Consider the following 461,373-nt stretch of genomic DNA (forward strand, 5'->3'; position numbering starts at 1 on the left):
TACACCTGGACCGCGAGCAGCTACCTCCTCCTCGCCGAAGCCCACGAACTCCGGCGCGCGGACACCAGAACCAACACCACCGTCGCCTGATTCGCGAGCGACCACTCACCCATACGTCCGGCACGGGGGCCGGCGCAGCAACAACCAGCCGTACCCCTGAAGGGACGTAAGCACATGACAGGAATCGGGCAAAGACGCTCGACCACGAGACGCCTTCTCCACGGCATCACCAAGTCGCTGCTCTCGCTGACCGTCATAGCAGGCGCCACCACCGTGATGGTGACGCCTGCCTCCGCCGCCACCCCCACCCTCACCGTCGACCTGGGCACCACCACCGGAGCCTTCCACGGCGGTGCCTCCGGGGTGCTGTACGGCCTGTACGGGCCGGACGTGCCGACCGACAACCTCATCGAGGGGATGGGCCTGCAGACCATCAACACGAAGGCCCAGGACGGACAGCAGCACCCGGGCTCGGACGTACTGGAGGTCGCCAAGCCGTTCGTGGACACCGGCGGCAAAGACATCATGATCTACATGACGGACGTGTACCGCACGTTCAGTTACGAACGCGCCAGCTACGCCGCCTACCAGTCGGCCATGAGGACCCAGATCGAGCAGGTGCTGGCCAGCCCCTACAAGGACCGTGTCGTCCTCGTCCCTTACAACGAGCCCGACGGCATGTGGTTCCAGGGCATGCGCACCCAGGCAGGGCCGCTGGCCTCCTTCAACGCCGAGTGGCTCCAGACGTACAACTTCATCAAGGGCCTGTGGCCCGCGGCGCGGATAGCCGGACCCAACCTTTCCAGCTACACCGAGTTCGCCTACAAGGGCTTCCTCACCTACTGCAAGGCCAACAACTGCCTGCCGGACGTCACGACCTGGCACACCCTGGGCAGCCCCGCGGACGTGCGCAGCACCACCGACAACTACCGCGCGGCCGAGACCGCGGTGGGGACCGGCTCGCACCTGCCGATCAACCTCAACGAGTACGCCTTCCGCTACCACCTGACCGACCCCGGCCAGATGGTGCAGTGGATCGCGGCCATGGAGGACGAGAAGATCGACGGAAACCTGCCCTACTGGAACATCAACGGCAACCTCGGCGACTCCGCCGCGGCCCAGAACACCCCCAACGCCCAGTGGTGGCTCTACAACTGGTACAGCTCCATGACCGGCAACACGGTCAAGGTCACCGGCGCCGCCAACAACGCCGCGTACACCCTCCAGGGCCTGGCGAGCCTGGACACGGCCAAGAAGCAGGCCCGCGTCATCCTCGCCGGGGGCGGCACGAGCGGCGACTCCAACACGGTCATCAAGAACATCGACCCCGCCGTCTTCGGCAGCACCGTGCACGTCAGCGTCTTCCAGGACCGCTACAGCGGCTACATCGGCGCGGCGGCCACCCCGACGCGGCTCTCCGACGCCGACGTCGCCGTGGGCTCCGACGGCTCGATCACCCTGCCCATCACCCTCGACGCGATGTCCGCGTACGAGGTGGTCGTCTCCCCTGGCGGCACCGGTAGCGCCACCGCCTCCGACAGCACCTGGTCGGCCAGCTACGAGGCCGAGAGCGCCACGCTCAGCGGCAGCGGCTACAACATCAACACCGAGGGCACCACCAGCAGACTCGACAAGTTCGCCACCTCGGGTACGAAGGATGTCGGCGGCCTGCGCACCGGCTCGACCACGGTGATCTCCTTCCCTGTCTCCGTCCCCACCACCGGCGACTACGACCTGTCGGTGTTCGGCAGCAGCTACGCCAAGGACGCCGACGTCAAGGGCCCGACGAACGTGTACGCGCGGGTCGACGGCGGCGCCTCGACCAGGGTCGACATACCGGTGGGCTTCCAGTGGGTGGTGTGGGGGCACAGCGACACCACGGTGCACCTCACCGCGGGCAGCCACACCATCACCCTGGCCACCACCGGGGACAACGGCGCGGCGACCGTCGGCGACGCCATCATCGACAAGATCGACCTCCGGTACAAGGACGCCGCGGTCCAGGGCACCACGCTCTACGAGGCCGAGCAGGCCAACCTCTCCGACAACGGCACCGCTTCCTACACCTCCCAGGGTCAGTCCGGCGCCGGCGCGGTGAACCTCACCTCCGGCAAGTCCGCCACGTTCTGGGTCTACTCCGCCCGTGACGGCTACGCGGACCTGACGGCCCGCTTCCGCAACACCGGCCAGGCCGGCCTCACCGTCAACGGCAAGGCAGCCGACGACCAGACCCTCTCCGGCGCGACGACCGGCGCCTGGTCCACCTCCGCCAACCGGGTCTACCTCAACAGCGGCATCAACAAGGTCAAGGTGACCGGCACCAGCGGCACCCTCGCCCTGGACGACCTGGCCGTCACCCCGTTCAGCGCCACCGACGCCGTCACCACCGGAAACGTCGTCACCTACCAGGCCGAGAACGGCACCCTCACCGGCACCGCGGCCACCGACACCACCTACAGCCAGGCCAACGGCGGCGTCGTCACCGGCATCGGCAACGGAACCGCCAACTCCCTCACCCTCAACGTCAACGCGCCCGAGGCCGGCACGTACGCCATGACCATGCGCTACGCCAACAACGAGGAACTGCCCTCCAACCACTACAACCCCGACCTGTACGCCGAGCACGCCGACGTCAGTGTCAACGGCGGCACCGCCACCCGCGTCAACTTCGCCAGCACCCTGCACTGGAACCAGTTCAACAACTACACGGTTCCCGTCACCCTCGCCGCGGGCGCGAACACGGTGAAGTTCACCGCCTCGCAGCTCTACAACTACGACGGCACCACCATCGGCGTGGTCTACTCCGGCGGCGGCAGCGACATCGGCCAGCCCATGCGCTCCAGCTCCGCGCCCCACCTCGACCAGGTCTCCTTCGCACCCGCGAGCCTGCACATCGGCGCCTCGACCGGCTTCTCCTCCACGGCCGTCGCCCAGCACAGCGGGCTCTGCCTCGAAGACCCCGCCCAGTCCACCGCCGACGGCACCCAGTACCAGCAGAACACTTGCGGAAGCGGCGAGGCACAGCGCTTCGACTTCCACCCCGTCACCGGCGCCACCGACACCTACACCGTCGTCAACCACTCCAGCGGCAAGTGCCTCGACATCTCCGCCCTCTCCACGGCCAACGGCGCCGCCGTCCAGCAGTGGACCTGCCTCGGCGCCGCCAACCAACGGTTCACCCTCAGGCCCGTCACCGCACTCGGCAACAGCCACGACTACCAACTAGTCGCCGCACACAGCGGCAAGTGCGTCGACGTCAGCACCATCTCCACCGCACCCGGCGCCCTCGTCCACCAATGGACCTGTGACACGGGAAGCACGCTGACCACCAAGAAGAACCAGATCTGGCGGCTCTCCGGCAAGGACTGACCAGCAGCGGATCCCGCTGAGTCTCCCGGTCGCACCGGCAGAAACAGGCCCTGACTTCTCTGCGGGATCACGTGAGAGGGGCCACGACACTCGGTCGTGGCCCCTCTTCTCGTACATTCCGGAGTCCCCAGCCCTGCCGACTACCGTGGCGGGGCTGGGGACTCTCGAATACACGGCGAACGGCGGCCTCCTCCTGTGGGCGTTCCCCGTACGCAGGGCGGGAGTGGACGCTCGCGCTGCGTACGCGACCTCAAGGGGCAGACACCTCGCCCACGCTCATGTTCTCCGGTCCTCCAAGTGCGCCGCACGCATCGTCTGGGGCGCCTTTGCGGTCTGGTCGGTTCAGCGGCGGCCGAACGAGTTGAGCCCGATGCCCTCTGGGGCGTGGCCATGCTGTGCTGGAGGCGGGAAGGCAAGGTCAGCGTTCCAGGAGCCGCTTGCCTGCCTCGTTGTGGCTGTCGCCGGCTGCCGGGGTGAGGTTGTCGAGCTTGGCGAGCTGGGCGGTGCTCAGTTCGATGGCGTCGGCGGCGGTGTTCTCCTCGACGCGCTCGACACGCTTGGTGCCGGGGATGGGGGCGATGTCGTCGCCCTGGGCCAGCAGCCAGGCCAGGGCCACCTGCGCCGGGGTGGCGCCGGCCTCGTCGGCGACGGCCTTGACCTCGTCGGCGACGCGGAGGTTGCGCTGGAAGTTCTCGCCCATGAAACGCGGGTTGGTCTTGCGCCAGTCGTCGTCGGCGAAGTCGTCCGTCGAGCGGATCTGGCCGGTGAGGAAGCCGTGGCCGAGCGGCGAGTACGGCACGAGGCCGATGCCCAGCTCGCGCAGCACCGGCAGTACCTCCGCCTCCGGGTCACGGGTCCACAGTGAGTACTCCGACTGCAGGGCGGTGACCGGATGGACGGCGTGGGCGCGGCGGATTGTCTGCGCGCCGGCCTCGGACAGGCCGATGTGGCGGATCTTGCCCTCGGCGACCAGCTCCGCCAGCACGCCGACGGTGTCCTCGATGGGCGTGTCCGGGTCGACACGGTGCTGGTAGTACAGGTCGATGTAGTCGGTGTCGAGCCGCCTCAGGGAGCCCTCGACCGCGGTGCGGATGCTCGCGGGGCTGCTGTCCAGGGAGCCGGCGGGGCGGCCCGTGTGGGAGAGGAAGCCGAACTTCGTCGCCACGACGACCTCGTCACGACGGCCCTTGACGGCCCGGCCGACGAGTTCCTCGTTGGTGAACGGCCCGTAGACCTCGGCGGTGTCGATGAGGGTGACGCCCAGGTCGAGAGCGCGGTGGATGGTACGGATCGACTCGGCGTCGTCCGCGCTGTGCCCGGTGTAGAAGGCGCTCATGCCCATCGTGCCCAGGCCGATGCGGGAAACGTTCAGGTCCCCCAGTTTGATGTGCTTCATTGCTGCTGCTCCGTGGGTCTCTTGTTTGCCTGCGGACACCGCACCAATCGACTCGGCGGCGCCCACACTGTGCCCGGTGTAGAAGGCGCTCATGCCCGTGCCCAGGTTCATGCGGAAAGGGTTCAGGCCCCCCACATCGATGTGCTTCATCGCTGCTCCTCCGTGGGTCTCTTGATTGCCTGCGGACGTATCCGCACCACCTGCTGGACGCTGCTCGCTCGGGGATGAACCTGCGATCGTATTGCTCCCGAGTCGCTGCAGGCTGGGCTCCGGTCCTCTGTGGCGGCGTTGCCGTCTTGGCGCGTTTCGTTCCTGTCTCTGAACAACATCGACTCTGCCCGCATCTGCCGCCATGTGGGAGACCCTGTTGAGCCAGGGAGCGCTGTACGGGGGTGTGGCAGGACCCCCCTTGCGACTACCGCGCAGGTCACAGCGCTGCGACACTGAGGTCATGACGAGTGAGCAGCCGCACGGCACCGAGCTGGGGCGTTTCCTGCGCGCCCGCAGGGCCCAGGTGACCCCCGCCGAGGCCGGCCTGACCGCCGGCACGGGCCGGCGCCGCACGCCCGGGCTGCGCCGTGAGGAACTGGCCACCCTGGCCGGGATCAGCGTCGACTACTACGTCCGCCTGGAACGCGGCAAGGAGAACCGTCCCAGCCCCTCGGTGATCGACGCCCTGGCCCGTGCCCTCCTGCTGGAGGACGACGAGCACGAGCACCTGCGCAGCCTGGCCGCCCTCGCAGCACGCACCGCATCGGAGCCGCCGCCGGCGCCCAGCCGCACTGTACGTCCCGGCGTGAAACTGCTGCTGGAGAGTCTGCGGCCCAACCCCGCCCACGTGGTCAGCCGCACTTTCGACCTGCTCGCCCACAACCCGGCCGGGCTGCGGCTCCTCCCCGGCATCGAGGACTGGCCGGCCAATCGGCGCAACACCGCACGCTACTCATTCCTCCACCCCGCGGCCCGCGAGGTGTTCGACGACTGGGAGAACTCACTGCGCGGCTGCGTGGCCCGCCTGCGCGCCGTGGCCGGCACCGACCCCGATGCCCCCGACCTCGCCCAGCTCGTCGGCGAACTCCTCCTCAAGAGCCCGGAGTTCGCCCGCCTCTGGGAGCGCTACGACGTCCGAGGACGCGCTTACGGCCACAAGACCTACCACCACCCGGAGGTCGGCACCCTCACCCTGGGCTACCAGTCCATGCAACTGGAGGGCACCCCCGGTCAGCGCCTGGTCACGTACTACGCCGAACCCGGCACTCCCGAGCACGACGCGATCGTCCTCCTCGACATGACCGCGCACGAATACCCCTCCGGCAGGACAGGGCGAGGGAGTACTCCGTCGGTACCCGGCCCGGACGTAAGGCCGAACGGGTCCTCGTCCTCCACTTCCTGACGCCGTCCACCAGGATTGATCGAGGCGGTCAGGTCTCGGGCCTCTTACCGGCGGCTTGGCGTAGTTGCCGAAGGCCTCCTGCTCGACGCTGGGTCACGCCAATCACCCCGCCGGTACTTGTTGTCCGCCTCGCTCGCTGAGCTCTGCCACACTCCCGCCCGACGAGTTGCTCCAGCTGCCGTTCACCGGCTCAGAAGCCGTCGACATGGGTAGCCACGGCCTCGCCAAGCGCGCCATCCATCTCCGCGTCCGCTGCTTTCCTGCTCGGCTCTACCGCTACCTTTCATCACTGGAAGTCCAACTGAGCTGACCTCGGGTGTGGCACCGGCGTCCGGGGCCGGCGCGGTCAGGCGCCGGCAAGCTCTCTCGTCCGTTCACGGTGCGCTGTACCGCGTGTTTCCTCATTCCCCGAGCAGCCGGCCCAGCCATCGCAGTCGTGCCGCCTGGGTCGCCCGGGACACCTCGGCCTGTGGTGCCATCAGGTCGTAGCCGTGGAAACCGCCGGGCCACACGTGGAGTTCGGCGACCCCACCCGCCTGCCAGATCCGCGAGGCGTACGCAACGGTCTCATCCCGGAAGGTCTCCGCGGAGCCGACGTCCAGGAAGGCCGCCGGCAGCCCGGACAGGTCCTCGGCCCTGGCCGGCGCGGCGTAGACGGGCACGTTGCATGCTCTTCGGACGGGAAGTCAGGTCGGGCATGCCTGTGATCTCGGTGCCCCGGGCCGCGAGGTGCCATTGGCGCCGTAGGCCGGTGTCCACGCCTTCTGCGGCCGGAGGGCCGACGGGTACGTGTTGCAGCGCCGTCGGGCGGGCGATTCTTGTCCGCCCGCCCGACGGCCGAGTAGGCCAGGTAGCCCGCGTCGCCGCCCTGGTAGTACGTGGCGGTCGCGGCGGAGTTCCGTCGGGAGTCGGTTACTGCGTGAAGGTCAGGGCCGTGCGGCCCACGGTGCTGGAGCCGTCGCCGTACTCGACGACCCCGAGGTCGCGCTCACCCGGTACGGCCCCGGGCCAGGTGACCGTCAGATCGCGCAGGTCACCGGCAACGACCTGCTGGTTGGCGGGGGTGACCACGGCGTGGGCGGCCGGGGTGTTCTGGCCGACCTTCCAGGTCCAGAGGGTGAACTGCTGGCTCGTCGAGCCTTCCGGGAGTTCGGACTGGACGATGTACACCTCGTAGTCGCCGGGCGGCAGGTCGGCGTGTTCGTCCGAGCCGGCGTTCGGTGAGGGACTGACAAGTGTGCCGTCGGCGTCGAACGCGTACAGGTCGAGGTTGCTGCCGGGCAGGTGATCGGCCCCCGTGGTCGCCACCCGGGTGAACGGGGCGTCCTGCGGGACGTGGACCTGTGTCTTCGCCACCGCGTCCGACGTGTGCGGATCGGCCGCGAAGTCCGTGGTGTCGGTGCCGATGAGGGTTCCGGTGGTTTTCTCCGGGCTGTAGAGATCCGCCTTCGCGGTCAGTTCGCCGGTCCAGCCCACCCGGGTGGTGAGCGCGGTGGGGTTCCGGCCGTCGACGGAGACCTCGTGCGGCGCGGCGAGTAGGGTGGCGCGCAGGACGATCGGGCTGGTGACCCTGTGGTGGCTGTGGGTGTCGCTCCAGGTGAGTGAGCCGTACGACCAGTCGCCGTAGGCGGCGTCGGTGCGGGTGAGCTGCACCTTGTAGGTTGCCGACTCGCCCGGGCTCAGGGTCAGTCGCTTCGGGGTGAGTTGCGCCTTGTAGCCGGGTGGGGTCTGGAGGGTCGCCTGGTAGGTGGCGGTCTCCGTGGCCACGTTGGTGACGGTACGGGTGAGTGTCTGGCGGCCGGCCAGGTCGCCGACCGCGATCGACGCGTAGTTCAGGTCGCTCGGGTCGGTCTTCGGAGCGGTGGCGCAGGCGTCGGTGGCGTCCTCCGCCGTCGGCTCCTGGCCGATGGAGCACAGGTACGACGTCCAGTCGGCCGAAGTGGAGTCGTACACCAGGCCGGGGTCGGCGGCGAGGGCCGGCCGGACCTGGCCGGCGCCGTAGTCGAGCGGGGTCGCCGAGTCCGCGCCCTGCTGGCCTGTGGGACGCTGCCGGCCTATGGGCTTGCCCTCGTTGTCGGTTGCCGAGGCCGTCGTCATCAAGGCCGACTTGACCTCCATCGGCGACCAATCGGGGTGCAGGGACTTCAGCAGCGTCGCGAGGCCCGAGATGTGCGGGGCAGCCATCGACGTACCGTCCATGAAGCCGAAGTGGCCCGCGTATCCGCCGGCGCCTCCCGGAACGGTGCCCGCTGCGATCATGCTGCCCGGTGCGGAGAGGTCGGGCTTGAGCAGGTCGCCGTTGCTGAAGGGGTCGGGGCCGCCGGAGGAGAAGTCGGAGACGGCGGGAGCCTGTGTGCGGACGCTCCGCGAGGGGGTGAGTTCGGCGGAGGCACCCTCCGTCGCGGCGTAGGCCCTGACCTTCGCACCGTCCTCCTGGCCCAGCGGGAACATGGGGACGGAGAAGTCGCCCCAGAGGTAGCTCTGGGAGCTGGAGGGCGTGTTGGAGACGATGACTGCCACGCCTCCGGCGTCCCGTACTTCGTTGGCCTTGTCGACGATCAGGTTGACACCGCGGTCGCAGGCGACGATCTTCCCCTTCACCTTGGCCGCGTCCAGGGTGCCCGTGAAGCACATCGCTGCCTCGGCGGGGTCCGCCGACTCCTTGCGAGCGTCGACGGCGTTGATCAGCGGGGCGGTGGGGATTCCCGTACTGAAGCCGCTGTTGGTGAACCGGCTTCCGTCGCCCAGGGCCAGCGCGTAGTCGTATTTCGTGTCATGGGTGGTTGCCGCCACCGTCGTGACCCAGGGGGCGGTGTTCTCCACCGTGTTCGGGCCCAGGTTGCTGGCTGCCGCGGAGACGAAGACTCCTGCCTTGGCCGCGTTGAACATGGCCATGGAGGTGGGGTCGCTCAGCGTGTTGCCGATGGAGAAGCTGATGACGTCGACGCCGTCCGCCACCGCTCGGTCGATCGCGGCCACGGTGTCCACATCCTGGCAGTACCTGTCCCAGCATGCCTTGTAGACGGCGAGCCGGGCCGCCGGTGCGACGCCGCTGAGCGTGCCGCTGACGTTGGTGCCGGGGATCGACGCGGGGGTGCCGTAGTTTCCGGCGGCGGTGGTGGCGGTGTGGGTGCCGTGGCTGTCCGTGTCCAGGGGCGAGGGGACCTCGGTGCCGCTGGGTGCGGGCGTGCCCGCGTGGAACCAGTCGGCGCCGATCACCTTGTTGTTGCAGGTGATCTTGGCCTTGGGGGCGCTGTCGTCGCCCGCGACGCAGCGGCCGTGCCACTTCTTGGCGATGACCTCGGCGTCCGGGCGCGGTTCCGGAAGCGGGGCGAGCATCGGGTTGCCGGGGTCGAATCCGGTGTCGACCATCCCGATGATCATGCCTTCACCGGCGTGCTCCGGGCCGCCGGCCTTGGACCACAGGCCCTTCTTCCCGGACAGGCCGAGGAAGCGGGGTATGTCGGGTGGCGGTGCCGTGACGGATCCTTCGGCGGCGGTCGACAGCGTGATCGACTTCGTGGCCGTGGCCGTGGCCGTGGGCGCGGAGTCGGCCGGGGCCATGCGGTCGTCCGGGGGCGTGATTCGGTGGCCCTTGCTGGGGATCACCGACACCACGCCGGGAGTGTTGGCCAGCCTCGTGGCCTGCCTGCCGGTGAGGCGGGCGGCAAACCCGTTGAGCGCGTAGTCGTAGTCGTACAGCTTCTTGACGCCTGGGACAGCGTCCAGCACGTCGTCACGGCGGGTGTCCAGGTGTCGCAGGTAATTCTTGACGGCGCCGGAGTCGGCATCGAACCGCTTCCCCGGTTCGGGAGCGGTCTGCTTCAGGCGGGCCAGTCCGCCCTCGTACGTGGCGACCGGGTCGTCGGAGAGTCGCACGACGTAGGTGCCCGCGCTGTAACTGCGGTTCTTCTGGCCGGAGTCGGGCGCGTCGGCAATGGCGGCGTGTGCGGGCACCGTGCCGGTCAGTGCCAGGGATCCTGCGAGGAGGAGTGGGGCCAAGAATATGGCGACGCCCCTCGGATGTATTTGACGGTGCATCAGTTAGGTTCCAAATTGGTCGACTTGGAGTGACGTAATCCCCGAATTCCGACTGTCGCAGAAGTAGGCGCTGAAATAGATCGTGGAATTTGAAAGTTCACCCACATTCACAGCAGTTGCACAGAGAAACGCTGTAGGGCTCGGCCGCGGAGTGACTGGCAGAACCCGTGTCGTCATCACCGGAAACGCCTACGGTCAATGGGTGGGAAGCCCCTGCAGAGGGCTTCCCACCCATTGCTGACTGCGGACACTCGCGGTGTTTCTCAGGTGGCTGCCGCAGGCGGGAACTCGAGGACGAGTCGCCCCCGCAGGCCGCCCTTCTCGAGCCGCCGATGGGCCTCGGCGGCCTGGTCCGCCGGCAGGGTCGCCGCGACTCGAAGGGTGAGGTCACCTGATTCGACCTGTTCGCGCAGCCGGGTGATGGCCGCGGTGTCGGTGACACGTGAGCGGACGTTCATCGGATAGACGACGATGCCGCGGCCGGGATCACCGTCCCAGAAGCGGACGACCGCGATCTGTCCTCTGCCGCGGATCGCCGGTGCGATCCGCTCGTGCAGCATGGCGCAGTCCGCGACGGCGTCCACTCCACCGGGCACGACGTCCAGCACGCGCTGTGCGACGTCGTCGCCACGAGCGACGAACGCTTCGGCGCCGCGGGAGCGCAGCCACTCCTCGTCCTGCTCCGACGCGACCGCGACGACGCGCAGGCCCTCCGCGGCGGCGAGTTCGACGACATAGCCGCCGACGGCGCCACCGGCTCCCGTGACAGCCAGCGTCGCGCCGGGTACGAGTGCGACGCAGTCCAGGATGGAGCGGGCGGTCAGCGCGTTCATGAGGAACGAGGCTGCCTCCGCGGACGTCGTGCCGACAGGCTGAAGCGTGACCGACGCGGCGGGCAGAACGACGTACTCGCTGTAGGCGCCGTAGCGGCCGTGGTTGTCGACGATGCCGATCACCGGCTCGCCCTCGGACAGCCCGTACGCGTCCTTGACGTCGTCCGGGACCTCGTCGAGCGTCCCCGCCACGTCCATGCCGGGAACGAAGGGCGGTATGAGATCGCGGTACCACTCGGCGAGGGAGCCGTCTCGGACCATGATGTCGACCGGGTTCACCCCGGCGGCACGCACCCGCATCCGCACCTCGCCGGGACCGGCGTGCGGCTCCGGGAGCTCGACGGTGCCCAGCATCTCCGGGCCGCCGTAGGTATGGACGCCTATCGCCTGCATGGTTGAGGGCTGCTGCGTGTGCATGAACGGGGTGGTCCTTCCGTGGGTGCCGGCGGCCGGCTCGGGCCCGCCCGCAGAGGGCAGGGAACGTGAGGACCGCCTTGAGGTGTCGATGGAGAAGCGCTGGCCGGTGTGACGCGTGCGATGAGCTGGTGCGGCGGGTGCCGTTCGCTCAGCGCTTGCTGCTGCGTCGTACGGCGTAGCCGTACTGTTCGGGCCAGCGGGGTTCGGCGCCGAGTTCGAGGGCGGCGTGCTGGGGCCAGTAGGGGTTGCGCAGCAGTTCGCGACCGAGGAGGACGGCGTCGGCCTGTCCGGTGGCGACGATGTCCTCGGCCTGCGCGGGGTCCAGGATCAGGCCGACGGCGCCGGTGGGGATGCCGGTCGCCGCACGGGCTTGGGCGGCGAAGGGGACCTGGTAGCCGGGTGCGACAGGGATGGTGGCGTCGGCGACCATGCCGCCGCTGGACACGTCCAGCAGGTCGACGCCGTGCGTGCGCAGTTCCTTGGCGAGGCGGACGGTGTCGTCGCCGGTCCAGCCTTCGCGGTCGTCCTCGGGGTTCTCGGTCAGCCAGTCGGTGGCCGAGGCGCGGAAGAAGACCGGCAGGTTCTCGGGCCACACCATGCGTACGGCGTTGACGACCTCCAGCGCGAAACGCAGTCGGTTCTCGAAGCTGCCGCCGTAGGTGTCGGTGCGGTGGTTGGAGGCTGGGGAGAGGAAGGAGTGGATCAGGAAGCCGTGGGCGCCGTGCAGTTCGACCACCTGGAAGCCGGCGGCCAGGGCGCGCTTCGCGGACTCGGCGAAGTCGCGTACGAGTTGCTGGATCTCGTCCAGGGTGAGCTCGTGGGGAGCGGGCCGTCCGGTGAACGGCTCCGGGCTGGGGGCGACCGGCTGCCAGCCGCCCTCCGGTTGGGGGATGTACTCGCCGGTGAGCCAGGGCTTGTCGACGGACGCCTTGCGGCCGGCGTGCGTGAGCTGGATCGCCGGGACCGAGCCGTGGGACCGGATGGCCGCGGTGATGCGGGCGAACGCCTGCTGCTGGCGGTCGTTCCACAGGCCCAGGTCCCAGGGGGTGATGCGCCCGTCGGGCCGTACGGCGGTGGCCTCGGCCATCACCAGCCCGGCGCCGCCGGCTGCCCGGCTTGCCAGGTGGGTGAGGTGGAAGTCGGTCGGCATCCCGGTCTCGGGGCCGTCGGAGGCGGCGGAGTACATGCACATCGGGGATGTCCAGACGCGGTTGGGGATCTGGAGGGACCGCAGCGTCAAGGGGGTGAACAGGGCACTCACGGGTGGTTCCTCATCGGTTGGGTCATGTCGGCCTCGGGCGGCCGATGACTGGGCAGTTGGGAGTGCCGCATCTCATCCGGATCCGGGCTGTCGGGTGCGGGCGAGCGATCCAGTGCGGTGCGCGGCCGGAGAACCACTTCTGGCCTCCGCTCATTTGCAGCCGGGAGGCACCTGTGTCCCGGTGAGATCCTGCTGCCGGGGTCGCCACACAGGGGAGCGGCCGCTGTTGAATGGAGTGCCTCTTCTTTGCGTTACGACGGTCGGGTCTTCACGCGGCTGTGCTCGCGGCTGGTGAAAGGCTGCCTGGGGCGGGTTGGTGGTGGATGGGGCCGGTGCTGTGGGAGAGGGGCCGGCCGGTGCGGTCGTTGGCGTGGGCGATGATCTCGGCGGTGATGGAGATGGCCGTTTCTTCCGGTGTGTGGGAGCCGAGGTCCAGGCCGATGGGAGATCGCAGGCGGGCGAGTCGGTCGTCGGTTACGCCGATTTCGCGCAGGGCGTCGAGGCGGTGGGCGTGGGTGCGCCGGGAGCCCATGGCGCCGACGTACGCGACCGGAAGGCCGAGGGCGAGGTGGAGCAGGGGGATGTCGAACTTGGCGTCGTGGGTGAGCACGCAGATCGCGGTGCGTGCGTCGACCTCGGTGGCTGCAAGGTAGCGGTGCGGCCAGTCGACGACGACCTCGTCGGCGTACGGGAATCGGGTGGGGGTGGCGAAGACGGGGCGGGCGTCGCAGACGGTGACCCGGTAGCCGAGGAAGTGGCCGGCCTGACTGAGCGCGGCGGCGAAGTCGACGGCGCCGAAGACCAGCATGCGGGGGCGGGACGCGTGGGTGTGGACGAGAACGGACAGTCTTTCGGGGCAGGTGTCGGCGTCCCCGCCGACCTCGATCCGGGCGGTGCGTCCGGCCCGCAGCGTCGCGCGGGCCTGGGCTGCCACAGTCCTGTTCTCGTCCTCGCCGTCCAGGGTTCCGCCGCACACGCTGCCGTCGCCCAGCAGCGAAAGGGTCCGGCCGAGGAGGCGCTCGGGGCCGTCCACGATCTGGGCCACGGCGGCGGGCCGGCCCTGCCTGACCGCATCCAGTGCTGCCGTGAGGTGGGACTGAGCGGCGGGGTCCACGCGTTGCACGAGGACCTCGATCTCGCCTCCGCAGGTCAGGCCGACGGCGAAGGCGTCGTCGTCGGAGTAGCCGAAGCGGGCTCGTGCGGGTGTGCCGCCGTCCGCCAGGACCTGTTGGCACAGTTCGTAGACGGCTCCTTCCACGCAGCCGCCCGAGACGCTGCCGACCGCCGTGCCGTCGGCATCGACGGCGAGTGCGGTGCCGGGCGGCAGGGGTGCGCTGCCGCTGACCTGGATGACCGTGGCGAGGGCGAAGGGGCGGGCGGCGCGGCACCAGTCGTAGAGCGTGTCCGCGATGTTCAGCATGGGCGGGTCTCCGGGTGGGACGACGTGGGGGGATGGTTGGGGGCGGGCCGCCGCCGTGTCGTCCGGGGGAGACGTGGCACGGCGGCGGCCCTGAGTGTCCGGCGGCGGGGTCAGGTTGGCCGCCGGACGGTCGGGCGAGCACTCAGGTGCTCAGAGCAGGGCTTCGGCGGTGATGGGCAGTTCGCGCACGCGGCGGCCGGTGGCGTTGAAGACCGCGTTGGCGATGGCGGGTGCCACGCCGATGTAGACGACCTCGCCGAGTCCCTTCACGCCGATGGGGTCGGCATGGAGGTCCTCACCGCCGTCGAGGAAAATTCCCCGGAGGTCGGGGATGTCGGCGTTGACCGGGACCATGTAGTTGGCGAGGTCGGCGTTGACGATGCGGCCGTCGCGGTGGTCGGTGACGGTGTGTTCGAGGAGTGCCTGGCCGATGCCGCCGACCATGCCGCCGAGGGCCTGGCTGTCGGCGAGCTTGGGGCTGATGATGCGGCCCGCGTCGAAGACGCCGAGCATCCGCCGCACCCGTATCAGTCCGAGTCGGGCGTCGACAGCGACCTCGGCGAAGATCGCGCCGTAGGTGTACATGGAGTGGCGGGCCTCGCCGGGGGTCCAGGTGCCGAGGACCTCGAGGTGGGTGCGGTTGTTGCGGGCCAGGAGCTGCCGGTAGGTCTCCCCGCGTGCCGGGTCGCGCTGGATGTGCAGGCGTCCGGCGCGGACCACGATGTCGGCGGGGTCGGCGCCGTACAGCGGTGAGCGCCGGTCCTCGACGGCGAGCTTGATCGCCTGTCGGCGGACCTTGTCGCAGCCATCCTGGACGGCGGAGCCGACGTTGGTCATGGTCTGTGAGCCGCCGTGGGGCGGGGTCGGCGGCATGGTGGAGTCGCCGAGCCGGAAGGTCACGTTGCGCATGGTCAGGCCGAGCGCGTCCGCGGCGACCTGGGTGTGGGAGGTGTAGGTGCCTGGTCCCATGTCGCTGGTCGCGGCCTCGACCAGGGCGGTGCCGTCGGCGTCCAGTCTGACGCGGGCCTGGGCCGCGTTGCGCAGGACGTCGTAGGTGCCGGCGGCCATGCCGGTGCCGATCAGCCAGTCGCCGTCGCGGGTGGAGCGTGGTTTCGGGTTGCGACGGTGCCAGCCGAACTCGCGGGCGCCGACGGTGTAGCACTCGCGCAGTCTCCGGGTGGAGAACGGGAGCTGGTCGGCCGGGTCCTCTTCGGGTTCGTTGCGCCGGCGCAGTTCGATGGGGTCGATGCCCAGTTCGTGGGCGAGTTCGTCCATCGCGGACTCGATGGCGAAGCCGGCGGTGGCGAAGCCGGGGCCGCGCATCCAGATGGGCGTGTTCACGTCCAGCGCCACCGTGCGGTAGTCCTGGCGGACGTGGGGCGCGTTGTAGAGCATCTGCCCGGTGTGCAGGACCCTTTCGGTGAAGTTCTCGTACGTCGAGGTCTCGGCCTTCAGGTGCTGGACCATGGCGCTCACCCGGCCGCGCCGGTCGCTGCCGAGGCGCACCCGGTACTCGTACGAGGGCCGGTAGCCCACCCCGAAGTAGAGCTGCCTGCGGGTCAGCATGAGCTTGACCGGACGGCCAGTCTCGCGGGCGGCGAGGGCCGAGATGGCGATGTGCGGCCAGGCGCGTATCGCGTTGCCGAACGCGCCGCCGACGAACGGGGAGATGACATGTACCGAGTCGTTCGGGATGCCGAAGACGGCGGCGATGTCCTTCTGCGTGCCCTTGGGCCACTGGGTCTTGTCCCACAGGGTGAGCTTGTCGCCCTCCCAGCGGGCGATGGTGGCGTGCAGTTCCATCGCGTTGTGATGGGCGCGGGCCTGCTCGTAGGTCGCGTCCACCTGTACGGGGGCCGCTGCGAACGCTCTGTCCGCGTCGCCCCGCGCATAGGTCACGGGCTCGCCGGCCGGCGCGGACGCCATATCAGTCGACGTCTTCTCGGCGTCGTAGCGGATGTTCACCAGCTCGGCCGCGTGCTGGGCGGCCTCCAGGGTGGAGGCGACCACGACGGCGACCGGCTGACCGCGGAAGAGGACCTGGTCGTCCTGGAAGACCCGCAGCTGTTTGCCCGGAGGATCGAACGACTCCGGGTTGCCCCGGTAGGGCAGCACGGGTGCGTTGAGGTGGCTGATCACCTTCAGCACGCCGGGCTGGGCGAGGGCAGCGCGGGTGTCGATACCGGTGATACGGCCCCGGCCGATGCTGCTGTCGACGACGACGGCGTGGACGACGCCTTCGATGTCGTGCTCGGCGGCGTACGTCGCCTTCCCGGTGACTTTCAGCCGGCCATCCACGCGGGACAACGGTGCTCCGACGGCTGCCTGCGGCTGCGGACTCACTTAGTGCCTCCTACGATGCGCAACTGACGCTCAACGGTGCGCTTGAGCAACTCGACCTTGAAGCGGTTGTGCTCCAGCGGGCGGGCCCCCTCGGCCGCCTGCTTCGCGGCCTCGGCCCACAGGGACTGCGAGGGCCGCTCGCCGAGGAGGTGCTTCTCGACGGCGGGGAGCTTCCAGGGCACGGTGCCGACGCCGCCGGCGGCGACCTTCGCCTCCCGTATCACCCCGCCCCGGATGTGCAGGGCCACGGCCGCCGAGGTCAGCGCGAACTCGTAGGACTGCCGGTCGCGGACCTTCAGGTAGCCGGACTTGAGCGGGCGCGGGAGGGCGGGGATCTCCACTGCGGTGATCAACTCGCCTTTGCGGAGAGCCTGTTCGCGGTTGGGTGTGCTGCCCGGCCGTAGCAGGAAGTCGGCGAAGGGGATGCTGCGTGTGCCGTCCGGGCCGAGGAGGTGGACGGTCGCCTCCAGGGCGGCGAAGGCCACGGCCACGTCGGAGGGGTGGGTGGCCACGCAGTCGGTCGAGGTGCCCAGGATGGCGTGGGTGCGGTTGTAGCCTTCGAGCGCCGCGCAGCCCGAGCCGGGCTCGCGCTTGTTGCAGGCGGCGGTCACGTCGCGGAAGTACGTACAGCGGGTGCGCTGCATGATGTTGCCGCCGATGGTGGCCATGTTGCGCAACTGGGCCGACGCGCTCAGCTCCAGCGCCTGCGAGATCACGGGGTAGGTCGCGCGGACCTTGGGGTGGGCGGCGGCCTCCGCCATCCGTACCAGGGCGCCGATGCGCAGGCCCCCGCGGCCCGTGACGGATATCCCGCGCAACGGCAGGTCACTGATGTCGACCAGTGCGCCGGGGCGCTCGACGGTCTCACGCATCAGGTCGACCAGAGTGGTGCCGCCGGCGATGTAACGCCCGCCGCTGCGGCCTGCGTTCACGGCCTCGCGGGTGTCCGAGACCTTCGTGAAGGAGAAGGGATACATGGTTGTCAGGCCTCATTTCCCTTGGGCGGTCTGCTCGACCGCGCGCACGATCTTCACGTAGCAGCCGCAGCGGCAGATGTTGCCGCTCATCCACTCGCGGATCTCGTCCTTGGAGCCGGTGTGGCCCTCCTGGATGCAGCCGACGCCGGACATGATCTGTCCGGGCGTGCAGTAGCCGCACTGGAACGCGTCCTCGTCGATGAACGCTTGCTGCAGCGGGTGAAGTCGGTCACCGTCGGCGAGGCCCTCGATCGTTGTGACCTCGGAGCCTTCCAGCCGTACCGCCAGCGTCAGGCATGAGTTGACCCGGCGTCCGTCGACCAGGACTGTGCAGGCTCCGCACGCCCCGGCGTTGCAGCCCTTCTTCGAGCCGGGCAGGTCCAGGTGTTCGCGCAGCAGGTCGAGGAGCGAGGTCCGGTTGTCGACCGTGACGGTGTGCCGCTTGCCGTTGACGGTCAGCGAGACGCGACTGCTCGGTGGTGCCTCGGCGGCCACCGCTTCCCCGGCGCCCAGCAGGGGTGACCCGGCGACCAGGCCGCCTGCGACGACGGCACCGCCGACCGCGGTGGTCGTCGCGATGAACGTGCGCCGGGACGGTGCCGAATGAGCCTCGGCAGAGGGATCGGTGGGGGGAGGAACGGCTGACTCGGTGAGTTCAGTGGACATCTCTACGCTTTCGGATCGGCGGAAGGTCGAGGGCCTGGGGCGCCGGTGTGCCCGGAGGCGGAACCGGTTCGCCACAGCCCGTCCCGCTGGTCACCACCGGGGTGGACAGCGGTCCCGTACTGGTCAGTTGCGATGAAAGATGTGGCGGCAGGACATGAGGAGTCCCGCCGACCTGCCGAGATGCGCGGTGCCGGTCGTGCGTGGGGGTCCGGCGCCGTTCGTCAGCGTGTGGGAGGGCGTTAGGCCAGTGAGCGGTGAAGCCGCCACCGACAGGGGAGCGACACCGACCATGAGGCCGGCCTCCGGACCGCACAGCCGGAGAACGGCTGCGGCGACCTCGTCCGTGTGCCCCAGCCTTCCGATCGACCGCTCTGTCATGATCTTCGCCATGGCGCCGGCCCGGCTCTCCCGCGCGGTTCAGGCGTTGTCGTCGTAGCCCAGGTCTCCGCCCAGTTCGCGGGATGCTTCGGCCTGGGCGAGGAGTTCCTGGGCCTTGGCCGTGACGCCTTGGATGGCGTCGGCGCCGGCGACGAAGCGCTGCAGAGGCTTGTCCTGCTCGGCGATGGTCAGCAGGGCGCGGGCGAGCTTGGCGGGGTCGCCGCTCTGCTGTCCGTTCATGCTCTTCCAGGCGGCGATGGTGGCCGTGGTGCGCTCGGCGTAGTCGTCGATGGTCGGCTCGGGCCAGGTGGTGGAGGCGTCCACGAGCAGCTCGGTGCGGAAGAAGCCGGGCTCCACGACCGTGGTGTGGATGCCGTACGGCGCGACGTCGTAGCGCAGCGACTCCATCCAGCCCTCGACGCCGAACTTGGAGGCGGCGTACGCGACGCAGAACTCCTGGCCGATGATGCCGGCGGAGGAGGAGAGGGTGATGACATGTCCCGCGCGCTGCTTGCGCAGGACGGGCAGGATCGCACGGGTGACATTCATGGGGCCGAAGAGGTTGGTCTCGAACTGCTGACGCATCTGCGCGGGCGAGATCTCCTCGAAGTAGCCGGCGAAGAAGTTTCCGGCGTTGTTGATCAGGACGTCGATGCGGCCGAAGCGGTCGACGGCGGCCTGCGCGGCGGCCTCGGCGTCCTGCGGGCTGGTGACGTCCAGCTTGGTGACCAGCAGGTTGTCCTGCGATCCGCCCAGGGTCTTCTCGACCTCCTCGGGGCGGCGGCCGGTGGCGACGACCTGGTGGCCGGCGGCGAGTGCCTCACGGACGATGTCCGTGCCCAGACCGCGTCCGGCACCGGTGACGAGAATGACCTTGCTCATGAGGATTTTCCTTCTTGCGGGCGCCGTAGTCCGGCGCTCGGTGGGGTGTGGTGGTGAGGCGTGCGTGTGTGCCTGTGGCGTCGCCGAAGGTCCGGACGGACGGACGGACGGCGGATGCCGGGGTCAGGCCTGGTCGGTGGGCATGATCCACAGTTCGCCGACGGAGGCGTGGCGGGGGCGGGTGACCATGTAGGCGACGCCGTCCGCGATGTCGTCGGGGGCGAGGACCTCGGTCTGCTCGTAGAAGGTGCCGATAGCTTCGCGGACCTCGGGCTTGTGGTCGTTGTGCGAGCCGAGCTCGGTGTCCACGCCGCCGGGTTCGAGGACACCGACGCGGACGTGCCGCTGGGTGACCTCCTGGCGCAGGGACTCGGTGAAGCCGTTCACGCCGAACTTGGTGAGGTTGTAGACGCCGTAGCCGTTCCAGGCGACGCGGCCCGCGATGGAGCTGATGTTGACGATGTCGGCGACCCGGCGCGGCCCGTCCTCGGCGGCCTTGAGCAGGTGCGGGAGGGCGGCGCGGGTGGTGTAGAGCAGGCCTTGGACGTTGACGGCGATCATGCGCTCCCACTCGTCGGCGTCCGCGCCGACGACGGGGCCCAGGAGCATCAGGCCGGCGTTGTTGACCAGGGTGTCGAGGCGTCCGAAGTGCCCGACGGCCCGCTGCACGGCGGCCTCGGCCTGGGCGCGGTCGGTGATGTCCGCTTCCACTACCAGGGCGGTGCCGCCGGCCTTCTCGATCTCGGCGGCCAGGTCGGTCAGGCGGTCCTTGCGGCGGGCCACGAGGGCGACGGAAGCGCCGTCCTCGGCGAGCCGGCGGGCTGTGGCGGCGCCGATACCGCTGCTCGCGCCGGTGACGAGAGCGACGGTGCCGGTCAGTTTCGGTGCCATGCGAGAGGAGTCCTGTTCCTTGGTTTCTTAGGTTCTCTGGAATGCGCCGCTGTACGGGCGACGGGGGCCCGCCCGCGCTGCGCCGAGTGCTGGGCATGGCGGTGGCGTAGGGGTGGGTACGGTGGAGTCGGGTGAAGTACACAACTCCGCTCCGCTGTTACGCGGCGGGGATGGCGCCCATCTGCGTGAGGATGCCGAGCATGTCGAGCTGGGCGCGCTCCTCGACGATCTTGCCGTGGGACAGGCGGTAGAACGCGAAGCTCTCCGCGTGGATCTTCTTGCCCGTGGCCTCGACTCCGGCGAAGGGCCCTTCGTGGGTGCCGGTCATGGTGTAACGGATGGCCACGGTGTCGCCCTCGGCCCGCATGTCCTCCACCGTCCACTTGAGGTCGGGGAAGGCCCTCATGTTGGCGGCGACGATGCCGAGGTAGGTGTCGCGTCCCTGCTGCGTCGTTCCGCCGAAGTGCATGACGATGTTCGGGCTGATGAACTTCCTGGCCAGCGCGGGATCGCCGGTGGGCAGGAACTCACTGGTGAAGCGCTGCATGACGCGCTTGTTCACCTGCGCGGTCCCGTGGTTCCACGAGGCGGACTCCGCCGTGATGCGGGGCGACGAGCCGGAGCCGGCGTGGCCGCCGACCGTGCCGGCCGCGTCTGCGGCACCCGTTCCGAAGGCCGCGAGGCCGAGCGCTCCCAGCGCCGTGACGACGACGGCCGGCTTGGTGTATCGACGCATGATTCATCCTTCTGATTTCGGGGGATCGCAGCGCCGACGGCGCCGCGGAAGGGCTGGTTACGGCTGCGGAAGCGCTGCCGCAGCCGGGCCGTTCACACCACCGTGGGCGGTGCACAACCAACAGAACCGTCTGTCGCAGGAGTGTGGGAGTCCCTGATGAGGGGGTCACTGACAGGGACCCCCAACCTGGCGGATGCGCTCGTAGAGTGGAACGCATGACAGGCAGAAACGACCCCTATGACACCAATCGCGATATGCGTGATGATTTCCGCGCGGAGATCCGGGAATTTCTGGGGACACGACGGGCCAGGGTCACCCCGGAGCAGGCCGGACTGCCCTCGTACGGGGGCGACCGCCGGCGGGTCAACGGGCTGCGCCGGGAGGAGGTGGCTCTGCTCGCGGGCATCTCCAGCGAGTACTACACCCGGCTCGAGCGCGGCAACGCCACCGGCGTCTCCGAGAGCGTCATCGACGGCATCGCACAGGCACTGCGACTCGACGAGGCCGAACGCATCCACCTGCTCGACCTCCTGCGCGGCGCCGGCACGACCCGTCCCCCGCGCCGCAAGCCCGCCCAGCAGCGCGTACGGCCCGCAGTGCAGCGCGTCCTCGACTCAATGACCGGAACACCCGCGTTCGTCCTCAGCGGGCGCCTGGACATCCTGGCCGCCAACCCCCTCGGACGCGCGCTGTTCTCCCCGGTCTACGCCGACCCGGCGCGGCCACCGAACAACGCACGGTTCGTCTTCCTCGACCCGCACGCACCCGAGTTCTTCCGCGACTGGGACCAGGTCGCCAACGACATCGTCGCCATGCTGCGCGCCGAGGCCGGCCGCGACGCCTACGACCGGCGGCTGACGGACCTGATCGGGGAACTGTCCACCCGCAGCGAGGACTTCCGTCGCCGCTGGGCCGCCCACAACGTCCGCATCCACACCACAGGCCTGAAACGCCTCCACCATCCGGTCGTCGGCGACCTCGACCTGCCCTTCGAGACCTTCCCTCTGGGAGGCGACGCCAGCCAGAGCCTGCTCACCTACACCGCCGAACCCGCCTCACCCACCCAGGACGCCCTGAATCTGCTGGCCAGTTGGGCCGCGACCAACGACGCTGACGCGTCCGAATCGGTCGGCGACTCCGAGCCGGCCGGGTCGGCCGAGACAGTCGACTGATCAACGATTCACGCGCGTCGATCCGCGGGAGTCGCCAACATCTGCGGCTCAGCGACATGATCCGCCACCGAAGCATCGGCTGCTGTGTGTGCCCTGACCCACGGCTGCGCCACGGCCTTGACTGAACAGGCCTCATGTTCCTGGCCGCACTGGTCGATGTCGCGGCGTCAAGTCAGCCCCCGTTCGACCTGAGAAGCCAACTCACTGCCAGGGGTCAGCGTCACCGTCGAGTCCGCGGCGCAGACCATGTGGGATTCCTCCATGTGGGATTCCCGACCCACGCTTCGCAGCGTGCGACTGCCTCGCTCACTCCTTCCCGTCCCGAAAAAGCGTCGAGGCCCGGATTTCGCGAGGCCGTGCAGAACGATGCCTCCGCCGCAAGTATAACCGCCACGAATTTTTCGGTGTGGTGTGAGCAGACAACACCACGCTCCACAGGAGAACGGTCATCGATATCACGACGGCGCACAGGGAAGAAATTCGCGCAATAAAAAACGAAGGGCGCTCGATGAGTAAGATCTCGAATTCATCCGGTGAAAGAAAAAATCATTGGCCGGGTGGTAGACCTCCGCGAGCCCTCACCGAGGAGAGCTCACGCAGGTTTCGTAAATGCAAAGTCATCGTCCTGATCGCCGTTGTTGCCGCGACGGTGGCAGTACTCTTTTATGTCAACCTGCAAAATGTGCGAGACACGGGCAGGCGAGTAGGTTCCCTCGTGAGCGATGCCGGAAAAGCTGAGTCCGGACAACGGCCGAACGAGCTGGACCGGATAAACCGGGTGGAGCCCTAACGATGCTACGTAAACTGCTGTTCTGGAGCTTCGCGGTGTTTTTTCCGCTCCCGCTGGTGCTCACCTACGATCTCGTGGCCGATGAACCCGAACGCCTGAAGTTCTATATCTTCCTAGGCTTGATTGCCTATACCTGGTGGCTGTTGTCCATCGTGCTCAGTGTGAGACCGCCCTGGCTGCACCGTTTCGTGGGACTTCCGTCCATTTACGGCTTGCATGGAGCGCTCGGCGTAGTGGCAATTTTCGCGGCTTATATACACCGTGACAACTCCTACTCGCCGGACCGGCTGGCTCGAATTCTGGGGGACTGGGGGTTCTACGGGGCGCTCGCACTGCTCTGCTACTCGATTTTCTTCATGAGCGGGTGGTTCGTCGACAGGTCGCGACTGCTGCTGGCGGTCAAGAGAATTCTGGAGACTGTCTTCCGTCGCCAGCTCTCTCTGTGGATTCATCGACTCAACCTGGTGATCGTGGCGATGATCTGGCTGCACGCCCACCTACTCGTGAGAGTGAACCAGTACTTTGCATTCATGGTGCTTTTTGATCTGTACACAGTGATGGCACTCGGGATCTACGTCTGGAAAAAATGGATCGCGCCCGACACGTATCTGATGGGGACCGTCACAAGCAACGACACGCGCGGCGGGGCGACCCGCAGAGTGGCGGTGGGCCTCGACAGTAAAGCGGCGTCCATGCAGCCAGGTGACTTTTTCTTCCTCAGCTTCGAGGGATCTTCTTCTGTGAGTAGAGAATGGCATCCCTTCTCAGTCACCGACGACAACCGCAAGGTACTGAGCTTCACGATTCGGCAGCACGGAGACTTCACTCGCCGTCTCGACAATGTCGAAGTGGGAACTCGCGTCCGTCTGGAGGGGCCATTCGGCCGCTTCGAATCGATTATCCAAGGCCGGGACCGTGAAGCCCCGCTCGTCTTCCTCGGGATGGGCGCGGGCGTGGCGCCCCTCCTCAGTCTGGCAGCAGCTCACCACGCCACGCGAAAGATTCATCTGCTGTGGGCTGTGCGTAACCCAGAAGACGCCTATTACCGTGACGTGCTAGAGGAGTACCAGGCGGCGTCTGGTGGCCGGATGCAGGTCACCATCAATGTTGGCCGGTTCCGCCGCGAAGACCTTGCCGGCACCCTGTCTGCGGAGGCAGTCGCAAAGGGCGCGTTCTTCATCGTGGGGCCGAACCCCGCCGTGTTGGCAAACCAGCGCCTGCTACGGCGCATCGGAGTCTCTGCACGGCGAATACACCAAGAACGCCTCACCATGTAGCCGGTGTGATCACCGTGCCACGCCGCCCCCCAAAAAACGATATCGCTGACGAAAAGGAGTTCACTGAAATGACAAACACTACGCGCCGGAAATTTCTTTCACTGGTCACCGTCGCATTGGCAGGAGGAAGTATCGCAGGCTGCTCAATAGTAGGAGGGGCCGGCGAGGCACTCAGCGATTCCGAATCCTCCGAGACCGTCCCTCCGCTGGACAAGGCACGTACTTTGGTCGCCTATTTTTCGGTGCCGGAAACAGATGATCCGAACAACATGACCGACGATGAGGAGAGCAGCACTCACGTCGTTGACGGAAAGGTTCTCGGAAACACCCAGCACGTCGCTCAAATCATTGGGGGGAGCACGGGCGCCCAAGTGTTCCGCATCGAGACAGCAGAGGAGTTGCCCCTTGACCACAAAACGCTGTCAGATCTCGCACTCAAACAGCAGGAAGAAAACGCAAGGCCGAAACTCAAATCCCTGATCCCGAACCTCGAAGAATATGACACCGTATTCATCGGCTATCCGATCTGGTGGTACGGCCTGCCGATGCCGGTGTACACATTCCTTGAGCAGCACGATTTCAGCAAGAAAAACATCATCCTCTTCACCACCCATGGCGGAAGCCGCCTGTCGGGAACTGTGGAAATCGTCACCGAAAAGCTTGCTGATTCAACCGTGATCAGTAATGCGTTCACGATCTCGCGAGACGATATGGACAGTGCAGAGGCAGAGGTGGGTGACTGGCTCGACAGCCTCGGGGTTTCATGACGCTCGCCGGTTCGCCCGTGGACCGCTTCTGCCTGCGCTTCGGCTCTCGCGCATGACAGGCCCGTCCGTCGCCTCGGGGATGGCGCCGAGACTTTCGGTGCAGCCCCACGGTGCGCGGTATATGCCGTTCTGTCGGCATCGGCAGAGTGGCGTAACCGTCGGGCGGGAGGGCCTCCGAGTCGCGTCGAGGATGGCCTCGTCCCTGGCCCCGGCCTGGGGCGGCTCGGGTCGTCGCACCTCATCCTGTGATAGGTGTACTCCAATTATGAAACGTACCGTAACGTTATTGGAGGGGTGTCCGTGGGTGCAAGCGAGGTCGTCGTCATCGGCGTGGGCGGAATAGGGCAGGCCATCGCCCGGCGGCAGGGTGCGGGCAGCAAACTGCTGCTCGCCGGCTTCGATGGCGAGCCCCTCGCCCCCGCCGGGGATCTCCTATGTGGGCAAGGGGCTTTGGTGGTCTGATTCGCCCCCGTTCTTCACGGCCGCCCGTCCCCGCAGCCTCGCTCCCGGCGCCCGACCTGCGGCATCGGGGGCACACGCCCCCCGATCCCTGTCGCCCGGCACGGCGACCAAACGGTCGGTCCTCGCGGCGCCACGCTTCCAGGGCAGGCAAGGGTTCTTCCCGCCTTGCCGCCTTTGGGCATTCTTTTCGCGCCACCGGCGTGACGTATCGCTGGTTTGCAACGAATGGGTGATGTGTTAAAACTTTCAACTTCATCGGAGTAGGTAACCGTAAGGGCTCCGATATACTCCTCCCCCCCCACATGGAGTCGTAGTGATTCACCACTTCGCTTTCCGACTGGACCCCCCTTATCCAACATCGTTGTCCGTCGCTTTCGTGAGCTGTCACGACATCAGGCTGACATCTCTCGCCGGGGTTAGCGCCCGACGGGTTCGGGAATCGCACGAGCTTCGCACGAGTGATGACGTCATGCTGTTTTATGGATCCGGCATGGCACAGCGGCTGAGGCGTTTCTCGGACAAGGCGGAGAGACTCCTGTTGCCTGCCGTGGTTCTGGCCCACGAGCTCGACTGGGATGACGTGCACTTGGCGTTGGAAAGTGGAGCCACTGGCTATCTCCTGGAGAACCGGTACGCGTACCTGCTCGCCGAGGCGCTGTGGTGCGCCGCCCGAGGTACCAGCATCCTGGACCCGGAGATCGCCGCCGAACAGGTCCGGGTCGCAGTCCGGGCCAGGACAGACGAGGAGGAACGCCTCAGGACGGCGGAGAGGACGAAGCCGGCGAGGGCCACCGGCCGACTACGGCAACTGTCCCGGCGGGAGCGGCAGGTCATGGAGCTGCTCGTCTCCGGGCGGGGCGTCAGCGACGTCGCCCGGGAAATGTTCCTGACCGACAAGACGGTGCGGAACTATCTGAGCCGCATCTACGTGAAGCTGAACGTGCGTTGCTTGTCGGAGGCGATCCTGTACTGGCTCGGGCACCTGGACGCCCCAGCCGCGACCGATACCTCGGGAAATCACCCATGAGACAGATCGTCGGCCTGCCGGGGCGCCGCCTTCTGATTCGGTGCCTTACGCCTGCGTCGGCCTGGTGCGGCCTGTCATTTCGGTCGCGGGCCTACGGGCACGTCCATGCCGGTATCGGCCGAAGGTCGCATCTCTGGTCTCCTCTCTTCCACCGGTGGTGCTAACGCCTCGATTCAGGGCGCGCGACGGAGGTCGGGATCCGGGATCCTGACGGCTCGGAGACCGGAGAACCTGTCTGTGGGCGGCGAGCTTACTTCCGGCTCAGGCAGTAGGGCCTGAGCAGCGGGGAGACATGCCGATCGTAGGCACAACGAGCAGACTTGGCAGCGTGGCGAAACGGCCGCGGCACCGATCGCAAACAGAGTGCGGCACCACCGGTGAAGATGGTGCCGCACTCTGTTCTGTCTGTCGGCGACGGGTGAATTAAAATTCGGCCGTCGGCGACGCCGCCTGGTCTCTGCGCGAGGACGTCTGATCAAAGCGACCGGGCGTAGTGACTGCCCTTCGACAGCTCTTCCTCAGGCTTCGGCCTTCGGCTGATGCGGCACAGCGGCTGCGGTGCGCGCCAGTTGATGTTCCAGACTGTCGGGAGAGTGCTCGGGGTCTTGTGTGAGTCCGTCAGGATGAGGGTGCCGCAGCCGTTGCCGGGCTTGTGCCATTCGAAGTGCACGGTGTCCAGTGCCTCCACGTTGATGTTCCTGAACGTGGTGGTGCCGCCGACCGTGAAATGCACGGGCCTACCGTGCTGCCGGTGCTGGTGTCCTCCGCGTGCGCGCAACCCGCGCCCGCAGGGACGGCCTGGCTTGCGACGTTGATGGTGATCGAGGGGGCCGACGCCGGATACAGGGTCTGTCAAAACGTCTTGCAGTCCCATGCCGTTGAGAGTTGAGGGCGGCAGCGGATCGCTTCGCCGGGGTGGCACCGACCCGGGTGGACCAGTGGCCTTCCCGTTTCGGGGGGTAGCCCGTGATGCCGGCGCACAGCAGCGGAGCGTCGGCGGCCGGGTCGAGGGTCTCGGGAACGCGGACGACGAAGTCCTCCGGGGCGACGATGGCCTCGGAGTAGCCGCCCTGGGTGTGGGCGCCGGGCTCGGCGGGGGCGGGAGCTCCGAAGACGAGAGTGTTTCCCTTGAGGGAGTACTGCTCCTGGTCTGCCTGGCAGTTCTCACACGTGAGGCAGGAGTTGACCATGCAACCGATGCCGACCAGGTCGCCGACCTGGTGGCGGGAGACAGCGGGGCCGATCTCGGTGACCCGGCCGACGATTTCGTGGCCGGGGACGAGCGGGCTGACCGGCAGCGGGCCGAACGTGCCGTCGACGTGGTTCATGTCGGAGTGTCAGATCCTGCAGTACAGGATGTCGAGCTTGACGTCGTGTGGGCCGACGTCGCGGCGCTCGACGGTAAGGGGAACGAGTGGCTTTCCGGCTTCGTGGGCGCCGAACGCGTTGACGGTGGTGGGCATGGTGATTCCTTGGCGCAGGTACGGGGTGATGTCAGGCTTCGGGGATGGCGCGGCCGTAGGCCGCGAGGGTGATGTTCGTGGGCTCGGGGCCGCCGCGTCGGCCGGTCTCCAGGGCGTCGAGGGTCTTCAACTCGTCTGCGGTGAGGGCGAAGTCGAAGACGTCGATGTTCTCCGCGATGCGGCGGCGCCTGGTCGACTTGGGGATCACCGAGCGGCCCTGCTGGAGTCCCCAGCGCAGCAGCACCTGGGCCGGGCTCTTGCCGTGTACCTCGGCGATCGCGGTGACGGCCGGGTTATCCAGGACGCTCCTGCGGTCCTCGCCGTATCCGGGGTAGAAGGTGATGCCGCCGATGGGAGACCACGCCTGGCTGAGGATGCCGTGCTCGTCGTCGAAGTCGAGGACCGCGCGCTGCTGGAAGTACGGGTGGATCTCCAGCTGGTTGACGGCGGGTACGACCGTGGCGGTGTCGAGCAGTGCGGTCAGGTGGTCGACCATGAAGTTGCTGACGCCGATCGCCCGGACCTTGCCGTCCGCCAGGAGCCGCTCCAGGGCGCGGTAGGCGGCGAGGGTCCTGTCGAAGTCCGACGGCAGCGCCTGGTGCAGGATCAGCAGGTCGATCCGGTCCACGCCGAGCTTGGCGGCGCTTTTGTCGAAGCCGTGCAGGGTCTCGTCGTAGCCGTAGTCGCTGATCCAGATCTTCGTCTCGACGAAGATGTCGTCGCGGGGCACGGCGGCGGCGCGGACGGCTTGGCCGACCTCGCGTTCGTTGCCGTACGCGGCGGCCGTGTCGATGTGGCGGTAGCCGAGTTCGAGCGCGGCCGTAACGGCGGCCCGGGTCTCGTCCGGCGGGGTCTGGAAGACACCGAGTCCGAGGGCGGGCATCTCGACGCCGTTGTTGAGGGTGAGGGTCTGCATCACAGGGACCTTTCGTGCGGGCGGGTTTTTGTGGGGACGATGAGGGTGATGGTGGCCGCGAGGGCCAGGGCGAGCAGGACGGCGGACCCGGTCAGCGCGGCACCCGAGCGGGCTGCGATGTCGGCGGCCCCGTGGCCGGTGGAGACCGAGGCGGCTACAGCGGTCAGGATGCTCAGGCTCAGCGCGCTGCCGATCTGGTGCACGGTGTTGACCAGACCCGAGGCGGCTCCCGCGTCCGCAGGGGCGACGCCGTCGACGCCACTGGAGGTAAGCGGGGCCAGCGCCAGGCCCTGGCCGGCGCCGATGAGGACCATCGGCAACGCCACGCCCGTCAGGTAGGGCGTGTGCAGATCGAGGCGGCTGAGCCACCCCATGCCCACCGTAGTCAGAGCGAGCCCGGTGGTGAGCGCCTGCGGCCTCCCCGTTCGCTCCAGCAGTCGCGGCATCTGGACGGCGAAGACGAAGTTGACCAGCGTCATCGGCAGGAAGGCGAGACCGGCCTGCAGCGGCGTCCAGTGGTAGACGCTCTGTACGAACTGCGCCGTGAAGAAGAAGAACCCGATCATCGCGCCTATGTAGAGCATTCGGGTGACGTAGGCGCCGCTGCGCTCCCGGCTGGCGAACAGCCGCAGCGGCACGATCGGCTGCGCGGCCCGTCGCTCCACCAGGACGAACAGGGCGAGCAGCATCAGTCCCGCCACCAGCGGAATCAGGGTGGCCGGAGCGGTCCAGCCGGTGTCGGTGGCGTCCACGATGCCGAAGACCAGAGCGGTGGACCCCACAGTTGCCAGGAGCGCCCCGGCGACGTCGAAGCGGCCGCCCTGGCGCTCGGTCTCGGGCAGGTACCGCACGGCCAGCGCCATCATCGCGATGCCGACCGGGACGTTGAGGAAGAACCCGGCCCGCCACGAGATCAGGTCGGCGACCAGGCCGCCCACCACCAGCCCGAGAGCCGCGCCGAGCCCGGCCACCGCGCTGTAAACGGCGATCGCCCGGTTACGGGCCCGGCCCTCGGCGAAGCTGCGGGTGAGCAGGGACAGGGCGGTGGGGGCCAGGATCGCCGCCCCGACGCCCTGCAGCGCCCGTGCGCCGATCAGCCACCACTGGGTCTGTGCGGCGCCGACAAGAAGTGAGGTCAGCGCGAAGACGACCAGGGAGAACAGGAACACCCTGCGGTGTCCGAACAGGTCACCGGCCCGGGCCCCCAGAAGCAGCAGGCCGCCGAAGACAAGGACGTAGGCGTTGGTGATCCAGGACAGGCCGGTCTCGGAGAACCCCATGTCGGAGCGGATCTGCGGCAGCCCGGTGAAGACGATCGAGTTGTCGAGGATGACCATGAAGTAGCTGATACAGATGATCGTGAGGATCAGCGTCGCCCGGGCCGGGGCGGCAGGGGCCGGCGCACGCACCGTTGTGGCCGGCGTGGAATCCGGTGTGGCGACGTCGCCGGTCCCGTCGTACTTGGGTGCTGCGCGCACGGTGTGTCCTTCGCTTCAGGGTGAGGGTCCGGCGCCGGACTCCCGGCCTTCGGTTCTCTCCCAGAGAACCTCGCGCGGGCCCAGGGGTGGGAGTCACTGCTCTTCCAGGTATTGGCAGTACCTCGCAGGTCCTCGCGGACGGACCTACGGTGAAGGGCAGAGCACGACTGTCATAGGTCGGGGCCGGACCGTCCCGCCGGGATGTGATCACCGACGGCTGAGCGATTTCAGGGAACTGGACGATGGCAGACAGAGACAAGATGAGAGTGGCCGCCGAGGTCAGCGAGTTCCTGAGCACCCGGCGCGCTCGGATCACGCCAGAACAGGCCGGACTGCCGGTCTACGGCGGCAACCGGCGTGTCGCGGGCCTGCGCCGGGAGGAGGTCGCGCTGCTCGCGGGAATGAGCGTGGACTACTACGTCCGCCTGGAGCGCGGGAACCTCGCGGGTGCCTCGGACTCGGTACTGGAATCCCTCGCGCGCGCACTGCAGTTGGACGAGGCCGAGCGCACCCACCTGTACGACCTGGCCCGCGCGGCGACACCGTCGGGTCGGCGCCCTACGGTGACGGCGTCCCGGGTCCGGCCCACGATCTTGCGCCTGCTCGACTCGATGGCCGATGTACCGGCGTACGTGCGCAACGCGCGCTTCGACATCCTGGCCGCGAACACTCTTGGGCGAGCGCTGTACGCACCTCTCTTCGAGTCCCCGCTGTTCGCCCAGCGCGGCCCGGTCAACAGCGCCCGCTTCATGTTCCTGGACCCCGCGAGCAAGGACTTCTGGGTCGACTGGGACAACGGCGCTGACGACGCGGTCGCCTTCCTGCGCAACGAGACGGGCCACGCATCCCACGACAAGGCGCTGACCGACCTGATCGGGGAGCTGACGACCAGGAGCGACGGTTTCGCCCGACGGTGGGCCCGCCACGACGTGAAGTTCCACCGCTCCGGGGTGAAGAACTTGCACCACCCGCTGGTCGGCGATCTCGCCCTGCCCTACGAGGCGATGGAGTTGTCGGCCGATCCCGGACTTCGCCTCAACTTCTACACTCCCGAACCGGACTCCCCGGCAAAGGAGGCCCTGGGTCTCCTCGCCAGCTGGGCAAGTACCGGGACCATCGTCCCGACCGCGAACGACTGACCACCGAGCACACCCGAGGAGAATCCCTTCATGCAGTACCGACCGCTCGGCCGTACCGGCGTCCAGCTCAGCCCGCTCTGCCTGGGCTCGATGATGTTCGGCCCTTGGGGCAACGAGGACGAGGCCGACTCGATCCGCATCATCCACCACGCCCTGGACGCGGGCATCAACTTCGTCGACACCGCCGACGTGTACTCCGCCGGAGTCTCGGAGGAGATCGTCGGCAAAGCCCTGAAAGGCCGCCGCGAGGAGGTGTTCCTGGCGACAAAGTTCTTCATGCCGATGGACCAGAACGACCCCAACCAGCGAGGCGGTTCACGGCGCTGGATCATCCGCGAGGTCGAGAACTCCCTGCGCCGGCTCGACACCGACCACATCGACCTCTACCAGGTCCACCGCCCCAGCCCCGACACGGACGTCGCCGAGACCCTCGGCGCCCTCTCCGACCTTGTGCACCAGGGCAAGATCCGCTACATCGGCTCATCCTCCTACGCCGGCTCCCAGATCGTCGAGGCCCAGTGGACCTCGCGGGAACGCCACCTGGAGCGGTTCGTGACCGAGCAGCCGCCGTACTCGATCCTGGTCCGTGGCATCGAGGAGGACATCCTGCCCACCGTGCGCCGCCACGGCATGGGCACCCTCACCTACAGCCCGCTCGCCGGCGGCTGGCTGTCCGGCCGCTACCGCAAGGACTCCGCCGAGGGGCCCGCCTCCGCGGCCCGCCCCCAGGCCCGCTTCGACATGAACGCCCCGGCCAACCTGCGCAAGCTCGACGCCGTCGAACAGCTCTCGCTCCTGGCGGAGAAAGCGGGTCTCACCCTGATCGAGCTGGCCGTCGCCTTCGTCATCAACCACCCCGGTGTCACCTCGGCGATCATCGGACCGCGCACCATGGACCAGCTGGAGGCGTTTCTGCCAGCCGCCGATGTCACGCTGTCGTCCGACGTACTCGACTCCATCGACGAGATCGTCGCGCCCGGCGTCACCGTCAACCCGGTCGACAACAGCTACGGCGACTTCGAACTGCTTGCTGACCAGCGACGCCGCTGACAGGTCCCGGGCCAGCCGGTCACGCCGGCCAGCCGCACCGACTTCACGCGAACACGGGAGCCCGTTCTGGCGTCCTGACGCACCCCCCCGGCGCGGCTGCACGGACATGGGGTGCCGCGTCCGTCGCAGATCAGGTGGTGTTTGCTGCCCGTTTTCCGCCGGTCGACCGGCGACGGCCCGGTGTCGGGCCCACTTTTTTCGCGCGGATGTAGGAGCCGTCCACGCACGCTCTCGACCAGTCGAGCTCGCCGACGGCGTTCAGTTCGGCGAGCAGGATGCGGTGCAACTGGTCGAAGACACCGGCCTGCTGCCACCGCTCCAGCCTGCGCCAGCAGGTCCGCCCGGAGCCGAACCCCAGCTCCAGGGGCAGGAGTTGCCAGGCTACGTCGTTGTAGAGGACGTACAACGTCCCTCGGCAACGTCGACGATCCGGCCTGCCCTGGCCCGCCGCCTGGACGGCGCAGCCGTCCGGGGCGGAACGGCGTTTCCCAGAGGGCTCGCGAAACAGCGGCACCCGGTGACGCCGAAGCATCGGCGGTATCCACACATGAGCCCCGGAACCGCTGCGGCGCAGTCGTCTTGCGATGGTCAGTTGGCTGGTTTGTGTGCCTGTTCGGGGGTGAGAGGCGTGGCGGTGGGGGTGTCGGTCCAGCTGGCGAGGATGCCGATGGCTTCGGCAGAGGGAGAGGCGGGTTCGGGGGTGTAGATGATGAGGGTCTGGTCTGCGTCGCCTTCCACGGCGAGGACGACGTAGTCAAGGGTGAGGTCGCCGACGAGGGGGTGGTGGAGGCGTTTGCTGCCGGTGGTGTGGGCGAGGACGTCGTGGTCGGCCCACAGACGGCGGAAGGTGTCGCTGTGCAGGGACAGCTCGCCGATCAACTCGGTGAGCTGCGGGTCGTCGGGATGGCGTCCGGCGTACAGGCGCAGCGTGGCCACACAGTCCCCGGCGACGCGTTCCCAGTCGGTGTACAGCGCGGGGGCCGCCTCGTCGAGGAAGACGAAGCGTGCGGCGTTGCGCTCGCGGTGGGGACGGGCCTGGAAATCCGCGATAAGAGCGTAACCGAGTCGGTTCGCCGCCAGGATGTCCATGCGCCGCCCCTGCACCATGGCGGGGACGGCGAGCGCGTCCAGCGCCCGGTACACGGCCGGGCACACGCGCTGCGGCGCCAGTGGCCGCCGGCTCCGTGCGCGGGCCGCGGTGGGGTGGGCGAGATCGAAGAGGTGGGCGCGTTCGGTGTCATCCAGCTGCAGGGCTCGGGCCACGGCATCCAGGACGGTCTGGGAGACGCCCTGGGTGCGGCCCCGCTCCAGACGGACGTAGTAGTCGACGCTCACCCCGGCAAGCTGGGCGACCTCCTCGCGCCGTAGCCCCGGCACCCGGCGGACGCCCGGATGCGGGGCGAGACCGGCCTGCTCAGGGGTGACCCGGGCCCGGCGGGTACGCAGGAACTCACGGATCTCGGTGCTGCGGTCCATGCGTCCACCGTACGGCGGACGTCTGCCCCTCTCACTGCTCAAAGGGGGTACTGCCAGACCCCCGGAAGCGCAGGCCCCTATGCGGGCGCCCGTGCGAGGTCTGTGGGTGGTTCTCTGGATGGCGAACCCACTGCATCGCACTGTCCCGCCCCGGGCAGGGCGTTCGCCGGGCCCGAGGTCCACAGGGTGTCCTGGCTCCTGGTGGCCCGGCATGCGTACGCGTTACCGCTCCCGGCCGGTACCGCGCGGCCCGGAGCGGCGGGACGGGTTCGCCGACGGACGTACCGCTCCCGCGCCGGCGATCACGACAAGGGCGACGGCCACCACTTCCGCGATCCCCAGATTCTGGCCCAGGACCAGGTACCCGGCGAGGGCGGCGACTGCTGGCGCCAGGCTCATCAGCACCGCGAACGCTGTCGGCGGAAGTCGGCGCAGGGACAGCAGCTCCAGGCTGTAGGGCAGCACGGAGGACAGCAGGGCGACCGTCGCCCCCAACGCCAGCGTCACCGGTTGCAGCAGGGCACCGCCCGTCTCCGCGACGCCCAGAGGCAGGATGAGCAGGGCGCCCACCGTCATGGCCAAGGCCAGTCCGTCGACCCGGGGGAACAGGCTGCCCGCGCGGGCGGACAGCAGGATGTACGCCGCCCACGACGCAGCCGCGCCCAGAGCGAACGCGACACCCGCGGGGTTCAGGTCGTCGAGTCCGCCCCGGCCCAGCAGCGCCACACCCGCCAGCGCCAGTCCGGCCCACAGCCACCTGCTCGCCCGGCGGCCGGCGACCACCGACAGGACCAGGGGGCCCAGCACCTCCAGGGTGACCGCGGTTCCCAGCGGGATCCGTGCGATCGCCTGGTAGATCAGGACGTTCATGCCGGCCAGCGCCGCCCCGAAGCCGACGATGACCGCCCAGCCCTCGCGCCCGTGACCGTGCACGGCCGGCCGGCACACGGCCAGCAGAACCAGGGCCGAGATGCCCAGCCGCAGCGACACTACGCCCAGGACGCCTGCCCGCGGAAAGAGCAGTGCCGCCACGGCCGCCCCGAACTGCAGGGAGAACATGCCACAGACGACGAGGCCGACCCCGGTCAGCCGATCCCTCGCCTGCCCCCCAAGGGGCCCGGCGGCCGCGGAGGCGACGGGCGGCGGCGCTGAGCGTGCGGGGGTGTCGGCCATGACATTCGATCCGTTCAGTGGTGGGTGGCAGGGGCCGTGAGCAAAACCTGCGGATCGAGATCGAGGGCGTGCTTGCTCTCCACAGGCGTGATGGACCGCATCTGCTGAACGTGCTCGTCGAGGAAACCGGCGACCTCTGAGCCGGGCAGGCCGCCCACCATGGTCTTCACTTGCTCGCCCTTCTTCGGGACTCCCGGTGCCACGGGTGCTGTGCCACGACGTCCTCAGGCTGCTTGAGGGTGGGGCTGCTCCGCGGGGCGTTCGACGGGGTCCTGAAGCAGCTCGCGCAGTCGGCCCCCGGTCGAACGCGGCCTCGTCTCGGCCGAGTCGATCCCAAGCCTGACTGCGACCGCGCTTATCGCGGCGCCCTCCGTCGGGTGGTTCGGGCGGATCTCCTCGGCCACGCGCACCACGACTGTGCGAGCCGGCCGCGACGGCCAAGCCAGGCAATGCTTTCTGGGGAGAGCGGAGGTGAGCCGGCGGGTCCGACGATCTCGACCGCTGCAGTCCGGGATCCGTGGCAACCCGCAGCCAGTGGGCCTCCCTGTGGCACCTGCCTCCTATTGGTTGCTGAAGGCGGTGTCGAAGGACGCCGTGGGGAGCTTCCACAGCAAGGAGCGGATGTAGCGCACGGCCTCGGCCGCGCCGTGCAGGCGGTCCATGCCGGCGTCTTCCCACTCGATGGAGATGGGGCCGGCGTAGCCGATCGACGCGAGCGCCCGGAAGGCGTCCTCCCAGGGGATGTCGCCGTGTCCGGTCGAGACGAAGTCCCAGCCGCGGCGCGGGTCGCCCCAGGGTAGATGGGAGCCGAGGACGCCCTGGCGGCCGCTGGCTTTGCGGATGCGGGTGTCTTTGCAGTCCACGTGGTAGATGCGGTCGGAGAAGTCGGTGATGAACGACACCACGTCGATGCCCTGCCAGGCCATGTGCGAGGGGTCCCAGTTGAACCCGAAGGCCGCGCGGCGGTCGATGGCTTCGAGGGTGCGCACGCTGGTCCAGTAGTCGTAAGCGATCTCGCTGGGGTGCACCTCGTGGGCGAAGCGCACGCCCTCGGCGTCGAAGACGTCGAGGATGGGGTTCCACCGGTTCGCGAAGTCCTCGTAACCGCGGTCGATGACCTCGCCGGGCACGGGCGGGAACATGGCGACGTACGGCCAGATCGACGATCCGGTGAAGCCGACGACGACATCGACGCCGAGCTTGCGGGCCACGCGGGCGGCCCGCTTCATGTCCTCGGCGGCGCGCTGCCGTACACCCTCGGCGTCGCCGTCGCCCCATACGCGGTCGCGCAGGATCGCCTGGTGGCGGAAGTCGATGGGGTCGTCGCACACGGCCTGGCCGGTCAGGTGGTTGGAGATGGCCCACACCTTGAGCCCGTGGCGATCGAGGATGTCGAGCCGGGAGCGCACGTACGCGTCGTCCTCGTCGGCGCGGGCGAGATCCAGGTGGTCACCGCTGGCAGCGATCTCCAGGCCGTCGTAGCCCCAGTCGGCGGCGCGGCGCGCCAGTTCCTCGAAGGGCATGTCGGCCCACTGGCCGGTGAAGAGGGTGACCGGGTGACGGGACTGTTCTGTCACGACTTCTCCGTTTCGGCGGTGAGCGCTGCGTCAGCGGCACCGATCTCGGTCCAGTCGCCGCTGGCGGCGCTGTGCAAAAGTGCGTCGATGATCTCAAGGGATCGCAGACCGTCGTCGACCGTGGGAAGTCCGGTGCGCTGTTCGCCCTTGACGGCGGCGTAGGTGTCGGCGCAGAACGCCGCGAACGCGTCGGGCCAGCCCTGCGGGTGGCCGGGTGGCACGCGGTTGAGTCGTCTCTGGTCTGCTGCGACCTCACCTTCGCCACGACGGACGACCGTCGCACCACGCTCGGTTCCGAACCAGACGGACTCGGGCTGCTCCTGGTCGAACACGGCCGATCCGAGCGAACCGTCGAGCTCCAGCCACAGCCGGTTCTTGCGGCCTGCGGAGACCTGCGAGATCACGGAGTTCGCGAACACTCCCCGTTCGGTGCGGAACGTCGCGACCGCGATGTCCTCGGTCTCGACGGGCACGCGCTCGCCATGTGCGCCGCCTCCGAAAGAAGGGCCCGAGGCGATGGGTCGCGTGGGATAGGCGATGGAGGTACTGGCGGTGACGGCGGTGAACAGCTCACCTGAGACGAACTCGGCCAGATCCGCCCAGTGCGATCCGATGTCCGCGAAGGCGCGCGATGCGCCGCCGGTTCGGGGGTCGACCCGCCAGGTCGACGCGTCGGGGGACACCAGCCAGTCCTGAAGGTAGGAACCGTGCACGAGCAGCAGGTCGCCCAGGTCGCCCGCCTCTCGGCGGCTGCGGATCTCCCGCACCAGGGGGTGATAGCGGTACACATACGGCACCGTCGCGACCGTTCCGGCGGCATGGACGGCTGCCGCCAGCTCGCGCGCTTCGGTCAGGCTGGTGGCGATCGGCTTCTCGACAACCATGTGGAGACCGGCCTCGACGACGGCATGCGCGTAGGCGATGTGGGTGTTGTTGGGCGTGCAGATGTGCACGACGTCCGGCCGTGCCTCCAGCAGCTCGGGCAAACTCAGGTAACCGGTCGAGACACCCCACTGCTCAGCGGCTTCCAGGGACCGCTCAGGAAGGGAGCCCAGCACGCCGATGACCGTGGCGCCTGCGTCTCGGGCCGCGCGTACATGCGCCGCCGCGATCATGCCGGTCCCGATGATTGCCACTCGGAGCGACCCGGGCCGCGCGCTCACCTGGTGCCTCCTGCCGTGGCCGTGAAGTAGGGGTGCTGCCGCAGGAATTCCAGGGACGCGGCGCTGCTCTCCGCGGGGGTGCCGATGTTCGGCACATCCACCTCGATGACGAACCAGCCGTCGAAGCCATCCGGGAGCGCGGCGAGGACGGCGTCGAAGTCGATCACGCCGCGTCCGGGCTCGGTCCACACCTTCGAGTGGCCGGTCGCCTTCATGTAGTCCTCGCGGCGCTGCTGTGCGACGTTCGCCGCCTCGGCATCGACGTCCTTCAGATGGACGTTCAGCACCCGGTCCGTGTAGTCCGCGACGAGCTTCTCGGGTACGGCGCCCGCCCATCGCAGGTGGCCGGTGTCCGGGCCGAACCACAGCGCGCTGCCGGCGGTGGAATCCAGCACCGTACGCACCTCCTGTTCAATTTCGACGGCCGAGCCGACATGGGGGTGCAGCCCGTATCGCACCCCCTCTGCGGCAGCCGCTTCGGCCGCGGCGGCGAGTCCTTCGGCCACCACCAGCGTCCGGTCCGCGTCGTGTCCCGTACCGACGGCGGGTCGTGCCATGCGCTCGGGCAGCAGGTCGGCGGCGATGAACGCGCTGTCGACGCCGAGCGCGAGCTGCGCCTGTGCGTGACGCTTGATCGCTTCGACGGCCTCGTGGTGACGCTCGCGTTCGTGGAAAGGGGCGCAGAAGTACCCGGGCGCAGCCGCGAGCGAGTGGTCGGCCAGAAGCGTGCCGTACTCGGCGGGGTTCATCTCCGGCGGCAGCTCAATGGTGAAATGCGTGAAGCCGATACCAGACAGCGCGGCCATGGCTTCGTTGAGGACAGCGCGGTCGAGCCGATATCCGCCGTCGCTCAGGATCCAGGGCAGCGGATTGATCGCCGTACGGCGCGTGAGGGGCGGGGAGGTCATGGGGTCAGGGTCCCTTTCTTGATCACTGGCCGCCGGGGGTGTTCTGCTGGTCGAAGGGGTAGTCGACGAACGCGAACGCTGACGCGTCCGGGGCCCAGCTGGGTACGTTGATCGTGCCCTGGCCGCCGTCGAGGGCGACGAGCGTGGTGGGTTTCTGCCAGGCGTCGACCGGCACGAGCCGCAGCTCGACGGGCAGGTCGGCAGGGTGGCCGGTGGTGCCGGGCGGGTAGCTGAGGTAGACGGCGACGTCGCCGGACGGGGCGATGTGCGGGAACCAGTTCACGCGCTCGTCGAAGGTGAGCTGCTCCAACTCGCTCCCGTCGGGCCTGACGCGGGCGAGCTGGGCGTGGCCCGGAAGCTGGGAGAACTGCTCGGTGTTGAAGTAGATCCAGGCTCCGTCGGGCGTCCACTCACAGCCGTCCGCCGGTCCGGGATCGGTCGTGACGGCGACATCGTCGCGTCCGTCGACGCCGATGGTGTGGATGGTGGCCGACGCCCACCAGTTGTCGCCCTCGGGTTCCAGACGTACGTATCCGAGGCGGCGTCCGTCGGGGCTGACGCCGTGCAGGAAGTGCAGCGCGCCGTCGTCGGAGGTGACCCTGCGGGCGACGCCGCCGGCGAGACGAACCTCCCAGATGTGCCAGTCGTTCGTCGAGGCGAACACCGTATCTCCGTCGGGAGACAGGACGTGGTCGTTGTTGACGTCGGGCAGCCCCTGGGCCGGCACCGCCCGGGGCGCTGCCGAACCGTCGACGGGGAGGGTCCACAGAAGTCCGTCGCCGTTGACGAGCAGGCGCCCGTCAGGTGTCCAGTTGGGTGCCTCGTACAGGCGGTCGCGCGACTCGTACACGGTGCGGACGGTCCCCGTCGTGCGGTCCCAGACACGGACGCGCGCCCGCTGACTGCTCCGCAGCCGTCGTGGGGGAATCTGCTCGCTCATACGCTGCCTCCGTGGGCCAGGTGGGCGCGGATGCCTTCGACGATGAGGTCGTGATCCTCCTGCGAGGACAGACCGGATGCGGTGACGGCCGCGACGACACCGACATCCCGGACCCGGATGGGGAACGAGCCTCCCGTTACCGCGTACTCCGCACCCAGCCATCCGATCGCGGCGGGGTCGATCCCCGCCGCGGACAGCCGGGCGTCCACCAGCGCGCTGCTGGCCTCCATGCGCAGCACGACCGCAGCTTTACGGGCGATCCACGTGTCCTGATCGGGCGTGATGCCCGGAAGGGCCGCGCGGAACAGGATCAGGCCGGGCCGCCGGATGTCGATGCCGACCGCATGGCCGGCCTTTTTCGCGGTCGCGGTGATGCGCGAACCCAGTCGCCAGGCATCAGCATGGTCGAACGACTCGAAGACCAGCTCCTTCTCCTGGCCTTCCAGCGTGGTGATGAGATCCGTCATGGAGTCCCTCCTCTGGTTGCGCAGGTCAGGACGCGGTGACCTGGGCTCGTGCCTCGTCGATGCTGGCGAGGATCGAGATGGTCTCGTCGAGTGTGTGCACGGGTGACTCGGTGCGGCCCTCGCCGACGAAGCGCGCCAGCGCCGTGACTTCCCACGAGAGCCCGTCGAACAGCTTGAGGCCCGTGGGATCGCTCCAAGTGAGTTCCGGGCCGAAGGGGTCACCTGCAGAGGAGAGAGCGAAGGAGGTCGGCGCGTAGAAAATGCTGTCGATGCTGAGCGTCGCCTCGCTGCCGGCGATCACGGCGGTCATCGGGGTGCGGGCCTGGATCGAGGTGTGGAGCGTCGACTGCGCGTTCTGTTCGTGGGTGAGTACCAGGGTCGAGTAGGCATCCACGCCCGTCTTGGTCATACCCCCGACGGCGGTCACCCGGGTAGGGGCCCCGAGCACCATCGAGGCGAACTGCACCGGGTAGATGCCCAGATCCAGCAGTGCTCCGCCACCGAGTTCGGGTCGGTACAGACGGTGCTGCGGATCCGCCGTGATCGCCTGGCCGTGATCGGCGAGAACGGTACGGACCTCCCCGAGCACGCCGTCGGCGAGGAGCTGGCGGATGACCGATGTCTGCGGCAGGTAGCGGCTCCACATCGCCTCCATCACCAGCACCCCGGCGGCGCGCGCCGCATCGGCGAGGGTCTTCGCCGCGGCGGCGCTTACGGTGAAAGGCTTCTCGATCAGCACATGCTTGCCTGCCGCGATCGCCGCCAGGCCGACCGCGAGGTGCTCGCTCTGCGGGGTCGCGACGTAGACCACGTCGACATCGGGACGGGTCACGAGCTGTTCCGTGGATCCCAGGGCGAGGCCGATGCCGTGGGTGGCGGCGAACGCCGACGCGCGGTCGGGGGAGCGGGAGGCGACCGCCACGATCTGTTGAGCGGTGTGGGCGCGCACGGCCTTCGCGAACTCTCCGGCGATCCAGCCGGGGCCGACGATGCCCCAGCGAAGCGAAGGCTCTCCTGTACCAGGCAGATAGAGGTGGGGCTCCGGCAGACAGGACGGCAGCATGTCACGCTCCTCGACGTCGCTATAGGCAAACCATTTAGCACGAGCTAAAGTCGGCCGAGCGCCAGGTTAGCACGAGCTAAATCGCCATCATCGGCGAGCGCTCCGCCGGGCGTTCGACATACGACTCAAGGAGGCGTCGATGGCGACGAGAACTCCCCCACCCCCCGTCACCAGCCCGGTCCCCGCCCGATCCGTCAGCAACTGGTACATCGCCGCGATCGGAATCGCCCAGTTCGGGATCTTCATAGCGATCCTCGCGCCCGTCATCGTGAGCATGCAGTTGAAGGCCAAGGAGCTGAATCCCGGCGATCCGGCATCCGTCGTGGCGGTGGCGCTGTCGATCGGCTCGATCGGCGCGATCGTCGGCAACCCCCTGTTCGGGGCACTCAGCGACCGGACCCGGACGCGATGGGGGCGACGACGGCCGTGGTTGCTGGGTGGCACCATGTTCCTGCTCGTCGGCCTCGCTGCGGTGGCCCTCTCGACGAACGTGCTGACGCTGACGCTGTCGTGGCTGCTGTGCCAGCTCGCGTCCAACGCGGCGTTCGCCGCGCTCATGGCCAGCTTCGCCGACAACGTGCCCGAGTCACAGCGCGGACGGGCCTCCAGTGTCCTCGGCCTCGCGCAGAACGTCGCGGTCCTGGCCGGCATCTATGCGGCCACGCTCCTCGTCGCGAACCTGCCACTGTTGTTCATCGTGCCTGGTGTGGCCGGTGTCGCCTGCGTGGTCGTCTATGTGCTGGTCACCCCCGACCGCACCCCGGAGACCCCCGTGGAGTCCTTCTCCCTGATGGCCGTCATCCGAGCGTTCTGGACCAATCCCGTGAAACACCCGGACTTCGGTCTGGCGTGGGCGTCGCGATTCATGATCGTCCTCGCGATGTTCCTGTTCACGACCTTCCGGCTCTTCTACATGCAGGACCACCTCGGGCTCGCCGAGGGTCGAGCTGTCTCAGCCGTCGCTACCGGCGTGCTCCTCTACACCATCGCCCTGATGGCGAGCGCCGCCCTGTCCGGCTGGCTGTCCGACAGACTCGCCCGCCGCAAGGTCTTCGTCGCCGGTTCGACGCTGCTCTTCGGCATCGGGCTCGTCGTGCTGGTCTACGCCGACACCGTGGCCCACTTCTACATTGCCGAGATCATCATGGGCTTGGCCTACGGCGTGTACACCGCGGTCGACAACGCACTCGTGATCGATGTGCTGCCCGATCCGGAGAAGCCGGGCAAGGACCTCGGCGTCCTGAACATCGCCAACTCGCTGCCTCAGTCCTTCGCGCCCGCGCTCGGCGCTCTCCTCCTCGGGCTGGGCGGCGGAGACAACTACCCGGCACTGCTCTGGTGCGCGGGCATCGTCGCCCTGATCGGCGCCGCCGTCATCATCCCCATCCGCGGAGTGCGCTGAGCCCTCGCGCCTACGGAACCGGGGTGGGACAGCAGGAACCCGTCACGCCCCGGTCCGCGCCGGCCCCGTCGACTCGCGCACCACGAGTGTCGTCGCCGTGGCGACGACACGTCGCGGGCTGTCGTCTCCGTCAAGCCGCTCGAGTACCGATCCCAACGTCGCCTCGACCGTGGCCTCGACGTCCTGCCGCACCGACGTCAACCGGTGATACGACAACGACGAGAGGTAGCTGTCGTCGAATCCGACGACGGAGACGTCCTCAGGAACCCGGATCCCCGACCGCGCGAACACCGCCATCACGCCCGCCGCGCACTGATCCCCGCAGCACACGACGGCCGTCGGACGCCGAGCGCGCGCGACGATCTCCCTCGCGGCCGCGGCGCCGCCCTCCTCCCAGAAGTCGCTGGACAGCACCTCGGCCTGATCGGACAACCCGAACGTGGTCATCGCGGCGCGATACGCGTCGGCACGGTCCCGCCCCACACGTCCGCCGAGCCCGCCGACGTAGACGATGTCACGGTGCCCCAGCCCGACCAGGTGCTCGATCGCGAGACCAAGCCCTTCGACCTCGTCGACGTGTACGTTGTCGACCTCCGGCGTCTGCGCCCAGTCACCCAACCAGACGACAGGAACGAGATCGCACGCCTCGGCGAGCGCGACCGATCCTGGGTCGGGGTTGAACGCGACCAGTGCTTCGACGCGCTCCTCCATCAGCTCGGCGACGACGACATCCGTAGACCTCTCGACCGTCAAGGGGCCGAGCACCAACCCGAATCCCTTCTCCGCCGCCCGAACGAAGAGTCTCTCCACGAAGCGCACCTGGAAAGGGTTACGCATCTCGAACATCATCCCGATCAAACGGGTGCGATTCTGTCGCAGCAGGCGCGCGGACGCGTTCGGCCGGTACCCGAGCTCGCCCGCGGCGGCGAGGATCCGCTCCCTCGACTCCGCGCTCGGCCCCGGCACACCTCTCATCACCAGCGAGACAAGCTGACGAGAAACACCGAGATGGTCAGCGATGTCCTGCATCGTCGGCAGCCGACCGGAGCCCTTCCCCTTCCTGGGGATCCGCGATCCCTCCACGCCGGTCGTCATGCGTGACAGTCTCGCATGTGGGGGGCGGCAGCCGCGGAGGGCAGACGGTCCTGATCCACCCGCTGAACCGCTACGAACTCACCAGCGCCGTCGGCCGGCACGGTCATGGGTGAACTCCGTGACCGGGTGGCCAAAGGTGATCGTGCGCACCGGCTGTCAGCTCTGGCCGTGGACCGGCTCGTGGGACCTGCCCAGAGGCACGAGCGGCACTCGGTCGTGGGCGCTCACCGGTCCTGGTGGCCGGAAGGCTGACCGGTTGCTTGGCTTCTTCGGTAGCGGCGCAGGCCGTGAGGATGTCCCGACGACCGTTGCGAATGAGAGCCAGGAGCCGGTCCTGGAGCGCAGGACGCGCAGGACGTTGTCAGGCAATCGGCACGCTTGCGGCAGGTCGAGTGTTTGGCGGCAGCTCGGGTCAGGTCGCAGAGGTGGGCGCATTCGGCGCCGTCGAAATGGAGCGCATGCGCGACAGCGTCGGGTTCCATGGATCTCCCGGGCAGCGAAAGCGGTTATAGCCAGCCCCCTGGACGGACGCGCCCCCTACGGGCGTCTACAGCTGGCTGGTGGGCGCCCGCTTCTGACCTACGATCTCCTTCCCTCATCGGTTCCCCGGCTGGTCAGGGGCACGTTCGCGGAGGTCTTCACGCTCTGGGCATTGATCGCGGACGCCGCAGGTTCGGGCTTGCGTCCCTCCTTCACACGGACCAGGCCGGCCAGGCCGTGGGTGAGCCAGCGATATTCCCTTGTCGCGCCAGGCCGCAGAGTAGGCGTACACGGTGCCATGACTGGGGAAGTCGTGCGGGAGGCCGGCCTTCACCGAGTGAAGGCCCGTGAACCAGAAGGCATCAGCGGAGGATTCCGTCTACCTCCTTTTCGGCCGGCGACTACCCAAGATCACTATCGTGAGTTCTCGTAGACGTGTGGCTTCTCGGCGGAGCCCGTCAGCGCGCCGCAACGGAGTTGCTGCGTTCGCCACGGGCTCCGTCACGCCCCCTTGGTCGGCATAGGGGCCGCAGCAAGGGGCAAAGCTAGTCGCTCGCCGCACCCACCTGACCGCACAAGCGGGATAATAGCGACATATGCCGCGCCCATCCGGAGTGATGCGGCGGAAGGCGGCGATGATCTCCGCGAGAGCGCACTGAGCAGCGAGGAGGGCCGCATGGCCACCGACGAAGCGCCGGAGGCGTCCGCCTACGGCGTCGACGAGGCGCTCAGTGCAAACGTCACCATCGACGGACACGGCGTCGTGACCCGGTGGAATGCGGGGGCCGAGGAATTGCTGGGGTATTCGCCCGCCCGGATCGTGGGACAACCCGCAGCTGATCTGCTGGCCGAGGAGATCGACGAACAGGAGTTGCGCTCTTTCACCCTGATGCCCAGATGGAACGGGCTGATCGCCCTCCGGCACCGCGACGGCCACCGCCTGGAGATCAAAGTCCTGGCGCACAAAAGAGCGCTGGCCGACGGGCGGCGCGAGTGGTTCCTGGTCTCCGCGCTGCCGGGGCTGCGGCCCCAGCCCGACGACAACACGCTCATGAGCTGGGACCATGAGCAGGTCGCGGGCTGCCACATGGCGGTGTACGACACCGGGCTGCGCATGCGCCTGGCCAACGAGGCCACCCACCGTGCCGTGGCCCTCACCGATGACGACGTGCGCGGGCTGCGGGCTTCGGAGATCGTGGACCATCCGTCGATGGAGACGATGGAGCGGTCCATGCTGCGGGCACTGCAGACGGGTGAGCCGCAGACCCTGGAGATCTACGGGGGTACGCCCAGCGAGGGCCGCGAGCACGCATGGTCCCTTGTCCTCACCCCGCTCAAGGACGAAGGCAGTCGTGTCCAGGGTGTAGGCGTGGCCATGCATGACATGACCGAGCAGTACTGGGCCCGTAAGCGGCTCATGCTCCTCGCGGAGGCCAGTAGGTGTATCGGCAGCACCCTGGACGTGACGCGGACGGCTCAGGAACTGGCGGATGTAGCCGTCCCAGAGTTCGCCGACTTCGCCAGCGTCGACCTGCTCCCCTCCCTCGACGTAAACGAGTCGGCCCCGGGATCGGTCGCCCCGTACGGCCCCGTCCCACTGCGACGCGTCGCCCACCAGTCAGTGAATCCGGGAATCCCCGAGGCAGTCGTCGCTCCAGGCCAGGTCAGCAACTACCCGGAGAGCTCCCCGCCGGTCGAGAGCCTCAGGTCGGGACATACCCTCCTGTACCACGCAACCGACTCGGCGATCGCCGAATGGATGGCTGTGGATCAGTCCAGGGCCGCCCGGATCCGCGACTTCGGCATCCACTCGGCGATTACCGTACCCCTGACCGCCCGCGGCACCACTCTGGGCGTCGTCGTCTTCGTCCGCCATCAGCATCCCGAGGTGTTCCACGAGGACGACCTGCTGCTGGCCGAGGAACTGGCCGCCAGAGCGGCCGTCTGCATCGACAACGCCCGGCGCTACACCCGTCAACGCGCCACAGCGGTCACCCTGCAGCGCAGCCTGCTGCCGCAGGCACTGCCGACACAGGCAGCCGTCGAGGTCGCCTCCCGCTATCTGCCGGCCGGCGCCCGGGCGGGCGTGGGCGGAGACTGGTTCGACATCATCCCGCTGTCCGGCGCCCGTGTCGCACTGGTCGTTGGCGATGTCGTCGGCCACGGCATCCACGCCTCCGCCACCATGGGGCGGCTGCGCACCGCCGTGCTCACCCTCGCCGACATCGACCTTCCCCCCGACGAACTACTCACCCACCTCGACGACGTCGTCGCCCGCCTGTCCACCGAGGAGAAAGGCGCCCCACAGCCGGACCCAGGGGCGGAGACCACCGGGGATGTCGGCGCGACCTGCCTGTACGCGGTATACGACCCGGTGTCCCGCCACTGCACGATCGCCCTGGCCGGACACCCGGCACCCGCCCTCGTCACCCCCGACGGCACCGCGAAACTGCTCGACCTCCCCGTCGGCCCCCCACTCGGACTCGGCGGACTCCCTTTCGAAGCGACCGATATCGAACTACCAGAAGGCAGCCTCCTCGCCCTTTACACCGACGGGCTGATCGAAGCCCGCGAGCGGGACATCGACGTCAGCCAGTCCCTGCTCTGCCAATCACTCGCCCAACCGTCCACTTCCCTGGACAACCTGTGTGACGCCGTCCTGGCCGCCCTCCTCTCAGGCCGCCCCTCCGACGACATCGCCCTGCTCATCGCCCGCACCAAAGCACTGGACAGCGACTGGGTGGCAACCTGGGAAATACCTGCGGACCCGGCCGCCGTCGCCCAGGCCCGCAAGAAGGCCATCGCCCAACTGGAGGCCTGGGGACTGGATGACGCCTGCTTCGTCACCGAACTGGTCGTCAGCGAACTCGTCACCAATGCCATCCGATACGGACAGCCACCCATTCATCTGCGTCTGATCCGCGACCGGAACCTCATCTGCGAGGTCTCCGACTCCAGCGGCACCGCCCCGCACCTGCGCCGCGCCCGCACCTTCGACGAAGGCGGCCGCGGCCTCCTCCTGGTCGCCCAGCTCACAGCCACCTGGGGCACCCGCCAAACCCCCCAGGGAAAAACCATCTGGTCGGAGCAGACCCTCCCCGTGAGCCCGTAGAGGCACGCACTGACAATGAGGACCCGCCATCCTGATTTCTGCTGGTCGGCGGGGCTGGTGTGCCGTCTCGGTGGGGTACTCGTGCTGGGCAGGGTAGAGATCGGTAGCACGTGATCGTCCGTCAGGGGCGTCTTCTGGGCTTCCCGGGTGCGGGCCTCGGCTTGCTGCGTAGCTTCGGCCGTGGGAGGGATCTTCATCGTGGACGTGCTGACGTGGACGGGGGTCATCGCCTACGGCAGCGTCACCGACTGATGAACACCCGGCCGCTGTCCACGCCCGCCACGGGCGGCCCGGAGCCAAGGACCCGCCCATGAAGCACGAAGCACAAGCGCTGCCCCTGTTCGACGAGGACAGGCAGCGCCCGCTGGCCGACCGACTGCGGCCGCGCTGGCGCGTGTTCCGTGCTCGAGTTCGTGAGCTGCAAAACTCGCGGATTTCTTTGCGCGGAACGCTGGGTCAGGTCGGAGCAGCTTAGGCCCGTCAGTTTTCGGGACTGCGCTGCACCGCCCCGAGCATCCGGATGTGGCGCCACACGGTCGCGTAGCTGCGCTGAGCCTCGCGTATCCAGGAAGGAATAGAGCGCCAGTCGACGGTCACTTCGCGTTCGCCCCAGGCCGCCTGCATTATCCGTTGATCGCCGGCGAAGTCCTCGACGAGATCGCGACGCAGGAAGAGCAGGTGGCCGCGCCAGGGCTCATCCACGCGGAAAGCCGCGGAGGCGCGCCGGCCGTCTAGGCCTACGAGGTCCAAGGTGCCAGGCAGTTGGCGCAGGCCGAACCGGGCGGCGAACTCGTACGACGGCACGTCATAGGCCCCGCCGAGCCCGGTCTCCGAAGTGTTTTCGGAGGCGAAATCTACAGCGACCTGGTGGAGTTTGATGCCGTTGTCCTGCCAGTGGCGGCGCAGCGCCGGGGGCGGGACGGCGTCTGGCACGCCGAAGGGCAGCTTGAACCTGGGGATCCACGGCATCTCGGCGGCCAGCACGTCACGGACCGACGGGAGCGCGGGGAAGAAGTCGTTACCCAGGTAGGGGCGCTCGCTGGCGAGTTGGTGTGCGGATTCCGCGTCCTTCGGGTCCAGGAGGAGGGTGCGGAAGAACCCGAACACCGTTCGGCCCTCGCGGCGGTGACTCAGATACCCCTCGACCAGAAGCCAGCCGCCGTCGACTCCGTAAATTTCCTCGGGTGACCACAGTCGGTCCGGGATGGTAACTGTCCCGGACGTGACCCAAGTCCGATCGTCCGTGGCCTCCGCGGGCGCCCACGGCGGAAGGGGCACGGGCACCACCGGGGGCGTGTCGGGGAAGGTCGGGTCGATGTCGGGCATCAAACGTTCCGCGGTCCCGAACCGAGCTGGTGCGCGGCCGGCGTCCACGAGGCGGCCGACCATTTCGTGATACCCGATCCAGCCGTACTTCTTCCCGTAGCGCTCCACGTTCTCGTGGGTGCTGGCAGGCCGGTCGGTACTCGTTGCGATGGCCTGGTCGACACTGCTGAACTCTGCCTCACGCCAGCCTAGTTCCCAGACGCGTGCCATGACCTCGGCGCGGGCCCTGCGGTAGCCGGGATGATCGAAATCGTAGTTGTCCCGGCCGTTGATCGCAGTTCCGATGACGTAATTCTCGAAGTCCATGCCGAAGGTGCGGTCGCACTCCTCGGCGTTGGGGTCGTCGTCCTCCATCACCTCGGCGGGCGTCACGGCGGCGAACCTCGGTGCAAAGGCGTCGACACCGTCGGGGACCGCAGCGGGGTGGAGAGTGCCGGCGAACTCGTAGACGGCCCGTACGTAGCCGCGCAGCTGCTCGTGGGAGGTGGGTGTGGTCCCACCGTCAAGGAAGCTGTCACGCAGTCGCACCAGCCAGTCCCGCAGCGCTTTCTCCAGCGGTCCGCCGGGATCGGGCAACTGGTGGGTGCTGACGGCGCCGAACGCGGCGGCGACGAGCCGTTCGACGACGTAGGGGTCGTCGACATCGAGCATCCGGGCAGCGAGGTCGAACAGTCGTTTGGGCTCCGGCCGGCCGTAACGCTGGAGGGCTTTCGTCGCCAGGTCCCGCATGCCCGTGTTCGTGGAGGCCAGCAGCCAGGCGGTGGCCAGGGCGTCCAGGTCGTCGCTCTCGGCGCGACTGTTGCTCTCGGTCCACCTGTCGATCGCTCGGTTCAGGTCTGCGGTGAGCCGGCGAGTCCGGCCTCGAGCCCATTCGGTCCAGCGCAGGTCGCGTTGGGAAAGGGGCAGTTGGCGCAGGACCTGGTCGAGGAAGGTGGCGTTCAGGCGGTGCGAGGCGGACCTGCGGATCTCCCACAGACGGTCGAATGCGGGCCGGCCCTTCCTGTTGTTTGGGCGTGCGGTGACAAGCGCGGTTGCGAGAGCTTCGACAGTCTCGTCGTCGAGAAATCCCGACTCGGTGGTGAGTTCCTGGGCGAGCGCGGTCGAACGGTGCTCATCTGGGGCGACGCGCCACAGGTGGTGCCCGGTGAAGCGGCGCGGCAATAGTGAGATGAGAGCGATGAGGGTGTCCTCGCCGAGGGGGTGCGCCTCGTTCCCCACGAGGGATTGCCAGAGAGTCGTCTCCGCGAGCTGCTCGTTGACGTCCGCGTAAGGCATGCGCACCAGGATCGCGTCGGCGATCAGGTATCCGGCGAGGCGGTCAAAGACGAAGCCGCACTCGGTGTCGTCGGAACCCCTGATCTCCTCGCGGAAGATCACTCCTTCCTCTACGAGGCGCCGGAGCAGGCTTTCGTCCCAGTTCGGCTGGTCGGCGTCGAGGATTCTTCGCGCTTCGTCGAACGGGAGCCGGCGGACGTTGTGCGTCCACAGGTGTCTCGCCATAGTGGCGAGGCGGCGCTTGATCTGGTCGGCTGGCACCGAAATGCGGGCCGGGTCCAGGGCCAGCCTCTCGGTCACACCATCGCGGTACAGCTCGAAGACGCCGATGAGGGACTGCGGCAGCGCCTCCGCGCCCACCGGCACCAGGCGGTCGTGGTTCGCGGCCTCGCAGTACATGCGGACGAACAGCGGGTTGTGGAAAGTGTCGACCGGAAGCCAGGTGTCGGCCGGGTTGATGAGGTAGTGGTCGAAGTAGACGCGCAGGATGTCGTCGACTTCCGCGTGCTGCCACTCCAGTTCCAGGGTCACGGTGTGCTGCGGGAGGGTCTGGTCGGCGAGCACCTCGCGGAGAGTGACGATCACCGCGACGTGGGGATAGCTGCCCAGGGCCGGTACCAGCCCGGCGAGCAGGGTCCGCCACTTCAGAGGCCGCTCGGCCTCGTTCAGACCGTCGATGATGAGCGGTATCCGGCAGCCGGCACGAGCTCCGGCCGAGTTGAGCGCTTCCAGGAGATCCTCGAAGCGGTCGACCCTGAGTCCGGGTATCCGTCGCGCGAGGTCGTCGAGAGTGTCGCCGGTGTGCAGGCTTGCCCCCTGGATGAACACCCCGGCTGTCGGCCGGTCCTTCGGCGAGGTCATCTGCGCGGCGAGGTGGGTCTTGCCTTGCCCGGCAGCGGCGACCACAGCGAGCAGCGGGGCTTCGGCGTCCGCTCGTGTCTCGGTCAGCCAGTGAACGATGTCGCGGATCTCGGCTCCGAGACCGGTGACGAGCGGCGCCTCGGGAAGGCGACGCTGCCTGAGCTTCAGCACCAGGCGTCGCAGCGTTCGCGGAGAGGTTCCCGGAGGCTGATGGTCGGCGAGGCGCTCGCGCACTTCCCAGGGCCGAAGGTCCCTCCCGGCGTCAATGACGGCGCGCAGACCGTCGACGAACCCCTCCAGATCGTCGACTATCTCCTCGGCACCGGCACCGGCACCGGCACCGGCACCGGCACCGGCACCGGCACCGGCACGGGTATCGGTGTCGAGGCGGTCCAGGGCTGCGCGCAGTGCCTGGAGCCGTGCTGTGACGTCGTCGGTGCGCTGCTGCAGCCACTCGAACGACGCCGGACGCAACAAGGCCCGGTCGATGCGGTGCTCCACGTGGTGAGCGGTGTGCAGCTGCGGGGCCCACCGGGCCGTAACCGGTGCCACAGATTGCTCGTGGGTTCGCGCCAGCTTCTCCGGGGTGAGGGCGAGTTCGCCGAAGAAGGTGGAGCGGAGTTCGTCGTGTCCGGCCAGTTCGGCGTCGTAATTCTCGGCGGACCACAGTTTGACGCGGACATCTCGCCGACTGAGTCCGTTGATCCACTCCTCGTCACCCTTGGCGGGCCTCTGTGGCAGGCAGAGCACGAAGTCGGTCAGTCCTACGACGTGTTTGATCGCCTTGGTGAGGGAGTCCTCGATCTGCGTGCGCTGGCCTGCGCTGAGCTCGTTCTTGCTGTTGAGGATGAACCATTTGCACGACCACCCCCAGATCCGGTTGGGATCGCCCAGGTCGCCGGCGTGGTCGACGTGCATGTAGAACTCGACGCCGGGTTGGTTGCGGCGCTCTCGCATAGTGCCCAGCGCGCCGTAGCGGCGGGAGACTACGGCCCGCGTGAGCGCTTCGAAGTTCTGGTCGGCCGCGCCGGGTAGGCGTGCCAGCTCAGTCAGATCCACCGTCGCTCCGGCTGTTGCTCGCGTCCGTGGCATCGGATCGGGTGACAGCGTCCTCGTCCCACGTGTGGCGCGAGAAGACCTCGACTTTCGCACCGTGGTGGAGGAGCACCTTCAGGAATCCCTGGACGTCGGACTCGTCGGTCCAGATCCGGACCGTCTGCGCCTCACGGGTGACATTGTGATCGAGAGCGAAAGCATCGACGTCGGACCGCCCCATGTCATAGAGCTTCATCTGGCTCAGTGCTTCGCCGAGTTCGCGAGGCATGCGTTCCTCGGGACTCCGCCAGTCGTCGTCGGACCACGCAGCCTCGGCGAGGGCCTGCAGTGCCTCCATCCGCTCCTCCGCTGCTTGCGCACCGGTGACCGTCTCGAATCGGCCGATCAGAACGAGGTTCATCGAGTGCTCCGAGCCGTAGCCGTTCCAGATCCTCATCCCGTCTCCTTCAGCGTCTGTACGACGTCCATGATGGAGCCCACGACTGGCAGTCCCGTGCTTGCGTAGGCGTGGGAGCGCAGGACGCCGGTCGCGTCGAGATGCATGTGCGCGTCGAGGGGGAGTTCGCCGGGGATGGCCTCTGCGGTGGGCAGTGCTGCTTCGAGGCCGGTACGGGAGATCGCGAGTCGGACCTCGGTTCCTGCGGTTGCGGCCCATTCGACGAGGCGCTGTGCGTCGGCGTCGCTGATGCCAGGGGTAGCCGCGGTGGGCTGCTCCGGCAGGAGCAGCAGTTCGGACGCGCCGACCTCGTCAGCGAACGCGGCGAGGTCGTCAAGTTCGCCGATGGTGTCGGCGTTGATGACCGCGTTGATGCCGAACGGAGCGAGCGAGCTGAGCAATCCGGCCGCCTGGACTACGGCTGCGAACGGCCGGCCGCGGAGCCGCTCGTAGGTGGTGCCGACCCCGTCGACTGACAGACGCACGAAGTGCACGGCCCCGCGCAGGGAACTGACGAGTTCGGGTGTGAGCCGGTGCCCGTGCGTTGTGAAAGTCACCGCCATGGACGTGGACTGGGCGATCTCCGAACAGAGCTGGGCGAAGCGTCGGTACGCGGTTGGCTCCCCGCCTCCGAAACCAACACCGAGGCATCCGGCGGCGTCGAGTTCCACCGCCCAGGCCAGCACACGGTCTCTGTCGAGCGCAGCGGCATGCTTGGGCGCGTAGCAGTAGAAGCAGCGGAGCTCGCACGCGTTCGTCAGCGCTATGGACAGGTACCGCGGAGCACGGGAGAACAGCCCAGCGGGAACACGCACCTCGTCGAGCAGCACATTCACCCCGGAGACGCGGTCGAACAGGTGAACCCCAGATGCGGACATGCGGATCTTGCACCTCATCGACAGCATGATGCCACTGCTGTCTGCGATACCGAGGTGCGACTGGGAAATGTTCCGCGAACGGAATGCCTATCCACGAGGTCTCGTCGACAGTTCTCGGGACGGACTTGGCTCCGGCCGCTGCCTGTCAGTCGTGTTCGCTCCGTCTAGAGGCTAGGTTGATCACTCCCATTCTGTGCTCCAACCTTGATTCCAACTCTGCGTGATCGAGAGTGAGTTGCCGGAGAGCTTCTGCGTACACCTTCACGGTGGCTCGAAGATTCCTGTTCTCCCGGCGGAGGTCCGCGATCTTATCTGTTGCGGGTCTGCTGTTAGGGACGGCTGGTTCTTCTGGGGTTTGTTGGCTGGCGGCCTGTTGTTGCTTGAACCAGGTGATCAGGTGCGGGAAGTTGCGGTAAAAGGTCGGGTGGGCGATGCCCAGGCGTCGTTCGACGGCGGTGATGGTCGCATGCCGGCCGGCGTCGGCAGCCTCGCGCAGGACGATGTGCATAGCCGTACGGACTTCGTCATCCGTGATCGTTGGCCGTGCCACCGTTGGCCCCCTTGGGGATGTCGTTGTCAGCGAGGAACTGTGCGACCTCGTCCCGTCGTTGTGCGAGACGGCCTCGGAGGTACGGGGCCATCGTGGGGTCGCCTAGGCGCTCTTCCATTTGGAGCAGCCAGCGACGCAAGGCGTCGATGTTGCCGGTGGTGAGGGCGACGTTTCGGCATGCGAGGGGTTGACAGTGCTGGAGCGACGGGCCGTCGGTTTCGGACCGGCGGCACAGCGCCCGGTCGGGGTTGTAGACGCAGGTCACGAATTCTCCGGGGTAGACATGTGGGTCGTGCCGTGTGATGTGGCGCTGGAGGCGCCTGCGGTCCGCGATCACCTTTCCGGGAAACTGCACATCCCCCGCGATGGCCTTCAACCGTGCTTCGGCTTCCTCGCCTGCGGGTCCGGTAAGCCGCCCGGGGGCGGCATCGAGGACGAGATCGCAGAGCTGTTCGCCACGGGTGAATGCCTGTTCGGCTTCCACTTCTTGGCGGAATCCGGAGGATGATGTGCCGGCGTAGCCCTCGAACATCTGGATGCTGTGGTGGCGGTACTGAATGGCGCCTGCGATCGACCCGCCTGGCTGTCGGGCGATGGACCAGGCCAGTGTCCGCCTGAACTGACGAGTGGTGAACCTCCATGGGCGCCCGTCAACTGTGGGAATTCCATCGCTTCGCCGACGCTCGGAGCAGTAGTCATTGACCCAGGCAGAGAATGCGTTGATGTCGTTGACCGTGGTGTGTGATTGCTTGGGGTGGGGTGTCGAGTCCTGGTCCACTTCCTTGCCCCTGGTGCGCTTCGGTACGGGAGGCGACGCGAAGAGAAGGCGCTGGGGCACGGGCACCAGCCGCTCCAGTACGTCGACGGCTCGGGCCACCGTCGCGTTGACGACCCAAGTGGCCTGGATCCCGAGAGGGGTGTTCTCTCCCTTGAAAGCCTGGCTGGTCAGTTTGTACCTGATGGGTTCGCCATCCTCGTCGCACCACCGTTGCAGGCAACCCCGTTCCAAGTGCTTGATCTCGGCGTCGCGCATTCCGGACAGGTAGGCAATGACGATGTAGCAGGCAGACTGCAGCCGTCGTAGCATCGTCCCGATCTCGTCGGTGGCGACGGCCCGTAGCCATGGTTCGCTGTCCAGGGAGGCATGGACAGGCGTGCGAAGGTAAGTGGCGTCGTCCAGTCCTACCTCGTCCAGGGCTTCCTGGATGAGGTGCCAGTACATGTGCTGTTGGCTGATGGTTACCTGGTGCACGCCCGCTTCGCGGGCCAGATGGTTGAGGTTGACCGGGGCGCGGCCCTGGATCGGTTTCGGCGTCCTGCCGACACGGGGAAGAGGACGTCTGTCCGCGCGGTACTCGGACAGAAGGGCGGTCAGCCGTCGCGTCGTGACGCCGCGAGTTCGATCGACATCAGGCACGGTGGCCTGCAGATCGGCCCAATCGCTCCGGGCCCGCAGAACGTCGTCGGCGAAGTCCTCCACCCAGCGCAGCGCCCACGTCATCAGCGGCGCCAGGACCTGCTCGGGGATCCTCGGTGTCCGATTCTCGCGGGCCTGTGACCTCTGGCGGCGGCCGTGGACGGTGGCGTCGAACCAAAGAGGATGTGGGTCGAGCGGCAGAGTGTCGGACGTGAGTTTGCTGCGGAACTGCCACAAGAGCCGTACCGAGGCAAGTTTGACCAGATCGTTGCCGCGGGAATTGCGCTCGCCCTTGATATGCGCCTGGAAGTCCAAGAGGTCCTGTGATGTCAGAGCATTCAGCTTCGTCCCCCCTCTCTGGTCGACCCACACCAGGAACTGGTTGATCTGGAGGAACCGGGCATAGATAGTGATGACTCGGATTTCCTTGTGCCCTGGGGGAAGATCGATGACCAGCAGGGCGAAGATCAGTTCCTTGACCGTCTGCCGGAACTGTATGGGAACGTCGAGGAAATGCAGGGATATTTGGCGCTTGTGGACCTGGTGTACAGCTGGCGTAAGTACCCAGATGTTGTCGCCGAAGCGTGAGGTTGTCACCAGTTCAATGTGCTCACGCAGAGGGCGGGAGCGCAGGACGAACGCTGTCGGAGGAATGGACGCGAAGTCGGAATTGGGTAGGGCGAGAGAGGTCATCGAGGTTCCTGGGGGCCGCTGAGGAAGTCGAGATGAAGGGAGACAGGTTTCTTTGTAGCGGCCTTGGACTGCTGTGCTTCGCTGAATTTGGGCAGAATCAACCGGGTGAGCGCGAGCCAGGTCCGTCCATGTTCCTCGACCCAATCGTCTAGTGGCAGCGTGTCTCGGGCCGTCTGCAAGAGATCGCGGACGGAAAGCAAGGCTGGCAGGTGGTGTTCGGCGATCAGTGCGTTCGGACAGCGCAGGCAGGTCAGGAAGGAAACGTTGCAGACGTCCGCGTCGGTGAATGGGCTGCGATGGATGGCCAGGCAAGCACTCGCCAGGGTGTCGAGTTCGCCACGGATCACACGACTGAGAATTTCCGGGCTGATGCCGAGATCGTCCGCCATGGTTTCGGGGCTACGTTTCGGGGTGGCCTCGCCGTCGGCCACCAGGATGCGTGGGCGAAATGCCCGAGCGTTGGCCTCCGCTTCGTTGATGGCTGTGGTCAGTACCTGGTCGGCCCAATCACGGATCCGGGGGTCGCCTTGGAGATAGTGGACAAAAGAGACGTCCATGGTGTTGGTGCGTGAGGCGGAGGGCAGGTGGCCGCCCACTGCCCGCGTCCGTCGTACTTCGACGGTTGTTTTGAGGCGATTAAGGTTGATCTCCAACGGATTTCCGTCGTCGTCGGTCAGCCCATGTGCTGCTCCCCATCTGCCCAGTTTCAAGTCGCGTGTCAAAGTGAGGGCATACGGGTCGATGTGGCCGAGCGAGGAGTGCTTGCTTTGCCCGGCGGGGTCATCGGCCGGCCGCCCGGCGATGCCGGCCCAGATACTCCACACCCGCGTGTCGCCTGTGAGACGGCGGCCGCGGCGCATCAGATCGTGCAGCAGCAGGTAGAAGCCGCCGGGGGTGTGTAACTGGCGACTCTCGCTGGTGCCGATCTCCCAATGCACGCTCTCGCGACTCTGTGATTTGCCTCGTCGACGCTTGGTGAGGGCGACGGCAACCGCGCGTCCTTCAAGGACCCGGTGCTGCGCCGGGAGCTCCTTGATCGTTTCGCTGTTGCGGCCAGTCAACGCGACTCCCAGCAGCAGTAGGGGCGCTAGGTCGTCCTGGGTGAGGTAGAGATGCCGCGCGAGGGCGACGCGCGCGAAGCGGTGCTGTACTCGCTGTGTGAGGCGGGTGGTCCAGGTGACGTCGGGGATGTGGCCGGTTTGGTCCATCTCGTCGAGATGGGCAGCCAAGGTGCGGTCCTCGGGGCCGAGGTCGTCAGGGGCATTCCGGAAGGTCTGCAAGAGGTTTTCGCCGACCCGAATTCGTTCCCGGATGCCCACCACGTCGCTGCGAGCGGCTGTGACCAGTGCTCGGAACTCTCGGTCCGAGTAGCCGGGCCTGCCGACGGCTTTGGCACCGTTGCGATGGTGACCGGGTTGCTGCAGGAACTCGCGGAGTTGAGGCGACAACTCTGTGTCAGGGGTGACTGAGGCGAGCACCATGCGCAGGAGGGCCAACTCGGTGGCCACGGGGCCGACCTTCACGGTCTTCAAGCGCTCAAGGCGAAAGCGCTCCAGGTGTCGGGGCGTGAGTTCCCCGAGGGTAGTGGGCCGTGTGTGGAGGGACTCGAGGAAGGCGAGCAGTCGGCGGATTCCCAGATAGGCGCTGTTGGCGCTGGACTTGGTCCGAAGAGTGCCAGTCGGTCCGGTCCGGGCCGCGAACGCGATCGCGAGGTCCCTGTGCATACGCGGCAATGGCAGCCGAGTGAAGTCGTACTCCTTTGTGCGACCGTCCTCGCCGGTGAACCGCACCGTCAGCGCACCCTGCTCGCTGTGCTTGACGGATATGGAGTCGTACGGTCCCGAGGGCATCGCGGAGCTACGGCCAGGACCAGTGGGTGCGAGGCGGGACTGGTGCAAGATCTGCTCGCTCATGCCGCGCCCTCGGAATCTGCCGTGATCTCGGAGGCAGGCTGGGCAGCCGCAGCGGCGACGGGTTCCCACGTGTCCGGGACCAGGGCCATGCGGGTTTGCATCTCCAGTTCCTGGAGGGTGTGCAGATATTTCAAGGTCGTGGTGATCGACTGGTGGCCGAGTCTGATGCGAACCCAGTTCAAGGGGTCACCGAAGACCATCTGGTAGGTCTGGCGGTGCCCGGGGTTGGACTCGGCGAGGTCATGCAGATGTCCTCGCCAGAGCTGTTCAAGGGTGATGACGGCGAAGGAATGCCTCAGCTTGTGAGGGTGTGAGGACAGGTCCACCCCCGCCCGGCGGCAGCGTCGGTTGCCCGCTCTGAATACCTCCTGCCAGCAGGAAGTTCCACTGGGCAGGCCCGATTCATTGAGCCACAGCGCGGCTGGCTCCAAGCCGTCGGGAGTGACGATGAACAACCGCTGCCGCTCATGGCTGTCGAGCTTGTCCACTGTGATCCGATTCCCGCCGACGAAGACGGCGGGGTCACGCCGGTCGGTGACGATCAACGGATCGCGGACCTGCTCGTACAACCCCTTGTCGCGGGCGTAGTCGATGGCGTCCAGCCGTTCCATCTCGGCGTAGTCCCACAGCGCCTGAAGGGCCGAGGCAGGGTAGTAGACCCAGCGGGCCGAGCCGCCCTTCGCGATCGCCTCAGGCAGCCATGCGCGGGCGTTGTCAGCTCCGGGCAGCAGCGTGGGGATATCGAACAGCGAGAGTGCGGTCTGCTCGCACAGCCTCAGTCCGGTGCGGATCATGAGGTCGCTGTAGGTGGCGTTGCGGGAGGCGAATCTGCCCCGGAAGGACGGGTTGGGCAGCCCGGATGCGGTAAGACCGCGCAGGCCTATGTCCCGCCACAACCGGTACATGGCCGCGGTCATCCACTCGACATCGTTGAGAGAGCCTTGTCGGGATGCCTCGGCGGGAGTGGTGGTGCCGGCACCGCGGCGGTGAGGATCGCGGATGCGGCTCTCGCGCTGGACGATCGGGTTCGCGCGCGTATAGCCGTGATAGACCGCCCAGTTGTAGAAGGTGTTGATGTCGGCGACTTCCCGGTCCCACGTCGTCAAGGCGACATGCGGTCCGCGGGGGTCTGCCGTCCTCCACTGTTTGTAGGCGGCGCGATCCCCCGAGGTGGCCTCGCGCCAGTCGCGACGGCCCCGGCTGACCCACAAGAACGTGAGCCATAGCACCAGGTCGTAGGCCATGGCCTGGCTTGTGTTGACTGGCGCGGCCTTGAGCATGCTGTCGAAAATGTGGTTGAGCTGGATGTCGTACCGGCCCTTGGGGCTGATCAAGTACGGTTGCCGGTCCAGAATGTCGTGGTCGTCAAGCCACTCGTCCAGGTCCCACAGCGTGTCGAGGAGCAGGTCCCCGCTCTGGGGGCGGGGCAGGCCGCGGCGGGTGTGAAAGACCCGCCATCGTGTGTCACTCATGATGCCTGTCGCAGCGGTTGGGGAAGGATCGGTGGATCGGGCTGCTGCTGAAACCGGGGATCAGCCGCCGCTGGCCAGCAGTGAAGCGTACGCGCGCCGCACCTGGAGCAGGGTCGGCTCCAGCGGCAGACCGGCGTCGTCGGACAGGCGGTGGCGGTGGGCCCACTCCTTCAACAGCGGGGCTGCCGAACGCGGTGGCAGGGTGCCGGGACCCGTGAGGGACCACAGGCACCACAGCCGGTCAGAGTCCGACGCCCGGCGTGCGCGTTCGGTGAGCCGGTGCACCATTAGGTAGAGGTCCCCCGGGCCCAAGGGCTGATCGTCGGAAGCCCGAAGCTCCCATCGAAGGTGGGCGTGGCCTCCGTGTCGGTGGTCCGGAACTCTGATGGTTACGGTGCCCCGTACGGTGTCATGCTGGTGTGAGGCGGGAAGATTCAGGAGCTCGGAGGGGCGGAGCCCGGAGAGCCCGGTTCCCAGTACAAGCAGTGGTGCTAAGTCCTCCCTGGTCAGGAACAGGCCACGGGCGACGTCGGCTCTCCTGGCCGGGCTGTTGGTCCGGTCGAAGAGATCGAGGACGTGGAGGTCGAGGCTTTCGATCTCCACGTCGGTGACGGCCGAACTGGGCGGGTCGGCCCGGTACGCCGCCAGCAGGCTGTCGCCCCGGTCAATTCGGTCGCGGACGGCGACAGCGTCACCCACGGCCGCGCGCATGAGTTGCTCGAACTCGCGGCGAGTGAGGCAAGAAACGGGTTGTTCCCGGGTTGGCCGCAAGAGGTTCCTAGCCAGTCTTGAGCCCGGTCGGGTGAAGGGAGGGCGACCCCCGGTAGCAACTAGAGTTCCGACCTCCGGAGACAGGCTGCCGTATGGTGCATTCCGCAGGAGCCTGCATAGCGAAGCAATGTCTTGGTAGCAGGCGCCCGCGGAAGCCATGGTCCTCCGGATGGTTACGTATTGCCCAAGGTGCCGTTCGCGCAGGGACGACAGGGAATCCAATGGTTCGCCCAATGAGTCCAGGAAAGCCAGGAAGCGCCGTACGGTGGAGAAGCACGCCTGAGCCGTGGGCAGCGTGCCTACCGACTTCAGTGCCTCGGTCAGGCACTTAGCCATCTCCAAGTGCAGGGCGGGGCATGGTAGTTCAGCCAGCCTGAAGGTGTGCGTGCGGCCGTCAGTGGCCCGGAAGACAACCGCCGTCGGAGACAAGCTGGGAGGCGGGGGTGGTTCGCTGCCGTCAGAGGAGAGCGCAGGCATGGGCAACACCTTTCGTGCGGCAATTACGCACAGAGGAGCCCCCGCCGTAAACCAGGGGGCCGGGCAAGGACCGGATCCGATTTAAGGATCATCCGAAGGCCTGCTCCGTTGTCCCGGGAATCCCCATATGGGTGATCACTTGACGCCGTGTTCGAAAATGACTTCGAACAACGGGTTGCCGCGCTCGTGTGCAGTTGGCGGTGAGGCAATGCACCAAGCGTCGATCATCAGCCATCGAAGGGCAGGATCGCGCCGGTCGATGTGACCGTTGAAGTCGGGGTCGAGCGCGCGCGTTGCTTTCCAGCCGTCGCTGCTCCGCTGTCCCGTCAGCAGAGCAGCGATCTGGACTCATCGAGGATCGTGCACCAGCTTGTTCAGCGAGCAGTGGCGAGAATGAGTGCAAAGCCGGCGTTGGTGTCTGCCCAAAGCTGATTCGTACGGAGACCCGCTTCAGTCATTTCTTCCTGAAGTCCGTCTTGGGTGAATTTCGCGCTCCGCTCAGTGATCCATTCTTCTCCGCGAGTGAAATTCACTGCCAGGTCAAGGTCCCGGATTTTGACGAGCTGCTCGACTCGGCTGCGCAGCCGCATTTCGATGTGGCTTTCCGTGCCGTTCCACACCGATACGTGGTCGAAGGCATCCGGGTCGAAGTCGGCGTTCAGCTCACGGTTCAATACGTGCAACAGATGCTTGTCGAACTCAGCCGTGACGCCTTGAGCGTCATCGTAGGCGGCAGTCATTTCCTGCTCGGTCTTGACCAGGTCGGCGCCGATGAGAAGGAAGTCCTCGGGACGCATGATGTCTCGGAGCCCGCGGAGGAACGGGCCACGGGCGGGTCGCCGGAAATTCCCCAGCGTGCTGCCAAGGAAGGCGATGAGGCGTGGGCCGTCCTCGGGCAGCGTCGGTAGGACGAGGGAAGTCGTGAAGTCGGCGCGGAGGGCGTGCAGACGGATCCCCGGGTAGTCCCGGACGAGTTGGGCGCTGGCCTGATGGAGCGCGTCTGCACTGACGTCGACAGGGACGTAGTGCAATCCGCTCGGCCCCAGTGCCTCGATGATCAGCTTGGACTTCGTTGAGCTCCCGGACCCGAGCTCGACCAGGCTGCGGGCTCCGGTCCGCACGGCGATGTCCTGGGCATGGAGTTGGAGCAGTCCCAGTTCCGCTCGCCACAGGGGGTATTCCGGGAGCTGGGTGATCTCCTCGAAGAGTTCGCTGCCCCGGGCGTCGTAGAACCACGTGGGCGCAGTGGACTTCGGGGTGCGGGCCAGTCCGTCGCTGATGTCAGCGCGCAGTGCCTTGGCGTAGTGCTCGGCCTCGAGAGTGTCGGTGTAGCCATAGGCCCGGTTGTCGTTCATGCGTGCCTCTCTTCGGTCGACGCCACATCGGCGGAGTGCCGGGATCGCAGTTTCCTTGTCGAGCGCGCAACGCCGGCAGCAGCGGGCACCCTCCCCATCACCGGGCCGCTGGGCGCACGGGATGACCGACGGGACCGGGGCGCAGGCCGAGTCCTTCCGTTACCGATCCGGCTTCTCTGCCTGGGCTTGGGCACACAGGTGGGCCTTGGAGTGCGGACAACGGACAGGATGAACGACCCACATAGCTCGGCCGTCACCCCCGCCGCGTCGTCGTACGCGGCGACCAGCACCCCCGCGTCCTTGACCAGGTCCGTGCCCAGCAGCAGCGCGTCCCCGGGGGCCAGCAGCGCCCGGACGGCGGTCAGGAACGCCGCCCGCTCCGCCGGCACCAGATTGCCGATCGTGCCGCCGAGGAACGCCACCAGCCGCGGCCCCGGCGTCTCGGGCAGCACGAGCCCCGCGGTGAAGTCGGCGATCAGGGCGTGCACGTTCAGCCCCGGCCGCTCGGCGACCAGCGCCTCGCCCGCCAGCCGCAGCGCGCTCTCGCTGACGTCGACCGGTACGTACGTGTGCAGGCCGGGCATCGCGTCCAGCAGGTGCCGGGTCTTGTCGGAGGAGCCGGACCCCAGCTCGACCAGGGTCCGCGCCCCGCTCGCCGCGGTGATCTCACCGGCCCGGCCGACGAGGATCTCCCGCTCGGCACGGGTCGGGTAGTACTCGGGCAACTCCGTGATCCGCTCGAAGAGTTCACTGCCGCGCGCGTCGTAGAACCACTTCGGCGGCAGCGTCTTCGGCGTGCGGGTCAGACCGTCCAGGACATCGGCCCGCAGGGCGGCGTCGGTGGCGTCCTCGGGCAGGGTGCGGGTGACACGGAACGGGCTCACGCGGAAGGCTCCCTCGGTGGTTCGGAGGCTGTCTCGTCGTCGTGGTCGGGTCGGGGGGATCCCTCCAGTTCCTTGAGCGGGGTGAGCAGCACGTCCGTACGGCTCGCCGCGAGCAGCGTGCGGTCCGGGACCTCCACCCAGTGCGGATCGTCGTCGTACGGCTCGGACGCCACGACCGTGCTGCGGCCGGGCTCGGCGCGGTACCAGAGCGTGTCGCCCCAGGCCGTCGCCGCGATGGTCTCGCCGTTGGTGAGCAGCAGGTTGAGCCGTGAGCCGGGGGCCGCGCGGGCGACCTCCAGGACCGTGTCGGCCAGTGCCTGGCCCTCCTCGTCACCGGCCCGCAGCCGGTTCAGGACCAGCGCCCACACGAGCGCCGAGTCGTTGCGGGCCTCCATCGACAGCAGCTCCACGGCGGGCAGCCCGTCGGCGAGACGGGCGAGCGACCGGGGCCACCCGGCGACCGCCCCGTTGTGGCTGAACAGCCACGCCCCGGCGGCGAACGGCGCCGCCGCGGCCTCGTCGTCGGCGCCCGCCACCGTCGCGTCCCGTACGGCGGCCAGCAGCGCCCCGGTGCGGACCACCCGGGCGAGGTCGGCGAAGGACTGGTCGCCCCAGATCGGCCCGGCCCGCCGGTAACGGCCCGGCACCGGGTCGCCCTCGGCGTACCAACCGACCCCGAAACCATCGGCGTTGACCGTCCCGTACCGCTGCCGCCGGGGCGCCCACGACTGCCGGAACAGGGCGTGCGGCGGATCCACCAGCACCCTGCCCAGTGCGGACTCCGGTCCGAGATAAGCGATATGACGGCACATCAGACGACCTCCGGGGAGGCGTCGCGGGCCGTGCGGAACCCGCTGAAGATCTGCCGCCGGATCGGATAGTCCCAGTTGCGGAACGTCCCCCGGCACGCCACCTGGTCCACGGCGAACGAACCACCGCGCAGCACCTTGTGCTCGGGGCCGAAGAACACCTCCGAGTACTCCTTGTACGGGAACGCCGTGAACCCCGGGTAGGGCAGGAAGTCACTGGACGTCCACTCCCACACATCACCGATCAACTGCCGTACGCCCAGCGGAGATTCGCCCGCCGAGTAGCTGCCGGCCGGGGCCGGGCGCAGATGCCGCTGGCCGAGGTTGGCGTGCTCGGGCGTCGGGTCGGCGTCGCCCCACGGGTAGCGGGTGGAGCGGCCGGAGACCGGGTCGTGGCGGGCGGCCTTCTCCCACTCGGCCTCGGTCGGCAGCCGGCGCCCCGCCCAGCGGGCGTACGCGTCGGCCTCGTACCAGCACACGTGCAGCACGGGCTCGTCGGCCGGTACGACCTCGGTGACACCGAAGCGCCGCCGCAGCCACTGCCTGCCGTCGCGCCGCCAGAACAGCGGCGCGGTGATGCCGTGCGCGCGGATGTGGTCCCAGCCCTCGGCCGTCCACCAGCGGTCGTCGTCGTACCCGCCGTCGGCGATGAACGCCTGGTACGCGCCGTTCGTCACCGGGGTGGTGTCGATGTGGAACGCCGGGACGGTCCGCCGGTGCGCGGGCCGCTCGTTGTCCAGCGCCCATGGCTCGTCCGAGGTCCCCATCGTGAACTCACCGCCGGGGACCAGTACTTCGGCCGGTCCGGTGAACAGCGGGACGGGCTCCGGGTCCGGCGCCGACAGCACAGCCGGTCCCTTGCGGAGCTGATGGGTGATCAGCATCGTCTCGTCGTGCTGCTGTTCGTGCTGGGCGATCATGCCGAAGGCGAAGCCCGCGTCGGTGAGCCGGGTGCCGTGGAAGTCGGCGCTCTCCAGCACGTCCAGCGCCCGCCCGCGCACCTCGCGCAGATACCGCCGGGCCTCCTCGGGCGCCAGCAGCGGCAGCGAGGTCCGCGCGGCACGCGGGTGCTCGAAGGCGTCGTACAGCCCGTCGATCTCGGGCCGCATCGCCTCCCGCCCGGCGACGTTGCGCAGCAGCCACAGCTCCTCCTGGTTGCCGATGTGGGCGAGGTCCCACACCAGCGGCGACATCAGCGGCGAGTGCTGCGCGGTGAGGTCGGGTTCGTCGACTGCGGTGGTCAGGAGCGCGGTGCGGGCCCGGGCCGTGGTCAGCGCAGCCAGCGCGCGCTCCCGGAGTATGCCGGGGTCGGCGCCGGCCGTCGGGACCGGCGTCTCGGGTGCGGTCATGCGGGGATGTCCTTCCCATGGAACACGTCGAGCAGATCGTCGGCCGGGCAACGGCCCCGGGCCACATGGCGGTCGGTGTACGCCACGACCGCGTCCACCACCTCGGTGCTCGCGCCGAGCCGGGGCAGCGCCTCGGCCGCCGCCGCGAAGCAGACGGCCGCCGCCTCCCGCAGTTCGGGATCGGCGAGCCCGTCACGGGTGGCCGCCTCCCACAGCGGATTGCGCGGCGCGGGCCGTGAACCCGCCCGCTCGGCCAGTGGCTTCACCGTCCGGTAGGCCGTCTCAGCGGCCTCCGGGTCCTCGAACAGCGCCGCCGTCACGGCGAGCGGCACGATCCACCCGTCCTCGCCGGGCTGCGCGTCGATCATGCGCAGCTCCATGTGGCCGCGCGGGCGGACCGGCGGGAACAGCGTCGTCAGGTGGTAGTCGAGGTCGGCGCGGGTCGGCGGGGTGTCGGATCTCGTCCACTCCCGGAACGTCATCGCCCCGGGCACACCCCAGGGGCCCTCGTCGGCCCGGACGCACATCACGGGCGCGTCCAGCACGAGCCGGGCCCAGGCCCCGCGCGGATCGCCGTCCAGCACCGGGGCGTCGGTCCGGGCCGGGTCCATGGCCGCCCACAGGGCCTGCCGGGTCGAACGCCAGCCGGTGACCCGGCCGTGCGCCAGCGGGGAGTGCGCGAACGACGCCACCAGCACCGCGCCGAGCTGGTGCGCCAGCCACCAGCGCCGCCGGTGACCGAGGGGGCCCGGTTCCTCGTACCCGGCGTCGAGGCACACCTGCACCGAGGCGGAGGAGCACATCATGGACCGCCCCTCGGGTCCGAAGCGGTCGAGATAGATCTCCATCGCGTCGTACCGGGGCTCATGGAGGTAGCGGGTCGGGGGGTTCCAGGGTTCGTGGCCGAAGCCGCTGATGCCGAGCCCCGCCTCGCGCAGTGTGGCGCGTACGGCGGTCAGGTCGGCGGAGACGGACCCGACGCACTCCATCAGGGAGGCGGCCGGTGCCGAGCTGAGCTCCAACTGCCCGCCGGGTTCGACGGTCAGCGGGGAGTTCAGGGTCAGGGTCCGCAGTGCGGCGTACGCCGCTTCGAGTCGTGCGGGTGTTGCCGGGAGCCGCGGGTCACGCAGCTCGTGGACGTGCCATTCCAGTTCGACACCGAGGGTGCGGGGTGGACCGGTCTTGAAGCAGATGCCCCGTACCAGGGCCTCCACCTCTGCCTCGGTGACCGCGGAGCGTCGCTCCGTACAGTCACTCAGCGCATCTGACATGTCGGGATCCTCCTGAGATGCCGATCTCGTCGCCAAGCCGCAGACCCGTTCCCGATGGGGGGCGGACCGGTGGCACTCGTCCCACCCAAAACCCTTGCGCCGCTTTCGCACAAGGGGCCATATCGTGGCAATGCGGACCGGATGCGGTTCGACGATCTCTGTTTCCAGGGACTTCAGGCACCTCTTCCCGTACCCGTACCGGGCCATTCACACGGGAAACTCCGTTGCGGACACTCACCAGCATCACCCAGGATGCGGCCATGAGCACGACGGGGGAGATCGCGCGGGAACCGCGCGCGACGGACACGGGGGCGACGGACCCAGGCGCGACGGACACGGGGGCGCCGCGATGAGCGCACGCCTGCGGGGAATCGCCCGCGAGACCGAGGCCATCGTCGCGGCCGGGCGCTATCGCGCCCCCGCCGGCCACGAGGTGTCCCTCGCCGCCGAGGTGGCCGCCGCACGGGCCGGCACCCGCCTCCACGGCCCGGACCCGGTGCCGATCCCCCGGATCAGCCCCGTCCGCGCGGCCGTCGAGGTCACCGGCGAGAGCAGTCTGGAGGCCGCCGGCCGGCTGACGGCCGCCGACCCCACCGCCGTGGCCGTCCTGAGCTTCTCCTCCGCCCGCAACCCCGGCGGCGGCTATCTGAACGGCGCCCAGGCCCAGGAGGAGGCCCTCTGCCGTGCCTCCGCGCTCTACACCTGCGTCCGCGAGGCCCCCGCCTTCTACGCACACCACCGCACCCACCGCGACCCGTTCTACACGGACCGTGTCATCCACTCGCCCGCCGTCCCCGTCTTCCGGGACGACCGCGGCACCCTCCTCGACACCCCGTACGCGGTCGGTTTCCTGACCTCACCGGCCCCGAACGCCTCGGTCGTCCGCCGTACGACACCGGAGCGCGTCCCGCACCTCCCGCAGGCGCTCGCCACCCGCGCCGAACGCGTCCTGGAGACGGCCGTGGCGCACGGCTACCGCCGCCTGGTCCTGGGCGCCTGGGGATGCGGCGTCTTCGGCAACGACCCGGCGCAGGTGGCGTCGGCCTTCCGCGCGCTGCTCACGGACGGCGGCCGCTTCGAGGGCGCGTTCGCGTACGTGGTGTTCGGCATCCTGGACCGCACCAAGGACCAGGCGGTCCGCAGTGCCTTCGAACGAGAGTTCACGGCAGTCGCGCCCCTCTAGGGGCGCGGGGAACTGCGCGACCAGCCCCTACCGACCCGCGGTCGGCGCACGGCGCTATCGCCACCCGTACCGCTCCCGCAACCGCCGCACCACGGAGTTGAACCGCATCCGGTCGAGCGCGCACGCCTCCCGCCGCATCCCCGCCTCGTGCAGCCGCAGCACCCGGTCCACGTCCACCCAGGAATCCCGCCCCGACCGATCCCACGGCCCACTCCCGATCGGCACCCACTCCCGGTCCCCGTCGTGCCGCTTGCTGGACAACTGCACGGCCAGCAGCGTCCCCCGATCCTCCCGGGCCACGACGAGCACGGGCCGGTCCTTCCCCCGCCCGTCGTTCTCCTCGAAGGGCACCCAGGTCCACACGATCTCCCCGGGATCGGGGTCCCCGTCGTGCGCGGGCGAGTACTCGGTCCGCACCCGCCCGACATCACGAGGCTCGGCCTCGGTGGTCGCGGTGGGCCCGTAGCGCCCCGGCACATCCTGCTCGGCAAAGGAAGTCACGGGCTCACGCTAGCCGTTGCCGAGACCCGCGCCCCGTCAGGGGCGCGGGTCCATGTCGATCAGTGGAGGCTACGGCGCTCCTACTCCTTGTCGACCTGCACCTTCTCCACGGCGGCCTTCTCCACAGGCACCCCGTTGACCCCCGCCGGGCCGCCGGCAGGCCCCCCGTTCTGGTTCATCGACGACAGCAACTGCCGGGCCAGCCCCAACCCGGTCCCACCCATCGTGAGCGCCTTGGCGAACATGTCCGCCATTCCGTCCGCCCCGTTGAGCAGCACCATGTTGTCGACGTTCCCGAACGCGGACGCGCCGGCCTGCACGATCTCCGGCCACCTCTCGGCCAACTGCTGCGCGATCACCGCCTCCTGGTTCTCCGCCAGCGCGGCGCTCCGTGCCTTGATGCCCTCGGCCTCGGCGAGCCCCTTCGCCCGCGTGGCCTCGGCGGCGGCGAGCCCCTTGGCCTGCCGGGCGGCGGCCTCGGCCTCACCGGTCACCTGCGTCGCGGTCGCCTCGGCCGCGGCCGCCAGTTCGGTCTCCTTGGCCTTGGCCTGCGCGGCGGAGATACGGGCGTCGCGTTCCGCCTCGGCGAGCGTCCGTTTCTCGTAGGCCTTGGCGTCGGCGGGCTTGCGGACGTCCGCCTGCAGCTGCTGCTCACGCCGGGCCGCCGCCAGCTCCGCGACCCGGGTCTCCTGGACGACGACCTCCTGCAGGGCGGCGGCCTCGGCGAGCGGACCGGCCTGCTTGGCCTTCGCCGAGGCGTTGTCCCGCTCGGCCTGGTAGCCGGCCTGGAGGATCTCGCTGTCCCGGGTGGCCTCCGCCATGCGCGCCGCGGCCTGCTGCTCGGCCTCGGTGGCGAGCCGGTTGGCCTCGGCCTGCGCGATCCGGGCGTCCCGCTGGACGGCCGCCGCGTGCGGCATGGCCATGTTCTTGATGTAACCGGTCGGGTCCTCGATCTCGTGGATCTGCAGCGAGTCCACGATCAGACCCAGCTTCTCCATCTCCGTACCGCACGCCGCCCGGGTCTGGCCGGTCAGCTTCTCGCGGTCCCGGATCATGTCCTCGACCGTCAACCCGCCCACGATGGACCGGAGATGACCGGCGAACACGTTGTGCACCCGCTCCGAGACCCGCTTCTGCTGGCCGAGGAAACGGCGGGCCGCGTTCGCGATGGAGACGAAGTCGTCGCCCACCTTGAAGATGACCACGCCCCGGATCTTCAGCGGGATGCCCTGGAAGGTCACGCACTCCACGGCCAGTTCGGTCTGGTTCAGATCGAGCGACAGCTTGCGCACCGCCTGCATACCGGGCAGCACGAGAGTGCCGCGCCCGGTGACGATACGGAAGTTCATGCCCTCCGTCAGGCCCTCCATCTTGTGCTTGGAGCCGGAGATGATCAGAGCCTCGTTCGGCTCGGCGACCCGCCACATGAGCTTGAACAGCGCGATCAGTACCAGGGCGACCGCTGCGGTCGCCCCCGCGATGATGCCGATGAACATCGGCACACCCCCCTTGACCTGGTGCCCTTTCGGCACCGAACGTCCGGAGTGTCCCGCGTGGACCGGCGGCGGTACAGGTACCGGGGGATCGTTGTTGCAGTCCTGATGCCAACCGGTGGCGGAAGACCGACACACGGCGATCGACGGACCCGACGGACCGTCAACTGTCGTACGCCGCCGACACATAGACCGTGCGCGGCGGCAGATACTCGATCACCATCACGAGGGTTCCCGGTTCGATCCGGTCCTTCGCGGAGGCGGGGTACGCGAGAAAGTGCTCGGCGCCGCCCCGCACCCGGACGATCACCTCGCCGACGAGCCCGGGACCGACCGCACCGGTCACCCGTCCCATCAGCCCGACCATCGACGCTTCGTCCATGGTCACAGCCTACGGGGCACGGCGCGGGCATCGAACCCGCTCACACCGCGGGCGAATCCGCCGTCGCGCGCTCCGGCGGCCACAGCTCGTGCCAGCGCTGGTCCGCCTCCAACTGCGCGGCCAGCGACAGCAGAAGCGGCTCGCTGTTCGCCGGGCCGAGCAACTGCGCGCCCACCGGCAGCCCGTCGTCCACGAACCCGGCGGGGACGTTCACCCCGGGCCAGCCCAGCACGTTCCACGGCCAGGCGTACGGGCAGGCCGCGATCATCGCGCGGTCGGTGCCGAGCCCGCCGAGGTTCAGCATGGAGCCGACACGCGGCGGGGGAGCGGCGGTCGTCGGCGCGAGCAGCACGTCGTACCCCTCGAAGAGCGCGCCGATGCGCCGGTGCAGGGTGACCTCCGCGCGGCGGGCCATCCGCAGGGGCGCCCCGCCGAGCAGCCGGCCGAGGCGGGCGGCGTCGAGGGTGCGGCGGTCGAGGAGGCTCTGCTCGGTGATGGCGCCGACCCGTTCGGCGATACCGGCGGTGGCGCGCGGGATGAAGGTCAGCCCGATCCGCCCGTATCTGGGCTCCGCCTCCTCCACGGCGTGCCCGAGCCCGGCGAGCCGCTCCGCCACGGCCCGCACCCGCTCCTCCACGCGGGGGTCGAGCCGGGCGGGCAGCGCGGTGAACGGCGGCTTCAGCGACAGCGCGATCCTGAGCCGCCCCGGGTCCCTGCCGACCGCCTCGGAGGCCTTGACGGCGAGCGGCCGGTGCAGATCGCCCTCATGGTTGCCGCTGGCCGCGTCCAGCAGCAGGGCGGCGTCGGCGACCGTGCGGGCGAGGGTGCCGTTGACGGTGATGCCCTGGAAGGACTCCGCGTGCGGCCAGGTCGAGATCCGGCCGCGCTGGGGCTTGATGCCGATGAGATGTGTCCAGGAGGCCGGGATACGGACCGACCCGGCGCCGTCCGAGCCGAGCGCGGCCGGGACCAGGCCCGCGGCGACGGCCGCCGCCGATCCGCCGGAGGAACCGCCGGGGGTGTGGTCCGGGTGCCAGGGATTCCGGGTGGCGCCGAAGGCCGGCCCCTCCGTGAACGGCCACTGCCCCAGCTCGCAGGTGTTGGTCTTGCCGACCACGATCGCCCCGGCCGCCCGCAGCCGCCGTACGGCCTCGCCGTCCTCCGGCAGCGAGGGGAACTCCCCCTGGCAGCCGAACGCGGTCGGTTCGCCCGCCACGTCCATGTCGTCCTTCACGGCCACCGGCACACCGAGCAGGGGCCGCCGCCCGCCCTCCGCCAGTTCCTTGTCCGCCGCGTCCGCCTCCACGAGCGCCGCCTCGGCCCGGACCAGCCGGAACGCGTTCACCGTGCCCTGGCTCGCGTCGATCCGGGCGAGCGTCGCCTCCACGAGCGCCCGCGACGTCACCTCCCCCGCGGCCAGCGCGCGAGCGCACTCCACGAGACCCGGCGCACGGTCGACACCCATTCGGAACACCTCCGGAAGCAGGATTTCTACCGAACGGTAACGTCCGTGCGGGCGCGACGGTACAGCGCGGACAACGTGCCTGACGGGCGCGGCGATTCGTGGTGGCGGCAGGGTGAGTGACGCGCTCGCTCAGCCGCGGGCCAAGTGCCGCATGGTGAGGGCCAGATGGAGGCGCAGCCGGCCCCGGGGGGTGCGGACCGGCCAGCCGAGGAGGGCCTCCGCGTGGGTCAGACGGTCCTGGAGGGTGGAGTGGTGGACGTTGACGTCGCCGGCCGCCGCCCGCAGGCTGGCCGTCGAGGCGACCGCGTGGAGCGTGGCGAGCATCCACGGGGAGTCGGCCGCCGCCCGCTCCAAGTCCCGTACGTCCGGCGGTGGTTCGGCCCCCGGGGCGATCAGCTCGGCGAGCAGGGCCAGCCCGCCGAGGTCGTCGGCGTACACCACCCGCTCACCGGGATCCCGTGCGCCGCCCTCGGCGGTGAACCGCAACGCGACCCGCGCGTCGTGCCAGGACTCGGGCAGCCGGCGCACGGGCACCGCGGGCCCGACCCCGACCCGCCCACCGGAGAACCCGCCCGCACCACCGGGCCGACCCTCGGGCCCACCCTCGCCTCGCCCGGCTGCCGGTCCCTGCTCCCCGCGTACGCGCAGCACGCGGGGTCTGCCGCCCAGCGGGGCGGCGGCGCGGACCAGGATCGCGGGGTCGTCGAGGCCGAGGCGCCGGGCGGCGTGCAGCCGGGCCCGCTCGGAGGCGGTGGCGTCGAGGACGGTCTCCACGAGCGCCGGGTCGTCGCCGGGGGAGACGGGCGCCCGGCCCCGGGTCCGGTCCAGCACCAGCCGGAGGGCACCGGCGGCCCGCTCCAGGATGACCGCGTCCACCACGCTCGGCCCGGCACCGGCGGGCCGCTCCAGCCACAGCGCGGGCACGCCGTCCGGGACGAGCGCGGCGGAGGGCCACGCCGGGTCCGGCGGGAGCTCGCTGTCCCGGCGCATCCCGTCGGGCTCCACCCGTACGTGGACGCGCCGCTCGGTGTCGACGAGCCGTGCGGGGCATCCGGCCAGGACCGCCGCGCCCCGCACCAGCGCCTCCAGACCGACCCGGGCCTCGGCCAGCGTGTCGAAGTACGCGATGACCCGTACGGCCGCGCCGGCGTCCGGGTCCACGGCGGTCAGGCGCCCCGCGAGCTCTTTCATACACTCCATCTTGCGTCATGGCTCCGCCGGTGGAGCAGGTGTTCGCCCGCGGGCCCGGTGGGGGCCGGCCGCGCGGTTCCCCGCGCCCCTGAAAGTGGCCTGCGGCCCTTCGGGGGCGAAAAGCACGGGGCGCAGCCCCTGCTGTTCAGAGGCGCGGGGAACCGCGCGAGAACCCCCACCGGCCCCGCGGACGACTACGGCGCCCCCGGCGGGGCTACTCGCCGATCAACCGCCGCATCCACCGCAGATGCGCCTCCCGGCACTCCCGGGACACCACCGCCTGCGGCGCCAGTCCGTCGAAGCCATGGAACCCACCGGGCCACACATGCAGCTCGGCCACCCCACCCGCCTGCCACAACCGCGACGCGTACGCCACGACCTCGTCCCGGAACGTCTCCGCCGACCCCACGTCGAGAAACGCCGGAGGCAGCCCCGTCAGATCGGCCGCCCGCGCCGCCGCCGCGTACTCGGACACCTCGTCCCCGCCCCGCCGCGCCCCCAACAGCGCCGTCCAGCCGGTCTCGTTGGCCGTCCGGTCCCACACTCCCCGGCCCGCCATCTGATGCGAGGAGGGCGTGTCGTTGCGGTCGTCCAGCATCGGGCAGAGCAGCATCTGCCCGATCGGCCGCGGCCCCTTCCGGTCGCGGGTGAGCAGCGCCAACGCCGCGGCGAGGCCCCCACCCGCGCTGGCGCCCGCGATCACGATCCGCTCGGGGTCACCGCCGATCTCGTCCGCGTGCTCCGCCGTCCACACCAGCCCGGCGTACACGTCCTCGACGGGCGCCGGATGCGGATGCTCGGGAGCGAGCCGGTACTCCACGGACACCACGACCGCGCCCAGTTCCTTCGCCCAGGCCAGCGGCGCGTCCACGCCCACCCGGTTGTTGCCGACGATCATGCCGCCGCCGTGGATGTGGTAGATCACCGGCAGCGGCGCCGGCGTCGCGGGGGCGGCCGGGCGGCAGACGAGCAGCGAGACCTCCGGCTCGCCCTCGGGCCCCGGCACCAGCCGGTCCTCGACCTCGAAGAACCCGTCCACGGTCAGGTCCAGCTGGGCCAGCAGCGAGATGCCCGGCCCCTGGCGCATCGCCGGGATGTCGTCCAGGGTCAGCGAGCGCGGAACCATGTCCTTGAGCGCCTCCAGAGCGGCCGCGAGCTCCGGATCGAAGGGGGGCGGGGTCATGGTCATGGGTTCTCCTCGTGCGGTACCGCGGCCACGGTTCTGTGCGCACCGCGCCGCGTGCCAACGTCTCGTACCGCGATGATGAACGCGTCGGCACGGTGAGCGGACACCGTCGTACGGCGGTGGATGCCCGCCATCCGGCGGGTGGTCCACACCCACATCGAACACACAGTTCACGCCATAGCTTCCGGGCCTCATCGTCCCCGGAACGGGGCACACGTCCTCGCCCGGCCGCGTGGCCGTGTGCGGACAGCCGTTTCCGACCAGCGGATCCGCGCCGTACACAGCCGGAACGCCCCGGAGCGGGAGGGCAAAGGCACACCTTGGTGGAGATGGCGCGAAAAAGCCGCCGGGTTGAACAGATTTCGAACACATTCGCCAAACTGCCCAGCCACAAAGATCGGTGACCCGAACCCCGAGTCACCGTAAGGCCGGTAGTCCCCCGGCCGGAACGACCTTCACCGCTTCTGCAAGGATGCCGTCCTCATGGTGCAGATACCGAAAGAGCCCGCCCCGCCCTCGCCCCTGCAGCGATCCGTGCCCACGAGCGCCGATGTGGCACGACTCGCGGGTGTCTCACGCGCGACGGTCAGCTACGTCCTCAACAACACCAGCGCGGTCCGGATCAGCGAGCCCACCCGCCGCCGGGTCCACGAGGCCGCCAAGGAACTCGGCTACGTGCCCCACGCGGCGGCCCGCAGCCTGCGCGCCGGTCACAGCCGCCTGGTCCTGATGCCCACCCCGAACGTGCCCATCGGCCCGCTCTACAGCCAGTTCATCAACGAGATCCAATGGGCCCTCAGCCGCCTCGACTACACGGTCGTGCAGCACGGCGGCATCGGTCTGCGCGGCGACGACGCCGCCCGCGCCTGGGCCGAACTGCGCCCGGTCGCGGTGATCATGCCCGGGGTCGGACTCGGCCCGCAGGGCGTCGCCGTCCTCAAGCGCTCCGGCGCCAAGGCCGTCGTCACCCTCACCCCCGAACCCGTCGAGGGCGCCCACGCGCTGATCCTGGACCACGCGGGCGTCGGCCACAGCGCCGGCCGGCACCTCGTCGAGCGCGGCCGGCGCCGCATCGGTGTCGTCGTGCCCGAGGAACCCGGCTTCGGGGTGTTCTCCCAGCCCCGGCTGGCCGGCGTCCGGCGCGCGGTGCAGGGCACGGACGCCACGGTCAGGGAGCTCCCGCTCGCCTACGACGAGGCCGCTGCCGCCCGGCTCGCCCGCGACTGGCGCTCCCTCGGCCTGGACGCGGTGTTCGCGTACAACGACGAGTACGCGATGCTCGTGATGCGGGCCCTGCAGGACGAGGGCATCGGCGTCCCCGACGAGACGGCCGTGGTCGGCGCCGACGACCTGATGCTCGGCCGGCTGCTGCGGCCCCGGCTCAGCACCGTCCACCTGGAACTGCCGTCCGGCCGGCACCTCGCGGAACTGGTCGACCGTGTGGTGCGCGACCCCGCGTCGGTCCCCATGACCCACGATGTGCTGGGCGCGACGATCGTCCACCGCGAGTCGAGCTGAACGGCGCCGCGCCCGGTGAGCCGCCGCCGACATTCCGACGTCCACGACGGCCACCGACCGCCGGCGTCGTCCCGCGCGCGGTCGGCCCGCACGCGGGACGGACCCGGCGGCGTCGGCTCACCGGCCGTTCTGCTCGACCTGCGCCTGCTGCTCGGCGACGGCCTTGCGGACCTCGTCCATGTCCAGCTTGCGGGCCTGTCCGATGACATCGGTCAGCGCGGCCTCGGGCAGCGCGCCCGGCTGCGCGAACACGGCGACCTGGTCACGGACGATCATCAGCGTCGGGATCGACTGGATACCGAACGCCTGCGCAAGCTCCGGCTGGGCCTCGGTGTCCACCTTGCCGAACACCAGGTCCGGGTTGTCCTCGGCGGCCTTCTCGTAGACCGGGGCGAACTGCCGGCACGGCCCGCACCACGACGCCCAGAAGTCGATGAGAACGAACTCGTTCTCGGTGACCGTCCGGTCGAAGTTCTCCTTGGTGAGCTCCACGGTGCTGCTCATGGCCTGCATCCCTCTTCCTGGTATCGGTGCTCGGGCGAGCCGCTTTCCACAACGCCGGCCGGCGGTGGCCTATTCCGCGCGCGTACCCGTGTGGCCACGGCGCACACCACCAACCAGACTGGCCCCATGACGGATACGGAACACACCGAAGACACGGCGCAGGCCACAACGACCGAGTACGACGTGGTGGTGCTCGGTGCCGGACCCGTGGGGGAGAACGTCGCCGACCGCACCCGCGCGGCCGGACTGTCCACCGCGATCGTGGAGAGCGAGCTGGTCGGCGGCGAGTGCTCGTACTGGGCGTGCATGCCCAGCAAGGCCCTGCTGCGCCCCGCGATCGCCCGCGCCGACGCCCGGCGCGTGCCCGGCCTGCGCCACCTCGTCGAGGGCCCGCTCGACGCCGCCGCGGTCCTCGCGCACCGCGACTACGAGACCGGCCACTGGAAGGACGACGGTCAGATCGGCTGGCTGGACAGCATCGGGGCGGACCTGTACCGCGGCCACGGCCGCCTCGCCGGGGCGCGCCGGGTGGTCGTGGACGCCCCCGACGGCGGACGCCGCACCCTCACCGCCCGGCACGCGGTGGTGGTCTCCACCGGCAGCCGCGCCCTCCTGCCCGACCTGCCGGGGCTCGACCGGGTCGAGCCGTGGACCAGCCGCGAGGCCACCAGCGCCCAGGCCGTCCCCGGCCGGCTGCTCGTCGTCGGCGGCGGTGTCGTCGCCGTCGAGATGGCCACCGCCTGGCGGTCCCTCGGCTCCGAGGTCACCCTCCTCGTCCGCGGCAAGGGCCTGCTGCCCCGCATGGAGCCCTTCGCGGGCGAACTGGTCGCCGAGGCGCTCGTCGAGGCGGGCGTGGACGTCCGCACCGGTACGTCCGTGACGGCCGTCTCCCGGGAGAACGGGACCGTGGTGGCCCTCACCGACACCGGCGACCGGCTGGAGGCCGACGAGATCCTCTTCGCCACCGGCCGCGCCCCGCGCACCGACGACATCGGCCTCGACACCGTGGGCCTGGAATCAGGGTCCTGGCTGTCCGTGGACGACAGCCTCCGGGTGACCGGGAGCGATTGGCTGTACGGGGTCGGGGACGTCAACCACCGGGCGCTCCTCACCCACCAGGGCAAGTACCAGGCCCGGATCGCCGGGGCCGCCATCGCCGCCCGCGCGGCCGGTGTCCCGATCCTGGAGAGCGACCCCTGGGGCACGCACGCGGCCACCGCCGACCACGCCGCCGTCCCCCAGGTCGTCTTCACCGACCCCGAGGCCGCCGCCGTCGGCCTCTCCCTCGCCGAGGCCGAACAGGCAGGTCACCGCGTCCGCGCGGTCGACGTGGAGTTCTCCTCCGTGGCCGGCGCGGGCCTGTACGCCGACGGCTACCGGGGCCGCGCCCGCATGATCGTCGACCTGGACCGCGAGATCCTCCTCGGCGTCACCTTCGTCGGCCCCGCCGTCGGCGAGCTGATCCACTCCGCCACCGTCGCCGTCGCCGGAGAGGTCCCGATCGGCCGCCTCTGGCACGCTGTGCCCTCCTACCCGACGATCAGCGAGATCTGGCTGCGGCTGCTGGAGGCGTACCGGGGCTGAACCGGGTCGCCGCCCGCACCGGCCGGGGTGCCGGTCGGGGCCCTAGTCGGGCAGCAGGAAGCCCAGCTCCCGTGCGGCCCTGGCCGGGGTCGGGTCGTTCCAGCGGTCGGCCATCGCCTGGTTCGAGGAGAGCGAGCGCAGCTCGGCGTGGTCGAGGTAGAGCGTCCCGTTCAGGTGGTCCGTCTCGTGCTGGACGATCCGGGCGGGCCACCCCGAGAACTCCTCGTCCACCGCCCGCCCGTGCTCGTCGAGCGCCCGCAGCCGCACCTTGGCGTACCGGGACACCACGGCCTGCCAGCCGGGCACGCTCAGACAGCCCTCGTAGAACGGGTCGCGGAAGGTCCCGACGGCCTCGTACGCCGGATTGACCAGGACCCGGAACGGCTGCGGCACCCGGCCCCGGGCGAGCCGGATCTCCTCCGGCACCGGCGCGGGATCCTCGATCACCGCGATCCGCAGGGACACCCCGACCTGGGGCGCGGCCAGGCCCACGCCGGGTGCCGCGTGCATGGTGGCGCGCAGGGCGGCGACGAAGCGGGCCAGCAGCCCCGGGTCCAGCTGGCCGTCGAAGGGCTCGGCGGTACGGCGCAGCACCGGGTCGCCGGCGGCGACGATCGGCAGCGGCCCCTCGTGCGCGAGGAGTTCCTCCACCCGGTCGCTCAGGGGGCGGGACTCGGCACGCTCACGTGCGGAAGCGGCGGAGGAAGAAGCCGTCGGGTGTTCGGAAGCCATCGGGCCAGGATGCCAACCGTGCCCCCGCGACGCGAGGCGGCTCTCGTGCGGCCTGTCGCCACCCATTCCGCCGTGTGACCCAGTTCACACAAACTGCCGGGAACTCGACGCGCGCCCGCTCCGACTACTGAACCGCCACGACGTCCCCGCATCCCTCCCGGAGCATCCGCCGATGACCATCGCCCCCTCGACCGAGACGGACGAGCCCCAGAAACCCGTCGCCAAGCCCGACGGCGCCCCGAAGGGCTGGGCCTCCCTGCGGCCCCTCGTCCTGCGGCTGCACTTCTACGCGGGTGTCCTCGTCGCCCCGTTCCTGCTGGTCGCCGCCCTGACCGGCGGGCTGTACGCGGCCTCCTTCTCGATCGAGAAGATCGTCTACGCGGACCGGACGACCGTCGCCGAGGTCGGCGACAAGAAGGTGCCGATCTCCGAGCAGGTCGCCGCCGCCCGCCTGGACTACCCCGAGGGCACCATCGCCGCCGTCCGCCCCTCGCCGGAGGACGACGCCACGACCCGGGTGATGCTGACGGGCGTCGAGGGCATCGACGAGGGCAACACGCTCGCCGTGTTCGTCGACCCGTACACCGGGGAGGTGCGCGGCGCGCTGGAGCAGTACGGCTCCACCGGCGCGCTGCCGGTGCGGACCTGGATCGACAAGTTCCACGCCAACCTCCACCTCGGCGAGACCGGCCGTCTCTACAGCGAACTCGCCGCCAGCTGGCTGTGGGTCATCTCGGCCGGCGGTCTCGTGCTCTGGTTCGCCCGCCGCCGTACCCAGCGCAAGGTGCGGGGCACCACCGGCCGCCGCCGCACCCTCGGTCTGCACGGCACGGTCGGCGTCTGGGCCGCCGCCGGGTTCTTCTTCCTCTCGGCGACGGGCCTGACCTGGTCGACGTACGCGGGCGCCAACATTGAGGTCCTGCGCACCGAACTGCACCAGGCCACCCCGGCCATCTCGGCCGCCGCGGGCGACCACGGCGGACACGACGGCGGTACGGCGGAGGAGGGGGCCGCACCGGCGGAGGGCGACCTCGACAAGATCCTCGCCGCCGCGCGCGCCGAGGGCCTCGGCGACCCGGTGGAGATCGTGCCGCCCGCCGACGCGGCCTCCACGTACGTCGTACGGCAGGTCCAGCGCAGCTGGCCCACCAAGCAGGACGCGGTCGCCGTGGACCCGGCGAGCGCCGAGGTCACCGACACCCTCCGGTTCGCCGACTACCCGGTCCTCGCCAAGCTGTCCCGCTGGGGCATCGACGGCCACACCGGTGTCCTGTTCGGCCTGGCCAACCAGCTTCTGCTGATGGCCCTCGCGGGCTCCCTGGTCGTACTGATCCTCTGGGGCTACCGCATGTGGTGGCAGCGCGGCCGGGCCTCGTCCTTCGGCCGCCCGATCCCGCGCGGCGCCTGGCAGCACGTACCGCCCCAGATCCTGGTCCCCGCCCTCGCGGTCATCGCCGTCCTCGGCTACTTCGTCCCGCTCCTCGGCATCCCGCTCGCGGTGTTCATCGCGGTGGACGTCGTCCTGGGCGAGATCGCGCACCGGCGTGGGAAGAGGTCGTACGGCGGCCGGGCGGAGGCGAAGTGACGTAGGGCGCCGCCGACATGGGGCGGCGGTGACGCGGGCCTCCGCAGGAGGCGCGACGGCGACGAGGGGGCGCGCCCGACAAGGGCGCGCCCCCTCTTTCCGTCCTTCGTGGTCGCCCCGCGGCGCCTACGGCCGCTCCTCGAAGTCGCCCGCGAGCGCCGAGGCGATCCGCAGATGCGACTCCGCCTCGTCGTGCCGGGCCTGCCGCTCCAGCGTCCGCCCCAGCATCAGCCGCGCGTAGTGCTCCACCGGATCCCGCTCGACGAGGACCCGCAACTCGGCCTCGGCGCGCCGCAGTTGGGCCGAGTGGTAGTAGGCGCGGGCCAGCAGCAGCCGGGGTCCGGTCTGCTCCGGGACCTCCTCGACCAGCGGGCCGAGGACGCGTGCGGCGGCGGCGTAGTCCTTGGCGTCGAAGAACATCCGGGCACGCTCCCAGCGCTCGGCGGCTGTTCCGTGGTCGTAGTACGTGATGTCCACCGGTGACCTCCTTCGACGGCCCACAACCCCCACCGGCCGTTGAATATTCCACTACTTCATGGTGGCCGACTCCGGGTGGGCCCGCTCGGTGACGGGGGCGGGACGGTGAGGGGATGGCTGACGGCGGGAGCCGGACGGGGCTAGGTTGTGGGGCATGAGCAATCTTGATCGCGAGGCGGTGCCCGCGGTGTGCGGCGGCCGGGGCTTCGTGGTGGCCGAGCCGGTTCGTGAACTTCTCAGCCCTCGCCGGGTCCAGCTCGGCGCGTCCACCGAGGTACGGCGCCTGCTGCCCAACCTGGGCCGCCGGATGGTCGGCGCCTGGGCCTTCGTCGATCACTACGGTCCCGACGACATCGCCGACGAGCCCGGTATGCAGGTGCCGCCGCACCCGCACATGGGCCTGCAGACGGTCAGCTGGCTGCACCAGGGCGAGGTGCTGCACCGCGACTCCACCGGCAGCCTGCAGACGATCCGCCCGCGCGAACTGGGCCTGATGACCTCCGGACGGGCCATCAGCCACTCGGAGGAGAGCCCCCGGTCCCACGCCCGCTTCCTGCACGGCGCCCAGCTCTGGGTCGCGCTGCCGGACAGCCACCGGCACACCGACCCGCGCTTCGAGCACCACGCGGAACTGCCCGTCGTCACGGCCGCCGGCCTGAGCGCCACCCTCATCCTCGGCTCCCTGGACGGCGCGACCTCGCCCGGGACGACCTTCACCCCGATCGTCGGCGCCGACCTGACGCTGTCCGCCGGCGCCGACCTGCGACTGCCGCTCGAACCCGACTTCGAGTACGCCGTCCTCGCGATGTCCGGCGAGGCCCACGTCGACGGCGTCCCCGTCCTCCCCGGCTCCATGCTCTACCTCGGCTGCGGCCGCACGGACCTCCCCCTGCGCACCGACGCCCCCGCCTCCCTCATGCTCCTCGGCGGAGAGCCGTTCGAGGAGGAGTTGATCATGTTCTGGAACTGGATCGGGCGGTCCCAGGACGAGATCGAACAGGCCCGTCGGGACTGGATGGAAGGGACAAGATTTGGCGAGGTGAAGGGGTACAGCGGGGATCCACTGCCAGCCCCCGAGCTGCCGCCGACGCCTCTGAAGCCACGAGGAAGGGCCCGTTGAACTGCGGAAATGGCTGCCTCGTTGATCCTGTGCGGGCGACGTGTTTCAGGGCGTCGCCTCTCGTGCCTTGATCGTTCTGTCCAGCGCACGCTGCGACTCGGTTTGCGGGGGTGCGCAGTGCGAACATGGTCAGCTCCGAGAGGAGCTGATGGCTGGCGGGCTGCTCATGCACCGTTCGCCACAGAGCGGCGGCCAACGCGCTGGCCGTCTCCTCGAATCAGGCATCGGCCGGAGCGGCCGCCTCGACCTGGGCGATCAGATCCTGCGTGAGCTGCTCCATGATCAGCGGCGATGGCACGAGTGCTGCCGGCCGCGCCCCCTTCCCTCGTCATGAAAGTGATCGCCGCTTTGATCAGCTGAGGACGGCGCTCGGCCGCGGGAACGTGAGCCAAGTTCGCATCATAGAGACCAAGTCCTGTGAACAAGTCGATCGAACAAGTCAGGCGCCGTGCTGCCTCACGACGCCGCCAGTGCACGGCCGCTGAGGTCCGGTCTGTGGCCGCGTGGGTCAGTTCGCGCTGAACAGTGGGTGAATACGTTGCCTCCAACACCCGCTCCTGGAAGCGGGAGGAACGAGGAGGCAGGCTCGTGAAGGAAAACCAGTTTGATACGTGTGTGATCGGGGCGGGACCCGCCGGACTGGCGGTCGCGCGGGCTCTGGCGGAGCGGAATCTGCCGTACACACATCTTGAGCGGCACACCGGGCCCGGCGGTATCTGGGACATCGACAATCCCGGCAGCCCGATGTACGAGTCGGCCCATTTCATCTCCAGCAGGACCCTGTCGGGGTTCGGCGGATTCCCGATGCCCGAGGACTTCGCGGACTATCCGCCGCACCGGCAGATCCTGTCGTACCTGCGGTCCTTCGCCGATGCCTACGGCCTGACGGACCGGATCGAGTTCGGAGTCGAGGTCGCCGACGTCGAGAAGAACGTGGACGGCACCTGGACGGTCACCCGGGCCGACGGGCGGGCAAGCGTGCACGGACAGATCGTCGTGTGCACGGGCTCGCAGTGGCACCCCAACATCCCCGAACTTCCGGGGGAGTTCAGCGGGGAGGTCCGGCACACCGTCGGCTATCGCAGCGCGGAGGAGCTGCGGGGCAAGCGGGTTCTGGTCGTGGGGGCGGGGAACTCCGGGTGCGACATCGCGTGCGACGCTGCCCGGACGGCGGACCACGCGGTGATCAGCATGCGGCGCGGGTACTGGTTCATCCCCAAGCACCTGTTCGGCCGACCGGTGGACACCATCGCCAGCAGCGGGCCGCATCTGCCGATGTGGCTGGCGCAGCGCGTCTTCGGTGCCGTACTGCGGATCATCAACGGCGATCCGACGCGGCTGGGGCTGCCGAAGCCGGACCACAAGCTGTTCGAGACCCACCCGGCCATCAACTCGATGCTGATCCACCACCTCCAGCACGGCGACATCACCGCCAGGCCCGGGATCGCCCGCGCCGAGGGCAGGACCGTGCATTTCACCGACGGCACGAGCGACGACTTCGATCTCATCCTGCTGGCCACGGGCTACGTCCACAAAGTGCCGATAGCGCAGCAGTACTTCGGCGACGAGCAGCATCCCGACCTCTACCTGTCGTCGTTCTCACGCGAGCACCAGGGCCTGTTCGGCATCGGCTTCATCGAGACCAACTCCGGCGCGTACCAGCTCTTCGACACCCAGGCGCAGTTGATCGCCGGCTACCTCCACGATGCGCGGCACCGGCAGCCGAACGCCGAGCGGTTCACCCAGAGGATCCGTGCCGACCGACCGGACCTGACCGGCGGGCTGAAGTTCGTCGAGTCGCCCCGCCACACCGGTTACGTCGACAGCGGGGCCTTCGTGAAGTACCTGGGCAAGGTCGCTCGCGAGATGGGCTGGCGGACCGAGGGCCGGCCGCCGCAGGTACGGTCCCCGCGACGCGCGGAGGCCACGGTATGAGCAGGTTCGACTTCACCGACAAGGTCATGCTGGTGACCGGCGGCGCGGGCGGTATCGGCAGTTCGCTGTGCCACCGCTTCGCCTCCGGCGGCGCCCGCTGCGTCGTCGTCGACATCGACCAGGCCCGGGCCGAGAAGGTCGCCGCCGACCTGCCCGGTGCCGGGCACACGGGCATCGGCTGCGATCTGATGGACCGCGCCCAGATGGAGCGCCTCTTCGACCTGGTCGCCGATACTTACGGCCGTCTCGACGTGCTCGTCAACAACGTCGGCATGACCAGCGCGGAACGCTTCGACGTGCGGAGCGTCGAGAGCATCGAACGGGAGATCACTCTCAACCTGACGTCCCCGCTGATTGCCACCAGGATCGCCATTCCGCTTCTCATGGCTTCCCGGGACGCCCGAGTGGTCACCACCGTCTCCCTCGGCGGGATCTTCCCCCTGGGCGAGACCCCGATCTACACGGCTTCCAAGTTCGGGCTGCGCGGCGCGATGCTCGCAATCGGCCTCGACCTGCGGAGCAAGGGAATCCTGGCCGGCTCGGTGCTGCCGTCGGCGACCGACACCCGGATGCTGCGTCAGGAGGCCGTGGACGGCGGCAACTCCATGCAGTTCCAGGACCGGCCCCAGCGGCCCGCCGACGTCGTCGCGGCCGTGGTGAGCCTGCTGGACAAGCCCCGCCTGGAGGCCTACCCCCGGACCGGTGAGTCCCGTCTGGTGCGGTTCGCGATGCTCGCACCGAACCTGCTGCCCAGGATCTTCCCGCTGTTCCGCAAGCGCGGTGATCGCGGCATGGCCAGCTATCTGGAAGAACTACGCCGCCGTGGACTGGCCCGCCAGACCGACGGCCGCTGGGAGCTGGTGGAGGAAGCATGAGCACGCACCGGACGCTGCGTGTCGTCAACCCCGCCACCGGGGAGCCGATCAGCACCCTGCCCGCCGCGAGTGCCGACGACATCGCCAAGGCCGCCGAGCGGGCCCGGCAGGTCTTCACCGCCGGAGTATGGTCGCGGCTGTCGGTCCGGGAGCGCGCCGCGGTGCTGCTGCGGCTGGCCGACCTGATGGAACGCGACGCCGAGATCTTCGCCCGGCTGGACAGCGAGGACGCGGGCAAGCCGATCACGGAGTGCCGTACGGGCGACGTGCCGGGCGCGATCGAGTCGATCCGCTGGTTCGCCGAGGCGGCCGACAAGGTCTTCGGCCGGATCGCGCCGAGCGGGCCCCGCGGGCTGGGCCTCATGAGCCGCGAGCCGGTCGGCGTGGTCGCGGCGATCCTGCCGTGGAACTACCCGCTGGCCATGACCGCGTGGAAGGTCGGACCCGCCCTGGCCGCGGGCAACTGTCTGCTGATCAAGCCGGCCGAGGCAACCCCGCGTTCGGCCCTGCGCCTGGCCACGCTCGCCGCCGAGGCCGGCCTGCCCGACGGGGTGCTCACCGTCCTGCCCGGGTACGGTTCCGAAGCCGGGGCGGCCCTCGCCCTTGACCCCCTCGTGGGGGCGCTCTCCTTCACCGGGTCCACGGCGACCGGCCGCCGCATCCTCACGGCAGCCGCAGAGAGCAACTTCAAGCGCGTCTCACTGGAGATGGGCGGCAAAAGCCCTCAGGTGCTGATGGCCGACGCGCTCGCCTACGGGGACGAGCTGATCGACAACATGATCGAGGCCGCGTTCCTGACGACGGGGCAGAACTGCACGGCCGGCTCCCGCGTCCTGGTCCACCGCAGTATCGCCGAGGAGGTCCTGGAGCGGTTCACGGCCGCGGCCAGGGAACTCGTCATCGGTGACCCGTCCGACTCGCGCACGCAGGTGGGGCCGCTCATCGACCGTGCCGCCTTCGACCGGGTCGCGGGAGCCGTGGAGGCCGCCCGGGCCGGCGGGGCCAAGGTCCACACCGGGGGACTGCCCCACGGTCTGCCTCCGCAGGGCGCCTACTACCCGCCCACCGTGATCAGCCGCGCCCCCGACGGCAGCGACGTTCTCACCAAGGAGTTGTTCGGGCCCGTCGTCACCGTCCAGACCTTCACCACAGAAGACGAGGCGGTGCGGATGGCCAACACCACCGAGTACGGGCTCGCCGCCTCGGTCTGGACCCGCGACCTCGACACCGCGCTGCGGCTTGCACGCGGCATCGAGGCCGGAGTGATCTCCGTGAACGCCTACAGCGAGGGCGACATCACCACGCCCTTCGGCGGCTGGAAGCAGTCCGGATTCGGCGGCGTGGAGAAGTCCACCAACGCCTTCGACCAGTGGACCCGGGAGAAGACGGTCTGGATCCGCACACACTGACCTCGGACCCGGTCCCTGTCCTAGGAGCGATCCCTACGCATCTGCTCCCGCAGGTGGACCGGAGAGGTACCGTGCCAGCGGCGTACCGCGCGGCGCAGCGCGCGCTCGTCGGAGAATCCCGCCCGCCGGGCGATGTCACGCAGGGTCAGTTCCGGCCGGAGCAAAAGCTGTTCGACGCGTTCCCGGCGTACTCCCTCGACGAGAGCCTCGTACGTCGTGCCGCAGTCGGCCAGTCGGCGGCGCAGCGTCCGTTCGCTCGTCGAGTGCCGCCGTGCCTGTTCAGCGAAGGAGGGGATCACCGGCAGGTTCTGCGCGACGGAGATCTCCATCACCTCCAGCAGATCCTGCTGGTCGCGGCGGGAAGCCATCTGCGCGTCGAGCATCTCCAGTGTCGACGCGTATGCCACCGGATCCCGGCCGGGCATCAGGGTGCAGGCCCACGTGGCGTCGATGAGCATCCGGTTCGTGGGGGCGCCGAATCGGACCGGACAGCGGAACAGGGCTTCGTACAAGTCGAGTTGGCGAGGTGGCGGAAAGGAGAACTCCAGTGCCCGTGGCGCGAATGCCGGGTCGACGGCCAGCCGCGACAGGGTGACCACGGAGGCGAACGCCTCCTCGCCCAGGAAGGACGCCACGGCCGGGTCCATGGCCGGATCGGGGAGGTCGGCACGCAGCACGAAGGCCTTGTCCTCCTCCTCGCTCGTAGCAGCCGACCACACGACCATCGCCCCGGACAGGTTCTGGTACTTCACTCCCGTCTCGATGGCGTGTCGCAGCGTGTCATCGGCCATCAGGGCGAAGCCGAGCAGCCCCCACGCGGTCAGGTGCTGTGCCGCTCCGACCCTCAGCCCCAGGCGCTCATCCCGGGTGAGCTCGAGAGCACGCCGGATCACCGCGCTGCCTTGCCGGTACGACACCCTCAGCGCGGCGGAACGCATGACCGTCTCGTCCAGCCCGACCTGTTCCAGCAGGGGCCGCAGATCGATGCCGCGCTCGTCGGCGACCGTGACGAGACAGCGCAGGATGTTCGGCTGGATCGTCGCCGATGTGCTGCGGCTGGTCCCCGGGGGGTTCGTCGGGTCGGGGGCAAGGGACATCGCACTCACCTTCTCCTCGACCACCACTGTAGGCAGTCGGGCACCACCGGTCGCGGGCCTGGCCTCCCAAGTCCCCTGTACGGCCCCTGGCGTCCGTGCGCCCGCCTTCCACGCCTGACTACGGTTCATCACCAGCGGCGGGCACACCCACACCGCCGCCGTCACTGTCGAGGTGTGGGACGGGCCTGCTCCGCAGGAGGATCCGGCCGGCTGGGACGAACAGGCGGAAGACGGCTTCGAATCCACCAGCGGCGAGGTCGCCGTGTGGTCCATGCACACCGGCCGCAGTGACGACGTCGTGGTCCTGGCCGGTGGGGGTGGCCCGTGGCGGGTGCGGGTCAGCTGCGCGGGCCGGGCTGCGGCCGCGGCTCTGTCCGAGGGCGAGGGCACCGGGCACGGTGTCGAGTGCTATCTCGTGCAGTTCTGGCCCGCGCCGTCCTGAACAGCCGGTAGCGGCGGGCCGGTGTCCGGCCCGCCGCTACGCCTGCGTCCGGTTCAGCCGGTGATCTTCACGATGAAGGCGTCGTCCAGTCCGTCGATGATGCGGTTCTTGGCGTAGAAGCTCTTCAGGATGCTGCCGCCCGCCTGGTTGTCGTCCTTCGCGATCGGCTTCGCGGAGAATTTGAGCTTCGTCACCTCGGGGGCGTAGTAGTTCTCCGCGGCCCGCTCGTAGGTGCTCGCGAAGGGGTACTCGTCGCACTCCTTCTTCCCGCCGTCGGTGTAGTTGGCGCCCCGGTACCGCTTGCACTGCTTGACCGCCGCCGCCCGGTTCTTGTCGATGCGTGCGGCGCTCACCGTCCGGTGCAGCGGATCCTTGGCCGTCTGTCCGGGCACGTTCTTCGCCGACATGTACGGCTTGGTGTCCCCGGGAACGAGGAACGCCTGCCGGATGTGCTGGGCCTCGGTGCGTTCATCGGCTCCTGCCTTGGCGCTCAGGGTGAGGGTGGGTTACGTAGCTGAACGTGGCGGCGCCCTTCCTGGCCGGGTTGCTGCCGCCGGTGGAGTTGGCCAGGCACGAGGCGCTCTCCCAGCGCGGCGCGAGCATGAACAGCTGCCGCCCATCGCCCCGCTCAGCGTCCACCCCGCCGGCGGGGTGTAGCTGACGGCCGGCTCGTAGACGGCGAAGAGCAGGTCGGTGGGGGGTTTCTTGCCCTGCCCCGGTTGGGCGTTCACCGTCTCCTTGAACGTCCGCAGTGCCTTCAGCTCCGCGAACGTCTTCGTGGTCGGCTTGTCGCCGCCCCGGGTGTGGCGTACTCCGGCCGGCCAGCTCTGCGGGATGTTGCCCTTCGTCGTGATCGGCATCGTGGCTGCGCCGGTCGTGACGAACTCGGTGAAGTAGTACTGGAACTGGATCGGGCGGTCCCAGGCCGAGATCGAACAGGCCCGTCAGGACTGGATGGAAGGAACCCGCTTCGGAGAGGTGAAGGGGTACGACGGCGCTCCGCTGCCCGCTCCCGAGCCACCGCCGGTGCCATTGAAGCCGCGCGGGCGCGCCCGCTGAACTGCAACAATGCCGGCAGTGCCCTTGGTGCACGGCCACCGAGTTCGCACGGTTCAGGCCCTTCTCGACCAGCCGGTCCGGACGGGAAGGCCGCCGCTCCTCGCCGCGCCGACGTTCCGCGACCCGCTGATCTCGACCGTTCGCCATCGGGCTTCGGCGGACGCGAGTTTGCGCCATCGGAGTTTGACCACCGCTGGTCAGCGACTCAGGGCGCCTTCGGTGCACTGAGTCGCTGACCATCACTTCTGCGCAGTCCCTCGTCAACGTTCAGGTCAGAGCCTTGCGATGGTCATGCAGGCTGCGCAATGTGTGGGGACGGGGGGTCAGGAAGGCTTGACCGCCGAGACCGGGGTGGCGGTCACCTTGTTGTCGCACTCGGCCCAGATGCCCTCGTTCAGGGCGACCTGGTGCTTCCCGGAGCGCGGCAGCCCGATGACCATCGTCGGAAACGCCGACGGCTTCTTGCCCGACACGCAGTAGCCGTCGCCCTCCCCCTGGACCTGAACGAACGTCAGCTTCACCCACGCCTTGCCGCGCGGCCGGACCGTCACGGTGGCCGCCTTGCCGGTGGGGGTGACCTTGAGCGGGGTGCTGCGGGAGGGGGAGCCGTTGCCGGCGCCCGCGACCGTCGGATGGCCCTTCAGGACGCACGTCTTCTTGGAGACGTTGGTGAACTGCACGACCGCCGCCCCGGTCCCGGTCCCGACGGGCGGGTGGGCGGCCTGCCGGGCGCTGACCTGGAGGGCGGAGGCCGCGCAGGCGGGCGGCGGGGTGGAGGCGGTGCTCGCCGCCATGGCGGTGCCGGGCAGGACGCCGGTCACCGCCGCCGCGACGGCCGTGGCCGCCGTCGTCGCCAGAGCCGCCCTGCGAATGCCGTTGCTGTGTCGCATGCTGTCGTCCCCCTGAGTCGTCTCGTCCGCGGGTTTCGGTCGTCGGTTGTCGCCCCGCGGTACGTGTGTTCTTGGTACGTGAGTGCAGATAGGGCGGGAGAGCGGCTGGGTTCCGTGGGGCGATGGCTGTGACGGAACGGTGACGACAGGCCGCACCCGTGCAAATCCTGACTGAGCCAGTCGATGACGCCGCCGCGTGCCGGGACCTGGGGGCGAGTCGGTCATACGCCCGTGGTCCGGGTTCGCGGACGGGGCTCCGGACGGGCGTCTATGGCGGGCATGGCCTGCTACAGACCCGGCGAGCACTCCCCACCGATCTACCGGATCCGTGAGTACCGGGGCCGCAAGGATGAACCGAAGGGCTTCGGCTGGCGGGACTTCCGTGACGGATCGTCCGTGCCCGCATCCAGCTCGGCGGTCCGATTGTGCTGGTCTGGGGCAACGTTCGTCTTCACCTCACGGTGCCCTTGCGGGAGTTCATCGAGGCGAACACCGGCTGGCTCACCGTGTTCCAGCTGCCTACATACGCTCCGGATCTGAACCCGGGGGAGGGCATCTGGTCGCCGGTCAAGCGCTCAGCGGCCGGCTTCCTGAGGATGCGACCGGGACGTCGAGGCCCCTCTGCCTATCGGTGGGGGCGTTCAGCGTGGTCCGAAAATCCCTTGCTCCCTGGTCCGCCCGCTTGGTGGGATGCAGGGGCTTCGACGGTGGGAGGGGACACCTTGGCGGTGTTCGGGTGCGCGGGCTGCGGTGAGGTCCTGACGGCGGCGGTGTCGCAGGTGGCGTTGCCGATTCACCTGGCCGACACCCACTGGGAGACGCTGCACCCGCCGCTGCTGGAGGCCGGGTCCTACGCCGTCGACCTCGCGCCGTACGGGCCGCCGTGGCAGCAGTGGGACGAGGTCGGGACACGCGAGGCGGCGGAGCGGGGGCGCTTCGCGCCGTTCGGCGCGCTGTCCAACGGACCGTCGGACACCGTCCTGCTCGCGCCCGGCGATATTCGCGGCACACGTCTGATCCCTGAGCGGGCCGGGGGCTACTGCATGGGGATCGACGGGAGGGACGGGCCGAACCTCGCCTGCCTGGGCTGCGATCTGCCGGTCGGAACGAGGATGGACGACTGCGGGTGCTGGCAGGTCGTCCGGCTCGTCCCGCAGTCAGCAGTGCGATTGCCCGGACCGCCGGAGCGCCCAGTGATGGACTGGGCGGAGCTGCTGGCCACCGGCGCGCTGTGGCACCGGCTGAGCGAGTACCGGGACATCCCGGCGGGCGTGGCTCTCGCCCAGGTGGTGGTGGCCGCAGGGGGCGCCCCGGTCGAGGTGGCGCCGGGGCCGGTCGCTGAGCTCCTCGGCCGGGCACTCGGCACGCTGCTGCCCGCCGGCGAAGGTGCGAAGCGGCTGGACCTGGCGGGACCGGGGTTCGGCGAACCGACCGCTGACCTGGTGCTGGTGCCGGTCCATCCGCAGACCGGAGCCATGTGGCAGCCGCGCGCCGGGGCGGTGCCGGTACCGATGGATGCCGCGCTCTGGGCCGAGCTGGCCTTCCCACCGCACCGGACCCGGCTGCCAGTGGTCGGCGGGCTGCCCGCAGGCGTGGAGCGGGACGACCCGCTGCCGCCGCACGCGTGGTACCCGTTCCAGCCGTCCGGGAAGGCGTTCCGGTACACGCTCGCGCGGATGCCCGCCGTCAGGGAACCGTGGCTGCGGGCGATCTACGAGCGAGGATGCTGACCCGTCAGAGGCGTCGGGTTCGACGTAGACGGCGTAGCCATGGACCGAGTCGCAGCGGGACCAGGACGGGCCGCATATGACTGACCGACATCACACATTCAACGTCAGTACTAGCGACGCGCCGATCTCCACCGGGGCCTGCTCGAGCCGGTCTGCAGCCTCATATGTCCTTGCCGCCTGCGGAGCTCTGGCTCTGCACACGAGTAGGTGAGGTGCTGGAAATCCTGGCGAGATTGATCTTGGTGGGAACGACTGGCCGAGGAAGACGGGGTCGGGCGTTCCGGACGAACGGCTACAGCTGCGCGGTCAGAGCTCGCCGCGGCGTGCGAGCTGCTTCACCGCGTTCTCACGGATGATCTCGTTCTCGTCGTCGCGCAACCCCTCAAGGGCTTCCCGGGCCTCCGGGCCGGGAATGCCGCCGAGCGCCCAGATCGCCTTCACCGCGAGCGCCCGGCAGTCGTCGAAGTCCAGGCGCTCGGGAACCCAGCGAGTCGCCAGGACCAGCGTCGGCACCGTCCTGGGCGCGCGGAGCCTGCCCAGCATGGACACGATGTCCTCGTGCTCCCTGTGCCATTCGGCAGGGAACATCTCGATCAACGGTTCCATGAACTCCCCGACCGGGGCGTCGGCGGCGGCATGGAGGAGCAGCGCCATCTCGACGTCGTCGGCGTCCCGGCGCTCCATGGCGTCCCGGAGCAGCCTCAGCGCCAGGGCCCCACCGTCGGACTCGCCGAAGTGGGCGAGCACCTCGTCGAGCGTGCGCGTCCGACCCACACCTGGCACGAACGCCAGGCCCATGATCAGATCCTGCTCCTCAGGGGTCATCGCCTGACCACCTCTCATGTGTTGAACGCCCCAGGTCTTGGGCGGACCCTAGCAAGATCATTCTCGGCGGGTGCCTCCCGAACGTGAACATCGGCCCGGCCGCCGACAGGGCGCCTTCTGAGCTCATCGACAGAACGACTTCCGTTCTCGCGATCGAATCCATGGCTGAGGGGCGGCAGGTCGCCGTCGCCGTCGTGTCGCTACCGGCTTCGGTCTGAGTGAGCCATGCCTGAAAGACGTGGTGTGCCCGGCTGCAGGCAGTTTTCGGGAGGACTGTCGGTCCCTTGCGGCTAACTATTGGGTAGCGCTAACCTCAGGTTAGCCAGGCTTGAAGTTTCAAGTAAGTCCTGTGTGCTTGTTTCTGTGACCTGGCATCCCCCACAAGATTCGGAGAACAGAGCACCGTGACCACCACTGTTCCTCTACGCGGGACCCTGGTCGCCGCATGTGCGGCCGTGGCTCTCGTCGTCACCGCTGCGCCCGCTGTTTCAGCGGCCCCTTCCGTCGCCGTCGGCCGGACCGGCGCCGTCGGCCATGGCGACAGCTCTCACCTGGGCTATCAGAAGTCCGTCGTCGCACGGGTCCTCAAGGGGGTGTTCGAGGAAGGTGACGCGGAGGTCGTCGACCGTTACGTCCGCCAGGACTACATCCAGCACAACCCCCTCGCACCGGACGGTACCGAAGCGCTGAAGAACCTCGGTACGGCCATAAGCCAGCAGTTCCCCGACGCCGAGTACGACATCAAGCGCATCATCTCCGAGGGCAACCTTGTAGTGGCGCACTCCAACGTGATCCTGACGCCGGGCACGCGAGGCACGGCGGTCGTGGACATCTTCCGTTTCCAGGGCAAGAGGATCGCCGAGCACTGGGACGTCGGGCAGGAGGTCCCGGAGACCTCGGTCAACGGCAACGACATGTTCTCGACCGAGAGCCGGCCGCAGACCGGGAATCCGGGTCCGCGCCGGCGTACCGCCGCCAACAAGGCGTTGGTCACCAAGGCCTTCGACCGACTGCTGGTCAACAAGGACCTTTCCGCGCTCGACCGGTACTTCGGTCCCGAGTACCACCAGCACAACCCGAACGTCCCCAATGGTGTGCGGGGTGCCAAGGAGGGGCTCGGCGGGTACTTCGGCGCTTTCCCGCAACTGACGGTCTCCCCGAAGCGCGTCATCGCCGAAGGCGATCTGGTGGCCGTGCACAGCCACTACGTCAACGTGCCCGGTGACCGTGGTCAGGCGATCGTCGACCTCTTCCGCGTCCGGAACGGGAAGATCGTCGAGCACTGGGACGTGTCCCAGAACGTGCCGGAGACATCGGCGAACGACAACACCATGTTCTGACCGGCCGCGGTCCCGTGGACCGCTGCTGTGCCGCTGCCCACGGCATGGTCCCGGCGCCCCCTGCGAGAGCGGGGTGTCGGGACCTTTGTCGTCGCCGGGCGGTGGGCGCGGTCAGCCGGCATGGCGCGGTCCACGTCGCATTCAGCCCTGCCTGGCGCGGTACCTCCACCGGATCGGGTCGGTGAACGCGCACTGCGAGGCGGACGCGGTGACCACCGTGAGGGGCACGCGGGCGAGATTCGGCAGCCTCCGTGCCGGCTCGGTCTGGACGATTCGGACCGGCGCGCCGTCCGCGGCAGGCTCATCCCTGGAGAGGGACAGTTCCTCGGGAGAGGCTGCAGGCGGACTGTACGGCGGCGGAGCCGACCAAGGTCCGGCACAAGGTCCGGTCGAAGCTCGGCTGCGACCCGGCCGGCGGGCCCACCCGCGGAGTGCGTGGTCGGATCGCCGGTCCGATCCTGTCGAGCGGCTGCGCCGGACGCTCCCCGTCCAGTGCCTGCGCGCGGCGGCAGTGTCGGCCGCCATCGGACCACTGCGCCGTCGCGCGGGCCGACGATCACGATGTTGTCAGTCGCCGCTGAGAGAGATTGCGACGTGCCCGCCGGGATCGCTGGTCCTGCGGGCCGGGCCGCATACCTGGGCATGCGGCCCGGGGAGAGTTGGCCGGGGCCCGTGGACGCGCGGGCGCCGAGAGTTGCTCGGGGCGGATGGTGAAGTCGCTCAGCGGTAGGTGTTGTTCGTGGTGTGCTCGCCGGCGAGCCAGGAGGCGAGGTCGGCGTGGGCGGTACGGCGTCGTTCGGCGTCGCTCGCCTCGATACCGGGCGCGTCCAGGGTGAACTCCAGGAGCAGCCCGTTGGGGTCGCTGGTGTAGAGGGAGCGGCAGTATCCGTGCTCCAGGACGTAGGTCTCGTCGGGCCGCCAGCCGGCCTTCTCCAGGCGTTCGGCGATCGTGTCCTGCACCGCCTCGGTGACCTTGAGCGCGATGTGCTGGAACGGCGAGTGCGGCATCTGCGGACCGAACTGCTTCTGGTCCTCGGGGTCGGCGAACTGGAAGAAGGCGAGGGCGCTGCCGTCGCCGAGACCGTAGAAGGTGTGGCAGTAGGTGCGTATCGCCCCGAAGAGTTCGTCGGACTCCTTCCAGGTGGCGACGAGGGGGAGGCCGATGAGGTCCTCGTAGAAGGCTCGGGTCGCCTCCTGATCGCGGGTGACATAGGCGTTGTGGTGCAGGCGTGACGGCAGGGCCGCGGTGTCGGAAGCGACTGAGGGTGCGGGGGAAGCCTGGGTCATCGTCGACTCTCCTTTTGAGTTCTTGACCCGCCCCGGCGGGTCTTCGTCGGACATGTGTCCGCCAGGCGGGCGCTGTTCGCTACCTTCATGCGGTCCGCCCCTGGCGTCAAGAGTGCTGAGGGGTTGATTTGCCGGATGTGGCATTGCCTGCGGGCACTGGTCGGCATACGGACAGACGGCAGTAGCCTGGTACGCCAAGTCGAGCGACATGTGAGGGGCTGAATATGCCGCGTACCGGTACCGGGCCGGACTTCATCGAGGCGTTGGCCCGGGGGCTCGACGTGATCGCCGCCTTCGCGCCGCAGCGGCCGGTGATGTCGCTGGCGGAGATGGCGGCGGCGACCGGTCTGGCCCGGCCGACGGTGAGGCGGATTCTGCTGACCCTCGAAGAGCTCGGGTATGTGCGCGTCTCGGACAAGGGCTTCACGCTCACGCCGAGGGTGCTCGATCTGGGCGTGGCCTGTGTCGGTTCGCTGGGGCTGTGGGACGTGGCCCGTCCGCACATGGAGCGGCTGGTGGAGCGGACGCGTGAGTCCTGCTCGATCGCACAGCTCGACGGCAGTGACATCGTGTACGTCGCACGCGTCGCTGTTCCGAAGATCGTGACGCTCTCGGTGCAGATCGGCACCCGTTTCCCGGCGCTCCAGACCTCCTTGGGCAAGGTGCTGCTGGCGGCCTTGGAGCCGGAGGAGTTGGAGAAGGTGCTGAGGGAACCGACCCGGTCCGGGCTCACTCCGCTGTGGCGGCCCGGCCCGGAGGAGCGCGATGAGGTCTTGCGCGAGGTTCGGGCCCGCGGCTGGGCGCTGGCCGACGAGGACCTGGCGCTGGGCATTCGCTCGGTCGCGGTCCCTCTGCGCGACGGGGCGGGGCGGGTGATCGCGGCCATCAACGTCAACGCCCACGCCGCCGAGACCTCGGTGAGCAAGCTGCGCGAGGAGCACCTGCCCCTTGTGCTGCAGGCGGCGGGCGACATCAGCTGTGACTTCGCCAAACTCGCGGCTCTCCCGCAGTCGGTAGCCGGCTCCCGGCCCTGACGCACTCCGCGCAGCGGCCTGCCGGGCGCGGTCCGGTGTTCTCGGGCGGCCGTGTCGGTGCGCCGCCCGTTCCGTGTGGGGCCCGTTCCGTGCGGCGTCGTGGGTGTTCCCCCCGTGATGGCGCGACTCGTATAACTGGCCGGCGTCGCTCATCTCCCCTCGGGGATCGCGTCGACCGTCGTGGCCTTGGCCTTTCCGGCGGCGTCTCGGGCGTCTCGGGCGTCGCGGGCGTCTGATCCCGCGCCCCGGACGGGTTGCTTTCGACCATCGAATTACCCCTGGACCCTCGCGGCTCCAGGCTTCGGCATGCCACAATCCGAACTGGCGGACATTCGTCCGCTGTGCGGTCGGAGGGATGCTTCATGGAAATGCCCACAGAGGTGGCAGCACCGAGCCGGGGCGTCGGACCGCTGTCCGGGCTGGTGGTCGCCGACTTCTCCCGGGTGCTGGCGGGCCCGTACGCGACGATGCTGCTGGCGGACCTCGGGGCCCAGGTGGTCAAGGTCGAGTCTCCCGCCGGTGACGAGACCCGGACGTGGATGCCGCCGACCCGCGGTGAGACGTCCACCTACTACCTGGGGGTCAACCGCAACAAGCGCTCCATCGCCCTGGACCTGCGGGCGGAGGAGGATGCCGCGGCGGCGCGCGAGCTGGCGCACCGGGCGGATGTCGTGATCGAGAACTTCAAGCCGGGCGCGCTCGCCAAGTACGGGCTGGACTACTTCAGCGTCGTGGCCGACAACCCCGGGGTGATCTACGCCTCGATCAGCGGATTCGGGCCCGGAGCGGGCCGTCGGGTACCCGGCTACGACCTGATGGTGCAGGCGATCTCCGGACTGATGAGCCTCACCGGCGACCCGGAGGGCGAGCCCTTCCGGGCCGGCATCTCGGTCTTCGACGTGATGGCCGGCAACCACGCGGCCATCGGCATCCTCGCCGCGCTGCGACACCGTGACGCGACCGGCGAGGGCCAGCACGTCGAGGTCAACCTGCTGTCCTCCGCGCTCTCCGGCCTGGTCAATCACAGCTCCGCCTATGTGGCAGGCGGCACCGTCCCCTACCGGATGGGCAACGCCCATCCGAGCGTCTTCCCCTACGAGCCGTTCCCCACCGCCGACCGTGACCTGATCGTCGCCGCCGCCAACGACGGCCAGTTCCGACGTTTGTGCGAGGTCCTCGGCATACCCGGCACGGCCGACGACCCGCGGTTCGCGCACAACAAGGACCGCACCGCCCGCCGCGCGGAACTGCGACCGCTGCTGGTGGAGCGGCTGGCCACCCGGGGCGCGACCGATTGGTTCGACGCCCTGGTCGCCGCAGGGGTCCCGGCCGCCCCCATCAACACCATCGACGGAGGCTTCGCCATGGCCGAGCGTTTCGGGCTCGACCCGGTCGTCGAGGTCGGCGAGGGCGACCGGGCCGTCCCCATGACCCGTCACCCGATCACGTTCTCCGGGACACCGGCCCGCTACGAGCTGCCTCCCCCGGAACTGGACGAGCACGGGCCCGAAATCCGGAAGTGGCTGGAGATGCCGCGAACCACGCGTCCGGCCGAGGAGAGCACCCGTGTCTGACCGGCCTGCGCGGTACCCGACGGCCCTGGGAGCCTCCAGCCCCACCACGATCACCCTGCTCGGCACGGACCTCGCCCGCGATGTGATGGGTGAGGTGGGGTTCGGCGAGTTGGCCTACTGGCTCGCCACTCAGCGCCGCCCCACCCCCGGCCAGGTGCGGGTCTTCGAAGCCGTCCTCGCCGCGCTGGCCGACCACGGGTTCACCCCGACCGCGATCGTCACCCGGCTCACCTACCTGTCGGCGCCCGACTCGGTGCAGGGTGCGCTCGCGGCAGGGCTGTTGGGCGGAGGCTCTCGTTTTCTCGGGGTCACCGAGGACACCGGGACGTTTCTGCACGAGGTCGTCGAGCACCATCGAGGCCGACTTCCAAAGGACGAGGCGGGCTGGGACGTCCTCGCCCTGGAGACCGTACGCGCGCGGCGGGCGGCCGGGCTGTTCGTGCCCGGCCTCGGTCATCACGTCCACAAAAAGGGCGATCCGCGTACTCCCCGGCTGATGGAGATCGCTGCCGAGGAGAAGCAGTTCGGACCCCACCTGTCGCTGTTCGCCGCGATCGGCCGGACCCACGCTCAACTTCTCGGCAAGACCCTTCCGCTGAACGGCGCCGGTGTGTGCGGAGCCGCCCTGGCCGACCTCGACCTGCCCGTCCCGCTGCTGCGTGGCTTCGCACTCCTGGCCCGTACCGCTGGATTGATCGGCCAACTCGCCGAAGAGATGAGGCATCCGGTCGCCAACGACATCTTCCTCTCCGTCGACCTCGACCACCGGTCCGTAGACCCTGACCCGCACCCGGGGAATCTGCCGTGAGCCGGTCGCCGACGACCGGGCCCGTCGTCCTGCTCGTCCACGGTGCCCACCACGGCGCCTGGTGCTGGGAGGAGGTGACGGCTCGGCTGGGCGCGGCCGGGGTACGCAGTCATGCCATCGACCTCCCGTTCACCTCCTTCTCCGACGACACCGAGGCGGTCCGAGCCGCTGTGCGCGAGGCGACCGCGCACGGTCCCGTGATGGTGGTCGCGCACAGCTATGGTGGCCTGCCGGTCTCGGCCGGCGGACATCTGGCGGCCCGCCTGGTCTACGTTGCCGCGCGGATGCCGCTGTCGGGGGAGTCCCCGGCACAATTGACGCCCGCCTGGAACGACCCGGCCTTCCACCGCTCGGTGCGGATGGCTCCCGACGGAACGGTCACGCTCCTGCCGTCCGCCCGCGAGGCGCTCTACTCCGCCACGCCTTCCCGGCACGCCGAGCACGCTGCCACCCTCTGGCGGCCGATGCGCAGTCGGGTGCCGGACCTGGCTCTGGACGACCCGGCCTGGCTGACCGTCCCCAGCGCCTATGTCGTCTGTGCCGCGGACAGGACGGTACGACCTCAAGCACAGCGGGCCTGCGCCGCACGCGCCGCCACCCGGACGGAACTCGACTGCGATCACTCGCCGTTCTACTCCGCCCCCGGGCAACTGGCCCAGTTCCTGGGCGCTCAGGCCGGCCTCGTCGTACACGACGGCGAGATGCACGGCACCGTGTGAAGGACCCCACGACTGCGAGCGGTGAAAGGGCAGCGACGCCCACGGCAGGCCCGCACGGCAGCCCTGTCGCCGGGCGACGGCCGGGATCGCGCCCGGTTCGCTCGCAGGGTGCCTCGGGTCGGCCCGGTCCGTTCGGCACGTGCGGCGATGGTGGCGGCTTCGTACCCGACCTCGATGAACGGGCGCGCCATGGCTTCCGGGACGGCCTCACGCGTACGGATCGCACGCCCCTGACGCGCCTCGGCCGCCCCCCGGTCGCCGAGGGCTGTGCTGTGGGACGCGGGGCCGGGTACGGGGGACGATCCCGGCTCCGCGTCCCGGGCGGCACGTCAGTGGTTGACGTGGCCGCCGTTCATGGGGCGCCCGCTGTCATCAGGTTCTTCAGGTCCCGGGCGTACTTGGCTTACTTGGCGACGAGGTCGCGCGTGAGGCTCGGGATGTCCCCGTGCCCGGCGAACGCGCCCGCCCCGACGGCGGCGCGGAACCGGTCGGAGGGGATGACGGATCCGGTGACCGGGTCCTCGGGATCCTGGAAGCCGTGCCGGACGGGCAGCGCCGTGTACTGCTGCTGTGCCTCGGGCAGGGCGCGCATCGCCGCCTCCAACCGCAGGTCGGTGTAGTCGGCCGCCCGGAGTTGGGGACCGATCATCCGGCTGGAGAAGTCGTCGGCCGTGACCGGCGCGGCTCCGAGGGGGCCGGTCACGTGGGTCGATCGGTTCGATGCCGACGCCGATCACGCCAGGATGTGGTTGACGGAGCCACGGGCGCTGCCCTGAACCCCCCGTACCGAAAAGGGCCTCTGCACCGCCGTGTGGGTAACGCAGGGCGCCTTCGGTCCTCGACGGTCAGGCCGACTCGTGCGCTGCCTCGTCCGGGGACGGCCAGGGCTGGGGCGGCCGTGGAGGTTTCGTCGATGGCGTCCTGGCGTGCGTCTCAGCCTTCCACGCCCGCGAGGACTGCAGTCGCGGCCTTCTGATAGTCGCTCTCACTGAGGCTGTCGCACTCGGCGGGCATCATGTCCTCGGAGTCCGCGTCGAGTGCGACCTCAAGGGCCTTGGTGCAGGCCTTCAGGTCGTCGGCGTCGGCGGCTGCCTGTGTGGCGGCGGCGGGGGTCGAGGTGCTGCTGGGCTTGTTCGGTTTGCTGGTGCTCTCGGAGCTTCCGCAACCGGTGGTGAAGGCGGCGAGGGCGAGCAGTACGGTGCAGGCGGTTGTTCGAGTGCGCACGGTGCCTCCAAGAACGTTGTGTGGTTGAGGGAATCGTGCACGGCCCGCACGCCCCGACGCGTCTGCCGAGCTTCCGGACCGCCCCCGCCGAACGGCAGAGGACGTCGAGCCGATCGGCCATCACCGCCGGCCTTCACCGATCCCCGCCTCTGCGCGGCGAACGTCGACCGCCTCGCCTTCAACGGCACCGTCATCGAACCGGCACCTTTGCTGACTTTGCAGGACTCAAATAGCTCTGACCTGCGGAAACCCCACATGGGGTAGACGTTGAGGGCGGAGTGGAGGATGTCGTCCTTCACTCCATCGGCTGCTCGCCGGGATGCGGAGGAACGGGATGCGGACGAGCGAGACGTGGAGGCGCGGTCTCGGCCCGCTGGTCAATCCGATCCAGGCCGGTTCGGCGTCGGCAGCAGGGTGAACTATGGGGGCGCGCAAGGTCCGGAGCAGGAACCCGGCACGGGTTTCCGATCTGCTGGTGGTGCTGGCCTGCCGCGATGTAGCTGCGAACCTTTCTGGCCTGGGCCGATCCGGGAAGAGCCGAGTCATCGGCGACGGCGGTACCGCGTTCAGGCATCGACATCTGGGTGCACCCCACCCACCAGGGCCGCGCGCACCGGGGAGCTGGAACGCCGGGTGCTCGCCGTGGTCTTTGCCTCCCCGATCGCCGACACCGTCACCCACAACTCGTTCGACATGCACCTCGTGGCGAAGGAGCGTTCGGGGTTGAGGGGGACACAGGGCGGGCACGGTCACATGTCGTTGTCCGGGGGGACCGGGCCCGACTCCGGTCCGGACAACTGCGGCATCGGCCCGCTGGGCGCTGCCGCGGCGGTTGACGAGTACCGGAAATACTGCCGGGTGGCCTGGGCCACAACCACCGGGAGGATCTCGGTGAATGCCTTCAGAGTGGGTACGCCGTTGATCGCGCCCCAGATCTTGGCACGGCGTCCCTGCTCCAGGAGCAGCGGCAGGGTGTCCTCCAACCCCTCCCGCAGCCGCTCGCCCTGTTCGCCGCGGCACTGGAGGTCGAAGCGGCTCCAGGGAACGATGGCACAGACCCAGGGTTGCGCGGCCGAGTCGAACGCCTTGAGTCGACGTCGCCGCTCCCGGTCGAGCAGGGACCACCGGTCAACCAAGAGGATCGTGGGCTGACTGGTTCGGGTCGCGTCACCCGCCGATCGCGTGTCGCGCTCGCTGCTCGTCGGGATGCCTGGAGCCAGATCCAGGTCGTCGAAGTCCGCCACGGTGACGCGGTGGTCGAGCGAGCGGATCAACTCCTCGGCCAGTTCGGCGAGCGGGCGCCTCGACTCGCTGTGGTACGGATTCCAACCCGTGGCGTCCTCCCTGTAGGGAGCGGCGTCCCGGCCCTCGGGCAAGGCGTGACGAGTGGGCGCCGCCACGATCAGCTGAACGTTGCGAGGGCTGTCGCCGTGCGGGCGGAACGCGCTGTGCGTGGACTCGTACGGCCGGGGCCTGCTCGACGGCAGCGGCGTGTTCTCGGCGACGTGCACGATCCGCTGGGCGAGCTGAAGCACGACCTCCTCGTACTCGTCGCGCAGCCGCTTGAGTTTGATCAACCCGTAGATCCCGTACGACGCGTAGCGTTCCCCGAAGCCGGAGTGCGCCAACTGGATCTGCCGCACGGACTCGGGGAGTCCTTCGAGGTCCATGCCGGTCCACAGCACCGGGACGATGGCCGGGATGTCGCCGAGGCCGGCGTTGCGTGCCTCGCGGATGCGTTCGTCGAAGGCGAACCACTCGCGTCCGCAGTGGTCGCTGGAGAAATAGCGGGGCGAGTACAGCGGGACGAACACCCGGCAGTGCGCGAGGTTCTCGCTGAGCCGGTCCGGCCAGCCCTCCCCGGACCGCACCTCCCGGTCCAGGAACCCCGCGGGCGTCCCCCGCGGATGAGCGGTGAGGGCCAGGACGTCCGTGCACAGATCCTTGTACAGCGTGTGCACCCAGTGGTCGGGATCGTCGCCGCCCAGGCTCGGGGAGGGTGTGTGGGCGTAACTGAGAAAGAAGTACGGCCGGTTGTCCACCGCATCGGTTGTCGACCTCAGCAAGGGCTGCCGGGGAATGGGTCGTTCCCTCTCCTTCGGCTCCGCGGTGGCGCCGGGTACGGTTGGATCGCTTGTCGGCAGGCCCAGCAACTCCAGCGTGTGGATCGACAGTTGTCCGAAGGACTGGGCGGCTGCCAGAAGTTCCGATCCGCTCCCATGGTTCGGCACCACCGCCACTAGCCGTCCGCCCCAGCTGTCCTGGGATGCCACATGACGGCTCAACGCCCTGTTGATGCGCCACACCTCGTGCTCGGCGAGTTCACTCTGCAGCCGCCGCTGCACGGGTTCCGACGGACTCATCTCCACGACGCCGTCGTCGCCCGGGCTGAGGGTGAAGAGCCCGCTGGTGAGCAATTCGGCGATGTCGGAGATCGTGGCTTCGGGGACCAGTTCCTGACGGAGGAGATGGAGCATGCGGGTGCTCAGCCGATCGAACGTGGAGCACAGCACGGCCAGACGAGCGGCCGGCGGCGAGGCCGTGTGCAGAAATCCCTCTGTGGCGACGACTCCCGGCCGCCGCCGTGGCCGTCGTTCCGTCCGCCCCCCACGCGGTACGAGTACCGCGGGGTTTCCTTCGGGAGCCGTACGCATCAAGGCGCACGACCAGCGGCTCAAGGAGTGCGGGGACAGGGAGAAGACAGGGATGGGCAGCCAGTGCCCCTCATGCCCTTCCCCCTCGTCGTCCGTGTCCCTCTCGTCTGTGAGCGCCGGCGGTTGGAAGAGCAGCCGGGCGTTGGGCGGTCCCGGGGCTGCGGCGGTGACGCGGGTGGAGGGCAGGTCGAGGCCTGTTCTGCGCCAGAGTTTTGTGGGCAGAGGGTTGAGCAGCGCCACCGGGGCGATCTGGGCCCAGTCGCGGAGCTGACGCCACACCGCCGTGCTTCGCCATCCCGGTGCCGCGCAGTCGGACACGACCACGATCAGTCGGCGCCCGTCCGGAGAACGCAGCTGACGAGGGGACGTCAACCTGTCCTGCTTGTCGCGCAGTTCGAATCCGCCTTCCCGGAAGCGGAGTTCGCGTAGTTGGAGGGTCCGGAAGGCGCCGAGCCGGTCCAGGACAGCGGTGAAGTCCATGACGGTTTCCCGCCACACTCCCATCGCGGGAGAGCGGTCCAGCACCAGGACGAGATCGAACCATCTTTCGGGTGCGGGCGTGAGTACCGGAAGTAGTTCGCCGCTGGAGGCGTAGCTGTCCACGGTGGCTTCGACGTTCAGGGTTGATCGGCGTCCATTCGGCCATCGCCGTTTCCAGGGGCGCAGAGCGCGGGTCACTTCGAGTGTCCTTGGCAGGCCGGAGGCATGGCCCGGTGCCACCGCGTCGCCCCGGATGGCCGTCGCCGCTCCGGCGAGGCGTTCATGCAGGTCGTTCGCGGCTTCGTCGGAGTCTGGTCCGGGTTCGTCGGTGGCCTGTCCGTCGACGGGCGCCGCCGCGTGGGGACGGTCCCGCATCCGCCCGCCGACGTCTTCGGCACGCATGTCCATCAGTGATGCCAGCCAGAGGCACTCGGCGATGGCTGTGCCGTCGAGCCCCGGTGCGGCGGCACTCAGCGCCGTCACCACCCGGGCGAGCGGGTCCTCTGCCGAAGGGTTGCCCTGGTCAGGCACGGGACAGCTCGCGCAGCACGAGGGCCATGACTTCCTGGTCGTCTTCTCCCGTTGCGAGGGTGCCGACGGTCAGCAGATGCACGGCGTTCAGAAGCTGATCGATCGCGAGGCTCTCGCCCGCCGCGACCCGGTCGACGAACGTCTGGATGACGGTGTCGACGGCCTGTGTCCCGTCGGCGTCCGGTCCGATTCGCAGATGAGCGTCTACGATCCTGCGCAGCGCGTCCACGGTCGGCTTCGGCATGGTGAACCTGATGCAGCGGCGGAGAAAGGCCTGTGGGAAGTCGCGCTCGCCGTTGCTCGTCATGACGATGAAGGGGAACCGGTCACATTGCACCCGACCCCGCGTCACCGGGCTACGGACGTCACTGCCCCATTCCCGGACGTCGACGAGATCGCTCGCGTAGCGTGCGAGTTCGGTGATCTCGAACTCGCCGCGTTCCAGGACATCGAGCAGATCGCTCGGCAGGTCCAGGTCGCTCTTGTCGATCTCGTCGATCAGCAGGGCGCGCGGGTGTTCGGCGGGAAGCAACGCCGTTCCCAAGGGGCCCAGTTGAAGGAAGGGTGCGATGTCGTCGTCGCTGTCGCGCCCGGCGAGCCGCTGTGCGTGGATGCGGCCGAGGGCGTCGTAACGGTAGAGCGCCTCCGCCAGTGTGCTGCGTGACGTGATGTGCCAACGCAGCACGTCACCGAGTTTGAGCTCTGCCGCGACCTGCTCGATCACCGTGGACTTTCCCGAACCCGCGGCGCCGGTCACCAGCAGCGGCCGGCGCAGCATCAGCGCGGCGTTGACGGCCCGGACGAGTCCGGGGGGCGGTTGGAACTGCTTGTGCAGGGCCTGCCGGGGAAAGCTCCGCCACGGTGGAGGTTCGCCGAGATCGACGTCGCGTGGCGTGCCGTCACCGACGTAGAAGGGCTGCCAGGTCATGCGGAGTTCTCCTCCTCCGTAGTGAACTGCTCGAACTGGTCACAGAAGTCGAGCCACTCGATGTCGTGCCATACGGTGCGCCATCGGGCCAACTGCTCCCGGCCATCGGGTTTCCCCGGTACTCGTTCTCCCCAGCTGTGCCGGTACGCCTCACAGAACTCCGCGGGCAGCAGATGCCAGTAGCGGTCCAACGTGTCCCGGAAACGCTCGGGTGCGCAGTCGTCGGCACAGGGCCACAACACGATCGGGGCGTATGCCAGCAGTACCTCCATCACCTGCTCGAAGCGGGGCGGCCTGTGTTCGAGGGCGACGGCACGGCGATAGGTGTCGTTGCGGAGGCGTTTCCTGAGTTCGTGCGCTTCTCCGGTGTCGGGCTCGCCGAGCCAGTCGACCGGCGCGGTTCCGGTCGAGTACGTCCTCATCGCCGCCAGTTTCGTTCTGGCCCGCTCGTTGATCCACCAGAGGTGGTCGGGTGGGCACAGCCTCTCGCTCCAACGCAGTACGACGTCGTACGCGACGCCCATCAGTTCCCCGAAGTCGGTCTCCTCCGGGCGCCAGCGCAGGAGGAGCGCGGCGGAGGCGGCGATCTCCACACGCTGCAGCCGTGCTCCGATGCTTCGCGCCCGCGCCGAGGCCCATCTCAGTACGGTGGCGAGCCGCTGCTCGACACCGACCTGGTCGGACGCGCAGGTGAACTCGCGGTGCGCATGGATCTCTCCACCGTCGAGCAGCCACGCGTCCAGGGTCTCGGGCCATTCACCGGCGACGGCGGCGTGCAAACTGACGACCAGACGCAACCTGGTCCTGCTGCCACGCTCGCGCAGCGACTCGAACGCGTCGCTCAGTTCGACCTCGCATCCCACCGCGTGCGCCCAGGAGGCGAGTTCTCCGTGGTCCTCGGGCAGGGCGTCGTCGACGGCCAGCGCGGCGACGAAGGTGGCCAGAGCGGCTGTGCGCGCCTCGTGGAGACGTGGTGCCCGCAGGCGCAGAAACTCCACGGCGTCCCGCAGCAGCTCACGTCCCGACGTCTCCGGTGGACGAGCGGCGGCTCGCCCTGCCGCCGACGACAGTGCGCGGCGCAGCCGCTGCGAGGTCGGTCGGCGGCCGGGCCAGGACGTGGTGAGCAGTCCGACCGTCCGCAGCCCGTCGAGTATGCCGCCGACGACGCGCAGCGCCCACGTCAGTTCGGCGGCACTGCCCGAGCAGTGCTCCGGCAGCGCGTGGCGCAGCCGCTCCAGGGCCTGGGCATCGGCCAAGGGCGCCGTGAGCAGTGCGGAGCATCCCAACGGTGCGAGCGCCAGCTCCAGTTCCTCCGAGGCGATGGGCCCGAGCAGCGGAGCGGTGTGCACGGGGTGGCGGCCGTTGCGCGCCAGCCAGGGCGGGTCACCGAACTGTGCCCCGTCGTACTCGACCAGCCGCGCGTCCTGCCCCGGCACCGTCGCACGCACGGCACCGAGTACGGCGGCGGGGTACAGATACTCACCACCCCCGCGGATGCCCCGTCGCAGTACTTCCGTGACACCGCGGGAGAAGGAGAGACGGTGGGCGGTCTGCGCGGCGCCGACTGCCATCAGCAGCGAGAGCCGGGTCGCACCTTGCCGGACTCCGGCGTCCAGGGCCTGCAGGTCGGGGGTGGCACCACCCGCGTGGCATGTGTCGACGAGAGCGATCACCCCGGGCAGTCCAGGCGTCTCCAGCGCCTGCGTCAGTAGCGCACCGACGTTCACCGCCGTGGCGATCTCGTCGGGCTGTGAGTCGCCCGCCATGAGGTAGAGCGTGGGGTTCTGCCCGGGGGTGATGCCGTGGCCGAGGAACGCGACGACCAATACGGCCTGCTCCCGGGCCGCGTGCTTCGCCGCGGTCCGGACGGCCGCCTCAATATGGGCCTGGTTGACGGACATGCCGTAGAGCAGCGATGTCTCAGCGGCGGGGCTCTGTGAGCATGCTCCCCTCCAGTGGTCGGTGAACAGATCGCGCAGCGACAGGGCCACGCCTTCCAGGTTGTCCAGCAGCCCCAGTTTCGGACACTGCGGGGCGACGACGAGGGCGTGCCGCAGGGGAGTAGGAGCGGTCATGTGCGAGTGGCCGTCTCGATGGCCTCGACGATACGGCCGGCCACGGCGGACTGGGCGAGGTACTTGACGGCCGGGTGCACCGACAATCCGTCCGAGTCCACACGTCCGCTGCACGGTTTCACAGCACGGTCGTTGGGTCGTACGACCTTCTCCAGCGGCGGGCCCGCCGTGACGAGATCGTCCCGGTCCCAGTGGTCCAGCCATCTCTCGACGCAGTGGGGGGTCTGCAGGGGCTGCGGTCGCATTCGGCCACCCACCGCCGAACGGAGTCCCATCGGAGAGCCGAGCGTGACGAAAAGCGCGACGGGCCCCCTGTGGGCATGCAGCGTCTCCATGGCCACGACTGTGCCCAGTGAGTGGGCCACGACGACCGTGGGGCCGGTGGGGTCCAGGGTCTGCTCGACACGATGCCGTATGCGGGCGTCGAGCGTCAGCCCTTCCCTGTCGGCCTCCGCCCGGCGCAGATAGCGGGTCACCTGACGAAGGTGGCCGACCATGAGCCCGGCGCTCGCCCAGCCGCCGACGGTTCGCATCCCTGGCAGGTTCAGCAGTGTGTTGGCGGCGCTCAGTACCTGACGAGCCGCTGCTCCCGGCCCCTGCGCCCCGCCCTCCTGCGCGAGTTGGGCTCGGGCGTGGCGCAGGACACGCTCCTCTTCCACGCTGACGGGCCCGGCGAGCCGCTTATCCAGGGCTTCGCGCAGCAGGATCCCCACGAGGACGGTTGCCTCGTCGTCTCCGTCGAGTGCCGCCCCCTGCGTCTGCGGCACTCCGAACAGGTCGCCGTAGTAGGCGAATCGCGCGTCTGCCGCCCAGCCCTGCAGCAGATCCAGAACGCGATGCGAGTGACCGGCCGTACGAGCCCCTTGAGCCAAGGCCCGCAGCCAGACGTCAAGTTCGGCGACGGGATCCCGCGGTCCCCCGATGCCATGCACGAACACCAGACGCGGCCTCATACGCACCCCCGCGAACCACCGCCCAGGCGATAACTGACAAACCATCCTACGCGCAACTTGCCCAGAGATCACAGCACTTGTGCAGGGAAGGCGAAGGGGTGCGACGGTGCTCCGCTGCCGGCTCCGGAGCTGCCGCCGGTGCCGTTGAAGCCGCGCGGCAGGATGCGCCGACCCGTTGTGCCGAGGCCCGGGTCAGGGGTGTGCGGCGGCCCCCGCGGCCTTCCGTATGCCCGTGGTGGATCGGCGTACGACCAGTTCCGGCTTCAGGACCACGTGCCGGTGCTTCGGGGAGGTGTTCTCCGTCGTGTCCGCGATGAGCAGGTGTCCGGCCCGGTGGCCCATCAGGGTGGCGGGGCGTCTGACGGTGGTGAGGGGGACGGTGGCGGATGCCGCGAACTCGATGTCGTCGTAGCCGATCAGCGCGATGTCGTCGGGTACGCGCAGTCCCGCCTCGTGCAGTGTGCGCAGGACTCCGAGGGCGAGCAGGTCGTTGGCGCAGAAGACGGCCGTGGGGCGGGGACGAAGGCCGAGGACGCGGTGGCCGGCGTCCTCGCCCGCGGGGATCGTCAGGTCGTAGCAGGGCAGTTCGCGCAGTGCCGTCGGCGGGAGACCGGTCGTGGTGACGGCTTCGCGCGCACCCGTGAGCCGGTCCCGGGTCTGCTGGAGGCGGGCCGGTCCGCTGACGTGGACGATCGAGCGGTGGCCCAGTTCGAGGAGGTGGCGTACGGCCGAGTGGCCGTTGGCGACGTCGTCGACCCCGACGGAGGAGGCGGCGGGCTGCGGCGCGTTCTGGTCGGCCATGACGAACGGGACGGCGCCGCGACGGAACGCGGCCACGGTCCTGCCGATGTCCTCACCGGAGGTCAGCACGGCGCCGCGGATCTGGTGCGACGACATCAGCGCCATGTGCCGTGAGAGGTCCGCCGGATCACGTGGGCCGGTGCAGACTGTGACGCTGAGGCCGGTCTCGCGAGCGGCCTGCTCCACCCCGCTGACCAGTGCAGTGTAGAAGGGGTTGGCCAGGTCGGCGACCATGACGGCCAGCACACGGGCGGACCCGGCGCGCGGATTCGCTCCCCCGGCACGCACGTATCCCAGGGAGTCGATCACCGACAGGACCCGTGTGCGGGTGGTGTCGGCCACGATCTCCGGACGGTTGAGCACGTTGGAGACCGTGCCGAGGGCCCGTTAACCGAACTAACTCGTGAGTTCTTGCAGGTCAGATGGCTTCTCCGCTAGCTTCTCGGGATACTTCAAGGCGATGTCCCCGAGCGGGACTTGGCAGCATTCGTCCTGCCCGAGTTAGGCAGACTGCAGGAGACCGGTGATCAGTGGGCGCCGTACCAGTTGCTCGACCAGGATGGCGTTGTTGTCGACCCCGTCCGGGTCTTCTTCGCCGAGCTGCAGGCAGAGGAGAAACCTGCCTCCACGGTCCGCTCATACGGCATGGACCTGCTGCGCTGGTGGCGGTTTCTGTGGGCTTTCAACATCGAGTGGAACCGGGCAACGCGTACTGATGCACGGGACTTCATCCGGTGGATGCAGATCGCGAACAAGCCCCAGCGCCTGCACTGGCGACACCGGAAGGCAGGCCACTCCGAGGAGACGGTGCCGAAGCCGCGGACGACGCGCAAGAAGATCCCCGGTACGCCGAACGCCATCACGGGCAAGGTCTCACCCGGCCCGCAGTACGCCGCGAGGACGCGCGCGCACTGCGAAACCGTGCTCCGCACGTTCTACGACTTCCACCAGGACGAGGGCACCGGGCCAATCATCAACCCGTTTCCGCCCGACCGCTCGCGTCGCAGCAGCCGCGCGAACGCCCCCCACACGCCTGACCGGCCCTTTGCCCAAGAGCGGACAGGCCGCTACCGGCCAACCATCCCGAAACGTGCGCCCCGGCGTATTCCGGACGAGATGTTCAACGCGCTGTTCGCCGCCCTCCGGCACAATCGAGATCGCGCTCTACTGGCTTTCTGGGCTTCCAACGGGGCCCGCGCAGAAGAACTGCTCACCAGCCGGCAGCGCGATGCGCTACCCGGTCAGCAGTTGGTCGGCGTGATCCGAAAGGGAACCCGCGCCTACCAGCAGCTTCCTTGCTCAACCGACGCCTTCGTCTGAGGAATACCGGACCCCGACGAACGAGGAGTGGGACGCCTTCCTCGCCCACTTCGAGAAACGGAAGGTGTCCATCGGTACCTGCGCACGCGCCTTCGGGACCCCATGCATTCATGAACACGCTTGTGTCAGATGCTCACTCCTCCGACCTGACCCGGCCCAACGGGCACGGCTTGCCGAGATCCGCGACAACTTGATCGCCCGAGTCACCGAAGCCGAGACGGAAGGCTGGCTCGGCGAGGTCGAAGGTCTCCAGATCAGCCTGGCTGGCGCCGAGGAGAAACTCAGCCAGCTCGACGTACAGATCTCCCGGCAGCAGGAGTCCGTTGACCTGGGAATTCCCACCTTCGGATCGTTGCTCACACCACTACCGTGGCCACACCGCCGGAGCCTTCGTGACCTGGACGGTCGTCACCTCCGGCGATGCTCAGTGGACGTCGGCACAGAACGCGGCGGCGCGGACGATCTTCATCCACGCGGATGATCTACACCACCCCGACCCAGGCCACGGGCACGCTCTACAGGCGGCGGGCCAGAAAGTGGGTGTCGAGGAAGCCACGCTCGGACGCTGGGTCGTGGAGCAACCGAGCCACCGTGACAAGGCCGGCACCGGCCAGCAACTCGGCAAACTGCTCCGCCGGCCAGCTGTAGGCAGGCGCCACCTTGTGGTCGAAGCGGACCGCCTCCGGTCCCTCGGTCCCGAAGAAGGACACCAGGAGCAGACCCCCTGGTGCCAGGACACGCACCTGCTCAGCGAGCAGTGCGGGCAATTCTCCAGGTGGGGTATGGATCGTCGAGTAGTGGGCCAGCACCCCGCCGAGCGCGCCGTCCTCGACCGGCAGGGACTCCATTCGCGCTTCGTCGAACCGCAGCGACGGCTGGGCCCGCCGAGCGTGGTCGACCATGGCCGGGGAGAGGTCAAGCCCGAAGGCGTCCAGCCCCAAGTCGTGCAGCATGGCTGTCAGATGACCGGGTCCGCACCCGACGTCGGCTACCCGCAGGTTCCCCGTGCCACGCACGAGCTCGGCGAAGGTGCCGATCATGTTCCGCGCGAACGGCAGCGTCTCCAACCGACTAGTGAACATCGACGCATAGAGCTCGACGACCCCGTCGTAGGCCGCCCTGGTCTCATCCTGGTGTTTTAACACGAGCAGGAAACTAACACCCGCGCCGTTCGCAGCCGTTCGCAGCCGTTCGCAGCCGTTCTCCGGCCCTTCCTCTCGGGACTGATCGTCCCGTCACCGGATCACGGGACGCCTCGGTAGTTCGGAGAAGGACACGCCGGCCTCCCGTGCCACGTCTTTGACGCCGACTCGGTGGCGTGACTGTCGGCTCATGTCTGTGGCTCTGGCGGATGGGTTCTAGCGGACGGACTTGATACGGGTGGCGATGACCAGGCCACCGAGGAAGGTGAGGGCGGCGGCCATGAAGTACAGGAGGGTGTAGTTCTTGTCGCCTCCGCCCGTGCCTCCGCCCCCGCCCGCGCCTCCGCCTGCCTCGCCGCCGATCAGGAGCACCAGCGGGGCCGCCAGCGGGGCGACTCCCTGGGCGAGCGTGGTGGAGAAGCCGTAGATGCCCGCGTAGCGGCCGGCGCTGGTCTCCCGCTCGGGGAGGACGTCGAGCATGACGGCCTGGTCGACGGTGGCGAACAGGCCCAGCCCCAGGTTGCCGAGGACCGCTCCGGCGATGATCACGGGCACGGTGGGGGCCAGGGCCATGGTGATCGCGCCGGTGGCGAACACACAGGCGCCGATCAGGACGAAGACACGGCGACGGCGCAGCCTGTCCGACAGGAAGCCGCCGCCGATCGCGCCGAGCATGGTGGCGCCGATCCCGGCCCCGCCCAGGACGGCGACGGTGCCCGAGACCTCTTTGACGCTGACGCCCGTCCGGGCGGCCAGGAAGAACGCGGTGAACGTCGAGGTCAGGGTGAGCCCGAACATGAACAGGAACTTTCCGAGACAGTTCCAGGCGAAGTCGGGGCTTCGGCGCGGGTCGAACACATAGGAGGCGGTCAGGGTGCGGAGGGTGAGCCGCCCCTCCGGCAGCGGCAGGTCGCGGCTGTCCGGCTCGTGCACGAAGCGCACGAAGAAGAACATGGACACGGCACCCACCGCCCCGGGCACCAGGAACATCAGCAGGCTGCTGCCCGACAGCGCGCCGGCGAGGAGGGCACCGCTGACCGGGGCGAGCTGCTGGACCACCCCGGTGAGCGCGGCGACCTTTCCGCGCTGGGCCTCGGGCAGCCGGTCGGCCTGGGACGCCGTCAGCAGCGCGAGAACGGTGCCCCAGCCGACCTGCGCCAGCATCCAGCCGAGCGCGAGCACGAGGACGCCGTCGGCGAGGGCCATCACCAGCAGTGCGACGAGCCCGACGACCGTCCCGGCGATCAGCAGCGGGCGACGGCGGCCGAGCCGGCTGCGGGTGCGGTCGCTGACCATGCCGAACACCGGGGCCGTCAGAATGGCGGTGATCCCGCCCGCGCCCGTGATGTAGCCGAGGTACTCCTCGTGGCCGGGGGCGAGTTGATCGACCCGGATCGCCAGGGAGATCGCCATCGGGGTGACGACGGCCATGAACACACCGAAGACGGCGAGCACCATCAGCCAGACGTAGGAGTTCTCCACCGCCTTCGAGTCCTCCACCGCCTTCCGCGCGTCGCCGGAACACGTGGTCGTGGTGTCGGAGGGGTCGACGGAGCCCGTGAGGAGCGGTTCGCCGTTCGGCGGTTGCGGGGGAGTGGACAGTGCCATGGAGACCTCGTGTTCGGGGGTCCGCACGCGGGCGCGCGAACGGAAGGGGAGGAGGGGAGGGAAGGAGGGGGAGGCCGAGCGGAGGGTGGGGGCGGGGAGATCACCGGGATGTGGGGACGTCCTCGATCGTGATCGTGGTGTCGTGCTCCACGAGGCGTCGTACGACGGCGCGCTCGTCGGGGGTGTTGTTGGGCTGGTGCAGGGTGAGCGCCAGGTGTCCGTCGGCGAGCCGGAAGATCATTCCGTGGCCGCCGTCCGCCGGCCACAGGGCGTGCTCCTCCTGTGTCCACGGGCCGGTGATCAGCCCGGAGACGGAGTGGGCGACGCCCATCGCGTAGCCCTGCTCGCCGTGGCTGGACCAGAGCATGAGCAGGTGGCCGCTGCGGAGACGGAACGGGAAGGGGCCGTCCGTGACGTACGCGGGGAACTTCACGGACACCCCGGGCAGCGGCTTGGACCAGGGGGCGTCCGAGGCGTTGAAGAGGAGGACGGGCGTCCCGGTGGCGCACCGGAGGTCCTCGCCGAGGCGCTGCGCGAAGATGGCCCCGTCGTGGATCTGGGTCCACTCGTGGCAGTACACGATCCAGGGCGCGCCCGACCCGTCGAGGTGCAGGGTGCCGTCGAGGCACTGCCACTTGCGCGGGGTGACCGCTCCCTCGCTCCACGGGGCGAACGGGCCCTGCGGTGTGTCCCCCACGAGGATCTGGGTGCCGCGATAGCCGTCCGGGGCGGTGAAGGTGGCGAACATGTACCACCGGCCGCGGTACTCATGGACCTCGGGAGCCCAGAAGGAACCCTCGCTCCAGAACCCGGCGGGCGGCCGGAAGGCGGCGAACGGGCCTTCCCAGTGCAGGAGATCGGTGCTGCGGTAGGTGTCGAACCCGATGCCCGGACCGTCCCAGATGTTGGGGTCGGTGCTGCCGTAGAGGTGGTAGGCGGCGGGGGAGGCGGAGGTGCGGCCGTCGTACAGGACGAACGGGTCGCGGATCTGGATCCGGTCCAGTGTCAGGCCCTGCCGCACGGGCCCTTCCGGGGCCCCGGCCCCGGCCCTCGTACCAGCCCCGGCCCTCGTACCAGTCCCCGCACCGGCTCCGGTCCCAACCCCGGTCCCGGATTCGGTCCCGTCGGCCGTCGTCCGCTCGTCCCCGGTGACGAGCCGCCGCCCGCCGTGCACCGCGCGGACCAGGTCGTCCACCATCGGCTGGGAGATCTTGCCCTCGCTGAGTTCGACGAGCCGGTCCAGGGAGAACACCCGGGCCGGTCCGAGCCGGGAGACGTCCTGGCCCAGCCGGGTGAGGAGTTCCCGGACCAGGGGGCCGCCGGCGGGGTCCTCCAGCCAGTCGCCCAGGGTGCTCCGGCCGGTCAGTGCTGTGCTCACGTGTGCTTCCTTCTCCATGGGGTGCGGGTACGGCCGGGTCACGGCCACGGGGTGAAGCCCTCGTGCCGTACCGTCCAGCCCTCCGCGGGGAAGCCGGGACAGTCGCGGTCCGCCCCGTCCCAGCCGCCGGCCATGAGGGAGACGGCCGCGAGGAGGGCGCCGTTGGAGGGGAGGTAGATCGGCAGGAAGCTGCCGATCTGGGGGGCGTGGCCGGTCGGCAGGTAGTGGTTCTTGGGGGTCCGCATGAGCAGGGCGTCCACCGCGAGGTCGGGTCGGCCGACGCGGGTCGCGGTCATCGCCATGACGGGGAAGTCCCAGCCCCACGCGCTGTTCCACTCCCAGTCGGCCCGGACGTCCTGGAGCGTGGCCGCCATGACGTCCGGGTCGACGAGCGGGGTGTCGGGGACGACGCCGAGCGCGCACAGCAGCGAGGGGTGGTCGTCGCGCTTCAGATACGGCTCGGTGGCGACGGCGGTGTAACGGCCGTCGCGCCGATGGGGGAGGGCCAGCCCGTCCTGGACACGCTGCCACCGCTTGTCCCGCTCGCGGCCGGTGCGCTCGCGCCAGCGCTGGGCGATCTCCAACCCCCACCACCAGTAGGCGAGTTCGAAGGTCGGGTCCTCGGTGGTCGTCGCGTCGTAGAACTCCTGGGCGGGGAGCAGCGGGGCGGGCAGGTGGTACGCGCCGTCGCGCTCCTCGGCGAAGGAGGCCATGAACGCGGCGGTGTCCTCGACGAGTTCGGCGAAACGCGTCACCACGTCGCTCTCGGGGCGGGCGCGGTGGAGCAGTTCGAGGAGGTAGAGAGGGTGCGGCTGCTGCCAGATCAGGAACACCCCGATGTCGGAGGGGCTTTCGCGCCCGTCGGGGCCGGTCTGCTTGGGCCAGCGCGCCCCGTCGTAGCGCTGTCGGCGGGCGGTGGCGCGGGCCTCGGGGAGGATGGAGAGGTACCAGTCCAGGCTGCGTTCCAGGAGTTCGGGGCGCCCCCACGTGGCGAAGTGCGCCGCGTGCCACCAGTGCATCTCCACGTGGTGCTTGCCGTGCCAGGAGTTGGTGATCAGACCGGTCTCCTGCGGCGGCAGGGTGCCGGAGCAGTTGACCGCCGTGAGGTACTGCGAGAGGACCACCCGGCGCTCCAGCTCGGCGGCCCGTGGATCGGTGCTGCCGGTGAGGTCGAGTGCGGCGCCGGAGGTCCAGAAGTCCTCCCACCACGTGGCCGAGGCCGCCGCGAGGCAGGCGAAGTCGGCCTCGACAGAGGGCACTTCGCCGTCATCGGGGGAGAAGGCCGCGACGAGTTCCAGCGTGTCCGAGTCCGTGGTCAGCAGGTATTCGTGCGGATTCCCCGTCGGTCGTACGACACCTGCCGACCAGGTCAGCCGCACGGCGTACGTGGTGTCGTCGAGGGTCCGGCGGAACACGCACCCGGTGTCGGTGACTTGGGCGAGGTCGGTGCGGTGGCGCTCCGGTGACGTCCAGTCGCAGGTCTGGAAGAAGCCGTCGCTCGCGTAGGGGAAGCGGACGACCACGCCGGCCAGTCCGTCGGCGAGCAGCTCGGACTCGATCCGGAAGGCGACGCGGCTCCCGTGCGGGTCGGCGACGGTGGTGACGGCCACCTCCTGATCGGCGTAGCGGAAGCGGCCGCTGATGGTGCCGGTCCACAGGTCCAGACACTGCTCGGTGTCCCGCAGGGCCCCGGGGCCGGTCTCGGGCTCGGCGTCGGGAGCGGGGCGCAGCAGCAGGCCGATGCGGCCGAGGTCGAGGCGTTGCGGGTTGGCGCTGAGCCAGGCTCCGGGGCGCATCTCCTCGGGCAGGTCGCCGCTCATCATGGCGGCGATCCCGAACCTGTCGGGGTAACTCACCTTCCCCCGGGCCGTGTTGTGCTCGGACATGGCGTCCGGGAGCGTGTACCCCTCGGGGTTGGGCATGGCGTGCCAGCCCCAGGTGCTCATGGTCGCGGTGTTCACGGCGAGCCGGCGTTCCGCGGCGGCGGCGGCCTGGTCGTGGTACGCCGGGAACGACTGCATGCCGGTGATGTCGCACGAGTAGGCGAAGTCACCGTTCCCGACGGTGAGAACGTGGGCGGGGTCCGGCTCGGTCAGGCGGACGGTGTGCCGGCGGACCAGCGATTTCCTGTCGATCAACGGATGTTCCTCAATCGGGGATGATGACGGCTTGCCATGACGCCGGTGACGGGCGCTCACTCGACGGTGATGACGGTGTCGACCGGCTCGCAGTCCGGCGCGGTCGCCAGGACGCGGATCTTCCCGGCTCCGGTGGGCCGTACGACGGCAAGGGCACGGCCTTCGTGGGTGCGCCGCTCGGTCGCGTCGAAGCGTTCCTCCGAGGCGGGGGCGGCGCTGCCGAAGCCGATCAGCTCACCGGCGCCGGAGACCTCGACGGAGACCGGGCGGTCGGCGGCGGTGTGCAGGACGCCTTCGGAGTCCGTGAGAGCGAGGGTGACGTAGGCGAGGTCGCCGCCGGTGGCCCCGACGACCGGGCGGTCGGGCTCGGCGGTCAGCCGCACGGGTCCGTTGGCCCACCGGAGACCGGTGCGGCCGGTCTCGACGCCGTCCCGGTAGGCGACGGCGACCAGCTCCCCCGGGATGTACACCACGTCGAACTCGGTGCGGAAGCGGTGCTCCGCGCCCACCGGCCGCCGCCCGAACGAGTTGCCGTTGCCGATCAGTTCGACCTCGTCGGCGTCGGAGTACACCTCGACGGTGATCGGCTTGCCCTCGTGGCCCGGCCAGGTCCAGCTCGCGAGGGAGTCGCTCCAGGCCCAGGGGCCCCCGATGGGGGTCAGACCGTGGTGCTCGGGGCGCCGGACCGCGATGTAGGGCTCGGTGCGCAGGCCGAAGACGATCTCGCGGTAGTAGGAGGCGGGGCGCCGGTGACCGGTGATGTCGATGTCGCCGCAGCCCGCGAGGAGATGGGGGAAGGGAGCGGTGTGTTCGGGGCGGGGGCTCTCCGGTGTCGCGAACTGGGGGCGGCCGATGCCGACCTCGCCGAGGTAGTCCCAGCCGGTCCAGGTGAAGTCGCCGATGACGTGCCCGTGTTCGCGCACCAGCTTCCAGTTGCCGTCGATACGGGTCGGGAAGGTCTCGGTGCCCAGGATGATCCGGTTCGGGAACAGCTCCCGGTCGCGGGCGTAGCGGGCCTCGGCGTAGTTCATGCCGGCCACGTCCAGGACGGCGAAGGACTCGGCGGTGCGCTCGGTGACCAGGTCGGAGGCGCTGACGTAGTTGATCATGTCGCCGGCGTCGGTCATCCGGGAGTTGACGCCTCCGGCCTCCTCGGCCGCCTCCGTACGCTGCCCCCGCAGGGCGGCCAGCTCGGACATCACGGCGAGGAAGCCGTTGACGGCGTTGGTGACATAGCGGGTGGAGTCGAGGGAGCGGACCTTCTCGGCGAGCTTGCGCCCCCACGCGGCGCCGGACGGCGAACCGACCTCCGGGATCTCGTTGCCGATCGAGTACATGATGACGCTGGGGTGGTTGTAGTCCTTGGCGACCATCGCCTCGACGTCCCGCTCCCACCACTCGGGGAAGTGCAGGCTGTAGTCGAAGCCGTTCTTCGCGGACGTCCACACGTCGAAGGTCTCGTCGACGACGAGCATGCCGAGGCGGTCGCAGGCGTCGAGCATCGCCCGGCTCATGGGGTGGTGGGACATACGGATCGCGTTGAACCCGGCGTCCTTGAGCAGCTCCACCCGCCGCTCCTCCGCACGGGCGTAGGTGGCCGCGCCGAGCGGGCCGTTGTCGTGGTGGACGCACGCGCCGCGCAGCTTCACCGTACGGCCGTTGAGCCGCAGCCCCTGCTCGGGGTCGAGCCGGAGCGAGCGGATGCCGAACTCCACGCCGTCGCCGTCCACCGGGTCGCCCTCGGCGCTCAACGCGACCTGACAGCCGTACAGATGGGGATGGTCGACGTCCCACAGGCTCGGCTCGCGCACATACAGGCGGGAGCGGACGAGGGCGTCCTCGCCGGGCAGCACGGTGACCTTGGCGGTGTCGCCCGTCACCGCGGCACCCGAGGCGTTGCGCAGGGTCACCGCGAGGTCGAGGGTGCGGATCGCGACCGAGTCGTTGCGCACCCGGGTGGCGACCTCGACCACGGCCCGCTCGCCGTCGACGTCGAGGGTGGTGACGCGGATGCCGTCCGGGACGATACGCACCAGCTCGCCGGTGAGCATCCACACGGGGCGGTAGACGCCGGCCCCTGTGTACCAGCGGGAGTCCTGGTGGGCGCGGGCCTCGACGCGGATCTCGTTGTCCTCGCCGTGGCGCAGGTACGGGTCGGCGTCGACGGTGAACTGGGAGTAGCCGTAGGGGCGTTGGCCGACGTAGGCGCCGTTGATATGGACGGTGGCGTCGCGGTGGACGCCCTCGAACTCGAACTGGACGCGCTTGCCGCGCAGTTCGTCCGGGACGGTGAACGTCCTGCGGTACTCGAAGACGCCGCCGGGGAAGTAGGCGCCCGCACCTCCCTCCATGGTCACCTCGCCGTCCGGCGCGACGCGGTCCTGGCCGATCATCGCGTCGTGGGGGAGGGTGACGGGGTGGAACGGGGCGACGGGGCCGGACAGTTCGGCGAAGGGGTTCACCTTCCGCCGGGTCTGCCAGTCGTCGTTGAAGGAGGTGCGGATCATTGCCTGCCTTGTCTGTTGGGAAGGAGCCGGAGGGGGGTGGTTCAGGCCGCCTGGCCCGCCTCGACGGTGTCGGTGCGGCGCGCCTTGGGGATGAGCGCCACCAGCACGGTGCCGAGGGCGCAGAATCCGGCGACGAGCAGGAAGCCGTTCGCGTACCCGCCGTCGAGGTAGAACTGCGTGCCCTTCAGGACCACGCCGTCCTGGGCCATGACCGTGAACGCCAGCTGGCTGACGAGCACCTGGATCACGCTCTGGATCAGCAGCTGGGAGCCGTTGGCGAGAGCCTGCTCCTCAGGGGCCACCGACTGGATGATCATGATCGGCAGCACGGAGACGAGGAGGCCCATACCCGGCCCGGCGATCAGGCCGAGCAGGACGAAGTGCCATATCTCGGTGTGGAGTTGGGAGGCGACGGCATAGCCGGCGGTGGTCAGGGCGCCGCCGACGGCGAGCAGGACCCGGGTGTCGACGCGACGGGCGAGCCATCCGGCGGCGACCGCCGTCGTGATCACCAGGACACTGATCGGTGACTGGACCGCCGCGCTCTTGGTGGCGGACCAGCCGAGTCCGTCGGACACGGTCGGGATGTGCGGCATGAGGGTGAGGATCATGGTGACGGTGCCCACGGCGAAGGTGGCGCCGGCGCCGACCGAGCCGGCCAGGAAGAGGGTCCAGACCTGGCGCCTCTTGATCAGCGACAGGGGGAGCAGGGGGTTGGCGACGCGGGACTCGTAGGGGAGGAACAGCAGTGCCGCGAGGGCGCCGAGACCGATCCAGGTCAGCGTCTTTCCGCTGGTCCAGCCCCAGGCGGAGCCTTCGCCGATGCCGTGGACGACGGCGCTGAGGCCGCCGCCGAGCAGGAGGCCGCCGATCCAGTCCATCCGTCGTGCGGTCTCGCGGACCGGGCTCTCGGGTACGCACAGCAGCTGGAGCAGCAGGCACAGGGCGGTGGAGACGACGATGAACCACAGGGCACCGCGGAAGCCGTGGTGGTCGATCAGCCAGGCCGACAGGAACGGCCCGCCGAGGCCCACCAGGCCGATGCTGGTCGCCAGGACGCCGCTCGCCGTGCCGGCCAGGTGCCGCGGGAAGATGTCGCGGGCCAGGGCGTAGGCGATGAACGCCGTGGCCCCGTAGGCGCCGCCTAGGACGCGGCCGGCGATCAGTGTCGAGTAGTCGGTGGCGAGGGCGGCGATCACGTCGCCGAGCAGGCCGGCGACGGTGGCGACGACCATCACGCGCTTCTTGCCGTACATCGTGGCGGCCTTCATGGCGAAGGGCGTCAGGAACGTGCCGAGCAGTGCGCCGCCGAGGGTGAACCACGCGATCTGTGTGGTCCGGAAGTGGACGGCCACCTCGGCTTGCGAGTTCCCGGCGACCAGGCCCGTGACGGGAGTCAGGGCCACGGTCCAGAGCAGGGCGGCCAGCGCGAGGAGATGGCGGGAGGAGAAGCCCGCCTTGTCCGCCTGCGCGGCGTCGGGGGCGGTCTCGGTCGAGGACATGGGACACCTTTCACAGCTCTGTGAAACGTTTCAATTCTCAGCATTAGTGATGCGCGTCAGTGACGCGCGTAAGTAGAAAACATCAAGCCACTCCGGAGAAACAAGACACCGGAAGGTAACGAGCTGATAACGCGATACTTCAGGGGTTCGGGCGCGGAGGGCCCGGCGTCAGGAGGAGCGCCGCTGGACCAGCCGCAGACTGGCCCCCGGCCCGCCCAGGACCATGCGACGGCCCGTCAGGCCGGCGACCACGGCCTCCGCGCGGTGCCTGCCCGCCTCCTGGAGGTCGAAGTAGACCGTGGAGAGCGGGGGCGCCGCGAAGCGGGCCATGGGGATGTCGTCGGCCCCGACCACCGCGAGGTCGTCCGGGGCGGTCAGTCCCGTCTCCCGCATGGCGGCGAGCAGGGCGATGGCGTGCTCGTCGTTGAAGGCGCACACACCGGTGACCTCCTCGTCCTGCCACCGTCGCACCAGGCGGGCCAGCGGGGCGATCTCCAGGTCGGCCGCGCCGAGCGCCAGCGGAGGCGCGAGGCCCGCGTCCGCGCACGCCTCGGCGACTCCCTGGAGCCGTTCCGCGCCCATGCGCCGGAACCGTTCGGGCGCGGGCAGCAGATAGCCGATCCGCCGGTGGCCGCGGCCGATCAGATGCTCGGTCTGCATCCGTCCCAGCGGAGGCATCGCGGACAGCTGGGCGTCGGCAGGCGGCAGCACGACCCGCACCCCCAGCCCGTGCAGCGCCTGGACGGTCGCCTCGTCGAAGCCCTCGAAACCGAGCACCGCCGAGGCGCCCACGGTGGCGCAGACGTCCGGCAGCGGCCTGCCGCGCTCGGCCATCAGATGGGTCACCAGGGTGAGACCGTGCTCGGCGAGGGCGACGGTCAGCTCCTCGACGAAGCGGCTGATGCTCGGGCCGATGGGCAGGTCGGGGATGGACAGCAGCACGATGTCGCTGCGGCCGGCGGCCAGGGCGCGCGCGGAGGCGTGCGGCCGGTACTGGAGACGTTCGGCGGCGGCCAGGACCCGTTTCCTGGTCTCCTCCGGGATCGTCTGTCCCGGACGGTTGTTGAGTACATAGCTGACGGTGGTGCGCGAGACGCCGGCCGCCTCGGCGACATCGGCGCTGGTGATCCGTTTCGCGGGGCGCGTCATGACCCTCTGATCCGTCCGAACCGTCGGCACGGCGGCACGCGTGTCCCGACCGTCGCGCACCGCCCGCCACCTGCCGAGGTGTCGGCAGGCACCCCGATGATACGCGGTGCGTGACGCGGTCACTGACGCGCATCAGTCCAGGCGTCCCGGGGGCGCCCGGCTCAGGGGCGGCCGACGGCACGGGTGCGTTCCATCAGACGCTCCAGCGTCGCGTCCAGGGCGTCGCCCGCCAGGCCCGTCACCCGCTTCATCGGCACGTCCCGCACCGCCTGGAGCAGTTCCGGCCGGTCGCCCATCCGTGAGCCCTGGTCGTCGGGGAGGGCGGCGGTCAGTTCCTGGAGGAGGGTGGCGCCGACGACCGGGTGGGCGATCCACTCGCCGAGGGTGGACTCCAGCGTCAGCTCCTGGCCGACGGCGTCCCCGGCCAGGGAGACGGACGTCTCGGCGATCACCTGCTCGGCGTTCTCGCCGATCTGGACGAGGTAGTCGCCGGGCGCGACCGTCCAGCCGGCGCCCTGGACGTCGTAGTACGCGAAGGCGCGGCGGCCCAGGTCGAAGGCGACCGTGCGGGACTCGCCGGGCTCCAGACGGACCTTGGTGAACGCGCGCAGCTCGCGCGCCGGCCGCCTGACCGGTCCGGCCTGTGTGGCGACGTAGACCTGGACGACGTACTTGCCCGCGCGGGCCCCGGTGTTGGTGACGGTGACCGCGGCGCGGACCGAGTCGTCGCCGGTGGTCTCCACGCTCAGGCCGCCGACCTCGAAGGTGGTGTAGGACAGGCCGTGCCCGAACGGATGGCGCACGGGCGCGCCGGTCGTCGTGTACCAGCGGTAGCCCACCATGACGCCCTCGCCGTGACGGACGTGCCCCTGCTCGCCGGGGAAGTTCACGAAGCTCGGGTTGTCCTCCAGGCGCAGCGGGATCGTCTCCGCGAGGCGGCCCGACGGGTCGGCGGCGCCGAACAGCAGGTCGGCGACGGCGCCCCCGCCGCCCTGACCCAGCAGGAACCCTTCCAGGATCGCGTCGGCCTCGTCGTGCCAGCCCTCCAGCGAGACGATCCCGCCGTTGGACAGCACCACGACCGTACGGGCCGCCGCCGCGGCGACGGCACGGATCAGTTCGATCTGCGCGGCCGGGAGGCGCAGGTGCTCCCGGTCGAACCCCTCGGACTCCTCGCTCTCCGCGAGCCCGGCGAAGACGACGGCCACGTCCGAGGCGCGGGCGACGGCCACCGCGGCCTCCCGCAGCGCCACGGCGTCCCCGGAGCCGTCCAGGGTGAAGCCGGGCGCGAACTCCACCGAGCCGCCCCGCCCGGCGGCCGACTCCCGGATCGCGTCCAGGGCGTTGTCGAGCCGGGTCGGGTCGAGGTGCGAGCTGCCGCCCGCCTGGTAGCGGGGGGTGGCGGCGAACTCCCCGATGACGGCGATCCGTTGAGCCGGTGCCAGGGGGAGGACGGCGTCGTCGTTCTTCAGCAGGACGGCGCACTCGGCCGCCAGCTCGCGGGCCAGCCGGTGGTGGGCGTCCACGTCGAACCCGTCCGCTGCGTCGCCCCCTTCCCCTCCGTCGGCCCCTTGCGCCGCGTCGCCCTCGTCGGACCGCCCGGCCACGAGACCCGTCAGGGCCAGCAGCCGTCGTACGGCGGTGTCGACCACGGACTCGTCCAGCTCGCCGGCGCGTACGGCGTCCACGATGCGCCGGGTGTTGTCGGGGGAGGGACCGGGCATCTCCAGGTCCAGCCCCGCGAGCAGGGACGCCACCGGGTCGTGGACCGCGCCCCAGTCGGAGACCACCGCTCCGGTGAACCCCCACTCCTCGCGCAGCACTTCGGTCAGCAGCCATCGGTTCTGCGCGGCGTGCACACCGTTGACCTTGTTGTACGCGGCCATCACCGTGGCGGGGCCGGCCTCGGTGACGATGTGCTCGAACGCCGGGAGGTAGATCTCGCGCAGGGTGCGCTCGTCGACGTCGGCGCTGACCCGCATCCGGTCGGTCTCCTGGTTGTTGACCGCGAAGTGCTTCAGCGAGGCGCCCACGCCCTGCTCCTGCTGGCCCCGCACATGCGCCGCGCCGAGGTGTCCGGACAGCAGCGGATCCTCGGAGTAGTACTCGAAGTTGCGGCCGCACAGCGGGGAGCGCTTGATGTTGACGCCGGGGCCGAGGGCGACCTGGACGCCGAGCGCGCGGGCCTCGCGTCCGACGGCGGCGCCGACGCGGCGGGCGACCTCGGGGTCCCAGCTGCTGCCGACGGCGACCGCGGGCGGGAAACAGGTGGAGGGCAGGCTCTCGTAGATGCCCATGTGGTCGAACTCGCCGACCTGGCGGCGGACCCCGTGCGGTCCGTCGGTCAGGACGACCGAGGGGAGACCGGCGTCCGCCACGGAGCGGGTGGACCAGAAGTCCTGTCCCGACAGCAGCGCGGCTTTCTGCTCCAGGGACAGTCGGGACAGGTCGATGTCGGGCATGCGGGTGTCCTTCGAGGTCGTGACAGTGGCGGGCAGTATCTACTGACGCGCGTCAGTGGCGCGCGTCCGTGGACCTTAACCGGGCAACTGCCGACGAACAAGAGCGAACGGCGTCACGGGCACGGATTCATCCCGGGGCCGTAGCCACCGCTCCTCCCGGAGGAGGACGGCGGCGCCCCGGCTCATGCAGCGGCACCAAGCCGGATTGCGAGCACCCGCACGATGCCCCGGCGGACCCGCTCCCGACAGGCTGGCCCTCCACCCGAAACCTGACCTGGAGACCCGTTTCCCGTGGCTACCTTGCTCTACCGGCTGGGCCGGACCGCCTTCCGCCGACGCTGGCTCGTCGTGCTGCTGTGGGCGGTGATCCTCGGCGGTGCCGGGGCCGGCGCCGCCGCGGCCCCGGCCGCGTCCGACGACGGCACCTCGTTCATGCCCGGCATCGAGGCGCAGAAGGCGTTCGACCTGATCGGGGAACGCTTCCCCGGCTCGGACGCCAACGGCGCCACCGCGCGCATCGTGTTCGTGGCACCGGACGGCGAGAAGGTGACCGCCGCCGGCAACCGGGCCGCCGTCGACACGCTCGTGACCCGGGCGGCGGACGAGCCGAAGGTCCTGAACGCCGTGAGCCCGTTCACGGCGGGCGCGGTGAGCGAGGACGGCTCCACCGCCTACGCCACCGTGAACTACAAGGTGAAGGCCGACGCCCTCACCGACGCCGACAAGGCCGCCCTGGAGAAGGCCGTCGACGAGGCGCGCAGGGCGGGCCTCACGGTCGAGGTCGGCGGCACCGCCCTCGCCGAGCAGCCCGCCGCGGGCGGCAGTGCCGAGGCCATCGGCATCGGTCTCGCCGCGGTGATCCTGCTGATCACCTTCGGCTCCCTCGCCGCCGCCGGGCTGCCCCTGCTCACCGCCGTGATCGGCGTCGGCACCAGCATGGCCGCGATCATGGCCCTGGGCAGTGTCTTCGGACTCTCCCTCACCACCGGCACGCTCGCCTCGATGCTGGGACTCGCGGTCGGTATCGACTACGCCCTCTTCGTGGTCTCCCGCTACCGGGAGGAGCGCGCCAACGGACACGCTCCGCAGGAGGCCGCCGGACTCGCCGCCGGCACCGCCGGTTCCGCCGTGGTCTTCGCCGGCCTCACGGTCGTCATCGCGCTGGCCGGTCTGACCGTGGTCGGCGTGCCGATGCTGACCAAGATGGGCCTGTGCGCGGCGGGTGCCGTGGTCGTCGCCGTGCTGGTCGCCCTCACCCTCGTCCCGGCGCTGCTGGGCATGTGGCCGAACGCGGTCCTGTCCCGCCGTACGCGCGACAACCGGCCGGCCGGCCCTACGACCGCCAACGGCGGAACCCGGTGGGCGCGCTTCGTCCTGCGCCGCCCGGTGGCGGTACTGCTGGCGTGCGTCGCGGGCCTGGGTGTGCTGGCGCTGCCCGCCGCGAGCCTGGAGATGGGCATGCCGGGTGCCGAGTCCAAGCCGGTCTCGTCGACGGAACGGCGTGCCTACGACGCGCTCGCGGACGGCTTCGGCGCCGGCTTCAACGGACCCCTGACCATCGTCGTGGACGCCGCCGACGCGGCCGACGCCCAGACGGCCGTGAAGGACATCGCCCGGGAGATCGGCACCACCGACGGGGTCGTGTCCGTCTCGCCGGCGCGGTTCAACCCGGCCGGGGACACCGCGCTGTTCTCGGCGGTCCCCTCCACCGGTCCCAACGACGAGCACACCAAGGACCTCGTCCGCGCCATCCGCTCGGAACGCTCCGCCCTGGAGCGCACGACCGGGGCGACCTTCGAGGTCACCGGCAGCACCGCGATGAACATCGACATCGCCGAGGCACTCCAGGCCGCGCTCGTGCCCTACCTGGCCGTCATCGTCGTCCTCGCCCTCCTGCTGCTGCTGGTCGTCTTCCGGTCGGTGCTCGTCCCGGTCAAGGCCGCCTTCGGGTTCCTGCTGTCGGTGCTGGCCGCCCTCGGCTCGGTCGTCGCGGTCTTCCAGTGGGGCTGGGGCGCGGAACTGCTGGGCGTGGAGCAGGCCGGACCGATCATGAGCCTGATGCCGATCTTCCTGGTGGGCATCGTCTTCGGGCTCGCGATGGACTACGAGGTGTTCCTCGTCGCCCGGATGCGGGAGGCGTACGTCCACGGTGACCGGGCCCCCGACGCGGTCGTCTCCGGCTTCCGGCACAGCGCCCGGGTGGTCGTCGCCGCGGCGGTGATCATGATCGCGGTGTTCTCCGGGTTCATCGGCTCCGGCGAGTCGATGGTCAAGACGATCGGGTTCGGTCTCGCCGTGGCGGTGCTGTTCGACGCCTTCGTCGTACGGATGGCGCTCGTGCCCGCCGTCCTGGCCCTGCTCGGTGACCGGGCGTGGTGGCTGCCGGGGTGGCTGGACCGGCTGCTGCCCCGGGTCGACGTGGAGGGCGCCGGGCTGACGACAGCGCCGCCGACGGCGGGCGGCGAGGCCGTGCCGCGGCAGCCGGCGCGGGTCTGACGGCCCACGGTCGCGGCGCCGGGCACCTCGGCGCCGCGCCCCATGGTGTGTGAGCATGGCTTTTCACTTGAGCTGCGGAGTGTGATGAGTACCAGCTGGCGGCACCGGGCGGTGACCCGGCCGAGAGCCGTGGATCTGTCGGTTCTGGTCCTGGTGTTCGCCGTCACCGTCACCGGCGTCCTGGTCACGCGTGCCGTGGCCTCGGGGCCGCTGGCGATGTGGCCGGGCATCGCGCTGTCCGCGCTCTCCTGCGCCGCGCTGCACCGGCGGCGGAGCCACCCCCTGACCGTCCTCGCCGTCACCACACTGTGCACGATGGCCGTGGGCGCGCTGGGCTACCTCCTGACCCCCCTGCTGATGGGGCCCCTGCTGGTCGCGCAGTACGAGACCAGCCTGCGCACGACCCGGCGCACCGGATGGAACAGCGCCCTCGTCGCCACCGGCTGCGTGGTGTTCAGCGGCCTGGTCTTCCCCTCCTTCCTGGACTCCCTGCTCTTCGCCGTCGTCAACCCGGCGGCGTGGATCCTGCTCGGCGCGGCGCTGGGCGGCTACCGGCGCGTCCGCCGGGAGTACGCCGTGGCCCGCGCCGAGCACGCCGACCGGCAGCGTGAGGAGGAGGCCCGTCACCGGGTCGTCCAGGAGCGGATGCGCATCGCGCGCGAACTGCACGACGTGGTCGCCCACCATCTGACCCTGGCCGACGCCCAGGCCGGAGCGGTGAAGCACCTCCTGCGGACCCGCCCCGACCAGGCCCGGGAGATCATCGACAGGCTCCCGGAGACGACGGCCGCCGCCCTGCGCGAACTCAAGGCCACGGTGGGGCTGTTGCGGCAGGACACCGACCCCGACGACGACCTGGCCCCCGCCCCGGGACTGGCACGGCTGCCCGACCTGGTCGACTCCTGCGCGGCGGCCGGCCTCCAGGTCACCGTCACCGTCGAGGGAGAGCGACGCCCCCTGAGCCCCGTACTCGACCTGACGGCCTACCGGATCCTCCAGGAAGCACTCACCAACGTCACCAAGCACGGGGCGGGCCGCGCCGCCGACGTGCGGCTGCGCTACGAGCCCCGGCGGCTGACCCTGACCGTCACCAACGACACCGCCCCCGGCCGCGCCTCCACGGCACCCGGCCCGGGCAGCGGGTTCGGTCTGATCAGCATGCGGGAGCGCGCCGGCTCGGCGGGCGGCACCTTCCACGCGGGCCACCGCACCCATGGCGGCTTCCAGGTCGTCTGCGCCCTGCCGCTCACCCCGCCCCCCGACCGCGCCGACGAAAGCACCGCCCCATGACCATCCGTGTTCTGCTCGCCGACGACCAGGCTCTGCTGCGGGCCACCTTCCGCATCCTCATCGACTCGGACGACGACCTGACCGTGATCGCGGAGGCCGCCGACGGGCGGGAGGCCGTCGAACTGACCGAGGCGCACCGGCCCGACGTGGTCGTCATGGACATCCGGATGCCGAACCTCGACGGCGTGGCGGCCACCGCCGCGATCTGCTCCCGGCCCGAACTGACGGACACCCACATCCTCGTCCTCACCACCTTCGAGAACGACGAGAACGTCGCCAGGGCCCTGCGCGCCGGAGCGAGCGGCTTCCTCGGCAAGGGAGTCAGCCCCGACGTCCTGCTGTCGGGCATCCGCACCGTCGCGGCCGGCGAGGCCCTCCTCTCGCCCACCGCCACCCAGGCCCTGATCACCCGCTTCCTGGCCACCCCGGACACCGACGACCCGCTCACCCTCCCCGACGCCGTCCGGACCCTGACGGACCGCGAACGCGAGGTCGTGACCCTGGCCGCGCACGGCAGATCCAACGCGCAGATCGCCGAGCTGCTGGTCCTGAGCCCGCTCACCGTGCGCAGCCACATCCAGCGGGCCATGACCAAGCTGGACGTCCGCGACCGGGCCCAGCTCGTGGTGGTCGCCTACCAGAGCGGACTGGTCACCCCGCGGCCGCCCGCGCCGGGTCCGGCGGACACCGCCCCCTGACCCGGCCCGGGGAGGAGGGCGGCCCGTACCCGCGGCGCACGCTCAGGGCGAGGAAACCCTCAGGCCGCGGAGCCGTCCGGTGTTGTCGAACGACCCGAAGCCCACCCTGCCGGAGGCGAGGGTGGTGTCCACGGCCGTCATCAGCGGCCGTTTCGAACCGTCGACGTAGACCGCGATCTCGCCCGTGGTCGCACAGCGCACCACCCGCACCTTGTGCCAGGCCGTGTCGGTGACGGCCGGTGGGGCGCCCGTCGTGCCGTTCCACTGGTCGTCGACGCGCAGACGGTCGGCGTCGTCGACGACGAAGACGCCGTTGTGCGGGTAGATGGTGTTGTCCTGGGACAGGTGGACGTAGGAGAACCTCGTGTCGGACCGGTGGTCGAAGACGATGATCACGTCCCGGTTGGGTGTATCCACGGGGGTGTCGATGCGGACCTCCGCGTCGATCCGTACGTCGCCGTACGCCGCCGGGCCCGCCGTCAGCACCGCGTACTCGAAGGGGCGGCGCGGGCCGGGCCGCTGGACGCCGGCCTCCGCGAGGACGGCCTCGCGGCCGGGGAAGCGCCACTTGGACGGGGTGACGGGCGCCCAGTTCCGGCCGTCCATGACATGGGTGAGGCGGGAGCCGGAGGTGTCGCAGGAGGCGAACTCGCGGGTGCCGGTGATCTTCCAGATCCTGCCGTTGGCCTTGGAGAGCAGATACAGCTCACAGGCGGCGTCCCGGCCGAAGTGCAGATCCACCCGGTTGCTCCCGGCCAGGTCCCGCATGGTGACGCGCGTGCCGCTCGCGTCGTACAGCATCAGGTCGTACAGCTGCGCCAGGCGCCCGCTGCCGCGCCGCATGTCCTTGGTGTCGGCGAAGAGCAGACGTCCGTCGACGATGTCTCCGAAGACGTACTTGCCGCGCAGGGCGGGGAGGTCCCTGCCCCGGTAGACGAAGCCGCCCACCACGGCCCGGCCGACGTCCGAGGTGCAGTTCCAGTCGGCGGGCGGGTCGTGGTCGTAGGCGGCGACGGGGTAGGTGTAGCCGTACTTCTCGTCGTCGGCGGGGAGCGGGAGGATCTGGTCGCAGGGGTCGGCGGCCGTTCTGTCGAAGACGAACGGGCCTTCGCGTTCGCTCCAGCCGAAGTTGTCGCCCGCGCGCACCTCGTAGACCGACTCGACGGCGTGCTGGCCGATGTTGGCGACGTACATACGGTGGGCGCCCGCCGGGTCCCAGCTGAAGCGGTGCGGGTCGCGCAGGCCGTACGCGTAGATCTCGCCGAGCGCGCCCGGGGTGGCGGTGAACGGGTTGTCCGCCGGGATGCCGTACCTGCCGTTGGCGCTGTTCGTGCCGCGCGGGTCGATGCGCAGGATCTTGCCGTGCGGGAGGGAGAGGCTCTGCGGCTCGGTGTTCCTGGCGCCCTGGCCGCCCTCGCCCACCGCGAGGTAGAGCAGTCCGCGGTCGCGGTCGTGGGGGCCCGCCGTCGGGTTGAAGTCGATCTGCTGGATGCCGTGGACCGGGCCCGCGAAGCCGATGCGCAGGACCTCCCGGCGGGTGCCGGTGAAGGTGTCGGCCGAGGGGTCGGCGGCGGTCCACTCGGTGACCACGCCGTGGTAGACCGTGGCTGCCTGCTGGCGGTGGTCGGGCACGGCGGTGGTGGCGGAGGCCAGTTCGGTGTGCACGGTGTAGAAGCGGCCGTTGTGCCGGAAGCCGGGGTCGAAGGTGACGAACCCGAAGCCCTGGCCGAGGCCCCGGCTGGCGAAGAACGCGGGGGCGAAGGCGGCGGCGACGTCCAGATAGACGCCGGGCGTGCCGCCGTCCCGGACGAGGTAGAGCTTGCCGTTGAGATCCGGTACGGCCTTTCGGCCCGAGCGGTCGGGGAGCTCGCTGAGGTGGTTGATCCGGGCCTGCCGCATCAGCCGGGGATCGGTGACCGGGCCGGGCGGCGGCTCGGTCTTCGGGAAGGAGGCGTACTCCTCGACGGTCAGCCCGATGCCGGAGGCCGCGGGACGCTCGGGGAAGGGGTCGGTGACGGGGTCGCCGGCCGCCGCCAGCGCCGTGCCGGGGAGGGCGACGAGGGCGGACAGCAACAGCGCGAGGACGACCAAGGGGATCAGGGGGATCAGGAGGATCGGGGGGATCGGGGGGATCAGGAGGCGGGCCTGGTGTCCGGGGCCCGGAGATGCGGCCATACGAAGGTCACTCCTTTGTGAACGTACGTCGTCAGTGGGCGGCCGACCATCGGTACTGGGCCCGGATCCGGTCGTGGCCCACCGCGCTGTCCAGGAACATCAGACTGTCCATGCGGCAGTCGCAGGGATTGCGTTCGGCGGTGTTCTGCGGGAAGCTGCCGCCGATCTTGATGCCCCGGGGATCGGTGGGCGAGGCGCGGTGCGGGCCCGGCCCCGAGAGGTCCCAGGGGTCGCCGGGGACGGTGCGGAAGCCGTCCAGCCGGCGGCCGTCGCGGTACAGCGCCATCGCTCCGGTGCCGAAGTCGAAGGTGGCGGCCAGGAAGACCCACTCGCCGACGGGCAGCAGGGTGCGCCAGTCCTCGGTGGCGGCGAAGGTCTGCGAGGCCCCCGCGTCGACGCGCCGGCCGAGGGCCACGAGCCGCAGGACGCCGTTCACCTCGATGATCTCCAGCAGGCCCCGCACCGCGTGGCCGTCGGAGTCGCCCGACAGCACACCGGCCAGACCCACCGCGCCGTAACGGTCGTCCGGGGCGGCCGTGTTGCTGTTGAGGGCCGGGTTCGGACCGGTCATCTTGAACCAGCCCATCACGGTCATCCCCTCGACCGCGTTGAACGCCCGGAGCGTCGGCACACCCGACGGCCCGTACACGCCCGCCTTCCAGTCGTCGGTGCCCTTCACGTCCGGGCCGACCTGCCGCACCTGGAGCGAGGCCCGGCTGCCCCGGTGCGCTCCGTCGCCCGTGCGCATCCGTGCCCCGCCGCCGACCAGCTCGATGTCGGTGCCGGAGAAGCCCAGGTCACGTTCGCGCGCCGGGTCGCCGCGGACCGGGTGCTCGAAGTCGTAGTACGCCGCCAGGTGGGGGCGCAGGGAGGGGAGTACGGGGCCCGTCCCGGCCCCCGCCCCGGAGGGCGTCGCCGCTGTCGTGGTGAGGGCGGTCAGGAGTACGGCGACCGCCGCGAGCCTGGTCCGTCGTCTCCGTCTGCCGTGCATGAGGGTCCTTCCTGGACTCGACGGGGTCATCGGCGTGCGGGCCGTCCTCCCAGATACAGCTCGCCGAGCTGTGGGTCGGCCAGCAACTCCCGTGCGGGGCCCGCGATATGGACCCGGCCGAGATCGAGGACGCAGCCGGTGTCGGCGGCCTCCAGGGCGCGCCGCGCGTTCTGTTCGACGAGCAGGACGGCGGTTCCCGCGTCCCGCATCCGGACGATCTGTTCGAAGACCACCCCGGTCGCCTTCGGATCGAGCCCCATCGACGGTTCGTCCAGGAGCACGACCCGGGGGCCGACCATCAGCGAGCGCGCGAACTCCACCTGCTTCTGCTGCCCGCCGGAGAGCAGCCCGGCCAGGCTCGTCCACCGCTCGGCCACCACCGGGAACAACGTCCGTACGAAGTCGGCCCGTTCGGCGACCAGGGCCTTGTCGCGCAGGGTGTAGCCGCCGAGCAGGACGTTCTCGGCGACCGTCATCTCCCGGAACACGCTGTGCCCTTGGAGGACATGGGCCACTCCGGCGGCGAGCAGCCGCTGGGGTCCCTGGCCGGTGACGTCCTCGCCGCCGACGAGGATCCGGCCCGAGCGCGGGGCGAGGAGACCGCTGGCCACCTTCAGGACGGTCGACTTGCCCGCGCCGTTGGGGCCGACCAGACAGACGATCGCCCCGGCCGGCACGCGGACCGTCAGCCCGCGCAGGACCGGCGCCGACCGGCCGTACCCGGCGCGGATGTCGTCGAGTTCGAGGAGGAGGGGGGAGCCGGTGGTGGGAGAGCCGGTGGTGGGAGAGTCAGACGCCAAGGTATGCCCCGAGGACTCGTTCGTCGGACTGGATCAGCGAGGGCGGGCCCTGGGCGATCGGCCGGCCGCGGTCGAACACGACGATGTGGTCGCTGAGGCTCATGACCATCTCCATGTTGTGCTCGACGATCAGGAACGTCCGTCCCTCGGCGTTGAGTTCGCGCACCAGGTCGCCGATGCGGTCGATCAGCGCGGGGTTGACCCCGCCCGCGGGCTCGTCCAGCAGGATCAGCTCCGGCTCGCTCGTCAGCACGCCCGCCAGCTCCAGCAGCTTCTGCTGCCCCCAGGAGAGGTGGCGGGCCTCGGCCCGCTCCAGGTGTTCGATGCCCATCCGGGTCAGCCAGTAGCGGGCCCGCTCGGTCTCCGCGCGGGTGCCCGAACGCCCGAGCTGTCCGGCGAGGCCGCGCGGCCGGATCGCGGCCAGGAGGTTGTCCAGCACGGTCATCCGGGGGAAGACCCGGCAGAGCTGGAAGGAGCGCCCGATCCCGGCGCGGGCGATCCGGTGCGGGGGCCGGCCCGTGAGGTCGTACCCGCGGTACACGACGCTCCCGGAGTCCGGGCGGATCATCCCGGTGACACAGTTGAAGAAGGTCGTCTTCCCCGAACCGTTGGGCCCGATCAGGGCGTTGACCTTGCCGTGGTGGAAGGTCACGGTGGCCGCGTCGAGCGCGGTGACCCCGCCGAAGGTCTTGGTGAGGCCGGTGGCCGCGAGGCTCGCCTCGGGCTCCGCCCCGGGTGCCGTCCCGGACACCGCTTCAGCTGCCGGTTCGCTCATCGCTCCTCGCCTCCGTCCGGTCGCGTCCCTCGAACTCCCCGTCCCGCTCCCGCAGTTCGGCCGCGGTCACCTCCCGGATGGAGGTGTCGCCGGTGCGGCGGAACCGGCGGAGCAGGGCTCCGGCTGCCGGGATGACACCGTCGGGCATGAGCGTCACCACGACGCCGAGCAGCAGCCCCGCCACGACCAGATGCAGCGGTGTGTCCCCGTACTCGACCTTGGAGTACTCCAGGGCGTACCCGACGATCAGCGCTCCGAGCAGCGGCCCGTACAACTGGCGTACGCCACCGAGCAGTGCCATCAGCACCATGTACGAGCCACCGAGGACGGAGAACTGGAAGACCGGGTCGAGGTCGCCGAACCACAGGGCGTACAACCCGCCCGCCAGCGCGGTGAAGGCGGCGGAGACGACGAAGACCACCAGCTTGTAGGTGAAGGTGGGGATGCCGAGCGACTGGGCCTTGTCCTCGTCCTCGCGGATCGCCTTGAGGCCCATGCCGAACCGGGACCGGTCGATGGCCCACCAGACCAGCAGGGCCAGCGCGAGCAGTGCCAGGAAGAGGAAGTAGAAGGTCCGGTGGTGCTCGGCGCGCAGCATGCCGGGGAAGGGCCGGGGTACGACCAGACCCCGGGAACCGCCGGTGAGCGACGCCCAGCTCTGGAAGACCAGCAGGGTGATGAGGACGAGGGCGATGGAGACGATCACGAAGGAGGCGCCGCGTACCCGCAGGGCGGCCCAGCCGACCGGGACGGCGAGTGCCGCCACCACCGCCGCGGCGGCGAACAGCGCGGCGAAGGGCGGGAGTTCGGCCCTGGCGACCAGCAGGCCGGTCGCGTAGGCGCCGAGCCCGGCGAACGCCCCGTGGCCGAGGGAGACATAGCCCGTGAAGCCGCCGACGAAGTTCCAGGAGGTGGAGAGGACCGCGTAGTTGAGGATGGCGATGCCGACGGTGATCTCGTAGGGGCTCGGGGCCGCCGACGGGAAACTGAGAGCGACGGCCGCCGCCACCAGGAGGGCACCGACATGTACGGGTCGGAGGTCAGAACCTCTGCGCAAGCCGCCCCCCGAAGAATCCCTGCGGCCTGACGGCCAGCGTGGCGAAGAGCGCGACGTAGAAGACGGTCTGCGCCCAGGTGGTGGACAGTTCGAGTTGCAGCAGGCTCTGCAGGATGCCCAGCGTCATGGCGGCGATGGCGGCGCCCGGCACGCTGCCCAGGCCGCCGACGACGATGATGGCCATCAGCGGGCCGATCCAGTGCCAGTGCAGCGAGGGGTAGATGGTGGTGTCGAGGGCGAGTGCCGTGCCGCCGACGGCCGCTGTGGCGAGGCCGAGGCCGAAGCCGTAGCCGGCGATCCGGTCGGTGTCGATGCCGAGCAGCCGGGCGGCGTCCCGGTGCTGGATGGTGGCGCGCAGGGCCTGGCCGAACCGGCTGTGCTTCATGAGCAGGTAGAGGCCGAGCAGGGCGAGCGCGGCCAGGCCGAAGGCGATCAGCTTCACCACCGCCACCCGCGCCCCGAGGAACTCCACACTCGTTGCGCTGTAGCCGAGCCGGATGCGGCGCTGGGTGCCGCTGAACACGTATCCGAGCAGCCCCTCGACGACCAGCGCCACCGAGAAGGTCAGCAGGACGGACATCATGGTGAGCGTCGCCGGGCGCAGCCGGGTCAGGAGCAGGCGTTGCAGGGCGACCCCGGCGGCGAAGAACAGCGGCACGGTGACGATCAGGGTGAGGAGCGGGTCGACGCCGGTCTCCCGGTGCGCGAACCAGGCCAGGTAGGCGGCGAGGATCAGGAAGGCGGAGTGGGCGATCATCACGACGCGCATCACACCGAAGTAGAGGGTGAGGCCCGCCGCCAGGAGGGCGTACAGCCCGCCCAGCAGCACACCGAGGACCAGGCTCTGGAAGACGAGACTCGCGGAGGGCACGCCCGCCTCACCACTTCGGCTTCGGATAGATCAGATCGGCTTCCTTCTGCGCCCCGGGGAGCACGATCTGGATCTCGCCGCCGACCCACTGCTGGATCATGTGAGCGCTCTTCGGCCGTCCCTTGTCGTCCCACTTCAGCGGCCCCACGACGGTGTCCACCTGGTTGCCGTGGAGCCACTCCACCAGCTTGCCCTGGCAGTCCGGGTCCGGGGAGGCGCACCGTGCGGCCTCGACGGCGGCGGCCACCACCTGACCGGTCGTGTACGCGTTGGCCTGGTCCTCCTCGGGCGCCTTGCCGAACTGCTCGGTGTACTTCTCGACGAACTCCTTGTTGGACGGATAGTCGGCCTTCTGGGTGTAGCCGGTGGGCGCGAGGACGCCCTCGGTCCTGTTGCCGATGGCCTTCGCGAACTCCGGCTCGGTCGGCGCGGTGGAGAACGCGGCCAGCTTCGGCTGGTAGTCCAGCTGCTGCAGGGCGACGATCAGGTTGACGCCGTCCTGGTACTGGGTGCCGCCCACCACGATGTCGGCCCCGGAGTCGGCGATCCGGGCGGCGATGCCGCCGAAGTCGGTGGTGTTGGGCGGATAGACCTCGTCGACGACCGTCCGCACGCCGCCCTTCTCCAGCCTCTCCTTCAGCCCGTACGCGGTTCCCTGCGCGAAGGGGTCGTCCATGGCGGCGTACGCGGCCGTCTTCGGACGCTCGCTCGCCGGCATGGCCAGGATGTGGTCGGCCAGGAGGTTGTAGTGGTCGTCGGCGACGGCCGGAGCGGCGTAGAAGAGGTTCCCGAAGCCCTGCTCGAAGACCTCCGGGGCCGCGCCCGCCGGTTCCACGAAGAGCATTCCGTACTCCTCGGCCACCCGTGCGGACGGGACGACGAGCCGGGTGGAGAACGGCCCGAAGAGCAGGTCGACCTCGTCCCTGCCGATCAGCTGCTCGTAGTCGGAGACGACCCGGTCGGCGTTGGACTGGTCGTCGAGGATCTTCAACTCGACCTTGCGGCCCAGCAGTCCGCCCTTGTCGTTGACGATCTTCGCCCAGGCCCGGTAGCCCCGTTCGACGCCCTTGCCGGGTTCGGAGAAGTCCCCGGTGAGGGGGAGGGAGACGCCGATGACGATGGGGTCGTCGGCGGAGTCCTGGGCACCGGCGCCGGAGCCGCAGGCGCCGGCGGTGAGCATCAGGGCGAGGGCGCCGACGGTGATCCCTCCTGGTCCGCGGTGCGTTCTGGTCATCGCTTGGCACCCCTCGTGACGTCCGTTCGGTGGCTGTCGGGCCCGCGGTACACGTACTGCGAGGCATCGGCGCGCGGCGTCCGTGACAGAGCGCGTACGACTGCGTGGTCGGGCGAGAGCGCGCAGGCGGGGTCGGTGCGGGCGGCGTCCCCGGTGAGCGCGTGGGCCTGACAACGGCAGCCGCCGAAGTCGATCTCGCGGCGGGGACACTCACCGCAGGGCCCGGTCATCCACTCAGTGCCCCGATAGCGGTCGAAGGCCGGCGAGCTGTTCCAGATCCACTCCAGGGACCTCTCGCGTACGTTCGGTACGTCCGGGCCCAGCATGTCCCGGGACGCGGGGCACGGCAGGACGGCGCCGTCCGGGGCGACCGTCAGTGACACCGCGCCCCAGCCGCCCATGCACGGCTTCGGCACCCCGTCGAAGTAGTCCGGCACGACCCACACCAGCTCGATCGTGCCCGCCAGCCGCTCCCGTCGGCGCTCGACCGTCTCCCGGGCGCGGGACACCTGGTCGCGGGTCGGCAGCAGCGCGGCGCGGTTGCGCAGGGCCCATCCGTGGAACTGCACGTTGGCCAGCTCGATCCGCTCCGCGCCCCAGGCCACGCCCAGGTCCACGATGTCGTCGACCGCATCCAGGTTGTCGTGGTGCAGGACGACGTTGAGGCCCAGCGGCAGGCCCGCGTCCCGGACGACAGCGGCGGCCCGTTCCTTCGCCGCGAACGACCGGCGACCGCCGATCCGGTCGGAGGCCACGGGATCGGCGTGCTGCACGGACAGCTGGACGCTGCGCAGTCCGGCGGAGACGAGCGCGGACATCCTCGGCGCGCTCAACCCGACGCCGCTGGTGACCAGTTGGGTGTAGATCCCGGCCGACTCGGCGGCGGCGACCACGGCGGTGAGGTCGCGGCGCAGCCGAGGCTCGCCACCGGAGAGGTGTGTGTGGACGACGCCGAGGTCCGCCGCCTGCTGGAACACGTCGGTCCATTCCTCGGTGGAGAGTTCGAGTGAACGGCGGGTGAGTTCGAGGGGGTTGGAGCAGTAGGGGCAGTGCAGCGGGCAGGCGTGGGTGAGTTCGGCCAGCAGGGCCCAGGGCGGCGGGGGGCTCGTCATCGCAGCCAGCCCTCCTCGCGTACCCGGTCGAGGAACCGGGGCACCTCCCGCGCCACGGGGGCGTCCGGGAAGCGGGCCGCCAGCACGGCCACGATCTCGGCGACCCGCCGCCGCCCGTCGCACAGGCGCAGGACGTCCGCCGCCCGGCCGTTGAGGACCACCACCCGTTCCGGCAGGACCAGCAGGTCCGCGCGGCGCACGCGGTCGTGGCGGAGCAGGACGGAGCGTGCCAGCGCCGGCCGCCATCCGGTCGCGGTCCCGGTCGTGGTCACCGGCGCTCCTTCCGGTCGCCGTGGTCGACTGCGTCGAGCAGCGACCACAGCACGTCGCACTTGAAGGCGAGGGCCGCCACGGCACGCTCCTGATCGGCCCCGGTGCGGGCCCAGTCCAGGACCAGACCCAGTGCCTCACCGCTGTCCTGCCGCCCCTGGGTCTCGCGGGACCGGAAGTAGGCGAGGCCGTCGGCGTCGATCCACCGGTAGTGACGCTCGAACGCGGCGATGCGCGTGCGCATGATGTCCGGCGCCGACAGTTCGGTGAGGGACGCCGCGACGGCTTCCAGCGGGGAGCGGAGCCGGCAGAAGTTGACGTATCCGTCCACCGCCAGCCGCACCCCGGGCAGCACGTCCGCACCGGACAGCAGCTCGGACCGGTCGAGCCCCGCGGCCTCACCCAGCCTCAGCCACCGCTCGATGGCGCCCTCGCCCTCGGCCCGGCCGTCGTGCTCCTCGATCCGCCGCAGCCACATACGGCGCAGCCGGGAGGTGTCCAGCTTGGCCAGGACCAGGGCGTCCTTGACGGGGATGTGCCGCTGGTAGTGGAAGCGGTTGAGGATCCACCGGCGCAGCTCGTCCGGGGTCAACTCCCCTTGGTGCATGCGGATGTTGAAGGGATGGGTGTCGTGATAGCGGTCCCGGGCCACGGCCCGCAGCCGTTCCTCGAAGCTCACAGGTGGATCACCATTCCGTCTCCGGCCACCTCGATGCCCCGGTCGGCCAGCCGCTTGTGCTGCGGTGCGCTCGGATCGACGAGGGGGTTGGTGTTGTTCAGATGGGTGTAGAGACAGCGGGCGCGCAGCGGCGCCAGGAGCTCGGCGGTGCCGCCCGGCCCGTCGATCGGGAGGTGTCCCATACCGGTCGCGGTGCGGGTGGAGACGCCGGTGCGCCGGGGTTCCTCGTCGTCCCAGAACGTGCCGTCGACGATCACGCAGTCGGCGTCGGTGACAGCGGCCTGCAGGGTGTCCGGCCAGGCGGCGAGGGCAGGGGCGTAGATGACCGTCGCCCCGGTGGCGCGGTCGGTGAGCAACAGGGCCACGACCCAGGAGTCCCCGTCGGGCACGGGTAACTCGGCCGCGTAGCGCGGGCGTTTGGCGGAGACGGGGATCGCGCTGATCGTGAGGGCCGAGTCCGCGGAGAGCGGTACGGGCCGCCGCGGGGGCAGTCGGCGCCAGGTGAGAGGGGTGTAGGGGCCGAGGACAGCGTCCAGGCGCAGCCCGGTGAGCAGTGCCTCGCGTACGGGGGCGGTGGCGAGCAACTCCAGTCCGCCGGGGCCGGCTTCGCGCAGCCGGGCGATGCCGAGCGTGTGGTCGAGTTCGGCGTCGGTCAGGATCAGCCCGGCGATCGGCGTCCGCCGCGAACCGGGAGGAGGCCGCAGGGGTGGGCAGTCCTCGATCTGGTCGCCGATGTCGGGGGTGGCGTTGATGACGTACCAGCGGTCGTCGGAGGCCTGTACGGCGAGAGAGGCGTGGCGGCGGCGCCAGTGCGGGTGTGTGCGTGCCCCGGAGCAGCCGGGACACGCACAGTTCCACTGGGGTACGCCACCGCCCGCCGCGCTGCCGAGCACGCGCAGCAGCACGGCGGCGGGCTAACGGTCGCTCAGGAAATAGGCGGTGACCTCCAGCGCGGTCTCGACGACCACGTAGTCGGGGGTCTGCCAGCTGGTCGCCTCTTCGTCTACCCGCTGTACGGATTCGGTCATGTGCCGTACCTGCCTTCCAAGGGGGGAACCTGTGGTGCGGCTGTGGTGCAGCATCACCAGCATCTGCCAGCCGGGTCAATGGGTCGGCGGCAAAGTGATCCGATCTCTGGGTGGCTGAAAACGAGAACATCAAGGTCGGTCCCTGTCGGCCCAGTTGGCAAAACCCCTGTTGAGATGGACATGGCCAAGTGATCCTTCGGGTGAAGGTATGAACCTTTGGCTTTAACGGCACTTGACCCTCGAATACATACCTCCTACCTTCCAGGCACCCCCACTGCGAGGAGTTCGCCCATGCGCGCATTCCGAACCATCGCGACGGCCGCTGCCGTGGCCACGCTCACCACCGGTCTGCTCGGCGCGTCGCCGGGTGCCGACAGCGGTATCACCTCGGTCCCCTCGGACATCCGGACCGTCTCGTCCGGCTGGACCGTCCCCTGGGGCCTGAGCTGGCTGCCCGACGGGTCGGCGCTCATCACCGAGCGGGACTCCTTCAAGCTGTTCAAGCTCACCCGGGCCGGCACCCGGACCGAGATCGGCAGGGTCCCCAACGTCGTGACCACCGGCGGAGAGGGCGGCCTCCTCGGCGTCGCGGTCTCACCGACCTGGAACAGCGACCACCACGTCTATCTGATGCACTCGGCGGCCTCCGACAACCGCATCGTCCGGATGACGTACGACGGCTCCTCGCTCAGCGGCTACACGGTCCTCGTCACCGGCATCGCCAAGAACAGGTACCACAACGGCGGGCGCATCAAGTTCGGCCCGGACGGCCACCTCTACGCCACCACGGGCGACGCGCAGAACACCGCCCTAGCCCAGGACAGGAACTCCCTCAACGGGAAGATCCTGCGGATGACGAAGGACGGCAGGCCCGCCCCCGGCAACCCGTTCGGCACCCTCGTCTACTCCCTCGGCCACCGCAACCCCCAGGGCATCACCTGGGACGACCAGGGAAGGCTCTGGGAAGCCGAGTTCGGCAACAGCAGGTTCGACGAACTCAATCTGATCGAGCCCGGCAAGAACTACGGCTGGCCCACCTGCGAGGGCAGCTGTTCCACGTCCGGCATGACGAGCCCCAAGCGCCAGTGGACCGTCAGCGAGGCATCCCCGAGCGCGGTCGTGTACGCCGACGGAGCCCTCTACCTGGCGGCCCTGCGCGGCGAGCGCCTGTGGCGTGTCCCGGTCAGCGGCACGAGCGCCGGCACCCCCACCGCCTACTACACCACCCAGTACGGCCGGCTGCGCACGGTGGAGAAGGTCCCCGGCGGGAACTCCCTGTGGCTGTCCACCACCAACGCCGACAACAACGGGGGCGAGCCGGACGGCGCGGACAGGGTGTTCCAGGTCGATCTGCGGTAGGACGCCGTGGCCGACCGCCGTGACGGGCTCCCGCCGTGACGGGCGGCTCGGGGCGGTCAGGTGCGCAGGGACTCCTGGAGCGCCGCGTCGGCGGCCTTGAGGACTTCGGCGGCCACGGCGACGCCCTCGACGGGGCCGAGTTCGGTGTCCTCGTGCTCGATGTTGACCAGCATGTCCGGGTCGACCTCGTGGAGGGCGCGCAGGAACTCGGTCCAGTAGGCGACGTCGTGGCCCTTGCCGAGGGCGACGAAGTCCCAGGCGGAGGCCTTGGGCCACTCATTGGCCCATTCGTCGCCGCCGAGGTTGGTGCGCGGCTCCTCGGGCGACAGACGGCGGAAGCTGTTGTCGAGCACACCGTTGAGGGCGGCGTGTCCGGGATTGATCCGGACGTCCTTGGCGGCGGCGTGGAAGACGAGTTCGCCGAGGTGGCGGACGACGGCGACGGGGTCCATCTGCTGCCAGAACAGATGGGAGGCGTCCAGTTCGACGCCGACGTGGGTCGCCCCGGTGAGGTCGATGAGCCGGTGGACGTCGGCGGAGTTGAACACGACGTTCTGCGGGTGGAGTTCGAGGGCGATCCTGACGTCGTGGTCGCGGGCGAGCCGGTCGGTCTCGCGCCAGAAGTCCGCGGCGATCCTCCACTGGTGGTCCAGGACGTCCAGGGCCCCGGAGTTCCAGGCGTTGACGATCCAGTTCGGGCGGGTCGCGCCCGGTTCACCGCCGGGCAGGCCCGACATGGTCACGAGGCGGTGCTGTCCGAGCCGCTCGGCCAGACGGACGGAGCGGCGGACGTCCTCGGCGTGCTTCTCGCCGATGACGGGGTTGGGGTGCAGCGGGTTTCCGTTGGCGTTGAGGCCGGCGACGGAGACGCCGGTGCCCTCGAAGAGGCCGAGGAAGTCGTCCCGGGCGGTGTCGCTGACGAGGATGTCGTCGAACGTCGGTACGTGCACGGCGGGTAGGAAGCCACCGGTGTTGATCTCTATGCCGGTCAGGCCCAGGCCGGCGACGACCTTGATCGCCTCCGGCAGCGGCCGGTCGTGCAGGATCGCGTTGTACAGTCCCAGCTTCATGTCGTGATGCCTCGGTCCTTCTCGAAGATGACGCCCGATGACGGCGGCGGGGCCGTCCGCTGCCGGCGAACCGGCGGGAACAGGGGAGTGCCCGGCCGGCTCACCGGACCGCGACGGCCTTGCCGTCGGCCTCGGAGGACTCGACGACGGCCTTGATGATCTCCATCGTGCGCAGCGCGTCGGCGAACGTGGCGCAGGCCGGCAGCGGCTCGGTGACACCGGCGACCTGGTCGAGGAAGGCGCGGGCCTGGTAGGTGAAGTTGTCGGCGTTGCTGGCGCCCACACCCGGTGCCTCCATCGGGACACCGCCCGCGAAGTACGGCAGGTTCGGGCCGGCGATGATCTGCCGGGCGCCGCGGGTACGGGCGTCGGGCTGGGCGTCGTCGAAGAGGTACTCGGCGGGCCGGTGCTGGTCGAACGCGGCCCGGCCGCCGAGCCCCAGGATGTCGAAGGACAGCCCGTTGGGCAGACCGAAGCCGGTGCGGGTCACGGAGAAGGTGCCGACGAGTCCCGACTCGAAGCGGGCGGTGAACGACGCGGTGTCCTCGTTCTCGACCTCGCCGAACTCGTCGGAGACGGGCGCCGCGTTGTGTCCGACGACCGCGCCCAGCGGCAGCGGACGCTTGCGGATCTGCGTCGATAGCGACGCGCCGGAGACCGAGGCGATGGGCCCGGCGACGTACTCGGCGGCGTCGATGATGTGCGAGCCGATGTCACCCAGCGCGCCGGAACCGGGGCCGCCCTTGAAACGCCAGCTCAGCGGGCCGTTCGGGTCGGTGGCGTAGTCGCACCAGTACCGGCCGCCGAACAGGGTGAGGTCGCCCAGCTCGCCGCGCCGCACATGGCCGCGGATGGCGGCGATGCCGGGGGAGCGGCGGAACGTGTAGCCGACGGACGTCACGACCTCGGCCGTGCGCTCCAACTCGGCCATGGCACGGGCGTCTTCGAGCGACCCGGCGAGCGGCTTCTCGCACAGCACATGCTTGCCCGCCGCGACCAGCGCCTCCGCGATCGGCCGGTGCAGGGCGTTGCCGACGACGATGCTCACCGCGTCGATCGTCGGGTCCTCGACCACGGCCTCCCAGCCGGGCAGCGCCTTCTCGAACCCGTAGCGCCGCGCCGCGTCCGCACCGAGCGCGGTGTTGGCGTCGGCGATCGCGGCCAGCCGCACCGGCGGCAGACCGGCACCGAAGACGGTGTTGACGTTGCGGTAACCGGCGGCGTGGCTGCGGCCGGCCATACCGGCACCGATCACGGCGACGGACAGCGGCTTGGCGGAGGTGGTCATGAGGGTGCCCTTCGAAGAGATCGAGGAATGTCGAGGTGTGTGATGTCAGCGGGTCGCCGGGCCTCATGGCCCCACGGCCTCATGGACCCAGGGCGCCATGACCAGGTGGCCTCAAGACCAGCTGGCCAGATACTCGTCGATCTTCTTCCGCATGAAGACGGACGACTCCTTCGCGCGGTCCTCCCAGGCGAAGACGCAGGAGGTGAGGGTGCCGTCGAAGCCGTTGGCGCGCAGCGCGCGGAAGAGTTCGTCGAAGTCGACCTCGCCCTGTCCGATGTCGAGGTGCTGGTGGACCCGGGCCGCCGAGCCCGGCGGATTGACGATGTAGCGATTGCCCGAGGAGGCCGTGTGGTTCAGCACGTCGGCCAGATGGACGTGGGTGAGCAGGTCGCCCGCGTGCTCGATGATGCCGGGGGCGTCGTCGCCGATGTGGAAGGTGTGCGGGGCGCAGTAGAGGAAGCCGACGTGGGGGTGGTTGATCCCGCGGATCAGGTTCACCGCGTCGTGGCCGTCCTCGATGAAGTCGTCCGGGTGCGGCTCCAGGGCCAGTTTGACGCCCTCCCGCTCGAAGACCGGGAGGAGTTCGTCCAGCGACTTCCAGAACTGGGCCTCGCTGCGGTCCGGGTCCTCGGGGCGCCCGTTGAACTCGGAGATCATGCTGTCCACGCCCAGGTCCGCGCAGATCTGGATGGACCGCTTCCAGTAGCGGACGGCGGCCTGCCGGGCGTCCTCGTCCGGACCGGACCAGCGGAAGAGCGGCAGGAGGGAGGAGATCCCGACGCCCGCGGAGTCCAGGGCCTTGCGGAACCTCCGTACGGTGGCGTCGTCCACACGCGGGTGACGGAAGAAGGGGATGAAGTCCTCGCGGGGGGACAGCTCGATCCACTCATAGCCCAACTCGGCGACCACGGCGGGCAGTTCGAGGAGCGGTATATGGCGGATCATGTACGGGTCGAGGGCGATCTTCACGACGGGGTGCCTTCCGGGGGGTCGGTCAGGGGGGGGGCGGTCAGGAGACCGTCAGGGGCGTGACGGTCAGGCGTCGAGGACGCCGGTCCACACGTTCACCGTCAGCGCCATGACGGGAACGCTGCGCGGTCCGGCGACGAGGAGGACCCCGCCGCCGGTGCCGTTGCACGGGTCATGTGCGGATCACCGGGTGCCCTTCGCGGCGAACTTGGCGATCTGGTCCACGTTGTCCTTGTCCACGAACGCCGGACCCGTCAGAACCGGAGCCTCGCCGCCACCGCTGTAGTTGCCGTTGTTCTTGTAGAGCCACAGCGAGTCCACCGCCAGGTAACCCTGCAGGTAGGGCTGCTGGTCCACCGCGAACTCGATGTCACCGGCCTTGATCGCGTCCGTCAGCTCCTTGTTCAGGTCGAACGTCGCCACCTTCGCCTCGCTGTCCGACTCCGACACCGACTCCGTGGCCGTGAGCGCGAACGGGGCGCCGAGGGTGACGACCTGGTCGATGGAGGAGTCCTGCTTGAGCTTGGCGGAGATGGTCGACTTGGTCGCGGGCATGTCGTTGCCGTTGACGTAGAGGTTCTCGGTCTCGCCCTTGAAGGTCTTCTTCACCCCGGCGCAGCGCGCCTCCAGACCCACGTGGCCCTGGACCTGGACGACACAGAGCGCGTGCTTCGCGCCGGTCGCGTTCAGCTTCTCGCCGAAGGCCTGGCCGGAGACCGACTCGTCCTGGCCGAAGAAGGAGAGCAGGCCCTGTTCCTTCCACACGTCCATGCCGGAGTTGAATCCGACGACGGGGATGCCGGCCTTCTCCGCCTTGGCGATGGCGTCCTTGAGGGCGTCCGGCTTGGCGAGGGTGACGGCGATGCCGTCGACCTTCTGGTCGATCGCGTTCTGGATCAGGGTCGCCTGGCCACTGGCGCTCTCGTCGTTGGCGTAGACCAGCTCGACGTTGTCCTTCGCGGCGGCGGCCTCGGCGCCCTTGCGGATGATGTCCCAGAAGGTGTCGCCGGAGGGCGCGTGGGTGACCAGCGCGATCTTCATTCGGGGCGTGTCGGCCTTGCCGGCCGCGGCGTCCGCCCCGCCTTCCTCGGCCTCCTTGCCGCCGGAGCCGCTGGAACAGCCCGCCAGGACCAGGGTGACCGCGCCGGCCACGGCCATGACGGAGACGGTTCTGCGGGAGCGGGCGATCGATGTGCGGTTCATGATGCGTGCACCTCACTGTGCAACTGGGAGGGTGGGCGGAACGGCGGCCGTGGGGGATACCGCGGAGCGACGAGGTGACTTCGTCGGAACATCAGCACAATTTAAAGCGCTTTAAGTTCTGGTACTATCGACGCGTTCCGTGGGCGTGTCAAGGGTGTCGCGCCGATGGACTTCCGCAGGGGAGGCGCAGGTGGGCGACGGGGATTCCGCACTCCATCGGAACGGCGCGGCCAGGCGCCCCCGGCTGGAGGACGTGGCCGCGCGCGTGGGCCTGTCCACCGCCTCGGTGTCCCTGGTGCTGCGCGGAGTGGCCGGCCCGAGCGAGCGGACGCGGCAGCGGGTGCTCAAGGCCGCCGCCGACCTCGGCTATCGGGTGGACCGTACGGCCAGCGTGCTCGCGAGCCGGCGCAGCCGCCTGCTGGGCGTCATGATCGACATCTACAGCCCCTTCCACGCCGAGCTGGTCGAGCATCTCCACATGGCGGCCGAGGAGGTCGGCTACGACCTCGTGCTCAGCACCCAGACGCGTACCCGCGACGAGCACACGGCCGTGGAGACACTGCTCGCCTACCGCAGCGAGGCCCTGATCCTGCTCGGCCCGACGGCCCCCACCGCGACCCTCGCCGCCCTGGACCGCAAGGCGCCGGTCATCGCGGTGGGACGCCGGATCGCCGACGCGGCCCTGGACGTGGTCCGTACGGCCGACGACGACGGCGTCGGTCAGATCGTCGACCACCTCGCCGAGCTGGGCCACCGCGCGATCACCTATGTCGACGGCGGCAAGGGCGTGATCGCCACCGACCGGCGGCGCGGCTACCGCGGCGCCATGCGCCGGCACGGCCTGGGCGAGTACGTCCGTGTGCTGCGCGGCGACCACACCGAGGCGGCGGGGGAGCGGGCCGCACGGCAGATGCTCGACGACGGCGAACCGCCCACGGCCGTCGTGGCCTTCAACGACCAGTGCGCCATCGGTGTCCTGGCCGCCCTGGCCCGCGCCGGGGTCGACGTCCCCGGCCGGGTCTCCGTGGCCGGCTACGACGACGACCCCCACTCCCGGCTGAGCTGCTTCAACCTGACCACCGTCAGCCAGAGAGCCGAGGAACAGGCCCGGCACGCGGTCACCGCCGCCGTGGAACGCCTCGACCAGAACCGCACGGAATCCCGCGAGGTCGTCCTCACTCCGCGTCTCGTCCTGCGGGGGACCACGGGGCGGCCCGCCTGACACGCCGCAGGCGCGGCCCGTGCGGACTCCGCACGGGCCGCGCCCGGTTTCGGTTTCGGTCTCGACACCGGTCAGGAGACACGGGCGTCGCGGACCCACCCGTGGCGAGGAGACGCAGTCGGCCGACCCAGCGGCCGGGCAGAGGGGGGGCGAGCCGTCGATATCACTGGCAGGTACGGGAGTTGTAGCGCATGGGATAGATCGATCCGTTGTCGTTCCGCAGGCTGACGAAGGACCAGCGGCCGTCGTCCCCGGCGCGGTACATCGCGAAGCTCTTGAGCTTGCCGTGGTACCTGGCGGTGATCTGGCCCTCGGAACTGGTGCCGATGTACTGCAGTTTGCCGCTGTACACGCCGCCGTCGACGTCCGGGAGATGGACCCGCTTCTCGTCCAGCTCGCCGAAGGTCTTCTCGCCGACCAGGCCGTCGTCGGCCAGGCCCCACCGCTTCTGCAGGGACTTCGTCGCGGCCTTGGAGTTGGCGCCGAAGACGCCGTCGATGTCGGAGCGGTCGACGACGGTGCCGTTGGACTCGATGGCGCCCTCGGCGTAGAGGACGTTCTGCCAGAAGCAGGCCAGGTTGGACGTCGCGTACGAGGACGTCGACAGGGTGCCTTCGTCACCGAAGTCGTCGTAGATGGAACCGGCGCCGCGGACGTAGCCGTCCGAGGCGGCCGCCGAGGCCGGCGTCGCGCTGATCGCCAGGGTGGTGGCGGCCAGGGCGCCGAGCGCGGCGGTGGCCAGACGGCCATGGGCGGTACGGATGGTCATGGGTTTCTCCCCGTGGAGACGCGGTGTGCGGGTGTGCGGGTGTGCCGTAAGAACGGAACGGAACGGAGCGGAGCGGAGCGGTGCGATGCGATGCGATCCGTGACGCGGAGGTGCCGTCGGCCCGTCGTCGACGAGATCAACTGTGCTGTTCCGTACGGGCCGAGGGCCAGTGATCTCGCGTTCCACGTCGCCGTGGGACGCGCCTCGATCCGCTGACCTGGTGCGTCGCAGACGGAATGGGACGCGCATGGAATGCTGGGAGCGGAGTCGCGGGCCGAGGTCACGGGGGTGAAGGGCTTGGACGGGCCAGAGGGTGCCCAGGAGTTGGCCCGCGTCCTGGCGGGGCTGAAGCGGCGCAGTGGCCTCAGCTATCAGCAGCTGGGGCGGCGGGTCTTCACGAGCAGCTCCACCCTTCACCGGTACTGCAACGGGAAGGGGACACCGGCGGACTACGACGTCGTCATCCGTATCGCCAAGGAGTGCGGAGCAGACGCGGACGAACTCAATGTGCTCCTGCGAAGTTGGAGGGCCGCGACGGGCAACGGCCAGGCGGAGGGCCCGGGGAGCGCGGAGGGGCAGGCGTCCGGTTCGATGTCCGAGGAGGTCGGGGACGTCGGCCCGTCTTCCCTCACCGGTCGGGTGGCGGCGCGGCGCCCCCGGAGCGTACGGCTCGTCCTCGCCGTCGTCACGGCGTTCGTCGTGCTCTGCACCGCCGTCGCCAGCGCCCCGCACGAGGCGCGGACGGCGGCGGCCGTGCGTGTCCCGGCCGGGGCGACGAGCTGGGCGCAGCGACCGAAGCCCGTCGATCCGGAGCTGTTCGGTGTGACGATGAACAGCTCCAGCGGGGCCATGCCCACCTTCCGGACCGGCGCGCTCAGACTGTGGGACAGCGAGACCCGCTGGGCCCAGCTGGAGCCCGCGCGCGGGACGTACGACTGGTCCACGCTCGACCGGCTTCTCGACGGCGCCGCACGGGAAGGCCTGCCCACGCTGTTCGTGTTCGGCGGTACGCCCGCCTGGGCCGCCCCGGAGGCACGGAAGGCCGCGTACCCCGACGGCTCCCGCGCCGCGCCGCCGGACGACCTCGACGACTGGGACGCCTTCGTACGGGCTCTCGTACGGCACGCGGGTGCCCGGATCGACGCGTACGAACTGTGGGTCATGGCCAACCACGACCACCACTACAACGGCGGTGTCGGCACGCTCGTCGAGATGACCCGGCGGGCGAGCCGCATCATCCGGGAGGGCGACGGGGACGCGACCGTGGTGTGTCCCTCGATCACCGAGCTGTGGACGCCCGAGGCACACGAGTACCTGCTGCGGTTCGCCGAGGCGGGCGGCTACCAGTACTGCGACGTGGCCGGGATCAAGCTGTACCAGCGGCGGATCACCGACCCGCCGGAGACGATGCTCGAAGCGGTGCGCGACGTCGACCGGACGTTCCACCGCGCCGGGTACCACCTGCCGCTGTGGAGCACCGGCACCGTGCAGACCGTGACGCTCAACGATCCGCTGGAGGCGGAGACCGCGGCCGACCACGCGGTGCGCTTCTATCTGACCGGCCTGTACGCCCGCCCCCGGAACCTGGAGCGCATGTACTTCTACGCCTGGGGTAACGGCGGACTGCCCCTCGTGCTCCAGGCCGAGGGCCAACCACCCACCGAGGCCGCCCTGTTCGTCGCCCGGCTGCAACGGTGGCTGGCCGGCGCGGAACTCCGCTCCTGCGGCCGCGGCCCCCAGATCGGCCTGCCCGAGAACGTCTGGCAGTGCGCGTTCCTCGCCCCCGACGCACGAGGCACCCTCCGCCCGGCCCGCATCCGCTGGACCCACACGGGCACCGCCGACACCCGCGCCGGCACCGGCGCCCGCGCCGTCGAGCACCTGGACGGCACCACGCGCGAGGTCGACGGCCGGGACACCGTACGCGTCACGGAACGACCGGTACTGATCCGCTCCTGATCCGCTCCTGACCTTTGAGGGCGTCCCACTGCTTGTCCTTGCCCTTCTGGTACGGCGCGAGCAGCCGGTCCAGCCCGCCGTCGTACTCCGAGGAGAGACGGGCCGCCCCGGCCATCGGCACGTTCCAGGTGCCGGTGGGGGCGGGGGTGGTGTACAGCTCGTACGAACTCAACGGAGCGGTCCTCCTTGGGGTCCTCGGCGATCGGCTGCGTGCGGCTACCTGTCGCTCTCGGTCAGCCGCGCCGCGAGGGCACGGATGATCTCGGTGCCGAGGACGGCCTGGCCACGGGCGTTGAGGTGGATGCCGTCGGAGCTCCACACCGATTCCTCGCGTCCTGTCGGATGGGTCTGCATGTCGACGTAGACCGCGTCCAGGCGCTCCGCCACGGACCGGGTGATCCGCGACAGGGCGGCGAGACGCTCACGGGCCAGGTCCCGGTACCGGGCGTCGAAGTGCGGGTTGCCGGTGATGTCGAAGAAGCCGGAGGTGACCAGCGTGCCGCCGGTCTCGCGCAACGGGGCGAACAGCGCTTCGAGTTCACGCTCGGCGGCCGCCGGGTCGAAGACCTTGCGCAGGCCGTCGTTGCCTCCGCACAGCGCGATCACCAGGTCCGGCTTGAAGTCCAGCGCGGGCCGCAGCTGGCTCTCCCGCACCTGTGCGGTCAGCAGATCGCGCTGCCCCAGGCCGAGGTGGACCAGCTCCGGCCGCACCTCGCGGAGCGCCTCGACCACCAGCGTCGACCAGGGCTCCGAGCGGTAGCCGGGGCGCGGCTCGCTGATGCCCTGGGCGACACTGTCGCCGACGATCACCAGCCGCGACCAGGGAGCGCCCCGCAGTAATTCCGCTCCCTCCGCCGACGAGAGCACATGGGGGTCGTTGCCCTCGGTCAGCTCGACCGCCGCCGCGTCCGCCACCACGCCCGCGGCGACGTCCGCCGGTACGCCCGCTTCCGTGTCTGTTCCCATGCCCGAGTCCTTCCGTACGCCCTGTGTCCCGTCGATCAACGGTGGCACCGGGCCCGCGCGCGGCGCTGGCGGGAAAGCGACAACACCGCGTGTGCGGTTCCCGGGGGTCCGCGCTGATCCACGCCGGTCAGCCGTTCCCGGAACCGGCCGGGGTCCAGGACGTTCATGGCGTCGCCGAGGTGCAGCAGCCGGAACGGCAGCGTCGGCCGACTGTCGCTGCCGACGAAGACCCCTCCCGGCCGCAGCACCCGGAACGCCTCGGCGAGCAGGCGGTTCTGAAGCGTGGCGGTCGGCACAACATGGAGCATCGTGAAGCACACCACGGCGGAGAGCGCTGAGGATCCGCTGGGAGTACTTCCCCCGCACGGTGACCTGGAAGGTACGCCACGTACTGCTGCGCGAGCTACTGATCGCGGGCACCCTGCCGGCCTTTCGAGGCCGACACCAGGACAGTGCCGGTGATGATCACGGCGTTCGGGGCGGCTCCCACACGACCGTCAACTCGTTGCGCCGGCCGAAGCGTTCGAGGTGGCCGCCCACCACGTCCCGGATGGTGGTGAGCGTGGCCGCGTCGGGGGCCGTCACCCGGATCAGGAGGTGGTCCTCGGCGGGCTGGAGCAGGACGTCGGTCTGCTGGAAGGTGAGGCGGTGGCCGCCGTCGGGGGTCTCCTCGGTGGGGATCTTCCGGCCGAAGTGCGAGGAGAGCTGCTTGGCGTAGCGCGGGGCGGCGTCGGTGGCGACGCGGCCGAGGGAGGTGGGCATGGGGTACTCCGGGGTGCGAGCGAACGGCAGGGGCGGTGCTTCACATTTGAAGCAGATCATCCGTGTCGATGATAGCCCTTATTGCTTCAAGTTTGAATCAAGAGTGCCGTCGCACCCCGCCCCACGCGGCAGCTGCGGCGGAGGCAGACTGTCCGCATGACCCTCCACTGCGCTGTGCTGGACGACTATCAGGGCGCCGCCCTGACCATGGCCGACTGGAGCCCCCTCGCGGGCCAGGTCGAGGTGCGCACCCTGCGCGAGAACATCACCGACCGGGACCGGCTCGTGGCCGAGCTGGCGGACTGCGAGATCGTCGTCGTCATGCGGGAGCGCACCCCCTTCGACGCCGAACTCCTGCGTCGGCTGCCCGCGCTGCGCCTGCTGGTGACCACCGGTATGCGCAACGCCTCGATCGACCTCGCCGCGGCGCGGGCCCAGGGGGTGACGGTGTGCGGTACGGCGAGCAGCCCCACCCCGCCCGTCGAGCTGACCTGGGCGCTGCTGCTCGGCCTCGCCCGGCACCTCACGGCCGAGAACCGGGGGCTGCGCGAGGGCGGGCCCTGGCAGTCCACCGTCGGCCAGGACCTCCACGGCCGCACCCTGGGCCTGCTCGGCCTCGGCAGGATCGGCACCCGGGTGGCCCGGGTCGCCGGTGCCTTCGGCATGGAGGTCCTCGCCTGGAGCGAGAACCTGACCGCCGACCGGGCGGCCGAGTCGGGCGCCCGACTGGCCGACAGCAAGGAGGAGTTGCTCCGCCTCAGCGACTTCGTCTCCGTCCACCTCGTACTGTCCGACCGCACCCGGGGCCTGCTCGACGAGCCGGAACTGCGCGCCATGCGCCCGCACGCCTACCTCGTCAACACCTCCCGCGCCGCCATCGTCGACCGCAGGGCACTCGTACGCGCCCTGCGGGAGGGCTGGATCGCCGGCGCCGGACTCGACGTCTTCGAGACCGAACCTCTCCCGGCCGACGACCCCCTGCGCACCCTGCCGAACGTCCTCGCCACCCCCCACCTCGGCTACGTGACCGAGCGGAACTACCGCACCTTCTACTCGGAGGCCGTGGAGGACATCACGGCATTCCTGGCCGGCGCCCCCGTCCGAACCCTGACGAACGGCTGACCTCCGCACCGCTCCTCCGCCCCACCCCCTGTGACGCGTGCCACACGCGTGCTCCGGAACTCCGTTCGCGGCCGTCCCGACTACTGCTTCGGTACGGCGCGATCCGAGTGACGCCGTACGACGTGACCTGGAGACGCGGTTGATGGACGAGTCCCGGCAATCCCCCTTACCCGGCGCGGGAGCGCCCCGGCGGTGGGCGGTTCCCCCGCCCGCGCTCTGCGGCTTCCTCCTGCTGCTGGCGCTGATCTTCACGGTGTCCTACGCCGTGGGCGCCGCCGCCGGCCCCGTGGCACCCGGGATGCGTGGAACCGGCACCGGCGGCGACAGCGGGGGAGCGGAGAACACGGGGGACTCCGGCGGCATGGGTGACATGGGTGCGACCGGCGGCATGCGGGACATGGGCGGCATGGACGAGGGAGGCCGCTGATGGGCGCGGAGCCCGTGACCGCCCTGGTGACCACCGATCTGACCGTCGGCGGCATGACGTGCGCGGCCTGTGTGAACCGGGTCGAGAAGAAGCTCGCCAGGCTGGAGGGCGTCACGGCGACCGTCAACCTGGCCACGGGGACGGCACGTGTGAGCCACCCGGCGGACATCCGACCGGACGAACTCGTCGCGACCGTGGAGAAGGCCGGCTACACGGCCACCGTGCCCGAGCCGCCCCGGCGTACGGAGGCCGCGGACACCGAAGCCGCCGACGAGGCCGACGACCTGCGGCCCGAGCGGGACCGGCTGATCGTCACCGCCCTCCTCGCGGTGCCCGTGCTCGTGCTGTCGATGGTGCCCGACCTGCAGTTCCGCAACTGGCAGTGGCTGTGCTTCACCCTCACCGCGCCCGTCGCCGTCTGGGGCTCCCGGCCCTTCCACGTCCGGGCCGTACGGGGACTGCGGCACTCCGCGGCGACCATGGACACCCTCGTCTCGCTGGGCGTGGCGGCCTCCTTCTGCTGGTCGGCGTACGCCCTCTTCCTCGGCGGAGCGGGCGACCCCGGGATGCGGATGCCGTTCTCGCTCCTGCCCACCGCCCCGGACGGCACGGCGCACATCTATCTCGAAGCGGCCGTCGGCGTACCGCTGTTCGTCCTGGCGGGCCGATACCTGGAGGCGCGGGCCCGCCGGGGGACCGGTGCGGCCCTGCGGTCGCTGGCCCGGCTCGCCGCGAAGGAGGTGTCGGTCCGCGCCGAGGACGGCACCGAACGCCTGCTCCCCATCGAGGAGTTGAGGTCCGGACAGGTCTTCGTCGTACGGCCGGGGGAGCGGGTCGCCACCGACGGTGAGGTGACGGAGGGCAGTTCCGCCGTCGATCTGTCCCTGGTGACCGGGGAGAGCGAACCGGTCGAGGTCGGGCCCGGCTCGGCCGTGGTCGGCGGGGCCGTCAACGCCGGGGGGCTGCTGCTCGTCCGGGCCACCGCCGTGGGCGCGGACACTCAACTGGCGCGCATCACCCGGCTGGTGACGGACGCCCAGGCCGGGAAGGCGCGCGCCCAGCGGCTGGCCGACACCGTGGCCGGGGTCTTCGTCCCGGTCGTGCTGGCGCTGGCCGCCACCACGCTCGGGTTCTGGCTGGGCGCCGGCGCCGACCCGCAGGCGGCGATCACCGCGGGGGTGGCCGTCCTGGTGGTGGCCTGCCCCTGCGCGCTGGGCCTCGCCACCCCCACCGCGCTGATGGCGGCGACCGGACGCGGTGCCCAGCTGGGCGTCCTCGTCACCGGACCGCAGGCCCTGGAGGGGCTGCGGCACGTCGACGCCGTCGTCCTGGACAAGACCGGCACCCTCACCACCGGGCACATGAGCGTCGCGAGGGTCACCGTCGTACCGGACGGCCTCGGCCGCGACACCGTCCTGCGGCTGGCCGCGGCCGTGGAACAGGGCTCGGAGCATCCGCTCGGCCGCGCCGTCGTCACCTACGCCCGACGGGAGCCGGACGCGCGGCGGGAGGCCGACGCGGGACGCCGGTCGGGCGGGCGGCGGCTGCCGGAGGTCAGCGGGTTCGCCGCGCTGCCGGGACGCGGGGTGAGGGGCCGGGTCGAGGGGCGGCTCGTCGAAGTGCTCGCCCCGGGCGACGAACTGCCCGCCGTCCTCGCCGACGCGCTGGCGGCGGCCGAAGCCGCCGCCCGCACCCCCGTGGTGGTGCGCGTGGACGGCACCCTCGAGGCGCTGATCGAGATAGGCGACGTCGTCCGCCCCGGCAGCTACCGGGCCGTGGAGCGGCTGCGCGGGCTCGGCGTACGGCCGGTGCTCGCCACCGGTGACCGCGAGGCACCCGCCCGGGCCGTCGCGTCCACGCTGGGCATCGAGGAGGTGCACGCCCGCCGCACCCCCGAGGACAAGGCCGAACTCGTCCTGGAACTGCAGGAACAGGGATACCGGGTCGCGGTCGTCGGCGACGGCGTCAACGACGCCGCCGCGCTGGCCGGCGCCGACCTCGGGATCGCGATGGGCACGGGGACGGACGTGGCCATCGGCGCCGCCGACGTCACGCTCGTCCGCGGTGACATCGAGGCCCTCGCGGACGCGGTCCTGCTGGCCCGGCGCACGCTGGGCACGATCCGCGTCAACCTCGTCTGGGCGTTCGGCTACAACGCCGTCACCGTGCCGCTCGCCATGGCCGGCCTCCTCAACCCGATGCTCGCCGCGGCGGCCATGTCGGCCAGCTCGGTGCTGGTCGTCGCCAACAGCCTCCGGCTGCGCGCCTGGCAGCCCAGCCCCACGACCCGGAGCCGTACCCGATGACCGGCGGACCCCCGGCGGCCCCCGTCCGCCCGACGGAGCCCCGGCCGGCCGCCCGCGCCGCCGACCCGTGGCGGCCCACGCGCCGCCGTCTCACCGACACCCTGCTCGCCGCCGTCGCGCCCGTCGTCGTCTGCGCCCTAGCCCTCAGCGGTCTGACCCTGTGGACCGTGTACGGCAACGCGGGCACTCCGCCGCGCATCGCCGTGACCGAGGGCCGGGTGTTCCTGCCGACCGGTGACACCCCGCAGACGGCGGCGTTCTTCCGGGTCACCAACAGCGGTGGCTCGGCCGACCGGCTGGTGAAGGTGACCTCCGCCGACGTCGACGGCCCCGGCAGCCTCAGCCGGCACCGTATGACCGGTACCGCCTCCGCCGTCGCCGAGACGGTGGCCTCGGTCGCCGTACCGGCGGGCGGCACCCTCGCCATGACCCCGACCGGCCTCGACGTGATCGTGCCGGTGAACACGGACTGGCGGTTCGGCGACCTCGTCGACTTCACCCTGCACTTCGAACACAGCGGAGCCGTACGGGCCCTCGCGGTGGTGGACCGGCCCGGCGGGGAGGCCGAGTGAACCCGCGAGCGCCCCGGACCGGGCGTGGCCGCCGGGCCCGGGCATGGGGATGAGGCCGTCATGACCGCCGGGCGGGGTGTGCGCACGCTCAGGGCGGTGGTGTTCGCGGCCGTCTGCGTGCTGCTCGCCGCCCTCGGCCATCTCCTGATGTCGGGCTTCCCTGTGCCCTGGTGGACGACGGCCGCCGGGTTCGCCGCCACGGCCGGCGCCGGCTGGTGTCTGGCGGGCCGCGAACGCGGGCTCCCCCTCGTCCTGTCCGTCGCCGTCCTGGCGCAGGGCGCGCTCCACCGTGCCTTCGCCCTGACCGGCGGAGGGTCTGCCGACCCGTCGGCCGGCATGAGCGGCGCAGGGGGAGCGGGCACGGGCGGCGGGGGCGCTGCGGGTCTCATGGGCGGTGTGGGCCACGCGGCGCACATGGGCCACGCCGCGCATCCGGGGCCCGCCGCGCATCTGGGGCTCTCGGCCCACCCGGGGCACGGCACGGACGGCGGTTCGTCGTCGCTCGGGATGCTCGCCGCCCACACCCTGGCCGCGCTGTTGAGCGGGCTGTGGCTGGGCCACGGGGAACGGGCGGCGTTCCGGGTGCTGCGGGCGGTCGCCGGGTGGCTGGCCGCGCCGTTGCGGCGGCCGGCCTCCGCAACGGCCGTGCCGGCGCCCCGGCCGGGTCCGGGACCTTCGCGTGAACGCACGGTACGGGTGCCGCGGCCGGCGCTCGCCCACACGATCGTGTCCCGTGGCCCCCCGGCCGGGACCGCTGTCGTCCGAGACAGCCGGTGTCCCGAGCCCGTCCGCCTCTTCCCCGGACACCGCACAGCCGGTGCCCGGGCCGGGGGCAGACCCTCGGGCCGGAGTCGTGCGCGTCGCCACGTGTACGGCCTCTCCCCTCTCCCTCCCGTTCCGGGACGTCTCCGCGGCGCCCACCGTGCCGCCCCGTGTGTTCGGCATGCCGGGGCGCGACCGGGGCCGCCGCCGCGCCTCCGCGCGCCGCCGCACCTTCCGTCGGGCCCGTCCGTGTCCTCGGCCGGGCGCCGGGTGCCGCCGCGCCGGATCCCGGACCTTCCGACAGGACATCCAGGTGATCACTTCTGTTCAGCCCGTCCCGCACACGACGCGCGACGAGGCGCACCGGTCGAGCCGTGACGAGTCGGCCACCGCCTGGGCGCTGGCCGCCCGTGGCGGCGACCCGGCCGCTCTCGACCGGTTCGTGCGGGCCCTGCACCCCGATGTCGTCCGCTACATCACCCATCTCTCCTCCGACCGTCAGCTCGCCGACGACCTCGCGCAGGACACGTTCCTGAGGGCGCTCGGCAGTCTGCACCGGTTCGAGGGCCGCTCCTCGGCGCGCACCTGGCTGCTGTCCATCGCGCGCCGCACGGTCGTCGACAGCCTGCGCCATGCCGCCGCCCGGCCCCGGTCGGCCGACGCGGACGACTGGACGACGTGCGCCGAACGGGCCCGGCCGGCCGGACTGCCCGGGTTCGAGGACGGCGTGGCCCTGCTCGACCTGCTGGACGCGCTCCCCGCCGAGCGCCGCCAGGCCTTCGTCCTCACCCAACTGGCGGGGCTGCCCTACGAGGAGGCCGCCGAGGTCAGCGGCTGCCCCGTGGGGACCATCCGCTCCCGGGTGGCACGCGCGCGGGCGACCCTCGTGCGGCTGCTGATCGAGGCGGAGTCCGAGCCCGCGAGCGGCGCCTCGGCCGAGAGACGGCACCTGCCGTCCCCGGCAGCCGCGTAGGGGACACAGCGGCCGGCGCCCGCGCCGCCCCACCGGTGCTCAGCGCCATCCGCGGCCACCGTGGCAACGGCCCGTCGTCGCCTCCGACGCCCCCGGCCCTCATGGCTGCCGTACGGCGTCGGTCACCGTCGCCCGCACCACCACCCGGCCGCTCCGGCGGAACCACAGGGTGTACGGCACGGTCTGTCCGGACGTCAGCACCGGCGGGTCCAGGATCACGACCCCGAGCCCGCCCGGCGCCATACGGACCGTGCCGCCGGGCGGGACGTCGACGGCCCAGGCCGGTTCCGTGCGGCCCGTCCCGGTCCGGCGGACGGTGCGGCGCAGGACGCTGACGCCGAGTTCCGTCGAGTCGGCGTACAGCAGGGTGTCCCGCGACGCCCCGGTGTTGCGGATCTCGAAGTACGCGGCGGTCGAGTCGGCGCCCTCGGGCGCCGGGACGATACGCGCGTACCCGACCGTGATCCGGGGCGGCGCGTCACCGGCCGCGCCGGTCGCCGTGTACGCCACCAGCAGGGCCAGCGCGCAGAGGGAGGCCGCCGAGGGCGCCGCGGCGGCCCGCAGGACGTGTCTCAGGGTTTCGTGCTCCATGGCCCATTGGTCGGCGGGCGCTCCCGCCGGGTTCCCCGCCGGTGCCGGGCCGACCGGTTCCGGAGGGTGGTGGCGGGAATCAACTCGCCCTGAAGAAAAGGGAATTGGCGCGAACTCACGGGAACTCACCCGCACTCCGGTCCGACTACTAGTCCGACAGCACACCCCACGACCACCCGCACGGAGACCGCTATGACGCCGGAGATCGAGGACGCCTTCGCCGCCGTCCGGGCCGAGTACGGCGCCGCGTCGATCACCCGTGTCGAACGGATGCTGCAGCCGGGCGCGGACACCCGGCATCCGCTGCAGCGGGCGGCCAAGTGGATCATGCCGGGTCTCTCCCCGACCCCTTGGCACGACCCCTGTGCCCACGCCGAGCTGGTGCCCGTCGTCCGCGCGCTGGAGGAAGGCCACGAGGCGATCAAGAAGGAGCTGACGGTCGCCTGGGCGTCCCACCGGGACGCGTTCTCGGACTACGAGCACTATCTGACCCGCCAGGAGAACTGGCAGGCCCTCCACCTCTTCCGCGACGGGCACCTCGTCGCGGAGTCGGCCGCCACGGCACCCACCGCGCACCGGATCCTGAAGGAGACGGCCGTCGACACGGAGAAGATCTGCCCTCTCCTCGAAAGCCACTTCTCCACCCTGCTGCCGGGCGCGGTCGTCGAACCCCACTGCGATCTCTGGAACTTCAGCATCAACCTGCATCTCGCCGTGGACATCCCCGACGGGTGCTCGCTCACGGTCGCCGGGGAGACCCGCGCCTGGGAGGAGGGGCGCTGTCTGCTCTTCGACTACTCCTTCGAGCACGAGGCCCGCAACGAGGGCACCCGCCCCCGGACCTGTCTGCTCGTCGACCTCTGGCACCCGGAGACCACCGTCCCCGAACGCCGGGCGCTGGTGGCCCTGTTCACGGAGATCCGCCGGCTCATGGGGGTGGACTGAGCGACGATGCCCCTGCTGATCCTGGCGCTCGGCCAGCTCGTCATCTCCCTCGACCACAGCATCGTGTACGTCGCCCTGCCCGACATCGGCGGCGGGCTCGGCTTCTCCGACCACGACCTCCAGTGGGTGGTGAGCGCCTACGTCGTGGCCACCGGCGGCTTCCTGCTGCTCGGCGGCCGGGCCGCCGACCTGCTGGGCCGACGGCGGATGTTCGTCCTGGCCGCACTGCTGTACGCCGGCTCGTCCCTCGTCGGCGGCTTCGCCGGCTCACCCGGCGTCCTGGTCGCCGTCCGGGCGGTCCAGGGCATCGGCGGCGCGCTGCTGTTCCCGGCGACGCTGTCCCTGATCACCACCCTGTACGACGAGGGGCCGGCCCGGAACCGTGCCCTCGCGGTGTGGGGGGCCGCCGGGGCCGGCGGGCTCTGCTTCGGGTCGCTGCTCGGCGGGGTCCTGGTGGAGGCGTTCGGCTGGCCCTCGGTGTTCTTCGTCAACGTGCCCGTCGCCGGCGCCCTCGCGGTGGCCGGACGGCTGCTGTTCCCGGCGGACGGGCCCCGGGACCGCTCGCGCCGATTCGACGTGGCGGGCGCGCTGACGGCGACGGGCGGGACGACGCTTCTGGTGTTCCTGCTGGTCCAGGCCCCGGCGGAGGGGTGGACCACCCCGACGGCCCTGGTCGGCGCGGTGGCGGCCGTCGGACTGCTGGCGCTGTTCGCCGTGGTCGAGCGCCGGGCACGTGAACCGCTGGTACCGGCAAGGCTGTTCGCCCACCGGGGCCTGCTGGTGACGATGGTGGTGACCGCGCTGTTCAGTGCCACGTTCAGTTCGGTGCCGTACTTCCTCACCCTGTACTTCCGGTCGGTGCACGGCTACAGCGCGGTCGCGACCGGCCTCGCGTTCCTCGTGCCCGCCGTGGTCGTCGCCCTGGGCACGCGGGTGGGCGAACGGGCCGTGGCCGCCTTCGGGGTGCGCCGCACGCTGGTGGGCGGCATGGCGCTGGGCGCCGCCGGAGCCGGGGCGCTCGGCCCGGCCCTCACCTCGGACGGCCCGTACGCCGCGCTGCTGCCGGGGATCGTGCTGCTGGGCCTCGGCCAGGGCGCCGCGTGGACCGGGATGTGGATCGCCGCGTCTGCCGGGGTCGCCCCGGGCGACCAGGGCATCGCCTCCGGAACGGCGTCGACGACACTCCAGGTGGGCGGCGCGGTGGGCCTCGCCCTGCTCGTCGCGGTCGCCGGGGGCGTGGGCCAGAACGCGTCCGGACCCGGGCTCCTCGACGGCATCCGCACCGCCGTCCTGACGATCGCGGCCGGTATCGGGTGCGGGGCGCTGGCGCTGGCTGCGGGGTGGAGGGCGAGCGGTGGAGCCGGCCTCACCGGGGCCGGGGCCACCGCCGTGACCGAGGCCGAGGGGGCGGGCGGTCCCTAGGCCCCGCTCCGGTGCCGGGCGTCCCTCCCTGACCGGCCTTCCGTCCGTACGGCTTCCCTCCCCTTCCCTCTCTCCCTCGCCCCTTCCCTCACGTGTCCGGGCCGTCCGCCCGTCCTCCGCCATGTCTGGAGAACCTCATGTCCCCTGTCGGCGCCGGTGTTTCCGCCCCTCCCGCGGCCGTCCTGTGCGGGCTGGCCGGATGGGTGCCGTCCCGTACGGTGACCAACGAGCAGCTCGCGGGACGGCTCGGCACGGACGACGCCTGGATCCGTGCCCGGACCGGAATCCGCACCCGCCACGCCGTCGAGCCCGGACAGGCGACCTCCGATCTGGCCGTCGAGGCGGGCCGCCGGGCACTGGCCTCGGCGGGGCCGGGCGGGGCCGACGCCGTCCTCCTCGCCACGACCACCCCGGACCACCCGTGCCCGGCCACCGCGCCCGCGGTCGCCGCCCGGCTGGGGCTGACGGGAGCGGCCGCCTTCGACATCGGCGCGGTCTGCGCCGGCTTCGTCCACGGGCTGGCCTCGGCCGCCGGGCTGATCGCGGCCGGGATCGCGCGACGGGTCCTGCTCATCGGGGCGGACACGTACTCCACGATCGTGGACCCCCTGGACCGGGGCAACGCGATCCTCTTCGGCGACGGCGCCGGAGCCGTCGTCCTGCGCGCCGGACACCCCGACGAGCCCGGCGCCGTCGGCCACTTCGACCTCGGCAGCGACGGCACGCACGAGGACCTGATCACGGTCGCGGCCGGCGGTTCCCGAGGGCGGTCCCGGCCCGGTGAACCGAGCCGCGAGGAACGGCACTTCGCGATGCGGGGGCGGGAGGTCTACCGCCACGCCGTGACGCGGATGGCCGAGTCGGCGCGCACCACCCTGACCCGGGCCGGCCGGAAGACCGACGACGTCGACCACTTCGTACCCCACCAGGCCAACCTGCGGATCCTGTACGCGGTGGCCGACGACCTCGGCCTCCCCCGGGAGCGCTGTGCGACGCATGTCGAGTCCGTCGGCAACACGGGCGCCGCCTCCATCCCGCTCGCCCTCGCCGACGCCGCCTCCCGCGGGGTGCTCCGGCCCGGCGACCGGCTGCTCCTCACCGCCTTCGGCGGCGGCCTCACCTGGGGCTCCTGCCTGCTGACCTGGCCCGCACCCCCGCAACCGCCACAAGAACGGACGACGTCATGAGCACCACCTACGAGCAGCTCGTCGAGATCCTCACCCGGCTGCACGACACCCCGGCGGACCGGATCCGTCCCGAGGCGACCCTCGGCGCACTGGACGTCGACTCGCTGACGACGGTCGAGATCAGCATCCGTATCGAGCGCGACCTCGGCGCGGCCGTCGGCGACGACGAACTCGAACCCGACCTCACGCTCGGCGACGTGGCCCGGCTCATCGACGCCCGCCGCACCACCGTCTGAACCCGCGGAAGGACACACCGACATGAAGATCGAGGAACAGCCCGGCGGCACGATGGGCGCCGTCGTGGAGGGCTTCGACCACACCACCGCACCGGACACGGACATCGCGGCCCTCAAGCACACCGTCTACACGAAGAAGATCGCCGTACTGAAGGGCCAGGACCTCTCCCCGGAGGAATTCCTCGCGCTGGGCCAGCGGTTGGGCCGCCCGGAGACGTACTACGAGCCGATGTACCAGCACCCGGAAGTCCCGGAGATATTCGTCTCCTCCAACGTCCCGAAGGACGGCAGGCAGATCGGTGTACCGAAGACGGGGAAGTTCTGGCACGCCGACTACCAATTCATGCCCGACCCCTTCGGAATCACCCTGATCCACCCCCGGGTCGTCCCGGAGAGGAACCGGGGAACCTATTTCATCGACATGGGCCGGGCCTACGGGAAACTGCCCGAGGACCTGAAGAAGGACATCGCGGGAACGTACTGCAGACACTCGGTGCGCAAGTACTTCAAAATACGGCCCGACGACGTCTACCGCCCCCTGAGCGAGATCATCGACGAGGTCGAGCGGAAGACCCCGGCGGTCCGGCAGCCGACCACGATCACCCACCCCATGACCGGCGAGACGATCCTCTACATCAGCGAGGGCTTCACCGTCGGCATCGAGGACGCGGACGGTGCGCCGCTCGACGAGGAACTGCTCAAGCGGCTGTTCGACGCCACCGGCCAGCTCGACGAGACCTTCGCGCACGAGGGCGTCCACCTGCAGGGCTTCGAACCCGGCGATCTGCTGATCTGGGACAACCGCAGCCTGGTCCACCGCGCCCGGCACACCACCACACCCGAGCCGACCGTCTCCCATCGCGTCACCGTCCACGACGAGCGGAGGCTGCACGACGGGATCGCGGCGACATGACGGACGAGGCACTGCTGGCGCGCGTGCTGAGACCGTACAAGGAGCACTGCAGATATCTGCGTTCGGCCGTCGTCACCGAGAACGCGGACGGCAACGCCGTCGCCCACGGCGAGTTCGAGATCCCCGAGTCGTGCTACATCGACGACACCGGCCATCTGAATTCCGTCGAGGCGAACATCTGCTACAACCAGCTGATGTACTGCCTCGTCGCCAGGTCCGTACGGGACGGGCTGGGGACGGCATTCGCCGACTGGACGCTGGACGAATTCTTCGAGCGCCAGCTCCCGGACATTCTCATCGCCCGGTTCTCCACGCGGTTCCGGCGCCCGGTCGATCCCCGCTCCTTCTCGGGCGAGCTGGAGTTCCGCTCCGTCACCCGGCGCACCCCGGCCGGCGGCACTCCTTTCCTGTACGCCGAGACCGCCTTCCGCTACCGCGACGCCGCGTCCGGCCGCTGCGACGGCGAGGCGACCCTCGCGTTCGTCGACCTCCCCGGAGCCACGTCCCCCGAGCCACGTCCCGAGCCACGTCCCCCGACCACCGAGACGACCCGAAGGCGCCGCCCATGAGGACACTCGCCCGGACCACCCGTCAGCACGCCGAGCGGCGCCCCGACCTCCCGGCCGTGCTCTGCGAAGGCCGCACCCTGACGTACGGGCAACTGCACCGCGAGAGCAACCGGATCGCCCACGCCCTGCGGGAGGCGGGGCTCGTCCCGGGGGACCGGGTCGCCTACCTCGGCAAGGAGTCCGAGCACTACTACGAGATCCTCTTCGGCTGTGCGAAGAGCGGCACCGTCCTCGTCCCCGTCAACTGGCGGCTCGCCGCACCCGAGGTCGGCCACATCCTCCGGGACTCCGGGACCCGACTGCTGTTCCTGGAGGACGAGTTCGCGCCGATCGTGAGGCGGATGCCGACCGCCCCGCCCGAGACGACGGTGGCGCTCGGAGCGGACTTCGCCACCTGGAAGGCGGCCCGCCCCGACACCGACCCGCCGGACACCGCCACCCCGGACACCCCGGTCGCGCAGCTGTACACCAGCGGAACCACCGGACTGCCCAAGGGCGTCGTCCTCGCCCACCGCAGTTTCTTCGCGATCCGTGACGCCCTGGCGAGCGAGGGACTGGACTGGATCGACTGGCGGCCCGGCGACATCGCGCTGATCGGCATCCCCGGCTTCCACATCGGCGGCCTGTGGTGGGCGACGCAGAATCTCGACGCCGGCACCACGGTGGTCGCCCTGCGCGCCTTCGACGCCCGTACGGCCGTGAACCTCATCCGGGACCTCCGCGTCACCACCGCCTGTGTCGTCCCGGCCATGCTCCGCATGATGCTCACCGAACCCGGCGTCGGCCCCGAGGACTTCACCACCCTGCGCAAGACCGTCTACGGCGGCTCCCCGATCTCCGAGGCGCTGCTGGAGGAGAGCCTCGCCGTCCTGGACTGCGAGTTCGCCCAGATCTACGGCCTCACCGAGACCGGCAACACCGCCGTGTGCCTGCCACCCGCCGCCCATGTCCCCGGCGGCCCCCTCATGCAGGCGGCCGGACGCCCGTACCCCGGGGTACGGGCCAAGGTGATCGACGGCGAGGGGCGCGAACTGCCGCCCGGCGAGGTCGGGGAGGTCTGCCTCGCCACCCCCGCGCGCATGGTCGAGTACTGGAGGCTGCCCGACCGGACCGCCGAGACCCTCGTCGACGGCTGGATCCACACCGGGGACGCCGGACACCTCGACGAGGACGGCCATGTCTTCATCCGCGACCGGATCAAGGACGCCGTCCTCGTGGCCGGGGAGAACGTCTACCCGGCCGAGATCGAGAACGTACTCGAAGCACATCCCGGCGTCGCCGAGGCCGTCGTCGTCGGCGCCCCCGACGAACGCTGGGGCGAGTACGTGCACGCCTTCGTCGTCCCCGTGCCCGGCGCCCGGCCACGCCCCCGTGATCTGCACAGCTTCCTCGTCCCACGGCTCGCGGCCTTCAAGCTGCCCGCCCGCTACGAGTTCATCGACGCCGTACCCCGCAACCCCAGCGGCAAGATCCTCCGCCGCGAACTGCGCGACCGCTTCTGGGGCGACCGCGCGCGCGGGGTCAACTGACCGGGCCCTGCCACCGGGTCCACTGGAGAGAGAACACCATGCCTGCTCCCCTCACACCGGAGGCCTTCCGCGCGGACCTCGCGGAGTTCCTGTTCCTGCGGCCCGACGAGGTCGACCTCGAAGACCACCCCGTGTACGCGGGCCTCGACTCCCTGCGCATCGTCACCCTCGTCGAACGCTGGCGGGACAGCGGCGCGGACGTGACCTTCGTCGACCTCGCCGAGTGCACCTCGTTCGCCCAGTGGTGGCGACTGCTCTCCCCCTCGGGCGAGGAGGGAGCCGCGTGACCGCCTCCCACGCCCTGCTGGCCGCGCAGGAAGGCATCTGGACCGGCCAGCAGCTCGACACGGCCAGCCCCGCCTACAACACGGCCGAGTACGTGCACATCCACGGGCCGGTGGACACCTCCCTCTTCGAGGCGGCGCTGCGCCGGGTGGTCGGGGAGACCGAGGCGCTGCACGTCTCCTACGCCGTCGACGGCCGGGGGCGGCCCCGGGAGACGGTCACCCCGGCCGGCGGCCGGCGGCCCCACACGGCCGACCTCACCACCCGCCCCGATCCGCACGCGGCGGCGCTGGCCTGGATGGACCGGGACATGGCCCGCCCCGTCGACCTCACCGAGGGCCCCGTCTTCGGCCACGCCCTGCTGCGGATCGCCCCGGAGGAGTACCTCTGGTACCACCGGGTGCACCACATCGCCCTCGACGGGTTCGGCCTCGCCCTGGTCGCGCGCCGGGTCGCCGACGTCTACACGGCCCTCGTGGCGGGGCGACCACCGGGGGACAGCGGCTTCGGCACCCTGGCCTCGGTACGCGAGGAGGAGCGCGCCTACCGGGAGTCGCCACGCCACGCCGAGGACGGCGCGTACTGGGCCGCCCGGTACGCGGACCGGCCGCCCGTGCCCACGCCCGCCGGCCGCACGGCCCTGCCCGCCCGCACCTTCCGCCGACGGGTGGCCGACCTCGACGCCGGACGGACGGAGGCCCTGCGCACGGTCGCCCGCGACATCGGGGTGACCTGGTCCGAGATCCTGCTCGCCGTGGCCGCGGCCCGGCTGCACCGGCTGACGGGCGCCCCCGAGATCGTCCTCAGCCTGCCGGCGATGGGACGCCTCGGCTCCGTCGCGCTGCGCGTCCCCTGCACGGTCCGCAACATCCTGCCCCTGCGCGTCCCGGTCACCGCCTCGGACACCCCGCGCGACCTGGCCGTCCGTGTCTCCCGGGAACTCCGCGCCGGACTGCCGCACCAGCGCTACCGCTACGAACGGCTGCGGCGCGACCTCGGCCTGGTCGGCGGCCGGCGCCGGTTGTCCGGGCCGGGCGTCAACATCATGCCCTTCGCCTACGACCTCCGCTTCGCCGGACACCGCAGCACCGTCCACAACGTCTCCGCCGGCCCGGTCGACGACCTGTCCGTCAACGTCTACGACCGCTCCGAGGGCACGGGACTCCGTATCGCCGTGGACGCCCACCCCGAGCTGTACGCCGAGCGGGAAGTCGCCGCGTTCCAGGAGGGGTTGCTCGCCCTGCTGGAGGAGGCCGCGGCCCACCCCGACCGGCCGCTCGGCGCCGCACCGCGCCCGGTGCCACCGCGTGCGGGGCCGGTGACCGCCACCCCCGCCCCCGACGTCGCTCCCGCCTCCCTCGCCGTCCTCGACGGCGGCCCCCTGCCGGGCACCGCGCGTCCCGTGCTCGACCTCATCGCCGCGCACGCCGCCCGGCACGGCGGTTCCGTAGCCGTGGAACACCAGGGGCGTACGGTCACCTACGCCCAACTCCTCGCCTCAGCACAGGAGGTGGCACATCGGCTGACCGCCCGCCAGGTCGGCCCGGGCGACCTGGTGACCGTCGCCCTGCCGCGCGGCGTCGACGCCGTCACCGCCGTCCTGGGCGTCCTGTCCGCCGGCGCCGCCTACAGCCCACTGGACCCGGCGGCCCCTCCGGCGCGCAGGAGGGCACTGCTGGCCGACACCCGTCCCGCGCTCGTCCTGACCACCCGGGCCCACGCCACCGGCTTCCCCGGCCACCCCGTCCTCCCGCTGGACGAGCCGCACCCCCGGCCCGGTCCGGCGGCCCGCCCGCAGGCGCCCGCACCGGACGGCCTCGCCTACGTCATGCACACCTCGGGTTCCACCGGCCGCCCCAAGGGCGTCGAGATCGGCCACCGCGCCCTCGCGCACTTCGTCGCCGGCGCCCTGCCCCGGTACGGCATCCGGCGCGGCGACCGCGTCCTGCAGTTCGCGCCGCTCACCTTCGACACATGCGTCGAGGAGGTCTTCCTCACCCTGTGCGCGGGCGCCACCCTCGTCGTACGGACCGACGACATGACCGAGTCGGTGCCCGGCTTCCTGGACGCCTGCGCCCGGCTGCGGATCAGCGTCCTGGACCTGCCCACCGCCTACTGGCACGAACTCGCCCACACCGTCTCGACCGGCACCGCCGCACTTCCGCCCGGGGTGCGCACGGTCGTCATCGGCGGCGAGACGGCCCTGCCCGAACGGGTCGACCGCTGGCGCGCGGCGGTGGGCCCCTCGGTGCGGCTGCTCAACACCTACGGGCCGACCGAGGCCACCGTGGTCGCCACCGTCGCCGACCTGCACGATCCGGCCCTCGCCCCCGGGGACGTGCCCATCGGACGGCCGCTCCCGGGCACCCGGGCCGCCGTCGTCGACGGTGAACTGCACCTCCTGGGCCCCCACCTGGCAGACGGCTACCGGGGAGACCCGGGGCCGGACGCCGCCCGCTTCGCCCCGCTCGACCGGCTTCCCGGAGCGCCGCGCGCCTACCGCACCGGCGACCTGGCACGGATCGGTGCGGACGGACAGCTGCGCCATCTGGGCCGCTCCGACGCCGAGTTCAAGATCAGTGGGCATCGGGTGCACCCCGCCGAGGTCGAGAGCGTGCTGCTGGCCCATCCCGGGGTCCGTGACACCGCCGTCGTGGGACAGGTGGCGGCGGACGGGACGCGACGGCTGGTCGCCTACGTGGTCCCGGACGGGCCCGCCCCGGCCGTCTCCCACCTCAGGGAGCGGCTGCGGGCCGCCCTGCCCGCCGCGATGGTCCCCTCGGCCGTCGAGTTCCTGGACCGCCTGCCCCGCACCGCTTCGGGGAAGACGGACAGGAACGCGCTGGCCGTGCCCCGGGAGCGACCGGACCGGGAGACCGCCGCGCACGGCTCGCCGGAGGCCACCATCGCCGCCGTGTGGCGGGACGTGCTCGGCGTGGCGGCCGTGTCCGCCGAGGACGACGTCTTCGACCTCGGCGCCCACTCCCTCCAGGCCATCCAGGTCACCAACCGACTGAGCGCCGAACTCGGCCGTGATCTGAAGGTCGCCTGGCTGTTCCAGCATCCGACGCCCGCCGAACTGGCCCGGTTCCTGGACCGGGCGCCCCGGGAGGGCGACGACCCGGCGAAACCCCCGCCGGCCGGCCCCGCCCTCCCGGACACCCTGCTCGCGGACGCCGTCCTGGACCCCGCCGTCCGTATCGCCGCCCGCCCCCGCGCCACCACCGGCCCACCCGACCGGATCCTGCTCACCGGGGCCACCGGTTTCGTCGGCGCGCATCTGCTCGCGGAGCTGCTGAAGGCCACCGGTGCCGAGATCGTCTGCCCCGTCCGCGCCCCGGGCCCCGCCGAGGCCGCCGCCCGGGTCCGACAGGCCCTGCGCACACACGGGTTGAGCCCGGCGGCCGGGGCGGGCGCACGCGTCACGGCGATCCCCGCCGACCTCGCCCGCCCCCATCTGGGCCTGGACGAGGAGACGTTCGCCGAACTGGCCCGCACCTGCGGGGCGATCGTCCACAACGCGGCCACCGTCAGCATCCTGCGCGAGTACGCCACCCTCCGCGCCGCCAACACCGAGTCCACGAGACACCTGGTGCGCATGGCCGCCGTACGGGCGACGCCCCTGCATCTCGTCTCGACGCTCTCCGTCGCCCCGCCCCTCGCCCTGAGCCCCGAAGTGCCGGAGGCGTTCCTCCCGCCGCACCCCGGACTGCGGTACGGCTACCAGCGGTCGAAGTGGGCGGCCGAGCGACTGGTGGAGCAGGCCGCCGAGCGGGGGCTGCCGGTCACCGTGCACCGGCTCGGCCGGGTGGTCGGCCCGGCCTCGACCGGTTACGTCGACCAGCGGGACTTCCTGTGGAGCGTGCTGCGGGCGGGAGTGCCCGCGGGAGTCGTCCCCGACCTGTTCGAGGAGGAGATCTGGACGCCGGTCGACCAGGTGGCCCGCACGCTCGTCCATCTCTGCCTCGGCCGCCACCCCGCCGGCGCGACCGTCTTCAACCACGCGGCCGGCGCCCCGGTGCGACTGGCGGACCTCTACGACTGGCTGGAGGAGTACGGCTACCCGCTGCGCCGCGTCCCGGCGCACCGATGGCGGGCGGAGCTGCCGGTCTCCTCCGACGCGGCGGCGACCACACTGGCCTTCCTCGACTCCTGGGGAGCGGACGCCGGCGAGACCGGGGGCGCGGACCTGCGTCTCGGCCGGGTCCGCGCCGACAACGTCGTGAACGGCCTCCGCGGCAGCGGCATCACCTGCCCGCCCGTCGACCGGGACCTCGTCCTGCGCTACCTCGACCACTGCGTCACCACCGGCGCACTGCCCGCCCCCGCGGACCGCCGGAGCCGGGCCCATCTCCCCCTCCCCGCCGAGTAGTCGAGGCCCGGCGGGAACTCCCGCGGCCCACCGTCCGACTACTGCAACGGAACCCACCGCACGACCCCGCACCCCGCACCCCGCACCAAGGAGCCCCGAATGCCGAAGAAACGGCCGGTCGCCGTCGCCCTGGCCGGCGCCCTCTGTCTGGTCACCACGGCCTGCGCCGACGCGACCGGGACAGCGGGCGCGGACGACGGCGACGCCTCCGCGGCCGCCGCGGGGTCCGGATATCCGGTGACCCTCGACAACTGCGGGGTCTCCGAGAAGTTCACCGAGGCACCCGGCCGGGTCGTCGTGATGAACGGTGCCTCGGTCGCCGAGGTCTCCACCCTGCTCGCCCTCGGCCTGGGCGACCGGATCGTCGCCAACCAGCAGAGCTACGGCATGTCCGAGACCGAGGGCCGGGCGGAGGCCATCAAGAGGCTCCCCACCGGTGGCGTCGAACTCAACGACGCCTACGACATCCCGCGCGAGGCGATGATCGGGCTCCGCCCCGACCTGGTGCTCTCCACCACCTCGTACGGCTTCGACGAGAAGAACGGCTTCGCCACCCGCGAGCAGCTGGGGGACGTCGGCGCCCACTCCTATGTCTCCCCGCAGGGCTGCGACCAGGACACCTCGAAGATGACCGTCGAGGACAGCTACACACTGCTGCGGGACATGGGGAAGATCTTCGACAGGGGTGACGAGGCCGAGAAGCTGATCGCCGCCTCGGAGAAGCGGATCGCCGACGTCACCGCGAAGGTGAAGGGCGAGAAGCGGCCCGAGGTCATGGTCCTGTTCTCCCACATGACCATGGGCGGCAACGACTTCAGCTCGGTCGTCGCCAAGGGCATCTACAACGACATCCTCGCCAGGGCCGGCGGCTCCAACGCCTTCGAGAACGCCTCGACGACGTCCTTCGCCGACCTGAGCAAGGAGAAGGTGGCCGCCACCGACGTCGACGCCCTCGTCGTCATCGGCTACAACGACCCCGACCCGGCGGCCTACGCCGAGAAACTGCTGAAGGAGTTCCCCCAGTGGCCGGCGGCGAAGAACAAGACGTACGTGGCGCTGTCGGACTCGATGTACCTCGGCCCCAGCAACGACCTGGCCGTGGCGAAGATCGCCGGGATGCTGCACCCCGACAAGGTCTGAACGGCCTGCGGCTGTCCCTCGCTGTCGGTGTCCTGTCCGTCGTGCTCGTCGCCGTGATGGTGATGGCGGTGAGCATCGGCGCGGTGAACATCCCGGTCGGCGACGTATGGCGGGTCCTGCTGCACCACATCACCGGACGGGGCGCCCCCGGCGACCCCGCGCTGGACCAGATCGTGTGGACGTTCCGGGCACCCCGGGTCGCGCTCGCCGCCCTGGTCGGCGCGGGCCTCGCGGTCACCGGAGCGGTGCTCCAGACACTGGTCGCCAACCCGCTTGCCGACCCCGTCGTGCTGGGCTTCTCCTACGGCGCCTCCCTGGGCGCCGTCCTGGTCATCACCCTCGGCGGGGCCACCCTCGCGGGCTTCGGCGGCCTCGGGGTGTCGGGCGCGGCCTTCGTCGGCGCGCTCACGGCCGGTGCCCTCGCCTTCGCCCTGGGCCGGCGCGGCGGCAGGCTGGCCCCGACCCGGCTGGTCCTGGCCGGGGTCGTCGTCGGCTCCGTCTTCCTCTCCCTCACCAGCTTCGTCCAGCTGATGGCGACACCCACCGAGCTGCGGACCGTGATGTTCTGGATGCTCGGCAGCGTCGCCGGCGCCCAGTGGGACCAACTCCCCGTCGTCACCGTGGTGGTGGTGACCGGCACGGTCGTGCTGACCCTGTTCGGACGGCGGCTCGACGCCCTGCTCGCCGGGGACGAGTCGGCCACCGCGCTCGGCGTGGACGTCAGCCGGCTGCGGGCGGTCCTGCTGATCCTCAGCGCGCTGCTCACCGGCACCGTCATCGCCGTCGCGGGCGGCATCGGCTTCGTCGGCCTGATGATCCCCCATCTGGTCCGCCTCACCGCGGGCGCCGGCCACCGCAGGCTGCTGCCCCTGACCGCGCTGCTGGGCGCCGTCTACCTGGTCGCCGTGGACCTGCTCTCCCGCACCCTCAACCGCCCCAACGAACTCCCGCTGGGCATCCTCACCGTCCTGCTCGGCGCCCCCTTCTTCCTGTGGCTGCTGCGCCGCGACAAGGGCCTGGACACCGCATGAACAACCGTATGAACAACAGCCCGGACACCGTATGAAACTGACCGTGGACCAGCTCCACATCACCCTGGACCGCACCCCGATCCTCCGGGCGGTGAACCTGGCGGCGGGCAAGGGCGACGTCGTCGGGCTCGTCGGCCCCAACGGCAGCGGCAAGTCCACCCTCCTGCGCGCCGTCTACCGCTCGCTGCGCCCCGCCGGGGGAGTGGTCAGGGTGGGCGGAGACGACGTGTGGGAGCTGCCCGCGCGGACGGCGGCCCGCCGCACGGCGGCCGTGCTCCAGGACTCCGGCACCACCACCGGGCTGAGTGTGCGGGAGATCGTGGCCCTCGGGCGTACGCCCCACCACGGGCTGCTCGGGCGGGACGGTGCCGAGGACCGGGAGGCCGTCGCCGACGCGATCGCCCGCTGCGGTGTCGAACCCTTCGCGGACCGCGACCACGCCACCCTCTCCGGCGGCGAACGCCAACGCGTGCTGCTGGCCCGCGCCCTCGCCCAGCGACCCCGGCTGCTGGTCCTGGACGAACTCACCAACCACCTCGACATCCGCGCCCGGTTCGAACTCCTGGACCTGATCCGCTCCACCGGCATCACCACCCTGGCCGTCCTGCACGACCTGGACCTCGCCGCCCGCCTCTGCGACCACCTCGCCGTCCTCGACGGCGGCGAGGTGGTCGCGGCGGGCCCGGTCCTGGAGGTCCTGACGCCGGACCTCCTCAGGGACGTGTTCGGCGTGCTCGGCCACACGGAACGGCACGCCGACGGGGTCGTCCGCATCACCTACGCGGCCCGGCCGCTGGCCGGCGACCGGGCCGGGGAGGCTCAGCGGTAGCAGGTGGTGACCCCCGGGCGCCAGGGGCAGGCGAGGCCGGCGAAGCCGCCGTTCGTGGTCACGTCGACGGTGAACGCGTCGCCGCCGCGCAGCACCCGCCGGTCCTGGACGAGGCCGTCGGCGCCGTCCCGGATCGTCTCGACGAGCCACTTGCCCGTTCCGAGGGTCAGCGGGACCTCGGCGGTGCGGGCCGCTCCCGCGTACACCCCGCCCAGGAACCAGCGGTCACCGCTGCGGCGCGCGAGCACCGCCTCCTGTCCGGGCTCCCCGGCGAGCAGCCGGGTGTCGTCCCAGGCGGCGGGGACCTGGTCGAAGTAGGCACGGGCGAGCGGCCGGGCGTCGTACGACTCGGGGGTGCCCGCGAACATCTGCAGGCCCGACTCGTAGGCGACGGCGAGCCCGACCTCGGCCGCGTCGGAGTTGGGGCGCAGCCCCACGCGGTGGAAGGCGCCGGGGGTGAAGTCCATGGAGCCGATGACGTTGCGGGTGAACGGCAGCGTGGTGAGGTGGGCGGCGGTGTTGGTGCGCTTCTCCTCGCCCGCGACGCCCTCCAGGGTCATCACATGCGGCCAGGTGCGCTGGATGCCCTTGGGGATCGTGGAGCCGTGGAAGTTGACCAGGAGGTGGTGGGCGGCGGTCTCCGGGAGGATCGCGTCGTACCACTTGAGCGTGGCCTGCGCCTCCGAGTCCATGAAGTCGATCTTGACGCCCTTGACGCCCCAGCGTTCCAGGGTGGGCAGCCACCGCGCACGCTCCTCGGCGGTGTCGAGGTCGCGCTGATGGATCCAGACGATGATGCCGACGCCCTTGGCCCGCGCGTACTCCACGAGTTCGGGCATCCAGCTGGTGGTCTGCCAGTCGGGGTCGGTGGTGTCCCAGGCGTCGGACCGGAAGTACCAGCCCGCGTCGACCGCCTCGTACGGCCAGCCGCGCTCGGCGGCGTAGTCGACGTACGCCTTCTGCGCGGTGAGACTCTGGCCCGCCGGCCGGCCACCGGCCAGCCAGGTCCACAGGGCGGTGCCGGGGCGGATCCAGGAGCGGTCGCGGACCTGGGAGGCGGGCGCGAGGTCGTCGGTGAAGGTGGAGCGGGTGACGGTCGCGAGATCGCCGGTGACCATGGCCCGCCAGGGCGTGGCCAGCGGGCCCCCGCCGGTCGTCACCCGGTCGTCGGCGAGCTTGATCCGGTAGGTGCCGGTGCCCTGTTCATGGGTGAGCCGGGCACCGGAGTAGGCGCCGGTGAGGTCGGACTCGGCGAGCAGCGTGTAGCCGCCGTCGGTGCGGAACAGCGCCTGGTCCGAGTACGCGCCGGTCGGGGCGCCCGCGGCCGTGTACCGGACGAACTGCCCCTCGTTGTCGGCCCGGTAGGCGCCGAGCCAGGCGCTCGCGTCCGCCGGGAGGTTGAACGCGGAGGTCTCGCCGAGCACATCGCCGTGGCCGGCGGGCAGGACGTACCGGTAGGCGACCCCGTCGGCGGAGGCGCGGACGACGAGGTCGAGCCGGGCACCGGCGGCGGTCGTGAACGACAGCCGGCTCTCGTTCATCCGCACCCGGCGTTCCAGCCGCTTGCCGGCCCGGGTCCGGTACCGCTCGTCGATCGTCCGGTCCCTGCGGTGCAGGAAACGCAACCCCTGGGACAGGTCGGCCTGTTCGGTGACGAGGCCGACGGGTGAGGGTTCGACGACCGTCCGGCCGCCGCGGGACACCGCCAGACGCAGAGCGCCGGTGCCGGAGTCCAGGGACACCCGTGCGCGGGGCACGTGCGCGGACGCCGAGGCGGACACCGACCAGGCGCGGTCGTGCGGCTCGGCCCGCGCGGGCACGGTCGTGAGAAGGGTGGCCACCAGCCCGGCGCAGAGCCCGGCGACCGTGGTCCTGATCGGAACAGCCATGGGAACCTTCCTGTGGTGCGGGTGGGTGAGCGTGGTTACGGCAGTCCCCAGGCCGCGCCCGGTTCGCTGATGCCGACCGGCGCGATGACGAGGTCGGGCCGGGCACCGGAGTGGACCAGCACCTCGCGGCCCTCGGGCAGATCGATGGAGAGGGTGCCGTCGCCCGGGTCGTGGGTGCGGGCCGGGGTGCCGTCGTCGAGGAGCACGGTGAGCCGGCCGGTGAGTCCGTGCCGGAGCTTCAGCGGCTCGCCCGCCAGGCTCCTGATCCGGATGAACCGGGTGGTCCCGCCCTCACGGACGGCGCTCACCAGGAAGGCGCCCTGGGTACGGAAGTCGTGCAGGGTGACGTCGGCCCAGGCGGACGGGACGGCCGGGAAGACCCGGATCACCCCGCCCCAGCTCTGGCAGAACATGTCGTGCAGCGACTGCGAGGCGGACAGCGGAGTCTCGATGACCGGACCGGCCTCGGTGTAGTGGGTGTTGGCCTGGCAGGGGTAGCGGGTGCTCGGGTCGAAGAACTTCCGCAGATAGCCGATCGCGGTGTCGCCGTCGCCGGTCATCGCGTACATCGACGCGGCCCCGGTGTAGCTGTACCCCCGGTGCGCGCTCGGCAGTGCGTGCCAGCGGACCACCGACCTGGTGATCAGCTCGCGGTTCTCCGGCTGCTCCCAGTTGACGAGGCACAGCGGATAGATCATCAGCAGATGCGAGTAGTGCCGGTGGGACTGCGCGTACGGGGTGTCGGCGCCGATCATGTAGCCGTTGTCGTCGACCGGGTACGGGGTGAGTCTGGCCAGCACCTCCTGCCAGCGCGGGGTCAACTCGTCGTCGACACCGAGGAGTTCGGCGGAGTCGATGAGTGTCCGGCAGCCCCAGCGGATCAGCGCCAGGTCGTAGGTGGTGTCCTGCGGCGGTACGACCGGGTACTCGGGGGAGAGCGTGCTCGGCAGATGCAGTCTGCCGTCGCTGCCGGGGGTGAGGAAGTGCAGGTAGTAGTTGATCGCCCGGCGCAGTACGGGGAAGACCGTGTCCCGCAGCAGGGACTCGTCCATGGAGTGCCGGTAGGTCAGCCAGACGTTGTGCAGCGCCCAGGTGAGGTCGCCCACCTCGGCGCCGGTGCCGGGTCTGCCCACGTTCCGGTTGGCGAACATGTCGGAGCTGCGGCCGACGCCGGAGCTGTCCGCGCGGTAGGCGGCGGGCACGTTGGCGATCAGCTGTTCCTGGTTCTGCCGCACGGTGGTGGCGAGCGAGTCGAGCTCCAGGTGGTTGGAGCCGTGGACGAGCCAGTACTCCAGCTGGATGTTGAGGTTCCACCAGACCGCGGGCCAGGGGGTCGGCTCCAGCCAGGGCCCGCAGGTGGCCATGACGGGGCCGCCCGCGCGGCTGGCGGAGGCGACCTTGTAGAGCTGGATCCAGTGGAAGCTCTGCAGCCGCTCGTCGGGGAACGACACGAAGCTCTTCGGGTAGAAGGCGTGCCACCAGCGGCGGTGCCGCCGCCGGAGCGCGTCGTACGACCGGGCGCGCCGCAGGCGCCGTAACGAGTCGGCCTCGGCGGCGGTGGTCGAGGGCGCGCTGTGGCCCACGGCGAGCAGCAGTTCGGCGCCGTCGCGGCGGTAGGCGGTGGCGGTCTGGCCGGTGAGCAGGGGCTGGAGCACCTGTTCGGTGCCGTCGTCGGCGGTGCGGGTGGTCCAGGGCGGGTTGGGGGTGTAGCCGGCGGGCGGTGCCTCGCTGATCTTCCGGGGGCTGACGGCCTCCTCGGGGTGGAAGGTCCAGACGACGCGTTCGCCGCCCCGGGCCGTCACTCTGGTGGCCAGCACCTCGTCGTGGATCAGGGCGGCGAGGGTGAGGGTGCCGGCGGTGGTGGTGACGGTGCCGGTCAGTTCGGCGTTCCACAGGCTCAGCCGCCAGTCGACGGCGGTGATCGTGCCGACCGGGTCGAGCGTGAGGTGCCCGACCGGCAGCCGGCAGGTGCCCCAGCCGCTGCCGAACTCGGGCCGGTGGTCCTGGACCTCGCCGTGCTGCACGGTGAACCGGATCCGGTTGGCGCCCGGCTCCTGGTAGACCATGCTGCCGAGCAGCCCGTCACCGAGGAACGGGCCCTCGTACCAGCGGGTGGGCAGTCTGCTCCAGCGCAGGTCCTGGCCGCGCAGGAACCGCTCCCAGGAGCGGTCGGTGGTCATGGTGTCGCGGAGCTTCCAGGGGCGTCTGTCCCCGGAGACCGCCGCTTCGGTCCCGGTGGACGCCGTCGGGAGGGACGGTCCCGCGTGGGCCGTCCCGGGCAGGGCCGCCACCGCCGCACCGCCCAGCGCGGTACCGAGCACGGAACGGCGGGGCAGGGGTAAGTGCCTCCCCGAATGAGAGGTCATCATCGTCCTCCAGGCCTGAGAGCGATACATCGGGTGTATCGGCGAACCTAGCAGGGCTCGTGTACCTGTCAATGGTGACGACGGTGGCGAGTTTCCATGCAAGGCAGGCTGAAAATAGGCTGTTTGCGGGGTGGATTGGCCTCCATGCTCGCTCTGGCAACATGGTCCAGACGTTTTCACCCATCCGATGTTTCCTGTACGGGAGGACATTCCGATGAAGAGACGCACGGTCCTGCAGGCCGGAGCGGGCCTACTGGCCGGCAGCACCGTCGCCGCCGCCCCGGCCGCCGATCCGACCGACGGCTGGACACGCACCTCGTTCACCCACAGCTGGCAGAAGCCCTGGAACCTCGACCTGAGCGACCGCCACAGCTCCACCGGAGGCGTCCACCGCATGTGGGTGTACGCCACCGACGAGCCGTTCGAGGAGGGCAGCTCCACCGACCCCCGCACCGAGATGCGCTGGAAGAACGACTACAGCACCGGCGGCCACATGTGGGACGCCGATGTCTACCTCCCGGCCGGCACCGACGGCGCGTCCTTCGTCCAGACCCTGCGCACCCGGCGCCCCTCCGGCACCCCGGCCACCGACATCATGCTCAACGTGTACGACACCGGCGGCGGGACCGTGCGCCGCTACGACGGCACGGTCCTCAGAACCGGCGCCTATGACACCTGGTTCAACGTGAAGATCGCCCACCAGGCGAGCAGCGGGACCGGCACGATCAAGGTCTACCTCGACGACTCCCTCGTCCTCACCGTCGCCGACCGGGGCCCCGCCACCCGCTACTTCAAGAACGGCGTCTACCACCACGGCTCCGGCCGCGCCGAGGCCCGCTTCCGCGACATCACCTACTGGAGGCGCTGACCGCGGCCCACCGCCGGACCGTATCGGGCGGCGGACGCGCACCCGGGCACGACCACGCAGGTCACCGCCCAGTAGAGTGCGCGTCTGTCGCCTCCGGGAGCCGCCCCGCGGGAGCGGCGCCCGAGCACCGCCCCCGAACCACCGAGGTACCGCGCAGTGACCCCCGCACCCCCCGGACCGCCGCACGCCGTCACCGTCACCGTCGTCGGGCTCGGCGCCGACGGCTGGCGAGGCGTCCCCGACACCTCCCGGGCGGCCCTGCGCGACGCCGAGGTCCTGATCGGCGGCCCCCGCCAGCTCGACCTGCTGCCCCCGGAGTGCACGGGCGAACGCGTCGCCTGGCCCTCGCCCCTGCGCCCCGCCGTCCCCGCCCTGCTCGCCGCGCACACCGGCCGCCGCATCGCCGTCCTGGCCAGCGGCGACCCCATGTTCTACGGCATCGGCCGCGCCCTCGCCGAGGAGGCCGGCGACCGGCTGCGCGTCCTGCCGCACCCCTCCTCCGTCTCCTACGCCGCCGCCCGCCTCGGCTGGCCGCTGGAGGACACCGAGGTCGTCACCCTCGTCGGCAGGCCCGCCGCCCGTCTCGCCGCCGCCCTGCACGACGGCCGCCGGCTCCTCGTGCTCAGCGCGGACGCCGGCACACCCGCCGAGGTCGCCGCCCTGCTCCGGGACCGCGGCTTCGGGCCGAGCCGGCTGCGCGTCCTGGAACAGCTCGGCGGCGAGAAGGAACGGACGGGCGTAGAGACCACCGCCGACGACTGGGAACCCGCGCACCCGCCCGGCGACCCCCTCAACATCGTCGCCGTCGAGTGCCGGCGGGCCCCGGACGCCCTCCGCCTCGGCGCCGTCCCCGGCCTCCCCGACGAGGCGTACGAGCACGACGGACAGCTCACCAAGCGGTATGTGCGCGCCGCCACGCTGGCCGCGCTGGCCCCGGCACCCGGCGAACTCCTCTGGGACATCGGCGGCGGATCGGGCTCGATCGCGATCGAGTGGATGCGTACCCACCCCTCCTGCCGGGCGCTCACCGTCGAACGCGACCCGGTGCGCGCCGCACGCATCACCCGCAACGCCGAACGGCTCGGCGTGCCCGGACTACGGGTCGTCACCGGGGCCGCGCCCGCCGCGCTGGCCGAACTGCCGCCGCCGGACGCCGTGTTCATCGGCGGCGGGCTCACCGCGCCCGGTCTCCTCGACGCCTGCCGACAGGCCCTTCCGGTGGGCGGACGGCTCGTCGCCAACACCGTGACGCTGGAGTCCGAGGCCGTCCTCGCCGCCGCCCACCGCCGCCACGGCGGGGAGCTGGTGCGGCTCGCGGTGGCGCACGCCGTGCCCGTGGGCGGCTTCACCGGGTGGCGGCAGGCGATGCCGGTGACCCAGTGGGCCGTACGCACGACCCCCCTCGACACCGCCGACCACGCTTCGGGAGCAGACAGATGACCGTGTACTTCATCGGCGCCGGCCCCGGTGCCGCCGACCTGATCACGGTCCGCGGCGCCCGCACCCTCGCCGCCTGTCAGGTCTGCCTGTACGCCGGCAGCCTCGTCCCCCGCGAACTGCTCGCCGAATGCCCGCCGGACGCGCGGCTCGTGGACACCGCGCAGCTCGATCTCGACCGGATCACCGCCGAGTTGGTCCGCGCGCACGAGGAGGGCCACGACGTCGCCCGGCTGCACTCCGGCGACCCCTCCGTGTTCAGCGCGGTCGCCGAGCAGATGCGACGGCTGGACGCGGCCGGGGTGCCGTACGAGGTGGTGCCGGGCGTACCGGCCTTCGCGGCGGCTGCCGCCGCGCTGAAGCGGGAGCTGACCGTGCCGACGGTCGGCCAGACCGTCATCCTCACGCGGATCGCCCAGCAGGCCACCGCCATGCCGGACGGCGAGGACCTCGCCACGCTCGGCCGCAGCGGGGCGCTGATCGTGCTCCACCTCGCCGCGCGGTACGTCGACCGCGTCGTCGAGGAACTCCTTCCGCACTACGGCGCCGACTGCCCGGCCGCGGTCGTGGCGTATGCCTCGCGGCCCGAGGAACTGATCATCCGGGGGTCCCTGGACGAAATCGCCGACCAGGTGAAGGCGGCGGGTGTGCTGCGCACGGCCGTCATCATGGTCGGCCGCACGTTGGGTGCGCGGCAGTTCCGGGACAGCCACCTGTACTCGCCCGAGCGGGATCGTCACGGGTGTTGAGGGCCGGGTGGGGTGCGTGGTCGGGTGCGGGTGCGTGGGGCTTCTCGAAGGCACGGGGCGCAGCCCCGGCTTTAGGGGCGCGGGGAACTGCGCGACCAGCCCCCACCGGACCCGCACCCGACCACGCACCCCCCGTTTGTTAGGCTCCCCTCGCCTCCCGCGGGGGAAGTCCGGTGAGAACCCGGCGCTGACCCGCAACGGTGTGCACGACGGCCGAGCCGGACCCGTCGTGCGAGCCCGATCGCCCGTGGGTGGTGCGACCCGTTGAACGCTCGCCGTGGACTGCGAGAGGGGGACCGCACGGCAGGCGTGCCGTACGGGCCGCTTCCGACCGAGGTCCGACCAGGCGGCCCCAGGTGAAGGACCGCCCCGACCGTGCGCCGCACCCCCAGCCGAATACCCCTGCCCCCGCTCGTCACCGGCCTCGCGCTGCTCCTCCTGCTGTCGCTGATCGGCGGCACGGGCCTCGGCGCCGCCGGCATCGGCTGGCCGGACGTCCTGCGCTTCCTGTGGGCCGGCCTCACCGGCGGCACCGTGCATGCCGCCGACGCCGCCCCGTACACGATCGTCTGGGAGATCCGCCTGCCCCGGGTCGTGCTGGGCGCCGTCGTCGGCGCCGGACTCGCGGCCGTCGGCGTGGCCGTCCAGGCGATCGTGCGCAACGCGCTCGGCGACCCCTTCGTCCTCGGCATCTCCTCGGGCGCGGCGGTCGGCGCCAACGCCGTGATCCTGCTCGGCGCCTTCGCCGGTCTCGGCGTCTGGGCGCTGTCCGCGTCGGCGTTCCTGTCGGCCCTCGGAGCCATGGCCCTGGTGTACGCGGTGGCCCGCTCCCCGCACGGCCTGACCCCGCTGCGGCTGGTCCTCACCGGCACGGCACTGGCGTACGGCTTCGAGGCGGTCACCACGGTCATGGTGTTCGGCGCCGCCCGGGGCGAGGCGGCCCGGTCGGCGCTGATGTGGCTGCTGGGCAGTCTCGGCGGGGCGACCTGGGCGCAGGTGCCGCTCGTCGCCGTGACCGTGACGGCGGGCTGGGCGTGGCTGCGGCGGCGGGCCGAGTCGCTGAACGCCCTCGCCATGGGCGACGAGACCTCGGCCGCGCTCGGCGTCCGGCCCGAGCGGCTGCGCCGGGAGCTGTTCCTCGTCACCGCCGCCGTGACCGGGACCGTCGTCGCGGTCAGCGGGGCCATCGGGTTCGTCGGGCTGATGGTGCCGCACGTCGTACGGATGCTGGTCGGCGCCGACCACCGCCGGGTGCTGGCCGTGGCCCCGCTGGTCGGCGCCGTGCTGCTGGTGTGGGCGGACGTGCTGTCCCGGCTGCTGCTCGCCCCCGCCGAACTGCCCGTCGGAGTCATCACCGCCGTGGTGGGCGTGCCCGCCTTCCTGCTGCTGATGCGGCGCGGCGGCTACGCGTTCGGAGGCCGCTGACCATGCGACTGGACATCGACGGGGTGACGGTCGAGGTGGCCGGCGCACGGCTGGTCGACGACATCCGCCTCACCGCGGACAGCGGGGCGTTCGTCGGGCTCGTCGGCCCCAACGGCAGCGGCAAATCGACCCTGCTGCGCTGTGTGTACCGGGCGCTGCGCCCGGCCGCCGGCACGGTACGGCTGGACGGCGACGACGCGCACGCCATGGACTCCCGGGCCGCCGCCCGGCTGCTGGCCGCACTGCCGCAGGAGTCGTCCGCGGAGTTCGACTTCACGGTCGCCGAGGTCGTCGCCATGGGACGGCTGCCGCACCGGGAGCGCACGGCCGCCTCCGACACGGAGATCTGCGCGCGGGCCATGAGCCGGACGGGGGTGGACCATCTCGCCGACCGGGGGTTCCTGGCCCTGTCCGGCGGTGAGAAACAGCGCGTCCTGCTGGCCCGCGCCCTCGCCCAGCAGCCCCGGGTGCTCGTCCTCGACGAACCCACCAACCACCTCGACATCGCCCACCAGCTGGATGTGCTGTCCCTGGTCCGCGACAGCGGCGTCACCGTGCTCGCCGCCCTGCACGACCTCAACCTCGCCGCCGCGCACTGCGATGTGCTGTATGTGGTCGCGGGCGGCCGGATCGTCGCCTCGGGCCCGCCCCACGACGTCCTCCACCCCGACCTGCTGGCCGAGGTGTTCGGGGTCCGCGCCCATCCCGTACGGCACCCGGAGACCGGCGCCGTCCAACTCCTGTTCGACCTGCTCCCGCCCACCACCTGAGGACACCCGTCCGCCACCCCCTTGAGGAACCCACGCCCATGCGCAAGCTGCTCGCCGCCGCCCTCTGCCTCGCCGCGACCGTCACCGCCACCGGCTGCGGCGCGACCGTCGAACCGGCCGAGGACGGCACGTCCCCGTCCACCTCCGCCGCGAAGCCGATCACCCTCACCAACTGCGGACAGAAGATCACCTTCGACAAGGCCCCCGAACGCGTCGTCACCAACGACGTGGGGATCACCGAGCTGATGTTCGCCCTCGGCCTGGAGGACCGGATGGCCGGGTTCGCCATGCCCGACGACAAGGGCGATCTCAGCGGCGTGCCGTGGAAGGACGGCTACGACAAGGTCAAGTGGCTGTCGAAGGACCAGCTCACCAAGGAGAACGTCCTCGACGCCAAGGCCGACCTCGTCTTCGCCGGCTGGAACTACGGGTTCCGCGAGGACGCCGGGTTCACCCCCGACGCCCTGAAGAAGCTCGGCGTCCCCTCGTACATCCTCACCGAGTCCTGCCGCAACGGCCGTACCGAGACCTCGCGCGGCATCATGCCGCCCCTCGACGCCCTCTACACCGACCTCACCAACCTCGGAAAGCTGTTCGGCGTCGAGAAGCGGGCCGCGACCCTCGTCGCCGACTTCAAGAAGCAGATCGCCGACGTCAGGAGCAAGGCACCCGCGAAGAGCCCCAAGGTCTTCCTCTACGACAGCGGCCAGGACCAGCCCTTCACCTCCGGCCGCTTCGCCGCCCCCGAGCAGATCATCACCGAGGCCGGCGGGGTCAACGTCATGCACGACGTCGAGGACTCCTGGACCACCGTCGGCTGGGAGAGCGTCGTCCAGCGCGACCCCGACGTCATCGTGATCTGCGACTACGGGGACGTCAGCGCCGAGCAGAAGAAGAAGTTCCTGCTCTCCTACGCCCCGCTGCGCGGCGTCTCCGCGATCAAGCACAAGCGGATCTTCGTCCTCGACTACGTCGACCTGGTCGAGAGCCCCCGCAACCCGTCGGCCATCGCCCGCCTCGCCGCCTACCTGCGGACGGCCTCCAAGAGCTAACGGACCGTACTGCGCCCCACAACCGTGCCCGCGCGGTCGATGCAGATGACGTCGACCGCGACGGGCGCGCCCCGCAGCACGGCCAGGGCCTCGTCACGGGCCGTCTCCGCCACCAGGTCACCGAGCGGCACCCCGGCCGCCGCGCACAGCTGGAGCGCGGCGAGCCCGGTGTTGGCGCCCGCGACCTCGGCGGCCAGTGCCTCGTCGGCGCCGCCGCGCCGGGCCAGTTCGGCGAGGAAGCCCTTGTCGACCTGGGAGCGGGCGGAGTGCAGATCGAGATGGCCGGCGGCGAGCTTGGAGAGCTTGGCGAAGCCGCCGCAGATCGTCAGGCGGCCGACGGGATGCCGGCGTACGTACTTGAGGACCGCGCCCGCGAAGTCGCCCATGTCGAGCAGCGCGTCCTCGGGCAGGTCGTACTCGGCGACGACCGTCTTCTCCGACGTCGACCCCGTGCACCCGGCGACATGCGTGCGCCCGGCCGCCCGCGCCACGTCCACGCCCCGCCGGATGGAGTCGATCCACGCCGAGCAGGAGTACGGGACGACGATCCCGGTGGTGCCGAGGATCGACAGACCGCCGAGGATGCCCAGGCGGGGATTCCAGGTGGAGCGGGCGATCTCCTCGCCGTGGTCGACGGAGACGGTGATCTCGACGTCCCCGGTGCCGCCGTGGCGGGCGGCGACCTCGGCGACGTGGTCCCGCATCATCTGCCGGGGGACCGGGTTCACCGCCGGCTCGCCGACCGGGAGGGGCAGCCCGGGGCGGGTGACCGTCCCGACGCCGGGCCCGGCCCGGAACACCACGCCCGCCCCGGCGGGCAGCCGCCGCACCGTGGCCCGGACCAGCGCGCCGTGCGTGACGTCCGGATCGTCGCCCGCGTCCTTCACGATCCCCGCCATCGCGCTGCCGTCGGTCAGCTCCTCGGCCGCCAGCGCGAACGCCGGGGTCTGCCCCTTCGGCAGGGTGATGGTCACCGGGTCCGGGAACTCGCCGGTCAGCAGCGCGGTGTACGCGGCCGTCGTCGCCGCCGTCGCACAGGCACCGGTGGTCCAGCCGTGCCGCAGACCGGTGTGCTTCAGTTGGGCGGCACGACCACCCTTGGCCGCGCCGGCCCCCTGCGCCGTGTTGTCGCTGTCGCTGCTGTCGCTGCTCATGAACGGACCCGGATTTCCATGCACGTACTGATCCTCGGCGGAACCACGGAGGCCCGCCGCCTGGCCGAGCTGCTGCACGCCACCCCCGGCCTGCGGCTGACCAGCTCACTGGCCGGCCGGGTCGCCAGCCCCCGGCTGCCCCCGGGCGAGGTCCGCGTCGGCGGCTTCGGCGGGGCCGAGGGGCTGGCCGCCTGGCTGCGCGAGCACGGGGTGGACGCGCTCATCGACGCCACGCATCCTTTCGCCGGGACCATGAGTTTCCACGCGGCACGGGCTGCCGCCACCTCCCATGTTCCCCTGCTCGCGCTGCGCCGCCCCGGCTGGGCCCCGGCCCCGGACGACGACTGGCACGACGCCGGCTCGCTGGACGAGGCCGCCCGGCTGCTGCCCACGCTCGGCCGGCGGGTGTTCCTGACCACCGGGCGGATGGGCCTGGCCGCCTTCGCCGCCCTGGACGACCTGTGGTTCCTCGTCCGGTCCGTCGACCCGCCCGAGGCCCCGTACCCGGCCCGGCTGGAGGTGCTGCTCGACCGGGGCCCCTTCACCCTCGACGGTGAACGGGAACTGCTCCGCCGCCACCGCGTCGACGTCGTCGTGACCAAGGACAGCGGCGGAGCGGCCACCGCGCCGAAGCTCACCGCCGCCCGGGAGGCGGGGCTGCCGGTGGTCGTGGTGCGCCGCCCGCCCGTGCCCGAGGACGTCCCCGTGGTGCCGGACCCCGAGGCGGCCGCCCGGTGGGTACGGGAGCGCTCGCGCACCCCGCACTGAGCCTCCGGCCCGGCCGCGCCGCGGACGGCACGGCGCGCCCGCGACGGTCGGCCCTCCTGGACGGGGCGTGGCGCCCGCCCGGAGGCCCGGCGCCCGCCTGCTGATCCTCGCCGGACGGAGTCCGCGCACGTCGGAGCGGTCCGCTCCGGGCCGTCCGGCCCTCGTCGGCGCGGCACGGAGCGCGTCCGTCGAGCCGGCCCCGCCCCGCTCACCCCTCCGGATACCGGCGCGGTGTCCAGACGATCTCCTCGCCGTCCCCACGCCGTACGACCCGGGTCTGCGAGGAGCCGATCAGCAGGATCGTGCGCATGTCGACCTCGGACGGGTCCAGGTCGGCCAGCCGTACGATCCGTACGCGCTCGCCGGCACCGCCCACGTCCCGCGCGACGACGACCGGGGTGTCCGGAGCCCGGTGCTCCAGCAGCAGTTCACGCGCCTTGCCCACCTGCCAGGTACGGCTGTGCGAACCGGGGTTGTAGAGCGCCAGCACCAGATCAGCCGAGGCCGCCGCGCGAAGCCGTTCGGCGATGACCTCCCAGGGCTTGAGCCGGTCGGAGAGGGAGATCGTGGCGTAGTCGTGGCCGAGCGGGGCGCCCGCGCGGGCGGCGGCGGCGTTCGCCGCGGTCACCCCCGGCAGCACCCGCACCGGGACGTCCGCGTACTCCTCCTGCGCGGCGACCTCCAGCACGGCCGTCGCCATGGCGAAGACCCCCGGGTCACCGCCGGAGACCACCGCGACCCGCCGCCCGCGCCGGGCCAGATCGAGGGCGAACTCGGCGCGCTCCGACTCGACCCGGTTGTCCGAGCCGTGCCGCACCTGCCCGGCACGCTTCGGCACCCGGTCCAGATAGGTGGTGTAGCCGACCAGGTCGTCGGCGGCGGCCAGCGCGCCCCGCGTCTCGGGCGTCAGCCACAGCGGACCGGCGGGCCCGGTCCCGACCACCACGACCTCGCCCCGCTCCCGCGCCTCGGGCCGCTCGGCGTCGACCTGGCTGGGCAGCACCGCCACCGCGAAGTACGGCACCGACTCCGGGTCCACGTCCGCCAGTTCGCCGACCCGCTCCCCGGCCATGGTGGCCCGCTCGACATACCGGGCCTCGTCCAGCCGGCCCGAACGCTCCAGCGCGCTCCGCACCTTGGTGAACGTCCGCCCCAGCTTCATCACCACGGCCACGTCCGTCGCGGCGAGCCGTGCCGTCAGCTCCTCCTCGGGCAGGGTGCCCGGCAGGATCGTCAGCACCTCCTCGCCCTCCACCAGCGGGGTGCCGAGCCGCGCGGCGGCGGCGGACACGGACGTCACACCGGGGACGACCTCGGTGTCGTAACGGTCCACGAGCCGCTTGTGCATGTGCATGTAGGAGCCGTAGAAGAGCGGATCGCCCTCCGCGAGGACCGCGACCGTGCGCCCCGCGTCGAGATGCGCCGCCAGCCGCGCCGACGCCTCCGCGTAGAACTCCTCCATCGCGCCCTTGTAGCCGCCGGGATGGTCGGTGGTCTCCGTCGTCAGCGGATACATCAGCCGTTCCTCGATCTGGTCGGCGCGCAGATGCCGCGCCGCGATCGAGCGGGCGATGGAACGCCCGTGCCGGGCGCAGTGATACGCGATCACGTCCGCCCCGGAGATGACCTCGACGGCCCGCACCGTCATCAGGGACGGGTCACCGGGGCCGAGCCCCACCCCGTACAGCTTGCCGCGCACCGTCTCGTCGCGCACTGCCTCGCCGCTCACTCTTCCTCGCTCGCGATCGCGTTGAGCGCGGCGGCGGCGATGGCGCTCCCGCCGCGACGGCCGCGTACGACGATGTGGTCCAGGCCCGACGGATGCGCGGCCAGCGCGTCCTTGGACTCGGCGGCGCCCACGAACCCGACCGGCACCCCGATGACGGCGGCGGGCCGGGGCGCGCCCTCGTCGATCATCTCCAGCAGCCGGAACAGCGCGGTGGGCGCGTTGCCGACGGCCACCACCGAGCCCTCCAGCCGGTCCCGCCACAGCTCCAGGGCGGCGGCGCTGCGGGTGGTGCCCAGCTTCGCCGCAAGCTCGGGGACGGCCGGGTCGGAGAGCGTGCACAGCACGTCGTTGCCGGCGGGCAGCCGCTTGCGGGTCACCCCGCTGGCGACCATCCGGACGTCCGTGAAGATGGGCGCCCCGGCGCGCAGGGCCGCACGGGCACGGGCCACCGCGTCCGGTGTGTACACCAGGTCCCGTACCAGGTCGACCATTCCGCAGGCGTGGATCATCCGGACCGCGACCTGGCTGACGTCGGCGGGCAGGGCCGCGAGGTCCGCCTCCGCGCGGATGGTGGCGAAGGACTGCCGGTAGATCGCCGGGCCGTCCTTCTCGTAGTCGTAGGTGGTCACGGTGGTCTTCTCGCTGCTCTCGGTCGTCGTACGGGTGTCGTTGGCGCGGGTGTCGTTCGTCGTGCGGATGCCGTGCGTGCCGCTCATGAGGTGATCGCCGCCAGGGCGGTGGCGAGGCGGCCCGGGTCGGTCATGTGGGTGGTGCGGGGCTCGGGTCCGGTGGTGGTGCGGGTCAGTTCGTAGCCGCCGCCCTCCACCGCCACCACGTCGACCCGGTCACCCGGGGGCCGGCCGCAGCGGCGCTCGCAGCCGGACCAGTACAGGGGGAGTCCCGCGCGCCCGGCCGCCTCCAGGCTTCCGGTCGCGTCCGCCCGTACGTCCGCCAGGGACTTGGCGCAGCCGGGCCGCCCGATACAGGCGCCGACCCGCCGCCAGGGCGAGGCGGGGTCGGTGACGAGGCCGGTCACGGAGAGCCGGGCCAGCGCCTCGCCCGTCCGCTCCTCGCCCAGGCCGGGCGCCGGGACGACGACTCCCCGCCAGGGGGTCAGGCGCAGTTCCCGGTACGGGGTCGTGGCCGCGAGTGCGGTCAACTCCCGCCACTGGAGGCCGGTGAGGCGCCCGAGGGGGACATGGACGGAGAGGGCGTCGCCGACGGCTCCGGGCGGCGGCCCCTCGGCTCCGGCCGGGGGTGTCTTCGCAGGGGTCCGGGACTCGGCGGCGATCCCGTCGGCGGCCAGCCGGTCACGGACCGGGCCGGACAAGGCCTCCCGCTGCGGGAGTTCGGTCACCCGCCAGACCCGGGCCCCGCTCTCCCGCGCCGCCGACAGGAAGGTCTCGGCGGCGGCCAGAGCCGCGTGAGCGGCGTCCGCGCCCGGCACCCACAGGACCTCGTCGGCCGCTCCGAGACTCAGCAGCGCACCGCCGTCCCCGGCGGCCCGTACGGTCACATCGGCGTCGAGCCCGGCCACATCGCCCCGCCCGTCGTCGAGCGCGAACAGGAACCGGCCCGACAACTCCCGTGCCGCCGTGCTCGCGCACAGCTCCGCGTCGAGCGCCGACAGCCAGGGCCGTACGTCGTACAGACCCCGCCCGTCGAGGCCGGACAGCGGCGAGGCCACGATGTTGCGCACCCGCTCGTGCCCGGCGGACGGCAGCAGCCCGGCCGCCGCCAGCGACCCGGCCAGCTCGCCCCCGCAGCCCCCGGCCAGCCCCCGCAGCTGCACATTGCCGCGCGAGGTGAGGTGAAGATCACCGTCACCGAACCGCCGGGCGGCCTCCGCGAGCGCCTCGGCCTGGCGGACGGTCAGCACACCACCGGGGACCCGGACCCGGGCGAGCGCCCCGTCGTCCGCCGTGTGCAGCCTGAGCGTCCCCGGGCAGGCGTCGCCCCGGTCCCGTGGTGCCACTGTGGCCTGGGACGATGACGGAAGGGGAGACGCGGAGGACATGGCCGCGAGCATACCTATCGGTACTCCGGGCGTACCCCCCACCCTTTTGAGGGGACCCTTACTATGCTGCTTGGCGGATCATCCGGTCCGCCGACGCCACAAGGCAACGCCACCAGGCGACAGGGGAGGAAGCCGGTGTGAGTCCGGCGCGGTCCCGCCACTGTGAGCCCGCCCCCGGAAGGGCGGGCGAGTCAGGAACTCCCTTCCCCGTACCCCTCGGTCCCGACCGAGCAGGGGAGCCCGAAGATCCGACACCGCCCGGGGCGCGGACCCCGAGGAAGGCCAGCAGCCGCATGCAGCCATCGTCCGGGGAGCGCTCCGCGCAGCCCCACATCCTGCTCCTGTCGACGTCCGACACCGACCTGCTCAGCGCCCGCGCGGCCGGCGGCCCGGTCCCGTACCGCTTCGCCAACCCCTCCCGTCTCCCGCTGGAGGACCTCCCGGCCCTCCTCGACGGCGCCGGCCTGGTCGTCGTCCGCCTCCTCGGCGGCATCCGCGCCTGGCAGGAAGGTCTCGATCTGCTGCTCGCCGACGGCCGCCCGGTCGTCGTCCTCACCGGTGAACAGGCGCCCGATGCCCAGCTGATGGCCGCCTCCACGGTCCCCGTCGGCATCGCCGCCGAGGCACACGCCTATCTCGCCCACGGCGGCCCCGCCAACCTGGAGCAGCTGGCCCGCTTCCTCTCCGACACGGTCCTGCTCACCGGCCACGGCTTCGACGCCCCCGCGCCCGCCCCGTCCTGGGGCCCGCTGCCCCGGGAGGCGAGGGAGACCGACGGCCCGACCGTCGCCGTGCTCTACTACCGGGCCCACCACATGAGCGGCAACACCGCCTTCGTGGGCGCCCTGTGCGAGGCGATCGAGGACACCGGCGCCCGCGCGCTCCCCCTGTACGTGGCCTCCCTGCGCGCCCCCGAGCCCGAGCTGATCGAGGAACTGCGCGCCGCCGACGCCATCGTGACCACCGTCCTCGCCGCGGGCGGCACCAAGCCCGCCGAGGCCTCGGCCGGCGGCGACGACGAGTCCTGGGACGCGGGCGCCCTCACCGGCCTGGACGTGCCGATCCTCCAGGCCCTGTGCCTGACCGGTTCGCGTTCCGCCTGGGAGGAGAGCGACGAGGGTGTCTCCCCGCTCGACGCGGCCAGCCAGATCGCGGTCCCCGAGTTCGACGGCCGCCTGATCACCGTCCCGTTCTCCTTCAAGGAGATCGACGAGGACGGCCTCCCCGCCTACGTCGCCGACCCCGAGCGCGCCGCCCGGGTCGCCGGGATCGCCGTACGCCACGCACGTCTGCGCCACATCGCAGGCGCCGACAAGCGCCTCGCGCTCGTCCTGTCCGCCTACCCGACCAAGCACTCCCGCATCGGCAACGCGGTCGGCCTGGACACCCCGGCCAGCGCGGTCGCCCTGCTGCGCCGACTGCTCGACGAGGGCTACGACTTCGGGGGCGCCGACGTCCCCGGTCTCGCCTCCGGCGACGGCGACGAACTGATCCGCGCCCTCATCGAGGCCGGCGGCCACGACCAGGACTGGCTGACCGAGGAGCAGCTGGCCCGCAACCCGGTCCGTATCCCGGCGGCCGACTACCGCCGCTGGTACGCCGGACTCCCCGAGGAGCTGCGCACCTCCGTCGAGGAGCACTGGGGCCCGCCGCCCGGCGAGATGTTCGTCGACCGCAGCGCCAACCCGGAGGGCGACATCGTCCTCGCGGCCCTGCGCTTCGGCAATCTGCTGATCCTCATCCAGCCGCCGCGCGGCTTCGGCGAGAACCCGATCGCGATCTACCACGACCCCGATCTCCCGCCCTCCCACCACTACCTGGCCGCCTACCGCTGGATCGCGGCCCGCGCCGACGACGGCGGCTTCGGCGCCGACGCGATGATCCACCTCGGCAAGCACGGCAACCTGGAGTGGCTGCCCGGCAAGAACGCGGGCCTGTCCGCCGCCTGCGGCCCCGACGCCGCCCTCGGCGACCTGCCGCTGATCTACCCCTTCCTGGTCAACGACCCGGGCGAGGGCACCCAGGCCAAGCGCCGCGTCCACGCCACCCTCGTCGACCACCTCGTGCCCCCGATGGCCCGCGCGGACTCCTACGGCGACATCGCGCGCCTGGAGCAACTCCTCGACGAGTACGCCCAGATCTCCTCCATGGACCCGGCCAAGCTCCCGGCGATCCGCGCCCAGATCTGGACCCTCATCCAGGCCGCCAAGCTCGATCACGACCTCGGTCTGAACGACCGCCCCGAGGACGACGGCTTCGACGACTTCCTGCTCCACGTCGACGGCTGGCTCTGCGAGGTCAAGGACGCCCAGATCCGCGACGGTCTGCACGTCCTCGGCAACCCGCCGGCCGACGCCGACCGCGTCAACCTGGTCCTCGCCATCCTGCGGGCCCGGCAGATCTGGGGCGGCACCACCGCCCTGCCCGGTCTGCGCGAGGCCCTCGGCCTCGACGAGTCCGCCGCCACCCGTACGACCGCCGACGAGGCGGAGGCCAAGGCCCGCGCCCTGGTCGAACGTATGGAGGAGCTGGGCTGGGACCCGGACTCCGTGCCCGACGAGCACGGCGAACAGGTCACCGCCATCCTGGAGTTCGCCGCCCGCGAGGTCGTCCCGCGCCTGAAGGCCACCACCGCCGAACTCCACCACGTCGTCCACGCCCTGAACGGCGGCTTCGTCCCCGCCGGCCCCTCCGGCTCCCCGCTCCGGGGCCTGGTGAACGTCCTGCCGACCGGCCGGAACTTCTACTCCGTCGACCCCAAGGCCGTCCCCTCCCGCCTCGCGTGGGAGACCGGGCAGGCCCTCGCGGACTCCCTGCTGGAGCGCTACCGCGCCGACAACGGCGAATGGCCCACCTCCGTGGGCCTCTCCCTGTGGGGCACCAGCGCCATGCGCACGTCCGGCGACGACGTGGCCGAGGCCCTGGCCCTGCTCGGCGTCCGCCCGGTCTGGGACGACGCCTCCCGCCGTGTCACCGGCCTGGAGGCCGTTCCCGCCGAGGAACTGGGCCGCCCCCGCGTCGATGTCACCCTGCGCATCTCGGGCTTCTTCCGCGACGCGTTCCCGCACACCATCGGGCTGCTCGACGACGCCGTACGGCTGGCCGCGTCGCTCGACGAGCCCGCCGAGGTCAACCACGTACGGGCCCACGTCCAGGCGGACCTGGCCTCCCACGGCGACGAACGCCGGGCCACCACCCGGATCTTCGGCTCCCGGCCCGGCACGTACGGCGCGGGCCTGCTCCAGCTCATCGACTCCCGCGACTGGCGCACCGACGCCGACCTCGCCGAGGTCTACACGGTGTGGGGCGGTTACGCCTACGGCCGGGAACTGGACGGCCGCCCGGCCCGCGAGGAGATGGAGACCGCGTACAAGCGGATCGAGGTGGCAGCGAAGAACACCGACACCCGTGAGCACGACATCGCCGACTCCGACGACTACTTCCAGTACCACGGCGGCATGGTGGCCACCGTCCGCGCCCTGCGCGGCACGGCTCCCGAGGCGTACATCGGCGACTCCACCCGCCCGGAGACGGTCCGCACCCGCACCCTCGTCGAGGAGACGTCGAGGGTCTTCCGGGCCCGTGTGGTCAACCCCAAGTGGATCGAGGCGATGCGCCGCCACGGCTACAAGGGCGCCTTCGAACTCGCCGCCACCGTCGACTACCTGTTCGGCTACGACGCCACCACGGGCGTGATCGCCGACTGGATGTACGACAAGCTCACCGAGACCTACGTCCTCGACGAGACCAACCGCGAGTTCCTCCAGCAGGCCAACCCCTGGGCCCTGCACGGCATCGCCGAGCGGCTGCTGGAGGCGGAGTCGCGCGGTATGTGGGAGAAGCCGGACCCGGCGGTGCTGGAGGGGCTGCGTCAGGTCTACCTGGAGGCCGAGGGGGACCTGGAGGGCGGCGAGGACTGACGGCGGGCCCCGGCCGCCGCCACGAGCGCCCCGAAGAGGGCCTGTTGTACCGGGTCCTCTTCGGCGGTGTCCTCCGGATGCCACTGGACGGCGGTGAACCAGCCGGGCGCGCCCGGGAGTTCGAGCCCTTCGACGGTGCCGTCGGCGGCGCGGGCGGTGACCTGAAGCCCCTCGCCCGGCCGGTCCACGCGCTGGTGGTGGTAGCAGGAGGCCTCCACCTTCTGCGCCCCGGTGGCGCGCTCCACCAGGGTCTCGCGCCGGAGCGCCACCGGGTGCACGAGGTGGCGGTGCTCCCGGTCCGGGCCGCCCATGTCCTGTTCCAGGGTGCCGCCGAGGGCGACGTTGACGACCTGGAGGCCCCGGCAGACCGCGAGCAGCGGGATGCCCGACTCCAGGGCGGTGCGGGCGACGTCGAGATCGAAGGCGTCCTGTGTCTCGTCCACGTCGTAGACGCTGGAGTGGGTGTCGGTGGCGCCGTACCGGTGCGGGGCGAGGTCGCCGCCGCCGGGGAGCAGGACCCCGTCGAAGCGGGCGAGGCGCGCGGCCACGTCCTCGGGGGCCGGATGGATGGAGGCGGGCTCGCCGCCCGCCCGCCAGACGGCCTCGATCAGCGCGCGGGCGTTGACCTCGGCGGCGTACCGCAGCGCGGAGGTCGTGGCGGCGAAGCGGGCGGGGACGGCGATCAGCGGTCGTACGGGCGTGGTCACAGCTGGATCCAGGTCGTCTTCAGTTCGGTGTACTTCTCGATGGCGTGGGCGGACTTGTCCCGGCCGTTGCCCGACTGCTTCATGCCGCCGAAGGGGACGGTCAGGTCGCCCTCCTCGTAGCAGTTCACCCAGACCGTCCCGGCCTTCAGCGCGCGCGAGACCTTGTGGGCGGTGGCCAGGTCGGAGGTCCACAGGCCGGCGGCGAGGCCGTACTCGGTGGCGTTGGCGAGCGTCACGGCCTCGTCGAGGTCGTCGAAGGCGAGGACCGACAGGACGGGGCCGAAGATCTCCTCGCGGGCCAGCCGCATACCGGGGTCCACCCGGTCGAAGACGGTGGGCTCCAGATAGCTGCCGCCGGTCTCGGCGCGGGTCCGGGAGCCGCCCGCGCGCAGGCGGGCCCCCTCGCTCAGACCGGTGGCGACATGGTCCCGCACCCGCTCCAGGTGGCTCTCGCCGACCAGGGCGCCCATCTCGGTGGCCGGGTCGAGCGGATCGCCGACGCGCAGCTCCCGGGCGCGGGCCACGATCGCCTCGGTGACGCGTTCGGCGACGGAGGAGTGCACCAGGAGCCGGGAGGGGGCGGTGCACATCTCGCCCTGGTTGAAGAAGATGCCCCAGGCGGCGGTGGCGGCGGCCTTCTCCAGGTCGGGGGCGTCGGGGAGGATGATGTTCGGTGACTTGCCGCCCAGTTCGAGCCAGACGCGCTTGAGGTTGGAGTCGGCGGAGTAGCGCAGGAAGTGCCGGCCGACGGCCGTGGAGCCGGTGAAGGCGAGCACGTCCACGTCGGGGTGGAGGCCGAGGGCCCGCCCGGCGGTCGGTCCGTCACCGGTGACGACGTTGAGGACACCGGGCGGCAGTCCGGCCTCGGTGCCGATCCGGCCGAGGAGCAGTGCGGAGAGCGGTGAGTTCTCGGACGGCTTCAGGACGACCGTGCAGCCGGCCGCGAGCGCCGGGGCGACCTTCCAACTCGCCAGTGTCAGCGGGAAGTTCCATGGTACGACCGCGCCCACCACCCCGGCGGGCTCCCGGGTGACGAGGGCCAGGGAGTCGGGGGCGGTGTGCGGCGACTCGTCGGTGAGCTTGTCGGCCAGCTGCCCGTACCAGCGGAACGTGGTGATCGCGGCGCGCAGTTCGATGTCGTGCGCCTCCGTGTACGGCTTGCCCATCTCCAGAGTGATGGTCAGGGCGAGCCTCTCCCGCTGCTCTTCGAGGAGTTCGGCGACCCGGAGCAGGACGCGGCCCCGGTCGGCGGGGGCCAGACGCGGCCAGGGGCCGGAGTCGAAGGCGCGGCGGGCGGCGGCCACGGCGAGGCCGACCTCGGCGTCGCCGGCGTCGGCGACCTCGACGAGGACCTGCCCGTCGCGGGGGGACACGACGGCGAAGGAGGCGCCCCCGCCCGCTTCGTCCACCCCGTCGATGTGGTGCCTGCCGGGCAGGTCCAGCTCCTTGGCGCGACGGAGCAGTACGTCGTGTGCGGGGGCGGGGGCGGGCATGGGCGCTCCTCTTCTTGTCGTTTCTCGGTGGTTCCTGGACCGGGGTCAGTCCGTGGCCGGCCGGCCGCCCCGGGTCACCCGTGCCGCGACGAGACCCAGGACCAGCACCACCGGCACGGTCAGCTGCAGCCACATCGCGGTGGTGCTGTCGCCGCCGATGAGGGTGGTGAAGTTCACGATGATCAGCCAGATCGCCCCGGCGATGCCGAGCGCGCCGAGCACCGGTGCGATCAGTGTGTTCCAGGGCCGGGTGTCGGCGCGGGTGCGGCGGAAGAAGACGACCACGGAGACGGAGGTCAGGAAGTACAGCAGCATCATCGCGAGGACGGCCACACCGCTGAACCAGGAGAACAGCGTCAGCACGGGATCCTTGCCCAGCACGGCGAACGGGACGATCAGGGCCGCCGCGATCACGGTCTGGACGACACCGGCCGCCCAGGGGGAGTGGCGGCTGTTGAGCGTGGTCAGCCCGCGCGGCAGCAGACCCTCGCGGCCCAGGGAGAACAGATAGCGGTTGGCGGAGTTGTGGAACGCCAGGATGCCGGCGAACAGGGAGGTGGCCAGCAGCACGGGCAGGACGTCGCCGGTCCAGGCGCCGAACTCCGCCGCGATGGGGGCGAAGACCCAGCCCGCCGCGTCGCCGCCCTCCAGCGCCTTGCCCGCCTCCGCCGTGGCCTGGGACGCGCCGTGCGCGGAGACCAGCATCCAGGAGGTGAAGGCGAAGAAGCCGGTGACCACCGCGACCGACAGATAGGTGGCGCGCGGCACCGTCTTCCTGGGCTCCCGGGCCTCCTCGCCGTAGATGGCGGTCGCCTCGAAGCCGAACATCGACGCCACGGCGAACATCAGCGCCACCCCGGGGGCGCCCTGGAGCGCCGCGTCGGGCGAGAAGCTGTCGGCGAGGCCGAGCCCCTCGGGGCCGCCGCCCTTGACGAAGGTCACCACGGCGAAGGCGATCAGGATGCTGAACTCCGCCAGCACGAACACGGCCAGCACCTTGGCGCCCATCTCGATCCCGGCGGCGCCGAGGACCTGGACGACCACCATCGTCACCAGCGCCCACACCCACCAGGCGATGCTGACATCGGCGTAGTGCTCGACGAGACCGCTCACCGTGGCGCCGTAGAGCCCGTACATCGCGGCCTGGATGGCGCAGTACGCGAAGAGCGCGACACCGGCGCTGCCGGAGCCGGCCGACCGGCCGAGTCCCTTGCCGATGTAGGTGTAGAAGGCGCCGGCGTCGACGACATGGCGGCCCATGGTGACGAAGCCGATGGAGAAGAGCAGGATCACGACGCCGGCCGCGATGTACGCGGCGGGGACCCCGGCGCCGTTGCCGATGACGACGGCGATGGGGACGGCGCCGGCGATGCCCGTCAGCGGGGCCTGGGCGGAAAGGACGAAGAAGAGGATGCCCAGGACACCGAGCGAATCGGGCTTGAGCCTGCCTGCCGTGGAGGGGTCTGGTGCGTGGTGCGGGGCGACCGCCGTCTGACTGTCCACTCGGATCACCTGTCGGGGACGGGGAGGGATGGGTTTCGTTTAGGCCCAAACGAGTTGCCTCATCGTGGGCCCGAACTATCCGTTTGGCAAGGGGGCTCGTGAAGATTTTCAGGAGGTGTGGCCGACGGGTGCGACAGGAGCGCGCGGGCACACCGAGAAGCCCCGGACGACGGACGCCCGGGGCCGTGACCACTGAGGTCAGAGGCTATGCGAGGGCGTCGCCCACCACGTCGGCGTCGCTCACCGCGTCGGCGTCGCCCACCGCGTCGGCCTCGTCGTCCCGGCGGGCGTCGCCGTTCGCGTGCAGCAGCCGCAGCAGGGTGCGCAGCTCCTCCACGGCCCGGTCCGTGACCTCCGGCTCGTCGAAGACCAGCTGGTGCAGCACCAGCCCGTCCAGCGCGGCGAAGACCAGCCGGGTCAGCGCCTGGTCCGCGCCGGCCGGGAGCATCCGGCCCAGCTCGCGCCGGGCGGCGTCGAAGTACTCGTCGTACAGCTCACGGATCTGCGGCAGCAGCTCCGGCCGGCGGCGGGACTCCAGCAGCAGCTCGTACTGGAACGCCTGGGTGTCCGGATCGGCCGTGACCATCTCGGACAGCCCGACGGAGAAGTCCGCGACCCTGCCGGTGCCCGGTTCCAGGGAGCTGGTGTCGAGCGAGGTGCGGATGGTGTGGGCGAGGGCCTCCTCGATCAGCGCGTCCCGCGACCCGAAGTGGTGCACGACGAGACCATGGGTGACCCCCGCCTGCTCCGCGACCGCCCGGTAGGTGAGCTTGCGCAGCCCGCCCCGCGCCACCACGTGCACGGCGGCGTTCAGCAGGGCCTCGCGGCCCGCGCCGTAGTGGAGGCGCTTGCGTGGCCGTCGGCTCTTCGGGACGTCGGCGGAGTCGGTCATGCGCGTGACCCTACCCGCCTTCCTCCCGCCCGCCACGGGCCCGTCTCCACCCCGGGAGGTCACCGCCGGGGCGGGCGGACGCCACGGAACTCCCAGTCGCCGCCGAGCGCGGTGGACAGCACCTCCTCGGACTCGGTGGGCTGCGCGCCCACGTCGCTCCGTACGGCGGTGGGGCCGGTCACGATGTGGTTGGTGAGCCGGCCGAGGCCCTCCACCTCCACCTCGACGACATCGCCGGGCTGGACCGGCCGGGAGTTGGCCGGGGTGCCGGAGAGCAGGACGTCGCCCGGGTACAGCGTGATGGTGCGGGCGATGTCGGCGACGAGGTAGTGCATGTCCCACTTCATCTCGTCCGTCGAACCGTCCTGGACGACCTCGCCGTTGACGTACGTCCGCAGCCGCTTGCCGTGGAAGTCCCAGTCGGTGACGAGCCCCGGCCCGAGCGGGCAGAGGGTGTCGGAGCCCTTCACCCGCAGCATCGAACCGGCGTCGGTGTCACGGAAGTCGTGCAGACCGTAGTCGTTGGCGACCGTGTAGCCGGCGATGTACTCGCCCGCCTCGGCGGGGGAGATGTTCCGCGCGGTCTTCCCGATGACGATGGCGACCTCGCCCTCGTAGTTGAGCCACTTGCAGCCGTCGGGCCGGACGATCGCGCCCTGGTGGGAGTTGAGGGAGGAGGTCGGCTTGTGGAAGTAGGTGGGTGTCTGAGGAAGATCGATCTGGAACTCGTCGACGCGGCTGCGGTGGTTGAGGTGGACGGCGATCACCTTGGACGGCACGACCGGCGGGAGGTGCCGGGCCTCCTCGGTCTTGACGCGGCGGCCGTCACCGGCGACCAGTTCGTCGCCGTCGACGGTGACGTCGACGGTGGCTCCGTCGAGAAGGATGCGGCGGTACTCAGGCATGGGTGGGCTCCGTGGTGGTGGTCGTAGGGGTGCTGCCGGTCCAGCCGTCGGCGGGGCGGTCGAACCAGAGGTGGACCTGTCCGGTGCCGATGGAGTTCTCGTACGCGCCGTACTGGCGGGCCCTGGCGGTGCAGGCCCGCTCGCCGAGCGCGCCGGCCATCATCAGGTAGTGGAAGAACTTCGCCTCGGGCTTGTACTTCCAGAACGCGTCCATGGTGTCGAGGACCCTGTCGTGGCGGCCCTCCTTGAACCAGGCGATGCGCTCGTGGTCCGCCTCGCGCGCCTCGGGCGTGAAGATGTGGACCGGGTCGCTGGACTCGTGGTCGCGCAGCTCGCGCAACGGCCAGAAGGTGTGCGACAGCGCTCCGGAGGCGATCACCAGCACACGCCGCCCCTCGGTCGCGGCGATCCCGTCGGCGAGCGCCCGCCCCAGCCGCAGATGGTCCTCCATGTCCCCGGTCTGGCAGACCCCGATGGTCACCCACCGCTTGTCCGGCAGGCCCTCGCCGAGGAACTTCCAGAGGTTGATCGTGGCGTAGTAGATCGGCAGGTACTCGTCCTCGATCGCGGTGATCCAGGTGCCGTGCTTGTCGGCGAACTTCTCGATGTTGTGGGCGAGTTCGGGGTCACCGGGGAAGTCGTACGGCATCCGGCACATCCCGCGCGGCAGCTCCTCGGAGGTGAAGAGCCCGGCCCTGCGCTGCTGGGCGGTGACCACGAACTCGACCGTGGTGGCCCAGTGGGAGTCGAGGACGACGACGGTGTCGTAGTCGTCGCGCTCGAAGACGTCCTTGCGCAACTGCCGGAGCCCGGTGACGAGGGTGATCTCCCTGCCCTCGTTCAGCTCCAGCCGGTCGGCCTCCGGCAGCACGATGGTGGGGACGTGGGCGAGCAGCCCGGCCCCGACGATCTCACCCATGGTCCTGGTTCCCTCCGTTCGGCGCGGTCACGGTGTTCTTCAGGTCGCAGTAGAAGTCGAAGCTCCAGGTGCCGCCCTCCCGGCCGACCCCGGAGTGCCGGGAGCCGCCGAAGGGCGCCCGCAGGTCGCGGACGAAGAAGCAGTTCACCCAGACCGTGCCCGCGACCAGCCGCTCGGTCACCCGCGCGGCGCGCTCGGTGTCACCGGTGGCGACGGTGGCCGCCAGTCCGAACCGGGTGTCGTTGGCGAGCCGGACCGCCTCGTCCTCGTCGGTGAAGGTCTGCAGGGTCAGGACCGGCCCGAAGACCTCCTCCTGCACGATCTCCGAGTCCTGGGCGACATCGGTGAGCAGCGTGGGCGCGTAGTACTGCCCGTCCTTCGGGTGCCCGCCGACGACCACCCGGGCCCCGTCCGCGACCGCCCGCCGCACGAACCCGTCGATCTTCTCCAGCTGCAGGGGATGGATGTTGGGCCCGATGTCGGTGGTCTCGTCCCGGGGGTCCCCCTGTACGAGGGCTCCGGCCTTCTCGACGAACCTCCGGGTGAACTCCTCGGCGACCGATTCCTCCACCAGGAACCGGGTGGCCGCGAGACAGACCTGCCCGGCGTTGTCGTACTGCTCCACCGCGAGGTCGACGGCCAGCTCCAGATCGGCGTCCGCGAACACCAGCAGCGGTGACTTGCCGCCCAGTTCGAGGCTGAGCGGAGTGAGGTTCGGCGCCGCCGACGCGGCGATCCGCTTGGCCGTCGGCACCGACCCGGTGAAGCTGATCCGCCGTACGTCCGGATGCGAGGTGAGCGCGTCACCGATCTCCGACCCGTACCCCTGTACGACATTGAGCACCCCGGCGGGCAGCCCCGCCTCGGCGGCGATGTCCGCCAGCAGCGACGCGGTCAGCGGTGTCCACTCGGCGGGCTTCAGAATCACCGTGTTGCCGGCCGCCAGCGCCGGCGCGACCTTCCAGGTGGCCAGCATCAGCGGCGCGTTCCACGGAGTGATCAGCACGGACGGCCCCGCCGGGTCCCAGCTCACGTGGTTGGCGTGCCCGCGTGTCTCGAACTCCTCGTGCTCCAGCGTCAGCAGCCGGTCCGCGAAGAACCGGAAGTTGTGCGCCACCCGGGGCATGACGCCTCGGCGGTGGGAGCGCAGCAGGGCCCCGTTGTCGTTCGTCTCGACGATCGCCAGCTCTTCGAGCCGCTTCTCGACCCCGTCGGCGACGGCGTGCAGCAGACGGGCGCGCTCGGCGCGAGGGGTGGCGGCCCAGGCGGGGAACGCCTCCCGGGCGGCGGCGACGGCGGCCTCGACCTCGGCCGCACCGCCACGGGCGATCTCACCGAGAACGCGCCCGTCGATGGGGGAGACATCGGTGAAGGTCCCGGCGGAGGCGACCCGCCGCCCACCGATCCAGTGTCGGGTGTCGACGGAGACCCCGGCGACGATGATCTTGTCAGACATGAAGATGGCTCCAGATGTACGAAGAGGGGAACGGCCGCGCCCCTTCAGGGGCGCGGGGAACTGCGCGACCAGCCACAACGAACCCGCAGTCGCCCACGAACCTCACTCGGCAACCGCTTCGGACGTCCCGGACTCCAACAACCGTCCGCCGTCCCAGACAACGCCCACCTGCCGGTAGTACGCGGCGATCGGCTCACGAACCTCCAGCCGAGCCAACTCCTCCGTAGGCGCCTCGAACAACTCCAGCTCGGCCTCACCCATCCACGCCTGACCCGCCTCGAAGGACGCCGCCCCGGTCTCGATCAGCTCGTCGAGCGCCAGCCCCTTGCCGTTCTCGATGGACGGCAGCCACCGGTGGTGCGCCATGGGGTGCGCGTTCACGAACCCGTTGGTCTCCGCGGGCTCCCGCAGCGTGACCACGGTCTGGGCGAGGCGCCGGTCGGCGGCGGCCAGCGTCGCCCCGAACCGCGCCCCGGCGGCGATCCGCGGAGCGGGCCCGTACGGATGGGGCCGCGTCTGGTGGATGGACCCGAGCTTCTTCGGATACCCCTGGTGCAGCCCACGGGCGATCGCGAAGTCCTTGTCGACCCAGATGTAGACGCACCGCGAGTACGTCCGCCCCTTGTACCCGCAGCGGACGACCGCGAAGGCCTCCTTGTACTGCGAGAGCACCGGATCGAGCAGCTCGGCCCCCGACGCGGAGCAGGACTGCCAGTCGGCCCAGATCAGCGCGACCGCGCCCGGGTCCTCGTCGGCCAGTTCCAGCGGCTCGGGCAGCAGCTCACGTACCCGCGCCGGGTCCGTGCGGTACTCGACGGTGAGCAGGTCGCCCGAGTAGCGCCACGGCGGGGCGGGGATCAGCGACGAGGCACCGCTCGCCGTCTTGGGGTGGAAGTAGCCACGGACAGCAGACATGAGAGGGGATCCTTACGCGGTGAGGGCGGGCTGCTTCAGCAGTTCGGCGCGGTAGCGGGCGGCGGCGGACACGGCCCGGGGGCCGCCGAGCGCGACGACGCCGACCAGCCGGCCGCCGTGGTGGTAACCGACCAGGACATCGGCGGCGGGGTCGCCGTCCAGGACCCGTACGTCGTCCCGGCCGAGCACGGGTGCGCCGAAGGACTGGAGCCGGAAGTCGTGCTGGTCGCTCCAGAACGTGGGAAGCGGCGCGAAGGGCGGCAGCTCGGCGCCGGTGAGGACCTTCGCCGCGTGCTTGGCGGTGTCGGTGGGGATGGACCAGTGCTCGACCCGGCGGGGCACGCCGTCGTAGCGGGCGTTGGGGAACCGGGCGACATCACCGACGGCGACCACCTCGGGTCGGCCGCCGACCCGCAGCTGGGCGCAGGTGAGCACGCCGTCGGAGAGGTCGAGGCCGTTGCCCTCCAGCCACTCCACGTTGGCGACCGAGCCCACCGACTCCACGACCACGTCGGCGGGCAGGACGGTCCCGTCGTCCAGCACGACGCCGGTGACCCGGTCCTCGCCCTCGAACCCGGCGACGCCCCTGCCGAGCGCGAACCGCACCCCGCGCTCCTCGTGCCGCCGCAGCAGCGCGCGCCCGAGGAGTTCGCCGAGCGGCCCGACCATGGGCAGCTCCAGCGGATCGACGACGGTGACCTCGGCGACGCCGAGTCCCACGGCGGTGGCGGCGACCTCGCAGCCGATGAAACCGGCACCGACCACGACCACCCGGACCCCGGGCCGGGTCAGCTCGTCCCGCAGGCCCTGCGCGTCGGCGAGGGTGCGGACCGTGTGCCGGCCGGTCAGGGGGCCGGGGCAGCGCAGCCGCCGGGGCCGCATCCCGGTGGCGACGACCAGGGCGTCGTAGGCGAGCACCGAGCCGTCGTCCAGTGCGACGGTCCGGTCGGCCAGGCGGGAGGCGACGACCTTCGTACCGAGGCGCCACTCCACGTCGGCCACGCTCGCCCGGGGGCGGAAGGCCAGCGACTCGAAGGGCGCCTTTCCGGCCAGCACCTCCTTGGAGAGCGGGGGCCGGTTGTACGGCATGTGGGGCTCGTCGCCGACGACGGTGACCGCCCCGGTCCAGCCGGCCGCGCGCAGCTGCTCGGCGGCGCGCAGCCCGGCCATGGAGGCGCCGGCCACGACAACGCGTGTGCTCATGGCGGTCAGGCCTCGATCCGGATGGCCTGCAGCGGACAGACGTCGGCGGCTTCCTCGACCTCGTCGAGCAGCGCGTCGTCGGGGTCGCTGACATAGGCCAGGCGCCCGTTCCCGTCGAGCTGGAAGACGTCGGGGGCGGCGAAGACACACTGCCCGTGGTCCTGGCACTTGTTCATGTCGACGACGACCTTCATGGTGACCTCCAACTCGTTTGGCTTCAAACAACATAGGAAGTCGCCCACCCCTGGTCAATACCTGTCCAGGTGGATAATTTTTCTGTCCGACCCCCTTGCGGGCCGCTGTGGTCGTTCTTATCGTTTGGCACCAAACAACTGGTCCGAGCCGCCGAGGAGACAACGGTGAGCGCATCCGAAACACCGGCCGTCAGGCACCAAGCCGTCGCGCACCACCAGGAGCGGCTGGCCGCCGAGGGCATCGACGTGGTCCGGGTGACCTATCCGGACCTGATCGGCACCGACCGGGCCCGTGACGTGCTGCTGGAGCAGCTGCCGACGGCGTGCGAACACGGCCTCGCCTTCTGCAAGGCCGTCTACCACACCTCGCCGCAGGGCGATGTCGTCCCCGTCGCGGGCGGTCTGGACGCCGGACTGCCGGACATCCACGTCCGCCCGGACCTCGACACCCTGGTCGCCCTGCCCTGGGAGCCCGGCGTCGCCACCTGTCTCGGCGAGACCATCGACCCGGCCACCGGGGCACCCGCCCCCGAGTCCCCCCGGGACCTGCTGCGCTCGGTGCTCGCCCGCTGCGCCGAACAGGGCCTGCGCCCGGTGGTCGGCCCCGAGCTCGAATACTTCCTCTGCGACGAGGACCCCGGCTCCCCGAGCGGCTGGAAGCGCTACTCCGGCGCCGCCGGCGTCGTCTACACCGCCGGTCTGCGCGCCGACCCCGACAACCACCTCCTGCGCACCCTGCGCCAGCTCCGCGATCTGCGCATCGGGGTCACCAACGGCAACCACGAGTTCGACGGCGGCCAGTTCGAGATCAACCTCACCCACTCCGAGGCCCTCAGCGCCGCCGACCGCTCCTTCCGCTTCAAGGCCGCCGTCAAGGAACTTGCGCGCAAGGAGGGCCGCCTCGCCACCTTCATGGCCCGGCCCTTCAACGACGCGGGCGGCTCCGGCTTCCACCTCCACCTCTCCTGCGACGACGAGCAGGGGAACAACGCCTTCGACGACCCCGAGGGCCGGTACGGGCTGTCCACGACCGCCCGGCACGCCATCGCCGGTGTCCTCGCCCACGCCCCGGCCCTCGCCGCCCTCGCCAACCCCACCGTCAACTCCTACAAGCGCTTCGGCCCGGACACCCTCGCCCCCTGGCTGATCGACTGGGGCCTGGACAACCGCAGCGCCATGGTCCGCATCCCGCCCGAGCGCGGCTTGGGCGCCCGCCTCGAACTGCGCCTCGGCGACGCCGGCGCCAACCCGTATCTGCTGATCGCCGGCACCATCGCCGCCGCGCTGCTCGGGGTGCTGGCGGGCGAGGAACCCGCCGCCCCCCTGGAGGGCTACGGCTACGACACCGCCCGCGCGGCCGTCCTGCCGATGAGCCTGCCCGCCGCTCTCGACGCGCTGGAGGCGGACACCGCACTCACCGAGATCCTCGGCAAGGACTTCACCACCTCGTACCTCACCTACAAGCGCGACGAGGTCGCACGCTTCCAACGGCACGTCACCGACTGGGAGTTCACCGAGTACGCCTACCACCTGTGACGCCCGGGAGAACCACCACCATGACCACTTCCGCCCACCTTCCCACCGCCTTCGCCCGCGAGGCCGTGGAAGAGCCCATGCCGCTGGACGACGTAAACCTCGCCGACCTCGACAACTTCACCGACGGCATCACACCGTGGCGCATGTTCCACACCCTGCGCCACCACGACCCCGTGCACTGGCAGCCCGAGGAGGCCCCCAACTCCGGCTTCTGGTCGGTCACCCGGCACGCCGACATCGCCACCGTCGACCGCGACGCCGAGACCTTCACCTCCACGAAGTTCGTCAACCTCGAAGAGGTCGACGACGACCAGATCAGGACCCGCGCCTCCATCCTCGAACTGGACGGCGTCCGCCACCGCGCCCTGCGCAGCCTGCTCCAGCGCCAGTTCGGCGCCAACGTCATCAACAGCTACGCCGACTTCCTGCGCGGCCTCACCGCCACCACCCTCGACACCGCCCTCGCCAAGGGCACCTTCGACTTCGTCGCCGACGTCTCCGCGGACTTCCCCATCAACGTCCTCGCCCGACTCCTCGACGTCCCCCCGGAGGACAACCAGAAGCTCATCGACTGGGGCAACCGCATCATCGGCAACACCGACCCCGACTACGCCGACGTCCTGCTCGGCAGCGCGGAGAGCGAGCAGTACAAGCATCTGCCCTTCCGCTCGCCCGCCTCCCTCGAAGTCTTCGAGTACGGCCGTGAACTGGCCCGGCAGCGCCGCGGCGGCGACGGCACCGACCTGGTCTCCCGGCTCGTCAACACCACCCCGCGCGACGGGGTCCCGCTCTCCGCGCAGGACTTCGACAACTACTTCCTGCTGCTCGTCGTCGCCGGCAACGAGACCACCCGCCACACCATCACCCACTCCATGCTGGCCCTGCTCCAGCACCCCGAGCAGCTCGCCCGCCTCCAGGAGGACCCCTCCCTGATCCCGCTGGCGACCGAGGAGTTCCTGCGCTGGGCGTCCCCCGTCTACCACTTCCGCCGCACCGCGACCCGTGACGTCGACCTCGGCGGCAAGCGGATCAAGGAGGGCGACAAGGTCGTCATGTGGTACGCCTCCGGCAACCGCGACGAGGCGGTCTTCGGCGACCCCTACGACTTCGACGTGGCCCGCGCCGACAACGACCATGTCACCTTCGGCAAGGGCAGCCCGCACCTGTGCCTGGGCAATCTGCTGGCCCGCACCGAGATCCGCATCATGTTCGAGGAGCTGATCCCGCGCCTCGCCGACATCCGCCTCGCCGGCGAGGTGCCCCGCGTCCGCTCCAACTTCGTCAACGGCATCAAGAAACTGCCGGTCGAGGTCACCCTCGCCTGAGCGTCGGCCGCCCTCCCCCGGTGCGCCCGCGCGCGGCGACTTCACGTCGTCGCACGCCTGCCTCCGCTCCTCCTCCGCCGGTAGCGTGGGACGACGTCGACCTGAGGTGGGGCCATGCGGGCGATCGTCGTGGGGGCGGGCATCGGCGGACTGGCCGCGACCCTGAGTCTGCGGCACGCCGGGTGCGAGGTGACCCTGGTCGAGCAGGCGCCGCGCTTCACCGAGATCGGCGCCGGTATCCAGCTGGCGCCGAACGCCACCCGCGTCCTGCGCCGGCTCGGCGTCCTCGACGCGGTCGACGCCCGGTCCTCCCGGCCGTCCCGGCTGAGCTTTCGCACCTGGTCCGACGGCGGCGAGATCTGCCACTACGCGCTGGGCCGCGCGGCCGAGGACGCGTTCGGGGCGCCGTATCTCCAGGTCCACCGGGCCGATCTGCACCAGGCCCTCGCCGCCGCGGTGCCGCCCGCCGCGGTGCGGCTGGACACCGTCGCCGTGGGCATCGACCAGGACGACACCTCCGCGCGGGTGACGACGGCCGACGGCGACCGGCTGACGGCGGACCTGGTCGTCGCCGCGGACGGTATACGATCCGCCGCCCGCCGATGGCTCTTCGGCGCCGACGAGGCGCTGTTCTCGGGGACCGCCGCCTACCGCTCGCTGGTGCCGGCCGAGCGGGTGGCCGACCTCGACCTCCCGGAGTACGCCCTCTGGCTCGGACCCGGACGGCACGTCGTGCACTACTGGGTACGGGGCGGCGAACTGCTCAACGTCGTGGGCGTCGTCGGCACCGACGCGGCCCGCGAGTCATGGACCGCCCGCGCCGAGCCGGAGGAGCAACTGCGCGCGTTCGAGGGGTGGGACCCCCGGGTGCGCGACGTCCTCGGCCGCACCGGCACGGTGCTCCGCCAGGGCATCCACACCCGCGCCCCGCTCGCCCGCTGGAACGTCGGCCGGGTCACGCTGCTCGGCGACAGCGCCCACGCCATGGTGCCCTTCCAGGCCCAGGGTGCCGCCCAGGCCCTCGTCGACGCGGCCGTCCTCGGTGACTGCCTCACGGGCGCGGCACCGGCCGACGTGCCCGACGCGCTCGACCGGTACGTGCGCCGACGGCTGGCCACCGCCACACGGGTGCAGGCCGGGTCGGCGCGGGCCGGTGAGGACTACCACCTCCCGGACGGGCCGGAGGCGCTCGCCCGCGACGCCCGGCTGGCCGCGCGGGCGGCGGAGAACGAGTTCGGCCCGCACGCGGGCGCGTGGGGGATCGACGAGGCGTAGGCGAGCGCGCAGGCGGAGACGGCTGTCGGTGGCACGGGGTGTCCTTTTCGGACGAACATCCAATATTTCAGCGAGGAGACTCCACGGGGTTCTGTGGAGTCTCCTGTTGATCCATAGTTACGGGCGTGTTTCGGAAGTCTCCTTCCGAATAGCGGAAGAAAGCTCGGAGGAAGCCCGTGTCGCTGTCCGTCCCGTCATCGTCACCGTCCCTGCCACGCCGCGCCGCCCGTCTGCTGCGCACCTCACTGTTCCTTCAGGTCGGCCTCGCCCTGGCGCTCGGGCTTCTCGTGGGACGGCTCTGGCCCGATGTGGGCACGGCCGTCCAACCGCTGGGCGACGGCTTCGTGAGGCTCATCAAGGCGGTGATCGCGCCGCTGGTGTTCTGTGTCGTCGTCACCGGCATCGCCAAGGCCGGGAATCTGCGGGCGTTCGGGCGGATCGGCCTCAAGGCCCTGATCTGGTTCGAGGTGGCGACCACGTTCGCCCTGCTCATCGGCCTGGTCGCGGGCAACCTCTTCGCCCCGGGCGCCGGGATGAACGTCGACCCGGCCAAGCTCGACGCCGGAGCGGTCGACGACCGGACGGGCGGCGGTTCGCTGCCGTCGACCAGTGAGTTCCTGCTGCACGCGCTGCCCGAGAGCGCGGTGGGCGCCTTCGCCGAGAACTCGCTGCTCCAGGTCCTGGTCCTGGCCTGTCTGGTGGGCGCCGCGCTGCTGCATCTCGGCCACACCAAGGTGCCCAAGATCCTGCCCGCCGTCGAGCAGGCGCAGGAGGTCGTCTTCGCGATCGTCGGCTTCATCATGAAGCTCGCCCCGCTCGCCGTCTTCGGGGCCACCGCCCACCTCGTCGGGCAGTACGGGCTGGGCGTGATGTCGACGTACGGCAAGCTCATCGCCGTCTGCTACGGCGTGGCCGCGCTGTTCCTGCTGCTGCTCGCGGTCGTGCTCAAGGCGGTCACCGGGCTGAGCCTGTGGCAGTTCGTCCGCTACACCCGTGAGGAGATGCTGCTCGCGCTGGGCACCGCCTCCAGCGAGACCGTCATGCCCCGCATGATGCAGAAGCTGCGCCACGCCGGGTGCCGGGACGACGCCGTGGGGCTCGTGGTGCCCACGGGGTACTCCTTCAACCTCGACGGCGCGTCCATCTACCTCTCCATCGCCACGCTCTTCATCGCCCAGGCCGTCGGCGTCGACCTCACGCTCGGCCAGCAGGTCACCGTCGTCCTGATGCTGATGCTCACCAGCAAGGGCATGGCGGGCGTCCCCGGTTCGGCCTTCCTCGCCCTCTCCGCGACCGCCTCCGCGCTCGGGGTCATCCCCGCCGGCGCGGTCGCCCTCCTCCTCGGCGTCGACCGCATCATGGACTCCATGCGCGTCGCCACCAACCTCCTCGGCAACTGCGTCGCCGCCTTCGGCGTCTCCCGCTGGGAGGGCGCCCTCGACACGGCCCGCGCGAAGAAGGTACTGGGCGGAGAGATGCCCTTCGTGGAGGAGTCGGACGACGAGCCCCACGGCGAACCGAGCGGCACCGCGGCCGCACCTGAGCCCCTGCCCGCCGCCGGACCGGAGGCCCCGCTCAAGTCCGGCCTCGCGGCCCCGCGCGAGGCCCTCGTCGGCCCCCGCGAACCCGCCGAGGCCCAGGCCGAGCCGAGCAAGAACCGCCCGCTGGAGACACCTTGAGCGGGAGTTCGCCCGGACCTGGCGAAGTCGTGGGGTCGTGGTCCGCCCGGCGCGGGCGACTTGAGCCACGATTCCCTTCAGGCGTGGCCTCCCCACCGCCCCCGTCCCCAGTCGGCCTCGCCCCCGGCCGGCCTCACCCAACCCCGCCCTCACCCCCGTCCGCCCCGCCCCCTCGGGCGAGTGGCCCCAGGAAGCGGATGTGCGGCCGGTCGGTGGGGCCGGGGCGGGTGATCGTGGCCCGTACGCCGTAGACGTCGGCGATCAGGGACTCGGTGAGGATGTCGTGGGGGGCGCCGACGGCCACGACGCGGCCCTGTTTCAGGATCACCAGCCGGTCGCAGTACATCGCGGCGAGGTTCAGATCGTGCAGGGCGACGACGCTGGTGAGGCGGAGGTCGCCGACCAGGGTCAGCAGGGCCAGCTGGTGCTGGATGTCGAGGTGGTTGGTGGGCTCGTCCAGGAGCAGCTCGTGCGGCTCCTGGGCCAGGGCGCGGGCGATCTGGACCCGCTGGCGCTCCCCGCCGGACAGGGTGTGCCAGGACCGGTGGGCCTTGTCGGTCAGACCGGTGCGGGCCAGCGCCGTACGGACGGCCTCCTCGTCGTCGGCGGCGACGGGCGCCCAGGCCCGGCGATGCGGGACACGGCCCAGCCGTACGACGTCCAGGACGGTCAACTCGACCTGGGTGTCGGACTGTTGGGCCACCACGGCGATCCGCCGGGCGACCGCGCGGCGGCCCACCCGGTCGAGCGGCTCGCCGTCGAGGGTGACGACGCCCGAGGCCGGCGCGATGACCCCGGCGAGCAGACGCAGCAGCGTGGACTTGCCCGAGCCGTTGGGGCCGAGCAGTCCGGTGACGGTCCCGGGACGCGGCGCCAGGCTGACCCCGTCCAGGATCAACGTGCCGTCGGCGCTGCGGGAGACCCGCTCGGCGCGCAGCCCGGCCGTCCCTGTCGCATCCATCGCATGCATCGCATCCATCGAGTCCGTGGCTTCCACGGCGTCCGTGGTGGCGGCCCGGTCGTTCATCGGCTGCTCCTGGTCCGGTACATGATGGCGACGAAGGCGGGGACGCCGATGAGGGACGTCACCACACCCACCGGGACCTCCTGCGGATCAAGGACGGTACGGGCGAGGGTGTCGACCCACACCAGGAACACCGCCCCGGCCAGGGCGGTGGCCGGCAGCAGCCGTCCGTGCCCGGACCCGGTGAGCGCGCGGGCGGCGTGCGGCAGGACCAGCCCGACGAAGCCGATCGCCCCGGCCGAGGCGACCAGGGCCGCCGTCAGCAGCGCGGTGACGCACAGCAGGACCAGCCGGGTGCGGGCCACGGAGACACCGAGCGAGGCCGCCGCGTCCTGCCCGAACGCGAACGCGTCCAGCGCGTGGCTGTGCCCCAGACAGACCAGCAGCACCACGACCAGCACGGCCAGACACACCGTCACATCCGTCCAGTCCGCCCCGCTGAGCGAGCCGAGCAGCCAGAACAGCACCGCGCGGGTCGTCTCGGCGTCGGCGGCGGTCATCACCATGAAGGAGGTGAGCGCGGAGAACAGCTGCATGGCCGCGACACCGACGAGCACCACGCGGTCCGTGCTGCCGCCCAGCGTCTGGCTGAGCAGCAGCACCAGCCCGAAGGAGACCACCGCGCCCAGGAACGCGCCCCCGGACACCGACAGCGCACCGCCGCCCACGCCGAGCACCACGACCACGACGGCGCCGGTCGACGCCCCGGAGGAGACGCCCAGCACGAAGGGATCGGCCAGCGGATTGCGCAGCAGGGACTGCATGACCGCGCCGCACACCGCCAGTCCGGCCCCGCACACGGCGGCCAGCAGCGTGCGCGGCAGCCGCAGATTCCACACGATGCCGTCCCGGATGGGCGTCAACTCCGTGTGCCCCCAGCCGAGATGGGCGACCACCGTGGACCAGACGTCGACCACGCCGATGTCCGCGGGCCCGATGGTGATCGCCACGGCCACGGAGACCGCGAGCGCCACGAGCCCGGCCGTCCACGCCACCGACCGCCGCAGCACCCGTACGACGAGCGGCGCCGGACCGGCGGTTCCCCCCTTCCCCGCCGTCCCCTTCCCCGCCGTCCCCGTCCGTACGTGGGCCTTTGCACCGGTCATCCCGCGAGGCCGAACTCGCGGAGCGCCGCCGCCACCTTCTCCACGCCCTCGACGGTCCGCACGGTCGGGTTCATCGCCTGCCCGGACAGCAGCACGTACCGCTTCTTCTTCACCGCCGTCATGTTCCTGGTGACGGGATCGGACTCCAGGAACTCGATCTTCTTCGCTGCCGTCTCCGCCGTCTGCTCCTCGCGGACCAGGTCGCCGATGACGAGGACGTCGGGGTCGCGGTCGGCGACGGCCTCCCAGTTGACCTGGGGCCACTCCTCCTCGGTGTCGTCGAAGACGTTCTTCGCGCCCAGTTCGCGGGTGATGACCCCGGGGGCCCCGCAGCAGCCCGCGAGGTACGGGGACTGGGCGTTGGCGAACCAGTACAGGACGGTGACGCCCTCGGCGTCGAGGCCCGCGGTCGCCTTCTCCACCCGGGACTTCAGCTCCGCCACCAGCTTCTCGCCGCGCTTCTCGACCCCGAAGATCCGCGCCAGATCGCGCACTTCGCCGTAGACCGCGTCCATGGTCAGCGGCTCGGTGCGGACGCCGTCGCCGTCACCGCTGTTGTCCTTGCCGACGCAGTCGGAGGGGGAGAGATAGGTGGGGACGCCGAGCTTCTCGAACTCCGCGCGGGTCGCCACCCCGCCCTTGCCGAGGGTGGACGCGAACGAGGAGACGACGAGGTCGGGTTCGGCGTCCAGGACCTTCTCGAACGAGGGCGCGTTGTCGGCGAGCCGCGGCACCTTCGCGTTCGCCTTCTCCAGGGCCTTCGGCAGCGGGTCGGTCCAGGTGGCGGTGCCCGCCATGCGGTCGGCGAGGCCGAGGGAGAGCAGGATCTCGGTGGTGCCCTGGTTGAGGGAGACGGCACGCTCGGGCGGGCTGTCCACCCGCACCCGCTCACCGCAGTTGTCGAGGGTGACCGGATGACCGGTGGACTCGCCCGGGGCCGCTCCCTCGGCGGCGGACGTGCCGGACCCGGCGGACCCGGAGCCCCCGCAGCCGGTCAGCAGCAGCGAACCGGCGGCCAGGAGGAGGACGGCATGACGGACAGGACGTGCGATCGGCACGGGACTTCCTTCGGCGTCGAGGGCTCATGCGCGAAGCCCGGTCGTACGGAGCTGTCCCGGGCACCCCTCGGCGCCGGGGACCGCCAGCAGGTCTTCGGACTCGGGTTCACCCGGACGAGACGCCTTCCCGGACCGCGATCGTGACCGCCGTCCAGTGGCCGTTGCCCCGCCCGTCACCCTCACCGCTGCGCGTCAGCTCCGGATTCACACCGGATTCCCTGACCCGTACGCGTCGATGCGCGCACATGGGTTCGACTGGCGTCGGCAAGCTATCACAGGCCCCCGGCCCACCCGTTGACCTGCCCGCCTGCCCGCCTGCCCGCCTGCCCGCCTGCCCGCCCCTCCGCCCTCGCCGTGCCGTGCCGTGCCGTGTTCAGTCGACGACCGCGGTGGCCTCGATCTCGACCAGATGCTCGGGGATGTCCAGCGCCGCGACGCCGAGGAGGGTGGCGGGCGGGGTGGCGGTGACCCCGAGCTTCCCGGCCGCCCGGGAGATGCCCTCCATGAGGGCGGGCATCTTGTCGGGCGTCCAGTCGACGACATGGATGTTGATCTTCGCCACGTCGTCGAAGGAGGCCCCGGCTCCGGCCAGCGCGGTGCCGACGTTCAGATAGCACCGCTCGACCTGGGCGGCCAGGTCGCCGACGCCGACGGTGACCTGGTCGGCGTCCCAGGAGACCTGTCCCGCGACGAACACCAGCTTCGTGCCCGTCGCGACGGACACCTGCCGGTACGCGTCGATCTTCGGCAGTCCGTCGGGGTTCACCAGGGTGATGGCCATGTCGTACGTCTCCTCGTCATGAGCGCCCGAAGGGCAACACGTGGGGTTCACGTGCTCTCTCGTGGTTACCGGGTAACCGTAGGAGAGTGGCCGCTGACGTGGAAGAACGCACTTTTCGGTGCCTGGGTTACCTCGTGGTGACCCTGCAGTTCAGGCGGTCGTGCGGTCGTGCGGTCGTGCGGTCGTGCGGTCGTGCGGTCGGGCGAGTCAGGCGGCGGGTTTCCACCCGGGGATCGTCGGCAGGACCTTCTCGGCGACGCGGAACAGGGCCTCGTCGTCGGGTGTCATGGAGTCCTGGCGGTAGATGACGAGTTCGAAGGTGCTGCCACTGTCCTTCGGGTCCGTCGCGACCAGCAGCCGACGGGCGACACCACCGGGGCCGGACGCGGCGTCGGCGCCGTCGAACCCGAAGGAGATGGCGATGGTCTGGCCCGAGTACAGGGCCGCCGTGTGCCCGAGCACCTTCCTGGTCTCGGCGCCGGAGCCCAGATAGCCGACCGACTCGGCGACCGGGAGGTCGTCGTACGACGCCGAGAGCTCGACGGTGTACGTGTCCAGCCTGACGGTCGCTTCGGGGGTGACGGTCTTCGTGCCGTCGGCCCAGGTGGACTCGTTGTCACTGCCCGAGGCGGTGACCGCCTTCTCGGTCGGGGTGCCGAGGAGCCCCGGCAGGTCGGAACGGTTCAGCGCGGTGCACAACCGGGCACCGGAGACCTCGCCCCGCGGCGCCGGCGAGGCGTCGTCCGAGGCCGAGCAGGTCGCCGGTCCCGAGGACTCCTGCGTCCCACCGAGCAGGTCCCCCAGCAGCCACATGCCCCCCAGGATCACCCCGACGGTCGCCACCGCCGAGAACACCTGGGCCCCGGTGCTCATCTCCTTCCCGGACCTGGGCACGGGCCCGGACGCGGGCGCCCCGCCGACGACCGCTCCCGACCCTGCCCCCGCCTCCGGTTCCGCCGTCGAACCCGTTCCGGAACCGCTGAAGTCGTCGACCATGCCCCCGTGCCCCCACGTTGATGTGCACACGCCCCCCGTGCGCCGGGGGAGCCTAGCCGGTGATCGTCGCGAGGCGAAACGGAATTCCGGCCGCCGCGAGCCCGGCACGGGAGAGGTCGACTATCCTGCCGTGGCCCGCGCGAAAGGACGGAACGCCATGACCGAGCACGGCTCTCTGGGCGTCGCCGTCGTCGGCACCGGCCGGATGGGCGCCGACCACGCCCGCCGGATCGCGCGGGTGATCAGCGGTGCCCATGTGGCAGCCGTCGTCGACCCGGACACCGACCGGGCCGGTACCGTCGCCGCCGGCATCGGGGGCTGCGCGGCCTACGGCGACCTCGCCGAGGCGCTGGCCGCCCCCGGCGTCGACGCCGTCCTCGTCGCCTCCCCGGGCCCCGCCCACGAGGCCGCCCTGCTCACCGCCTTCGCCCACGACCTGCCCGTCCTGTGCGAGAAGCCCCTCACCCCGGACACGGCTTCCGCGCTGCGGCTGCTGGAGGCGGAGCAGCGCCTCGGCCACCGCCGGGTCCAGGTGGGTTTCATGCGCCGCTACGACCGCGAGTACGTCAAGCTCAAGTCCCTGCTGGACAGCGGCGAGCTGGGCCGGCCGCTGCTGCTGCACCACCGGCACCGCAATGCCGGGGCCCCGCCCGGCTTCACCGACGCGATGGCGCTCAACGACTCCGTCGCGCACGAGATGGACGTCACCCGCTGGCTGCTCGGCCAGGAGATCACCGCCGTCACCGTGCTGCGGCCCCGGCCGAGCGCGTACGCCCCCGAGGGCCTGAGCGACCCCCAGTTCGTGGTGTTCGAGACCGACGGCGGAGCCGTCGTCGACGTCGAGATCTTCCTCAGCGCCCGCTACGGCTACCAGGTGCAGGCCGAGGCCGTCTGCGAGAACGGCACGGCCCGCGTCGGCGACGGGCACGACATGCTCGTCACCACGGCGGGCCGCTGGGGCGGCACGGTCACCCCGGGCTACCTCGAACGCTTCGAGGACGCCTACGACCGTCAGGTGCAGGCCTGGGTCGACGCCACCCGGCGCGGCGAGGTCACCGGACCCGGCACCTGGGACGGGTACGCCGTCGCCGCGATCTCCGAGGCGGGTGTCCGCGCCCAGACCGAGGGCGTCCGTGTCGAGGTGGAACTCGTCGAACGCCCGGCTCTCCACCGCTGACATCCCTCGCCCCGAGACATGTGATGTTTCATCTCGGGCGGACTGCTCGATTACCCGTCAAAACGGTCAACTATCCAGCATCACCAGGCACATTCATCCCTGCGCAACCGTTGACAGTGGTGGGCCGCATGCCTGACGTTCGTGCGTATGTCGCAACCGATCAGCAGGCGCACGTTACTGGCCGGCGCCACGGCCGTCGCGGCGGCCACCCACGCCACCCATGCCACCCACGCGTTCGCGGCCGGGCGCGCCCCGGTCGCAGCGCGGGCCTACACACCCACCTGGGACTCCGTGAACCGACACCCCGCCGCTCCCGAGTGGTTCAGGGACGCCAAGTTCGGCGTCTACTTCCACTGGGGCGTCTTCAGCGTCCCCGCGTACGACAGCGAGTGGTACCCGCGGAACATGTACGCGCCGGGCCACAAGGCGAACAGACACCACATCGCCACGTACGGCGATCCGGCGACCGAGTGGCCGTATCACCGCTTCATCGACGGCGCCGAGGATCTCGCGGGCGACCACGTGGAGTTCGCGCCGAGACTCAAGTCGGCGGGCGGGAACTTCGACCCCGAGGAATGGGCCCAGCTGTTCGTCGACGCGGGCGCCCGGTTCGCCGGGCCGGTCGCCGAGCACCACGACGGCTACTCGATGTGGGACAGCCGGGTCAACGAGTGGAACTCCGTGGCCAAGGGGCCGCACCTGGACCTGCTGAAGCTCTTCACCGACGCCATCCGCGCCCGGAAGCTGAAGCTCCTGGTCGCCATGCACCACGCGTACAACTACACGGGCTACTTCGAGCACGCGCCCGCCCAGTCCGACCCGAGCCTGAAGAAGCTGTACGGGCAGTTGACGCCGGAGGCGGAGAACCAGCTCTGGTACGACAAGCTCAAGGAGGTCGTCGACCGGTCCCGGCCCGACATCCTCTGGCAGGACTGGCGGCTCGACCACGTCGACGAGGCCCAGCGGCTGAACTTCCTGTCGTACTACTTCAACCAGGCCGAGAAGTGGGGCAAGGAGGTCGTCGCCACCTACAAGGACGGCCTCAACAGCCATGGCGCCGTCTTCGACTACGAGCGCGGCGGCCCCGCCGACCTCACCGCGCCCTACTGGCTGACCGACGACAGCATCTCCGACTCCAGCTGGTGCTACACCGAGGGCATCGGCTACTACTCGCTCGCGCAGATGCTGCACTCGTTCGTCGACCGCGTCAGCAAGAACGGCACCGTGCTCCTCAACATCGCGCCCACCGCCGACGGGACGATCCCGCAGGGGCAGCGCGCGATCCTGCTCGGCATCGGCGACTATCTGAAGCGCTTCGGCGAGTCGGTCTACGGCACCCGCGCCTGGACCGCGTACGGCGAGGGCCCCACGAAGATGGGCGGCGGCTCCTTCACCCGCCCCACCGCGGGCACCCCGCAGGACATCCGCTTCACCCGGAACAAGGCGGGCACCGTCCTGTACGCGACCGTCCTCGGCTGGCCCGGCGGTTCGCTGACGGTCAGGACGCTCGGCTCGGACCGGATCGACCTGGACTCCCTGTCCTCGGTGCGGCTCCTCGACGCCACCGCCGGTACGTACATCGACCTCGACGATCCGGTCCAGGACGCGACGGGCCTGAAGGTGACCCTTCCGCCGACGGCCCCGTTCGAGGCCCCCGCGTACGTCCTCAAGTTCCGTTTCTCCGGCCGGATCCCCGTCCTGCGCCCCCTCACGGGCGCCTTGGTCTTCGAGGACGCCCGCTACACCGGCGACAGCGCCGTACTCGCCCTCGGCGACTACCCGGCGGAACGGCTGACGCTCTCCGGCATGCAGCCGCGCACCCTCTCGTCCCTGAGACTCGCCCCGGGATACGAACTGGTCGGACACTCCGGCGACGACCTCACCGGCACGGCGTGGACGTTCACCGCGGACACCGCCCGGGTCCGGCACCGGATCGCCTCGCTGCGGGTCGGGTTCGACCCCGCCGCGTCCTTCCGGATCACCAATGTCACCAACGGGCTCGCCCTGGCCGGCGGGGGAGACGCCCCCTCCGGCGCCGACCTCGCGCAGCGGACCTGGGACGGCTCCGCCGGCCAACAGTGGCACGCCGTGCACATCGGCGACGGCCACTACCGGCTGGAGAACCGGGCGGGCGGTCTGGTCGCCGACGGCCGGGGCGCCACCGGCGACGGCGCCACCGTCCGGCAGGCGGTGTGGAACGGCGGGACGAACCAGCAGTGGCTGATCACCCACCGGGGCGACGGCCGCTACTCCCTCGCCAACCGCACCACGGGCCTCGTCCTCGACGGCGGCGGCAACGTCTCCTCCGGTTCCGCCGCCAAGCAGTGGACCTGGGGCACCAGCACCAACCTGCTGTGGACCTTCACCGAGGTCTGAGCCCCGGCGCCCGCCGCCCGCTCACGCCTCCCCGGTCAGATCCAGCAGCACCTTGGAGGCGACCGTCCGGTCCTGAGCGGTGTCGAACGCGGCGACGGACCGCTCCAGCGGGAAGGTGTGCGTGACCACCGGGTCGACCGGGAGGCCCTGGGCCAGCAGGGACAGGGCCTCGTCGAACTCGGCGTCGAAGCGGAAGGAGCCCCGCAGCTCCAGCTCACGGGTGACCGCCACATTGCCGAGCAGCCCGATCTCCCCGGGCGGCAGCAGCCCGAGCATCACGACGATCCCGCCCCGCCGGGCCCGTTCCACACAGCTGCGCAGCCCGGCGGGCGCCCCGGACGCCTCCACGGCGATGTCGAAGACCCCGGCCCAGTTCGGGTCGTCGGGCCGGTCCGCCCGCGCCACGGCGGTGGCGCCCACCTCGGCCGCGATCCGCAGCGGCTCCTCGTGCAGATCGCTGACGACGACCTCGGCGGCGCCCGCGTGCCGCAGCGCGGCCACGACCAGACAACCGATGGGGCCGGCCCCGGTGACCAGGACCCGCTTGCCGCGCACCTCGCCCGCCCGGCGTACGGCGTGCAGGGCCACCGACAGCGGCTCGGCGAGCACGGCCCGGCGCAGGTCCAGCCCGGGCGGCAGCGCCCGGACCTGGCCGGCGGGCACGGTGATGTGCTGCGCGAACCCGCCCTGCACATGCGGGGTGTGGGCCGCGCTGCCCAGATAGCGGGTGTGCGCGCAGACGTTGCGGACACCGCGTACGCACTCGGGGCAGACCCCGCAGGGCGTGGCGGGATGGATCGCGACCGGCGCGCCCACCGCCGGGGTGTCCGGCCCCTCGACCCCGTCCCCGAGGGCGGCGACATGGCCGACCACCTCGTGGCCGAGCACCATGGGCTCGCTCACCGCGAAGTCGCCCACCCGGCCCCGGTGGTAGTAGTGCAGATCGCTGCCGCAGATCCCGCCGAGGGCGACGGCGACCGCGATCTCACCGGGCGCGGGACCGGCGTACGGCCGCTCCTCGACCCGGAGGTCACCGGCTCCGTGGACAACACAGGCGTGCATGGGGGCTCCTTGAGAGGTCGGCCGGGACCGGCCGGGGGGCTGCCGGGTCACAGGACAGACAGCATGCCGCCGTCGACGTACAGCAGCTGGCCGTTGACGAAGTCCGAGGCGGGGGAGGAGAGGAAGAGCAGGGCGCCGACGAGGTCCCGGACGTCGCCCCAGCGGCCGGCCGGGGTCCGCCCCCGCACCCAGGCGCTGAACTCCTCGTCCGCGACCAGCGCGGAGGTCAGCTCGGTGTCGAAGTAGCCGGGGCCGATGCCGTTGACCTGGATGCCGTGCGGCCCGAGGTCGGCGCACATGCCCTTGGTGAGCATCTTCAGGCCGCCCTTGGTCGCCGAGTAGGGCGCGATACCGGGGCGGACCGCCTCGCTCTGCAGCGAACAGATGTTGACGATCTTGCCCTGGCCCCGGGGGACCATCCGGCGGGCGACCTCGCGGCCCACGAGGAAGGCGCTGGTGAGGTTGGTGTCGAGCAGGCCGTACCAGTCCTCGTCGGTGAAGTCCAGGAACGGGGCCCGGCGTTGGGCACCGGTGTTGTTGACGAGGATGTCGATCGGTCCGGCCCGGTCCTCGATCCGGGCGACGGCGGCGGCCACGGCGGCGGAGTCGGTGACGTCGAAGGCCTCCGCGAGGACCGCCTCGCCGAAGGTCTCGGCCAGTTCCTCGCGGGTGGTCTCCAGGACGGCGGTGTCCCGGCCGTTGAGGACGACCGTGCAGCCGGCCTCCAGCAGCCCGGCGGCCAGGGCCCGGCCGATGCCGCGGCTCGAACCGGTGACCAGGGCGACCTTGCCGGTGACGTCGAAGAGGGGGTGGCTCATACGGGCCTCTCAGGGGTGGTTCGGGGTGGAGGGGGAGGCGGCGCCGCCCGGCAGCGGGGTCCGCGCGGGGCCGCCCGCGAGGACGTCGAGGATGTTGTCGACCGCGAGGTCCACCATGGCGGCCCGGGTGGCCACGGTGGCCGAGCCGACATGGGGGAGGGCCACTACATTGGGCTCGCCGACCAGGGGCGACAACTCGGTGCCCATCGGCTCGCGTGCGAAGACGTCCAGGCCGGCGGAGTGGATGGTGCCGTTCCGCAGCGCCTTCAGCAGGGCGTCCTCGTCCACGACACCGCCGCGCGCGGTGTTGACCAGGGTGGCGGTCGGCTTCATGGCCGCCAGCTCGGCCGCGCCGATGAGGTGACGGGTCGCCGGGGTCAGCGGGACGTTGAGCGAGACCACGTCGGACTCGGCGAGCAGGGTGGGCAGGTCCACCGGCGTGGAGAGCGCGTCCTCGCGCGCGGACCGGCTGTGGTGCAGCACCCGCATGCCGAAGCCGTGGGCCCGGCGGGCCACCGCCCGCCCGATCTGGCCGTAGCCGACGACGCCGAGCGTGGCGCCGTACACGTCCAGGCCCAGATGGTCGCCCATGCGGGGCACGTCCCACTGCCCCGCGGTGAGCGAGTCGCCGGCGGCGCCCAGCAGCCGGCGGGCCATCAGGATCAGGGCGAACGTCAGATCGGCGGTGGTCTCGGCGAGGACGCCGGGGGTGTGGGTGACCACGACACCCCGCTCGGCGGCGGCCTCCCGGTCCACGGCGTCGAAGCCCATGCTGGCCAGCGCGACGACCTTCAGCGAGGGTCCGGCGGCGTCCAGCAGCGCGGCGTCCACCCGGTCGTTGCCCAGACAGAGGATGCCGCTCGCCCCGGGGGCGAGGGCGCGCAGCTCGGCCGGTTCGGGTTTCCCGGTGCCGTCCCAGCGCACCGCCTCCACCCGGCCGGTCAGCCGGTCCAGGCCGCCGCCGGGGAGGGCGGGCCGGGTGATGAGCACTCGCTGCGCCATACACGCTCCCTAATTTTCCCATTGAATGGAAAGATTGTCTGCTCAATGGAAAACATCGTCGGCGTGCCGGGCCTCCGCTGTCAACCACCGGGAGACGTGCCGCGCGCGCCGCCGACCGGCACCGCTGAGTGGGAGGCCTTTCCGGCCAGTGGTAATTCCAGTGGTAACTTGCCGCTGTGACTGGGAGCGAAGTACCGGCGGACGTGGTCGGACGGGCGATCCGGCTGCTCGTTCTGGTGGGCGAGCGCCCGCTCGGCATCACCCTGTCCGAACTGGCCCGCGCCAGCGGTGTGCCCGTCAGCACGGCCCACCGGCTGGTCAACTCCCTGTGCCGCGAGGGCCTGGTGGAGTTCGAGTCCGACGGCAAGCGCTACAAACCGGGCCTCAGGCTCTTCCAGCTCGGCCAGCAGGCGGGCCAGGTGTACGGATTCGCCGGCACCGCCCTGCCCGTGATGCAGCGCGTCACCCGGCAGACCGAGGAAGCCACCCTGATGTCCGTCCTCGACGGCACCCGGCATCTGTATGTGCACTACGTGGACGGTCCGCTCCCGGTCGGCGTCCGCAGCGACCCCGGACGGCACGGCCCGCTGCACTGCACCTCGATGGGCAAGGTCCTGATGGCCTTCGCCCCCGACGACGTACGCGCCGACCTCCTGGACCGCGTCGAGCTGACCCCGCACGGCCCCAACAGCGTCACCGACCGCGACATCCTGCGCGCCCAGGTCGCCCGCGCCGCCGAACTGGGGTACGCCACCGCCGACGAGGAGCACCACGCCGGGCTGCGCGCCGTCGCCGTCCCGATCCTGCGGCCCGACGGCACCGTCTTCGCCGCCCTGTCCACCGCCGCGCCCGCCTTCCGCCGCAGCCTGGACGACCTCGTCGCCATGGTCCCGCTGCTGCGGTCGGCGGCCGACGAACTGGGCGTGAGGCTCCCGGCCCGTTGACCCCGATGCCCTCCTGCGGTGAACTGCCCCGCGACGGCGGCGACTTCACGGCTGGGAGGGCTCGGCGGACATGGAAAACCCGGACGGCAGGCACAACGGCAGGCACAACGGAAGGCCCACAGGACAGCTCGACGGGAAGACCGCGCTGGTCACCGGGGCAGGTACCGGCATCGGCCGGGAGACGGCGCTGATGCTCGCCGAGGCGGGCGCGACCGTGGTCCTCGTGGGACGCCGGCGGCATGTCCTCGACGAGGTCGCCGCCGTCGTCGAGGGCGCCGGGGGCACGGCGCTCACCCACCCCGCCCATGTCGAGAACGCCGACGACGTACGGGAGTTGGTCGACCGGACCCGGGAGACCGCCGGGCCCGTCGACATCCTGGTCAACAACGCGGGCGGCGCGAGCAAGGCCGTCGACGTCCGCTGGACCGGCGAGGAGGAGTGGAACGCCGTCCTGGGCGTCAACCTCACCGCCGTCTATCTGCTCACCCGGGCCGTCCTCCCGGACATGCTGGCGCGCGGCGGCGGCTCGATCGTCACGATCTCCTCACTGGCCGCGTTACGGCCCACCCTCCTCGGCGGCGCGCCCTACGGCGCGGCCAAGGCGGGCGTACGGAACTTCATGACCTATCTGCACAACACCTTCCGCAACGACCTGATCCGCGCCACCTGCATCCTCCCCGGCGAGGTCAACACCCCGGTCCTGGACGGCCGCGCCGTCCCGCCGGGCGAGGAGCAGCGGGCGGCCATGGTGCAGCCGCAGGACGTGGCACGGGCCGTACTGCTGTGCGCCACGCTGCCGCCGCGCACGGTCGTCGAGGAGCTGGTCATCGCCCCCACCCGGCTGCGGGACACCTCCGCCGACGTCGAGGCGAGCCGCTGGATCGGCGCCCCGGAGGAGGTCCGCCCGGCGGGCTGAGCGGCCGGGCACACGGAAACGTCCGGGCACACGGAAAACGTCCGGGCCGGCCCACGAAGGGCCGACCCGGACGCTCTGTGCGGGTGGTGCGGATCAGACCAGGTCGAACCGGTCCAGGTCGGAGACCTTGGCCCAGGCCGCGACGAAGTCCTTCACGAACTTCTCCTTGGCGTCGTCGCTCGCGTAGACCTCGGCGAGGGCGCGCAGCTCGGAGTTGGAGCCGAAGACCAGGTCGGCACGGGTGCCGGTCCACTTCAGCTCGCCCGTGGCGGCGTCACGGCCCTCGAACGTGGTCTGGTCCGAGGAGGTCGACTTCCACTCCGTGCCCAGGTCGAGCAGGTTGACGAAGAAGTCGTTGGTGAGCTTGCCCGGGGTGTCGGTGAAGACGCCGTGCGCCGAGCCGCCCTGGTTGGCGCCGAGGACGCGCAGACCGCCGACGAGGACGGTCAGCTCGGGGGCGCTCAGGGTGAGCAGGTTGGCGCGGTCGAGCAGCAGGTACTCGGCGGGGAGGCGGTTGCCCTTGCCGAGGTAGTTGCGGAAGCCGTCCGAGGTCGGCTCCAGCGCGGCGAAGGACTCCGGGTCGGTGTGCTCCTCGGTCGCGTCGACACGGCCCGCGGTGAAGGGGACCTCCACGGCGAAGCCGGCGTCCTTGGCGGCCTTCTCCACCGCGGCGGCACCGCCGAGGACGATCAGGTCGGCCAGCGAGACCTGCTTGGCACCGGAGTTGAACTCCGACCGCACGCCCTCCAGGACCCGCAGGACCTGGGCGAGGTCGTCGGGGTTGTTGACCTCCCAGCCGCGCTGCGGCTCCAGGCGGATACGGGCGCCGTTGGCACCGCCGCGCTTGTCGCTGCCGCGGAAGGTGGACGCCGAGGCCCACGCGGTGGAGACGAGCTGCGAGACCGTGAGGCCCGAGTCGAGGAGCTTGGCCTTCAGGGCCGCCACGTCGGCGGCGTCGATGGTCTCGCCCTCGGCCTGCGGCAGCGGGTCCTGCCACAGCAGCGTCTCCGCCGGTACCTCGGCGCCGAGGTACAGGGACTTCGGGCCCAGGTCACGGTGGGTCAGCTTGTACCAGGCGCGGGCGAAGGCGTCCGCGAACTCGGCCGGGTTCTCGTGGAAGCGCTTCGAGATCGGACCGTAGATCGGGTCGAAGCGCAGCGAGAGGTCGGTGGTGAGCATGGTGGGGAGCTTCTTGGAGTCGCTGTGGGCGTCGGGGATGATCGCCGTCGCGTCCTTGGCCACCCACTGGTTGGCGCCGGCGGGGCTCTGGGTGAGCTCCCACTCGTAGCCGAAGAGGATGTCGAAGAAGTCGTTGCTCCACTGGGTGGGCTTGGTGGTCCAGGTGACCTCCAGGCCGGAGGTGATGGCGTCGCCGGCCTTGCCGGAGCCGTAGGTGGACTTCCAGCCCAGGCCCTGCTGCTCGATCGAGGCGGCCTCGGGGTCGTCACCGACCGACTCGGCCGGGCCCGCGCCGTGGGTCTTGCCGAAGGTGTGGCCACCGGCGATGAGGGCGACGGTCTCCTCGTCGTTCATCGCCATACGGCGGAACGTCTCACGGATGTCGCGGGCCGCGGCCAGCGGGTCCGGGTTGCCGTTGGGGCCCTCGGGGTTGACGTAGATGAGGCCCATCTGGACGGCGCCGAGCGGGTTCTCCAGCTCGCGGTCGCCGGTGTAGCGCTGGTCGTCGAGCCAGGTGGTCTCGGGGCCCCAGTAGACGTCCTCGTCGGCCTCCCAGACGTCGGCACGGCCGCCGCCGAAGCCGAAGGTCTCGAAGCCCATGGTCTCCAGCGCGACGTTGCCGGTGAGGATCATGAGGTCGGCCCAGGAGATGGACTGGCCGTACTTCTTCTTCACGGGCCACAGCAGACGGCGGGCCTTGTCCAGGTTGCCGTTGTCCGGCCAGCTGTTCAGCGGCGCGAAGCGCTGCTGACCACGGCCGCCACCACCGCGGCCGTCGCTGATGCGGTACGTACCGGCGCTGTGCCAGGCCATACGGACCATCAGCGGGCCGTAGTTGCCGAAGTCGGCCGGCCACCATTCCTGCGAGTTGGTCAGTACCTCGGCGATGTCCTGTTTGACGGCCGCGAGGTCGAGGTTGCCGAACGCCTCGGCGTAGTCGAACTCCGCACCCAGGGGGTTCGCCACGGCGGGGTCCTTGGCGAGGATCTTCAGGTTGAGCCGCTCCGGCCACCACTGGCGGTTACCGCCGCCCTGGGTCGGGTGCGCGGCGCGCTCGTGAGCGACCGGGCAGCCTCCCGTCCCCTCGGGCTTCGCGTCGGTGACGATCGCGTCGTGGTTCTCGGTCATCGGGGGAGTCCTTCCGAAAAACGGGGGTGGATCACGGTGCTGAACTGCTGGCTACGGTGCTGGACTGCTGGCTGTGGAACATGCGGGGCACAGGCCCCAGTAGATGACCTCGGCCTCGTCGATCGCGAAGCCGCGGTCGTCGGAGGCGGTCAGACACGGGGCGTGCCCGACCGCGCAGTCGACGTCGACCACGACACCGCACGAGCGGCACACGAGGTGGTGGTGGTTGTCCCCGACACGGCCCTCGTACAGGGCGGGGCTGCCGGGTGGTTCGAGGCGGCGCACGAGCCCCGCGCCGGTGAGCGCGTTGAGTGCTTCGTACACGGCCTGGAGCGATATGTGGCCCACACGGTCGCGGACCCCGGTGGCGATCGCCTCGACGCCGAGATGGTCGCCGTCCCGGACGGTCTCCAGCAGCGCCACGCGCGCGGCCGTCACCCGCAGGCCGGCACCGCGCAGCTCCTCGGCGGTGTTCGGAGGCTGGGATGCGGTCATGGCGACCAACCTACCCCCCTAAACACGAATAGTTCAAGAAAGCGAGCGATCCAAGTTTGCGGTGGGCCGCCCAGGGCGATCAGATCAGCCCAAGGTGAGCAGCAGGATCGCGATCATGGCGCCTACCAGCCCGGTTGTCCGCCGGAAGTTCACCCGTTCGTGAACCTGTCCGCGGTGCTACGGCTTGCGCGCCACCCCGCCGAAGCAGTCCACCTCTCCCGGTTCGCCGGCGGCGTCGCCCCGCTCGGGCCGCCATCGGGTCACCGGGACGAGGCCCGGCGCGATGAACTCCCACCCGTCGAAGAACCGGGTGAGCTGCTCGGGCGAGCGGTTGACACGCGGGTTGTCGCTCGCCGCGTTCCATCGCTCGGCCGTCGCCCGCATCTCCTCCGGCCGGTACACCTCCGTGCTGTCGGCGAGCACGAGACGGCTGCCGGAGGACAGGGCGTCGAGCAGCCGGGTGACGGCGGTGTACGCGCTCTCGCCGGGCAGATGGGCGGTGACGCCGAGCAGCAGCAGGGCGACCGGACGGCCGAGGTCCAGGGTCTCGGCGGCACGGGCGAGGACGGTGTCCGGGTCGCGCAGATCGGCGGCGACGAAGGCGGTGGCCCCCTCGGGGGTGCTGGTGAGCAGGGCACTGGCGTGGGCGAGGACGGTCGGGTCGTGGTCGACGTAGACGACGCGCGCCTCCCGGGCCGAGCGCTGCGCGACCTCGTGGGTGTGGTCCGCGGTGGGCAGCCCGGGTCCGATGTCGAGGAACTGGCGCAAGCCGGCCTCCTCGGTGAGATGGACGACCGCGCGGCGCAGGAACCGCCGCTGGGCGCGGGCGATGCCGACGATCCGGGGGTTCACGGCACGGATCTCGTCACCGACCCGCCGGTCGGTCTCGTAGCAGTCCTTGCCGCCCAGCCAGTAGTTCCAGATCCGGGCCGAGTGCGGCACATCGCTGCCGATGACCGGACGGTCAAGTGGCATACCCGCTCCCCGTGTCGACTGCCGCCGCCCCCGGCCCGCCGGCTCCCGCTGTCCCGTGCCCGCCGGCTTCCGGAGCGGCCGTCCAACCTAGCGGGATCTCCCCGTGCGCGACCGGCGATCGGCCGTCGCCACGACGGCCCACCGTCGAGTTCCGGCCGACCGAACGGCGCCCGGCCCGCGGTGGGCCCGGCGGCCATGATCCGGGGCCCGCGTAACCTCTCCCTGTGCCCGCCTCCCCCCTGCATCGCGTCGCCGTCCTCGTGCTCGACGGGGCGAAGCCGCTCGACGTCGGGATTCCCGCGCAGGTGTTCACGACCCGCGCGAGCATGCCGTACGAGGTGCGGGTCTGCGGGGCGGCGCCCGGCCTCGTGACCGGCGGCGACGGTCTCGCGTACAACGTCGCCCACGGCCTGGACGCGCTCGCCTGGGCCGACATCGTCTTCGTCCCCGGCTACCGGTTCCCGGACCGCGACGACCCGCCGCCGGCCGTCGTCGAGGCGCTGGTCGCCGCCCACGACCGGGGCGCACGGCTCGCGGCCATCTCGACGGGCGCCTTCGCGCTCGCCGCCACCGGCCTGCTCGACGGCAGGCGCGCCACGACGCACTGGCACTACGCGCGGGCACTCGCCGCGAAGCACCCGCTCGTCCGGGTCGACGAGAACGTGCTCTTCGTCGACGAGGGCAGCGTGCTCACCTCGGCCGGCGCCGCCTCCGGCCTCGACCTGTGCCTGCACATCCTGCGCGGCGACCTCGGGGTGGCCGCCTCCAACCACGCCGCCCGGCGGCTGGTCGCCGCCCCCTACCGCAGCGGCGGCCAGGCCCAGTACGTGCCGCGCAGCGTCCCCGAGCCGCTCGGCGAGCGCTTCGCCGACACCCGGGAGTGGGCGCTGCACCGGCTCGGCGAGCCCCTCACCCTCGATCTGCTGGCGCGGCAGGCGGGCGTCTCGCCGCGCACCTTCTCCCGGCGCTTCGTCGAGGAGACGGGCTACACCCCGATGCAGTGGGTGATGCGCGCCCGCATCGACCTGGCCCGCGAGCTGCTCGAACGCTCCGAGCGCGGCGTCGAGCAGATCGCCGCCGACGTCGGCCTCGGCACGGGCGCCAATCTGCGCCTGCACTTCCAGCACATCCTCGGCACCACCCCGAGCGAGTACCGGCGCACCTTCACCAAGGGCGAGTGACCCACCTCGCACCGCTTGGCGGGATCCTTTTGAACCATGGCGATCCCGCCACTGTCGGCGGCTCCGGGCGCGGGCGAGCCTGGTGGGGAGAAGGGAAGGGACCTCACTCATGACTCGCATCGCCATCAACGGATTCGGCCGCATCGGACGCAATGTGCTCCGCGCCCTGCTGGAGCGCGACAGCGCCCTGGAGGTCGTCGCCGTCAACGACCTCACCGAGCCCGCCACGCTCGCCCGGCTGCTGGCCTACGACAGCACGGCCGGCCGGCTCGGACGCCCGGTGACCGTCGACGGGGACACCCTCGTCGTCGACGGCCGCCGGATCAGGGTGACGGCCGAGCGCGAACCGGCGAACCTGCCGTGGGCCGAACTCGGCGTCGACATCGTCCTGGAGGCCACCGGCCGCTTCACCTCGGCGAAGGCCGCCCGCGCCCACCTCGACGCGGGCGCCAAGAAGGTGCTCGTGAGCGCCCCCTCGGACGGCGCGGACGTCACGCTCGCGTTCGGTGTCAACTCCGACACCTACGACCCGGACGTGCACACGATCGTCTCGAACGCCTCCTGCACCACCAACGCGCTCGCGCCCCTGGCCAAGGTCCTCGACGACCTCGCCGGTATCGAGCACGGCTTCATGACGACGGTGCACGCCTACACCCAGGAGCAGAACCTCCAGGACGGCCCGCACCGCGACCCCCGGCGCGCCCGCGCCGCCGGCGTCAACATCGTGCCGACCACGACCGGCGCCGCCAAGGCGATCGGCCTGGTCCTGCCGAACCTCGACGGCAAGCTGTCGGGCGACTCGATCCGCGTCCCCGTGCCGGTCGGCTCGATCGTGGAGCTGAACACGACCGTCGCCCGCGACGTCACCCTTGACGACGTGCTGGCGGCGTACCGCACCGCGGCCGAGGGTCCGCTCGCCGGTGTCCTGGAGTACTCGGACGACCCGCTGGTGTCGGCCGACATCGTCGGCAACCCCGCCTCGTCGATCTTCGACTCCGCCCTCACCCGCGTCGACGGCCGCCACGTCAAGGTCGTCGCCTGGTACGACAACGAGTGGGGCTTCTCGAACCGCGTGATCGACACGCTGCAGCTGCTCGCCGGCTGACAGCGGACACGATCTAGGGGGTACCGGTCACCAGCACCACTTCCAGGGTGCGCGGGCCGTGTACCCCCTCCACCCGGTCCAGTTCGATGTCACTGGTGGCGGACGGGCCGGAGATCCACGTCAACGGGCGTGTCGGGTCGAGGAGTTCGAGGGCCTGGGGGACCGACGACACGACCTGGTCGGGGACGCGTACGACACAGATGTGATGGTCCGGCACGAGGGTGATCCGGCGGCGCCCCTGGTCGGGGGAGCCGTCGAGGACGAGGGTGCCGGTCTCGGCGATCGCGACGGCGCAGCCGGTGACCACGCTGTCCACCGCGTCCAGTTCGTGCGCGGTGCTCTCCGGGCGGTCCGCCACCCGCGTCACGTCCGTCGCCGCCAGCCACGCCTCGGGCAGCCCCGGCGGCACCAGTACCGTCTTCGAGCCGTGCTCGCCGAGCAGCCCGGCGACGACCCCGGCGAGTCCGTCCGCGTCCGTGCGGTGCACGAGCGCCCGGTAGTCCGCCAGGTTCTCCGCCAGCAGCTCCACCGTCTTGGCGACGCTCCGCCCGCCGTGCTCACGGAGATACCCCCGGGCAACGGCCTGCTCGTACGGTGTGTCGTCCCGTCGTACGTCGGCGAGGGCGCGCCGCACCCGGCCCAGGATCAGATCCCTGCTGCTCACTTCACGTCCTCCTTGCCGCCGTCGGTCCGCTGCCACCAGTCCCGGAACGGCTCGGCGGGCAGTGCGGGGATGTCCCGGCTGGCACTCCACGCCCTGCCGGGGCCCGGCAGCGTACGGGGGTGGAAGCGGCGGGTGCGGGACGCCAGCCGCTGCCCGGTGCGCAGCGCCCCGGGGTGGCTGAACGCCCAGCGCGCCGCCCGCATCGCCGCCCGCTCGGCGGCGTGTCCCTTCGCGGGCTTGAGGACGACCTTGTTGCCGTTCTCCGTCACCGGCCCGCCCTGCGCGATCCGCTCCCGCAGATGCACCAGCACCTCGGGGATGTCGATGGCGACCGGGCACACCTCGTAGCAGGCGCCGCACAGCGAGGAGGCGTACGGCAGGGAGGCGTCGATCTCGCTTGCTGTGCCCCGGAGTTGGGGGCTGAGGATCGCGCCGATCGGGCCCGGGTACACCGAGCCGTACGCGTGACCGCCCGCCCGCTCGTACACCGGGCAGACATTGAGACACGCCGAGCAGCGGATGCAGCGCAGGGCCTGCCGGCCGACCTCGTCGGCGAGGGTGTCGGTGCGGCCGTTGTCGATGAGGACCAGATGGAAGGTCCCCGGCCCGTCCTCGTCGGTCGTGCCGGTCCAGGTGGAGGTGTAGGGGTTCATCCGCTCGGCGGTGGAGGAGCGGGGGAGGGTCTGCAGGAACACCTCCAGGTCCTGCCAGGTCGGCACGATCTTCTCGATGCCGACCACCGAGATCAGGGTCTCGGGGAGGGTGAGGCACATCCGGCCGTTGCCCTCGGACTCCACGACCACCAGTGTGCCGGTCTCCGCGACCATGAAGTTGGCGCCGGAGACGCCCACCTTGGCCCGCAGGAACTTCTCCCGCAGATGCAGCCGCGCCGCCTCCGCCAGCTCGGCGGGCGTGTCGGTCAGGCCCTCGGGGGCCGGGCGGCCCCACTCGCTCATCTCCCGGGCGAAGATGTCCCGGATCTCGCCCCGGTTGCGGTGGATCGCCGGGACCAGGATGTGCGAGGGCCGGTCCTTGCCCAACTGCACGATGAGTTCGGCGAGATCGGTCTCGTAGGCGTGGATGCCCTCGGCCTCCAGCGCCTCGTTCAGCCCGATCTCCTGCGTGGCCATCGACTTGACCTTGACGACCTCGCTCTCCCCGGTCGCCTTGACGAGATAGGTGACGATCCGGTTGGCCTCGTCCGCGTCGGCGGCCCAGTGGACTGTGCCGCCCGCCGCCGTGACCGACTCCTCCAACTGCACGAGATAGCGGTCGAGATGACGGAGCGTATGGTCCTTGATCTGCTTCCCCGCCTCGCGCAGCGCGGCCCAGTCGGACACCTCCGCGACCGCGGTCGCGCGTTTGGCGCGGATGGTGTGGGTGGCGTGCCGCAGATTCCCGCGCAGGGTCGTGTTGTGCACGGCCTCGTGCGCGGCCTTCGGGAAGGCCGGCATGCCGACGAATGTCCCGCTCATACCAGCGGCTCCTCTTCCGTGCTCGCCAGGATCTCCGCGATGTGCACCGGCCGCAGGGCCGTCCGCAGCCGGGTCATCGTGCCCCCGAGGTGCATCAGACACGAGTTGTCGGCCGCGCACAGCACCTCGGCGCCCGTCGACTCGGCGTTGCGCACCTTGTCCGCGCCCATGGCCGCCGAGACATCGGAGTTCTTCACGGCGAACGTACCGCCGAAGCCGCAGCACTCGTCGGCCCCCGGCAGCTCCACCAACTCCAGCCCCTTCACGGCCTGCAGCAGCCTGCGGGGCCGTTCCCCGAGCCCCAGGCTCCGCAGCCCGTGGCAGGTCGGGTGATAGGTCACCTTGTGCGGGTAGTGGGCGCCGACATCCGTCACGCCCAGCACGTCCACCAGGAACTCGGTCAGCTCGTACGTCTTGGGCACGACCGGCGCCAGCGTCCGCGCCAGGGTGTCCCCGCGCCCCTCCGCCCGCGCCCGCTCGCCCATCCGCGGATACAGCTCCCGCACCATCGCCCCGCAGGAGCCGGACGGCGTCACGATCGCCTCGTACTCCCGGAATACATCGGAGAACTTCCGGGCCAGCGGCTCGGCCTCCCGTCGGTACCCGGTGTTGTAGTGCGCCTGCCCGCAGCAGGTCTGACCCATCGGGAAGTCGACCTCGACGCCCAGCCTGGTCAGCAGTTTCACCACGGCTCGGCCGGTGTCCGGATAGAGCGTGTCGTTGACACAGGTCAGGAACAGGGCGACACGCATCGCGGCTCCTTGTGGGTCGGTCATCGGATGAGTGCAGGGTACGACGCGAGTACGCGGAGGGCGAGAGGCCCGGCGCCCCACTTGTGGACGCGGGGCACGCGAAGGGCCTCCCGGGACATGGCCCCGCTCACCGCGCGGTGAGCCGGGCCTCCGCCGCGCGCCAGGCCGCCGGGTCGCCCTGCGGCTCGTACCGCACCAGCGGCTGGGTACGGGCGAGGAGGCGCCGCATGGCGGCCCGGTCGCCCACCAGACCGTCGGCGCGGGCCTGGACGAGGACATTGCCCAGGGCCGCCGCCTCCGCCGGACCCGCCACCACCGGCAGCCCGCAGGCGTCGGCGGTGAGCCGGCAGAGCAGCGCGTTACGGGTGCCGCCGCCCACGATGTGGACCACGTCCACGGGGTGGTCGGCCAGCGCCTGGGCCTCGGCCACGGCCTTGCGATGGGCGAGGGCGAGGGAGTCGAGGATGCAGCGGGTGATCTCGGCGGGCGTCCCCGGAACCGGTTGCCCCGACTCCCGGCACGCCTCGGCGATCCGCTCGGGCATCCGGCCGGGCGCGAGGAACGCCGAGTCCCCGGCGTCCACCACCGACCGCAGCGCGGGCACCCCCGCCGCGGCGCGCAGCAGCTCACCGAGATCCGGGTCCCCCCACTCCCGTACGCACTCCTGCAGCAGCCACAGCCCCATGATGTTCCGGAGATAGCGGACCGTGCCGTCGAGCCCCAGCTCATTGGTGAAGTTGGCGGCCCGGCTCGCCTCGGTCAGCACCGGGGCGTCCAGCTCCAGGCCGGCCAGCGACCAGGTGCCGGTGCAGATGTACGCGAACCGCTCGCCGGTCGCCGGGACGGCGGCCACCGCCGAGGCGGTGTCGTGCGAGCCGACCGTGGTCACCGGCACGGGACCGCCGAGCCCCGTGGCCTCCAGCACCTCGGGGCGCAGCAGCCCCGCCGGGTCGCCGGGCCGCCGCAGCGGCGCGAACAGCCCCAGATCGACCCCGAGCCGCTCGGCCACGTCGTACGACCAGTCGCCGGTCCGGGGATCGATCAGCTGCGTCGTCGAGGCGTTGGTCAGCTCGGTGCCCTGCTCCCCGGTCAGCCAGTACGCCAGCAGATCGGGGATGAGCAACAGCCGCTTGGCGTAAGACAGTTGAGCGGAGGAGCGGGCCGCCGCCAGCTGGTAGAGCGTGTTGAAGGGCGCGTACTGCAACCCGGTCGCCGCGTACAGCTCGGCGGCGGGCACGGTGGCCCACACCTTCTCCGCGACACCCTCGGTCCGGGCGTCCCGGTAGTGCACCGGATTGCCCAGCAGGGCCCCGTCCGCGTCCAGCAGCCCGTAGTCGACGGCCCAGCTGTCGATCCCGACGGAGTCGACCCGCCCGTCGCCGAGGGCACCGGCCGCCCTCAGCCCGTCGAGGACCCCCGCGTACAGCGACAGCACGTCCCAGCGCAGCCCCTCGGGGGTGCGCACCGGCCGGTTCGGGAACCGGTGGGCCTCCACCAGCTCCAGCGAGTCCCGCGCCGCGCGGCCGACCATGACCCGCCCACTGGACGCGCCGAGGTCGACCGCCGCGTACGACGCCACGGACGTGCTCATCGGAGGAAGGCGGCGGCCACGCCGGCGTCGACCGGGACGTGCAGACCGGTGGTGTGGGTCAGCTCCCCGCCGGTCAGCGCGAACACCGCGTTGGCCACGTGCTCGGGGAGCACCTCGCGCTTGAGGATGGTCCGCTGGGCGTAGAACTCGCCGAGCTTCTCCTCCTCGATCCCGTAGGTCGCCGCGCGCTGGGCACCCCAGCCGGCCGCGAAGATCCCCGAACCGCGCACCACACCGTCCGGGTTGACGCCGTTGACGCGGATGCCGTGCTCACCCAGCTCGGCGGCGAGCAGCCGCACCTGGTGCGCCTGGTCGGCCTTGGTGGCGGAGTAGGCGATGTTGTTGGGCCCGGCGAAGACCGCGTTCTTCGAGGCGATGTAGACGATGTCACCACCCAGCCCCTGCGCGATCATCACACGGGCGGCCTCACGCGACACCAGGAACGACCCGCGGGCCATGATGTCGTGCTGCAGGTCCCAGTCCTTCGCGGAGGTCTCCAGCAGCGGCTTGGAGATGGAGATCCCCGCGTTGTTGACGACGAGATCGACGCCGCCGAAGGCCAGCGCGGCGGCCTTGAACGCCTCGGCGATCTGCCCCTCGTCGGTCACGTCGACGGTCACGGCGACGGCCTTGTCCGCCCCGCCCAGCTCCTCGGCGACGGCGGCGGCGTTCTCGGCGTCGAGGTCGGCGACGACCACACACGCCCCCTCGGCCACCAGCCGGTGCGCGATGGCCTTCCCGATCCCGCTGCCCGCACCGGTCACCAGCGCGACCCGGGTCGCCAGCGGCTTCGGCTTCGGCATCCGCTGGAGCTTGGCCTCCTCCAGCGCCCAGTACTCGATCCGGAACTTCTCCGACTCCTCGATCGGCGCGTACGTCGACACCGCCTCGGCGCCCCGCATCACGTTGATCGCGTTGACGTAGAACTCGCCGGCGACCCGCGCGGTCTGCTTGTCCTTGCCGAAGCTGAACATGCCCACGCCCGGGACCAGCACGATCGCCGGGTCGGCGCCGCGCATCGCGGGGGAGTCGGGCAGCGCGTTCCGCTCGTAGTAGGCGGCGTACTCCTCGCGGTACTCGGCGTGCAGCTCCTTGAGCCGGGCGATCGCGGAGTCCAGGTCGGCGGTCGGCGGCAGGTCGAGGACCAGCGGCCGGACCTTCGTCCGCAGGAAGTGGTCGGGGCAGGAGGTGCCCAGCGCGGCGAGCCGGGGGTGCTCGGCGGCGGCCAGGAAGTCGAGGACCACGTCGGAGTCGGTGAAGTGCCCGACCTGGGCCCTGTCCCGCGAGGCGATCGCCCTCACGTGCGGGGCGAGAGCGGCGGCCCGCTCGCGACGCGCGGCGGCTTCGAGGGCCTGGTACCCCTCGACGACGGGCCCGAAGGGCTCCGCCTTCCCCTTCTCCTGAAGGAACCGCTCGGCGGTCCGGATGATGTGCAGCGAGTTCTTCTCGCACTCCTCGGCGGTGTCACCCCAGGCGGTGATGCCGTGGCCGCCGAGGACGCACCCGACGGCCTGCGGGTTGGCCTCCTTGATGGCCGCGATGTCCAGCCCCAGCTGGAACCCGGGCCGCCGCCACGGCACCCACACCACGCTGTCCCCGAAACACTCGGCGGTCAGCTTCTCCCCGTCCACCGCACAGGCGAGCGCGATCCCGGAGTCCGGGTGCAGATGATCGACATGGGCGGCGTCCACGAGCCCGTGCATCGCCGTGTCGATCGACGGCGCCGCGCCGCCCTTGCCGTGCAGGCAGTAGTCGAACGCGGCGACCATCTCGTCCTCGCGCTCCACCCCCGGATACACCTCGACCAGCGCCCGCATCCGGTCCAGCCGCAGCACGGCGAGCCCCGCCTCGGTCAGGGTCCCCAGGTCACCGCCGGACCCCTTCACCCACATCAGCTCCACATCACCCCCGGTGACGGGATCGGTGTCGGTCCCCTTCGCGGACGCGTTGCCACCGGCGTAGTTGGTGTTCCGGGCATCGGCACCGAGCCGACGCGACCGGGCGAGCAGGGCTGCGGCTTCGGGATGGGTTGCCATGTGCGATCAATCCTTACGGTGAGATGGGTACGGGGTTCAGCTCGGGGGTCGGGGTGCGTCGCCGGGTGCGGGTCCGTGGGGCTTCTCGCGCAGTTCCCCGCGCCCCTGAAAAGCAGGGGCTGCGCCCCGTGCTTTTCGTCCCGAAAGGGCCGCAGGCCGCTTTCAGGGGCGCGGGGAACTGCGCGACCGGCCACGAACCGGCCCGCAGCCCGCGACGAACAAGAACAGGCAGACGGAACCCGGAGATCAGGCCCCCCACCCCGCCTGTTCCCCACCCACCCGCTCCTCGACGATCTTCGCCGCCCACCCGGACGCGCGGTAGGCCTTCAACGGCTCGGGGTCCAACCCCATCTCCTCCCGCACCTCCCGCAGCAACGGCCGCACATCCGTGTTGTACGCGTCCATCACGACCGCGTTCGCCTCCAGCACATCCCCGTCCCGCTGAGCAACAGCAAGGGCCTCCCGGTCAACGAGCAGCGCCTTCGCCGTCGCCTCCTGCACATTCATCACCGACCGGATGATCGCCGGGATCTTCGCCTCGATGTTGTGGCACTGGTCGAGCATGAACGCGACCTCGGGAGTGAACCCACCCCCACGCACCACCTCGTACATGATCCGGAACAGCTGGAAGGGATCGGCCGCCCCGACCATCAGGTCGTCGTCCGCGTAGAAGCGCGAGTTGAAGTCGAACGCCCCGAGCTTCCCCTCCCGCAGCAGCGTCGCCACGATGAACTCGATGTTGGTGCCCGGCGCGTGGTGCCCGGTGTCGACCACGACCTGCGCCTTCGGCCCGAGCTTCAGGCAGTGCGCGTAGGCGGTGCCCCAGTCCGGGACATCGGTCGAGTAGAACGCCGGCTCGAAGAACTTGTACTCCAGCAGCATCCGCTGGTCGTCCCCGAGCCGCGCGTACACCTCGGCGAGGCCCTCGGCCAGCCGGTCCTGCCGCTCACGGATGTCGTCCTGGCCGGGATAGTTCGTACCGTCCGCGAACCACAGCTTGAGATCGCGCGACCCGGTCGCGTCCATGATGTCGACGCACTCCAGGAGATGATCGACGGCCTTGCGCCGGATCGCCGCGTCCGGGTGGCAGACGCTGCCGAGCTTGTAGTCGTCGTCCTGGAACGTGTTGGAGTTGATGGCGCCCAGCTTCACACCACGCTCCCGCGCGTGCTTCGACAGCTCTGCGTACCCGTCGGAGCCCTCCACCTTGTCCCACGGGATGTGCAGCGCCACGGTCGGGGCCACGCCGGTGAACTCGTGGACCTTCCCGGCGTCGTCCAGCTTCTCCCAGGGATCACGCGGGACACCCTGTTGGGCGAACACCTTGAAGCGGGTTCCGGAGTTCCCGTACGCCCACGACGGCGTCTCGACGGCCTGGGTCTTGAGGGCGGCCTTCACCGCGGCGAGCTCGGTCACGTCAGGGCTCCTACCGGCTTCGATGTCTGAAACGATTCAGCACCGGAAACTATGAGTGCCTCGCCGGACTGTCAAGCCCTGTGCTCAATACCGTTCTCCGTGACCCTGTTGTGACCACTTCTATCGAAAGAATTTCGACCGGAACCCATTGACGTGACATGCGACTGATGCCTAACGTCCCGGCAACCTAGTTGAAACCTTTCACGACGGAGTGAGGCAGCTTCTCCGCTAGCCACCGGCCGTCGTCGAGGAGCCTCCATGACCCACCGGTCCGACACGGGTCCGGCCCCCGTTCTCGCGCTGAAGGGCGTCTCCAAGTCCTTCGGCGCCGTACGCGCCCTGCGGGACGTGTCCCTCGAACTGTTCCCGGGCGAGGTGCACGCACTCGCCGGGGAGAACGGCGCGGGCAAGTCGACCCTGATCAAGAGCCTCGCCGGGGTGCACCGACCGGACTCCGGTCAGGTGCTCCTCGACGGCGAGCCCACGGTCTTCCACGGCCCGGCCGACGCCCGGGACGCGGGTATCGCCGTGATCTACCAGGAGCCCACGCTCTTCCCCGACCTTTCGATCGCCGAGAACATCTTCATGGGCCGCCAGCCACGGCGCGCCCTCGGCCGCATCGATCACAAGGCCACCCACGCGGCGACCCTCGCCCTGATGCAGCGGCTCGGTGTCGAACTCGACCCCGACCGCCCGGCGCGCGGACTGTCCATCGCCGACCAGCAGATCGTCGAGATCGCCAAGGCGCTCTCCTTCGACGCCCGCGTCCTGATCATGGACGAGCCCACGGCGGCCCTCACCGGCAGCGAGGTGGCCCGGCTCTTCGGCGTCGTCCGCACCCTGCGCGAGCAGGGCTCCGCCGTCCTGTTCATCTCCCACCGGCTGGAGGAGATCTTCCAGATCTGCCAGCGGGTCACCACCCTGCGCGACGGCGCCTGGATCTCCAGCGAACCGATCGACGGCATGACCGAGGACGACCTGGTCCGCCGCATGGTCGGCCGCGACCTGGAGGAGCTGTACCCGAAGCAGGACGTCGAGGCGGGTGAAGTCGCGCTGAGCGTGCGGCGGTTGACCCGCGAGGGCGTCTTCACCGATGTCTCCTTCGACGTCCGCCGCGGCGAGATCGTGGGCCTTGCCGGTCTCGTCGGCGCCGGCCGCACCGAGGTCGCGCGGGCCGTCTTCGGCATCGACCGCTGGGACGCGGGCGAGGTCGACCTCGACGGCCGCGCGCTCACCAACGGCGCCCCGTCCGTCGCGATGGCCGCCGGGCTCGCCCTGGTCCCCGAGGACCGCCGCGCCCAGGGCCTGGTGATGGACATGTCCATCGAGCGGAACATCGGCCTCACCGGGCTCCGTACGAGCGTCAGGGCCGGCCTCGTCGACCGCGGCGCCGAACGCGACCGCTCCCTCGACTGGGCGGTCAAGCTCCAGGTCAAGTACGCCCGGATCGCCGACACCGTCAACACCCTGTCCGGCGGCAACCAGCAGAAGGTCGTCCTCGCCAAGTGGCTCGCCACCGGCCCCAAGGTGCTGATCGTCGACGAGCCCACCCGGGGCATCGACGTCGGCACCAAGGCCGAGGTGCACCGCCTCCTCAGTCAGCTCGCCGCCGACGGGGTCGCCGTGCTGATGATCTCCTCCGACCTGCCCGAGATCCTCGGTATGGCCGACCGCGTGCTCGTGATGCACGAGGGCCGGCTCACCGCCGAGATCCCTCGCTCCGAAGCCACCGAGGAATCCGTGATGGCCGCAGCCACCGGGAGGGCCGCCGCATGACGGTGACCACCCCTCAGAACAGCCCCGTCACCGAGGTGCCCAAGTCCAGCGGCACCCGGCTCGTGGACCGCGTCTTCAAGATGCGCGAACTCGCCATCCTGGTCGTCTTCCTGGTGATGATCGTCGTCACCCAGCTCGGCAACAGCGAGTTCCTCACCGAACAGGGCATCAAGGACCTGCTGCTCAACGCGACCATCCTGGTGCTGGTCGCCGTCGGCCAGTCCCTGGTCGTCATCACCCGCAACGTCGACCTGTCGGTCGGCTCCACCCTCGGCATCAGCGCCTTCGCCGCCGGTACCTATCTCCAGGGCGGCGGCAACGCGGTCGTGGCCGTGGCTCTCGCGGTCCTGATGGGCATCGGCTTCGGTCTGCTGAACGGACTGCTCGTCAGCCTCGGTCAGGTCCCCGCCCTCGTCGTCACCCTCGGCACGCTGTACATCATCCGGGGCATCGACTCGATCTGGGTCGGCTCCCGCCAGATCACCGCGTCCGCCCTCCCCGACGGCTTCGTCGACTTCGGCTCCGGCGGCATCTCCGCGGTGCCCTACCTGGCGCTGATCGCGGTGGCGGTGCTGGTGGCGACGGCGTACTACATGAAGCACTTCGGCAGCGGACGCGAGCTGTACGCCCTCGGCTCCAACCCGGAGGCCGCCCGGCTCGCCGGTATCCCGGTCCGCAAGCGCATCCTGGTCGCCTACACGTTCTGCGGCGCCCTCGCCGGCCTCGCCGGAGCGCTGTACCTGGCCCGCTTCGGCAACGTCGACTCCAGCACCGGCAACGGCTACGAACTCACCGTCGTCAGCGCGGTCGTCGTCGGCGGTGTCGTCTTCACCGGCGGCTCCGGCAGCGTCTACGGCGCGGCGCTCGGCGCCCTGCTGCTGACCTCCATCAACAGCGTGCTGCCCGCCCTCGGCGTCAGCTCGGTGTGGGTGCTGGCCATCAACGGCATCCTGCTCATCCTCGCCATCGCCGTGGACCGCGTCGTCGCGCTGCGGGTGGCGGCAGCCCTGAAGAAGAGGAACGCCCGCCATGGCTGACTCCACCCTGTCGCGCGCGATCCGCTGGGACACCGTGGTCGGCGCCACCCTGATCGTCGTCCTCCTGCTCTCCTTCACCACCGTCGACGGGTTCGGCAACGCCCTCAACCTGTCGTTCCTCATCGGCAACACCCTGCCGATCGCGCTGGTCGCCCTCCCGATGACCCTCCTCGTGGTCTCCGGCGAGATCGACCTGTCCGTCGCCTCCACCGCCGGACTCTCCGGCGCGGTGATGGGCGCCCTGTGGAACCAGGGCATGACCATCGAGACGATCATCCCGATCTGTCTGGCCCTCGGCGTGGTCTGCGGACTGATCAACGGTCTGCTGGTCACCAAGCTCGGTCTGTCCTCCCTCGCCGTCACCATCGGTACGCTCGCCGCCTACCGGGGCATCGCGCAGATCGTGCTCGGCTCCGACGCCGTGACCGACTTCCCCACCCAGTACCTGGACTTCGCGGCCGGCCGGATCGGCGACAGCTTCGTCCCGCAGGCCTTCATCCCCTTCCTGGTGCTGCTCGTCATCGCCGTGATCGCCCTGCACGCCACCCCGTTCGGGCGCTCCCTGTTCGCGATCGGCGCCAGCGAGGAGGCCGCGCGCTTCACCGGTATCCGCGTCAAGCGCCAGAAGCTGATCCTCTTCACCGTGACGGGCCTCATGGCCTCCCTCACCGGTATCTTCTGGGCGCTGCACTACGCCAGCGCCCGCTACGACAACGCGACCGGCCTCGAACTCTCCGTCATCGCCGCCGTGTTGCTCGGCGGCATCGACTTCGACGGCGGCAAGGGGACGCTCGGCGGCGCGATCGCCGGTGTGTTCCTGCTCGGCACCCTGCAGAACGTCATGAGCCTCCAGGACGTCTCCGCCCAGTCGCAGATCGTCGTCACCGGTGTCCTGCTCGTCCTCTCCGTGCTCGGCCCCCGGGTCGCACGCCAGATCTCCGTCGCCAGAGCCGGCCGCAGAGCGGCCTCGGCGCCGGTTGCCAAGGCGCCCACACCAGCCCCCTGAACGGCTGGCCCCCCACCGCCGATCCAGTACAGCCCACCGTTCCGTCCCTCCGTATCAAAGGACCCCTCATGCGCAAGGCAACCCTCCGTCGCTCCTGTGCGGCCCTCGCCGCGGCCACCTCCCTCGCACTCGCCCTGACCGCCTGTGGCGGCACCACCAAGAGCGACGTCAAGGACGACTCCGCCTCCGCCGCGGCGACCGGCAAGGCCGACCCGAACGCCGAGCTGAAGAAGGGCCTGACCGTCGGCTTCCTGCCGAAGCAGGTCAACAACCCGTACTTCACCTCCGCCGACAAGGGCGGCGAGGCGGCCCTGAAGGAGCTGGGCTCCAGCTACAAGGAGGTCGGCCCGTCCAGCGCCACGGACACCTCCGGCCAGGTCAACTACGTCAACACGCTCACCCAGCAGCAGGTCGACGCGATCGCCGTCTCCGCGCAGGACCCGGGCGCCCTGTGCACCGCGCTCAAGCAGGCCATGAGCAACGACATCAAGGTCGTCACCTACGACTCCGACACCAAGCCGGAGTGCCGCAACGCCTTCGTCTCGCAGGCCAGCGCCGAGGACCTCGGCCGCACCGAGGTCCAGCTGCTCGCCGAGCAGATCGGCTACAAGGGCGAGATCGCCGTTCTGTCGGCCGCGCAGACCGCGACCAACCAGAACACCTGGATCGACTTCATGAAGGACGAGCTGAAGGACCCCAAGTACAAGGACATCAAGCTCGTCAAGGTCGCCTACGGTGACGACGACGCCCAGAAGTCGTTCCAGCAGACACAGGGCCTGCTGCAGGAGTACCCGAACCTGAAGGGGATCATCTCCCCGACCACGGTCGGCATCAAGGCCGCCGCCCAGTACCTGTCGGGCTCCAAGTACAAGGGCAAGGTCAAGCTGACCGGCCTCGGCACCCCCAACGACATGCGCAAGTACGTCAAGGACGGCACCGTCGAGGGCTTCGAGCTGTGGGACCCGGCGAAGCTCGGCGAGCTGGCCGCCCGTACCTCCGTGGCGCTGGTCTCCGGTCAGATCACCGGCAAGGAGGGCGAGACCTTCACCGCCGGCGACATGGGTGAGTACACCATCGGCAAGGACGGTGTGATCAGCCTCGGCAAGCCGACCGTGTTCACCAAGGACAACATCGACCAGTTCAACTTCTGAGCGACTTAGGGGTGTTGATGAAGCGCGTGTGCTTTCTGCTGAAGGTCAGGGCGGACCGCCTCGACGAGTACCGCGAGCGGCACGCCGCCGTGTGGCCCGAGATGCTTCAGGCGCTCTCGGCCACCGGCTGGCACAACTACTCGCTCTTCCTGCGCGAGGACGGCCTCCTGGTCGGCTACGTGGAGACCGAGGACTTCGAAGCCGCCCTGGCCGGTATGGAGGCCACCGACGTCAACGCCCGCTGGCAGACGGAGATGGCGCCGTTCTTCGAATCGCTGGACGGCGCCCGCCCCGACGAGGCCATGAAACCCCTCACCGAGGTCTTCCACCTGGCCTGACCCGTAGCTCCGCCCGACCCCCCACGTCGCAGCACCCTCCCCTCCCCCTCCCCACCTCGCTCGACAACGGAGTCCCGAGATGAAGAGACGTACGCTGCTCGGCGCCGCACTCGCCGGTGCCGTGGCGACCCCCGCCCTCGGCGCCACGGCCGCCCGCGCCGCCGACCCCGGCCCGTCCGTCACCCAGACCGGCAACACCCTGCTGGACAGCCAGGCCATCTTCTTCGTGTCCTACGACGGCCTGGTCAACAACAACGCGTTCCAGAAGAACGCCCTGCTGACCTACAAGGGCTACCAGTACGCCGTCTGGTACACCGCCGACCGCAACGCCGTCGTCGGCCGCCGGGTCCTCGGCTCCGGCACCTGGTCCACCGTCAAGGTCGGCCACACCCTGCGCTACAACGACTCCCACAACGTCATCTCCATGGGCGTCTCCAGGACCGACGGCCGCCTCCACCTCAACATGGACTCGCACAGCGACGGCTTCACCTATGTCAAGTCGGTCGCCGGGCTCATGGACAACCCGGGCGGGCTCAGCTGGGTCGCGAGCCGTTTCGGTGCCCCGCAGTCCACCCTCGACGGACTCGCCCTCACCTCGCAGTTCACCTACCCGCAGTTCGTCTCGACGCCCGACGGCAAGCTCCAGTTGAGCTACCGCGCCGGTATCTCCGGCAACGGCCGCAACGCCCTCGCCGAGTACGACGGCACCTCCTGGACCAACCTCGGCGAGTGGACGTCCTCCACCGGCACGTACACCAGCGAGCACGGCTCCTCGACGGCCCGCAACATGTACCTGCACGGCATCGACTACGACCGCAACGGCCGCCTGCACGCCCTGTTCACCTGGCGCGAGCAGAACGGCGCCGTGATGTGCAACGGCGGCGGCATCACCAACCACGACACCGGCTACGTCTACTCCGACGACCGGGGCCGTACCTGGCGCAACAACGCGGGCACCGTCGTCGGCACCACCGGCGGTTCCGACAAGGTCTCCGTCACCGACGCGGGCCTGGTGGTGGACGCGCTCAACCCGGACCACTCCCTGATGAACCAGGAGAGCCAGTGGACCGACTCCGCCGGCCGGCCGCACGCCATCATCAGCTACGTCCCCGGCCGCTTCGGCCAGTGCACCACCAACTACGTCGCCAACCGCACGGCCAACGGCCGCGCCTTCCTCGTCCGCAAGAGCGCCTCCGGCCCCTGGACGAAGACCGAGATACCGGTGCCGCTCAACTCCAGCCAGCGCACCAAACTGGTCATGGACAAGTACAACAACGCCTACGCGATCTTCCCGTTCGGCCGGATCGCCGGCGCCTCGGCGGCCTCCGGGCACACCGACTGGACGATCCTGTTCGACGGCTCCGGGCTCAACGCCTTCGGCGAGGTCGTCTTCGACGAGAGCCGTATCGCCCAGGACAATGTGCTGTCCGTGATGTACCAGGTGAAGTCCAGCGGTACGACCCCCTCGGCGCTCCGCGTCATCGACTTCGCCCTGCCCGCCTGACTACCGTACGGGCGGCGTGTCCGCGCACCTGACCGGGCCGTTCCCGTGACGGTCCCGAAGGTAATGTGACCGTAGGCCCGCCGCTCCCGTACCTTCCTGGAGGTCCCTGTCCGATGTCGCAGCCGGTGGGTATCAAGGACGTCGCCGCAGCCGCCGGAGTCTCCGTCGGCACGGTCTCCAACGTCATCAACCGGCCCGACTCGGTGGCGTCCGGCACCCGCGCCCGGGTGCTGGCCGCCATCGACCGCCTCGGCTACGTCCGCAGCGAGTCGGCACGCCAGCTGCGGGCCGGGCGGAGCCGCATCATGGGGCTGCTCGTGCTCGACATGGGCAACCCCTTCTTCGTCGACGTCGCGCGCGGAGCCGAGCGGGCCGCGCGCGACGCCGGACTCGGCGTGATGGTCTGCAACAGCGCGCAGAGCGCGGGCGAGGAGGCCGAGTACCTGTCGCTCTTCGCCGAACAGCGGGTGCGCGGTGTCCTGCTCACCCCGGCCGACGCCACCGGCCGCAACATCAAGGCGTTCCGCCGCCACGGCATCCCCTTCGTCCTCGTCGACCGGGTCGCCGAGGGCACCACCGAGTGCTCGGTCTCCGTGGACGACGTCGCCGGCGGCGCGCTCGCCGTACGGCATCTGGTGGACGCGGGCCACCGCTCCATCGCGTACGTCAGCGGACCGGCGGGGCTCAACCAGGTCCGCGACCGCCGTACGGGCGCCCTCAACGCCCTGCGGGAGGCCGGGCTCGGCCCCGAGGCCCTGCGCGAGCTGCCCACCGAACGCCTCGACGTGGCCGCCGGCCGGGACGCGGGCGCCCGCCTCCTCGGCCTCGCCGACCGCCCCACCGCCGTCTTCTGCGCCAACGACCTGCTCGCCCTCGGCGTGCTCCAGGCCATGTACGCGGCCGGGGTGAGCGTCCCCGACGACCTCGCCATCGTCGGTTACGACGACATCGAGTTCGCCGCCGCCGCGGCCGTCCCCCTCACCTCCGTACGGCAGCCCGCCGTCACCATGGGCGCCCTGGCCGCCGAACTCCTCCTGGAGGAGACCGAGGCCGAGACCGCACCCACGCGGCACGAACACCGCCGCGTGGTCCTCCAGCCCGAGCTGGTGGTGCGCCGCTCCAGCCTCTCGGCGCGCTGACCGGCTGTTCAGTGGCCGCGGGGCGCCCGCGGCCGGCGTACTGATCCCCGGTTCAGCGAGAATTTCTTGATCCACGGGGTCGGCCGGGCGGAAAATGTGTGCTGGACTGGACCACGGCCTGGAATCCGTCCGCCCAAGGAGCCCTGTTGTCCGTCAGCTACCGGCAGCCCGGTGTCGTCCTCACCGACCGTCGTTTCGCCGTCCCCCTCGACCACGACGACCCGGCGGGGGAGCGGATCGAGCTGTACGCGCGCGAGGTCGTCGCGAGCGACAAGGCGGACGCCGAACTGCCCTGGCTGGTCTATCTGCAGGGCGGCCCCGGCTTCGGGGCGAACCGTTTCGTCGGCCGTGAGGCCTGGCTGGAGCGGGCCCTCGCGGAGTACCGCGTCCTGCTCCTGGACCAGCGCGGCACCGGCGCCTCCACCCCCGCCAACCGCCAGACCCTCCCGCTGCGCGGCGGCCCCGCCGAACAGGCCGACTACCTCGCCCACTTCCGCGCCGACTCCATCGTCCGCGACTGCGAGGCCATCCGCCCCGGGATCACCGGCGGCGCCCCCTGGGCCGTCCTCGGCCAGAGCTTCGGCGGCTTCTGCGCGGTCGGCTATCTCTCCGAGGCGCCCGAGGGCCTGAGCCGGGTCGTCATCACCGGCGGACTGCCCTCCCTCGACGCAGGCGCCGACGAGGTCTACCAGGCCGCCTTCCCGCGCATCGAACGCAAGGTCGCCGCGCACTACGCCCGCTACCCGCAGGACGTCGAGCGGGCCCGGCACATCGCCGAGCACCTGCTCCAGCACGACGTCGTCCTCCCGGGCGGCTACCGCCTCACCGTCGAGGCGTTCCAGTCCCTCGGCATCCTGCTCGGCCGCGGCGACGGCAGCCACCGGCTGCACTTCCTGCTGGAGGACGCCTTCGTCCGCACCCCCGGCGGTCCCGCCCTGGCCGACTCCTTCCAGGAGGAGGTCCAGGGCCTGCTGTCGTACGCGGGCCACCCCCTGTACGCGCTCCTGCACGAGGCCATCTACGGCCAGGACGCGGGCCCCACCGACTGGGCGGCGGAGCGGGTGCGCGGCCGGTTCCCGCAGTTCGACGCCGCCAAGGCACTCACCGGCGACGGCCCGGTGCTCTTCACGGGGGAGTCCGTGCACCCCTGGATGTTCGACAGCGACCCCGCCCTGCGCCCGCTCCGCGAGACCGCCGAGGAACTGGCCGGGCGGCGGGGCTGGACCCCCCTGTACGACCCGGACCGGCTCGCCGCCAACGAGGTGCCGGTCGCCGCCGCGATCTACCACGACGACATGTACGTCGACACGGCCCACTCCCTGCGCACCGCCCGCGCGATCCGGGGCCTGCGCACCTGGGTCACGGACGAGTTCGAGCACGACGGCGTCCGGGCCGGGGGACCGCGGGTCCTGGACCGGCTGCTGGCACTGACGCGCGACGACGCGTAACGCCGACCGGTTGTCAGTGCCCGGGGCTACTGTGCCGATATGACCGACCCGCAGCAGGACCAGCCGGACCAGCTCGAACCCCTGCCCGACGACTGGACGCGCGCCCTCGCCGTCGTGGCCCACCCGGACGACCTCGAATACGGCTGCTCGGCGGCGATCGCCGCCTGGACCGACGCCGGCCGCGAGGTCGCCTATGTCCTGGCCACCCGGGGTGAGGCCGGCATCGACACCCTGGAGCCCGCGCGCTGCGGCCCGCTGCGCGAGCGGGAGCAGCGGGCGAGCGCGGCCGTGGTGGGGGTGTCGGTGGTCGAGTTCCTCGACCACCGGGACGGCGTCGTCGAGTACGGGCCCGCCCTGCGCCGGGACATCGCCGCCGCCGTCCGCCGGCACCGCCCCGAGCTGATCGTCACCCTCAACCACCGCGACACCTGGGGCGGGGTCGCCTGGAACACCCCCGACCATGTGGCGGTGGGCCGCGCCACCCTGGACGCCGCCGGGGACGCGGGGAACCGCTGGATCTTCCCCGAACTCGTCGAACAGGGCCTGGAGCCCTGGGACGGCGTCCGCTGGGTCGCCGTCGCCGGTTCCTCCAGCCCCACCCACGCCGTCGACGCCACGGCGGGCCTGGACCGCGCGGTCGCCTCCCTCCTGGAACACCGCACCTACCTGGAGGTCCTGACCAAGGAGGACCCGGAGACATACGCCCGCGACTTCCTCACCGGCTTCGCCCGGAGCACGGGGGAGCGGTTCGGCGGCAGACCGGCCGTGGCCTTCGAGGTGTTCCCCCGGTGACGGGCGACGGGAGCGCCGGGCCCGGGGTGCGGCTGGAGCCCTGGTCCGAGGACGACCTCGGGCTCCTGCGGCGCGGCAACAGCCCCCGGATGACCGAGCACCTGGGCGGCCCGGAGACCGAGGAGGAACTGCTCGCCCGGCACCGCCGCTATCTCGCCGTGGCGCCCGGGCGGATGTACCGGGTCGTGCTGGCCGGCTCCGGTGAGGCGGTCGGCTCGATCGGCTACTGGGAGCACGAGTGGCGGGGCGAGACCGTCTGGGAGACCGGATGGGGGATCCTGCCCGAGTTCCAGGGCCGGGGCCTCGCCGTACGGGCCGCCCGGGCGGTCGTCGAGGCGGCGCGGCAGGCACGGACGCACCGCTCTGTGCACGCGCTGCCGCGGGTGGCGAACACCGCGTCGAACGCGGTGTGCCGCGGGGCCGGGTTCACCCTGTTCGGCGAGGTCTCCGTGGAGTACCCGAAGGGGCACTGGAACATGTCGAACGACTGGCGGCTGGAGCTGGAGCTGGAGCCGGGGCGGGACTGAGCGCCGGGGCGAGGGGGCCTCGTTAGGGTGGACCATGTGGAACAGACTTCCGAAGATCCCCTCGCCCTGCGTGACCTGCGTGCCGACTGCGGCGACTGCTTCGGTCTGTGCTGTGTCGCCCTGCCCTTCGCCCGCTCGGCGGACTTCGCCGTGGACAAGCCGGCGGGCAAGGCGTGCGGCAACCTCGGGGACGGCTTCCGGTGCGGCATCCACACCCGGCTGAAGGACGAGGGCTTCAACGGCTGCACGGTCTACGACTGCTTCGGCGCCGGGCAGAAGGTCTCCCAGGTCACCTTCGGGGGCGAGAGCTGGCGGACGGGCGGCCCCGAGCACGCCCGGCGGATGTTCGACGTGTTCCCGGTGGTCCGCCAACTCCACGAACTGCTCTGGTACTTGACGGAGTCGCTGACCCTCCCCGTCGCCGGCCCGCTGCGTGGAGACCTCCGCCGCCTGCGGGACGAGACCGTGGCGCTGACCACGAAGTCCCCCGAGGAACTGCGGGAGCTGGACGTCGCCGCGCACCGGGGCCGCGTCAACGAGCTGCTGCTGAAGGTGAGCGCGCTGATGCGGGCGGGCGCCGGGCGCAAGCGGAACCGGCGGGGCGCCGACCTCATGGGCGCCCGTCTCAAGGGCGCCGACCTGCGCGCGGCCGACCTGCGCGGCGCCTACCTCATCGCCGCCGACCTGACCGGCGCCGATCTGCGCGGGGCGGACCTGATAGGCGCCGACCTCCGCGACACCGACCTCACCGACGCGGACCTGACCGGCGCCTTCTTCCTGACCCAGCCCCAGATCGACGCCGCACGCGGCAGCGCCGGCACCCGGTTGCCGGACTCAGTCACCCGCCCCGGCCACTGGACGGGGTGAGGCCCCCTCGGGGCCGTCCGTGCCTTCGCCTGCCCGCCGCCGCACGGTCAGCCGCAGCCCGTCCGGCATCAGGGTCAGCCGTTCCGCGACCCGCAGCCGGTACGCCGGATCCGGCCGCAGCTCGTAGCGGCGCAGCAGCAGCCCCAGCACCAACGTGGCCTCGTGCAGCGCGAACTGACGGCCGATACAGGCCCGCGCCCCCGTCCCGAACGGCTTGAACGTGTGCGGGGCCCGCGCGCGGACGGCCGCCGCGTCGAAGCGGTCCGGGTCGAACCGCTCGGCGTCCGCGCCCCACACCTCCGGGTCCCGGTGCAGCATCGCCGTCAGCACCAGCGCCCAGGCACCCCGCCGCATCGGATGGACCCCGCCCAGCACGGTGTCCTCCCGGGCCTCCCGGGAGAAGGCCGGCGCCGTCGGCCACAGCCGCAGCGCCTCGTCCAGCACCCGGCGCAGATACCGCAGCCTCGCCACCTGCTCGTAGCCGGGCCGTGCGGCGCCGCCCCACACCTGGTCCACCTCGGCGCGGGCGCGGGCCGCCAGGCCGGGATGGAGGGCGAGGTAGTGCAGGGCGAAGGAGAGGGCGCCCGAGGTGGTCTCGTGCCCGGCGACCAGGAAGGTGATGACCTGGCGCCGTACGTTCTCGGCGGAGAGCCGCTCCCCGGTCTCCGGGTGCGCGGTCTCCAGCATGCGGTCGAGCAGATCGCCGTCACCGCCCCCGCCGCCCTTGCCGGCCCGGCCGCCGGACGCCTGCCGGGCCCGCACCACCGCGTCGACCGTCTCGTTCAGGAAGGCCATGTCCGCCTGGTTGCGCCGGGCGGCGCCGCGCAGCAGCGGCAGCAGCGGGTCGGGGAGGATGTTGCGGCGCTGCGCGTAGGTCAGGGTGCCGACCATCGCGGCGACGAAGGGGTGCGGCCGGTCGCGCTCGAAGGAGCCGAAGTCATGGCCGAAGCCGGTGCGGGCGATCGTCTCCAGTGTCAGCTTGGTCATGTCGCCGGGCACGTCCACGGTCTCGCCCGCCGCCCCCGCCCGGTCCCAGTGCTCCGTCAGCCGCTCGGCGACGTCGAGCATCATCGGGTGGTAGCCGGCCATGGCGTCCCGGCTGAAGCCGGGGGCGAGGACGTCGTGCGCCAGCTGCCAGTTGGGCTCGTGGTTGTACGCCGTGAAGAGTCCGTCCCCGGCCACCGGGCGCAGATTGGCGACACCGACGCCGACATGCTTGGCGAACCGCGACTCGTCCGCCATCTCGGCCGCCAGCGCGGCGCCCCCGACGAAGACGACCTCCTTGCCGAACGCCTTCCGCCGGAAGATCGGCCCGAGCCGGCGCCCGAGGCGCACGGACTCCTGGACCGGCGTCCGCACATTCGTGCCCAGCGCGTCGCCGACGACGGGTATCCGGTACGGCGGGTGCGGGATGCGGTGCAGCTCGGGCCAGCCCAGTTCGGCGCTGCGGAATCCCCTGACAGCCGTCGCCCCTGTCGTCGCCGTCATGACCACATCTCCCTCACGCGCACGCCGTGGCGCGGCCGTCACGGCTGTTGTACTCGGGTTCAATAGCGGTTTCAGTCTCGTCCCGTTGTTGAACCCACGTCAAGTAAGGTGCCGGTATGGCAGCCAGGCAGGGAGAGCGCCCGCGGCGCCGGCTCAGCACCGAGGAGCGGCGCGAGCAGCTCCTCGCGGTGGGGGCCCGGCTCTTCTCGGAGAGCGCGTACGACGACGTGTGGATCGAGCAGGTGGCCGAGATCGCCGGCGTCTCCCGGGGGCTGCTCTACCACTACTTCCCGAACAAGCGGGTCTTCTTCGCGGCCGTGGTGGAGCGCGAGAGCGAGCGGATGCTGCGGATCATGCACCCGGCACCGGGCCGGTCGGCGCGCGAGCGGCTCGGGAACGGCCTGGACGCGTTTCTGCTCCATGTCGAGGAACACGCCCACGGCTTCCGGGCCTTCCACCGCGCGGACGCCACCGGCGACCAGGCCGTGCGCAGGGTCTACCAGCGCGCGCTGGCCGCGCAGGAGGCGCAAATCCTGGCGGCGCTCGCCTCGGACGCCGAGTTCGCGGCGGCGCTCGACGCGCGGCCGGAGACCCGTCTCGCGGTGCGTGGCTGGCTGTCGTTCACCACGGCCGTCTGTCTGGAGTGGCTGAGGGGCGCGGAGTTCTCCCGCGAGCAGGTGCGGGACCTCTGCGCGCGGGCGCTGTTCGGGGTGCTCACCCCCTGAGCCGGTGCCCCGGTCGGTTCGCCGCGGGGAACGAGAAGTCCACGGACTGGACGCCGGTGGTTGGCGTACGCCCCGATCTTCGATAGGTTAGGCAAGGCTTACCTAAGGGAGGTTTGGGATGGGTGACCGTCACACCTGGACGGCCGCGCCCGCCGCGGCGGAGCGTGCCCGCTCGGTGCTCGCGGCGGCATGGTCCTGCGCGGTGACCGCCGAGGGCGGCCGCGAGGAGTTCGTCGGCGCGCACAGCGTCACCGAGGACGGCCGGGTGATCCTGTGCGTCCCCGAGGACAGTACGCTCGTCGCCGCCGCGATCTGCGCGCCGCGCGGCGAGCCGTCCGCCGTGCTGGAGTTCGCCGACGTGGCGCCCGTCCCCGTGCGCAACCGCATCCGGGCCCGGCTGTGGATCGCCGGCTGGTTCGCGCCGAAGGACGGCGACCTGGAGTTCAAAGCCACCCGGATCGTGCTGCGCGAGCCGTCCGGCGCGGTCGTCGTCGACCTCGACGAGTTCGCCGCCGCCGCACCGGACCCGCTGGCCACGGCCGAGTCCCGGCTGCTGACCCATCTCGCCGACGCTCACCCCGACGCCGTCGAACGCCTCACCCGGCTCGTCCCGCACGACAGCCTGCACGGCGCCGTTCGCGTCCAGCCGCTCGCCGTCGACCGGCACGGACTGACCCTGCGCATCGAGCGGGCCCGCGGCAACGGCGACGTACGGCTGACGTTCCACAAGCCCGCGAACGACATGGCGCAGCTCACCGAGCGGATGCACGTCCTGCTCTCCCAGGCGAGCGCCGCGTCCTGCCCGCGCGCCCTACAGCGGCAGCGCACAGACGGCGACGGGTGAGGTGAACGGCGCGCCCGCGCGCCGCAGTTCACCGCTGCCGGGGTCGACCCGGAAGACACTCACCGCGCTCGACCGCTGCAACGCGGCGAACAGCAGCCCCCCGTCCGGCGACAGCGCGATCTGCCGCGGGAAGTCCCCGCCGGCCGGCACTGTGTCGAGCAGCCGCAGCCGGGCGCCGTCCGCCTCCACCGCGTACCGCGTCAGACTGTCGTGCCCCCGGTTGGCGAGATACGCATGCGAGCCGTCCGGCGTCACGACCAGCTGCGCCGGGTAGTTCGTGCCCGCACCCGTGCCCGTGGACTGCGGGGCGCCCGGGGTGAGCCGCCCGCTGCCCGGATCGTAGGCGCAGACCACCACCGTGTCGTCCAGCTCGTTGGCCAGATAGGCGTACCGGCCGCCCGGATGGAAGGTGAGGTGCCGCGGTCCCGCGCCGGACCGGGTGCGCGCCCGGGAGACCTCGGTGAGCGTGCCCTCGGACTCGTTCAGACGGTAGGTGTAGACCGTGTCGGTGCCCAGGTCGACGGCGAGGACATGACCGCCGTCGGGGCTGGTGACGACCTGGTGCGCGTGCGGCCCGTCCTGACCGGGGCCCGGCGCCGGACTGCTGTGCACCACCAGATCCGTGCGCTCGCCCAGCGCCCCCGACTCCTCGACCGGGTGCACGGCGACACTGCCGGTGCCGTAGTTCGCGCTCAGCAGCCACCGGCCGCTCGGATGCACCGACAGCTGACACGGCGCCTCGCCGCCGCTGCTGCGGGTGCCGAGCACCTTCCGGTCGGACAGCCGCACGGCGGTCACCCCGCCGTCGGTGCGCTCGTTCACCGCGTACAGCGTCCGCCCGTCCGGGTGCACGGCGAGATACGACGGGTCGGGGACCCCGGTGATCGTCCCCTTGCCCACGACACGGCCGCCGCGCGCGTCGTACGTGGCCACGCCGATCCCGGTGCCGCCGCCCTCGGCCGAGGTGTACGTGCCGATGTAGAGCGGCCGGGGGCCCGAGCGGGCGGCGGAGGGGGAGGTGGACGCGGACCCGGTGCCGGTCTCCGTAGCCGGTGAGGGGGCTGTCGGGGCGTTCACCGCGGGGGAGGACGCGGCGGGGCCGGCCGCCTCGTCGGAGCCTCCGCAGCCGGCCGCGCCGACCGGTACGGCCGCCCCCGCCAGCAGGCCCAGGACACGGCGCCTGCTCCAGCCGCCTCGGTCCGCCGCCTCACTCGTCATTCGTGCACCTCGGGTGTCGCTCGTCGCTGCCGTCACCACCTTGACGGGTACGAGCACCTGAGCGCAAAGGCGGGGCAAAGACGACGGCGGGCGTCGCGTGCCGTGCGACGCCCGCCGTCACCCCGGCGGGGGTGGCCGGGGCCGCTACCAGTCACCGTCCTGGACCGGCTTGCCCGGCGCGTCCCCGAGCGGCTTCACCTGGCCGGGAGCGGGCGCCTGCCACGGGTCGAGGTCGTCGCCGAGCCAGTCACCGACCGGCTTCACCGTGCCGAGGGCGTCGGCCGGGTCGAGGTCGTGGCCGTCCTCGTCGTAGTACGCGAACCAGGGCAGCCCCGCCCGGGTGTACGCCGCGCGGTCCACCGGGGACGGCGGCGGTGCCTCACCGGTGATCCGGCGCCACTCGGGAGGCGTCACCAGATGCACGAAGACCCGCCCGGCGGGCTGCTCGGTCCAGCTGCCGCGCGGCCAGGTGTCCCGGTAGACCTCCTGACGCATCGAACCCCCGACACCGAGACCCATCGCGGCGGGCGCCCGGCGCGGGGCGGCGGGAGCGCTGCGCGCACGGGCCGCCCCGGGAGCCGCCATCGGCGCGGCCGTGGGCGCCGCCGTCGGGCCGCCGGTCGACGGGGGCGGCATCGGCGCGGCGCCCGGCGGCATCGGTACCGGACCCGTGCCGGCGAAGAGGGTGGTGGTGCTCAACTCGCCGAGCGACCGCTCCCGTTCGGCCCGCAGCCGCTCCTCCTCCCGCCACCGTGCGAGCCGCTCGTCGCCGAGCGGGAACGACTGCAACTGGACCCCGCCGAACACCTCCTCGCCGGTGACCTGGCCCTCGACCGTCGCGCCGAGCCCGAGGGGGACGGCCACGAACTGCCGGACCGTGCCCTTGCCGGAGTTGATGCCGTCCAGCCACGGCTGACGCGGCAGCACCACATAGTTCTGCGGATCACGGACGAGCGAGCCGCTCCACGGCCTGCCCGACACCGCGCACACCTTGCCGACGCCGACCTGCAGCGCGGACGGTTCCGTGGAACCGCCGAAGTGCAGCCACATCGCCTCCCGCAGATACACGGGGAGCATCACCCCGCCGCGCGCCCGCATCTCCTCGGGAGCGGTGTCCGGAAAGTCCTCGACCCGGCGGATCGGGAAGTCGCCCAGTCCGGGCGGGAGTTGGTGTGTCCCCGTCTCCGGCAGGCGCAGGGTGCGGATGAAGCGCACCCGTACCCCGCCCGGCAGTCGCAGCGTGGTCCCGTCGATCCGTACGGCGCCTTCGGTCATTCCGTACGCTCCCCTCGATGGCGTAGGACGTCAGGTGGACGTCACCTAGTACGTCCGGCGAGGCCGGAGCGGTTCCGGCCGCGGGGGCGCGCGACGCGCACGCGGTCGCGCAGGCGCGTGAGCCGGGGGGAGCGCTCGCGCTGTTCCCGGGTGCAGCGGTCGAGCTCCTCCAGCAGCCGCTGCGAGCGGTGCTCGGTGTCCAGTTCGTCGAGCATGCGGTTGACCTCGGTCAGCACGGCGCCGTGCAGCTGCCACTGGCGGGCGTCGCGCCGGACGTCCTCCAGCAGCAGCCGGGCCAGCTTGTCCCGGGTCGCGACGGCAGTCGACAGCTCGGCGGTGAGCCGGGCCTCCGCGGACTCGGCGCTCCGGCTGACATCGGTGGTGACCAGCACGGCGAAGCTGACCACCGCGTCACCGATCTCGGCGAGCAACTGCTCGACGGCGGCCCCCACCCGCGGCGAGAACAGCGGGCTCGGCTCCCGCTCCTTGGCGAGGTCGGTCAGGGTCCGGGCCAGCACCCGCAGGACCACCGTGCAGATCTCCAGCGTGTCCAGCCCGGTGCGCAGCACGACCCGGTGCAGCAGCCCCTCCCGTACCCGCGGATTGAGCTTCAGACTGTCCTCCGCCTGCTGGAGGGCGGCGTCCACCTCGACGATGTCGAAGTCGAGCTTGCGGGCCTCGTGGAGCCGCGCCGCCGCGGCCTGAGCCGGGGTGCGGCCCGCGGCCTCCTCGCCGACCCGGATCATCAGCCGCCGCATCCGCCGCGCCAGGTCCTCGATGGACTCACCGGCCGCCTCCACCCACACCGGGGGAGCGAGCAGCAGATTGAAGGCGAGCCCGACGACCGCGCCGATCAGCGTCTCCAGGACCCGGTCCCAGGCCGTGTCGCCGACCCTGGTCACCCCGAGCACCAGCATCGCGCTGATCGCCACCTCGGGCACGAACTCGCTCACCCGCACCAGATGCCCCACCGCGAGCGAGGACAGGATGATCATCGCGAGGCTCCACCAGGTGAGGCCCACCAGGGCGCTGAAGCCGATGGCGATGACGACGCCGGCGACCACCGCGTTCACCCGGCGGATGCCCGTGGTGATCGTGGAGTAGAGGGTCACCTGGACGACGAGGAGCGCGGTCAGCGGTGCCGTGAGAGGTGCGGCCTCCGCACTGAGCTGCAACGCCACCACATAGGCCACGGTGGCCGCTGCCGCCGACCGTACCGCCTGCACGATCACCGGATCCTGCCGCCACTTCCGGACCCGTGCGTCGATCAGGGCTCCCACGTCACTTACGTCTCGCATCCTTGCGCTGTTCCCGTTCCACCTCCTGGTCGAACTCACGGGCGGGACGCTCAGTCGTACAGCCGGTCCAGGAATCCGGACAGATGGGACACCGTGCGGGCGATCTGCTCGTCCAGGGTGAGGCTCTCCTCGAACCGGCTCCCCGTGTCGAGCGGCTTCCTCCCGCGTACGTACAGCGAACACGCCAGGTCGGCGCACATGTACACACCGACCGAGTTCCCCTCGCGTCCGGCGGCGCCCGCCTTGCGTGCCGTCATCAGCGAGACCCCGCTGCCCCGGTGGGTCGTCAGGCACAGCGAGCACATGCTCCGGTGCAGCAGGCCGCGCTGCGCCGAGGGGAACCGCAGGGTGACGCCGACGGGCCGGCCGGCGCGCTCGGTGACCAGATAGCTCCGGTCGGGCGCCCCCGGGTCCCGCCAGCCGAGGAAGTCCAGGTGCTCCCAGGGCCGTCGCTCCAGATCGCGGGGGAGGGCGATCCGCTTCGCCTCGCCCTTGGAGCAGTTGACGAACGAGCCGCGGATGTCCTGCTCGGTGAGCGGCTTCATGGTGGTTCCTCCCGGGAGGGTCGACTATCGGATACAGCCTAGGGTCACTAGGTTTTCTCCTAAGTTAGTCTCCTGCCCGGCGGGGGGCCAATGGATTTCAGAGCAGGGGTCGAGGCGGCCACACGCCGGGGTCCAGCACCCCCGACGCATAGGCGCGGGCCACCAGTTCGGTGCGGCCGGTGGCGGACCAGCGGGCGGAGAGACGGCGCAGGTGGTAGTTGACGCCGTCGACGGTGAGACCGGTGTCACGGGCGGCACGGGCGGTCGTGGCGCCGCCCGCGAGGAGGGCCAGGATGCGGGCCTCGGTGGGGCTCGCCGGGGGAGCGGGCGTCGGGTCGGCCGGCGCCGGGAGGTCGCCGAGGACACGGACCAGGACCAGGAGCGACGGGGTGACGTCGGGGCCGTCGCTGATCGGGTCGGCGGTCAGTTCGCCGTGCCGGCGCCCCCCGTCGGAGGTGTCCCAGCGCACCGACACCGGGTAGCGCGAACGGTGCCGGAGCCGCAGCGCGTGCGCGATCCGCTCGACCTGCGTCGCCTCCTGCGGACGGAACAGCTCCAGCACCTCACGCCCGCGCAGGCTCCCCGGAGTCGTGCCCCACTCGGTCGCCATCGCGGGGTTCGCCAGCACCACGGAGCCGTACACGTCGCAGACGGCCACCGGCATCGGGATGCGGTCGAAGAGGGCCATCGCCCGATTCCTCCACAGGACGGCGTCTCCCTGCCGCAGCTCCACCCCGGTCCCCGCCCCTCGCTCGCCGCCGCGCAACCCCGTAACGTGGTCCGCTCCTACACAATCATGTAGTGCGATGGCACGAGTCAGCGGCCCTCGGCGGCAACCCTGGAACGCGGTACCCCGTACTTCCGCACCGTGAAAGGCAGTTGTCGCGCCATGCCCCCCACCGCGCCGCACTCGAAGCCCGCCGAGTCCACCACGGCCGACCGGAACCCCGACGCCCCCCACGGCGTCCCCGTCGTCGACATCTCCGCCACGGGACCCGGAAGCACCCCCGTCCAGCAGGTCATGGGCCTGATGCGGGACCACGGGCCCGTGCTCGTACGGCGGCTGCACGGGCGGGACACCCTGTTCGTCGCGGATCTCGACCTGGTCGCCGACCTGTCCGACGAGACCCGGTTCGCCAAGGCCGTCGGTCCCGCGCTGGAGAACGTCCGGGAGTTCGCCGCCGACGGACTGTTCACCGCGTACGGCGACGAGCCGAACTGGGCGAAGGCGCACGACATCCTGATGCCGGCGTTCGCGCTGGGCTCGATGCGGACGTACCACCCGGTGATGCTGCGGGTGGCCCGCAGGCTGATCGACTCCTGGGACCGGGCGAGCGCCACCGGGCAGGCCGTGAACGTGGCGGACGACATGACCCGGATGACCCTCGACACGATCGGACTCGCCGGCTTCGGCTACGACTTCGGCTCCTTCGAGCGCGACGAACCCCACCCCTTCGTCGAGGCCATGGTCCGCTGTCTGGAGTGGAGCATGAACCGGCTGAGCCGGCTTCCCGGCGACGACCACACAGCCGCGGACGCCGCCTTCCGGGCGGACGCCGAGTACCTCGCCGGGGTCGTCGACGACGTCATCGCCGCCCGCCTGCGGTCGGGGGAGACGGGCACCGACGACCTGCTCGGGCTCATGCTCACCGCCGAGCACCCGGCCGACGGCACCACCCTGGACACCGCCAACATCCGCAACCAGGTCATCACCTTCCTCATCGCCGGCCATGAGACGACCTCCGGCGCGATGTCCTTCGCGCTGTACCACCTGGCCAAGCAGCCGGCCGTCCTCCAGCTCGTGCGGCGCGAGGTCGACGCCCTGTGGGGCGACGAGGCCGACCCCGAGCCGACGTTCGACGAGGTCGGACGGCTGACGTACACCCGGCAGGTGCTGAACGAGGCGCTGCGGCTGTGGCCGACGGCCGCCGCGTTCACCCGGTACGCCCGCGAGGACACCCTGCTCGGCGGCCGGATCCCCCTGCGCGCCGGACAGACGGTGACCGTGCTCGGCCCGACGCTGCACCGGCAGCCCGTCTGGGGCGACAACCCCGAGCTCTTCGACCCCTCCCGGTTCACCGCCGAGGCGGAGGAGGCCCGCTCCCCGCACGCCTTCAAGCCCTTCGGCACCGGCGAACGCGCCTGCATCGGACGGCAGTTCGCCCTTCACGAGGCGACGATGCTGCTCGCCGTGCTCGTCCACCGCTACCGGCCGCACGACCACACCGACTACGCCCTCACGGTCAAGGAGACCCTCACCCTGAAGCCCGAGGGCTTCACCCTGACCCTGTCCCCGCGCACCCCCGCCGACCGTACGCACGCCCCGCTGCCCGGCGCCCGGTACGCCGACACCGCCCCGCGGTCCGACGAGACCACCTCTCTTTCCACCCGCGTACGCCCCGGCACCCGCGCCCTCTTCCTGCACGGCAGCAACTACGGCACCTGCCGCGAGATCGCCGCTCAACTGGCGGAAGAGGCGGCGGAGTTGGGGGCGGAGACGGAGGTCGCGTCCCTCGACACGTACGCCGGCGGGCTGCCCGCCGACCGCCCGGTCGTCGTCACCGCCGCCTCCTACAACGGCCGCCCCACCGACGACGCCACCGCCTTCGCCGCCCAGCTCGACACCGACGAGGCCGCCTTCACCGGCAGTTACGCCGTCCTCGGCGTCGGCGACCGCAACTGGGCCGCCACCTACCAGCACGTCCCGGCCCGCATCGACGAACGCCTCGCCGCACTCGGCGGCACCCGTCTGCTGGACCGCGCCGCCGCCGACGCCTCCGGCGACCTCACCGGCGCCGTCCGCGCCTTCACGGCCGGCCTGCGCACCGCGCTGCTGAAGGAGTACGGCGACCCGGACGCCACCACCGGCGCCGACGAGCCGCCCGCCTCCGACCACCGGGCGCCCGCCTCCGCCCACGAGGTCCGCACCCTCACCGGCGGCCCGCTGCACGCCGTCGCCGAGCGCCACGGACTGACCCCGATGACCGTCACCGAGGCGTACGACCTCACCGCCCCCGGCCACCCGCGCGCCAAGCGCTTCGTCCGGCTCGCCCTGCCCGAGGGCGCCGCCTACCGCACCGGCGACCATCTGACCGTGCTGCCCGTCAACGACCCGGCGCTCGTCCGGCGGGCCGTCACCGCGCTGGGGCTCGACCCGGACGACGTCCTCGACATCCGTTCCCGGCGCCGCGACGGCATCGCCGTCGACCGACCGGTGACGGCGCACCAACTTCTGTCCCACCACGTGGAGTTGCAGACCCGGCCGACGCCCGACCAGCTCTCCGCACTGGCCGCCGCCGACCCCTGCCCGCCGGAGCGCGCCGCCCTCGCCGCGAGCGCGGCCGACGGAACCGAGCACGGCACCCTGGTCGAGGTGATCGAGGCCAACCCGGCCCTGCGCGGTGCCCTGACCTGGCCGGCCCTCCTCGACCTGCTCACCCCGCTGCGTCCCCGCCACTACTCGATCTCGTCCTCACCGGCCACCGACCCGGCCCACGCCGACCTGATGGTCTCCCTGCTCCGGACCCCGGCCCGCTCCGGCGACGGCCTCTACACCGGTGTCGGCTCGGGCTACCTGAACACGGTCAAGCCCGGCGACACCCTCCTCGCCCGGATCCAGCCGTGCCGCGAGGCCTTCCGGATCGGGCACGACGACCCGGCACCGGTCATCATGGTCTCCGCCGGCACCGGCCTCGCTCCCTTCCGCGGCGCCGTCGCCGACCGGGTCGCACGGGCCGCCTCGGGCAGTGAACTCGCCCCCGCCCTCTGCTACTTCGGCTGCGACGCCCCGGACGCGGACTTCCTGCACGCCGACGAGCTCCGCGCCGCCGAGACCGCCGGAGCCGTCTCGCTCCGCCCCGCCTTCAGCGCCGCCCCGGTCGACGGCGCCGCCTTCGTCCAGCACCGGATCACCGCCGAGGCCGACGAGGTGGGTGCCCTGCTGGACGCCGGCGCCCGTGTGTACGTCTGCGGCGACGGCTCCCGCATGGCACCCGGCGTCCGCGAGGCGTTCCGTACGGTCCACGCCGCGCGGAACCCCGGCGCCGACTCCGGGCGGTGGCTGGACGACCTGATCGCCTCGGGCCGCTATGTGGAGGACGTCTACACGGCGGGCTGAGCGCCATGGCCTGATCCTCCCGTCGCGGGCGGATCAGGCCTGCGACCGTGCGGGCCCACCTGGCAGAGTGGGCCCGCACGGCCGTGATCGGCGCGACAGGGGCGAGACGGGGGACCGGAGTGGACGACGAGGAGCGGGCGCGGCTCGTCCTGGCGGCGGCGGGTCTGCCGCCCGAAAGCCTCGCCGAGCGGCTGCCGCTCGACGGCGGCACGTACAACACCGTCGAGGAACTGCGCCTCACCGACGGCACCCGGCTGATCCTCAAGATCCCCCCGCCGCCCACCGCGCCGGGCCTGACCCATGAGCGCGAACTCCTCGGCGGCGAGGCCGAGTTCTGCCGGGGCGCCGGGACCGTCGGCGTTCCCGCGCCACGGGTGGCCGGAGTCGCCCTCGACGAGAGCGCACCCGCCGGCCGGCACATCCTGCTCACCCACTGCCCGGGTGGGGGTTGGGAGGGGCTGGAGCCCGGCCAGGAGGCGCGGCTGCGCAGGGAGTTGGGCGGTCTGGTGGCCCGGCTCCACCGGGTGACCGGCCCCGGCTTCGGTTATCCGTCGGGTGTGTTCGGTCCGCTCACCGCCGACTGGCGTACGGCCTTCGCCGCCCTCTACGACGGCGTCCTCGACGACGCCCGCCGCTTCCGGGCCTGGCTGCCCCTCCCCGTGGACGAGGTGGCCCGCACCGCCCGGCTCGCGTACGACGCCCTCGACGAGGTGACCGTGCCGAAGCTGGTCCACTTCGACCTGTGGCAGGGCAACATCCTCGTCGAGCGCGGGGAGTCGCCGCGTGTCGGGGGTCTGATCGACGGCGAGCGCATGTTCTGGGGCGACCCGGTCGCCGACTTCGTCTCCCTGGCGCTGCTCGGCGACATCGGACAGGACGCCGATTTCCTGACGGGCTATCAAGAGGCGGGCGGGGAGATCGGGTTCACGCCCTCGGTCCGCCGTCGCTACGCCCTCTACCGCAGCTACCTCTACCTGATCATGCTGATCGAGGTGGTGCCCCGGGCGATGGACGACGGGCACGTCGGGTGGCGGCGGGAGGAGGTCGCACCGCGGCTGACGGCGGCCCTGGAGGAGCTGCGGGACCTCTCCTGACGGGCGGGACACGGCGGTCCACGGTGGTTCACGGCGGTTCACGGCGGTCCATGGATCACCTGGTTTGGGCCGCCCGGACCGAGGTACCCGCGCCCGGTGCACGACAGGAAGGAGCACGCCGTGACCGATCACCGGCTGGAGGGTCCCGGCGAGCACGCGGACCCGGTACCGAGGGACCTGCCCGACCAGCAGGCCCACGAGGGCGAGGACCCGTGGGAGGTGGCGCCGAGCAGTGCCACCGGCGACGACCGGGACGACGAGACGGCCGACAAGGCCACCGACGTGCCCGACACGGACGAGGCGGGTACCGGCAGGCAGGGCGCACCGCGGTCGGGTGCCGTCAACCCCGAGCAGCCCGTCCCCGACGAGCCCTCCGGATGACGTACCGACAGTGACGCAACGACAGTGACGCGCCAGGACTCGGCGCCTCCCCGGTGGGACCCGGGGAGGCGCCGTCATGGCGTCCGCGATGCGCGGGGCGCCCTCAGCCGGCCTTCCGCCCCCGCAGCGGTTCCGTCTCCGCCCCGGCTCCCTGACGCAGCCCCTCCAGGAACTCCTCCAGCACCTCCACGGCCGTCCGCTCGGGCCGCCAGCGCAGTTCGTCGCGGGCCCTGGAGGAGTCCATCAGCGGCAGCCGCAGTACGGCGTCGAAGAGGTGCGGCGAGGCGGGCAGCAGCCGCAGGTTCCAGGCGGCGGCGACCGCCGAGCGGGCCGCGGCCCGGGGCAGCCGCACCGGACGGGACCCCAGCACCTCGCCGAGCAGCTCGGCGTCCACGGGGGACTCGGCCGCGAGGTTGAAGGCGCCGCGGACCTCGGAGCGCAGCGCCAGCCGGTACGCCCGGGCGGCGTCGTCGGTGTGCAGGGTCTGCACCTTGAGGCCGGGGATGTCGGGCAGGAACGGCAGCAGCTCGGGCCGGGCCAGCTGCCCCGGCAGGAAACGCCCGCCGAAGATCCGGCGCTGCTCGCTCGCCGACTCCCGCTTGAACAGGAACGCGGGCCGCATCCGCACCACCCGCACCCCGGGATGCGTGTGCTCGAAGGAGTCCAGGGCGCGTTCCAGATAGGCCTTCTCCCGGCAGTACGCGGCGTCCGGCCAGCCGTGCGTGGGCCACGACTCGTCGACCGCGCGGCCCTTGGGGCCCGGCGAGTAGGCGCCGACCGACGAGGCGTGCACCAGGGTCGGGACCTTGGCCGCCGCCACCGCCTCGAAGACCCGGATGCTGCCCAGCACATTGGTCCGCCAGGTCGTGGCCGGATCGTGCGTCGGCTGGAACGCCCACGCGAGATGGACGACCGCGTCCGCGCCCTCGAACACCTCCGCCAGATCGGTCTTCTCGGACCCCACGTCCATGGCCGACCAGTCCGTCTTCGCGGGTGCCCACGACGGGACGCGACGGGCCAGCCCCCGGATCCGGCCCACGTCCGCGTCCTCGGCGAGCAGCCGTACGAGGCTGGTCCCCACATTGCCGGTGGCGCCGGTGACCACGATCTCCGTGCCGGATTCTCCGTTCACCGCTGACCCCTCTCGCGCTTCGAGTCGTCCAGGGCTGCCCACGCCCCGCGCGGGCGGCGCACGGGTACCCGGCCCCCGGCGATGCACGCGGCCACCACCGGACCCGCCCCCGCGAAGCCCCCGGCCTGGCCGATTCCCGAGGGGGCGGGGCACCCCCGGGGGATGATCGGTCCATGACCGAGATCATCCTGATGTCCGACCCGAAGGTGGCGGCGGTACCCGTCCACGACCGCGACGAGCCGCTCGTCGACGTACGCCGGTCAGGCTCCCTGCTGGTCGACGAGCGCAAGGCCGACGCCACGGGCGCCTACGCCCATCTGCGCGCGGGCGTGCTGGACCGGCTGGCCGAGGCCCAGTCGCTGCTGCCGGACGGGCTGCGGCTGCTGTTCGTCGAGGGCTACCGCCCACCGTCGCTGCAGCGCCGGTACTTCGAGCGGTACGCGCAGGAGCAGCGCGCCCTGCACCCCGACTGGTCCGCCGACCGTATCCGGACAGCGGCCAGCCGCTATGTCTCCCCGCCCGAGATAGCCCCGCACTCCGCGGGCGCCGCCGTGGACCTGACCCTGGTGGACGCCGAGGGCCGCGAACTCGACTTCGGCACGCGGGTCAACGCCAGCCCCGAGGAGAGCGACGGCGCCTGCTACACGGGGGCGGACGGCATCTCCGCCGGGGCCCGCGCCCACCGGGAGACGCTCGGCGCCGCCCTCACCGCGGCCGGCCTGGTCAACTACCCCACCGAGTGGTGGCACTGGTCGTACGGCGACCGCTACTGGGCCCTGGCGACGGGCGCGCCGGCGGCGCTGTACGGTCCGCGCGAACTCGGCGCCTGACCGCGCGGGACAAGGAGAAGCCCCGACCGGGACGGGGGAATCACGGTCGGGGCGGTCTGTGTGTGGGTGCGGATGGCGGTCGCCTCTCGGCGAAAGGCTCCACAGGGCTTCAGCCGAACGATCGTCCCTGTGGGCAAAAGGTGAGGCCCGGGGACACTGTCCCATCCACACCCACGGCTGGTTCAACGGGAAAGTACCAGGGTGTGTTCCTTCCGTATCCGGACATTGCAGGTGATCTGCGTCACGACGCCCGCTCCGGGATCTCCCGGTCACGCGCCCACCCCAGCACCTCCTCCACCTCCCATGTCGTCACCACCCGCTCCGCCGGCACCCCGCACTCCTCGGCCCGGGCACACCCATGCGCCTGCCATGTCAGCTGCCCCGGGGCATGGGCGTCCGTGTCGACCGAGAACAGCACCCCCGCCTCCACCGCGTCCCGCAGCAGCCGCCGGGGCGGATCCAGCCGCTCCGGCCGGGAGTTGATCTCCACGGCCGTGCCCGTCTCCGCACAGGCCGAGAACACCGCCTCCGCGTCGAACTCCGACTCCGGCCGCCCCCGCCCGGTCACCAGCCGCCCCGTGCAGTGCCCCAGCACATCGGAGTGCGGGTCGCGCACCGCGGCGACCATCCGCCGGGTCATCGCGCGCGCGTCCATCCGCAGCTTGGAGTGCACGGACACCACCACGACGTCCAGCCGGTCCAGCAGCTCCGGCTCCTGGTCCAGCGAACCGTCGTCGAGGATGTCGCACTCGATGCCGGTGAGCAGCCGGAACGGCGCCCATGTCTCGTTGAGCGCGGCCACCACGTCGAGCTGCTCCCGCAGCCGCTCGGGGGACAGGCCCCGGGCGACGGTCAGCCGGGGCGAGTGGTCGGTGAGCACCGTCCACTCGTGGCCGAGGCGTGCGGCGGTCCGGCCCATCTCCTCGATCGGGCTGCCGCCGTCCGACCAGTCCGAGTGCACATGGCAGTCGCCCCGGATCAGCTCCCTCAGCGCCGCGCCCGCGTCCCCGTCCGTCAGCGGGGCGGCCTCGGCGGTCTGCTCCAGCTTCCGCAGATAGCCGGGCACCTCCCCGGCCAGTGCCTCCCGCGCCACCTGCGCGGTCTTCGGCCCGACGCCCTTCAGGGACTCCAGGGAGCCCGCCGCCGCCCGCTCGGCCACCTCGTCCGCCGGTAGCGCCCCGAGTACGGCCGAGGCCGTACGGAAGGCCCGTACGCGATAGGTGGGGGCCCCGTCCCGCTCCAGCAGGAACGCGATCCGGTCCAGGGCCTCCACGGGATCCATGACACCTCCGGGCTCCGGTCCACGGCTTCCGGTCCACGGTTTCCAGCGTCGCCCAGCCCCCGGGCGCCCGCACGGCGGCCGGGCGATCGCGGGGGTGCGGTCCCGTCCGCCCGGCCCGCCCGATCCCACCTGCCCGGACGCACCCGGCCGTGCCCCGGCCGGTCACGGACGCCGGAACCGCTCTACGCTCTAGACATGACCGAAAGCGCGAGCCCCTACATTTCCCACCCCCGGGTCCTGGTGCTCGGTGTGCAGCCCGGTACACCGCCGTTCCGGATCGTGGAGATCGACGGCCAGGTGGTCGGTGAGGCGAAGTCGTTGACGGATGTGCTGCGGGCCGCGGCGGCGTACGGGGTCGTCGTCCACGACCTCGACGACCCCGACCAGGTCCGCTGGGTGGGCGGCGACAAATTCACTTGGATGCCGCGCTAGCTCCCTTGCGGCGGCCCACACGCAGGCGCTGGATCCAGGCGCCGCGCGGCGCTTTCGGCTTGGCCGGTGCCTTCGGCCGGGCGGGCGCCTTGCGCTGGGCGGGTGCCTTGCGGCCGGATGCCCTGCGGCCGGCCGGTGCCGCCTTCGGCTCGCGCGGGGGCCGTGCGTGGACCGCCCGGCCGAGGCGCCGGCCCAGCAGCAGATAGCCGAGCAGCGCACCCGTCGTGTTGAGGATGACGTCGTCGATGTCGAAGGCGCGTCCGGTGACGAGTGCGCCCTGCACCAGCTCCACCAGCAGCATCATCAGCGCGGTCAGCGCGGGCACCCGCAGCAGACCGCGGGCGCCGGGAGCCAGTACCGGGAGCAGCAGGCCGAACGGCACCCCCAGCAGGATGTTCCCGCCGACCTGCTTGAGCGCGTCGCGCGGGTCGGGGTGGTGCCAGTACAGCTCCAGGGAACTGCCGGGCTGCAGATTGCTGTGGGTGAGCGCCTCCGAGGCCGGGGACGGCTGGAGGGTGAGCCCGGCCAGGACGACGCCGAACGCCACCATGGCCAGGAAGGCCAGGGCCATCGCCAGCAGCCGCACGGGCAGCGGGAGTGGCCGTCGATCGCCCGGGGCCGCCGGGGGGCGGCGGCCGGAGGCGGTGGTACGGGAACGTGACGTGGTGCCGGCCATGCGACCCTCCCGAATTCAACTTCCGTCTGTCTCAAGCCTGTTACCCCCGAAGCGGCCCTCGATTCCCGGCGGGGTGGGAAGTGGTGGGCCGGGCGCCGCAAGGTTTCGACCCGTCCCCGTGGGGCACTCCGGGTGGGGAGTGACAGGGACCCGCTCCCGTTCGAGGGGTGGCCGGTACGGCACCCGGGAGCGGCGGGGCGTGGGAGAGCGCGCACGGCGCGCTCTCCCCGAACCCGGGGGCCGGGGAGAGCGCCGAAGCCCGGTCGGGCCCGTACGTCGCCTCAGGACCCGTACGTCACCTTCACCTCCTCGAAGCCGAGGGACTTCAGGAGTCCTTCGAGCATGTCGGTGGTGTTGGCCTCGGCACGGTCGGTGAGCTTGCTGTCCTTCGCGGCGTCGCCGATGTGCTTGACGGCGAGACGCTGCACGGCCTGCTCGCCGTTCGGGTTGTCGGAGAAGAGATCGCCGAGCCGGTCGAGCAGCCCGCGCTGCTTGGAGACGGCGTAGGAGTGCTCGGTGTCCAGGGCGGGCTTGCCGAGCTGGGCGCGTGGGAGGTTGATGGTGGCCGAGGTGCGGTCCTCGTCGACCTTCACGTCGTTCTCGCCGACCTTGCCCAGGTCGACATAGGCGTCGACGGTGCCCGCGCCCACGTACAGGGTGCGGGTGCCGCGGAGCGCGTCCGGCAGGTACTTGGCGTCCTTCTCCAGGTCGACGACCACCTGGAAGTTGCCCGAGGCGGCGTCGTAACGGCTCATGTCCTGGATGGACTTCAGCAGCGTCGGCCCCGAGCGGTCGTGCTCCTCGGTGCCGAACACGTCGTCCAGCCCTCCGAAGACCAGCATCCGCAGTGCGGCCAGCAGCACCACGATGAGGATGACCACGGCGGCGAGCAGCTTGGCCCAGCCGGGCACCCGCGTGTGCTTGATGGACGTCGTCATGTCGACGGCCCTCCTTCCTCCTTCAACGAATGCCCTCAAAGGCCCTGGAGGAACGCCGAGTTGGTGATTGCTCGCATAGCATGAGCCGCGCAACCCGTAATGATCATGTTCATACGAGGAGCCGACCGTGCGTGACATCGCCGTTTTCACCGGCAGCGCCCACCCCGAACTGGCGGAGGAGGTCTGTGCTCATCTCGGGGTGCCGCTGAGCCCGTCCCGGGTGAGCCGCTTCGCCAACGACTGTCTGGAGGTGCAGCTCCAGGCCAACTGCCGGGAGAAGGACGTGTTCCTGGTCCAGCCGCTGGTCGCGCCGGTGCAGGAGCACCTCGTCGAGCTGCTGCTGATGTGCGACGCGGCGCGCGGCGCCTCGGCGGGCCGGACCACGGTGGTCATGCCGCACTACTCGTACGCCCGCTCCGACAAGAAGGACGCGCCGCGCATCTCCATCGGCGGCCGGCTCGTCGCCGATCTGATGGTGGCGGCGGGCGCCGGCCGGGTGCTCGCGATGACCCTGCACTCGCCGCAGGTGCACGGCTTCTTCTCGGTGCCGGTCGACCATCTGCACGCGCTGCGCGAGCTGGCCGCGCACTTCCGGCGCCACGACCTCTCCCGCACGACGGTGGTCTCACCGGACCTGGGCAACGCCAAGGAGGCGGCGGCGTTCGCGCGGATGATCGGGGCGCAGGTCGCGGCGGGTGCCAAGCAGCGGTTCGCGGACGACCGGGTGAGCATCAACTCGGTGATCGGCGAGGTCGCCGGGCGGGATGTGATCGTCCTCGACGACGAGATCGCCAAGGGCAGCACGGTGCTGGAACTGCTGGAGCGGCTGCGGGAGCTGGGGCCGCGTTCCATCCGGGTGGCGTGCACTCACGGGTTGTTCGCGGCGGGGGCCCTGAAGCGGCTGAGCGCGCAGCCCGACGTCCTGGAGATCGTCTGTACCAACACGGTGCCCGTCCCCGTGGAGGAACGGACGGAGAAGCTGAGGATCCTCTCCATCGCCCCCGCGCTCGCGGAGGCCGTACGCCGCATTCACAACGGCGAGTCCGTCAGCGCCCTGTTCGACGCGCCGGCCCGCGAGTAGGACGGGCTACCGCGAGGGGCTGGAGGAGGGCGAGGGGCGGGGTCATAACGTGCCGGACGCGGCCTCGGGCCGTTCCAGCGCCGTGTCCGGCTGTTCCAGGGCCGCGTCCAGGGACGGGGCGGGCGGCAGCAGCCGGGCCAGGCCGGTGACCTTGAGGACGCGCAGGGAGAGCGGATGGGTGCAGACCAGCCGCAGGTCGCCGTCGCGGTCGAGCACCCGCTGCCGGGCCCGGTAGAGCAGCCTGAGGCCCGAGCAGTCGAAGAACTCGACCTGCCGCAGGTCGATCACGATCCGGGCACCGGGACGGCCGGTCTCCGCGTCGAGGTGCGGAATGATCTCCACGGCCGCCGCGATGTCGATCTCGCCGTGCAGTTCGAGCACGGTGCGGCCGCGGTCCGTGCGGACGCGCAGGTACTCGGTCGCGGGCGGAGTGGGGTCGCTCGACACGACGGCATCGCCTCCAACCGGACTCTGTGAGGGCAAGGCGCCGGACAAAACCCTTCCCCGCCCTGCAAGTTACCCTCGTCAGAGTGAATTTCAGCATGTTCGATTGACATATGTCTTCGATTTCTCCGCCAATCCGTGCGGAGTTTTGCGCGGCGCCCCCTACGACAGCGCGTGCCACGCCTTCGACAGCGCCTGCCGGAACTGGTCGGCCTGATGTGCGGTGAGATCGCTGATCATGCGTTCCTCCAGGTCACGCATGGGTTCCGCGTAGCGGGCGAGCAGCTCGCGCCCCTCGTCGGTCAGCAGGATCAGCAGCTCGCGCCGGTTGCGCGGGTTGCGCTCCCGGCGTACGAGTCCTCGGTTCTCCAGGCTGCGTACGAGATCCGCGACGGACTGGGCCGTGACGAACGAGTCGCGGGCGAGCTGGGCGGCCGAGAGTCCGTCGTGCCGCTCCAGCACCGTGAGGGAGGTGTACTGCAGGGCGGTGATTCCGGCCGGTTTCACCAGCTCGTCCAGGCGTGAGCGGACAACCAGCTCGACCTGCTTGACCATGTAGAGAAGGGAGGGGGGTGCCTTGGTGCCGACCATGGGGTCAGCGTAAGGCATTGACAGGAAACCTGTGTGTAATGAAACTGCGAACCAACAGGATTCCTGTTGGTTGAAGACTTGGTGATCAAGGCATGATCACAGCTGGAACAAGGCTGAGGAGTGGGCAATGACGACCACCTTCGAGAGCGGGCCCGGGCGGCTGTTCATCGGTGGACAGTGGGTCGAGGCGGCCGACGGGGCACGTACCGACGTGATCGACCCCTCCACGGGACAGGTGGTCACGACGGTCGCGGAAGCGGGCGCCGCCGATGTCGACGCCGCCGTGCGCGCCGCGCGCGAGACGTTCGACAGCGGTACGTGGTCCGGGCTGAGCGGCCGGGAGCGCGGCCGGATCCTGAACCGCGTCGCCCAGCTCATCAGGGAGAACGCGGATGAGATCGCGGCGATCGAGAGCCGTGACGTGGGCAAGCCCATCACGCTCGCGCACGCCGTCGACGTGACGAACGCGGCCAACGACTACGAGTACTACGCCTCCCTCGCCTGGACGCTGGACGGCTCCGCCCGCGACGTCCCGGACAACCGGCTCGCGTACACCAGGCGTGGCCCGATCGGTGTGGTCGGCGCGATCACCCCGTTCAACTTCCCGCTGATCCTGGCCGGTTCCAAGATCGCCCCCGCGCTCGCGGCCGGCAACACGGTCGTCCACAAGCCGGCCGAGGAGACCCCGCTCAGCGCCCTCTACATGGCGGGCCTGCTCAAGGAGGCCGGGGTTCCGGACGGCGTCTACAACGTGGTCACCGGCACGGGCCCGGTCGCGGGCGAGGCGCTGCTGCGCAACCCCGGCGTCGACAAGATCGCCTTCACCGGCTCCACGGCCACCGGCCGGCACGCGGCGAGCGTCGCCGGCGAGGGCCTGAAGCAGGTCACCATGGAGCTGGGCGGCAACGCGGCGCACGTCGTCTTCGAGGACGCCGACATCGAGAAGGCCATCGGCGCCATCATCAAGGGCTTCGTCTTCAACACCGGCCAGTTCTGCATGGGCGGCCCCCGGCTGCTGGTCGCCCGCCCGGTCTACGAGACCGTCCTCGGCATCCTCGCCGAGGCCGTGCCCGGCGTCCCCCTCGGCGACCCCCGGCAGCCGGAGACCGTCATCGGCCCGATGGCCGGCGAGCGGCACCTGAAGAAGGTCGAGGAGTACGTCGAGCTGGCCCGCAAGGAGGGCGGCCGGATCGTCTGCGGCGGCGAGCGCCTGGACCTGGACGGCGGCTACTACTACAAGGCCACCGTCATCGCCGACCTCACCAACGACTCCCGTGTCGTCCAGGAGGAGGTCTTCGGGCCGGTGCTCACCGTGCAGCCCTTCGACTCCGAGGACGAGGCCGTCGAACTGGCCAACTCCACGCCGTACGGCCTGGCCTCCGGCATCCAGACCACCAACCTCACCCGCGCCCACCGCGTCGCCGACCGCCTCCAGGCGGGCATCGTCTGGGTCAACGACTGGCCGATGCTCGACCCCGCCGTGCCCTTCGGCGGTGTGAAGGCCTCCGGCTTCGGCCGCGAGTACGGGCCCGAGGCCCTGGAGTCCTACACCAAGGTCAAGTCCGTCGTCGTCTCGCTCGACTGAGCGCACCCCCGGGAACAAGGAGTTCATGAGCATGTCCACCACCACACGTGCCGCAGTGGTCGAGTCCGGGGGCGCGCCCTTCACCCTCTCCGAGGTCGTCCTCGACCAGCCGGGGCAGGGCGAGGTCCTGGTCCGGATGGTCGCCGCCGGGCTGTGCCACACCGACCTCGGGGTCGCGAGCGGCGGGCTGCCCTTCCCGCTGCCCGGCGTCCTGGGCCACGAGGGCGCCGGAGTCGTCGAGGCCGTCGGCCCGGGGGTCGCCTCGGTCGCGCCGGGCGACCACGTCGTCCTGTCCTTCACCTCCTGCGGCGCCTGCCCCAACTGCCGCGACGGGCACCCGGCGTACTGCGCCACCTGGCTGCCGCTGAACCTGCTCGGCGGCCGGCGTGCCGACGGCACCAGCACCATCAGCCGGGACGGCCAGGACCTCGGCGGCCACTTCTTCGGCCAGTCCTCCTTCGCCGAGCGCGCCCTCGTCGACGAGCGCGGCCTCGTCAAGGTCGACCCGGACGTGCCGCTCGACTCCATCGCCCCGCTCGGCTGCGGCGTGCAGACCGGTGTCGGCGCCGTGTGGAACGTGCTGGAGCCCCGTGCGGGCAGCACGGTCGTCGTCCTCGGCGCCGGAGCCGTCGGCCTCTCCGCGGTGATGGCGGCGGCCCTCACCCCCGCGACCACGGTCATCGCCGTCGACAAGGTCGCCGAGCGCCTGGAGCTGGCCAGGGAACTGGGCGCCACGCACACGGTGAACGGCGGCGAGGTCGCCGACCTCACCGAGGCGATCATGGAGATCACCGGCGGCCGGGGCGCCGACGGGATCGTGGAGACCACCGGCAGCGTCTTCGTGCTCCGCAAGGGCGTCGACGCGCTCGCCGCGCGCGGCACCCTCGTCATCGTGGGCGCCCCGCCGTTCGGCACCGAGGTCTCCCTCGACGTCAACGGCATGCTCGGCGGCAAGCGGGTCGTCGGCCTCACCCTCGGCGACAACGAGATCCAGACCGCCATCCCGGTCCTCGTCCAGCTCGTCAAGGAGGGCAAGCTGCCGCTCGACCGGCTGATCAGCCGCTACGCGTTCGAGGACATCGGCCAGGCGGTCGCCGACATGAGCGGCGGCAAGGCCATCAAGCCCGTCCTGACCTTCTGAGCCGTCGGACCATCGGACCTTCGGACCTTCCGACCGGCACCGGCACGGGGACTCGACAAGCCATCTCCCGCCGGGGCACGTCCTCCCCGCGTGACCCCGGCCCTGTGGGTGACCTGGACCACCAGGTCACCCACAGGGCTGTCGAACGTCCCGGGCCCCTCCGGCGTCGTAGGAGGCAGACGGAGCAGGTGGAACGAACACGGGGGTGCGGATGCGCAGGGGACTCATGGCGACGGCGGTCCTGACGGCCGTCGCGGCGGTGGGCTGCGGGACCGGGAGCGGGGAGGGCCTCGTGGTGCCCGGGACGGCACCGGCAACGCCGTACGACGGACCGCTGTACGTGCCGCACCGGGAGGTCGACGAGGACGGCGTCGAGGCGATCAGGACCGAGTCGGGCGCGGCCGGCCGGGCGCTGGAGTGCGACGGCGAGATCTACGAGGGTGGCGGGGGACCGGGAGCCTGGGGCGAGAACGACGGCGGCGACACACCCGAGGAGGGCCTCGCGGCGTACTTCGACATCGAGGTGCCCGACGTCCCGAGGGACGGCTACCGCCTGGAGCGCGAGGAGAAGGACCGGGCCCTCTTCTCGTACGACGTCGACGGCCGGACCAAGGTCGCCGTGATCGTGGCCAAGGACCGGCGGAACAGCCCCGGCTGGGGGCCGGAGACCAGCGCCTCCTGCGACCCGGCCGAACTGCCGGCGAGCTTCACGGACGGCCGGTGGTACGAGGTCTGGACCGACCGGAACGGCGAGCGGGTACCGATCACGAAGGTGCACACGTCCGAGGGCGCGGAGCACTGCGACTGGCAGAAGGCCCATTTCCTGTCGACGGGCGACGACGCGGACGGCAGGGGCCGGCTCTACGGCCGCGACCCCGACGGCGTCCTGCCGGACGGGATGCTGACCTCCGCCTACGACGGCGACGTCCCCATGCCCGTGCACGCGCGCGACACCGGATACCGGCACGGGGACCGGGCGCTGTGGCTGATCGACGGCGACCCGTCGAAGGCCTACGTCCGGACCCCCGACGGGGTCGAGGTCTGGCCCGAGGTGGCGAAGGGCATGGGCTGCGCCTGACCCGTGGGAGGACGGGCTCAGCGGCTGCGGTGCAGCGCCACCAGCAGCTGCCACGCCTGGTCGGCGATCTCCCGCGGGGTGCCGTCGAGGAGGCCGTGCAGCCAGTCGGCGAGGACCCCCGCGAAGGTGGCCGCCACGGCGGAGGCCACCAGCGGGGCGTCCGCGGCCCCCGCCAGCTCGCGTTCGCGGAGGCTGTAGGCGCGCAGGTCCCGGTGCAGGACCCGGCCGAGCGGTCCGCCGCCGCCGGGCGCCAGCAGCGCGCGGTACAGGGCCGTGTGCGGCGCGAGCCCGGCGAAGAACTCCGGCAGCGCCGCCGGCGCCCGCACCGGATCGGGGCGCCCGCGCCAGGCGTGCAGCGCCTCCACGGCCTCCCGTACGACATCGGCGCAGGCGTCGACGGCCAGCGCCTCCAGGTCCGGGTAGTGCACATAGAACGTGGCCCGGCCGACGCCCGCCCGGCGGACCAGCGCGGCCACGCTGACCTCGTGCAGCGGATGCCGGGCGCACTCCTCCAGGAGGGCCTCGCGCAGCCGGGCCCGGGTGCGGGCCGCCCGGGGGTCCTCGGCGGCCCGGTGCTCCTCCGGGGTCATCCGGCGACGAGCACGGCGGCCAGGGCGAGCGCGCCGGGCAGCGCCTGGGCGACCAGGATGCGGCGGTTGGCGGTGGCGGCCCCGTAGACGCCCGCGACGATCACACAGGCCAGGAAGAAGATCTGGACCCGGTAGCCGGTCGGGTCGCCCGCGATCAGGCCCCACACCAGACCGGCGGCGAGGAAGCCGTTGTAGAGCCCCTGGTTGGCGGCCAGGGAGGCCGTCCGCTTCGCCATCTCCGCGTCCAGCCCGTGGAAGGACATCCCCGGCTTCTTCTGCCACAGGAACATCTCCATCACCAGGATGTACGCGTGCAGCAGGGCCACCAGCGCGACCAGCACGTTCGCCAGGATCTCCATGGTCAATAGTCTCCGTCGTTCACTCGGTCCACCGATGTCCCGTCCATTTCTTGGACAGATGTCCACTATAGCTGGACGGCTGTCCAGGAAGTCCAGCCGACCGGTCGGGGTGCTCCGTGGACCGTCGCCGACGGGTTGTCGGACCCTGCCGCTAGGTTCCGGTGCATGAGTCAGCAAGGCATGCGTGAGCAAGAGGTGACCGTGCGGCGTGCCCGGGCCGAGGATGTGCCGGGGATCGTCGTCTCCAGCTCCCTGCTCTTCGCCGAGGACGGCGGGGAGCGGGATCCGAGCCTGGACGTGGACTGGCCGCGCCTGCACGGCGCCGAGGTCTTCACGGCCGCCCTCCAGAACCCCGGCAGACTGCTGCTCGCCGCGCTGCACGGCGGCGAGGTGGTGGGCCATCTGTCGGGCTCGCTGTCCGGCCCCTCCGCGATGCGGCCCGTCGGATCGGCCACCCTGATGGCGCTCTACGTCCGGCCCGAGCACCGGCGCGCCCGCCTCGGCGCCCGGCTGGTCGACACCTTCCTGGAGTGGGCGCGCGAGCACGGCGCGGCGCACGCCGAGGTGACCGCCTCGGCGGCCAACGCGGACGGCATCCGGTTCTACGAGCGGGAGGCGTTCCGCCCTCAGGCGCTCACACTGCGGCTGAACCTGTGACCGGCGGGTACCCGGGGACCGTATGGGCGGCGGCGGAACCGTCCCCCGCGCCCGGGATCCCGTACGGAGGAGACATGGCACTGGTACAGGCGGGCCTCGTGGTGCTGGACTGCGCCGAGCCGGAGAAACTCGCGGTGTTCTACAAGGAGTTGCTCGACGCGCGGGAGACGGACGCCTCCGCCAACCGCGTCGAGATCGAGGGCGCCTGCGGTGCCCGGATGGCGTTCCGCCGGGACGTCAACGCCACCCCGCCCAGCTGGCCCCGCCCCGAGAACTCCCTCCAGGCACACCTGGACTTCTACGTGGAGGACCTGGACGAGGCCGAGCGGCGCATCGTCTCCCTCGGCGGGCGCCCGGTGGACACCAAGGAGCCGAGCGGCCCCTTCGAGGAGCGCGGCTACTCCGACCCGGCCGGCCACTCCTTCACCCTGCGCCGCGAACACCCGACGGCTCCCAAGCAGGGCTAGGGCTACTTCCCAGAGGTCGTCGGGGGCAGACCGGTTCCGGTCGGTCTGCCCCCGCTCCTCAGTCCCGGCCGCCCTTCTCGGCGGCCGGCCAGGTTCCGGTGGACCGCTCGATCGCCTTGGCGCCCGTGCGGTCCACCGCGCTGCGCACGACCGCGAAGATCGCGCCCTGGACGGCCGCCGCGAGCAGCACCTCGCCCCAGCCGCGGTCCCGGTCCAGCGCGTCGGGCGCGTCGTCCTCGTCGCGGATCAGCTTCCAGGTCTTGCGGAACGCGGCCGTCGCCACCGCGCCGCTGACCCAGCCGAGGGCGAAGCCGAGGGGCTGGTAGGCGAGCGGGAGCTTCATCTTCTTCTTCTTCTTGGACATGGGGTCCTCCTCCTTCAGGTCGCCACGGCCTCGGCGGCGGGCACCGGACCGGGCGGTGTTCCGTCGCCGAACGGGCTGCCGCCCAGGTCCTCCCGGCCGTGGGGGACGCGCCAGCCCGCCAGATCGGGCCCGAGCGGCACGATCGCGGTCGGGTTGATGCCGGTGTGCACCTGGTAGTAGTGGCGTTTGATGTGGTCGAAGTCGACGGTGTCGCCGAATCCGGGGGTCTGGAACAGATCACGGGCGTACGCCCACAGCACCGGGTCCTCGGCCAGCTTCCAGCGGTTGCACTTGAAGTGGCCGTGGTAGACGGGGTCGAAACGCACGAGCGTGGTGAAGAGCCGGATGTCGGCCTCCGTCACGGTCTCCCCGACGAGATAGCGCTGCCGCGCCAGCCGCTCCGACAGCGCCTCCAGCCGCCGGAACACCCCGGCGCAGGCCTCCTCGTACTCCTCCTGCCCGGTGGCGAAGCCCGCCCGGTACACGCCGTTGTTGACGTCCTCGTAGACCTCGGCCATCACGGCGTCGATCTCGTCGCGCAGCGCCTCGGGGTAGAGGTCGGGCGCGCCCGAGCGGTGCAGATCCGTCCACTCCGTGGCCAGGTCGAGGGTGAGCCGCTGGTAGTCGTTGGTGACCAGCTCGCCGCTCGGTACGTCCACCACCGCCGGGACGCTGACCCCGCCGGGGTAGCCGCTCTCGCGGGCGTCGTACGCCTCCTTCAGGAAGCGGATGCCGAGCACCGGGTCGCGGCCGTCCGGGTCCAGGGTGAACCGCCAGCTGCGGTCGTCCTGGATCGGGTCGGCGACGGCCATCGACAGGGCGTCCTCCAGGCCCAGCAGCCGCCGCGAGATCACCGCCCGGCTCGCCCAGGGGCAGGCCCGGCTGACCACCAGCCGGTAGCGGCCCGGCTCCACCGGCCAGCCGTCGCGGCCGTCGGCGGTGATCCGGTCCGCGAAGTGGCTCCTGGACCGCTTGAACGCCTTCCGCCCGTACGCCTCGTTGCCCTCGCCGACACTCATCGTGGCCGCCCTCCCGGTCCGTCCGGATACGTCTGCCCTGAGGAGAGTTCCCCGATTTCCGCGATGCCCACGGTGTGAGCGCGACGGGTCGGGGCAGTCGGCGAACGTGACGAGGGCACCAGCGGACACGGGGACGGACACCGAGACGGGCACGGACACGGAGACGGCGGAGGACCGGGGCGGCGAGGTGCCGCAGGAGCCGGGAATCCGGGAGATCCAGGAGGTCCAGGAGAAGGAAAGGGCACGGGAGGACCGCAGGACACGCGTCACCGTCCTCGTCGCCCTCGGCGCCAACCTCGTGATCGCCGCCGCCAAGACCGTCGGCGGACTCCTCGCCGGATCGCCCGCACTCCTCTCGGAGGCAGCCCACTCGGTCGCCGACAGCGTGAACGAGGTCTTCCTCCTCGCCGCGCTGCGCCGCAGCCGCCGCCCCGCCGACGCCCGGCACCCCTTCGGCTACGGCAAGGAACGCTTCTTCTGGGCCCTGCTGGCCGCCGTCGGCATCTTCGTGATGGGCGGCTGTTTCTCCTTCTACCAGGCGATCCACGCCCTGACGAGCGGCGCGCAGGAGTCCTACGACGGCTATCTCGCCGGAATCGCCGTCCTCGGCGTCGCCCTGCTCTCCGAGGGCGCCTCGCTGCTGCGCGCCCTGCACCAGGTGCGGACGCAGGGCGGTGGCGCCGACGGACTGAAGGACCCGGCGCTGCGCACGGTCGTCGCCGAGGACGGCACGGCGGTGCTCGGGGTCTCCCTCGCGATCGCCGGCATGGCCCTGCACATGGCCACCGGCCGGGTCGTCTGGGAGGCGTCCGCCTCCTTCGCGATCGGGGCGCTGCTCGTCTACGTCGCCTACCGGCTGGGCCGCGACGCCCGCGAACAGCTCATCGGCGTCGCCGCCGACCCCGAGGCCGGCCTGCGGATCCGTTCACTGCTGGAGGCGCAGCCCGAGATCGACACCGTCGAGGCCCTGCTGACCATGCAACTGGGCCTGGACTCCCTCCTCGTGGCCGCCCGTGTCGACCTCGTCCCCGGCCTGGACAGCGAGGAGGTCGAACTGGTCGCCGTCCGTATCAAGCGCTCCATCGCCCGGGTCGTCCCCGAGGCCGAACAGATCTTCCTCGACGTGACGGAGAAGACCGTGACGGAGAAGACGGGGCCGGGGGAGCGGGCCGGGCAGCGGACAGGGGAAAGCCCCGCCGCGACGGGGGAACGCGGCGGGGCCTGAGGCTCGGGTGCCCGGTGCGCGAGGATTCATGCGCGACGCGTCGAAGATTCTTCTCCGGCCCTCACCACGCCCGTGACCCGCGCCGCCTCGGCCGGGCCGTCACCCCTCGGCCGACTCCAGCACGAAGACGGGAATCTCCCGGTCGGTCTTCTTCTGGTAGTCCGCGTACGGCGGATACGCGGCCACCGCACGCTCCCACCACGCGGCCTTCTCGTCGCCGGTGACCTCACGCGCGGTCAGGTCCTGCCGGGTGGGTCCGTCCTGCAGCTCCACCTGCGGGTCGGACGTGATGTTGTGGTACCAGACCGGGTGCTTGGGCGCGCCGCCCTGCGAGGCCACGACCGCGTACCGTCCGTCGTGCTCCACCCGCATCAGCGGGGTCTTGCGGATCTTCCCGCTCTTCGCGCCGCGTGTGGTGAGCACGATGACCGGCAGACCGGTGTCCAGCAGTGTCGTCCCCTGCGTGCCGCCCGAGCTCTCGTACAGCTCGACCTGCTCGCGCACCCACTGCGTCGGGCTGGGCACGTATTCGCCCTCAAGTGGCATGGCAACCGTCCCTTGCTGTCGTGTTGCGTCCGTCTCTCGCATTCAACACCGGCCCCTTCCGGAATCATCCTCATCGCGCCACACCCGCGCGGGACTTGACGCACGGGCCCGGCCCGGCGCGGCCGGGGCCCCGCCGGCTACAGCATCAGCACCGCCAGCACCGCGATCACGGCACTCGACGCGAGTCCCGTGACCAGCCGTCCCCGGTGGCCGGTCAGCGCCCGGCCGAGGAGGGCGCCGCCGGTCGCGAGGAGCAGTTGCCAGCTGGCGGAGGCGAGGAACGCGGCCAGGACGAACACGGCCTGTTCCAGGGGGCTCACGGCCTCGGTGGCACGGCTGCCGAGCACGAGCGCGGCGAAGTACACGACCGTGGTGGGGTTGAGCAGGGTGATCCCCAGCAGCGCGGCATAGGCGCGGGCCGGGCTCACCGGGTCGCGCTCCGTGCGGCTGGTGAGGCGCCGGGCGCGGTACTGGCGCAGGGCCGTGACCGCGCCGCGCGCCGCGAGGACGAGGAGCACCAGGGCGGAGGCCCAGCGCAGGGGCGTCAGCACCGGTTGCAGCGCGGCGGCCAGGGCCGTACCGCCGAGGGCGGCGAGCAGTGCGTAGAGTCCGTCGGCCGTGGCGACGCCGAGCGCGGCGCAGGCTCCGGTCCGCAGGGACGTACGGGCGGTGAGGGAGACGAGGTAGGTCGCGACCGCTCCGACGGGGATGGCGATGCCATAGCCGGCGAGGAGCCCCGCGACGAGCGCGGCCGTCATGACCGGGGCGGTGTCGGTCCCCACGGTCGGCCGGACCGCTGCTGCCCCCGCACCGGCGAGGCGGTGGCGAGGGTCGGCGGCAGGAAGGCGTGGTCGATGAACATGGGCAGATCCTGCGGCCGGACGCCCGGCCCCCGCAATCGAATTACCGGCGGCTCTTGACCGTGGTTTCCGCACGGGCCTATTTTGTTTGAATCCAAACGATATGAAAGGCCGCGAGGTGGGCGGACAGGTGCGCCGGGGCCGGGACCGGGGCCGTCAGGCCTTCGGGCGTCGGCCGCTGCGACGGGGCGCGGGCTCGGCGCCGTTCAACAGGGTGCGGCGGCGTTCCTCGCCGTGCTCCTCGACCTGGAGCACGACACTCCGCAGCCCCTCCGCGAGGCTCCGGCACTCCGCGTCGCTGAGCTGCCCGGTGACGAAGGCCTCCTCCTCGTTGAAGGCGGGGAACACCCGCCGCATCAGCTCCTCGCCCTGGTCGGTGAGAGCCAGCAGCACCAGCCGCCCGTCCGTCGGGTGGTCCGCCCGCCGGACCAGCCCGCGCGACTCCAGCGTCCGGGCCACACCCGTGAGCGTGCCCTTGGAGATACCCGCCTCCTCGGCCACGTGCCGGGTCTCGGACTCGCCCCACACCCACACCACCCACAGCACCACGAAGGCGGTCCAGGTCAGGTCGGAGCCGCGCAGCACGGAGTTCTCCAGATGCTGCCGCACCGCCGACGCGGCCCGGTAGATGTTCGCCACCGCCGCCATCTGGTCCCGGCGGATCGGGAAGTCCCCCAGTCTCGCCGCGGCGAGCTTCTCGGCTTCGGTGATGGATCGCTGGCCGGGCAAGGGAGCTCCTCGGATCGATGGTGCGGTCATTCGGGATCAAATTGTACGGAGGAGAGGGAATCCACCATGAACACCACCCCCCGCATGCTGCTGGTCCTCAGCGAGAACTGGACTCTCACCGGCGGCCGGGCCGACCTGCCCACCGCCGTACGGTGGGCACGCGAGGCCGAGGACGCCGGGTTCGACTCCGTCATGGTCAGCGAACACATCGTGCTCGGCCCCGACGCCGCCGCCGACGGCATCATGGGCAACCCCCGCGACTACGCCCTCCCCGGCAATCAGGACCCGTACACCCCCTGGCCCAACTCCCTGCTCCTGCTCGCCTCCATCGCCTCCGTCACCGAGCGGCTGCGCCTGGCCGCCGCGGCGGTCCTCGCCCCGCTGCGCCACCCCCTGCTGATGGCCCGCGAGCTGGGCACCCTCGATCTGCTCAGCGAGGGACGGCTGCTGGTGCAGCCCACGGTCAGCTGGAGCAAGGACGAGTACGACGCGCTGGGCGTGCCCTTCGGCAGGCGGGGCCGGCTCCTCGACGAGCACCTGGAGGTCTGGGCGAAGGCCTGGGGTCCGTCCCCGATCTCCCACGACAGCGAGCACTACCCCTTCCGGGACGTCTACTTCGAGCCCAAGGCGTACCGCCCCGAGGGGCCGAGGCTGTGGTTCGGCGGACAGCGTCTGCACGGCCCCGTACTGCGCCGGCTCGTCCGGTACGGCCACGGCTTCCACCCCCTCGGGCGGCCCACCCCGGACGACCTGACGGCGCTCCACGAGGCGATGGCCGCCGCCGGACGGGACGCCGCCGAGCTGGAGATGATCGGCGGCACCCAGGCGGTCTTCCCCGACGACCGCTCCCCGGCGGACCTCGGCGCCGCCCTCGCCTCCATCCCCGAACAGCTGGAGCTCGGCTTCACCACCTTCTGTGTGAAACCGAACCAGTTCATCGACGACGCGGACGGCGTGGGCGCCTTCTGCAAGGAGGTCATGCGGCGGGTGGAGGCGCTGACGGGCTGAGGACGTGAGGAGGCCGACACCGCAACCCGCGGCGTCGGCCTCCTCACCCGTGTCCCGCTCAGCGCTCGAAGACGATCCCGCCGTCGAACACGGTCATGTCCACCCGGACCCCGGTGATCTCGTGCGGGTCGAGGTCCAGCAGCGGCCGGTCCAGGACACACAGGTCGGCCACCTTGCCCACCTCCACGGACCCCTTCCACTCCTCGGCGAAGTCCTGCCGCGCCGGGTTGATCGTGTACGCCCGCAGCGCCTCGGCGAGCTCCACGCGCTGTTCGGGGCCGCTGACCCGGCCGCTGGCCTTCGACTCGCGCAGCAGCATCCCGGCGACGCCCTGCCGCCAGTCGGGCTCGGTGATCGGCGCGTCGGAGCTGGCGCACACCGCGACCCCCGCGTCGAAGGCCGAGCGCGCGGGCCACTGGTACGCCGACCGCTCCGCGCCCACGACCTCCGCCATCAGGTCGGAGATCGTCCACTTGATGGCGGGGTTCATGTTCACGCCGTAGCCGTGCGCGGCCAGCCGGGCGAGGCTGCCGGCGCCGATGAAGTCGCCGTGGATGACGTAGTGCCGGGCGTCGGCGCGCGGCACGGCCCGCTGCGCCGCCAGGAACGCGTCCACCACCAGGTCGATCGCCCGGTCGCCGGTGACATGGACGCCCAGCTGGTAGCCGGCCTCGTGCGCGACCCGGATCATGTCGAACAGCTCGTCGACCTGGAGCTCGGGCGTCCGTCCGTGCACACAGAGGGAGCCGTGGCCGCCGTCCGCGTAGGGCTCGTTCATCCACGCCGTACGGTTCGGGGGCACCCCGTCGGCGAAGATCTTCACACCGATGGCGTTGAGCAGCCGGGGGTCGGCGGACTCGGGGCGGTGGAGTTCGGCGAGGCCCTTGCGGACGTCGTCGGCGGAGCCGCCGATGGGCGCGGGCAGGAGCAGCACACTGACCCGGGCGTGCAGCGCGCCGTTCTCGGCCAGCTCGGCGTACGCGGTCCAGTTGTCGGTGCTCAGCCCGCCGAACAGGGTCTCGGAACCGCCGGGGCCGAGGCCCGGCTCGGTGTAGCTGGTGATGCCGCGCGAGTGGAGTTCGGCGACGACCGCGCCGATGGCCCGGCGGCGCTGGGCGACCGTGGGGGAGGGCAGGGCGGCCTGGAGCAGGACACCGGCGGCCTCGCGGAGGATGCCGGTGGGCCGGCCGTCGGCGTCCCGGTCGACGACCCCGCCGTCCGGCGCCTTCGTGCCGGCGTCGATCCCACAGCGGCGCAGCGCCTCGCTGTTGGCCCACACCATGTGCTGGGAGAAGTCGGTGAGACAGACCGGGTGGTCCGGCGCCACGGCGTCCAGGTCCGCCCGGTGCGGGAGCCGGCCGGGCTCGGCCAGGCACTCGGCGAGATAGCCGGGGTCCCAGCCCAGACCGACGATCCACTCGCCGGGACCGGCGGCCCGCGCCGCCGCGCCCACGACCTCGGCGATGCCGGCGATCGACCCGACCGCCGGGTGACCGACGTCGAGGGCGAACGGCGGCTTGGACAGCCCGTACGCGGCGCCGTGCAGATGGGAGTCGTTGATGCCGGGCAGCACGGTCCGCCCGGCCAGCTCGACGATCCTCGTCGTCGGCCCGGCCAGGGCGCGCATCTCGGCGTCCGTGCCCACCGCGACGATCTCCCGTCCGCGTACGGCCACGCCCTCGGCGACCGAGAAACCGGCGTCGACGGTGATGACCTGACCGCCGGTCAGGACCAGGGTGGGGGAAGTGTCGCTCACGAGGACCTCTCTGGGGTGTCTGAGTGCGGGGGAGGAGGGGCGGGAGGGCGTGGGCCGCCGGTCAACGGGTCGTGCGGGGGCCGAAGTACGCGAGCGCGGCGCCCGCCACCAGGGCCACGCCCTGGGCCATCTGCTGCCAGAAGGTCGGCACGCTCAGCAGTGTCAGCCCGTTCTGCAGACATCCCAGGAACAGCACGCCGAGCAGCACCCCGAGAACCGAACCGGAGCCGCCGCTCAGCGCGACCCCGCCCAGCAGCACCGCCGTGAGCACGGTCAGCTCGAAGCCCGTGCCCGAGGTGCCCGCGACCACGCTGTCCAGCACGGACGCCTTGATCGCCCCGGCCAGCGCGGCGGCCGTACCCGTGACCACGAACAGCGCGAACGGCGTACGGCGCACGTCGATGCCGGAGAGATGGGCGGCCTCCCGGTTGACGCCGATCGCGAAGACATGGCGTCCGGTGGGGGTGTACGCGAGGAACAGCGCCCCGGCGACGAGGACGACGGCGGCGATGACCACGGGCGCCGCGATCCCGGCGATCCGGGCCCCGCCGAGCCAGGCGAAGCCGTCGCCGAAGCCGCTCAGCGGCAGCGGGAAGAGCTGCTGCGCCAGCCCGCGCACGGCCGCCAGCATGCCCAGCGTCACGATGAACGGGGACAGCCCCAGGTAGCAGCACAGCACCCCGTTCACGGCGCCGACCGCCGCGCCGACGGCCAGCGCGCCGAGGACGGCGACCACGGGGGACTGGGCCTGCTCACCCGCGAGCCAGCCCGCCGTCAGGGCGCCCAGCGCCAGCGTCGAGCCCACGGACAGGTCCAGATAGCCGCTGATGACCAGCAGCGCCAGCGGGACGGCGACGATCGCGAGGGCGGCGGCGTCGGTGGCGATGCCGCGCAGATTGCCGGGGTCGAGGAAGCTGCCGGTGGACAGCTGGAACACCAGCACCAGCAGGGTGAGGACGACGAGCAGGGGATTGCGCCGCACCGTCGCCAGGCCGTGCGCGGCCAGGGCGCGCGGGCCGGGGACGACGCGCTCGGCGGCGGTCACGGTGGTCATGCTGCTCCTTCGGGGGAGTGGGCGGACGGGGTGGAGTGGGCGCCGTCCGGGGTGGGTCGTGGGGGGCGCGCCGCCGGTTCCGCGTCGTGGACGGCGGCCAGCAGGGCCTCCTCGGTGAGGTCGGCGCCGGAGAGTTCGGCGATGATCCGGCCCCGGTCGACGACCAGACAGCGGTGGGCGAGGCCGGCCGCCTCCTCCGGGTCGCTGGAGGCGAACAGCACGGCCGTGCCGCGCTGTTCGGCGAGCGTGGACACCACGTCGTAGATCTCCTGGCGGGCGCCGACGTCGACGCCCTGGGTCGGCTCGTCCAGGAGCAGGAGGTCCACGGTCCTGGCCTCGTTGATCCAGCGGCCGAGCAGCAGCTTCTGCTGGTTGCCGCCGGAGAAGGCGGCGGCGGGCAGCCGCGGGCGCGCGGGCCGCAGCCCGACCGCCTCGGCGAGCGAGCCGAACACCCGCCGCTCCGCCCCGAGGGCCCGCACCCCGCGCCGGGCCAGTGTCCGCACACTCGGCAACAGCACGTTGTCCTGCGCGCTCAGGCCCGCGAACAGCCCCTGCGTGCGCCGGTCGGCCGGTACCAGCGCGATCCCGGCGGCGAGGGCGTCGGCGGGGCGGGCCGGTGAGACGGCCCGCTCCCCGACCCGGACGGTCCCCCCGACGGCACGCCGTCTGCCGAACAGCGTCTCCAGCACCCGCGTCCGCCCGGACCCGATGAGCCCGTACAGCCCCACGATCTCGCCCTCGGCGACGGTGAGATCGACGGGACCGAAGCCGGGACCGCGCAGCGCGCGCACGGTGAGGCGGGCGGGGCGGGGACGGGCGGAGGAGCGCGGAGCCGGACCGGCCGAGGCAGGCCGGAGCGCCGCCGGTACGGGGCGGGCCCCAGAGTTCCCGGGGCCGCCGGCCGCCTGGGGATCCGGTCGGCCGCCGCACGCGTCGCTGTGCGTGGCGGGGCGGAGGGCATCGTCGCGCGGGCCGCTCGGAGCGCCGGTTGCCGGGGCGGGCGTCCCGGAGGAGCCCCCCGCCGCCGTGCGGTCCGCGATCGGGCCCGCGTCGGTGGCGCGGGTGGTGGCGTCCGGGCCGGTCGCCACGCCGCCTGCCGGGTCCGCGGTCGGGGGGCTACCGGGGAGGGGCGCCGGACCGGCCTTCCGGCCGCCCGTGATCGCCTCCACCAGGTCCCGGCGGTGGTGGCCGCCCGCCGTCGAGTGGGCGGTGTGGTGGGTGACTCGGCCGTCACGCAGGACGGTCACCGCGTCCGCGAGGCGTTCGACCTCGGCGAGGAGATGGGTGACGTAGACGATGGCGAGGCCCTGCGTGCGGAGGTCCTCCACACGGGTGGCCAGGGCGTCGCTCTCGGTGCCGGAGAGGGCGGCCGTGGGCTCGTCGAGGACCAGGACCGAGGCGCTGCGGCTCAGGGCCTTGGCGATCTCGACCAACTGCTTCTGACCCATGGGCAGTTCACCCACCCGGTCGCGGGGCGAGCAGCTCGCGGCGACCCGGTCGAGGAGTTCGGCGGAGACCCTCTCCTGCGCCCGCCGGTCGATCCGGCCGTGGCGGGTCCACTCCTGGCCGAGGAAGATGTTCTCGGCCACGGTGAGGGAGTCCACGACGCTCAGCGTCTGGAAGATGATCGCCACCCCGGCCGCGATCGACGCGCGCGGGCTGAGCCGGGTGTACGGCACCCCGCCCACCTCGATCGTCCCCGCGTCCGGCGGGAACGCGCCCCCGAGGCACTTGATCAGCGTGGACTTCCCGGCGCCGTTGTGCCCGAGCAGGGCGTGGACCTGCCCGGCGGGCACCGTGAGGTCCACCCCGTCCAGGGCCCGCACACCCCCGAAGGACTTGCTGAGGGAGGTGATCCGCAGATTCGGCGGAGTCACCGCCCCGGTGTCGTTCATGTCGGCCATCGCGTCGCGCCCTACCCGTTCTGGGCGAGCAGCGCGTCGATCTCCGCCGTGTCACCGCGCTGGACCAGCTTGACCGGTACCTGGACGCTCGCGTCGGCCTTCCCGGCGGCGACCGCGAGGGGCACGTCGACGATGGCGTCGGAGATGTCCTTCGGGGCGAGGGCGGAGGAGGCGCGGTAGAACGTGCCCTGCTTGATGGCGAGCAGGGAGGGGGCCGAGCCGTCCTGGCCGCCGACGAAGGTCTTCTTGTCGCCGTTCTTCCGCCCGGCCTGCTGCAGGGCCTTGAAACCGCCGTACGCCGCCGCGTCCGTGATGCCGAGGATGATGTTCAGGTCGGGGTGCTTGGCGAGCAGGGCGTTGGACTTCGACAGGCCCGTGTCGGGGTCGATGGCCTGCTCCTGCGCCACCACGTCGACACCGGGCGCGAGCTTGGTGAACGCGTCGATCATGCCCTTGGTGCGCTCCCGGCCCAGCTCGATCGTGTTGTCGACCAGGAACGCGATCTTCCCCTTGCCGTTCAGCTCCTCCTCGGCCCACTTCGCGGCCGCCTCGCCGAGCAGCGTGCCGCTCTCGCGGAAGCTGAACTGGATGTCGGCGCTCTGGTTCTCCAGCGTCCCGCCGTACGTCACCCAGATCAGGCCCGCGTCCAGCGCCTTCTTGGCGATCGCCTCGGTGGCCTCGAAGACCATCGGGAACGACACGATCGCCGGCATCTTCTGCGTGATCCACGTGTTGAGGTTGCTGGCCTGGGTGTCGGGGTTGCTCGCGTCGTTCGTCGTCAGCAGCTTGACGTCGTGCTTCTTCGCGGCGGCCGTCGAGAGCTTCACCAGCGTGCTGTAGAGCGGGATCTGGGTGAAGGGGTAGTCGAGGCCGATCTGGGTCAGCTTCCGCGCCGACGGGGACGCGTCCGCCGCCTTCGCCGCACCGGAGCCGCTGTCCGGGGCGCTGCAGCCCGTGGCGGCCAGCCCGGTCGCGGTGAGCGCCCCGGCGGACCAGGTGAGGAACTGCCTGCGCGAGGCCGGGGTGACGGAAAGGGGGCGTCTGGTCATGGCGGGGTTCTCCAAGGGGACGGGGCCCGTCGGTGGCGGGCGTCCTGCTGTGCCGAACAGAAAAGACCCCGGCGCCCCGCCCCACCATCCGTACAAATACCGAGTGGGTACGACGGCGTGGCACAGCGGCACACGTCCGGCCGGCCGACAGCGGTGGGCGCCCACGTCACGGATCGGTGAACGCCTTGTCCCCCGCACCCCGCCGCCCTATCGTTAGGGTCCAAATGACCTGTCCGGTCTCGGGGCCGCCCCGGGAGGCTCACATGCTCACCCACCACCAGATGGCCGCCGCCGCCCGCATCGGCATGCTCACCCGGGAACGCGACACCGTCTCCGCCTGCGCCGAGGCCCTCCACGAACTCGGCCGCGCCCTGCCCCTGGACGCCGCCACCCTCCTGGAGATCGACCCCATCACCGGCACCTACGTCCAGGTCGCGGGCGTCGGCTACGACGCCGACGTCTCCGCCGCGCTGGCCGCCGAGTTCGTCTCCACCCCCTGGTACGCCAACGTCCTGCGCAGCGAGATCCCGCCCTCCATCTGCGAGGACGTCGAGGACCCCGGCGAGCGCTACCGGGACGGCTGGTTCTACGCCGAGCGCATGCGCCCGGCCGGCGTCCGGGACGCGGTCACGGGCGCCCTGCGCCACCACGGCCGCCTCGTCGGCCTGATCACCCTGTCCACGGCGACCCCCGACGCCTACGACACCGACACCCGCCGGCTGCTGGCCTCCCTCCTGCCCGCCCTGGGCGTCCTCGCCGACCCCACCGCCCACGCGGGCGCCCTCCCCGACCTGCCGGCGGAGGGCGGGGCGAGCCTGGTCGTCGCCGACGACACCCTCGAACTGCCCGGCCGCGCCCCGGCGGCCGTCCTGCGGGACCCCGAGTTCCGCTGCCTCCTGCACGCCTTCGCCGACTCGCACGGCACCCGGCTGCGCCTGCTCTGGCCCGTCGGCCCCGACTGGTACCGGGTCACCGTCCGCCGCCACACCCTCGGCACGGCCGTCGTACGCCGGGCGGTCCTCGTGCACGAGACGCCCGCGCCGCTGCCGTACGGGCTCAGCCCGCGCGAGCTGGAGGTGCTCACACGGGCGGCCACCGGCCAGACCAACCAGGCCATCGCCCAGGCGCTGTTCCTGTCCCCGCGCACCGTGCACACCCATGTCGAGCATCTGCTGCGCAAGACCGGCGCCGCCTCCCGCGCCGAGGCCACGGCCCTCGCCGTACGGGACGGACTGCTGCGGCCGACCGCCGCGGACGTCGAACGCTTCGTCGAGAGGGCGCCCGGGGACTGACCCGGCTTGAGTAGGGTCGACGGATGACCGCGACCGAGAACACGGCCGAAGGCCCGTCCGCCCCGGACGGCAGACCCTTCCTCTACGTCGTCGTCTGCGCGGCCGGGATCGCCGTCGACGTCAGCAAGCTGATCACCGCCGCGCAGGAGCGGGACTGGGAGGTCGGCGTCTTCGCGACCCCCGTCGCCATGGGCGGCTTCTTCGACACGGCGGCGGTCGAGGCACAGACCGGCCGGCCCATCCGTTCCGCCTGGCGGCGGCCGGGCGACCCCCGCCCCTTCCCGCCGCCGGACGCCGTCGTGGTCGCGCCCGCCACCTTCAACACCGTCAACAAGTGGGCCGCCGGACTGGCCGACACCCTCGTGGTCGGCACCCTGTGCGAGGCGAACGGCCTGGGGGTCCCCATCGCCGTCCTGCCCTGTGTCGCCGACGCCCTCGCCGCCCACCCGGCGTACCGCGCGAGCCTGGAGCGGCTGCGCGGCATGGGCGTGCGGTTCGGTGACCCGTACGCCGGGGAGGGCGAGGAGGGCGGCGGGCGCGCGGAGTTCCGGTGGGAACGGGCACTGGATCTGCTGGACGCGGACGGCGCGGCGGGGGCCGCCGTCACACGCTGAGTTCCGTGGCCGTCCCCCTCGGCAGCCAGCGGAACACGTCCCGTATCCCGGCCGGGGCTCCGGCCAGGGTCCGCTCGGCCGCCGTCCGCCCCTCGCGGAAGTGGCTCCACCCCTCGTAGTGGACCGGCACGACGGTACGGGGCCGCAGCAGCCGGCAGACCTCCACGGCCCCGGCGGCGGTCATCGTGTAGCGGAGCGGGCCGGTGACCGGGAAGCGGACACCGCCGAGGTGCAGCAGGGCGGTGCCCACGGTCAGGCGGCGGCCCACCTCCCGCACACCGTCGAAGACGACCGTGTCGCCGGAGATCCACAGCACTCCGTGCAGCTGACCCGGCCAGGAGAGGGCGAAGCCCGTTACCTCGCCGACGACCGGGCGGGACAGCGGCGGACCGTGCCGGGCGGGCGTGGCGGTCACCTCCACGGTGGTGCCGCCGGGCTCGGCCGAGGTCAGCTTCCAGGTGTCCCAGGGGCCCAACCCTCGCGCGTTGCCGCCGAGCCGCCGGGCCCCGGCCGGGGTGGTGAGCACGGTCCCCGCACCGGGCAGCAGGGCGCGCCCGGCGTCGTCGAGGTTGTCGCCGTGGTGGTCGTGGGTGAGCAGCACCGCGTCCACCGGGGGCAGTTCGGCCGCCGGGAACGCGGGCCCGGCGGTCTTGCGGGACGACGTGCCCCAGCCGAAGGCGTAGCGGCGGCCCGGCGGGTCGAACGTCGGATCGGTCAGCAGCCGCAGACCGCCGATCTCGATCAGGGTGGTCGGGCCGCCGATGTGCGTGACGCGGACGCCGGTCATACGGGATCCCCTCCGGAAAAGGGCCCGGGGCGGCCGTGATCAACGGCCGCCCCGGGCACGGGAGTTCAGCGCGCGTGCGCGACCGCCCAGTCCAGGGCCTCGTCCGCGACCGCCTCCCAGCCGGGGGCGGCGGGTAGCAGATGCGGCATACCGGGGTACTCCTTGACCTCGGTGACCGTGTGCGCCTTGTAGTGCTTGGCGTTGGACTGCTGCACCTTGGGCGGCATCAGATGGTCCTTCTCGCCCGAGACGAACAGCAGCGGCGGCCGGTCCTCGTTGTGGTAGTTCACATAGGTGCTCTGATGGCCGGGGCGCAGGGTGGCCAGGGCGCTGTCCCAGAAGATGCTGCCGGACGCCGGGATCGCGTACCGCTCGTACAGCGCCCTCGACTCCTCCTCCGGGAAGGTGTTGGTGAAGGCGTAGTGCCACTGCTCGAAGGTCAGACCGACCGCGCGATGCCGGTTGGCCGGGTTCTTCAGCACCGGGAACGCCGACTTGATCTGCGTCAGCGGGAGCACGGCGACACCCTCGGTGGGCGCCGAGTTGATCGCCACGCCCGCCGCGCCGAGGGCCCGGTCCAGGAGGAGCTGGACGAAGACACCGCCCGCGGAGTGCCCGATGAGGACCGGCGGCCTGTCGAGGCCCTGGACGAGGGCCACCAGGCTGTCGACGATCTGCGGGACCGTCACCTTCTCGATCGGCGTGGTGTCGGCGTTCAGCGACTCGACCTCCACCTCGAAGCCCGGGTAGGCCGGCGCGAGGACCCGGTAACCGCGCTTCTCGTAGTGGGCGATCCAGTGCTCCCAGCTCCGGGGAGTCACCCAGAATCCGTGGATCAGGACGATCGTGTCGGGACTGCTCATCGTTTTCCTTCCAGGAACCGCGGGCGAGGTGACAGGGTGCCGGGGCGTGCGGGGCCTCGGGGTGAACAGGCCGTGCGGGCTCAGGAGTTGAGGAACTCCAGCAGATCCGCGCCGAGTTGCTCCTTGTGCGTGTCCGTGATGCCGTGCGGGGCACCCGGATAGACCTTCAGCGTCGCGTTCTTGATGCGGGCCGCCGAGGCCTTGCCGCCCACCTCGAACGGCACCACCTGGTCGTCGTCGCCGTGGATCACCAGCGCGGGCACGTCGACGGCGTCGAGATCGGCGCGGAAGTCCGTCGCGGAGAACGCCGCGACGCATTCGTAGGCGTTCCGGTGCCCGGACTGCAGGCTCTGCAGCCAGAACGAGTCCCGTACGCCCTGCGACACATCGGCGCCGGGCCGGTTGTTCCCGAAGAACGGGCCGTCGGCGAGGTCCCGGTACAGCTGCGACCGGTCGGCCAGCGACCCGGCGCGGATCGAGTCGAACACCTCGACGGGTACTCCGCCGGGGTTGTCGTCGGTCCTCAGCATGAACGGCGGTACGGCGGAGACCAGCACCAGCTGCGCCACGCGCCCGGTGCCGTGCCTGCCGATGTAGCGGGCCACCTCGCCGCCGCCCATGGAGAACCCGACGAGCGTGACGTCCCTGAGGTCGAGGGTGTCGATCAGGGTGGCCAGGTCGTCGGCGTAGGTGTTCATCTCGTTGCCGTGCCAGGTCTGGGTGGAACGGCCGTGGCCGCGCCGGTCGTGCGCGACGACCCGGAACCCGTGCGTGGCCAGGAACAGCTGCTGGGCCTCCCAGCTGTCGGAGTTCAGGGGCCAGCCGTGGCTCAGCACGACCGGGCGGCCCTGACCCCAGTCCTTGTAGAAGATCTGAGCCCCGTCGGCTGCGGTGACGTACGGCATGGGGTGCTCTCCCGTCTGCGGGCGTGTCCGACCTGTGCATTCTCCGGCGGCCCGGACCGGCCCCGCATCCTGTGGAACGCGTAGTCGTGACCGGGCGGGTCACAGTTCCGGGACCCGCGACAGCTGTCGGCGCGAGGTGACGTCGAGCTTCCGGAAGACCTTCCGCAGGTGGTAGTCGACCGTGCTGGCGCTGATGAACAGCCGGGCCGCGATCTCGGCGTTGGTCGCGCCCTCCCTGGCGAGCCGGGCGATCGTCAGCTCCTGCGGGGTGAGCGCGGCGCCCGTCCCCGCAGGACCCCGCCGCGGATGCTCACCGGTCGCCGCCAGCTCCTGCGCGGCGCGGGTCGCGTACCCCCTGGCCCGCATGGTGTCGAACATCGCCAGCGCCGTCCGCAGCTGCTCCCGGGCGTCCCTGCGGCGCTTGCGGCGGCGCAGCCACTCGCCGTACAGCAGATGGGCCACGGCCAGGTCGGCGCGGGCGCCGCTGCCCGACAGCAGCGCGATCGCCTCGCGGTACAGCGGGTCGGCGTCGCCCGTGGGCGCGAGCAGGGCCCGGCAGCGCGCCAGCAGCCCGAGCGCCCACGCGGTGCCGGTCGCCGTCGCCCGGGACTCCAGGGTCCGCAGGGCCGTCGTGGCGAGCACCCGGTCGCCGCAGCGGACGGCGGCCTCGACCAGGTGGGGCAGGATCCGCGAGTGGTAGGCGAACACGTCGTGGCCGGTCAGCTCCTGGGTGATCGTGCGGGCCCGCGCGTAGTCGCCGGCGCCGAGCGCGAGGACGGCCGTGCCGATGCGGGCGATGGACTCCACCACGCCGCTGCCCAGCCACGTGCCGGCCTCCATCGAGCCGCGCAGGACCGTCTCCAGATCGTCGGTGTCCGCGTGCCAGGCGAGCAGTTCGGGGTGCCGGTAGAGGGCCCAGGTGTCGTCGGTGGCGCCGATCGCGGCCCGTATCTGGTTGCCCTGGGCGTGCAGTTCGTCCGCGCGGGCCAGTTCGCCGAGGTTGGTCTCGTGCATCACCGAGCAGTAGAGGGCGGTGTCCAGCTGCGGCAGGGCACCGGTGTCACGGGCGATGTCGGCGGCCCGGCGCGTGACCGCGCGCTGTGTCTCCTCGTCCCACAGCATCATCGTGAGCGTGACGGTGGGCACAAGGGCACGGAGCACGTCCTCGTCCGGCGTCCGGGGATCCAGCAGCATCGCGTGGGCCCGCCGCATATGGGGCACGCCCTGCTCGTAGCCGTCGGTGACGAGGACGGCGAAGGCGCGCAGCACCAGGTCGACACCGGTCGCGGGCGCCGAGCGGGGCAACAGGTCGTCCACGGCACGCGCGATGTCGGCGACGGTCGCGTCCCGCATCAGATGCTCGGCGGTGATCGCGCCCTGGATCGCCCGCAGCAACGCCTCCCGGGCCAGATCCGGAGCGCCTTCGGCCAATGCCCGGGCGGCGCGCAGACACAGCGCGGGCGCCATCGCGAACGCGCCCGCGTCACCGAGCAGCGCCACCGCGTAGGAACGCACCAGCAGGGTCCGGCCCCGGCCGACGTCACCCAGGAGTGCGACATCGACGGTGTCCAGCAGCGACTCCGCCTGGAGCGGCGCCCCCGCCGACAGCGCGGCTTCCGCCGCGGCCAGCAGCCGCTCCGCCCGCGCCGCACCGCCGGGGGTCAGCTCGGCGGCCCGGCCCAGGAAGGTGGCGCGGGCCGCGTAGCCGCCGCGGGCGCCCGCCCGGTCGGCCGACCGCTCCACCTCGGCGGCCACCTCCTCGTCCGGGCCGAGGGCCGCCGCCGCGAGATGCCAGGCCCTGCGGTCGGAGTCGGCGGGCCGGTCCGTCGCCTCGGCCAGCGCCCGGTGGGCCCGGCGCCGCTCCACGCTGGTGGCACCGCCGTACACCGCCGACCGCACCAGCGGATGCCGGAACCCGACGGCCGTACGCAGCACCACCAGGCCCGCCGCCTCGGCCGGACCCGAGTCCTCGGGGCCGATCCCGAGCAGCCGGGCCGCGCTGGTGACGTACCCGAGGTCGCCGCCGGGCGCGGCCGCCGCCAGCAGCAGCCAGGTCTGCGCCGCCCCCGGCAGCTCGCGCACCCGCCGCACATAGTGCGCCTCCAGCCGGCTCCCCACGGGCAGGGGCTCGGGCAGGGCGAGCGAGCCGGAGAGCTGGTCGGCGGTCAGCTCCTGGCCCAGATCGGCCAGGGCGAGGGGGTTCCCGGCGGTCGCGGCCACGATCCGCGCGCCCACCCGGGCGTCCAGCGGCCCGGTGACGGCCTCCCGCAGCAGTTCCAGGGCGAACGGCTCCTCGAGACCGCCGACCTCGGTGACCGGCAGCCCCGCGGGCGCCTCGAACCCGGTCCGGGCCGCGAACAGCAGCCCGACGCCCTCGGCGTGCACCCGCCGCCCCACGAAGGCGAGAACGCCCAGCGACTCCTCGTCCAGCCACTGCGCGTCGTCGACACAGGCCAGCACCGGCCGTCGTTTCGCGGCCTCCGCGAGCAGCGTCAGGGTCGCGAGCCCCACCAGGAACCGGTCGGCGGGCGGCCCGTCGGCCAGCCCGCACGCCACCCGGAGCGCCTCGTGCTGCGACGCCGGCAGCGCACCGGGTTCCTTCAGCCCGTCCAAAAACGGTACGAGCAGCCGCTGCAGCGCGGCGAACGGGAACCCCGACTCCGACTCCACGCCCGCCACCCGTAACACCCGCAGATCGGCGGCCTCCCGGCCCGCGTGCTCCAGCAGCACGGTCTTGCCGATGCCGGCGTCGCCGCGCAGCAGCACGACCCCGCTCAGGCCCTGCCGCACCTCCGCCACCAGCCGTTCGAGCCGTTCCCGTTCCCCGACCCGCCCCTTGAGAACCACGACGACGCCCTTCGACCGGGGCCTGCTGTGGAGGCCGTATGCGGTTTTGGTGAAGCTCCCTCATTCAATCAGCGCGCGGCCCGCCGTACCCGGGCATCGGGCGAGCACGGGACGCGGTGATCCGGCCGTGACGGACGAGGCGCCGTTCAACCGAACGGTTGAACGGATCGGCGGCCTTCGAGCGACGCGCGGCGGGCCCCGCCGATCACAGACTTACCGTGCCGCCGCAGCGGCACCGCCCGACGAGTCAGCCCCGAAAGGACCTTCCCCCACATGGCCAGCAGCTTCAGCAGGCGACGCATCCTCACCACCGGGGCGGGCGCCGCGCTCGGCGGCCTCGCCGCGACCGGCGCCGCGCAGGCCGCCACGGCCCGGACCGCCACCGCGTCGGCGTCGAACTCCCGTACCGCGACAGGTGGTTCGGAGGAGACCCGCTCCCTCGACGAGCTGTACCGCGACGCGGTCGCCGAGGGCGGCAGGCTCGTCATCTACGCGGGCGGCGACACCGCCACCCAGCAGGACTTCACGGCCCAGGCGTTCCGCACGCGCTTCCCGGACATCGACCTGACGATGGTCGTGGACTACAGCAAGTACCACGACGTCCGCGTCGACAACCAGCTCGCGACCGGCACCCTCGTCCCGGACGTCGTCCAGCTCCAGACGCTCCAGGACTTCACCCGCTGGAAGAGTCAGGGCAGGCTGCTGCCCTACAAGCCCGCCGGCTTCTCCAAGCTGTACAAGGACTTCCGCGACCCGCAGGGCGCCTGGACGGCCGTCCAGGTCATCGCCTTCAGCTACATGTACGGCGTCGACGCCGTCGCCGGGAACGCGCCGAAGTCGCCGAGGGAGCTGACCGACCCGCGCTGGAAGGGCGCCATCGCCTCGTCCTACCCGCACGACGACGACGCGGTGCTCTACCTGTACTCCCTCTACCAGGAGGCCTACGGCTGGGACTGGATCGCCGAGTTCGCCGCCCAGCAGCCGCAGTTCAACCGCGGTTCGCACACCCCGGGCGTCGCGGTCAACGGCAGGCAGAAGGCCATCGGTGTCGGCGGCTCCGGCTCGCTCACCGCCCCCGCCACCGCCGCGACCCGCTTCGCCGTGGCCGACGGCCACCCGTTCATGGCCTGGGGCCAGCGCGCCGCGATCCTCAAGAAGGCCGCGAACCCCACAGCGGGCAAGCTGTACCTCAACTGGGCGCTGTCCACCGAACGCCAGCAGGGCTCCTTCAACGGCTGGTCCGTCCGCACGGACGTCACCCCCGCCGGCGGCCTGAAGCCCGTCTGGACCTACCGCAACGCCCACCTCGACGGCTTCCCCCGCTTCATGGAGGACCGCGCCCAGGTCGAGCGGTGGAAGCAGACCTTCGCCCTCTACTTCGGCGAGGTCAAGGGCGACCCGACGCCGGGCGTCCTGGGCCTGCACCCCGGGCGGTGACACCCCGCCGGGCGTGACACCCCGCCGGCGTGACGCTCCACCGGCGGGCACGGCGCACAAGGCGGACGCGGGCGCGACGGGCGGGCACGGCTGGGCACTTGGCAGGTGCGGCGCGCTCCTTTACCTCGATCAGACGTGTCCCTGTCTACACTCGGCTGGCCCCGCCAGCCCCGTGCCCGTCCGGACCGTCGCAGAGGGAATCGCCGCCGTGCCCGCCATCGCCGCCCCCGCCTTCGTACGCCGAGGTTCGCTGCCGCTCCGGCACCTGCCCGACCTGGTGTTCCTGACCGTGGCCGTCGGCGGGGTGCTCCGCCTCGTCGACGTCAACTCCACGCTGTGCTGGGAACTGGTCCCCCTCATCACCCTGCTGTCGGGCGGATACGTCGCCGGACTCGCCCTCTGGGACCGGCTCGGGAGCCGGGGCAGGCCCCTGTGGCTCGGCTCCCTGCTGACCCTGTGGTGCTGGATCTCCTGGGGGATGCCCGCCCCCGTCGCCACCGCCTACACCTGGCTGGCCCTCCCGCTGGCCATCCTCGCCCTGCGCATGTTCACCGCCCGTACGGCGGTCGCCGCCGTCGGCGTGATCACCGTGCTCCTCGTCGTGGTGATCGCCCGGACCGCCGCGCCCCTCCATCCCGAACTGGTCGTCCCGCCCGCCGCCGCGCTCTGGGCCACCGTCGCCCTCTACCGCGCCCAGCAGCGAATCCTCGGCGAACTCCGCCGCACCCGGGCCGAGTTGGCGCGCGGCCAGCGCGAGGCCGGCCGGCTCGCCGAGCGCGCCCGGATCGCCCGCGACCTGCACGACACGCTCGCCCAGGAACTCGCCGGCAGCCGGATGCTCCTCCAGGCCGCCGACCGCGACTGGGACCGCCGCCCCGACCTCGCCAGGACCCAGGTCCGCACGGTCGTGGACGCGCTCGGCGCCAACCTCGCCGAGACCCGCACCATCATCGGCGACCTCACCCCGCCCGCCCTGGAGCACGACGACCTCACCACCGCGCTCCGCACCCTCTGCGCCCGCGACACGGCCGCGTCCTCGCGGGTGCTGTTCCGCGCCGAGGGCGAGCCGGGCGACCTGCCCCGCGACCGGGCCGCCGCCCTGCTCCGCGTCGCCCAGGGCCTGCTGGCCAACGCCCGCGAGCACGGCCGCGCCCGGCACGTCTGGGTCACCCTCGACCACCACGACGGCACGACCGTCTCCGTCGAGGTACGGGACGACGGCGTGGGCTTCGACGCGGCCCGGGCCGCCGCCCGGCGGGGCGACCGCGGCCTCGGCCTGAGCGCCGGCCGGGAGCGCCTGGACGCCCTCGGCGGCTCGCTCACCGTCCGCAGCACACCCGGCCGGGGCACCCTGGCCCGCGCGACTCTCCCCGTGGACACCCTCGCCCTGGCCGGTCCGGCGGCCGGCCGGTGAACGACCCGCACACCCGCCCGCTGCGCGTCCTGGTCGTGGACGACCACATGGTCGTACGCGCCGGACTGCGCGCCCTGCTCACCGGCGAACCCGGCTTCGACGTCGTCGGCGAGACCGGCGACGGCGAGGAGGCCGTCCGCCTCGCCGCGCGGCTGCGCCCGGACGTCGTGCTGATGGACCTCCGGCTGACCGACGACACCGCGCCCGGCACCCGGGTGGGCGGCCTCGAAGCGACCCGGCGGATCACCGCCGAGGCCCCGGGCAGCCGGGTCGTCGTCCTCACCGGCTCCGGCACCCAGGGCGATGTCGTACGGGCGATGGAGGCGGGCGCCCGCGGCTACGTCCTCAAGGCGGGACCGCCCGAGGAACTGTTCCGCGCGGTGCGTGCCGCGGCGGCCGGCGGCATGGGGCTCGCCCCCGAGGCCGCCGGACACCTCGCCGGTCATCTGGCCGATCCGGGCAACGCCCTGACCGGCCGCGAGATCGAGGTCGTACGGCTGGTGGCGCTCGGCCACAGCAACCGGTCCATCGCCGCCGCCCTCTTCCTCACCGAGGCCACGATCAAGACCCACCTGGTCCGCGTCTACCGCAAGCTCGGCACCGAGAACCGGGCGGCCACGGTGTCCGAGGCGCTGCGGCGGGGGCTGCTCGAACTGAGCTGAGCCGAGCGGACGGCGGGCCGGGGCCGGACAGGGCTCAGTGGGCTCCCGTCGGCTCGAACTCGGTGCCGCAGGGGCCCGCCCCCTCGCTCTCCGCCAGGGCCACCGGGGCGCCGCTCATCGTCAGCGTCTCGTAGTAGCGGCCGATGCGTTCCGTGGAGCGGCCCACATAGTGGCCGATGAAGGAGCGGCGGAACCGGTCGGCGGTGCGGTTGGGCTGGGAGCCGTGCACCAGGCTGCCGTTGAAGAACAGGACGTCGCCCGGCTCCATGTCGACGGGTACGGCGGTCAGTCCGGGCGGCGGCGGGACGTACTCACGGACGAACGACACCTCCTCGTCCGCCTCCTCCGGGCAGAACAGATCCATGCGGTGCGTCCCCGGCACGACCTCCAGGCCGCCGTTGTCCCGGTCGATCACATCGCAGGCGATCCACGCCGCCACGCACGTCCCCGGCTCGACCCGCAGATAGAAGTTGTCCTGGTGCAGCGCCTGCCCCCGGGCGCCCGGCGGCTTGAAGTAGAACATGCTCTGCGCGGCCAGCACCTCCTCCCCGAGCAGCCCTTCGAGGACCTCCCGCAGCCGGGCGTCGAGGAGCACCCGCAGCGAGAGCCCGTCGATACGGTGCGGGTGCATCACCCGGGGGAAGACATGCAGCGGGTCGGCCGGTTCGCCCGCCGCCGCGGGCCGGGGCTGGAAGTGCCCCGGGACGGGCCCGCCCGCCTGAAGGGCCGCGAACCGGCCGCACAGCTCCTCGATCTCGGCGGGCGGGAACAACCCCCGCACCACCAGGAACCCGTTCTCCTCGAACGTCTCCCGGAACTCGGCCCTGGCCGACACCCGCTCCTCCGCCTTGCCCGTGACTGCCATCCGCGCGTCCCTTCTCACCGTGGTCCGATGTACTCCACGCTAGGTGCGAGCGCCCTTGGGGAGGATGCCTGTGCATGCTGACGACCTGCCTGTGACTGCTGACCCCGAGGACCCTTCGCCACCGCCCGGCCAGGTGATCGTGGGCCGCTTCGACCAGCGCCCGCCGTACGCCGTGCACCGGCCGCGCGGCGCGGACAGCTGGCTGTTCACCTGGACCACGGGCGGCGGGGGACTGCTGCGGCAGGGCGCCGCGCGGGCGACGGCCGGCCCCGGCGAACTGGTGGTCCTCGGCCCGGGGGTGCCGCAGCACTACACGGTCGGGCCCGGCGCCGGGCACTGGGCGTTCTGGTGGGCGCACTGCCAGACCCGGCCCTCCTGGACGTCCTGGCTGCGCCCGTACGACACCGGTGACGGTCTGTACGCCGTGCCGCCGGCCCCCGACGGCATCCGCGTACGCGTGGCCGCGGCCTTCCACCGGATGCTCGCCGACGCCCGCTGGACCGGCGAGGGCACCCCGCCGGCACCCGGTGCGACCGTCTCGGGCGACGAGGTCGCCGTGGCCCACGGCACGGCCGCCCGTGAACTCGCGCTCTGCTCCCTGGAGGAGGTCGTGCTGCTCACCGCCGCCCGCTCCGAGCCGCGCCGCTCGGGGGTGGACCCGAGGATCCGCCGGGCCGGGGACCTCGTCGCCGCCGACCCCGGCGCCCCGCACACCGTCCGCTCCCTCGCCGAGCACGTGGCCCTCTCCCCGTCCCGCTTCGCGCACCTCTTCACCGAGCAGCTCGGCCACTCCCCGATGCGCGCCCTCCACCAGGCCCGTCTCCACCACGCCGCCCGCCTCCTGGAGGCCACCGACCTGCCCGTGGAACGCGTGGCCGCCGCCTCCGGCTTCACCAGCCCGTTCCACTTCAGCCGGGTGTTCCGGCAGCGGTACGGGGTGCCGCCGGGGGAGTACCGCAGGGGGCTGCGGGACGACGGCTGACCGGTCACCGCCCGGCCGGCGGCCCGCTCAGCCCCCGAGGACGAGCAGCGACAGCCACAGCGCCACCACCGACGACACCAGCGCCGCCGGCACGGTCAGGAGGCCGAGGCGGGTGAACTCGCCGAGGTCGACGTCGTGTTCGTGGTGGTGGACGATGCGGCGCCACAGGAGGGTGGCCAGGGAGCCGGCGTAGGTGAGGTTCGGGCCGATGTTGACGCCGAGGAGGACGGCGAGGACGGCGCCGGTGCCGAGCGGGGCGGCCAGCGGGACGAGGACGAGGACCGCGGGCAGGTTGTTGATGATGTTGGACAGGAGCGCGGCGAGGGCGGCGACGGCGAGGAGGGCGAGCAGGCCGGTGCCGGAGGGCATCACCCGGCCGAGCGCGTCGGCGAGGCCGTTGTCGACCACCGCGCGCACCACGACGCCCAGCGCCAGCACGAACGCGAGGAAGGGCAGCGAGACGGAGTGGAACAGGGCGACCGGGCTCGTGGTGCGGCGGACGAGGGCCCGGACCGCGAGGACCAGGGCCCCGGCCAGCGCCGCCCAGACGGGCTCGATCCCGAGCGCGGACGTCAGCACGAACCCGGCGAGCGTGCACACGACCGTGACCAGCGCGAACATCGGCAGCTCGGGGGTCTCGGCCGCCTCCTTCGGCGCGGGTGCCCCGGCGGCCAGATCGGCCGCGAAGAACCGGCGGAACACCAGGTACTCGGCGGCCACGGCCACCGCCCACGGCGCCGCCATCAGCAGCGCGAACCGGGTGAAGGTCAGCCCGCTCGCGGTGAACGCCAGCAGGTTGGTGAGGTTGGAGACGGGCAGCAGCAGCGAGGCCGTGTTCGACAGATGCGCGGTGGCGTACAGATGCGGCTTGGGGCGGGCGCCCAGCCGGGCCACCGTCGCGAACACCACCGGGGTGAGCAGCACCACCGTCGCGTCCAGGCTGAGGACCGCCGTGATGCCGGAGGCCAGCGCGAACGTCGAGCCCAGCAGCCGCCGCGGGCTGCCCGCCGAGGCCCGCGCCATCCACGCCCCGCACGCCTGGAAGAGCCCCTCGTCGTCGCAGAGCTTGGCCAGCACCAGCACGGCGGCGAGGAACCCGAGCACCGGGCCCAGCAGCTCGGCCTCGGCACGGGCGTGCTCCCAGGAGACGGCACCGGCGGCGACGGCGATACCGGCCGCGGGTACGGCGACCACCGCCTCCGGCAGCCCGAACGGGCGGACGACCGCGCAGCCGAGGACGACGATGAGCAGGACGACGGAGAGGAGCTCGGCGAGGGCGGTGTTCACGGCAGGGCTTTCGGGGCGTTCGCAGGGATGTTCGCGGGGCGCGCTCGGCGGCGCGCGGAGACGTGGAGCACCCTATAGTCGCCCACCGACGCACGACGAACGCGTGTACGGCCCTAGGGTGAGGCCCTTCTCACGTCCCTCTTACTCCCGCTCGCCGCGCCCCTCCTCGCCTCTCCTCACTCCTCGGAGAGAGTCAGCTCCGCCCAGATCGTCTTGCCGTCCTCGGTGTGCCGGCTGCCCCACCGCTGGGTCAGCTGGGCCACCAGCAGCAGTCCGCGACCGCCCTCGTCGAAGGTCTTGGCGCGGCGCAGATGCGGGGCGGTGCCGCTGCCGTCGGACACTTCGCAGATCAGGGTGGTGTCGTCGTGGATCAGCCGCAGCTGGATCGGCGGGACGCCGTGCCGGATCGAGTTGGTGACCAGCTCGCTCACCACCAGCTCCGCCGTGAACGCCGACTCGCTGATGCCCCAGAGCGCCATCTGCGTCAGCACGTACTGCCGGGTCCGGGCCACGAACGCCGGGTCGGCGGGGATCGACCAGGTCGCGACCCGCTCCGCCCTGAGACCCCGGGTGCGGGCCAGCAGCAGCGCCACGTCGTCGGGGGCGCCGTTCGCCGGCAGCAGGGACTGGACGACGTCCTCGCAGATGTCGTCCAGTGAGCCCTTGCGGCCGGACAGCGCCTCGGCCAGCAGTTCCTGACCGGCGTCGATGTCACGGTCCCGGGTCTCGATCAGCCCGTCGGTGTAGAGGGCGATCACCGTGCCCTCGGGCAGTTCGAGTTCGGCGGACTCGAAGGGCAGTCCGCCGAGGCCCAGGGGCTGTCCCGACGGGACTTCGACCTCCATGGGCCGTCCGTCCGGGTCCAGCACCACCGGCGGCGGATGCCCGGCCCGGGCGAAGGTGCAGCGGCGGGTCACCGGGTCGTAGACGGCGTACAGACAGGTGGCGCCCACCTCGCCGGTCACGCCCTCGCTGCCGGCCTCCGCCGACAGCCGTACGACGAGGTCGTCGAGGTGGGTGAGCAGTTCGTCGGGGGCGAGATCCACGTCGGCGAGGGTACGGACGGCGGTCCGCAGCCGGCCCATGGTGGCGGAGGCCTGGACACCGTGCCCGACGACGTCGCCGACGACCATGGCGACCCGCATCCCGGAGAGCGGGATCACGTCGAACCAGTCGCCGCCGACCCCGGCCTGTGCCGCCGGGAGATAGCGGGAGGCCGCCTCCAGGGCGGGCATCCGGGGGAGGGTCTGCGGGAGGAGGCTGCGCTGCAGGGCGAGGGCGGTCTCGCGTTCGCGGGAGTAGCGGCGGGCGTTGTCGATACAGACGGCGGCGCGGGCCGTCACCTCCTCCGCGAGCAGCTCGTCGTCGGCGGTGTACGGGTCGGTGCGCTTGAAACGGGTCAGGACGGCCACCCCGAGCGTGGTGCCGCGCGCCCGGATCGGCACCGACATCGTGGTGTGGATGCCCAGCTCCTTCACCCGACGGCTGCGTATCGGGTCCCAGGCGAGCCAGTCCACCAGGGTGTTGGCCGGGTCCGTGGCCACGATGGTGTGCCCGACCGTCAGCGACGCCGCCTGCGGGGAGGTGGCCGGGTAGACGTCGGTGCGGCCCACCTCGACGACCGCCTCGGGGCAGCCGGGGGTGACCGACTGGTGGGCGGCGCGGCGCAGCGTGAAGGGCGGGGAGAGCGGGCCCTCGTGCGGTTCGTCGCCGTGGTCGAGGGACTGCATGAGGTCGACGCTGACGAAGTCGGCGAGGACCGGGACGCACACATCGGCCAGCTCCTGGGCGGTGCGCCGGACGTCGAGGGTGGTGCCGATGCGGATGCTCGCCTCGTTCACCAGCTGCAGCCGCTGCCGCGCGAGGTACTGCTCGGTGATGTCGTGCCCGGTGACACAGACCCCGATCGGCACCCCCGAGTCGTCCAGGACCGGGGCGATCGCGGCCGACCAGGCGTGCGCCCGGTCCTCGTCGGCGGCCCGCAGGAAGGTCTGGACGTCCCTGCGCCGGCCCAGGGCGAGCACCTCGCGCAGATGCTGCTCCAGCTTCTCGCCCTGACGGCCGCCCAGGATCTCGGACATGTGCAGGCCCCGGAGGTTGTCCTCGGGCATGCCCACGGCGTCCGCCATCACGTCGTTGATGCCGCGCAGCCGCAGCCGGTCGTCGAAGACGGCCATCGCGCACGGCGACTGGACCATGACGGCCGCCGCGAGCGGGTCGTCCCGCACCAGCGGGCCGGGATCGTCCAGCGGACACAGAACCAGCCAGCTGCCGCCGCCGTCGTTGTCCTTCATCCCGCGGTGGTGGGCGAGCAGCCACGCCGTCACCGTACGACCGTCGCGGTGACGCAGCGCGAGCGTGCCGCTCCAGCTGCGGCTGCCCGGCGGGGGCGGCACGAAGACGCCCCCCGGGGCCAGCAGCCCCTCGGCGGGGCGACCCACGACCTCCGCGGCGGGCCAGCCCAGCAGCCGGCTCGCGCCCTCGTTCCACTCGACGATCGTGCCGTCGCCGTCCATGGCCGCCCGCGCCGTGGCGGCACCGTCCAGGGCATACGCAGGGGCATCACCGTGCGTTACCTTGCGGCTCCTCATCGTCGCGAGTTCCATTCCGCCGGACCGAACGGGCTTACGGGTGAATTCCAGCCTATGCGCTCCGCCGGTAAAGCGGACGGGAAACCGTATGCCTGCGTGATTTACCGCACCCGTGTTCGCCGAGCGGCGGGAGGGGCTCTTGACGCCCCTGGGGAGGATCGTCAGATTCTGTTTGGTCACGATCACTTGTGATGGCTTGTGGGGCCCAGGGTCGTGACAGGCCCGACGGCTCCTCGGCTCCCGGAACGTCCCCCCGCACGTTCGACGAAGGGAACACCATGACCGTCACCCGCAGATCCTTACTCGTCGCGGGCACCTCCGCCCCGCTGGTGGGAGCGCTGGCGGGCACCGCGGCCGGCGCGCCCCGGGCCCACGCCTCGTCCACCGGCCGGACCCTCCCCCTCCGGGACGGCTGGCGCTTCGCCCTCGTCGACCCGGGCGGCATCACCGACCCGACCGGCGAGTACGCCGGCGCCGCCGACCCCGGATACGACGACTCCGCCTGGCGGCGGGTCGCCGTCCCCCACGACTGGTCCATCGAACTGGCGCCCACCACCCAGCACGGCACCACCAGCGGCACCGGCTTCTTCCCCGGCGGCCTCGGCTGGTACCGCACCACCTTCACCCTGCCGCCCGCCCTCGCCGGCAAGCGGATCTCCGTCGAGTTCGACGGCGTCTACATGGACTCCCACGTCCACTGCAACGGCACCGAGGTCGGCCGCCACCCCTACGGCTACACCGGCTTCGCCTTCGACCTCACCGATCTGCTGCACACCGACGGCACCACCGCGAACGTCATCGCCGTCAAGGTCCAGAACCGCCTGCCCAGCAGCCGCTGGTACTCCGGCAGCGGCATCTACCGCGAGGCCCGCCTCGTCGTCACCGACCCGGTGCACGTGGCCCGCTGGGGCACCCGGGTCACCACGCCCGACATCACCGAGGAGCGGGCCCTGGTCCGTGTGGAGACCTCCGTCGTGAACGCCTCCGGGACCGGGGCGGACGTCGAGATCGTCTCGCGGATCACCGACGCCCGGGGCCGCACGGTCGCCCGTACGTCCGCCACGGTCGCCGTCGCCGACACGGCCACCGGGACCCAGGAACTGACCGTCCGCGAACCGAGGCTGTGGGACTTCGCGGACCCGCACCGCTACACCCTCACCACCGAACTGCGCGTCGGCGGCAGAACCACCGACACCCACCGCACCCCCTTCGGCATCCGCACCTTCCGCTTCGACCCCGACGAGGGCTTCCACCTCAACGGCACCTATCACAAGATCAAGGGCGTCGACCTCCACCACGACCTGGGCGCGCTCGGCGCCGCCGTCAGCGCCGACGCGATCCGCCGGCAGATGACGATCATGAAGTCGATGGGCGTCAACGCCTTCCGCACCTCCCACAACCCGCCCTCCCCGGAGATGATCGAGGTCTGCGAGGACCTGGGCATCGTGATGACGGTCGAGGCCTTCGACTGCTGGAAGAGCCCCAAGACCCGCTACGACTACGGCCGTTTCTTCGACGAGTGGGCCGACCGCGACGTCACCGAGATGGTGCTCGCCGCCCGCAACTCGCCCGCTGTCCTCATGTGGTCGATCGGCAACGAGGTCTCGGAGTTCACCTCCACCGCCGGCCTCGCCATGGCGGACCGTCTGATCGCCGCCGTGAAGGCCTCCGACGACACCCGCCCCGTCGTCATCGGCTCCCACCGCCACCGCAGCGTCCCCGCCCCCGGCACCCCCGGCGACCTGATCCTCGCCAAACTCGACGGCCTCGGCCTCAACTACAACACCGCCAAGTCGGTGGACGCCCTGCACGCCCGCTACCCGCACCTGTTCCTCTTCGAGTCCGAGTCGTCCTCGGAGACCTCCACCCGAGGCGTCTACCAGGAGCCCGAGCGCCTCAACACCGGCGAGAACCACACCCCCGGGAAACGAGGCGTCTCCTCCTACGACAACAACCTCGCCTCCTGGACCATGAGCGGCGAGTACGGCCACAAGAAGGACCGCGACCGGAAGTGGTTCGCCGGGCAGTTCCTGTGGTCCGGCATCGACTACATCGGCGAGCCCACGCCGTACGACGTCTTCCCGGTGAAGGCGTCCTTCTTCGGCGCGGTCGACACGGCGGGCTTCCCGAAGGACATGTACCACCTCTTCCGGAGCCAGTGGACCGACCGGCCCATGGTCCATCTGCTGCCGATGACCTGGAACCACACCGAGGGCGACACGGTCGAGGTGTGGGCGTACTCCAATGTCGACACCGTGGAGCTGTTCCTCGACGGAAGGTCCCTCGGGACACGGCGGTTCGACGAGAAGAAGACCGTCGACGGACGCCCCTACCTGGAGACCACCGAGGCCACCGGCGACGACAAGACCTTCACCGACGGCCCGTACCCCGGCAGCTACACCAGCCCCGACGGAAGCGCGGGCAAGCTCCACCTCACCTGGAAAGTGCCCTACGCGCCCGGCGAGTTGAAGGCGGTGGCACGGCGGAACGGCAAGGCCGTCGCCACCGACGTCCTGCGCACCGCGGGCAGGCCGCACGCCGTGCGTCTGACCGCCGACCGCGGGTCCGTGGCCGCGGACGGGCGGTCGCTCGCCTTCGTCACCGCCGAGATCGTCGACGCCCGGGGCGTGGTGGTGCCCGACGCCGAGCATCTGATCACCTTCGACGTACGGGGCGGCTCCCTCGCCGGGCTCGACAACGGCCGGGAGGAGAGCGCCGAGCGCTACCAGGCCAGCACCCGCACCGCCTTCGGCGGCAGGGCGCTCGCGATCGTCCGGGCCGGGACCGAGCCCGGGTCGGTGAAGGTGACGGCGCGGGTGGAGGGTCTGCGGGCCGGGAAGGCGAGGGTCCGGGCCACATGGGCGCGCGACAGGTCGTCCGTACCCGCCGCCGAGTTCGCGCCCGAGCACCCGGCCGCCGTCGCCCTCCCGCACGCCGACGCCGGTTACTCCGGCCGCCCCGACACCCTCCCCGCCGCCATGCTGGACGGCGATCCCGCCACCGGCTGGTCCAACGCCTTCCTCAAGGCGGCCACCGCCCTGCTGCCGGCGTTCGGCGGGGCCCGGGCCGAGGACTGGGTGTCGGTCGACTGGGGGAGGCCCGGGACGGTCGACCGGGTCGAGGTCTCCTTCACCGTCGACGCCGGGCACACCCTGCCCGCGGCGGTCGCGGTCGAGGTGTGGGACGGCAGACGGTACGTCCCGGTCGTGGGGGCGAAGACCGACTGGGCCACCGCCTCGGACGCCCCGACGGCGATCACCTTCGCCCCGGTGCGCGGCAGCCGGGTCCGGCTCACCCTGACCAGCCGCCATCCGGGCGAGGCGCGCGGCGCGGTGCGGATCAGCAGGCTGGACGTGCTCGCGGTCTGAGCCGCCCGGCACACGCGGGAAGGCGTCCCTGCGGTGCGCCACTTCGGTCCGGACGGGACGGCGGCGGGCCGCCGGACAGGACGGCGGACGGGAAACCAGTCCTGTCCGGACCGTTGACGATCTGTCATGTCTCTAACAGCATGGCCCGCAGCCCTGCCTGGGAGCGCTCCCACGTCATTTCGACCCCCACCTCCCCCGAGGAGCCCCGACGTGAAACGACGCAGAACCACCCTGCTCGCCCTGACGGCCCTCCTCGCGGCGGCGCTCACCGCGCTGCCCACCGGACCGGCCCAGGCCGAGGAGGTCGAACAGGTCAGGAACGGCACCTTCGACACCACCACCGCCCCCTGGTGGACGACCGGCAACGTCACCGCCGGCCTCACCGACGACCGCCTCTGCGCCGAGATCCCCGGCGGCACCGCCAACCGCTGGGACGCCGCCGTCGGCCAGAACGACATCACCCTCGTCAAGGGCGAGTCGTACCGGTTCAAGTTCTCCGCCTCCGGCACGCCCCAGGGCAACGTCCTGCGCGCGATCGTCGGCCTGTCGGTGGCCCCGTACGACACCTACTTCGAGGTGAGCCCGCAGCTGAACGTCTCGGGCGACTCGTACTCCTACACCTTCACCTCGCCCGTCGACACCGCGCAGGGCCAGGTCGGCTTCCAGGTGGGCGGCAACGCGAACCCGTTCACCTTCTGCATGGACGACATCTCGCTGCTCGGCGGGGTGCCGCCGGAGGTGTACGAACCCGACACCGGGCCCCGGGTACGGGTCAACCAGGTCGCTTATCTGCCCGCCGGACCGAAGAACGCCACCCTGGTCACCGACGCCACGGCGAAACTGCCCTGGCAGCTGAAGAACGCGACGGGCGCCGTGGTCGCCCACGGACGGTCCACCCCGCACGGGCTGGACGCCTCCTCCGGACAGAACGTCCACTCCATCGACTTCGGCGCCTACCGCAAACGCGGCACCGGCTTCACCCTGGTCGCCGACGGCGAGACCAGCCGCCCCTTCGACATCGACGCCGGTGCCTACGAACGCCTGCGCCTCGACTCGCTGAAGTACTACTACACCCAGCGCAGCGGCACCCCGATCAGCGACGACCTGCGCCCCGGTTACGGCCGCGCCGCCGGCCATGTCGACGTGGCGCCCAACCAGGGCGACGGGAACGTGCCCTGCCAGCCCGGTGTCTGCGACTACCGCCTCGACGTCACCGGCGGCTGGTACGACGCCGGCGACCACGGCAAGTACGTCGTCAACGGCGGGATCTCCACCTGGGAGGTGCTGAGCACCTACGAACGCGCCCGGTACGCCCGCACCGGGAAGTCCGGGAAGCTCGGCGACGGCTCGCTGGACATCCCGGAGAGCGGCAACAGGATCCCCGACCTGCTGGACGAGGTCCGCTGGGAGCTGGACTTCCTGCTGAAGATGCAGGTGCCGCAGGGCAGGCCCCTCGCGGGCATGGCCCACCACAAGATCCACGACGAGCAGTGGACGGGCCTGCCCCTGATGCCCGCCGCCGACCCGCAGAAGCGCGAACTCCACCCGCCGAGCACCGCCGCCACGCTGAACCTGGCGGCCACCGCCGCCCAGGCGGCCCGCCTCTACCGCCCCTACGACCGGGCGTTCGCCGCGAAGGCCCTCACCGCGGCCCGCACGGCGTGGAAGGCGGCCCTGGACCACCCCGCGATGTACGCCTCCGAGAGCGACGGCATCGGCGGTGGCACCTACGCCGACAACAACGTCACCGACGAGTTCTACTGGGCTGCGGCGCAGCTGTACCTCACCACCGGTGAGAAGGCGTTCCAGGACCACATCCTCGCCTCGCCCGTGCACACCGCCGACATCTTCGGCCCCGTCGGCTTCGACTGGGCCCGCACGGCCGCCGCGGGCCGCCTCGACCTCGCGACCGTCCCCAGCAAGCTGCCCGGCCGTGACAAGGTCCGCAAGTCCGTGATCAAGGGCGCCGACCGCTATCTCGCCACCCTGAAGGCCCACCCGTACGGCATGCCGTACGCCCCCGACAACAACCTCTACGACTGGGGCTCCAACCACCAGATCCTCAACAACGCGGTCGTCATCGCCACCGCGTACGACATCGGCGGGGCGAGCAAGTACCGCGAGGGCGCGCTGCAGAGCATGGACTACCTCTTCGGCCGCAACGCCCTCAACATCTCCTACGTCACCGGATACGGCGAGGTCGACGCCCGCAACCAGCACAGCCGCTGGTACGCCCACCAGCTCGACCCGTCCCAGCCCAACCCGCCCACCGGCACCCTCGCGGGCGGCCCCAACTCCTCCATCCAGGACCCCTACGCCCAGAGCAAACTCCAGGGTTGCGTCGGTCAGTTCTGCTACATCGACGACATCCAGTCCTGGTCGACCAACGAACACACGATCAACTGGAACGCGGCGCTGGTGCGTATGGCGTCGTTCGTGGCCGACCAGAGCTAGCTTCCGTCTCGCTTCGGTACCGCGTGGGACAGCCCGTGACCTGGGACTATTTACGGGTAAGTACCCGCGCGGTACCGTTGGAGCATGCCAGCTCTGAATGTGGAGTTCAGCGACCGCGAGCTAGAGGATCTGCGGCAGATCGCCAAGGAGCGCGGTACGTCGATGAAGGCGCTCGTACGGGAGGCCGCCGCGGCCGACATAGTGCGACACCGGGCGCTGAAGGAGGGCGCGGAGGCCTTCCGCCGGTTCTTCACCGCACACGCCGACGAATTCGCCGCCGCCTTCCCGGACGACGAACCCGCCGCCCCGGCGAAAGGGCGGGCCGGCTGACCGATGGCATCCGTCATCCACATCGACGTGCCCTGGCTGCTCCAGCGGCATGAAGAGGTCATGCCCGAGCAGCCCACCATCAACGACTTCTCCGCGCTCGTGGCGGCCGTGGCCCGGCATCGCGTCGACCCGCCGCGCCTGGGCGTCGACTCCGACCCGGCCTGGCGGGCCGCCGCGCTGCTGCACACCCTCGCCGTGCTGAAACCGCTGCCGGCCGCCAACGCCCGTTTCGCCTGCGCGACGGCCGTGGCGTACATGTTCGTCAGCGGTGTCGGCATCGACCCGCCCTACGGGGCCCTCGTGGATCTCGCGCGCGACCTGCTCTCCGGGGCGACGGACGTCTACGGGGCGGCGGACCGGCTGCGCTCCTGGCAGATCTGAGCCGCCCGGAATCGCGAGGTCCCGCCCCGGGGCCGCCGACCGAGGGCGGGAGGATCAAGGTCGGCGGCCGTTTCGCGCGGGAGAGCCGCCGTTCCGCGCGGGGCCTTCCGAGGTGGCCGAGTTCAGTGAACAACCAACCGTCGGGGCGCCGGGAGCGTGCGCGGGACACCGGTTTGTGCGCACGGTTCACACGGGGTGCTTGAAGCCTTGAGCATTCCGGAACCGGAAGGCTTCGTTCTGCGAAGCGGAAGCAGTGATACCGGTCATCTGACCTGCTTTTAGTGATGTGGATGTTGCACAAGTGCCTTGTTAGCCATGAGTAACTTGTGCAAGGGTGAACTTCCTGCGCATGGGCAATGGCCCGGCCGGAAAGGCCATTTGACCTTCCCGGTCACCGAAGGGCCCAAAAGGCTCAAGGGAGACGGCCATCGTGCGGTTCGGCCCCCGACCGCTTTCCCGGCGCCCGCCAAAAAGGTACGCACCAATCCAGGGCCCTTTTCGGCGGCCACAACTCCGTGTGCCATCTTGTGCCTTGGAAGGAACCCGCTCTGTGCACACCCCCCACCCTCCTCGTCCCACATATCCGCCCGCTCCCGGCCCGGTGCCCGGAGAGTCCGACGAGACTCTCGCCGCCCGGCTGAGGGGCTGGCCGGAAGGCGGCACCGGCGACCCGGTCGCCCTGCTGATGGCACGCCACTGGCAGCCCGCGTACGACTACGCGGTCATCTGTCTCGCCACCCAGTCCCAGGTGGCCTCGATGGTGACCGCGACCGCCTTCCACCGGGTGCTCGACGGGCTGATGCGGGGCGAGTCGGGCGTCGCCCTGCGGCCCCGGCTGCTGGTGGCCGCGCGCGACACCGTCAAGGAGTGGTCCGCGGAAGGCGGCGTCTCCGGTGTGCTGCCCGACCTGAGGAAGCCCGCCGGCGGTCGCGGTATGCGGGCGGCGAAGTCCATGACGCCCGAAAACCGCAAGCTCGTCGAGCGCTCTTTCCAGGCCCTCCCGGCGGTCGCCCAGTGCCTGCTGTGGCACACCGAAGTAGAAGCCGAAACGATAACCATACCCACCGGTCTGCTGGGCCTGGACGCCGACAGCGCGACGGCCATCCTGGAGCAGGCACGCGACAAATTCCGTGAGGGCTGCGTCCGCGCCCATCGGGAACTCGCGCCGTCCAAGGATTGCCGCTTCTACAACCGCCTGCTGGACGTACCGATTCGTCGCGGCGGCGCCCTGCTGCCCGATGTCCAGCAGCATCTGCTGGAGTGCCGCTACTGCCGTTACGCCGCCGAGCAACTCAGCCATTTCGAGGGCGGACTGGGCGGAGTCATCGCCGAGGCGGTACTCGGCTGGGGCGCCCGGCGCTATCTCGACTCCCGGCCCGGCCGGATGCCGCAGAAGGGGAGTTCGAGACGCCCGGGGAGCGGCGGCCGGCACCGTGTGCTCTCCCAGATCCCCGCACAGCGCCGCCGGATCATCTCCGGAGTGCGCAACCCCCGCGCCCTGATCACCGTCGGCGTCTCCTCGGGAGCCCTGCTCGCGGCCGTCCTCGGCGCCGCGTTCCTCTCCGACGACGGCACCGGCGCCGACCCCACGGCCTCCACCAACGCCCCCGGGGGCGTCGCCACAGCGCCGGACACCGGCAACAACACCACCACCGACACCGCTTCGCCGACCCCGCCCGCCTCGGCCGACCGGCCCACGGCACCCCAGCGGACCCGGCTGCGCAACCAGGCCGCCGACCTGTGCGTCGACATCCAGGGCGGCAAGGCCGTCAAGGGCGCCTCGACCGAACTCGCGGTGTGCGACTCCGGCTGGACCCAGAAGTGGTCCTACGAGGAGGACGGCCTGCTCCGCAGTGTCGCCAACCCCGAACTGTGCCTGGACTCCCAGGTCGACGCCGGAGTCGTCGTCCTCGGCACGTGCGCCGACGAGGACTCCAAGCGCGGTGACGACGTGCGCTACGACTTCACCGTGCAGGGCGAGTTGCTGCCCCGGTGGGGCGAGGGGCTCGCCATGGCCCCCGTCGCCCGGGAGCCCGACGCGGACATCGTCGTCAAGGTCCGGGACAACTCCACCACCCAGCGCTGGCTCACCGACGGCGTGACCGCCAGTCCCGAGTCGCTCTCCGTCTCCGGCTCCGAGGCGCCGACGCCGGAGACCGAGCGGGTGTCCCGGAAGCCGGAGCCGGAGGCCGACGGTGCCTCTCCGGCCCCCGGTCCGGAGAAGTCCCGGTCCCCGCAGCCGGGCGCGTCTCCCGAGGCGGAGGCCGAGCAGGGGGGTTCGATCCTGTCCGTGGGCGACGAGAAGGAGGATGCGCCCGCCTCCGCCGAGCAGCCGGTGCTGCCGCTGACGTCCCTCGACGTTCCGGGTCTGCTGACGGGGCTGGGCCTGTAGGGGTTCGTTGTCGGGTGCGGGTGGGTGGGGGCTTCTCGCGCAGTTCCCCGCGCCCCTGAAAAGCAGGGGCTGCGCCCCTTGCTTTTCCCCCGGCCCACCCGCCACCTTCCAGGGGCGCGGGGAACTGCGCGAGAAGCCCCCACCGGACCCGCGCGGAGCGCGACATGGCGGGGGCGAGAGCCCCGGTCAGGCGTCGCCGAAGAGACTGTCGGGCCCGACCGACGCCGGCGTCCGGTGCCCCGACAGCGCGAGCGTCAGGTCGAGTTCGGCGAGCAGACAGCGGATCACATGCTCCACCCCCGCCTGCCCGTCGAGGGCGAGACCGTACACATACGGCCGCCCCACCAGCACGGCCCGCGCCCCGAGCGCCAGCGCCTTGAAGACATCGTCCCCACTGCGCACCCCACTGTCGAACAGCACCTCCATCCGCTCACCCACCGCCCGCACCACCCCCGGCAGCGCGTCGAGGGCCCCCACACCCCCGGCCACCTGCCGGCCCCCGTGGTTGGACACGACCACCCCGTCCATCCCCGCGTCCGCCGCGAGCCGCGCGTCGTCCGGATGCAGGACCCCCTTCAACACGATCGGCCCGTCCCAGTGTTCGCGCAGGAACGCCAGGTCCGGCCAGGTCTTCCCCGGGTCCCCGAACATGCCCGCGAAGTGCAGCACGGCCGCGTTCGGATCCTCGTGCACGGGCTTGGCCAGCCCCGCCCGGAACGCCGGGTCGGAGAAGTAGTTGGCGGTACCGACACCGTGCAGGAACGGCAGATACGCCCGCTCCAGATCGCGGGGCCGCCAGCCGAGCAGGGGCGTGTCGAGGGTGACGACGAGCACCGAGTACCCGGAGGCCTTCGCCCGCTCCAGGAAGCTGCGGGTGACCTCGCGGTCCTTCGCCCAGTACAGCTGGAACCAGCGCTCCGCGTCGCCCAGCACCTCCGCGACCTGCTCCATGGGCGTGCTGGACGCCGAGGACAGGATGTACGGCACGCCCTGCGCGGCGGCGGCCCGGGCCGCCGCCGACTCGGCCTCCGGGTGCACGATCGAGAGCACGCCCACCGGGGCGAGCGCCACCGGCGCCGGCAGCGTACGGCCCAGCACCTCGACGGACAGGTCGCGTTCGCCGACGTCCCGCAGCAGCCGGGGCACGATGCGGTGCCGTTCCAGCGCCGACCGGTTGGCGCGGGCCGTGCTGCCGTCCCCGGCGCTGCCCGCCACATAGCCGACCGGCCCCGCGCCGAGCCGGTGCTCGGCCAGCTCCTCCAGCCGGGTCAGATCGGCGGGCAGCCGTGGCACGGCCCCGCCCATCCCGCCCAGGTAGATCTCGTACTGGAAGTCCGCCCAGTGCTTCGCCATCCGTCCGTCCTGCCCCTCGCCGTCGGGAACGCGCCGTCGGGAACGCGCGTGTCGCCGACGATCCTGGCGAGCCGGGCGGCCACCGTCCACCGCCCCGCACCTCCCGTGCTCAGCCGGCCTTCGCCGCCGGGGCAGGCGTCGGCGTGTCGGTGATCGCCCCCGGACCCGTGATCGGCGGGACCGGCACATCGGTCGTACGGGCCAGACGGGCGCCCTCGGGGCCGTACACCGCGCGGGGTTCGGGGAACAGGCGGAGCAGGGTGAGGAAGAGGACCGCCGACACGGCGAGCGAGAGCGGGAGGCTGATGTCGACGCCGCCCGCGAGGTCGCCGAGCGGGCCCACGAACTGGCCCGGGATGTTGGTGAAGAGCACACCGAGCAGGGCCGAGACCCACCACGCGGTCGTCCCGCGCCAGTTCCAGCCGTGCGTGAACCAGTAACGGCCGCCGCGCTGGCGGCGGTTGAAGACCTGGAGGGCCTCGGGGTCGTACCAGCCGCGGCGGGTCCAGAAGCCCAGGATCATCACGACCATCCACGGTGTGGTGCAGGTGATGATCATCGTGGCGAAGGTGGAGATGGACTGGACGAGGTCGAGGGCGAAACGGCCGACGAAGATGAACACGATCGACAGCACGCCCACGAACAGGGTCGCCTGCACCCGGCTGAGGCGCGGGAACACCGAGGAGAAGTCCAGCCCCGTCCCGTACAGCGCCGTCGTGCCCGTCGACATACCGCCGATCAGCGCGATCAGACACACCGGCAGGAAGAACCAGCCCGGGGAGATCGCGAGCAGTCCGCCCACGAAGTCGGGGGCGGCCGGGTCGACGTACTGCGGCGCCTTCGCCGCGATGATGGAGGCGGTGGTCAGACCGAACAGGAACGGCAGCAGCGTCGCGATCTGCGACAGGAACGCGGCACCGATCACCCGGCGGCGCGGGGTGCTCGCCGGGATGTAGCGCGACCAGTCGCCGAGGAACGCGCCGAACGACACCGGGTTCGACAGCACGATCAGCGCCGCGCCGATGAAGGACGGCCAGAACAGCGACCGGGTGGCCGCGTCCGCCGACTCCGTGAAGACACCGGCGTAGGAGGGATCGAAGTCGCCGGCGAAGGCGATCGCGCCGAGCAGGAACAGCAGACTCGCCGCGGCGACCGCGACCTTGTTGACGAACAGCATGAAGCGGAAGCCGTAGACGCACACCGCGAGGACCAGGCCGGCGAACAGCGCGTACGCGACGACGTACGACAGGTCCGTGCGGGGCAGTCCGAACAGCCGGTGCGCGCCGCCGACCAGGGCGTCCCCGGAGCTCCAGACGGAGATGGAGAAGAACGCGACAGCCGTCAGGAGGGAGAGGAAGGAGCCGACCACGCGGCCGTGCACACCCAGATGGGCCGACGAGGAGACGGCGTTGTTGGTGCCGTTGACCGGGCCGAACACCGCCATCGGGCAGAGGATCAGCGCGCCGGCGACGACGCCGAGGAGGGTGGCGGCCAGGCCCTGCCAGAAGGAGAGGCCGAACAGGATCGGGAAGGCGCCCAGCACACAGGTGGAGAAGGTGTTGGCGCCGCCGAACGCGAGCCGGAACAGGTCGAGCGGTTTCGCGGTGCGGTCCGCGTCGGGGATGCGCTCGACGCCGTGCGACTCGACCTCGGTGAGCGGCGGGGGCGGGGCGGCGGCAAAGTGCGCGGTGGTCGGGGACGTCTCGGGCATGAAGGCTCCAGCGGGGGACCGGCGGTGACGCGTCTGGTGGCGCTGGGTCGTGTCCGTAGAGTCCCGTCGTCCGCCCAGAGGGCAGGCGGGACTTTACGGACACGACCTAGGGGCGGAGGGGGCCGGTGTGCCGCCGGGTGGGCGACAGGAGCGGAAGCCGTCCTCAGGGGGTGAGGTGACGGTACGGGCGCCCGTCGAGTCGACACCAGGGGGCGCTTCGTCCATTTTCTGAGGGTGGAGTGGATGAATCGTCCACCATCGTGAGGGGGTGGGGGAGGGAGTGTGAAGGGGGAAGCGGAATGTTTCAGGCCGATTGCCCAGCCATGGAGATCCGGCCATTTGTGATCATGGGTCGATCGAGAACCGCTCAGAATCGGGGTCGGCGTGTTCGGACTCCGTGACTTCACGCCACTGCTTGAATACTCAAAGTTACCGAAACCTGTGGGGTCGATGTGTGTTCCCGCCCCGGACCCGGCAGACTCGCGCTCGCCGATCCGGCACCGACCGGGCCGGCCTCGTCCACGCAACCGATGTGGCGGGGCCGTCCGGGCACTCCTGCAGAGCGGAAGGATGCACACCATGCCGAAGACCGCGCGCCTGGCAGCGACTCTCACCCTGGCGGCCACCGCCGTCTGCGGTCCCCTCACGGGCTCCGCGCTCGCCGCCCCCGAGCCCGCCGTGTCCGGGCTCTACGCCCCCTCGGCCCTGGTCCTGACCACGGGTCACGGCGAGACCGCCGCCACCGTCACCCCCGAGCGGGCGGTCACGCTCACCTGTGCGCCCAAGGCCTCCGGCACGCACCCCGCGCCCGTCGACGCCTGTGCCGAACTGCGCGACAGCGGCGGCGACCTCGACGCTCTGAGCCGCGGCGCCGGGGCGAAGTGCACCAAGCAGTACGACCCGGTGATCGTCACCGTCCACGGTGTCTGGCAGGGCAAGCGCGTCGCGTACGAACGCGTCTTCGCCAACGAGTGCCTCAAGAACTCGGGCGCGAGCGTCCTGTACGCCTTCTGATCAACTCCTGTGACAAGGCCGTCCTGTGGCGGCCGACAGACCGGGGTCGCGTGGACCCGTGAGTGATGAGCGAGGGCCCGTGGCTGGGGAGCGCGAGCCCTGTCGCGGTGTGCCACGTGATCCCCGTCCGGGGGCCGGCCGAGCGGAGTGGGGCCGAGGGCCGGCCCCCGGCATCAACTGCCGGGGGCCTTTCGATCGTTCACCCGTCGGTGACGGTCCAGCGGCCGACCTCCTGATGGCCGGAGTCGTACAGGGGCTGGCCGTCCCCGGGGGAGATCTCGCAGTGCCGGAGGTTGCCGCCCCAGTAGCGCAGGATGCGTTCCAGCTCCTGGACGGTGGTGCCCTCGTCCCAGTCCGTGCTGTCCAGGTCGACTTCGAGAAGGAACTTCACTTCGCGCGTCTCCACTTCTGTCTCGCTCGGATTCCGTCCCGGTGTCCGCCGGAACGGATGTGCGCCTGCCGCAGGTCCTTCAATCGTTTCATTGAACTGCTACTTGAGACTTGGCCCTTGCGGAGGCGGGGACGGGGGCGGTGGCGAGGGCTGCGGTGCAGGCGAGGGCGGCGGTGGAGCGGCCGGAAGGTCCGGGAGCGGCGGGAAGCGGCCCAGCAGTCGCGCGGCGCGCAGCAGGCGCAGCATCCGGGGCTGGTCGCAGACCAGGCGGAGCCGGCCGCCGCGCGCCCTGGCCGTGGCCTCCGCGCGGCACAGTACGCGCAGCCCCGAGCAGTCGAAGAAGGAGACGTCCCGCAGGTCGACGAGCACGTCCGGCGCGCCGGGCCCGGTGACGGCGGCGGTCAGATGCTCGGCCACGAGGCCCGCCGACGATATGTCGATCTCGCCCGAGACCTCGATCACGGTGAACGGGCCGGTCCGGCGGGTGCGGGCGCAGGGGTTCGGCGCCACCGGTCCGGACCCGGGGCCGGGCCCAGGTGTGGCCCCGGGCCCGGCCCCGGCGGCCGTGTCCTCGGGCCGGGGAACGGCACGGTCATGGGCATCCGGAGTCATGGCGGCTCCACCTTGTCAGGGGTAGGGCGCATTCGGTCCCGTTAGCTACCCCGGCGCGGAGCCGGCCATCCCTTTCACGCCCGGCGCAAGATCTACAACACTCGAAAAGGTGAACTTCCGCGCTGATTATTGACATTGAGGTGGATCGCTGGTGCGAAGTGCTCGGTTCAGGGGGCCGGCACGGCGATGCGCAGGGGCACGGAGCCCGGCACGCTCGAACCGCCCGGCCCGGTCTCCCCGGCGTCCAGCACGGTCCGCGTCACCTCCGACCACCACGCCGGGCCGTCCTCGATGTGCCGCAGCAGAATGCCTTCGCGGATCGCCCAGGGGCAGATCGTCACGGACTTCAGACCGGTGAGCTTCATCGCGGTGTGCCCGACCAGCGCCCCGGCGAGGCTCTGTGTCGCCCGGGGCGCGGAGATACCGGGCAGGGCGGCCCGCTCGGCGGCGGGGAGGGAGGCGAGCCGGGTGATGGCCAGGCCCAGGTCGGCGCACCGCAACTCCCGCTCCACGAACGGCCCCTGACGGCCCGGCGCCGAGCCGCACAGCCGGGAGAGCTGCTGGAAGGTGCGCGAGGTGGCCACGGCGGTGCGCGGCCCCTCCCAGCGGATGCGCGCGGAGACGTCCCGGAGCTGGTGGCGGACCTTGCGCCGCAGCGCCTTGACGCTGTCCGGGGACGGCGGGTCCTGCTCCAGGAAGAACTCATGGGTCAGCCGGTTGGCACCCAGCGGCAGCGAGGCCACGAAGTCCGGCAGCCGGCCCCGGCCGAAGGCCACCTCCAGCGAGCCTCCGCCGATGTCCAGCAGCGCGAGCGGTCCCGACCGCCAGCCCATCCACCGCCGTGCGCCGAGGAAGGTCAGTTCGGCCTCCACCTCGCCGGGCAGGGTGCAGATCGGTATCCCGGTCTCCGCGCGCACGGTGCGCAGCACCTCCCGGCAGTTCGGCGCGGAGCGCACCACCGCGGTCGCGAACGCCAGCGGTGTGGACGCCCCCCATCTCTCCGCCGTGCGCGCCGCCGCCGCGACCGCGTCGCACAACTGCCGTACGGACTCCTCCGGCACCTCGCCCCCGGGGGTCACCTGCTCGGACAGCCGCAGGCGCCACTTGGCGGTGTGCACCGGCAGCGGGATACCCCCCTCGGCGTCCGCCACCACGAGCCGTACCGTGTTCGATCCCACATCCACCACGCTCATCCGCATGACCGACGAAGTACCCGGTGAGCGCCTCAACACGCGTGGTCCGCACGGCGGTCGGTGGCGCACGGTCGTATACCGGCCGGGCGGGCGCCGCGGTTCACCACCTTGCGGACCCTCCGGCGAGCGGGGCCGCGCGCACCCCGATCGGAATGATCAGACTAATTGCATATGATGTGCAGGTGCAGCACTACGACATCAGGGTGGCAGGGCCCGACGACCTCGACAGCGCCCGTACGGTGATGCTCGACACCGTCTACCGCGACTTCGGCACGGGCTATGTGCCGCGTTGGCACGGGGACATCATCGATCTGGAGGGCGCCTACGTCGCTCCCGGCCGGCATGTGCTCCTGGTGGCGGTCGACGGGCGGGACGGCACCGTGGTCGCCACCGGTGCCCTGGACTCCCGGGGGCCCGCCCATCCGCCCAACCCCCGCTGGCTGGCCGAGCGTTACCCCTCCGGTGAGACCGCCCAGCTGCGCCGGGTGTACGTGCGCGCCGAGCACCGGCGGCGCGGGCTGGCCCGGCGGCTGGTCGCGGCGCTGCTGGACTTCGCGGCGGCGGACGGCGGTTACCGCTCCGTCTATCTGCACACCGACCCCGGGGTGCCCGGCGCCGAGGACTTCTGGCGCTCGCAGGGCAGCGCCGTGTGCGACGAGCGTGAGACGACCGGGGAGCGGGTCGTCCACTTCGAGGTGCCGCTGCCGGTGCCGGTACAGCTGCCGGTTTCGGTGTCGACGCCGGTGTCGCGGGCCGGCCGCCCCTCGTAGGTTAGATGATAATCATTCTCATGTAGGGTGTGTCGCGCGCCACCACCCCCCTGTTCCCCACAGAGAACCAAGGTCCATGCGCTCTCCCCGTCGCCGTCGCGTTGTCGCCGGCCTGCTCCTCACCCCTGTGCTGACCGGCTGCTTCGCCTCCAACGGCGAGACCTCCGACGACAAGTCGGCCGACGGCTCCCGGCTGCGTGTGGCCCTTGCCTTCCCGCCCGCCGAGAACTTCTCCCCGTACGGTGCCGACGCCACCCTCCTGAGCCGCCTCGGCGTCACCGAGGGCCTCACCAAGCTGGACGCCAACGGCTCCGCGGCCCCCGCGCTCGCCGAGTCCTGGACCCGCGAGAACGACCGGAACTGGCTTTTCACCTTGCGTGAGGCCACCTTCCAGGACGGCACCGACGTCACCCCGGCCACGGTCGCGGCCGCCCTCACCCGCGCCACCGAGGCCGAACCGGTCACCGCCGCGCTCTCCGGCGTCGAGCTCACCGCGAAGGCGGACGGCGACCGGCAGGTCCGCGTCACCACCGAGGACCCCGACCCCGCCCTGCCGCTGCGGCTCACCAGCCCCGGCCTCGCGATCCTGTCCGCCAAGGCCTACGGCGGCAAGCGCGTGAACCCGGTCGGCACGGCCACCGGCCCGTTCGAGGTCACCAAGGTCACCGGCACCACCGCCGCCACCCTGGACCGCTTCGACGCCTACTGGGGCGGCCGCGCCCAGGCGAGCGGCATCGACGCCCGGTTCATCGCCGACGGCTCCGCCCGCACCAACGCCCTGCGCACCGAGCAGGTCGACATCGCCGAGGCCGTCCCCGTGGCACAGGCGTCCACCCTCGACAAGGACACCCGCCGCGAGACGGCCACCACCCGCACCACCAGCCTTCTGCTCAACACCGAGTCGGGCGCCTTCAAGGACCCGAAGCTCCGGGCCGCCGCCCGCGAGGCCGTCGACGGCTCCGTCCTCGCCAAGGACGTCTACGAGGGCCATGCCGACGCCGGAGTCGGCATCTTCGGGCCCGCCGTCACCTGGGCCGCCGGCAAGCGCGTCGAGCCCGCCGGCCGCGCGAAGGCCGCCGACGCCGACGGCACCGCGATCACCATCGCCACCTACGACAACCGGCCCGAACTGCCCGAGGTCGCCCAGGTGCTGCAACAGCAGCTCCAGAAGGCCGGGTTCAAGGTGAAGCTGGAGGTCCGCGAGTACTCACGGCTGGAGAGCGACGCCCTGGCGGGCAAGTTCGACGCCTTCGTCGGCGCCCGCAACTCCCTGCTCGACACCGGCGACCCGGTCTCCATCATGGCCAGCGACTTCACCTGCGACGGCAGTTACAACCTCGCCCTGCTCTGCGACAAGAAGGTCGACCGGGCCGTGGCCGCCGCCGCGAAGGAGGCCGACACCGACAAGCGGCGGCAGGCCGCCATGACCGCCGAGGCGGCGATCCTCGCCACCGACGCCACCGTCCCGCTCGTCCACCAGCGGATCATCACCGGCGTCGGCGACTCCGTCCAGGGCGTCGTCCTCGACCCCTACGAGCGCACGCTGGTCGGAACGGGGACCCGGCGCTGATACGGGCACTCTGGCGAACCCTGCTCGCCGCCACGCTGCTGTGCGCCATCGGCCTGCTGCCCTGGCTGTCGCGCACCGACCCGGCGCTGACCGTCCTCAAGGCGCGCTCCGCCGAACGTGATCCCACCCCCGAGGTCCTGGCCGCCGTACGCGACGAACTCGGCCTCGACGCCGGCCCGCTGAAGCTCCTCGGGGAGTGGTTCGGCGGGCTGGCGCGCGGGGACGCGGGCCGGTCCTGGATCTCCGGCGCCGAGGTCACCCCGTCCGTCGTGCACGCCCTCGGCGTCTCCGTGCTGCTGATGGCCGCCGCGCTCGTCGTCGCGGCGGTCACGGCCGCGGCGGTCTGCGCCCGCACCCTGTGGCTCGGCGCGCGCCGCCGCCTCGACGACCGCAGCGGCGGCGGCAGCCTCGCCGCGATGCTCGCCGCGCTGCCCGAGTTCCTCACCGCCTCCGTGCTCGCCGTCGTCGTCGGTGTGCACCTCGGCTGGCTGCCCGCGCTCGGCTGGTACGGGCCCCCGTGGATGGTGCTGCCCGCGCTCGCCCTCGGCCTGCCCGCGGGCGCGCTGCTCGGCCGGATGCTCGACGACCTGCTGCCCGGCGCCTTCGCCGAACCCTGGGCGCTGGCCGCCGCCGCCCGCGGCATACCCGGGCGGGCCACCGCCCGCCAGGCCGTACGCCGTTGCCTACCCGGACTGCTGCCCAACCTCGGCCTGTTCGTGGTCGGCCTCACCGGCGGCGCCGTCACCGTCGAGCAGATCTTCGACATACCCGGCCTCGGCCGCACCACCCTCCAGGCCGCCATCGCCCAGGACCTCCCCGTCCTCCAGGCCGGCACCCTCGCCCTGGTCCTGCTGGCCGCCGTCGCCGGAGCCCTCGCCCGGCTCGCCGCCCGCCTGCTGATCGGCCCGGCCCTGCGCGACGGAGCGCTCCAGTCCCTGCACCGCCCGAAGCCGCCCGCGCCCCGCCGCATCCCCCTCCTCTACGGCACGCTGCTCCTCGCGGTCGTCGTGCTCGGCCTGACCCGGGACCCGCTCACCCTGGACACCGGATCGCGGCTCCGACCACCCTCCTGGGCACATCCGTTGGGCACCGACGCGCTCGGCCGCGACCTCCTCGCCCGGATCGGCCACGGGGCGTTCACCACCCTCTCCCTCGCCGTCACCATCAGCGCCGCGGCACTTCTGGCGGGGCTTCTGCTCGGTCTGCTGCCCCGCTTCTCCGGGCCCCTCGTCGACACCGTCAACGCCGTCCCCCCGGTCCTCGCGGGCCTGCTCGTCGCCGGAGTCGCCGGCAGCGGCGCCGCGACCCCCGCGCTGGCCGTGGCCGCCGTCGCCTGGGTGCCGCTCGCCGCGCACACCACGGCCCTGCTCGAACAGGAACGGGCCACCACCCACATCACGGCCACGAGGGGACTGGGCGCGGACGACGCCTATGTGCTCCGCCGCGAGCTGCTCCCCGCCGTCCTGCCCCCCGTCGCCCGCCACGCCCTCCTCCGGCTGCCCGGTGTGGCCCTCGCCCTCACCGCCCTCGGCTTCCTCGGGCTCGGCGCGCAGCCACCGGACCCGGAATGGGGCCTCCTCCTCGCCGAGAACCAGCCCTACGCCGAACGCGCCCCCTGGGCCGTCGCCGCCCCCGCCGTCGCCCTCGCCCTGCTGGGCGCCCTCGCGGTCACGGCGGCGGGCGGAGTGCGCCGGCCGCGCCTGCCCTTCGCCGGGGCAGCGCGACAGCCGAAGCCGGCCGTCGCCGCGACCGTCGGAGAGACCGTATGACCGAGCCCCGGGAGAACCAGTCCGTGAGTGACGAGCCGGAACGGCGGGCGACGGACCAGGTGCCCGGCACGACCACGGCCAAGCCCTCCCGGCAGGGCACCTGGGCGCAGCTCAACCCCCTGCTGCGGCTGCTGATCCTCACCCAGCTCGCCTTCAACATCGGCTTCTTCGCCGTGCTGCCGTTCCTCGCCGAGCATCTCGGCACGGCGATCGGCATGGCCGGCTGGATGGTCGGCTTCGTCCTCGGGCTGCGGACCTTCAGCCAGCAGGGGCTGTTCGTGGTGGGCGGCGCGCTGGCCGACCGCTACGGCGTACGGCCGGTGGTGCTGGCCGGATGCGTGCTGCGGATCGCCGGGTTCGCCTGGCTCGGCTATGCCGACGCGGACTGGTCGGTCATCGGATCGGTCCTGCTGATCGGGTTCGCGGCGGCCCTGTTCTCGCCCGCCGTCGAGTCCGAGGTCGCCCGTCAGGCCGTGGTCTGGGAGGAGACGGGCGGCGGTCCCCGTACCAGCGTCCTCGCGCTGTTCACGGTGGCGGGGCAGGCCGGGGCGTTCGTCGGGCCGCTGCTCGGCGCGCTGCTGCTGGCCGTGGACTTCCGGGTGGTGTGTCTCGCGGGCGCCGGGGTGTTCGTGCTCGTCCTCGCCGGACACGCGTGGCTGCTGCCGCAGCACATACCGGGGCGGGAGCGGGTCGCGGTGAAGGGCGGCCTCGGCGGGCTGCTGCGCAACCGCCGGTTCCTGGCGCTGTGCTGCGCGTACGGGGCGTATCTGCTGGCGTACAACCAGCTGTACCTGCTCCTCCCCGACGAGGTGGCGCGGGCCACGGGGTCGCAGTCCGCGCTGGCCTGGCTGTTCGGGCTGTCCTCGCTGCTGGTGGTGACCGCGCAGCTGCCGGTCACGCGGTGGGTGGCGGAGCGGCTGGATCTTCGTCGGTCCATGGTGGTGGGGCTGCTGTTGATCTCGGGTGGGTTCCTGGTGGTGGCGCTGGCGCTGCCCGCCGGGTGGACCGGGAACGCGGGGCTGTTGCCCGCGGCCGGGTTCGTGGTGTTGCTGACGGTGGGGCAGATGCTGGTGGCGCCTGCGGCGCGGGCGTGGGTGCCGGATCTCGCGGTGGCGGGGCGGCTGGGGCTCTACACCGGGGCGATGTCGTCGGTGTCGGGGTTGATCGTGCTCGGGGGGAGTGCGGGGGCCGGGGCGTTGATGGACGCGGGGGTGTCTCGGGTGGTGCCGTGGGTGGTGCTCGCTGTGATCCCGGTGGCGGCGATCGCGCTCCTGCCGCGCCGGTCGTAATCGCCCCCGCCGCCCCTACCCGTCCCATCCCCAGGGGCTGCGCCCCTTCGACCCCCAGGCGTCCGTCCGGTGGGGCTTCTCGCGCAGTTCCCCGCGCCCCTGAAAAGCAGGGGCTGCGCCCCGTGCTTTTCAGCCCCGCCCGCCGGTCACCTTCAGCCCCGCCCGCCGGTCACCTTCAGCCCCGCCCGCCGGTCACCTTCAGCCCCGCCCGCCGGTCGCCCTTCAGGCCGCGGAGGGCTGGTCTTTCAGGCCCGCAGGGGCCTGGGCTTTCAGGGGCGCGGGGAACTGCGCGAGAAGCTCCACCGGAGCCGCACCCGACAACGCACCCCCATCAGGCCATCTGACGCCGGACCAGTTCGTGCAAACGGCCCGCGGGGTTCGCCAGCAGCTGGGCCGGAGGGCCGACCTCCGCGACCTTGCCGTCCTCCATGACGATCACCCGGTCCGCGTCCATGACCGTGGACAACCGGTGGGCGATCACCACACGCGTCGCGTTCAGCGCGCGCGTGCTCTCGATCACCGTGCGCTGTGTCTCGTTGTCCAGCGCACTGGTCGCCTCGTCGAAGAAGAGGAGGCGCGGACGGCGGATCAACGCCTGCGCGATCATGAGGCGTTGACGCTGCCCCCCGGAGATCGCGCCGTTGCCCTGGACGATGGTGTGCAGCCCCATCGGCATGCGCTGGATGTCCTCGGCGAGGCCCGCCATCGCCGCCGCGGCCATCGCCTCCTCGGGAGTGAACGGCTCCGTCCCGCAGATGACGTCCAGGATCGAGCCGGTGAACGGCTGCGCGTGCTGGAGGACGACACCGCACTGCCGGCGCACGGCGGACTGGTCGAGGGCGCCGAGGTCCTGACCGTCGTAGAGCACGCTGCCGGAGACCGGCTTGTCGAAGCCGATCAGCAGGCGCAGCAGCGTCGACTTGCCGCAGCCGCTCGGGCCGACGATCGCCACGAACTCGCCCGGCCGGATCGCGAAGGACACGTCGTCCAGCACCAGCGGGCCGTCGTCGGCGTAACGGAAGGAGAGGCGGCGGGCCTCCAGCGCGCCGGAGAGGACACCCGGGCGGGTGCTCGCCGTACGCACCTCGGGCGTGGCCTCCAGCACCGGCTTGATCTCCTCGAACAGGGGGAGGACGGCCACCGCCGACACGAACGCGCCCGTCAGTTGCGTCACCGACGTCAGCAGCATCGTCACCGAGGTGTTGAAGGTGAGGAACTCCGCCGCCGACATCGACCCCCGCGCCGGGCCCGCCAGCAGCATGAACATCAGCAGGGTGCAGAGGGGCAGATACACCGCGCCCAGCACCGTGTTGAGGTTCTTGATCCCGCCGACCTTCTGCTGTAGCTCCCGGCTGCGCGCGAACTCGCCCGCCCAGGCGGCGTACGCGTAGTTCTCGGCGGCGGCCACCCGTAGCTTCGGCAGGCCCCGGAGGGTCTGGAACGCCTGGTTGTTGAGCTTGTTGCTCAGCACCACCAGGCGGCGCTGCCAGCGGACCTGCCACAGCCCGAGGCCGAGGAAGACGGAGGCCACGATCACCAGCATCCCGATCGCCGCCAGGGCCATGGGCACGCTGAACCAGAGGAGAAGAGCGAGGTTCACGGCGCCGATGGTCACCGACTGGGCGACCACCGGGCCGACGCCTGCCAGGGTGCGACGGATCGCGCTGATGCCCATGGCCGCGCTGGCCAGTTCGCCCGTGGAACGGGACGCGAAGAACGCGGTGGGCAGCCGCAGCAGACGGTCCCAGACCGCCGGTTGCAGGGTCGCCTCGATCCGGCCCTCCAACCGGAGGATCGTCATGTTCTGCAGGAGCAGGAACGCCGCCGACACCACGCTCGCCAGCATGATCGCCAGGCAGACCTGGACGATCAGCTCCTCCTGGGCCTTCGGCACGTACTCGCCGAGGATCCTGCCCGTCGCGATGGGCACGAGCGAGCCGAGCAGGACCGTCACCAGGCCGCTGAGCAGCAGTCCCGTCATGTCACCGCGCGTGCCGTGCAGGCTGAACCGCATCAGCCGCAGCGGGCTCAGCACCCGTTCGGGCAGCGGCCGGTAGAACATCACCGCCCGCGGCTCGAACTCCGCCGCGTTCGCCTTCTCGATCGGTGTCTCCCGGCCGGACGACGGCTGTACGGCCACATAGCCGCCGCGCCGCCACAGCAGCGCCACCGGCGCCCCGGACAGGGCCCGGTGCCCGACCAGCGGGCCCACGTTCTCCCGCCACCAGGTGCCGGCGAGGCGTACGGCGCGCACCCGGACCCGGGAGGCGAGCGCGATGCGCTCCACCGGGTCGAGGCGGTCGCTCTCGGTGCCGCTCTGCGCGGGCTCGGAGAGGCTGATCCCCGCCGCCCGGGCGACGAGTCCGCAGGCCGCGTACGTGGCGTCCGCGTCGGCGGCCGTCGTCCGCCGGTTCGCGGAGGACTTGCCGATGGACGCGAGCAGGGTGCGGTCGGCCTGGGCGCGTACCGCCTCACCGGCCTTGATCCCGGCGGCCGTCCGGTCCTCGTGGGTGCGTTCCAGCTGCTCGATCCACCGGTCCAGCGTGGCCAGCAGCCGGTACTGCTGGTCGACCATGCTCTGCCAGACCCCGGGGTCCATCAGCAGGTCGCCCGCCGCCTCCGCGCCGTACAGCGAGCCGTACTGGACGCTGCCGGGCGGCACCCGCATCCAGAACACGTCGTCGTCGGTGGGCGCGGCGGCCCGCTCGGTGGCCATCGGTGCCTGGAAGAGGATGGACAGACTGCGGCCGACGCCCAGGGCGAGGGCGTATTCGAGGGGGCTGGTCTGCGGCGGGACGAGCTGGGCGTTGCCCCATTCGTCGTACGACCAGGTCTCGGTCCCCGCCTGCTGGTACAGCTCACGCAGTCCGATGCGCCGGACCACGCAGTCGCGCAGCGGGCGGGCGACCAGGGTGTGCTGGGGCCCGGGGACCGGGCCGAGCAGCAGCGCGCCCGCCTCCAGGCGGCCCAGATGGTGCCAGTGGCCCTGCTCGGCGGCGTCGACCGCGAACAGGTCCAGGGCGCCGGAGGCCACCAGCCACAGCGTCTGCGGGCCTTCGAGGTCGAGACGGGTGTGGCCGGCGCGGTCGAGGGGCGTGCCCATGGTGCCGAGCGCGCCGAGGACGAGGTCGCCCTCGCCGGACGGGGACGTCATCTCATCGCTCCCTGACCAGCTGGGCGTACGCGCCGCCGCGTCCCACCAGCTCCTCGTGCCGTCCGCGTTCCACGATCGTGCCGTGCTGCAGGACGACGATCTCGTCGCTGTCGCGGACCGTGGAGAGCCGGTGGGCGATCACCACACAGGCACAGCCGCGCTTGCGCAGGTTGTCCATCACGGTCAGCTCGGTCTCCGCGTCCAGCGCGCTGGTGACCTCGTCGAGGACCAGGATGCTGGGCCTGCGGACCAGCGCCCGCGCGATCTCCAGGCGTTGCCGCTGACCGCCGGAGAAGTTCCGGCCGTCCTGCTCGACCCGGCTGTTGATGCCGCCGGGCCTGCGGACCACCACGTCGTACAGGGCCGCGTCGCGCAGCGCCTCCACCACGGCCTCGTCCGGGATCGACGGGTCCCACAGGGCCACGTTGTCGCGGACCGTGCCCTCGAAGAGGAACACCTCCTGGTCGACGAAGGAGACCGAGGCGGCCAGCGCCCCGCGCGGGATGTCCTCCAGCCGGCGCCCGTCGATACGGATCACACCCTCCCAGGGCGAGTACAGGCCCGAGATCAGCCGCGACACCGTCGACTTGCCGCTGCCCGAACCGCCGACCAGCGCCACCTGCTGCCCCGGGCCCACGGTCAGGTCGAAGCCGGTGAGCAGGGGCTTGTCGAGAGGGCTGTAGCCGAAGGTGATGTTCTCCAGCTCCACATGGCCCTGGAGACGGCGCGTGGACTCGCCGGCGTCGGGGCGGGCGTACAGCGGGTCCGCCTGGAAGTTCTCCACGTCCTTGAGCCGGGCGACGTCGGCCGCGAAGTCCTGGATGCGGCCCGCGACGCCGTTGAGCCGGGTGATCGGGGCGGTGAACCGGGTGACCAGCGCCTGGAAGGCGACCAGCAGACCCACGGAGATATGGCCCTCGACCGCGCGCATCCCGCCGATCCAGAGGATGAGCGCGCTGTTGAGCGTGGCGAGCGTCGGGGCGACCACCCCGAGCCAGGCGCTCGGCACACCGAGCCGCTGCTGCTCCTCCAGCGTGGTCGCGTGCTGCCCGGCCCACTTGCGGAAGTAGCCCTCCTCGCCGCCGGTCGCCTTCATCGTCTCGATCAGCTGGAGTCCGGTGTACGCCGTGTTGGTGAGCCGGGCGTTGTCGGCGCGCAGCTTCGCCGTCCGGGTCGCCCGCAGCCGGATCACCACCCGCATCGCCACCACGTTCAGCAGTGCCACCCCGATGCCGACGAAGGTCAGCTGCGGGTCGTACGTATAGAGGAGGACGGCGTACAGGACGACCACGACCGCGTCCACCCCGGCCGCCGCGAGATCGCGGGCCAGGGTCTCGGCGACCGCGTCGTTGGACTGGAGCCGCTGGACGAGGTCGGCGGGGCTGCGCTGGGAGAAGAAGGTGACGGGCAGCCGGAGGAGGTGGCGCAGGAAGCGGGCGCTGGACAGGGTGGAGGAGATCAGGCGTCCGCGTAGGAGATTCGCCTGCTGCAGCCAGGTCAGCAGGACCGTCAGCAGCACACAGGCGCCCATCGACGTGAACAGCACGCCCAGCAGGGAGGTCTGCCCGCCGATCAGGAACATGTCGATATAGGTGCGGCTCAGCGCGGGCACCGCCGCGCCGACCGCCACCAGCAGCAGACTGGCGAGGACGGCGGCGGGCAGCGTGCCGGCGGTGCCGCGCATCCGGGCGGGCATGGCGCCGAGGACGCCGGGCCTGCGCCCGCCCTTCTCGAAGCCGTCGCTGGGCTCCATGACGAGGACGACCCCGGTGAAGCTCGCGTCGAAGTCCTCCATCGGCACGAACCGGCGGCCCTTGCCGGGGTCGTTGATGTGGACGCCGCGCCGGCCGAAGCGGCGGCCCATGCCGTCGTAGACGACGTAGTGGTTGAACTCCCAGAACAGGACGGCCGGTGCCGTCACCTCGGCGAGGGCGGCCACGTCCATCTGCATGCCCTTGGCGGTCAGGCCGTAACTGCGGGCGGCCTTCAGCAGATTGCTGGCGCGCGAGCCGTCGCGGGAGACACCGCAGGCGATCCGCAGCTCCTCCAGCGGGATGTGCCGTCCGTAGTGGCCGAGGACCATGGCGAGGGAGGCGGCGCCGCACTCCACGGCCTCCATCTGCAGGACGGTGGGTGTGCGGACGGTCTTCCCCCGTCCCTTGGGGACCGGGCGCCTGGGCGGGGCCGCCTTGCGTCTGCCGCGTACGGGTGGCGGGGCGGTGTCCTGGGACGCGGTCACGGGCGCGGCCCGTCGGCGGAGGGGATCACGGCAGCAGCCAATCGATCGGACGCTCGTCGGCCAGCCGGATCGAGCCCGTGGCCATGGTCATGGAGGTCAGCCCGAAAGGCGGCCCGTCCTGCGAGGACCACCGGTAGCCCGACTCGGTCGACGCCTTGCGGTCCAGCCGTACGGTGACGGCGACCGGGCGGCCCTTCCTGGTGAACTGCTCACCGAGCTGGCTGTCGCCGAGGAACGCGCCGATCGACTGCGGGGTCTGCGCGGTGCGGTCGACCTTCTGCACATGGCCGCGCAGTACGCCGTACCGCTGGGTGGGCGCCGACTGCACGGTGAGGTCCACGGCGGCGTCCTCGGGGATGGAGGCGGCGTTCTCGGCGGGGACGTACACCGTGGCGTAGAGCGGGTCGTCGGCGTCGGCGACCTTCTCGACGGCCGCGACGTTCGCGCCGGTCTGGATGATCTGGCCGATGGTGGCCGCGAGCGCGGAGACCCGGCCGGCCGCGACGGACCGTACGACCTTCTCGCCGTCGGCGGTGGCGACCTTCAGGACGGGGGCGCCGGCGGGCAGCCGCTCGCCCTGTTTCGCGAGCACGGCGGTGACCTGGCCGGCCACCGGGCTCTGCAGGATGTAACTGCCCTGGCCGTGGGTGAGGACGGCGGGGGCGCTGACCGTCGACGCGACGGAACCCGTGACGGCCCACACGGAAGCGGCGGCCATGGCGACCACCGTCACGGACAGCACCAGCCAGCCCTGCGGACGGGCGAAGCGCACCGGGAGATCGAGCTCCTCCGGTGACTGGAGCTTGGCGAGGGCCTGTTGGCGGAACTGCACGGGACTTCCCTTGTCGGGCTTCAGGGCACCCCGAGAGTCCCGGAACCTGTCAGGTGGTTCCGGGACTCAGCGGCACTGGGGGTCGATCAGAGACCGGCGACCAGGCTGGTGACCGGGGCGGTGTTCAGACCGGTGACACCCTCGACCGTGCCGACGGCCGTGTTGACCAGGCCGGAGACCGGGGCGATGCCGTCCACCAGGCCGGTGACGGTGCCGACGGCGTTGACCGAGAGGCCACCGGAGACGGCGTCGAGGGCGGCGTCCGAGATCTCGGCGGTCTCAACCTGGGGGGTGGAGTTCATGATGGAACTTCCCTTCGTATAGCTATTCATAAGGGGGGAGCGGCCCCCTTCTGGGGACAGAACGACGGCCGCGCACGTGGGTGCCCGCTCTCGGTCCGGAGAGCCGGCTGCTCCCCGATCCGAGGGCTCGGCGGCCCCCGCGGTGCGATGGATATAAGCAGATCGCCGCCGCGCACATCCAATCAACATGGCCTCCCACCAGCGCACTTGGTGACCATGACGGTTCATTGGTGCAGGAGTGGGCACGGCATGGGGGCAGCTTCTTCACACGGATCGCGGCATGGTCATAAGGCCTTCATTGCCAGTCGGAAAACGAATGGGACAGTCCCGCCTCAAAGGCACGGAGCACGCGACACGCCTGTGCAGAACTCCCGCCGACCGTGACTCCGCTGAGCATTCGGTGTGGAGATTCCCCGAAGCCGGTTTCCCGGCCGCCGGAGTGAACGGACCGCTGTCGCGTGGTCGCCGAGTGTCGTCGGACGGGATGCGGACCGACGGCGTCACAGGTGTCCCACGGCGAGGCGGGGCGGGAAGTCGTGAAATGGCAGACCAACGACGGGCGTAGCGCGCTTTGCGAAATGGAAGATTGGAATCTTTTTGCGGAGCGTTGAACACCCCATCGGAACCATCCGTACCAACTGGCAACCAGGCGCCCCGAGTTCACCCGCCGGACGGCGGTACGGACCCCGTCCCCAGGAGGTCAAGAGTTGAGTCACAAACGAGCCACCAAGCGCAAGGCGTTCATAGCCGCAGGCGGCGTGGCGGCGATCGGTGCGGCGGCCCTCATTCTGCCGAACGCGATGGCGTCGCAGACGGAGTCCAAGGACGCGGCCCCGAAGACCCTCGCGGCGAGTGACGCCTCCGACCTCGCCTCCCAGCTCCAGGAGTTGCTCGGTGACGCGTTCGCAGGCGCGTACTACGACTCGGGCGAGAAGCAGCTCATCATCAACGTCATCGACGGTCTTCAGATCGACGGCGACGACAACAACGTGATCATCCAGGCGCAGTCCGCCGGCGCGGAGGTCCGTGAGGTCGACAACAGCTGGTCCGAGCTGCAGAAGGGCGCGGCCACGCTGAAGGAGCAGGCCAGCGTCCCGGGTACGGCCTGGGCGATCGACCCCCGCACCAACAAGCTCCAGGTCACCGCCGACTCCACGGTCACGGGCGAGAACTGGGACACCATCGAGACGGCCGTGAAGTCGCTCGGCTCGGGCATGGCGACCATCAAGAAGTCCGCCGGCACGTTCAAGACGTTCCTGGAGGGCGGCGACGCCATCTTCGGCGGCGGCGCGCGCTGTTCGGCCGGCTTCAACGTCGTCAACGCCGAGGGTGCCCCGGCCTTCCTGACCGCCGGTCACTGCGGTGTCGCCGAGGCCGAGTGGTCCGAGGAGGAGGGCGGCGCGCCGATCGCCACCGTGGACGCGGCGACCGCCACGTTCCCGGGCGCCGGTGACTTCGCCCTGGTCAACTACAACGACCCGGCGACCCAGGCGGCCAGCACGGTCGACCTCGGCAACGGCCAGACGGTCGACATCAACGCGGTGGGCGAGGCCGCGGTCGGTCTCCAGGTCTTCCGCATGGGCAGCACCACCGGTCTCGCCGACGGTCAGGTCACCGGTCTCGAAGCCACGGTGAACTACCCCGAGGGCACGGTCACCGGCCTCATCCAGACCAACGTCTGCGCCGAGCCCGGCGACAGCGGCGGCTCGCTGTTCACCGAGGACGGCCAGGCCATCGGTCTGACCTCCGGCGGCAGCGGTGACTGCACCGTCGGCGGCGAGACCTTCTTCCAGCCGGTCACCACCGCCCTCGCGGCCACCGGCGCCACCCTCGGCGACGCCGGCGCGGGCGCCGGTGAGGAGGCCGGCGGCGCCGGCGCGGCCGGTGCGGGCGAAGAGGCCGACGGCGGCGCGGTCGCCGGAGCCGGCGAGGAGGCCGACGGCGGTGCCGTGGCCGGTGCCGGTGAGGAAGAGGGCGCCGCCGCGGCGGGCGCGGGCCAGGAGGAGGGCGCCGCTGCCGCCGGAGCCGGCGAGGAGGGCGACGCGGGTGCGGTCGCCGGTGCCGGTGACGCGGCCGGCGCGGGCCAGGAGCAGGAGCAGGGCATCGGCGACCAGGGTGTCGACGAGCAGGGCGTCCAGCAGTAGGCGAACGCCACCGAGAACGTGGACGACGGCCCAGGGATCAGCGGCCACTGACCCCCGGCCGTCGCCTCACGGCCCACGTGCCGGCCACACCACAGCGGTTCCGGTCGGCAGGTGGCACGGTCCGGCCCTCCGGCGGGAGGGCCGGACCGCTTCGCGTCCGGTGGCGCGGCCGATACCCGCGCATCCGACGAACGACCCGGCAGGACCCGCGGCGTCACCCGGCGGAGCCGGTGGCCCGCAGCAGCAGCAACGCCACATCGTCGGCCCGCTCCTCCGCCGCTCCGATCTCCCGCACGAGACTGTCGGCCAGCGCGTCCAACGGCCTCTCCCCGGCTCTCGACAGCCGCTCCCCGAGATCCGCCAGCGCCTCCTCGATGTCGACCCCCGGCGACTCGATCAGCCCGTCCGTGTACAGCGCCAGCACCGCCCCCTCCGCCAGCGCCACCTCGGTCGTCGGATACGACGCCTCCGCGTCGATCCCGAGCAGCGGCCCGCCCGCGAGGTCGAGCACCCGCACCTTCCCGTCCGGCCGGCGAAGCAACGGCGGCGGATGCCCCGCACGCGCCATCACGGCCGTCCCGTGCTCGGGGTCGAGCCGCAGATACAGACAGCTGGCGAACAGCTCCGAACCCAGGTCGATCAGCAGCCGGTTGGTGCTGCTCATCACCTCCTGGGGCGCCTGCCCGACGGTCGTGTACGCGCGGACCGCCGTACGGATCTGCCCCATCAGCCCCGCCGCCGTCACGTTGTGCCCCTGGACATCACCGATCACGGCGGAGGCCCGCCCGTGCGAGAGGACCAGGTCGAAGAAGTCGCCGCCGATGTCCATGCCCCGGGTGGCGGGCAGATAGCGGGAGGCCGCCTGGATCCCGGGGATCGACGGCAGCGAGTGCGGCAGCAGCGCCTGTTGCAGCCCGTGCGCGAGCTGGTGCTTGGCGTCGTACAGCAGCGCCCGCTCCAGCGCCTGGGCGATCAGACCGCTGAGGCTGGTCAGCACCGCCCGCTCGTCCGCGGGGAACGGATGCGGGTCGGCGTACCCGAGCACCCAGGTGCCCACCGGCCGCCCCGACGCGATCAGCGGGAGATACGCCCAGGCGCCCAGTCCGTCGGGGGTGTCCTGCCGCATCGGATAGAGATGCTCCAGCTGCTGCCGGGACTCGAAGAAGGCCGGCACACCGGTGGTCAGGGCGTGCGCCCCGGGCATCGGCGCGGACAGCGGCATCCCGTCGAAGCGTTCCACGAGATGCGGGTCGGTGTAGCCGCGGTGCCCGAGCACATGCAGCCGCCCGGCGCGCGAGCCGAACATCACGAGGGCCTGGCTGCCGATGGCCGGGGCGATCTCGTCGGCGACCAGTTCCACCACGTCCTGCACGCCCACCGCCTCGGTGAGCGCGCTCGCCAGCGCCAGCACATGGTTGATCGTCACCAGTCGGCCCGGCCCCCCGCCCTCCAGCCGCGCCGCGTGCTCGGCCTCGGCGACCGCGCGGGCCCGGGAGATCCGTACGCTCAGCCCGTTCGTCCCCGGGTACAGCCGGAACGACAGCCAGTCGCTCGGCGGTCGCAGCGCCACGAACGACGTCACGTGCTGGCTCATCAGGGCCGCCCGGTACCGGTCCTCATACGAGGGATCGTTGAGCCACGGCACCGACGCCCACAGCTGGGTGCCCAGCAGGGCGCTCACCGGGATGCCGAGCAGTTCGGCCGTGGCCGCGTTGGCGAAGGTGATCCGTCCGTGCAGATCGAGCGCGCACATCCCGTACGGCAGCCGCGCCACCATCCGCGCCGCCTCCACCGTGCCGAGCGTCCCGGCGACCGTGGTCGCGGACGGCGCCGACAGGTCCGGCTCCGGCAGCACCGGCCGGCCCTCCTCCTCCGCGCGCCGCAGCCGCTTCGCGAGCCGGTCGCAGGCGGAGGTCAGCTGGTCCCGCTCGCGCTCGCTCAGCTCCGGCGGGTGGGAGCCGGGCCAGGTCAGGAAGACGGCGCCGTACGTGGTGTCGCGGGTCGCCACCGGCAGCGCGGCCAGGGCGAACGGATAGGGCAGCACCATCGCGATCCGGGGATAGCGGCGGGCCATCTGCTCCTCGCCGCTGACCCACACCAGCCGCCGCCCGCGCACGGCCTCCGAGACCGGGACCGGCGCGCTCAGGCCCACCCGCTCCCAGGGCGCGGCGAACGACCTGGGCAGTCCCGCCATGACGGCCATCTCCAGGACCGGTTCGTCCGGCGTCAGCAGGTACACCGCGCCGGAGTGGGCCTCGACGTCGTCCATCATCGCGGCCAGCGCCAGGGACAGCAGCGGATGGCCGACCCGGGCCGTCTCGACGGTCGTCCGCCCTCCGGACGCGTGGACGCCGGCCATACCGACCACCTCCTCGCACCTCGTACGACCGCGCGTCGCGCCCCAGGGTCAAGGCTCCTCCCTGGGCGCCGCCCGCGCACGGCGAGCGCCGTGCCGTGGACGAACCGCTGTACCCCCTCCCGCCCGGGCCATGCCCCCTCGGTGATGCGCGGCATCGCGCGCGGGCGCCGCGAGTGCGCCCCCACGCACCCCGATGGCTGGTTCTTCGCGCCCGGGCGTGGTCGGGGGCGCCAACAATGGGCACGCGCTGAGGCGGAGGACATCGGTGTCCGGGAGGCGGAGGGCGAACGTGATCGGGGTATTGCTCGTGCACGACGAGTGTCTGGTCAGGTCGGTGCTGGCGGAGTGGCTCCGCGGGGAACCCGGCCTGACGGTGTACGACGCGTCCTGGCGCGCGGCGCCGGGGCGCGTACGGTCCCTGCGGCCGGACGTCTGCGCGGCGGACCTGGACTGCGCGGACGCGATCGGCATCCCGCCCCTCGCCGACCTGCGCGGTACGGGAGGCCCGGCCCCCGGGCTCCTGGTCCTCGCCCACGCGGGCAGACCCGGGCTCCTCAAGCGCGCGGCGGAGGCCGGGGCCCTCGGGTACGTCGACAAGGAGGGCTCGCCGCAGCGGCTGGTGTCCGCGATCCGCGAGGTCGCCCGAGGGAAACGTTTCGTCGATGACTCCCTCGGCTTCGGCTTCCTCAAGGCCGCCGAGATGCCCCTGACCCGCCGTGAGCTGAGCGTGCTGTCCCTGGCCGCCGAGGGCGCCTCCGTCGCCGAGATCGCCGGCAGCCTGCACCTTTCGCACGGCACCGTGCGCAACTACATGGCCGCCATCACCCGCAAGACGGGGGCGCGCAACCGGATCGACGCGATCCGGATCTCGCAGGGGGAGGGCTGGCTCTGAGGGACTCCGGAGGGCCCGGGGACGGCGTGCCCGCCCCGGGCGCCCAGGCGCCCACCAGGTCCCGGTAGAGCGGCGAGCGGGCCAGCAGCTCCTCGTGCTCCCCGTACGCCGTGGACCGCCCGTCCATGACCAGCACCCGGTCCGCGCGCCGGGCCGAGCCGAGCCGATGGGCGACCACCACGAGGGTCGTGTCCGGCCGCCGCGCGAAGGCCCGCTCCGCGCGCTCCTCCGCCGCCGCGTCCAGGTGACAGGTCGCCTCGTCGAGGATCACCACCGACGCGTACGACAGGTACGCCCGGCCCAGCGCGACGAGCTGGCGCTCCCCGGCGGACAGCGCGCCGGGGTCGACCTCGGCCCCCGGACCGCCCAGCCGTGCCATCACCCCGGCGAGCCCCACGGCCTCCGCGGCGGCCCACAGCTCCTCCTCGGGCACGGGTTTCGGCCGCAGCTCGCCGAGGTTTTCCGCGAGGGATCCCCCGAACACGTACGCCTCCTGCGGAATGAGCACCCGGTGTGCGCGGGATGTGGCGCCCGGTACCGGCCGCCCGCACAAGTGGACGGTGCCCTGCCGGGGGCGCAGCAGACCGGCGACGAGCCCGGTGAGGGTGGACTTCCCGATGCCGCTGGGACCCACGACGGCGAGGTGCGTGCCGTGCGGGACACGGAGGTCGAGGGCGTCGAGGACGGGGGTGCCGGAGGCGCCGTAGGCGAAGGTGACGGAGGAGAGGGCGAGGGCGTCCCCGGCGGCGGCGCCCGGCGGGGTACCGGGGCCGGGCGGGGGCTCGGTGTCGGGCGGCGGCTCGGGCCGGGGGGTGTGCGTCGTGGTGTCCGGCGGGGGCAGCAGCCTGCGCAGCACCACCGCGAGCCGGGAGCCGCTGGTGCCCAGGCCGTGGACCAGGTTCTGCAGGGCGGGGAGGAGGGACTGTGTGACGTAGGCGAGGGCGCCGATCAGGGCGCCCGCGGTCACCCCCCGGTCCAGCAGCCAGGGGGCCGTGGCCAGGAGGAGCACGACGGGGAGCTGGCCGCCGATCGCCAGGGCGGCGACCCGGACGACGCCCCAGCGGGCCAGCGAGCGGGCCGCCCGGTGCTCGGCCTCGACGCACCGGCCGGTGTCGGCGGCGACCGGCTCCTCCGCCCCGGCCGCCGTGATGTCCCGCAGCCCCGGGCAGACGGCGCCGAGCCGGCCGGCGAGGGCCTCGTCGGCGACGAGGAAGGTCTCCTGCCGGCGCGCCAGCGGGCGGAGCGTCACCAGGAACAGCCCCACACCGACGACCAGCGGGGGGCCTACCACCAGCAGCAGGGGCGGGGCCAGCGAGAAGAGCCCGACGAGCGCCCCGGCGGCGGTGAACACGAACGAGCGGGAGACCATCACCAGTCCGGCGAAGGTGTCCCGGGCGATCTCCACCTGCTGGGTCAGCCCGGACAGGGCCCCGCCGTCCGCCTCCCGGACCCCCCGTTCCACCACCCCGCGCACCAGCCGGTCCCGCAACGGCTCCACCAGCCCCGCCACGGCCCCGTACACCCGCCCGGTCCCGAACGCCCCCACGGCCACGGCCGCCGCCGCCACCCCGAGCCACCCCAGCCCGACGCCCGCCCGTCCGGCCAGGAACCCGTCGTCGAGGGCCCGCGCGAGGGCGTACCCCATCACGAACGTCTGCACCGCCTCCACCACGGACCAGAGCGCCAGCCGTACGACGACCCGCGCCCGCCGCCGCAGAAAACGCAGACCGCGCCGGGGGAGACCGAGCGGCGAAACAGGCGGTCGGGGCGGTGCGGTGGCCCTCATCGTTGCGGCCCGCCTCCCGCCCCGAACAGCTCCCGGTACCCGGCGATCCGCCACAGCTCCGCGTGCGGCCCCACCGCCCGCACCCTTCCCCCGTCCAGCCAGGCCACCGTGTCCGCGCGGGCGGCCGTCGTGGCGCGGTGGGCGACGAGCAGGCGGGTGGCGCCGGTGGGGGAGGAGAGGAGCGCGTCGGTGACCCGGCGCTCGGTGACGGTGTCGAGGCTGGAGAGGGCGTCGTCGAGGACGAGGAGACGGCAGTCGCGGGCGAACGCGCGGGCGAGGCCGAGGCGTTGGGCCTCGCCGCCCGACAGGGGGGCGTCGGCGCAGGGGGTGGCGTAGCCGTCGGGGAGGCGCCGGACGAAGGCGTCGGCGTGCGCGGCGCGGGCGGCCTCCCGGACCCGGGCCGGGGAGGGGCGGGGGACCCCGAAGGCGATGGTGTCCTCGACGGAGCCGCCCAGCAGGGCCGGGCGTTCGAAGGCGTGCACGATCGCCCGGCGCAGCTCCCGCCGGTCCAGCTCGGGCAACGGCACCCCGTCGAGCCGTACCTCTCCCTCGTCCGGATCCACGAGCCGCCCGGCGACCGCGGCGAGCAGTGACTTCCCCGCCCCCGAACGCCCCACGACGGCCACCGTGGCACCACCCGGGACGACAAGGTCGACACCGTCCAGCACGGCACGCCCACCCCGGCGGACGGTCACGGACCGCAGTTCGAGCCGTCCTTGCCGGGAGACCGGACGGGACGGGGCGCGCGGCTCCGGCGGTTCCGGTCCGGCGGACGGCAGCAGACGTCCGCCGTGGGGCATCGGGGGCTCGGCCAGCACATCGCCCAGCCGGGCGGCGCCCGCACGCGCGCGGATCAGGGCCGAGACATGGCCGACCAGGACGCCGACGCCCGCGGCGAGCACGGCGTAGCGGGACGCGGCGAGGAGGTCGCCGGGGGACAGGCGCGCCCGGGTGAGCAGGACGCCGGCGGTGGCCACGACGGCGAGCTGCGCCAGCGGTGCCACGGTGGCGGCCCGTGCGGCGGCCCGGCCCTGGACATGCCACATGCGGTGCCCCTCGCGGGAGAGCTCGGGCAGGGGCCCGAGGACACGCGTGACGGTCCGGTCGGCGGTCCCGGCGGCGGCGATCGTCCGGTGCCCGGCGACGGCCTCGGCCAGCCCGCCCGCGATCCGGCCCTGGGCCCGCTGATAGCGCGTGACGCACACGGAGGAGTCCTGGGCCAGCGCGCGCAGGACGAGGGCGAGCAGCGGGGCCCCGATCAGGAACGCCGCCATGAGCCGGGGATCGATCAGCCCCAGCGCCACCACCGCGCCCAGCGGCCCGACGAGCGCGGCGAGGAGCGCGGCGGCCGTGGCGGGCGCCGTCCCCGCCTGGGCCGCGTTCCCGACGAGCCGGGCCACCAGGTCCCCGGGGCCGAACCGGCCCACGGCCCGCGGCCCCACGGCCAGCACGTGCCCCACCAGACGATGGCGCAGCCAGGCGGTGGCCCGGGCGTCCGTGGTCCCGCCGAGTACGGTCTCGACCGCGTCCAGCACGGCCGCCACGAGGATCAGCGCCGTGCACCACAGCACCCAGCGCGAGCCGTCCGGGTCGCCGGCCAGCAGCAGATCGAGGGCCCGGCCGAGCGCGACCGGCAGCGACAGGTCCGCCGCCGTCGCGGCCACGGACACCAGCGCCAGGGCCGTACAACGAAGGCCGGAGTACCGGACGGCCGAGCGCAGCAGAGGGGTCGTCATACCCGTCCTGACGTGGGATGACCGGGTGGATGGGAGGGTGGGCCGCCCGCAACCGGGACGGGCGGGCCCCGGACGGCCCCTCCCCGCGGTGGGGAGGGAACCGTCCGGAGCCGCCCTTCGGCCCGATCAGAGGCAGAGCGTGATGCTGGCCGCGCTCACACAGGACAGCACGCTCAGGGAGCTGGGGCCGCCGGTGCCGGTCGTCTCGTCCGCTTCCATCGTCTGCAGGTCGAGAAGTGCCATGTCGCTTCCTTTCGTCGGTGGCCCGCTCAGGGGCCGTTGGGGACGGGGGTGTTGCGTCACGACTCCACCCGGTGGGGGAACCGCGTCATAGGGGCCGCCGTCGTGGCGGCGGCAGGAACGGCAGCTGCGCCGGGGCGCCGTCGTCGGCGGCGTGCGCCGCGCCGAGGGCCAGCAGACAGCCCGCCGTTCCGGTACCGAGGTCCATGGACAGCCGCATCAAATGGCTGCCGGGGAAGGCCAGTTGCCCCTGGTAGGGCATCGCGTGCCAGCCGAGCGCGGCGATCTGCCGCGTCAGCCGCTCGCGCGGGGCGCCGGTGCGCGCCAGGTGCAGGATCATCCCGGCCCGGCCCTCGAACAGGCCCGGCTGGGCGTAGAAGCGGTAGGCCGCGGCGGTCAGCACACCCGCCCGTACGTCCGCGTACCCGTGCGGGGCGGTGCCGGTGGCGTCGGCGGTGGCGGCCAGGAGGTCGTCCAGCACCATGCCGACGCCCACGCTCCCGTCCCCGAGGTACGGCATCGTCCGCCATCCCTCGTCCACGGCCAGCCCGCCGTTCCTCTGGTCGACCAGGCACTCCAGGTCCAGCCGCAGCGCCGCGTGCGCCGCGTCGAGCAGCGCGGGCTCGCCCGTCGCCTCGTACCGGCGCAGCAGGAACAGCGCGGGTCCGCTCGCGCCGCGCAGCAGGCCGGCCCGTCGGCGGGGCGGTGCCGGGCGGGGCTCGGCGAGGCGGCGTACGAGGAGGTCCGCGGCCTCGGCCGCGTGCGCGCGCAGCCCGGACTCGCCGGTGGTGCGCGCCAGTTCGTCGAGGACCAGGCCCAGCCCGGCCAGTCCGCCCCGCAGGTCGGACGACAGTTTGTGCCACTTCTCGGAGAGGATCCGCTCGACCAGGTCCAGGGCCCGCCGGCGGTGGCCGAGCCGGTCCAGGGTGAACGCGACCCCCGCGAGACCGTCGTACAGACCGAGCGGGGTGCCGACCGGCACCGGGTCGGTGTGATCCAGCAGCCAGCGCTCACCCTCCTCGTAGCGCTCGGCGCCGACCTCCGCGAGCGCGTACAGGACGCCCGCCGCGCCGTGCGCGAGGCCGAGACCGCCGCCGTCGGAGAACTGGGCGACGTCCCCGGGGAAGATCCGGTCGTCGCGCTCCGGAGTGGCGGAGGCCAGGATCGCCTTCACCATCGAGTCACGGCTGTACGGCCAGTCCCCGGGCCCGGCGAGGGACCAGCCGCCCGCCGGGGCGCCCCGGCCCCGTGTTTCCCCGACGCCGCCGCTGCCACGGGTGATCTCCGCGACCGCCTCGTCCAGGAACCCGCGCGGCACGTCCGGGAACTGCTCCGCGATCACCGCCGCGAGATGCGCGGCCTTCTCCCGCTCCACCACGAACAGCGAGGTGACCGGCAGGAACAGCGCCAGCCGCAGACACGCGAGGGCATAGCGGTCGACGGCCGCGCCGGTGCGGTCCGGGGGCGCGAGGAAGCCGGGGTGGGCGACGGTCTGGCGGCCGTTCTCCTCGACGGGCGCCGCCGCCTCGAAGTCGAGGAGGGACACCGAGTGGTCGTCCGGCGCGACCATGATGTTGAAGACATGCAGGTCGTTGAAGACGATCCCGCGCGCGTGCACCGCCGCGACCGCCTCCTCGACGGCCCGGTGGACGCGTAACGCCCAGGCCGTGTACGCGGCGACCGCGCCCGGCTCGGGGTCGGCGGCCAGCAGGGGGTGCCGTTCGGCGACGTACGCGTTGAGCGGGCGGCCCTCGACGAAGTCCATGACGAGGAAGCGGTGGTCGCCGAGCGTGAACCAGTCGCGCACCCCGGGCACCACGCCGAGCCCGGCCAGCCGCTCCAGCGCGTCCCTCTCCCGCTCCAGCCGGGTGACCGCGTCGGCCCCGTCGGCGGCCAGCCCGGCGTGCGGGCGCCCCTCCTTCAGGACCACCCGGCGGCCGTCCCGGGTGTCGGTGCCGACGTACACGCCGCCGCCGTTGGAGAAGTGCAGCGCCTTCTCGATGCGGTACGGCAGCTCGCCGACCGTGGTCGTGTTGCGTGCCGCGAGCTGCGGTTCCAGGAACGCGGGCAGGTTCACCCAGTCGGGCACATGGAAGGTCGGCTTCCGCTGGTCCGGGACCAGGGTGCCCCCGCCGTCGCGGACGGCCGGGACGAGCGTGCCGCGCTCGTCGACGACGAAGGAGCGGGCGAAGGCGCCGTAGCGGACGTACAGCGGTCCCTCGTTCCAGCGCAGGTCGGTGAGGATGTACGGCCCGTCCAGGCCGTCCAGGAGCGCGCCCAGCTCGCGCAGGACGAGATGCAGCTGCTCCTCGTCTGCCGGGTAGACGGTCACGAACTTGCCGCTGGTGTCGCGGGCCGCGTACTTGGCGTTGCGCAGATGCAGCAGCTGCGGACCCGGCACGAACTTGAACGGGATCGCCCGGGGCACGCAGTAGTCCCACACGATCGCCGCGATCCGGTCCGCGTTCGCCCGGGTGGCGGAGGCGTGCACCTTCCATCCCTGGGTGGGCCCGGGACGGGGCCGCCCGCCGTCGTCGACCGGGGTCAGCGTCAGCCAGTCCCCGATCCGGGCGGCCCGCCAGCCCTCGGGCACCGCCCGCAGGGCCGTCCCGTAGCCGGGCGCCGCGGTGCCGGCTCCCGCACCGGCGGAGAGCCGGTCGGGTGTCTCGTAGAAGTGCCTGTCGGCGAGCGCGTACGCCTCGTACCGCTTGTCCATGCGCGTCCCCCGGGTCGTGTGCCGTCGATGCCGTCGCCCCCTGGGCCGGGTGACGACGAGCCTTCCAGCCCGCCGGAGCGCCGGACAGTCACGGCTGTCACCAGAAACCCGTCACGCCTGTCACGCGCTCACCGTGCGGAACGCATGGGTAAAGATCTGTTCGGATCCGTTCGGCCTCTTTCGGGCCCGGACGGGCGGACGGAACGGGTCCCCGGCCTCGCCGAACGGTCCCAGGGGCTGCGCGACCGTGCCGGAAGCGCTGTAATTGCGGACGTGGTCAGTGAGGGCGCAGCGGAACGCGGAACGAGGACGCTGCGTGCCGAACTCGCGCTCAAGACGCTTGCCGGCGATCTCGATCCGCAGGAGCGGCTGCACGCCATCCTCGAACAGGTGCTCGTGTTCACGAGCGCTACGGTCGCCGTCCTGTACATCCCGGACGGCGAGGGCGACGCGCTGTCCCTGGCCGGCTCGGCGGGCGTCCCGAGGAGCCTCTACGGGCTCCGCGACAGCTACCCGGCCTCCGGACCCGCCCCGGTGGCCGAGACCTGCCGCTCGGGCCGCCCCCGCTGGTTCGCCTCCGGCGACCTGCCCCGGGACGCGGGGCCCGCACCGGACCCCGGCCCGCCCCGAGCCATGGACGGTCCGCGAGGTACGGACGGTCCGCGGGGCATGGACGGTCCGCGGGGCATGGACGGTCCCGAGGGCGCGGACGCCCCCCGCGCCCCCGTCGAGGAGTTCTCGCTGGGCGTGCTGCCGCTGCGCGAGCGCGGGTGCCTCGTCGCCGTCGGTGACGGCCCGGACGCCTTCGACGCCGAGGACCGGCGGTGCCTCGACCTCCTCGCCGAGGCGGTCACCAGCGCCGCCCCCGCCCCGCCCGCCGGACCCGGCGCCTCCTTCGACCTGGCCATGGACACCGGGCGGGTCGAGGTCGACGACAAACTGCTGGAGCTGTTCGGCATGGGCCCCGACGACTTCGACGGCCGGGTCGAGACCCTGATCGCGCTGACCGTGCCCGAGGACCTCCCCGCGCTGATGTCCGTCGTCGAGGCGGACCACATGTCCATCGGCGACCGGGAGCTGGAGTTCCGCATCCTGCAGCCCTCCGGCGAGCAGCGCTGGCTCCGGCTGCGGGGCCGGATGCTGCCCGGCGGCGAGGACCGGGCCACCCGGCTCGTCGGTACCGTCGCCGACGCCTCCACCCTGCGCACCGGCCGCGGCGACGTGGCCCGGATCCAGCGCCTCGCCGCCGCCCTGGCCACCGCCGGCACCGTCCGTGACGTCAGCCAGGCCGTGGTGACCGCCCTGCGCAAGCCGCTCCAGGCCGACCGGATCGCCCTCGCCGAACTGGAGGGGGACCGCCTGGTCGTCACCGTCCTCGACCCCCCGCAGCCGGAGGTCTGGCCCGAGGTGTGGCGCTCGGAGTGGCGCGGCGAGTGGCCGGACGCGCCGGTGCGCACCATGCCGACCCTCGCCACCGCCCTGCGTGAGGGGCGCGCCGGGATCTGGCCCGCCGGAGCCGATCTGGAACCGGCCCTCTCCGACGTCGGCCCCGGCGGCCTCGCCGTGCTCCCGCTGCCCGCCGGCGGCCGGATGGCCGGGGCCTGTCTGATCGGCTGGGACAACCCCCACGACTTCGGCCCCGAGGAGCGCGCGCTGCTCACCGCCGCCTCCGGCCTCGCCGGACAGGCCCTGATGCGGGCCCACGCCTTCGACGCCGAGCACGAACTCGTCGGCATGCTCCAGCGCACCCTGCTCCCGCGCCGTCTGCCGCAGCTGCCCGGCGCGGTCGCCGTCGCCCGCTATCTGCCCACCACCGCCGGACTGGAGGTCGGCGGCGACTGGTACGACGTCATCCCGCTGCCCGACAACCATGTGGCCCTCGTCATCGGCGACGTCCAGGGCCACAACGCGGGCGCCGCCACCCTGATGGGCCAGATGCGCACCGCCCTGCGCGCCTACGCCGTCGAGGGACACCCCCCGGACGTCGTCGTCTCGCACGCCAACCGGCTCCTGATGGACATGGAGACCGACCTCTTCGCCACCTGCTGCTACGTAGACATCGACATGGAGGAGGGCTCCGCCTGGTACGTCCGCGCCGGCCACATCCCGCCCGTGCTGCGGCACCCGGACGGCACCACCGAGATCAGCGAGGCGGAGGGCGGACCGCCGCTCGGCGTCGTCATGCGGGCCGACTTCCCGATGAGCCCCCTGCGGCTGACCCCCGGCACCCTGCTGGCCCTCACCACGGACGGCCTCGTCGAGTCCGCCGACGTCGACGTGGAGGACGGACTCGACCACCTCGCCACCGAACTCTCCGGCGCCGACCCCGCCCACCTCGGTGTCGTCGCCGACACCCTGCTGGGCGGCGCCAACCGCGACGACGACGTGGCTCTGCTCCTCGTCCGCTACGACGGCATGGCCCTGCGCCCCCAGCGCGAGAACTGGAGCGTGTGGCGCGTCCCCCAGGCCGTCGGACAGGCCCGCCGCTACACCCGGCGGGTGCTGCGCCGCTGGGGCGTCGAGGCCACCGCCGACACCGTGCTCCTCGTCGTCTCCGAACTCGTCACCAACGCCCTCGTCCACACCGACGGCCGGGTCCGCCTCGACCTCACCCTCCTGGCCGACCGCCTCCGCGTCGCGGTCGCCGACGCCTCCCCGCGCACCCCCATGAAGCCCACCGTCATCGGCTGGGAGGCCACCGGCGGGCGCGGCATCCTCCTCGTCGAGGCGATGTCCTCGGCCTGGGGCACGGTCCCGGTCAGCGGCGGCAAACAGGTGTGGGCGGAGATCCCCATCGAATGACACGCCGTGTCGAACGGGCCCGTCGGGTGACCCGCCGTGTCGAACAGCCCGTCGGGTGACACGCTGGCCGGGTGCGTCTGCTGCTTCTCTCCGACACCCATCTGCCCAAGCGCGCGAAAGCGCTGCCCGAGCCGCTCCTCGCCGAACTCCCGCGCGCCGACGTGGTCGTCCACGCCGGCGACTGGGTCGACGAGGCCACCCTCGACCTCCTCGAAGCCCGCTCCCGCCGGCTCGTCGCCGTGTACGGCAACAACGACGGCCCCGGCCTGCGCGCCCGCCTCCCCGAGGTGGCCCGCGCCGAACTGGACGGGCTGCGGCTCGCCGTCGTCCACGAGACCGGCCCCGCCCAGGGCCGGGAGTCCCGCTGCGCCGCCCGCTACCCCGACACCGACGTCCTCGTCTTCGGCCACAGCCACATCCCCTGGGACACCACCACGTCCACCGGCCTGCGGCTGCTCAACCCCGGCTCCCCGACCGACCGCCGCCGCCGGCCGCACCACACCTATATGACGGCGACGGCGGCGGACGGCGAGCTGACGGACGTGGAACTGCACCGACTGCCGCCCCGCACCTGACCCGGGCGCCCGCCGCCCCGCTCAACCACTCGGGTCCGGCGGATGGATCACCCCGGTCGTCTCCGTCAGCGGCGCCCCGCTGCCGCCCCACCGCAGCGCGACGATCTCCGCCGCGACGGAGACGGCCACCTCCTCCGGCGTACGGGCGCCGAGGTCCAGTCCGACGGGCGAGCGCAGCCGGGACAGTTCGGCCGCGCCGAGCCCGGCCTCCCGCAGCCGCCGGGTCCGGTCGTCGTGCGTACGGCGGCTGCCCATCGCCCCGATGTACGCGGCCGGGCGGCGCAACGCCTCCTCCAGCAGCGGCACGTCGAACTTGGGGTCGTGGGTGAGGACACAGATGACCGTGCGGTCGTCGGTGGGGGTGTCGCGCAGATAGCGGTGCGGCCACTCGACGACCACCTCGACGGCGGCGGGGAAGCGCTTCGGGGTGGCGAAGACCGGGCGGGCGTCACACACCGTGACCCGGTACCCGAGGAAGTCACCGATCCGCGCGACCGCCGCCGCGTAGTCGATCGCGCCGAACACCAGCATGCGGGGCGGGGGCGCGAACGACTGCAGGAACACGGAGACCGCGTCCTCCCGCCGCTCACCGCGCGGCCCGTAGTGCCGCCGCCCGGTGATCCCCTGCGCCAACTCGCCCCGCGCGTCGGCGGCGACGGCGACGTCCAGGCCGGTCGAGCCGAGGGTGCCGGAGGCCCTGTCCGGCCATACGGCGAGGGTGGCGCCACGCGGGGCCGGGCCGTCGATCACGGTCGCCGCCGTCACCGGGTGCCCCGCGCCCACCGAGTCCACGATCTGCCCGAACGACGGGTCCTCGGCGCCCGTCACCCGCCGTACCAGGAGTGTGATCTCCCCGCCGCAGGTCAGCCCCACGGCGAAGGCGTCCTCGTCGCTGTACCCGAACGTCTCCAGCCGCGCCCGCCCGTCCGCGACGACCTCCTGGGCCAGCTCGAACACCGCGCCCTCCACACAGCCACCGGACACACTGCCCACGACCTCCCCACCGGGGCCCACCGCCATCGCCGCGCCCGGCCCCCGCGGCGCGCTCCGGCTGACCGCGACGACGGTGGCGAGACCGAAGGGGGAGCCTGCGGCGTACCACTCGCCGAGCACCGGAAGAATGTCACGCACGAGCATCGGCCTCCTCTGCCTCCAGCCTCCACCGCCCTGACCGCTGCCGCCCGCCGACCGGCTTTTCCTCGCCCCCGCCGCCCCTACCCGTCCCATCCCCAGGGGCTGTGCCCCTTCGACCCCCAGGCGTCCGTCCGGTGGGGCTTCTCGCGCAGTTCCCGCGCCCCTGAAAAGCAGGGGCTGCGCCCGTGCTTTTCCCCGAAAGGGCCGCAGGCCTCTTTCAGGGGCGCGGGGAACTGCGCGACCAGCCCCCACCGGACGGGAGGCCACTATCGGGTCCCCGCGCGGCTGCACAAGGCCCCACAAGGCCTCGCAGGGGCCGGCAGGGCAAAGAATCAGCCGTGACAGGTGAACTGTCTTGCGAAAACGGGTACTTACTCGTGCGTCAGTTGCTATTGACGGCCCGCCTGCCCATTGGGACGGTAGTGCACATGTCGAATGTGGCGGACATGTCAAGATTGCGCACTCGTCTGCTCGGTGTCCTGATCCTTGTCACCGGCTTCCTGACCACGGCGGGCCCCATCCAGCCCGCCTCCGCTCTCACGGACGAACTCTGGTTCGACGCCCAGGCCGCGACGACCCTCACGGTCGACGGCGGCAGGTTCAAGGACGGCCTCGGCCGCGAGGTCGTCCTGCGTGGCTACAACGTCTCGGGTGAGACGAAACTCAAGGAGAACAACGGTCTGCCCTTCGCCTCGGTCGCCGACGCGAAGAAGTCGGCGACCGCGCTCCGGGCACTCGGCGGCGGCAACTCCGTCCGCTTCCTGCTCTCCTGGGCGTACGCGGAACCGGTGCGCGGGCAGGTGAGCAGCTCCTACCTGGCGGCGGCCACCGCGCAGATGGGCGCCTTCCTGGACGCGGGGATCAGGGTCTACCCCGACTTCCACCAGGACCTGTACTCCCGCTGGCTGTTCGACTCCGACAGCTGGTACACCGGCGACGGCGCCCCCAAGTGGGCCGTCGACCTCGGCAACTACCCCGACGAGTACTGCGGGATCTGCCCGTTCTGGGGCCAGAACATCACCTCCAACGCGGCGGTGACGAAGTCGACGTACGACTTCTGGCACAACACCTACGGTGTCCAGGACTCCTTCCTGGACACCGCGCAGAAGACGATGGCGTACGTGAAGTCCAACCTCACGGCCGCCCAGTTCCAGGGCGTCGTCGGCTTCGACCCGTGGAACGAGCCGCACCCCGGGACCCTCGACTCGGGGCAGACCAGCCGGACGTGGGAGAAGGACGTCCTGTGGCCGTTCTACGTCAAGTTCCGCGCCCGGATGGACGCGGCGGGCTGGCAGGCCAAGCCGGCGTTCGTCGAGCCGAACCTCTTCTGGAACGCCAACATCGACTTCCAGAAACAGGAGGGCGGTCTCCTCGACGCGGGCACCATCGGACCGCGCTACGTCTTCAACACCCACTTCTACGACCAGAAGGCGATCTCCGGCGTCTTCATGTGGGGCAAGGCGGAGGACGGCCAGTACGTGACCGACTTCGGGACCGTGCGCGACCGGGCCACCGCGGGCGGCACCACGGCGATCATCAGCGAGTTCGGACACCCGCTCAGCGGCTCGGTCTCCGACAAGGCGCCCACGGTCTACAAGGCGATGTACCAGGCGCTCGACTCCCGGGTGAAGGGCGCCAACTGGTGGGCGAGCCCGGCCGGTTCCGGCCCGGTCCTCTCCGGCTCCCAGTGGCAGTGGGACATCTACTGGGGCCGCCACCACGAGCTGATGAACGACAACCCCGACAAGGTGCAGGTCGAGGGCGACGCCTGGAACGGTGAGGACCTCTCGGCCGTACGCCTCGACGACTCCGGTACGGCCGTGCTCCGCCAGGACGCCCGGATGCTCGACCGGGTCTACCCGAGCGCCACGGCGGGCAGCACGGTCGCCTTCACCTACGAGGACCGCTCGCGCGACGGCTCCACGACGCTGACGTGGAACCCGGTGCCCGGCTCCCTGCCGAACGTCTCCTCGCTCGTCGGCTCCGGCCAGTACTCCCTGCTGGTCTGGCGCTCCGACGGCAGCACGGAGCCGACCGAACTGCACCTCCCGGCGTCCTTCCCCACCGCGTCCACCACGGTGGTGTCCGACCTCGGGGTGACGGCCGCGCCCCCGGCGTACACCACGTCCACGCCGATCGCCGCCGCCAAGGAACCGGGCGGCACCGGCAGCCGCCGGCTCCTGCTCACCGCCGCCGACACGGGCAAGCTGCACTACGCCCTGGTCACCAACGGCGCGACAGCCCCGACCGCGACGCAGCTGAACGCGGCGCGGACGGAGCTGTCGGGCTGGCTGGCCTCGAAGTTCAGCTAGCGGAAGGTCCGGTCCAGTCGGCGGGCACCTGTGCCACGCGCACCCGCTGGGGGTGGTCGCCGACTGCGACGGACACGGTCTTCCTGCCGGTGGCGAAGTCGATCACCGTGACCTGGTCGGCGCCGCTCTCGGAGACCACACAGGACTTGCCGTCACCGCTGACGGTCGACCAGTACGGCTTGGAGACGGGGACCAGCGGGCCCTCCTGGAGGGTCGCGCGGTCCACGACGGTCGCGTAGTCGTCCATCGTGCCGGCGATGCACAGCTTCGTGCCGTCCGGCTTCATCGTGAGGCCGTGGTGGCGGGAGTCGTTGACGAAGGTGGTGCGGTCGTCGCTGACGCCGGGGGTCTTCGGCAGGGTCTTGGTGCGGGTGATCTTGTCGGTGGCGATGTCGTACTCGAAGAAGCCGTTGAAGAACGACACCTGGAAGTACAGCTTCGTCTCGTCGGGCGAGAACGCGGCGGGACGGACGGCGTCCGAGTAGTCGCTCAGCCCGATGGCGTTGAGCCGCTCCCGCATGTCGATCACCTTGACCTGCTGGAAGGTGTTCGCGTCGGCGACCGTGATCTTGCGGTCGCCCTTCGTCCAGTCCAGCCAGGGCGCGTCGGTCTGGGTGTTGACGTCACCGATCGCCATGTTCCAGATGTACTTGCCGTCCTTGGTGAAGATGTTCTCGTGCGGCTTGTCGCCGGTCTTGAACGAGCCGAGCTGCTTGCCGGTGACGATGTCCAGGACGTGCACGGTGTTGCCGGTCGACGCCGACACCGCCACGCGCTTGCCGTCGGGGGAGACCGCCATGTGGTCGGAGCGGTAACCCGACACGGGGAAGCGCCAGTTGACGGCGCCGGTTCTGACGTCGATGGAGACCACGTCGGCGAAGCTCGGGCGGGAGACGACCATGGACGAGCCGTCGGGCGTGGAGTACATGTCGTCGACGTACTGGTCGTGGCCCTCGCCCACGCTGTTGCGGATCGTCATGTAGGCGATCCAGCGGATCGGGTCGGCGTTGATCTCCGCCATCCGGGCGTCCTTGTCGGGGATGACGTTGATCCGGCCGATCTTGGCGAAGTCGCCGGAGGACTTGATGACGTCCGCGGTGCCCTCCCAGTTGTTGCCCACGAACATCACTTCCCGCAGATCGGCCGCGGCGCTCGCCGGGGTGGCGGTCGCGACGGCGGAGGCGGTCAGCGCGAGCGCGGCGGCTACGGCGCCGAGGTGCCGGGTCCTGTGGCGTCGGGGGGCGGGGGAGAGAGACATGACAGGTTCCTCCTGCGCGGGCGGAGTCTGAACACCCCAGTGTTCAGAGCTTACTTACTGGAAAGTAAGGAACGGCCCCGCCGCCTCACAAGACCAGGGACACGACAAAATCGACTGTGACGGTCGATGCGGCTGTCGCACCGAGTGGTGTCGTGTCGGGAGGAGAAGCGTGTCGGGCAGGCTCAAACAGCCCACCGGCCGGTACGGGGGCAGGTCTGCGGCGGAACGGCGCGCCGAGCGCCGGGCCCGCTTCCTCGACGCGGGCCTCCGGCTCTTCGGCGACAGCCCCGGCTTCCGGGCCACCACCATCGCGGGGCTGAGCGAGGCCGCCGGGCTGTCCACCCGCCAGTTCTACGAGGAGTTCAGCACCCTGGAGGAGGTGCTGGCCGCGCTCCATCTCCAGGTCAACGACTGGGCCGAGGAGGCCGCGCTCACCGCCCTCGCCACGATGGAGGGGCGGCCCGTGGCCGAGCGTGCCACCGCCGCGTTCCGTGCCTACGCCGCGAACGTCACCGGTGATCCGCGCCGGTTACGCATCACTTTCACCGAGATCATCGGCGTCAGCCCCCGTCTGGAGCGCCAGCGCCTCGAACGCCGGTCCCGCTGGATCGACTTCATCTGCGCCGAGGCCACCGCCGCCGCCGAGCGCGGCGAGGCCGTCCACCGCGACTACCGCCTCGCGGCCGCCGCCTTCATCGGCAGCGTCAACGGCCTCCTCCACGACTGGCAGGCCGGCTGGGTCGACGCCCCCCTCGACGAGGTGGTCGACGAACTGGTCGGCCTGCTCCTGGGGACACTCCGACCCTCGGGATGGACCCCGGAGAAGGACGGGCCCGAGGCGGCGGCGTCGAGCGACGGCTGAGGAGGTGAGGGCCGCCTGAACACCCGGGAGGCCGCGCCCGCGCGCGCCGCCGGGCCCGCGCCCGGGGCGGGCGGCACCGCACCCGACGCCCGGCACTGCGGTGTGTGCGCCAAGCCGCCGCCCGGCCCGAGCACGCTCAGCCGCCTGTCGCCGACCGGTCCCACCGGCACACCGACCGTTTCGGGCGCCTCGCGCGACCCGGTTCGCCGAGCGCGCCCTCGGCACCGGGGACCGCAATCGCGTGTCACCCCAGGCGGTTCACCGCGGTCAGGACCGGCTGTACGCCGTCCTCCGTGCGCAGTTCGTCGGCCAGGGCGCGGGCGCGGCGGGTGTACGACGGGTCGCCGGTCGCCCGTAGCAGCGCGGCCGTCAGGGCGGAGGCGGTGAAGCCGCGCAGCGGGACCGCCCCCGGTGACACCCCGAGGGCGGCGAGGCGGGCTGCCCAGAAGGCCTCGTCGAACTGGACGGGGACCGGCACGGCCGGGACGCCGGCGCGCAGCCCGGCCGCGGTGGTGCCCGCGCCCGCGTGGTGGACGACGGCCGCCATGCGGGGGAAGAGGAGGGAGTGCGGGACCTCGTCCACGGTGAACATGTCGTCGCCCTCGCCCCGCAGTTCGCCCCAGCCCCGCTGGATCACCCCGCGCAGCCCGGCCGCCCGCAGGGCCCGTACGACCTCCCCGCTCATCCACTCGGCATCGGGCACGGTCGCGCTGCCCAGCCCCACGAAGACCGGGGGCGGCCCGGCGTCGAGGAAGTCCAGCAGCGGGCCGGGCAGCCGGTCCTCGCGGTCGTACGGCCACCAGTAGCCGGTGACGTCCAGCCCGGTCCGCCAGTCGCCCGGGCGCGGGACCACCCGGGGGCTGAAGCCGTGGAACACCGGCCGGCCCAGCCGCTCCCGGCCCCGCCGCGCGGCCACCCGGCCGGTGCGCGGCAGCCCGTACTCGGCGCGCAGTCTGCGCACCTCCTCGGTGAAGATCCACTCGACGGCCGCGTTCACCGCGTGCCCGGCCGCCCGGTTGCCGAGGCCGCCCCAGGAGCGGACCCCGATCATCGGCGGCGCGAACTCCCGTGTGGGCGCCAGGGGTTGGAGGTTCACCCCCAGGGTGGGGAGCGACAGCCCCTGGCCGATGGTGTGGCCGAGCGGAGCCAGGGCGCCCGCCAGCAGCAGGACGTCACTGGTGCGGGCGGCGGCCACCAGATCACCGGCCATCCGCCCCACCAGGCTCCTGGCCATGCCCACCACCCGGTACAGCTTCCCGGCGCCGGTGGAACTCCGGTGCAGCCCCTGCCCGCGCTCCGACTCCAGCTCCTCGCGGGGATCCACGGGCAGGGAGTGGAACGCGACCCCGGAGCCCGCCACGAGCGGCTCGAAGCGGGCGTGCGTCACCAGCGTGACCTCGTGCCCGGCCCGTACCAGCCCATGTCCCAGTCCGGTGTAGGGGGCCACGTCACCCCGGGAACCCGCCGTCATGATCGCTACACGCACGCCCGACAGTATGGCGGTGCGGGCACGGCGGGAGGGGCGGACCGGACCGCGATGACCCGAAAGGGCCCCTGACCCGAAGGGTCCCTGACCGAAAGTCCCCGGCGGCGGCAGCTCAGGGCCCGCGCCGCTCCGGTCGGCAGAGAGCGGCATCCACCCCGGCGCTACCGGTGACGGCGGACGTGGCTCACCCGCCGCGCGGTCGCCGCGGGCGGCAGCCGCCGGGGGACCGTCGCGCGCAGGGCCGACCGGACCAGGGCCGTGGACAGCCGCCGGCCCGCCGCCGTGAGCGGGCCGGGACGGTGGGGCGAGCCGGTCCGCCCCGGCGCGAGCCGGGCCGAGAAGGTCCAGTTCAGCTGTGAGGTGACCCTGATCCGCATCGCAGGCCTCCCGCTCGCCCCGTCGCGCCGCTCGGCTACTCGGCTGGTCGGCTACTCGTCCCAGGCCTGGATCATGGTGTGGTCGACGATCTTCCCGTCGCGCAGGGAGATCATCGAACTCGCCAGGACCCGTACCCCGTCGGGGTAGAGACAGGACTCGGTGAAGGCGACCTGGTCGCCCTGGACGAGACACTGCTCGACCTTGTGGGTCATGTCCCGGCTGAAGACGTCGTCGAACATCGCGGCGATCTCGGACCGGCCGTGCATGACCTTGGGGTGGCTGGGCTGGGTGTTGCGGTCCACGACCCGCAGTTCGGCGTCGTCCGCGTAGAGCGACAGCAGGGTCGCCGCGTTCGCTTCCTCAGTGCCCCGGCGCAGCGCTTCGACATCGAAGGCGGGGCTCGTCGAGGTGCCCATGGATGACCTCCTTCGGAGGCCGTGGCCCGGCAAGGGGCGGAGGGCCGCGAACGGCCTCTCCTCCGAGGCTCCTCCGCCGGACGGGTCCCTGCAAGCCCGGACAGGACCCCGGCAAGCCCGGACGGGCACCGGCGGGCGCGACCTGGCACATGCGCCTCACGGGTGAGCGGCCGTGACCGTCGAGGGCCGGCGGGCGTTGCTGAGGGCATGATCTCAACTCGACGCATCGTCGCCGCCGTGGGTCTCGCCGCCGCCGTCACGGGACTGGCCGCTCCGATGGCGAACGCGGACGCCACGGCGGAAGCGACCGGGCTCAACCCCATCACCACGCTGGACTCGCTCGCCGTCAGCGACCTCCCGGAGGAGCACAAGGCGGCCCTGCCGCGCCCCTCGCAGCAGCTCAAGAGCCTGAACCAGGTCCACGAACTGAACCGGCTGAACGAGCTGCACCAGGTCACCGACCTGGCCGCGCCCGCCCTCGGCCTGCTGGGTGCCGTCCAGTAGCGAATCCGGTCGAACCCGACGAGAGCCCCGCCGCGCGGACACCGCGGTGGGGCTCTTGACTTTCCCCGGGGCCGGGCAGAACATCACGGAACAGTAACGTGAAGCGGATTTCGCAGGACGAACGAAGCTGAGCGATCAAGCTCAATCACGTACCGTCGTCAATATGTATCCGAGGAAGCCGCACCATGGCCATAAACCGTGACCTTCTGATCGGCGGCAAGGACGTGCCCGCCACGTCCGGCCGCACCGCCGAGGACCTCGACCCGTTCACGGGGGAGGTGTACGCGACGGTCGCGGCGGCCGGTCCCGAGGACGTCCGGCGCGCGGTGGACGCCGCCGACGCCGCCTTCGAGGAGTGGGCCGCGCTCACCCCCTTCGCCCGGCGCGCGATCTTCTTCAAGGCCGCCGATCTGCTGGAGGGCCGGGGCGACCAGGTCGCCGACATCATGGCCCGGGAGGCGGGCGGCACCCGCCCGTGGGCGTACTTCAACGTGGCGCTCGCGGCGAACATCCTGCGTGAGGCGGCGGCCGCGATCACCGCTCCGCGCGGTGAGGTGCTCGCCACCCAGAAGGAGGGCGCGCTGAGTCTCGCGGTGCGCGAACCCCTGGGCGTGGTGGCCGCGTTCGCGCCGTGGAACGCGCCGGTCATCCTCGGCGTACGGGCTGTCGCGGCACCGCTGGCCGCCGGCAACACCGTCGTCGTCAAGCCCAGTGAGGACGCGCCCATCGCCTGCGGTCTGCTGGTCGCGGACGTGCTCCGGGAGGCCGGGCTGCCCGACGGCGTGCTCAACGTCGTCACCAACGCTCCCGAGGACGCCGCCGAGATCGCCGAGGCGCTGATCTCCGACGAGCGGGTCCGCGCGGTGAACTTCACCGGCTCCACCGGCGTCGGCCGCATCATCGGCACCCACGCGGCGAAGCACCTCAAGCCCGCCGTACTGGAGCTGGGCGGCAAGAACGCCGTGATCGTGCTCGACGACGCGGATGTGGACTACGCCGTCGACGCCGTCACTTTCAGCGTCTTCATGAACGCCGGGCAGATCTGCATGTCCGGCGACCGCATCCTCGTGCACGAGTCGCTGGCCGAGGAGTTCGCGCGGAAGTTCACCGCCAAGGTCGCCACCCTCCAGGCCGGTGACCCCAACCACCCGCACACGGTGGTCGGCCCGCTGGTCAGCGCCGACGCCGCCCAGCGGATCGCCGCGTTGGTCAAGGACGCCGTCGCCAAGGGCGCCACGGTGCTCACCGGAGGCGGGCAGCCGGAGGGCGCGGTGCACCCGGCTACCGTGCTCACCGACGTCCCGAAGGACGCCGACCTCTACTACCAGGAGTCCTTCGGCCCGGTCTGCGTGCTGCAGACGTTCGCCGCCGACGAGGAGGCCGTGGCCATCGCCAACGACACGGACAACGGTCTGAGCTGCGGCGTCATCACCGAGAGCGCCACGCACGGTCTGACCGTCGCCCGCCGGATCCGTACCGGCATCGTCCACGTCAACGACCAGTCGGTGGCCGACGAGCCGATGGTCCCGTTCGGGGGTGTGAAGGCCTCCGGCTACGGGCGCTTCGGCGGACGGTGGGGCATCGAGGCCTTCTCCAACACCCGCTGGGTGACCATCGCCACCCAGCAGGCGCACTTCCCCTTCTGACCGGCCCCGGTCGTTCAGCCGGCCGTCGCGAGGAACTGCGTGGCCGCCAGCTCCGCGTACAGCGGGTCGGCGGCCACCAGTTCGCGATGGGTGCCGACCGCGCGGACCCGCCCCGCGTCCATGACCACGATGCGGTCGGCCATCGTCACCGTGGACAGCCGGTGCGCCACCACCAGCACCGTCGTCGTACGGGACACATCGGCGACCGTGTCCCGCAGCGCGGCCTCGTTCACCGCGTCCAGCTGACTGGTCGCCTCGTCGAGCAGCAGCAGCCGGGGACGGCGCAGCAGGGCCCGCGCGATGGCCACCCGCTGGCGCTCACCGCCGGAGAGCTTGGTGCCCCGGTGCCCGACGAGGGTCTCCAGGCCCTGCGGCAGCTTGGCGACCAGACCGTCCAGCCGGGTCGTCTTCAGCACCCGCGTGACATCGGCCTCGTCGGCGCGCGGATTGCCCAGGAGCAGGTTGTCCCGCAGCGTCCCCGACAGCACGGGCGCGTCCTGCTCGACGTATCCGATCGCGGACCGCAGCCGGGACAGCTCCCACTCGGCGACATCCCGGCCGTCGACCGTGATCAGGCCCGCCTCGGGGTCGTAGAACCGCTCGATCAGCGAGAACACCGTGGTCTTGCCCGCGCCGGAGGGGCCCACGAACGCCGTCATACCCCGGGCCGGGACCTCGAAGGTCACCCCGTGGTGGATGTAGGGCAGATCGTCGGCGTAGCGGAAACGGACCCCGTCGAAGGCGAGCGCGGCGGGTTCGGCGTCCGGGCCCGGCAGCGGGGCCGGACGGGCGGCCGGCTCGGCGGGCAGCCGCAGCGCCTCCTGGATGCGGGAGAGGGCGGCGGCCCCGGTCTGGTACTGGGTGATCGCGCCCACGACCTGCTGTATCGGCGACATCAGATAGAACACGTACAGCAGGAACGCCACCAGTGTGCCCACGTCGATCGCGCCGGTCGCGACCCGGGCACCGCCCACCGCGAGGACGGTGATGAAGGCGATCTGCATGGCGAGCCCGGCCGTGTTCCCGGCGGCGGCCGACCACTTGGCGGCCCGGACGCTCTGCCGCCAGGACTCCTCGGCCGCCGCGTGGATGGTCTCCTCCTCGCGGTGCTCGGCGCCGGACGCCTTCACCGTGCGCAGCGCGCCGAGGATCCGTTCCAGCGAGGCGCCCATCGCGCCGACCGCGTCCTGCGCGGCCCTGCTCGCCCGGTTGATCCGGGGCACGATCACCCCGAACACCAGGCCCGCGCCCACGATCACGCCCAGTGTGACGGCCAGCAGCACCGGGTCCACCAGACCCATCAGCACCACCGTCGCCACCAGCGTCAGCCCGCCGGTGCCGAGACCCACCAGGGTGTCGGTGGTGACCTCCCGCAGCAGGGTGGTGTCGGAGGTGATCCGGGCCATCAGATCGCCCGGCTCGCTGCGGTCCACCGCCGTGATCCGCAGTCGCAGCAGATACGAGGACAGGGCGCGCCGCGCACCGAGCACCACCGACTCGGCGGTGCGCCGCAGCACGTACGAACCCACCGCGCCCACGGCCGCGTTGGTGACGACCAGCACGGACATCAGGACCAGCGCCCAGGTGATGGTCCGGTCGTGCGAGAGGTCGTCGATCAGTTCCCGGGCCACCAGCGGCAGGGCGAGGCCCGTCGCTCCGGTGACCAGGGACAGCAGCGCGCCCAGCAGCAGTGCCCAACGGTGGGGTCGTACATAGCCGAGCAGCAGCCGCCAGGTGGGCGGCTGCCGCTCGGCCGTGGTCTCAGGGGTGCTCACGAGGCTCCTCGGCAGATCGGTCGGGGAGTGGGGACCGGGGCGCGGAGCCTCAGCCTACGTCGGGTCCCCGGAGCACCGGGAACGGGTTTCGCCCGCCCAGCAGCACCGACCCGTCCCGGGTGACGGCGAGCACGGTCGGCGCCCTGCCCGTGCCCTCGCCGTCGGGCGGCGGGTACTCGTCGAGCATCCGCGCCAGAACCTCGCCCGGACCCAGTTCGAGGTAGGTCTCCACGCCGTCCCGGCGGAGCAGGTCAACCGTGTCCGAGAACCGCACCGGCTCGCGCAACTCCCGCACCCAGAAATCCGGTTCGACCGCCTCGGCCTCGACCGGCTTCGCCGTGACGTCGGAGATCAGCGGGGTGTGCGGGGGCCGCAGATCCAGGGTCCGCAGGACGTCGCGGTAGTCGTCCAGGAGGGGATCGAGGTGCGGCGAGTGCGCGGCCAGCCCCACCCGCAGCAGCCGGGTCCGCCGGCCCCGGCCCGCCCAGCCGTCGGACACGGCCGTCACCGCGTCCCGGTCGCCCGAGACCACCACGGCCCGGGGGCCGTTGACCGCCGCGACCACCACACCGGGCGTCGGTTCCAACTCCTCCGGGGCGACCTCCAGCGCGGCCATGGCGCCGGGAGTCGCGACCTCGCCCATCAGCCGGGACAGCGTGCCCACCGCCCGGCAGACGTCGGCCAGGGAGAAGACCCCGGCCGCGTGGGCGGCGGCCATCCGGCCCGCCGAGTACCCGAACAGCACGTCCGGCCGCAGCCCCCGGCTCGCCAGCAGGCGGTACTGCGCGACCTGCAGCGCGAAGACCGCCGGGTTGGCGAAGGCGATCCGGTCGAGCAGCGCGGCCGTACGCGTCCCGGGCTCGGCGAACATCACGTCCCGCAGCGGCACGTCCAGGTACGGGTCCAGGGCCGCGCAGACCTCGTCCAGGGCCTCCGCGAACACCGGGAAGGACGCGTACGGTTCACGTCCCATGCCGGGCCGCTGCGAACCGCCGCCGGAGAACAGGAAGGCGGTCCGGCCCAGCCGCGGCGCGGCGGAGGGGGCCGGGACCTCCACCGGTGCCGCCGTCAGCCGCTCGACCACCTCCCGTGCCGACCCGCACACCACGATCCGCTCCAGATCCCCGGGGTGCAGGAAGCCCTCGTCCCGGACGTGCCGGAGGAAGGCGAGCAACGGACGGTAGAAGCCCGTCGGGTCGAGGAGCAGACACGGCTTGCGGTGGATCCGCATCTGCGCCCACGCCAGCGCCTCGAACAGTTCCTCCGCCGTGCCCAGGCCCCCGGGCAACGCCACGAACGCGTCGCCCGCCCCGGCCATCCGCGCCTTGCGCTCATGGATGTCGCCCACCACCACAAGCTCGGTCAGCCCCGGGTGCGCGATCTCGTACGGCAGCATCCGGCGCGGGATCACCCCCGTCACCGCGCCCCCGGCCGCCAGCGCCGCGTCGGCGACCGCGCCCATCAGCCCGGTACGGGCGCCGCCGTAGACCACGCGGAGCCCGGCTTCGGCGAGCGCGGCCCCCAGTTCGGCGGCGGTCCGCAGATGCTCCGGGCGGTGGCCGGGCGAGGCCCCGCAGAACACGGTCACCCCGGTCACCGCCACAGCCCGTACCCCCGGGTGAGGATCCCGTACGGGTCGTACTGGCCCTTGGCCCGCGCGAGGCCCTCGTAGGCGTGCCCGAAGTGCGCCCGCCAGTCCTCCGGCGTCATCGGCACCGCGCCGGCCGGGTACAGCACCCTGCCCGAGTCCCGGGCCCGCTCGTAGACCGCCCGGTTGGCGGCCACCAACCGCCGTACCCCGTCCGGGTCCCGCGGCCGTGCCGTGCGCATCAGCGAGAGCAGGCAGAGCCGCTCACCGGGTGGCCTGCGCAGCAGCGGGGCGCGCAGGACGGCACCGTCGAGGGGGCGGAGCTGGACGGCGCCGCAGGTGCGCAGCCCGTGCTGGTCCGCGTCGGCGAGCACGGCCGGGACCAGGGACACGGCGGTCTCCTCGGGCAGCAGCAGCGTCAGCCACGGATGCGGACGGGTCCACTCGCCCGTGACCCGCAGCAGCCGCTCGTCCCGGTCCGGCCGCCGCAGGAACTCCGCGTACGAGAGGTCCTCGATCTCCTCGGTGTCGGGGTCGTGGGCCAGCCCGCCGATCAACAGGGCGTCGTCGAGCGGCAGTCGGCCGGAGTGCGGGGCCACCGCCTCGATCACGTACTCCCAGGTGCCGCCGACGGCCGGGCGGGCCTGTCCGGAGACATGGCTGAAGCGGTCGTCGTGGCAGAGCCGGCGCTGATCGGCGAAGTAGGCCGCCGGGTCCTGGTGGTAGAGGCGGTAGTGGCGGACGAGGGCGGGCGCGGGGACGAGTCCGAGGGTGACCCGGACGATCAGCGCACACTGGCCGAGACCCGCGAGCACGGCCTGGAACAGGTCCCGGTGCCGGTCGCGGGAGCAGGTGAGCGCCTCCCCGGCGCCGGTGACGACCTCCAGCTCCCGCACCTGGTCGGCGACGAGGCCGTGGCGGTGGCTGGAGCCGCCGAAGCCACCCGTGGTGACCACCCCGCCGACGCTGCCGCCGAGATGTCCGGGAAGCACGGGCGGGGTCAGCCCCTCGGCGAGGGCCACACGTACCACCTCGCTCCACCGCGCGCCCGCCCCGGCGACCAGGGCCCCCTCCGCGGGCAGACAGCGCACCTCGTCGAGCGCGCCCATGTCGACGACACAGCCTCCGTCGACCTGCCCCTGCCCGTACAGCGCGTAGCCGCCCCCGCGTGCCGCCACCGGCAGCCGGCGCGCGGTCGCGTGCGCCAGGACGTCCTGGACCTCGGCGGTCGAGCGGGGGGTGTGCACACTCAGCGGCCGGGACGTGACGATGTGCCCGAAATCGTCCGCGGCCCGCGCGAGACACGCGGCCCGCTCCGGTCGTGCCCGCTCCGGCCGGGAAACAAGTTCGGATATTCCGGTCACGCGGCACGCTCCAGCGATCCGAGGTCGAACCCGGTACCGGAAATCGGGCTTTCGAAAATTTCGGTGAAGACCCGATGCTGCAGAAATCCGTGCTCGGCATGCCGCTCCGCGATCAATCCGGCCATACGCGCCAGGATGTGCTCGGGAAGATTCCGCTTGTGCAGCGTCTCCACATTGAGTGAATATTTCGCGCAGCATTCGAGGACGGCCTCGAAGCCGTTGACGGAGGCCGCGAACCAGCGAAGATGTGGATCTTGCCAGAGTGCGGCGAGTTCGTCGAGCAGACCCCGCTCGGGGGCCGGCGGCGCGAGCATCACCCGGGCCCGGCGGGTGAGCGCGGCGACGTACTCGGCGCGCTCGGGGACCGGCAGCGACCGTACGGTCAGCCGCCAGCCCAGGTCGGCCCGGCGGGCGGACAGCTCGCGCAGCAGCGAGATCGAACCGCCCTCGACAATCACGAACCGATGTCGGGCGCCTAGCTCCTCCACCGTTCTGACCAGTGCGTCCGTAGCCTCCGCCGCACACAGGTCGCCGTCGGCCACGGTCCGGTCGCCCAGCCAGTACCGCTGGACGCCCGGCACCGCCGCGCCCGCGCGGGCGCTCGTGGTGGCCAGGTCCGTGAAGCACTGCAGCCGGTCGGCGACGACGACGGGGGCGCCGGTCACCCGGGCCAGATCCGTGGCCGCCGCGCTCTTCCCGACACCGGTCGGCCCGGCGATGAGATGGACGAAGGGTGGTGCCTCGGAGGGTGTTCCGCTGTCGGCCATGAGTGGGTGCCGCCTCCTGGTTCCGGAGCTTGCACGAGAAAGTTGATCACCATCAAGTTACGCAGGACCGGTCCGCGCAAACACCAGAGGAACGCCTCGACAAGGCAAAGAGATGGCTACTTTCCTCTCGCTTGGCTAAAGGATGAATTCCGGTGCGCGGAATGCCGCGCTCCGTGCGAGAAGGCGCGTTATAAGAAGGTCGAGGGCGGCTTTGGCCCGGCCACCATTCCTCACCTGTTTCTCATGTTGCTGCCGTCTGAAACAATCCCTTAACAGAAAGGGTCCTCCCATGCGGACCGACCTGCTCCTCGCGCTCACCGAGACCGTCCCCGTGCGGCGCGCGGAGGGCGCCGTCCTCGTCGGCTACGGGGCCGTGGACGAGCTCAACCGGTACGCCGCCGCGCCCGGCTGGACCGTGCACGTACCCGGCCACCCCGACGAGGTGCGTCAGGCGGTCGAGGCCGCCGCCGCCCACGGCGAGCACGCGTACATCCATGTCTCCGCCCGCTCCAACGCCTCCCCGTACGACACCGCGGGCGGCTTCCGGCTCGTCCGGCCGGGCCGCGCCGGTGTCGTCCTCGCCGTGGGCGGCGCGCTCGACCCCGTGCTCCGCGCCACCGCCGGACTCGACCTCGCCGTCCTCTACGCCACCACCATCCGCCCCTTCGACGAGATCGGCCTGCGTACGGCCGTCCTCGCCGCCGACCACGCCGATGTCGTCCTCGTCGAGCCCTGCCCGCCCGGCACCTCGGCCGGCCGTGTCGCCGCCACGCTCGTCCACGTCCCGCACCGGCTGCTGGCCCTCGGGGACGCCGACGGCCTGGACGAGAACGGGATCGCCCAGGCCGTACGGGACTTCATGCGCTGAGACCGGTCACCGTGCCCCGGGGGCGCCGGGACCGGTCATCGCGCTCCGAGCGCGGTGAGGGCGGCGGAGAGATCCGCGGGGCGCGGGCGGTTGTGCGGCAGTCTGCCCAGGACCGCCGCCATGCCGCAGGTGTCGGTGAGCGCCGAGAACACGAGGCCGCCCGCGATCCCGGCCGACATCAACTGCCAGGCGGGGTGCAGCAGTCCGAGACCCAGGCCGAGGAGGACGAGCGCGCCGGCGGTGAACCGCACCTGCCGCTCCATGGCCCAGCCGGCCCGCGCCCCGCCGGACGGGCGGCGCAGCTCGTGACCGCCGGCCGCCCAGGCGTTCGTACCGCCGACGAGGTCGGCCGCGGTGACGCCGTGCCGGGCGAGCAGGGCGCACGCCTTGGCGGACCGGGCCCCCGACCTGCAGACGACGAGCAGCTCGGCGCCGGACTCCCGCAACGCCGGCAGCGCGTGCTCCAGCTGGTCGAGCGGGATGTTCAGGGCGCCGGGGACATGGCCGGAGGCGTACTCGCCGGGGGTGCGGACATCGACGACGGTCAGTTCGGGCAGCCGCGCGCGGACCTCGTCGACGTCGAGGCGGCGGGACGTACCGGGAGTGCTGGAGGTGGACATGGTGGACTGAGATCCTTTCCTGCGGGGGGCGGTAAAATACCCCCAAGGGTATGTAGAGGAGTGGAGTGGCCGTGGAGCTGCAGTTCGAGGGCGATGAGCTGAAGTCGGTGCTGAACCGGCTGCGGAGGGCGCAGGGGCAGATCTCCGGGGTGATCCGGATGATCGAGGAGGGACGGGACTGCGAGGACGTCGTCACCCAGCTCGCCGCCGCCTCCCGGGCCCTGGACCGGGCGGGCTTCGCGATCATCGCCACCGGCCTGCAGCAGTGCCTCACCGACGCCGAGAAGGACGGGCGCAACGGCGAGACGAACGAGCAGATGAGGGCGCGACTGGAGAAGCTGTTCCTGTCGCTGGCATGAGGGGCGCTCTTTTTGGGGCGGAGTCTTGGCTCGGCGGGGCCGTGGCTCAGCCGAGCGAGGCGGCCGTGTCGGCCAGCATGAACGCGGCCACGGCCAGCAGCACCCAGGCGAAGATCCGCCGGAGGGTGCCCCCGGAGACCTTCTCGGCCAGCCGTCGGCCGTCCCAGGCGCCGAGGACCGCCGCCCCCGCGAAGGGGGCGACCACCGCCCAGTCGAGCCCCTCGGCGGCGCCGGTCCGGCCCACGAGCGCGGCGCACGAGTTCACGGTGATGACCAGCAGACTGGTGCCGACGGCGTCGCGCATCCGCAGGCCCACCACGTTCACCAGCGCCGGTACGGCGAGGAAGCCGCCGCCCACCCCGAGGACGCCGGTGACGCCGCCGAGTCCCGCGCCGGACAGGGCGACCCGGCCCGGCCGTACCGTCGACGCCGCCCGCCGCGCCGCCGAGGGGCGCAGCATCCGGTAGGCGGCCAGTCCCGCGACCAGCGCGAAGGCTCCGGTCAGCAGCGTGGCCGGCAGCTCCGCCGACAGCGCCCCGCCGAGGGCCGCGGGCACCAGTCCCGCCGCCGCGAACAGGGTCCCGTCGCGCAGCCGGACCGTACCGGCCCGCAGATGCGCCGCCAGCCCGGCCGCCGAGGTCACCGTCACGATCACCAGACTCGCCGTCGCCGCCGAGGCCGGCCCGAACCCGAGCAGATAGACCAGCGCCGGTACGGCCAGCACACTGCCGCCCCCGCCCAGCGCCCCCAGCGAGAGCCCGATCACGCCCCCGGCGACCAGGGCGAGAACGAGCGCGCTCATCCGGCCGCGACACCGGTCGACGCGGAGGCGGAGCGGTACACGTCCGACGCCGGTCGGGCCCCGGGCGGGTCCGACACCGGTCGGGCCCCGGGCGCCGGCGGCTCCGCCGGGGCGGCGGCGCCCGGTCCGGGTGCCGGGGCCGTCCTCGTCACCGGCAGTCCCGAGGCCGCCGCCGATGCGAAGCCGTCGTCCACGGCCACGACGGAGCGGCCGGCCGCGTCCAGCAGGGACGCGGCGATGGCGGCGCGCATACCTCCGGCGCAGTGCACCCAGACCGTGCCGTCGGGTATCTCGGTGAGCCGGTCGCGGAGCCGGTGGACCGGGATGTGCACCGACCCGGCGATGTGGCCGTCGGCGGCGCGCTCGGCGGTGCGGCGGACGTCGAGGACCACGGTCCCGTCGCCCTGGCCCTCGGCGGAAGACGCCTCGGCCAGGTCGGCGAAGGTACCGCGCGGGAAGGAGCGCGCACGGTCGCCCTCGCGCAGCCAGTCGCCGGGAGAGCCGATGGCCCCGGCGGCCGGACGGTCGATACCGACCCGCACCAACTCCCTTTGAGCGTCGGCAAGTTGCCCGGGGGAGGCGGCGAGCAGGGTCACCGGCCTGCCCCATGGCAGCAGCCACGCCAGATACGTGGCGAGCTGTCCGTCCCCCTCGAAGTTCACCGCGCCGGCGACATGCCCCTCGGCGAACGCCCTCCGGTGCCGCAGGTCCACCACCCACTCGCCCGCCGCGAGCCGCGCGGCGATCTCCTCGGCCCCGGCCGGAGCGGGCGGCGTGAGATCCACCGGCGCTGGCCCCTCCGCGTTGGCGGGGCCCATGTGCGCGTAGTAGGCCGGTACGTCGTCGAGCGCCGCCAGCAGCTCCGCGACGAACGTGTCCACGTCCTTGACCAGGGCCTCGTTCGCCGCCCGCTCCCGGCCGATCGTCGAGGTGTCGCCCGCCGACCGTCCGGAGGAGCAGAAACTGCCGAAGCCGTGCGTGGGCAGGACCGCCGTCTCCTCGGGCAGTGCCTCGGCCAGCCGGTGCGCCGACGCGTGCTGGGCGCGGGCCAGCCCGTCCGTGAGCCGGGGCTCGACGAGATCCGGCCGCCCGACCGTGCCGATCAGCAGCGACCCCCCGGTGAACGCGGCCACCGCCACCCCGCCCTCCTCCAGGACGTACGCGGTGTGATGCGGGGTGTGCCCCGGCGTGGCGATGGCGCGCAGCGTCAGCTCCGCGTCGCTGTCGATCTCCGCCGTGTCGCCGTCGTGCACCGGCACCCGGTCGTAGGCGACCCGTGCCCCGGCGGGCACCAGATAGGCGGCGCCGGTCAGCCGGGCGAGTTCCGGTCCGCCGGTGACGTAGTCGTTGTGGACGTGTGTCTCGACGACGTACGCGATCCGCACGTCCCGCCGGGCGGCGGCCGCGATCACGCGGTCGATGTCGCGCGGCGGATCGACCGCCACGGCGCCGCGCGGGCCACCCGCCAGATAGCTCCGGTTGCCCAGCCCCGGCACCTCGATGGTGTCGACGAAGTACACGGCAGCGCTCCTCTCCTCGATGACTGCGCGCCCCGGAAATTACCCCCGGGGGTATGTTGGCAACGGTAGCAGAGATACCCAGGGGGGTATTCGAACGGTGCGGTGTGCCATGGCGAGGGGGTGGCTTTCGGCCGGCGTTCCGCCCGCCCCGGAGGTCGTACTCGCTGGTCACTCCGTAGGGTGACCATGGGCGGGCGACCGCCCCATCTCGGATCGACGGAAGGGTTCACCATGGCGCAGGAAGTACGCGGCGTGATCGCACCGGGCAAGAACGAACCGGTGCGGATCGAGACGATCGTCGTGCCCGACCCGGGGCCGGGGGAGGCCGTGGTGAAGGTGCAGGCGTGCGGGGTGTGCCACACCGATCTGCACTACAAGCAGGGCGGCATCAACGACGACTTCCCCTTCCTGCTCGGCCATGAGGCCGCCGGTGTGGTGGAGTCGGTCGGCGCCGGCGTCACGGACGTCGCCCCCGGCGACTTCGTGATCCTCAACTGGCGTGCGGTGTGCGGCAATTGCCGGGCCTGCCGACGCGGGCGCCCCTGGTACTGCTTCAGCACCCACAACGCCACCCAGAAGATGACCCTCGCCTCGACCGGCCAGGAGCTGTCCCCGGCGCTGGGCATCGGAGCCTTCGCGGAGAAGACGCTCGTCGCCGCCGGCCAGTGCACCAAGGTCGACCCGGCCGCCGCGCCCGCGGTCGCCGGACTGCTCGGGTGCGGGGTGATGGCCGGTATCGGTGCCGCCATCAACACCGGCAACGTGGGCCGGGGCGACAGCGTCGCCGTCATCGGCTGCGGCGGTGTCGGCGACGCGGCGATCGCCGGGTCCCGGCTGGCCGGTGCCGAGAAGATCATCGCCGTCGACATCGACGACCGGAAGCTGACCACGGCCAAGAGCATCGGCGCGACCCACACGGTCAACTCCAAGGACACCGACGCGGTGGAGGCGATCCGTGAGCTGACCGGCGGCTTCGGTGCCGACGTCGTCATCGAGGCGGTCGGCCGCCCGGAGACGTACAAGCAGGCGTTCTACGCCCGCGACCTGGCCGGCACGGTCGTCCTGGTCGGCGTCCCCACCCCGGAGATGAAACTCGAACTGCCCCTGCTGGACGTCTTCGGCCGCGGCGGCTCCCTCAAGTCCTCCTGGTACGGCGACTGTCTGCCCGACCGTGACTTCCCCATGCTGATCAACCTCTATCTCCAGGGCCGCCTGGACCTGGAGGCGTTCGTCACCGAGACCATCGCGCTGGACGACGTGGAGAAGGCGTTCGAGCGGATGCACGGCGGCGACGTGCTGCGTTCGGTGGTGGTCCTCTGATGGCCGGCCGCACCCCCCGCGTCGAACACCTCGTCACCTCGGGCCAGTTCAGCCTCGACGGCGGCACCTGGGACGTCGACAACAACGTCTGGATCGTCGGCGACGACCACGAGGTGATCGTCATCGACGCCGCCCACGACGCCGACGCGATCGCGAAGGCCGTGGGAGAGCGCCGGTTGTCGGCCATCGTCTGCACCCACGCCCACAACGACCACATCGACGCCGCCCCCGCCCTCGCCGAGCGCACCGGCGCGCCGATCTGGCTCCACCCCGACGACCTGCCGCTGTGGAAGCAGACCCACCCGGACCGTCTGCCCGACCACTGGCTGGCCGACGGCCAGGTCATCGAGGCCGCCGGAGCCGATCTGACCGTCCTGCACACCCCAGGCCACGCGCCGGGCGCCGTCTGCCTGTACGACCCGGGCCTCGGCACGGTCTTCACCGGCGACACCCTCTTCTCCGGCGGCCCCGGCGCCACCGGCCGTTCCTACTCCCACTTCCCGACGATCATCGACTCCATCCGCGACCGTCTCCTCGCCCTCCCGCCCGAGACGGTCGTCCGCACGGGCCACGGCGACTCGACGACGATCGGGGCCGAGGCCCCTCAGCTGGAGGAGTGGATCGCGCGCGGCCACTGAGTGAGGCCGGGGTTCCCCGCGTCCTGGAGGGGCGCGGGGAACCGGGCGGACAACCCCGACGAACCCGCGGTCGCCGCCCCACCCGAGCGGCCGAGTCCGCGGGCGTCCGGTTCTCCCGAGAAACCCGACAGAAGATGTCCGGCTTCCACGACACCCTCGTGTCGAGGACGCCGGAACACCCCCGGCGTCCGCCAAGGTGACACCCACACCCAGGAGGCCGGACATGTCGACACCACTCACCGACAAGCCGCTGAACAACAAGATCGCCCTCGTCGCCGGAGCCACCCGCGGAGCAGGCCGCGGCATCGCCGTGGAACTGGGCGCGGCCGGCGCGACCGTCTACGTCACCGGCCGCTCCACCCGTGAGCGGCGGTCCGAGTACGACCGCCCCGAAACCCTGGAGGACACCGCCGACCTGGTCACCGAGGCGGGCGGCCACGGCATCGCCGTCCCCACCGACCATCTCGAACCGGACCGGGTCCGGGCCCTGGTGGAGCGGATCGACGCGGAGCAGGGCAGGCTCGACATCCTCGTCAACGACGTCTGGGGCGGCGAGAAGCTCTTCGAGTGGGACAGCCGGCTCTGGGAGCACGACCTCGACAACGGTCTGCGGCTGCTGCGCCTCGCCGTCGAGACCCACGCCATCACCAGCCACTTCGCCCTGCCGCTGCTGCTGCGTCACCCCGGCGGCCTGGTCGTGGAGATGACCGACGGCACGGCCGAGTACAACGGCGCCAACTACCGGGTCAACTTCTTCTACGACCTCGCCAAGTCCTGCGTGCTGCGCATGGCGTTCGCCCTCGGCCACGAACTGGGCCCGCGCGGCGCCACCGCCGTCGCGCTCACCCCCGGCTGGCTCCGCTCGGAGATGATGCTCGACATCTACGGCGTCACCGAGGAGACCTGGCGCGACGCCCTTGACCAGGTCCCCCACTTCGCCATCTCGGAGTCGCCCCGCTACGTCGGCCGGGCCGTCGCCGCCCTGGCCGCCGACCCCGAGGTCGCCCGCTTCAACGGCGAGTCCCTCTCCAGCGGCTCCCTCGCCCGGACCTACGGCTTCACCGACCTCGACGGCAGCCGCCCGGACGCCTGGCGCTACCTCGTCGAGGTCCAGGACGCGGACAAGCCGGCGGACACCACCGGCTACCGCTGAGCCGACGGGGCCGACGGCGCCGACGAAGGGGTGGACGGAGGCGTGGTCGGCTGCGCCGAAGGCGGCGTGAGTCCCGTCGCCGACACGGGCGGCAGCTGCCAGCGCGCGGAGTGCCCGGGCGGCAGCGCCAGATCCGCCCGTACGGCGGTGTAGTACGCCTCCCGCCCGGCGCGCTGCCGCTCCAGCAGCGCCTGCCAGGCACCCGGGTCCACGGTCCCGGCGCGCAGGAACTCCTCCATCCGCATCACCGTGACGACCCAGGCGCGGGCCTTCTCCACCACCTCGGGGCTGCCGAGGAGCAGCAGTGCCTCACCGGAGGGGTCCCGGGCGACGGTCGCCTCCGCCATCAGGGGCGCCGCCTCCTCCGGCGACAGGGGGTGGGGATGCGGGTCGTTGCCGAGATGGGAGGCGACCCGGTAGGTCAGGGTGACCGACTGCTTCAGGGCCTGCGCCCAGTCGGCGTAGACCGCAAGCCGCCGCTCCTCCCAACGGGTCGCCCGCTCGCGCCGGAACCGCACCTGTTCGCCCCGCATCACCACCAGATACGAGCCGAGGGCACCGATCACCACACCGAGCAGGGCCGGGAGTTGCTGGACGAAGGTCGACATGAGCAGACGGTAACGGGAGCGGAGACCGAGTCGCACCCCTCCTCGTGACGGGTGACGGGCACGCGCCGCCCTTACGCGTTCTGCCGTGGATGTCGCGCCGTATACGTTGCGTCCTATGGAGACGACGGGACGTTTCGAGGGGTACGGGGTTCTCATCACGGGTGCGGCGCGCGGCATCGGCGCCGCGACGGCGCGGCGGCTGGCGGGGGAAGGCGCCCATGTGCTCGTCACCGATGTGGACCTGGCGGCGGCCGAGCGCACGGTGACGGAACTGCGGGGGGAGGGGCTGGCCGCCGAGGCGTACCGGTGCGACGTGGGGGACCGGGAGTCGGTCGAGGCGGCGGTCGCGCACGCGGTGTCCGCCCTCGGCTCCCTCGACGTCCTGGTCAACAACGCCTTCGGCTGCACCCCGGACGTGCCGCTCTTCGAGGACACCCTGGACGAGACCTGGGCCCGCGACCTCGACCTCACGCTGACCAGCGCGTTCCGCTGCTCCCGCGCGGCCCTGCCGCATCTGGTGGCCTCGGGACGCGGTGCCATCGTCAACATCGGTTCCGTCAACGGCCTCCAGGACTTCGGCAACCACGCCTACAGCGCCGCCAAGGCCGGTCTGATCTCCCTCACCCGTACGCTCGCGGGTGACGCCGCGCCCCGGGGCGTCCGTGTCAACCTGGTCGCGCCCGGCACGATCCGCACCCCCGGCTGGGCGGGCCGTGAGGCCCAGCTCGACGACCTCGCCGGGATCTACCCCCTGGGCCGCGTGGGCGAGCCGGCCGACATCGCCGCAGCCGTGGCCTTCCTCGCCTCCCGGGACGCGGCCTGGATCACCGGCACGACGCTGCGGGTGGACGGCGGCCTGCTGGCCGTCAACACGTCCTTCGACCGCGCGGCACAGGCCTGGCGGGGCACGCCCTGAAAGAGCGCCGCAATGCGGCGGTCGCCATATCCAGCCGGACATGACTCTCCTTCACTTTTGCGTAATTCCCCGCTGCCTCGGGGCGATGGTGCGCCTGTTCCGCCCGACCGGGCAACCGCTTTCGCGAATTACCGGAAGTTACCCGGCCGTAATCTTCGACGAAGTGCGCCAAGACATCTGAAAGGCCGTCATAAACGCACGATCCGGACACCTTGAAAAAGTTCGTTGAAGATTTGAACGGGGTCTGTGTTCTTCTCGTATTCGACGTCGTGAGCAGGAATCCCGTTACCGTCACCCTCGCGTACCACGTGGTGCCGGGGCGCGAGGCCGACTTCCATTCGTGGGGGTGGGCCGTGCTGCGTACAAGTGCGCGGCAGCCGGGTTTCCTGGGGGGTGGCGTACTGGTCGACGGAGAGGCTGAATGGCATGTGGTCTACCGTTTCGACAGCGAGGACTCGGCCCGGACCTGGGAGAACTCCGTGGTCTGGGCGCAGTGGTCGGCCCGGGTCGACGGGTTGGCCCAGGAGACCGGACGCCGGAGCATCGCGGGTTCCAGGGCCTGGTTCGACTCCCAGGCCGCCCGGGCCCCGACGCCGGCCGCACCCCCGGGGCCGCCCCCGAAATGGAAACTGTGGTTGGTGAACATGAGCGCGGTCTTCCCGCCCGTGCTCTTATTCAACCTGGCGATACTTCCCTATCTCAACGACCTGAATCCGCTTTTCCGTACACTTCTGCTGTGTCTGTCCGTGACAGCCATCGTCACCTGGATTCTCATGCCGAGACTCCAGCGCTTTCTGAAGAAATGGCTGTATCCGCCGCTGCAGGCGCTGCGCGGCCGGCACAAACGACGGACCGCCTAGGTCCGAGAACGATCAGAGGGGGGTGGGCGGGTGAAGACCCTGCTCATCGACAATTATGATTCGTACACGTACAACCTGTTCCAGCTGATCGCCGAGGTCAACGGCGAGGAGCCGGTGGTCGTGCTCAACGACGCTGCGGCCGACGCCATTCCGGACCTGCGGGAATTCGACAACGTGGTGGTGTCGCCGGGACCCGGCCACCCCTCGGAACCGCGTGACTTCGGAATCGCCGCCCGGCTGATCGCCGAGGCCGAGATCCCCGTCCTGGGTGTCTGCCTGGGCCATCAGGGCATCGCGGCGGGGGAGCGGGCCGACGTCGAGCCCGCCCCCTGGCCCCGCCACGGACATCTGTCCACGGTCCGCCACGACGGCCGCGACCTGTTCCGGGGGCTGCCGCAGAACTTCTCGGTCGTCCGCTACCACTCGTTGTCCGTGCGCGAGCCGCTGCCGCCGACCCTGGAGGCCACCGCCTGGTCCGAGGACGGCGTCCTCATGGGCCTGCGCCACCGCGAACGGCCGCTGTGGGGAGTGCAGTTCCACCCCGAGTCGATCCTCACCGACCACGGCCACCGCCTGCTGGTCAACTTCCGCAACCTCACGGCGGAACGGGCCGGCAGCCCGCGCACCAAGAACACGGCGGTCGCCCCGGTCGCCGGTGCGCACCACGGCGCGGCATCCCCGCCGCCCGGCGCGATCCCCCGCCCCCGGCGGCCCCCGGGACCCGCCTACCGGCTGCACACCCGCCGTATCGCCGGCGCCGTCGACGCCGAGGCCGCCTTCACCCGGATGTACGCCGACGCGCCGCACGCCTTCTGGCTGGACAGCTCCCGAGTGGAGCCGGGCCTGTCGCGGTTCTCGTTCTTCGGCGACGGCAGCGGCCCGCTCGCCGAGGTCGTCCGCTACGACGTCGACAGCGGGCAGTGCGAGATCGAGCGCGCGGGACGGCCCCCGCGCCGGGTCAGGGCGAGCGTCTTCGACTATCTGAAGCGCCAGCTGGCCGCCCGCAAGGTCGACGCCACCGGTCTGCCCTTCGACTTCACCGGCGGATACGTCGGCTACTTCGGCTACGAACTCAAGGCCGACACCGGCTCCTCGAACCGGCACAAGGCCCAGACCCCGGACGCCGCCTGGCTGTTCGCGGACCGCCTGATCGCCGTGGACCACGAGAAGGGCCACACCTACGCCGTCTGCCTGTCCGAGGACACCCCGGCGGCGTCCCGTGAGGCCGGCGACTGGCTGGACACCGCACTGGCCCAGCTGACCTTCGTCTCCTCGGAGAGCACCGTCCCCCTGCGGCCGGCCTCCCAGCCCTACCCGCGCGCCGCCGAGCCCTGGCTCGTCCGCGACCGCGCCACCTACCTCGCCGACATCGAGGCCTGCAAGGCGGAGCTGAACGCGGGCACGAGCTACGAGATCTGTCTGACCAACGCGGCCCGGTTACCCGCTCCCTACGACCCGTACGACTTCTACCGGGTGCTGCGCCGGATCAACCCGGCCCCGTACGCCTCCTTCCTCCGGTTCGGCGACCTCGACATCGCGGGCTCGTCCCCCGAGCGCTTCCTGCGGATCACCCGGGACGGCGTCGCCGAGGCCAAGCCCATCAAGGGCACCGCGCCCCGGGGCGCGACCCCGGAGGAGGACGACCGGCTGCGCGACGAACTCGCCGCCGACGCCAAGACCCGCGCCGAGAACCTGATGATCGTCGACCTGCTCCGCAACGACCTCGGCCGGGTCTCCCGGACCGGCTCGGTCAAGGTCACCCGTCTCATGGCCACCGAGACGTACGCCACCGTGCACCAGCTGGTCTCCACGGTCGAGGGCAGACTCCGGGACGGCACCGACGCGGTCGACTGCGTCCGGGCCTGCTTCCCGGGCGGCTCGATGACCGGCGCACCCAAGCTCCGCACCCTGGAGATCATCGACGCGCTGGAGACCGAGGCGCGGGGCGTCTACTCGGGAGCCCTCGGCTACCTCGGGTGCAGCGGCGGCGCGGACCTCAACATCGTCATCCGTACCGCCGTTTTCCAGGGCGGCCGTATGCATCTGGGCGCGGGCGGCGCGATCGTCCTCGACTCCGATCCGGCCGCCGAGTACGACGAGATGCTGCTGAAGACGGCGGCACTGATGCGGGCCCACCGGGAGCACGCCTCCGCCCCGGCCGTCACCGAGGAGCCGACGCGATGACGATCACGACGACGGGCCGGCCCGTCCGGCTCCACGCCGACGCCGACGCCCCCGGGAACCTCGCGGCCCATCTCGCCGCCCTGGCCGACCGGCGCGGCTGGACCGCCCGCCCCGCCTTCCACCAGGGCCACCGGGCCCACTCCCACGGCGAGGTCCACGCCCTCGCGGCCCGCGCCGCCACCGTCCTCGCCGACCACGGCGTCCGCCCCGGCGACCGTGTCATGCTCGCCCTCCCGGACTCCGTCACCTGGGTCACCACCTTCCTCGCCCTGGCCCGCCTCGGCGCGGTGGCGGTCCTCGTCAACCCCGAACTCACCCCGCCCGAACTCCAGTTCATGGCGGAGGACACGAACGCGGTCCTGTGGGTGACGGGACCCGGGCTGGACACCTACACCCCGGCGGGCATACCCGCGCCCCGTAACGGGCGCGGGGCCGCGACCTCCGCTGCTGCCCCGGCCGGGCGCGACCGGCCACGCACCATCCGCCCGGTGAAGACGGCCGAGCCGGCGCCGCGCCTCAGCTCCGACCAGCTGACGGCCCTGAGCACCACCGCCACGCCCAGGGAGACGGCCCACCCCGTCGACGCCCACACCCCCCTGTACATCCAGTACACCTCGGGCACCACCGGCCGCCCCAAGGGCGTCGTCCACGTCCACGGCGACCCCAAGACCTACCACGACCTCATCGGCCGCAGGCTGCTGCGCATCACCCCGGACGACGTGACCCTCTCGGTCTCCCGGCTGTACTTCGCCTACGGCTTCGGCAACGCCCTCGTCTTCCCGCTCTTCTCCGGCTCCGCCGCCGTCCTCGCCGACCGCCGTCCCACCCCCGCGGCGGTCGACGAACTCGTCGCCCGGCACCGGGTGACCCTGCTCTACTCGGTGCCGTCGGCGTACGCCGCGCTCGTCGCCGACCGGGCGGGCGGCGGTCACGAGGACTGCTTCGCCTCGGTGCGCGCGGCGGTGTCGGCCGGCGAGGGCATGCCCGCCGGACTCGGCAAGCAGGTCACCGAACTGCTCGGCGCCCCCGTCCTGGAGCAGATCGGCTCCACCGAGGCCGGACACGCCTTCTGCGCCAACAGCTTCGACCACAACCACCCCGGCACCGTCGGCCGCCCGGTCCCCGGTTTCGAGGTCGAGCTCCGCGACCGCGACGGCGCCCAGGTCGCGGACGGTGAGACGGGCGAACTGTGGGTCCGCGGCCCGACGGTGACCCCCGGCTATCTCAACCGGCCGGAGGAGAACGACCGCACCCTCGTCGGCGGCTGGCTCAACACCCGGGACCGGGCCGTCCGTGAACCCGACGGCACCTACCGGCATCTGGGCCGGGCCGACGACATGGAGATGGTCGGCGGCATCACCGTCTCCCCGCTGGAGGTGGAGGCACTGCTGCGCACCCACCCCGGCGTCCGGGACGTCGCCGTCGCGGCCGTCACCGACGAGCGCGGCGCCAGCAGGCTCCGGGCCTTCGTCGTCCCCGTCCCGCCCATCGGCGTGGGCCTGGAGGCCGAACTGATCTGCATGGCCCGCGACCGGCTCGCCGCCTTCAAGGTCCCCCGCAGCGTCAGCTTCGTCCCCACCCTGCCCCGCACCGCGACCGGCAAGCTCCGCCGCCACCTCGTCCGCCAAGGAGCGTGGTGAGCATGGCCGACACCCTCGTCCCCGCAGAAAGGTCCGGTCCCATGCGCGACCAGCTCCAGGCCGACCGGCACCCCGCACCTTCGCTCGCCCTCTCCGGCCGCGGTTTCTATCTGGGGTCGATGTTCCGAGAGGCCGCCGGCCGTCACGGCTCCGTCTTCGTCACCCTGGACCGGCCCCTCGACGTCCACCCCGACCTCGGGACCGACCTCTCCTACACGGCCCTCGCCGACCTCGTCGACGAACTCTCCGGCCGCCTCTGGGAAGCGGGCGTGCGCCCCTCCGAGGAAGTGGTCGTCCACAAGACCGACAACGTCGACATCGTGCTGCTGACCTGCGCGGTCTCCCGTATCGGCGCCGTCCCGGTGCTGCTGTCGCCCGGTCTGGCCGGCCCGGTGGTCGGACAGCTCCTCGAACGCCTGCACCGGCCCTGGCTGATCACCGACCGGGCCAAGCTCGAAGGCACCCTGGCGGACGTCGACCTCACCGGCCTGGTCCGGCGCACGCTCTCCGTGGACGACGCCCCCGGCGCCGAACCGCTGCAGAAGTACGCGGGCGCCCCGACCCCGGCCGCCGTCCGGCTGCACCCCCGCGACCCGTCCCTCATCACCCACAGCTCCGGCACCACCGGTCTGCCCAAGCTCGCCGTGCACTGCCCGAACACCATGTGGAACCGGCTCGTCCCGCAGAAGGCGATGGGCTGGCCGACCCGGGGCGAGACGGCCGCGCTGCACATGTCGTTCGTGCACTCGCGCTTCTACCATCTGCTCGGTGTCCTGCTGCACTTCGGCAGCCCGCTGGTCCTGATCGTCGACCCGGAACCGTCCAACGTGGGCCCGCTGCTGGCCCGCCACCGCCCCGGCATCGTCGAGACCCACCCCAACACCTTCGTGCTGTGGGAGGAGCTGGCCGACGCGCCCGGCGCCCCGCTGTCCCGCGTCCGCTCGTACGGCTCGACCTTCGACGCCATCCACCCGCGCACCGTGCAGCGGCTGCTGGACGCCTCCAACCGGCGCTCGCCGTGGCTGATCCAGCTGTACGGGCAGAGCGAGACGGGCCCGGTCGCCTTCCAGTGGTTCACCCGCCGCAGCGCCGCCCGCGCCGACGGCCGACGGGTCGGCATCGGCATCCCCGGCTTCACCCGGGTCCGGGTCGCCGACGACGCCGGACGACGGGTCGCCCCCGGCACCGCCGGGCGGATCGAGGCCCGCACCCGGGGCCGTATCCTCACCTACCTCGGTGCCCGCGAACGCTATCTGCGCCAACTCGACGGCGGCTGGTGGCAGATGGGCGACATGGGCTACCAGAGCCGCTGGGGCGCCCTGTACCTCATCGACCGCGAGATCGACCAGATCGACTCCGTGCACAGCAACCTGGAGATCGAGGACACCCTGATGTCCCGGCTGGAGGAACTGCGCGAGGTCGTCATCGTCCCCGGCGTCGACCGTGAACCCGTCCCCGTGGTGTGCGTACGCGGCGAACGCCCCCTGGACCCGCGCCGCTGGTACGAGGCCACGGCCGACCTGCCGGCCATGGCGGAGCCGAGGCAGTGGCGGTTCGACGAACTGCCGATGACCTCCACCTGGAAGGTCAAGCGGGTCGAGATCACCCGCATGCTCACCGAGAGCACCCGCGCATGAGCACCCCCGGCCCCGGTCCCACCCCCGTTCTCGTCGTGGGCGCCGGCCCCGTGGGCCTGTCCGCCGCCCTCGCCCTGCGCGCCCACGACCTCCCCGTCACCCTCCTCGAAGCCGACGCCGAGGGCCGTGAACGCCCCGGCAGCCGCGCCCTGTTCGTGCACCGGGAGACCCTGGAACTGCTGGAGGAGGCGCACCCGGGACTCGCGGTGAGGATCGCCGCGTACGGGCAGACCTGGCACACCAAACGCACCCTGTACCGGGGCCGCGAGGTGTACGCCCGCACCTTCCCGCCGCCCACCGGCACCCCGCCCTTCACCAGCCTCCGCCAGGTCGACACCGAGCGCTTCCTGCTCGACGCCTGCCGGGACGCCGGCGTGGAGTTCGTGTGGGACGCCCGGATCACCGGCGTACGGACCGACCCGGACGGGGTGACCCTCACCGGCGGGGACGGCCGCACCTGGACGGGCACCCACGCGGTCGCCGCCGACGGCGCCCGCTCGGCCGTACGGCGCGAACTGGGCATCCCCCTGGAGGGCACCCACGGCGAGGGCTTCCACGTCGTCGCGGACATCGCCGACATCCCCGGCGCCGAACTGCCGCTGGAGCGGGTCTTCCACTACGAGCATCCGGCGCTCGGCGGTCGCAGCGTCATGCGGGTGCCGTTCACCGGCGGCTTCCAGCTCGACCTGCAGTGCCGCGACGACGACGCGACCGAGGAGTTCGGCACCCGGGAGGCCGTACGGCGCTGGCTCCCGGACGTCGTCGGCGACGGGTACGGCGAGCGCGTCCTGTGGGTGTCGACCTACCGCTTCCTGCGCAAGGTCGCCGCCGCCTTCACCGACCCGCACCGCCGGGTGCTGCTGGCCGGTGAGGCCGCCCATCTCTTCCCGCCGTTCGGGGCGCGCGGCATGAACAGCGGTATCGCGGACGCGGTCGCCGCGGCCCGCGCGATCGCCGACGGCACGCCCGAGGCGGTCGACTCCTTCGCCGGGATCAGGCGCTCGGCGGGCCTGTTCAACAGCGCCGCCGCCGGCACGGCCCTGGACCATCTGCGGCCCCGGCGCCGTATCGTCCGCGTCAAGCAGCGGGCGGCGGCGGCCCTCGCCCCCGTGGTGCCCCGCTGCGGCGCCTGGCTGGAGCACGCGCCCTACGGGCCCCGGCACGGCGCCCCGGCCGTCGTGGGCCGCAAGTACTGACCCGGAGAGACCCACAGGAGCACTGAGTGACACAACCCGCCATCGCGGAAGGCCTGCTGACCTGGTCACCCGAACACGGCCTCGTCCCCGGTGAGCCCCGGGCCGGACGCCTTCTCGTCGCGGACTCCTGGCTGCTGCGCGACGGACGGGTGCGCGGCCTCGACCGGCACCGCGAGCGGTTCCTGCGGTCCTGCGGCGAGTGCGGCGCACCGCCGCCGGCGCAGGTCGTCGACTTCTGGCAGGACATGACCCGTGCCCTGCCGCGCACGGGGGAGTGGTTCCCCCGGGTGGAACTCGCCGCCGGATCGATGGAGTTGAGGCTCCTGCTGCGGCATGCCCCGCCCCTGACGACCGAGATCCGGGTGTGGGGCGCGGGCCAGCCCGACCCGCGGACCGTGCCCCGCCGCAAGGGGCCGGACCTGGACGCCCTGGCCCGGGTGCGCAGACGGGCCGCCGGCGCCGACGCCGACGAGGCCGTCCTCATCGCGCCCTCCGGTCTGGTCCTGGAGACCGCGAGCTCCAGCCTCCTGTGGTGGGAGGAGGACACGCTCTGTCTGCCGCCGCCCCGGCTGCCCCTCCTCGCCGGGGTGACCGTGGGCCTCATCCAGGAACGGGCGGCCCGCATCGGCGTCCGGGTCGCCCACCGCGAGCGCTCCCTGGCCGAGTTGGACGGCCGCGAGGTGTGGCTCGTCAACGCCCTGCACGGCATCCGGCCCGTCGTCGCCTGGACCGGCCGCCCGCTGACCCCGGGCCCGGCCGTCCACGCCCCGGAATGGCAGACCTGGCTGGACGGTCTGCTGGAGCCGCTCCCGGACCACTGAATTCACAGCGATGCGAAGGCGCAAGGAAGCGCCGGACCGAAGGGAATTCGGTCCGGCGCTGAAAGTCTTTCCTGGGAAATCGGGAATATCTTTTCCGAAGCCCGCGCTCGGTTTCCGGGCTACTTCTGAGCGGGCTGATAAGCCCCCGGAACCATCCGGGTCGCGATGGCGATCCGGTTGTACGCGTTGATCACGGTGGCCGCCCAGATCAGCGCCGCGACCTGCTCCTCGTCGAACACCTCCGCCGCCTCGGCGTAGACCTCGTCGGGCACATGACCATCGGTGACCAGGGTCACGGCCTCGGCCAACGCCAGGGCGGCGCGCTCGCGGGCGGTGAAGAAGGGGGTCTCGCGCCAGGCGCTGAGCGCGTAGATCCGCTGCTCGGTCTCGCCCTGCGCACGGGCGTCCTTGGTGTGCATGTCCAGGCAGAACGCGCAGCCGTTGATCTGCGACGCGCGAATGCGTATCAGTTCGAGGATCTCGGGCTCGACCTTCGCGTCCCGGGCCGCGGAAACGGCGGCGCCGTGCAGGGAACCCATCGCCCCGGAGACATCGGGGGTAACTTTCTTCAACGCCACGCGAGTTATTGATTCGCTGTTGCTCATGGGGGTAACTGTATCTGCGAATTCCCGGCTGTGTAACCGTTTCGTCTCGACGTGGGCTCTCCCACAACCGTCGCCGCCGGTCGCCTGTCTAGGCAGGCAGGACCTACAAAACGCTCGAAAGGGAAAGGCCCGCCATGGGGGACATAGGCAGAAGAGGCGCCGTCGCGCTCACGATCACCGGACTGCTCGCACCGCTCACACTCGCGTTGGGCATCACGCCCGCGCAGGCGGCGAGTTGTTCGACGTCGGCGGGGCCGCACCAGAAGCAGGTGGAGAAGTTCCTCGGCCGGCCGGTCGACGGCAAGCAGTCCTCCGCCGACTGCAAGGCGATCAAGGCGTTCCAGACCAAGCACGGCATCACCCCGAACATCGGCTACGCGGGTTCCGTCACCTGGGGCGTGATGGACCTGATGAACAAGCAGAAGGCCGTGGGCAAGAACCCCAACAAGGCCGGCAAGTGCCCCACGAACAAGGGCCGTATCGCCTGTGTGAACCTCACGCTCCAGCTGAGCTGGATCCAGGACGGCAAGAAGCTCGTGTACGGGCCGGTCCCGGTCCGCACCGGCCGCGACGGCTACGAGACCCGCACCGGCCTGAAGAAGATCTACTGGCGGAACATCGACCACGTCTCGTCGATCTACCACGTGCCCATGCCCTACGCCCAGTTCTTCGACGGCGGCCAGGCCTTCCACTCCGTCGGCGTCAGCATGTGGAACCCGCCCGGCTCCCACGGCTGCACCAACATGACGAAGACCGACGCCAAGAAGTACTGGTCGCTGCTGAAGGAGGGCGACGACGTCTTCGTGTACGGCCGCAAGCCGGGCACCTGACAGGCGGCCAGGAGCCCGGCTCGACGACGGTGGCGAAACGTCACACCCGGGGCGTGGTCACGCCTCGGGCGCGTCCCCGAAGTCCGGGATCTCCAGCCGTACCCCGCCCTGCCGCGCGGACTCGTGCGCGACGATGCCCGGCAGGGTGTAGCGGGCCGCGACCCAGGCGTTCACCGAGGGCAGTGTCCGGGTGTTGACGGCGGTCACGAAGTCGTCCACCAGGAAGTGGTGGCTGCCCTCGTGCCCGTTGTGCAGTTCGTCGAACTCCCGCGGCAACCGCGACCGGTCGTGCACCGGCGCCGACCCGGAGGTGAAGGCGGCCCGCAGATCCGGCGCGATGTGCTGGAGCGAGGGATCGTCCGGAGACAGGGTCTGCTTGGGCTCCAGCAGCTCGCTGATGTCCGTCACCCCCTTCTTGTCCTGCCAGAACGCCACCGTGGCGAGCTGCTCCATGCTGGCGTCCGTACCGAAGAACCGGAACCGCGACTCCCGTATCTGCGAGGGGTAGCCGACCCGCCGGAACTCGTTCGTACGGAACGAGCCGCCGCCCGCCACCTCGAACAGCGCGGTCGCGTTGGAGAAGTCGTTGCCGAACCGGCTGACCTCCTTGTCGAACACCCCGTCCCCGCGCCCGTCCACGACACCGATCGCGGACACGCTCACCGCGTGCGTCTCCCAGGCGCCGAGCACCCCGCCCACCGAGTGCGTCGGGTACAGCAGCGGCGGATAGCTGGCGGTCGCCTTCCAGTCCTCGCCGCCGCTGTACTGGTAGGCCTCGTAGAACCCCAGGTCCATGTCGTGGACGTAGTCGCCCTCGGCGTAGAAGATCCGCCCGAACGCGCCGTCGGCGATCTGGTTGCGGGCGTGCACGGTCGCCGGGTTGTACTGACTCGTCTCACCCATCATGTACGTCAGCCCGGTCGCCCGGACCGCGTCGATGATCGCCGCGATCTCGTCGGCGGTGATCGCCATGGGGACCGCGGAGTAGACGTGCTTGCCGGCGTTCAGACCCTGGAGCACCAGCGGTCCGTGCGTCCAGCGCTGGGTGAAGATCGCCACCGCGTCGACGGCTGGCGACTCCAGCATCGCCTCGTACGACGGGAAGGTGCCGGCCAGGCCCTGGGCGGCCACGAGTTCCCCGGCCCGCTCGGGCAGCAGATCGGTGACGTACACGTCACCGACGCCGGGGTGGGCCTGGAACAGCGTGGCGAACTGGCCGGAGAACTGGCCGGCGCCGACGATGCCGAGGGAGAACGTCATGGAGGAGATGTCCTTCACTGGTCGAGTCATGGGACTGGATAGGGGTCGCATCACTGATCGAGGATCAGATTGATCTGGTCGTTGGTCGCGTCGAGGCCGCTCACCGGCGCTCCGTTGCCGTAGATGTCCTCCATCGCGGGCTGCATGAGCGCGGTGACGTCGGCCGCGTAGTTCGTGATCGGATAGGAGAAGGTCCGGAAGTCCCGCTTGTCGTCCACCGGTTCGGTGAAGGCCGACACGTCGAGACCCTTCTTCTCGTAGGCGGCCACCGCCGCCTCGGTGCCGGCCGGGGTGGCGGGGAAGACGACCCCGTACCGGCCGACCACGCTCTGGCAGGCGTCGGAGGCCAGGTACGCCACCCACTTCCGGGCGCCCGCCTTGTTCTCGGAGGCCTTGGTGATGGAGTCGGCGAGGCCGTTCATCATGGTGGCCCGCTTGCCGCTCGGCCCGGACGGGGTGACGGCCGAGCCGATCTCCATGCCCTTGAACCCGGCGTAGGTGGAGATCATCCACGCGCCGTCGAAGGTGACGGCGGCCTTGCCCGCGGCGATCTGGGTGTTGGCCTGGTTGGACTGGACGTTGTAGTCGGAGAAGGGAACCATGTAGCCCTTCTCCGCGAGCCCGAAGTACCACTTGATCACGGCCTGGAAGTCCGCGCTGTCGTACTGGTACTCGGTGCCCCAGCGGGCCTTGTCCGTGTAACTCCACCCGGCCGAGCCGGTGAAGGGGCTCCACTGGGTCTGTCCGTCGGCGTAGCCGCCGCCGTTGCTCGCCAGGCCGTAGACCTTGACGTCGTTCTTGTCGAAGCCCGGCTCGTCGCCCCGCCGGCCCTTGCCGTCGACGGTGAGGTGGGCGACGGCCTTCTCGAATGTGCCGCCGTCCTCCGGGTTCCAGGACAGCCCGTTCAGCTCGTCGGCGGTGAGGCCCGCGTCCTTCGCCAGCTTCTTGTTGTAGAAGAGCGCGACGGTGTCCCAGTCCTTCGGGGCGCCGTAGCGACGGCCGTCCTGGCCGATCCAGTTGGCGGCCAGGCCCGGCTGGTAGTCGGAGTCCTCGATGCCGAGGTCGTCGAGCGGCTCCAGCACCTCCAGATCGGCGAACTGGCCGAACTTCTGGATGTGGTCGGTGAACACGTCCGGCTGGGTGCCCGCGATGAACCCGGCGGTCAGCTTGGTCCAGTAGTCGCTCCACCCCAGCTGGGTGATCCTCACCCTCAGTCCAGGGTTCTCCTTCTCGAACCCCTTGGCGCAGGCCTGGTAGGCGGGCACCTGGTTGGCGTCCCAGAGCCAGTAGGTCACCGTGTCCGAGGACCCGCCGGTGCCGTCGCCCTGGGCGCAGCCGGTCACCAGGGACAGCGTCAGTGCCCCGGCCCATGCGGTCAGCGTACGAAGTCGCATTGCCGTCCCCTCACTTGATCCCGGTGAAGCCGATGGAGCCGACGATCCGGCGGGCGGAGGCGGCGAAGAGCACCAGCATCGGCAGCGCGGCGATCAGCGTCGCGGCGGTGAGCCCGGACCAGTCCACACCGGTCGCCGGGGTCTGCGCCCGGAAGATCGCCAGCGCCACGGTCAGCACCCGGGAGCCGTCGCTGTAACTGACCATCAGCGGCCAGAAGTAGTCGTTCCAGGAGGTGATGTACGTCAGTACGGACAGGGTGAGGATCGGGGTGGACGCCATCGGCAGGATCACCCGGAAGAAGATCCGGACCTTCCCCGCCCCGTCGAGCAGCGCCGCCTCCTCGACCTCGTGCGGGATGTTCATGAAGAACTGGCGGAGGAAGAAGACCGCGAACGGCGTCATGAACAGGCTCGGCAGGGCGATGCCCCACAGGCTGTCCACCAGGTGGAGTTGCTTGATGAGCACGAAGTTCGGCAGCAGCGTGAAGAGGGTCGGCACCATCAGCCCCGCCAGGAACAGCCCGAACACCTGGTCCCGTCCCCGCCAGCGCAGCCGGGCGAAGGCGTAGGCGGCCATGGCGGAGAAGGAGATCTGACAGCCGGTGATCAGCGTCGAGACGATCACCGAGTTGAGCAGATACCGCCAGAAGTCCAGCCCGCCGCCCGTCCCGCCCTGGGCGATCGCCTCCTCGGCCGACTGCAGCCCGAGCGCCCGCTCGAAACCGCTGCCGGTGAGGTCGACGGGCAGGGGGTTCGCGGGGTCCGCGCTGAGCCCGGCGTTGCTGGAGAGCGCGGTGCGCAGGATCCAGTAGAAGGGCAGCAGGGTGATGAGCACGATCAGACCCATCACGGTCCAGGCGGCGGCTCTCCCGAGCGAGGGACGGCGCCTTGTCGGCCGTACGGCCGGGATGTCCGTCGGGGGCGTGGTCGGCGTCGTCGCCGTGGTGGTGGCCATGTCGGTGTCTCCCTTCTCCGCGCGCGCTGCGCCCGGTCAGCCGAGGTCGCTTCGGCCGGCCCTGGTGAGCCGGTACTGCAGGACGGTGATCGCGCTCAGCACGACCAGCAGGGCGACGGACATCGCCGAGGCGTAGCCGAACTGGAAGCGGCCGAAGGCGGAGCCGTAGATGTAGAACTGGAGCACGTTGGTCGCGTTCGCCGGACCGCCCGCCGTGGTCACCGCGACGGTGTCGAAGACCTGGAACGAGCCGATGACCGTCATGATCAGCACCACCGCCAGCACCGGCCGCAGCAGGGGCATGGTGACCCGCCAGAACATCCGCCACTCGCTCGCGCCGTCCACCCGGGCCGCCTCGTACACGTCGTTCGGGATCGCCTGGAGCCCGGCGAACAGGAGCAGCGCGGTGTAGCCGACGTGCCGCCACACGTTGATCAGGGCGATGGTGGGGATCGCCCAGGTCTCGTCGGCGAGGAAGGGGATACGGTCCACGCCGAGGGCGCCGATGATCTCGTTGCCGATGCCGAGCTGGGTGTCGAGGATCCACAGCCAGACCAGACCGGCGACCACGTTCGACATCAGATACGGCGTGAGCACGAGGGAGCGCAGCAGTGCCGACTGGGTCAGCCGCTGGAGCAGGACGGCGATCGCGAGCGCGGCGACCGTCTGTATCCCGATGTTGAGGATCACGTACTCGACCGTGACCGTCAGCGAGTCCCAGAAGATGGGGTCGTTGACCATCCGGACGTAGTTGTCCAGGCCCACCCACTCCGCCGGGGTGAGCAGGTTGAAGCGGGTGAAGCTCAGGTAGATGCCTCGCAGGGTCGGCCAGAGCAGGAAGACCAGGAAGCCGAGCATCGCCGGGGCGATGAAGACGGCGGCCAGGACGCCGTCGCCCCGCCCGCGGAACGGTGGACTGGTGGAGGCGATGGTCATCGGTGCTCCCTCATCGGCCGCGTTGCCTCAGACTCGGACGCACTTACTTTCGCCACGAAAGAATTGTGACGTCAAGGGGTGCGGGAAACATCTTTTCCGTAGGGGTTGGTGGACCTAGAGTGAGCTTGTTGTTTCCGTGACGGAAAAAATCTGGTGTGGGAGTCTGACCCTCATGACCGCACTCGCTGCCAGCTGGCTGCCGCTGAGTCCCGGAGAACGCGCGGTGGCGATCGAGGTGCTCGTGCACGGCCCGCTCTCGCGCACCGAACTCGCCCGGCGGCTCGGCCTGTCCGCCGGCAGCCTCACCCGGCTGACCAAACCCCTGATCGAGTCGGGGCTGCTGGTCGAGACCCCCGAGGGCGCCGCGCTCCCCGAAGTCCGGCAGGGCCGCCCCTCACAGCCGCTGGACATCGTCGCCGAATCCCGCTCCTTCCTCGGCTTCAAGATCACCGAGGACATGGTGTACGGCGTGGTCACCACGCTCCGGAGCGAGATCGTCACCCGGTACGACTGCCCGCTCACCACGCACGACCCGGAGCGGGTCGCCGACCTCCTCGCCGGGATGGCCGCCGAACTCGCCCGCACCCACCCCTCCCTCGCCGGTATCGGCATCGGCGTCGGCGGCTTCGTCCGGCGCCGCGCGGTGGTCGGCGAGTCGCCCTTCCTGTCGTGGCGCGACGTACCCCTGGCCGAACTCGTCGAGGAGCGCACCGGGTTGCCGGTCGTCGTCGAGAACGACGTCGCCGCGCTCGTCGAGGCCGAGAGCTGGTTCGGCGCCGGGCGCGGCCTCGACCGGTTCGTCGTGCTCACCATCGGCGCGGGCGTCGGCTACGGGCTCGTCCTCGGCGGTGAGCGGGTGGCGTACGCCGAGGAGGACCGGGGGTTCGGCCGCCACTGGATCGTCGACCCGTCCGGACCGCTCACCCCCGAGGGGGAGCGCGGCAGCGCCGTCTCCCTGTTGAGCATTCCCAGCATGCGCTACCAGGTACAGGCCGCCACCGGCCGCGAGATGGCCTACGAGGAGATCCTCGCCGGGGCGGCCGAGGGGGAGCCGATGTGTGTGCGGGTCGTCACGGAGGCGGGGCGGGCGCTGGGGACGCTGGTGGCCCAGATCGCCAACTTCGTGATGCCGCGCAAGATCCTGCTCGCGGGGGAGGGGGTGGGCCTGATGGACGTGGCCGGGGCGACCGTGGACGCGGCGATGCGGGCCCACCGGCATCCGCTGGCCGCGCCCGTCCCGCTGGAGACGAAGGTGTCCGACTTCCATGACTGGGCGCGAGGGGCGGCCGTGCTGGCCATTCAGGTCCTCGTGCTCGGGACCGTGGAGCCGTAAACGCAGAGTGATCAGCTTCACGGTCCGTAATGTCTGAAGTGGGACCTTTACTCACATCGGCTTCACGTTCGAGGACATATGGTTTACACCATGTCCACTACCCCTGATGTCGTCCTGGAAAGAACGGAAGCGTCGGCGCGATCGGCCGCCGAGGTCAACGAGGAGATCAGGGCGCTCTGGTTCCGGAGCGGGGGCACGTTGAACACGGAGCAGCGGAGCGAGTACGAGCGGCTCGTCCTCGAGTGGGCCGCCGTCTCGTAGGCCCTCCTCTCCCGAGGCCCCTTCCCTCACGAGGCTCCTTCCCCACGGGGCGCGCCCGGTGGGCGCGCCCAACCTCGGTCCCTCAGCTCCAGGTCTGTGAGTACTGACGGCGGTAGGCCTGTCGGTCCTGTTCCGTGCGGATGAAGCGGGTGGCCGCCAGGGCGACCATGCTGCCGGCGATGACCAGAAGACCCGGGCCGACGTTGCGGGGGTCGGCGAGACGGTCGATGAGGTCGGAGGCGGCCTCGATGGATTCCACGGAGCCCGGGTCGACCGTGCCTGGCGCCGCGGCGCCCTGGGAGTCGTCGTCCGAGGAGCCGTCGGCCGCGGCGGTCGGCTGGGCGGCGGACTGCGGCAGGCCCGTCAGCTGGACACCGAGATCGTCGAGAGCCTCGGACAGCGGCTGGAAGAACGTCGTACCGCCCTCCTCGCAGTCGCCGTTGCCGCCCGAGGTCACTCCGAGGGCCACCCCCTCCGAGAAGAGCGGGCCGCCGCTGTCGCCCGGCTCGGCGCAGACCGTGGTCTCGATGAGGCCGCTGACCGTGCCCTCGGGGTAGTTGACCGTGGCGTCGAGGCCGGTCACCTCGCCGTTGCGGAAGCCGCTGGTGCTGCCGCTGCGGAACACCCGCTGGCCGACCGCCGCGTCACCGACCGAGGTGATCCGCACCCCGCGGCCGTCGCCGACCGAGACGACGTTGGTCTTGTTGCTCGGCGCGTCCTGGAGGTACTGCACGAGCGAGTAGTCGGCGCCGGGGAAGTTGGTCTCGGTCGTCCGGCCGATCTCCTGCCGGCCCTGGTTGTCCGAGAACCAGACGGAACCGGACGGCCCGCAGTGCCCGGCGGTCAGCATGAAGTCGTTCTCGCCGTCGGTCACGTTGAAGCCGATCGAACAGCGCCCGCCCGTGCCGAAGATGGGCTGGGCGCCGTTGAGTCGCATCGTGTACGCGCCCTCGGTGCGCTCCATCCGCACCGACCCGCCGATCTCCTCGGCCAGATCGGTCAGGCTCGACCAGTCCTTCTTGGAGACCGTGCTGTCGGCCCGCACCACGACCTCGTTGGAGGCGGGGTCGATCGCCCAGGAGGTGCCCGGCACCCGGGGCGCCGAACGCAGCGCCTCGGTGGCCGACTTCAGGTCGTCGCCGCTGAACTCGACCATCTTGGGGCGGGCGCCCGCCTGCTCGACCTCGGCCGCCGCCTTCTCGTCGGTGACCGCGACGACCGGCTCGCCGTCGTCGGCGATCCAGGTGCCCGCGGTGCGCTCGGAGCCGAGTTCGGTCAGCAGACCGTTTCCGGTACCGGACGCCGCGAGCACCGCACTCCGGGTCGCGGGCGGGGAGGTGGTGGGTTCGGTCGCCATCGCCGCCTGCGTCACCATCAGGGTTCCGCAGATCAGTCCACCGGCGGCCGTCAGCCGCGCCACCCGCTTCACGACTCGTCGTCGTGCGTGCCTCATTGCCTGGCTCCCGAACCCCGTCCGACACGGTGTCAACACCGCCAGGGCGTCCGGTCCTTGAGCGCCCTCCTTCCATACGTGCGGCGGTCCGCGCCTGTTCACCAGAGTGCGTCGACGTATCCCAACGTCCGGTTCATGGCGATCGCGCGCTCGTTGGCCGGATGGTGGACGGTACGGACCGTGCTGACCCCGCACATCCCGGCGAACCCGATGCCGAAGGTCTTCATGGCCACCGAGATGCCCCGGCCCCGGTGGCGGACCCGCACCCCCGTCATCTCGTTGAACACGAACCCGGACGCCCGCCGGTCCGAGGTGGCCGCCATCCCGATCCACCGGTCGCCGTCGAGAGCCAGCACCACACCGCGCGGATCGTAGGCGGGCACCTCGAAGCGGAGCCGGTGGTACTCGTCGTAGGCGAAGAAGTCACCCCGCCCGGGGATGTCCGCCGAGCACTCCTTGTTGAGTTCATACAACTCCCGGCGGTTCTCCGGGGTGTCGCCCAGCTCGGAGAGCGTGGTCAGCCGGATGCCCGAGGTGCGGCACTTGTCGACGTACGGCTGGAAACGGGCCAGGTCGAAGTCGGTGACGTCCAGTTGGAGCCGGACCCATTCCGTCGCCATCAGCGCTTGCCTCCCACTCCGCAGTACATGGCCACTTCCGACGGTTCCCCGGCGGTGGGATCGCCGGTGCTCTCCGGCCGCCAGTGGGTGCACGAGACGACGCCCGGCTCCAGGAGGTCGAGCCCGTCGAAGAACCCGGCGATCGTCTCCGGGGTGCGCTGGGTGAGCCTGGGGATGCCGTGCTCGTTCCACCAGGCGGCGGCGATGTCGACCTCCGGCCACTCCGGGCTGGTGATGGTGTGCGAGAGCACCAGATGGCTGCCGGCGGGCAGGGCGTCCATCAGCCGGCGCACGATGCCGTGCGGGTCCTCGTCGTCGGGCACGAAGGCCAGCACGTCGAGCAGCAGCAGCGCGACCGGCCGGGTCAGGTCCAGGGTGCGCGCGGCGTGTTCGAGGATCGAGTCGACGTTGCGCACGTCCTCGTCGACATGGTCCGTGCGGCCCTCGGGGGCGCTGGTCAGCAGGGCGCGGGCGTGCACCAGGACCAGCGGGTCGTTGTCGACGTAGACGATCCGGGAGTCCGGGGCGACGAGCTGGGCGACCTCATGGGTGTTCTCCGCGGTCGGCAGTCCGGCACCGATGTCCAGGAACTGCCGTATGCCGACGTCGGCGGCCAGATGACGCACGGCCCGCCGCAGGAACTGCCGGTCCGCGCGGGCGTAGTCCTCGATGCTCGGATGCAGCCGGCGTATCTCGTCCCCGGCCCTGCGGTCGACCTCGTAGTAGTCGCCGCCGCCCAGCCAGTAGTTCCAGATGCGTGCCGCGACCGGCCGGGTGGTGACGATACGGCTGTTCAGCGACGCGAAGGGGAAGTCCGGGGCTGCCGGGTTGTCCGTCACGGCGTCAACTCCTGGATCTTCTGTGAAGGTGCTTCATCCAACGGGCAATGTAGACCTGTCGGTCGGCCTCTGCCGAGACTTCGGCGATCTTCACAGGGGCCGACTCCGGACGGGGTTCTCGAGGACCGTCCGGCTTGTGCGGAGAGCCTTCCCCGGAGTCCGCCGGACAATGATCGTCGAGACCCCTCTACTAATCAGTAACTCTTAGGTAGTCTCCCCGCCACCAATGGGCATGACCATGACGAGCGCGGCGAAGGTTCGGACGACCTCGCCGCTTTGACATGAGAAAAAGGGGACGAACATGACAGCAAGCGGTGTGGGACGCCGCATCACCACGGTCGCCGCGGTGGCCGTACTGGGTCTGGGTGCTTCGATGACCGCCGCGGTTCCGGCCGCCGCCGCGCCGAGCGGGGCCGCGACCGCCGCGACCGCCGCCGCCGAGGTGGACTACGCGACCTGGCAGACGGACGTGAAGGCCGTGGTCGACACGGCCACCCCCTATGTACAGCAGCGCACCGCGAACTCCTCGGGGCAGAAGCTCGCCATCGTCTTCGACATCGACAACACGACGCTGGAGACGCACTACACGCCCTGGTACAAGCTGCCCACCCCCGCGCTGAAGCCCTCCCTGGCGCTGGCCAAGTACGCCAAGTCGCGCGGTGTCTCCGTCTTCTTCGTCACCGCACGGCCCGGCATCATCGAGAGCATCACCGAGTGGAACCTGGAGACCGTCGGCTACCCCGTCGACGGCCTCTACGTGCGCGACCTGCCCGATCTGTTCGCCGAGGTCTCCGCCTACAAGACCGCCTCACGCAAGGACATCGAGTCCGACGGCTACACGATCATCGCCAACGTCGGCAACAACACCACCGACCTCGTCGGCGGCCACGCCGAGCGGACGTACAAACTGCCCGACTACGACGGGCTCCTCGACTGACACCGCTCCACCGTTCCTCACCGGGTGTACGGCCACCGGTCCCGACCGGCGGCCGTACACCCCCTAAACTCCCGCCATGGCCGACGACACCACTCTCGACGCGCTCGGCGCGGGCAAGTACCTGCTGGTCACCACCTACCGCAAGAACGGCACCGCGGTCCCGACCCCGGTGTGGGTGGTCCGCGACGGAGACGCGCTCGGCGTCTGGACGGTCGCGGACTCCTGGAAGGTCAAGCGCATCCGCAACCGCGCCGACATCCTCGTCGGCCCCTGCGACCTGCGCGGCAACCCCACCGGCGACTCCGTCCCCGCCCACGCCGAGATCCTCGACGCGGCCGGTGCCGCCGCCTACCGCAAGCTCATCGCCCGCAAGTACGGGATCACCGGCCGCCTCACCCTCCTCGGCAGCCGGCTGCGCCGGGGCGCCGACGGCACGATCGGCATCCGCGTCACCCTGACCGGCTGAGGACCCGCGCGGCGCCGAGGGCCCTCACGAGCCCTCGCCCGCGTGGCCCGTCCGCCACGCCCACGCCGCGATCTCCACCCGGTTCCGGGCGGCGAGCTTCAGCTGGATGCTGCCCAGGTGCGTCTTGACCGTGGACAGGGACACGAACATCGCCGCGGCGATCTCGGCGTTGGTACGGCCCAGCGCGACCAGCCGTACGACGTCCAGTTCCCGGTCGGTCAACGGCTCCCGAGGACGCGGCGCCCCGGGACCGGGCCCGGCCTCGCCGCCGGCCCCGTCGTCCGGTCCCGCCTGCTCCGCCGTGACGTGCTTGAGGAGCCGGACCGTGACCGACGGCGACACCAGCGAATCACCCACCGCCGCCGCCCGTACGGCCTCGGCCAGCAGCGTCGGCCCGGCGTCCTTGAGCAGGAACCCGCAGGCGCCGCCGCGCAACGCACCGTAGACGTACTCGTCGAGGTCGAACGTGGTCACCACGACCACCCGCAGCGGATCGGCCACCCCCGGACCGGCCAGCAGCCGGGTCGCCTCCAGACCGTCCAGCTTCGGCATCCGGATGTCCAGCAGACACACGTCGGGCCGCACCTCACGGGCCAGCCGCACCGCCGTCTCACCGTCGGCGGCCTCGGCGACCACGGTGATGTCCGGCTGCGCGTCGAGGAAGAAACGGAAGCCGGTGCGGACCATGTCCTGGTCGTCGGCGATCAGAACCCGGATCGGGCTGCGGTCGTTCATGGGCGCATCATGCCTGAGATGAGGAGGGGCGGGACTCGGAACCGACGGGCGGGCAGGTCGGGGCGGGTCAGTCGGGGTCCTGCGCCCGCTCCGCCGTCACCTTCCGCAGCAGCGGCCTGCTCCCGGCGAGCGCCACGAACATGGTGACCGTGCCCAGGGCGACACAGAGGGCGAGCCGTACGGCACCCGAGGCGTCCGGCTCCAGATGGAACATCTCGTCGACCTTCATCCCCGCGTAGATCCCGGTCGCCGTCGTCCCGCCGGCGAGGACCACCAGGGGCAGCGCGGTCTCCCGCATCCGCGCCCGGTCGAGCACCTTCAGCGGGGTACCGGCCAGCCGCAGCAGCCCGTACACCCGGCGCCGGTCGAGGACCGTCGCCGCCGCGGTGAGCCCGGCGGAGGCGGCGGCCACCAGGAAGCCCAGGGCCAGCACCGCGAGCCCCATCTCACCGATCAGCCGCGTCGCCGTGTCGCCCTCCGCGTTGACGTAGTCCTGGGTGAAGGGGAGGTTCCCGGGGGAGAGGGCGGACAGCGCGGTCGACGCGGTGTCCATCTGCTCCTGACCGCCGCGCACATGGGCCACGATGCCCCGGTCGCCGCCGAGGAGTCCGTCCCAGGTGTCGGCGTCCTGCGTCTCCACCATCGCCCGCACCCCGGCCCCGGCGAGCAACTCCCGTGCCTCCGCCGCGAGTTCGCGCGGGTTTCCGTGTTCCGCGCGGACCGCCACCTGCCCCGGGTAGTCGTAGCCCACGAGGCCGACCTGACCGACCGTGAAGAACCCGGCGACCAGCCCCGCGAGGACCAGCCCGCTGACCGTGCGCCAGGCGCCGCGCGGATCGTCGCTGAGCCGGCGCGCGGCGAGCATCGTCGCCGGGCGGCGCGCGAAGCGGCTCAGCAGCCGGCCCAGCATGTCCACGACCCACGGGCCGAGGGTCCAGAACGCCCCGTACACCAGGACGATCAGCGCGAGCGACTGACCCGTGCTCAGCCCGCCGCCGTGGGCGGTGATCGTCACATACAGCCCGACGGCCACGAACAGCACCAGCCGGATCAGCCTCGTCCGGCGCGGATCGGTCTGCTGGGCGACGCCCAGCGGCGAACGGGCCACCCCGCGCAGGGTCGTCATGGCACTGACCGAGGTCAGCACGGCCACCACGCCCACCACCGCCAGGAGCAGGCTCGGACCGACCCACAGCTGTCCGGTGTACCAGGTGCCGACGCCGTACGGCACCCGCGCGAGGACCGGCACCAGCAGGGTGTGCGCGACCGCTCCGGCGAGACCGCCCGCCAGGCCCACCGCCGCCGACTCGGCGCCGGTCATCGCCAGGATCTGCCGGGGCGTGGCCCCGGCGAGACGCAGGGCCGCGAGCCGCTGCTCACGCCGTGCGGCACCGAGGCGTCCGGCGGCCGAGGCCAGCACGATCACGGGCACGACGAGGAGGGCGCCGCCCATCAGGGCGGCCTGCTGGTCGAAGGCGGTGAACAGGCTGGGCCTGGTGCCGGTGAAGCCGTCGACACGGGCACGGGCGGCGAGGGTGTCGAGGGCGCTGCCCTCGGCGGCCCGGGTGATCGCGGGGTCGGTGGGGGCGCGGCCGACGACGGCCACGAGTTCCTCGGGGGAGGCGAGACCGGCGGCGCCGATCGTGCCGTATTCGGTCCCGGTGGGGAAGCGGTCGGCCAGCCGCTTCGCCGGCAGTTCACGCATCAGCTCCGCCAGGGCCGGGGACAGATAGGTGCGCCCGGGGGCCGGGAACCGGTCCAGGCCGGGCGGGGCGGGGGTCGCGGCCCGGTCCGGAAGCTGGGCCAGGGAGACGACGGTGACCGGCCGGTGGCCCACATAGGCCGTGCCGAGGGTCTGCACGGCGGTCGCCCGCTGCGCCGCCACGGCGTCGGGGGTGCGCCAGGCCGTGCGGTCGGCCCGGGTGCCGGAGCCGAGCCAGGCGGCGAGGAGGGTCAGGAGGACGAAGGCACCGGCGGCCGCCGCGGCGGCGGAGAGGAGGTGGCTCTGCAGACCGCGTCTGCCGGAGGCGCGGGCCAGGTGCCAGGTGAGGGGCAGGACGGGGGAGCGCATTCTCTGTGTCTCCGGGGATCTGGACGCTCTGGGGTCTAGGAGCTCGGGGGGATCGGTGGGACGGCGGACGCGGGTCGTTCGTGGCTGCTCGCGCGGTTCCCCGCGCCCCTGACAGGGGCCGGCCGGGAGCTGCCGGTCACGCCGCCGTGTACTGGGTGTAGCCCGCGATGCGGCCGTCCCTCACCTGGACGACGCGGTCGCAGTGGGCGGCCACCTCCGCGTCGTGGGTGACCATGACCAGGGAGGCGCCCTGCTCGCGGGTGACCGCGGTGAGCAGGCGGATGACCTCCTCACCGGTGGCCTGGTCGAGGGCGCCGGTGGGTTCGTCGGCGAAGACGACGGCGGGCTCCACGGCGAGGGCGCGGGCGATGGCGACGCGCTGGGCCTGACCGCCGGAGAGCTGGCCCGGACGGCGGTTCTCCAGCCCCGCGAGGCCCAGCGGCGCGAACCAGCGGCGGGCCCGCTGCACGGCCTGGCGCCGGGGCAGACCCTCCAGCATCAGCGGGAGCGCGACGTTCTCCTCGGCGGGCAGCTCGGGCAGCAACTGGCCGAACTGGAACACGAATCCGAAGCGCTTGCGGCGCAGGGCGCTCAGCTTGTTCTCGCCCCAGTGGTCGATGCGTTCACCACGCAGCAGCACCTGCCCGTCGTCGGGGCGGATGATCCCGGCGAGCGTGTGCAGGAGCGTCGACTTGCCGGAGCCGGACGGGCCCATGATGGCGAGGGACTCGCGCTCGGCGACCGCCATGTCCACGCCGGCCAGGGCGGTGGTGGGGCCGTACTTCTTGACGAGGCCGTTGCCGGCCAGGACGGTGCTCATGAGGGTGACGGATCCTTTCCGGTAGGACTAGGCGCGCTCGAACTTCCAGGTGACGCTGGAGGCGTCGGCCTTCACGACGGTGACGGGGATGGAGAGGTCCTTGCCCTCGCCGTCCTTCGCGGTGCAGGTCACCTCGGCGCCCGCCACCGCCTTGAGGTCGGGGCACGAGAGGCCGGACGTCTCCCCGCCGATCCAGGGCAGCGGGCTGTACTTGGACTCGGTGCGGCCGGCGACCAGGCTTCCCTTGAGCGCCTTCTGGCCGTCCACGGTGACGCTGCTGAACTTGTCGAGCGAGGTGGTCGACTCGGTGCCGCTCATCGCGTAGGTGAGGGCTCCGCCGCCGAGGGCCACGGCCGCCACAGCGGCGCCGGTGATGAGGAGGGGCTGGCGTTCCATGAGGTGCTCCTGGTGGAGAGAGGTGGGGTTGTGGCACCCAACCTCTCCCGGCGGCGGGGGCGCCCGCCTCGGCCGAACGGTCAGGGTTCCCGGCCCGCCGGACCCGCCCCCTCGGCCGTACGGCCGATACGGGTGCCCCCGCCGCTGCCTACTGTGATCCGCGTGAACCTCGTGCTCGACACCAAGCGATCCGCGGGCGGCCCCGTGCGCTCCGCCCGGCCGGGCTGCGTACGCGTCGGCGGCATCGTCGCCCTGGTCCTGGCCTGCGTCTCGGACTTCCTCATCCTGGCCGCGGAGGGCATCACCCTTCTCTGGCTGCACCTGCTCGTCCTGGCCGTCGGTCTCGCGGCGCTGCTGTGGCCCGAGCGCCGCCGGCCGGCCCGGCTGACGCCCCAGCTGCGTACCGGGCTCCCGGCCCTCGCCGTCCTGGTGAACCTGGTGACGCTGCTCGTGGCCGGGGAGGAGGGCGGCTTCGGCCTGGGACAGGCGGCCGTGCTGCTGTGTCTGCTGGTCGTCGCCGTCCGCACCTGCCCACCCGGCTGGGCGCTGGCCTGCGGACTGCTCGACGGTCTCGTGCTGCTCGCGCTCCCGCTGCCGTACTACGCCGTCACCCCGGACGCCAGCATCGTCGGTGTGGCCGTCGTGCTGCTGCTCCTCGGCGCGGTCACGGCCGCCGTCGCCGCCTATCTGCGCACCATGGACCACCGCCGGACCCAGGTCGTCACCGAGACCCGCCGGGCGGAGCGGCTCGCGATGGCCGCCGACCTGCACGACTTCGTCGCCCACCATGTCACCGGGATCCTGGTGCAGTCGCAGGTCGCGCGGATGATGGCGGGCACCGATCCCGAGCGTCTCGACCCCGTCCTCAAGGGCATCGAACGGGCCGCCACCGAGGCACTCGCCTCGATGCGCCGCACGGTCGGCGTCCTGCGTGAACACGACGACGGCACCGGGCCCGCCGACCGGCGCCCGGTCGGGGACCTGGCGGGCATCGACGAACTGGTGCGCGGTTTCGACGGCGTCGGCGGTGTCGACGGACAAACGGCCGTCCTGCGCCACGACCCGGCCGTCCCCGCCGACCTGCCGCACGAGGTGCAGGCCGCCGCCTTCCGGGTGGTGCAGGAGTCCCTGACGAACGTCCGCCGGCACGCGGCCGACGCCACCGAGGTCACCGTCGACCTCCGCTACGCCCGCGGTGACCTGGAGGTCTCCGTGCGTGACGACGGGCGCGGCGGTGCCCGGCTGCCGGAGGCGGCCCGGGGTGGCGGCTTCGGCCTGGTCGGTCTCACCGAGCGGGTCACCGCGCTCGGCGGCCGGATCCGGGCCAGGCCGCGCGAGGACGGACCCGGCTGGGAGGTCGTCGCCGTGCTCCCGGCCGCCCCGGTGGCCGCCCGCTGAGCTGAACCTCCCGGCCCGACGGCCCGTATCTCCTCTCGGGGATGGCGGGAGACCGCGTGCACGGAAGGAGAACAGCGTGTCGATACCGCCCGAACCGGGCCGGACGACGAAGCGTCCCACGATCGAGCCCACCTACGTCATGCGCCGGCGCAGGACCGAGGCCCTGGCCGAGCTGCTGCGCGAGTTCGAGCAGTACAAGGGGACGGCACCCGCGAACGACGAGTACGAGACCGTCGCCGTACCGCCGGCGGCCATGCCCGCGCCCCCGCCCGAACCGCCCCGCGCCCCCGCACCGGAGCCGAAGCCCGCGCCCGAGCGGATCCTGCCCCGGACGGAGTACGAGACCGAGGAACTGCCCCCGGTCATGGTCGGCGAGGACTTCGGCTCCGACACGGTCCCGGCCGGCGCGCGGCGACGGCAGCGACGGCGCCCCGTGCCGCCCGGCGGCGGATCCGGCCTCAAGCGCGCCGCAGTGGTCGTCGGTATCGGCGCGGCGGCCCTCCTCGGCTTCGGCGCCGCGCTCCTGCTGCCCGGCGGCGAGAAGGAGAAGGAGGCGCGCGCCGTGACCCCGACCCCGGCCCCGTCGGCGCCCGCGACCTCGGCCCCCGCCCGGAACGCCGGCGTCGACCCCGACGGCGCCGGCACCCTCCGCGAGGGCGACAGCGGCGCCGAGGTCTCCGAACTCCAGGAGCGGCTGCTCCGTATCCCGAACGTGTACGACAACGGTTCCACCTCGGGCCAGTACGACGCCGTACTGACGGAAGCGGTGGCGCGGTTCCAGCTCTGGTACGGCATCCGGGGCGACGAGACGGGCGTCTACGGCAACGACACCCGCCAGGACCTGGAATCCCGCACCGCGCTCTAGGCCCTGGCGTCACATTCCCGCCTGCCCCGCGACGCCATGCACGCTCCCCCACTCTCGGCTTCGCTCGAGCGGGAGGTACCCCCACCGCCGCACCGGGCCCTGACCCGAGTACGTCCAGTACGCGGATCAGGGCCCGGCACGCCGAGAGCCCGCTCCCCCAGTCTCGGCTTCGCTCGACCGGGAGGTACCCCCACGACGCCGCGGGGCCGCCCTTCGGGCGACGGCGGGAATGTGACGCCAGGACCCAGTCACTGGCCGGGGCCGCGGCCCCGGTGCGTCACGGGCGTATCCGGGTTGTTGCCCCGCCCCGAACGGACCATATTGTCCCTATGGTGACGAAGGCGTCCGGCGTGTCGCGGGCCGCCACGGCCGGTGAGGCGATGGCGGTGGTCGATGGGCGCGGCCTCGTCGTGGGGTGGAGCGAGGGGGCCCGGCGGCTCACCGGCCACACGGCCCGGGAGGTCACCGGCCGGCCGGCGGCGGACCTGGTCGACGGGGACCCGGCGGCGTTGTGGCGGACGCTGCTGACGCACGGCGACGCGCTGGCGGACCTGCGCTACCGCGACGGCCGGCGGCAGAAGGTGGCGCTGCGGATCTGCCCGGTGCGGGGCGCGGCGGGCGAGCGGCGCAGGTTCGTCGTCCAGGCGAGCCCCGACCGCGGCGAGCGGGGCCTCGGCGAACTGGCCTTCGAGCAGGCCTCCATGTCCATGTCCATCTTCGACACGGGACAGCGCTATCTGCGGATGAACGACTGGGCGTGCCAGGTCATGGGCCAGCCCGAGGAGGAGTTCCGCCACCGGTACTTCCCCGACACCGTCGAGGACGCCACACACAGCCGGGGCTTCCTGCGCCATCTGGAGATCGTGGTGGAGACCGGGCAGCCGGTCCGCTACGAGAGCTGGACCCGTTCCCCCTCCGGCCGGCGCATGCACGCCTGGACCTCCGAGATGTGGCCGGTCCGGGACCACTCCGGACAGCTGATCGGCACCGCGCTCGCCGCGTTCGACAGCAGCGAGCAGTTCGCGGCCCGCCAGCGCCTCGCCCTGCTGAACGAGGCCGCCGGGTCCATCGGCACCAAACTCGACGTCGTCCAGACCGCCCGTGAACTCGCCGAGCTGGCCGTGCCCCGGCTCGCCGACTTCGCCAGCGTCGACCTGCTGGAGTCCGTCCTCCAGGGCGAGGAACCCGAGACGGTCCCCCTGGACCGGGGTGTGCGCCTGCACCGCGCCGCCCACCACTCCGACACCCCGGGGGTCCCCGAGGCGGCGATCGCCCTGGGCGCCGCCGACGAGTACCCGCACTCCTCACCCCCGGCCCGCGCCCTCCTCACCGGCGAGCCCGTGCTCACCCGTACCGGCGACCAGGCTCTCGACGCCTGGTTCGCCCTGCACGGCGCCCGCTCCGCCAAGCTCCGCGAGGCCGAGGCCCACGACCTGTCCCTGATGGCCGTCCCCCTGGTGGCGCGCGGCACGACCCTCGGCGTGGCCGTCTTCGTCCGCCTGCTGACCCCCGAGCGTCCCGACGCCTTCGACCAGGACGACGTCTCCCTCGCCGAGGAACTCTCCAGCCGGGCCGCGGTCTGCGTCGACAACGCCCGCCGCTACACCCGGGAACGCACCACAGCGCTGGCGCTCCAGCGCAGCCTGCTGCCGAAGACGGTCGCGGGACAGGCGGCCGTCGAGTTCGCCTCCCGCTATCTGCCGGCGCTGTCGCAGGCCGGGGTGGGCGGCGACTGGTTCGACGTGATCCCGCTGTCCGGGACCCGGGTGGCCCTGGTCGTCGGGGACGTCGTCGGCCACGGCATCCACGCCTCCGTCACCATGGGCCGGCTGCGCACGGCCGTGTGGGCGCTCGCCGACGTCGACCTGCCGCCCGACGAACTCCTCACCCATCTCGACGACCTCGTCGAGCACCTGGCCGCCGGTGACGACACCGGCAACGGGGAGATCGGCGCGACGTGCCTCTACGCGGTGTACGACCCGGTGGACCGCAGCTGCTCGATCGCCTCGGCCGGACATGTGCCGCCCGTGGTGGTGCGGCCCGACGGCACGGTGGAGGTCGTCGAGGTGGTCGCGGGACCGATGCTCGGCGTCGGCGGACTCCCCTTCGAGGCGACCGAGCTGCGGCTGCCCGAGGGCTCGGTCCTCGCCCTCTACACCGACGGCCTGGTCGAGGCCCGCGACCGTGACGTCGACACCGGCACCGCCGCCCTGCGCGCCGCGCTGGAGGGTCCGCTGGGCAGTCTGGAGAGAGCCTGCGACAGGGTGCTGACGGCGCTGCTGCCGGACACCCCGGCCGACGACGTGGCCCTGCTGCTCGCCCGCACCCGCGCCCTGGACGCGGGACAGGTGGCCGTCTGGAACCTCACCGACGACCCCGCGCTGGTCGCCAACGCCCGCAAACTGGCGACGGACCAGCTCAATCGCTGGGGCCTGGAGGAGGCCGTCTTCGTCACCGAACTCGTGGTGAGCGAACTCGTCACCAACGCCATCCGCTACGGCGGCGCCCCCATCCAGCTGCGTCTGATCCGGGACCGCACGCTGATCTGCGAGGTCTCCGACGCCAGCAGCACGTCACCGCATCTGCGCCGGGCCCGCCAGTTCGACGAGGGGGGCCGCGGCCTGCTCCTCGTCGCCCAGCTCACCGACCGCTGGGGCAGCCGTCCCAGCGGCGCGGGCAAGACCATCTGGGCCGAGCAGGCACTGCCACCGGCCCTGTAGGACCGCGGAAACGCCTGTCGGGGGCGGCTCGCGCCACCCCCGACAGCCTCGCGTCGTACGAGGACTACTGCTTCCGCAGGCGCACCGACACCCCGTGCGCCGTGAAGACCTGCTCGGCCGTCCAGCCGTCGACGGCCACGGAGACCTCGGCGAACCGGCCCTGCAGGGACCGCGCGTCGATGACGGCGACCGTGCTGCCGGAACGCGGCGCCTGCTCCGCGTCGAAGCGGACCACCAGCTTGCTGCCCCGCTCCAGGACGGCGCGCCGGTCGACCGAGAGGGCCGGGGCGTCGCCGCGGTCCAGCGTCACATCGAGGACACCGGCCTGCGTGTACTCGCCGCGGACGCGGACACCGTGGTCGCCGGTGGCCAGCGTGCCGCCGTCCACGCGGATGTCACCGCGGCCGAAGGCCTCCTTGGAGCCCGCCGCGAGGACACCGGCCTCGACGACGGTGCCGCCCTTGTACTCGTTGGCCCCGGCCAGCGTGAGCGTGCCGCTGCCCTTCTTCACGAGGCGGCCGGTGCCGTCGAGGTCGTTGCGCCAGGTGTCGGCCGCGTGGAAACCGCCGAGGGAGGCGTCCAGCGTGACGGTCACATCGCCGTCGAGGGCGCCGTAGCCGTCCGCCGCCGCGAACAGGTTGAGCCGGCCCCACTGCTCCCAGCCGTCCAGCAGGACATAGCCGGAGGGCAGCGCGGTCGTGCGCAGCACCTCGCGCCGCTGCGCCGCGTCCAGGTAGGGCAGCCGCGTCTCCAGCAGGACCTCGGCACCCTTCGGGACGGTCAGGTCCTCGGACTTTCCACGCCGGGTGAGCACGTACGTCAGCTTCGGCTCGACCGTGCGCAGGTTGGCCACGCGGTCGGCGTACCGGTCGTCGGCGTCGGAGTGCGCGTACGCGAACAGCGTGTCCGCGGTGGTGCCGGTCCTCGCCTGGAAGTACTCGGCGGCCTGCCGGCGCGCGGCGGCCTTGAGCGCCGCGTTCTTCGGGTCGGCGAGCGCGGCGGCGGCCAGCGCGGTGGCCATGACCCGGCCGCCGAGGACGTCGACCGTGGAGTGCATACCGGACATGATCCGGGTGTGGCTCAGCTCGAAGGCGCGGGTCACGATCTCCTGGAACCGCTCCGGGACCGCGTACGCGAACGCCAGCGCCGCCAGGTGGAAGGCGTTGGTGTGACCGCTGGGGAAGCCGCCGTCGTCCGCCGGGTTCTCACCGCGCTGCCGCAGCAGCTGCCGTACGACGACGACCTCGGAGTCGTAGACGGGGAAGCCGAGCTCGTCCTTCTCGCCGGTGTCGACGACCTCGCTGTCCTCGTTCATCCGCCACGGACGCGGGTACTGGAAGGCGGCCTTGGCGGGGTTGCCCGACATGAACGGGCCGCGCACGGTGTCGACGAGCCTGGCCACCTGGCCGAGGTCGGAGTCGTACGAGCCCGCGCCCAGCGCGGAACCGGCGGGCGCGTCGGCCGGCAGCACATCGCTGATCTTGCCGGCCGGGATGCCGTCCGGCGCGGAGGTGATCGAGGTGACCGCCTTGGCACCCGAGCGGTACAGCTCGGCCAGCGGGCCCAGCGCGCCGATCATGGCGTAGCTCTGGTGCTGCCGGTCGTAGACGAACGCCTCGCGGGCCTGCGCCTCCGTGCGGCGGCGGGTGAGGCGCGCGCAGTAGCGCATGTTGTCGCGCAGGATCTCCGGACGCAGCGGGGTGCCGGTGTTCCAGGCGCCGCCCGTCTTCCAGATCTCCGCGAAGCCGCCGAGCGCGCGGACCACGGCGTTGGTCTCGGGGGTGAGGTTCGCCGTGATGTTGGTGGTGTAGTCGTCCACGAACGGGGTGAACGCGGTCGCCGCCTTGGCCTCGGCCGCGGAGGCCTGCCACAGGGGCGCGAGGCTCGGAGCGGCGATCAGGCCGGCCGAGACGCCGAGGGAGTTCCTGAGGAAGACACGGCGGTTGAGTCTGTGGTGCCCGGCAGTTGACGGCATCGAGCGCCGCTCCTTTCGCGGAGGGTTGATCGGGTGCGGGCTGAGCGTGGAGTTGACGAATGACCGGTCGGTGTCCGGTCGGCGACCGGACGGTGATCAGGGGGTGACCGGTCGGAGGAGCGTATGTGAGAGTGCCAACGCCCCCTGGACCGGGGGCACTTGGAGCACATGCGGTCGCGCGGACGGTACAGCGTCGAGGAGTGCTTCGGCGAATGCCGTGTACAGGACGGGCCGGGAGCGGATCGTCCCGCCGGCCACCACCACGTCGTCCACGGCGACCCCGCGGGCGGCGAGCCGCGCCACGAGCGCGGCGAGCGCGCGGCCCCCCTCGGCGATCACCCGATGGGCGAGAAGGGAGCCTTCCTCGGCCGCGTCGAACACCACGGTCGCGTGCCGGCCCCAGTCGGCGGACACATCCGTCGCGGACTCCAACGCCCCGCCGAGAGCGGGAACCTCGCTCACCCCGAAGGCCGCGGTCAGCCGGTCGGCGAGCGCGTCGGGTGCCTCACCCCGGTCGTGCGCGGCCCAGACCGCGCGGGCCGCCTCACGGACCAGACCGGCGGCACCGCCCTCGTCGCCGAGGACCGCGCCCCAGCCGCCGACCTGCACCGCGGTTCCGTCGGCGGACCGGCCGACGGCCACCGAACCGGTGCCCGCGACCAGGCCCACGCCCCGGTCGAAACCGGCGGCGGGCACCAGCAGCTCGGCGTCGCCCACCACCAGACACGGCACCTGAAGCCGTTCCTGGAGGGCGAGACGTATCCCCTCGCACTGCCGGGGTGTCTCGCAGGCATGCGCGCCGACGGCCACGGCGGACGGGAGGGTGTGCCCGGGCAGCACCTCCCCGACCAGCGCGGCCAGCCAGGAGGCGGCGGACGCCGGGTCGTGCGGTCGCCAGCCGCGGCTGGGACGGATGTGGTCGGCCACCGGGTCCGTCCCCGCGACAGCACGGAGATGGGTCTTGGTGCCGCCCACGTCGATACCGACCGCGACGGGCCTGGAGTCCTGCACGTGAGGCTTCTTTCGTCGTTGCGTTGCGATGGGCGCAGCGACGGCTGGGCGAAACCGTGCCTGGACACACAGGGTCTGTGGGGGGTGCTCGTGAGGCCCCGGGACGGGCCTCTGCGGGTGCGGTAGGCGAGTACCGCTTGACTTCGTTAGGAAATTAACTAACGAATAAGGGTGCGTCAAGGGTTATGACGCCGGAGTCCGCACGACCGTGCGGACGGAAGATCGCGGTACGACTGGGGAGAGCATGCAACTGAGCGAGAGCGCCCGCGCTGTCTTCGCCGTACTGGCCGCGTCGAGCACCGCCACCCGCCCCCAACTGGCCACCGGGGCGCGTCTGTCCAAGCCGACCGTCTCCACCGCCGTGGCCGAGCTGGAGGCGGCCGGCCTCGCCGCCCGCTCCGGCACCCTCAACGGAGGAACCGGCAGGTCAGCGGCTGTGTACGATCTCGGGCTCGCGGCCGGCGCGGTCCTCGCCGTCGACCTCGGCCCCAGCGTCACCCGGGTGCGGGTGTGCGCCCTGGACGGCACGCTGCTCGCCGAGGGCACCGGGCTGCGGGCGGACACCGTCGACGTGGTCGCGGACGCCCTCTGCGGGCTGTCGTCCGGGGCGCCGCTGCGCGCCATCGTCGTCGCCGTGGGCGATGTCACCGTCCAGAGCCGGGAGGGCACGGCCGTCCGGCCCGCCACCGCCAAGGCGGGGCCCATCTTCGACGCCCTGACCGTGACCCTGCCGCCCGGCGTGCCCGTGCACGTCGAGAACAACGTGAACTGCGCGGCCCTGGCCGAACTGCACGAGGGCGCCGCCCGCGGCCGGGACACCTTCGGCTATCTGCGGATCGGCGTCGGTATCGGTCTCGGTGTCGTCATCGGCGGCCAGGTGCTGCGCGGCGCGAACGGCGCCGCCGGTGAGGTGGCCCGGCTGCCCTACCCCTGGGACGCGGACCGGGAACCCCGCCACGAGGGCCTGGAGGCGCACATAGGGGCGGGCTCACTGCTGCGGCGGGCGGCGGACGCCTGGCGGGGCGTGGACGACCCCTGCCCGGACACCGTCGACGGGCTGTTCGCGCTGGCCGACGCCGGACACGCCACGGCCTGCGCCGTGGTCGGCCGGCACGCCGCCGACGTGGGCAGACTCGCCGTCGCGGCCACCGCGGTCCTGGACCCCGGCCTGATCGTGCTGGGCGGCGCCGTGGGCTCCCAGCCCCTGCTGCTGCCCGGCGTACGGGCCGAGCTGGCGCGGCTGAGCTGGCCCACCGAGGTCGTGAGCAGCGCGCTCGGCGACAGCGGCACCGTCGTGGGGGCCAGTCGGCTGGCCGTGGCCCGGGGAATCCAAACCGTGACCGGAGGGGGAATCCAAACCGTGACCGGAGGTGCGGCGGTGAAGCATTGACGGACTCCACCGGCATCTGCCAATGTCCGGACAAGCGCTTTCTAAGTCGGCCGGGACGCCGGCTTGGGGCGAGCCTCCCGCCCGTACTCGACGTACGGCAACCGCACGAGGGCGTGCCCGTGCGGTGACGGCCGACAAGGCCGGGGATCCCGCCCCGCGTGGACGACGCGGCCGGGCGAGGCCGTGCCCCCCGGAAAGCAGCTTTCCTGCAAAATGCACCCGTGCCGCCTCGGTCGGCGCGCCGTGCTCTGTCCCCTACCGAAAAAAAGGGATCGAAGATGACCACTGTGGGTGTGCGGCGCTCAAGCCGACTCGGCCGCGGCGGTATGCGCCGCCTGGTTCCCCTCGCTGCCGGTGTCTCGGCGGCCGCCCTGCTGCTCTCCGCCTGCGGAGGAGGGGACTCCGGCTCGGGCGGTACCTCCAAGTCGCTGACGTTCTGGATCTCCACGGTTCCGGGGCAGGACGCGGGCTGGAAGAAGATGGTGGCCCAGTACGAGAAGGAGACCGGCGTCAAGGTCAAGCTGGTCAACATCCCCTACGACGGCTACGCGACGAAGCTGCGCAACTCCGCGCAGGCGAACTCGCTGCCCGACGTGGCGGCCGTGCCGGCGCTCGACCCGATCTGGTCGAACAAGCTGATCGACCTCAGCGACATCGCCAACAACAAGACGAACAAGATCAACGCCAACTTCGTCGCCAAGGACTCCTCCGGGAAGGTGCTGTCCATCCCCTCGGACGTCACCGCGTCCGGCATGTTCATCAACAAGTCGCTGTTCGAGAAGGCCGGCGTCGACTACCCGACCTCGCCCGACAAGACCTGGACCTGGGACGAGTTCATCAAGGCGGCGAACGAGGTCCGGGAGAAGACCGACGCCAAGTACTCCCTGACCTTCGACCAGTCGCCGTCGCGACTGCGCGCCATGGTCTACGAGATGGGCGGCAAGTACGTCCACGCCGACGACTCCGGCAAGTTCTCGGTGGACGACGCGACCAAGAAGGCCGTGAAGACCTTCGTCGGCTGGAACGACGACAAGACCATGCCGAAGTCGGTGTGGACCAGCGGCGCCGACCCGTCGGCCATGTTCCAGAGCGGTGACGTCGTCGCCTACTGGTCCGGTGTGTGGCAGGTCGCCGCCTACGCGGAGAGCATCACCAAGTTCGACTGGGCGAGCGTCCCGACCCCCGCCCAGCCGGTGCAGGCCAGTGACGTCAACAGCGGTGGTATGACGGTCGGCTTCAACAACAACGCCGACGCGGCCGGCGCCGCGAAGAAGTTCCTGTCCTGGCTGTACGAGCCCGACCACTACAAGACGCTCTGCGAGACCTCCGGCTTCCTGCCGGTCGAGAGCGGTCTGAACCCGGAGTACCCCTTCAAGTCCGAGGCGGCGCAGGCGGCGTTCAAGCTCTACAACGAGTCGATCCCGCTGTACGACCCCATCTCCGGCTACTTCAACAGCGCGCAGACCAACTGGGTGCTGAAGGGCAAGAGCCTCGCCGACGACCCGACCAAGGCGGAGCTCGGCAAGGCGATCAACGGAGAGCAGTCGTCCGACAAGGCCCTGCAGAACATCGTCGACGGCTACAACACGCAGGTCGGCGGCTGATCACGGACCGGCAGTCCCGGGCGGCGGAGTCCCGACCCCGCCGCCCGGGCCCCCGGACCCCACCCACGTGATGCAGGGCTCAAGGCCTGAGCCTCCAGGAACCCATTCCACCAGCACGGAGTCAGGAAGATGACCAAACGCGCCCCGGACGCTTCGGACGTGTCCGTGAGCCCGCCCAGGAGACGAAGCAAGTACACCCTCGCACCGCTCGTCCTCATCTCGGGCAACGTCGTGCTCTTCGCGCTGTTCTTCGTCTGGCCGGCGGTGATCGGGCTCGTCTACTCCTTCACGAACTACACGGGAGTCGGGTCGTTCCAGTTCATCGGACTGGACAACTACAGCAAGCTGTTCGGGGACTCCGCCTTCTACGACGCGATGAGCCGCACGCTGCTGTACACCGTGCTCTTCGTCCCGCTGAACTTCGTGCTCTCGCTGCTCATCGCCAATGTGCTGGTGAGCAAGAACGCCAAGGGCACGTCGGTCGCCCGCATCTTCTTCTTCATCCCGTGGCTGCTGTCGCCCATCATCGTGGGTGTCCTGTGGCGGTGGCTGTTCGGTGAGAACTTCGGACTGGTCAACTACTTCATCGAGAAGCTCGGCGGAAGCGCCGTTCCCTGGCAGTCGAACGCGGACCTGTCACTGATAGTGGTCGTCGTGGCGGCGGCCTGGGCCTGGACGGGCTTCTCCATGCTGCTGTTCATCGCGGCGATCAAGAACGTCCCGACGTCGTACTACGAGGCGGCCGCGCTCGACGGCGCCGGTCCCTGGCGCCAGTTCATCAGCATCACCCTGCCGAGCATCGCCCCCACGTCCTTCATCGTCATCCTGCTCAACACGATCCACGCGATGAAGGAATACGCGGTGTTCGCCTCCCTCAACAACGGTGGACCCGGAACGTCGAACAACCTGATGGTCCAGTACATCTACCAGACGGGGTTCAAGTCGGGCCAGATCGGCTACGCGAGCGCCGCGTCGTTCGTGCTCATGCTCATTCTGATGGCCGTCGCGATCATCCAGATGATGGTCAACCGGCGGGTGGAGAACCGATGACAACCACAGACATGCCACGCAAGGTCGACGCCGGCCCCGGACGGCCTGTCCGCAAGAAGCGGTCCGGCGGCTCGGCCACCGGTGGGCTGCGGCGCGCGGTGGCCCCGACGACACTGCTGTGGGTCCTCGCGGGCCTCTACGGGCTGCCGGTGCTGTGGTTCGTCCTCAGCTCCCTCAAACCGGCGGGAGACCTGTTCTCCCTTCCGCTGACGGTGTTCCCCGAGAACCCCACCCTGTCGGGTTACCGGGAGGCGTGGGCGAGCGCCAACTTCTCCGGGTACTTCATCAACACCGCCATCGTGTGTGTGATCGCGACGATCCTCACGGTGGGCGTCAGCTGCTGCACCGGGTACGCGCTGGCCAAGTACGACAACAAGTGGCTCAAGGCGTTCTTCCTCGGCATCCTGGCCACCACGATGCTGCCGGCCGAGGTCATGCTCGCCCCGCTGTTCCTGGTCGTCCGCGACCTCGGCTTCTACAACTCGCTCTCCGGCATCATCCTCCCGGCCCTGCTCACCGCGACCGGCTGCTTCATGTTCCGCCAGTTCTTCCTGACGGTCCCCGACGAACTCATCGAGGCCGCGCGCATCGACGGCGCGAAAGAGCTGTCGATCTTCCTGCGGATCATGGTGCCGCTCTCCCGGCCGATCATGCTGACGCTCGCCATCCTGTCGTTCCAGTGGCGCTGGAACGACTACATCTGGCCGCTGCTGATGCTGAACGACCCGGAGAAGTTCACGGTCCAGATCGGCATCCAGAGCCTCGTCGGCGCGCAGAACATCAACTGGTCGGTGCTGCTCGGCGGTTCGGTCATCTCCATGATCCCGTTGATCGTCATCTTCCTGGTCTTCCAGAAGTACGTCATGAACGCCGACATCAACGCCGGACTGAAGGACTGACCTTGCCCTCCGCGCTCGACCACGAGTTCGTCCGGTCGGCGGCCCGCGCCGCCGACCGGTCGGCCGCCCCGCTGGCGGCCGACCCCGACGCGGAACCCGCCGGTGTTCCGCACCGTGGTCTGGCGTGGCGGGTGAAGACCCTGGTCGCGGCCTACCGCTCCCCGGACTCCGCACTGCACGGCAGCGAGCGGGCCGTCGCCGCCGCGACGACCCACCTCCGTGCCCTGCGGGCCGCGCAGACCACCACCGGTCTCTTCGCCGGCGGCGACAACGTGCAGTCACCGCCGGACTCCGCGTTCACCGTCAACGACGTCTGCGACGCGCACGTCCTCGCCGCCGGAGCGGGACCCGACCTGCGCGACGTCACGGCCGCGCTCGCCGACATCGCGGGCGCCACCACCGGCAGCCTCCTGACCGGCGGGGTGCACACCCCGAACCACCGCTGGGAGCTGTCCGCGGCCCTGGCCCGGCTGCACCGCTCGTTCCCCGACGACCGGCTGCTCGACCGCGTCGCGCAGTGGCTCGCCGAGGGCGTCGACATCGACACGGACGGCCTGTACTCGGAACGCAGCGCCAACTACGCGGCCCATGTGTCCAACCCGTCGCTGCTTCTCCTCGCGGAGGTGCTCGGCCGCGCCGACCTGCTGGACGCCGTCGCCCGCAATCTCACCACCACCCTGGACCTGATCAGGCCGGACGGCACGGTGGAGACCGTCCACTCGCGCCGCCAGGACCAGCACCACCCGTTCCCGCTGGCCCCCTACCTGCCGCACTACCGGCTGCTCGCGATCCGCACCGGCCGGGGCGACTTCGCGCGGGCGGCGCGGCTGGCGGCCGCCGGCGGCATCGACGACCCCGACCTGCTCGCCCAGACCCTCCTCACCCCGGACCTGTGCCGCACCCTGCCGGCCCCGGACGAGGAGACGCTTCCGCGCGAGACGTACCTCACCACCGCGCGCCTCGCCGCCCGCGCCTCGGCCACCGCGCACACCGTGGTGTACGGCGGCTCCGACGTGCCCCGGCACCGCCGCGTCCGCTCCGGCCTCGCCTGCAACCCCACCTTCCTGCGCCTGTTCGCCGGCGACGCCGTCCTCGACGCCGTCCGGCTCTCGCGCGGCTTCTTCGACCTGGGCCCCTTCCGCGCCGCCGACATGGAACAGCCCGCCGACCACCGCCACCGGCTCACCGAGACCCTCACGGCCGCCTACTACCAGCCGCTCCCCGAGGGCGCGAGGCGGGACGACGGCGCCTACCGGCTGGTCGACGACGGACGCTTCTCCGCCTCGATGGCGTTCCCCGAACGGCCCCGCGACGAGGTCTCCCACACCACCCGCGTCGACGTGGACCTGCGGGAGGACGGCGCCGACCTGCGGATCGACATCAGCGGACCACGCGTGCCCTGGGCCCTGGAACTGACCTTCCGGCCGGGCGGCGTGCCCGAGGGCGCCGTACCGATCGGCGACGGACGCTGGTGCCTGACGACCGGGCCGATGACCTACCGGGTCGGCGACGACGAGATCCTGGTCGAGGCCGGCCTCCGGGCGGGCGAACCGCTCGCCGGACCGGACCGCGCCGACGTACTGCGCTACGACCCGGGGCAGGACCACACGGTGGTGGGCGGCACCGACGCGACGACCGGGAACCGCGTCTACGTGGGCGGGCTCGGCCCGCACACCCTGACCCTCGCCCTGCGCGCCCGCCGGCCCGCACCCGTCGTGTGACCCCGCCGCACCCCACCATGGCCACCCCAGGCATGAAGGATTGATCCCCGTGCACCTCCCACGCCAGCTCGGTTCGCTGCACGACCTGCCGGACACTCCGGAGGCGTACGACGCCGTGCTCGCCGACATCACCGAGCAGGCACTGGCCCGCCTCACCCCCGAGGGCAGCCTCGAACACCCCGACTGCGTCGACGACATCGGCGACACCTCACTCGGCATCACCTCGCTGCTGGCCCTCGCCTGGCAGCGCACCAAGGACCCGCGTCTGCCGGAGGCGGTCGGCCGCAGCACCGACTTCCACCTCCGGGAGCGCGTCTACACGGACGACAACCCCGGCTACCCCAACCTGCGGGTGCGCGACTCCGGCCTCCCGTACGCCCGTTACACCCTGGCGTCCGGCGCCCATCCCATCGGCGACTGGCCGAGCACCGTGTGGGCGCTGCTCCAGGCCGTCGACCTGCTCGACCTCGCCGAGGGCCTCCTCACCGACGCACAGACCGCCGCCCTGCGGGAGACCGGCCGCGGCTACTGGCGCTGGCTCACCGAGGCGACCTTCTTCAACCCGCAGGAGGCCGGCAACCAGGCCATCGGCTGCGTGGTCGGCGGCCTGATGCTCGCCCGCCACCTCCCCCCGGAGGAGGGGGCCGAGGTCCGCGCCCGCGCGATCGCCCTCTACACCGAGGAGATCCGCGCCCACCGGGTACGCGACCGGGGCGCCCTGCTCCCGCCGGAGCACGGCGGCGCCTGGGACAACAACTACGGCCCGATCTCCCTGTCGTTCCTCGCCCAGGCCCACCGGGTCAGCGGCGAGGCGGTCTTCGCCGAGGACGGGGACGCGGTCGCCCGCTACCTGGACGCCCGCCTCACCACCGGCGGCTTCGACTGCGGCGGCCCCCGCTACAGCGAACAGCACTCCGGCTTCGAGTCGGTGCTCGGCCTGCGCTACTTCGGCCACCGCGTCGGCGCCGACCTCGGCCGCTACCGGGGCGACCTCCGCTGGGGCCGGCACGCGGTCAAGCCGGACGGCGGGGTCGACGGCCACTTCGCGTGGATGCTGGTCTGGCAGATCCAGGACACCACCCCCTGGCACCGCACCCCGTCCACCGGACCGGTCCGGCACCAACTGCGCTCCGGCGGGGTCTCGGTCGCCTTCGACTCGAAGATGACCCCGTCCCTCGTCGAGGCCGACGGCACGTACTTCCTGCCGGCCGCCGTCAACCGCCAGCACGGCTTCGGCCCGGTCGTCGACGGCTTCCTGCTCTGCCGTCCCATGGGAGAGGTCCGCGTCCGGGACGCCCGCGCCGACGGCCTCAGGGCCAAGCTGGTCACCAAGCCGGTCGTCACCCGCGACCACGTCCTGCGCCATGTGCGGTCCCTGTACGTCACCGACGGCACCCGCCTGTGGACCACCGTCGCCGTCGAACGCCTCCCCGGCGAGCCGTATCTGCTGGCGGGCCTGCCGTACGTGACGGACGACGCCGGCGGACTGCGCCGGATCGCGGACGCCGAGGTGGCCTCCGCGGGCGACCTGTGGCTGACCCACCCCGCCGGTGAGGGCCCGGAGTTCTTCGACGCCCGCGCCGACACCACCCAGGAACTCGCCGCCTTCGCCCTCGCCGCCGACCCGCGCGGCTACGGCGACCCCGACGAGGGCTGGTCGCATCTGATCGCCTCCACGGCCATCGAGGCGACCCCCGCTCCGGGTGCGCCGGCCGACCTGAGCGTCTTCGCCGTCCGCCACGGCGGCTCCGGCGAGATCTTCGACCCCACCTTCGACCATGTCACGGACGGCCTGAGAGTCCGCACGGAGGCCTTCACCGCGGTGATCGGCGACCCGAGGGGCGACGAACGGGGCGAACCGACCCTGACCCTCCGCGCCTGAGCCTCCGGGCCCGACCACGGGCCCCCACCAGCCGGCAGCCCGACGTACCTGACAACGTCGGGCTGCCTCGTTCTCCCGTCCGGTCCGCGCCCTACGCAGGTTCCGTGCCCGGGGCGCCCGCCTTCACCGGGGGCATCGCGGACCGGGGCACCACCAGATCCGCGTGCTGCCCGGTCGTCGCCACCAGCTCCGCGTTGCGCTGATCCGTGCGGCACACCCAGGCGACCGCCTCGCCGTGCCCCTTGCCGAACTCCTCGTGCCGGGCCACGAGCCGCCGGAGCCGCTCCGCCTCGTCGAGATCGCAGAACCACACCTCGTCGAGCCGGGCCCGCACCCGCCGCCAGGGCCCCTCGTCCACCAGCAGATAGTTCCCCTCGGTCACCACCAGCCGGGCCGAGGGCGGTACCGGGATCGAACCGGCGAGGGGCTGCTCCAGGACCCGCTCGAAGCCCGGCGCGTACACGACCTCCTCCTCGTCGCCGCGCAGCCGCTCCAGCAGCGCCGCGTACCCCGCCACGTCGAACGTGTCCGGGGCCCCCTTGCGGTCCCGGCGCCCGAGCCGGTCCAGCTCCACGTCGGCGAGATGGAAGCCGTCCATGGGCACATGGGCGACCCACGGCTCGCCGTCGCCGTTGAGGGCCCGGGTCAGCTCCGCGGCCAGGGTGGTCTTCCCCGCACCGGGGCTCCCGGCGACACCGAGGAGCGCCCGGCGCCCGGGGCGGGCCAGCGCGGCGGCCCGGTGCAGCAGATCGTCGAAGGTCAGGGACATGCGGACGACGGTAGACCCTGACCCGGGGTACTCGGGCCCGGACCGGGCAGACGATGTCTGCCGCCGGCCGAAGTACGGTCGGGGCGAAGGGGCGGAAGGGATCGGATGAGAGACAGACCCTGGTCGGAGCCGGACGACGACAGCTCGGCGACTCGGGAGGAACTCGCACGGCTGCGCGCCGAGGTGCGGCAGCTGCGTACCCGGATGGAGAGCCGCCCGCTGATCGCCCAGGCCCAGGGCATGCTGCGGGAGCGCTACGCCCTGCCGGACGCCGAGACCGCGTTCGCCCTGCTCCAACGCTCCTCCCAGCAGCACAACGTCAAGCTGCGCGCCCTGGCCGAGGCGGCGGTGAGCGCGCCACGCCCGGACGGCCGGAGCGCCCTGTGGTTCCCCGGCCGGGCCCGGCTGGCGGAGCCGCCGCTGAGCTTCGAGGAGGCACGCCGCCGCCGGGTCGGACGCGGCAACCGGAGCGAGGTCCTGACCGCCGTCCTCAGCCAGACCCTCGTCGTCACCGGCACCGGCATGGGCAACCTCCAGATCGCCGACCGGGCCGAGGGCGGACTGCGCATCGAGCGTCACACGGGACACCCGGAGGACTTCGTCGACTTCTTCGCCCACGTCGGTGACGAGGGCACCTCCTGCGCCAAGGCCGCGCGGGAGGTCGCCCAGGTCACCGTCCAGGACGTGGCCACGGACCCGGTGTTCACCGCGGACGCCCGCTCGGCGATCCTGCACGCGGGCAGCCGCGCCTGTCACAGCGTGCCGCTCACCACCTCGTCCGGGCTGTGCGTGGGCATGGTGTCGGCCCATTTCGCCCGCCCGCAGCGGGGCCCGACACGCGCCCAGCTGAAGGCGCTGACCGTGCTGGGCGCCGAGGCGGGCGAGTGGCTGGCCTGGTACGACCGGACCGTCGTCCTCGACGCCCTGGAACACCTGCACACCCTCGGCCGCGCCCACGGCGGCGGCAGCATCAGCCGACGCTGACCGGTCGCTCCCCGCGGGCGGCCGAGGGTGTGCCCGGCGCGGCCGTCAGCCGCAGAAGGTGGCCTCCAGCGCGCGGTTGACGGTCGCGTACACCGTGCCGTTGTTGGAGGTGTTGGCGAACGCCGTCACACTGCGCTTGCCGGTCTTCGAGGTGAACGCCCAGGTGTAGTAGCCCTGCACGGTCCCCGTGTGTCCGTACACCGAGGCCCCGCAGGACAGATCACGCCGGCGCAGCCCCAGCCCGTACGCCTGGGTGCTGTTCACCGGGGTCCACTTCAGCATCTCCTTCAGCCGCGCGGCCGAGGTCAGCTTCCCCTGCACCAGCGCGGACATGAACTTGTTCAGGTCCTTGGCACCGGAGACCAGACCGCCCGCGCTCTGGGCCCACGACGTCGTCTGCAGCGTGGAGTCGATCTTCTTGCCGGTGGAGTCGGCGGTCATGTAGCCGCGGGAGAACTTGCCGGGGATCGTGTTCTTCGGGTGGACGTAGAACGTGTCGGCCAGCTTCAGCGGCTTGATGATCCGGTCCTGGTACGCGGTCGCCACCGGCTTCTTGGTGAGCTTCTCGATCAGCATGCCCGCGACCACGAAGTTGGCGTTCGAGTACGCGTAGGACGCCCCCGGCTTGTTGGTGCGGGGCTTGGCCAGCGACAGGTCCATCAGCTGGCGGTAGGTGTAGACCTTGTTCCGCACCTTCTCGAAGCCCGCCACGCTCGGGGAGAAGAGGGTGTTGGCGTAGTCGTACAGCCCGCTGCGGTGGCTCAGCACATGGCGCACGGTGATCTTGTTGTCGGGCAGCAGTCCCGGCAGATACGTGTTGACCGAGGTGTCGAGCTTGATCTTGCCCTCGTCGACCAGCTGCAGCAGGACCACCGCCGTGAACGTCTTGGTGACGCTGCCGACGCGGATGCGGTCCCCGGTGCCGAGGGCGCGCTTGGTGGACCGGTCGGCGACCCCCTCCGCCAGGTGGTGCACCTTGCCGTTGTCGTCGATCCTCGCGAACGCGCCCGGCGCTCCCTGTGACAGCGCCGTGCGCAGCGTTTTTCGGAGTTCGGTCGTGTCGGGGCCCGCTGCCGGGGCCGCGTGGGCGGGGACCGTCAGGAGGGACAGGACGACCGCGCCCAGCGTCGCCACACCCGTGCCCACCGTTCTCGAAACCATCTGCACCATCCGATTCGTCTTCCGTTGACCGTCGTCCCACTGCCGACCGGCTGCCGTGCGACTGCCGTCATCGACAGGTGCATTGGAGTCGAGTGATCACGGAGAGTCAAGTAGCCGGATGTGCGGGTGAGTTGAGCTACTCGAAAGAGGGACAGCCGCGATGATCGGTTTCAGCCGCCGAAGAGCTGGGTCCAGTACGTGCCGGCCGCGCCGCCGCCGGCGAAGCCGATACCTATATGGGTGAACCCGGGTTTGAGGATGTTCGCCCGGTGCCCGGGGCTGTTCATCCAGCCGAGCACCACCTCGGCGGCGGACCGCTGACCGCACGCGATGTTCTCCCCGATGGACCGCCTGGTGGAGCCGGCCGCGGACGCGCGGTGCCAGGGTTCGCGGCCGTCGGGGGAGGTGTGCGCGTAGAAGGCCCGCGCGATCATGTCGGCGCTGTGCGCCTGGGCGGCGGTGGTGAGGTGGGGGTCGGGGGAGAGCGGGGGCAGACCGGCCCCGGCCCGCTCGGTGTTGGTGAGGGCGATGACCTCGGTGGCGGTCCGGTGCAGGCCGGCGGGGGAGAAGGGGTGGGCCCAGAGTGCCGTCCAGAAGACGGTGCCCGAACGGGGATCGGTGGCGTGGCCGAGGCCGGTCTGGCTCCAGGCGGGGTCGCGGAGGGTGCGGCCGGCCTTGTGGTCGGAGCGGCAGTGGTCCACGAACTCGGTGGGGGTGCGAGGGCCGGAGACCAGGTGTTCGCCGATGGTGAGGTAGCCGTAGCCCGTGGTGGTGACGCGCTGGTAGACGGAGAGACCGTCCTTGCCCTCGGCGCCGAGCCGGCCTTGGGCGGCCATGGCGGAGGCGTGGGCCCGGGCGGCCGCCGTGAGCCGCGGGTCGAGGGCCACGGGTGGGGAACCGGCGGTGGCGCGGAGGGAGTTGACCGAGTCCAGGTAGGCGTCGGGGGCGGTGTGCGCGGCGCGCGCCGGTGAGGGCCGGCCGCGCCGTTCCCCGCGCCCCTGGGCGGGTGCTCGTACGGGCGCCTCCTCCTCCAGCACCTCCACGCCGAAGTCCCTGGCCACCCCCGCCAGGCCGTCCGCGTATCCCTGTCCCAGAGCCCGGAGCTTCCAGCCCTGTCCCTTGCGGTACAGCTCCGCCAAGAGCAGTACGGTCTCCCGCTGCGGTCTCGGCGGGGTGAAGCGGGTGATCGCGCGGCCGTCGGAGGCGGTGACGAACAGGGTCGGGGCGGGCAGGTGGCCCAACGGTGTGTCGGGGGCGGCCGGGCTGATCGCGAGGGTGAGGCGGGTGGCGCCCGGGCGGAGGGCGGCCGGGGTCACCGTCAGGGTGTCGCCGGCGAGACGGGCTCCCGGGGCCGCCGGCTGGTTGTAGAAGACGAAGTCCGTGTCGCCGCGGACCCTGCCGGTGTCGTCGGTGACGAGGGCGGAGACGTCGAAGGGGCCCGGCACCCTGATCGTCAGGGTGCCGTCCGGCAGAGGGGTGTTGCCCCCGGGGACCAGCTCGTTCATCGGTGCCGTCCGTCGCAGTGACCGTCAGCCCGACAACGTCTCACCCCCGCAGGGCGGTTCCCGTGTCGTCCTGCCGTTCGGCGGCGGCCAGGGCGTCCTGGCGGCCGGAGCGCATCGTCCTGAGGGCGAGGAGGAGGACACCGATGTCGTCCAGGTAGACCGGGTCCGGCACCAGGTCGGTGGGGAGGACGAGATAGAGGACGGCTCCCCAGAAGACCCACTTGGGGCCGGTGGGCAGTCCCGCCCGGTCCAGTTCGCGCCGGGTGCGGACGAGCCGCAGGAGCAGCCAGACGGCCGCGCCGAGCAGAGCCGCCGCGACCACCGCGATCGCGACGATCACCCACGTCCAGGAATCCATCGGTCCGCCCCTCGGTCGTGCCGGGCGGTGTGCCCGGCTGGTGCCCTGTCCATCGTCTTCCCTCCGCGGGCGCCCTGTACCGCGGCGCGCGGAGCCGGGCCGGGGTCAGTGCGGGGCGCGGGCCAGGTTGTGGTCGACGAGGGCCTGGCTGACGGCCCGGATGGAGCGGGCCATGTGGTTCAGCTGCATGACCTCGGCGGCGTACATCTTGATGGTGTGCTCGATGACCGACTCCGACATCCCGAGGCTGGGCAGCTCGGCGCGGGCGGTCTGCAGGGCGGTGCGGGCGACGCGGATCTCGTGCTGGACCTGGATCTGGGCGTGCCGGGCGAGCAGCACGGGGTGGCGCATCATCGCCGGATAGCTGCCGTAACGGGCCGGCACCAGCTCACGCAGCCACTTCGCCGCGGACCGCTCCCAGTCGTAACTGCCGGGGGTCTTGACCTGACAGGGCCAGTCCGTGCGGAGGGGCGAGGAGGTGAGGGCCATGTTCAACGCTCCGGTCTTGCATCGACGCCATTGGGTGCAGCGGGTGGTGGAGTCTGGGCGGCCCCGGCATAGGGGATGGCCGGGGCCGCCTCACCCGGGGCGCCGTGGCGGGTAGGAGCGGACGGACCCGGGTGGACGGCGTGCCCCGGAGTCCCTCCGGGGCACGATCCGGGAGCAGTATTTATATATACCCACGAGTTTGCAAGAACATGAAAAAATTCATGCCGGGAAAGGTGTGAATAATCCGCTGCTGTCCTGACCGGTCGGGGCGAACGGGATCAGTCCCTCAGGAAGAAGTGGTGCTGCTCCGAGACCTGCTCGTACGCCTCCAGCCGGGCCTGGGTGCGCTCCGGGTCGGCGTCGGTCATGGCCTGGAGCAGGGCGGAGGACATCATCACGGGGGCGGCGTAGGAGTCGAAGACCAGGCGGGACCCGGTGCCGGTGGCGAACACGGCGTCGGCCTCGTCCGCGAGCGGTCCGAGCGCCAGGTCGGTCACCAGGGCCACCTTCAGCCCCGCGCCGTGGGCGACCCGCAGCGCGGTCAGCGTCTCCTGCGCGTGCCGGGGCATGGAGAACGCCAGGACCCAGGTGCCGCCCGCCTCCCGGGACTGCAGCAGCGCGTCGTAGGCGACCGTGCCGCCCTTGGTCACCAGCCGGACGTCGGGGTGGATACGGCGGGCGGCGTACGCGAAGTACTCGGCGAGCGCGCCGGAGATCCGAAGGCCGAGGACGGTCAGCGGGGCCGAGCGGGACAGGGCGCGGCCGACCGTGATCACCTGGTCGGGGTCGGCGAAGTCGCGCCGCAGGTTCTCCAGGTTCTCGATCTCGGCGTCCACGGCGGCCTGCAGTTCGTTGCTGCGGTCCGCCGCGGAGACGGCCGGGGCGCTGCCGAGGGTGGCGAGCGCGATGGACTGGAGCCGCTCGCGCAGCGCCGGGTAGCCGCTGAAGCCGACGGCCGCGGCGAACCGGGTCACCGAGGGCTGGCTCACGCCGACCCGCTCCGCGAGGTCCGTGATCGACAGGAACGCGGCCTCGGTGATGTGCTCGATCAGATACTGGGCGATCCGCCGCTGCCCGGGGGAGAGCCGGGGGCCGTCGAACAGCTCCCTGAGCCGGGACGTGGGCGACTGCTCGGGCTCCGGCGTGGTCCGCCCGGACGTGATCGCTGATGCCTGCGCACGTGCCTGCTGCGGCGATGGCACCCGCGTGCCTCCTTCGTCTCCCACGAGCACTCAACATAGCCCACGGCCCGCGCGGCCCCCGGCCGATCGTGCGACCTGCGGGAACCCGGTTTCGAGCCCACCATGGGGGTACCCGGGGTACCCGCACCCGTCGTCCACACGAGGGAGAAGGCTCGTGACCCTGCCCAGCCTGCCCGTGTCCCAGGTGGAGGTCGTGCTCTGCGACTGCTCCGCCCAGGACGCCGAACGCGTCTTCGCCTGTCTGCGCGCCCACTTCGAGTCCGACCGGCGCCCCGACGACCCGCCCCACGAGACCGGCACCGACCGCCCGACGATGTGGACCGGCATGTACGACACCGCCGTCGTCCCCACCGGCGCCGATGCGCGTCCCGAGCCGCTCTCCGCGTCCGTCACCGTCGACGTCCAGGGCAGTCCGCCCGCCGTACGGCTGCTGCGGGAGGCCCTGGAGGAGGCGTACAGCGTGCGCCAGGTCGGTGTGGACGCCGGTGACCAGGAGGTTCAGCTCCAACTGCGGGTCGAGGGGCGGGAGGGGCGCGGCTGATGACGACTCTGGGGGTGGGGCGCGGCCGTGCCGCGCGGGGTTCGGTGACGGAAGGCGCGGCCCGTGCCGGGCTGACCGCACGCGGTGTCATCTATCTGCTGGTCGGGGCGCTGGCCCTGCAGATCGCCTTCGGCGGGAGTGCGGAGCAGGCGGACCGGCAGGGCGCGCTGGAGGAGATCTCGGAGAAGCCGCTGGGGTCGGTGATGCTGTGGGCCCTGGGCGTCGGTCTGGTGGGCATGGCGCTGTGGCGGCTCTCCGAGGCCGTGTTCGGCGCGGCGGGCGCGGACGGCCGCAAGTGGACCAAGCGGCTCGCGTCCGCCGCGCGCTTCGTCTTCTACGCCTTCGTCGCCTACTCGGTGCTGACCTTCGCGGCGGGCGAGTCGGGCGGGGGCGGCGGCTCCAGCGACGAACAGTCCCGGGACGTGACCGCCCGGGCGCTCGAACTCCCCGGCGGGCAGTGGCTCGTGGGCGCGGCGGGCCTCGGGGTGATCGCCGCCGGCGGGTGGATCGGCGTACGGGCCGCCATGCGCTCGTTCCACAAGCATCTGCGGCTCGGTGAGATGTCCCGCCGGACACGACGGGCCGTCGACGTGACCGGGGTGGTCGGCGGCATCGCCCGCGGCCTGGTGTTCGCCACGGCCGGCGTCTTCGCCGTACGCGCCGCCATCAGGTACGAACCCGACGAGGCGAAGGGGCTCGACGACACCCTCCGCTCCTTCGCCGACGCCCCCGCCGGACCGGCGCTTCTCGCCGCCGTCGCGGCCGGGCTGGTGCTGTTCGGACTGTTCTCCTTCGCCATGGCGCGCTGGCGCCACGTCTGAGATTCGCTCAAGGGAACAGTCGGTCGAGGAAGGCGTTGCCGTACACCCGGTGCGGATCGAGCCGGTCCAGGATCTCCATGGCGTCGTCCCAGCCGGGGCCCGTGCCGTCGTCGAAGGACGCCGGCACGACGGTGGCGAGCACCTCCTCGTCGCTCCAGGCGGCCTCGTCCGTGTAACCCCAGCCCTTGGACCACTCGACCCGGGTGAGGGCGTGGCCGCCGTCGTACGTGGTGAGCAGGAACCGCTCCAGCTCCCGGAAGAACGCCTCGGCGTCCGGTGTCCCCGGCAGCGTCAGCACGTCCAGCCACACGGCCGTGTCCCACTCGGGCCGGTCGGCACGCGGGCGCAGCGCCGACAGCAGCGGGGCACGGGCGCCCTCGACCCCGACGTCCGCCGGGTCGTCGAGGCCGGTCACCCGGATCTCCACCGAGCCGTTGACGGGGAAGCGCCCCTGGGCCGCGTACGCGGTGAGCCGCTCGCGGTAGAACGCCGCGAACTCCGAGACCACCCTCTGCACTTGGTCCCGCGAGGTGAGCACCGCGTACCCGTTCGCGGTCACCCGCAGCGTCGTCGGCCTCAGATAGAGCAGCGTGTTCTTCGACGGCCCCCAGATGTCCGCCGAGAGCGTGGTCGTCAGCCCCAGCGAGGCCGTGGTCAGCTGCGCGTTGCCCAGCACCGGCGCCAGATACCAGGCGGCGTCGGACACCATCCGCCCGACGAGGTCGGCGACGACCGTCGGCACATGGTCCGAGAAGGGGTAGTTGTACGGCGAGGTCACCCGCCGGGAGGTGAGCGGGCGGGTCGGCTCGACGCTCCACACCTTGAACCAGGGGAACTCGGTGAACGCGAACCAGATCGCCTCCAGCCGCCCCGCCTCGTCCAGGAAGCTCGCGAACGTACGCCCGCCGGCGCCGGGCGCGGCGAACAGCTCACCGGCGGGGATGTCGGTCCGGCTCAGGCACCGCAGCTGGTCGTTCGCCCCCACCCTCAGCACGAACTCGGTGATCAGCGCCCGCCCGACGTGGGTGAGCAGCGCGGCCCCGTCCGCGTCGTCCCGGGTGAACGTCCGCAGCGCGTACCCGCCGCTGCCGGCGTCCCACACCACCGCCGTCAGCGACAGCACGAGATTGCTGAGCGAGCCGTACGTGTGACCGGGCCGCCGTGTCTCCCCGGCCGCCGGTACGGCCGTGCCGTGGGCGTCGACGGCGAGGGCGCCGCCGATCGAGAGGTCCCCGGGCGCGGGACAGGCCGTCACCCCGAGGCCGTGGCCCTCCAGGAAGGTCAGCAGGGCTTCCAGGGAGGCGCCCGCGCCCACGCGGACCGAGGCGGCGGGGCCGGCGGACTCCAGCGTCATCCCGGTGAGGTGAGCGGTCGTGTCGACGAGCATCACCGGTGCCCCGGAGTCGGTGCCGGGGGTGACGGTCAGGGGCGACCAGCCGTGGGAGAAGCCGCGCGGCCGGACCGTCCAGCCCTGCCGCCGCGCCCAGTCGACCACCGCCACGACCTGCTTCGGGTCGGCGGGCGCGCACGCCCACAGCGAGGTGGCGGTGATCTCACCGCCCCAGTTGCGGTACGCCGACCGGTACAGCTCGACATCAGCCGGAAAACCGGGCAGCTCGGCCGCGGCGGCGGCCGGGTCCTGGCGGACGAACTGCGGGGTGAGGGCGAGCGCGGCGGCGCCGAGGAGGAACCCCCGACGGGACGTTTCTGAGGAGTCGGTCACCGGATCACCCTAGGGCCGGAATTGGCACAAGTGACCGATGCGTCAACTGGCCTCACTCGTGTGAGTGACAGGCTGCCGGGACGTGCGTGCTGCCGGGGACGCGGCACCATCCAGGGAGGGGAGACATCGACCCGACCGGGAGGACCCGTGACCCAGGCGCACGGCAACCAGGACCGCGGCCGCGACGAGACCGAGGACGAGCGGGCCGACCGCCGCTGGAGCGAACTCATCCAGGAGGTACGCGTCGCCCAGACCGGGGTCCAGATCCTTTTCGGCTTCCTGCTCACCGTCGTCTTCACCCCGCGCTACGACGAGCTGCCGGACACCGAGCGGACCATCTACATCGTCACCGTCGTCCTCGGCGCCGCCGCCACCGGCGCCCTGATCGGCCCTGTCTCCTTCCACCGGCTCGTCGCCGGACGCCGCATCAAAGCGGCAGCCGTGCAGTGGGCGGGACGGCTGACCGTCATCGGCCTGATCCTGCTCCTCGCCACGATGACCGCGGCGCTGCTGCTGATCCTGCGGGTGGCCACCCACGACGCGTACGTGCCCTGGCTGGTGGGGTGCGTGGTCCTCTGGTACCTGCTGTGCTGGTTCGCGCTCCCCGCGTGGATCCGCCGTCGGCACGCCGACGACTGACACCGGGCGCCGACGGGTGACACCGACCGCCGTCACCCCCGGGAGTGACGTCCTCCGTTGGCGTGAATGGCGGTGTTGCCCAAGGGCCGGGTGGTGCGCGAGCGTGCGATGTCATGGACCGTGATCAGAGCCGCCGCATCCCGCCCCTGAGCCGCCGTCAACTCCTCGCCGTCACTGGCGCCACCGGGGCCGCGGCGGTCCTCGGCACCACGGGCCCGACCGCCTCCGCGGCGACCCGGTCCGCGGCCCCGGGCACCGGTCTCGCCCTCACCTTCACCCGGGCCACCAACGGCTCGGCGACCCTCGCACCCGCCGGTGACGTGCTGATCGCCGAGATCCAGAGCGGCCTGTGGTCCCTGCCGCGCGGGGGCGGCCGGGCGGTCCCCCTCACCCCGGCGGGCCTCGAACCCAACCGGCCGACCCACTCCCCGGACGGCGCCCTCGTCGCGTTCTGCGCCTACCGGGGCGGCGGCTTCCACCTCTGGACCGTGCGCCCCGACGGCTCCGACCTGAAACGGCGCACCGACGGCCCCTGGGACGACCGGGCCCCGGCCTGGTCGCCCGACGGCACCCGGATCGCCTTCGGCTCCGAACGCGGCGGCGACCCCGGCGCCCCGTCCGGCGGAAGCCCCTATCGCATCCACATCCTCGACCTCGGCACCGGCGACATCACCCGCGTCACCGGACTCCCCGGCCAGGACGGGCCCCTCCAGGACGGCGGCTGGGAGGACTTCGACCCCACCTGGTCACCGGACGGCACCCGCCTGCTGTTCGTGCGCGGCAGGGTCGTCACCTCGGGCACCACCCCCTCCGTAGAGTCCCGCACGGTCGCCGCCGTGGCCGCCGACGGCACCGGCCCGGTCACCGTCGAACACACCGAGACCGCCGTCGCCCAGGTCATGACCCCTGCCCTCGCCCCGGACGGCCGTCTGGCGTACCTGCGCACCACCGCCTCCCCGAACGGCTCCTGCACCCTGGTCGTCGCCGGGCGGCCCGTCCCGGTCGACGGGGACCTCGCCCCCGTACCGCCCCGCTGGACGGCCGAGGGCGAGCTGCTGCTCACCGTGGACGGCCGGTTCACCCTTCTCCGCCCCGAGGAACCCGAGCGGCCGGAGACGATCGACTTCGAGGGCGTGCTCCCGGTGGACCGGCCGCGCTACCGGGTCAAGGAGTACGACCTCGGCGAGGCCCGGGTGCGGCCCGCGCGCGGCATCCATCTGCCCGCCCTCTCGCCCGACGGCCGCGGCATCGCCTTCGCCGCGCTCAACTCGCTCTGGCTGGCCGGTACATCGGGCGGGCGACGGCCGAAGAGGCTCCGGCAGTCGCCGCCCACCCGGTGGCTGCTCGCCCCCGCCTGGGCACGCGACGGGAAGTCCCTCGTCTACGCCGACGACCGCGACGGACTGCTCGGCGTGTACCGACACGATCCGGCCACCGGCGAGGAGACCACCCTCGCGACCGGCGGCCGGGTCATGCCCGCGCTCTCCCCGGACGGCCGGCGGCTCGCCTGCCTCGACATGACCGGACGGCTCGTCGTACGGGACCTCACCAGTGGCGAGGAACGCGTCCTCGCGGCCCCGCTCGGCGGGGGCGGACTCCCCGGCAGGCCCAGCTGGTCACCCGACGGCCGCCACCTCGCGCTGTGCGATCGCAACCGTCTCGGCGCGCGCTTCCGGGAGGGCTACAACCTCATCCGGGTCGTCGACACCACCACCGGCGCCGACCGGCTGCACACGGTCGCGCCCCACACCTCGATCGCCGACCGGTACGACTCCGGGCCCGTCTGGTCGCCCGACGGCCGCTGGATGGCCGTGATCGTCGAGTCCGCGCTCTGTCTGCTGCCCGTGACCCCCGACGGCACCCCGCGCGGGAGACTGCGCACCCTCACCACCGAACCCGCCGACCACCCCACCTGGTCCGGCGACTCCGGGACCCTGCTCTACCAGTCCGGCACCCGCCTGCGCCTCGTCGACGTCTCCGGCGGCCACGCCCGGACCGTCCGGGTGCCGCTCGACCGCACCCGGACCGCACCCGCCGACACCGTCGTCCACGCCGGACGCCTGTGGGACGGCACCGGTGAGACGGTCCGTGACGACGTCGACATCGTCGTACGGGGCGGCCGGATCACCGCCGTGGAACCGCACCGGGGCAACCGCCGGGCCGCTCTCCGCCGGATCGACGCCTCCGCGCACACCGTGCTCCCCGGCCTGTGGGACACCCACACCCACCCCTGGCAGAGCACCTACGGCAGCCGCCAGGCCACCGGCCAGCTCACCTACGGCGTCACCACTGCCGTCTCCCTCGGCGGCTTCGCCCACGAACAGGCCCGCATCCGCGAGGAGGTCCACGCCGGACGGCTCGCCGGGCCCCGGCTGCTCACCACCGGTGAACTCCTCGACGGCGCACGCGTCGCGTACAGCATGGGCCGCGCCCACCGGACGATGGCGGGCCTGCGCCGCACCCTGGAGCGTGCCGACGCCCTCGACTGGGACTTCGTCAAGACCTATGTGCGGGCGCCCGGCTGGGTGATGGACGAGGCCGCCCGCTTCGCCCACGAACGCCTCGGCGTCCGCACCGGCGGACATCTGCTCTCCCCGGGCGTCCAGCTGGGCCAGGACCTGACGACCCATCTGCAGGCCACCCAGCGCGCCGAGTTCGGGCACGCCATCACCGCGAACGGGCAGGCCTACGAGGACGTGGTGGAGATCTACTCCCGGCGGGGCGTGGACTTCTCGCTCATCGCCACCCCCTTCACCGCCGCGCCCCTCATGGGCGCCGATCCCTCCCTGGCCGACGACCCGCGGGTCACGGTCGTGATGCCGCCGTGGGACGCCGCCCTGGTCCGCCAGGGCGCGGGGGTCCCCCCGACCTCCGCCCAACTCGCCGCGCTGCGCACCGAGACCGACATCTACCGGCGCGTCCTCGCGGCCGGCGGGATCGTCGCCCTCGGCACCGACCAGCCGCTCGGACCCGTCGGTCTCTTCCTGCACCTCGCCCTGCGCGCCCTGCACGCCGGCGGTCTCGGCCCCGCCGAGACCCTGCGCACCGCCACCGTCCTCCCGGCCCGCCTCTTCGGCCTCGAGGACGACCTCGGCACGGTCGAGACGGGCAAGCTCGCTGACCTCGCGATCGTCGACGGCGACCCCTTCACGGACTTCGCCGACCTCGTCCGCACGGTGTCGGTGCTGCGCGGCGGAACCCCTTACACCACCGAGGAGTTGGTGGCGGCGTACCGGCCCACGGCCCGGCGGGTGAAGGCGGCGGAGACGGAGGAGGACTGGCTGGAGGTCGGACGTCTGATGCGCCAGGACGGCTGCTGCCACGACGGCCACTGACCGGGGAGCGCGGCCGTACCCGGCGTGGTCGCGCCCGGCGCGGCCGTGCTCAGTGGTCGGTGTCCTTGCCGATGAACAGCTCCGCGAACGTCGACGCGGCGACCGGGGAGCCGAGGAGGCGGCGGAGCCTGGCGGTGGCGGCGCCCGCGCGGAACGGGTCCCCCGACGACGGGCCGTGCAGCAGCTCCGCCAGCCACTGCGAGAACTCCTGGTAGTGCCAGACCCGGCGCAGACAGGCCTCCGAGTAGCCGCGCAGCCCGCTGTCGTCGCCCTTGCCGAGACACGCGATCAGGGCGTCCGCGAGCAGCAGCGCGTCGTGCAGCGCCAGGTTCATGCCCTTCGCGGCGATCGGCGCGACGAGATGGGCCGCGTCACCGGCCAGGTACAGCCGGCCGTACGTCATCGGCTCGGTGACGTAGTTGTGCATGTCGAGCACCCGCTTCTCGACGAGCGGGCCCTCGGTGAGCGACCGGGCGCCGGGCACCGCGAGGCGGGTGTGCAGCTCGGCCCAGACCCGGTCGTCCGGCCAGTTCGCCGGGTCGTCGCCGGCCGGGACCTCCAGGTAGTAGCGGGTGATCTCGGGGCTGCGGGCCATGTGCCCGGCGAAGCCCCGGGGATGCACACCGAGGACGACACAGTCGGACGACGGCGGTGCCTCGGCGAGCAGCGCCAGCCACCCGACGCCGTGGTCGTGCCGGGCGACCGTGCTGTGCTCGGCGGGCAGCGCGGTCCGGGTGACGCCCCGCGCGCCGTCGCACCCGGCGACGAACGCGCAGCGCAGCACCCGCCGTTCACCGGTCACCGGGTCCACGTACGACACCGACGGACGCTCCCCGTCGATGTCGTGCAGCTCCACCTCGCGCACCCCGAAGCGGATGTCGCCGCCCCGGACGTCCGCGTACTCCCGGACCAGATCCGTCACCAGCAGCGGCTGCGGGTACACGTAGTGGTGGTGCCCGGTCAGCTCGGTGTACGGGAACCGCCGCCGCTCCCCGGCGAAGCGGAACTCGAACTCCGTGTGCGTCGGCGCCCGTTCCACGATCCGGTCGGCCAGCCCGCGCCGCTCCAGCGCCCGTACCGCCCACTCCTCCAGGAACCCGGCGCGGGGCCTGGTCTCGACGAACTCCCGGCTCTCCGTCTCCAGCACCACACAGTCCACGGAGGCGGCCCGCAGGATGTTGCCGACGGTGAGTCCGGCGGGGCCGGCGCCGACGATGACGACGGGGGTGTGCTCGGCCTGGGACGAGTCCGGGGAGGAACCCGAGGGGGAGGCGGCGGAGGTGGGGGTGGTCACCGGAGCATTATGCCCGGTGACCGACGGCAAGTGACGTGCGGAGCGCGGCTGTTGGGCAGGCCGTCCGCATCAGTCCAGTCCGAAGCCCCGCGCCCACTCCGCGATGTCGGCCGGCGTCGCGTTGCCGCCGCAGACCACGAGGCCCAGCCGGGCGTCCGCGCCGACCCGTGCGAGGACCTGCCGGGCCGCGGGCAGCAGACATCCGGCGGCCGGTTCCGTCCACACCTTGGCGTGCTCGGCGAAGTCGAGGACGCCCCGCACCGCCTCCGCGTCGGGGACCACGAGGACGTCCTCGACGAGCGCGGTCACATGGTCGTAGGTGAGCCGGGAGACGGAGGGGGCGCTGAGCGTGGTGACGACGGAGGAGAGCGGGACCGTCACGGGGCCGCCCGCGGCGAGGGCGTCGGCCATGGCCGTGGCCCCGACGGTCTCCACACCCCAGATCCGCACATCCGGGAGCAGGGCCTTGAAGGCCGCCGCCACACCGGCGACGAGCCCACCGCCACCGATGCTGACGAGGACGTCGGTGACCGCGCCGGAGTCCCCCGTGGCCGCGATGTCCTCGGCGAACTCCAGGCCGACGGTGCCCTGACCGGCGATCACCAGCGGGTCGTCGAACGGGTGGACGAGGGTGAGCCCTTCCGACCGCAGCCGCTCGGTGAGGGCGAACGCCTCCGCCATCCCGTCGGTGAGGCGCAGCGTGGCCCCGGCCGCCTCGACGAGGTCGACGGCGCGGCGCGGGGCGGTCGTCGCCATCACCACCGTCGCCTTGATGTGCAGCGCCGCCGCCATGTGCGCCAGCGCGATGCCGTGGTTGCCGCCGCTGACGGCCACGACTCCGGCCGCCCGCTCGGCGTCCGTCAGCGACAGCAGCTTCGCGGTGGCGCCGCGCGCCTTGAACGAGCCGGTGCGCTGCAGCAGTTCCAGCTTCGCGGTCACCGGGGTGCCGAGGAGCGTGGACAGTCCCGGGCTCGGCACGGTGGGGGTCCGTACGACGTGGGCGGCGATCCGCTCGGCGGCGGCGTGGATCTCACCGATCCCGATCAACACGATGTCACTCCGTTCGGTGGGGCGGGTGGTGCGTGGGGGCGTTGTCGGGTGCGGGTGGGTGGGGCTTCTCGCGCAGTTCCCCGCGCCCCTGAAAAGCAGGGGCTGCGCCCCGTGCTTTTCCCCCGCCCGACCGCCGTCTTTTCAGGCCCGCGGGGGCCTGGTCTTTTAGGGGCGCGGGGAACTGCGCGACCAGCCCCCACCGGGCCGCGGACGACAACGTGACCCCGTCAGCGCAAGGCCTCGGTCCAGTTGCGCGGGACGCGCCCCGCGGGGCCGGGGGCCGGTTGGCCCTCGGGGTGGCTGAGGGGCGGCGCGAGGTCCGGCCCCGACTCGTACATCTCGGAGGTCTCGTAGTTCCAGAACCAGGACTCGCCCGGCTCGTAGCTCTGCACGAAGGGGTGCCCGGTGGCCCCCGCGTGGGCCGTGGCGTGCTGGGCCGGGGAGGAGTCGCAGCAGCCGACGTGACCGCACTGGGCGCAGCGCCGGAGGTGGAACCACCAGCCGCCGACCGCGTCGCAGTCCACGCATCCGTCACCGCTCGGCGCCGCGGCGGGGTCGATTCCGGCGGGCAGGGTCATGAGGCCTCCTCGGGCGTGTCGCGGGTGTGGTCCGGGCGGTCGTCGGGGTCGTCGGCGAGGGTGAGGTCCAGGTCGGCCGCCGGTGCCGTCAGCGGCAGGTACACCTGGAAACGGGTCTCGCCCGGCCGGGACCTGACGTCGATGTGGCCGTGGTGCTTGTTGACGACGATGCGCCAGGAGATGTCGAGGCCCAGCCCGGTGCCCTGCCCGACCGGCTTGGTGGTGAAGAACGGGTCGAAGATCCGGCCTCGGATCTCCTCCGGGATGCCCGGGCCCGTGTCGCGGAACTCCACCAGCACCTGGTCGCGGTGGTCGAGGGCCGTCCGTACCGTCAACGTGCCCGTGCCGCCCGTGTCGTTGATCGCGGCGACCGCGTTGTCGATCAGGTTCGTCCACACCTGGTTCAGCTCACCCGGGTAGGCGGGGATGCGCGGCAGTGTGCGGTCGTACTCCTTCACCACCTCGATCCGTTCGCCGATCTTCCCGGAGAGCATCAGCAGGGTGGAGTCGAGGAGTTCGTGGACGTCGGCGTTCTGGTAGGGCGCGCGGTCCAGCTGCGAGTACTGCTTCGCCGCGTCCACGAGCTGGGTGATCCGGCTCGTGGAGTCCTCGATCTCGTTCATCAACAGCTCGGTCTCGACGGTGTAGTTGAGCCAGCGCACCGCGCCTTCGAGGGTGTGCTCGTCCACCGCCGCCGCGACCTGGTCCAGCCACTCCGTGTCGAGGCCGGCCTGCACGAAGTTCGGCGCGAGCTGCCAGCCGCCCGCGATGCCGTGGTCGTCGAGCCAGTCGCTCAGCTCGTCCTCCCGGTCGGAGGCCTCCAGCGGACTCAGCGGGGTGGCCTTGGCGACCTGCTCGGCGGTCCGCTCCTGAAGGTCGACCAGCGTCTCCAGCATGGCCCGCTTGTACGGCCCGGCGGCGATCACCCCGAGCTTGTGCCGCATCCCGGCCACCCGCTCCCGCAGCGCCGAGGTGGCCCGGACCGCCGCCGCGGCCGGGTTGTTCAGCTCGTGCGTGAGTCCGGCCGACAACGAGCCCAGCGCCAGCAGCCGTTCACGCTGGTTGATGGTCCGCTGGGTGTTCTGGCTGCCGAAGAACAGGCCCTCCAGCAGATGGACGGCCATGGGGAACCAGTCCCGCATGATCCGGGCGAAGGAGGCGGCGGGCAGCACGTAGAAGCGGGACGGGACGGTGACCCGCATCGACCCCTTGTAGCGGGCCTGGTCCGCCTGGTCGCCGAGATACGCCTGGAAGGCGCCCGCGTACACCCCGACCTGGGAGCTGCGGCTGACCTCCACGTCGTCGTCGCCGACCTGTCGCGACAGCACCACCGTGCCCTCCAGCAGCACGAAGAAGCAGGTGGCCGGCTCGCCCTCCCGGTAGACGGGGCCGGGCTCGAACCGCTCCACCCGGCCCTCGTGGCACAGCCGGTCCAGCTGCTCGGGGTCCAGCTTCTCGAACAGGAACAGCCGGCCCAGCTCCGCCCGGTCGCACGGCGACGGCTGCCCGCTCATGACGAAGCCCCGGCGGTCCTCATGACTGCTCCAGATATCGGTGCACCAGCATCACGGCCATCGCTCCCTCTCCCACCGCGGACGCGACCCGCTTCGCGGACTCCGACCGCGCGTCCCCGGCGACGAACACCCCGGGCACATTGGTCTCCAGGTGGTACGGCGGTCGGTCCAGCTCCCAGCCCGCCGGCGGACTCCCGTCCGGGGTCATGTCGGGCCCGGCCACGATGAACCCGCGCTCGTCGCGGAGCACGGTCCCCTCCAGCCAGTCGGTGCGCGGCTCGGCGCCGATGAAGACGAACAGCCACTGCGCGTCGACGAGTTCCTCACGTCCGCTCGCGATGTCCTTGAGCGTCAGCTGCTCCAGATGGTCCGTGCCGTGCGCGGCCTCGACGACCGTGCCGGGCCGCACGAAGACGTTGGACGTCTCGGCGAGCTGCTGGATGAGGTAGTGCGACATCGACGCGGTCAGCGAGTCGCCGCGGACCAGCAGGGTGACCGACTTGGCACCCCGGGCGAGGTACATCGCCGCCTGCCCGGCCGAGTTGGCGCCGCCCACGATGTACACGTCGTGCCCCTGGCAGCCGGCCGCCTCGGTCAGCGCGGAGCCGTAGAACACCCCACGGCTGGTGAGGTCCGAGCAGCCCGGCGCGGCGAGCTGCCGGTACGACACGCCGGTCGCCAGGATCACGCTGTGCGCGGCGACCGCCGACCCGTCGGAGAACCGGACGGTCCGCGCCGCCCCGTTCACCTCCAGACCGCTGACCTCGCGCGCGGTGAGGATCTCCGCGCCGAACCGGGTGGCCTGCCGGCGGGCCCTACCGGTGAGCTGACCGCCGGACACGCCGTCGGGGAACCCGAGGTAGTTCTCGATCCGTGAACTCTGCCCGGCCTGACCGCCCGTCGCCGACCGCTCCACGAGCAGGGTCCGCAGCCCTTCCGAGGCCCCGTACACCGCCGAGCCGAGCCCGGCCGGTCCACCGCCGATGACGACCAGGTCGTAGAACTCCTGGGCCGGTGTCGTCGCCAGCCCCACCTTCTCCGCCAGCTCCGGGTCCTCCGGAGCGAGCAGCGGTGTGCCGTCCGGGGTGACGACCAGCGGCAGCCGCTCGCCGTCCGCGCCGGCCGCCGCGAGCAGCCGCCGCCCCTCCGGCTCGTCCGAGGAGAACCAGCGGTACGGCACCTGGTTGCGGGCGAGGAACTCCCGTACGCCCGAGGAACGCGCCGACCAGCGGTGGCCGACCACCTTGGTGGTGCCCGCACAGGTGCGGTCGGCGGCCCGCCAGGCCTGGAGCAGGTCGTCCAGGACCGGGTAGAGCTTCTCCTCCGGCGGGTCCCACGGCTTCAGCAGATAGTGGTCGAGGTCGATGACGTTGATCGCGTCGATCGCCGCGCCGGTGTCGGCGTACGCGGTGAGCAGGACACGCCGGGCGCCCGGGTACACGTCCAGGGCCTGTTCCAGGAACTCGATGCCGTTCATCTCCGGCATCCGGTAGTCGGCCAGGATCACCGCCACCTGGTCGCCGCGCAGCTTCAGCTCCCGCAGGGCCTCCAGCGCGGCCTGACCGGACTCCGCCCGCACGATCCGGTACGACTCGCCGTACCTGCGCCGCAGGTCCCGTGCCACCGCGCGGGACACCCCGGGATCGTCATCCACCGTGAGGATCACGTTCCGCGCCGGACCGACCGCCTGAGTCATACGCCTCCACCCCGAGCCCAATGGGCCCATCGTATGTTCGACCGTCCGGGTTCGCTCGGTTTCCGGAGAGCCGCAGGCCCGGGGGCTGGAACGGCGGCTTCAGCTCCTGCGCGGGGCGAGGACGCAGAACTCGTTGCCCTCCGGGTCCCGGAGCACCACCCAGGGCTCGTCACCGGTCTGTCCGACGTCCGCGTGCCGGGCGCCGAGGGCGAGGAGGCGGGTGACCTCCGCGTCCTGGTCGACGGGCCGGAAGTCGAGGTGCAGCCGGTTCTTGGCGGTCTTCGCCTCCGGGTGCAGCGCGAACAGCAGACCGGGCAGCCGGTCCGGGGAGGGCCGGATCTCGTACTCCTCGGCGGAGTCGTCGACCACGACCCACCCGAGCGCCTCGGCCCACCAGCGGCCCAGAGCCACCGGGTCGGCCGCCTCCACCAGCAACTGCTCCCACTCCAAGGCCATGCGGCGAGGGTAGTGAAGACTGGGCGGGTCAGCCAGACGAGAACGAAGAGGTGGCCGATGACGACGCGCCCGATCACCGCCGCGGTGGACGGTACGACCGAGAGCCTGGCCGCGCTGGCCTGGGCCGGCCGGGAGGCCGTACGCCGGGGCCTGGCGCTGCGGGTGGTGCACGCCTGGCGGTGGGAGCCGCACGAGGCGGTCACCGTGGACCGGGACGGACAGGAGCGGTGGGCCCGGGAGGCGCTCGCCGAGGCCGTGCGGGGCGTCTCCGAGCGCCACCCGGAGCTGGAGGTCTCGACGGCACTGGTGGAGGGCGCGCCGGTCGACACCCTGGTCGGCGCCGCGGAACACGCCGAGACGCTGGTGCTCGGCTCGCGCGGACACGGCGCGGTGGTCGGCTTCCTGCTGGGCTCCGTCGGCCAGCAGGTGATCGTCGGATCGCCGTGCCCCGTGGTGCTCGTCCGGGCCGGGGACAGCCCCTCGGGGGAGGCCGCCGGACGCGAGATCGTCGTCGGTCAGGAGGGGACTCCGCAGGACAGCGCCGACGTCCTGCGGTTCGCCTTCGAGACGGCCGCCGCCCGGGGCGCGACCCTGCGCGTGGTCCGGGCGTGGGCGCTGCCGCCGCTGTACACGTACAGCCCCGGCTCGCTGAAGCTCCTCGACGAGGCCGGGGGCCTGGAGCCGTACGAGACGAAGGCGCTGGCCGCCGCGCTCGCGCCCTGGCGGGAGCGGTTCCCGGACGTGCCGGTCGTCCAGCACGTCGAGATGGGCAGCGCCGGGCAGGTGCTGCTGTCGGTGGCCCGCAACGCCCAGCTGATGGTGGTCGGGCGCCGCGCCCGCCGTACGGCCGTCGGCGCCCGGATCGGCTCGGTGGCCCACGGTGTGCTGCACCACGCGCACAGCCCGGTGGCGGTGGTCCCGCACACGTAGGCCATCGGACCGCTGAGCCACCGGACCGGTGACCGGGTGCGGCCGGTGGCTCACATCGGGGTGACGTCGTCCACCGTCGGCGGCAGCGGCGCCAGCGTCCTCGGCAGGACGTTGTCGATGTAGTCCTTGACCGCCGTGTCCAGGCCGATGTCGTGCTGGGCCCGCTCGGACAGGTACCAGCGGTGTTCGAGGAGCTGGTGGTAGATCTCCGCCGGGTCCACCGAGCCCCGCAGTTCGAGCGGGACGGCCCGTACGGTCGGCCGGAACACCTCCCGCACCCAGCGGTGGGCCAGCACCTCGGGGCGGGCGCCGAGGGGGTCGCCCGGGGCGTAGTCGTCCTGGGTGGCCATCCAGCTCTCCAGGTCGTTCAGCAGCCGCCGGGCCTGGTTCTCCTCGGTGTCCAGACCGGTCAGCCGCAGCAGCTGCCGCTGATGGTGGCCCGCGTCGACGACCTTGGGCACGAAGGTCACCGTGTCGCCGTTGTTCGAGTGCTCGATCTGCATCTCGGCGACATCGAAGCCGAGGTCGTTGAGCCGGCGGATCCGGCGCTCGATGTAGTGGTACTTCCCGGCCGGGTACACCGATCTGCGCGTCAGCTCCTCCCACAGCCGGTGGTAGCGGGAGCAGATCTCGTTGCCGAACTCGATCGCGTCCACCGACGGGTGCAGCGCCCCGGACGCCTCCAGGTCCAGCAGCTCGCCGCTGATGTTGACCCGGGCGAGATCGAGGTCGTACTCGCGCTGCCCGCCGCTCAGTTGCGGATGCAGATCGCCGGTCTCGGCGTCCACCAGATACGCGGCGTACGCGCCCGCGTCCCGCCGGAACAGCGTGTTGGACAGGGAGCAGTCGCCCCACGCGAACCCGGCGAGGTGCAGCCGCACCAGCAGGACGGCGAGGGCGTCCATCAGCCGGTGCATGGTGGCCGGGCGCATCGTCGTCTCGAACATCGAGCGGTACGGCATCGAGCCGCCCAGATGCCGGGTGATCAGTACCGACTCCAGCGGCTCGCCGGCCTCGTCGGTGCGGCCGGTGACCACGCCGAGGGCGTCCACGGCGGGGATGCCGAGCCGGTCGAGGTCGCGCAGCAGCTCGTACTCGCGCAGGGCGGGCCGCTCGGCGAGTTCCTTGACGGCGACGACCTCGTCACCGGCGCGGGCGTAGCGCACGACGTGGCGGGAGATACCGCGGGGGAGCGGCACGAGGTGGTGCTCGGGCCACTCCTCCAGCGGCAGATGCCACGGCAGTTCGAGCAGCAGCGCGGGGTGTTCGGGGTTGGTGGCGCTGATCTGCAGTGCCATGGGTCCTGGTCCTCTGCCTTCGTGTCACGGTGGTGCGGAGTGCCGGCGACCGGCGGTCGCCCGCCGGTGCCTGGAGCATCTCCGCATCCGGAGGACCGTTTCGTCAACAGCGGCCCGACCTGTGGTCAGACAGGCACCGGAGCGGCCGGCTCCGCCTTCGGCCGCCGGAGCGCCGACCGGACGTTCCAGCCACCCACGACCAGGCACAGCAGTCCGGTCGCGCCCGGGTACAGCCATACGCCGTTGTCCCGGACGACGGCCGTGGTCGACGACTCGCCGTCCACGTACACGGGCACCAGTCCGGCGGGCTTCGTCGCGAAGGTCGTGTCCACCTCGACCTCGGGAATGAGGAACGAGTCGTCGTCGGCCCGGAAGGACCCGGCGCACTGCCACTCGTCGTCGCCCCGCGACTCGGACACCTGACACCGCGCGACGACGAACTGCCCGGCCACGCCGTTCAGTTGCGTCTCCAGCCGGAGCACCGCCGCGCCGAACAGAAACAGCCCGCCGCCCAGCGCCACCACCGTCGTCAGCAGCCTTCTCGGCCCCATACGCCCCATACGCCTCATGCCCCCCATGAAATCCCCCTGTGTCGTTCGCCCGTGGTGTCAGTGCCGCATCCGGCGGAACACGTCGTCGGAGTCCGAGTCGTCCCAGCCCGTGAGCTCCTCCGAGGCGGCGCGGCGCACGGCTCGCGCCGAGGTCGCGTACATCGCCTCGATCTCCGCCTCGTACCGCTGCACGATGGTGTCCCGGCGCAGCTTCATCGACGGTGTCAGCAAGCCGTTGGCGAGGTCGAACGGCTCGGACAGGATGCGGTAGACACGGATCGACTCCGAGCGCGACACCGTGCTGTTCGCCGCGGCGATCGCCCGCAGCACCTCCTGCCGCAGCGCGTTCTCCTCCCGCGCCTCCCGGCCCAGCAGCTCACCCGGCGCCGACAGCGAACCCCGCCAGTGCGCGAGGAACTCCGGGTCCAGGGTGATCAGGGCACCCACACAGGGCCGGTTGTCGCCCACGACCACCGCCTGGTGGATCAGCGGATGCGTCCGCAGCTGCTCCTCCAGCGGCGCCGGGGCCACGCCCTTGCCCCCGCTGGTGATGATGATCTCCTTCTTGCGGCCGGTGATCGACAGATACCCCTCGTTGTCGAGCCGCCCGATGTCGCCCGTGGCCAGCCAGCCGTCCTGCAGCGCGGCCCGGGTGCCGGCCTCGTCGTTGACATAGCCCTGGAACACCGAGGGCCCGTTGACCAGGATCTCCCCGTCCCGTGCCACCCGGATCTCGGTGCCCGGCAGCGGACGGCCCACGGTGCCGAACTTCTCCCGGCCCACCGGCTGGGCGGTGATGCCCCCGCCGGTCTCGGTCAGGCCGTACCCGTCGTGGATCAGGATGCCGATGCCCGCGTAGAACAGCGTCAGCTCGCGGTTGAGGGGGGAGCCGCCGGAGCAGCCGCCGCCCACCCGGCCGCCGAGCGCCGCGCGCAGCTTGCGGTACACCGCCTTCTCGTAGAAGGCGTGTTGGAGCCTCAGGTCCATGGCGGGACCGGGGCCGGTGCCCAGCCGCTGCCGTTCGGCGGCGAGGGCGTGGTCCTGCGCGGTGCGCACCGCGCGCTCGAACAGCGGGCCCCGGCCCGCCTGTTGGGCCTTGCGCAGGAAGTTCTTGTAGATCTTCTCGAAGACGTAGGGGACGCCGTAGAGGAACGTCGGCCGGAACGAGCGCATCGCGTCGGAGAGCGCCTGCTCGGTCAGCTCCGGCTCGTGCGCGAGGAGCATCCCGCCGCGCAGGCACATCCCCTGGATCATCAGACCGTAGACGTGCGAGAAGGGCAGGAAGGCGAGGATCGCGGGCTGTTCACCGGGTGCCGCCGCCGTCTGCCGCCACCCGGCGAGCAGGACGTCGCAGGGGCTGGCCAGACTGCGGTGGGAGAGCGCGCAGCCCCGGGGCCGGCCGGTGGTGCCGGAGGTGTAGGCGATCACGGCGGTGGAGTCCGGCATGACGATGCGGCGCAGCGAGTCCACCGTCGCGTCCGGCACGTCCCGGCCCATCTCGACGAGTTGGGGCAGCGACTCGGCGTCCAACTGCCAGACGTGCCGCAGCAGCGGGAGCTTGGCGCACACCGAGCCGACCGTCATCACGCCCAGCTCGTCCTCCACGACCACGCCCACACAGGCCGCGTCGCGCAGGATCCACTCGATCTGGTCGCGCGACGACGTCGGGTAGACCGGCACGATCTCGGCGCCCACCGCCCACAGCGCGTGTGCCAGCACCGTCCACTCGTACCGGGTCCGCGCCATCACGGCCACGCGGTTGCCCGGCCGGATCCCGGACACGATCAACCCCTTGGCGAGATCGACCACTTCGTCCCGTGTCTCGGCGGCGCTCACCCGGGTCCAGGTCCCCGGCGCGTCGGGATCGCGGCGGGCCAGCTGCGGCAGGGCGGGGGCCCGGTGCGCCGTCTCGAACAGCGGATCGGCCATCCCTCCGGTCATGGCCGGGCCCGTCGGTGGAGCAATACCGAAGTTGCCCATGCGACGTTCAGAACCTTCCCTGCCCGCTCTTTCGCCGACGGTGCGCCAACCGGCGGTGATCGAACGTAGCCTATGGCGCGCGGGCCCGCTCGGGGAATCGACAAGTCGGCCACCCGTATCCGCACTGTGGGCCGTGAACGTGATGTACGGCACGTGCCCGACCCCCTTCGTGGCACCCTCCCGGGAATCGTCGCTGCCCACGGCTTGATCACGTCTGACCGGCGGTAATGCCCAGAACCCGGACGTCCGACGGGTGTGGCACTGTGGTGCGCGCGAACGCGGGAGGTGTCCCGCCGATGTGGAGAGGTGGACGGTGCGCGAGGCCAACGTGATCGGGGACTGGCAGGAGTACGACGGCGATCTGGCCGGCCTGCGTGTGCGCGTCCACGGAGTGGAGTGCGCGGAACCGCCGCGGGGACGCGACGACGCCGCCGAGGGCCTGACGTACTTCGTGTTCCGGGTGACCGTGGAGAACCGCGGCGCCGACCATGTCGGCCTCCACCTGGAGGACGGCCAGCTCGACATCCGCACCGGCCCCGACGGCGAGAGCGCCTTCCTCGACTGGCGCAACTCCCGCTTCATCGAGGGCTTCGACCTCTACCCGCTGCGCCGCGCCACCTCCGTCCTGTACGCCGCCGCCCCCGAGGCCCACCTCACCCAGTTCGACATCCAGGTCCAGCTGCGCGCCGACGAGGAGTGGACCGAGCGGTACCTGTGGTCCGGCGGCATCGGCGTCGACGAGGACCTCCTCGACCCGGCGGGCGGCGGCGCGGGCCGGGAGGGTCTCGCCGGACAGATCAGCGCGTTCCTGCGCGAGGAGGCGGAGCGCGGCGCGAGCTGAGTGCGACCGCCGGTCGGGCACGGTGCGCGCCGGGCGCCTGACCGCCGTCACCCGGCCTCGACGGTCCGCTTCCGCGTCACCAGCCGCTTCAGCAGCGGCCAGGCCAGCAGCACGGCGATGATCACGTACACCGTCACCGAGAACGGCGTGTTCACCAGACCGCCGACACTCCCGTCGCTGATCTGCAGGGCCCGCCGCAGCTGCTGCTCGGCGTTGGGGCCGAGGATGACCCCGATGACCGCGGGCAGCACCGGCAGGCCGTAGCGGCGCATCCCGAACCCGATCAGGCCGATGATCAGCAGGATCACCAGGTCGATCACCTCACCGCCGACCGCGTACGCGCCGACCGCCGCGAAGAACAGGATGCCCGCGTAGAGGTACGGCCGCGGAATACGCAGCAGCTTCGCCCACAGCGGGGCCAGCGGCAGGTTCAGCGCGAGCAGCAGCACCATGCCGACGAAGAGCGAGGCGATCAGGCCCCACACCAGGTCGGGCTCGCGTTCGAAGAGCAGCGGGCCGGGCTGGATGCCGTACTGCTGGAAGGCCGCCAGCATGACCGCCGCGACCGCCGTGGTCGGCAGGCCGAGGGTCAGCATGGAGACGAGGGTGCCCGCCGCCGAGGCCGACGCCGCCGACTCAGGGCCCGCGACGCCCTCGATGGCGCCCTTGCCCCACTCGTCCTTGTGCTTCGACAGCCGCTTTTCGGTGACGTACGACAGGAAGGTGGGGATCTCCGCGCCGCCCGCCGGGATCGCGCCGAACGGGAAGCCGATGAACGGGCCCCGCACCCAGGACTTCCAGGTCCGCTTCACATCGGAGCGGCCGAGCCACGGCCGGCCCACCGGGATCGGCTCGGGCGGGCTGCGCCGCAGATGCGCGGCCACCCACAGGGCCTCGCCGATGGCGAAGAGCCCGACCGCGACGATCACCACGTCGATGCCGTCGGCGAGCTGCAGGGAACCGAAGGTCAGCCGCTGCTGGCCGGTCATCTGGTCCAGACCCACCAGTCCGATCGTCAGACCGATGAGGAGGGAGGCGAGGCCCCGCACCCGGGACGAGCCCAGCACGGACGTCACGGCGATGAACGCCAGCACCATGATCGCGAAATAGTCCGGGGCGCCGATGTCCACGGCCAGCTCGGCGACCTTCGGCGCCAGCGCCACCAGCAGGAGCGTGCCGACCATGCCGCCCGCGAAGTGCCCGATGGCGGCCGCGGCCAGCGCCTGTGCGCCGCGCCCCGACTTCGCCATCGGATTGCCCTCCATGGCCGCGACCACGGCCGCGCTCTCTCCTGGCGTGTTCAGCAGGATCGAGGTGGTGGACCCGCCGAACATCGCCCCGTAGTAGATCCCGGCGAACATGATGAACGCGCCGACCGGGTTCAGCCCGTACGTCACCGGCAGCAGCAGCGCCACCGCCATGGCCGGCCCGATACCGGGCAGCACACCGATCGCCGTGCCCAGCAGGACACCGATCGCGGCCCACAGCAGATTGATCGGCGTCAGGGCCGTACCGAAACCGTCGAGGAGGGAGCTGAAGGCGTCCATGTCAGAGCACTCCCATCAGCGGACCGCCGGGCAGCGGCACCCCGAGCAGGTTGTTGAACACGACGTAGGTGACCAGGGAGATGACCGCCGCGATCAACGGATCCCGGTCGGGGCGCCGGCTGCCGAGGGCGTAGGCCGCGCCCCAGAACAGCAGGGCGCCGGCCATGGGGAAGCCGAGCGGCTCGATCAGGACGGCCGCGCCGAGGAACACCCCGGCCAGCAGCAGCACCGTGCGCCAGTCGGCGGGCTCGGACAGATCGATGTCCTCGCCGCCCTCGGCCTCGCCCCGGCCGCCCCGCAGCACATCCACCGCGAGCAGCGCGGCGATCAGCAGCAGCCCGGCGCCGACCACGATCGGCACGGTCCTCGGGCCGACGGGACCACGCTGCGCGATGTCGACGTCCATGGTGAGCGCGTCGGTCAGGACCAGGACGCCCAGCGCCAGCAGCAGGACACAGACGCCGAGCTCGGAGTGGTCGCGCAGCCAGGAACGGGACGGGGGCGCGGGCGGCGGGGGAGTGCCGGTGGTGTCCGTCTGCGTGGTCACAGGCCCAGCTCCTTCAGCACCGACACCACACGTCTGTCCTGGGCGTCCAGGAAGTCGCCGAACGCGTCGCCGGTGAGGAACGCGTCGTCCCAGCCGTTCTGCTTCATCGACTGCCGCCACTCCGGCGAGTCGTGCAGCTCCTCGATCAGCCGCGTCAGCTTGTCGCGCTCGGCCTCGGTCAGACCGGGCGGGGCGACGATGCCGCGCCAGTTGGTGAAGTTCACGTCGTAGCCCGCCTCCCGGAGGGTCGGCGCGTCCAGCCCCGCCACCCGCTTCGGGCCGGTCACCGCGAGCAGCCGCAGCTCGCCCGCCTTGATCTGGTCCAGGTACTCGCCGACCCCGGACACCCCGAAGGCGACCTTGTTGCCGAGGATCGAGGCGAGCAGCTCACCGCCGCCGTCGAAGGGGATGTAGTTGACCTCCTTCGGAGCGATCCCGGCGGCCTGCGCCATCAGCATCGGCGCCAGATGGTCCGGCCCGCCCGGCGCCGACCCACCGCCCACCGGCAGCTTGCCCGGATCGTCCTTCCACGCCCCGATCAGCTCGTCGATCGTCTTGTACGGCGAGTCCTTGGCGACCACCACGACGTCCTGCTCCTCGGTGAGGCGGGCGATCGGGGTGGTGTCGGCGAGGGTCTTCGGCGCGTCGTTGGAGCGGACGGCACCGACGACACCGAGCCCCATCGACATCGCCAGCTTGCCGTTGCCGTGCTCGCCGACCAGCCGGCTCAGCCCGACCGTGCCGCCGGCGCCGGGCAGGTTGAACACCTCGATGTTGTGGGTGAGCCCGGCGTCCTCGGCGTTCTTCGCTGCCGTCCGCGCCGTGATGTCGTAGCCGCCGCCCGGCGTGTTCGGCACCATGAAACGCAGCCCGGGTATCTGCGTGCCGCTCTCGGCGCCGCTGCCGGTCGTCAGCAGCGGCGGCCCCACGAGCAGGAGCACGGCTGCCCCGAGCAGGGCGAGAGGTGTGCGCAGCTGCACGAATGCCACCACCTGTCGGTCGGGTCGAGGGGGGAAGGGTGACCTGGGACACAGCGTGCCCACAAGATGCGGGCCTGCCTCACTTGCGGAAGCAACGGAGGTTGTGGTCGTAGTGGTCACGGCGCCTGTCACCTTATGAGCACGTCCCTCACACCTCTCTTTCCCGGACTCCACGCGAGCGCCATGATGGGCCCCGCCGCACGAGTCGGCGCCCAGCCGCGAGGCGCCCGGGACGGCGTCGGCCGGTGGAAGGGCCGGAGAGAGGCCGGAGAGTACAGCGGGACGCCCGGGACGGCGTCGGTCAGAGAAGCCAGAGAGAAGAGTCCGTCGTGGTGTTCCGTCGCCATACCCTCGCAGGCGAGATGCTGGTGCTCCAGCTCGCCATCGTCGTGGTGGTGCTGCTCGCGGTCGCGGCGGTCTCGCTCACGCAGTCGGCGGCGACCTTCAACCGCGTCGAGGGCCGCCGGGTCACCGCGCTCGCCGAGCAGCTCGCCGCCAACCCCCTGGTCCGCGACCGGCTCGCCCGGCCCGTCGCGCACGAGGCGCTGGCACCCCTGGTGAACTCCACCCAGACCCAGTCCGGGGTCACCTCCGTCACCGTCGCCGACACCGACGGCCGGATCGTCAGCTCCACCGACCCCACCGCGATCGGCGACCCGCTGCCCACCGGCGAGGGCGCCGTCGCGGGCCGCGGCTGGTCCGGCGCCCTCACCCTCGACGGCCGTCGCGAACTCGTCGCCCAGGTGCCCGTGCTCGGCGCGACCACCGACGACAACCTCGGCCGCCTGCTCGGCACGGTCATGATCGGCGAGGCCTCCCCGACCGTGTGGCAGCGCCTCAGCGGCGCCTCCTCCTACCTCCTCGCCTACCTCGGCATCGCCAGCGGCCTCGGCCTCGTCGGCTCCTGGCTGCTCGCCCGCCGCGTCAAACGGCAGACCCTCGGCCTGGAGCCCCAGGAGATCGCCGGCCTCGCCGAACACCGCGAGGCCATGCTGTACGGCATCGCCGAGGGCGTCATCGCCCTGGACCCCCACCACCGGCTCACCCTCGTCAACGAGATGGGGCGCCGGCTGCTCGACCTGCCCGAGGACTGTGTCGGCAAGAGCCTCGCCGACCTCGGTGTCGAGGGACGGCTGCGGGACGTCCTCGCCGGAGCACCGGAGGAGGCACCCCACCAGCGCGACGAGGTCGTCATCCGCCGGGGCCGGGTCCTGGTGATGAACCGGATGACCGTCACCAAGGACGGCCGCCACCTCGGCTCCGTCACCACCCTGCGCGACCGCACCGAACTGGCCCGTCTGGAGCGGGAGATCGGCTCCTTCCGCAGCTCCTCGGAACTGCTGCGCGCCCAGGCCCACGAGTTCGCCAACCAGCTGCACACCATCTCCGGGCTCATCCAGATCGGTGAGCAGGACGAGGTCGTCCACTACATCCGCGCGCTGAGCCGGCACCGCCACTCCCTCGACGTCACCCTCAGCCGCCGGGTCCGCGACACCGCCGTCGCCGCCCTCCTCACCGCGAAGACCTCGCTGGCCGCCGAACGCCGGGTCACCCTGCGGATCTCGGACGCCACCGCCCTCGACCGGCTCGCCCCCGAGGACGCCGCCGACGTGGCCACCGTCGTCGGCAACCTCGTCGACAACGCCGTGGACGCCGCCGCCACCACGACCGTGCCCGACGATCCCGACACCTGGGGCGGCGCCGAGGACGGTGAGGCCTGGGTCGAGGTGGAGCTGCGGCAGGACGCCTCCAGCGTGGAGATCGTCGTCCGCGACTCCGGGCCCGGCGTGGCCCCCGAGCTGGCCCGCGAGGTCTTCTCCCACGGTTTCACCACCAAGGCCGCCCGGGAAGGCGGACGCGGCATCGGCCTGGCCCTCACCCGCCTCGTCTGCGAACGCCACGGCGGTGAGATCTCGGTGACCAACACCCCCGACGGGGCCATGTTCACCGCCCGTATGACCGTCAGCCACCTCGCCGAAGCGGTGGCGGAAGGAGCGACACCATGACCGGCACGAGCAGTACGCCCGGGACGAGCGGCGGGCCGTCGGCCCTGAGCGGCACGCCCGGCACCATCGACGTGCTCGTGGTCGACGACGACTTCATGGTGGCCCGCGTCCACCGCACCTTCGTCGAACGCGTCGAGCCGTTCCGTGTCGTCGGCGTCGCCAGCACCGGCGAGCAGGCCGTCGCCGCCGTCGACGAACTCCGCCCCGACCTCGTCCTCCTCGACCTCTACCTTCCCGACGGCTTCGGCCTCGACGTCATACCCCGGCTGCGCACCGCCGGCCACGACTGCGACGTCATGGTCATCAGCGCCGCCCGGGAGGCCGACAGCGTGCGCGGCGCGGTCCGCCACGGCGTCGTCGACTACCTCCTCAAACCCTTCGAGTTCGAGGAGCTGCGCTCCCGGCTCCAGCGGTACGCCGCCCAGCGCGGCCGGCTCCTCACCACCGTCGTCCGCGGCCAGGCCGACGTCGACCGCGTCCTCGCCGGAGCCACCGCGCCCGCCTCGGCGGCCGGGGCGCTGCCCAAGGGCATGAGCGTCGAGACCGCCGAGCTGATCGAGAGCACCCTCCGCGACGCCGACGGCACCCTCTCCGCCACCGAGTGCGCCACCCTCACCGGCATCTCCCGCGTCAGCGCCCGCCGCTACCTGGAGTACTTCCACGGCACCGGCAGCGCCGACGTCTCCCTGCGCTACGGCGTGGCCGGCCGCCCGGAGCGCCGGTACAGCTGGCGCGTGTGACGGCCGCGCCGCGCGGGACTACAGCCCCAGGTGGCGTCGTACGACGTCGACCACCTCCGCCGACCGGTCGTTGAGGTAGAAGTGCCCGCCGGGGAACACGGACACGTCGGCCGGTCCGTCGGTGTGGTCCGCCCACGCGCGCGCGTACGCCACCGGGGTCACGGGGTCGGCGTCGCCGGTGAGCACGGTGACGGGGCAGGCCAGCCGGACACCCGGGCGCGGCTCGTACGTCTCCAGCGCCCCGTAGTCACCGCGCAGCGCAGGCAGCACGAGCTGGACCAGCTCCTCGTCCTGGAGGACCAGCCCGTCGGTGCCGCCCAGCCGGCGTACGGACTCGATGAGTTCGGCATCGCTCACCCGGTGCAACCGCCTGCCGTCCCCGGGCGTGGACGGGGCGCGCCGCCCCGACACGAACAGCCGGACCGGGGCCCGGCCGGCCGCCTCCAGCCGCAGCGCCAGCTCATGGGCGACCACCGCGCCCATGCTGTGCCCGAACAGGGCGAGCGGGCGGCCGTCGTCCTCGCCGAGGGCCCCGACGACCCCCTCGACCAGCTCCGCGATGCTCCCCGCCGGCGGCTCGGCGTAACGGTCCTGACGCCCCGGATACTGCGCGGCCAGCACATCGGCCCCGGGGGCGAGAGCCTGCGCCATGGGCAGGTAGTAGCTCGCCGAGCCGCCCGCGTGCGGCAGACACAGCAGCCGCACCGCCGCCTCGGGCGCGGGCCGGTAACGACGGATCCACACACCGCTGTTGACCGCTGAGGTCATGGACTCACTCGCTTTCTGATCTCCGGTCGGGTTCCCAGCCGGGCCTCCATTGTCGGCACGCGTTCCAGGACGCCGCCCGCGAACACGTCGTACAGCGGCAGCGTTTCGAGGTGGACGTACCCGATGTGGCAGTCGCAGACGGCCAGCGGGCACGGACGGGGCGAGAGCGCCGCGCGGAACGATCCGTCGTACAGATTGCCCAGTTCGGCCTTGACGAAGTGACAGCGCCGGACCGTCCCCTCGCCGTCCACCGAGACGACCGTGGAACCGGTGCGGCAGGCCCGGCCCGCCGAGCGGTGCGGATGGCGGCTGAAGGGGAAGAGCGGATCCAACTCGCCCCACACCGTCGCCTCCTCGTCGGTGTACGTGTGTCCGTCGGCCGCGTTCACCCACAGATACACCCGCTCCGGCAGCTCCCCGCGCAGCCGCCGGGCGTGCTCCAGATGCTCGGGCAGACCGACGATGCCCACACTGAAGCGGATGCCCATCGCGTCCAGCCGGCGCGTCTTGTCGAGGAACCGCTCGTACGGGGTCTGCCCGGGGTGGTACGTGCACCACAGCGCCACCGTCTCCGGATCGGCCTCCGCCAGCCACTCCGTACGGCAGCTCAGGTTCGTCTGGATCACCACCCGGTCGATGTGCGGCTCGTGGGAGAGGCCGACCAGGGCCTCGCGGTACCAGGAGCGCACCAGCCCCTCGCCCCACGGCGTGAACAGCACCGAGAGCCGGTCGCCGGTCTGCTCCCGTGCCCAGCCGGTGAAACGCTCCAGGGCCGCGCGATCGGCCCGCAACCGGGCCGTCGAGTCGCGGCGCTTGGCGAACGGGCAGTAGGGGCAGTCGTAGTCGCAGGAGGCGAGCGGCCCCCGGTACAGGATCGTCAGGTCCATGGTCCCGGTCCCGTCACTTCGGCTCGTACGCGGCCATCGCCGCCCGCACGGCGGGGGAGAAGAAGCCGGGACCGATCGCGTCGGAGTGGGCCAGCCCCTCGGCGGTCAGCCGCAGCAGCCCGCCGCCCGTGCCCGCCTCCGTCAGCCAGCCGCGTGACGCCAGCAGGTCCAGCTCTCGGGGGAAGTCCGCGTACGGGTCCGAGCCGAACCGCCGCCGGTACTCCGCCACCGGCAGCCCCCGCGCCTGCAGCAGCGACTGCAGCAGATGACGGCGCCGCGCCTCGTCCTCGTCGACCACACGGCCGTGCACGGCCCGCCCGAAGTCCTCGGTCACCGTGTAGTCGTCGATGATCGTGCGGATCTGCCCCATGTCCACCGCGTAGTCGAAGGAGTAGTGCACCTTCGAGGTGTACGAACGGGCCCCGCAGCCCAGGCCGATCATGCCGTCGGTCTGGCAGGCGTAGTCGTCCGCGCCCTGCGGTGGCGCGTCCGTCCGGCGGAACATCCGCATGGAGACCTGCTCGTAGCCGTGCGCCAGCAGATGGTCGCGGCCCTCGCGGTAGCGCCGCAGCCGGGCCCCGTCCCAGTCGCGGTCCGCGACCGCAGGGTCCGCGTGGCGGCCGAGACCGGTCAACGGCCGCACGTACAGCGGATAGAGATAGATCTCCTCCGGCCGCCAGGCGAGGGCCGCGTCCAGCGACAGCCGCCAACTGGCCGCCGTCTGCCCGTCGATGCCGTAGATCAGGTCGATGTTGAGAACCGGGATCGCGGCCTCCCGGATCCGCGCCAGCGCCGCCTCCACGTCGGAGCGCCGCTGCGGTCGTACGGCCGCACGCGCCTCCTCCGGTACGAAGCTCTGCACCCCGAGGCTCAGCCGGGTGGCGCCCCGCTCGGCCAGGACGGTCAGCCGGTCGGCGGTCGCCGTGGCGGGGGAGGCCTCCACGGAGAGCGGGATCGCCCGCAGGTCGGCGCCCATGTGCCGCTCGGCGATGTCGCACAGCCGCTCCAGCTCGGCCGCCTCCAGAAAGGTCGGGGTACCGCCGCCGAACGCGGCGTTCGCGAACCGCGGCGGCTCCGCGTCGCCGAGCGCCTCCCTGACCGCGCGCGCCTGCCGCTCCAGGGCGTCGAGATAGCGGCCGGTCAGCCCGTCCGGCGCGCCGATCCGGGTGAACAGGTTGCAGAAGCCGCAGCGCACCTCGCAGAACGGGATGTGCGCGTACAGCGACAGCGCCTGCCGGGACTCCCCGGCCCACAGGTCCGCGAGGAGCGGGGCACCGGGCAGCTCCCGGTAGGCGGTCTTGTGCGGGTAGGCGTACACGTAGTGCTGGTAGGGGCGAACCGGTGCCCCCGCCTCGGTCCCCGCCTCGGTCTCGGTCTCGGTCACTGTCATGCGGACGGCTCCAGGAAGAAGTGGCTGTAGGGGACGGTCCACACGGCCTCGTGGCCGAGGCGGTGCCCGGTGTAGCCGTCCTCGCCGTAGGCGGTGCCGTGGTCGGAACAGACGACGGCGAAGCAGCGGCGCCGGGAACTCATCGCCGCGAAGAGCCGCCCGACATGCCGGTCGACGTACTCCAGGGCCGCCGCGTGTGTGGCCGGACCGTCGCCCGCCTCCCGCGTGGCGCCCGGCAGATGGAACCAGTTCGGCTGGTGCAGCGCCGAGGCGTTGACGAAGAGGAACAGCCGCTGCCCGGCGGGCAGTTCGGCCACGATCCGCTCGGCGCGGGCCACCTGGGACTCGAAGGACGTCGGTGACGCCACGGAGAACTCCGGCTCCCAGTGGCTCTCCTGGAACATGCCCGGCAGGACACCGCCGAGCGCCCCCTGCTTGTTGAAGAAGCCGACCCCGCCGACGCACACCGTGCGATAGCCGTGCCCGGCGAGCGCCGACACCAGGTCGGGGCTGTCGAAGACGAAGGTGCGCCCCGCGGTCGTCTCACTGCCGGCGAACCGGCTCGCGAAGAGCCGCGGATGTGGTCCCGGCGCCGCCGGCGTCGGCAGGAACCCCGCGAACATCGCCTGGTGCGAGGCGTAGGTGAAGCTGCCGGGCGCGTGCCGCTTCTCCCAGACGCCGCCCGGCAGCCGGGCGGACAGGTTCGGCAGCCGGCCCGCCGCCGCCAGCTCCACGGCCACGTCGTACCGCAGGGTGTCGAGGGTGAGCAGCAGCAGGTCGTCGCGGCCCACCACCTCGTTCATGTCGGGCATGTCCGGCGAGGCGGGTGCGGTGGGTGCGGTGGGTGCGGCCGTCGTGTCGGCGTCGGCCGGGTCAGAAGGGTGCATGGTCTTTCCTTGCCTGGGGGTGGTGCTGGGGTGCCGGGAGCAGGGCGCTCCGCACCGCCGTGAGCTGGGCCGTGTAGGTGTCCAGGCCCTCCGCCGGGCCGCCCGGCAGTCCGGTCAGCCGGGGCAGGAGATCGCCGAAGGCGTTGACCTCGCCCACGGCGAACCGGCGCCAGCCGATCGCCGGGAGCAGATCCACGCCGACGCACAGCGTGCCCGGGAAGCAGGCTGCGGCCCGCTCACAGATGTCGAGCGCCTGCCGCCAGCGGTCGCCCGCCGCGTCCACGACCGGGCCCAGATCGCCCCGCGTCCCGCCGAGATGGAGGTTGGTCATCGGGAAACGGCTGGTGCGGACCACGGCATGGGTGGCCCGGCCCGCCACCACCAGGACCCGCAGATCGGCGGATCTGCCGTGCGCGGAGGCCTTCGGCAGCCAGCGCTCGATGTGCAGACCGTCGGCCGCGAGGGTGTCGACGATGCCGGCGATCTCCCGCTCGTCCGTGTAGCGCCGCACCCGCAGGGAGTTGTGCAGCCGGGGCGGGGCGTGCAGTCCCCCGTCGGGGGCCACCTCCACGGACGTCGTGGCCCTGATCCGGCCGCCGGGTCGCCCCGCCGAGGACGAGGTCCCCGACGACTCGACGGCCAGCACGCCGGACGCGGAGGACCCGTGGGCCGGCTTCACGAAGACCCGCGGCATGCCGTGCTCCCGCATCGCCGCCCGTACGTCGTCCCAGCCGCGCACCGGCGGCGCGTCACCCGAGGTGGGCGACGGGGGCACCGGCACCCCCGCCGCGTCGAGCCGCGCGTGGCACAGCCGCTTGTCGAACAGCACCGGCAGATCCGCCGGATCGTCCAGCCGCACCCCGCCCCGCAACGAACCCACCGCGGCCAGGAACCGGGCGTACCAGACGGCCGAACCCTCCACCCGCGTCGGATCGTCGACATCCCGCAGCAGCCGGTCCACCTCCGCGTTCTCGCCCGGCGAGTCCAGCCGCACGATCTCGTCGTCGGCGAAGTCGTGGCCGCCGTCGCGCAGCACGTCCCGCCACTCGACGACCCGGGGTGTCCCGGCACCGGCCGCCTCGGCCGCCGCGACGAACAGCCCGACCCGCCGGTTCTCCCCGTTCCCGACGACCACCCATCTGCGCGGACCGGGCCCCACTCCCGCCGCACCACGCCAACCGGACACCACACGCCCCCCTTTCGCCCCCGTACCCCTACGCGCTCACTCGCCCACCGCTACGAACCGCCAGACCGTGCCGTCCTCCTCCTCGTCCGACTCGGCGTCGTCGGTGTCGACGTCGACCTGGACCCCCTCGGCCTCCAGGGAGTCCCGGAGGCGGTCGCGTATCGCCGCGCTCAGGTAGTTGTGGTGCAGGTCCAGCGTGGTGAGGTGGGTCAGCGGCTGGCCCGTGAGCAGCGCGGTCGCGCCGTCGTCGGTGAGGATGCCCATCGACACGTCCAGGACGTCGAGGCGGGCCACCACCGGCGCGGAGGCGAGGGCCGCGCAGATGTCGTCCTGGATCTCGCTGTTGCGCAGCGCCAGATGCTTGAGGGCCGGCAGCCGGGTGCCCGCGAGGATCGGCGCCAGGTCGGCCATCTCGCAGTCGCCGCCGTACTCGGGGGTGCCCAGCCACAGGTCCAGCTCGACCAGGGCCGGCAGATCACTGCCCGCGACGCCCCGGACCGCCTCCACGGGCATACCGCCGGTCTCGACCGTCAGTGTCCTCAGCCGCTCGTGCCGCAGCGTCGGGAACACCAGCCCCTGGCCGCCGCGCACCCCGAACTCCTCCAGCCGGGGGAAGGCCTCCAGCAGCGGGCCCACATCGCCCTGGTTGATCCAGGAGATCTCGCACTCCTCCATGACGATGTCGCCGAGGAACAGCGCGCGCAGCGAGGGCAGCCGGTCCTTCGCCGCCACCAGGGCCTCGACGATCCCCTCGGGGCCGCTCTCGTACGCTTCGCTCCAGGCACCCACGACGAGCGCCCGCACCTTCTCGGTGTCGACGGAGGCCAGGAACCGGGCGAACGCCGCCTCCCACTCCTCCTCGCTGTCGTACGAGTCCACCGCGATGCTCCAGGCCACCGACTCGGCGGCGGGCAGGTGCGCGGCACCCTCCGGGCCCTTCACCGACTTGGGAAAGCGGTGGACCGGCAGGCCGTGGAAATCCTCCAGATGGCTCCCGATGGTCATGTGCGCCCCGCCCCTTCGTTCCCTGTCCGAGGGCGGTCACCGAGCCCGTGCCCGGTCCGCCCGCTGCGCACCCGGAGCACACAGCGGCGCCGGGTACGGGAGTTCTACCAAGAACGACTGACAACGTGTGCGGCGGACCCCTGTCCTGTGGACAAACATCGGCCCCCGGTCCTGTGGACAACCGTCGCGCCCGCCCCGGCGAACGCTCCGCGAGGGCCGGTCGGGGCCCGTTGTCAGTGCCTGCCCCTACGTTCGTCCTGTGGCACGGCCTGTGCCCGACGGGAGGGAGACCCATGTACCGGCAAGGAGACGTCCTCATCGCGCCGTTGGCGGAGAGCGCCGTGCCCGGTGGCGCGCTCGACGCGGCCTCGGAGCCCCGTGACGGGCGCGGCCGGCTCGTCCTCGCCCTCGGCGAGGTCACCGGTCACGCGCACGCCGTGGTCGGCCCCGGCCGTCTGATCCGCGAGTCGACCGCGTTCGGACCGATGCTGCTGCACGTCCCGGAGGGCGCCCGTGTCGTCCACGAGGAGCACGCGGCCATCTCGCTGCCCAAGGGCTGGTATCGGGTGATACGGCAGCGCGAGTACGTACCGGGGTCGGTGCGGATCGTCGCGGACTGACGCGACGGTGCGACGGCGCGACCGCGCGACGACACGAAGGCACAGGGGCGGGACAGGGACAGGACGATGACCGAGGGGAACGGCGTGACGGAACAGGGCGGTTGGCGGGCGGTGGCCGCGGCCACCGGAGCGGGTGACCGGGCGCGGGCCGAGGCGGGCGTACGGCTCGCCTACCGGCGGGCGGGGCTGCGGGAACCGGAGCGGATCGTGTGGGCCCGCTCGCCTCTGGAAGCGGTACGCCTGCTGTCGGGCCGACCGGCGGAGGACGGCGAGGCGCCGCCGACGACCGGATCGACCGCAGAGACCGCAGAGACCGGCGTGACCGCGGAGACCGGGGCGAGTGTCCGTGACGCCGTCCGCAACAGACCCGTCGCCGCCGCACGCGCCGCGCTGCACTCCCGTCTGGGCCCCACCGGCTGGGGCGACCACTGGCGGGCGACGGGCGCCGACCTGTGGGAGACGACCCGGCCGCTCGTCGACCGCGTCCGCACCGGCGTCGTCGAGGCGCTGGCCCCCGGCGGCCGCAAGGAGGAGACCGGCATCCGGCTTCTGCTCCTGGACGCGGTCCTGGGCCAGCACGACGCTCCCTGGCTGGCCGCCCTGGACGACGCCCCGGGTCTCGACGGACTCGCCGAGGTGGCCCGCACGGCGGGCTGGTGGTGGCCGTACGAGAAGGTCGCGGTCGTCGCCGAGTGGCCCGTGGAACTGCACCGCGACGAGGCGGGCCGGCTCGACCGGGGCGACGGGCCCGCGCTCGCCTACGCCGACGGCTTCGCCCTGCACGCCTGGCGCGGCCTGCCCGTCCCCGGTGAGTTCCTGGACCGGCTGGGCACGCTGACCCCCGAGCTGATCCGCGCCGAGGAGAACGCGGAACTGCGCCGCGTGATGCTGGAGTTCTACGGCTACGACCGCTACCTGGACGAGGCCGGGGCACGGCCGGTGCACCGCGACGAGACGGGCGTGCTCTGGCGCATCGCCCTGCCGGGCGACGAGGACGTGGTGATGGTGGAGGTCGTCAACTCCACGCCGGAGCCGGACGGCACGAGCCGCACCTACTGGCTGCGGGTGCCGCCCACCACGACCACGGCCCGGGAGGGGGTGGCCTGGACGTTCGGCCTGAGCGCGGAGGCGTACGAGCCGCTGCGGCAGACCTGAGTCCCGTCGCCGCCCTGGCGGGTCATTCGAAGCGTGAGGTGTCGCCCGCGCCCTTGCGGATGATCTCGGCCTCGCCGCTGGAGAAGTCGATGACGGTCGTCGGCTCCGTGCCGCAGTCCCCGGAGTCCACGACCGCGTCGACGAGGTAGTCGAGGCGTTCCTTGATCTCCCAGCCCTGCGTCAGCGGCTCCTCCTCGTCGGGGAGCAGCAGGGTGCTGGAGACGAGCGGCTCGCCCAGCTCCGCGAGCAGGGCCTGGGCCACGCGGTGGTCGGGGATGCGCACCCCGACGGTCTTCTTCTTGGGGTGCAGGAGCTTGCGGGGCACCTCCCTGGTCGCGGGGAGGATGAAGGTGTAGCTGCCGGGCGTGGACGCCTTCACGGCACGGAACACGTCGTTGTCGACGTGCACGAACTGCCCCAGCTGCGCGAAGTTCTCGCACACCAGGGTGAAGTGGTGCCGGTCGTCGAGCTGCCGGATCGTGCGGATCCGCTCGATCCCGTCACGACTGCCCAGCTGGCACCCCAGCGCGAAGCACGAGTCCGTCGGATACGCGATGAGCCCACCCTGACGAATGCTGTCGGCCACCTGCCCGATGGCACGCGGCTGGGGATTGTCGGGGTGCACGTCGTAGTACTTGGCCATTCCCCGAGCCTATGCCGCCAGGGGGGAACTTGTGGCTGCCGCCCGGCCGCAAGCCTTTCAGGGGCGCGGGGAACTGCGCGAGCGGCCACGACGAACTCGCAGCCGAACAGCCAACGCGCAGTCCCCGTTCCCCGTCCCCCTAACCCAGCGGAGCGCTCCCGCTCTCCCGCAGCATGTCCTCACGCTCGACGATCTTCACGCGCTCCCGGCCCTGCGGCTCACCCAGCGCCTTCTCCGCCGCGTCGAGCCTGTACCAGCCCTCCCACGTCGTGAAGCGCACGTTCCGCTCCGCGAAGAAGGCGTCCACGGCCTCCGGGGCGGGCGCGGACGGCTCGTGCAGCCGGCCGTTCGCGAAGTCGTCCAGGAGGTTGGAGACGGTCTCGTTGGCGTCGCCCTTGGTGTGCCCGATGAGGCCCACCGGACCGCGCCGGATCCAGCCGGTGACGTACGTCGACTGCAGATGCGCGCCGGTCTCCTCGATGACCCGGCCGCCCTCGTCCGGGACGGTGCCCGAGTCGACGTCCCAGGGCAGCTTGGGCAGCTTGTCCGAGAGGTAGCCGACCGCGCGGTAGACGCCGGTGACGTCCCAGTCTTTGAACTCGCCGGTGCCCTTGACGTTGCCGGTGCCGTCGAGGGCGGTGCGCTCGGTGCGCAGGCCGACGACCTTGCCGTCCTCGCCGAGGATCTCGGTGGGCGACTCGAAGAAGTGCAGGAACAACTTGTGCGGGCGGTCGCCGGTGTCGCGGATCGCCCAGTTCTCCAGGGTCTTCGCGACCATGTCGGCCTGCTTGTTGCCGCGTCGGGTCGCGATCGAGCCCTCGTCGTAGTCGATGTCCTCGGGGTCGACGATGACCTCGATGTTGGGGGAGTGGTCCAGCTCCCGCAGCTCCATCGGGGAGAACTTCGCCTGCGCCGGGCCGCGGCGCCCGAAGACGTGCACCTCCAGCGCCTTGTTGGCCTTGAGGCCCTCGTGGACGTTGGCCGGGATCTCGGTCGGCAGCAGCTCGTCGCCGGTCTTGGCGAGGATCCGGGCCACGTCGAGCGCCACGTTGCCGACACCGAGGACGGCGACCTTCTCGGCCTCCAGGGGCCAGGTGCGCGGGACGTCCGGGTGGCCGTCGTACCAGGAGACGAAGTCGGCCGCGCCGTAGGAGCCGTCGAGGCCGATGCCGGGGATGTCGAGCGCGCGGTCGGCCGTGGCACCGGTGGAGAAGATCACGGCGTCGTAGAACGCGCGCAGATCGTCCAGGTTGATGTCCGTCGGGTAGTCGACATTGCCGAAGAGGCGGATCTGCGGCTTGTCGAGCACCTGGTGGAGGGCGGTGATGATGCCCTTGATGCGGGGGTGGTCGGGGGCCACGCCGTAACGGATCAGTCCGAACGGGGCGGGCATCCGCTCGTAGAGGTCGATGGAGACACCGGGCTCGGTGGCCACGTCGGACTTCAGCAGCGCGTCGGCGGCGTAGATCCCGGCGGGTCCGGCTCCGACAATGGCTACCCGCAGAGGGCGGGGCATGTTCAGGTTCCCTTCGAGCGGAGACAAGCGACTCGACGGCAACCCTAAACTAAGGTAACCCTTACCAGGTACACGGGTCGGGTCTATGACCTCATAAAGCGATCTTATGCCATCCGGGGGAATGTCCGGACGTCAGGGGGAGCCGCCTCCGCGATGTGTTTGACGGGGCGGTGAACGGCAACGCGGTTTCCATGAATCGACCGAACAGGCAACCGAACGACAACTCCGCGTCCGCCGAGACGGCCGCGGCCAAGGCCCGCCGGACCGCCGGCAAGGCGACGGCACCGGCCACCGACGGCGCGAAGACCGCCGCGATCAAGGTGGACGACGCGGCGGCGTCGACCAAGGCCGGCGCCGGACACGCGGCCGACGCGACCAAGCGGGCCGCGGACGGCACCAGCGCCGCCGTGCACAGTGCGGTCAAGGGCGTCGAGGCGGGCCGTCAGGCGGTCGTCCAGGCTTCCGGGCAGGTGGCCGCCGGCGCGAAGACGGCCATGACCGTCATCGCCCACCGCAAGCTCGTCGCCGCCGGAGTGGGCGCGGGGTTGACCGCCCTGACCGCCGCCTCGTACGCGGTCGGCCGACGCTCGGGCCGCCAGGTCCACGGGGGCCCGCTCACCCGGCTCACCGGTGGCCGGATCTGACGCGCGCACGGGGGTCGTCCGGCACGAGCCGCCGGACGACCCCCGGCCGGCTTCCTACCAGCGGCCTTCCACCTGCTCCTTGATCCGGCGGTCGTACAGCTCCCGGATCGCCGTGAGCGTCTCGCCGGACAGCTCCGGCAGCGCCGCGGCGGCCGCGTTGGCGCGGGCCTGCTCCGGCGTACGGGCGCCCGGGATGACCGTCGTGACCCCCGGCAGCTGGACGATCCAGCGCAGCGCCAGCTGGGCCGCGGTGTACCCCTCGGGAGCGAGCGCGGCGAACTCGACGGCCGCCTCGACCCCCGTGCCGTAGTCGACGCCGGAGAAGGTCTCGCCCTGGTCGAAGGACTCGCCGTGCCGGTTGTAGGTGCGGTGGTCGTTCTCCGCGAACACCGTGTCCTTCGTGTACTTGCCCGACAGCAGCCCCGAGGCCAGCGGCACCCGCGCGATGATCGCGACGCCCGCCTTCTCGGCCGCCGGGAGGACGTCGAGGAGCGGCTTCATCCGGAACGGGTTGAGGATGATCTGCACGCTCGCCACGTTCGGCCGGGCGATCGCCGTCAGCGCCTCGGCGCAGGTCTCCACACTCACCCCGTACCCGGCGACGCGCTCCTCCTCGACCAGGGTGTCCAGGGCGTCGAACACCTCGTCCGAGGAGTACACCGGCGTGGGCGGGCAGTGCAGCTGGACCAGGTCGAGGCGGTCCACCCCGAGGTTGCGGCGGGACCGGTCGTTCCAGGCCCGGAAGTTGTCGAGGACGTAGTTCTCGGGGATCTGCTCCATGCGACGGCCCATCTTCGTCGCGATGAACACATGCAGGTCGGGCCTGCTCCGCAGGAACGTGGCGATGGTCTGTTCGCTGCGTCCGTCGCCGTAGACGTCCGCCGTGTCGAAGAAGGTCACCCCCGACTCGGCCGCCGCCTCCAGCACCGCGAGGGCTTCCGTGTCGTCGACGTCTCCCCAGTCGGCGCCCAGCTGCCAAGTGCCGAGACCGACCACGGACGCGTGCTGACCCAACCTACCGAATGCGCGTTCTTCCATGGCGTCAGTCTGTCACCTGTTCCCCGTGGTCAATGAGGGAAGGCACGCGGTGGGCGCTGCCGGGGCAGCTCGTCCCGGAACTCCGCGACGACCGAGCTGATCTGCCGCGTCAGTTCCGTCTTCTCCAGCCGGTCGAGATAGAGGTTGCGCCGGGCGAGCCCCACCGCGTCCACACCGAAGCCCAGGCAGGCCACGAGCCGCTCCGGTATCCCGTCGAGACCGGCGACGGCACCCAGGCTCGCCATGTCCTCCTCCGGTGTGCCGAGCCCGTGCTCGTCCCCGCGCATCAGGATGTCGGTGCCGCCGTCCACCAGCACGACGGCGTCCACCCCGCCCAGATGCCCGATCAGCGCGCGATAGGCCGCCCGCAGGGGCGCCACACCGGTGCGGGACAGCGCGTACACCGTGGCGGGCTGCCCGTGCAGGTCCAGCCACTGAGCGAGCGCGCGCTCGGGGAAGTAGTCGCCCCGGAACGTGGTCGTCGGCCCGATGGCCGCGACGTCCTGCTCCACCCACACGTCCAGGCTCAGACCGTGGAGATCGGCGAAGGAGAGGTTGGCGAGATGGACCTCCTTGCCCGCCGACCGCAGGGCGAGGGCCAGCGGCAGACCGGCGTAGACGTCGAAACCGCCACCGGCGCCGGCGATGAGAACGCGCCGCGCGTCGCGCAGGCGCGTGAAGAACGGGGGCTGCTGGAGAGAGAACACCGGGGGAAGCTAGCAAGGCCACGGGTGGGACGCGCGCGATTTACGGGGGCCGGACGACCCGTTACCGTACCGGTCAGTAACCGGATGGATCCGGACCGGACCGGACCGGACCGCACCGCAGGAGGCCCCCATGCCGCAGCTCGAAGTCGACGGCGCCGCGCTGACGTACGACGACGAGGGCCCCTGCGACGGCGACGGCGTGCCCCTGGTGTTCATCCACGGCTGGACCGCGAACCGGCACCGCTGGGACCACCAGCTCGCGCACTTCTCGGCGAAGCGGCGCGTGATCCGGCTCGATCTGCGCGGGCACGGCGAGAGCCGCGGGGCCGGGGTGCGCACGATCGGGGAACTGGCGCGGGACGTGCTCGCCCTCCTCGACCATCTGGAGGTCGAGCGGTTCGTCCTCGTCGGCCACTCCATGGGCGGCATGATCTCCCAGACCATCACCCTCGCCCACCCCGAGCGGGTGGAGCGCCTGGTGCTCGTCAACTCCATCGGCCGTATGACCTACAGCCGGGGCCGCGGCCTGCTGATGGCGGCCTCCACCCGTGTCCCGTTCAAGCTGTTCGTCGCCGCCAACATCCAGCGGGCCTTCGCCCCCGGCTACCCCCGCGAGGAGATCCGGGAGTACATCCGCGCCTCGGCCGCCACCCCGCGCGAGGTCGTGATGACCCTGTACGGGGCCATGCGCGCCTTCGACGTCCTCGACCGCCTCGGCGAGATCAGCACCCCCACCCTCCTCGTGCACGGCTACCACGACATCCAGCTGCCCGTCTCCCAGATGCTCCGCATGGCCAAGGCCTGCCAGGACGCCGAGGTCCGCATCCTGGACGCCGGTCATGAACTCCCCGTGGAGAAGCCGGCGGAGCTGACCGCCACCCTCGACCGCTTCCTGACCGGCGTCCGAGCCTGAGCCTGAGCGCCGGGACCGAGCCTCGGTCCGAGTCACGGTCCGAGTCCGGTCACACCGCTTCGGGCGAGCGCGGCTTCCCCCGGCCCGGCGGACCGCCGAGGGCGCGCAGCCACCCGGCCACGGCATCGACGACCGCCCGGGTCCGGGACAGCCGGCCGATGTCCGCGGCCAGGGACAGGGCCGCGCCCGTCCAGGCGAAGCCGAACGACCACACGGACAGCCATTCGCACAGGTACAGGGGCGTGATCAGCCAGTCGTCGCCCACCTTCGTGGCCGCCGCCGCGGCGGCCAGCGCCATGAAGACGAGGATCAGCACACCGGCGACGAGATAGGGACGGCGCGCGTACGGCCGGTCCTTGATGCCGGGCGCGCCGTACATGAAGAGGCAGAAGGCCGCCATCGCCGTCAACAGGGCGACGGCGAACACCTGGTGGAACACGGAGACGGTCTGCTGGCCCGCGTCGCCCCCGGCCCCCGGCGCGGTGGGGAAGAGGGCGACGCCGAGCGCGCAGGCTCCGGCGATCGTGCCGAGGACGTCGTTGAACCTGTTGAAGCGGTAGACGATCAGGAAGATCCCGAGGGCGCACAGCGCGCCGACGAAGATGTCCCGGGTGCTCGTGTAGTACGAGCCGCTCATCGAACCGGGCCAGGCGTCCTCCCCGGTCCGCCCGGCGATCCGCGCCGCGATCCAGTTGCCGGCCGGCAGCGCCAGGGGCAGCCCGACGCCGATGACGCCGACCCCCAGGCGCAGCCGCATGACCGTCCGGGCGTCCTGATCCTTCTTCTGGGCCGCCACCCTGCGCCGCAGGGGCTCGGCGGCGCTCCCGTCCGCTGCGCTCACGGGCACCTCCTCACCGGGACGCGCGAGGCGAAGGCGAGCCCGCCACCGGACGATGTCCGATATCGGACGAACGCAAACCCGAACGCGAACGGGACGCGAACGGGACGCGGGCCCGGGGCAACCCCCGGCCCCGCCCCGGGAGTCGCCCAGGTCAGCCCGTCAACTTCCCCTCCGCGTCGACCAGTAGCTCCGTCACCCTGAGCGCGAACGCGGCGTCGCACGGATGCGCACGCCCGGTACGGGCCGCCGCCAACAGCGCGTCCCCCGCCCGTACGAGAGCCGGTACGGCACCTTCGTCGGTCGTGGGCAGTACGGTCGTCCCGGCCCGGCCGCGCAGCTCCACCGTGGTGCCGGACGCCGCGGGCGGGGCGGTCAGGCTGAGGGTGAGCGTGCTGGACGCCCCGCCGGTGTGCAGCAGGACCAGATGGACCGTGTCCCCCGGCCCGCGCACGGCGGCGGCCACCTTCTCCACGTCCCCGAGGATCGGCAGCAGCACGGACAGGGCGTGCGGGCCCACGTCCCACAGGCCGCCCTTCTCCCGCCGCCACGGCGAGTCCGCGAAGGGGCTGTCGCTCTCGTCGTCGAACAGCGACCCGAACCACTCCGCACGACCGGTGAACCAGCCGTCGTGGGAGGCCTGTTCGGTGATCCACGCGTCGATCGCGGTCTGGAACCGGGCGGTGAAGAACACGACGGAGGCGACTTGGGCCTCCTCGACCGCCTTGACGACGGCCCGGCCCTCCTCCACGTCCGTCGACAGCGGTTTGTCCAGCAGCAGATGGCAGCCCGCCCGCGCGGCCCGCGCCGCGAGCGGTGCCTGCACGGACGGCGGCAGCGCCACGGCGACCGCGTCCACATCGGCGAACAGGGCGTCCACGTCCTTGTAGACGGGCAGCCCGCCGTGCCGGGCGGCCAGTGCCTCGGCCGCCTCCGGGCGCCTGCCCCACACCCCCGCGAAGTCCAGCTCCTGGTGCGCGCTCAGCGCGGGGGCGTAGGCCATCTCGGCCCACGGTCCGGTTCCGAGCAGTCCGATACGCATGTGCAGGTCTCTCCTCAAACTGCCCTCAGGGCAGGGACTGTTCGGTCCAGATGGTCTTGCCTGTGGGGGAGTAGCGGGTGCCCCAGCGCTGGGTGAGCTGGGCGATCAGATACAGGCCCCGGCCGCCCTCGTCGGTCGTGGCGGCGTACCGCAGATGGGGCGAGGTGTGACTGCTGTCGGTGACCTCGCAGATCAGCTGCCGGTCATGGATCAGGCGCACCCGGATGGGCCCGCCGCCGTACCGGATGGCGTTGGTGACCAGCTCGCTGAGGATCAGTTCGGTGGTGAACTCCAGCTCCTCCAGGCCCCATTCCGTCAGCTGCCGGGTGGCCTCGGCGCGCGCCCGGCGGACCGCCGCCGGGTCGCCGGGCACGTCCCACTCGACGACGCGGCCCGCGTCCAGCGCGCGCGTGCGGGCCACGATCAGCGCGATGTCGTCGCTCGCCCGGCTCGGCGGCAGCGCGTCCAGCACGGCCTCGCAGGTGCCCTGCGGCGAGGGGTCGGCCCCGGCCAGCGCGGTCCGCAGCAGTTCCAGACCGGCGTCGATGTCCCGCTCCCGGTGCTCGACCAGCCCGTCGGTGTACAGCACCAGACGGCTGCCCTCGGTGAGTTCCAGTTCCGCCGTCTCGAAGGGCAGTCCGCCCAGGCCCAGCGGCGGACCGGCCGGTACGTCGGGGAAGTCGACCGTGCCGTCGGGCCGGGCCACCGCGAGCGGGGGATGGCCGGCGCGGGCGACGGTGCAGCGCCGTGAGACCGGGTCGTAGATGGCGTACAGACAGGTCGCCCCGGTGATCGGCGCGGTGCCGTCGAGCACGGCTTCGTCCTGGTCGATCCGGCTGACCATCTCGTCCAGCAGCCCGAGGATCTCGTCCGGCGGCAGATCCAGCGCGGTGAAGTTGTGGACGGCCGTGCGCAGTCGGCCCATCGTGGCCGCCGCGTGCAGCCCGTGCCCGACGACGTCGCCGACCACGACCGCGACCCGGGTCCCGGACAGCGGCAGGACGTCGAACCAGTCCCCGCCCACCCCGGCCTGCGCGGGCAGATAGCGGTAGGCGACGTCCAGGGCGCTCTGCTCGGGCAGATTGCGCGGCAGCAGGCTGCGCTGCAGGGTCTCGGCCATCGTGTGCTCGCGGGTGTAGCGGCGCGCGTTGTCGATGGAGACCGCCGCGCGGGCCACCAGTTCCTCGGCGAGGGCCAGCTCCTCCTGGTCGAACGGCTCGGGCTTCTCCGAGCGCCAGAAGTTGGCCACCCCCATCACCAGCTGGCCCACCCGCAACGGCACGGTGATCAGCGAGTGGATGCCGTACTCCACGACCTGCGCGGACCGCTCCAGGTCCTGGGCCTGCCAGCCGGGGGCCCGGCTGAGGTCGCCCACCAGCGTCGAGCTGTGGCTGTCGATGCTGCGGGCCTGCGGCGAGGAGGCAACCAGGTCGATCCGTTCGCCCACCTTGTACAGCGGAGAGTCCTTGCGGATCCCGCAGAACGCCGTACGCCGCAGGGTCGTGGCCGTCTCGGGCTCGTCCCCGCTCAGCGCGGCCGGGGCCAGGTCCACGGTGACGAAGTCCGCGAACCGGGGGACGGCCACCTCCGCCAGCTCCTCGGCGGTACGGGTGACGTCCAGACCGGTGCCGACGCCCACCCCGGCGTCGTACAGCAGCCGCAGCCGCTCACGGGCGGCCTCCGCGCGACCGGACAGGGCGCGCAGCTCGGTGGAGTCGCGGAGCGTGGCGACGCTGCCGGACGGTTCGCCCTGCAGATCGGTGGCGCGCTGGTTGACCGCGATCAGCCGGTCGCCCACGAGATGCACCTCGTCGTTGGCGACGCGCCCCGAGGCCAGCAGGTCCGCCACATGCGGTTCGAGGCCCAGGGAGAGCACGTCCTGTCCCTCGGCGTCCGGGGGCAGGTCGAGCAGCCGGTGCGCCTCGTCGTTGGCGAGCAGCAGCCGGCCACCACCGCCGACGATGATCACGCCCTCCCGTACGGCGTGCAGCACCGCGTCGTGGTGCTCGTACATGCGGGTCATCTCGGACGGGCCGAGGCCGTGCGTCTGGCGCAGCAGCCGCTTGCTGACCAGCGCCGTGCCCGCCGTGGCGAGGATGAGCGCCGCCGCGGCGGCGGCCAGCACCAGCGGCAGCTGCTGCTCCGCGACGCCGCCCACGTTCTCGGTGGTGATCCCGGCCGAGACCAGGCCCACCACCTTGCCGTCGGGGTCCTTGACCGGCACCACGGCCTGGACGAGCGGACCGAGGGTGCCGTTGATGTCCTCGGTGAAGGACTCGCCCTTCAGCGCGGGTTCGATGGTGCCGACGAACTGCTTGCCGATGCGGTCGGTCTTCGGATGGGTGTAGCGGATGCCGTCGGTGTTCATCACGACGATGAAGTCGACCTTGGACTGGACCCGGGCGGCCTCGGCCCTCGGCTGGAGGATCGCCGTCGGGTCCTCGGACTCCAGCGCCTCCCGGGTGCCCGGCGCGTTGGCGAAGGTCTCCGCCACGGCGAGCGAACGGTTGTGCGCTTCCTTGGTGCTGTCGTGCCGTACCTGCAGGACCAGCGCCACCACGGCCGACACGACCAGGACCAGCACGATCACCACCTGCAGCAGGAAGACCTGCCCGGCGACACTGCGTCCGCCCAGCGCCGACCGCAGCCCCGCGAGCGGGCCCCAGCCGTGCCCCGGGTCCCGGGTTGCGCCGCCGTCGGATCCGTGCGCCACCCGCCGGGCGCTGGCGTCCCGGCCCTGCGGAGGCCGGCTCTGGGGACGGCGGGTCGATTGAGAGCGAGATCGACCCAGGAGACGGACCATGTGCCCATGTCTACACTGCCCCGCGCCCGGAGGCGAGAGGGGATCACGCACGGTGACGGCCGATGCCGTCGGCCGTACGGCGGGTGAGGACTCCGGGAGCGCTGTGACCACCTGTGACATGCCGCTTCCTATGAGATTCCCATGAATTCACGAGTCCGTTGAACACATCGCGGTCCGGCTCCGTATTGGGCTGGGGTTTTTCCTGCCCGGATCCGATCGAGACGTTGTAGGAGCTGTCCGTGGGACGCACCACCAGACGCAGACGCCCATCAGGAGCACGGCGCGCGACCTCTGCCGCGATCGCGCTGATCTTGGGCGGGGGCGGGCTCGTGGCCGTCAACGTCTATGCGTCGGCCACCGAGGAGGGGCCGTCGGACGACACCGTCGAGCAGGTCGCCTCGGCCGCCGGCACGATCGACTGCCCGGATGTCGGGGCCGAACTGACGGAGGTGCCCGAGGGGGCGCGGCCGGAGGTCGACAAGGAACTCGCCGCCCTGGACCAGCAGATAGCCGAGGCCTACCAGCGGCTGCAGAACTCCGCCCAGGCCCAGCAGCAGGACGGCGGGTTCGCCGACAACGCGATCATGAACCCGCTGAAGGAGAAGCGGGCCGCGACGATCGAGCGGATCGCGATCGCCATCGACCGTGTCGGCGACCGCCCCGACGGCCTCGACTCCCTCGCCGCCTGCGAACTGCGCCCCGCCGAGAACCAGAACGGGGACGGGGACGGACAGGGCGGGGAAGGCCAGAACGGTGACGGTCAGAACGGCGGCGACCAGAACGGTGGCGGTCAGGACAACGACGGCGACGGCCAGGACCAGGGCGGCCAAGGAGGTCAGGGCGGTCAGGGCGACCAGCAGGGCCAGCCGGGCAACGGCGGTCAGGCCGGCAACGGGCCCGTGGCCGCGGACTACGCCGACATCAAGTCCGTCCAGCCGAACGCCCGTGACCGCGGCGGGCGGCAGAACGGCTCCACCGGCTCCTTCACCACAGCCTGCGGGGTGAATGCCAACGGGCTGTTCAACTCGGACAACGTCATCGTCGCCCCGGGTGTCTCCAACGGCGCCCACCACTTCCACGACTACGTCGGCAACCAGGGCAACAGCGCGTTCGCCAGTGACGAGGACCTCGCCGCGGCCGACACCAGCTGTGAGAACCAGGGCGACAGGTCCTCGTACTTCTGGCCCGTGATCCGCCTCCAGAACGGCACCGCCGAGCAGGACGCCAACTCTCCCGGTGGCGGGATCGAGGGCAACGCCGGTGAGATCGTGACGCCCAAGGCCGTCACGATGAGCTTCGAGGGCAGCCCGCGCGGCGATGTCACGGAGATGCCGCGGCTGCTGCGCATCATCACCGGTGACGCCAAGGCCTTCGTCAACGGCCCGGCCAACGCCAACGCGTCCTGGAGCTGCACCGGTTTCGAGGACCGGCAGCTGAAGGACAAGTACCCGCTCTGCCCGGCCGGCAGCGACGTCGTGCGCACCTTCGAGTTCCAGAGCTGCTGGGACGGCCGCAACATCGACAGCGCCAACCACCGCACCCACGTGGCCTTCGCCGCGGCGGACGGCGGCTGCGCCGCCGGTTTCAAGGCCATCCCGCAGCTGGTGCAGCGCATCGTCTACGACGTCGACGCCCCGAGCCTCCAGGACGGCGGCCGGACGACGCCGCTGTTCGCCGTGGACTCCTTCCCCGAGCAGCTCCACAAGCCCGTCACCGACCACGGCGACTTCATCAACGTCTTCGACGAGGACCTGATGCGGGCGATGGTGGACTGCATCAACGACGGCCGTGAGTGCGACGCGGCCGACATCGGCGGCGACCAGGGCGATGGCGGCGACCAGAACAACGGCGGCGACCAGGGCGACGACAACGGCCAGGAGGGCGACAACGGCCAGGGCGGCGACCAGGACCCGGGCCAGGACCAGCCCGGCAACGGCCAGGGCCAGGACGACGGTCAGGACCAGGACCCGGGCCAGGACCAGGACCAGCCCGGCAACGACCAGGACCAGGACAACGGCCAGGGTCAGAACCAGGACGACGACGACGGCGCCGCCGAGCCCAGCGAGACCGCTCAGGCCCCTGGCGCCGGGGACGACCAGGCGGACCAGGGCGGCGACAAGCAGCCCCAGGTTCTCGGCTCGGCAAAGTCGACCCAGCGCGGGAACGCCGCCGGGGCCGAGAACGGCGACCAGGGCGCCGACGACGCCGGGGACGGCGGCGACGAGGCAGCCGCCCCGGCGCAGACCACGCCTCCCGCCGCCAACTTCCCGTCGCCCGCCGGGCAGAACGGCTCGCAGGGGTCGCAGTCGGCGACGGGCAGCCTCGCCGAGACCGGTTCGCAGATGTGGCCGGCGATGATCGGCGGCGTGGCCGTGCTCGCCGGTGTCGTGCTGCTCCGCCGGGTCAGGCGCGGAGGCTACTGACCGGGCACGGTCGGTCACGGGCCGCCGTCCGCCGTTCCCCGTGCTCCGCCGAGCTTGTTAGTTTGAGCGGGAATTGATCCTGTGTCGGCTGACGGGCGGGCGGAGCATGGCGGAGGGCTGGGCCCGGCGGCTGGGGTGGCCGCCGCCGGGCGACCTGGCGGCGGCCGGCGTACTGCTGGTGGCCATGGTGGCCGTACGGCTGGGCCCGGGCGAGGAACCCGCCGGTTCCGCGATGGCGGTGACGGCCCTCGGCGCGGTGATCGCCGGAGGTCTGGCCGTCCGGCGCAGCGCGCCCCTCGCCGGGTACGCGGTGGGCACGGCCGGGCTCGTCGCCGAGGCGCTCTGGATCGGACCCGGCGGGCTGACGCCGGTCGCGAACCTGATCGGTGTCCACTCGCTGGGCCTGTACGCGCGTCCGCGCCGGGCCGTGCTCGGCGCCCTCCTCGTACCCTTCGGTGTGCTCGCCCACTTCGCGCCGAAGGACGACTCGTGGGTGACTCAGGTCGCGGTCGTCCTCGTGTGGCTCCTGGTCTGGTCGGCGGGGTGTGCCACGGCCCGTCACCGCCGGGAGACGGAGGAGCTGCGGCGGCTGCTGCGCCGCGAGACGGTCGTCGCCGAACGGGTCCGTATCGCCCGTGAGTTGCACGATGTCGTCGGGCACTCGGTGAACGCCATGCTGGTCCAGGCAGGCGCCGGACGCATGGTGCTCGACACCGACCCGGACCGTACCCGCGCACTGCTGATGAGCGTCGAACGCACCGGCCGGGACGCCCTCGGCGAACTCGACCGCCTCCTCGGCGTTCTGCGCGCCGACGACGACGGTGCCCCCACGGTGACGGCCGGCCCCTCGGGCACGGCCGGGCACGGCCCCGCCCCCGACCCGGGCGACCTGGACCCCGGCGACCTGGACAGGCTGGTGCGTCCCATGGCGGACGCCGGCATGGACGTACGGCTGCGGATCGAGCCGGAGACGCTCGTCCTGCCGGACGCGCTGCGGCTCTCCGTCCACCGGATCGTCCAGGAGGCGCTGACGAACGCCCTGCGCCACGGCCACGCCCCCTCCGCCGAGGTGACGGTCCGCAGACAGCGCTGGGGCAACGCCGTGCTCGTCCGGGTCGTGGACGGCGGCGAGGGTCCGCCCCCCGCGTACCGGCCGGGGCGCGGGCTGCGGGGCATCGGCGAACGGGCCGCCGCGCTGGGCGGAACGGTCGCCCACGGCCCGGCGGACGACGGCGCCGGCTTCGCCCTTACGGTCGAACTGCCGCTGCCATGACCGCCATGCGCCCCGCCGCCCTGAACAGCGGCCCCGCCGCCCCGTCCGTCCGTGTGCTCCTCGCCGACGACGACGCCCTGCTGCGCACCGGCGTCGCGGTGACGCTCG

Annotated in this window: 386 protein-coding genes, 8 pseudogenes and 2 riboswitches (2 of these 396 cut by a window edge); of the genes and pseudogenes, 164 read left to right on the top strand and 230 right to left on the bottom strand. The window is 71.7% G+C overall.

Annotated elements, in window-relative coordinates:
• Both J8M51_RS27810 and J8M51_RS27815 read left to right on the top strand, forming a co-directional pair.
• Window positions 1–90, top strand: the final stretch of a protein-coding gene (locus tag J8M51_RS27810; protein ID WP_086755527.1) for an amylo-alpha-1,6-glucosidase. Its footprint begins 1,671 nt before the window's first position; 90 of the gene's 1,761 nt are visible here — the last part of the coding sequence; its start codon lies beyond the left edge, outside the window; it ends in the stop codon at window positions 88–90.
• 84 nt (window positions 91–174) lie between these two features.
• Complete coding sequence (locus J8M51_RS27815) at window positions 175–3,369, top strand: RICIN domain-containing protein (protein WP_086755526.1); 3,195 nt, start codon at window positions 175–177, stop codon at window positions 3,367–3,369.
• 418 nt (window positions 3,370–3,787) lie between these two features.
• On the opposite strand, the gene J8M51_RS27820 is transcribed toward J8M51_RS27815, so the two are convergent.
• Entirely contained in the window at window positions 3,788–4,765 is a 978-nt protein-coding gene (locus J8M51_RS27820) for an aldo/keto reductase (RefSeq protein WP_086755525.1), read from the bottom strand.
• Between the two features lie 451 nt (window positions 4,766–5,216).
• On the opposite strand from J8M51_RS27820, the gene J8M51_RS27825 reads away from it, so the two are divergent.
• Entirely contained in the window at window positions 5,217–6,158 is a 942-nt protein-coding gene (locus J8M51_RS27825; protein ID WP_086755524.1) for a helix-turn-helix transcriptional regulator, read from the top strand.
• Between the two features lie 401 nt (window positions 6,159–6,559).
• On the opposite strand, the pseudogene J8M51_RS27830 reads toward J8M51_RS27825, so the two are convergent.
• The 11 genes and pseudogenes from J8M51_RS27830 to J8M51_RS27880 all read right to left on the bottom strand — a co-directional run.
• Window positions 6,560–6,823, bottom strand: a pseudogene (locus J8M51_RS27830) (alpha/beta hydrolase); the annotation flags it as partial.
• A gap of 247 nt (window positions 6,824–7,070) precedes the next feature.
• A complete protein-coding gene (locus tag J8M51_RS27835; RefSeq protein ID WP_256964530.1) occupies window positions 7,071–10,160 on the bottom strand; it encodes a S8 family serine peptidase in 3,090 nt (1,029 codons plus the stop codon).
• 302 nt (window positions 10,161–10,462) lie between these two features.
• Entirely contained in the window at window positions 10,463–11,449 is a 987-nt protein-coding gene (locus tag J8M51_RS27840) for an NADP-dependent oxidoreductase (RefSeq protein WP_256964529.1), read from the bottom strand.
• A 148-nt stretch (window positions 11,450–11,597) separates the two neighbouring features.
• Window positions 11,598–12,710, bottom strand: coding sequence for an NADH:flavin oxidoreductase/NADH oxidase (locus J8M51_RS27845; protein ID WP_086755521.1), 1,113 nt, complete (start codon window positions 12,708–12,710; stop codon window positions 11,598–11,600).
• A gap of 268 nt (window positions 12,711–12,978) precedes the next feature.
• Window positions 12,979–14,130, bottom strand: coding sequence for an XdhC family protein (locus J8M51_RS27850; RefSeq protein ID WP_086755520.1), 1,152 nt, complete (start codon window positions 14,128–14,130; stop codon window positions 12,979–12,981).
• Window positions 14,131–14,280: 150 nt separating this feature from the next.
• Window positions 14,281–16,473 carry a xanthine dehydrogenase family protein molybdopterin-binding subunit gene (locus J8M51_RS27855; RefSeq protein WP_086756760.1) on the bottom strand — a complete coding sequence of 731 codons (2,193 nt, stop codon included), beginning with the start codon at window positions 16,471–16,473 and terminating at the stop codon, window positions 14,281–14,283.
• A complete protein-coding gene (locus tag J8M51_RS27860) occupies window positions 16,470–17,450 on the bottom strand; it encodes an FAD binding domain-containing protein (protein ID WP_267299550.1) in 981 nt (326 codons plus the stop codon). Before J8M51_RS27860 ends, J8M51_RS27855 begins: the two co-directional genes overlap by 4 nt.
• A gap of 12 nt (window positions 17,451–17,462) precedes the next feature.
• Window positions 17,463–18,116: a (2Fe-2S)-binding protein gene (locus J8M51_RS27865; protein WP_086761109.1), complete on the bottom strand. Its 654-nt coding sequence runs from the start codon at window positions 18,114–18,116 to the stop codon at window positions 17,463–17,465.
• A gap of 417 nt (window positions 18,117–18,533) precedes the next feature.
• Window positions 18,534–19,376, bottom strand: coding sequence for an SDR family oxidoreductase (locus tag J8M51_RS27870; protein WP_086761111.1), 843 nt, complete (start codon window positions 19,374–19,376; stop codon window positions 18,534–18,536).
• Between the two features lie 123 nt (window positions 19,377–19,499).
• Entirely contained in the window at window positions 19,500–20,267 is a 768-nt protein-coding gene (locus tag J8M51_RS27875; RefSeq protein WP_086761113.1) for an SDR family NAD(P)-dependent oxidoreductase, read from the bottom strand.
• Window positions 20,268–20,424: 157 nt separating this feature from the next.
• Window positions 20,425–21,003, bottom strand: a complete 579-nt coding sequence (locus J8M51_RS27880; protein WP_218781475.1) for an ester cyclase — start codon at window positions 21,001–21,003, stop codon at window positions 20,425–20,427.
• A gap of 215 nt (window positions 21,004–21,218) precedes the next feature.
• On the opposite strand from J8M51_RS27880, the gene J8M51_RS27885 reads away from it, so the two are divergent.
• The 4 genes from J8M51_RS27885 (at window position 21,219) to J8M51_RS27900 (ending at window position 26,498) form a co-directional block, all read left to right on the top strand.
• Window positions 21,219–22,175, top strand: a complete 957-nt coding sequence (locus J8M51_RS27885) for a helix-turn-helix domain-containing protein (RefSeq protein WP_086761115.1) — start codon at window positions 21,219–21,221, stop codon at window positions 22,173–22,175.
• 792 nt (window positions 22,176–22,967) lie between these two features.
• Window positions 22,968–24,242 carry an FAD-binding oxidoreductase gene (locus J8M51_RS27890; protein WP_256966010.1) on the top strand — a complete coding sequence of 425 codons (1,275 nt, stop codon included), beginning with the start codon at window positions 22,968–22,970 and terminating at the stop codon, window positions 24,240–24,242.
• A gap of 5 nt (window positions 24,243–24,247) precedes the next feature.
• On the top strand, window positions 24,248–25,009 hold the full coding sequence (locus J8M51_RS27895; protein ID WP_143673370.1) for a flavodoxin: 762 nt from the start codon (window positions 24,248–24,250) through the stop codon (window positions 25,007–25,009).
• Window positions 25,010–25,961: 952 nt separating this feature from the next.
• Window positions 25,962–26,498, top strand: a complete 537-nt coding sequence (locus J8M51_RS27900; RefSeq protein WP_179203366.1) for a response regulator transcription factor — start codon at window positions 25,962–25,964, stop codon at window positions 26,496–26,498.
• A 475-nt stretch (window positions 26,499–26,973) separates the two neighbouring features.
• Here the strand turns inward: J8M51_RS27900 and J8M51_RS27905 are convergent, their stop codons facing one another.
• Genes J8M51_RS27905 through J8M51_RS27925 form a run of 5 tightly spaced genes read right to left on the bottom strand, consistent with a single transcriptional unit; the run spans window position 26,974 to window position 30,355 of the window.
• On the bottom strand, window positions 26,974–27,231 hold the full coding sequence (locus J8M51_RS27905; protein ID WP_086761121.1) for a hypothetical protein: 258 nt from the start codon (window positions 27,229–27,231) through the stop codon (window positions 26,974–26,976).
• Between the two features lie 4 nt (window positions 27,232–27,235).
• Window positions 27,236–27,826, bottom strand: coding sequence for an alcohol dehydrogenase catalytic domain-containing protein (locus tag J8M51_RS27910; RefSeq protein WP_267299551.1), 591 nt, complete (start codon window positions 27,824–27,826; stop codon window positions 27,236–27,238).
• Between the two features lie 9 nt (window positions 27,827–27,835).
• Window positions 27,836–27,961, bottom strand: coding sequence for a hypothetical protein (locus tag J8M51_RS27915; RefSeq protein WP_256964221.1), 126 nt, complete (start codon window positions 27,959–27,961; stop codon window positions 27,836–27,838).
• A 31-nt stretch (window positions 27,962–27,992) separates the two neighbouring features.
• The gene (locus J8M51_RS27920; RefSeq protein WP_086754820.1) at window positions 27,993–28,877 is read right to left on the bottom strand and encodes an aldo/keto reductase; all 885 of its coding nucleotides are present in this window, start codon (window positions 28,875–28,877) and stop codon (window positions 27,993–27,995) included.
• Window positions 28,877–30,355, bottom strand: a complete 1,479-nt coding sequence (locus J8M51_RS27925; protein ID WP_107473690.1) for an MFS transporter — start codon at window positions 30,353–30,355, stop codon at window positions 28,877–28,879. The genes J8M51_RS27920 and J8M51_RS27925 overlap by 1 nt, the downstream gene beginning before the upstream one ends.
• A 242-nt stretch (window positions 30,356–30,597) precedes the next feature.
• On the opposite strand from J8M51_RS27925, the gene J8M51_RS27930 reads away from it, so the two are divergent.
• Together J8M51_RS27930 and J8M51_RS27935 are read left to right on the top strand one after the other, a co-directional pair.
• Window positions 30,598–31,494: a helix-turn-helix transcriptional regulator gene (locus J8M51_RS27930; protein ID WP_086754819.1), complete on the top strand. Its 897-nt coding sequence runs from the start codon at window positions 30,598–30,600 to the stop codon at window positions 31,492–31,494.
• A 30-nt stretch (window positions 31,495–31,524) separates the two neighbouring features.
• Window positions 31,525–32,544 (top strand): aldo/keto reductase, encoded by a 1,020-nt coding sequence (locus J8M51_RS27935; protein ID WP_086754818.1) that lies wholly within the window; start codon window positions 31,525–31,527, stop codon window positions 32,542–32,544.
• A 130-nt stretch (window positions 32,545–32,674) separates the two neighbouring features.
• Here the strand turns inward: J8M51_RS27935 and J8M51_RS27940 are convergent, their stop codons facing one another.
• The 10 genes and pseudogenes from J8M51_RS27940 to J8M51_RS27985 all read right to left on the bottom strand — a co-directional run bounded on the left by J8M51_RS27940 (window position 32,675) and on the right by J8M51_RS27985 (window position 41,311).
• Window positions 32,675–33,076 carry a transposase gene (locus J8M51_RS27940; protein ID WP_086754817.1) on the bottom strand — a complete coding sequence of 134 codons (402 nt, stop codon included), beginning with the start codon at window positions 33,074–33,076 and terminating at the stop codon, window positions 32,675–32,677.
• A 56-nt stretch (window positions 33,077–33,132) separates the two neighbouring features.
• The gene (locus J8M51_RS27945; RefSeq protein ID WP_086754816.1) at window positions 33,133–34,020 is read right to left on the bottom strand and encodes a helix-turn-helix transcriptional regulator; all 888 of its coding nucleotides are present in this window, start codon (window positions 34,018–34,020) and stop codon (window positions 33,133–33,135) included.
• Window positions 34,021–34,242: 222 nt separating this feature from the next.
• Window positions 34,243–35,193 carry an EamA family transporter gene (locus J8M51_RS27950; RefSeq protein WP_086754815.1) on the bottom strand — a complete coding sequence of 317 codons (951 nt, stop codon included), beginning with the start codon at window positions 35,191–35,193 and terminating at the stop codon, window positions 34,243–34,245.
• Window positions 35,194–35,246: 53 nt separating this feature from the next.
• Window positions 35,247–35,354 (bottom strand): annotated as a pseudogene (locus J8M51_RS27955) (GNAT family N-acetyltransferase); the annotation flags it as partial.
• Between the two features lie 399 nt (window positions 35,355–35,753).
• The gene (locus J8M51_RS27960; protein ID WP_086754822.1) at window positions 35,754–36,716 is read right to left on the bottom strand and encodes a sugar phosphate isomerase/epimerase family protein; all 963 of its coding nucleotides are present in this window, start codon (window positions 36,714–36,716) and stop codon (window positions 35,754–35,756) included.
• Window positions 36,717–36,766: 50 nt separating this feature from the next.
• Entirely contained in the window at window positions 36,767–37,933 is a 1,167-nt protein-coding gene (locus J8M51_RS27965) for a Gfo/Idh/MocA family protein (protein ID WP_256964216.1), read from the bottom strand.
• Entirely contained in the window at window positions 37,930–38,841 is a 912-nt protein-coding gene (locus J8M51_RS27970) for a sugar phosphate isomerase/epimerase family protein (RefSeq protein WP_086754814.1), read from the bottom strand. Before J8M51_RS27970 ends, J8M51_RS27965 begins: the two co-directional genes overlap by 4 nt.
• A 22-nt stretch (window positions 38,842–38,863) precedes the next feature.
• Window positions 38,864–39,781 (bottom strand): TolB family protein, encoded by a 918-nt coding sequence (locus tag J8M51_RS27975; RefSeq protein ID WP_086754813.1) that lies wholly within the window; start codon window positions 39,779–39,781, stop codon window positions 38,864–38,866.
• A complete protein-coding gene (locus tag J8M51_RS27980) occupies window positions 39,778–40,248 on the bottom strand; it encodes a heme-degrading domain-containing protein (RefSeq protein ID WP_086754812.1) in 471 nt (156 codons plus the stop codon). Before J8M51_RS27980 ends, J8M51_RS27975 begins: the two co-directional genes overlap by 4 nt.
• Window positions 40,249–40,273: 25 nt before the next feature.
• Window positions 40,274–41,311 carry a Gfo/Idh/MocA family protein gene (locus J8M51_RS27985; protein WP_086754811.1) on the bottom strand — a complete coding sequence of 346 codons (1,038 nt, stop codon included), beginning with the start codon at window positions 41,309–41,311 and terminating at the stop codon, window positions 40,274–40,276.
• A gap of 139 nt (window positions 41,312–41,450) precedes the next feature.
• Between J8M51_RS27985 and J8M51_RS27990 the strand changes: the two genes are divergently transcribed.
• Window positions 41,451–42,713, top strand: a complete 1,263-nt coding sequence (locus J8M51_RS27990; RefSeq protein ID WP_086754810.1) for an MFS transporter — start codon at window positions 41,451–41,453, stop codon at window positions 42,711–42,713.
• A 42-nt stretch (window positions 42,714–42,755) separates the two neighbouring features.
• On the opposite strand, the gene J8M51_RS27995 is transcribed toward J8M51_RS27990, so the two are convergent.
• Window positions 42,756–43,808 carry a LacI family DNA-binding transcriptional regulator gene (locus tag J8M51_RS27995; protein WP_086754809.1) on the bottom strand — a complete coding sequence of 351 codons (1,053 nt, stop codon included), beginning with the start codon at window positions 43,806–43,808 and terminating at the stop codon, window positions 42,756–42,758.
• Window positions 43,809–44,376: 568 nt separating this feature from the next.
• Window positions 44,377–44,610 (bottom strand): annotated as a pseudogene (locus tag J8M51_RS28000) (IS5/IS1182 family transposase); the annotation flags it as partial.
• Between the two features lie 354 nt (window positions 44,611–44,964).
• Here J8M51_RS28000 and J8M51_RS28005 point away from each other — a divergent pair.
• Window positions 44,965–47,400 carry a SpoIIE family protein phosphatase gene (locus tag J8M51_RS28005; protein WP_086754808.1) on the top strand — a complete coding sequence of 812 codons (2,436 nt, stop codon included), beginning with the start codon at window positions 44,965–44,967 and terminating at the stop codon, window positions 47,398–47,400.
• A gap of 310 nt (window positions 47,401–47,710) precedes the next feature.
• Complete coding sequence (locus J8M51_RS28010; RefSeq protein WP_179203004.1) at window positions 47,711–47,875, top strand: hypothetical protein; 165 nt, start codon at window positions 47,711–47,713, stop codon at window positions 47,873–47,875.
• A gap of 5 nt (window positions 47,876–47,880) precedes the next feature.
• Here the strand turns inward: J8M51_RS28010 and J8M51_RS28015 are convergent, their stop codons facing one another.
• The 13 genes and pseudogenes from J8M51_RS28015 to egtA all read right to left on the bottom strand — a co-directional run bounded on the left by J8M51_RS28015 (window position 47,881) and on the right by egtA (window position 66,193).
• Window positions 47,881–51,921 (bottom strand): NACHT domain-containing protein, encoded by a 4,041-nt coding sequence (locus tag J8M51_RS28015; RefSeq protein ID WP_086754806.1) that lies wholly within the window; start codon window positions 51,919–51,921, stop codon window positions 47,881–47,883.
• Window positions 51,908–52,354 (bottom strand): DUF6375 family protein, encoded by a 447-nt coding sequence (locus tag J8M51_RS28020; protein ID WP_086754805.1) that lies wholly within the window; start codon window positions 52,352–52,354, stop codon window positions 51,908–51,910. Before J8M51_RS28020 ends, J8M51_RS28015 begins: the two co-directional genes overlap by 14 nt.
• Window positions 52,351–53,232 carry a radical SAM protein gene (locus J8M51_RS28025; RefSeq protein ID WP_179203003.1) on the bottom strand — a complete coding sequence of 294 codons (882 nt, stop codon included), beginning with the start codon at window positions 53,230–53,232 and terminating at the stop codon, window positions 52,351–52,353. The genes J8M51_RS28020 and J8M51_RS28025 overlap by 4 nt, the downstream gene beginning before the upstream one ends.
• Window positions 53,233–53,377: 145 nt before the next feature.
• A complete protein-coding gene (locus J8M51_RS28030) occupies window positions 53,378–53,740 on the bottom strand; it encodes a hypothetical protein (protein WP_143673130.1) in 363 nt (120 codons plus the stop codon).
• A gap of 16 nt (window positions 53,741–53,756) precedes the next feature.
• Complete coding sequence (locus J8M51_RS28035) at window positions 53,757–55,892, bottom strand: hypothetical protein (protein WP_086754803.1); 2,136 nt, start codon at window positions 55,890–55,892, stop codon at window positions 53,757–53,759.
• Window positions 55,889–57,805, bottom strand: coding sequence for a hypothetical protein (locus tag J8M51_RS28040; RefSeq protein WP_086754802.1), 1,917 nt, complete (start codon window positions 57,803–57,805; stop codon window positions 55,889–55,891). The genes J8M51_RS28035 and J8M51_RS28040 overlap by 4 nt, the downstream gene beginning before the upstream one ends.
• Entirely contained in the window at window positions 57,802–59,277 is a 1,476-nt protein-coding gene (locus J8M51_RS28045; protein ID WP_179203002.1) for a tyrosine-type recombinase/integrase, read from the bottom strand. The genes J8M51_RS28040 and J8M51_RS28045 overlap by 4 nt, the downstream gene beginning before the upstream one ends.
• A gap of 60 nt (window positions 59,278–59,337) precedes the next feature.
• Window positions 59,338–59,589 (bottom strand): hypothetical protein, encoded by a 252-nt coding sequence (locus J8M51_RS28050; protein ID WP_143673129.1) that lies wholly within the window; start codon window positions 59,587–59,589, stop codon window positions 59,338–59,340.
• 1,310 nt (window positions 59,590–60,899) lie between these two features.
• The gene (gene egtD, locus J8M51_RS28055; protein ID WP_086754800.1) at window positions 60,900–61,880 is read right to left on the bottom strand and encodes an L-histidine N(alpha)-methyltransferase; all 981 of its coding nucleotides are present in this window, start codon (window positions 61,878–61,880) and stop codon (window positions 60,900–60,902) included.
• 248 nt (window positions 61,881–62,128) lie between these two features.
• A pseudogene (locus J8M51_RS28060) lies at window positions 62,129–62,764 on the bottom strand (L-histidine N(alpha)-methyltransferase); the annotation flags it as partial.
• A complete protein-coding gene (gene egtC, locus J8M51_RS28065) occupies window positions 62,761–63,576 on the bottom strand; it encodes an ergothioneine biosynthesis protein EgtC (protein ID WP_086754799.1) in 816 nt (271 codons plus the stop codon). The gene egtC and the pseudogene J8M51_RS28060, both read right to left, overlap by 4 nt.
• The gene (gene egtB / locus J8M51_RS28070) at window positions 63,576–64,922 is read right to left on the bottom strand and encodes an ergothioneine biosynthesis protein EgtB (protein ID WP_086754798.1); all 1,347 of its coding nucleotides are present in this window, start codon (window positions 64,920–64,922) and stop codon (window positions 63,576–63,578) included. The genes egtC and egtB overlap by 1 nt, the downstream gene beginning before the upstream one ends.
• Window positions 64,919–66,193 (bottom strand): ergothioneine biosynthesis glutamate--cysteine ligase EgtA, encoded by a 1,275-nt coding sequence (egtA, locus tag J8M51_RS28075; RefSeq protein WP_086754797.1) that lies wholly within the window; start codon window positions 66,191–66,193, stop codon window positions 64,919–64,921. Before egtA ends, egtB begins: the two co-directional genes overlap by 4 nt.
• A gap of 349 nt (window positions 66,194–66,542) precedes the next feature.
• Here egtA and J8M51_RS28080 point away from each other — a divergent pair, with 349 nt between their 5' ends.
• Window positions 66,543–67,376: a TIGR02452 family protein gene (locus J8M51_RS28080; protein WP_086754796.1), complete on the top strand. Its 834-nt coding sequence runs from the start codon at window positions 66,543–66,545 to the stop codon at window positions 67,374–67,376.
• A 54-nt stretch (window positions 67,377–67,430) separates the two neighbouring features.
• Here J8M51_RS28080 and J8M51_RS28085 read toward each other — a convergent pair whose 3' ends face one another.
• The 6 genes from J8M51_RS28085 to J8M51_RS28110 all read right to left on the bottom strand — a co-directional run bounded on the left by J8M51_RS28085 (window position 67,431) and on the right by J8M51_RS28110 (window position 73,597).
• Entirely contained in the window at window positions 67,431–67,877 is a 447-nt protein-coding gene (locus J8M51_RS28085) for a type II toxin-antitoxin system PemK/MazF family toxin (RefSeq protein ID WP_086754795.1), read from the bottom strand.
• Window positions 67,878–67,957: 80 nt separating this feature from the next.
• The gene (locus tag J8M51_RS28090) at window positions 67,958–69,373 is read right to left on the bottom strand and encodes a flotillin family protein (RefSeq protein ID WP_086754794.1); all 1,416 of its coding nucleotides are present in this window, start codon (window positions 69,371–69,373) and stop codon (window positions 67,958–67,960) included.
• A gap of 160 nt (window positions 69,374–69,533) precedes the next feature.
• Window positions 69,534–69,758 carry a hypothetical protein gene (locus J8M51_RS28095; RefSeq protein ID WP_055513823.1) on the bottom strand — a complete coding sequence of 75 codons (225 nt, stop codon included), beginning with the start codon at window positions 69,756–69,758 and terminating at the stop codon, window positions 69,534–69,536.
• 34 nt (window positions 69,759–69,792) lie between these two features.
• Window positions 69,793–71,217 (bottom strand): amidase, encoded by a 1,425-nt coding sequence (locus J8M51_RS28100; RefSeq protein ID WP_086754793.1) that lies wholly within the window; start codon window positions 71,215–71,217, stop codon window positions 69,793–69,795.
• A 129-nt stretch (window positions 71,218–71,346) separates the two neighbouring features.
• Entirely contained in the window at window positions 71,347–72,408 is a 1,062-nt protein-coding gene (locus J8M51_RS28105) for a helix-turn-helix domain-containing protein (protein ID WP_267299552.1), read from the bottom strand.
• 214 nt (window positions 72,409–72,622) lie between these two features.
• Window positions 72,623–73,597, bottom strand: a complete 975-nt coding sequence (locus tag J8M51_RS28110) for an alpha/beta hydrolase (protein WP_086754699.1) — start codon at window positions 73,595–73,597, stop codon at window positions 72,623–72,625.
• A 480-nt stretch (window positions 73,598–74,077) separates the two neighbouring features.
• Here J8M51_RS28110 and J8M51_RS28115 point away from each other — a divergent pair, with 480 nt between their 5' ends.
• Window positions 74,078–75,112: a LacI family DNA-binding transcriptional regulator gene (locus J8M51_RS28115; RefSeq protein WP_086754700.1), complete on the top strand. Its 1,035-nt coding sequence runs from the start codon at window positions 74,078–74,080 to the stop codon at window positions 75,110–75,112.
• A 117-nt stretch (window positions 75,113–75,229) separates the two neighbouring features.
• Here the strand turns inward: J8M51_RS28115 and trxA are convergent, their stop codons facing one another.
• Window positions 75,230–75,616, bottom strand: coding sequence for a thioredoxin (gene trxA / locus J8M51_RS28120; protein ID WP_086754711.1), 387 nt, complete (start codon window positions 75,614–75,616; stop codon window positions 75,230–75,232).
• Between the two features lie 126 nt (window positions 75,617–75,742).
• Here trxA and J8M51_RS28125 point away from each other — a divergent pair, with 126 nt between their 5' ends.
• Window positions 75,743–77,200, top strand: coding sequence for a dihydrolipoyl dehydrogenase family protein (locus J8M51_RS28125; protein ID WP_086754712.1), 1,458 nt, complete (start codon window positions 75,743–75,745; stop codon window positions 77,198–77,200).
• 42 nt (window positions 77,201–77,242) lie between these two features.
• On the opposite strand, the gene J8M51_RS28130 is transcribed toward J8M51_RS28125, so the two are convergent.
• Window positions 77,243–77,932: a peptide deformylase gene (locus tag J8M51_RS28130; RefSeq protein ID WP_086754701.1), complete on the bottom strand. Its 690-nt coding sequence runs from the start codon at window positions 77,930–77,932 to the stop codon at window positions 77,243–77,245.
• Window positions 77,933–78,104: 172 nt separating this feature from the next.
• Here J8M51_RS28130 and J8M51_RS28135 point away from each other — a divergent pair, with 172 nt between their 5' ends.
• Window positions 78,105–79,517, top strand: coding sequence for a PepSY-associated TM helix domain-containing protein (locus J8M51_RS28135; protein WP_086754702.1), 1,413 nt, complete (start codon window positions 78,105–78,107; stop codon window positions 79,515–79,517).
• A 126-nt stretch (window positions 79,518–79,643) separates the two neighbouring features.
• Here J8M51_RS28135 and J8M51_RS28140 read toward each other — a convergent pair whose 3' ends face one another.
• Window positions 79,644–79,994 carry a tetratricopeptide repeat protein gene (locus J8M51_RS28140; RefSeq protein ID WP_086754703.1) on the bottom strand — a complete coding sequence of 117 codons (351 nt, stop codon included), beginning with the start codon at window positions 79,992–79,994 and terminating at the stop codon, window positions 79,644–79,646.
• A 154-nt stretch (window positions 79,995–80,148) separates the two neighbouring features.
• Here J8M51_RS28140 and J8M51_RS28145 point away from each other — a divergent pair, with 154 nt between their 5' ends.
• Window positions 80,149–81,114: a pirin family protein gene (locus tag J8M51_RS28145; RefSeq protein WP_086754704.1), complete on the top strand. Its 966-nt coding sequence runs from the start codon at window positions 80,149–80,151 to the stop codon at window positions 81,112–81,114.
• 106 nt (window positions 81,115–81,220) lie between these two features.
• On the opposite strand, the pseudogene J8M51_RS28150 reads toward J8M51_RS28145, so the two are convergent.
• A pseudogene (locus J8M51_RS28150) lies at window positions 81,221–81,506 on the bottom strand (TetR/AcrR family transcriptional regulator); the annotation flags it as partial.
• Between the two features lie 196 nt (window positions 81,507–81,702).
• Here J8M51_RS28150 and J8M51_RS28155 point away from each other — a divergent pair.
• From J8M51_RS28155 to J8M51_RS28165, 3 genes are read left to right on the top strand one after another with little or no spacing between them, the layout of a single operon-like run.
• Window positions 81,703–83,049: a flavin-containing monooxygenase gene (locus J8M51_RS28155; protein WP_179202995.1), complete on the top strand. Its 1,347-nt coding sequence runs from the start codon at window positions 81,703–81,705 to the stop codon at window positions 83,047–83,049.
• Complete coding sequence (locus J8M51_RS28160; protein WP_086754706.1) at window positions 83,046–83,924, top strand: SDR family NAD(P)-dependent oxidoreductase; 879 nt, start codon at window positions 83,046–83,048, stop codon at window positions 83,922–83,924. Before J8M51_RS28155 ends, J8M51_RS28160 begins: the two co-directional genes overlap by 4 nt.
• Window positions 83,921–85,333, top strand: coding sequence for an aldehyde dehydrogenase family protein (locus J8M51_RS28165; protein WP_086754707.1), 1,413 nt, complete (start codon window positions 83,921–83,923; stop codon window positions 85,331–85,333). The genes J8M51_RS28160 and J8M51_RS28165 overlap by 4 nt, the downstream gene beginning before the upstream one ends.
• Window positions 85,334–85,353: 20 nt before the next feature.
• Here the strand turns inward: J8M51_RS28165 and J8M51_RS28170 are convergent, their stop codons facing one another.
• The gene (locus tag J8M51_RS28170; protein WP_086754713.1) at window positions 85,354–86,430 is read right to left on the bottom strand and encodes an AraC family transcriptional regulator; all 1,077 of its coding nucleotides are present in this window, start codon (window positions 86,428–86,430) and stop codon (window positions 85,354–85,356) included.
• Window positions 86,431–86,602: 172 nt separating this feature from the next.
• Here J8M51_RS28170 and J8M51_RS28175 point away from each other — a divergent pair, with 172 nt between their 5' ends.
• Window positions 86,603–86,872, top strand: coding sequence for a hypothetical protein (locus tag J8M51_RS28175; RefSeq protein ID WP_179202996.1), 270 nt, complete (start codon window positions 86,603–86,605; stop codon window positions 86,870–86,872).
• Window positions 86,873–86,925: 53 nt separating this feature from the next.
• Here J8M51_RS28175 and J8M51_RS28180 read toward each other — a convergent pair whose 3' ends face one another.
• Window positions 86,926–87,279, bottom strand: coding sequence for a NucA/NucB deoxyribonuclease domain-containing protein (locus tag J8M51_RS28180; protein ID WP_086754708.1), 354 nt, complete (start codon window positions 87,277–87,279; stop codon window positions 86,926–86,928).
• A gap of 331 nt (window positions 87,280–87,610) precedes the next feature.
• Between J8M51_RS28180 and J8M51_RS28185 the strand changes: the two genes are divergently transcribed.
• On the top strand, window positions 87,611–87,769 hold the full coding sequence (locus tag J8M51_RS28185) for a hypothetical protein (RefSeq protein WP_267299553.1): 159 nt from the start codon (window positions 87,611–87,613) through the stop codon (window positions 87,767–87,769).
• Window positions 87,770–87,931: pseudogene (locus tag J8M51_RS28190) on the top strand (pirin family protein); the annotation flags it as partial. It lies immediately after the preceding gene.
• 323 nt (window positions 87,932–88,254) lie between these two features.
• On the opposite strand, the gene J8M51_RS28195 reads toward J8M51_RS28190, so the two are convergent.
• Window positions 88,255–88,821 (bottom strand): DUF4232 domain-containing protein, encoded by a 567-nt coding sequence (locus J8M51_RS28195; protein WP_267299554.1) that lies wholly within the window; start codon window positions 88,819–88,821, stop codon window positions 88,255–88,257.
• Between the two features lie 177 nt (window positions 88,822–88,998).
• Here J8M51_RS28195 and J8M51_RS46480 point away from each other — a divergent pair.
• Window positions 88,999–89,396, top strand: a pseudogene (locus tag J8M51_RS46480) (transposase); the annotation flags it as partial.
• A 153-nt stretch (window positions 89,397–89,549) separates the two neighbouring features.
• Window positions 89,550–90,551: a hypothetical protein gene (locus J8M51_RS28205; RefSeq protein ID WP_317852992.1), complete on the top strand. Its 1,002-nt coding sequence runs from the start codon at window positions 89,550–89,552 to the stop codon at window positions 90,549–90,551.
• 306 nt (window positions 90,552–90,857) lie between these two features.
• Here J8M51_RS28205 and J8M51_RS28210 read toward each other — a convergent pair whose 3' ends face one another.
• On the bottom strand, window positions 90,858–91,376 hold the full coding sequence (locus J8M51_RS28210; RefSeq protein WP_086757893.1) for a HEAT repeat domain-containing protein: 519 nt from the start codon (window positions 91,374–91,376) through the stop codon (window positions 90,858–90,860).
• A gap of 404 nt (window positions 91,377–91,780) precedes the next feature.
• Between J8M51_RS28210 and J8M51_RS28215 the strand changes: the two genes are divergently transcribed.
• Window positions 91,781–92,716, top strand: coding sequence for a nuclear transport factor 2 family protein (locus J8M51_RS28215; RefSeq protein WP_086757894.1), 936 nt, complete (start codon window positions 91,781–91,783; stop codon window positions 92,714–92,716).
• 720 nt (window positions 92,717–93,436) lie between these two features.
• On the opposite strand, the gene J8M51_RS28220 is transcribed toward J8M51_RS28215, so the two are convergent.
• Entirely contained in the window at window positions 93,437–94,003 is a 567-nt protein-coding gene (locus J8M51_RS28220) for a VOC family protein (protein WP_086757896.1), read from the bottom strand.
• Window positions 94,004–94,227: 224 nt separating this feature from the next.
• On the opposite strand from J8M51_RS28220, the gene J8M51_RS28225 reads away from it, so the two are divergent.
• The 4 genes from J8M51_RS28225 (at window position 94,228) to J8M51_RS28240 (ending at window position 98,138) form a co-directional block, all read left to right on the top strand.
• Window positions 94,228–95,037 carry an IclR family transcriptional regulator domain-containing protein gene (locus J8M51_RS28225; protein WP_086757898.1) on the top strand — a complete coding sequence of 270 codons (810 nt, stop codon included), beginning with the start codon at window positions 94,228–94,230 and terminating at the stop codon, window positions 95,035–95,037.
• Window positions 95,038–95,399: 362 nt separating this feature from the next.
• The gene (locus J8M51_RS28230; RefSeq protein WP_179203203.1) at window positions 95,400–96,611 is read left to right on the top strand and encodes a CaiB/BaiF CoA transferase family protein; all 1,212 of its coding nucleotides are present in this window, start codon (window positions 95,400–95,402) and stop codon (window positions 96,609–96,611) included.
• Complete coding sequence (locus tag J8M51_RS28235; RefSeq protein ID WP_086757901.1) at window positions 96,604–97,419, top strand: citryl-CoA lyase; 816 nt, start codon at window positions 96,604–96,606, stop codon at window positions 97,417–97,419. The genes J8M51_RS28230 and J8M51_RS28235 overlap by 8 nt, the downstream gene beginning before the upstream one ends.
• Window positions 97,416–98,138, top strand: a complete 723-nt coding sequence (locus J8M51_RS28240) for an alpha/beta fold hydrolase (protein WP_086757903.1) — start codon at window positions 97,416–97,418, stop codon at window positions 98,136–98,138. The genes J8M51_RS28235 and J8M51_RS28240 overlap by 4 nt, the downstream gene beginning before the upstream one ends.
• A gap of 403 nt (window positions 98,139–98,541) precedes the next feature.
• Here J8M51_RS28240 and J8M51_RS28245 read toward each other — a convergent pair whose 3' ends face one another.
• From J8M51_RS28245 to J8M51_RS28275, 7 genes are all read right to left on the bottom strand, one after another.
• Window positions 98,542–98,841 (bottom strand): hypothetical protein, encoded by a 300-nt coding sequence (locus J8M51_RS28245; protein WP_179203204.1) that lies wholly within the window; start codon window positions 98,839–98,841, stop codon window positions 98,542–98,544.
• A gap of 230 nt (window positions 98,842–99,071) precedes the next feature.
• Window positions 99,072–99,362: a hypothetical protein gene (locus J8M51_RS28250; RefSeq protein WP_086757904.1), complete on the bottom strand. Its 291-nt coding sequence runs from the start codon at window positions 99,360–99,362 to the stop codon at window positions 99,072–99,074.
• A 749-nt stretch (window positions 99,363–100,111) separates the two neighbouring features.
• Window positions 100,112–103,027 (bottom strand): TIR-like protein FxsC, encoded by a 2,916-nt coding sequence (locus tag J8M51_RS28255; protein WP_256965297.1) that lies wholly within the window; start codon window positions 103,025–103,027, stop codon window positions 100,112–100,114.
• Entirely contained in the window at window positions 103,020–103,955 is a 936-nt protein-coding gene (locus J8M51_RS28260; protein WP_086757906.1) for an AAA family ATPase, read from the bottom strand. Before J8M51_RS28260 ends, J8M51_RS28255 begins: the two co-directional genes overlap by 8 nt.
• Window positions 103,952–106,030 (bottom strand): vWA-MoxR associated conflict system protein, encoded by a 2,079-nt coding sequence (locus J8M51_RS28265; RefSeq protein WP_086757907.1) that lies wholly within the window; start codon window positions 106,028–106,030, stop codon window positions 103,952–103,954. Before J8M51_RS28265 ends, J8M51_RS28260 begins: the two co-directional genes overlap by 4 nt.
• Entirely contained in the window at window positions 106,027–106,983 is a 957-nt protein-coding gene (locus tag J8M51_RS28270) for a lipase family protein (protein WP_086757909.1), read from the bottom strand. Before J8M51_RS28270 ends, J8M51_RS28265 begins: the two co-directional genes overlap by 4 nt.
• Before the next feature lie 192 nt (window positions 106,984–107,175).
• A complete protein-coding gene (locus J8M51_RS28275; RefSeq protein ID WP_086757910.1) occupies window positions 107,176–108,147 on the bottom strand; it encodes a LacI family DNA-binding transcriptional regulator in 972 nt (323 codons plus the stop codon).
• Window positions 108,148–108,261: 114 nt separating this feature from the next.
• On the opposite strand from J8M51_RS28275, the gene J8M51_RS28280 reads away from it, so the two are divergent.
• On the top strand, window positions 108,262–109,104 hold the full coding sequence (locus tag J8M51_RS28280) for a site-specific integrase (protein WP_086757912.1): 843 nt from the start codon (window positions 108,262–108,264) through the stop codon (window positions 109,102–109,104).
• Window positions 109,105–109,619: 515 nt separating this feature from the next.
• Here J8M51_RS28280 and J8M51_RS28285 read toward each other — a convergent pair.
• From J8M51_RS28285 to J8M51_RS28320, 8 genes are all read right to left on the bottom strand, one after another.
• Complete coding sequence (locus J8M51_RS28285; RefSeq protein WP_086757913.1) at window positions 109,620–110,249, bottom strand: class I SAM-dependent methyltransferase; 630 nt, start codon at window positions 110,247–110,249, stop codon at window positions 109,620–109,622.
• A gap of 213 nt (window positions 110,250–110,462) precedes the next feature.
• Window positions 110,463–111,854, bottom strand: coding sequence for an MFS transporter (locus tag J8M51_RS28290; protein WP_267299555.1), 1,392 nt, complete (start codon window positions 111,852–111,854; stop codon window positions 110,463–110,465).
• 100 nt (window positions 111,855–111,954) lie between these two features.
• On the bottom strand, window positions 111,955–113,232 hold the full coding sequence (locus J8M51_RS28295; RefSeq protein ID WP_267299556.1) for a glycoside hydrolase family 43 protein: 1,278 nt from the start codon (window positions 113,230–113,232) through the stop codon (window positions 111,955–111,957).
• Window positions 113,233–113,270: 38 nt separating this feature from the next.
• The gene (locus J8M51_RS28300; protein ID WP_267299557.1) at window positions 113,271–115,370 is read right to left on the bottom strand and encodes a hypothetical protein; all 2,100 of its coding nucleotides are present in this window, start codon (window positions 115,368–115,370) and stop codon (window positions 113,271–113,273) included.
• Window positions 115,371–115,426: 56 nt separating this feature from the next.
• Window positions 115,427–117,877, bottom strand: a complete 2,451-nt coding sequence (locus tag J8M51_RS28305; RefSeq protein ID WP_086757218.1) for a glycoside hydrolase family 2 TIM barrel-domain containing protein — start codon at window positions 117,875–117,877, stop codon at window positions 115,427–115,429.
• 41 nt (window positions 117,878–117,918) lie between these two features.
• Window positions 117,919–119,379, bottom strand: coding sequence for an MFS transporter (locus J8M51_RS28310; protein WP_086757220.1), 1,461 nt, complete (start codon window positions 119,377–119,379; stop codon window positions 117,919–117,921).
• A gap of 168 nt (window positions 119,380–119,547) precedes the next feature.
• Window positions 119,548–120,528 carry a LacI family DNA-binding transcriptional regulator gene (locus J8M51_RS28315; RefSeq protein WP_086757222.1) on the bottom strand — a complete coding sequence of 327 codons (981 nt, stop codon included), beginning with the start codon at window positions 120,526–120,528 and terminating at the stop codon, window positions 119,548–119,550.
• A gap of 161 nt (window positions 120,529–120,689) precedes the next feature.
• On the bottom strand, window positions 120,690–122,990 hold the full coding sequence (locus J8M51_RS28320) for a glycoside hydrolase family 3 C-terminal domain-containing protein (protein ID WP_086757224.1): 2,301 nt from the start codon (window positions 122,988–122,990) through the stop codon (window positions 120,690–120,692).
• A 291-nt stretch (window positions 122,991–123,281) separates the two neighbouring features.
• Here J8M51_RS28320 and J8M51_RS28325 point away from each other — a divergent pair, with 291 nt between their 5' ends.
• From J8M51_RS28325 to J8M51_RS28335, 3 genes are all read left to right on the top strand, one after another.
• The gene (locus tag J8M51_RS28325; RefSeq protein WP_086757226.1) at window positions 123,282–125,486 is read left to right on the top strand and encodes an MMPL family transporter; all 2,205 of its coding nucleotides are present in this window, start codon (window positions 123,282–123,284) and stop codon (window positions 125,484–125,486) included.
• Window positions 125,487–125,570: 84 nt separating this feature from the next.
• Window positions 125,571–126,776, top strand: a complete 1,206-nt coding sequence (locus J8M51_RS28330) for a sensor histidine kinase (RefSeq protein ID WP_086757228.1) — start codon at window positions 125,571–125,573, stop codon at window positions 126,774–126,776.
• Window positions 126,773–127,474 (top strand): response regulator, encoded by a 702-nt coding sequence (locus J8M51_RS28335; protein WP_086757230.1) that lies wholly within the window; start codon window positions 126,773–126,775, stop codon window positions 127,472–127,474. Before J8M51_RS28330 ends, J8M51_RS28335 begins: the two co-directional genes overlap by 4 nt.
• 42 nt (window positions 127,475–127,516) lie before the next feature.
• Here the strand turns inward: J8M51_RS28335 and J8M51_RS28340 are convergent, their stop codons facing one another.
• The 12 genes from J8M51_RS28340 to pqqA are packed head-to-tail and all read right to left on the bottom strand — an operon-like array spanning window position 127,517 to window position 138,466.
• The gene (locus tag J8M51_RS28340) at window positions 127,517–129,649 is read right to left on the bottom strand and encodes a PQQ-dependent sugar dehydrogenase (RefSeq protein ID WP_267299558.1); all 2,133 of its coding nucleotides are present in this window, start codon (window positions 129,647–129,649) and stop codon (window positions 127,517–127,519) included.
• A 31-nt stretch (window positions 129,650–129,680) separates the two neighbouring features.
• Window positions 129,681–130,640 (bottom strand): LamG domain-containing protein, encoded by a 960-nt coding sequence (locus tag J8M51_RS28345; protein WP_236067349.1) that lies wholly within the window; start codon window positions 130,638–130,640, stop codon window positions 129,681–129,683.
• Between the two features lie 26 nt (window positions 130,641–130,666).
• Window positions 130,667–131,440 carry an ABC transporter ATP-binding protein gene (locus tag J8M51_RS28350; protein WP_086751415.1) on the bottom strand — a complete coding sequence of 258 codons (774 nt, stop codon included), beginning with the start codon at window positions 131,438–131,440 and terminating at the stop codon, window positions 130,667–130,669.
• Window positions 131,430–132,215 (bottom strand): ABC transporter ATP-binding protein, encoded by a 786-nt coding sequence (locus tag J8M51_RS28355; RefSeq protein WP_086751417.1) that lies wholly within the window; start codon window positions 132,213–132,215, stop codon window positions 131,430–131,432. Before J8M51_RS28355 ends, J8M51_RS28350 begins: the two co-directional genes overlap by 11 nt.
• Window positions 132,196–133,224, bottom strand: coding sequence for a branched-chain amino acid ABC transporter permease (locus J8M51_RS28360; RefSeq protein WP_218781389.1), 1,029 nt, complete (start codon window positions 133,222–133,224; stop codon window positions 132,196–132,198). The genes J8M51_RS28355 and J8M51_RS28360 overlap by 20 nt, the downstream gene beginning before the upstream one ends.
• Before the next feature lie 31 nt (window positions 133,225–133,255).
• Window positions 133,256–134,143, bottom strand: coding sequence for a branched-chain amino acid ABC transporter permease (locus tag J8M51_RS28365; RefSeq protein WP_086751421.1), 888 nt, complete (start codon window positions 134,141–134,143; stop codon window positions 133,256–133,258).
• 7 nt (window positions 134,144–134,150) lie between these two features.
• Window positions 134,151–135,377, bottom strand: a complete 1,227-nt coding sequence (locus tag J8M51_RS28370; protein WP_179202842.1) for an amino acid ABC transporter substrate-binding protein — start codon at window positions 135,375–135,377, stop codon at window positions 134,151–134,153.
• Window positions 135,374–136,489: a pyrroloquinoline quinone biosynthesis protein PqqE gene (gene pqqE, locus J8M51_RS28375; protein ID WP_086751423.1), complete on the bottom strand. Its 1,116-nt coding sequence runs from the start codon at window positions 136,487–136,489 to the stop codon at window positions 135,374–135,376. Before pqqE ends, J8M51_RS28370 begins: the two co-directional genes overlap by 4 nt.
• The gene (gene pqqD, locus J8M51_RS28380) at window positions 136,486–136,761 is read right to left on the bottom strand and encodes a pyrroloquinoline quinone biosynthesis peptide chaperone PqqD (protein ID WP_256963993.1); all 276 of its coding nucleotides are present in this window, start codon (window positions 136,759–136,761) and stop codon (window positions 136,486–136,488) included. The genes pqqE and pqqD overlap by 4 nt, the downstream gene beginning before the upstream one ends.
• Window positions 136,758–137,438, bottom strand: coding sequence for a pyrroloquinoline-quinone synthase PqqC (pqqC, locus tag J8M51_RS28385; protein WP_086751427.1), 681 nt, complete (start codon window positions 137,436–137,438; stop codon window positions 136,758–136,760). The genes pqqD and pqqC overlap by 4 nt, the downstream gene beginning before the upstream one ends.
• On the bottom strand, window positions 137,435–138,343 hold the full coding sequence (gene pqqB / locus J8M51_RS28390; RefSeq protein ID WP_086751429.1) for a pyrroloquinoline quinone biosynthesis protein PqqB: 909 nt from the start codon (window positions 138,341–138,343) through the stop codon (window positions 137,435–137,437). Before pqqB ends, pqqC begins: the two co-directional genes overlap by 4 nt.
• 9 nt (window positions 138,344–138,352) lie before the next feature.
• A complete protein-coding gene (gene pqqA, locus J8M51_RS28395) occupies window positions 138,353–138,466 on the bottom strand; it encodes a pyrroloquinoline quinone precursor peptide PqqA (protein WP_107473654.1) in 114 nt (37 codons plus the stop codon).
• A 291-nt stretch (window positions 138,467–138,757) separates the two neighbouring features.
• Between pqqA and J8M51_RS28400 the strand changes: the two genes are divergently transcribed.
• Window positions 138,758–139,825, top strand: a complete 1,068-nt coding sequence (locus J8M51_RS28400; RefSeq protein ID WP_086751433.1) for a PQQ-dependent sugar dehydrogenase — start codon at window positions 138,758–138,760, stop codon at window positions 139,823–139,825.
• 56 nt (window positions 139,826–139,881) lie between these two features.
• Here J8M51_RS28400 and J8M51_RS28405 read toward each other — a convergent pair whose 3' ends face one another.
• From J8M51_RS28405 to J8M51_RS28420, 4 genes are all read right to left on the bottom strand, one after another.
• Window positions 139,882–140,895 carry a sugar phosphate isomerase/epimerase family protein gene (locus tag J8M51_RS28405; RefSeq protein ID WP_086751435.1) on the bottom strand — a complete coding sequence of 338 codons (1,014 nt, stop codon included), beginning with the start codon at window positions 140,893–140,895 and terminating at the stop codon, window positions 139,882–139,884.
• A gap of 100 nt (window positions 140,896–140,995) precedes the next feature.
• Entirely contained in the window at window positions 140,996–142,183 is a 1,188-nt protein-coding gene (locus J8M51_RS28410; protein WP_086751437.1) for a Gfo/Idh/MocA family protein, read from the bottom strand.
• Window positions 142,184–142,294: 111 nt separating this feature from the next.
• Complete coding sequence (locus tag J8M51_RS28415) at window positions 142,295–143,152, bottom strand: sugar phosphate isomerase/epimerase family protein (protein WP_086751438.1); 858 nt, start codon at window positions 143,150–143,152, stop codon at window positions 142,295–142,297.
• A gap of 183 nt (window positions 143,153–143,335) precedes the next feature.
• Window positions 143,336–144,355, bottom strand: coding sequence for a sugar ABC transporter substrate-binding protein (locus tag J8M51_RS28420; protein ID WP_086751440.1), 1,020 nt, complete (start codon window positions 144,353–144,355; stop codon window positions 143,336–143,338).
• Between the two features lie 190 nt (window positions 144,356–144,545).
• Between J8M51_RS28420 and J8M51_RS28425 the strand changes: the two genes are divergently transcribed.
• Window positions 144,546–145,577 carry a LacI family DNA-binding transcriptional regulator gene (locus tag J8M51_RS28425; protein WP_256963994.1) on the top strand — a complete coding sequence of 344 codons (1,032 nt, stop codon included), beginning with the start codon at window positions 144,546–144,548 and terminating at the stop codon, window positions 145,575–145,577.
• Between the two features lie 163 nt (window positions 145,578–145,740).
• Here J8M51_RS28425 and J8M51_RS28430 read toward each other — a convergent pair whose 3' ends face one another.
• Window positions 145,741–146,346, bottom strand: a complete 606-nt coding sequence (locus J8M51_RS28430; RefSeq protein ID WP_107473655.1) for a peptidoglycan-binding domain-containing protein — start codon at window positions 146,344–146,346, stop codon at window positions 145,741–145,743.
• A gap of 297 nt (window positions 146,347–146,643) precedes the next feature.
• On the opposite strand from J8M51_RS28430, the gene J8M51_RS28435 reads away from it, so the two are divergent.
• Entirely contained in the window at window positions 146,644–148,305 is a 1,662-nt protein-coding gene (locus tag J8M51_RS28435) for a helix-turn-helix domain-containing protein (protein WP_267299559.1), read from the top strand.
• 13 nt (window positions 148,306–148,318) lie between these two features.
• Here J8M51_RS28435 and J8M51_RS28440 read toward each other — a convergent pair.
• The 4 genes and pseudogenes from J8M51_RS28440 to J8M51_RS28455 form a co-directional block, all read right to left on the bottom strand.
• A pseudogene (locus J8M51_RS28440) lies at window positions 148,319–148,477 on the bottom strand (aminobenzoate oxygenase); the annotation flags it as partial.
• Between the two features lie 44 nt (window positions 148,478–148,521).
• On the bottom strand, window positions 148,522–149,271 hold the full coding sequence (locus J8M51_RS28445; RefSeq protein WP_086761977.1) for an SGNH/GDSL hydrolase family protein: 750 nt from the start codon (window positions 149,269–149,271) through the stop codon (window positions 148,522–148,524).
• 35 nt (window positions 149,272–149,306) lie between these two features.
• Window positions 149,307–149,567: a hypothetical protein gene (locus J8M51_RS28450; protein WP_398857025.1), complete on the bottom strand. Its 261-nt coding sequence runs from the start codon at window positions 149,565–149,567 to the stop codon at window positions 149,307–149,309.
• Between the two features lie 169 nt (window positions 149,568–149,736).
• Window positions 149,737–150,033, bottom strand: coding sequence for a DUF2218 domain-containing protein (locus J8M51_RS28455; protein ID WP_086761979.1), 297 nt, complete (start codon window positions 150,031–150,033; stop codon window positions 149,737–149,739).
• Between the two features lie 156 nt (window positions 150,034–150,189).
• On the opposite strand from J8M51_RS28455, the gene J8M51_RS28460 reads away from it, so the two are divergent.
• The 5 genes from J8M51_RS28460 (at window position 150,190) to J8M51_RS28485 (ending at window position 156,195) form a co-directional block, all read left to right on the top strand.
• Complete coding sequence (locus J8M51_RS28460) at window positions 150,190–151,155, top strand: D-2-hydroxyacid dehydrogenase family protein (protein WP_179203413.1); 966 nt, start codon at window positions 150,190–150,192, stop codon at window positions 151,153–151,155.
• Between the two features lie 142 nt (window positions 151,156–151,297).
• Window positions 151,298–151,582 (top strand): hypothetical protein, encoded by a 285-nt coding sequence (locus J8M51_RS28465; RefSeq protein ID WP_086761981.1) that lies wholly within the window; start codon window positions 151,298–151,300, stop codon window positions 151,580–151,582.
• Window positions 151,582–153,888: a heavy metal translocating P-type ATPase gene (locus J8M51_RS28470; RefSeq protein WP_086761984.1), complete on the top strand. Its 2,307-nt coding sequence runs from the start codon at window positions 151,582–151,584 to the stop codon at window positions 153,886–153,888. The genes J8M51_RS28465 and J8M51_RS28470 overlap by 1 nt, the downstream gene beginning before the upstream one ends.
• On the top strand, window positions 153,885–154,460 hold the full coding sequence (locus tag J8M51_RS28475; protein ID WP_086761986.1) for a copper chaperone PCu(A)C: 576 nt from the start codon (window positions 153,885–153,887) through the stop codon (window positions 154,458–154,460). The genes J8M51_RS28470 and J8M51_RS28475 overlap by 4 nt, the downstream gene beginning before the upstream one ends.
• A gap of 1,078 nt (window positions 154,461–155,538) precedes the next feature.
• Window positions 155,539–156,195, top strand: a complete 657-nt coding sequence (locus tag J8M51_RS28485; RefSeq protein ID WP_256966178.1) for a sigma-70 family RNA polymerase sigma factor — start codon at window positions 155,539–155,541, stop codon at window positions 156,193–156,195.
• Between the two features lie 99 nt (window positions 156,196–156,294).
• Here the strand turns inward: J8M51_RS28485 and J8M51_RS28490 are convergent, their stop codons facing one another.
• On the bottom strand, window positions 156,295–156,786 hold the full coding sequence (locus J8M51_RS28490; RefSeq protein WP_086761988.1) for a copper chaperone PCu(A)C: 492 nt from the start codon (window positions 156,784–156,786) through the stop codon (window positions 156,295–156,297).
• A 192-nt stretch (window positions 156,787–156,978) separates the two neighbouring features.
• On the opposite strand from J8M51_RS28490, the gene J8M51_RS28495 reads away from it, so the two are divergent.
• The 12 genes from J8M51_RS28495 to J8M51_RS28550 all read left to right on the top strand — a co-directional run bounded on the left by J8M51_RS28495 (window position 156,979) and on the right by J8M51_RS28550 (window position 171,244).
• Window positions 156,979–157,731, top strand: a complete 753-nt coding sequence (locus J8M51_RS28495) for an aspartyl/asparaginyl beta-hydroxylase domain-containing protein (RefSeq protein ID WP_086761990.1) — start codon at window positions 156,979–156,981, stop codon at window positions 157,729–157,731.
• Between the two features lie 6 nt (window positions 157,732–157,737).
• Entirely contained in the window at window positions 157,738–159,153 is a 1,416-nt protein-coding gene (locus J8M51_RS28500) for an MFS transporter (RefSeq protein WP_086761992.1), read from the top strand.
• 137 nt (window positions 159,154–159,290) lie between these two features.
• Window positions 159,291–160,340: a beta-ketoacyl-ACP synthase III gene (locus tag J8M51_RS28505; protein WP_086761994.1), complete on the top strand. Its 1,050-nt coding sequence runs from the start codon at window positions 159,291–159,293 to the stop codon at window positions 160,338–160,340.
• Entirely contained in the window at window positions 160,337–160,576 is a 240-nt protein-coding gene (locus J8M51_RS28510; RefSeq protein ID WP_086761996.1) for an acyl carrier protein, read from the top strand. Before J8M51_RS28505 ends, J8M51_RS28510 begins: the two co-directional genes overlap by 4 nt.
• A 22-nt stretch (window positions 160,577–160,598) precedes the next feature.
• The gene (gene scoE / locus J8M51_RS28515) at window positions 160,599–161,489 is read left to right on the top strand and encodes a (3R)-3-[(carboxymethyl)amino]fatty acid oxygenase/decarboxylase (protein WP_086761998.1); all 891 of its coding nucleotides are present in this window, start codon (window positions 160,599–160,601) and stop codon (window positions 161,487–161,489) included.
• Window positions 161,486–162,058 (top strand): (2E)-enoyl-ACP glycyltransferase, encoded by a 573-nt coding sequence (scoD, locus tag J8M51_RS28520; RefSeq protein WP_086762001.1) that lies wholly within the window; start codon window positions 161,486–161,488, stop codon window positions 162,056–162,058. Before scoE ends, scoD begins: the two co-directional genes overlap by 4 nt.
• The gene (locus J8M51_RS28525; RefSeq protein ID WP_086762003.1) at window positions 162,055–163,587 is read left to right on the top strand and encodes a fatty acid--CoA ligase; all 1,533 of its coding nucleotides are present in this window, start codon (window positions 162,055–162,057) and stop codon (window positions 163,585–163,587) included. The genes scoD and J8M51_RS28525 overlap by 4 nt, the downstream gene beginning before the upstream one ends.
• Window positions 163,588–163,625: 38 nt before the next feature.
• Window positions 163,626–163,874, top strand: a complete 249-nt coding sequence (locus tag J8M51_RS28530; protein ID WP_086762005.1) for a phosphopantetheine-binding protein — start codon at window positions 163,626–163,628, stop codon at window positions 163,872–163,874.
• Window positions 163,871–168,244 (top strand): amino acid adenylation domain-containing protein, encoded by a 4,374-nt coding sequence (locus J8M51_RS28535; protein ID WP_267299560.1) that lies wholly within the window; start codon window positions 163,871–163,873, stop codon window positions 168,242–168,244. The genes J8M51_RS28530 and J8M51_RS28535 overlap by 4 nt, the downstream gene beginning before the upstream one ends.
• 99 nt (window positions 168,245–168,343) lie before the next feature.
• Window positions 168,344–169,384, top strand: a complete 1,041-nt coding sequence (locus J8M51_RS28540) for an ABC transporter substrate-binding protein (RefSeq protein WP_086755095.1) — start codon at window positions 168,344–168,346, stop codon at window positions 169,382–169,384.
• A gap of 56 nt (window positions 169,385–169,440) precedes the next feature.
• Window positions 169,441–170,415: a FecCD family ABC transporter permease gene (locus J8M51_RS28545; protein ID WP_086755100.1), complete on the top strand. Its 975-nt coding sequence runs from the start codon at window positions 169,441–169,443 to the stop codon at window positions 170,413–170,415.
• Between the two features lie 31 nt (window positions 170,416–170,446).
• Window positions 170,447–171,244: an ABC transporter ATP-binding protein gene (locus J8M51_RS28550; protein ID WP_086755094.1), complete on the top strand. Its 798-nt coding sequence runs from the start codon at window positions 170,447–170,449 to the stop codon at window positions 171,242–171,244.
• Here the strand turns inward: J8M51_RS28550 and J8M51_RS28555 are convergent.
• On the bottom strand, window positions 171,235–173,133 hold the full coding sequence (locus tag J8M51_RS28555; RefSeq protein WP_086755093.1) for a glycoside hydrolase family 97 protein: 1,899 nt from the start codon (window positions 173,131–173,133) through the stop codon (window positions 171,235–171,237). The two genes, J8M51_RS28550 and J8M51_RS28555, sit on opposite strands and share 10 nt — an antisense overlap.
• Window positions 173,134–173,168: 35 nt before the next feature.
• Complete coding sequence (locus J8M51_RS28560; RefSeq protein ID WP_179203031.1) at window positions 173,169–175,499, bottom strand: glycosyl hydrolase family 95 catalytic domain-containing protein; 2,331 nt, start codon at window positions 175,497–175,499, stop codon at window positions 173,169–173,171.
• Window positions 175,500–175,713: 214 nt separating this feature from the next.
• Between J8M51_RS28560 and J8M51_RS28565 the strand changes: the two genes are divergently transcribed.
• The 6 genes from J8M51_RS28565 to J8M51_RS28590 all read left to right on the top strand — a co-directional run bounded on the left by J8M51_RS28565 (window position 175,714) and on the right by J8M51_RS28590 (window position 181,800).
• Window positions 175,714–176,367, top strand: a complete 654-nt coding sequence (locus tag J8M51_RS28565; RefSeq protein WP_086755091.1) for a cinnamyl alcohol dehydrogenase — start codon at window positions 175,714–175,716, stop codon at window positions 176,365–176,367.
• A gap of 156 nt (window positions 176,368–176,523) precedes the next feature.
• On the top strand, window positions 176,524–177,807 hold the full coding sequence (gene cbiE, locus J8M51_RS28570; RefSeq protein WP_086755090.1) for a precorrin-6y C5,15-methyltransferase (decarboxylating) subunit CbiE: 1,284 nt from the start codon (window positions 176,524–176,526) through the stop codon (window positions 177,805–177,807).
• Window positions 177,804–178,553: a precorrin-4 C(11)-methyltransferase gene (gene cobM, locus J8M51_RS28575; protein ID WP_086755089.1), complete on the top strand. Its 750-nt coding sequence runs from the start codon at window positions 177,804–177,806 to the stop codon at window positions 178,551–178,553. Before cbiE ends, cobM begins: the two co-directional genes overlap by 4 nt.
• Window positions 178,554–178,928: 375 nt before the next feature.
• Complete coding sequence (locus J8M51_RS28580) at window positions 178,929–179,978, top strand: FecCD family ABC transporter permease (RefSeq protein ID WP_086755088.1); 1,050 nt, start codon at window positions 178,929–178,931, stop codon at window positions 179,976–179,978.
• Between the two features lie 2 nt (window positions 179,979–179,980).
• Complete coding sequence (locus J8M51_RS28585; protein WP_086755087.1) at window positions 179,981–180,748, top strand: ABC transporter ATP-binding protein; 768 nt, start codon at window positions 179,981–179,983, stop codon at window positions 180,746–180,748.
• A 38-nt stretch (window positions 180,749–180,786) separates the two neighbouring features.
• Window positions 180,787–181,800 (top strand): ABC transporter substrate-binding protein, encoded by a 1,014-nt coding sequence (locus tag J8M51_RS28590; RefSeq protein ID WP_086755086.1) that lies wholly within the window; start codon window positions 180,787–180,789, stop codon window positions 181,798–181,800.
• Here the strand turns inward: J8M51_RS28590 and J8M51_RS28595 are convergent.
• Entirely contained in the window at window positions 181,797–182,954 is a 1,158-nt protein-coding gene (locus tag J8M51_RS28595; protein ID WP_086755085.1) for a cobalt-precorrin-5B (C(1))-methyltransferase, read from the bottom strand. The genes J8M51_RS28590 and J8M51_RS28595 overlap by 4 nt on opposite strands.
• 18 nt (window positions 182,955–182,972) lie before the next feature.
• On the opposite strand from J8M51_RS28595, the gene J8M51_RS28600 reads away from it, so the two are divergent.
• Window positions 182,973–183,722: a cobalt-precorrin-6A reductase gene (locus tag J8M51_RS28600; protein ID WP_086755084.1), complete on the top strand. Its 750-nt coding sequence runs from the start codon at window positions 182,973–182,975 to the stop codon at window positions 183,720–183,722.
• A 208-nt stretch (window positions 183,723–183,930) separates the two neighbouring features.
• Here the strand turns inward: J8M51_RS28600 and cobJ are convergent, their stop codons facing one another.
• The 3 genes from cobJ to cobG all read right to left on the bottom strand — a co-directional run bounded on the left by cobJ (window position 183,931) and on the right by cobG (window position 187,468).
• Window positions 183,931–185,370, bottom strand: coding sequence for a precorrin-3B C(17)-methyltransferase (gene cobJ / locus J8M51_RS28605; protein ID WP_236067350.1), 1,440 nt, complete (start codon window positions 185,368–185,370; stop codon window positions 183,931–183,933).
• Window positions 185,371–185,447: 77 nt separating this feature from the next.
• Entirely contained in the window at window positions 185,448–186,080 is a 633-nt protein-coding gene (locus tag J8M51_RS28610) for a precorrin-8X methylmutase (protein ID WP_086755098.1), read from the bottom strand.
• 83 nt (window positions 186,081–186,163) lie between these two features.
• Complete coding sequence (cobG, locus tag J8M51_RS28615) at window positions 186,164–187,468, bottom strand: precorrin-3B synthase (protein WP_256964371.1); 1,305 nt, start codon at window positions 187,466–187,468, stop codon at window positions 186,164–186,166.
• A 125-nt stretch (window positions 187,469–187,593) separates the two neighbouring features.
• Window positions 187,594–187,669, top strand: a riboswitch (cobalamin riboswitch).
• A 92-nt stretch (window positions 187,670–187,761) separates the two neighbouring features.
• Between cobG and cobN the strand changes: the two genes are divergently transcribed.
• Window positions 187,762–191,388, top strand: a complete 3,627-nt coding sequence (gene cobN, locus J8M51_RS28620) for a cobaltochelatase subunit CobN (RefSeq protein WP_086755082.1) — start codon at window positions 187,762–187,764, stop codon at window positions 191,386–191,388.
• Here cobN and J8M51_RS28625 read toward each other — a convergent pair.
• The 10 genes from J8M51_RS28625 to J8M51_RS28670 form a co-directional block, all read right to left on the bottom strand.
• Window positions 191,346–192,095, bottom strand: a complete 750-nt coding sequence (locus tag J8M51_RS28625) for a gamma-glutamyl-gamma-aminobutyrate hydrolase family protein (protein ID WP_086755081.1) — start codon at window positions 192,093–192,095, stop codon at window positions 191,346–191,348. The two genes, cobN and J8M51_RS28625, sit on opposite strands and share 43 nt — an antisense overlap.
• Window positions 192,092–193,588 carry an aldehyde dehydrogenase gene (locus J8M51_RS28630; RefSeq protein WP_086755080.1) on the bottom strand — a complete coding sequence of 499 codons (1,497 nt, stop codon included), beginning with the start codon at window positions 193,586–193,588 and terminating at the stop codon, window positions 192,092–192,094. Before J8M51_RS28630 ends, J8M51_RS28625 begins: the two co-directional genes overlap by 4 nt.
• Before the next feature lie 45 nt (window positions 193,589–193,633).
• The gene (locus J8M51_RS28635) at window positions 193,634–195,091 is read right to left on the bottom strand and encodes an APC family permease (RefSeq protein ID WP_086755079.1); all 1,458 of its coding nucleotides are present in this window, start codon (window positions 195,089–195,091) and stop codon (window positions 193,634–193,636) included.
• A 205-nt stretch (window positions 195,092–195,296) separates the two neighbouring features.
• Window positions 195,297–195,983: a TetR/AcrR family transcriptional regulator gene (locus tag J8M51_RS28640; protein WP_256964368.1), complete on the bottom strand. Its 687-nt coding sequence runs from the start codon at window positions 195,981–195,983 to the stop codon at window positions 195,297–195,299.
• 59 nt (window positions 195,984–196,042) lie between these two features.
• Complete coding sequence (locus tag J8M51_RS28645; protein ID WP_086755078.1) at window positions 196,043–196,888, bottom strand: fumarylacetoacetate hydrolase family protein; 846 nt, start codon at window positions 196,886–196,888, stop codon at window positions 196,043–196,045.
• Window positions 196,881–197,807: a 3,4-dihydroxyphenylacetate 2,3-dioxygenase gene (locus J8M51_RS28650; RefSeq protein WP_086755077.1), complete on the bottom strand. Its 927-nt coding sequence runs from the start codon at window positions 197,805–197,807 to the stop codon at window positions 196,881–196,883. The genes J8M51_RS28645 and J8M51_RS28650 overlap by 8 nt, the downstream gene beginning before the upstream one ends.
• A complete protein-coding gene (locus J8M51_RS28655; RefSeq protein WP_086755076.1) occupies window positions 197,800–199,263 on the bottom strand; it encodes an aldehyde dehydrogenase in 1,464 nt (487 codons plus the stop codon). The genes J8M51_RS28650 and J8M51_RS28655 overlap by 8 nt, the downstream gene beginning before the upstream one ends.
• A 102-nt stretch (window positions 199,264–199,365) precedes the next feature.
• Window positions 199,366–200,178 carry an acetoacetate decarboxylase family protein gene (locus J8M51_RS28660; RefSeq protein ID WP_086755075.1) on the bottom strand — a complete coding sequence of 271 codons (813 nt, stop codon included), beginning with the start codon at window positions 200,176–200,178 and terminating at the stop codon, window positions 199,366–199,368.
• Between the two features lie 12 nt (window positions 200,179–200,190).
• A complete protein-coding gene (locus tag J8M51_RS28665) occupies window positions 200,191–201,381 on the bottom strand; it encodes an NAD(P)/FAD-dependent oxidoreductase (protein WP_086755074.1) in 1,191 nt (396 codons plus the stop codon).
• 5 nt (window positions 201,382–201,386) lie between these two features.
• Window positions 201,387–201,575 (bottom strand): ferredoxin, encoded by a 189-nt coding sequence (locus tag J8M51_RS28670; RefSeq protein ID WP_086755097.1) that lies wholly within the window; start codon window positions 201,573–201,575, stop codon window positions 201,387–201,389.
• A gap of 165 nt (window positions 201,576–201,740) precedes the next feature.
• On the opposite strand from J8M51_RS28670, the gene J8M51_RS28675 reads away from it, so the two are divergent.
• From J8M51_RS28675 to J8M51_RS28690, 4 genes are all read left to right on the top strand, one after another.
• Window positions 201,741–203,111, top strand: a complete 1,371-nt coding sequence (locus tag J8M51_RS28675; RefSeq protein WP_086755073.1) for a glutamine synthetase family protein — start codon at window positions 201,741–201,743, stop codon at window positions 203,109–203,111.
• A 20-nt stretch (window positions 203,112–203,131) separates the two neighbouring features.
• Window positions 203,132–204,436, top strand: coding sequence for a cytochrome P450 (locus J8M51_RS28680; protein WP_086755072.1), 1,305 nt, complete (start codon window positions 203,132–203,134; stop codon window positions 204,434–204,436).
• A 114-nt stretch (window positions 204,437–204,550) separates the two neighbouring features.
• On the top strand, window positions 204,551–205,711 hold the full coding sequence (locus J8M51_RS28685; protein ID WP_216587293.1) for an FAD-dependent monooxygenase: 1,161 nt from the start codon (window positions 204,551–204,553) through the stop codon (window positions 205,709–205,711).
• 230 nt (window positions 205,712–205,941) lie between these two features.
• Window positions 205,942–207,390 (top strand): cation:dicarboxylate symporter family transporter, encoded by a 1,449-nt coding sequence (locus J8M51_RS28690; RefSeq protein WP_086764247.1) that lies wholly within the window; start codon window positions 205,942–205,944, stop codon window positions 207,388–207,390.
• 133 nt (window positions 207,391–207,523) lie between these two features.
• Here the strand turns inward: J8M51_RS28690 and J8M51_RS28695 are convergent, their stop codons facing one another.
• The 5 genes from J8M51_RS28695 to J8M51_RS28715 all read right to left on the bottom strand — a co-directional run bounded on the left by J8M51_RS28695 (window position 207,524) and on the right by J8M51_RS28715 (window position 212,232).
• Window positions 207,524–208,351 carry an ABC transporter ATP-binding protein gene (locus J8M51_RS28695; RefSeq protein WP_267299710.1) on the bottom strand — a complete coding sequence of 276 codons (828 nt, stop codon included), beginning with the start codon at window positions 208,349–208,351 and terminating at the stop codon, window positions 207,524–207,526.
• Between the two features lie 62 nt (window positions 208,352–208,413).
• Window positions 208,414–209,520, bottom strand: coding sequence for a FecCD family ABC transporter permease (locus J8M51_RS28700; protein WP_267299561.1), 1,107 nt, complete (start codon window positions 209,518–209,520; stop codon window positions 208,414–208,416).
• The gene (locus J8M51_RS28705) at window positions 209,517–210,578 is read right to left on the bottom strand and encodes an ABC transporter substrate-binding protein (RefSeq protein WP_086765164.1); all 1,062 of its coding nucleotides are present in this window, start codon (window positions 210,576–210,578) and stop codon (window positions 209,517–209,519) included. Before J8M51_RS28705 ends, J8M51_RS28700 begins: the two co-directional genes overlap by 4 nt.
• A gap of 68 nt (window positions 210,579–210,646) precedes the next feature.
• A riboswitch (cobalamin riboswitch) is annotated at window positions 210,647–210,853 on the bottom strand.
• A 98-nt stretch (window positions 210,854–210,951) separates the two neighbouring features.
• On the bottom strand, window positions 210,952–211,359 hold the full coding sequence (locus J8M51_RS28710; RefSeq protein ID WP_086754356.1) for a RidA family protein: 408 nt from the start codon (window positions 211,357–211,359) through the stop codon (window positions 210,952–210,954).
• A gap of 207 nt (window positions 211,360–211,566) precedes the next feature.
• Window positions 211,567–212,232 (bottom strand): DUF6215 domain-containing protein, encoded by a 666-nt coding sequence (locus J8M51_RS28715; protein ID WP_086754366.1) that lies wholly within the window; start codon window positions 212,230–212,232, stop codon window positions 211,567–211,569.
• Between the two features lie 280 nt (window positions 212,233–212,512).
• On the opposite strand from J8M51_RS28715, the gene J8M51_RS28720 reads away from it, so the two are divergent.
• Both J8M51_RS28720 and J8M51_RS28725 read left to right on the top strand, forming a co-directional pair.
• On the top strand, window positions 212,513–213,532 hold the full coding sequence (locus tag J8M51_RS28720) for a Gfo/Idh/MocA family protein (RefSeq protein WP_086754358.1): 1,020 nt from the start codon (window positions 212,513–212,515) through the stop codon (window positions 213,530–213,532).
• Window positions 213,533–213,679: 147 nt separating this feature from the next.
• Window positions 213,680–215,908 carry an alpha-L-fucosidase gene (locus J8M51_RS28725; protein ID WP_086754360.1) on the top strand — a complete coding sequence of 743 codons (2,229 nt, stop codon included), beginning with the start codon at window positions 213,680–213,682 and terminating at the stop codon, window positions 215,906–215,908.
• Between the two features lie 21 nt (window positions 215,909–215,929).
• Here the strand turns inward: J8M51_RS28725 and J8M51_RS28730 are convergent, their stop codons facing one another.
• The 3 genes from J8M51_RS28730 to J8M51_RS28740 are packed head-to-tail and all read right to left on the bottom strand — an operon-like array spanning window position 215,930 to window position 218,790.
• On the bottom strand, window positions 215,930–216,970 hold the full coding sequence (locus tag J8M51_RS28730; RefSeq protein ID WP_086754362.1) for an L-idonate 5-dehydrogenase: 1,041 nt from the start codon (window positions 216,968–216,970) through the stop codon (window positions 215,930–215,932).
• A 47-nt stretch (window positions 216,971–217,017) separates the two neighbouring features.
• Window positions 217,018–217,788, bottom strand: a complete 771-nt coding sequence (locus tag J8M51_RS28735) for an SDR family oxidoreductase (RefSeq protein ID WP_267299562.1) — start codon at window positions 217,786–217,788, stop codon at window positions 217,018–217,020.
• Window positions 217,789–217,797: 9 nt separating this feature from the next.
• A complete protein-coding gene (locus J8M51_RS28740) occupies window positions 217,798–218,790 on the bottom strand; it encodes a 2-hydroxyacid dehydrogenase (protein ID WP_216589402.1) in 993 nt (330 codons plus the stop codon).
• Window positions 218,791–218,966: 176 nt separating this feature from the next.
• Between J8M51_RS28740 and J8M51_RS28745 the strand changes: the two genes are divergently transcribed.
• Window positions 218,967–219,734 (top strand): IclR family transcriptional regulator, encoded by a 768-nt coding sequence (locus tag J8M51_RS28745; protein WP_216589403.1) that lies wholly within the window; start codon window positions 218,967–218,969, stop codon window positions 219,732–219,734.
• A gap of 70 nt (window positions 219,735–219,804) precedes the next feature.
• Complete coding sequence (locus J8M51_RS28750; protein WP_107473795.1) at window positions 219,805–220,650, top strand: SDR family oxidoreductase; 846 nt, start codon at window positions 219,805–219,807, stop codon at window positions 220,648–220,650.
• A 93-nt stretch (window positions 220,651–220,743) separates the two neighbouring features.
• Here the strand turns inward: J8M51_RS28750 and katG are convergent, their stop codons facing one another.
• The 3 genes from katG to J8M51_RS28765 all read right to left on the bottom strand — a co-directional run bounded on the left by katG (window position 220,744) and on the right by J8M51_RS28765 (window position 224,427).
• The gene (gene katG, locus J8M51_RS28755; RefSeq protein WP_267299563.1) at window positions 220,744–222,957 is read right to left on the bottom strand and encodes a catalase/peroxidase HPI; all 2,214 of its coding nucleotides are present in this window, start codon (window positions 222,955–222,957) and stop codon (window positions 220,744–220,746) included.
• Between the two features lie 51 nt (window positions 222,958–223,008).
• Window positions 223,009–223,452, bottom strand: a complete 444-nt coding sequence (locus J8M51_RS28760; protein WP_086763153.1) for a Fur family transcriptional regulator — start codon at window positions 223,450–223,452, stop codon at window positions 223,009–223,011.
• Between the two features lie 177 nt (window positions 223,453–223,629).
• Window positions 223,630–224,427, bottom strand: coding sequence for an SAM-dependent methyltransferase (locus J8M51_RS28765; RefSeq protein ID WP_086763151.1), 798 nt, complete (start codon window positions 224,425–224,427; stop codon window positions 223,630–223,632).
• A 224-nt stretch (window positions 224,428–224,651) separates the two neighbouring features.
• On the opposite strand from J8M51_RS28765, the gene J8M51_RS28770 reads away from it, so the two are divergent.
• On the top strand, window positions 224,652–225,608 hold the full coding sequence (locus J8M51_RS28770) for a GlxA family transcriptional regulator (RefSeq protein ID WP_086763148.1): 957 nt from the start codon (window positions 224,652–224,654) through the stop codon (window positions 225,606–225,608).
• Window positions 225,609–225,717: 109 nt separating this feature from the next.
• Window positions 225,718–226,713, top strand: a complete 996-nt coding sequence (gap, locus tag J8M51_RS28775; protein ID WP_086763146.1) for a type I glyceraldehyde-3-phosphate dehydrogenase — start codon at window positions 225,718–225,720, stop codon at window positions 226,711–226,713.
• A gap of 13 nt (window positions 226,714–226,726) precedes the next feature.
• Here gap and J8M51_RS28780 read toward each other — a convergent pair whose 3' ends face one another.
• From J8M51_RS28780 to rhaI, 6 genes are all read right to left on the bottom strand, one after another.
• Window positions 226,727–227,377 (bottom strand): LutC/YkgG family protein, encoded by a 651-nt coding sequence (locus J8M51_RS28780; protein WP_086763144.1) that lies wholly within the window; start codon window positions 227,375–227,377, stop codon window positions 226,727–226,729.
• Complete coding sequence (locus J8M51_RS28785) at window positions 227,374–228,852, bottom strand: LutB/LldF family L-lactate oxidation iron-sulfur protein (protein WP_216589408.1); 1,479 nt, start codon at window positions 228,850–228,852, stop codon at window positions 227,374–227,376. Before J8M51_RS28785 ends, J8M51_RS28780 begins: the two co-directional genes overlap by 4 nt.
• Window positions 228,849–229,604: a (Fe-S)-binding protein gene (locus tag J8M51_RS28790; protein ID WP_086757025.1), complete on the bottom strand. Its 756-nt coding sequence runs from the start codon at window positions 229,602–229,604 to the stop codon at window positions 228,849–228,851. The genes J8M51_RS28785 and J8M51_RS28790 overlap by 4 nt, the downstream gene beginning before the upstream one ends.
• A gap of 127 nt (window positions 229,605–229,731) precedes the next feature.
• Complete coding sequence (locus J8M51_RS28795; protein ID WP_086757023.1) at window positions 229,732–231,195, bottom strand: rhamnulokinase; 1,464 nt, start codon at window positions 231,193–231,195, stop codon at window positions 229,732–229,734.
• Window positions 231,192–233,231, bottom strand: a complete 2,040-nt coding sequence (locus tag J8M51_RS28800) for a bifunctional aldolase/short-chain dehydrogenase (protein ID WP_086757021.1) — start codon at window positions 233,229–233,231, stop codon at window positions 231,192–231,194. The genes J8M51_RS28795 and J8M51_RS28800 overlap by 4 nt, the downstream gene beginning before the upstream one ends.
• A 246-nt stretch (window positions 233,232–233,477) precedes the next feature.
• Window positions 233,478–234,647 carry an L-rhamnose isomerase gene (gene rhaI, locus J8M51_RS28805; RefSeq protein ID WP_267299564.1) on the bottom strand — a complete coding sequence of 390 codons (1,170 nt, stop codon included), beginning with the start codon at window positions 234,645–234,647 and terminating at the stop codon, window positions 233,478–233,480.
• A 258-nt stretch (window positions 234,648–234,905) separates the two neighbouring features.
• Here rhaI and J8M51_RS28810 point away from each other — a divergent pair, with 258 nt between their 5' ends.
• The 11 genes from J8M51_RS28810 to J8M51_RS28860 all read left to right on the top strand — a co-directional run bounded on the left by J8M51_RS28810 (window position 234,906) and on the right by J8M51_RS28860 (window position 246,232).
• On the top strand, window positions 234,906–236,423 hold the full coding sequence (locus J8M51_RS28810) for a sugar ABC transporter ATP-binding protein (protein ID WP_086755069.1): 1,518 nt from the start codon (window positions 234,906–234,908) through the stop codon (window positions 236,421–236,423).
• A complete protein-coding gene (locus J8M51_RS28815) occupies window positions 236,420–237,460 on the top strand; it encodes an ABC transporter permease (protein ID WP_086755068.1) in 1,041 nt (346 codons plus the stop codon). The genes J8M51_RS28810 and J8M51_RS28815 overlap by 4 nt, the downstream gene beginning before the upstream one ends.
• Window positions 237,453–238,466, top strand: a complete 1,014-nt coding sequence (locus J8M51_RS28820; RefSeq protein ID WP_086755067.1) for an ABC transporter permease — start codon at window positions 237,453–237,455, stop codon at window positions 238,464–238,466. Before J8M51_RS28815 ends, J8M51_RS28820 begins: the two co-directional genes overlap by 8 nt.
• 68 nt (window positions 238,467–238,534) lie before the next feature.
• The gene (gene rhaS / locus J8M51_RS28825) at window positions 238,535–239,617 is read left to right on the top strand and encodes a rhamnose ABC transporter substrate-binding protein (protein WP_086755066.1); all 1,083 of its coding nucleotides are present in this window, start codon (window positions 238,535–238,537) and stop codon (window positions 239,615–239,617) included.
• A gap of 17 nt (window positions 239,618–239,634) precedes the next feature.
• Window positions 239,635–239,955, top strand: coding sequence for an L-rhamnose mutarotase (locus tag J8M51_RS28830; protein WP_086755065.1), 321 nt, complete (start codon window positions 239,635–239,637; stop codon window positions 239,953–239,955).
• 79 nt (window positions 239,956–240,034) lie between these two features.
• Window positions 240,035–241,459: a BNR repeat-containing protein gene (locus tag J8M51_RS28835; RefSeq protein WP_086755064.1), complete on the top strand. Its 1,425-nt coding sequence runs from the start codon at window positions 240,035–240,037 to the stop codon at window positions 241,457–241,459.
• A 113-nt stretch (window positions 241,460–241,572) separates the two neighbouring features.
• On the top strand, window positions 241,573–242,598 hold the full coding sequence (locus J8M51_RS28840) for a LacI family DNA-binding transcriptional regulator (RefSeq protein WP_086755063.1): 1,026 nt from the start codon (window positions 241,573–241,575) through the stop codon (window positions 242,596–242,598).
• A 146-nt stretch (window positions 242,599–242,744) separates the two neighbouring features.
• Window positions 242,745–244,046: an alpha/beta fold hydrolase gene (locus tag J8M51_RS28845; protein WP_086755071.1), complete on the top strand. Its 1,302-nt coding sequence runs from the start codon at window positions 242,745–242,747 to the stop codon at window positions 244,044–244,046.
• 39 nt (window positions 244,047–244,085) lie between these two features.
• The gene (locus J8M51_RS28850; RefSeq protein ID WP_267299565.1) at window positions 244,086–244,838 is read left to right on the top strand and encodes a PIG-L deacetylase family protein; all 753 of its coding nucleotides are present in this window, start codon (window positions 244,086–244,088) and stop codon (window positions 244,836–244,838) included.
• Window positions 244,835–245,365: a GNAT family N-acetyltransferase gene (locus tag J8M51_RS28855; protein WP_086754382.1), complete on the top strand. Its 531-nt coding sequence runs from the start codon at window positions 244,835–244,837 to the stop codon at window positions 245,363–245,365. Before J8M51_RS28850 ends, J8M51_RS28855 begins: the two co-directional genes overlap by 4 nt.
• Before the next feature lie 36 nt (window positions 245,366–245,401).
• Complete coding sequence (locus J8M51_RS28860; RefSeq protein ID WP_256964160.1) at window positions 245,402–246,232, top strand: pentapeptide repeat-containing protein; 831 nt, start codon at window positions 245,402–245,404, stop codon at window positions 246,230–246,232.
• Here J8M51_RS28860 and J8M51_RS28865 read toward each other — a convergent pair.
• Window positions 246,200–247,720, bottom strand: coding sequence for a cytochrome P450 (locus J8M51_RS28865; protein WP_086754384.1), 1,521 nt, complete (start codon window positions 247,718–247,720; stop codon window positions 246,200–246,202). The two genes, J8M51_RS28860 and J8M51_RS28865, sit on opposite strands and share 33 nt — an antisense overlap.
• Before the next feature lie 116 nt (window positions 247,721–247,836).
• On the opposite strand from J8M51_RS28865, the gene J8M51_RS28870 reads away from it, so the two are divergent.
• Window positions 247,837–248,445 (top strand): TetR/AcrR family transcriptional regulator, encoded by a 609-nt coding sequence (locus J8M51_RS28870; RefSeq protein ID WP_086754386.1) that lies wholly within the window; start codon window positions 247,837–247,839, stop codon window positions 248,443–248,445.
• Window positions 248,446–248,563: 118 nt separating this feature from the next.
• Window positions 248,564–249,289, top strand: a complete 726-nt coding sequence (locus J8M51_RS28875) for a DUF2470 domain-containing protein (RefSeq protein ID WP_086754388.1) — start codon at window positions 248,564–248,566, stop codon at window positions 249,287–249,289.
• Here J8M51_RS28875 and J8M51_RS28880 read toward each other — a convergent pair.
• The 5 genes from J8M51_RS28880 to J8M51_RS28900 form a co-directional block, all read right to left on the bottom strand.
• Window positions 249,257–250,507: a lactonase family protein gene (locus tag J8M51_RS28880; protein WP_267299566.1), complete on the bottom strand. Its 1,251-nt coding sequence runs from the start codon at window positions 250,505–250,507 to the stop codon at window positions 249,257–249,259. The two genes, J8M51_RS28875 and J8M51_RS28880, sit on opposite strands and share 33 nt — an antisense overlap.
• Window positions 250,508–250,651: 144 nt before the next feature.
• Window positions 250,652–251,782, bottom strand: a complete 1,131-nt coding sequence (locus tag J8M51_RS28885; protein WP_267299567.1) for a hypothetical protein — start codon at window positions 251,780–251,782, stop codon at window positions 250,652–250,654.
• A gap of 41 nt (window positions 251,783–251,823) precedes the next feature.
• On the bottom strand, window positions 251,824–253,080 hold the full coding sequence (locus tag J8M51_RS28890; protein ID WP_086754376.1) for an FUSC family protein: 1,257 nt from the start codon (window positions 253,078–253,080) through the stop codon (window positions 251,824–251,826).
• A 50-nt stretch (window positions 253,081–253,130) separates the two neighbouring features.
• The gene (locus J8M51_RS28895) at window positions 253,131–253,625 is read right to left on the bottom strand and encodes an FBP domain-containing protein (RefSeq protein WP_086754374.1); all 495 of its coding nucleotides are present in this window, start codon (window positions 253,623–253,625) and stop codon (window positions 253,131–253,133) included.
• 97 nt (window positions 253,626–253,722) lie between these two features.
• Complete coding sequence (locus J8M51_RS28900) at window positions 253,723–254,313, bottom strand: PAS domain S-box protein (protein ID WP_179202978.1); 591 nt, start codon at window positions 254,311–254,313, stop codon at window positions 253,723–253,725.
• A gap of 201 nt (window positions 254,314–254,514) precedes the next feature.
• Here J8M51_RS28900 and J8M51_RS28905 point away from each other — a divergent pair, with 201 nt between their 5' ends.
• The 3 genes from J8M51_RS28905 (at window position 254,515) to J8M51_RS28915 (ending at window position 259,217) form a co-directional block, all read left to right on the top strand.
• Window positions 254,515–257,742, top strand: a complete 3,228-nt coding sequence (locus J8M51_RS28905) for a cytochrome P450 (protein WP_086754370.1) — start codon at window positions 254,515–254,517, stop codon at window positions 257,740–257,742.
• A gap of 119 nt (window positions 257,743–257,861) precedes the next feature.
• Complete coding sequence (locus J8M51_RS28910) at window positions 257,862–258,836, top strand: phosphotransferase family protein (RefSeq protein WP_086754368.1); 975 nt, start codon at window positions 257,862–257,864, stop codon at window positions 258,834–258,836.
• Window positions 258,837–258,956: 120 nt separating this feature from the next.
• A complete protein-coding gene (locus J8M51_RS28915; RefSeq protein WP_086754378.1) occupies window positions 258,957–259,217 on the top strand; it encodes a hypothetical protein in 261 nt (86 codons plus the stop codon).
• A 103-nt stretch (window positions 259,218–259,320) separates the two neighbouring features.
• On the opposite strand, the gene J8M51_RS28920 is transcribed toward J8M51_RS28915, so the two are convergent.
• Window positions 259,321–260,349, bottom strand: coding sequence for an SDR family oxidoreductase (locus J8M51_RS28920; RefSeq protein WP_086763525.1), 1,029 nt, complete (start codon window positions 260,347–260,349; stop codon window positions 259,321–259,323).
• Window positions 260,350–260,522: 173 nt separating this feature from the next.
• Here J8M51_RS28920 and J8M51_RS28925 point away from each other — a divergent pair, with 173 nt between their 5' ends.
• A complete protein-coding gene (locus J8M51_RS28925; protein ID WP_086763523.1) occupies window positions 260,523–261,179 on the top strand; it encodes a M15 family metallopeptidase in 657 nt (218 codons plus the stop codon).
• A gap of 241 nt (window positions 261,180–261,420) precedes the next feature.
• Here J8M51_RS28925 and J8M51_RS28930 read toward each other — a convergent pair whose 3' ends face one another.
• The gene (locus tag J8M51_RS28930; RefSeq protein ID WP_086763521.1) at window positions 261,421–262,461 is read right to left on the bottom strand and encodes a PHP domain-containing protein; all 1,041 of its coding nucleotides are present in this window, start codon (window positions 262,459–262,461) and stop codon (window positions 261,421–261,423) included.
• Between the two features lie 195 nt (window positions 262,462–262,656).
• On the opposite strand from J8M51_RS28930, the gene J8M51_RS28935 reads away from it, so the two are divergent.
• Window positions 262,657–262,893: a hypothetical protein gene (locus J8M51_RS28935; RefSeq protein WP_086763519.1), complete on the top strand. Its 237-nt coding sequence runs from the start codon at window positions 262,657–262,659 to the stop codon at window positions 262,891–262,893.
• On the opposite strand, the gene J8M51_RS28940 is transcribed toward J8M51_RS28935, so the two are convergent.
• Window positions 262,874–263,569, bottom strand: coding sequence for a VanZ family protein (locus tag J8M51_RS28940; RefSeq protein WP_086763517.1), 696 nt, complete (start codon window positions 263,567–263,569; stop codon window positions 262,874–262,876). The genes J8M51_RS28935 and J8M51_RS28940 overlap by 20 nt on opposite strands.
• A gap of 281 nt (window positions 263,570–263,850) precedes the next feature.
• Window positions 263,851–264,507: a DUF4230 domain-containing protein gene (locus tag J8M51_RS28945; protein WP_086758582.1), complete on the bottom strand. Its 657-nt coding sequence runs from the start codon at window positions 264,505–264,507 to the stop codon at window positions 263,851–263,853.
• A gap of 127 nt (window positions 264,508–264,634) precedes the next feature.
• Here J8M51_RS28945 and J8M51_RS28950 point away from each other — a divergent pair, with 127 nt between their 5' ends.
• Entirely contained in the window at window positions 264,635–265,588 is a 954-nt protein-coding gene (locus J8M51_RS28950) for a ribose-phosphate diphosphokinase (RefSeq protein ID WP_086758580.1), read from the top strand.
• Window positions 265,589–265,630: 42 nt separating this feature from the next.
• Here the strand turns inward: J8M51_RS28950 and J8M51_RS28955 are convergent, their stop codons facing one another.
• A complete protein-coding gene (locus J8M51_RS28955; protein ID WP_086758578.1) occupies window positions 265,631–266,035 on the bottom strand; it encodes an anti-sigma factor antagonist in 405 nt (134 codons plus the stop codon).
• A 159-nt stretch (window positions 266,036–266,194) separates the two neighbouring features.
• Window positions 266,195–266,623: a MarR family winged helix-turn-helix transcriptional regulator gene (locus tag J8M51_RS28960; RefSeq protein ID WP_086758576.1), complete on the bottom strand. Its 429-nt coding sequence runs from the start codon at window positions 266,621–266,623 to the stop codon at window positions 266,195–266,197.
• A gap of 127 nt (window positions 266,624–266,750) precedes the next feature.
• Between J8M51_RS28960 and J8M51_RS28965 the strand changes: the two genes are divergently transcribed.
• The 3 genes from J8M51_RS28965 (at window position 266,751) to J8M51_RS28975 (ending at window position 270,427) form a co-directional block, all read left to right on the top strand.
• Window positions 266,751–268,208, top strand: coding sequence for an aldehyde dehydrogenase family protein (locus J8M51_RS28965; RefSeq protein WP_086758574.1), 1,458 nt, complete (start codon window positions 266,751–266,753; stop codon window positions 268,206–268,208).
• A 31-nt stretch (window positions 268,209–268,239) separates the two neighbouring features.
• A complete protein-coding gene (locus J8M51_RS28970; RefSeq protein WP_086758572.1) occupies window positions 268,240–269,349 on the top strand; it encodes an NAD(P)-dependent alcohol dehydrogenase in 1,110 nt (369 codons plus the stop codon).
• Window positions 269,350–269,560: 211 nt separating this feature from the next.
• Window positions 269,561–270,427 carry a hypothetical protein gene (locus J8M51_RS28975; protein ID WP_086758570.1) on the top strand — a complete coding sequence of 289 codons (867 nt, stop codon included), beginning with the start codon at window positions 269,561–269,563 and terminating at the stop codon, window positions 270,425–270,427.
• Between the two features lie 17 nt (window positions 270,428–270,444).
• On the opposite strand, the gene J8M51_RS28980 is transcribed toward J8M51_RS28975, so the two are convergent.
• Both J8M51_RS28980 and J8M51_RS28985 read right to left on the bottom strand, forming a co-directional pair.
• Complete coding sequence (locus tag J8M51_RS28980; RefSeq protein ID WP_086758568.1) at window positions 270,445–271,017, bottom strand: TetR/AcrR family transcriptional regulator; 573 nt, start codon at window positions 271,015–271,017, stop codon at window positions 270,445–270,447.
• Window positions 271,014–271,376 carry a DUF1304 domain-containing protein gene (locus tag J8M51_RS28985; protein WP_086758566.1) on the bottom strand — a complete coding sequence of 121 codons (363 nt, stop codon included), beginning with the start codon at window positions 271,374–271,376 and terminating at the stop codon, window positions 271,014–271,016. The genes J8M51_RS28980 and J8M51_RS28985 overlap by 4 nt, the downstream gene beginning before the upstream one ends.
• Window positions 271,377–271,541: 165 nt before the next feature.
• Between J8M51_RS28985 and J8M51_RS28990 the strand changes: the two genes are divergently transcribed.
• Window positions 271,542–272,033 (top strand): GNAT family N-acetyltransferase, encoded by a 492-nt coding sequence (locus J8M51_RS28990; RefSeq protein WP_256965415.1) that lies wholly within the window; start codon window positions 271,542–271,544, stop codon window positions 272,031–272,033.
• A 74-nt stretch (window positions 272,034–272,107) separates the two neighbouring features.
• Window positions 272,108–272,500, top strand: coding sequence for a VOC family protein (locus J8M51_RS28995; protein WP_086758562.1), 393 nt, complete (start codon window positions 272,108–272,110; stop codon window positions 272,498–272,500).
• A gap of 58 nt (window positions 272,501–272,558) precedes the next feature.
• On the opposite strand, the gene J8M51_RS29000 is transcribed toward J8M51_RS28995, so the two are convergent.
• Together J8M51_RS29000 and J8M51_RS29005 are read right to left on the bottom strand one after the other, a co-directional pair.
• Window positions 272,559–272,864: a DUF4235 domain-containing protein gene (locus J8M51_RS29000; protein ID WP_086758560.1), complete on the bottom strand. Its 306-nt coding sequence runs from the start codon at window positions 272,862–272,864 to the stop codon at window positions 272,559–272,561.
• Between the two features lie 14 nt (window positions 272,865–272,878).
• Window positions 272,879–273,883 (bottom strand): glutathione S-transferase family protein, encoded by a 1,005-nt coding sequence (locus J8M51_RS29005; protein ID WP_086758558.1) that lies wholly within the window; start codon window positions 273,881–273,883, stop codon window positions 272,879–272,881.
• 187 nt (window positions 273,884–274,070) lie between these two features.
• Between J8M51_RS29005 and J8M51_RS29010 the strand changes: the two genes are divergently transcribed.
• Window positions 274,071–275,108 (top strand): cation diffusion facilitator family transporter, encoded by a 1,038-nt coding sequence (locus J8M51_RS29010; protein WP_086758584.1) that lies wholly within the window; start codon window positions 274,071–274,073, stop codon window positions 275,106–275,108.
• Window positions 275,109–275,207: 99 nt separating this feature from the next.
• Here J8M51_RS29010 and J8M51_RS29015 read toward each other — a convergent pair whose 3' ends face one another.
• From J8M51_RS29015 to J8M51_RS29025, 3 genes are all read right to left on the bottom strand, one after another.
• Window positions 275,208–275,654 carry a nitroreductase family deazaflavin-dependent oxidoreductase gene (locus J8M51_RS29015; RefSeq protein ID WP_086758556.1) on the bottom strand — a complete coding sequence of 149 codons (447 nt, stop codon included), beginning with the start codon at window positions 275,652–275,654 and terminating at the stop codon, window positions 275,208–275,210.
• A gap of 137 nt (window positions 275,655–275,791) precedes the next feature.
• Complete coding sequence (locus tag J8M51_RS29020; protein WP_179203233.1) at window positions 275,792–276,412, bottom strand: LysE family transporter; 621 nt, start codon at window positions 276,410–276,412, stop codon at window positions 275,792–275,794.
• A 258-nt stretch (window positions 276,413–276,670) separates the two neighbouring features.
• Window positions 276,671–277,243: a MarR family winged helix-turn-helix transcriptional regulator gene (locus J8M51_RS29025; protein ID WP_086758552.1), complete on the bottom strand. Its 573-nt coding sequence runs from the start codon at window positions 277,241–277,243 to the stop codon at window positions 276,671–276,673.
• A 66-nt stretch (window positions 277,244–277,309) separates the two neighbouring features.
• On the opposite strand from J8M51_RS29025, the gene J8M51_RS29030 reads away from it, so the two are divergent.
• Complete coding sequence (locus J8M51_RS29030) at window positions 277,310–278,251, top strand: TIGR03619 family F420-dependent LLM class oxidoreductase (RefSeq protein ID WP_086758550.1); 942 nt, start codon at window positions 277,310–277,312, stop codon at window positions 278,249–278,251.
• Between the two features lie 58 nt (window positions 278,252–278,309).
• Here the strand turns inward: J8M51_RS29030 and J8M51_RS29035 are convergent, their stop codons facing one another.
• The 4 genes from J8M51_RS29035 to J8M51_RS29050 all read right to left on the bottom strand — a co-directional run bounded on the left by J8M51_RS29035 (window position 278,310) and on the right by J8M51_RS29050 (window position 284,014).
• The gene (locus tag J8M51_RS29035; protein WP_267299568.1) at window positions 278,310–280,007 is read right to left on the bottom strand and encodes an amidohydrolase; all 1,698 of its coding nucleotides are present in this window, start codon (window positions 280,005–280,007) and stop codon (window positions 278,310–278,312) included.
• A gap of 61 nt (window positions 280,008–280,068) precedes the next feature.
• Complete coding sequence (locus tag J8M51_RS29040) at window positions 280,069–281,061, bottom strand: ABC transporter permease (protein ID WP_086764922.1); 993 nt, start codon at window positions 281,059–281,061, stop codon at window positions 280,069–280,071.
• The gene (locus J8M51_RS29045) at window positions 281,058–282,965 is read right to left on the bottom strand and encodes a sugar ABC transporter ATP-binding protein (RefSeq protein ID WP_267299569.1); all 1,908 of its coding nucleotides are present in this window, start codon (window positions 282,963–282,965) and stop codon (window positions 281,058–281,060) included. Before J8M51_RS29045 ends, J8M51_RS29040 begins: the two co-directional genes overlap by 4 nt.
• A gap of 11 nt (window positions 282,966–282,976) precedes the next feature.
• Window positions 282,977–284,014, bottom strand: a complete 1,038-nt coding sequence (locus tag J8M51_RS29050) for a sugar ABC transporter substrate-binding protein (protein WP_179203029.1) — start codon at window positions 284,012–284,014, stop codon at window positions 282,977–282,979.
• 263 nt (window positions 284,015–284,277) lie between these two features.
• Here J8M51_RS29050 and J8M51_RS29055 point away from each other — a divergent pair, with 263 nt between their 5' ends.
• Window positions 284,278–285,306, top strand: a complete 1,029-nt coding sequence (locus J8M51_RS29055) for a helix-turn-helix transcriptional regulator (RefSeq protein WP_086755048.1) — start codon at window positions 284,278–284,280, stop codon at window positions 285,304–285,306.
• A gap of 23 nt (window positions 285,307–285,329) precedes the next feature.
• Complete coding sequence (locus J8M51_RS29060) at window positions 285,330–285,920, top strand: flavoprotein (RefSeq protein ID WP_086755047.1); 591 nt, start codon at window positions 285,330–285,332, stop codon at window positions 285,918–285,920.
• Here the strand turns inward: J8M51_RS29060 and J8M51_RS29065 are convergent.
• The 4 genes from J8M51_RS29065 to J8M51_RS29080 all read right to left on the bottom strand — a co-directional run bounded on the left by J8M51_RS29065 (window position 285,910) and on the right by J8M51_RS29080 (window position 291,322).
• Entirely contained in the window at window positions 285,910–286,707 is a 798-nt protein-coding gene (locus J8M51_RS29065; RefSeq protein WP_086755046.1) for an MBL fold metallo-hydrolase, read from the bottom strand. The genes J8M51_RS29060 and J8M51_RS29065 overlap by 11 nt on opposite strands.
• Window positions 286,708–286,772: 65 nt before the next feature.
• Window positions 286,773–287,570, bottom strand: coding sequence for an alpha/beta hydrolase (locus J8M51_RS29070; protein ID WP_216588338.1), 798 nt, complete (start codon window positions 287,568–287,570; stop codon window positions 286,773–286,775).
• A gap of 80 nt (window positions 287,571–287,650) precedes the next feature.
• Window positions 287,651–288,475: an alpha/beta fold hydrolase gene (locus J8M51_RS29075; protein WP_086759268.1), complete on the bottom strand. Its 825-nt coding sequence runs from the start codon at window positions 288,473–288,475 to the stop codon at window positions 287,651–287,653.
• Window positions 288,476–288,574: 99 nt separating this feature from the next.
• Entirely contained in the window at window positions 288,575–291,322 is a 2,748-nt protein-coding gene (locus tag J8M51_RS29080; RefSeq protein WP_086759266.1) for a helix-turn-helix transcriptional regulator, read from the bottom strand.
• Between the two features lie 273 nt (window positions 291,323–291,595).
• Between J8M51_RS29080 and J8M51_RS29085 the strand changes: the two genes are divergently transcribed.
• The 3 genes from J8M51_RS29085 to J8M51_RS29095 all read left to right on the top strand — a co-directional run bounded on the left by J8M51_RS29085 (window position 291,596) and on the right by J8M51_RS29095 (window position 294,835).
• Window positions 291,596–292,759 carry an ABC transporter substrate-binding protein gene (locus J8M51_RS29085; RefSeq protein WP_086759264.1) on the top strand — a complete coding sequence of 388 codons (1,164 nt, stop codon included), beginning with the start codon at window positions 291,596–291,598 and terminating at the stop codon, window positions 292,757–292,759.
• Window positions 292,760–292,967: 208 nt separating this feature from the next.
• Entirely contained in the window at window positions 292,968–294,173 is a 1,206-nt protein-coding gene (locus tag J8M51_RS29090) for a sensor histidine kinase (protein WP_256965600.1), read from the top strand.
• On the top strand, window positions 294,170–294,835 hold the full coding sequence (locus J8M51_RS29095) for a response regulator transcription factor (RefSeq protein ID WP_264761019.1): 666 nt from the start codon (window positions 294,170–294,172) through the stop codon (window positions 294,833–294,835). Before J8M51_RS29090 ends, J8M51_RS29095 begins: the two co-directional genes overlap by 4 nt.
• A 34-nt stretch (window positions 294,836–294,869) precedes the next feature.
• On the opposite strand, the gene J8M51_RS29100 is transcribed toward J8M51_RS29095, so the two are convergent.
• Window positions 294,870–295,700, bottom strand: a complete 831-nt coding sequence (locus tag J8M51_RS29100; RefSeq protein WP_086759260.1) for a phytanoyl-CoA dioxygenase family protein — start codon at window positions 295,698–295,700, stop codon at window positions 294,870–294,872.
• 64 nt (window positions 295,701–295,764) lie between these two features.
• On the opposite strand from J8M51_RS29100, the gene J8M51_RS29105 reads away from it, so the two are divergent.
• Complete coding sequence (locus J8M51_RS29105) at window positions 295,765–296,682, top strand: helix-turn-helix domain-containing protein (protein ID WP_086759258.1); 918 nt, start codon at window positions 295,765–295,767, stop codon at window positions 296,680–296,682.
• A 27-nt stretch (window positions 296,683–296,709) separates the two neighbouring features.
• On the opposite strand, the gene J8M51_RS29110 is transcribed toward J8M51_RS29105, so the two are convergent.
• On the bottom strand, window positions 296,710–297,969 hold the full coding sequence (locus tag J8M51_RS29110; RefSeq protein ID WP_086759255.1) for an SLC13 family permease: 1,260 nt from the start codon (window positions 297,967–297,969) through the stop codon (window positions 296,710–296,712).
• A gap of 176 nt (window positions 297,970–298,145) precedes the next feature.
• Window positions 298,146–300,560 carry a SpoIIE family protein phosphatase gene (locus tag J8M51_RS29115; protein WP_107473785.1) on the bottom strand — a complete coding sequence of 805 codons (2,415 nt, stop codon included), beginning with the start codon at window positions 300,558–300,560 and terminating at the stop codon, window positions 298,146–298,148.
• A gap of 278 nt (window positions 300,561–300,838) precedes the next feature.
• Between J8M51_RS29115 and J8M51_RS29120 the strand changes: the two genes are divergently transcribed.
• The 5 genes from J8M51_RS29120 to J8M51_RS29140 all read left to right on the top strand — a co-directional run bounded on the left by J8M51_RS29120 (window position 300,839) and on the right by J8M51_RS29140 (window position 309,485).
• The gene (locus J8M51_RS29120; RefSeq protein WP_267299570.1) at window positions 300,839–303,928 is read left to right on the top strand and encodes a glycoside hydrolase family 2 TIM barrel-domain containing protein; all 3,090 of its coding nucleotides are present in this window, start codon (window positions 300,839–300,841) and stop codon (window positions 303,926–303,928) included.
• Window positions 303,929–304,138: 210 nt separating this feature from the next.
• A complete protein-coding gene (locus J8M51_RS29125; RefSeq protein WP_216588344.1) occupies window positions 304,139–306,382 on the top strand; it encodes a glycoside hydrolase family 9 protein in 2,244 nt (747 codons plus the stop codon).
• A gap of 84 nt (window positions 306,383–306,466) precedes the next feature.
• Window positions 306,467–306,712: a hypothetical protein gene (locus J8M51_RS29130; RefSeq protein WP_086762754.1), complete on the top strand. Its 246-nt coding sequence runs from the start codon at window positions 306,467–306,469 to the stop codon at window positions 306,710–306,712.
• A gap of 3 nt (window positions 306,713–306,715) precedes the next feature.
• Entirely contained in the window at window positions 306,716–307,093 is a 378-nt protein-coding gene (locus J8M51_RS29135) for a toxin Doc (protein WP_086762752.1), read from the top strand.
• A 550-nt stretch (window positions 307,094–307,643) separates the two neighbouring features.
• The gene (locus tag J8M51_RS29140; RefSeq protein WP_216588345.1) at window positions 307,644–309,485 is read left to right on the top strand and encodes an RICIN domain-containing protein; all 1,842 of its coding nucleotides are present in this window, start codon (window positions 307,644–307,646) and stop codon (window positions 309,483–309,485) included.
• A 186-nt stretch (window positions 309,486–309,671) separates the two neighbouring features.
• On the opposite strand, the gene J8M51_RS29145 is transcribed toward J8M51_RS29140, so the two are convergent.
• Together J8M51_RS29145 and J8M51_RS29150 are read right to left on the bottom strand one after the other, a co-directional pair.
• Window positions 309,672–310,838, bottom strand: coding sequence for a lactate 2-monooxygenase (locus J8M51_RS29145; protein WP_216591246.1), 1,167 nt, complete (start codon window positions 310,836–310,838; stop codon window positions 309,672–309,674).
• Window positions 310,839–310,947: 109 nt separating this feature from the next.
• Window positions 310,948–312,549, bottom strand: coding sequence for a purine-cytosine permease family protein (locus tag J8M51_RS29150; RefSeq protein ID WP_086753626.1), 1,602 nt, complete (start codon window positions 312,547–312,549; stop codon window positions 310,948–310,950).
• A gap of 579 nt (window positions 312,550–313,128) precedes the next feature.
• Between J8M51_RS29150 and J8M51_RS29155 the strand changes: the two genes are divergently transcribed.
• Window positions 313,129–313,563, top strand: coding sequence for a protease inhibitor (locus tag J8M51_RS29155; RefSeq protein WP_179202937.1), 435 nt, complete (start codon window positions 313,129–313,131; stop codon window positions 313,561–313,563).
• Window positions 313,564–313,762: 199 nt separating this feature from the next.
• On the opposite strand, the gene J8M51_RS29160 is transcribed toward J8M51_RS29155, so the two are convergent.
• From J8M51_RS29160 to J8M51_RS29170, 3 genes are all read right to left on the bottom strand, one after another.
• On the bottom strand, window positions 313,763–313,954 hold the full coding sequence (locus J8M51_RS29160) for a hypothetical protein (protein ID WP_086753639.1): 192 nt from the start codon (window positions 313,952–313,954) through the stop codon (window positions 313,763–313,765).
• Between the two features lie 99 nt (window positions 313,955–314,053).
• Window positions 314,054–314,566, bottom strand: coding sequence for an anti-sigma factor antagonist (locus J8M51_RS29165; RefSeq protein ID WP_086753630.1), 513 nt, complete (start codon window positions 314,564–314,566; stop codon window positions 314,054–314,056).
• 167 nt (window positions 314,567–314,733) lie between these two features.
• On the bottom strand, window positions 314,734–315,765 hold the full coding sequence (locus J8M51_RS29170) for a Ppx/GppA phosphatase family protein (RefSeq protein WP_086753632.1): 1,032 nt from the start codon (window positions 315,763–315,765) through the stop codon (window positions 314,734–314,736).
• Window positions 315,766–315,941: 176 nt separating this feature from the next.
• Between J8M51_RS29170 and J8M51_RS29175 the strand changes: the two genes are divergently transcribed.
• The 4 genes from J8M51_RS29175 to J8M51_RS29190 all read left to right on the top strand — a co-directional run bounded on the left by J8M51_RS29175 (window position 315,942) and on the right by J8M51_RS29190 (window position 321,157).
• Window positions 315,942–316,529 carry a GNAT family N-acetyltransferase gene (locus J8M51_RS29175; RefSeq protein WP_086753641.1) on the top strand — a complete coding sequence of 196 codons (588 nt, stop codon included), beginning with the start codon at window positions 315,942–315,944 and terminating at the stop codon, window positions 316,527–316,529.
• Between the two features lie 76 nt (window positions 316,530–316,605).
• Window positions 316,606–318,099: an ABC transporter substrate-binding protein gene (locus J8M51_RS29180; RefSeq protein WP_086753634.1), complete on the top strand. Its 1,494-nt coding sequence runs from the start codon at window positions 316,606–316,608 to the stop codon at window positions 318,097–318,099.
• A gap of 299 nt (window positions 318,100–318,398) precedes the next feature.
• Complete coding sequence (locus J8M51_RS29185) at window positions 318,399–319,868, top strand: ABC transporter permease subunit (RefSeq protein WP_256964108.1); 1,470 nt, start codon at window positions 318,399–318,401, stop codon at window positions 319,866–319,868.
• Window positions 319,865–321,157, top strand: coding sequence for an MDR family MFS transporter (locus tag J8M51_RS29190; protein ID WP_267299571.1), 1,293 nt, complete (start codon window positions 319,865–319,867; stop codon window positions 321,155–321,157). The genes J8M51_RS29185 and J8M51_RS29190 overlap by 4 nt, the downstream gene beginning before the upstream one ends.
• Before the next feature lie 331 nt (window positions 321,158–321,488).
• Here the strand turns inward: J8M51_RS29190 and J8M51_RS29195 are convergent, their stop codons facing one another.
• The 4 genes from J8M51_RS29195 to J8M51_RS29210 all read right to left on the bottom strand — a co-directional run bounded on the left by J8M51_RS29195 (window position 321,489) and on the right by J8M51_RS29210 (window position 327,684).
• Window positions 321,489–324,311: an NHLP bacteriocin export ABC transporter permease/ATPase subunit gene (locus tag J8M51_RS29195; protein WP_086761955.1), complete on the bottom strand. Its 2,823-nt coding sequence runs from the start codon at window positions 324,309–324,311 to the stop codon at window positions 321,489–321,491.
• 1 nt (window position 324,312) lies between these two features.
• Complete coding sequence (locus J8M51_RS29200; protein WP_086761957.1) at window positions 324,313–326,550, bottom strand: NHLP family bacteriocin export ABC transporter peptidase/permease/ATPase subunit; 2,238 nt, start codon at window positions 326,548–326,550, stop codon at window positions 324,313–324,315.
• A gap of 25 nt (window positions 326,551–326,575) precedes the next feature.
• A complete protein-coding gene (locus J8M51_RS29205) occupies window positions 326,576–327,382 on the bottom strand; it encodes an HlyD family efflux transporter periplasmic adaptor subunit (protein ID WP_086761959.1) in 807 nt (268 codons plus the stop codon).
• Window positions 327,383–327,468: 86 nt separating this feature from the next.
• On the bottom strand, window positions 327,469–327,684 hold the full coding sequence (locus J8M51_RS29210; protein ID WP_033528587.1) for a hypothetical protein: 216 nt from the start codon (window positions 327,682–327,684) through the stop codon (window positions 327,469–327,471).
• Between the two features lie 707 nt (window positions 327,685–328,391).
• On the opposite strand from J8M51_RS29210, the gene J8M51_RS29215 reads away from it, so the two are divergent.
• The gene (locus J8M51_RS29215) at window positions 328,392–329,828 is read left to right on the top strand and encodes a S1 family peptidase (RefSeq protein WP_256966248.1); all 1,437 of its coding nucleotides are present in this window, start codon (window positions 328,392–328,394) and stop codon (window positions 329,826–329,828) included.
• 214 nt (window positions 329,829–330,042) lie between these two features.
• Here the strand turns inward: J8M51_RS29215 and J8M51_RS29220 are convergent, their stop codons facing one another.
• Window positions 330,043–332,187 carry a SpoIIE family protein phosphatase gene (locus tag J8M51_RS29220; RefSeq protein ID WP_086762521.1) on the bottom strand — a complete coding sequence of 715 codons (2,145 nt, stop codon included), beginning with the start codon at window positions 332,185–332,187 and terminating at the stop codon, window positions 330,043–330,045.
• A gap of 289 nt (window positions 332,188–332,476) precedes the next feature.
• On the opposite strand from J8M51_RS29220, the gene J8M51_RS29225 reads away from it, so the two are divergent.
• Window positions 332,477–333,079: a response regulator transcription factor gene (locus J8M51_RS29225; RefSeq protein WP_256966247.1), complete on the top strand. Its 603-nt coding sequence runs from the start codon at window positions 332,477–332,479 to the stop codon at window positions 333,077–333,079.
• Here J8M51_RS29225 and J8M51_RS29230 read toward each other — a convergent pair.
• The 4 genes from J8M51_RS29230 to lanKC form a co-directional block, all read right to left on the bottom strand.
• Window positions 333,009–334,865, bottom strand: a complete 1,857-nt coding sequence (locus tag J8M51_RS29230) for an ATP-binding cassette domain-containing protein (protein WP_267299572.1) — start codon at window positions 334,863–334,865, stop codon at window positions 333,009–333,011. The two genes, J8M51_RS29225 and J8M51_RS29230, sit on opposite strands and share 71 nt — an antisense overlap.
• Complete coding sequence (locus tag J8M51_RS29235) at window positions 334,862–336,601, bottom strand: ABC transporter ATP-binding protein (RefSeq protein WP_267299573.1); 1,740 nt, start codon at window positions 336,599–336,601, stop codon at window positions 334,862–334,864. The genes J8M51_RS29230 and J8M51_RS29235 overlap by 4 nt, the downstream gene beginning before the upstream one ends.
• A 126-nt stretch (window positions 336,602–336,727) precedes the next feature.
• Entirely contained in the window at window positions 336,728–336,844 is a 117-nt protein-coding gene (locus tag J8M51_RS29240; RefSeq protein ID WP_005483995.1) for a SapB/AmfS family lanthipeptide, read from the bottom strand.
• A gap of 85 nt (window positions 336,845–336,929) precedes the next feature.
• Entirely contained in the window at window positions 336,930–339,557 is a 2,628-nt protein-coding gene (gene lanKC / locus J8M51_RS29245) for a class III lanthionine synthetase LanKC (protein WP_086761210.1), read from the bottom strand.
• 273 nt (window positions 339,558–339,830) lie between these two features.
• Between lanKC and J8M51_RS29250 the strand changes: the two genes are divergently transcribed.
• Together J8M51_RS29250 and J8M51_RS29255 are read left to right on the top strand one after the other, a co-directional pair.
• Window positions 339,831–342,359 (top strand): SpoIIE family protein phosphatase, encoded by a 2,529-nt coding sequence (locus J8M51_RS29250; protein ID WP_086761212.1) that lies wholly within the window; start codon window positions 339,831–339,833, stop codon window positions 342,357–342,359.
• A gap of 71 nt (window positions 342,360–342,430) precedes the next feature.
• Window positions 342,431–342,934, top strand: coding sequence for a metallophosphoesterase family protein (locus J8M51_RS29255; RefSeq protein WP_086761214.1), 504 nt, complete (start codon window positions 342,431–342,433; stop codon window positions 342,932–342,934).
• A 21-nt stretch (window positions 342,935–342,955) separates the two neighbouring features.
• Here J8M51_RS29255 and J8M51_RS29260 read toward each other — a convergent pair whose 3' ends face one another.
• Entirely contained in the window at window positions 342,956–344,065 is a 1,110-nt protein-coding gene (locus tag J8M51_RS29260) for an XdhC family protein (RefSeq protein ID WP_086761216.1), read from the bottom strand.
• A gap of 431 nt (window positions 344,066–344,496) precedes the next feature.
• On the opposite strand from J8M51_RS29260, the gene J8M51_RS29265 reads away from it, so the two are divergent.
• Window positions 344,497–346,380, top strand: a complete 1,884-nt coding sequence (locus J8M51_RS29265; RefSeq protein WP_398857072.1) for an endoglycosylceramidase — start codon at window positions 344,497–344,499, stop codon at window positions 346,378–346,380.
• Here J8M51_RS29265 and J8M51_RS29270 read toward each other — a convergent pair.
• Complete coding sequence (locus J8M51_RS29270; RefSeq protein ID WP_086756734.1) at window positions 346,373–347,638, bottom strand: YncE family protein; 1,266 nt, start codon at window positions 347,636–347,638, stop codon at window positions 346,373–346,375. The genes J8M51_RS29265 and J8M51_RS29270 overlap by 8 nt on opposite strands.
• A gap of 169 nt (window positions 347,639–347,807) precedes the next feature.
• On the opposite strand from J8M51_RS29270, the gene J8M51_RS29275 reads away from it, so the two are divergent.
• Window positions 347,808–348,500, top strand: coding sequence for a TetR/AcrR family transcriptional regulator (locus J8M51_RS29275; protein ID WP_086756735.1), 693 nt, complete (start codon window positions 347,808–347,810; stop codon window positions 348,498–348,500).
• Window positions 348,501–348,744: 244 nt separating this feature from the next.
• Here J8M51_RS29275 and J8M51_RS29280 read toward each other — a convergent pair whose 3' ends face one another.
• The 3 genes from J8M51_RS29280 to J8M51_RS29290 all read right to left on the bottom strand — a co-directional run bounded on the left by J8M51_RS29280 (window position 348,745) and on the right by J8M51_RS29290 (window position 350,780).
• Window positions 348,745–349,971, bottom strand: a complete 1,227-nt coding sequence (locus tag J8M51_RS29280) for a glycosyltransferase (RefSeq protein WP_086756737.1) — start codon at window positions 349,969–349,971, stop codon at window positions 348,745–348,747.
• Between the two features lie 176 nt (window positions 349,972–350,147).
• Window positions 350,148–350,363, bottom strand: a complete 216-nt coding sequence (locus tag J8M51_RS29285) for a hypothetical protein (protein WP_086756738.1) — start codon at window positions 350,361–350,363, stop codon at window positions 350,148–350,150.
• Between the two features lie 51 nt (window positions 350,364–350,414).
• On the bottom strand, window positions 350,415–350,780 hold the full coding sequence (locus J8M51_RS29290; RefSeq protein WP_086756740.1) for a nuclear transport factor 2 family protein: 366 nt from the start codon (window positions 350,778–350,780) through the stop codon (window positions 350,415–350,417).
• A 207-nt stretch (window positions 350,781–350,987) separates the two neighbouring features.
• Here J8M51_RS29290 and J8M51_RS29295 point away from each other — a divergent pair, with 207 nt between their 5' ends.
• Window positions 350,988–351,284 carry a hypothetical protein gene (locus tag J8M51_RS29295; protein WP_086756741.1) on the top strand — a complete coding sequence of 99 codons (297 nt, stop codon included), beginning with the start codon at window positions 350,988–350,990 and terminating at the stop codon, window positions 351,282–351,284.
• A gap of 185 nt (window positions 351,285–351,469) precedes the next feature.
• Window positions 351,470–352,930: an aldehyde dehydrogenase family protein gene (locus J8M51_RS29300; protein WP_086756743.1), complete on the top strand. Its 1,461-nt coding sequence runs from the start codon at window positions 351,470–351,472 to the stop codon at window positions 352,928–352,930.
• A gap of 14 nt (window positions 352,931–352,944) precedes the next feature.
• On the opposite strand, the gene J8M51_RS29305 is transcribed toward J8M51_RS29300, so the two are convergent.
• From J8M51_RS29305 to J8M51_RS29320, 4 genes are read right to left on the bottom strand one after another with little or no spacing between them, the layout of a single operon-like run.
• On the bottom strand, window positions 352,945–354,705 hold the full coding sequence (locus tag J8M51_RS29305) for an ABC transporter ATP-binding protein (RefSeq protein WP_086756745.1): 1,761 nt from the start codon (window positions 354,703–354,705) through the stop codon (window positions 352,945–352,947).
• A 49-nt stretch (window positions 354,706–354,754) separates the two neighbouring features.
• Window positions 354,755–356,302, bottom strand: coding sequence for a TIGR00730 family Rossman fold protein (locus J8M51_RS29310; RefSeq protein ID WP_256964956.1), 1,548 nt, complete (start codon window positions 356,300–356,302; stop codon window positions 354,755–354,757).
• Entirely contained in the window at window positions 356,299–357,657 is a 1,359-nt protein-coding gene (locus tag J8M51_RS29315; RefSeq protein WP_086756748.1) for an FAD-binding protein, read from the bottom strand. Before J8M51_RS29315 ends, J8M51_RS29310 begins: the two co-directional genes overlap by 4 nt.
• The gene (locus J8M51_RS29320; protein ID WP_086756750.1) at window positions 357,654–358,424 is read right to left on the bottom strand and encodes an isopentenyl transferase family protein; all 771 of its coding nucleotides are present in this window, start codon (window positions 358,422–358,424) and stop codon (window positions 357,654–357,656) included. The genes J8M51_RS29315 and J8M51_RS29320 overlap by 4 nt, the downstream gene beginning before the upstream one ends.
• A 289-nt stretch (window positions 358,425–358,713) precedes the next feature.
• Between J8M51_RS29320 and J8M51_RS29325 the strand changes: the two genes are divergently transcribed.
• Complete coding sequence (locus J8M51_RS29325) at window positions 358,714–359,292, top strand: transketolase (protein ID WP_086756752.1); 579 nt, start codon at window positions 358,714–358,716, stop codon at window positions 359,290–359,292.
• Window positions 359,293–359,327: 35 nt separating this feature from the next.
• Here J8M51_RS29325 and J8M51_RS29330 read toward each other — a convergent pair whose 3' ends face one another.
• Window positions 359,328–359,912 carry a rhodanese-like domain-containing protein gene (locus tag J8M51_RS29330; protein WP_086756754.1) on the bottom strand — a complete coding sequence of 195 codons (585 nt, stop codon included), beginning with the start codon at window positions 359,910–359,912 and terminating at the stop codon, window positions 359,328–359,330.
• A gap of 71 nt (window positions 359,913–359,983) precedes the next feature.
• Between J8M51_RS29330 and J8M51_RS29335 the strand changes: the two genes are divergently transcribed.
• Window positions 359,984–360,271: a metal-sensitive transcriptional regulator gene (locus tag J8M51_RS29335; RefSeq protein ID WP_086756759.1), complete on the top strand. Its 288-nt coding sequence runs from the start codon at window positions 359,984–359,986 to the stop codon at window positions 360,269–360,271.
• Window positions 360,272–360,317: 46 nt separating this feature from the next.
• Here the strand turns inward: J8M51_RS29335 and J8M51_RS29340 are convergent, their stop codons facing one another.
• Window positions 360,318–361,073 (bottom strand): sulfite exporter TauE/SafE family protein, encoded by a 756-nt coding sequence (locus tag J8M51_RS29340; protein WP_086756756.1) that lies wholly within the window; start codon window positions 361,071–361,073, stop codon window positions 360,318–360,320.
• Complete coding sequence (locus J8M51_RS29345) at window positions 361,070–362,593, bottom strand: MBL fold metallo-hydrolase (RefSeq protein WP_267299575.1); 1,524 nt, start codon at window positions 362,591–362,593, stop codon at window positions 361,070–361,072. Before J8M51_RS29345 ends, J8M51_RS29340 begins: the two co-directional genes overlap by 4 nt.
• 231 nt (window positions 362,594–362,824) lie before the next feature.
• Between J8M51_RS29345 and J8M51_RS29350 the strand changes: the two genes are divergently transcribed.
• The 3 genes from J8M51_RS29350 to J8M51_RS29360 all read left to right on the top strand — a co-directional run bounded on the left by J8M51_RS29350 (window position 362,825) and on the right by J8M51_RS29360 (window position 365,704).
• Window positions 362,825–363,913, top strand: coding sequence for an S-(hydroxymethyl)mycothiol dehydrogenase (locus tag J8M51_RS29350; protein WP_086754621.1), 1,089 nt, complete (start codon window positions 362,825–362,827; stop codon window positions 363,911–363,913).
• Complete coding sequence (locus tag J8M51_RS29355) at window positions 363,913–364,551, top strand: MBL fold metallo-hydrolase (RefSeq protein WP_086754623.1); 639 nt, start codon at window positions 363,913–363,915, stop codon at window positions 364,549–364,551. The genes J8M51_RS29350 and J8M51_RS29355 overlap by 1 nt, the downstream gene beginning before the upstream one ends.
• Before the next feature lie 223 nt (window positions 364,552–364,774).
• Window positions 364,775–365,704, top strand: a complete 930-nt coding sequence (locus J8M51_RS29360) for an SDR family oxidoreductase (RefSeq protein ID WP_086754625.1) — start codon at window positions 364,775–364,777, stop codon at window positions 365,702–365,704.
• Here the strand turns inward: J8M51_RS29360 and J8M51_RS29365 are convergent.
• Window positions 365,695–366,312, bottom strand: a complete 618-nt coding sequence (locus tag J8M51_RS29365) for a hypothetical protein (RefSeq protein WP_086754630.1) — start codon at window positions 366,310–366,312, stop codon at window positions 365,695–365,697. The genes J8M51_RS29360 and J8M51_RS29365 overlap by 10 nt on opposite strands.
• Before the next feature lie 115 nt (window positions 366,313–366,427).
• On the opposite strand from J8M51_RS29365, the gene J8M51_RS29370 reads away from it, so the two are divergent.
• The 7 genes from J8M51_RS29370 to J8M51_RS29400 all read left to right on the top strand — a co-directional run bounded on the left by J8M51_RS29370 (window position 366,428) and on the right by J8M51_RS29400 (window position 375,566).
• Complete coding sequence (locus J8M51_RS29370; RefSeq protein ID WP_086754626.1) at window positions 366,428–367,228, top strand: SDR family NAD(P)-dependent oxidoreductase; 801 nt, start codon at window positions 366,428–366,430, stop codon at window positions 367,226–367,228.
• A gap of 212 nt (window positions 367,229–367,440) precedes the next feature.
• On the top strand, window positions 367,441–368,088 hold the full coding sequence (locus tag J8M51_RS29375) for an antibiotic biosynthesis monooxygenase (protein WP_236067433.1): 648 nt from the start codon (window positions 367,441–367,443) through the stop codon (window positions 368,086–368,088).
• Window positions 368,089–368,118: 30 nt separating this feature from the next.
• Window positions 368,119–370,272 (top strand): aminodeoxychorismate synthase component I, encoded by a 2,154-nt coding sequence (gene pabB / locus J8M51_RS29380; protein ID WP_267299576.1) that lies wholly within the window; start codon window positions 368,119–368,121, stop codon window positions 370,270–370,272.
• Window positions 370,269–371,912, top strand: a complete 1,644-nt coding sequence (locus tag J8M51_RS29385) for an AMP-binding protein (RefSeq protein WP_086762543.1) — start codon at window positions 370,269–370,271, stop codon at window positions 371,910–371,912. Before pabB ends, J8M51_RS29385 begins: the two co-directional genes overlap by 4 nt.
• Window positions 371,913–371,914: 2 nt before the next feature.
• Window positions 371,915–373,549: a class I adenylate-forming enzyme family protein gene (locus tag J8M51_RS29390; protein WP_267299577.1), complete on the top strand. Its 1,635-nt coding sequence runs from the start codon at window positions 371,915–371,917 to the stop codon at window positions 373,547–373,549.
• Entirely contained in the window at window positions 373,546–374,745 is a 1,200-nt protein-coding gene (locus tag J8M51_RS29395; RefSeq protein WP_267299578.1) for an FAD-dependent monooxygenase, read from the top strand. The genes J8M51_RS29390 and J8M51_RS29395 overlap by 4 nt, the downstream gene beginning before the upstream one ends.
• Window positions 374,746–374,771: 26 nt before the next feature.
• Window positions 374,772–375,566, top strand: a complete 795-nt coding sequence (locus J8M51_RS29400; protein WP_086753541.1) for an aminotransferase class IV — start codon at window positions 374,772–374,774, stop codon at window positions 375,564–375,566.
• A gap of 119 nt (window positions 375,567–375,685) precedes the next feature.
• Here J8M51_RS29400 and J8M51_RS29405 read toward each other — a convergent pair whose 3' ends face one another.
• Window positions 375,686–376,171: a carboxymuconolactone decarboxylase family protein gene (locus J8M51_RS29405; RefSeq protein ID WP_086753543.1), complete on the bottom strand. Its 486-nt coding sequence runs from the start codon at window positions 376,169–376,171 to the stop codon at window positions 375,686–375,688.
• A gap of 134 nt (window positions 376,172–376,305) precedes the next feature.
• Between J8M51_RS29405 and J8M51_RS29410 the strand changes: the two genes are divergently transcribed.
• On the top strand, window positions 376,306–377,001 hold the full coding sequence (locus J8M51_RS29410) for a L,D-transpeptidase family protein (protein WP_086753545.1): 696 nt from the start codon (window positions 376,306–376,308) through the stop codon (window positions 376,999–377,001).
• A gap of 57 nt (window positions 377,002–377,058) precedes the next feature.
• Here J8M51_RS29410 and J8M51_RS29415 read toward each other — a convergent pair whose 3' ends face one another.
• Genes J8M51_RS29415 through J8M51_RS29430 form a run of 4 tightly spaced genes read right to left on the bottom strand, consistent with a single transcriptional unit; the run spans window position 377,059 to window position 381,546 of the window.
• Window positions 377,059–378,261, bottom strand: coding sequence for a Gfo/Idh/MocA family protein (locus J8M51_RS29415; RefSeq protein WP_086753553.1), 1,203 nt, complete (start codon window positions 378,259–378,261; stop codon window positions 377,059–377,061).
• A gap of 50 nt (window positions 378,262–378,311) precedes the next feature.
• Window positions 378,312–379,655 carry an ABC transporter substrate-binding protein gene (locus J8M51_RS29420; protein ID WP_086753547.1) on the bottom strand — a complete coding sequence of 448 codons (1,344 nt, stop codon included), beginning with the start codon at window positions 379,653–379,655 and terminating at the stop codon, window positions 378,312–378,314.
• 10 nt (window positions 379,656–379,665) lie between these two features.
• Window positions 379,666–380,610, bottom strand: a complete 945-nt coding sequence (locus J8M51_RS29425; RefSeq protein WP_086753549.1) for a carbohydrate ABC transporter permease — start codon at window positions 380,608–380,610, stop codon at window positions 379,666–379,668.
• Window positions 380,611–380,646: 36 nt separating this feature from the next.
• Window positions 380,647–381,546, bottom strand: coding sequence for a carbohydrate ABC transporter permease (locus J8M51_RS29430; protein WP_086753551.1), 900 nt, complete (start codon window positions 381,544–381,546; stop codon window positions 380,647–380,649).
• A gap of 172 nt (window positions 381,547–381,718) precedes the next feature.
• On the opposite strand from J8M51_RS29430, the gene J8M51_RS29435 reads away from it, so the two are divergent.
• Both J8M51_RS29435 and J8M51_RS29440 read left to right on the top strand, forming a co-directional pair.
• Window positions 381,719–382,879 carry an ROK family transcriptional regulator gene (locus J8M51_RS29435; RefSeq protein ID WP_267299579.1) on the top strand — a complete coding sequence of 387 codons (1,161 nt, stop codon included), beginning with the start codon at window positions 381,719–381,721 and terminating at the stop codon, window positions 382,877–382,879.
• 78 nt (window positions 382,880–382,957) lie between these two features.
• A complete protein-coding gene (locus J8M51_RS29440; RefSeq protein ID WP_086765212.1) occupies window positions 382,958–383,140 on the top strand; it encodes a hypothetical protein in 183 nt (60 codons plus the stop codon).
• Window positions 383,141–383,222: 82 nt separating this feature from the next.
• Here J8M51_RS29440 and J8M51_RS29445 read toward each other — a convergent pair whose 3' ends face one another.
• The 3 genes from J8M51_RS29445 to J8M51_RS29455 form a co-directional block, all read right to left on the bottom strand.
• The gene (locus J8M51_RS29445) at window positions 383,223–384,593 is read right to left on the bottom strand and encodes a S1 family peptidase (protein WP_216587679.1); all 1,371 of its coding nucleotides are present in this window, start codon (window positions 384,591–384,593) and stop codon (window positions 383,223–383,225) included.
• 98 nt (window positions 384,594–384,691) lie between these two features.
• Window positions 384,692–385,213, bottom strand: coding sequence for a GNAT family N-acetyltransferase (locus J8M51_RS29450; RefSeq protein ID WP_179203326.1), 522 nt, complete (start codon window positions 385,211–385,213; stop codon window positions 384,692–384,694).
• Window positions 385,213–386,052: an SAM-dependent methyltransferase gene (locus J8M51_RS29455; RefSeq protein WP_086760495.1), complete on the bottom strand. Its 840-nt coding sequence runs from the start codon at window positions 386,050–386,052 to the stop codon at window positions 385,213–385,215. Before J8M51_RS29455 ends, J8M51_RS29450 begins: the two co-directional genes overlap by 1 nt.
• 301 nt (window positions 386,053–386,353) lie before the next feature.
• On the opposite strand from J8M51_RS29455, the gene J8M51_RS29460 reads away from it, so the two are divergent.
• Together J8M51_RS29460 and J8M51_RS29465 are read left to right on the top strand one after the other, a co-directional pair.
• The gene (locus J8M51_RS29460; RefSeq protein ID WP_086760496.1) at window positions 386,354–386,989 is read left to right on the top strand and encodes an HAD family acid phosphatase; all 636 of its coding nucleotides are present in this window, start codon (window positions 386,354–386,356) and stop codon (window positions 386,987–386,989) included.
• Between the two features lie 76 nt (window positions 386,990–387,065).
• Window positions 387,066–387,455: a PPOX class F420-dependent oxidoreductase gene (locus J8M51_RS29465; protein ID WP_086760497.1), complete on the top strand. Its 390-nt coding sequence runs from the start codon at window positions 387,066–387,068 to the stop codon at window positions 387,453–387,455.
• 24 nt (window positions 387,456–387,479) lie between these two features.
• Here the strand turns inward: J8M51_RS29465 and J8M51_RS29470 are convergent, their stop codons facing one another.
• The 4 genes from J8M51_RS29470 to J8M51_RS29485 form a co-directional block, all read right to left on the bottom strand.
• Window positions 387,480–388,190, bottom strand: coding sequence for a response regulator (locus tag J8M51_RS29470; RefSeq protein ID WP_086760499.1), 711 nt, complete (start codon window positions 388,188–388,190; stop codon window positions 387,480–387,482).
• Between the two features lie 67 nt (window positions 388,191–388,257).
• Entirely contained in the window at window positions 388,258–390,261 is a 2,004-nt protein-coding gene (locus J8M51_RS29475) for an FtsX-like permease family protein (RefSeq protein WP_086760501.1), read from the bottom strand.
• 136 nt (window positions 390,262–390,397) lie between these two features.
• A complete protein-coding gene (locus J8M51_RS29480) occupies window positions 390,398–391,081 on the bottom strand; it encodes an ABC transporter ATP-binding protein (protein ID WP_086760503.1) in 684 nt (227 codons plus the stop codon).
• A gap of 27 nt (window positions 391,082–391,108) precedes the next feature.
• Window positions 391,109–391,477 carry a hypothetical protein gene (locus J8M51_RS29485; protein WP_086760504.1) on the bottom strand — a complete coding sequence of 123 codons (369 nt, stop codon included), beginning with the start codon at window positions 391,475–391,477 and terminating at the stop codon, window positions 391,109–391,111.
• Window positions 391,478–391,639: 162 nt separating this feature from the next.
• Here J8M51_RS29485 and J8M51_RS29490 point away from each other — a divergent pair, with 162 nt between their 5' ends.
• From J8M51_RS29490 to J8M51_RS29500, 3 genes are all read left to right on the top strand, one after another.
• A complete protein-coding gene (locus J8M51_RS29490; RefSeq protein ID WP_086760506.1) occupies window positions 391,640–392,875 on the top strand; it encodes a sensor histidine kinase in 1,236 nt (411 codons plus the stop codon).
• Between the two features lie 76 nt (window positions 392,876–392,951).
• Entirely contained in the window at window positions 392,952–393,740 is a 789-nt protein-coding gene (locus J8M51_RS29495; RefSeq protein ID WP_267299580.1) for a peptidoglycan-binding domain-containing protein, read from the top strand.
• Between the two features lie 329 nt (window positions 393,741–394,069).
• Window positions 394,070–396,460, top strand: coding sequence for a SpoIIE family protein phosphatase (locus J8M51_RS29500; RefSeq protein WP_086752308.1), 2,391 nt, complete (start codon window positions 394,070–394,072; stop codon window positions 396,458–396,460).
• Window positions 396,461–396,524: 64 nt separating this feature from the next.
• Here J8M51_RS29500 and J8M51_RS29505 read toward each other — a convergent pair whose 3' ends face one another.
• Both J8M51_RS29505 and J8M51_RS29510 read right to left on the bottom strand, forming a co-directional pair.
• Window positions 396,525–398,435 carry a phosphatase PAP2 family protein gene (locus J8M51_RS29505; protein WP_086752306.1) on the bottom strand — a complete coding sequence of 637 codons (1,911 nt, stop codon included), beginning with the start codon at window positions 398,433–398,435 and terminating at the stop codon, window positions 396,525–396,527.
• Between the two features lie 96 nt (window positions 398,436–398,531).
• Window positions 398,532–399,446: a BadF/BadG/BcrA/BcrD ATPase family protein gene (locus J8M51_RS29510; RefSeq protein WP_086752304.1), complete on the bottom strand. Its 915-nt coding sequence runs from the start codon at window positions 399,444–399,446 to the stop codon at window positions 398,532–398,534.
• A 244-nt stretch (window positions 399,447–399,690) separates the two neighbouring features.
• Between J8M51_RS29510 and J8M51_RS29515 the strand changes: the two genes are divergently transcribed.
• The 6 genes from J8M51_RS29515 (at window position 399,691) to J8M51_RS29540 (ending at window position 407,992) form a co-directional block, all read left to right on the top strand.
• The gene (locus J8M51_RS29515) at window positions 399,691–400,836 is read left to right on the top strand and encodes an ROK family protein (protein WP_086752301.1); all 1,146 of its coding nucleotides are present in this window, start codon (window positions 399,691–399,693) and stop codon (window positions 400,834–400,836) included.
• Window positions 400,837–401,114: 278 nt separating this feature from the next.
• Window positions 401,115–402,440: an ABC transporter substrate-binding protein gene (locus tag J8M51_RS29520; protein ID WP_086752299.1), complete on the top strand. Its 1,326-nt coding sequence runs from the start codon at window positions 401,115–401,117 to the stop codon at window positions 402,438–402,440.
• 129 nt (window positions 402,441–402,569) lie between these two features.
• Window positions 402,570–403,490 carry a carbohydrate ABC transporter permease gene (locus J8M51_RS29525; protein WP_086752297.1) on the top strand — a complete coding sequence of 307 codons (921 nt, stop codon included), beginning with the start codon at window positions 402,570–402,572 and terminating at the stop codon, window positions 403,488–403,490.
• Complete coding sequence (locus tag J8M51_RS29530) at window positions 403,487–404,389, top strand: carbohydrate ABC transporter permease (RefSeq protein WP_086752295.1); 903 nt, start codon at window positions 403,487–403,489, stop codon at window positions 404,387–404,389. Before J8M51_RS29525 ends, J8M51_RS29530 begins: the two co-directional genes overlap by 4 nt.
• 2 nt (window positions 404,390–404,391) lie before the next feature.
• Window positions 404,392–406,110, top strand: a complete 1,719-nt coding sequence (locus J8M51_RS29535) for a hypothetical protein (protein WP_086752294.1) — start codon at window positions 404,392–404,394, stop codon at window positions 406,108–406,110.
• 49 nt (window positions 406,111–406,159) lie between these two features.
• The gene (locus J8M51_RS29540) at window positions 406,160–407,992 is read left to right on the top strand and encodes a hypothetical protein (RefSeq protein ID WP_086752292.1); all 1,833 of its coding nucleotides are present in this window, start codon (window positions 406,160–406,162) and stop codon (window positions 407,990–407,992) included.
• A 91-nt stretch (window positions 407,993–408,083) separates the two neighbouring features.
• Here the strand turns inward: J8M51_RS29540 and J8M51_RS29545 are convergent, their stop codons facing one another.
• Entirely contained in the window at window positions 408,084–408,761 is a 678-nt protein-coding gene (locus J8M51_RS29545) for a nucleoside/nucleotide kinase family protein (RefSeq protein WP_086752290.1), read from the bottom strand.
• 105 nt (window positions 408,762–408,866) lie between these two features.
• Between J8M51_RS29545 and J8M51_RS29550 the strand changes: the two genes are divergently transcribed.
• Window positions 408,867–409,745, top strand: a complete 879-nt coding sequence (locus J8M51_RS29550) for an ANTAR domain-containing protein (protein WP_086752288.1) — start codon at window positions 408,867–408,869, stop codon at window positions 409,743–409,745.
• A gap of 45 nt (window positions 409,746–409,790) precedes the next feature.
• Here J8M51_RS29550 and J8M51_RS29555 read toward each other — a convergent pair whose 3' ends face one another.
• The 5 genes from J8M51_RS29555 to J8M51_RS29575 all read right to left on the bottom strand — a co-directional run bounded on the left by J8M51_RS29555 (window position 409,791) and on the right by J8M51_RS29575 (window position 414,460).
• The gene (locus tag J8M51_RS29555; protein WP_179202875.1) at window positions 409,791–410,906 is read right to left on the bottom strand and encodes a serine hydrolase domain-containing protein; all 1,116 of its coding nucleotides are present in this window, start codon (window positions 410,904–410,906) and stop codon (window positions 409,791–409,793) included.
• Window positions 410,907–411,076: 170 nt separating this feature from the next.
• Entirely contained in the window at window positions 411,077–412,411 is a 1,335-nt protein-coding gene (locus tag J8M51_RS29560; protein ID WP_267299581.1) for a CAP domain-containing protein, read from the bottom strand.
• A 40-nt stretch (window positions 412,412–412,451) separates the two neighbouring features.
• Complete coding sequence (locus tag J8M51_RS29565) at window positions 412,452–412,769, bottom strand: YkvA family protein (RefSeq protein WP_086765089.1); 318 nt, start codon at window positions 412,767–412,769, stop codon at window positions 412,452–412,454.
• A gap of 105 nt (window positions 412,770–412,874) precedes the next feature.
• Window positions 412,875–413,258 (bottom strand): hypothetical protein, encoded by a 384-nt coding sequence (locus tag J8M51_RS29570; RefSeq protein ID WP_086765086.1) that lies wholly within the window; start codon window positions 413,256–413,258, stop codon window positions 412,875–412,877.
• 278 nt (window positions 413,259–413,536) lie between these two features.
• Complete coding sequence (locus J8M51_RS29575) at window positions 413,537–414,460, bottom strand: MurR/RpiR family transcriptional regulator (protein WP_179203581.1); 924 nt, start codon at window positions 414,458–414,460, stop codon at window positions 413,537–413,539.
• A gap of 154 nt (window positions 414,461–414,614) precedes the next feature.
• Here J8M51_RS29575 and J8M51_RS29580 point away from each other — a divergent pair, with 154 nt between their 5' ends.
• Window positions 414,615–415,001, top strand: a complete 387-nt coding sequence (locus tag J8M51_RS29580) for a hypothetical protein (protein WP_216587663.1) — start codon at window positions 414,615–414,617, stop codon at window positions 414,999–415,001.
• Window positions 415,001–415,822, top strand: a complete 822-nt coding sequence (locus tag J8M51_RS29585) for a DUF1206 domain-containing protein (protein WP_267299582.1) — start codon at window positions 415,001–415,003, stop codon at window positions 415,820–415,822. The genes J8M51_RS29580 and J8M51_RS29585 overlap by 1 nt, the downstream gene beginning before the upstream one ends.
• A 7-nt stretch (window positions 415,823–415,829) precedes the next feature.
• Here J8M51_RS29585 and J8M51_RS29590 read toward each other — a convergent pair whose 3' ends face one another.
• The gene (locus J8M51_RS29590; protein WP_086760935.1) at window positions 415,830–417,545 is read right to left on the bottom strand and encodes a cholesterol oxidase substrate-binding domain-containing protein; all 1,716 of its coding nucleotides are present in this window, start codon (window positions 417,543–417,545) and stop codon (window positions 415,830–415,832) included.
• A gap of 147 nt (window positions 417,546–417,692) precedes the next feature.
• Here J8M51_RS29590 and J8M51_RS29595 point away from each other — a divergent pair, with 147 nt between their 5' ends.
• Together J8M51_RS29595 and J8M51_RS29600 are read left to right on the top strand one after the other, a co-directional pair.
• Window positions 417,693–418,184, top strand: coding sequence for a DUF6328 family protein (locus J8M51_RS29595; protein ID WP_086760933.1), 492 nt, complete (start codon window positions 417,693–417,695; stop codon window positions 418,182–418,184).
• Between the two features lie 113 nt (window positions 418,185–418,297).
• Window positions 418,298–421,519, top strand: coding sequence for an amidohydrolase family protein (locus tag J8M51_RS29600; RefSeq protein ID WP_086760931.1), 3,222 nt, complete (start codon window positions 418,298–418,300; stop codon window positions 421,517–421,519).
• Window positions 421,520–421,568: 49 nt separating this feature from the next.
• Here the strand turns inward: J8M51_RS29600 and J8M51_RS29605 are convergent, their stop codons facing one another.
• The 6 genes from J8M51_RS29605 to J8M51_RS29630 all read right to left on the bottom strand — a co-directional run bounded on the left by J8M51_RS29605 (window position 421,569) and on the right by J8M51_RS29630 (window position 428,107).
• Window positions 421,569–422,813 (bottom strand): 4-hydroxybenzoate 3-monooxygenase, encoded by a 1,245-nt coding sequence (locus tag J8M51_RS29605; protein WP_264761021.1) that lies wholly within the window; start codon window positions 422,811–422,813, stop codon window positions 421,569–421,571.
• Between the two features lie 69 nt (window positions 422,814–422,882).
• Window positions 422,883–423,860 (bottom strand): pyridoxal-phosphate dependent enzyme, encoded by a 978-nt coding sequence (locus J8M51_RS29610; protein ID WP_267299711.1) that lies wholly within the window; start codon window positions 423,858–423,860, stop codon window positions 422,883–422,885.
• Between the two features lie 230 nt (window positions 423,861–424,090).
• Window positions 424,091–424,441 carry a UBP-type zinc finger domain-containing protein gene (locus J8M51_RS29615; RefSeq protein ID WP_086758544.1) on the bottom strand — a complete coding sequence of 117 codons (351 nt, stop codon included), beginning with the start codon at window positions 424,439–424,441 and terminating at the stop codon, window positions 424,091–424,093.
• Entirely contained in the window at window positions 424,438–425,955 is a 1,518-nt protein-coding gene (locus tag J8M51_RS29620) for an ATP-binding protein (RefSeq protein WP_086758542.1), read from the bottom strand. Before J8M51_RS29620 ends, J8M51_RS29615 begins: the two co-directional genes overlap by 4 nt.
• A gap of 19 nt (window positions 425,956–425,974) precedes the next feature.
• A complete protein-coding gene (locus J8M51_RS29625) occupies window positions 425,975–427,651 on the bottom strand; it encodes an FAD-dependent oxidoreductase (protein ID WP_086758540.1) in 1,677 nt (558 codons plus the stop codon).
• A gap of 99 nt (window positions 427,652–427,750) precedes the next feature.
• A complete protein-coding gene (locus J8M51_RS29630) occupies window positions 427,751–428,107 on the bottom strand; it encodes a VOC family protein (RefSeq protein WP_086758538.1) in 357 nt (118 codons plus the stop codon).
• Window positions 428,108–428,164: 57 nt separating this feature from the next.
• Between J8M51_RS29630 and J8M51_RS29635 the strand changes: the two genes are divergently transcribed.
• Window positions 428,165–429,037, top strand: coding sequence for a universal stress protein (locus J8M51_RS29635; protein WP_086758536.1), 873 nt, complete (start codon window positions 428,165–428,167; stop codon window positions 429,035–429,037).
• 50 nt (window positions 429,038–429,087) lie between these two features.
• Here J8M51_RS29635 and J8M51_RS29640 read toward each other — a convergent pair whose 3' ends face one another.
• From J8M51_RS29640 to J8M51_RS29650, 3 genes are all read right to left on the bottom strand, one after another.
• Window positions 429,088–430,335, bottom strand: a complete 1,248-nt coding sequence (locus J8M51_RS29640; protein WP_086758534.1) for a DUF4032 domain-containing protein — start codon at window positions 430,333–430,335, stop codon at window positions 429,088–429,090.
• Window positions 430,336–430,460: 125 nt separating this feature from the next.
• Entirely contained in the window at window positions 430,461–430,886 is a 426-nt protein-coding gene (locus J8M51_RS29645) for a hypothetical protein (RefSeq protein ID WP_086758532.1), read from the bottom strand.
• Window positions 430,887–430,943: 57 nt separating this feature from the next.
• Window positions 430,944–432,866 carry an AMP-dependent synthetase/ligase gene (locus J8M51_RS29650; RefSeq protein WP_086758530.1) on the bottom strand — a complete coding sequence of 641 codons (1,923 nt, stop codon included), beginning with the start codon at window positions 432,864–432,866 and terminating at the stop codon, window positions 430,944–430,946.
• Window positions 432,867–433,179: 313 nt separating this feature from the next.
• On the opposite strand from J8M51_RS29650, the gene J8M51_RS29655 reads away from it, so the two are divergent.
• The gene (locus J8M51_RS29655) at window positions 433,180–433,707 is read left to right on the top strand and encodes a hypothetical protein (RefSeq protein WP_086758528.1); all 528 of its coding nucleotides are present in this window, start codon (window positions 433,180–433,182) and stop codon (window positions 433,705–433,707) included.
• Window positions 433,708–433,754: 47 nt separating this feature from the next.
• On the opposite strand, the gene J8M51_RS29660 is transcribed toward J8M51_RS29655, so the two are convergent.
• Genes J8M51_RS29660 through J8M51_RS29670 form a run of 3 tightly spaced genes read right to left on the bottom strand, consistent with a single transcriptional unit; the run spans window position 433,755 to window position 436,781 of the window.
• Complete coding sequence (locus tag J8M51_RS29660; RefSeq protein WP_086758526.1) at window positions 433,755–435,254, bottom strand: tripartite tricarboxylate transporter permease; 1,500 nt, start codon at window positions 435,252–435,254, stop codon at window positions 433,755–433,757.
• A gap of 1 nt (window position 435,255) precedes the next feature.
• On the bottom strand, window positions 435,256–435,801 hold the full coding sequence (locus tag J8M51_RS29665) for a tripartite tricarboxylate transporter TctB family protein (protein WP_086758524.1): 546 nt from the start codon (window positions 435,799–435,801) through the stop codon (window positions 435,256–435,258).
• Entirely contained in the window at window positions 435,798–436,781 is a 984-nt protein-coding gene (locus J8M51_RS29670; RefSeq protein WP_179203232.1) for a Bug family tripartite tricarboxylate transporter substrate binding protein, read from the bottom strand. Before J8M51_RS29670 ends, J8M51_RS29665 begins: the two co-directional genes overlap by 4 nt.
• A 362-nt stretch (window positions 436,782–437,143) precedes the next feature.
• Between J8M51_RS29670 and J8M51_RS29675 the strand changes: the two genes are divergently transcribed.
• Together J8M51_RS29675 and J8M51_RS29680 are read left to right on the top strand one after the other, a co-directional pair.
• The gene (locus J8M51_RS29675; RefSeq protein ID WP_086758519.1) at window positions 437,144–438,787 is read left to right on the top strand and encodes a sensor histidine kinase; all 1,644 of its coding nucleotides are present in this window, start codon (window positions 437,144–437,146) and stop codon (window positions 438,785–438,787) included.
• Window positions 438,784–439,527, top strand: a complete 744-nt coding sequence (locus tag J8M51_RS29680) for a response regulator (protein WP_107473770.1) — start codon at window positions 438,784–438,786, stop codon at window positions 439,525–439,527. The genes J8M51_RS29675 and J8M51_RS29680 overlap by 4 nt, the downstream gene beginning before the upstream one ends.
• 18 nt (window positions 439,528–439,545) lie before the next feature.
• Here the strand turns inward: J8M51_RS29680 and J8M51_RS29685 are convergent, their stop codons facing one another.
• From J8M51_RS29685 to J8M51_RS29710, 6 genes are all read right to left on the bottom strand, one after another.
• A complete protein-coding gene (locus J8M51_RS29685) occupies window positions 439,546–440,295 on the bottom strand; it encodes a thioesterase II family protein (RefSeq protein ID WP_086758517.1) in 750 nt (249 codons plus the stop codon).
• Window positions 440,292–441,182, bottom strand: a complete 891-nt coding sequence (locus J8M51_RS29690) for an STM4011 family radical SAM protein (RefSeq protein WP_086758516.1) — start codon at window positions 441,180–441,182, stop codon at window positions 440,292–440,294. The genes J8M51_RS29685 and J8M51_RS29690 overlap by 4 nt, the downstream gene beginning before the upstream one ends.
• Window positions 441,183–441,195: 13 nt before the next feature.
• On the bottom strand, window positions 441,196–442,572 hold the full coding sequence (locus J8M51_RS29695) for an STM4012 family radical SAM protein (RefSeq protein ID WP_267299583.1): 1,377 nt from the start codon (window positions 442,570–442,572) through the stop codon (window positions 441,196–441,198).
• Complete coding sequence (locus J8M51_RS29700) at window positions 442,569–443,375, bottom strand: STM4013/SEN3800 family hydrolase (RefSeq protein ID WP_086760034.1); 807 nt, start codon at window positions 443,373–443,375, stop codon at window positions 442,569–442,571. The genes J8M51_RS29695 and J8M51_RS29700 overlap by 4 nt, the downstream gene beginning before the upstream one ends.
• Window positions 443,376–443,445: 70 nt before the next feature.
• Complete coding sequence (locus J8M51_RS29705) at window positions 443,446–444,645, bottom strand: STM4014 family protein (protein WP_086760030.1); 1,200 nt, start codon at window positions 444,643–444,645, stop codon at window positions 443,446–443,448.
• 36 nt (window positions 444,646–444,681) lie between these two features.
• Window positions 444,682–445,650, bottom strand: coding sequence for an STM4015 family protein (locus J8M51_RS29710; protein WP_086760028.1), 969 nt, complete (start codon window positions 445,648–445,650; stop codon window positions 444,682–444,684).
• Window positions 445,651–445,943: 293 nt separating this feature from the next.
• On the opposite strand from J8M51_RS29710, the gene J8M51_RS29715 reads away from it, so the two are divergent.
• Both J8M51_RS29715 and J8M51_RS29720 read left to right on the top strand, forming a co-directional pair.
• On the top strand, window positions 445,944–446,270 hold the full coding sequence (locus tag J8M51_RS29715; protein WP_086760026.1) for a hypothetical protein: 327 nt from the start codon (window positions 445,944–445,946) through the stop codon (window positions 446,268–446,270).
• Between the two features lie 66 nt (window positions 446,271–446,336).
• The gene (locus J8M51_RS29720; RefSeq protein ID WP_267299584.1) at window positions 446,337–447,425 is read left to right on the top strand and encodes a DUF6745 domain-containing protein; all 1,089 of its coding nucleotides are present in this window, start codon (window positions 446,337–446,339) and stop codon (window positions 447,423–447,425) included.
• 22 nt (window positions 447,426–447,447) lie between these two features.
• Here the strand turns inward: J8M51_RS29720 and J8M51_RS29725 are convergent, their stop codons facing one another.
• Together J8M51_RS29725 and J8M51_RS29730 are read right to left on the bottom strand one after the other, a co-directional pair.
• Entirely contained in the window at window positions 447,448–448,068 is a 621-nt protein-coding gene (locus J8M51_RS29725; protein WP_033528678.1) for an L-threonylcarbamoyladenylate synthase, read from the bottom strand.
• Window positions 448,069–448,207: 139 nt separating this feature from the next.
• On the bottom strand, window positions 448,208–449,584 hold the full coding sequence (locus tag J8M51_RS29730; RefSeq protein ID WP_086759591.1) for an FAD-dependent oxidoreductase: 1,377 nt from the start codon (window positions 449,582–449,584) through the stop codon (window positions 448,208–448,210).
• Window positions 449,585–449,739: 155 nt separating this feature from the next.
• Between J8M51_RS29730 and J8M51_RS29735 the strand changes: the two genes are divergently transcribed.
• On the top strand, window positions 449,740–450,228 hold the full coding sequence (locus tag J8M51_RS29735; RefSeq protein ID WP_086759592.1) for a hypothetical protein: 489 nt from the start codon (window positions 449,740–449,742) through the stop codon (window positions 450,226–450,228).
• Between the two features lie 54 nt (window positions 450,229–450,282).
• On the opposite strand, the gene J8M51_RS29740 is transcribed toward J8M51_RS29735, so the two are convergent.
• Complete coding sequence (locus tag J8M51_RS29740; protein WP_086759594.1) at window positions 450,283–451,266, bottom strand: aldo/keto reductase; 984 nt, start codon at window positions 451,264–451,266, stop codon at window positions 450,283–450,285.
• Window positions 451,267–451,295: 29 nt separating this feature from the next.
• A complete protein-coding gene (locus J8M51_RS29745; RefSeq protein ID WP_086759595.1) occupies window positions 451,296–451,973 on the bottom strand; it encodes a DUF1152 domain-containing protein in 678 nt (225 codons plus the stop codon).
• 130 nt (window positions 451,974–452,103) lie between these two features.
• Here J8M51_RS29745 and J8M51_RS29750 point away from each other — a divergent pair, with 130 nt between their 5' ends.
• Window positions 452,104–452,886: an alpha/beta fold hydrolase gene (locus J8M51_RS29750; RefSeq protein ID WP_086759596.1), complete on the top strand. Its 783-nt coding sequence runs from the start codon at window positions 452,104–452,106 to the stop codon at window positions 452,884–452,886.
• A gap of 49 nt (window positions 452,887–452,935) precedes the next feature.
• Here the strand turns inward: J8M51_RS29750 and J8M51_RS29755 are convergent, their stop codons facing one another.
• The 3 genes from J8M51_RS29755 to J8M51_RS29765 form a co-directional block, all read right to left on the bottom strand.
• Window positions 452,936–453,727 (bottom strand): hypothetical protein, encoded by a 792-nt coding sequence (locus tag J8M51_RS29755; protein ID WP_086759598.1) that lies wholly within the window; start codon window positions 453,725–453,727, stop codon window positions 452,936–452,938.
• A 151-nt stretch (window positions 453,728–453,878) separates the two neighbouring features.
• Window positions 453,879–454,766: a Gfo/Idh/MocA family protein gene (locus J8M51_RS29760; RefSeq protein ID WP_086759600.1), complete on the bottom strand. Its 888-nt coding sequence runs from the start codon at window positions 454,764–454,766 to the stop codon at window positions 453,879–453,881.
• A 25-nt stretch (window positions 454,767–454,791) separates the two neighbouring features.
• Window positions 454,792–457,569, bottom strand: coding sequence for a SpoIIE family protein phosphatase/ATP-binding protein (locus J8M51_RS29765; protein WP_256965665.1), 2,778 nt, complete (start codon window positions 457,567–457,569; stop codon window positions 454,792–454,794).
• A gap of 329 nt (window positions 457,570–457,898) precedes the next feature.
• Between J8M51_RS29765 and J8M51_RS29770 the strand changes: the two genes are divergently transcribed.
• The 3 genes from J8M51_RS29770 to J8M51_RS29780 all read left to right on the top strand — a co-directional run.
• Complete coding sequence (locus tag J8M51_RS29770; protein WP_086759602.1) at window positions 457,899–459,992, top strand: DUF1996 domain-containing protein; 2,094 nt, start codon at window positions 457,899–457,901, stop codon at window positions 459,990–459,992.
• A 106-nt stretch (window positions 459,993–460,098) separates the two neighbouring features.
• The gene (locus tag J8M51_RS29775; protein ID WP_267299585.1) at window positions 460,099–461,265 is read left to right on the top strand and encodes a sensor histidine kinase; all 1,167 of its coding nucleotides are present in this window, start codon (window positions 460,099–460,101) and stop codon (window positions 461,263–461,265) included.
• Window positions 461,262–461,373 carry the 5' end (the start) of a response regulator gene (locus tag J8M51_RS29780; protein ID WP_256966082.1) on the top strand. Its footprint extends 632 nt past the window's final position, so the window shows 112 of its 744 coding nt (coding positions 1–112); the start codon lies at window positions 461,262–461,264; its stop codon lies off the right edge, out of view. The genes J8M51_RS29775 and J8M51_RS29780 overlap by 4 nt, the downstream gene beginning before the upstream one ends.

Source organism: Streptomyces griseiscabiei (assembly GCF_020010925.1).
Classification (GTDB): Bacteria; Actinomycetota; Actinomycetes; order Streptomycetales; family Streptomycetaceae; genus Streptomyces; species Streptomyces griseiscabiei.

Bases quoted from the DNA above. Each gene is read 5' to 3' on its own strand.
- scoE (WP_086761998.1), top strand. From the start codon at position 160,599: ATGAAGATCGAGGAACAGCCCGGCGGCACGATGGGCGCCGTCGTGGAG.
- J8M51_RS29500 (WP_086752308.1), top strand. From the start codon at position 394,070: ATGGTGACGAAGGCGTCCGGCGTGTCGCGGGCCGCCACGGCCGGTGAG.
- J8M51_RS28405 (WP_086751435.1), bottom strand. From the start codon at position 140,895: ATGAAGCTGGGACTGTACAACGCGATCCTGCACGACCGGCCGCTGCCG.
- J8M51_RS29695 (WP_267299583.1), bottom strand. From the start codon at position 442,572: ATGACAGTGACCGAGACCGAGACCGAGGCGGGGACCGAGGCGGGGGCA.
- J8M51_RS29555 (WP_179202875.1), bottom strand. From the start codon at position 410,906: ATGGTTTCGAGAACGGTGGGCACGGGTGTGGCGACGCTGGGCGCGGTC.
- J8M51_RS28470 (WP_086761984.1), top strand. From the start codon at position 151,582: ATGGGCGCGGAGCCCGTGACCGCCCTGGTGACCACCGATCTGACCGTC.
- J8M51_RS28900 (WP_179202978.1), bottom strand. From the start codon at position 254,313: ATGGCCCTCTTCGACCGCATCCCGATGCCGGTGGCCGTCTGCGACGTG.
- J8M51_RS28670 (WP_086755097.1), bottom strand. From the start codon at position 201,575: ATGAAGGTCGTCGTCGACATGAACAAGTGCCAGGACCACGGGCAGTGT.
- J8M51_RS28645 (WP_086755078.1), bottom strand. From the start codon at position 196,888: ATGCCTGAGTACCGCCGCATCCTTCTCGACGGAGCCACCGTCGACGTC.
- J8M51_RS27850 (WP_086755520.1), bottom strand. From the start codon at position 14,130: ATGCTGAACATCGCGGACACGCTCTACGACTGGTGCCGCGCCGCCCGC.
- J8M51_RS29130 (WP_086762754.1), top strand. From the start codon at position 306,467: ATGCCAGCTCTGAATGTGGAGTTCAGCGACCGCGAGCTAGAGGATCTG.
- J8M51_RS29005 (WP_086758558.1), bottom strand. From the start codon at position 273,883: ATGAGTGTCGGCGAGGGCAACGAGGCGTACGGGCGGAAGGCGTTCAAG.
- J8M51_RS29760 (WP_086759600.1), bottom strand. From the start codon at position 454,766: ATGCGTATCGGACTGCTCGGAACCGGACCGTGGGCCGAGATGGCCTAC.
- J8M51_RS29185 (WP_256964108.1), top strand. From the start codon at position 318,399: ATGGCCGCCGCGCTCGTCGTCGCGGCGGTCACGGCCGCGGCGGTCTGC.
- J8M51_RS28600 (WP_086755084.1), top strand. From the start codon at position 182,973: ATGCACGTACTGATCCTCGGCGGAACCACGGAGGCCCGCCGCCTGGCC.
- J8M51_RS29515 (WP_086752301.1), top strand. From the start codon at position 399,691: ATGCAACTGAGCGAGAGCGCCCGCGCTGTCTTCGCCGTACTGGCCGCG.
- J8M51_RS28735 (WP_267299562.1), bottom strand. From the start codon at position 217,788: ATGAGCCACCCCCTCTTCGACGTCACCGGCAAGGTCGCCCTGGTCACC.
- J8M51_RS28660 (WP_086755075.1), bottom strand. From the start codon at position 200,178: ATGTCTGCTGTCCGTGGCTACTTCCACCCCAAGACGGCGAGCGGTGCC.
- J8M51_RS28410 (WP_086751437.1), bottom strand. From the start codon at position 142,183: ATGACCACCTCCGCCAAGCCGCTGTCCGTCGCCGTGATCGGTGCCGGT.
- J8M51_RS29075 (WP_086759268.1), bottom strand. From the start codon at position 288,475: ATGCCGTACGTCACCGCAGCCGACGGGGCTCAGATCTTCTACAAGGAC.
- J8M51_RS29015 (WP_086758556.1), bottom strand. From the start codon at position 275,654: ATGCCACTTGAGGGCGAATACGTGCCCAGCCCGACGCAGTGGGTGCGC.
- J8M51_RS28475 (WP_086761986.1), top strand. From the start codon at position 153,885: ATGACCGGCGGACCCCCGGCGGCCCCCGTCCGCCCGACGGAGCCCCGG.
- J8M51_RS29190 (WP_267299571.1), top strand. From the start codon at position 319,865: ATGACCGAGCCCCGGGAGAACCAGTCCGTGAGTGACGAGCCGGAACGG.
- J8M51_RS29265 (WP_398857072.1), top strand. From the start codon at position 344,497: ATGTCGAATGTGGCGGACATGTCAAGATTGCGCACTCGTCTGCTCGGT.
- J8M51_RS28905 (WP_086754370.1), top strand. From the start codon at position 254,515: ATGCCCCCCACCGCGCCGCACTCGAAGCCCGCCGAGTCCACCACGGCC.
- J8M51_RS28145 (WP_086754704.1), top strand. From the start codon at position 80,149: ATGAGCAATCTTGATCGCGAGGCGGTGCCCGCGGTGTGCGGCGGCCGG.
- trxA (WP_086754711.1), bottom strand. From the start codon at position 75,616: ATGAGCAGCACCGTGGAGCTCACCAAGGAGAACTTCGACCGGACGGTC.
- J8M51_RS28530 (WP_086762005.1), top strand. From the start codon at position 163,626: ATGCCTGCTCCCCTCACACCGGAGGCCTTCCGCGCGGACCTCGCGGAG.
- J8M51_RS29210 (WP_033528587.1), bottom strand. From the start codon at position 327,684: ATGAACTCCACCCCCCAGGTTGAGACCGCCGAGATCTCGGACGCCGCC.
- J8M51_RS28965 (WP_086758574.1), top strand. From the start codon at position 266,751: ATGACGACCACCTTCGAGAGCGGGCCCGGGCGGCTGTTCATCGGTGGA.
- J8M51_RS29000 (WP_086758560.1), bottom strand. From the start codon at position 272,864: ATGTCCAAGAAGAAGAAGAAGATGAAGCTCCCGCTCGCCTACCAGCCC.
- J8M51_RS28105 (WP_267299552.1), bottom strand. From the start codon at position 72,408: ATGAAAGAGCTCGCGGGGCGCCTGACCGCCGTGGACCCGGACGCCGGC.
- J8M51_RS28630 (WP_086755080.1), bottom strand. From the start codon at position 193,588: ATGCCCGCCCCCGCCCCCGCACACGACGTACTGCTCCGTCGCGCCAAG.
- J8M51_RS28290 (WP_267299555.1), bottom strand. From the start codon at position 111,854: ATGGCACTGTCCACTCCCCCGCAACCGCCGAACGGCGAACCGCTCCTC.
- J8M51_RS28260 (WP_086757906.1), bottom strand. From the start codon at position 103,955: ATGACCTGGCAGCCCTTCTACGTCGGTGACGGCACGCCACGCGACGTC.
- J8M51_RS28730 (WP_086754362.1), bottom strand. From the start codon at position 216,970: ATGCACGCCTGTGTTGTCCACGGAGCCGGTGACCTCCGGGTCGAGGAG.
- J8M51_RS27930 (WP_086754819.1), top strand. From the start codon at position 30,598: ATGGCAGACAGAGACAAGATGAGAGTGGCCGCCGAGGTCAGCGAGTTC.
- J8M51_RS29660 (WP_086758526.1), bottom strand. From the start codon at position 435,254: ATGGACGCCTTCAGCTCCCTCCTCGACGGTTTCGGTACGGCCCTGACG.
- J8M51_RS28445 (WP_086761977.1), bottom strand. From the start codon at position 149,271: ATGGGAACAGACACGGAAGCGGGCGTACCGGCGGACGTCGCCGCGGGC.
- J8M51_RS28880 (WP_267299566.1), bottom strand. From the start codon at position 250,507: ATGACGAGTGAGGCGGCGGACCGAGGCGGCTGGAGCAGGCGCCGTGTC.
- J8M51_RS29620 (WP_086758542.1), bottom strand. From the start codon at position 425,955: ATGAGCGGGCAGCCGTCGCCGTGCGACCGGGCGGAGCTGGGCCGGCTG.
- J8M51_RS28525 (WP_086762003.1), top strand. From the start codon at position 162,055: ATGAGGACACTCGCCCGGACCACCCGTCAGCACGCCGAGCGGCGCCCC.
- J8M51_RS28970 (WP_086758572.1), top strand. From the start codon at position 268,240: ATGTCCACCACCACACGTGCCGCAGTGGTCGAGTCCGGGGGCGCGCCC.
- J8M51_RS28875 (WP_086754388.1), top strand. From the start codon at position 248,564: ATGGGTGACCGTCACACCTGGACGGCCGCGCCCGCCGCGGCGGAGCGT.
- J8M51_RS27995 (WP_086754809.1), bottom strand. From the start codon at position 43,808: ATGACGACCGGCGTGGAGGGATCGCGGATCCCCAGGAAGGGGAAGGGC.
- J8M51_RS28510 (WP_086761996.1), top strand. From the start codon at position 160,337: ATGAGCACCACCTACGAGCAGCTCGTCGAGATCCTCACCCGGCTGCAC.
- J8M51_RS28545 (WP_086755100.1), top strand. From the start codon at position 169,441: ATGGTGATGGCGGTGAGCATCGGCGCGGTGAACATCCCGGTCGGCGAC.
- J8M51_RS28890 (WP_086754376.1), bottom strand. From the start codon at position 253,080: ATGCGAGACGTAAGTGACGTGGGAGCCCTGATCGACGCACGGGTCCGG.
- J8M51_RS29775 (WP_267299585.1), top strand. From the start codon at position 460,099: ATGGCGGAGGGCTGGGCCCGGCGGCTGGGGTGGCCGCCGCCGGGCGAC.
- J8M51_RS29625 (WP_086758540.1), bottom strand. From the start codon at position 427,651: ATGACTCAGGCGGTCGGTCCGGCGCGGAACGTGATCCTCACGGTGGAT.
- J8M51_RS28935 (WP_086763519.1), top strand. From the start codon at position 262,657: ATGACCGAAAGCGCGAGCCCCTACATTTCCCACCCCCGGGTCCTGGTG.
- J8M51_RS28940 (WP_086763517.1), bottom strand. From the start codon at position 263,569: ATGGCCGGCACCACGTCACGTTCCCGTACCACCGCCTCCGGCCGCCGC.
- J8M51_RS29710 (WP_086760028.1), bottom strand. From the start codon at position 445,650: ATGACCATCGGGAGCCATCTGGAGGATTTCCACGGCCTGCCGGTCCAC.
- J8M51_RS28720 (WP_086754358.1), top strand. From the start codon at position 212,513: ATGACCGAGCACGGCTCTCTGGGCGTCGCCGTCGTCGGCACCGGCCGG.
- J8M51_RS28995 (WP_086758562.1), top strand. From the start codon at position 272,108: ATGGCACTGGTACAGGCGGGCCTCGTGGTGCTGGACTGCGCCGAGCCG.
- J8M51_RS28725 (WP_086754360.1), top strand. From the start codon at position 213,680: ATGTCGCAACCGATCAGCAGGCGCACGTTACTGGCCGGCGCCACGGCC.
- J8M51_RS29280 (WP_086756737.1), bottom strand. From the start codon at position 349,971: ATGACGGCGGGTTCCCGGGGTGACGTGGCCCCCTACACCGGACTGGGA.
- J8M51_RS28315 (WP_086757222.1), bottom strand. From the start codon at position 120,528: ATGACGCGCCCCGCGAAACGGATCACCAGCGCCGATGTCGCCGAGGCG.
- gap (WP_086763146.1), top strand. From the start codon at position 225,718: ATGACTCGCATCGCCATCAACGGATTCGGCCGCATCGGACGCAATGTG.
- J8M51_RS28125 (WP_086754712.1), top strand. From the start codon at position 75,743: ATGACGGATACGGAACACACCGAAGACACGGCGCAGGCCACAACGACC.
- J8M51_RS28850 (WP_267299565.1), top strand. From the start codon at position 244,086: ATGACCGACCCGCAGCAGGACCAGCCGGACCAGCTCGAACCCCTGCCC.
- J8M51_RS29360 (WP_086754625.1), top strand. From the start codon at position 364,775: ATGTCGACACCACTCACCGACAAGCCGCTGAACAACAAGATCGCCCTC.
- J8M51_RS27980 (WP_086754812.1), bottom strand. From the start codon at position 40,248: ATGACGGATCTCATCACCACGCTGGAAGGCCAGGAGAAGGAGCTGGTC.
- J8M51_RS29055 (WP_086755048.1), top strand. From the start codon at position 284,278: ATGCTCACCCACCACCAGATGGCCGCCGCCGCCCGCATCGGCATGCTC.
- J8M51_RS29640 (WP_086758534.1), bottom strand. From the start codon at position 430,335: ATGGCACTGCAGATCAGCGCCACCAACCCCGAACACCCCGCGCTGCTG.
- J8M51_RS27985 (WP_086754811.1), bottom strand. From the start codon at position 41,311: ATGCTGCCGTCCTGTCTGCCGGAGCCCCACCTCTATCTGCCTGGTACA.
- J8M51_RS29750 (WP_086759596.1), top strand. From the start codon at position 452,104: ATGCCGCAGCTCGAAGTCGACGGCGCCGCGCTGACGTACGACGACGAG.
- J8M51_RS28945 (WP_086758582.1), bottom strand. From the start codon at position 264,507: ATGACGACGTCCATCAAGCACACGCGGGTGCCCGGCTGGGCCAAGCTG.
- J8M51_RS29180 (WP_086753634.1), top strand. From the start codon at position 316,606: ATGCGCTCTCCCCGTCGCCGTCGCGTTGTCGCCGGCCTGCTCCTCACC.
- J8M51_RS28130 (WP_086754701.1), bottom strand. From the start codon at position 77,932: ATGGCTTCCGAACACCCGACGGCTTCTTCCTCCGCCGCTTCCGCACGT.
- J8M51_RS28045 (WP_179203002.1), bottom strand. From the start codon at position 59,277: ATGAGTGACACACGATGGCGGGTCTTTCACACCCGCCGCGGCCTGCCC.
- J8M51_RS29565 (WP_086765089.1), bottom strand. From the start codon at position 412,769: ATGGATTCCTGGACGTGGGTGATCGTCGCGATCGCGGTGGTCGCGGCG.
- J8M51_RS29405 (WP_086753543.1), bottom strand. From the start codon at position 376,171: ATGAGCAACAGCGAATCAATAACTCGCGTGGCGTTGAAGAAAGTTACC.
- J8M51_RS28500 (WP_086761992.1), top strand. From the start codon at position 157,738: ATGCCCCTGCTGATCCTGGCGCTCGGCCAGCTCGTCATCTCCCTCGAC.
- J8M51_RS28025 (WP_179203003.1), bottom strand. From the start codon at position 53,232: ATGTCCGCATCTGGGGTTCACCTGTTCGACCGCGTCTCCGGGGTGAAT.
- J8M51_RS28220 (WP_086757896.1), bottom strand. From the start codon at position 94,003: ATGACCCAGGCTTCCCCCGCACCCTCAGTCGCTTCCGACACCGCGGCC.
- lanKC (WP_086761210.1), bottom strand. From the start codon at position 339,557: ATGGACAAGCGGTACGAGGCGTACGCGCTCGCCGACAGGCACTTCTAC.
- J8M51_RS29420 (WP_086753547.1), bottom strand. From the start codon at position 379,655: ATGCGACTTCGTACGCTGACCGCATGGGCCGGGGCACTGACGCTGTCC.
- J8M51_RS29285 (WP_086756738.1), bottom strand. From the start codon at position 350,363: ATGCGGATCAGGGTCACCTCACAGCTGAACTGGACCTTCTCGGCCCGG.
- J8M51_RS28430 (WP_107473655.1), bottom strand. From the start codon at position 146,346: ATGACCATCCGTACCGCCCATGGCCGTCTGGCCACCGCCGCGCTCGGC.
- J8M51_RS28800 (WP_086757021.1), bottom strand. From the start codon at position 233,231: ATGGCAACCCATCCCGAAGCCGCAGCCCTGCTCGCCCGGTCGCGTCGG.
- J8M51_RS29560 (WP_267299581.1), bottom strand. From the start codon at position 412,411: ATGAACGAGCTGGTCCCCGGGGGCAACACCCCTCTGCCGGACGGCACC.
- J8M51_RS28195 (WP_267299554.1), bottom strand. From the start codon at position 88,821: ATGCGACACAGCAACGGCATTCGCAGGGCGGCTCTGGCGACGACGGCG.
- J8M51_RS28100 (WP_086754793.1), bottom strand. From the start codon at position 71,217: ATGGGTGTCGACCGTGCGCCGGGTCTCGTGGAGTGCGCTCGCGCGCTG.
- J8M51_RS28345 (WP_236067349.1), bottom strand. From the start codon at position 130,640: ATGCACGGCAGACGGAGACGACGGACCAGGCTCGCGGCGGTCGCCGTA.
- J8M51_RS29195 (WP_086761955.1), bottom strand. From the start codon at position 324,311: ATGACGTCCCCGTCCGGCGAGGGCGACCTCGTCCTCGGCGCGCTCGGC.
- J8M51_RS28820 (WP_086755067.1), top strand. From the start codon at position 237,453: ATGGCTGACTCCACCCTGTCGCGCGCGATCCGCTGGGACACCGTGGTC.
- J8M51_RS27880 (WP_218781475.1), bottom strand. From the start codon at position 21,003: ATGCGTCGATACACCAAGCCGGCCGTCGTCGTCACGGCGCTGGGAGCG.
- J8M51_RS28465 (WP_086761981.1), top strand. From the start codon at position 151,298: ATGGACGAGTCCCGGCAATCCCCCTTACCCGGCGCGGGAGCGCCCCGG.
- J8M51_RS28225 (WP_086757898.1), top strand. From the start codon at position 94,228: ATGCCGCGTACCGGTACCGGGCCGGACTTCATCGAGGCGTTGGCCCGG.
- J8M51_RS29085 (WP_086759264.1), top strand. From the start codon at position 291,596: ATGGCCAGCAGCTTCAGCAGGCGACGCATCCTCACCACCGGGGCGGGC.
- J8M51_RS29320 (WP_086756750.1), bottom strand. From the start codon at position 358,424: ATGGCCGACAGCGGAACACCCTCCGAGGCACCACCCTTCGTCCATCTC.
- J8M51_RS29045 (WP_267299569.1), bottom strand. From the start codon at position 282,965: ATGGCCGACATGAACGACACCGGGGCGGTGACTCCGCCGAATCTGCGG.
- J8M51_RS28560 (WP_179203031.1), bottom strand. From the start codon at position 175,499: ATGACCTCTCATTCGGGGAGGCACTTACCCCTGCCCCGCCGTTCCGTG.
- J8M51_RS28930 (WP_086763521.1), bottom strand. From the start codon at position 262,461: ATGGATCCCGTGGAGGCCCTGGACCGGATCGCGTTCCTGCTGGAGCGG.
- J8M51_RS29585 (WP_267299582.1), top strand. From the start codon at position 415,001: ATGACGACTCTGGGGGTGGGGCGCGGCCGTGCCGCGCGGGGTTCGGTG.
- J8M51_RS29105 (WP_086759258.1), top strand. From the start codon at position 295,765: ATGCCTGTGCATGCTGACGACCTGCCTGTGACTGCTGACCCCGAGGAC.
- J8M51_RS29530 (WP_086752295.1), top strand. From the start codon at position 403,487: ATGACAACCACAGACATGCCACGCAAGGTCGACGCCGGCCCCGGACGG.
- J8M51_RS28590 (WP_086755086.1), top strand. From the start codon at position 180,787: ATGCGCAAGCTGCTCGCCGCCGCCCTCTGCCTCGCCGCGACCGTCACC.
- J8M51_RS28815 (WP_086755068.1), top strand. From the start codon at position 236,420: ATGACGGTGACCACCCCTCAGAACAGCCCCGTCACCGAGGTGCCCAAG.
- pqqE (WP_086751423.1), bottom strand. From the start codon at position 136,489: ATGACGAGCCCCCCGCCGCCCTGGGCCCTGCTGGCCGAACTCACCCAC.
- J8M51_RS28310 (WP_086757220.1), bottom strand. From the start codon at position 119,379: ATGTCCTCGACCGAGACCGCCCCCGACGCCGCGCAGGCGGACAAGGCG.
- J8M51_RS28565 (WP_086755091.1), top strand. From the start codon at position 175,714: ATGAAGAGACGCACGGTCCTGCAGGCCGGAGCGGGCCTACTGGCCGGC.
- J8M51_RS28030 (WP_143673130.1), bottom strand. From the start codon at position 53,740: ATGCACATCGTCCTGCGCGAGGCTGCCGACGCCGGCCGGCATGCGACC.
- J8M51_RS27975 (WP_086754813.1), bottom strand. From the start codon at position 39,781: ATGAGCGAGCAGATTCCCCCACGACGGCTGCGGAGCAGTCAGCGGGCG.
- J8M51_RS29630 (WP_086758538.1), bottom strand. From the start codon at position 428,107: ATGGCCTTGGAGTGGGAGCAGTTGCTGGTGGAGGCGGCCGACCCGGTG.
- J8M51_RS29415 (WP_086753553.1), bottom strand. From the start codon at position 378,261: ATGACGTTCTCCCTCGGCATCGTCGGCGCCGGCCAGTTCTCCGGCCAG.
- cobJ (WP_236067350.1), bottom strand. From the start codon at position 185,370: ATGACGGTGCGGGCCGTCGAGGTCATCTCCGGGGCGGACGTGATCGCG.
- J8M51_RS29550 (WP_086752288.1), top strand. From the start codon at position 408,867: ATGAGAGACAGACCCTGGTCGGAGCCGGACGACGACAGCTCGGCGACT.
- J8M51_RS29740 (WP_086759594.1), bottom strand. From the start codon at position 451,266: ATGGAAGAACGCGCATTCGGTAGGTTGGGTCAGCACGCGTCCGTGGTC.
- J8M51_RS28750 (WP_107473795.1), top strand. From the start codon at position 219,805: ATGGAAAACCCGGACGGCAGGCACAACGGCAGGCACAACGGAAGGCCC.
- J8M51_RS28170 (WP_086754713.1), bottom strand. From the start codon at position 86,430: ATGTCCCTTGCCCCCGACCCGACGAACCCCCCGGGGACCAGCCGCAGC.
- J8M51_RS28370 (WP_179202842.1), bottom strand. From the start codon at position 135,377: ATGACCAGAACGCACCGCGGACCAGGAGGGATCACCGTCGGCGCCCTC.
- J8M51_RS28115 (WP_086754700.1), top strand. From the start codon at position 74,078: ATGGTGCAGATACCGAAAGAGCCCGCCCCGCCCTCGCCCCTGCAGCGA.
- J8M51_RS28165 (WP_086754707.1), top strand. From the start codon at position 83,921: ATGAGCACGCACCGGACGCTGCGTGTCGTCAACCCCGCCACCGGGGAG.
- J8M51_RS28400 (WP_086751433.1), top strand. From the start codon at position 138,758: ATGCGCGCATTCCGAACCATCGCGACGGCCGCTGCCGTGGCCACGCTC.
- J8M51_RS29370 (WP_086754626.1), top strand. From the start codon at position 366,428: ATGGAGACGACGGGACGTTTCGAGGGGTACGGGGTTCTCATCACGGGT.
- J8M51_RS28710 (WP_086754356.1), bottom strand. From the start codon at position 211,359: ATGGCCATCACCCTGGTGAACCCCGACGGACTGCCGAAGATCGACGCG.
- J8M51_RS27940 (WP_086754817.1), bottom strand. From the start codon at position 33,076: ATGCTTCGGCGTCACCGGGTGCCGCTGTTTCGCGAGCCCTCTGGGAAA.
- J8M51_RS29675 (WP_086758519.1), top strand. From the start codon at position 437,144: ATGCTGGTGCTCCAGCTCGCCATCGTCGTGGTGGTGCTGCTCGCGGTC.
- J8M51_RS27920 (WP_086754820.1), bottom strand. From the start codon at position 28,877: ATGCAGACCCTCACCCTCAACAACGGCGTCGAGATGCCCGCCCTCGGA.
- J8M51_RS28975 (WP_086758570.1), top strand. From the start codon at position 269,561: ATGCGCAGGGGACTCATGGCGACGGCGGTCCTGACGGCCGTCGCGGCG.
- J8M51_RS27875 (WP_086761113.1), bottom strand. From the start codon at position 20,267: ATGGCACCGAAACTGACCGGCACCGTCGCTCTCGTCACCGGCGCGAGC.
- J8M51_RS28785 (WP_216589408.1), bottom strand. From the start codon at position 228,852: ATGAGCGGGACATTCGTCGGCATGCCGGCCTTCCCGAAGGCCGCGCAC.
- J8M51_RS28925 (WP_086763523.1), top strand. From the start codon at position 260,523: ATGACCGAGATCATCCTGATGTCCGACCCGAAGGTGGCGGCGGTACCC.
- J8M51_RS28740 (WP_216589402.1), bottom strand. From the start codon at position 218,790: ATGGCGCAGCGAGTGCTCATCACCCGGCCCGCCCTCCCCGGCGGCGGC.
- J8M51_RS27890 (WP_256966010.1), top strand. From the start codon at position 22,968: ATGCTACGTAAACTGCTGTTCTGGAGCTTCGCGGTGTTTTTTCCGCTC.
- J8M51_RS27860 (WP_267299550.1), bottom strand. From the start codon at position 17,450: ATGTATCCCTTCTCCTTCACGAAGGTCTCGGACACCCGCGAGGCCGTG.
- scoD (WP_086762001.1), top strand. From the start codon at position 161,486: ATGACGGACGAGGCACTGCTGGCGCGCGTGCTGAGACCGTACAAGGAG.
- J8M51_RS29295 (WP_086756741.1), top strand. From the start codon at position 350,988: ATGATCTCAACTCGACGCATCGTCGCCGCCGTGGGTCTCGCCGCCGCC.
- J8M51_RS29350 (WP_086754621.1), top strand. From the start codon at position 362,825: ATGGCGCAGGAAGTACGCGGCGTGATCGCACCGGGCAAGAACGAACCG.
- J8M51_RS29365 (WP_086754630.1), bottom strand. From the start codon at position 366,312: ATGTCGACCTTCGTCCAGCAACTCCCGGCCCTGCTCGGTGTGGTGATC.
- J8M51_RS28885 (WP_267299567.1), bottom strand. From the start codon at position 251,782: ATGACCGAAGGCGCCGTACGGATCGACGGGACCACGCTGCGACTGCCG.
- J8M51_RS28765 (WP_086763151.1), bottom strand. From the start codon at position 224,427: ATGCCACTTGACCGTCCGGTCATCGGCAGCGATGTGCCGCACTCGGCC.
- J8M51_RS28895 (WP_086754374.1), bottom strand. From the start codon at position 253,625: ATGAAGCCGCTCACCGAGCAGGACATCCGCGGCTCGTTCGTCAACTGC.
- J8M51_RS27825 (WP_086755524.1), top strand. From the start codon at position 5,217: ATGACGAGTGAGCAGCCGCACGGCACCGAGCTGGGGCGTTTCCTGCGC.
- J8M51_RS29060 (WP_086755047.1), top strand. From the start codon at position 285,330: ATGACCGCGACCGAGAACACGGCCGAAGGCCCGTCCGCCCCGGACGGC.
- J8M51_RS29615 (WP_086758544.1), bottom strand. From the start codon at position 424,441: ATGACCCTGCCCGCCGGAATCGACCCCGCCGCGGCGCCGAGCGGTGAC.
- J8M51_RS27945 (WP_086754816.1), bottom strand. From the start codon at position 34,020: ATGGACCGCAGCACCGAGATCCGTGAGTTCCTGCGTACCCGCCGGGCC.
- J8M51_RS29410 (WP_086753545.1), top strand. From the start codon at position 376,306: ATGGGGGACATAGGCAGAAGAGGCGCCGTCGCGCTCACGATCACCGGA.
- J8M51_RS29150 (WP_086753626.1), bottom strand. From the start codon at position 312,549: ATGCCCGAGACGTCCCCGACCACCGCGCACTTTGCCGCCGCCCCGCCC.
- J8M51_RS29070 (WP_216588338.1), bottom strand. From the start codon at position 287,570: ATGAGCAGTCCCGACACGATCGTCCTGATCCACGGATTCTGGGTGACT.
- J8M51_RS27990 (WP_086754810.1), top strand. From the start codon at position 41,451: ATGGCGACGAGAACTCCCCCACCCCCCGTCACCAGCCCGGTCCCCGCC.
- J8M51_RS29635 (WP_086758536.1), top strand. From the start codon at position 428,165: ATGACGACGCGCCCGATCACCGCCGCGGTGGACGGTACGACCGAGAGC.
- J8M51_RS29270 (WP_086756734.1), bottom strand. From the start codon at position 347,638: ATGTCTCTCTCCCCCGCCCCCCGACGCCACAGGACCCGGCACCTCGGC.
- J8M51_RS29700 (WP_086760034.1), bottom strand. From the start codon at position 443,375: ATGAACGAGGTGGTGGGCCGCGACGACCTGCTGCTGCTCACCCTCGAC.
- J8M51_RS29155 (WP_179202937.1), top strand. From the start codon at position 313,129: ATGCCGAAGACCGCGCGCCTGGCAGCGACTCTCACCCTGGCGGCCACC.
- J8M51_RS29445 (WP_216587679.1), bottom strand. From the start codon at position 384,593: ATGAGGCACGCACGACGACGAGTCGTGAAGCGGGTGGCGCGGCTGACG.
- J8M51_RS28640 (WP_256964368.1), bottom strand. From the start codon at position 195,983: ATGACCGACTCCGCCGACGTCCCGAAGAGCCGACGGCCACGCAAGCGC.
- J8M51_RS28960 (WP_086758576.1), bottom strand. From the start codon at position 266,623: ATGGTCGGCACCAAGGCACCCCCCTCCCTTCTCTACATGGTCAAGCAG.
- J8M51_RS29325 (WP_086756752.1), top strand. From the start codon at position 358,714: ATGCGGACCGACCTGCTCCTCGCGCTCACCGAGACCGTCCCCGTGCGG.
- J8M51_RS28655 (WP_086755076.1), bottom strand. From the start codon at position 199,263: ATGTCTGACAAGATCATCGTCGCCGGGGTCTCCGTCGACACCCGACAC.
- J8M51_RS28035 (WP_086754803.1), bottom strand. From the start codon at position 55,892: ATGACCTCTCTCGCCCTACCCAATTCCGACTTCGCGTCCATTCCTCCG.
- J8M51_RS29650 (WP_086758530.1), bottom strand. From the start codon at position 432,866: ATGGGCAACTTCGGTATTGCTCCACCGACGGGCCCGGCCATGACCGGA.
- egtC (WP_086754799.1), bottom strand. From the start codon at position 63,576: ATGTGCCGTCATATCGCTTATCTCGGACCGGAGTCCGCACTGGGCAGG.
- J8M51_RS28840 (WP_086755063.1), top strand. From the start codon at position 241,573: ATGTCGCAGCCGGTGGGTATCAAGGACGTCGCCGCAGCCGCCGGAGTC.
- J8M51_RS28990 (WP_256965415.1), top strand. From the start codon at position 271,542: ATGAGTCAGCAAGGCATGCGTGAGCAAGAGGTGACCGTGCGGCGTGCC.
- J8M51_RS29505 (WP_086752306.1), bottom strand. From the start codon at position 398,435: ATGCCGTCAACTGCCGGGCACCACAGACTCAACCGCCGTGTCTTCCTC.
- J8M51_RS28715 (WP_086754366.1), bottom strand. From the start codon at position 212,232: ATGAGCACCGGGGCCCAGGTGTTCTCGGCGGTGGCGACCGTCGGGGTG.
- J8M51_RS28695 (WP_267299710.1), bottom strand. From the start codon at position 208,351: ATGGATGCGACAGGGACGGCCGGGCTGCGCGCCGAGCGGGTCTCCCGC.
- J8M51_RS27915 (WP_256964221.1), bottom strand. From the start codon at position 27,961: ATGCCCACCACCGTCAACGCGTTCGGCGCCCACGAAGCCGGAAAGCCA.
- J8M51_RS28830 (WP_086755065.1), top strand. From the start codon at position 239,635: ATGAAGCGCGTGTGCTTTCTGCTGAAGGTCAGGGCGGACCGCCTCGAC.
- J8M51_RS29460 (WP_086760496.1), top strand. From the start codon at position 386,354: ATGACAGCAAGCGGTGTGGGACGCCGCATCACCACGGTCGCCGCGGTG.
- J8M51_RS29390 (WP_267299577.1), top strand. From the start codon at position 371,915: ATGGCCGACACCCTCGTCCCCGCAGAAAGGTCCGGTCCCATGCGCGAC.
- J8M51_RS28330 (WP_086757228.1), top strand. From the start codon at position 125,571: ATGAGTACCAGCTGGCGGCACCGGGCGGTGACCCGGCCGAGAGCCGTG.
- J8M51_RS28865 (WP_086754384.1), bottom strand. From the start codon at position 247,720: ATGACGGCGACGACAGGGGCGACGGCTGTCAGGGGATTCCGCAGCGCC.
- J8M51_RS29050 (WP_179203029.1), bottom strand. From the start codon at position 284,014: ATGACCAGACGCCCCCTTTCCGTCACCCCGGCCTCGCGCAGGCAGTTC.
- J8M51_RS28460 (WP_179203413.1), top strand. From the start codon at position 150,190: ATGACCCTCCACTGCGCTGTGCTGGACGACTATCAGGGCGCCGCCCTG.
- J8M51_RS28320 (WP_086757224.1), bottom strand. From the start codon at position 122,990: ATGCCCGACATCGACCTGTCCCGACTGTCCCTGGAGCAGAAAGCCGCG.
- J8M51_RS28505 (WP_086761994.1), top strand. From the start codon at position 159,291: ATGTCCCCTGTCGGCGCCGGTGTTTCCGCCCCTCCCGCGGCCGTCCTG.
- J8M51_RS28595 (WP_086755085.1), bottom strand. From the start codon at position 182,954: ATGAGCAGCGACAGCAGCGACAGCGACAACACGGCGCAGGGGGCCGGC.
- J8M51_RS28020 (WP_086754805.1), bottom strand. From the start codon at position 52,354: ATGAGGATCTGGAACGGCTACGGCTCGGAGCACTCGATGAACCTCGTT.
- katG (WP_267299563.1), bottom strand. From the start codon at position 222,957: ATGACCGAGAACCACGACGCGATCGTCACCGACGCGAAGCCCGAGGGG.
- J8M51_RS29715 (WP_086760026.1), top strand. From the start codon at position 445,944: ATGTACCGGCAAGGAGACGTCCTCATCGCGCCGTTGGCGGAGAGCGCC.
- J8M51_RS29145 (WP_216591246.1), bottom strand. From the start codon at position 310,838: ATGGCGAAGCACTGGGCGGACTTCCAGTACGAGATCTACCTGGGCGGG.
- J8M51_RS29470 (WP_086760499.1), bottom strand. From the start codon at position 388,190: ATGAACGACCGCAGCCCGATCCGGGTTCTGATCGCCGACGACCAGGAC.
- pqqA (WP_107473654.1), bottom strand. From the start codon at position 138,466: ATGACCGAATCCGTACAGCGGGTAGACGAAGAGGCGACCAGCTGGCAG.
- J8M51_RS28305 (WP_086757218.1), bottom strand. From the start codon at position 117,877: ATGATCCGCACCTCCTTCAACGACGACTGGCAGACCCGGCGGAAGGTG.
- J8M51_RS29645 (WP_086758532.1), bottom strand. From the start codon at position 430,886: ATGGGGCCGAGAAGGCTGCTGACGACGGTGGTGGCGCTGGGCGGCGGG.
- J8M51_RS29290 (WP_086756740.1), bottom strand. From the start codon at position 350,780: ATGGGCACCTCGACGAGCCCCGCCTTCGATGTCGAAGCGCTGCGCCGG.
- J8M51_RS29690 (WP_086758516.1), bottom strand. From the start codon at position 441,182: ATGGACCTGACGATCCTGTACCGGGGGCCGCTCGCCTCCTGCGACTAC.
- J8M51_RS29040 (WP_086764922.1), bottom strand. From the start codon at position 281,061: ATGACCACCGTGACCGCCGCCGAGCGCGTCGTCCCCGGCCCGCGCGCC.
- J8M51_RS29340 (WP_086756756.1), bottom strand. From the start codon at position 361,073: ATGAGCGCGCTCGTTCTCGCCCTGGTCGCCGGGGGCGTGATCGGGCTC.
- J8M51_RS29030 (WP_086758550.1), top strand. From the start codon at position 277,310: ATGAACACCACCCCCCGCATGCTGCTGGTCCTCAGCGAGAACTGGACT.
- J8M51_RS27935 (WP_086754818.1), top strand. From the start codon at position 31,525: ATGCAGTACCGACCGCTCGGCCGTACCGGCGTCCAGCTCAGCCCGCTC.
- J8M51_RS29395 (WP_267299578.1), top strand. From the start codon at position 373,546: ATGAGCACCCCCGGCCCCGGTCCCACCCCCGTTCTCGTCGTGGGCGCC.
- J8M51_RS29430 (WP_086753551.1), bottom strand. From the start codon at position 381,546: ATGACCATCGCCTCCACCAGTCCACCGTTCCGCGGGCGGGGCGACGGC.
- J8M51_RS28210 (WP_086757893.1), bottom strand. From the start codon at position 91,376: ATGACCCCTGAGGAGCAGGATCTGATCATGGGCCTGGCGTTCGTGCCA.
- J8M51_RS27870 (WP_086761111.1), bottom strand. From the start codon at position 19,376: ATGAGCAAGGTCATTCTCGTCACCGGTGCCGGACGCGGTCTGGGCACG.
- J8M51_RS29450 (WP_179203326.1), bottom strand. From the start codon at position 385,213: ATGGCGACGGAATGGGTCCGGCTCCAACTGGACGTCACCGACTTCGAC.
- egtD (WP_086754800.1), bottom strand. From the start codon at position 61,880: ATGAACGACAACCGGGCCTATGGCTACACCGACACTCTCGAGGCCGAG.
- cobN (WP_086755082.1), top strand. From the start codon at position 187,762: ATGCAGCCATCGTCCGGGGAGCGCTCCGCGCAGCCCCACATCCTGCTC.
- J8M51_RS27865 (WP_086761109.1), bottom strand. From the start codon at position 18,116: ATGTCCACTGAACTCACCGAGTCAGCCGTTCCTCCCCCCACCGATCCC.
- J8M51_RS28135 (WP_086754702.1), top strand. From the start codon at position 78,105: ATGACCATCGCCCCCTCGACCGAGACGGACGAGCCCCAGAAACCCGTC.
- J8M51_RS28810 (WP_086755069.1), top strand. From the start codon at position 234,906: ATGACCCACCGGTCCGACACGGGTCCGGCCCCCGTTCTCGCGCTGAAG.
- J8M51_RS29330 (WP_086756754.1), bottom strand. From the start codon at position 359,912: ATGTCCACCTCCAGCACTCCCGGTACGTCCCGCCGCCTCGACGTCGAC.
- J8M51_RS28455 (WP_086761979.1), bottom strand. From the start codon at position 150,033: ATGCCCACCTCCCTCGGCCGCGTCGCCACCGACGCCGCCCCGCGCTAC.
- J8M51_RS27960 (WP_086754822.1), bottom strand. From the start codon at position 36,716: ATGCCCTTCGAGGAACTGGCGCGCCGCGCCGCCGACTGGGGCTACGAC.
- J8M51_RS29355 (WP_086754623.1), top strand. From the start codon at position 363,913: ATGGCCGGCCGCACCCCCCGCGTCGAACACCTCGTCACCTCGGGCCAG.
- J8M51_RS28490 (WP_086761988.1), bottom strand. From the start codon at position 156,786: ATGGAGCACGAAACCCTGAGACACGTCCTGCGGGCCGCCGCGGCGCCC.
- J8M51_RS28420 (WP_086751440.1), bottom strand. From the start codon at position 144,355: ATGAACCGCACATCGATCGCCCGCTCCCGCAGAACCGTCTCCGTCATG.
- J8M51_RS27885 (WP_086761115.1), top strand. From the start codon at position 21,219: ATGACAGGCAGAAACGACCCCTATGACACCAATCGCGATATGCGTGAT.
- J8M51_RS28265 (WP_086757907.1), bottom strand. From the start codon at position 106,030: ATGACCGCTCCTACTCCCCTGCGGCACGCCCTCGTCGTCGCCCCGCAG.
- J8M51_RS29100 (WP_086759260.1), bottom strand. From the start codon at position 295,700: ATGGCAGTCACGGGCAAGGCGGAGGAGCGGGTGTCGGCCAGGGCCGAG.
- J8M51_RS28090 (WP_086754794.1), bottom strand. From the start codon at position 69,373: ATGTTCATCGGCATCATCGCGGGGGCGACCGCAGCGGTCGCCCTGGTA.
- J8M51_RS29020 (WP_179203233.1), bottom strand. From the start codon at position 276,412: ATGACGGCCGCGCTCGTCGCGGGGCTCCTCGCCGGCTATGGCATCGCC.
- J8M51_RS27900 (WP_179203366.1), top strand. From the start codon at position 25,962: ATGGCACAGCGGCTGAGGCGTTTCTCGGACAAGGCGGAGAGACTCCTG.
- J8M51_RS28335 (WP_086757230.1), top strand. From the start codon at position 126,773: ATGACCATCCGTGTTCTGCTCGCCGACGACCAGGCTCTGCTGCGGGCC.
- J8M51_RS29685 (WP_086758517.1), bottom strand. From the start codon at position 440,295: ATGACCTCAGCGGTCAACAGCGGTGTGTGGATCCGTCGTTACCGGCCC.
- J8M51_RS28160 (WP_086754706.1), top strand. From the start codon at position 83,046: ATGAGCAGGTTCGACTTCACCGACAAGGTCATGCTGGTGACCGGCGGC.
- J8M51_RS28540 (WP_086755095.1), top strand. From the start codon at position 168,344: ATGCCGAAGAAACGGCCGGTCGCCGTCGCCCTGGCCGGCGCCCTCTGT.
- J8M51_RS29720 (WP_267299584.1), top strand. From the start codon at position 446,337: ATGACCGAGGGGAACGGCGTGACGGAACAGGGCGGTTGGCGGGCGGTG.
- J8M51_RS28585 (WP_086755087.1), top strand. From the start codon at position 179,981: ATGCGACTGGACATCGACGGGGTGACGGTCGAGGTGGCCGGCGCACGG.
- cobM (WP_086755089.1), top strand. From the start codon at position 177,804: ATGACCGTGTACTTCATCGGCGCCGGCCCCGGTGCCGCCGACCTGATC.
- J8M51_RS29240 (WP_005483995.1), bottom strand. From the start codon at position 336,844: ATGGCACTTCTCGACCTGCAGACGATGGAAGCGGACGAGACGACCGGC.
- J8M51_RS28550 (WP_086755094.1), top strand. From the start codon at position 170,447: ATGAAACTGACCGTGGACCAGCTCCACATCACCCTGGACCGCACCCCG.
- J8M51_RS28685 (WP_216587293.1), top strand. From the start codon at position 204,551: ATGCGGGCGATCGTCGTGGGGGCGGGCATCGGCGGACTGGCCGCGACC.
- J8M51_RS28665 (WP_086755074.1), bottom strand. From the start codon at position 201,381: ATGAGCACACGCGTTGTCGTGGCCGGCGCCTCCATGGCCGGGCTGCGC.
- J8M51_RS28700 (WP_267299561.1), bottom strand. From the start codon at position 209,520: ATGACCGGTGCAAAGGCCCACGTACGGACGGGGACGGCGGGGAAGGGG.
- J8M51_RS29425 (WP_086753549.1), bottom strand. From the start codon at position 380,610: ATGGCCACCACCACGGCGACGACGCCGACCACGCCCCCGACGGACATC.
- J8M51_RS27910 (WP_267299551.1), bottom strand. From the start codon at position 27,826: ATGAACCACGTCGACGGCACGTTCGGCCCGCTGCCGGTCAGCCCGCTC.
- J8M51_RS27950 (WP_086754815.1), bottom strand. From the start codon at position 35,193: ATGGCCGACACCCCCGCACGCTCAGCGCCGCCGCCCGTCGCCTCCGCG.
- J8M51_RS29545 (WP_086752290.1), bottom strand. From the start codon at position 408,761: ATGTCCCTGACCTTCGACGATCTGCTGCACCGGGCCGCCGCGCTGGCC.
- J8M51_RS29765 (WP_256965665.1), bottom strand. From the start codon at position 457,569: ATGGTCCGTCTCCTGGGTCGATCTCGCTCTCAATCGACCCGCCGTCCC.
- J8M51_RS28870 (WP_086754386.1), top strand. From the start codon at position 247,837: ATGGCAGCCAGGCAGGGAGAGCGCCCGCGGCGCCGGCTCAGCACCGAG.
- J8M51_RS29115 (WP_107473785.1), bottom strand. From the start codon at position 300,560: ATGAGGAGCCGCAAGGTAACGCACGGTGATGCCCCTGCGTATGCCCTG.
- J8M51_RS29235 (WP_267299573.1), bottom strand. From the start codon at position 336,601: ATGACGACCCCTCTGCTGCGCTCGGCCGTCCGGTACTCCGGCCTTCGT.
- J8M51_RS28555 (WP_086755093.1), bottom strand. From the start codon at position 173,133: ATGGCTGTTCCGATCAGGACCACGGTCGCCGGGCTCTGCGCCGGGCTG.
- J8M51_RS28650 (WP_086755077.1), bottom strand. From the start codon at position 197,807: ATGGGTGAGATCGTCGGGGCCGGGCTGCTCGCCCACGTCCCCACCATC.
- J8M51_RS29435 (WP_267299579.1), top strand. From the start codon at position 381,719: ATGACCGCACTCGCTGCCAGCTGGCTGCCGCTGAGTCCCGGAGAACGC.
- rhaS (WP_086755066.1), top strand. From the start codon at position 238,535: ATGCGCAAGGCAACCCTCCGTCGCTCCTGTGCGGCCCTCGCCGCGGCC.
- J8M51_RS29525 (WP_086752297.1), top strand. From the start codon at position 402,570: ATGACCAAACGCGCCCCGGACGCTTCGGACGTGTCCGTGAGCCCGCCC.
- J8M51_RS29680 (WP_107473770.1), top strand. From the start codon at position 438,784: ATGACCGGCACGAGCAGTACGCCCGGGACGAGCGGCGGGCCGTCGGCC.
- J8M51_RS28495 (WP_086761990.1), top strand. From the start codon at position 156,979: ATGACGCCGGAGATCGAGGACGCCTTCGCCGCCGTCCGGGCCGAGTAC.
- J8M51_RS28790 (WP_086757025.1), bottom strand. From the start codon at position 229,604: ATGCGTGTCGCCCTGTTCCTGACCTGTGTCAACGACACGCTCTATCCG.
- J8M51_RS29065 (WP_086755046.1), bottom strand. From the start codon at position 286,707: ATGACCGGCGTCCGCGTCACGCACATCGGCGGCCCGACCACCCTGATC.
- J8M51_RS28005 (WP_086754808.1), top strand. From the start codon at position 44,965: ATGGCCACCGACGAAGCGCCGGAGGCGTCCGCCTACGGCGTCGACGAG.
- J8M51_RS28680 (WP_086755072.1), top strand. From the start codon at position 203,132: ATGACCACTTCCGCCCACCTTCCCACCGCCTTCGCCCGCGAGGCCGTG.
- J8M51_RS27970 (WP_086754814.1), bottom strand. From the start codon at position 38,841: ATGACCTCCCCGCCCCTCACGCGCCGTACGGCGATCAATCCGCTGCCC.
- J8M51_RS29570 (WP_086765086.1), bottom strand. From the start codon at position 413,258: ATGGCCCTCACCTCCTCGCCCCTCCGCACGGACTGGCCCTGTCAGGTC.
- J8M51_RS29600 (WP_086760931.1), top strand. From the start codon at position 418,298: ATGGACCGTGATCAGAGCCGCCGCATCCCGCCCCTGAGCCGCCGTCAA.
- J8M51_RS29730 (WP_086759591.1), bottom strand. From the start codon at position 449,584: ATGCCCCGCCCTCTGCGGGTAGCCATTGTCGGAGCCGGACCCGCCGGG.
- J8M51_RS28230 (WP_179203203.1), top strand. From the start codon at position 95,400: ATGGAAATGCCCACAGAGGTGGCAGCACCGAGCCGGGGCGTCGGACCG.
- J8M51_RS29475 (WP_086760501.1), bottom strand. From the start codon at position 390,261: ATGCGCTCCCCCGTCCTGCCCCTCACCTGGCACCTGGCCCGCGCCTCC.
- J8M51_RS27820 (WP_086755525.1), bottom strand. From the start codon at position 4,765: ATGAAGCACATCAAACTGGGGGACCTGAACGTTTCCCGCATCGGCCTG.
- J8M51_RS28835 (WP_086755064.1), top strand. From the start codon at position 240,035: ATGAAGAGACGTACGCTGCTCGGCGCCGCACTCGCCGGTGCCGTGGCG.
- J8M51_RS28270 (WP_086757909.1), bottom strand. From the start codon at position 106,983: ATGAGGCCGCGTCTGGTGTTCGTGCATGGCATCGGGGGACCGCGGGAT.
- J8M51_RS28355 (WP_086751417.1), bottom strand. From the start codon at position 132,215: ATGAGCGAACCGGCAGCTGAAGCGGTGTCCGGGACGGCACCCGGGGCG.
- J8M51_RS28795 (WP_086757023.1), bottom strand. From the start codon at position 231,195: ATGAGCACGTCCGTGGCGTCGTACGCGGCGGTCGACCTCGGCGCGTCC.
- J8M51_RS29300 (WP_086756743.1), top strand. From the start codon at position 351,470: ATGGCCATAAACCGTGACCTTCTGATCGGCGGCAAGGACGTGCCCGCC.
- J8M51_RS28010 (WP_179203004.1), top strand. From the start codon at position 47,711: ATGAAGCACGAAGCACAAGCGCTGCCCCTGTTCGACGAGGACAGGCAG.
- J8M51_RS29520 (WP_086752299.1), top strand. From the start codon at position 401,115: ATGACCACTGTGGGTGTGCGGCGCTCAAGCCGACTCGGCCGCGGCGGT.
- J8M51_RS28760 (WP_086763153.1), bottom strand. From the start codon at position 223,452: ATGACCGCATCCCAGCCTCCGAACACCGCCGAGGAGCTGCGCGGTGCC.
- J8M51_RS28080 (WP_086754796.1), top strand. From the start codon at position 66,543: ATGAGCGCACGCCTGCGGGGAATCGCCCGCGAGACCGAGGCCATCGTC.
- J8M51_RS29385 (WP_086762543.1), top strand. From the start codon at position 370,269: ATGACGATCACGACGACGGGCCGGCCCGTCCGGCTCCACGCCGACGCC.
- J8M51_RS29120 (WP_267299570.1), top strand. From the start codon at position 300,839: ATGACCGTCACCCGCAGATCCTTACTCGTCGCGGGCACCTCCGCCCCG.
- J8M51_RS28110 (WP_086754699.1), bottom strand. From the start codon at position 73,597: ATGACCATGACCCCGCCCCCCTTCGATCCGGAGCTCGCGGCCGCTCTG.
- J8M51_RS28340 (WP_267299558.1), bottom strand. From the start codon at position 129,649: ATGGCCGCATCTCCGGGCCCCGGACACCAGGCCCGCCTCCTGATCCCC.
- J8M51_RS27840 (WP_256964529.1), bottom strand. From the start codon at position 11,449: ATGCACACGCAGCAGCCCTCAACCATGCAGGCGATAGGCGTCCATACC.
- J8M51_RS29170 (WP_086753632.1), bottom strand. From the start codon at position 315,765: ATGCGGATGAGCGTGGTGGATGTGGGATCGAACACGGTACGGCTCGTG.
- J8M51_RS29220 (WP_086762521.1), bottom strand. From the start codon at position 332,187: ATGGCCGGCGTCCACGCGTCCGGAGGGCGGACGACCGTCGAGACGGCC.
- J8M51_RS29480 (WP_086760503.1), bottom strand. From the start codon at position 391,081: ATGAGCACCGTCCTGGCCGGCAACGGCCTCGTCAAGAAGTACGGCCCC.
- J8M51_RS29725 (WP_033528678.1), bottom strand. From the start codon at position 448,068: ATGGCCAAGTACTACGACGTGCACCCCGACAATCCCCAGCCGCGTGCC.
- J8M51_RS27815 (WP_086755526.1), top strand. From the start codon at position 175: ATGACAGGAATCGGGCAAAGACGCTCGACCACGAGACGCCTTCTCCAC.
- egtA (WP_086754797.1), bottom strand. From the start codon at position 66,193: ATGTCAGATGCGCTGAGTGACTGTACGGAGCGACGCTCCGCGGTCACC.
- J8M51_RS29230 (WP_267299572.1), bottom strand. From the start codon at position 334,865: ATGAGGGCCACCGCACCGCCCCGACCGCCTGTTTCGCCGCTCGGTCTC.
- J8M51_RS28980 (WP_086758568.1), bottom strand. From the start codon at position 271,017: ATGACCCCGGAGGAGCACCGGGCCGCCGAGGACCCCCGGGCGGCCCGC.
- cobG (WP_256964371.1), bottom strand. From the start codon at position 187,468: ATGTCCTCCGCGTCTCCCCTTCCGTCATCGTCCCAGGCCACAGTGGCA.
- J8M51_RS29485 (WP_086760504.1), bottom strand. From the start codon at position 391,477: ATGGAACGCCAGCCCCTCCTCATCACCGGCGCCGCTGTGGCGGCCGTG.
- J8M51_RS29440 (WP_086765212.1), top strand. From the start codon at position 382,958: ATGGTTTACACCATGTCCACTACCCCTGATGTCGTCCTGGAAAGAACG.
- J8M51_RS28040 (WP_086754802.1), bottom strand. From the start codon at position 57,805: ATGAGCGAGCAGATCTTGCACCAGTCCCGCCTCGCACCCACTGGTCCT.
- egtB (WP_086754798.1), bottom strand. From the start codon at position 64,922: ATGACCGCACCCGAGACGCCGGTCCCGACGGCCGGCGCCGACCCCGGC.
- J8M51_RS29165 (WP_086753630.1), bottom strand. From the start codon at position 314,566: ATGACTCCGGATGCCCATGACCGTGCCGTTCCCCGGCCCGAGGACACG.
- J8M51_RS29135 (WP_086762752.1), top strand. From the start codon at position 306,716: ATGGCATCCGTCATCCACATCGACGTGCCCTGGCTGCTCCAGCGGCAT.
- J8M51_RS29465 (WP_086760497.1), top strand. From the start codon at position 387,066: ATGGCCGACGACACCACTCTCGACGCGCTCGGCGCGGGCAAGTACCTG.
- J8M51_RS28985 (WP_086758566.1), bottom strand. From the start codon at position 271,376: ATGGAGATCCTGGCGAACGTGCTGGTCGCGCTGGTGGCCCTGCTGCAC.
- J8M51_RS28180 (WP_086754708.1), bottom strand. From the start codon at position 87,279: ATGTCGGCGAAGAACGTGCCCGGACAGACGGCCAAGGATCCGCTGCAC.